A 432,445-nucleotide genomic window follows, 5' to 3' on the forward strand; every position below is an offset into this window, starting at 1 on the left:
AAGGGCGAGCTGGTGCTGGTCACCGGCCCGGGCGGCGCCAAGTGGGAGTACAAGCGCGACCTGCGGGGCCGGCTCGTCCAGACCAAGGACCCGGACAAGGGTACGGTCGACTACACGTTCGACACCGCCGACCGCATGGCCACCGTGTCCGACGCACGCGGCGCCGCGTCCGCGCTGAAGTACTCGTACGACGGGCTGGGCCGCAAGACCGGCATCTTCGACAAGGCCACCAACGCCAAGCGGGCCACCTGGGCGTACGACACGGCTCCCGGCGGCAAGGGCAAGGTCGCGTCGACCAGCCGGTGGGTCGGGTCGGACGAGTACAAGACCGCGATCCGCGGCTACAACCCCCGCGGGCTGTCCACGGGCACCACGACCACGCTGCCGGCATCCGAGGGAGCGCTGGCCGGCGATTACTCGTACATCATCGGCTACAACATCGCGACGGACAGCAGCGTCTCCGGCTACACGTACGGCGGCCGCGCCGACCTGATGCCGGAGACGATCTTCTACAACTACGACCCGGCGAGCGGCCTGCCGTCCAGCGTGGACAGCGACTACCCGGGCGCCAACGCGTACGTGAAATCGACGTCGTACTCCGGGATCGCGCAGCCGACCGGCTTCGTGCTGACCACCGACAAGCGCGGTGCGGTGGAGACCTACCGCGACTACGCGTACGACCTGTCCACCGGCCGGCTCGACCACTCGACGACCAGCACCACCTCCAAGGGCGTGCTGTCCCAGCCGCAGTACAGCTACGACGACGCCGGCAACATCACCCGCATCTCGGATCCGCTGACCGGGCTCGGCGGCAACGCCGACACCCAGTGCTTCTCGCAGGACTATCTCCAGCGCCTGACCGAGGCCTGGACACCGGGCGACGGCAGCTGCGACCCGGCCAAGCGCAGCGTGGCGGGACTCGGCGGCCCGGCCAAGTACTGGCAGTCGTGGACCTACGACGACGCGGGAAACCGCAAGAGCCAGACCGACCACGGGACGCCGTCCGGCGACGCCCTCACCGAGTATCAGATCGCCGACGGCAAGAACGCCCTGGCGAGCACCACCGGCGCCATGGCCGGCACGTACGGCTACGACGAGATCGGCAATCTGAAGCGGCGCCCGACCGGGTCCGGCGACCAGACCCTGACCTGGGACGCCGAGGGGCATCTGGCGTCGGTCACCAGCGGGTCGAGCACCACGACGTTCCTCTACGACGCCGGCGGCACCCGCCTGCTGCGCAAGGACCCGCTGGTCACCACGGTCTACCTGGGCGACGTCGAGATCCGGCTGACCCGGGCGACCGGCGCGATCGCCGAGACGCGCAGCTACAAGTGGGCCGACCAGACCGTCGCGATGCGCACCACCAGCGGCGTCACCTGGCTGGCCAACGACCACCAGGGCACCGCCAACCTCCTCATCGACGCGGCCACCCAGCGCACCACGGTCCGCTACCAGTCGCCGTTCGGCGGCAACCGGGGCAGTGCGCCGCAGTGGCCCAACCAACGCGGCTTCCTCGGCGGTCAGGCCGATCCGACCGGGCTGACCCATCTCGGCGCCCGCGAGTACGACCCGGTCATCGCCCGGTTCGTCTCGGTCGACCCGGTGCTGGACAACGCCGACCCGCAGCAGATGAACGGGTACTCGTACGCCGACAACAACCCGATCTCGTCGTGCGACCCGGACGGCCAGCGGCCGTACCTCGAGCCCGGAGAGGCCGCCTACCCGCCCGCCAAGGGCGGCGGCGGCGGTGGTGGCGGCGGTGACAGCGGCGACTCCGAGGGCAGCGACCGCTGGTGGGAGGTCTTCAAGATCCCGCACGATGCCGCGATCGCCGAGCGGGTGCGGCAGATCAAGATCAAGTGGCCGCACGCCCGGGTCACCGTCACCCAGGCCGACAACTTCATCCGGGAGGGATCGTCCAAGGGCAACAACAAGCCCGGGTACGCCGACCTCATCTGCTGGAACTGTGACAGCGGCCGGATCTACATCTGGGAGATGAAGCACAAGGGCGGCCAGGCGGAGGCCGAGGGACCGGCCCAGCTGACCCGCTACGTGAACAAGCTCCAGGCTCAGATCCAGACCGATCCCAAGTACGCCGCGGAAAGCAAGAAACAGGTGGAGAAGGGCCCGCGCTTCGGCGTGGCGATGAACTCCTCCATTCCCAATCCGGCGAAACCTGGCTCGACGATCCTGGTGGAGGACGGCGCGGCGGACGGCATCCAGGTCTATTCGTTCGAGGACAACGACAAGGAACCCGCGGCGACGCCGACGCCGACCGCCACGTCCACCCCGACGCCGATAGCGACCGACTATCCGCGCCCCGGCGGGCGGACGCCCAGCCCGTCCACGAGCGCCCGGGCGCCGGAACTGCCCGCGAACGACGGAGTCAAGGTGGGCGCGCCCGACGTCGAGACCGTCGTCGCGGTGGTAGCCGTGGTCGCGGTGGTGGCCGTCGTGGTGGTCGCCGCGATCGTGCTCGCCCCGGTCGCCGTCGCCGCGGTCGCCGTCGTGGCCGGCATCGGGTCGCTGTTCGCATGGGGATAATGGCACTCCTGCGAGCGGAAGGAGCCGGAGGCAACCGATGACATGGCAGATGCAACTCCAGCTGACGGTGGAGCGGCCGGCGGACGACGCGGCGGCGGCGCGGATGCTGCGGGCCTGGTTCACCGGCGCCTTCGAGGCGGTGGGTGGCAAGCTGCGCGCCGCGGTGCTCGCCGCCGAGCCGATGTCCGACTACAACCTCAAGGGCCGGCCCGCCGACGAGCCGTACGGCAACCCGGGCGAGGTGTGGAGTGCCATCCACACCTCGGCCCGGGGCGCCCGCGGCGTGGTACGGACGAAGTCGAAGGCGTACTCCACCAAGGCGTGGAAAGCGTTCCTCGAGGGGCTGTCGGCTCCGCCGTTCGGCGCCGAGCTGACCGCGATCACGCTTGACCACGCCGGCTTTCCCAACGCCTTCCCGGCGCTGACCATCGGGCTGCGTACCAACGACGACGATCCCGGCTGGTGGTTCCTCAGTGTGCGCTTCGGGCCCGAGCTGCTCGACGACCCGGAGTTCCAGAAGTCGGCCCTCACGTTCGTCCGTTCCTTCGCCGACGACTGGAACCTCGCGTACGGCGAGATCTCGTACGACCGGGGGAGCGGCCGTACGGCGTTCGAGTCGGTGTTCCGCGGCCAGCCCGACCAGACCTCGCGCACCAGCCGGCAGACACTGCGCGGGTACGCATGGCTGACGATCTGCCCGCAGGAGGTCGGCGACCGCCTCGGCGGGCTCCCGGCGCTGCGCGCGAGCGGCGCGTTCGCCCAGGTGGAGGCGCTGAGCAACGGCGGCTACTGGCTGCTGGCCACCGACGACTGGCGTGACTTCGGACAGCCCGTCGCCGAACGGATGTTCTCGGTGCTCGCCCCCGCCCTGCGCCCGGGCGAGCCGCTGCCCGACGCGCCGGACGACCCGCCCTACTACGTGTCCCGTCGCGACGCGGCCGAGGCGCAGGGCTGAGCGCATGGGTTACACCGGCCGCATCCTGGTTGCCCGCACAGGCCCCTACCCCGGCGCCCTGTTCGAGGAGGAGAGAGCCGGCGGCTGGCGCTGGATCCAGCTCGACGGCGACGTCCCGGGCGCCCTCGGCGAGCTGGTCGCCGCCACCGGCACGCCGGCGGTCTCGGCGTTCGTCCTGGACAGCGACGTCGCCGACGTGGAGGCGCTGACCCCGGGCGGGCAGCGCTGGCGCACGTACCTGAACCCCGACGTCGCCGACCGCTACGGCGCGCCGCCGCTGAGCATGCCCCCCGACGAGGTCCTGCGCGCGGCGGTCTCCTGGGCGGCCGAGGCCGGGCTGAGCGCCGACGCGGACGCTGTCCGTGAGGCGCTCGGGGCGCATCACGTGGAGGCCGAGGAAGCCTTCGAGGACCTGATAACCGCCCTCGGCGTCGTCTGACGCCCGACGCCGCCGCCCGGTACACCTCGCTCGGCACGCGGGACGCCCCGATCTCCCTTCCCGCCCTGATCGAGCGCCTCGCAATGAAATCCGATCAGCGAGTCACTGAAAAAGCGTTATGTGATTCGGGTGGCGGTGCACTCCTATTACGTATCGACATGTGTCATTGCGCTGGGGTAATAGTTAACGCTAACTTCGCCATCACACACCAGGCGCCTGAGGGAGTCGGGATGCGCATGTCACGTGCCGGCCGGACAGGCCGGATCCTGATCGCCTCAATGCTGACCCTCGCCGGGGCCGTCGTGGTTCAGGACCCGGCACGCGCCGATACCACGCAGTTCCACGGGGTCAACTGGGCGGATCAGCGCGACAACTTCGTCGACGGCGTGCTCTACGTCTCGGGCCTCGGCCCGGCCGACACGTACGCCTCCGCGGCCGTCGTCGCCGATCGGGTGGTCGGCCAGCTCTCCTCCATCACCGGCGCCGACACCGTGCGCATGCCGATCAACGAGCCGACCGTCGCGACGTACTGGAACACGTACACCGGCGCCGTCGACCAGGCGCTCACCAAGGGCAAGGTGATCCTGGCGTACTGGGCCCACGCCGGCGGGCGCCCGGCGGACGTCGGCGCCTACGACCGGATGTGGGACACCGTCGTGGCCCGGTACAGGGGCAACAGCAACGCCTATTTCGAGGTCATCAACGAACCGTACGGATATGGCACGTCCGATCTGAACAACGTCTACAGCGCCTGGCTCGCCCGGCACCCGGACGTGCCCCGTGGCCGGGTCATCCTGGACGGTGCCGGGCTCGCCCAGAACGTCGCCGCGGTCGGTCAGGACAGCCGGTTGAACGAGACCCTGCTCGCCGTGCACGACTACTCGTTCTTCGCCGGATTCGAGGACGAGACCTCGTGGGCCAACCACATCGCCGCCTCCATCGGCGGTTACGCCTCCCGGACGGTGGCCACCGAATGGGGCGGTCCGATGGGTCCCGGCGCCAAGAACGGGGTCTCGTACGACACCATCGACTACTCCATCCCGAGCGGGTCCTTCTTCGCCGACTACGTCCGGGGCGTCAGCAGCAAGCTGCGCGAGCTCGGTGTCGGAGGGGTCTACTGGCCCGGCCTGCGCGACGGTGACTGGTACAGCCTCACCAAACGCTCCGGCAGCGGATCCAGCCTCACCCTGACGCTGACCAACCCGACCGGCTTGAACCGCCTGCGCTACTCCTGGGGCATCGGCACCGGTGGCAGCACCACGGTGCGCATCGTGAACGCCGCCACCGGCCTCTACGCCGACGGCTGGGGTCGTACCGCTGCGGGCAGCGACGTCGCGCAGGGCCCGGGCAGCTCCGGTCCGAACCAGCAGTGGGTGATCGAGAACTCCGGCACCTTCGTACGGATCAGGAACGTCGGCACCGGCCTGTACTTCGACGGCATGGGCCGGACCACGAACGGCAGCGCCGCCGGTCAATACATCGCCGGAACCTCGGCCAATCAGCAGTGGAGCGTGCTCACCGACGCGAACAACGTCCGGCTTCGCAACCGGGCCACCGGCCTGTACCTCGACGGCATGGGACGCACGGCGACCGGCGCGAGTGCCGGTCAGTACGGCGACTCCACCAGCGCCAACCAGCGCTGGAAGATCGTCGCCGCGGGTTGAGCACAAACGACCAGAAGGAAGCGACAGATGAACGAACTCCCCGCCCGCCCGCGGCGCCTTCGAGCCCGGCTGCTCATCGCCGGTGCTGTCGCCGCGGTGACCGTCGTGGCGTCGGGTGCCGTGGCCACCCTCGCGCACGCCGATCTCAGCGGCCCGCCCGGTACGACGTTGAAGGCGGCGGCCGAGCGCAGTGGCCGGTATTTCGGCGCCGCCATGGGAGGCGACCGCCTCAACGACTCGGGTTTCCTCACGATCGCGAACCGCGAGTTCGACATGATGACGGCCGTCAACGAGATGAAGCCCGACGCCACCGAGCCCAACAGAGGCCAGTTCACCTTCGCCGCCGGCGACGCCATCTACAACTGGGCCGTCCAGCACGGCATGCGGGTACGCGGCCACACCCTGGCCTGGCACGCCCAGCAGCCGCGATTCTGGGGGAGTCTCAGCGGCAGCGCCCTGCGCGAGGCGATGATCGAGCACATCAACGGCGTGATGGCCCACTACAGGGGCAAGCTGGCCTACTGGGACGTGGTCAACGAGGCGTTCGCGGAGAACGGCAGCCGCCGGCAGTCCAATCTGCAGGCCACCGGCAACGACTGGATCGAGGTCGCGTTCCGCACCGCCCGCGCCGCCGACCCGTCGGTCAAGCTCTGCTACAACGACTACAACATCGAGAACTGGACGTACGCGAAGACGCAGGGCGTCTACAACATGATCCGCGACTTCAAGTCCCGCGGCGTACCGATCGACTGCGTCGGCCTGCAGACCCACTTCACCGGCGGTAGCTCGCTGCCGGGCAACTTCCAGACCACGCTGTCGAGCTTCGCGGCCCTCGGGGTGGACGTGGCGCTGACCGAGGCGGACGTCACCAACGCGGCGACCAACCAGTACCAGGGTCTCACCCAGGCATGCGCGAGCGTCCCCCGCTGCGTCGGCATCACGACGTGGGGCATCCGGGACAGCGACTCCTGGCGTGGCAGCGAGAACCCGCTGCTGTTCGACCGCAACAGCAACCCCAAGCCGGCGTACTCGGCCGTCCTCGGCGCGCTCAACGCCGCCTCCACCACGGTGCCCGGAACCAGCACCCCGCCCAGCACCCCGCCCAGCACCCCGCCCGGCAGCCCGCCCAGCACCCCGCCGAGCAGCCCGCCGAGCAGCCAGCCGGGCGCCTGCACGGCGACCTACCGCACGACCAACAGCTGGAACGGCGGCTTCCAGGGCGAGGTCACGGTGGCCAACAACGGCTCCGCCACACTCAGCGGCTGGACCGTGAACCTGACGCTGGCCGGCGGGCAGAGCCTGGTCAACGTCTGGAACGGCGTCGCCACCGGCACCAGCGGCGCGATCAGCGTGCGCAACGCCGACTACAACGGTTCGCTCGGCGCGAGCGCCTCGACCAGTTTCGGGTTCGTGGCCAACGCGAGCAGCAGCACGGCGCCTGGAAGCATCTCCTGCACCAGTCCCTGACCGGCCGCACCTGCCAGCCTTGGGCATCGACAGCGCAGGGCCCGGAGCTACCCGCTCCGGGCCCTGCGCCGCGTCGACGGCCACCGCCTGAAGGGGCGGCGGCCGTTTGACTTTCTACGACGTAGAGCTACTCTGCACTGTAGAACACAGACCTACGATGAGGAGCCCTCAGGATGGCTACGCTCGGCCGGTGGTGCTTCCGGCACCGATTCATCGTGCTTGCCTTGTGGATCGCGATGGTGGGGGTGCTCGGTGGCGTGGGCAGCGCCGTCGGCACGGCCTACAGTGACTCGTTCTCCCTGCCGGGCACCGACTCGACCCGGGCCCTCAATCTCCTGCAGAAGGCGTTCCCCGGCGAGTCCGGCGACTCGGTCAGCCTGGTGTGGCACACGTCCGGAGGAGCCGTCACGGACCCGGCCGTTCGCGACCGGCTGACGGCGACCATGCAGCAGATCGAGAGTTCGCCGCATGTGGCACAGGTGCTGAGCCCGTATGGCGAATACGGTGCCGCGCAGATCAGCGCGGACAAGGCGACGGCGTTCGCGCTGATCAACTTCGATGACGACGCCAGCAAGATCCCGACCGAGGACATCACGCACCTGCTCGATCTGGCCGCGGCCGCCCGGAACAGCGGTCTGCAGGTCGAGATGGGCGGGATCGCGATCTCCGCCAACGAGGGCGGCGCCGCTTTCGGTAGTGAGATCTACATCGGTCTGATCGCGGCCGCGGTCGTACTCTTCCTGGCCTTCGGCTCCCTGGCATCGATGCTGCTGCCCCTGCTGAGCGCCATCGTCGCGCTCGGCGCGGGCATCTCCGCCGTCGGCCTGCTCACCAACACGATCACCATCGGTACGACCGCGCCGACGCTGGCCGCGCTGATCGGCCTCGGCGTCGGTGTGGACTACGCGCTTTTCCTCGTCACTCGCTACCGCAACGCGTTGAAGCAGGGGCGCCCCGCCGAGGAGGCCATCGGGAACGCGCTCGACACCTCCGGACGTGCGGTGATCTTCGCGGGCGCGACCGTCATCGTGTCGCTGCTGGGTCTGTTCGTCCTCGACATCTCTTTCATCACCGGGATGGCGATCGGCGCGGCCGTGACGGTCCTGATCTCGGTGGCCAGCGCCATCACCTTCCTGCCCGCGTTGCTCGGCGTCATCGGCAAGCGAGTGCTCAGCCGGCGGGAGCGCAAGCATCTGGCCGAGCACGGTCCCGTCGTGTCCACCGCGGGCAGCCGGTGGACACGCTGGTCGAACTGGGTCGAACGGCACCCGGTCCGGCCCGCGCTGCTCGGCCTGGCGATCATGTGCGTCCTCGCGGTGCCCTTCACCAGCATGCGGCTCGGTGCCGCCGACGAGGGCAACCTGCCGCCGGACAAGACCGCCCGCAAGGCCTACGACCTCCTCGCCGAGGGGTTCGGTCCCGGGTTCAACGGCCCGTTGCTCCTCGTGGCCGACCTGCCGGCGGGAACGGGGCCGGACTCGTTGAACCGGCTGGCCGAGCAGGTCAAGCAGACCCCGGGGATCGTGTCGGTCGGCACGCCGATCCCGAACGACGCCGGGACGGCCGCGATCCTGCAAGTTGTGCCGTCCACGGCGCCGCAGGACGAAGCGACCAGCGAGACCCTCACCCGGCTGCGCGAGGAGGTCATTCCCCAGGCCACCGCGGGCACCGGCATCAAGGTGTACGTCGGCGGCCTGACCGCGGTGTTCGACGACTTCTCCGACATCTTCGCGGCGAAGCTGCCGCTGTTCCTGGCCATCGTGATCGGTCTGGGGTGCCTGCTCATCCTGGTCGCCTTCCGGAGCATCGTGCTGGCCCTCACCGCGGCGGTGATGAACCTGCTGGCTGCGGCGGCGGCCTTCGGGGTGGTCACCGCGGTGTTCCAGTGGGGCTGGGACATGAACTTCATCACGATCGGCCGGGCCGGCCCGATCGAGGCGTACCTGCCGGCCATGATGCTGGCCATCCTCTTCGGACTTTCCATGGACTATCAGGTCTTCCTGCTCAGCCGGGTCCATGAGGAGTGGCTGCGCTCCGGGAAGAACGGGAGGGCGGTCGCGGTGGGGCAGGCCGATACCGGGCAGGTGATCACGGCAGCGGCCACGATCATGATTCTCGTGTTCGGCTCCACCGGGCTGGGTGACGAGCGGGTGACCTCGGAGTTCGGCGTCGGCCTGGCGGCGGCGGTCGCGCTGGACGCATTCGTGCTACGGACCCTGCTGGTGCCGGCCGTCATGCATCTGCTGGGTCGTTCCAACTGGTGGATTCCGCGCTGGCTCGACCGGGTGTTGCCGCACGTCTCCATCGATCCCGCGGACAACTTCCCGGCGCCGGAGCCGGTCAGGGACCCGCACCCCGCCGCCCGGTAGCACAGGGCGACAGAACACGCGGTGGCAGGCGTACGCCGGGGGTCGGATTTTAGGCCGGTATGATCCCCGGCGTGCCACTTGTGCTGTCCCCATCGGACATCGATTACTGGTTCAACCTGGGGCAGTCGCTGACGGCCGGTCCCCGGGTGCACCGGCCGTCCCCGTTCTCGGCGCTGCTGGCCGCGGGCATGCGGAGCACGGCCGGCGAGGTCGTTGTCGACGCCGGCTGCGGCGCCGGTCTCGTCACGGTCGCCGCCCTCATGTCCGGCGCCGACCATGTGATCGCCCAGGACTTCGATCCCGATTGCCTGACCGATACCGCGGCCAACGTGGAACGGCTGCTGGGGCGCGGAGCGCGCACTCGCCTGACGCTGTGGGAGGCGGACTGGCGACAGCTCGGGCCCATGCGGGCCGACCTGCTCGCCGTCAACCCCCCGCAGCGGCCGACGGCCCTGCTGCCGGACGTGAGCGCGGACGTCCGGCATCTGCACGAGGGCGGCGGCGACGACGGCTTCGACGCTCTGCGGCTCGTCCTCGCGCATGCTGCGGCTGGGCGGGTGCACACGACCGCGGCGGCGGTGCTCGACCTGCCCGCTGCTCAGGACGGGCTGTGCGGCACGACCTGGCACCGGCCGTCGATAGTCGCCCAGGCCGAACTGCCGCTCGACCGGGCCTGGCAACTGCTGGTGCCCGGCCTTGTCGGCCGGGTCGACGTCTGGCAGTTCGTGCGCCGCTGAGAGTAGGGCTCGACTGACCATCGAAGATCAAGGTCGAGACTCGGCGTCTGATCGCAACACGGCCAGGCCGTGCAGACGCGGAGGGTCTGATGGACATCCCCCATACCGATATCCAGGTGGCCGTCGTGATGGCCGACATCGCGGTGGTACTCGGGATCAGTGCCCTGCTAGTCCCGGTGTTCCGGCGGTTGGGGCAGCCGCCGGTGATCGGGGAGATCGTCGCCGGCATCCTGCTGGGCCCGAGCGTCCTGGGTCTGCTGCCCGGTAACCTGCCCGGGACGTTGTTCCCCGCCTCGGCCCGGCCGTTTCTCTCGATGATCGCCCAGGTCGGGTTGTTGCTCTTCATGTTCCTGGTCGGCTGGGAGTTCAACTTCGGCCTGATGCGCCGCGCCGGGCGTGCGGTCACCTCGATCTCGCTGACCGCGATCGCGTTCTCCTTCGGTCTCGGGCTCGCGCTGGCGACCTGGCTCTATCGACGGCACCACACGGTCGACGGCACGCGGGTGTCGTTCCTGGTCTTCGCCGTCTTCCTTGGTGCGGCCATGTCGATCACCGCGTTCCCCGTGCTGGCGCGGATCCTGTCCGACGGCAATCTGACCAACACCAGGGTCGGCTCGATCGTGCTGGCCTCGGCCGCGATCGACGACGTTGTGGCCTGGACGATGCTGGCTGTCGTGGTCGCCGGCTTCACCGCCGCCGGCGGGGCGACCCTGGCCGTGGTTCTCGGCCTCTTCCTGCTGTACGTCCTGGTCATGGCGTTCGTGGTGCGTCCGCTACTGCACCGCGCGGTGCGCGCCCTCACCCGGAACGGGAAGGCCTCGGTCCATCTGCTGCCGTTGATCGGCGCTGGACTCTTCCTGTCCGCGTTCGCCACCTCGTGGATCGGCGTGCACGTGATCTTCGGTGCGTTCGCGTTCGGCATCATCATGCCGCGGGAGAACGCCGGACTTCTCGGGCGCATCCTTCACGAACCGCTCGAGAACTGCATCCGGCTGCTGCTGCCGATCTTCTTCATCGTCACCGGCCTCTCCGTCGACCTCGGTGCACTGGGCTGGGCCGAGGCCGGGGAACTGGCGCTGATCATCCTGTGTGCCTGCAGCGGCAAGCTGCTCGGTGCCGGGGCCGCCGCCAGGGTGTCCGGACAGAGCTGGCGTGACTCCTACAGCATCGGTCTGCTGATGAACACCCGCGGCCTGACCGAGCTGGTCATCCTCAACATCGGTGTCACGCTGGGGCTGCTCGACGGCCGCATGTTCACCATGATGGTGATCATGGCCCTGGTCACCACCGCGATGGCCGGGCCGCTCCTGCCGCGCTCGCTGCCCCGGGCGGCGCGCATCGGCCTCACCACGTCCGCGCCGGCCGGCGGTGAGCCGGTTCGTGCACAGGTTCTGGCCTCGACCACCTCACGACAGGTCCTTGAGTGATCGCAAGAAGGCTGGTGGGCGGCGCCGGCCGGGCCGGGACGAAGAGCCGGCCCGGCCCGAAGGACAACGAAGGGGATACCGCTGTGCTGATTGATGTGGTTGTAGTCGGTGGCGGCCCTGTCGGCCTGATGCTCGCGGCGGAGCTGCGCCTGGGCGGCGCGACGGTCACCGTGATCGAGAAGCTGCCCGATACGAATCCGCATTCGCGGGCGTTCCGGCTGCAGCCTCGCACGCTCGACATCCTGGACGCCCGCGGACTGCTCGAGGAGTTCCGCCGGGACAATCTGTCGTGGCCGAAGGCCCACTTCGCCGGTCTCAGCCCGCTGCTGGATCTGTCCGCCATCGACAGCGAGCATGCGTACTCGCTGCTCATTCCCCAGGCCCGGACGGAACGCCTGCTCGAGGCGCACGCGAGGGCGGCGGGCGCGGAGATCCGGCGCGGCCAGGAGGTGCTGGACCTGCGGCAGAATGACGACCACGTCGTGTCGCGGGTACGCGACGGCGACACCGAATACGAGCTGCGGTCGCGTTACGTCGTCGGATGCGACGGGGGCGGGAGCACCGTCCGCAAGCTGACCGGCATCGAGTTCCCCGGTACCACGGGAACTGTATCGGCGCTGCTGGGCGATGTGATCCTCGACGAGCCGGAGAAATTGCCGGCCGGCATCCCGGGCACGATGCGTACGCCGAACGGACTGCTGATGGCGGTGGCGCTCGAGGACTCTGTCACCCGCATCCTGACCACGACCTACGACGTGCCGCACGCGGACAGGCACCGTCCGGTGACCCTCGACGAGCTCATGGACAGCGTACGGACGGTGACCGGTCAGGAGGTGCGGATGAACAGTCCCCGCTGGCTGTCCCGTTTCAGCGACACCACCCGGCTCGCGGAGCGATACCGGGACCGGCGAGTGCTGCTCGCGGGCGACGCCGCACACGTCCACTTCCCGATCGGTGCGCAGGGTCTCAACCTCGGCCTGCAGGACGCGATGAATCTGGGGTGGAAACTGGCCGCCGAGGTCACCGGACGGGCGCCGCAGGGCCTTCTCGACTCCTACGACCGGGAGCGGCGCCCCGTGGCCCGTGCCGTCCTGCGCGAGACACAGGCCCAGGTCGCCCTGATGAATCCGGACGAGCGGATCAACCCGCTGCGCGAGCTGATCGGGCAGTTGCTCGCGCTCGACGCGGTCAACCTGTTCCTCTCCCGGCTGGTCGGCGGCACGTCGTTCCGATACACCCTCGACAGCGCCGACGCCGATCAGCACCCGCTGACCGGAGAGTATGCCCCAGCGATGACCGTCAGCACTCCCGAAGGCGACCGCCGTATCGCGGAACTCCTCCGCCCGGGACGGGGCCTTCTGCTGCTGCTCGGCGAACCGCTGGAAGCCGCGACAGTGGCGGAGATCGGCCAGGAGTGCACCGTCGTGACGGGCGATCCCGTCGAGAAGTCGGATCTGCGCGCCCTGCTGCTGCGACCGGACGGCCACGTGGCCTGGGCCGCGTCCGCCGAGACCGACGAGGCGGCCCTGCGGGCGAGCCTGAGCACGGCCTGGGCCGCCTGGTTCGGGCAGCGGGCCCGCAGCGATGCCTGAGCGAACGGCGGACGTGTGCGTGGTCGGCGCCGGTCCGGCCGGCCTCACGCTCGCGCTTCTGCTCGTGCGCTCGGGCGTGCGCGTGGTCGTCGTCGAGCGTTCCCGCGGCTTCGCCCGTGAGTTCCGGGGGGAGATCCTGCAACCCGGAGCTCTGGCCCTTCTCGACCGGCTCGGCGTTCTCGGCGAGGCCCGCGCGCGAGGAGCGTACGAGCATCATCGATTCCGCTTGGAGGACGGGGTACGGGTACTCCTCAACGCCGACTATCGGGCGTTGCCGGAGCCGTACAACTATCTGCTGAGCATTCCGCAGCGGCATGTGCTGGAGACGCTCCTCGCGAAATGCGAGAAGTACGACGGCTTCGAGCTGCTGTCCGGTCATCGCGTCACCGAGCTTCTCCAGGACGGCGACCGGACGACGGGTGTCGTGGCCGGCGACGAGATCGTGAACGCCCGCTGCGTCGTCGGCGCCGACGGACGCTATTCGAAGGTGCGCCGGCTCGCCGGCATCGCGGACGGCCGCGTGGAGCTGTTCCAACGCGACGTGCTGTGGTGCAAGATCCCGCTGGGCGGTGCGAGCCCCCGCGACGTGCGGATCTTCCGGTCGGGCGGGGAGCCGATGCTCAGCTACGTCTCCGTGCCTGACTCTCTCCAGCTCGGCTGGACGTTGCCGCACGGGCAGTACGCCCGCGTCGTGGCGGACGGACTACCGGCGTTGAAGGAGCGGATCTGCGCGGCCGCTCCGCCGTACGCCGGGCTGATCCAAGAGACGATCAAGAGCCTCAAGGACGTCACCCTGCTCGACGTGTTCTCCGGCGACGCGCCGGAGTGGGTCCGGCCCGGCCTGGTGCTGATCGGGGACGCGGCGCATACGCACAGCCCCATCGGCGCCCAGGGCATCATGCTCGCATTGCAGGACGCCGCGCTGCTGCATCCGATCCTGGTCGAGGCGGTACGCCGGGGCGACGTCGGAGCCGCGGCTCTGCGGCCCTATCTGGCTCGCCGCAAGGACATCTCGCGGGTCATGCGGCTTCAGGTGGCGCAGAGCGGGATGATGCTGTCCACCCGGGGCCCGAAGGCCTGGATCAAGCCGAAGATGGCCGCTCTGGTCTCTCGGACGCCGATCTATCGGAAGATCCTGCATCAGATCGCTTACAACAACCCCGCGATCAGGGTGGCGACGGAGGAGTTCACGGACCGCTGAGGCGTACGGCTGACCCGCCGGCAGCGGCGGGCCTCGATGTCGAGGCCCGCCGCTGCGTCATGCCATCGCGGCGAGCTTCTCATTGACGAAGGCGAGCAGTTCTCCCGGCGTGTCGACCTCGGCGGCGATGTCGTCCGAGAGCTTGACCGAGAACTCCTTGGAGATACGGCTGGTGGTTTCCAGCAGAGCCAGGGAGTCGTATCCCAGCTCGTCGAAGCTGCGCTCGAGAATGTCGCCGTCGAGGCTTTGCTCCTCCTCGCCGGCGCACTGGCGCAGGATGCGTCGCAAGTCGTCGATCGTGAACCGCTGCACGTGATTCTCCCGCCTCGGCTGATGAATCCCTTGATCCGCAGATCCTCGGGCGTCGGCATCGAGGCGCGCTCAAGCCTTGCTGGGCGCCCCCTGATGGCCCGAAACGTGCTCGACGAGCGCTCGAGCGCGGTCGCGGACGCTTCGAAGGTCCAGTACTTCCAGGGTCATGGAGGGCTCGTGCGAACCGACTACGACATCGCCATCATCGGTGGCGGACCCGCCGGATCCACCGCGGCGTCATACCTGTCCTTGGCCGGCATGTCGGTGATAGTGCTGGAGGGGGAGGCCTTTCCTCGGGAACACGTCGGTGAATCCCTCGTCCCGGCGACGACGCCCGTGCTGGTCGAGATCGGCGCCATGCCGAAGATCGACGCGGCCGGCTTTCCGAGGAAGTACGGCGCGGCGTGGACGTCGGCGGAGCAACGCCCCGTTCCGCACAACGGATTCACCGGCCTCGACCACGACTTCCGTGCGGCCGAAGTGATGTTCGTCGAGCGCGACCAGCCCGAGGTCGACCGGGACTACACGTTCCACGTCGATCGCGCCCGGTTCGACCAGCTGCTCCTCGACCACTCCGCAAGCCTCGGTGCCACCGTGCGCTACCAGACGCGGGTGCTGAACGTCGACTTCAGCGATCCGGACATGGTCACGCTTGACTGCCGCTCACCCGAGGGCCCCTCGACTGTCACCGCACGCATGGTCGTCGACGCCTCCGGCCGCCAGACCATGCTCGGCCGGCAGCTGCGCATCAAAGTGCCGGACGAGGTCTTCAACCAGTACGCCGTGCACACCTGGTTCGAAGGTCTGGATCGGGGCAGGCTCGCGCCGGACCCGAACAAGACGGACTACATCTTCGTGCACTTCCTGCCGATCAAGGACACCTGGGTCTGGCAGATCCCGATCACCGACACCATCACCAGCATCGGAGTGGTGACTCAGAAGGCCCGCTTCACCGACTCCGGCCAGGACCGGGACAAGTTCTTCTGGGAGTTCGTCGACAGCCGGCCCGAGCTGGCCGAGGCCCTGCGGGCGGCCACGGTGGTCCGTCCGTTCAAGGTCGAGGGCGACTACAGCTACGCGATGACCGAGATCTGCGGCGACCGGTTCGTGCTGATCGGCGACGCGGCCCGCTTCGTCGACCCGATCTTCTCCAGCGGCGTCAGCGTCGCGTTGAACAGCGCGCGGATCGCCTGCAAGGACATCGTGGCGGCGCACCGGGCCGGCGACTTCGGCAAGAAGCGGTTCTCGGTCTACGAGGGCAAGCTGCGCCAGGCGGTCAAGAACTGGTACGAGTTCATCTCCATCTACTACCGGCTGAACGTGCTCTTCACCGCCTTCGTGCAGGACCCGCGCTACCGCATCGACGTGCTCAAGATGTTGCAGGGCGACGTCTACGACGGTCAGGAGCCCAAGGCGCTGGCCGCGATGAAAGAGATCGTTGCCGAGGTCGAGAACGATCCGGACCACCTCTGGTATCCGTACCTCGGCACGCTGCGCGCGCCGACCCTGGACCCTATCGCCTAGGCCCGGCCGTGGTATCTCCGGAAACTCCAGGCCCGGTCCGCATCGGGGTACTGGGCGGCGCTGACATCGCCTGGCGTCGGGTACTTCCGGCCCTCGCGGCCGAGCCGGGCGCGCGCCTGGTCGCGGTGGCGAGCCGGAGCTACGACAAGGCCGTCCGGTTCACCGAGCGTTTCGGGGGCGACCCCGTCGACGGCTATGAGCGGCTCCTGGACCGTCCCGACGTGGACGCGGTCTATGTGCCGCTGCCCGCGGCGCTGCATGCGAGGTGGATCCGCCAGGCGCTGGAGCGGGGCAAGCACGTGCTGGCCGAGAAACCGATGACCCTGGCCCCGGGGGAGACCGCGGAACTGCTGGCTCTGGCACGCCGACGCGGTCTCGTGCTCATCGAGAACTACATGTTCACGCGGCACAGCCAGCATCAGAAGGTACGGCAGCTCCTCGCGGCCGGCGTGATCGGGCGCCCGCGCGCTTTCTTCAGCGCCTTCACCGTTCCGGCGCGACCGGCCGGTGACATCCGGCTCCGCGCGGACTTGGGCGGCGGCGCGCTTGCGGACGTCGGCGGCTATCCGATCAGTGCCGCATGCCTCATCCTCGGCCGGCAGTTCCGGGTCGTCGGGGCCACGTTGCGCCGGGATCCCGAGACGAACGTCGACACCTCGGGCACCGCCCTGCTGATCAATGACGACGGGGTACCGGCGCAGCTGCTGTTCGGCATGGAGCACGCGTACCACGCCGCTTACGAGGTGTGGGGCTCGACCGGCCGCCTCGTGCTGAACCACGCCTTCGCCCCGCAGGCCGGCCACCGGCCGATCGTCCGCATCCACGACGCGCAGGGCGTCACCGAACGAGTGCTCGAGGCGGACGACCAGTACCGCAACACGTGGCGTGCTTTCAGCCACGCCGTCCGCAGGGCCGCGGGACAGGAAGCTCCCGCGCAGCCCGTCGCCGATGACGAGGCTGCGGCGACCCTTCGCCGTGCGGTCCTCATGCACGAGATCGCCGGAGCCGCTGCAATCGAAGTGAGTCAGGAGTGTGACGTCAGTGTTCACCGTTGACATCGTTCAGCAGGGCGCCTGGGACATGCCCCTGGACTCCATGCCGCTGGCCGCGGGCTATCTGAAAGCGGCCATTGATGCCGATGCCGACCTCGGCGGCCAGGTCGACGTGCGGATCCGCAACTTCCGCGGCGGGGTGGGGCTCCCGACCATGGCCCGCGAGCTCTTCGGCGAGCGGATCCCCGACGTGGTGGCCTTCTCGGTCCTCGGCTGGAACTACCGCAACTTCGCCGCGCTCGCCGAGACCTTCAAGCAGCTCAACCCGCGCGGGCTGGTGGTGTTCGGCGGGAACCACGTGGCCAACCAAGGCGAACGCATATTCCGCGAGCATTCGTACGTCGACGTCGTGGCCAACGGCGAGGGCGAGTTCGTCCTGCGAGATCTCGTCGAATACCGGATGACCAACCCGGGCCGGCTGGACCCGAAGGGGATCGAGGGCATCTCCTACCGGCTCGAGGATGGGACCGTCGAGACCACCCCGGAGCGTGCCCGGATCGACGATCTCGACATCATCCCGTCGCCGTTCCTGACCGGGACGCTGCCCATGCTCGACGGCGCGGGGAACTTCCGTTACGACGTGGCATTGATGGAAACCAACCGGGGCTGTCCCTACAAGTGCTCCTTCTGCTACTGGGGTGGCGCGGTCGGCCAGCGGATGCGTGCCTTCTCGCGCGAGCGGATCGCCGCCGAACTCGACTACTTCGCCTACCACGGAGCTCAGACGATCGTGCTGTGCGACTCCAACTTCGGGCTCCTGGAGTCCGACGAGGAGTTCACCGAGGACCTGATCAAGACGCGGGAGAAGTACGGTCATCCACGTGCCCTGGAGACAAGCTGGGCCAAGAACAAGTCGACGCGCTTTCATCGGATCGTCCAGGACCTCAAGGCCCACGGATTCAAGAGCTCGTTCACCCTGGCGTTGCAGACTCTCGCGGATGAGGCGCTGATGGACATGCAGCGCAAGAACATGAAAGTCAACAAGTGGGAGAGTCTCGTCGACTGGCTGAGCGAGGAGAACCTCGACTGCTACGCGGAGCTGATCTGGGGAGCCCCGGGCGAAACTGTCGAATCCTTCATCGAGGGCTACGACCAGCTGGCGACCAAGGTGTCGCGGATCGCCGTCTATCCGATGCTGCTCCTGCCGAATACCTCGTATGTCGAGAACCGAGAGCTGCACGGGTTCGTCACCATCCGGGGTGAGAACGACGACTTCGAATATGTTCTGGCCAACCGCACGTCGACGCTGGCCGAGAACCTGGACATGCAGCAGTTCATGTTCTGGGCGCGGATCATGGGGGAGAATCAGTACCTGCGCCACGTCTGGGAGCCGGTACGGCATCTCGCCGGATTGACCCAGTCCCAGATCATCCGGAGCATGATGAAGGCCGCTGAGGCGTCGACCGATCCCGCGGTCGCCGAGTTCCGCCAGATGGCGCCGGTGATCGCCGAATCGCCGGTGATCGCGGCCGGACTCCGCCGGCTCTCCGCCACGCCCGAGCTGAACGACTTCCTCGTCGAGTGGTGGCGGACCGCCATCCTGCCGGCGTTCCCGCCGCAGTGGCAGGGTTTCGCCACTGAGCTCTACGCCTACGAGAGCTGGTGCCGCCCGATCTATGACCAGCCGGGTGTGCCGTTGCGAGCGGGCTGGCGCGCCTGCACCGAGGACGGCGAACCGGTCTTCGTCAGCGAGCCGGTCGACTTCAGCTACCCGGTCGCAGAAATGCTGGCGTCGTGGGCGGACGTCCGCCTCCGGGAGCCGGTGCCCGACCCGTGCAGCTACGTCTTTCGCGCGATTCCCGGCTACTCCGATCACCTCGACAACCACGAGACCGCCGCCCACTATGTGGCCACCGCCGAGAGGTGCGAGCCCTCGGCGGACCAGTGAGCCAACGCCACAAGGGCCGGCCGCGAAAGCGGCCGGCCCTTGTCATGGTCGATCAGGCGGCTGCCGCGTAGTCCTTGAGAACGGTGAAGGGGGCGGGGTCCGCGGTCGCGAGCTTCATCAGCCTCCCGACCCAGCCCTTGAACTCTTCGCTACCCATCGCCTGGCGGTGCCCCGACGGGTCGTCCCACTCCGAGATCTCGACGTAGATCTGCGGGTCCTTGGCCGAGTGGTAGAGCTTGTGGCTGCGGAACCCGGCATGGCTCGTCATGAACGCGGTCATGCCCTCGAGGGTCTCCTCGAATTCCTTGTTGTCCCCGGTGACCGTGAACCTGTTGATGAGGATGAACATGTTCTTCCCTTCTGACGGATCCTGTGAGGTTTGAGCAATGGGCCTGCTGATGAGGTGGGCGAAGAACTGGCCGCGGAGTTGCCGGCGTTGAACCTTGCCCGTGGGCGACCGGGGGATGGACTCGGCGATCCGCACCGCACGCAGGTGCTGGTAGTAGGGGAGCCGCTCGGCGATGTACGAGGAGAACTGCTCCTCGCCGGTGCCGGGCGTCCGCGGCACGACGACGGCGACGCCGACTGCTCCGCTGTGCTCGTCGGGAACGTCCAGGACGACGCAGTCGCGTACGAGTGGATGGGTCATCAGGACGTTCTCGACCTCGGTCGGGCAGACCAGCCAGTTGTCGTACTTGTAGGTGTCGTTGAGCCGGTCGCTGAGATAGAGATGCCCGTCCGCGTCCACGTGGCCCACGTCCCCGGTCGAGAACCAGCCCTCCGGATCCAGGTGCGCGCCGTCCGGCCGGCCGAGATAGCCGGCCATGACCTGGGGGCCGCGGATCTGGACCTCACCGGTCTCGCCAGGAGGCAGCGGCGCGCGCGTCTCCACGTGGACCACCCGGCAGGCGGTGCCGGGTACCGGTAGCCCGCAGGACCCCGGCCGCGGATCGTCCAGGTCGGCGAAGTGGGTCAACGGCGAGGTCTCCTGCAGTCCGTACCCCTGGGCGACCGTCACCCCGAGCTCGCGGGCGAGAACCGCGGCGGAGTTCGGTGCGAGTGCGGACCCGCCGGACAGCATCGCCGTCAGGGTCGGGACGCGGTGGCCGGCCAGGGCCGGCTCGGAGGCCATGCGCGAGAGCCGCACGGGAAGGCTGTAATAGTGCGTTGCGCCGTAACGCGCGGCCGCGTCCAACGAGCCGAGCAGATCGGGATCGGGCCAGAGCACGAGGGTCGCGCCCGCGGTCACCGGCGTCGTGAGGTGCATCAGGTGGAACGTCGGCAGGTGATCGAAAAGGATCGAGGAATGCGACACCCGATGGGCGAAGGCGATCTGCTCCGCGTTCGTCGTCAGATTGCGATGCGTGAGCCGTACAGCCTTGGCCGGTCCGGTGGTGCCGCTGGTGAACTGCAGGACGGCGAGAGCGTCCGGATCGACGGGCGGGTCGACCGGGTGGCTTCGCGGTGAGGCTTCCTGACGCAGGTCCGCAACGGTGCGAAGCCCGTCGAGTTCCGGCGTGGGCAGGTCCGGCTGATGCGTCAGCACGACGGTGCCGAGGCCGGGCAGCCGATCCCGGACCCCGATCAGGCGCAGCGCCATGTCCGGGGTCGCGACGACCGTCGAGGCGCCGACGAGGCCCAGAACATGGACCAGCGCGTCTTCCCGTAGCAGCGGATTGACCAACGCCGCGACCCGCCCGCTGCGGACGATGCCGAAGAACGCCGGGGCGAACATGGGATGCAACTCCAGCGCGAGCGCCACCACCGAACCAGGCGGCCCGGCGAGAGCGGCGATCGCCGAGGCGAACTCGGTCGCCCAGCTGTCCAGCTCACCGAAGGTCAGGTCACCGTCCGGGGACAACACCGCGGGATGATCGCCCCACTTCGCCGCGGCCGTACGCAGGATGGTGTCCAGGGTGGTGCTCACTGCTCGAGCAGATCGTCGCGGGTGACGCGGCGCTCCCGGACGAGCAACCGGCCGTCCGCCCGGACCAGCACGTCCTCGCAGACGCAGCTCAACTGGACCTGGGCCGTGCCGCCCCGCGGTGTGCTGAGGATCAATGCGTAGGAACGCGCGTTGATCGTGCCGTCCGGCTGCGGCTCCACGTCCAACATGCCCAGCCAATGCCTGCGCTGGATGCCCTGCTCCGTGAGGGCCGCGTGGGCCTGGCGGGCGCCGGCCGTGATGGCTGCACGGCCGACGGCAGGCTCCGGATGCGCGTTAGCGCTGAAGACGCCGTCCTCGGTGAACGACTCGGCCCAGCCGTCGACCACGCCGTCGTCGAGCATCCTCATCTGCCTGCTGTAGAACTGCTGCACCTCCGCGTACAGCCCCGTGTCGAAGGTGCTCCCTACCAGTTGGTACTGAGGAGACATCCGGTTCCTTCCGCCGGCGCGACTTTGACCCGCCGAAGATGTCAACAACGGCTCGAGCGCGGCTGGAGACGGAACCGAAACGGTCCGCCGGCGACCTCGGACCCGTCGGGACGGACTGCCCGGCGGGGCGCTCTAGCGACGTTCCGGTGAAACTCGAAGGCGTCCCGACAGGCTCGCGGCAGATCGACTGGTGACCACGTCGAAAGGGACGCCGATGAGTACAAAGGACGCTGCTCCGGTCGCGCTGGTGACGGGAGGAACCAGCGGTATCGGCCTCGCGGTGGTGCGGCGGCTGGCCGCACGGGGCCTCTCGGTCTTCCTCTGCGCCCGGTCGGCCGAGAACGTCGCCTCGGTCGTCAAGGAGTTGCGCGACGAAGGGCTGGACGTCGACGGCGTGTCCGCGGACCTCCGGTCACCGGCGCTGGCCGACGAGGTCGTCGCCGCGGCGGTACATCGCTACGGTCCGCTCACCGTGCTGGTCAACAACGCCGGTCGCAGCGGGGGCGGCAAGACGGCCGCGATCACCGACGAGCTCTGGGCCGACGTCATCGACACGAATCTCAACAGCGTGTTCTGGATGACCCGGGCGGCGCTGACCACCGGAGGGCTCGCCGGGCCGCGCGGGCGCATCATCAACATCGCGTCCACCGGCGGCAAGCAGGGCGTTCCGCTGGGCGCCCCGTACTCCGCGTCGAAGGCCGGGGTCATCGGCTTCACCAAGGCCGTCGCCAAGGAACTGGCCCGCTCCGGCATCACCGTCAACGCCGTCTGTCCCGGCTATGTCGAGACGCCGATGGCCCAGCGGGTCCGGCAGGGATACGCCGAGGTCTGGCAGATCAGTGAGGACGACGTCCTGGAGCAGTTCCAGGAGAAGATCCCGTTGGGTCGCTATTCGACTGCGGACGAGGTCGCAGGCCTGGTCGAGTACCTCGTCAGTGACAGTTCGGCTTCTATCACCGCTCAGGCGCTCAACGTCTGCGGTGGACTCGGCAACTACTGAGAGGGATTCCATACCGTGGCCAGCGCCCGCTCGCTCCACCTCGAGCATTCGATCACCGTCGGCGCACCGGCCGACACCGTCTACCAGGTCTTGGCCGACGCGACCGACTGGCCGCAGTTGTTCCGGCCGACCGTGCACGTCGAGCAGTTGGAGAGCACCGGATCCAGCGAGCGGTTGCAGATCTGGGCTCTCGCCAACGACACGGTCAAGACCTGGACTTCCCGCCGGACGCTGGATCCGGCCGCCCGGCACATCACCTTCCAGCAGGAGGTGTCGGCCCCACCCGTGGCCTCGATGGGCGGTGAGTGGCGGGCTGTCGCGACCGCGAGCGGGACGACCGAGCTGACCTTGACCCACGACTTCACGGCGGTGGACGACGATGCGGAGAGCCTGGACTGGATCCGGCGCGCCACCGACAGCAACAGCGAGACCGAACTGGCCAACATCAAAGCGGTCGCCGAGAGCTGGCCGCAGCGCGACGAGTTGATCTTCTCGTTCGCCGACTCGATCATGATTGACGGCCCGCTCGCCAAGGCGTACGGCTTCCTCTACGAGGCCGGTGACTGGCCGAAGCGGCTGCCGCACGTCGACCGGCTGGACCTGCGTGAGGACACCGACGGCATCCAGCGGATGTCGATGGACACCCGGGCCGCGAACGGCTCGGTGCACACCACGGAGTCCATCCGGGTGTGCTTCCCGGGGGACGCGCGCATCGTCTACAAGCAGCTCGTGATGCCGCCGCTGCTGACGGCCCACGTCGGTGAGTGGCGGCTGACCGAGGAGGGTGACGGCGTGCGGGTGACCTCGGCGCATACCCTCGGCGTCAACGCGACGGCGGTGCCGCGTGTACTGGGCGCTGACGCCACTGTCGCCTCGGCGCGGGCCTACCTGCAGAAGGCGATCGGTGGCAACAGCGCGAAGACGCTCGCCTTGACCAAGGCGTTCGCGGAGAATCGGGATGTCTGAGACGACGCCTCAGGTCCTGATCGCCGGCGCGGGCCCGGTCGGCCTGACGATCGCGCACGAGCTCAGCCGGCGGGGGGTCGCCGTCCGCATCGTCGACCGGGCCGCCGCGCCGTCCGTGACGAGCCGTGCGACCGCGACGCACGCGCGCACGCTGGAGATCTTCGACCAGATGGGCGTGCTCGGGCGCCTGCTGGATCGCGGCCAGCGGGTGGTGCACTTCTCGCTGCACATGGGTGGCCGCCGGTTGGTTCGCTTCGACACGAACTACTCCCAGCTGCCGACCCGGTTCCCGTTCAGCCTGATGGTCGATCAGGTCAAGACGGAGGCGGCCCTGCGTGACGCGCTGGCCGAGATGGGCGTCAAGGTCGAGCAGGGCGTGAGCCTGGAGGAGCTGGATCCCGGCGACGACGGGGCCGGTGTCCTGCTCCGGCATGCGGGCGGCCGGACGGAGTCATTTCGGGTCCCGTGGCTGGTCGGTGCCGACGGCGCACACAGTACGGTCCGCCGGGCGCTCGGGTTGCGGTTGCTCGGTGAGCAGACGCAGACGTGGCTGAACGCGGACGTGGTCATCGACGCCGATCTGCAGCGCAACAGCAACCATCTGCTGCACACCGGCAAGGGAACAATTCTTCTGGTGCCGTTCCCGGAGCCCGGCAAATGGCGTGCGGTCGACACCGTCGACGTCTCCGGCGCGGAAGACTGGGAGCTGATCCGGTCCCGCCTGGCCGGCAAGCTCTCCCAAGCCCTGCGTCGGCCGGTCGCGGTCGAGTCGCCGACCTGGGTATCGGTCTTCACCGTGCAGCAGCGGATGATCGAGCGGATGCGGGTCGGCCGGTGCTTCGTCGCAGGCGACGCGGCGCATGTGCACAGCCCGGCCTCGGGCCAGGGCATGAACACCGGCATCCAGGACGGGTACAACCTGGCCTGGAAGCTGGCCGACGTGGTCCGCGGCTACGCCGACGCCCGGCTGCTCGACACGTACGGCGCCGAGCGGGTGCCGATCGGGGCCAAGCTGCTGAGATCCACCCGGACCGCGACCGGCCTGGTTGCCCTGCGCAACACGCTCGCGCCGATCGCGCTACCGATCGGCGCGCGCGTTCTGAACACGCTGAAGCCGCTCAAGCGCCGGATCGAAGGAAAGATCATCCGAGGATTCTGCGGTCTGGCCCTGCACTACGCGGACAGCCCGCTGACGGCCGGGCCGGCCTCGCGACCGGGCACCATCCCGCCTGGGCACCGGGTCGCCTGCAACGAGGCCGAGTTCGCCGCACACCCGGGCTGGCGCGAACTGGCGGAGGAGCTTCGTGATCCCCGGTGGACGCTTCTCGGATTCGGCGATGATGCTCTTTCCCTGGCGGTTCTCGACGACGTGAGCGACCGCTTCGGCGGCGCGGTGTCGGTGCGCCGGGTCACGGCCGGAGGTCCCGCGGGCGCCGCGACGCTGGGTGATCCCTCCGGCGTGCTCCGCGATCGGCTCGGGGCGCCCGCGCAGGGCTACGCCCTGATCCGCCCTGACGGATATCTGGCCGGTGTCGGCCATCTCCTCGGCGGCGGCGAGTTCGGCGCCCGCCTCCGGGAGTACGGGTTGGTGGCCGCCGACGGCGTCGCGGCCGGTACGGACGGGGAGGCGCACTGATGACGATCTCGACTGACGACAAGCCATTGGACCTGGCCGGCAAGGTCGCGCTGGTGACTGGTGCGACTCGCGGCCTCGGGCTGGCCATCGCTCGCAAGCTGTGCCTGTGCGGGTGCGAGGTGATCGTGAATTTCTCGGCGGACACGGACGCGGCCGAGGCGGCGGTGCGGCAGCTCAGCGGCCTCGGCGGCAAGGTCGAGGCGATCCAGGCCGACATCAGTGAGCCCGCCGACGTGAGCCGGCTGCTCGAGCAGATCGGCCGGACCTACGGGCGTCTCGACATCCTGGTGCACAACGCCGGGGTCTTCCATCCGATGCGGGCCGATGACCTGCGGACCGAGGAGTGCGGCCAGGACATGGCGGTCGCGCTGGGCCCGTTGCTGCACGGGGTGGGAATCCTGGGAACGATGCTGCCGGAGGGCTCCGGCCGGATCATCGCGATCTCGAGCACGGGAGCCCACGTCGCGGTTCCCGGTTATGCCGGGCTGGCGATGGCCAAGGCCGCCGTCGAGAGCCTCGTCCGCTATCTCGCCGTCGAGTTCGCCTCCCGGTCGATCACCGTCAACGCGGTCACGGTCGGCAAGCTCGACAAGGGTGCCGCCGCCGACCCGGCCGGGGTGGGTGCGCGCATCGTCGCTCGTACCCCCGCGGGCCGTCTCACCCGGGCCTCGGACGTGGCCGACGTCGTCGCCCTGCTGTGCCGGCCGGAAGCGGCCTGGATCCGGGGCCAGTCGATCGTCGTCGACGGTGGGCTCAGCCTGACCGCCTGATCTGTCTGTTCGCACGGCTGGAGGCCTGCCGGATGCATCTGATCGACCTGTCGTCACCCATCGACGCGAAAGCGTGGGAGCCCAATCCGATCACTCACGACATCATGACACCCGCGGAGGGCGCGGTGCACATGGCTCGTGAGATGAAGGAGCATGCGGACATCGACTTCGACCCGTCGGTGCTTCCGGACGGCGAACTGCTCAACCTCGACACGCTGAGCCTCACCTCGCACACCGGGACGCATGTGGACGCGCCCTCGCACTATGGATCGCGGGCCGCGTACGGGGTACCGCTGACGATCGACGAGCTGCCGCTCGACTGGTTCCACCGGCCGGGCGTGGTGCTCGACCTGTCCGACGCCCCGGTCGGCACCATCGGCGCCGAACGGCTCGAGGAAGAGTTCGATCGGATCGGCTACACCCCCCGGCCCTACGACATCGTGCTGCTCAACACGGGCGCCGAGAGGTACGCCGGCACCCCGGAGTTCTTCAGTGACTTCGCGGGCCTGGACGGTCCGGCGACCGAGCTCCTGCTCGACCTGGGCGTCCGGGTCGTCGGAACCGACGCGTTCAGTTTGGACGCGCCGTTCGCGTCCATGATCGAGAGCTTCGCGCGGACGGGTGACCGGAGCGTGCTCTGGCCCGCCCATTTCGCCGGCCGGAAGCGCGCGTACTGCCAGATCGAACGACTGGCGAATCTCTCGGCGTTGCCGCCGACCGGCTTCACGGTGTCCTGCTTCCCGATCAAGATCACGGGGGCCGGAGCGGGCTGGACCCGGGCCGTGGCACTGATCGGCGACGAGCCGGCAGCGCCGATTCCTACAGTGTAAAAAAATCGCCGCCGAGGTTGCCGATCTCCGGTCGCGGAGGGCTAGTCTGCGGAGGAGTGTTCTACGACGTAGAGGAATCTGATGCTGGAGATAACCGGCCTGCGGAAGGCCTACGGGGACAATCAGGTCCTGCGCGGCGTCGACTTGACCGTGCGGCCTGGACAGATAGTCGGCCTGCTCGGCTCCAACGGCGCGGGCAAGACCACTCTGATCTCGATCGTCGCCGGGCTTCGACCGGCCGACGGCGGGACTGTCCGGGTGGCGGGCATCGACGCGCTGACCGACCGGCGGCAGGCTGCCCAGCACATCGGCCTCGCCCCGCAGGAGCTGGGCATCTATCCCACGCTGACGGTCGCGGACAACCTGGCCTTCTTCGCCCGGCTGGCCGGAATGTCCCGATCGGACACGGCGCGCCGGGTGAGCCAGGTCGCCGAGGCCGTCGGGCTCGCCGAGTGGATGCGCAAAAAGGCCGGTGAGCTCTCCGGCGGCCAGAAGCGTCGGCTGCACACAGGCATGGCGCTGTTGCACAAGCCCGCCCTGCTCTTCCTGGACGAGCCGACGGTCGGCGCCGACGTGCAGTCGCGGGCCAGCATCCTGGAGGTGGTGCGTTCGCTCGCCGCCGACGGCGTCGCGGTGGTCTACACCTCCCACTATCTCACCGAACTCGAGCAGCTCAACGCTGACATCGCCGTGCTGCACGAGGGCCGCGTGGTCGTCCGGGGCTCCCTCGACGAGGTTCTCGGCCAGTACGCGGTGGCCAACGTGGTGCTGCACTTCTCCGGAACGGCGCCGGACCTGCCGGGCTGGCGAAGCGACGGAAGCAGCCTGTCGCCGCTGGCGGTTCCGGAAGACCCGGCCAGGACCGCGGCTCAGGCGCTGGTCTCGCTCGGTGTCGAGGCCGAGTCCCTGGCCGGTGTGGAGATCATTCGTCCCAGTCTGGAAACTGCGTACCTGGCCATCACCGGCCGGGCCATCACCCCGGAGGCCGACAGTGCTCTCGTCGCGTAGCTTCGTCATCGCCGGCAGCGGCATCCGGCTTCTCCTGGCGGATCCCGCGCCGTTCATCCTCACGATCCTCATGCCCCTGCTGCTGACGGCGTTCCTGTCGCCGGCATCCAAGGCACAGCTCAGCCTGTCCGGGCACGCCAACGCGAGCGGGGCTCAGCAACTGATTCCCGGTCTCGGTGTGTTGTTCACCCTGCTGGGCACCTCGCTGGTGGGCACGCTGTTCTTCCGGGAACACGCGTGGGGGACGTGGGAGCGGTTGCGGTCGAGTTCGGCCTCGACCCTGGACATCGTGATCGGCAAGGTGGCCCCGCTGTACGTCGTCCAGCTGGGCCAGATGGCGGTGCTCTTCGTCGCCGGTGTTCTGGTCTTCGGCTATCGCCCGAACGGATCGATCCTCGCGCTCGTCGTCGTGCTCGCCGTCTTCGTCGCCATGGTCGCGGCGTTCGGGGTGATGCTCGTGGCGCTTTTCGCGACCATGGACCAGGCGCTGGTCGTGGGGAATCTCGGCGGCATGCTGATGGGCGGGATCGGTGGAGCGCTGGCACCGACCAGCACGCTGCCGGGCTGGCTGCAGGCGGTGGCGCACATCAGTCCCGCTTACTGGGCGATCGCGGCCTTGCAGAAAATCACCCTCGACCACGGCAACCTCGGTGACGTCGCCGGGTCCTTGCTGGTCATGGCACTGTTCGGACTAAGCTTTGCCCTGGTGGCCGGTCTGCGGTTCCGGCCTTCGGACACCAAAGTGGGAACTACGTGATTCGAAATGCAGCGAACGGCCTGAGTGGCCCGAGCGAGCCGCGCGACAGCGCCCGGCGGCCAGTCCGCCCCGCGCTGTCGCGCGATTTCATTATCAAGACCGCCCTTGAGATGGTCGACACGCGCGGTATCGGCCAGCTGTCGATGCGTAAACTCGGTGCCGAGCTGGGCGTGGACCCGATGGCGATCTACTACTACCTGCCCAACAAGCAGGCACTTTTCGATGGCCTCGTCGAGGCGGTCTACGCGGAGATCCAGATCGACGTCGACGGGGAAGCGAGCGATTCCTGGCGCAGCACGCTGGTCGCGTTCGCGCGGCAGCTGCGCACCGTCCTCGGCCGCCACCCCGACATGCTGCCGATGGTTGCGACGCGACCGGTCTTCTCGCCCGCGGTGCTCGGCTTCGGCGAGCGGGCGGTCGTCCAGCTCGGCGCGGTCGGCTTCACCGGGCAGCAAGCGCTGCAACTGGTGAACTGCCTGCGTACTTTCACCGTCGGCCACGCCTTCGCCGAGCTCAGCGAGCCGGTCGGCGCCCCGGCTCCGTCCCAGGACGAGGTCGCCGCCGTGATCGCCGAGCGCTATCCGAAGCTGGCCGATGCGATCGCCGGTGGCTACCAGCCGGATGTGGAGTACGAGGCGGGCCTGCAGGCCATGCTGGACGGATTCGAGCTGCTCCGGCCGCCGGCGGGTGAGGCCGGTCCGGGGTCGTAGCGGTTGAGTGCCTCTCGACCTCTCCTCGAACGTGGCGAACGACGCTGACTGAACCAATGCAGTCATCGCTTCGAACACCGAGAGGACGGCTCAGTCGACAGATGAGCGACACGCTGTTTGACCTTGCCCGGCAGGCTCGAACGATCATGCAAATCAACTCGGCGTACTTCCAGTCGAAGGTGTTGCAGAGCGCGGTCGAACTGGGATTGTTCGACATGCTCGCCGAGCGACCGGCGACGGTGGAGGCGATCGTCTCGGAGCTGAAGATCAGGCCGCGGATGGCCCTCGACTTCCTCGACGCCCTGGTCGGTCTCGGGCTGCTCACCCGCGACGCGGGTGAGTACGGCCTCGCCGCCGGCGTCGGCGAGTTCCTCACCACATCGGGTGGCCACTATGTCGGCGGCAGCATCGTGCAGCACGCCCGCAAGCACTACCGCCTGTGGGCCGACCTGACCGAGACGCTGCAGGATCTCGCGGCCGAGGAGAACGTGCTGTACGGCACGAAGTCCTTCCTCAAGGTCTACGAGAACCACGAGATCGTGCGCAACCTGATGAACCACATGGACACCTACAACGGCTTCGTCGGGCCGCAGCTGGCCACCGCGATCGACTGGAGCGGCTACCAGTCGTTCGTCGACCTCGGCGGTGCCCGGGGCAACGTCGCCGCGCAGCTGGTCACCGCGATTCCGCACCTCCAAGGCGGCGTCTACGACCTGCCGCCGGTAGAGCCGCTCTTCGACGAGCACATGGCCAAGAAGGGCACGACCGGCCGGGTGACCTTCTATGCCGGCGACTTCACCCAGGACGAACTCCCCGCAACCGACGCCATCATCATCGGTCACGTGTTGCACGACTGGACGCCTGAATATCGGGCGAAGGTCATCGCCCGCACATTCGAGGCGATCCGGCCGGGCGGTGCGCTGCTCGTCTACGACGCCATGCTCGACGACGAGCGCGTCGACGCACCGGCCCTGCTCCAGAGCCTCAACTGCCGGGTGCTGAGCCGCGGTGGAGGCTCCGAGTACTCGGTCGCGGAGTGCCGCGAGTGGACTGAGGCTGCCGGATTCACCTTCGACAAGGCCGTCGACCTGGAGACGATCACCAACGACCGCGTGGTCGTCGTCCGCAAGCCCGCCTGATCGGCGCCGTGCTGTGGACACCGACCTGTCGGGCCGGACCGTGCTCGTCACCGGCGGAAGCCGCGGGATCGGCCGCGAGATCACCCGGGCCTTCGCCTCGGAGGGGGCCCGGGTCGCGCTGACCTATCAGCGGGACCGTGACGGGGCCGAGGCATTGTGCGAGCAGCTGCGGGCTCAGGGCGGCGAGGTCCTTGCCGTGCCCTATTCCCTGGCGGAGCCCGGGTCCGTGCGGGAGGTCGTCGCCGCCGTCCGGCGGGTGTGGGGCGACCCCGACGTTCTGGTCGCCAACGCCGCGCTCCGCCCGCCTCGGCGGGCCCCCTCGGCACCGCTGGAGGACATCGAGGACGGGCAGTGGGAGCCGGTCATCGAACACAACGTGCTGGGGACCGTACGTCTCGTCCGTACCGTCCTGCCGGGGATGCGGCGCCGCAAATGGGGCCGCGTCGTCCTGCTGTCGTCGCACAACGCGCTCGGCGGCAATCCCGGTCAGGAGCTGATGGGGTCGGCGAAAGCGGCCCTGCACGGCTTCGCCCGCAGTCTGAGCTGGAACGTGGGACCGGACGGAATCCTGATCAACGTCGTTTGTCCCGGACTGACGACCACCGCCGACGTGCTCGCGAAGCTGCCGCGCGAGGTGATCGACCGAGAGGTCGCGGCCACGCCGACGGGCCGGTTGAGCAGCCCCGAGGACATCGCCGGCATGGTCGTCTTCCTCGGTTCCGGAACCAACACCAACATCACCGGTGAAGCGCTGACCGTCGCCGGCGGCCGCTGAGACGCCGTCGCGGGTCGGCGACCGGCTACCAAGAGGAGGAGAGGTTCGCGTGGCAATCAACTTCGACGTGGCGATCATCGGAGGCGGGCCGGCCGGCTCGACCGCTGCCGCCTACCTTGCCGAGGCGGGAATGTCAGTCGCGGTGTTCGAGAGTGAGCTGTTTCCCCGGCCGCACGTCGGTGAGTCACTAGTGCCCGCGACCACGCCGGTGCTGCTCGAGATCGGGGTGATGCCCGAGATCGAGGCGGCCGGCTTCCCGAAGAAGTTCGGGGCGGCCTGGACGTCGGCCGAACGGCGCGACATCCCGCACAACGGATTCACCAACCTGCAGCACGAGTTTCGCGCTGCCGACGTGCGGTTCGACGAGTGCGATCAACCCGGCGTCGACCGGGACCACACCTTCCACGTCGACCGCTCGAAGTTCGATCTGATCCTGCTCAAGAACGCCGAGCGGCTCGGCGCGAAGGTGTTCACCGGCGTCCGTGTCCAGAAGGTCGACTTCGACGACCCCGAGCACGTCGTGGTCACCACCGCGATGGGGTCGAAGCAGGTCGACTTCACCGTCCGCATGGTGGTCGACGCCTCCGGCCGGCAGACCAAGATCGGCAACCAGCTCAAGCTGAAGGTCTCCGACCCGGTCTTCAAGCAGTACGCCCTGCACACCTGGTTCGAGGGTCTGGACCGGGCGGCGCTCGCGGTCTCCCCGGAGAAGACCGACTACATCTTCGTTCACTTCCTGCCGGTCCGCGACACGTGGGTGTGGCAGATCCCCATCACCGACACGATCACGAGCATCGGTGTGGTCACGCAGAAGCAGCAGTTCACCGATGCGCACACCGATCAGGACCAGTTCTTCTGGGACACCGTCGGCAGCCGGCCGGACCTGTTCGACGCGCTCAAGCAGGCCCGGCAGGTACGTCCGCTCAAACCCGAGGGCGACTACAGCTATTCGATGACGCAGGTGTGCGGCGATCGGTTCGTCCTGATCGGTGACGCGGCTCGGTTCGTCGACCCGATCTTCTCCACGGGGGTCAGCGTCGCCCTCAACAGCGCCCGGATCGCCTGCGCCGACATCATCAAGGCCTTCGAAGCGGGCGACTTCGCCAAGGAGCGGTTCGCGACCTTCGAGGCCAAGCTGCGCCGGGGCGTCAAGAACTGGTACGAGTTCATCTCGATCTACTACCGGCTCAACATCCTGTTCACCGCGTTCGTCCAGGACTCGCGCTACCGCATCGACGTGCTCAAGCTCCTCCAGGGCAGCGTCTATGACGAGGACGAGCCGGCGGCGCTCAAGGCCATGCGCGAGGTTCTCGAGGTGGTCGAGAACGACCCAGAGCACCTCTGGCACCCCTACCTGGGCACGCTGCGGGCGATGTCCGCGGCGCCGAGCTTCTGAGCCGGCCGACGGGAGACTGGGAACATGGCAACGATGAGCTGGGCTCGCCTGACCTGGGCGGCCGCGTACCGCCTCGGACTCTCCCCGTGGGATGCGTTCAGCCGGGACCGGGAACTGATCGATCTCGTCACCGGGCCGGATGCGCCGGTCCCCGGCCGGGCGATCGACATCGGGTGTGGGCGGGGACGCAACGCCATCTATCTCGCGGCGCACGGGTGGCAGGTGGTCGGGGTCGACCTGGTGCGCGGTGCGCTCAAACAGGCTCGTCGCGCGGCGGCCCGGAAGGGAGTCACCGTCGACTTCGTGGCCGGCGACGTGACCCGGCTCGACGAGCTCGGTATCGGAGGCGATTTCAAGCTTCTGATCGACTTCGGCTGCTTCCATGCCCTGAACGACGCGCAACGGCTCGCCTACGTCCGGGCCATCGAGGCTGTGGCGGCTCCGGGCGCTCTGCTGTGGATGTGGTCCTTCAACTCGCGCAACGAGGACGGCGAGACGATCAGCGCCGAGGAGATCGGCCGAAGCTTTCCGGACTGGCGGGTGCATCGGGCGGCCCCCATGAGCGTGGCCGAGGTGGAGACCACCATGGCTGCCCTGCCCCTGCCCCTGCGGCCGCTTCGCCGTGCCTTCAGCAAGGGGGTGTTCCCCCCTCCATTCCGGGCACTGCTCGAGATGAAGCGGCCGCCGGGGGACCGGGGTCAGTCCGCCATGGGGGCTTCGACGAACTCGCGGACGCCGTCCGCGAAGCCGACCTGAGCCTGCCAGCCGAGCTCCTTCGCCATCCGTTCCGGGGCGGCCACGAGGTGCCGCAGGTCGTCGAAGCGACTGCGGCCCGTCACCACCGGAGCGGGGGCACCGGCCACCTCCGCCATGGTCGCCGCCATCTCGGCGACCGTGCGGGGCTGGCCGCTGGCGACGTTGTAGGCGCGGAACCCAGGGTCGCGGCGGCCGAGAGCGGCCTCCGTGGCCCGCGCGACGTCGTCCACGTGCACGAAGTCGCGCAGCATCCGGCCGTCCTCGAACACCTCCGGAGCGTCGCCGCGCTGCACGACGCTGCGGAAGACGCAGGCGACCCCGGAATAAGTGGAGTTCCGCTTCATTCCGGGGCCGTACACCTGGTGGTATCGCAGCGCGGTGGCGGAACCGCCGGTGTGCGCCGCCCAGGCCCGGATCAGGTGTTCCTGGGCCACCTTGCTGGCGCCGTACATGCTCAGCGGCTCGAGCGGTGCGGTCTCCAGCACCTGGACCGGGCTCAACTTCCGTCCGCACAGCGGGCAGTGGTGGTCGAAGACGCCCGCGGCGACGAGCGTCCGATCTCGAGTCCCGGGTGAGCACTCGCCGTGTTCGGCGCATTGATACCGGCCCTCCCCGTAGACGACGACGGAGCTGGCCAGTACGAGCTGGGTCGGACCGACCTCCGTCATGGCCGCGACGAGAACGCCGGTGCCGTAGTCGTTGTGGCTGGTGAAACCGGGTGCGTCGAGGGTATCCCGGCCACGGCCGACCATGGCCGCCAGATGGCAGACCGCGTCCACTCCACGCAGGGCGGTCCGCACGGTGTCCTCGGCACGCACATCTCCGACGACCAGCTCCGCCCCCTCGAGCAGAGGCTGTTCCCGGCCGGCGTGCACGTTCGGCAGGAGCACGTCCAGAACGCGGACGTCATGGCCCGCCGCGAGGCAGGCAGCGACGACTCGACGGCCGATGAAACCGGCTCCACCAGTGATGAGCAAGCGCATGAACGTCCTTCCGGCAGAAGCGAAGAAGAGGTGCCTCGATCCTGCGTCGTCGGCCTAGACGGGGGAACGGGGGAGATTCAAGGCCGGATGGCGACCTCCACGACCACTCGATCCGGCCTCGACGCGTCCGGGCGATGCTGCCTCTGTCAAATGTCTCCCCAGGAGGTGACCGCCTTGCGCGTGCTGTTCACGAGTTACGGAACTCGGCCCCATTTCTTCCCGATGGTGCCGCTCGCCTGGGCATTTCAGGCGGCCGGTCATGACGTCCGGGTCGTGGGAGCACCGGCGATCGCCGAGCCGATGCGTGAGGCCGGCCTGCTGGGTCAGGCGGTCGGCCGCGACGCCGACATCGCCGCCTTCATGGCGAGCGGGGCGTTCCGGCCCAAGCCACCGCAGCCCGGCGAGACCACCGAGGAGAACCTCGCGCGGTTCGTGGATGGGATCGCCCCGATCGCCTTTCTCCGGTGCGAGGGCATGGTTGAGGAGACGGTGGCGTTCGCCCGGGCCTGGCAGCCGGAGTTGGTCGTGTACGACCCGGTGACCTATGCGGGCCCAGTCGCGGCCCAGGTCCTCGGCGTCCCCGCCGTCTGCAACCTCTACGGGATGGTCCGGCACTTCCGGGTCGAGAGCGACTCGATCTGGGGCACCGGTCTGCGCCCGGACTATGTCAAGCAGTTCACCCGCTTCGGTGTCGAACCGCTCGTGAATCCGGCGGCGTGGATCGATCCGTGCCCGCCGAGCCTGCGCTGGCGGCCCGAGGACGGGCCGTCATCGCACTTGGGCGACGCGCCCAAGCACGACATGCAGTTCGTACGGTTCAACGGCTCCGGATCGGTGGAGAACTGGTTGGTGGAGCCGGCCGAAAAGCCTCGTGTGGTCTTCACCTGGGGAACGACTCAGGAGAAGAAGCTCGGCCCTGAAGTGGTGCGCTTCGCCCGCCAGGCCATCGACGCGATCGCCGGTCTGGACGTCGAGGTCATCGTCACCGTCGCGACGACCGCACAGCCGGACGGGGGAGACCTCACCGACCTTCCGGCCAACGTCCGTACCGTGCAGTGGACCCCGTTCCAGCTCCTCGCTGACACCAGCGCCGCGGTGGTGCATCTCGGCGGCACCGGGATGATGCTGACCACGGCCGCCTGTGGCAAGCCGCAGGTCGCGATCACCGCGATCCCGGAAGGCATCTTCAACGGCGAGCGCATCGCCGCCGCCGGCGTCGGGCCGCATCTGCCGCAGGACGAGGCCGACACGGAGGCCATCCGCAAGGCGGTGAAGGCGGTGCTGGAGGATCCGGCGTACGCCTCGGCGGCGCGGGATCTGCGTGCGGAGATCGAGGCACAGCCCCGAACCAGTGAGGTCGTGCGCCGGCTGGAAGAGTTGGTGTAGTTCGTGAGAGTGCACCGGATGGCGGTGCCGGGCGCGCTACGTCTGGTACCGGAACCGGTCCGGGACGACCGGGGAACCAGCCTCGAGCTGTTCCGCAACAGCGCCTTGGCCGACGCGATCGGCCGTCCGTTCGTGGTCGGCCAGTCCTACTGGTCGACCTCGCGGCGCAACACGATCCGGGGAATCCACGGAACCGTGCTGCCGCCTGGTCAGGAGAAGCTGGTGACGTGCGCCCGGGGCTCCGTCCTGGACGTCGTCGTCGACATGCGGGTCGGGTCACCGACCTTCGGGTCGTTCGACGCCGTGGTGCTCAGCGCCGACGCGCCCGCCGCGATCTACATTCCGGACGGCCTCGGTCACGGCTTCCTCGCTCTCACGGACGATGCCTGCATGAACTATCTCTGCTCGACCGAGTTCGTGCCCGGCACCATGATCGAGATCGATGCCCTGGACCCCGAGCTGGCTCTGCCGTGGGGCTTGACGGACGAGCCGATCCGGTCGGCCAAGGACGCGGCCGCGCCCACCCTCAGCGCGGCCGCCGCGGCGGGCCTGCTTCCAGGCTATGCGGAGTGCCTCGCCTTCACCCCGGCGGCTGCCTGAGCCGACCGCCTGCGCCGGCGGCCTCCGGCGGCGGGCTCAGGGGTGGCGGCCTCTGGTGGCGGCTTCAGGGGCGGCGGCCTCTGGTGGCGGGCTCAGGGGGCGGCGGCCTCTGGTGGCGGGCTCAGGGGCGGCCGCCTCCGGCGGCGGCTTCAGGCGGCGGCTTCAGGCGGCCGCCTGCGCGGGAGTTCCTGTGTCTCGCTGGAGGGGAGGTCGCGGGGACCGGCGGTCTCCGCCGTCGCGGGTGGGATGAGCAGGGCGATCGTCGCCTTGTTCACCGCGTCGAGCCGGGACACCGCCCCGAGTTTGGTGTAGATGTTGCTCAGGTGCCGCTTGACCGTTCCCTCGGTAATCCTCAGCTGCTTGCCGATCTGCGCGTTGGTCAGGCCCCGCGAGGCCAGCTGGAGAACGTCGCGTTCCCGCAAGGAGAGGCCCTCCGTCTGTTGTGGTGCTTCGGGCCGCATGGCGGCGGCGATGGTCTTGGACGCCACGAGCAGGACGACCCCGCTGTCGCGACAGGCGGCCGTGCTGATGGCTGCGTTCAGCTCCCGCCGCGAGATGTTCTTCGACAGGAAGCCGTTGATGCCGAGGTCCAAGGTGGTACGGATGACCCAGGGGGCTTCGTGTGAGGTGAGCACCAGAACCTTGGCGTCGTCGCAGGCCTGCCGGATCAGCTCGACGACCTCGATCAGGTGCTCGGCCTGAAACATGTCGATGAGGATGATGTCCGGAGCGAACTGCGGAATCACCCTCATCGCGTCGTGCACGTCATCGACTTCGCGGACGATGTGCAATTCGTCGAATCTCTCTAATTCCTGCCGAAGAAACTCCCGGAACAACGTCTGTTGATCGAGCAAGAGAATTTTTACCGTGTCGCAAGCCTTGTTCAACGTTCCCCCATGGCCGTTGATCATCATGCCTACTGCTGTCGACGGTCGTTCTTGAAATCCTTGCGTATAAAGCGAAGCTACACTGTAGAACATCTTTTCAGGGGGGAGTGGATCACGGGTTGCGCCTTTTGCGGCATTGGGGACCAGTGAACCATGGAGTTGAAGCGGACATAGCGCGTCATTACTCCTCAGATCGCTCGGGGCGTATTTATTACCCCTCGGTAATTTATGGGTGTCGCGGGTGTTGCCGGCTGATGCCTGGTGTGACGGGTTCGAAGTAATTCGACGGTGCGGGTGCGCGCCAATGAGGCATGTCTGTTGCTGTGCCGTGGGTCCCGCGTCCTGGTGGTGGGGTCCGCCCGTGAGCCGGCCGTCGAGCAGGGCTGCCGGGCATGTGCAGCGAGCGCGGATTGTGCTGCCGGCCGCCGGCGGGTTGCCGAACGCGGAGATCGGCCCGCAGGTCGGGAGGACCCGCCAGGCGGTGATCGTGCGGCGGGCTCGCCAGGAGGCGGGCGGGATCCTGGCGTTGGTCGATCGGTCGCGCTCGCGCCGGTCGCCGGTGATCGGCGAGGCGCCGGTCATCACCCATACGCTGAACCCGCCGCCGCTGGACCTCCTCGATGTGGTGCGCTGGTCGACGCGGTTGCCGGCCGATCACGGGACCCGTGCAGGAACGCCGGTCAGTGTCGCGGAGGTGGCCCGGATGTGGCGGGGGTGGGACCTGCGCCCCGCCACCGACCGGGCGTTCGGTGGCATCGACGTTCTCTATCCCGATCCGAGCACAACCCACCGTGCCCGCGCCGGTCGCCGTGCCTGACAACGCACGCCGCGGTCCTGGCCGGCCCTCTGTGGCGCCGCGATCCGCCGCCCTGCCGCAGCGGTATCGCGGCGATCGCGCCGACCCCACGCCGTGATGGCCCCGGACAGCGTATCGATCCCTACAGCTCCCCGGGCTTGCCGGAAACGGGCACATCGCGACCCCCTGGAACGGCCCGGCCGTTCACCAGGTGCGACAGTTCACCCGCGGTTATTTGACCCTTATCAGCGAGATGTTCCAAAGGGGCGACCAGTTGAGCCGCGGTGGGGTTGGATGCCATGTCTGCCTGGATCGCCTTGGCTGCATTCTGCAGTTCAGAATTGTGCAAGAGCTGTGAAACATTGTCGCGTATCTGTCCTGGGGTTGCCAGCAGGCCGGATTTCACCAATGTCGAACCGGCGAGCGAGAAACGGCGACCCATCTCGAAACCGTCGTCCGTCATCGCGAGGATGAGTTGTGGAACGCCGGCGGCGGCACCGCTCATCATCGGATTGCCGCTACCCTGGTGAATGAGTGCGCTACTCGTCGGTAGGAGCATTCGCAGTGGGAACTCGCGCAGTACGCGCACGCTGTCGGGCAGATCGGTCAGCGTCTCCGCCTGGGCCGCCGGCGCGGTCACCACCACCTCCGCTCCCTCGCTGGTCGCCGCCTCGATGGCGTGGCGCAGGGCGGGGATCTGCGAGCCGAAGATGTTCGCGGTGCCACGGCTCCACACCAGGGTGACGCGCGGGCGGTCGGGCTTGTCGAGGACCCAGAGCGGCATGGCTCCCGGGCCGTTGTAGGGCTCGTAGCGGATCGGCAGCCGGAGGGCGTCACCGTGGGCGGGCATGATCATGCTGGGCGTCGGATCGATCACGTACCGTACGAGCGATCGGTCGAGCTTGATCCCGTAGGCGGCGAAGGCGTCCGTGGGGTCGTACAGGCTCGTCTCGGCCGCTCCGAACATGCCGAGCGAGTGATAGACCGAGGGCACGCCGGTCACCGCGGCTGCCAGGACGCCCTCCGGCGTCATGAGATCGTGGATGATCAGGTCCGGCCGCCACGCGCGGGCGAACTCGACGGCCGACCGGTAGTTGCGGCCGATGATGTGCCGCGACTCCTCGCGGAATCGCGGCTCCTCGGCCGCGATGTCGTAATCGGCCACGTCAGCCACCGGCTGCCCGGTGATCGGATGGAGCAGCGGAACGTCGTCGGTGAACGTCTCGGGGGCCTGCGCCGCCGCCGCGTAGCGCGCGAGCCGCTCCAGCTCCACCACACCGACCGGTTCGAAGATCTGAACCGGCGTGATGCCGGCCTGCTCGATGGTGGCGGTCTGGGTCGGCGCGCACGCGAACCTGACGTCGTGCCCGGCCGCCTGCATGGCCCAGCCAAGGGGAATCATGCAGTAGTACAGGCCACGCCAGTTCGTGGTGGTGAACAGGACTCGCATGCCGGTTGCTCCTTGTCGTAGGGCTCAGGCCACGCCCGCGAACTCGCGGACGGTCGCGACCGTGTAATCGATCATTTCGGCGGTCAGACCGGGATAGACGCCGACCCAGAACGTGTTGTTGGTGACCACGTCCGAGTTGATGAGTTCGTGGGCGATGCGGAACTCCCGGTCCTGATACGCGGGATGCCGGGTGAGGTTGCCGCCGAAGAACCGGCGGGTGGCCACCCGCCGCGACTCGAGGAAGTCGGTCAGCCCCCGCCGGGTGAAGGGCGCGTCCGGCTCGACCGTGATGACGAAGCCGAACCAGCTCGGGTCGCTGTCCGGGGTGGGGCGAGGCAACAGCAGACCCGGCACGTCCGCGAGTCCATCGCGCATCCGCTGCCAGTTGCGCCGGCGGGCCGCGCCGAACTCGGCCACCTTGGCCAGCTGGCTCAGGCCGAGGGCGGCCTGCAAGTCCGTCGACTTCAGGTTGTATCCGACGTGGGAGAAGATGTACTTGTGGTCGTAGCCGTGTGGCAGCGTCCCCAGCTGATAGTCGAAGCGTTTGCAGCAGGTGTTGTCATTTCCGGGCTCGCACCAGCAATCCCGTCCCCAGTCGCGGAGCTGCTCCACGATGCGTGCCAGGGCGAGGTTGCGGGTGACCACGCAGCCGCCCTCGCCCATCGTGATGTGGTGAGCCGGATAGAAGCTGACCGTGGCCAGGTCGCCGAAGGTGCCGGTCAGCCGGCCGCGGTAGGTCGAACCGACCGCGTCGCAGTTGTCCTCGATCAGGAACAGGTCGTGCTTGCGTGCCAGCGCGGCAACCTCGGCGACCGCGAAGGGATTGCCCAGCGCGTGCGCGATCATGATGGCCCGGGTACGTGGCGTGATGGCGTCGGCGACGCGCTCCGGAGTGGTGTTGTAGGTGCCCAGTTCGATGTCGACGAAGACCGGCACCATGCCGTTCTGCAGGATCGGGTTCACCGTGGTCGGAAAGCCGGCCGCTACGGTGATCACCTCGTCGCCGGGCCGCAGGCGGCGCTCGCCGAGGGTGGGTGAGGTCAGGGCTGACAGCGCCAGGAGGTTGGCGGACGATCCCGAGTTCGTCAGATGCGCCTTACGGAGTCCGAAGAATCGGGCGAACTCCCGCTCGAAGCGGTTGCTGCTCACCCCGGCGGCGATCCGCATGTCGAGCGCGGCCTCGACCAGGGCCACCCGGTCGTCGTCATCGAGCATGGCGCCCGAGGACTGCACCAGCGTCTCGCCGGGGACGAAGTTGTCGTCCGACCGCAGACGGTGGTACTTGCGGACCAACTCCAGGATCTCGGTCTTGGCTTCGGTCATCAGCTGCCTCTCTTCACGCGGACTGGTGGGTGAGGGCGGCATGCCACATCTCCCGGAGCGAGTTCCGCGGGGGAGTGACGGCACGCCAGCCCAGCAAAGCGCTCGCGACGGTGGCATCCACCTTGATCACCGAAGCGCCCACGCCGAGGCCTGCGGCCTGCTCGGCCTCCACCACGGTCACCGGGACACCGCTGATCGCCACGAGGTCGTGCACGAGCTCGCGGACGCGGTACGCGGTCCCGCTGCCGATCGGGATCACCGCACCGCCGACCGGGCGGACAGCCGCCCGCAGCACCGCGTCGGCCAGGTCCTCCACGGCAATGTGATCGCGTTCGGCATCCAGCGCGGACAGGTTCAACGTCGAAGGTGGCTGCTCGTCGCGCAGGCGGACCAAGTCGGCGATCACCCGTCCGAAGAGGCTGCTCGGCGGTGCACCGGCGCCGAGCAGATTGACGATCCGGAGAACGATCGCGTCGACCGCACCTGCCTGGTGCGCCTCCGTCACGAGCTGGGTGGACAACAGCTTCGTCTGCCCGTACGTCGCCGTCGGGCGGGCCGGTGTGTCCGCGCTCAGCGGCTTGCCGGGGGCACCAACGCCGTACTCGTGAACCGTGCCGAGCTGCACCAGCCGCGCGCGGCGGGGAAGCTCGGCGAGTGCGGCGACGAGGTTCTCCACCAGGACCACGTTGCGCTGCCACATCTGCTGGTCGGTCGCGCCGAAGGCCCCGCCGGCGGCGTTGACGACCACCGCCGGCTGCACGTGCCGCAGCAGCGGGCCGAGATCCTCCGTGGTGGCGTCGACCGTCGCGCTTCTGATGCCGGGCTGGACGCCCGGCCGACGGGACACGGCGAGGACGTCCCAGCCGTCGGCGGCCATGGCTCGGCACACGCGGCGCCCGATGAAGCCCGACCCGCCGAGGACGACCGCCGAACGCCCGTCGCTCATCCGCGCCACAGCGAGTTGAGGCAGGCGAGCAGGCAGCGGGCCTCCACATTGAAGTAGTGGCCATGCTCGATCAGCGCGGAGATCTCGTGGAGGGTGGACCAGGCGAAGCCGTCGGGTACGTCGGTCGCGAAGCCCGCGTCGGCCTCGACGATGAGGCAACGGTTCGTCGCGTGATAGAAACGTCCCCCTTCCTCGGACTGAACCACGTCGAATCGGACGGCGCCGGCCGGCGCGCCGACGACGTCGGCGAGGAAGGGTGGCGTGGAGTCCGGATAGTTGCCCGGCCGGCACTGCACGGTCGGGCCCATCTCCACCACGTCGAACGTTCCTGCCTGCGAGCGGGCCTGCAGGAGGACGTGCAGCACGCCGTCGATCTGCTTGGTGATGAAGGCGATGATGCCCGGGCCGACCGGGGCGATCATCGGTTGTGACCAGCTGGTGGTTTCGCGACCCTCCGTCTCCACCCGGACGCCGAGGACCGAGAAGAAACGTCCGTCGGAATGCCGCAGGTGCCCGGCCACGGATGTCCAGCCTTCGATCCCGCGCAGGCCGGCCCGCTGCCGGGAGATCTCCCGCGTCGCCTTGGCCGAGATGAACCAGCTCGTGAGCGATTGCCGGGTCCGGGGCGCCACGCGCCGGGAGCGGGCGAGCGCGCCGAGGAACGAGTCCTCGTCGAGCAGTTCGGAGCGTTCCGGCACAACGTCGAAGGGCAGGTGGGAGAGCACCGTACGGGTGTCCATGTTGACGAGGTTGGCCACGCCGAGCGCCTCGTGGAGTTGACCGATGGTCATCCAGCAGAAGGAATCGTGCACAGGCACGTCCTCGGTGACCTCCACGATCATGTTCCTGTTCCGTTTGCCGAGGAACCAGGACCCCTGCTCGGACTGCAGCACGTCGGTGATCGTGCGGCCCCGGGCCGGTTCGGTGAAGTACTCGAGGTAGGGCACGGTCCGGCCGCGGTGGACCCCCGTGTAGTTGCTCCGCGTCGCCTGGACCGTCGGCGACAGCTGGAACGTGGTGATGTTCCCCGGTTCCATCTTGATCTGTACAAGGCAATGCAGAACGCCGTGGAACTCCTTGACCAGCAGACCGAGTATGCCGATCTCGGGCTGCACGATGATCGGCTGCGACCACGCAGACGGCCGGCCCGGTGCGCTGAGGACGTCGAGCCCTTCGATCGTGTAGAACCGACCGCTGTCGTGCCGCAGATTTCCCGCCGGGTCGACGTGCCAGCCCGTCACGTCCGGCAGGGCGACGACGTCGATGCGCGGCCGCGCGGTGCGGAGCCGCTCCGCGATGGCTTGCATGATCAAGGGTGTCGGGGTGTGGACGTGCGTACGGGCGCCGGACGACTCCGAGCAGCGAAGGCTCATCGGGCGGCCGGTGACCTGCGTCTCGGGCGGCACTGCCGGCCTCCTCTGCTCGGTGAAACAGCGCAGGGTCATCGTCGTGAGGCCTACTCGAGCCGGGATCGACGCCGCGTCCACGTCGCCCCGTGCAGGCCTCCCACCGCTGCTCGAGCCAAAGTCGAGCGCCGGGCCGCATCGTCGACGACAGTGCCGCGGCCGTACCGTGCCGTAGCGCCGTGAGGAGCGAGAATGTCGATGAATAGACGTGTCGTCATCACCGGCATCGGCGTGGTGGCCCCGGGGGAGCCCGGGACGAAAGCGTTCTGGGAGCGGATCACGGAGGGACGCACCGCGACACGGACGGTGACAAGTTTCGATCCGTCGCCGTTCCGGTCGCGCATCGCGGCCGAGGTCGACTTCGACCCGAGGCGCGAAGGTCTGAGCGCCCAGGAAGCCCGGCGGATGGATCGCTCCGTGCAGTTCGCCGTCGTCTCGGTGCGCGAGGCGCGGGCGGACAGTGGCATCGAACTGCGCGACCTGAGCCCTGACCGGACCGGGGTCAGCATGGGCACCGCGGTCGGAGCCACCATCAACCTCGACGAGGAGTACCGGATTCTCAGCGACGGGGGCCGCCGGTGGGTGGTGGATCCGGCCTATGCGGTGCCCCACCTCTACGACTACCTGGTGCCCAGCGCCATGGCTCGGGAGGTGGCGTGGGACGTCGGTGCCGAGGGCCCGGTCGGTGTCGTGTCGGCCGGCTGCACATCCGGTCTGGACTCGGTGGGGCATGCCGTCGAGCTGATCCGTGAGGGAACCGTGGACGTCATGTTCGCGGGTGCGGCCGATGCCCCGATCTCACCGATCACGGTGGCGTGCTTCGATGCGATCAAGGCGACGTCGAACCGTAACGACGACCCTGAGCATGCCCTGCGACCCTTCGACCGGACCCGGAACGGTTTCGTGCTGGGTGAGGGCGGGGCGGTACTGGTGCTGGAGGAGTTGCAGCACGCGGTGAACCGGCGGGCGCACATCTATGCGGAGATCGTCGGTTTTGCCTCGCGGAGCAACGCCTACCACATGACCGGGCTGCGGCCGGACGGCCGGGAGATGGCCGCGGCGATCACCGCCGCGCTCGATCAGGCTCGCCTCGTGCCGGAAGCCATCGGGTACGTGAACGCGCATGGAACCGCCACCCGGCAGAACGACCGGCACGAGACCGCGGCGTTCAAGGAGGCTCTCGGTGCGCACGCCTACGCCACCCCGGTGAGCTCCATCAAGGCGGTCGTCGGCCATTCGCTCGGCGGCATCGGCTCGATCGAGGTCGCGGCGACCGCGCTGGCTTTGGAGCACGGGGTCGTCCCGCCGACGGCGAACTTGACCGAACCCGACCCCGAGCTCGACCTCGACTACGTGCCGCTGACCGCTCGGACGAAGCGCCTCGACGTGGCGCTGACGGTGGGCAGCGGCTTCGGCGGCTTTCAGAGTGCCATGTTGCTGGCGCGAGTTTAAGGAGCCCAGATGCAGACTGCGGTGACCGGTATCGGCGTGGTTGCGCCCAACGGTGTCGGGATCGGGGAGTTCTGGGCGAACACGCTCGACGCGCGCAGTGGGATCACCGAGATCCAGCGCTTCGATGCTTCGGCCTACCCGCTGCGGACGGCGGGCGAGGTGAACGACTTCGAGCCGTCCCGCCATCTGCCCGGCCGGTTGATTCCGCAGACCGACCGGATGACGCAGATGGCCTTGGCCGCCGCGGACTGGGCGCTCACCGACGCAGCCGTGGACACGTCCCGGGCCGATCCGCTGACGATGGGCGTGGTGACCGCGAACGCGGCCGGCGGGTTCGAGTTCGGTCAGCGCGAGCTGGAGAACCTGTGGGCGCGCGGCCCGGAGCACGTCAGTGCCTATCAGTCGTTCGCCTGGTTCTACGCGGTGAACACGGGCCAGATCTCGATCCGGCACGGCCTTCGGGGACCGACCGGGGTGCTGGTCGCCGAGCAGGCCGGTGGCCTGGATGCGATCGGCCACGCCCGCCGGCACGCCCGGCACGGGGTACAGCTGGTGGTGACCGGCGGTATGGAGTCCACGCTCTGCCCGTGGGGCATCGCCGCGCAGGTCCCGAACGGCCGGCTCAGCGATCATGACGATCCGCGGCGCGCCTACGTCCCGTTCGACGCCGAGGCCCGAGGATACGTCCCGGGTGAGGGTGGGGCGATCCTGATCGTCGAGGACGCGGCCAAGGCGTGGGAGCGGGGCGCGCCGAGGGTCTACGGGCTGATCGCCGGCTATCGGGCGACGTTCGATCCGCGTCCGGGATCGCCGCGGCCCTATCGGGTGGAGGAGGCGATCCGCGGGGCGCTGGCGGACGCCGATCTGGCGCCGGGTGACATCGATCTGGTGTTCGCCGACGCCGCCGGCGTGCCCGAGCTGGATCGGGCCGAGGCCGCGGCGCTGGCGGCCGTCTTCGGGCCGTGCGCCGTGCCGGTCACGGCTCCGAAGACGATGTTCGGCCGGCTCAACGGTGGGGGAGCGGCCCTCGACGCGGCCATGGCGCTGCTGGCCATCAGGGACGGTTTGGCCCCGCCGACAGTCAACGTCGGCGCCCTCGCCGAGGGGTGCGAGATCGACCTGGTGCGCGAGACCCGCCGGATGCCCGTCCGCGCGGCGCTGGTCGTGGCGCGCGGCTACGGCGGTTTCAACTCAGCCATGGTGTTGACGGCCCAGCCGCCCGGATGACGAAGCGGCGCCCAGCATGACCGAGCGCCCCGCAGGAACCCTGCGGGGCGCTCGTCTGTCCGGTGATGCGGACGACTCAGGTGGCCGGCACCACGGCTTCGATCAAGTGGTTCATCGGTCCTGCCGGCGTTATCCCGCGGAACTGCAGTCCCGCCTGCTCGAACAGGGCCATGAATTCGTCCGCCGTTCGCTCCTTCCCGCCCTGGGTGACCAGCATCAGCAGGTCGATGACGGTGGTGATACCCGGTGCCGCGCCCGCGTCCAGGAGCTGTTCGATCACGATGATGCGCGCTCCTGCCGGTGCGCTGCGGCGGATGGCCCGCAACGCCCGTACGGCTGTGGCGTCGTTCCACATGTGCAGAACGCCCTTGATGAGGTAGACGTCGGCCTGGACCGGTACCTCCTGCCGCGCGTCACCGGAGACGATCGAGCACCGTCCGGCCAGCGCCCCGTCGCCGCGCAGGGCCGGGTCGACGTCGGTCAGGGCCCTCGGTGTGTCGAACAGCACGGCCTGCACCTGCGGGTGGCGTTCCAGCAACCCGCGTACCACCTTGCCCTGTCCGCCACCGATGTCGGCGACCGTCGTGGTGCCGGTGACCGGCAGCAGGTCCGCCAGCAACGTGGCCGACGCCGCCGCCGAACTGGTCAACGCGGCGTCGAACAGGGCGCTCGCGTCGGGATCGTCCTCGGCCAGATAGGTGAACAAGTCCTTTCCGAACACGGCCGGGAAGACGCTGTCACCGGAGCGGACCGCTTCGTCCAGACGCGACCACACCTGCCACGCGAACGGTGCCCCGGCCAGAAGCACGAACAGCAACCGGCTGCCCGGCGCGTCGGCCCGCAACGCCCGGGATTCGGCGTTGTGTCCGTAGGATCGCGGGCCGGCCGCGACGAACACTCCGCGGGCGGCCAGCATGCGCATCAGCTGGCCCAGGGCGCCGGGATCGGCGTCGACCCGCTTGGCGAGCTCGTCGACGTCGACGGTGTCGTCATCGTCGATCGCGTCGGCGATGCGCAGGCGGGCCGCCGCAACGAGCGCGGCGGTCACCCCGAGGCTGTGTGCCAGCTCGTGCACCCGCAACGACGCGGCCTGCCGATCATGGATGGATTCCGGTGCCATCAACAGGTCCTTCCGGTCTAGGTCAGGAGCCGAGTACGTACTGGGCGTACACGGCGGCGTTCGTGTCGAACTGCAGCGCGGCGTGGCTGGTGGCCGTGTGGACGTCCCGCCAGGCGCGGGCGATCACGTTTTCCTCGGTCTGAGCGCGAGCGCCGCTCGATCGCAGGACACGCTCGACCGCATCGGTCAGCGAGTCGGCGACCACCGCGAAATCGCGGTGACTGCGAGCCACCACACCGTCGTCGATCGGCTGCCCCGCGTCGGCCAGCGCGCAGATCCGGCTGAGCAGCAGCTCAGCGGTGTCGGCGGCGGCGGTGGACCGGGCGAGCGCCGCCTGCACGGCGGGCTTCTCCCGCGCGTGCACCACGCGGCCCATGGACATCTCCGTCTTGGTGGAGATCCACGACGACCAGTGGCGCAGCGCACCGCGGACGACGCCGAGCACCGGTCCCGTCATCGTCAGCCCATTGATCATCCGGAACGGCACGGGAGCAGCCGGCCCGGCACGGCCCGGCTGGCGGCCGGCGAGCATCGTCTCCTGGGCGAAGGAGCGGTGCCGAGGCACGAACAGCCCGTCCAGGACGGCGGTCCGGCTGCCGGTACCGCGCATTCCTACGGTGAACCAGGTGTCCTCGATCCTGCAGTCCTTCTTCGGAACGAGGAAGAACCGCAGCCGGCGCGGTTCCGTGCCCGGTTCCCAGCCGGAGACCAGGATCCAGTCGGCGAAGTCCACACCGCTGAGGAAGCCCCACGACCCGGACAGCGTCCATCCACCGTCGCTGTCGGACACCTCGCCGCCGGGGATCACCCCGGCCGCGATCCGGACATCGGGTTCCTCGCCCCACAGCTCTTCCTGCCCCTCGACGGGTAGGAAGGTCGCCATCCGGGCGTGCGCCGCGTAGAGCGAGGCGCACCAGCCGGCCGCGGCGCAGCCCTCTGCGAGGGTACTGACGTCGCGCAGGAAGACGGCAAAGGTGCCGTCGCGCCCGCCGTAGCGGCTCGGCACGAAATGCCGGGGGAAGCCGGCCCGCGTGATCGCCCGCACCGCGGGTTCCGAAAGCACGCGATCCCGATCCGCGGCGGCGGCGTGCGCGGCGACGATGTCGCGGGCCTGTGACACGGGCGTACGGGGCAGGGAGACGATCGGGCGCCCGTTGACGGCTGTCATCCGGCCGCCTGTCCGGGCTCCTCCGCAGGCCGCTCGGCCAGGAAGAGGCGGTGCATCGCCTTTTCGCCGCTGTGCGTCTGAAAGTCGGTGAAGCCGGCCGCCTCGAGCATCCGCTGGTAGGTGGCGACCGAGTGCGTCTCACCGTCCGGCGTCTGGACCAGCATGATGAGCGAGAACATGTACGGGAGTGGATTCGTCTCCGGGGTGTCGTGCTCGTCGAAGGTGTGTCCGACGACAGCGATCCGCCCGCCCGGCTTCACCGCCGTGCGGATCCGCTTGAGCAGCTCGGTCGCCCGTTCCTCGGAGAAGTGGTGCAGCACGTTGGTGAGCATCACGATGTCGTAGGGCCCGCCCAGCGGCGTCGTGAACATGTCGCCCGCGATGAACTCGACCCGGTCGCTGAGCCCGAGACGTTCCGCATTGCGGGCGGTCACCTCCAGCACGTTCGGCCAGTCCAGCCCCGTGATCCGCGCGCGCGGCTCGCGGCGGGCGAAGCTGAAACCGTACGAGCCGTGGCTGCATGCCACATCGAGGACCTCGACGGTGTCGCGGTACGCGGCCCAGGGCACGAGCTGCTCCGCCATCAGGTCGGCGGCGCCGTTGTTGAACCACGACGTGTGCTCGGCGAAGTCCTCCCAGAAGTCGAATTGGGGGGTCAGGGCGTGGGTCTCGGTCACCGTGCCGCCGTGGCGGACCGCGTCGATCAGGTTCTTCTGCGCGTCCCACTCCCAATCGCTCGCGCTGAGCTTCATCGCGTTGCCGAAGTAGTGCGCGCCGGTGCTGACGAGCAGGTCCTCACTGCCGGGCAGGAGGGCGTACCCGTCACCACCACCGGAGCTGACCAGGCCGATCCCGGCCAGGCCGTCCAGCAGGATCCGGATGCCCCGGGGATCCGCTCCCACCTTTCCGGCGATGGTCTTGGGATCGTTCACCTGATCAGCCAGGAGGTCGAACAACCGGAGTTCCAGGGCGGTCCGCAGCAGCGCCGTCTTGACGTATCCGCGGGCTACGTCGTGCAACTGGCCGATCGTGATTCGGGCCGGAGCTGTGTCAGTCATGGTCACCTTCTGTCGTCAGCCGGGCCGTCATCGTCGCGGTCGCGCTTCGAGGACCGCTAGAAACACCCTGGTCCGGATGGCGGCGGCTCCGACGTGGCACGAGCACGCCGCGAGTGCCGGCTGGCAGCGTCCCGGCCATGGACAGCGATACGTCGGTTCTGGTCGTCGGCGGCGGTCTGGTCGGCCTGTCGGCCGCCCTCTTCCTCGCCGACCTCGGGGTGCCGGTAATGGTCGTCGAGCAGCACCGGTCGACCTCGACGCTGCCCCGCGGCAGGAGCCTGAACCTCAGAGCGGCCGAGGTGTTCCGGGCGGCCGGTATCGAGCCGGCACTCCGGGCGGCGCCGCCGTCCTTCCTGCGCGATCTGCCGGAGGTGCTGCACGCTGAGAGGCTCACCGGGGCGGAACGATCCCGTACGACGCGCCAAGCGCCCCGGTCCTATGCGGCCGTGAGCCCGTCAAGCCCGATCGTGGTCGACCAGAACGAGGTCGAGCCGGTGCTCCGCCGCGAGGCCGAGCGGCGCGGTGCCGTAGTGCGGTTCCGTACGCAGCTGGTCTCGTTCGACGATGAGGGCCATCGGGTGACCGCTCGGGTGCGCGACGGCGTGACGGGGGAGACCTCGACGGTGAGCGCCGACTATCTGGTGGCGGCCGACGGGCACCGGTCCTCGATCCGGGCCGCGCTGGGCATCGGCATCACGACCGGAATGCAGGCGATCCGGTACGTGAACATTCCCTTCGTGGCGGACCTCAGCGGTCCCCTGGACGGCCGCCGGCTGGCGCTGTGCTACCTGGATCATCCGGTGCCGAATACGATCCTGACGCGGATCGACGATCCCCTGCGCTGGGTGCTGATGGTCCCGTGTGCCGAGGGGGAGGTCATCACTCCGGGCGACTGCCCGGGCCTCATCCGGCAGGCGATCGGGCAAGAGGTGCCGGTCCGGCTGATCGAGTCGCAGCTCGGCGACGACGGCCGGTTGCCGACCTGGGAACTCACCTCCTGGGTGGCGGATCGTTTCCGGTCCGGCAGGGTGCTGCTGGTCGGGGACGCCGCGCACGTCACCCCGCCGGCGGGCGGGCTGGGCGGCAACGCCGGGATCCAGGACGCGCACAACGTGGCATGGAAACTCGCGGCCGTTGTGCGCGGGCAGGCCACGGAGGCCCTGCTCGACACGTATGAACAGGAGCGACGGCCGGTGGCGCGACTGACCGCCGAGTTCTCCACCCGTTTGCAGACGAGCCGCGTCTCGGGGCTAGCCCAGGACGCGGTCCGTCTGGATCCGCTCGCGGTCAGTCTCGGCTATCGCTACGACTCGGCCGCCGTGCTGGGCGCGAGCGCCGGCGCCGAGCCGGCTCGGACCTTCGACGGTTCTCCGGGCAGCAGGGCGCCGCATTACCCGCTGCGGCGTGGCGGTCAGCCCATCTCCAGCTTGGACCTTTATCGAGGCGGGTTCGTCCTCGTGGCGGGTCCGCGGGCGACGCGATGGGTGGCGGCGGCCCGATCGGTCGTCCGGTTACCCGTGGAGGTCGTTCAGGTCGGGCGGGAGGTGGACGATCCCGAGGACTCGTGGGCCGAGACACACGGGGTGACGCAGAGCGGCGCCGTTCTGGTGCGGCCCGACGGCTTTGTCGGCTGGCGAGTCGTGGACGATTCGGCGGACGACCCCTCTTCGGCCCTCGTCGCCGCACTCGACGTCATCCTCGGCGGGTCCGTGCTGGCCAGGAGCGAGACGTGACGATCCGTGGGTGCTAGTTGCTGCGTACGGATGCGCTGAGCCGGCCGAGCGGATGCATGGGTGCGGTGTCGGACGACAGCACCGCCATGTGGGCCTGCTGCAGCTCCGCTGAGGGATCGAGCCCCAGTTCGTCGTTGAGCAGCTTCCTGAGTTCCTGGTAGGCGCGCAGCGCTTCGCCGCGACGGCCGGACCGCTCGAGCGAGGTGATGAGCTGGGCGTGCAGCCACTCGTCGAACGGGTGCATCGCGACCAGGGACTTGAGTTCGGCGATGAGCTCACGATGCTTGCCCAGCTGGAGATCGGCGGCGATGCGGAGCTCCAGGGCGGTGATACGTTGCTCGTCGAGGTGGGTGGCGTGGCTGCGCAGGACCGGTCCGCTGGCAACGTTGGACAGGGCCGGCCCGGTCCACAGGTTCAACGCCTCGTGCAGGGACTTGCTGGCTTCCGAGTAGTTCTCCTGCTCGAACAGCTGCCGACCCCGGGCGACCAGGGTCGTGAACATGGTCGCGTCGATCTGGCTCTCGTCCACCTCGAGCGAGTAGCCGGGGGAGCGCGTCACGAGCAATTGATCCGTCATTCGTTCGCCGACCTCGCGCTCGAACATTTTACGGATCTGATAGATGTAGGTCTGAGTCGTCGTGACGGCGCTTTTCGGTGTCATTCCTTCCCATAGTTCCTCGATGAGCGAATCAATGCTCACCGTCTGGCCGGCCCGAACCGTCAGTACGGCGAGCACTCGACGCACTTTCGGTGCACTGGGCGTGCAGATGCGACCATTGCTCATGAATTCGAATCGCCCAAGGACGTTGAACCTCAAGAGATGCTCCCCGTGTTTGTGATTCAAGGTGATTGGCGAAGATCGATTGGTTCCGCCCCGATGACAGTATGCGAATCCCGGACTCACCTCAAGGGTCTGACATCTATGGCACATCGTGGGGGTAGCGGATGACACGCGGTTGCATCGTTCGATGTAGACCCCCCTACATCCTTCGTTATCGAGGCGTTTGTCGAAACAGCGGAGGCGGCACGCGGCCTCGTCGAGCCCTCGACCCGGTCTCGAGCAGCGGGCCGCAGGATGCTTCCGTTACGCCCCACGATCAGGAGGCTGATGCGTGAGAACGTCCGACATTTTCATCAACGCCGCGGGTGTCTACCTGCCGGAACTGGTTGAGGCGCCCCGCACGGCCCCGGATGGTATGACGGGCGCGGCGGTGGCCGGCGACGTACCCGCGGTCGAGATGGCGCTGCACGCGACCCGCGAGGCCCTGGGCCGGTGGGGTCAGGACACCGACCTGCTCAGCCTGCTTCTTTACGTGGACTCGTACCACACCGGGCCGACCGGCTGGTGCCCGCAGTCCTATTTGCAGCGGCATGCGGTGGGCGGCAACGTGCTCGCGGCCAACTTCCGACAGGGCTGCAACGGCGTTTTCGGCGCACTGGAGATGACCGCCGGTTACCTTCGGTCATTGCCGCCGGAGCGGGCGGCCGTCATTGTCGCGTCCGACAATATCGACTCACCGCTCGTCGATCGGTGGAATGCGCTGGACGGTTTCGCCATGGGCGACGCCGCCACGGCGCTGGTGCTCAGCCGGACCGAAGGTTTCGCGCAGTTGCTGTCGGTCACCTCGACGACCGTTCCCGAACTGGAAGGTCTGCACCGCGGTGACGAGCCGCTGCATCCTGCGAATATCCTTCTCGGGCACCGGCTCGACTTCAATGCCCGCATCCGGGAGTTCGCCGCACATCGCGGCTTTTCCGAGGACATGGCACTCCATCTTTTCAAGACGTTGCAGGAAGTGGTAACACGCGCAGTGGACGAGGCCGACATCACATTGTCGGACATCACCCGCGCCGCGATGGCCAGCGAACCTCGGCCGAAACTGATCGAACGACTCCGGGCACTGGGCCTGCCGACCGACATCTCGACCTGGGATTTCAACCGTACGGTAGGCCATTCGGCCAGCGACCAACTGCTCGCCTTCGACCATTTGCTCCGGCAGGGTGAGCTCACCGCGGGCGACCATCTGCTGATGATCGGGCTGGGTCCCGGTTTGAGCATGGCGGCGGCGATCGTCAAGGTGCACGCCGTTCCGGCCTGGGCGCGCCCATGACCGTGGCCGAGCCGATCGCGATCGTCGGGATGGCCTGCCGGCTGCCCGGCGGGGTGCACACCCCGGAGGAGTTGTGGGAGCTGCTCCGATCCGGGCAGGACACGGTGGGGGAGATGCCGGCGGATCGCTGGGACGCCTATGTGCGCGCCCGGCCGGAGAACGCGGCCGCGCTGCGCAACACCACGCGCCGCGGTGCCTTTCTCACCGAGCCGGGTGCGTTCGACGCCGACTTCTTCGGCATCACGCCGCGCGAAGCGGAGCTCATGGACCCGCAACAGCGGCTGATCCTTACGTGCACCTGGGAGGCCCTCGAGGACGCGGGCATTCCGCCGGACTCGCTGGCGGGCTCCGACACCGGGGTGTTCATGGGCGTCGGCTCCGACGACTACGGCCGCCAGCTGCTGTCGGACTTGCCGCGAATCGAGGCCTGGACCGGTGTCGCGGCGGCCCCCTGCGTCGTCGCCAACCGCGTCTCCTACCAGCTGGACCTGCACGGTCCCAGCTTCTCGGTCGACGCCGCCTGCGCATCCTCGCTGGTCGCCCTGCATGCGAGCTGTGCCAGCCTGCGCAGTGGGGAATGCTCGGTCGCCCTGCTCGGCGCGATCAACGTCATGGTCGGGCCGGCACTGTTCATGGTGCTCGACGCCGCGGGCGCCATCTCCCCGGACGGCCGCAGCAAGCCGTTCGAGGCTGCCGCCGACGGCTACGGCCGGGGCGAAGGCGGTGGGGTGCTCGTCCTCAAGCTGCTGAGCCGGGCCGTCGAGGACGGCGACCGGGTACTCGCGGTCATCCGGGGAAGCGCCGTCAACCAGGACGGGCGCACCAACGGCATCATGGCGCCCAACGGTGCCGCGCAGGAAGCGGTCGTCCGGGCGGCGTTGCGCCAGGCCGGGGTGGACCCGGCGTCGGTGGGCTATGTGGAGGCGCACGGCACCGGCACCCGGGCCGGTGATCCGATCGAGGCGGCCGCGCTGGGTGCCGTTTATGGATCCGGCCGGGAACCAGGGAATCCGTGCCTGATCGGCTCGGTCAAGAGCAACATCGGTCACCTCGAGGCCGGTGCCGGCCTGGCCGGTGTGCTCAAGGTCGTGCTGGCCCTGCGGCACGGGGAGATTCCGCTGCAGGCCGGGTTCGACGCCCTGAACCCGGACATCGAGTGGGACCGGGTCGGCCTCCGCGTGGTCACGCAGCGTCTGGCCTGGCCGGAGAGCGGACAACCGCGCCGGGCCGGCGTCTCCTGCTTCGGCTACGGGGGCACCGTCGGGCACGTGGTCCTCGAGGAGGCACCCGCCGCGGCTGCGAACGGTCAGGCCGCCCGGCGTGTTCGCCCGGCCTATCCACTGTCCGCGGCCTCCCCGGCCGCCCTGCGAGCCGGGGCCGAGCGCCTCGCCGACGCCGTTCCCCGGGACGCGAACGAGACGTTCCTGGCCGGCTTGGCGAGCACGCTGTGGTCGCGGCGTACTCACCTGCCGCATCGCGCCGTCGTCATCGCCGAGGACGCGATGGCTCTTCGCTATGAGCTCCGCAAGCTCGCGGCGAGCCAACCCACCCCTCGCGTCACCATCGGCCATGCCCCGCGCCGGGCTCCGGCCGACGCTGTCTGGGTGTTCTCGGGGCACGGCTCGCAGTGGGCCGGGATGGGCCGTGAGCTGCTGCTCCACGAGCCGGCCTTCGCCGAGGTGGTGGACGCCGTCGACCATGTCTACCGCGCTGAGATGGGATTCTCGCCCCGCGAAGTGATCATGGGGGACCGGCTCGACACCGTGGACCGCATCCAAGCGATGATCTTCGTGATCCAGGTGGGACTGGCCGCCGTGTGGCGCGAGCTCGGGCTCCGGCCCTGTGCGGTGATCGGACACTCGGTGGGCGAGATCGCGGCGGCCGTCGTCGGTGGCATCCTCACGCTCGAGGAAGCCGCCATGCTCAGTTGCCGGCGCTCGAACCTTCTCCGGCGGGTGGCCGGGGGCGGCGCCATGGCGATGGTCCAGCTGTCCTGGCGCGAGGCCACGGAGATGCTCGCCGACGAAACGGACGTGGTGCCGGCGGTGCAGTCGTCGCTGTCGTCCACGGTGGTGGCCGGCAAGCCCGAGGCCGTCGCGGCCTTCCGGCGCCGCTGCGCCGACCTGGATATCGTCAGCCGCGCGGTCGACACCGATGTCGCGTTCCATTCCCCGCAGATGGAGCCGCTGCTCGACGATCTGCGGACGGCGCTGGCGACGCTGCGCCCTACGGCGCCGCGGATCCCGGTCTACAGCACCGCCCTCGACGACGCCCGGTCGACGGCCGCGCGCGACGACTCTTACTGGCCGGTCAACCTGCGTTCACCGGTGCTGTTCGCCGACGCCGTGACCGCGGCCGCCGAGGACGGTCACCGGACGTTCCTGGAGGTGTCGCCACACCCGGTGGTCACTCACTCCATCGCCGAGACGCTGTCGGCGCTGGACATCGAGGAGACCTTCGCCGGCGGGTCGCTGCGCCGCGGGCAACCGGAGTTGCTCACCCTGGCCACCGCCCTGGGGGCGTTGCACTGCCACGGCGTACGCATCGACGGCGACCGGCTCGCCGCCGGGCCGCTGCTCGACCTGCCGCCGGTACCGTGGCAGCACCGGACCTACTGGCGCGAGCCGGCCCGGGTCGCCGGCGACGCCGCGGTGCACGATATCCACTCCGGCAATCTGCTCGGTGCGCGGCTCGAGCTCGCGGACTCCGAGAACGGGCTGACCTGGCGTACCCTGCTCGATCTGGACAGCCGGCCCTACCCCGGCAACCACATCGTCCGCGGGGCGGAGATCGTTCCCGCCGCGGTCCTGCTCAATACGTTCTTCGCCGCGGTGGGCAGGCGAGCGCTCACGGATGTCCGCTTCCTGGTCGCGGTCCGGCTCACCGAACCGCAGTCGGTCCAGGTCACCGTCCGGGACGGGCGGGTGCGGATGTTCGTCAAGCCCGCGGCCGGCGAGGCGGCCGAACAGCGGTGGCTGACCAGCAGCACGGCCGCCGCCGGTCCGGAGGAGAGCACGGCGCAGATCGACCCGCGGCTCGCGTCGGTCGCCGATCGCTGCCCGGAGGAGCAGCCGGTCGACCGGGTCGGCGCCTATCTGAGCGCCGTCGGGATCGAGGGTGCCGGGCTGCCGTGGGACGTGACGAATCTGCACACCGGCGACGGTGAGCTGGTGGCGGACGTCCGGATCGAGATCGAGCCGGGCACCGGCCCCGACCTTGCCTGGGCCAGAATCGTCGATGCCGTGGGCTCGATCGCCCCGCTCGTGTTCGGCGGCGATCCGGTGCTGCGCCTGCTCGTCGGCGTGGACCGGATCGAGCTGCCGGGGGAGCCGGAGTCAGTGTCGCGGGTGTCGATCCGCGCGATCGGGCCGAACGCAGTCGACGTGCTGGTCAGCGGAGCCGGCGGGCAGCCGGCCGGAGCGCTGACCGGCGTTACGTTCGCCGAGCTCGACGGCGACACCGTCGCTGTCCGTCCTGACCGCCTCGTCCACCGCATCGAGTGGCACCCACTCGCCGAGCGGGCCGCGCCCGCCGTGCCGGGTGCCGTGGTGGTGGTGGGGGGTGACCCCGCGATCGTCCGGTTGATCGAGCAGCACTGCCGGGAGGCGCGCAGGCCGTACCGCATGATTGCCGGGCCCGACGCCGACCCGGACGCCTTCGCCGGGCTGACCGATGCCGATGTCGTCGTCGTGCCGGCGGGGCAGCCGGGCCCGGCCGTTGACGAACAGGTGGAGAACGACGCCTGGAGATTGGCCCGGACGGCTCAGCTGATCGCCGGGCAGGGCCAGCTGCGGCCGCCGCGGCTCTGGAGCATCACGGCCGGCGTTCGTACGGGCGCCGCCGCTCCCGCCCAGGCCGCGCTGTGGGGACTGTGCCGGATCATCGCCGGCGAGCACCCGGAGATGTGGGGTGCCGCCGTGGACCTGGAACCGGCCGACCTCTCGGCCGGAGTGCGCCACCTCGTCGGCCTGCTGGGCTCGGCGCCCGAGGCGGACGTCGTCGCGCTCCGGGACGGGACCCTCACCGAGGCGCGCCTGGCCCGGGTCGACGTCCCACCCGTTCGTCCCCCCTTGTGGTGCCGACCGGACGCGTCCTATCTGATCACCGGTGGGCTCGGCACGCTCGGGTTGCACGTGGCCGAGTGGCTGGCGACCCGCGGAGCCCGGCGGATCATCCTGACCAGCCGCACCGCGGTGCCGCCACGAAGCACCTGGGATGACCTCGCCGACGCGTCGATCGGCGAGCGGGTGGCCGCGATCCGGCGACTCGAATCGATGGGTGTGACGGTGCGTACCCTGGCCGTCGACTGCACGAATGCGGCCGCGATGCGGTCCGCGCTCGACGCCGATGCGCTTGGCATGCCGGCGATCCGGGGCGTCTTCCACCTCGCGGGGGTCCTCGACAACAGTCTGGTGCGCACGCTCGATCGGGACGGCCTGCGCCGGGTGCTGCGACCCAAGGTCGCGGGCGCCCAGGTGCTCGACGAGCTGTTTCCGGTCGGCACGCTCGACCACTTCGTGCTCTTCTCGTCCTTCGGGCAGTTCCTCCGGTTGCCCGGACAGGCCGGCTACGCCACCGCGAACGCGTTCCTCGACGGCCTGGCGCATCGGCGTCGTGCTGCCGGCGGGACGGACGTGATGAGCCTTTGCTGGACGTCCTGGAAGGGGCTCGGCATGGCGGTCGACGAGGTCGTCGACGCGGGCCTGCGCGAGCACGGGGTAGGTGCCCTCGATCCCGGCGACGCCCTGCTGGCCTGGGAGTACGCGAGTCGATTCGACGAGGCGCAACTGAGCGTCCTGCCCGTCGTCACGGCCGAGGGCATCGCCCGGCTGCCGATCCTGGCCGGGATCTCGGCCGAGGCCGATCGAGGCGAGGGCATGGCCGCCGCCGATGAGTTCGCCGGGCTGACCGGCGAGGCGCTGCGCGAACGGTTGCGGTCCGAGATCGCCCTCGAGGTCGGTGCGGAGATGGGGCAGGCCGCCGAGGACATCGACGTCCGACAGCCGCTGAACGAGTTGGGCCTCGACTCGGTGCTGACCCTGGCCATCCGGCGCCGGTTGGAGAAGCGCTACCAGGTTTCCCTGCCGGCCGCGCTCATCTGGAACCGGCCGACCGTCGAGGGGATCGGTGAGTACCTGGCCGGGGCACTCGACACCGGTCCCGCCGTGGTCGCCAAGACCTCCGACGACCCGGAGGTGCCGGATGCGGCATGACGATCTCTATGTGGCCGGCGTCGGCGCGTTCCTGCCCGCGCGGGTCTCGGTCGACGACGCGATCGAGTCGGGCCGCTATGACGTCGAGGAGCAGATGGACAGCGGCCAGGACATGGTGGCCGTCGCCGGGCCGGACCACCCCACGCCGGTCATGGCTGCGGCGGCGGGCCGTTCCGCCCTGCAACGGTCCGGGCTCCGACCGGACGAGGTGGAACTGCTGCTTCACGTGGTCACCGCGCACAGTGGACTCACCGGCTGGAACGCCGCCTGCTATCTGCAGCAGGAGGTCCTGAGCGGCGCGGGACTCTCGTTCGAGGTCCGACAGTTGTCCAACGGCGCCGTCGCGTCGATCGAGTTGGCGGCCGCCTATCTGGCCGTGCCCGGCCGGACCGCCGCGATGATCACCTCCGCCGACCAGTTCGCCGAGCCGATGTGGGACCGGTGGCGGACCAACTGGGGTCTGGTGTTCGCGGACGGAGCGAGCGCCGCCGTGCTCTCCCGGTCCGAGGGCTTCGCGCGGGTGGTCTCCAGCGTTACGGTGACCGACTCCTCTCTGGAGGGTCTGCATCGGGGCCGGCTGCCGTTCAGTTCCTCGCCGGTCGAGGAGGAGGTCCCGGTCGACTTCCGGGCTCGCAATCTCGACTTCGCGCTCTCCGCCGACCTGGCCGAGACCAGCCGGCGGATGGCCGACGGGCTGCGGACGGCCGCGTTCACGGCGACCAAGGAGGCCGATGTCGACCTCGGCGACATCGAGCACGTCATCGTCCCGGGCTTCGGGCGCGAGCTCCTGCGCCGGGAGTGCCTGGAGCCGCTCGGGATTCCCGTGTCGCGTACCACGTGGCAGTGGTCGACCCAGACCGGGCACATGGGCGCCGCCGACCAATTCGCCGCTCTGGCCTATCTGAGTGAATCCGGTCAGCTACGGCCTGGCGAGCGGGTCCTGATCATCGGCGTCGGCGGCGGATTCAACTGGAGTTGTGTCGTTCTCGACATCGTGGCTCATCCGAAGTGGGACTGCTGACCCTCAGTCCACCCGCACCCAATGCGAGGAGAAGAAATGCCTGACGCTCGTACAGAACTACTCGGGAAGATCACCGAGTTCTTCAAGAACGGCCTGCTCGAGCCGGAGCAGGCGGCCGAGCTCACGCCGGAGACCTCCCTGCGCCAGTGGGGAGCCCTGAACTCGCTGAAGATGGCGAGGCTGATCGGCTGGATCCGCGAGGATCTGGGCGTGGAGATCCCGATGCGGAAGCTGACCGGGGCCAACTTCCGCACGCTCAACGACATCACCGACCTGGTGCTTGAGGAGCGCATGGGAAGCAGCGTCGCCTGAGGCCGACGAGCATCCCCGAACGCAGCCGGCCGCCCCCCGTCCCGGCTGCGAGCGAGCGGCTCCGCGGATGAGCGGAGCCGCTCGTCGGGGAAGGGGGATGGGGTTCGCTTCGTGCCGAGTCCGTCGGCCGTATCGGGAAGGTGAGAACGGTGACCGCTAGGCGTCAGCCGCTATGAGAATCGTCGTGACCGGGGGAGCCGGTTTCATCGGTTCGAACTTCGTTCGGTCTGCGCTGGGAGGCGAGCTCAGCGGGTTGCGTGACGCGCAATTCACGGTCCTCGACAAGCTGACCTACTGCGGCCGGGTCAAGAACATCGCGTCGATGCTCGGCGACGCGCGGCTGTCGTTCGTGCGAGGCGACATCTGCGACGCCGACCTGATCGATCGTCTGATGGCGGATCATGACGCCGTCGTGCATTTCGCAGCCGAGACTCATGTGGACCGTTCGGTCGCAGACGGAGACGCGTTCGTCCGCACGAATGTCCTGGGCACCCAGACGCTGCTGGCCGCGGCCGTCCGGCACGGCATCCGTCGCTTCGTGCACGTGTCGACGGACGAGGTGTACGGCTCGATCGACCGTGGGTCCTGGCGTGAGGACCAGGTCCTGGACCCGAGCTCGCCCTATTCGGCCGCGAAAGCCGGCTCCGACCTGCTCGCCCTCGCCTATCACCGGACGCACGGACTGCCCGTCGTGGTGACCCGGTGCTCCAACAACTACGGCCCCTACCAGTTTCCGGAGAAGGTCATTCCCCTGTTCGTGCTGCGCCTGCTCGCCAGGCAGACCGTTCCGGTCTACGGCACCGGCCAGAACGTGCGCGACTGGCTGCACGTCAGTGATCACTGCCGGGGGGTTGCGCTGGCGTTGCTGGGCGGGCGTCCGGGCGAGGTCTATCACATCGGCGGCGGACTCGAGCTGACCAATCTGGAGCTCACCGCCCGCATCGTCAAGGCCTGTGACGCCTCGTGGGACCAGGTCGTCTATGTCGAGGACCGGCCGGGGCACGATCGTCGGTACTCGCTCGACCACAGCAAGATCACGGAAGAACTCGGCTATCGCCCCCTGGTGGACTTCGAGCGCGGGCTCGCGGCGACGGTCGAGTGGTACCGGACCCACCAGGGCTGGTGGGAGTCGGACCAGGCCGCCTCGCCGAGCTGAGCTTCCTGTCCACGGCGATTCCACCGACCCGTGCCGCCCGCGACTCGGGGCGCCGCGGGGTGTTCAGCCCAGGTAGGTCCGGGCCAGGGCGGATCGGAGATCCCGCAGGTCACGCGCGAGCGCCCGACGCTGGATCAGGCGCAGGATCGGCCACAGGATGAAGTTGCGCAGTCGCAGGTCGATGACGTGATGGATCCAGGTGCCATCGGGTGCGGCCGCGACCACAAAGGTGAGTTCGGCCGACCTGAACATCGACGATTCGAGAAGGTTGAACGCGAGCTCCCGGCCAGGGTCGAATCGGGTGACTTCGAACCGCTGACGATTGCCGGACGGCGCGACGGTCGTGGCTGTCCAGCCCACGCCCACGGGCCCGTCGGAGTCCGGGATGACCTCCGCCACGCTCCGGTCCCACAGAGGTGAGGTCTGGACCGGCGAGGCGAGAAAGCTCCAGGTCTGGTCGAGGGTTACCGGGGTGAGGATCGAGGACTCGAGTCGCACGGGTGGACCTCCAAGCCGAAATTGTCCTATTCTACGACGTAGAGTACAGCGTCGAGGTATCCATAGAGGAAGAGGGCCCATGTCACCCGATCCGCAGACTGCGCGCGCCGTGCGACCGGCCCGCTGGTTTCATCTGCCGTTTCGTCTGCTGAGCAGCCTGGTGGCCGTGCTCTACGCGCTGCAGGCTGTCTTCGCCGGACAAATCATGGCCGGAACCTTCGGCTCGCTTCTGGTGCACCAGAACACTGCGGCTTTCACCGACATGGTTCTCGTCGTGACCATTCTGGCGGCGGTGCTGCAGCGCTGGCCGGGTCGTGGTCCGCTCTGGCCGGTCGCGGCGGTCCCCGCTCTGCTGGGCCTCTCGGCCCTGCAGAACTATCTCGGATTCTCGCGTCTCATGACCTTTCACGTGCCACTCGGAGTGCTCATCATCGTTCTGTCGTTCCTGCTTGCCCGCCGGGCCTGGCTCCTCCCCGGCGCTGGTCAGGCCACACCGAGCGCCGAGCGCGAGGTGAGCGGAGTTGCCTGAGCTGACACGGCGCAGCCTGCTCGCCTCGCTGGGAATCTCGGCCGTGGGTGCGGCCCTCGGTGTTCCGCTTCTGGCCGGCGCCCGGGGATCGTCGTCCACCGGCGCGTTGCTGCGCAGCCAGCTGCGGCTGCCGGATCCGTTCCAGCGCGCGCTCCCGCGGCCGCCGGAGCTGGACCCGGTGCGATCGGACGGTGCCACCGACTACTTCGAGATCACCCAGAAGGAATCCGTCGCCGAGTTGCTGCCGGGAGTCCGCACCGCGATCTGGGGCTACAACGGGATCTTCCCGGGGCCGACGCTGGTCTCGCGGCGGGGGCGCCGCGCGGTGGTCAACCACCGCAACACCCTGCCGGTCCCGGTCGTGGTGCATCTGCACGGCGGCCGCACCCCGCCGGAGCACGACGGCTATCCGACCGACCTTCTGCTGCCGGTCGGCGGGGCGGCGACCAACGGGCATCACGTCGGCAGCCATAACGTCACCGTGGGCGAGCGGGATTACCACTATCCGATGGAGCAGCGCGCGGCGACGCTCTGGTATCACGACCATCGCATGGACTTCACCGCGCCGGCCGTGTGGCGTGGTCTCGCCGGTTTCCATCTGATCCGTGACGACGAGGAGGATCGGCTCCCGCTGCCGCGGGGCGACCGGGAGATCCCGTTACTGATCGCGGATCGGTCCTTCGCCGCCGACGGCTCCCTGCGCTATCCGAGCATCGACTCGTCGCTGACCGGAGCGCCGGGGGTCAACGATCCGTATCGGGGCGGGGTGCTGGGCGACGTGATGCTGGTGAACGGCGTCGCCTGGCCGCGGGCAGAAGTGGACGGCGCCCGCTACCGCCTCCGGCTGCTCAATGGCTGCAACGCGCGACGGTTGCGGCTCAAGCTGGATCCCGCGCCGAAGGACGGGTCCGGCCTGACGCAGATCGGATCCGACCTCGGACTGCTCGAGCGGCCGATCCGGCACGAGGCGATCGAGCTCGCCTCGGCCGAGCGGTACGACGTGATCGTGGACTTCGGACAGTACGACCCCGGTACGGACGTGACGCTGGTCAACGACTTCGGTGCCGGGCGGACGGTCGACGTCATGCGGTTCCGGGTGGGCGGCTCGGCGCGCGACGACAGCCGGGTGCCGGACACCTTGTCGCAGGTTCCGATCCTGCAGAGGGCGGATGCCACGGTCACCCGGGATCTGGTGTTCCGGTCCGAGGAGATCGAGGGCATGACCGGCTGGACCATCAACGGCGAGCCGTTCTCGCCCGACCACATCCACGCGCGACCCCGGCTCGGCCAGACGGAGCGGTGGCGCCTGGCCTCCGACTTCCACCACCCGATCCATGTGCACCTCGCGCCGTTCCAGGTGCTGTCCCGCGGCACCGGTGGCCCCAGCGCCTGGGATCACGGATGGAAGGACACTGTGGACATCCGGCCGTTCGAGCACGTCGAAATCCTCATCCGGTTCGAGGGATACGCCGGCAAGTACGTCTTCCACTGCCACAACCTCGAACATGAGGACATGATGATGATGGGCAACTTCGAGACCCTGGCCTGAGGCTCGGTGCCGGGTCGCTCGGCAGTCAAGTCGTTGTCGAGGGCGGTTCGAACGCCGCAGGGCAACGTAGTCGCCGAGCCTGCGCCGCAGGCCGGAGACATCGGATGCCGCCAGCGACAAGAACGCCGGTGGTTGACGGACGAGAGGACCACGCATGGCGTTCCGCCTATTCACCTCCGAGTCGGTCACGGAAGGGCACCCGGACAAGATCGCTGACCAGATCAGTGACGGCATTCTCGACGCCCTGCTCGCGCAGGACCCGCGCAGCCGCGTGGCGGTGGAAACGCTGATCACCACCGGGCAGGTGCACGTGGCCGGCGAAGTCACCACGAAGGCGTACGCCGACATTCCCAGCATTGTGCGGGACACGATCCTGCGGATCGGCTACGACTCGTCCAAGAAGGGCTTCGACGGCGCGTCCTGCGGCGTGAGCCTGTCCATCGGTGCTCAGTCGCCCGACATCGCCCAGGGCGTGGACAGCGCGATCGAGCTCCGCGAAGGCGAGTCGGAGCACGTGCTCGACTCGCAGGGCGCCGGCGACCAGGGCATGATGTTCGGCTTCGCCTGCTCGGAGACGCCCGAGCTGATGCCGTTGCCGATCGCCCTGGCGCACCGGCTGGCCCTGCGTCTGTCCGCCGCCCGCCGGGACAAGGTGATTCCCTATCTGCGTCCGGACGGCAAGACCCAGGTCACCATCGAATACGACGGGTTGCGCCCGGTCCGGCTGGACACGGTGGTCGTCTCGTCGCAGCACGCGGCCGACATCTCGCTGGAGTCGCTGCTGACGCCCGACATCCGCGAGCACGTGATTGCGCCGGAGCTCGAGGGCCTGGACATCGACACCGAGGGCTACCGGCTGCTGGTCAACCCGACCGGGCGGTTCGAGGTCGGCGGCCCGATGGGCGACGCGGGCCTGACCGGACGGAAGATCATCGTGGACACGTACGGCGGTTACGCGCGGCACGGCGGTGGGGCGTTCTCCGGCAAAGACCCGTCCAAGGTGGATCGCTCGGCGGCGTACGCGATGCGCTGGGTGGCCAAGAACGTGGTGGCGGCCGGCCTCGCCGAGCGGTGCGAGGCCCAGGTCGCGTACGCGATCGGCAAGGCGTACCCGGTCTCGCTGTTCGTCGAGACCTTCGGCACGGAGAATGTTCCGGTCGAGCGGATCGAGAAGGCCGTCAACGAGGTCTTCGACCTGCGTCCCGCTGCGATCATCCGCGACCTCGACCTGCTCCGGCCGATCTACCAGCAGACCGCCGCCTACGGTCACTTCGGCCGGGAGCTGCCGGAGCTGCTCTGGGAGAACACCGATCGGGCGCAAGATCTCAAGAACGCCGCCGGATGAGCCTGGACCGGGTCGCGGTCACCGGATCGATCGCCACCGACCATCTGATGCGTTTTCCCGGCCGGTTCGCGGAGCAGTTCCTCGCCGGCATGCTGGACAAGGTCTCGTTGTCGTTCCTGGTGGACGACCTCACCATCCGCCAGGGTGGGGTGGCGGCCAATATCGCCTTCGGCTTGGCGTCCCTGGGCCTGCGCCCGATTCTGGTGGGCTCGGTCGGCGCCGACTACGCGGCACGCCGCGCCGAGTTGGAGCGCCTCGGTGTCGACTGCCGGCTGAGGGTGAGCGACGAGCAGCTCACGGCTCGTTTCGTGTGCACCACCGACGCCGACCAATGCCAGATCGCGTCGTTCTCTCCGGGCGCCATGCGGGAGGCGTCACGGATCAACCTGCTCGAGGTGCTCGGTCCCGAGCCGCCCGATCTGGTGCTGATCGGTGCGGACGATCCCGCCGCGATGCAGGCGCACGCGGCGGCGTGCCGCCGCGCGGGCTGGCGCTTCGTGGCTGACCCGTCGCAGCAGATCGCCCTGATGTCGGGCGCGGAGCTGCTCAGCTTCATCCGCGGAGCCGACCTGCTGATGACGAACGAATACGAACTCGAACTGCTGTGCGCGAAGATCGGTCTCGGGGCCGGTGAGCTCCGGACACTCGTCGGTGCCCGGATCACCACCCTGGGAGCGAACGGTGTCCAGATCGAGGGACCGGGCATCGGCCTGGTGACTGTGCCGGCGGCCCGCGTCGATCGGCACGTGGATCCCACCGGGCTGGGCGACGCGTTCCGGGCGGGCATGGTCGCCATGATGGCCCGGGGTCTGCCGATGGACCAGGCGGCGGCGGTCGGTTGCCAGCTCGCGGCGTGCGTCCTGGAGTCGTCCGGGGGCCAGGACTACGACATCGACCCCGCTGCCTTCACAGCCCGGCTGGAACTCTCCTACGGCCAGGATCTCGCCGGCCGGGTGCGCAGCGGCCTGTCCTGGCCTGCGGCGACACTCGATGACCTACGGACGACGTAAGGCGGCGGGTCGTACGGGGGCTCCCTACGACCCGCCACCTGCTCAGTGGTCGATGTCGGCCCGCTGGCCGGTAAGCACCCGAACGTCACCCCGGTGGGCGGGCGTCCACTCGAGCAGGTTGCGCAGATAGATGCCGTATCCGCTCGGGACGAGCGGGTCTGCCAGAGCGGCAAGCTGCTGGTCGTCGATGAGCCCGGCGCGCCAGGCGGCCTCCTCGAGACAGCCGATCTTGAGGCCCTGCCGTTCCTCCATCACCCGGACATATTCCGACGCCTGCACCATGGAGGTGAATGTCCCGGTGTCCAGCCAGGCGGTGCCGCGGTCCAGTACGGTCACGGTGAGCTCGCCGGCGGCCAGATAGGCCGCGTTCACCGCGGTGATCTCCAGTTCGCCGCGGTCGCTCGGTTTGAGGTCACGGACGATGTCGACGACCTTGTGGTCATAGAAGTAGAGTCCCGGCACCGCGTACCGTGACCGGGGGGCGGCCGGCTTCTCCTCGATGGAGATCACCCGGCCCGTGGCGTCGAACTCGACGACGCCGTAGGCCTCCGGATTGCCCACCGGATAGGCGAACAGGTGTGCCCCGTCGCGGCCCCGGTGCCGCGAGAGCTGTCGCCCGAGTCCGACACCGTGGAAGATGTTGTCCCCGAGGATCAGCGCGACCGGCGAGTCGTCGATGAACGTCTCGCCGAGCAGCAACGCCTCGGCGATGCCGGCCGGGGTGGGCTGGCTCGCGTAGTCGAGCCGCAGGCCGAACCGTGAGCCGTCACCGAGCAGCCGTTCGAACTGCTGCCGGTCCCGCGGAGTCGTGATGATCAGTATCTCCCGCACGCCTGCCATGACGAGCGTGGACAGCGGGTAGTAGATCATGGGCTTGTCGAAGATCGGCATCAGTTGCTTGGACACGGCCGTCGTCACCGGCCAGAGCCGGCTTCCCGTGCCACCGGCCAGGACGATGCCCTTTACGCCGTTACGGGTCTGCATGATGGCACGATCGCGCGGCCTGGTCGCAGGCTGATCGAGCCGCTGTCCAGGTGGGAGTCGGGCGACGAGCTTTCCTTTAGCCAAACTCAGCCGCCCCCTGGTCGGATGAGAAACCCAGCGGGCGTGGTGGCTTGAGGAAGAGGGGGCGGCCGGTGTTTCGTCGCATCGTGATCGTGAACCGTGGCGAGGCCGCGATGCGGCTGATCCACGCGGTCCGGGAGTTGGCCGAGGAGAGCGGCACGCGGATCGAGACCGTCGCCCTCCACACGGATGTCGATCGCGCCGCCAGCTTCGTGCACCAGGCTGACATCGCCTACGACCTCGGTCCCGCGTCCGCGCGCCCCTATCTCGATCTCAAGATTCTCGAGCGGGCGCTGGTGGAGACCGAAGCTGACGCTGCGTGGGTCGGATGGGGCTTCGTCGCCGAGGATCCAGCCTTCGCCGACCTTTGCGAGAAGGTCGGGGTCACCTTCGTCGGGCCGAGCGCGGACGCCATGCGGCAGCTGGGCGACAAGATCGGCGCGAAGCTGATCGCCGAGCAGGTCGGCGTGCCCGTCGCGCCGTGGAGCCGGGGGCCGGTCGAGACCGCCGAGGCGGCGTTGGCGGTCGCGGACGAGATCGGCTATCCGCTGATGCTCAAGGCGGCCATGGGTGGCGGCGGGCGGGGAATCCGGACGGTACGCAGCCGCGACGAGCTGGTCGATGCTTTCGAGCGGACCACCCAGGAGGCGGCGCGGGCCTTCGGCAGCGGCGTCCTGTTCCTGGAGCGCCTGGTGACCGGGGCCCGGCATGTCGAGGTGCAGGTGATCGCGGACGGCCAGGGCTCGGCGTGGGCGCTCGGGGTCCGCGACTGCTCCGTCCAGCGGCGCAACCAGAAGATCATCGAGGAATCGGCATCGCCGGTGCTCAGCGCCGGGTTGGCGGTCGAGCTCAAGGCGGCGGCGGTGCGGCTGGCGATCGCCGTCGACTACCGGGGTGCGGCCACCGTCGAGTTCCTCTACCACCCGGGTGAACGCACCGTCGCGTTCCTCGAGGTCAACACCCGTCTCCAGGTCGAACACCCGATCACCGAGCTGACCACGGGATTCGACCTGGTGAAGGCTCAGTTGCGGGTGGCCGCGGGCGGCCGGCTCGAGGGGGAGCCGCCGGTGGAGCGCGGGCATGCCGTCGAGGCCCGGCTGAACGCCGAGGATCCCGACCGGGACTTCGCACCGGCCCCCGGCCGTATCGTGCGGCTGGATCGACCGGCGGGCCCGGGCATCCGGGTCGATACCGGTGTCAGCGAGGGCGACGTCATCCCGTCCGACTTCGACTCCATGATCGCCAAGGTCATCGCGTACGGGCGGGATCGCACCGAGGCGCTGGCCCGGTTGCGCCGGGCGGTGGCGCAGACCGCCGTGATCATCGAGGGCGGTGCAACGAACAAGGGGTTCCTGCTCGACCTGCTGCATCAGCCGGAGGTGATCGAAGCCAGCGCCGACACCGGCTGGATCGATCGGGTGCACGGCGAGGGCGGGCTCCTGTCGCACCGGCACTCGGCCGTCGCGCTGGCCGTCGCGGCCGTCGAGGTGTACGAGGAGCAGGAGCGGGCCGAGCGGCAGCGGCTGCTGTCCACGGCGTTCGGCGGGCGTCCCCAGGTGCAGCACAAGAGCGGCCGGCCGTTCAGCCTCAAGCTCCGCGGAGCCGGCTATCGCGTCCGGGCTGCGCGCGTGGGTGCGGACCGGTTCCGGCTGGGCATCGAGGCCGGCTCCGAGACCCACCTCGCGGACGTGGAGCTGGAGCGCTTCGATCGGCACACCGGCCGGGTCGTCGTCAACGGCTCGTCCTACCGGCTGCTCACCGGCGTCCACGGGCCCGATCATCTGATCGAGGTGGACGGCGTGACGCATCGCGTCACCCGTGACGAGGGCGGTGTCCTCCGCAGTCCGATGCCGGCCCTGGTAGTCGCTGTTCCGGTCGCGGTAGGCGCCGAGGTGGAGGCGGGCGCACCGGTGCTGATCCTCGAGAGCATGAAGATGGAGACCGTACTGCGTGCGCCGTTCCGGGCACGGCTGAAGGAATGCCTCGTGGCGGTCGGCCACCAGGTCCAGACGGGGGCGCCGTTGCTGCGGCTGGAGCCGCTCGCCGAGGCCGGGGCCGAGAGCACCGCCGCCGGCCCGGTGATCGCCTTGGACCTGCCCGCCCGGTCCGCGGAGCCGGTGCGGGAAAGCCTCACACGGGCCTGGGACGACGTGCGCGGCCTGTTCCTGGGCTTCGACGGCGACCCGTACGACGATCGCAGGGTGCTCGAGGAGTATCTCGCCGTGCGGGCGCGTGCCGTCGAGGCCGGCCATCAGCCGCTGGCGGGCGAGCTCGCCTTGCTCGACATCTTCACCGATCTCGTCGAGCTGAGCCGCAACCGGCCGGCCGGTGAGGACACCGGTGGTCACGGCCACGGCAGCGTGCACAGTCACCGGGAGAACTTCCACACGTACCTGCAGAGCCTGGACGTCGAGCGGGCCGGCCTGCCGCCGGCGTTCCAGACCCGTCTCGCCGGTGTGCTCGCCCATTACGGGATCACCGAGCTGGATCGTTCCCCGCAGCTCGAGGCGGCGGTGTTCCGTGTGTTCCTGGCTCAGCAGCGGGCTGCCGGTGATGCCGCACTCATCGTGACCCTGCTACGCCTGTGGTCGCGAGAGCCGCTGCCCGAGGAGATGCCTCGGGAGCAGGTCGGCGCGGCCCTGGAACGGTTGGTGACCGCGACGCAGGTTCGCTTCCCGGTGGTGGCGGACCTCGCCCGGGATCTGGTGTTCGCCTGGTTCGGCCGGCCGCTGCTGCTGCGCCACCGGGCGCGCGTCTATGCACGCATTCGCGGGCACCTGCGTCAGCTGGACGCCGATCCGGGCGCACCCGACCGGGCTCAGCGCATCGCCGAGATGGTGAGCACCACCGAACCGCTGGTCCGGCTGCTCGGGCAGCGGCTCAATCGGGACAGACTTGATAACACGGTCATGCTGGAGGTCCTGACTCGGCGGTACTACGGCAACAAGGGCATCACCGGGGTCCGGACCAGCGAAGTCGCCGGCCACACCGTCGTGATCGCTGAGCGCGCGGATTCGTGCCTGGTCTCCGCCGCCGTGCGGTTCGCCGAACTGGACGCCGCACTACGCGGGCTCGCCGAGCTGGCCGACGCTCACCAGGTGTTCGACGTCGACATCTATCTCGCCTGGGCGAACCAGCCCGACGCCGGCACGATGGCCGCCACGCTGCGCGAGATGATCAAGGGGCATGCGGTGCCGGCTCAGATTCGCCGGATGACCGTCACGGTGGTGGGCGCCCGCGGTACGGCGATGCATCATCACTTCACCTTCCGGCCGTCGGCCACCGGCATGTCCGAGGACCGACTGATCCGTGGCCTGCATCCGTACATCGCCGAGCGGATGCAGCTGGAACGACTCAGCCGGTTCGACCTCACCCGCCTCACCTCGTCGGACGAGGAGGTCTATCTCTTTCAATGCGTCGCGCGCGAGAACCCGCTCGACGATCGGCTCGTCGTGTTCGCCCAGGTCCGCGACCTCACCCCGCTGTGCGATGCGGACGGCCGGCTGATCGCCCTGCCGGCGGCGGAGGAGGTCTTCGCCCTGTGCCTGGACTCCATCCGCCGGGCGCAAGCGCGTCGTCCCCCGGGCCAGCGCCTCAACACCAACCGCATGGTGCTCTACGTGTGGCCGCAGGGCGAGATCTCCCGCGACGAGCTGACGGCGATCGTCGAGCGTCTGCTGCCGGCGACGACGGGCGCCGGCCTGGAGGAGATCCTCATCATCGCGCGGCAGCGCAGTCGGCGAACGGGAGAGTCGAGAAGGATTGCCGTACGCGTCGGGTTCGACGCGGCCGGTCGCGCGCAGCTTCGCATCGGCCGACCCACGACCGAGCCGATCGAACCGGTCGACGCGTATCGGCTGAAGGTCCTGCGGGCGAACAGCCGCAACTCGATGTATCCCTACGAACTCACCGGTCTGCTCGGTGACTTCGTCGAACACGATCTGGACGACAGTGCAGCCCTGGTCCCGGTTCAGCGGCCGAAAGGCCGGAACACGGCGGCGATCGTGGCCGGCGTGGTGACCACGCGAACCCGGTGGCATCCCGAGGGCATCACCCGGGTCCTCCTGCTCGGTGATCCCACGAAGTCGCTCGGTGCGCTGTCGGAGCCGGAGTGCCGCCGCGTGATCGCCGCGCTGGACCTCGCCGAGCGGATGGGTGTGCCGCTGGAGTGGTTCGCGCTCTCCGCCGGCGCCCGGATCTCGATGGACTCGGGGACCGAGAACATGGATTGGGTGGCCGCGGCCCTGCGGCGCATCGTCGAGTTCACCCAGGGCGGTGGTGAGATCAACATTGTGGTCGCGGGCATCAACGTCGGCGCGCAGCCGTACTGGAACGCCGAGGCGACGATGCTCATGCACACCCGGGGCATTCTGGTGATGACGCCGGACTCGGCCATGGTGCTCACCGGTAAGCAGGCGCTCGACTTCTCCGGCGGAGTGTCGGCCGAGGACAACTTCGGCATCGGCGGTTACGACCGGGTCATGGGTCCCAACGGGCAGGCGCAGTATTGGGCGCCGGACCTGCTGGCCGCCCGCGACCTGCTGATGAGTTACTACAGCCACACCTATGTCGTGCCAGGGGAGCGTCAACCGCGACGTATCCGCACGACGGACCCCGTCGACCGGGACATCTCGAGCTTTCCGCACGTCATCGCGGACAGCGACTTCACCAGCGTGGGGGAGATCTTCTCGGCCCGGAGCAATCCGGACCGCAAGAAGCCGTTCGACATCAGGATCGTGATGCGGGCGCTGGCCGATCAGGACCACCCGGTGCTCGAGCGCTGGGCCGGCATGGCCGAGGCGGAGACGGCGGTGGTGCAGGAGGCGCGGCTCGGCGGGATACCGGTGTGCCTCGTCGGTATCGAATCGCGAGGAGTGCCGCGGCGGGGCTTCCCACCCACCGACGGGCCCGAGACCTACACCGCCGGTACCCTGTTCCCCCGCTCCTCGCAGAAGGTGGCCCGGGCGATCAACGCGGCCAGCGGGAACCGGCCGCTGGTCGTCCTGGCCAACCTGTCGGGCTTCGACGGGTCCCCGGAGTCGATGCGCAAGCTCCAGCTGGAGTACGGCGCCGAGATCGGCCGCGCGATCGTGAACTTCCGTGGTCCCATCGTGTTCACCGTGATCTCCCGCTATCACGGCGGCGCGTTCGTGGTCTTCTCCAAGGCGCTGAACCCGGCCATGACCGTGCTCGCGCTGGAGGGCTCCTTCGCGTCGGTGCTGGGCGGTGCCCCCGCCGCCGCCGTGGTGTTCACCAACGAGGTGAACGCGAGAACCGCCGCCGATCATCGGGTTCGCGACCTGGAGGACCGGATCGCCGCCGCGTCGGGCGCCCCGCGCAGCGCCCTGACCGCGGAGTTGGACGAGCTGCGCGCCGCGGTCCGCGCGGAGAAGCTCGGTGAGCTTGCCGTCGAGTTCGACCGGACGCACAGCATCGAGCGCGCCGTCGAGGTCGGATCCGTCGATCGCGTCATCCGGGCCGCCGAGGCCCGCCCGCGCATCATCGAGGCCATCGAGAAGGGCCTCCGGTAGGCCGTCAGCCCGCCCGGCCGAGGGGACGGCGTGGTGGGCATGCACTACCGCGGGATGGAGTACTCCTCCGAGAGGGCTCGGTAGGCAGACTTCTCGTCTCCCGACAGCGCCGCCTTCGCGTCCACGGCGAGCTGGTCGGCCAGGATCTCGGTGTGGCCGGCCTCGAGGCCGTCCAGAGCCCTGGCGACGATGACGCCGGGATCGGTCATCAGCTCGGCCAACGCTCCGGGCCCGGCGATGCTGTCCGCCAGCGCCGTCATCACGGGGGTCGAGGCCATGCCGAAGACCAGGCTGCTGACGAGCGTTCCCTGCCCGGCGAGCTCGCCGCGCAAGCTGTTCGTCATGCTCCACAGGGCGGCCTTGGACGCGGCGTAGACAGCCAGCCCGTCGACGGTCGACCAGGCCGCCGCCGACAGGACGTTGAGGATGGCGCCGCCGCCGTTGGCTGCCAGGGTGGGGGCGAAGGCCCGGACCATGGCGAGCGTGCCGTACACGTTGGTGTCGAACTGGCGCCGGATCAGGTCCGGGTCGCCGTCGGTGAAGGTGAGCCCGGGGACGTTGACGGAGGCGTTGTTGATGAGCAGGTCGACGTCGTGCGCGCGTACCGCGGCTTCGGCGACCGCGCGCTGGTCGGTCATGTCGAGCTGCAGCACCTCGGCGCCGGGGGCGTCGACGTTCTCGGGGCGGCGGGCGGTGGCGTAGACCCTTTTCGCGCCGCGTTCCAGGAGGTGCTGGACGAAATGGTGGCCGAGGTTGCCGGCCCCGACGCCGGTCACCAGCGCGGTACTTCCTTCGATCTTCATGACCTCACTGTATGAATCATCGGGTGCGCCGGTCGATGCTTGTTTGACGCATCCTTCTTATCCGTTTGACTCACCCGGCACGTCCATCGCATAGGGTTGCGGGCGTGGATCCGGTCACCGAGGTGCTGCGTCTGTCCGGCATGAAGGGGTCCGTGGGGGCGCGCGTCGAGGCGGGCAGCCACTGGGTCGCCGAGCTGGCGGACTATCGGGGGATCGCCACCCATGCGGTCCTCGGCGGAAGCGCGTGGCTGGTGATGGGGGACGGGCGGCACGTGGAACTGGTGGCGGGCGACGTCGTGATGCTGCCGCCCGGCGCACCGCACGGGTTGACCGACGCTCCCGATGACGGTGCCTCGATGCGGGAGGCCACGTCGGTCTGCTGGCCGTCGGACGGCCGGACGGTGCGCCTCGGCTCGGGGCCTTCGCGGACGCGGCTGTTCACCATCTACTACGACTGCAACCACTTGACGCGTACGCAGGTTCTCGACGAGATGCCCGACGTTTTTCACTTCCAGGGCGGCGAGTCCGGGGCGGCGTACCTGGATGACATCGTGCGTCTGCTCGGCCGGGAGCTCGCCCGTCCGCAGCTCGCCACCGGGGCCGTGATCGAGAGTCTGGTCGACCTCATCCTGATCCAGCTGGTCCGGGGCTGGCTGTCCCGGCAGACGGCCGAACAGCGCGGCACGTGGCTGGGGTGGGTCGACGATCCCGTCGTCCGCGAGGCGGTGGAACGCATCCACGCCGATCCGGCCACGGACTGGACGACCACGACGCTGGCCGAGGCGTTGCACGTCAGCCGGGCGACCCTGGCGCGCCGCTTCCAGACGGCCATGAACCGGAGCCCGGCGAGCTACGTCACCCAGTGGCGCATGGATCTGGCCGCCGTGAGCCTGCGGGACACCCGTGACCCCGTCGAGTCCGTCGCCGCCCGGGTGGGCTACCGGTCGGTGCCGTCGTTCACCCGCGCTTTCGTCCGCGACCGGGGCATGACCCCCGGCGCCTTCCGCCTGGCGCACCGCGATGCCGGCCGCGCCGGCTCCGGCGGGAACTGACCCCGGCGGCGCGAGGTCAACGTACGGATGTCCGACAGTTGAGTCCGCGGCCGCGGTGCCTGGCATTTGAATGGTGTCAGCGCGAGAGATCGGACACCCGTGAGCACAGACGGAACGGATTCGGCCCAGCGGGATCGCGCGCTCACCTTTCCCGTACGGCTGCGGTGTGCCAGTCCGGCTGAGATCCTCGCCGGCGACGCCTGGGAGGACGCGGGGTGTGCGGCGCTGAGCCGGGCGTTCGCCGCGGCGCGCCGGTCGTTGCCCAGCGCGGAGGTCGTCGGCGGCGGAGTGGTGCTGCACCCGCCCGAGGTGACCGGTGCGGACCTGTTGCCGCATCAGGCGGCCGCGCTGCGTGCCCTGCTCGAACGGGCTGTCCGCCGGGCAGCCCAGCAGCAGCGCCTGCCGATCGCCGCCGTGGCCGAGCCGCCACCCGCCAGGAAACCGGCCCGTGGCGGGGGAGTGCCGGTCGAAGCGGCGAAGCAGGACGACGGCGGCGCGGCGTACCGGGTTCGGCGGAAGGTCACCTTCCGCCTGACCGTCCGCCGGTTCTTCGAGATCCGCAAGCGGTTCGGTCGCGGCGGGGCCACGGACCCGGCGGATCCGATGGAGCTGTACTTCGCGCAGCTGGACGAGACGGTGACGGCCGTCGCCTGGCTGGTCGAGGTGCGGCGCCGGTACGAGTTCCCGTTGCTCAGCAGGGACGTCACGGCGGCGTACGGTGCCACCCGCAAACCGGGGGAGTACGTCTGGTCGATCAGCGGCTGGGGGCAGCTGCGCAAGGCGTTCGCCGAGGCCGACAAGGGCGGGAAGCTCGCCGCGTCGGTACCCGACTTCAGCCGCAGCGGGTTCGCCGAGGAGGGCCCGGGCGGCACCGGGCTGATCATGCTCCCCGGCGGCTGGGCGATCACCGTCGCGATCGTGCTGCCGACGATGACGCTCGGCGACGTGGCCGAGCTGAAACCGGAGCGGACCGTCGAGGTGCCGATAGCTGAGACCGGGCCGCTGATCACCCAGCGGGACTTCGCCGACGCGACCGGCGCCGACTGGGCCGCGACCGTCCGCGCGTTGCCGGACTACAGGATCCCCGTGGTGGTCACGCCGTTCACGGTCAAGCGCCAGGTCCACGAGCGTGCGCTGACCGCTCTGCTCAAGGCGTACCGAAGGAGTCCGCTCGGATTGGTCGTGCCGGTGAGCGACCGGGTCGCCGAGGAGCTCGGGCCCACGCTCGGACCGTTCGTCGCGGCCCTGGCCGACCCCGCCGCCCCGGCCGCGGCCCGCACGGGGCCGGTCAACGGTTCGTGGCCGCCGCGCAGCACGGGCGTGCACCTCGGTCCCGCGCTGCCTGCCGATCTGCGGACGCGGGTGCTGCGGCAGGCGAACGCGGCCTTCATCGACGCGCAGGCCACCGAGGTGCAGCGCATCCTGCGGCTGGAGAACGGGTTCTGGTCGGCCGACCGCAAGGAGGCGTTCCGGGCGTACATCATCGGGTGGGACCGCGGGCGGCGGGATCCGGCGCTGTTCGTGCTGGTCCTCGACGAACTCCGGGACCGCGGCAGCCTGGACGCGTTCTTCGCGGCCGTGGGCGAGATGTGGTCCACCGACACCTATCTGAAACGGCTCGTCGTGCGGCTGCTGGTGGGCTCCTCGTACGCCGGCGATCCGCGGCTGGGTGCGGTGGTGGCGAGCATCGAGGCGCTCGTGCACAGCGGCGAGCGGGGTAAGTACGACGTGGACAAGCAGGAGATCTGGCTGCTCGGCGACTCCGACAAGATCGTCCGGGCCGCCGGGGACAGCGCCGACGACGCGGCGGGCGTCGTCGCCGTGGTCGATCCGTACTACTCGGAGACCTCGCGCGTCCACCAGCCCAAGCCGGAGATCCTGGAGAAGCTCAAGGAACCCACCCGCAAGAAGGTGAGCGAGCTCATCGGGCGGATGGTCTGCAACCCGGGCGAGCGGATGACCCGCGAGCAGTTGCTGCAGAAGGCCATGCAGGAGGCGGCCAAGGAGATGCCGCCGCTGGAGGAGAAGGACCTGGTCAAGGTCACCCTCCGCAGGACGGTCCGGGTGCTGAGGCTGGAACGGCGTACCGAGGGCGGGGTGCCCGAGGTCTACGTCCACTACCAGCCGGTGCAGAAGATCGGGGACAACCCGTGGGTGCCGGCCGGCGACGTGATCATCGGGTCGCCGACCGCGTTCGAGGCGTACCTGACCTACTACCACGTCGAGCATCTGCAGGAGGCGCTGACCGTCTTCCTGCTCGCCGAGACCGTGATCCTCGGCGGCGTGCTGATCATCGAGCTGGGCATCGCGACGGGGCTGCAGCTGTTCTTCTTCGTCAGCATGCAACTCGTCATCTACCGGTTCACGACCGACGCCGAGGACCGCACTCTGCAGGGGTACCTCACCGCAGCGCTCAAGGGGGAGCTGGACGCGGTCGGGTTCAAGGGCCTGTCGCTGGCCGTCAAACAGGTGGTCGGCTTCGGCGCCGGCTTCCTCGTGACCCGGGAACTGGTCTCCGAGGTGGCGACCAAGTGGATCGTCTACGCCTTCCGCGGCGGACTGACCGCGGTCGGCATCGGGGCCATGGAGGTCACCTACCAGTTCGCCGACGACCTGCTGCACTACTCGCACTGCTCCGGCTGGTCCAGCCCGGGCACCTACTGGACGCGGTTCAAGCACGGTTTCGTCGCCGGGCTGGTCATGGAGTTCGCCGTGATCCCGCTGCTGTCCCCGGCGCTGCGGCCCGCCCTGGAGAAGGCGTCCACGGCGCTCGAGGCGGCCAAGGCCTTGCGGGGCTCCGGACTGTCGTACGGCGAAACCCTCGCGGCGCTGCTCAAGGGTTCCCGCGAAGTCGAGGCGGCGATTGCCCGGACCGTCGAGCACGACGCGGGCACCGTCATCGCCAAGGGGTTCCGCGCCAAGCTCACCGAGATGCTCGACGCAGTCGGCCGCGAATACCGGTCCCGCGCGTACCAGTCCCTGCTGGAGCTCTACGGCCCGGAGCTGACCGGCGCGGCCGCGGAAGGCCTGGAACGCCTGCTGCGGACGGCGGGGGAGCGGCAGATCGACGGGCTGCTGCAACGGCTGCTCGCCACCAAGGCAGCGCCGGGCGAGCTCCTGCGCGCGATCGGCGCCGCCGACGACGCCCTCGTGAAGGCGCTGAGCGAGGCAGGCACCCTCACGCAGCTCGGCTCCGCCCCGCGGGTGCTGTTCTTCCTCACCCAGGACCCGGCGGTCGCGGCGCGGATCCTCGGCGGACCGTTCCGGCATGCCCCGGCCGCGATGGAACGCTTCCTCCAGCGGCTCGAGCCGCTGTCGGCCGACGCCGGACGCAGCGTGATCCGGGCGCTCGCGGCCGACAACCCCCTTCCGGCGGAGCTGTTGCTCAATGCGGCCAGGCAAGGCGAGCTCGATGAGGCGGCCCTGTTGCGGCTGCGGCAGGTGCACGAGGCCGAGCTGCAGCGCGCGGCCGCCGCCGCTTCGAAGAAGGCGCCTCCGGTCGAGAAGCCGGTCGAGAAGCCGGCTGACGAGCCGGCCGAGCCGCCTGCCGCACCCATCAACATCGAGACGGCCACGCTGGAGGAGCTTCTGGCCGAACTGGAGAAGAAGGGCTTCACCCGCGCCGACCTGCGCCTGTTCAGGGGCAAGAAGACCAAGCTCTCCGCACCGCTCGTCCGGCGGGTCGCGGAGCTCCTGGAGCGCTTCACGCCCGCCGAGGTCCGCGAGCTCGGCGAGTTTCTCAGCCGGCACCAGGTGCGCCTCAACGCCCGGACCGTCGAGCAGCTCGAGGAGGTGACCAGCGGCGAACTCGGCGACATGATCGGACGCATGGAGCGCGTTCAGGCCGGCAAGGCGCCGAACCGCGACGTGTGGTCCGAGGCCGACCTCGCCGAGCGGGCGGACGTGACCATTCACCCGGGTAATCCGCCGCCGCTGGCTCAATTCGTCGAGACACCGGGCAGCGTCGCCCTGCGCGGCTCGATGCTGAGGGCCGGCCACGAACATCCGCCGCCCGGGTACCACGCGCACCACATCATCCCGGAACGGGAGTTCGGGCCCGGCCTCGACTGGATGCGCGAACGGCTCAGGAGCGCGGGCAGCGGCATCAACGAGGCCGAGAACGGCGTGTTCCTGGCCGGCAGCCGGGCCACGGCGAACCCGGAGCTGACCCGGTTGCACAACTCGTACCTGCACGCCGGGCCTCAGGCGGAGTACGCGTACACGCTCACCCGCCGGCTCGGCGACCTGCACGGCCCGGAGTTCCTCGCCGAGGTACGCAGGATCGCCCAGGAGATGGCCGAGGGCGAGTTCCGGACCCTGGAGATCCCGCGCGGGTGGAAGGGCAAGTGGGAACCCGGGATGAGCGCGCCCGCCGACCCGAAGGTGAACCCGGAGTGGCTCGAGGAGTGAACCGCCCTGATACGTCCCGCGGCTGTCGGACCGAAGACATCACCGGGACGCCCGACCTTCTACCGTGATCGGCATGCGAACGGCTGTCCCCTTGGCGGCCAACGGCACGGATGTGGTGCCGGTGCTCCGGCGCGTCCTGCCGTGCGGGTGGGTCACCCTGGTGGTGCAGGACGACACGACCGGGGTGCGGAGGTCCTGCAGCTGGCCGGGGGCGGACGGCAGGGGACCCGTCGCGGCGGAGGACCCGGCCGGGGTGCGGGTGCTGGACTGGCTGCTCGCGCACCCGAACCAGCTCGACCCGGTCCGGCTCGATGCGGCGCTCCTGCTGCCGCTGGGCGCGGACGCCGGGTGGGTGCTGACCCGGGTACGCGGCGAGTTCTCCGAGGTGGAAGTCGACGCCGCCCGCCTCATCGCGCCGGGGCTGCGGTTGCGCTGGCGGCTGGATGCGTACCGCCCGGAGGGTCTGACCACGCGCGAACTCGACGTGCTGCGCCTGGTGGCGGCGGGGATGACCGCGAGCGCGGTGGCCCGGCACTGCCGGATCAGCGCGCGGACCGTGCACAAGCACCTGGAGAACGCCTACTCGAAGCTGGGCTGCCACGACCGGATCACGGCGGTGCTGATCCTGCGCGACGCCGGACTGCTCGGCGGCGGGGGGGGGGGGGGGGCCCCCCCCGGCCCGGCCCCCCCCCCCCCCCCCCCGGGGGGCCCCCCCCCAACCCCCCCGCCCCCCCGCCCCCCCCCCGGGGGGGGGGGGGGGGGGCCCCCCCCCCCGCGCCCCCCCCCCCCCCCCCCCGCCGGGGGCCCCCCCCCCCCCCCCCACCCCCCCCGCACAGCCGAACAACCCCGGGAGGAGCAGCCCGAGAGCACCACCCCGAGCCGTCCGATAAGTTGTTCGGTATGACGCAGGACCCCTCCCGCCCCTTCGGCCGTCTGATCACGGCCATGGTGACCCCGTTCGCCGCGGACGGTTCCCTCGATGCGGACGGGGCCGGCGCCCTCGCCACGTACCTGGTGGACGAGCAGCGGCATGATGCTCTTGTCATCAGTGGGACCGGTGGGGAGTCGCCCACCACCACCGATGCCGAGAAGGAGACCCTGCTGCGGGTCGTCGCCGAGGCCGTCGGGGACCGGGCGAAGATCATTGCCGGGGTGGGCACGAACAACACCGCGCACACCGTCGAGCTGGCTCGCGCCGCCGAGAAGGCCGGGGCGCACGGGTTGCTGGTCGTGACGCCGTATTACAACAAGCCGCCGCAGGCCGGGCTGGTGAAGCATTTCACCACGGTCGCCGACGCGACCGGGTTGCCGATCCTGCTGTACGACATTCCGCACCGCTCCGGCGTGCCGATCGCGACCGAGACGCTGGTCCGGCTCGCCGAGCACCCGAACATCGTCGGTGTGAAGGACGCGAAGGGTGACGTCCAGGCCACGTCCGACGTGCTGCGGCGGACCGACCTGGCGTACTACTCCGGCGAGGATGCCTCCACGCTTCCGTGGCTGTCCGTCGGGGCGGTCGGGGTCGTCGGCACCTCGACCCACTTCGTCGGGGTGCAGACCAAGGAGATGATCGAGGCCTACGAGCGGGGCGACGTGGCCGCGGCCCTCGGGCTGCACCGTCAGCTTCTGCCGATCTACACCGGGATCTTCCGGACGCAGGGCACGATCCTCGTGAAGGCCGGCCTCAAGGTCCGGGGCCTTCCGGCGGGTCCCGTCCGTCCGCCGCTCGTCGACGCCACCGACGCGGAACTGAACCAGCTGCGCCAGGACGCCCGAGCGGCCGGCGTGGACCTCTGACAACGGAAAGAAACACATGAGTCAAGCGCACGTCGATCTCGATCCGCCCCCGCCGCTGCCGGAGGGCGCCCTTCGGGTGATGCCGCTGGGCGGCCTCGGCGCCATCGGGCGCAACATGACCGTCTACGAGTACGACGGGAAGCTGCTTGTCGTCGACTGCGGCGTGCTGTTCCCCGACGTGGAGCAGCCGGGCGTGGATCTGATCCTGCCGGACTTCGCCCCGATTCTGGATCGGCTGGACGACGTGCAGGCGATCGTGCTCACCCACGGGCACGAGGACCACATCGGCGCGGTCCCGTACCTGCTCGCCCACAAGCCGGACATCCCGCTGGTCGGGTCCGAGTTCACGCTGGCGCTCGTCGAGGCGAAGCTGGCGGAGCGGCGGCTCGACCCGTACACGTTGACCGTGCGGGAGGGTGGCCGGGAGCGGCTCGGGCCGTTCGAGTGCGAGTTCTTCGCGGTGAACCACTCGATCCCGGACGCGCTGGCCGTGGCCGTGCGCACACCGGCGGGCCTGGTGCTGCACACCGGCGACTTCAAGATGGACCAGGTGCCGCTGGACGGCCGGATCACCGACCTCGCGGGCTTCGCCCGGCTGGGCGCCGAGGGCGTGGACCTGCTGCTGTCGGACTCGACGAACGCCGAGATCCCCGGGTTCGTGACGCCGGAGCGGGACATCGGCCCGGTGCTCACCTCGATCTTCGGCAAGGCCAAGGGCCGGGTCATCGTGGCGAGCTTCGCCTCGCACGTGCACCGCGTGCAGCAGGTGATGGACGCCGCGTACGAGTACGACCGCAAGGTCGCGCTGATCGGCCGGTCCATGGTCCGCAACATGGGCATCGCCCGCGATCTGGGGCTGCTGCGCATCCCGGACGGGCTGCTGGTGAGCCTGGACGAGGCGACGAACCTGCCGCCGGACGAGATCGTGTTCATGTCGACGGGCTCGCAGGGTGAGCCGATGAGCGCGCTGGGCCGGATGTCGACCGGCGACCACCGGCACATCACGATCGCGCCCGGCGACACGGTGGTGCTGGCGAGTTCGCTGGTGCCGGGCAACGAGACCTCGGTGTACCGGGTGATCAACCAGCTGGCCCGGGCCGGCGCGACGGTCGTGCACAAGGACACCGCGAAGGTGCACGTGTCGGGGCACGCCCCGGCCGGTGAGCTGCTGTACCTGCTCAACGTCGTACGCCCGAGCAACCTGATGCCCGTGCACGGCGAGTGGCGGCACCTGCGTGCGCACGCGCAGCTCGGCATCGAGTCGGGCGTCGCGCCCGACCGGGTCGTGCTCTGCGAGGACGGCGACGTCGTGGACCTGGTGGAGGGGCACGCCCGCCACGTCGGCCGGGTCAAGAACCGCTACGTGTACGTGGACGGCCTGGCGGTCGGCGACGTGAGCGAGTCGCTGCTGACCGAGCGCCGGATCCTCGGCGACGGCGGGTTCATCTCCGCCACCGTGGTGATCGACTCGGTCACCGGCAAGGTGGTCGGCGAGCCCAGCGTGATGGCGAAGGGCTTCTCGGAGGACCCCGAGGCGTTCAACCCGGTGATCCCGTTGCTCACCGCGGCCCTGCACCGCTCGGCGGAGGAGGGCATCACCGACACGCACCAGTTGCAGCAGGTCGTGCGTCGTACGGTGGGCCGTTGGGTCAATGACGCGTACCGCCGCCGGCCCATGATCGTCCCCACCGTGGTCGAGGTTTGACCATTTTTTGAACTGTTTCCGGCTCGCCCTCGTATCGATGAGCACGGTGCCGCCCCCACGGCACCGCGATGCGAGGGGAGTACCGAATGCAGCGCAGAACGGTTGTCGCGATCGCGGCGACGGTGACGGCGGCGGGCGCGGCGGTGGCGTTCACCCTGCCGTCGATGGCGGGCACGAACCCGACCCGGCGCGCCGTCGCCCAGTCGGACGGCGTGGCCCCGCAGCTGCTCGCCGCGATGAAGCGCGACCTGGGCGTCAGCGCCGACGAGGCCACCGCCCGGGTGCAGCGGGCGAAGTGGGCCAGCGGCGTCGCGGCCCAGCTGCGCAGCACCTCGGGTGACTCGTACGGTGGATCCTGGCTGGCCAAGGACGGCACCACGCTGAACATCGCGATCACCGACCCGGCGCTGGCCGATCAGGTCCGGGCCGCGGGCGCCCAGCCGAAGCTGGTGCAGCGCAGCGTCGCCCAGCTGGACAGCGCCAAGAAGGCGCTGGACTCGACCGCGACGAAGGCCGACCGGGACCTGCCCGGCTGGTATGTGGACGTCGCCGCGAACCAGATCGTGGTGAAGGCGCTGCCGGGCGACGCGGACCACGCGTGGGACCTCGTCGCGGACGCCGGGCTGCCGAAGGCCGCCGTCAAGGTCGTCACCGTCAGGAGCGCCCCGCGGCCGCTGGCCGACGTGGTCGGCGCGCAGCCGTACTTCATCAACCTGGGCAACGCCCAGGCCCGGTGCTCGATCGGTTTCGCGGTGGAGGGCGGGTTCGTCACCGCCGGCCACTGCGGCGAGGAGGGTACGCAGACCACCGACCTGGACGGGCTGGCCCAGGGCGAGGTCGTGGCCTCGGTGTTCCCCGGCAACGCCGACATGGGCGTGGTGCAGACCGGCGCGAACGTGGAGCTGCAGCCGTTCGTCGACGACTTCCGTGGCAACGCGCTGCCCGTCGGCGGCGCCACCGAGTCCCCGGTGGGCGCCGCGGTGTGCCGTTCCGGTTCCACCACCGGTACGCACTGCGGGACGATCCTGTCGAAGAACGAGACGGTCAACTACCCGGAGGGCGCGGTCACCGGCCTGACCCGGACGAACGTCTGCGCCGAGGGCGGCGACTCGGGCGGCCCGTGGTTCTCCGGCGACCAGGCGCAGGGGGTCACCTCGGGCGGCTCCGGCGACTGCACGGTCGGCGGTGAGACGTTCTTCCAGCCGATCACCGAGATCCTCGAGACGAACAACCTGACGCTGCTCACCACCGGCGCGGGCGGTTCCGGCGGGGGAGCGACCCCGCCGCCCGCCGAGGCGACCACCGCCCCGCCGGCCGAGGCGACCACCCCGCCGGCCGGCAGCGGCCAGCAGCAGGGCGGCGGCCACCACCGCCGGCACCGCCACAACAACTGACGTTCCAGCGGTCCCAGTCGTGCCGCCCGCGTAGGTCATCCTCCGTCCTACGCGGGCGGCGCTGCGTCGCTACCGTGGAGGCGTGGGATACACGCTGATGATCGTTTTCGCCGTGGCGGCGCACTACGCGTTCCTGGCGTTCGGGATCTTCGGCGGCTTCCTGGCGTGGCGCTGGCCGCGCCTGCTCCGGCTGCAGGTGGTCGCGGCTCTGTGGCTGCTGGTGATCGTGGTGGCCAAGCTCTACTGCCCGCTGACCTGGCTGCAGGACCGGGGACGGGAGGGGCTCGGCCAACCCCCGCTGCAGGGCGGCTTCCTCGACAACTACGCCGCCGGCGTCTTCTACCCCCACGGGTACGAGTGGGTGGCGCAGATCGTGGTGGCCGTGCTGGTCCTCACCTCATGGACGGGTTTCGTCCTCCTGCAGCGCCGCCACCGCCTCGGCCAGCTCGACGCCCGTGGCGATGCCGCAGATCATCACCTGGTCTAGCTGCTGCGGCGTGACGCCGTGCTCGAAGTCGGCGCCGACCTCACCGACCACGCGTACGACCCCGTCGTCGCCGGTGTGCACGTACGCCTTCGGCCAGAGCCGGTCGTGGTTCCAGGCGTTGCAGAACGCGTACAGCCGGGGCACGTCGTCGGTGCTGAACTCGGGATGCGTCAGCGCCCTGACCTGGAAGATCTCCCGGTTCTTGCCGAGCCGGAAGAAGAAGACGAGGCAGCCCTGCCAGGTGCCGCCGATGTCGCCGTCGTCGTCGACGAAGTGGCTGAAGTCTCGGGCCTGAAGCGCCGCGACGATCATGTCGTGGCTCAGCGGCTGCAGCTGCTCGGGCATTCCTTGATCCTAAACGGGCGAAAAAAGTGAATCCTGGTCACGGTGCGGCGAGCGGGGTCGCGGGCGCCACGCCGTTACGGTATGGGCATGGCGGGCCGTACTCCTCCGGCGAGCCGGGGTCGCACCGCGTCCAAGGGCGGCGCCGCGTCGGCGCGCGCCCGTCAGCCGGTGCGCAAAGCCGCCGCAGCCCCCGCTCGCAAGGCGACTCCGGCCCGGAAAGCCGCGCCGCGCCCTCGCGCCCGCAGCGCCGCCCGTGCCCGGCCCAGCGTCGGCTCGGCGGTGGCCGGGGGTCTGGGCCGCGGCGTCGGGGCCCTGTGGATGGGCGTCGCGCACAGCGTCGGCTGGGTGGCCCGCGGCGTCGGGCGTCAGGCCGCCACCGCCAAGGAGATCGATCCGGAGCACCGCCGCGACGGCGCCGGCCTGCTCATGCTCGGCCTCGCGATCCTCATCGGCGTCGCGGTCTGGGCGGGCTCCGCCGGGCCGGTCGGCACGTGGCTCGCCGACGCCGTACGCCTTTTCCTCGGTGGCCTCGGCGTCCTGCTCCCGCTGCTCCTGCTCTACGGCGCGATCCGGTTCATGCGCAAGCCCGCCGACCCGGAGCACCGGGGCCGGTCGGTGGTGGGCTGGAGCGCGCTGCTGATCGCCACCGCGAGCCTGCTGCACATCGCCGAGCAGCCCCGCGACGACGTGGGCCTGACCAACGCCGGCGGGCTGGTCGGGTACGGCGTCGGCGTGCTGCTCGAGCGCGCGGTGACCGCGTGGGTCGCCGTACCGTTGCTGATCCTGCTCTTCGTCTTCGGCCTGCTCGTCATCACCGCGACGCCGATCAACAAGATCCCCGAGCGGCTGCTGCTCCTGACCGACGTGCTGCTGGGCCGGTCCACGGCCCGCGCGCCGCTGCCCACGCCGGAGCTGCCCGACCTGGGCGACGACGAGCCGGACGAGGAGGAACCGAAGCGCCGCCGGCCCGCCCGCCGCCGCCAGGGCGCGCTCGCCGACATCGGGCTCGCGCCGGAGGAGGAGGGCGACGGCCTCGAGGACGAGATCCTGCACGACACGGTCGCCCTGCCGCGCGCCGCGAAGCTGCCGGCCAGCCGCAAGACGCCGGAGCCGCCGGAGCATTCGCCGCTGCCCACGCGCGCGGAGCAGCTCGAGATCTCCTCGGTGCCCGGCGACTACCGGCTGCCGCCGCCCACGCTGCTCGGCAAGGGCACGCCGCCGAAGTCCCGCAGCCGCGCCAACGACGAGATCATGGCCGCGCTCACCGGCGTCTTCGACCAGTTCAACATCGACGCGCAGGTCGTCGGCTTCACCCGCGGCCCGACCGTGACCCGCTACGAGGTCGAGGTCGGTCCCGGCGTCAAGGTCGAGCGGATCACCCAGCTGTCGCGCAACATCGCGTACGCGGTGAAGTCGCCGGACGTGCGCATCCTCTCGCCGATCCCCGGCAAGAGCGCGGTCGGCGTGGAGATCCCCAACACCGACCCGGAGAACGTGTCCCTCGGCGACGTGCTGCGCTCGCGCGCCGCGGCCGCCGACCACCACCCGATGCTCGTCGCGCTCGGCAAGGACATCGAGGGCGGCTTCGTCGTGGCCAACCTGGCCAAGATGCCGCACATCCTCATCGCGGGCGCCACCGGCGCGGGCAAGTCGTCCTGCCTCAACTCGCTGCTGGTGTCGATCCTCACCAGGGCCACCCCGGACGAGGTCCGGCTGCTGCTCGTCGACCCCAAGCGGGTGGAGATGACCGCGTACGAGGGCATCCCGCACCTGGTCACGCCGATCGTCACGAACCCGAAGAAGGCGGCCGACGCCCTCGAGTGGGTCGTGCGCGAGATGGACATGCGCTACGACGACCTCGCGGCCAATGGCGTACGCCACATCGACGACTTCAACCGCAAGGTGCGCAGTGGCGAGATCACGGCGCCGCCGGGCAGCGAACGGGTCATGAAGCCGTACCCGTATCTGCTGGTCATCGTCGACGAGCTCGCCGACCTGATGATGGTCGCGCCGCGTGACGTCGAGGATTCGGTGGTACGCATCACCCAGCTGGCCCGCGCGGCCGGCATCCACCTCGTGCTCGCCACCCAGCGACCCTCGGTGGACGTGGTCACCGGCCTGATCAAGGCCAACGTCCCGTCCCGCCTCGCGTTCGCCACCAGCTCGCTGGCCGACTCGCGGGTCATCCTCGACCAGCCCGGCGCGGAGAAGCTGCTGGGCCGCGGCGACGGCCTGTTCCTGCCGATGGGCGCCTCCAAGCCCGTCCGCATCCAGGGCGCCTGGGTGGACGAGAAGGAGATCGCCGACGTCGTCAAGTTCTGCCGCGACCAGCGCGAGCCGGAGTTCCGCGAGGACGTCACCACCCCGGTCGCGAACAAGAAGAAGGAGATCGACGAGGAGATCGGCGACGACCTCGACGTGCTGCTCCAGGCGATCGAGCTCGTGGTCACCTCGCAGTTCGGTTCGACGTCGATGCTGCAGCGCAAGCTGCGGGTGGGTTTCGCCAAGGCGGGGCGCCTGATGGACCTCATGGAGACCCGCGGCATCGTCGGTCCCTCCGAGGGCTCCAAGGCCCGCGAGGTGCTGGTCAAGCCGGACGAGCTGGAGGCGACGCTCGCCACGCTGCGGCTGGACTGAGTTCACCCGCGGCGGAAAACCGAAGCAAGATCATTGGGCCGGTTATCCACAGGCAACCATGCGGGCGACGCCGCGCCCGGGAGGGTGCCGGTAACCTTGTCGGGTGTCGTTGACTCCCCCTGTTCGCCGTGTCGCTCTGCTCACCCTCGGCTGCGCCCGTAACGAGGTCGACTCCGAGGAGCTCGCCGCCCGCCTCGACGAGGGCGGCTGGCAGGTCAGCACCGACGCCGAGGGCGCCGACGTGGTGGTCGTGAACACCTGCGGCTTCGTGGAGAAGGCGAAGCAGGACTCGATCGAGACGCTGCTCGCCGCCGCCGACACCGGCGCCAAGGTGGTCGCGGCCGGCTGCATGGCGGAACGGTACGGGCGGGAGCTGGCGGAGAGCCTGCCCGAGGCGCAGGCCGTGCTGGGCTTCGACGACTACACCGACATCGCCGCGCGGCTCGACGGCGTGCTGGCGGGGGAGCGGTTCGACTCGCACACCCCGCGCGACCGCCGGGAGCTGCTGCCGCTCACCCCGGTCAACCGGCAGACCGCCAAGGTCGTCGTCCCGGGGCACGCGACCGTCGACGAGCACACCCCCGCCCACCTGCGCAAGGTGCTGCGCCGGCGGCTCGACACCGGGCCGGTCGCCAGCCTGAAGCTCGCCAGCGGCTGCGACCGCCGGTGCTCGTTCTGCGCGATCCCCGCGTTCCGGGGCGCGTTCGTCTCCCGCGACCCGCAGGAGCTGCTCGCCGAGGCGGAGTGGCTGGCCGGCACGGGCGTGCGGGAGCTGGTGCTGGTCAGCGAGAACAGCACGTCGTACGGCAAGGACCTCGGCGACCCGCGCGCGCTGGAGAAGCTCCTGCCCCAGCTCGCGGCCATCGACGGCATCGTGCGGGTGCGGGCCAGCTACCTGCAGCCCGCGGAGACCCGGCCCGGCCTGGTCGAGGTCATCGCCACGACGCCCGGGGTCGCCGCGTACTACGACCTGTCGTTCCAGCACTCCAGCGAGCCGGTGCTGCGCCGGATGCGCCGGTTCGGCTCCACCGACCGCTTCCTGCAGCTGCTCGCCTCGGCCCGCGCGCTGGCGCCCGAGGCGGGGGCGCGCAGCAACTTCATCGTCGGCTTCCCCGGCGAGACCCGGCAGGACGTCGACGAGCTGGTGCGCTTCCTCACCGAGGCCCGCCTCGACGCCATCGGCGTCTTCGACTACAGCGACGAGGACGGCACCGAGGCCGCGGGCCTGTCCGGCAAGGTGCGCGAGGACACCATCAAGCGCCGGTACGCACGGATCAGCGACCTCGCCGACGAGCTGTGCGCCCAGCGTGCGGAGGACCGCCTCGGCACGTTCGTGGACGTCCTCGTGGACACGGTCGACGCCGGGGAGATCGAGGGCCGCGCGGAGCACCAGGCCCCCGAGGTCGACGGCTCCACGACGCTGGTGGCCGGCGACGCCGGGGTGGACCTCGCGGCGCTGCGCCCGGGCGACCTGGTCCGGGCCCGCGTCACGGGCACCGAGGGTGTCGACCTGGTCGCCGTGCCGGTGGAGATGATCTCGGCGGCGGGCCGGGTGCCCGGGTCGCGCGCCGCCGGTTCCGCGACCGCGTCCTCCGGGGCCGTCGCCGCCTCGGTGGCGGGGGCGGCGCCCGTGCCGACGGCCGCGCCATGACCGACGAGCCGGTGCCGGTGACAACGCCCAGGCCGGTGCCGCTGAACAACCCGGCCAACCTGCTGACCGTCATCCGCATCGGGCTCGTACCCGTCTTCGTGGTGCTCGTCGTGGTCTCGGCGATGACCGAGCCGGGCTGGCGCATGGTGGCCTGCCTGACCTTCTGTGTGGCGTCCGCCACGGATTTCGCCGACGGCTGGATCGCGCGCCGCTACCACCTGGTGACGTCGTTCGGCAAAGTGGCCGACCCCATCGCCGACAAGGCCCTCACCGGGAGCGCGCTCGTGCTGCTCTCGGCGTACGACCGGCTGTCGTGGTGGGTGACCGGGGTGATCCTGCTCCGGGAGTGGGGCGTGACGGCATTGCGCTTCTGGGTGATCCGATACGGCATCATTCCGGCCAGCCGAGGTGGGAAGCTGAAGACGGCGCTGCAGATCGCGGCGATCGCCTGGTTCCTGTGGCCGGTGCCCGAGCCGTTCGACACGGTGGGCACCGTGCTCATGGTGGCGGCGCTGCTGATCACCGTGGTCACGGGCGTGGACTACGTGCTGCAGGCCGTACGCATCCGCAGAGAGGCAGCCGGCAGAGGTTGAGCACCAACGGTTCGGACACCAATCACATCGACGTCGGCATGGACACCGGGGTGATCGCGGCCGCCGCCGTGCACGAGCTGGTCGAGCGGCGGCAGACGGTCGCCGTGGCGGAGTCGCTCACCGGCGGACTGCTCGCGGCCACCTTCGTCGAGATCCCGGGCGTCAGCTCCGTCTTCCGCGGCGGTCTGGTCGTGTACGCCACCGACCTCAAGCATTCGCTCGCGGGCGTACCGGAGACGTTGCTGGCCGACCGTGGCCCGGTGGACCGCGACGTGGCCGAGGCGCTCGCGGAGGGCGCGCGGGCGCGCTGCGGGGCCGACTGGGGCCTGGCCACCACCGGGGTCGCCGGCCCCGAACCCCAGGACGGCAAACCCGTCGGGATGGTTTTCGTCGCGGTGGCGGGCCCTGGCGGCGCCGTCGTCCGCGAGCTCTCGCTCAGCGGCTCGCGCAGCGCCATCCGGCACGACACGATGACGTCGGCGTTTGCGCTTCTCGTCGATGAGCTGCGCAAAGTCGACGCGGGAATGCGGCGCTGACCACCGGGGTTGATCGTCGGCGGTGATGCGTACCAACAGTCCCGGGGGAAGACGTCCGTTCCCGGGAGTCCCGGAAATCGGCGGGGCAGGATGTCGCTGTGGTCCGCAGCGGGTACGGTTGCGGGAAGCCTCCGGCGGCTGCCGGCGGCCCCGCCGCAGGAGGAGGTGCCATGGTCCTGCTACGCCGGGTTATCGGTGACGCACTTCGGGCGCGCAGGCAGGGACAGCACCGCACACTGCGTGAGGTGTCGACCGCCGCCAACGTCAGCCTGGGATATCTCTCCGAGATCGAACGTGGCCAGAAGGAAGCATCCAGCGAGCTGCTCGCCGCGATCTGCGAGGCCCTCGGCGCGCGGCTGTCCGAGGTGCTCGGCGAAGTGAGCGACACCCTCGCCCTCGCCGAGGACATGGACGCCGTGCTGGTCCCGGTCGAGCCCACCCCGGTCGAGTCGGCCGGCTCGGGCGCCGCACCGGTCCCGCAGCCCGCCGCGACCGCCGTCAAGAGCGCGGCCGCCGCGAAGGCTGCCGAGGCCGCCGCGGTCCGCCAGGTCACCACGGACGGAGCCGTCTCGGTCTCCGTACGCCAGGACACCCCGCTCAAGGCCACGCTGCGCACGCGCCGCAAGCGGGAAGTCATCTACGCCGCCTGAGCCAGGTCCGGTCTTTCCTCCGGGGCGGGGGTGGGGCCGGATTCCGTCCCGCCGCCCGCCGGCGGTCCGGGGCGTTGGCTGGGCGCTGCGCGGCCTTGCCTCGGCGTCTTGCGGGCCGCTTCTCGCTCGGTGCGCTGCGCGAGGCCGCTTCGCCGCTTCTTGCCGCCCACCGCCTTGTCCCGCCCTGCCGCCCACCGCTTTGCCGCGTCGTCGCGCCGCCTCGTCCCGCCTCGCGGCCTCGCCGCCTGCCGCGCCGTGCCGCTTCCCGGTGCCGCTTCCCGGTGCCGCTTCGCTTCCCGCTGCCTGCCGCTTCGCTGCGCCGTGCCGGCTCGTCGGGTCGGCCTTTCGGCTGGCAGGTGCGGCGGTGGTGGCGTCGCCGGAACGGCGATCGGCGCGTAGCCTCGACGTGGGGGATCCCCCTGGAACACCCTGAGATCCCCCCGAGGTCACGTGACGGCGGTAGCGAGGAGCTGACACGATGGAGCCTGCGCCATCGTGAGAGACCCCTCGGGCCCCGCGTCGGTGGCGCGTCCGATGCAGCGACATTGAGGGGATACCGCGGATATGGCGAACCCGTTCGTCAAGGGCTGGCGTTACATGATGGCGCTCTTCGGCGCGAAGATCGACGAGTACGCCGACCCCAAGGTGCAGATCCAGCAGGCCATCGAGGATGCCCAGCGGCAGCACCAGGCGCTCGTACAGCAGGCCGCGGCCGTCATCGGCAACCAGCGCCAGCTCGAGATGAAGCTGTCGCGGCAGATGTCCGAGGTCGAGAAGCTGCAGGGCATGGCGCGCCAGGCGCTGGTCCTCGCCGACCGGGCCCGCGCGGCCGGCGACGAGTCCGAGGCCCAGAAGTACGAGTCCACCGCCCAGACGCTCGCCACCCAGCTCGTCTCCGGTGAGCAGTCGATGGAGGACCTGAAGACCCTCCACGACCAGGCGCTCTCCGCCGCCGGGCAGGCCCGCAAGGCGGTCGAGAACAACGCGATGGTGCTCCAGCAGCGCATCGCCGAACGGTCCCGCCTGCTCAGCCAGCTCGAACAGGCCAAGATGCAGGAGACCGTCGCCAAGTCGCTCGAATCCATGTCGTCGCTGGCCGCGCCCGGCAACACCCCGTCGCTCGACGAGGTACGCGACAAGATCGAGCAGCGCTACGCGAACGCGATGGGCCGCGCGGAGCTCGCCTCCAACTCGGTCGAGGGCCGCATGCTCGAGGTGCAGAAGTCCAGCCTCGACATGGCCGGCTCGTCGCGCCTCGAGCAGATCCGCGCCAGCATGGCCGGCGAGAAGCTCGGCAGCGCACCGGCCCAGCCGGCGGTCGAGCAGGCCCCGGCGTCGGACCCGGCGAGCGTCGCCCGCCTGGACGAGATCCGGGCCAGCATGAACAGCAAGCGCGGAGACACGACCGCGGCCGGCTGACCGGCTCAACCCGGCGGTCGACCGGCTTCGGCCCGGTCGGTTGATCGGCTTCGCCTCGCGGTTGACCGGCTGAGCCGGCGGCGGAGCGGTCCGCCCCGAGTGGGCGGGCTGACCTGGCGGCGGGCCGCGGCGCAGTTCGGGCCGTGGCTCGGCCCACGGGCCGGCCGCCCGGGGCGCGTTCGACGACCGGGTCGGCCGCCGGGTCGGGCGATGCGGCGGCAGGTTCGGCGGGACGGGAAGGAGCGGACGGTGGACGAGCGGACCAGGTACTTCCGGCGGCTCAAGCGGCTGCGGGGTTCCGCGCGGCGGTGGAGCGTCATCGGCGGGGGCCTCACCGCGGCCACCGCGGTGCTCACGCCGTACGCGGGGATCGGGATCGCCGACGCCGTCTGGGCCGCCTCCGCCGGGGCCTCCGCCGCACTCGCCTGGTGGCGGTGGCAGGACCACCGCGAGCTCGCGGCGACGCCCGCCCCTCCGCCGGCCCTGCCGGGCCAGCGCCTGATCTCCGCGGTGGAACGCCTCCCGGCCGGCCGCCAGGTCCTCCAGGAGGTACGCCGCCAGCGCAACCGGTACGCGGTCCGCGGCTCCGCGGTGGCACAGACCTGGGACCGCCTCGACCGCGCGTCCACCACCCTCGAGGCGCTGGCCGGCCGCCTGACCGGTCCCGGCGAGGGTGCGGTCCTCGAGGCGGCCGTGGCCGAGCAGTGGCTGCGTGACCTCGGCCAGCGGGTGGCGGGCGTCGAACGGGCGCTGCCCCTCACGCCCCCGGACCGCCGCGCGACCCTCCAGCAGTCCCACGAGAGCCTGGCCCACCAGTTCAGCGACGGCGTGGCCGCGTTCGAGGGTCTCGTAGCCGCCGCGGCCAGCTACGTCGCCGAGGACGGGCATCCGGTCGCGGACACGCACCCGGCGTTGGCGGGCCTGACCGACGCGACCGACCGGCTGCGGGGGATCGCCGAAGGGCTGTCCGAGCTGCGCCGCCCATCGACCCCGGCCGCCTGAGCGCCTGGCCGGCTGAGCGCCTGGCCGGCTGAGCGCCCGGCCGGGTTGCCCGGCCCTCAGGCGCGCGTCGACTCGGGCCGCCTGAGCACGGCTCAGGGCTTCGGTTCGGGCTGGCAGCGCGGGCACCAGTACGTGACCCGGTCGTCCTGCTCCGCCTTCTGGATCGCCGTACCGCAGCGGCGGCACGGTTGTGCTCTGCGGCCGTACACGTAGCTGGTCTGGCCTTTTCGCAGTGAGCCCGTTGTCGTCTGTGTCCAGCGGCCGCGGTTGGACGCGACCAGCTTCTGCGCCATCTTGACCGTGCCGGTCAGGTCCTTCACCTCGGACACCGGCGTCCAGGGCCAGAGGCCGCGCAGGAACAGCGTCTCCGCCTTGTACAGGTTGCCGACGCCGGCCAGGTTCCGCTGGTCCAGCAGGGCTTCCGCGATGCTGGCGTCCGGCTTGGCGGCGATGCGGCGTACGGCCTCGTCCGGGTCCCAGTCCGCACCCAGCAGGTCCGGGCCGAGGTGGCCGACCAGCGACTCCTCGTCGGCGGTGGGGATGAGCGTCACCTCGTGCAGGTGGTAGCCGACCGCCACCGAGCGTTTCGTCGACAGCACGACGCGGATCAGGTACGCGGGCCGGCCCGTCCAGCGTTCGCCGGGTGCGTACGCCCGCCACGCGCCGTCCATGCGCAGGTGCGAGTGCAGCGTCATGGTCTGCTCGTCGCGGGTGAGGCGGAGCAGGAGGTGTTTGCCGCGGCTGGCCGACTCGGCGACGGTCCAGCCGGTGAGGTCGGTCGTCGCGAGGCGGGGCACACGGAAGTCGGATCCGGTGAGGACGTCGCCGGTGAGGGCTCGTTCCAGGACGCGGGCCGTGTTCCAGACGGTGTCACCCTCGGGCATGGTGTCCATCCTGCCCCGGGACGGGCGACGCAATCCTCACCGCTACCGTTCGGCGATCCTCAGCATGTCGCCGGGGCGGACCGACAGGACGACGACCGCCCGGCCGCCGTTGACCGCCACGGCGACGCGACCGGCGGAGTCCTCGTACACGATGAGTTCGCCCGGCCCGGCGTCGCCGAAGGTCTGGGCGCGGCGGGCCTTGACGTTGCCGACCAGCAGTTCGGGGCCGAGCCCGCTCAGCATCGATCCGCCCGCGGCGAGCTGCACGTTGCCGAACCGGTCGACGGTCACCACCTCGGCCTCGAGCCAGCCGTCGCCGACCGCCACGACCGGGTCGGCGAGCCGGACCACCGTGGCCGGGTCGACGGTCGGACCGGCGTCGGTCAGCGGGGCGCCCAGCGCGAGGCGGGCCGCGACGGGCGAGAAGATGTCGCGGCCGTGGAACGTGCGGGAGACGTCGCCGAGGAACCAGTCCTCGTTGGCCAGCTTCACCACCGTCTCGACGCCGCCCAGCGCCTCGGCGGCCCACACCAGCAGGCCGTTGTCGGGGCCGACGAGGATGCCGTCGGGCGTGCCGATGGCGATGCCGCGCCGGTCGGTGCCGACCCCCGGGTCGACCACGGCGACATGGACGGACGGCGGCAGGTGCGGCGCGGTCTGCGCGAGCACCGCGGCCCCGCGCGCCACGTCCGCCGGCGGCACGTGGTGTGTGACGTCGATGACACGTACGTCCGGAGCGAAGCGAGCGATCACGCCGTGACATGCGGCAACGAACCCGTCGAAAGTGCCGTAGTCCGTGGTGAGGCTGATCCATCCATAGGCGCCCATGGGCGTTTACGTTACTGCGTCGGCACGCTGAGTGTGTGCCGGGGCGGCTCCGCCTCCGCGGGGTGTGTCGTCCGGTCTGGCAGATTTGGGGCCATGCGTCTCGTCATCTTCACCGAACCTCAGCAGGGCGCCGGCTATGACGACCTGCTCCGGGTCGCCCAGCTCGCCGAGGAAGCCGGCTACGACGGCTTCTTCCGTTCCGACCACTACCTCGCGATGGGCGGCGGCGACGGCCTGCCCGGCCCGACCGACGCGTGGGTCACCCTCGCCGGCCTGGCCGTGCAAACCTCCCGCATTCGCCTCGGCACCCTGGTCACCTCGGCGACGTTCCGGCTGCCCGGGCCGCTCGCCATCAGCGTCGCCCAGGTCGACGCGATGAGCGGCGGACGGGTCGAGCTGGGGCTGGGCGGTGGCTGGTTCGAGGCCGAGCACACCGGGTACGGCATCCCGTTCCCGCCGCTCGGCGAGCGCTTCGACCGCCTCGAGGAGCAGCTCGAGATCGTGACCGGGCTGTGGACCACCCCGCTGGGCGAGCGCTACAGCTTCGACGGCAAGCACTACCAGCTCGTCGACTCGCCGGCCCTGCCGAAACCGGTCCAGTCGCCGCGCCCGCCGATCATCGTGGGTGGCGCGGGGAAGAAGCGCACCCCGGCGCTCGCCGCCCGCTACGCGGACGAGTTCAACGCCCCGTTCGCCAAGATCGAGGACGTGTCCGGCATGGTTGACCGGGTACGCGAGGCGTCGGCGGCGATCGGCCGTACGAGCCCGCCGTCGTTCTCGGCCGCAGCGGTCCTCTGTGTGGGCCGCGACGACGCCGAGGTGGCCCGCCGGGCCGCGGCGATCGGCCGGGAGGTCGAGGAGATGCGCGGCAACGGCGGCGTCGTGGGCACACCGGACCAGGTCGTGGACACCCTCGGCCGGTACGCGGAAGCCGGCGCGACCCGCATGTACCTGCAGGCGCTGGACCTGAGCGACCTCGACCAGATCGAACTCGTGGCGAGCGCCGTGGCACCGCAGCTGTCCTGACGCGTCTCCTGCTCATTCCGCCCCGTCCGGTTACTCAACCGGGCGGGGTGGAATGTGTCAGGTTGGTGCTGTTGCCGGTCTAGATCGTAAAGTCGCGAACCGTGGAGATTGTCACCGCGCGGCTGGCTTTGCGCCGGCCCGCACCCAGCGACCTCGACGCGATCTTCGAGATCCACAGCAACCCAGAGTGTTGCCGCCACAACCCGTCGGACCTGCTGACTGACCGCGAGGACGCGAAGCGCCTCTTCCTGCGCTGGGACGACCACTGGCGGCGGCACAGCTTCGGCTACTGGGTGGCCGCCGCGCGGGACCCCGGATCGGCGACGGGCGCCGGGCCGGGGGCGATGGGCGCGGAGCCGGGGCCGGGGGGCGCTGGGCCGGGGGCAACCGGCGCCGGGCCGGGGGCAACCGGCGCTGGGCCGGGGGCGGCGGACGCTGGGCTGGGGGCGGCGGACGCTGGGCTGGGGGCGGCGGACGCTGGGCTGGGGGCGGCGGACGCTGGGCTGGGGGCGATGGGTGCCGGGCCGGGGGCGACGGTTGGCTTCTGCGGCCTGAAGTTCGTCCGCTTCCGGGAACGGGAGGTCCTGAACCTCTTCTACCGCCTCGACCCGGCCTACTGGGGCATCGGCCTCGCCACCGAGGCCGCGGACGCCGTGGTGAAGTGGGCCGGTGAACACCTGCCGGAGTGGCCGATCCTCGCCCGCGTACGCCCGGAGAACGTGCCCTCGCAGAAGGTGGCCGTGCGGGCGGGGCTGAGCAGGGCGGACCATCTCGACGGGCCGGGCGAGGACGGGCCGGACTGGATGTACACGATCCGCTGGCCGACCGTCAACGGCTGACCGGGACGCGGCGGGCAAACGCTGGAGCCGAGCGGCCGAGCGGCCGAGCGGGCCGAGCGGGCCGGAGCGGGCTGGAGCGGGCTGGAGCGGGCTGGAGCGGGCTGGGGCGGCCGAGCGGGCTGGGCCGACCGCGCGGGATCGGAAGCGCCGCGGGATGGGGAAGCGCCGCGCGGGATGGGAAGCGCCGCGCGGGATGGGAAGCGCCGCGCGGGATGGGAAGCGCCGCGCGGGATGGGAAGCGCCGCGCGGGCTGGGCCGGCCGCGCGGGATCGGAAGCGCCGCGGCCGAGCCGGCCGCGAATCCGCAGCGCCTCAGCCTTCAGGTTTCAGCTCAGCCGCGCAGCCGCAACCCCCGCGGCGTGGCGCGGAAGCCGGCTGCCTGCAGCGCGTCCCGCAGCGGCGACGAGTGGACCGACTCCCCATCCGCGCGCTCCACCGACATCGGCCCCAGTGCGCCCGATTTCACCGAGCCCGCCAGCGCCTGGCCGGCCGCGATCAGGGCCTCCGGGTCGTCGGTGTACGACAGGAGGGTCCGGCCGCCGCGTTCGACGTACAGGGTGAGGTCGCCGCCGACGAGGAGGACCAGGGCGCCGGCTTTGCGGCCCGCGCGGTGGCCGGTGGCGGGGGTGGGTTCGCCGTTGCCGCTGTCGACGATGCGGTCGGGCCAGGGCAGGGCCGCGCCGTACGGGTTGGCCGGGTCGGTCGCGGCGAGGACGACGGCCGTGGCGCCGGTGCGTTTGGCGAGCTCGGCCGGTTCGGCGAGGGCTCGGAGGCGGTCGACGGCTCCCGGCACGGCGAACTGGGCGGCGCCGAGGCCCTCGACGAAGTAGCCGCGGCGGGCCGCTCCGCGTTCCTCGAGGGCGCCGAGCACGGGGTAGACCGCCGCGAAGCCGCCCGGGACGCCTTCGGCCATGACGGCTCCGCGGGTGACGACGCCGTGGCGTTCGAGCAGGAGGTCGGCCTGGGCCGCGGCGCGGCGGGTGGGGTCGAGGTCGCGGTCGGGGAGGCGGGACCAGCGGCCGGCCATCGCCGGTGGGCCGCCGCGGGACGGCATGACCGGGCGGCCGGGGCGTCCCGGGCGGCCGTACCGGGTGCGGGCGGGGGGCGCCTTGGCGCGGTGGGCGCCGCTGCCGCCGAGCAGGGCCCGGAGCGGGGCGAACGTGTCGTTGGTGAGGTGGCCGGCCCAGACGAGGTCCCACACGGCCGCCGCGAGCCCGGTGTCGTCGGTGGAGTGGACCTTGTCGGAGAGCGTACGGAAGAACAGCGCCTGCCCGTCGCCGAGCGCGTCCAGCACCGCCTGGTGCAGCGGCGTGAGCGCCAGCTCCTCGTCGGGCGGCGCGAGCAGCAGCGGGGCGCTGTCGGCGTACGCGAGGGTGACCCAGCCGTCGCCGCCGGAGATGCTGCCGGAGCCCGCCCAGAGCACTTCGCCGCCCGCGCACAGCTCGTCGAGCTGGGGCGGCGCGTAGTCGGCGACGCGGGCGGGCAGGACGAGCCGTTCCCACGCCGACGCGGGCACCGCCAGGCCCTGGAGCTGCTCGATGGAGGCGGCGAGCGCGTCGACGCCGCGGGCGTTGCCGCCGATCTGGTGCCACCGGGGCAGGAACGCCGCCAGCACGCGCGGCGGCACCGGCTCGATCTCGCGGCGCAGGGCGGCGAGTGACCGGCGGCGCAGCAGGCGCAGCACCTCGGCGTCGCACCATTCCGTGCCGGCGCCGCCCGGGGAGAACTCGCCGGAGACGACGCGGCCGGTGGCGCTGAGCCGTTTGAGGGCCTGCTCGACGACGAAGACGCCGAGGCCGAAGCGCGCCGCGCAGCTGGCCGCGGCGAACGGGCCGTGGGTGCGGGCGTACCGGGCGACGAGGTCGCCGAGCGGGTCGGCCACCGGCTCGAGGTAGGCCTCGGGGACGCCGACGGGCAGGGCCACGCCGAGCGCGTCGCGGTAGCGGCCGGCGTCCTCGACACCGATCCAGCGTTCCTCGCCGGCGATGCGGACGCGGATCGCCCGCCGCGAACCGGCCAGCTGCTCCATCCAGTCCAGGTCCACCGACCGGGCGGTCAGGTCGGCCGGCGACAGGTCACCGAGCAGCCGGAGCAGCTCGGCCGCGTCCTCGGCGTCGCGCGGGGTGCGTTGCGTGGTCAGCCACTGCAGCTGGCTCTCGCTCTCGGTGACCACGGTGGGGTCGAGCAGCTCGCGCAGGTCGACGCGGCCCAGAAGCTCGCCGAGCAGTGTGGAGTCCAGGGCGAGGGCGGCGGCGCGGCGCTCGGCCAGCGGCGCGTCGCCCTCGTACAGGAAGGCGCCCACGTACCCGAAGAGCAGCGAGCGGGCGAACGGCGACGGCCGCGGCGTCTCGGCCTCGACGAGCCGGACCTTGCGCCCGCCGATCTCACGCATGAGGCCGACCAGCCCGGGCACGTCGAAGACGTCCTGAAGGCATTCGCGCGCGGCTTCGAGCGTCACCGGGAAGTCGGCGAACTCGCGGGCCACGTCGAGCAGCTGGGCCGAGCGCTGACGCTGCTGCCACAGCGGCTGCCGGCGGCGCGGATCGCGGCGGGGCAGGAGCAGGGAGCGGGCGGCGCACTCGCGGAAACGGGAGGCGAACAGCGCCGACGTGCCGACGGACTCCTCGACGATCTGGGCGATCTCCTCGGGGTCGAACGCGACCAGGTCGGCGCCGGGCGGTTCCTCGGCGGTGTCCGGCAGGCGCACCACGATGCCGTCGTCGGAGGGCATGACCTGGCCGTCCACGCCGTACCGCTCGCTGAGCCGGCGGGCGATGGCCAGCGCCCAGGGCGCGTTGACGCGGGCGCCCAGGACGCAGTGCACGGTCATCCGCCAGTCGCCCAGCTCGTCGCGGAAGCGCTCGACCACGACCGTACGGTCGTCGGGCAGGTTGCGGGTCGACTCCCGCTGCTCCCGCAGGTAGGCGATGAGGTTGTTGGCGGCCCATTCGTCGAGGCCTGACTCGCGCAGCGAGGCGACGGCCGTCTCGTCGCCGGCCCGGGTCAGCCCGCGCAGCCGGGCGCCGATGGCCCGGCCCAGCTCGATGGGGCGGCCGAGCGCGTCACCCTTCCAGAAGGGCATGCGGGCCGGGGCGCCGGGTGCGGGGGAGACCAGCACCCGGTCCGGGGTGATGTCCTCGATGCGCCACGACGTGGAACCGAGCAGGAAGACGTCGCCGACCCGGGACTCGTACACCATTTCCTCGTCCAGCTCGCCGACGCGCGAGGCGCGCTCGGAGCCGGCGAGGAAGACGCCGAACATGCCGCGGTCGGGGATCGTGCCGCCGCTGGTGACGGCGAGGCGCTGGGCGCCGGGTCGGCCGGTGAGCTGGTCGGTGGTGCGGTCCCAGACCAGGCGGGGACGCAGCTCGGCGAAGGCGGTCGACGGGTAGCGGCCGGAGAGCATGTCCAGCACGGCGTGCAGCGCGGAGTCGGGCAGCTCGGCATACGGCGCGGAGCGGCGCACGAGCGTGGCCAGCTCGTCGAGGTGCCACTCGTCGAGGGCCACCATGGCGACGATCTGCTGGGCGAGCACGTCCAGCGGGTTGCGCAGGTAGCGCAGCTCCTCGATGGCACCCTCGCCCATGCGCTCGGCGACCACGGCGCAGGAGACCAGGTCGCCGCGGTGCTTCGGGAAGACCACGCCACGGGAGATCGCGCCGACCTGGTGCCCGGCGCGGCCGATGCGTTGCAGACCGGCCGAGACCGACGGCGGCGCCTCGATCTGCACGACGAGGTCGACCGCGCCCATGTCGATGCCGAGCTCGAGGCTGGAGGTGGCCACGACGGCGGGCAGCTGGCCGGACTTGAGCGCCTCCTCGATCTGCTTGCGCTCCTCACGGGAGACGCTGCCGTGGTGGGCACGCGCGACCACCGGCGCCGCGCCGCCGGCCTCGCCGGACTGGGCCATGACCTGGGCCGGCGGACGCGTGGCCGGACCGGGGGCGGGCGCCGGCTCGCCCTCGGCACGCTCCAGGGCCAGCTCGTTGATGCGCGCGCAGAGCCGCTCGGCGCCGCGCCGGGAGTTGGTGAACACGATGGTCGAGCGGTGCGCCTGGATGAGGTCGAGCACCCGCTCCTCGACCGCGGGCCAGATGGACGGCGAGTGCCGGCCGGCGCCCGGGTCGTCAGCGTCGACATCGGGCACCTCGTCGAGACGGGTCATGTCCTCGACCGGGACCTCGACGGAGACCTCGATGGTCTTGGCGCTGCCGGGCTGGACGATCTCGACGTCGTGCGCGCCGCCGAGGAACCGGGCGGTGTCCTCGATCGGCCGCACGGTCGCGGACAGCCCGATGCGCTGGGCCGGACGCTCCAGCAGCGCGTCGAGCCGCTCCAGGGACAGCGCCAGGTGGGCGCCGCGCTTGGTGGCGGCGACCGCGTGCACCTCGTCGATGATCACCGTCTCGACGCCGCGCAGCGACTCCCGCGCGGCGGAGGTGAGCAGCAGGAACAGCGACTCCGGCGTGGTGATGAGGATGTCCGGCGGCGTCCGCGCGAACGTACGCCGCTCGTCGGCGGGGGTGTCGCCGGTGCGCATCCCGACCGTGATGTCGGGCGGCGGCACGCCCAGGCGCCCGGAGGCCTGTCGGATTCCCGTCAGGGGGGCGCGCAGGTTGCGCTCGACGTCGACGGCCAGGGCCTTGAGCGGGCTGACGTAGAGCACGCGACAGCGGTGCTTCGGGTCGTCGGGCACCGCCTCGTGCGCCAGCCGGTCCAGCGACCAGAGGAACGCCGCGAGCGTCTTGCCGGAACCGGTCGGCGCCACGACCAGCGCATTGCGCCCGGCACCGATCGCCCGCCACGCCCCGGCCTGGGCGGCGGTGGGCGCGGCGAAGGCGGCCCTGAACCACTCCCGGGTCGGCAGGCCGAACTGCTCCAGCACGTCTCGCACAGTCCCCATGGTGCCCCGGGGGTCCGACAAAAATGCCCGGCCCGGGGACATCCACCGGCGTCACCGGTCCGAATGGTGGACGCCGAACCGATCAGACGACGGGCATCAATCAGACGTTGGACCACAGGACGGACGCTCGGGCAGCGGCCTCGCCCGGCCGGACGGACCATGGTGCGGGTCTGGTGACGTGCGGCACATTGATGAACGCAGAGCGTACTTATCGATCTGTCGATGCACACCGGCCCCATGAGCAGGAGGCTTCGTGAAACGCATCATCGCAGGGGCGCTGGCCGGGCTGGTCGTGCTCGGCATGGCCGCGTCCCCCGCCCGGGCCGCCGGCGCCGGCTACGTCCGGCTCGCGCATCTGTCGCCGGACACCCCGGCGGTCGACGTCTACCTGAAGTCGCAGTCCGGCGCGGTCGACGATCAGAGGTTCGACGGCGTCGCGTACGGCGCCATGTCGAACTACCTGCGGCTGCCCACGGGTTCCTACTCCGTCGCGATGCGCAAGGCGGGCGCCCCGGCCGGCACGCGGCCGGTGCTCACGACGCAGGTCACCGTGGGCGACGGCGGGGCGTACACCGTCGCGGGCGTGGGCCGGTACGCCGACCTGGGCCTGCGCGTGTTCAAGGACGACCTCCGGCTGCCCGGCCGCGACGAGTCGAAGATCCGGATCATCCAGGCTTCCGTACGCGCACCCGTGCTGGACGTGGGCGGCGCCAACGGTGCCACCATCGCCGACCGGGTCGCGTTCGCCACCACCACCGGATACCGCGCGGTGAACCCGGGCAAGTGGACGGTCAAGGTGCAGCCCAGCGGCGGCGGCGCGACCAGCGACCTGCCCTGCACGCTCGGCGCGGGCAACGTGTACTCCCTGCTCGTGCTGGACGGCGAGAGGGGCAGTCTCAAGCCGGAGCTGCACATCGACGCGGCGCGTCAGGGCGGTGTGCCGCAGGGTGGGGTGGCCACCGGTGCGGGCGGCAGCCGGCCGCAGGACCCGCTCCCGGCGGCGCTACTGCTGGCGGCGATCACCGCGATGGTCACCGGAGGCGTGTTCCTCGCGCTGCGGCGGGGGCGGCGAACGGCCTGATGAAGGTACGCGCCCGCGCCGCCCTGCCCGTCGCGGCCTCCCTGCTCACCGGCGTCGTGGTCGGCACGGGGTACCTGCTGCTCCACGAGCCTCCGGGCACCTCCGCGCTCGGCCGGTGGGCCCAGGTCCCGCCGGGCATAGTCGGGTCCGCTGTGCCCGTACCTTCGGATTGGCCGGAACCGGAAGGTGTCGCGGACCCGTTCCGGACCGCCCAGCCGGCACTGACCGGCCCACCGACCCGCCTGCGGGTCGCGGCCGTCGGCATCGACACGCAGCTGGAGATGCTCCATCTGGGAGCCGGTGGCGAACTGGTGCCGCCGAAGGGTGACGCGCGCGCCGGCTGGTACGCCGACGGCACCGCACCCGGCGACATCGGCCCCGCGGTGCTGGCGGGCCACGTCGACTCGAGAAGCGGTCCCGCAGTGTTCTATCGGCTGCGCGAAGTGGACACCGGCGACCGGATCGAGGTGACCCGCGGTGGCCGTACGGTGACCTTCACGGTGACCGCGACGGCCTGGTATCCGAAATCCGACTTCCCGACCGACCGGGTCTACGGCCCGACTCCCGACCGCCAGATTCGGCTCATCACCTGCGGCGGGGTGTTCGATCGGAGCCTGCGGTCGTACCGGGACAACCTGGTGGTCTACGCGGTGGCCGGGTGATCGCGGTAGGCCAGGTCAGGGGCCCGCGACTATCCTCATGACGAAGCGAGGTGGGTGGGGGCCGATGGCGGTCAGGCGGATGCTCATAGCCGGTCGGTATCGTCTCGACGAGCCGGTCGGGGCCGGAGGGATGGGCCGGGTCTGGCTCGCGCGCGACGAGATGCTGGACCGTGACGTCGCCGTCAAGGAGTTCGTCCCGCCGGACTGGATGACCGACGACGAGCGGGCCCGGCTGCGCACCCGGACGCTGCGCGAGGCGCGCAGCGCGGCCCGGCTCAACCACCCGCACGTGGTGAAGATCTACGACGTCGTGCACGCCGAGGACCTGCCGTGGATCGTGATGGAGTACGTGCCGTCGCGCTCGCTGCACCAGGTCGTCGGCGAGGACGGCCCGTCCCCGCCGCTCGAGGCCGCCCGGATCGGCCTCGACGTGCTCGCGGCCATCACCGCCGCGCACCGGGCCGGGGTGCTGCACCGCGACGTGAAGCCGCACAACGTGCTCATCGGCACCGACGGGCGCGTGGTGTTGACCGACTTCGGCCTGGCCACGTTCGTCGACGACGGCTCGGTGACCGGCCCGGGCCTGGTCGTCGGCTCCCCGCAGTACGTGTCGCCCGAACGAGCGCGCGACGGCGCCTCCACCGTGGAGTCCGACCTCTGGTCCTTCGGCGCGACGCTGTACTTCGCCGTCGAGGGCCGCTCGCCGTTCGCCCGCGACAGCGCCATGGCCACGCTGATGGCGCTGGCGACCGACGAGCCGGACCCACCGGTCCGGGCGGGCCCGCTGACGTCCGTCCTGACCGGTCTGCTGCGCCGTGAGCCGGTCGAACGGCTCACGGCGGAGGAGGTGGGCGAGCGGCTGCGCGGGATCCTGGCGGTCCAGCCCGTGACCGTCGCCGTGCCGTCCCCGCGCCGGCCTCCGGACCTCGAGGTTGCCCCGGCGCAGCCGGCCGTGGCGGCGTCCGAGCGGGAGGAGCATCCCAGCGTTCCGCTGATCCCGGCCCAGCGGCAGCCGTCGTCGCCGCCCACCCGTTCACGGTCGCGGCTCGCGATGGCCGCGGTGGTGACGGTGGCGGTGCTCGGCAGCGCCGGCGTGGCCGCCGGGCTGGCACTGCGCCACGACGACACCCCGGCGCCGCCCGTCGCCGCGTCTCCACAGGCGCAGACATCGTCCGGGACCGGTGGCGGCGTCGCCGAGGGCTTCAGCCCCGTCAACTGCCTGAACCCGCCCCCTTCCGGCACGCGCAGGACACCACAGCCGGGCGCGCAGAAGCTGCGCAACGGCTGGGCGCTCTACGACGGCTGGTCGTACTTCACGCTGAACGACTTCCACATCGCGGTGCCGGACGGCTGGACGTACCAGCACGTCGGCACCACGATCTGCTTCCGCGACCCCGGCAACCTGCGGATCCTGAGCATCGACCCGGAGCGCAACCCCAAGGGCGACCCGGTCAAGGCGTGCCGCGCGGAGGTCACCCGGCTCAAGCGGGCGGGCGACCTGCCCGCCTACCGCGAGTACGCGATCCGCCGCGTCCCCGCGCTCACCCGCGCCGCCGACTGGGAGTACGCGTACGACACTCCGTCGGGTGACCGCATGCACGCGATGACCCGGTGGATCGCCTCGGACGGCGACGCCTACGCGTTCGGCCTGACCACCCGGGACCTCGACTGGCCGGCGAACTTCGCGACCTGGGGCATGATCGTCAGCACCTTCTACACCGAGGGCTGAGGTATGGCTCAGTCGGTATGAGTGCATCGACCTCTCTCTCTGCGATGCTCGGCGTGGCCGCCGCCACACCCGAAGGCGACGGCGACCCCCCGGACCCGCGGAGGAAGCCCGTGAGAGCACTGCCCCTGATCGGCGCGACGGCCCTGCTGCTGACCATCGCCGCCGCGGCCCCCACCCCGGCCTCGGCCGCTGCGGTGGCGCCACCCGACATCGCCGTCGCGAACGTGAAGAACCACCTCAGTCAGCTGCAGTCGATCGCCACCGCCAACGGCGGCAACCGCGCGCACGGCAGGCCCGGCTACCTCGCCTCCGTCACCTACGTGAAGGGCCTGCTCGACGCCGCCGGCTTCCAGACCCAACAGCAGTCCTTCACGTACGGCGGTGCCACCGGCTACAACCTCATCGCGGACTGGCCGGGCGGCGACACCAGCGACACGCTGATGATCGGGGCGCACCTGGACAGCGTCACCGCGGGTCCGGGCATCAACGACAACGGCTCCGGCTCGGCGGCCAACCTCGAGGTCGCGCTGGCCGTGGCGCGTACCGGCTTCCAGCCGCAACGGCACCTGCGGTTCGGCTGGTGGGGTGCCGAGGAGCTCGGGCTGCGCGGGTCGACGGCGTACGTGAACTCGCTCAGCTCCGCCCAGAAGGCCGCGATCACCGGTTACCTGAACTTCGACATGGTCGCCTCGCCGAACCCCGGCTACTTCCTCTACGACGGCGACAACTCCGACGGCACCGGCTCGGGCCCCGGTCCCGCGGGTTCCGCGCAGATCGAGAGCACGCTGGCGGCGTACTTCTCGTCGATCGGCGTACCGACCCGGGGCACCGACTTCGACGGCCGCAGCGACTACGGGCCGTTCATCGCCGCCGGCATCCCCGCGGGCGGCATCTTCACCGGCGCCGAGGGGCGCAAGACCGCCGCGCAGGTCCAGCTCTGGGGAGGTACGCAGGCCGCGTTCGACGCCTGCTACCACAGCTCCTGCGACACCATCTCGAACATCAACGACACCGCGCTGGACCGCAACTCCGACGCGATCGCGTACGCGGTCTGGACGCTCGCAGCCGGCACCACGACCCCGCCGACCGGCCAGACGGTGTACTCCGACGGCTTCGAGACGGCCACCGGCTGGACGCCGAACGCGGCCGGCACCGACACCGCCACCCTGGGCGCCTGGGAGCGCGGTGACCCCGCGGCGACCAGCTCCGGTGTGGCCACCCAGCTCGGTACGGCCGCAGGCGGCACCTACGACCTCGTGACCGGCGCGACGGCCGGCGCCAGCGCGGGCGCCAACGACGTCGACGGCGGTACGACCACCGTCCGCTCGCCCGCGATCACGCTGCCCACGGGCACGCTGTCGCTGTCGTTCTCGTGGTATCTCGCGCACCTCAACAACGCCTCGAGCGCCGACTACTTCCGCGTGCAGGTGATCTCCGGGAGCACGGCGACGACCGTGTTCAGCCAGGCCGGGGCGGCGAGCAACCGGGCCGCCGCGTGGCAGACCGCGACGGTGAACCTGTCCCCGTACGCCGGCCAGAGCATCAGGCTGCAGGTGGAGGCGGCGGACGCCGGTACGGCCAGCCTCGTCGAGGCGGCGGTGGACAACGTGGTGATCACCAAGTCGTGACGTGCCGCCGGCCCGGGCGGGTCTCCGCCCGGGCCGTTCGTCCAGCGAACGTCCAGTGCCCGCTGATATTCTTCTTCGGGTGATCGGCAGTAGTCAGCCGGGCTCGGCCCGGCTCCCCGTCCCCCGCCTCCTCGTCTCCTGGTTTCCCCCGTGTTGATCCTGGTGGGCGTGCTGCTCGTGATCGCCGTGACGGCCGTCACCGGCTATTTCGTCGCCCAGGAGTTCGGCTACGTCGCGGTGGACCGCAGCCGCCTGCGGCAGGAGGCCGAGGCCGGCGACAAGGCCGCCCAGCGCGCGCTCGAGGTCACCGAACGCCTCTCCTTCGTGCTCTCGGGCGCCCAGCTCGGCATCACCGTCACCGGACTGATCGTCGGCTACGTCGCCGAGCCGTTCATCGGCGACGGTTTGGCCGAGCTGCTCGGCGTCGCCGGCATACCGACCGCGGTCAGCATGCCGGTCTCGCTCGTGCTGGCGCTGACCATCTCGACCGTGGTCCAGATGGTGCTCGGCGAGCTCGCGCCCAAGAACCTCTCCATCGCCCGCTCCGAGGCGGTCGCCAAGGCGCTCAGCCGCTCCACGCTGATGTACCTCGCCGTCTTCGGCCCGGTGATCAAGCTCTTCGACCTGGCCGCCGCCAAGCTGCTGCGCCGGATCGGCGTCGAGCCCATCGAGGAGCTGCCCGAGGGCGCCACCGCGGAGGACCTCGAGCAGATCATCGCCGAGTCGCGCGCCGAGGGGCACCTCGACCCCGAGCTGTCCGCGCTGCTCGACCGTGGCCTGGACTTCCGCCGGCGTACGGCGTCCGAGGTCATGGTGCCCCGCGTCGACGTGCACACCGTGCAGGCGTCCGACCCGGCGTCGCAGGTCGTGGCCCTGCTCGACACGGGCCGCTCCCGCTTCCCGGTCCGCTCCGGCACGGGCGTGGACGAGATCGTCGGCGTCGTCGGCATCGCGGACATCCTCGCGGTGCCCCCGGCGGAGCGGTCCCGCGTACGGATCTCCGAGATCTCCGTCCCGCCGCTGTTCGTGCCGGCCTCGCTGCGCCTGCCCGTGGTGCTGGACCGGCTGCGCGCGGGCCACCGTCAGCTCGCCTGCGTCGTCGACGAGTACGGCGGCTTCGCCGGCATCATCACGCTCGAGGACATCGCCGAGGAGTTGGTCGGCCCGATCCGCGACGAGGACGACCTGCCCGAGCCGGCCCCGGCCCGTCAGGACGACGGCTCGTGGATCGTCCCGGCCCGCTGGCGCATCGACGAGGTCACCGACGCCACCGGCGTGGACCTGCCCGAGGCCGCCGGCTACGACACGATCTCCGGCCTCGTGATGGCCGAGCTCGGCCGGGTCCCGCAGGTCGGCGACTCGGTGTCGCTCGAGTCGGGTACGGCCCTCGCGGTGCTGTCGGTGGACCGCCACGTACCGGAATCGGTCCGCATCTCGCTGCCCGCGCCGTCGGAGGTGTCGCGATGAGCACCTCCTGGGCCATCATCTGCTCCCTGATCCTGCTCGCCGGCAACGGCTTCTTCGTCGCGGCCGAGTTCGCCCTGGTCGCCAGCAAGCGCTACCGCCTCGAACACGCCGCGGCCGAGGGCAGCCGCGCGGCCCGCGCCGCGCTCGACGGCAGCCGCGACCTGGCCCTGATGCTCGCGGGCGCTCAGCTCGGCATCACCCTCTGCACCCTCGGCCTGGGCGCGCTCGCCGAACCCGCCATCGAACACCTGACCCACCCGCTCCTGCACGCGGTGGGCCTCCCGGACGTCGCCAGCGGCGTCATCGCCTTCCTGCTCGCCCTGGTCGTGGTGACGTTCCTGCACCTCGTGATCGGCGAGATGATGCCCAAATCCTGGGCGATCACCGACCCGGAACGCTCGGCGACGATCCTCGCGCTGCCGTTCCGCACCTTCGTCCGGGCGATCCGCCCGGCGCTGGCCGGGCTCAACGGCCTGGCGAACGCTGCCCTGAAACCGTTCGGGGTGCACGCGCAGGACCAACTCGCCCAGGCGCACGGGCCGGAGGAGATGAACATCCTCCTGGAACGGTCGCGGGCGGAAGGGCTGCTGGAGGCCGAGCAGACGGAGCTGCTGACCAGCATGCTCAAGTTGCAGGAGACCAAGGTCCGGGACCTGCTGATCCCGGACGACCAGCTGGTGACAGTGTCGCCGGGCTCATCGGCGGCGGAGGTGGAGGCGGCGTCGCAGCGCAGCGGCCGGTCGCGGCTCGCCGTGGTCGCGCCGGCCTTCTCCTCCCCAACCCCTTCGTCTCCCACCTCGGCCTCGAGTGTTTCGTCTCCGGCCACGGCTGCGGGCTCGTCGGTCCCGGCTTCGGGCGGGGCAGGCTCCGGGGACGTCGTGGGGGTCGTCCACGTCCGGGAGGCGGTCAGGGCCACCACCGCGGGCGTGCCGGCGACCGCCGCGCAGCTCATGGACCCGCCGTTCGATCTGGAGGCGTCGGTCACCGTCACGGACGCGGTGACTCGCATGCGCGCGGCCCGCGCCCAGCTCGCCATGGTCACCCGGGACGGGGAAAGAGTCGGCTTCGTCGCCCTCGAAGACCTGCTGGAGCAGGTGATCGGCGAGTTCGACGACGAGACTGACCCGGTACCGGTGGGCAGGCGCATGCGCTGACCTGCCGAAGTGGGCGGTCCGTCCCGGGCCTCGGGGCTTCGTGTACCCCGATCTCGAGCTCCGGGTCTGAGAGGGGTGCGGGGATGGTCTTCGAAAAGGTGCTGCGCGGGTTCGGCGTGGGAGGTCCCCGCGTCGACACGGTGCTCGCCGCCTCCGGCGCGTACCCCGGAAGCCCGCTGATGGGCGCGGCCCGCCTCACCGGCGGCGACTACGACGTGGCGGTCGACACGGTCGCGGTGGGCCTCGTGACCAGAGTCGAAGCCGAGGACGGCGACGCCCTCATCGAGTTCCACCGCGCGTGGGTGGCGGCGGGATTCACGCTGGCGGCCGGTGAGCATCAGGACATCCCGTTCACCATCACCCTGCCCTGGGAAACCCCCATCACCCACGCGTACGGCAATCGCCTGAGCGGAATGTCCCTCGGCCTGCGCACCGAGCTGACCACCGAAGAGCTGGCCGACGCCGGGGACGTGGACGTGCTCGCGGTCCACGCCCTGCCGGCCCAGGAGATGGTGCTGTCAGCCCTGGACCACCTCGGCTTCCACCTCCGCCACGCCGACGTGGAAAGAGGAGCAATCTACGGGGTACGCCACGAGCTCCCGTTCTTCCAGGAGCTCGAGCACACCGCACCGCCCGGATGGCCGGTGAACGAGCTGGAGCTGACCTTCGTCGCGGACGCCGAGGGCGTCGAGGTGATCCTCGAGCTGGAGAAACACGGCGGCCTCCTGACCCGGGCCCGGGACGCGTACGGCCGGCTCCGAGTGCCGCACGAGGCAGCGGACGAGGGGGAGTGGGCTGCGGAGCTGGAGAAGGTCCTGCGAGGGGCGCTTGCAGAACTGGCGTGAGCCTGCGTGAGTCGGCGGGAGCTGGCGTGCTTGCGGGAGCCTGCGGGAGCTGGCGGGAGCTGGCGTGCTTGCGGGAGCCTGCGGGAGCTGGCGGGAGCCTGCGTGAGCTGGCGTGCTTGCGTGAGCTGGCGTGCTTGCGGGAGCCTGCGGGAGCTGGCGGGAGCCTGCGTGAGCTGGCGTGCTTGCGTGAGCTGGCGTGAGCTGGCGGTCAGCCGGCCGTGGCCGTGGCCAGCTTGACGCCGAACCCGACGAAGACCGCGCCGATACCCGTGGCCGCCATGGCCGACAGCCGCCGCCGGCGCCGGAACTGACCGGCGAGGAACTGCCCACCGAAGATCAGCCCGCTCAGGTAGAGGAAGCTGAACACCTGCAGGATCGCCCCGAGGATCAGGAACGACACGGCCGGATGGGCGTACCCCGGGTCCACGAACTGGATGAAGAACGACACCACGAAGAGAATCGCCTTCGGGTTGAGCAGGCTGACAACAAGAGCCCGCCGGAACGGCCTCCGCATCCCCACCCCGACCTTGCCCTCGCCGACGCCTCTCTTGCCCGCGCCCGCGCCCGCACCTCTCGCGCTCGCGCCCGCGTCTGTCGCGCCCGCACCTGCGCCTTTCGCGCCCGCGTCTGGCGCGCTGTCGGCGTGCCAGGCTGCTGCGTCGCCGTCGCTCGCGGGCTCGGCGCCACTCTCATCGCTGATCGCCGCACTGCGTTCCCGCCACTTCCGCCAGGCGCCGCGGATGATGCCGAACCCGACCCACGCCAGGTACGCCCCGCCCGCGTACTTCACCACCATGAAGACCGGCGGATACGTCCGCAGCAGCGACGCCACCCCGGCAGCGGCGAGCACCATGAGCACCGCGTCGCCGAGGAAGACGCCGCCGGCCGCTCGATATCCCGCGCGGACCCCGCGCTGGGCGGCGACGGAGAGCACGAAGATCGAGTTGGGGCCGGGCAGCAGCACGATCGCCACGGTCCCCAGCACGTACGTCCAGAAGTCGGTGATGCCCAGCACGGCACCATCCTGAGGCGGTAGCGGTTTCGAGGCGATAGGTCGCCAGGACAGGATCATGTGGCCTTGCCCACGGGCGCGGCATCATGTGGTCTGGCCTACGGGGGTATGGCGCCGCCCAGACCGAGCGGCGATCCGGAGCCAGGGCGCGGCCTCACGATCCTTTGCCGCCCCGTCACCCCGCCGCCAGCCGCTGCCGCAACCGGTCACGGACTCCCGGCCACTCGTCGGCCGTGACCGCGAAGACGACCGTGTCGCGCCACGTGCCGTCCGGACGTAGCCGATGGTGCCGGAGCAACCCGTCACGGCTCGCGCCCAGCCGCGCGATCGCCCGCTGGGAACGCTCGTTGCGGATGTCGGTGTACCAGAACACACGCTCGGCCTCGAGCACGTCGAACGCCCGCTCCAACAGCAGGAGCTTGGCTTCCGTGTTCACGCCCGTACGCCACCACCGCCGCCCGAGCATGGTGTGGCCGATGCCCAGAGCACGGCCGGACGGGTCGATGTCGTGGTAGCTCGTCGTACCCATGACTTCGCCGGTGTCCGGGTCGCACTGGGCCCAGGCGACCCGTTCGCCGAGCCATTGCTGCCGAGCTGCGGTCTGCACGATGTCGGCCATCTGCTCCCGCGTCTCCGGCCGGGGGATGGTCAGAAACTGCCACACCTCATCGTCGCCGAGCGCGGTGAGCAAGCCGTCCACGTGCGAGGGGGCGAGCGGCTCGAGCGACACGTGCTTTCCGCGCAGGGGCACCGCCGTGTGCCACGGTGAGGTCGGGCCGGGAAGGTAGGCCGGGGTCGCCGCAGCCACTCCGGCGTCGGGCTCCGGTGGGCCCGCGATGCGGCGGAGCGGCAGGACGCCGGCCCAGTGCGGCAACGGCAGATCCTCGCTCTCCTCTGCTGCACCGCCTGCTCTGGTGCGTACGGAAACCTCGTGCAACGGCAGGGACAGAACGACGGTGGTCGCCAATTCGCGGGCCGTCGGCGGGCGGCTGTCGGCCGACCGGCCGGCTCCCAGCTTCTCCACCAGGGCTGTCATGGCGTTCTGCTTCTCCGTCTGGTCGGTGACGGGCCGGGCAGTTCCGTGCACGACGACCGATCGGTAATTCGCACTGTGGTGGAACTGTGAGCGCGCGTAGATCAGCCCATCGAGCAACGTCACCGAGACGGACATCGGGACACCGTCGCCGCGCGCGGTCAAGCCGAGCCTTCCGCCGGTCGAAGCATGGAGGTACAGCGTCTCGCCGACGCGGACGTGCAGCGTGGGCAGGATGCGGGGCTCGCCGTCGATCACGAACGCCACCGCGCAGTCGTACCCCTCGTCCAGGATGGCGTGGGCCGCCTCGCGGTCGTAGCGCATGCGGCCCCGGTTTCGGGTGGCCGTGGTCCGGGCGGTGGGCTGGTAGACGGCGGTCACGGGCCCCTCCTCAACATGATCAGACTTGCCATGATCTTTGTTCTAGTACATAATCCGTGATGTGCCAGAACAATATCAGGTCGAGGGCTCATCGGCAGCCTCGATTTCCGCGAGCATCGAGTCGGGCGTCCTCAGCGGTGCCTGGAGCTCGGGCGATGCGCTGCCGCCCATCCGGGCACTCGCCGACCGGCTGGCCGTCAGCCCGGCGACCGTCTCCAAGGCCTATGAGGAGCTGCGGCGGCGCGGCATCGTGGAGACCTCGGGCCGGCGTGGCACCCGGATCCGGCCGCGTCCGCCGGTGGCCGGCCCGCGGGCGTCGTTGCGCCTGCCCGTGCCGCCTGGCGCGCTGGATCTGTCGTCGGGAGATCCTGACGTCCGGTTACTGCCTCCGTTGGGGCCGCATCTCCGCGCGGTCTCCGACGAGATCGGTGCGCCGTCCGGCTATGCGGCGGCCGGCCCGCTGCCGCAGCTGATCGAGGCTGCGCGACTGCGGTTCGAGGCAGACGGCGTACCGATGGGCAGCGCGTCGATCGCCGTCACCAGCGGCGCGCTGGACGCGATCGAGCGGCTCCTCACGACGCACCTTCGCCCCGGCGACCGCGTGGTCGTCGAGGATCCCGGGTGGGCCAACCTCCTCGACCTCATCGCCGCGCTCGGTTTGAAGCCCGTGCCGGTGCGGATGGATGACGAGGGTCCGCTGCCGGAGGACGTTCGCGCCGCGGTGATGACCGGGGCGCGAGCCGTCGTCATCACGGCCCGCGCACAGAATCCGACAGGCGCCGCCACCACTGCGAGCCGAGCCGCAGAGCTGCGCAAGGCGCTGTCTTTCGGGAAAGCCGTGCTGCTCATCGAGGACGACCACGCTGCCGAGCTGGCAGGGGTGCCGCTGTACACGTTGAGCGGCTCCACCCCCTTCTGGGCGTTCATCCGCTCGGCCTCCAAACCGTTCGGTCCCGATCTGCGCACAGCGGTCATGGCGGGGGACGAAGTAACGATCGCGCGCGTGGTGGGTCGCATGCGCACGGGGGCCGGCTGGGTGTCCACCTTGCAGCAGCGACTCCTGGTGCGGCTCTGGCAGGACGAGTCTGTCGCGGCCGCAATAGCCGCGGCCGGGCGCAGCTATGACCGCCGTCGCGACGCTCTGCGGGACGCGCTCACCGCCCGCGGGGTCAAGGCCTACGGCGTGACAGGCATCAATCTTTGGGTACGCACAGACAGCGAGACCCGCCTGGTCACGGCGTTACGCGATGCGGGGTACGCGGTGGCGCCGGGTTCCCTGTTCCGCATCGACGAGCCGGCGGGCGTACGCATCACCATCAGCGCGCTGGACGACGCCGCCGTGGAACCGCTCGCCGAGGCCGTGGCCGCGGCGGCGCACTCGCCCGGCGTGACCATCATCGGGAGGTGACGCACGTGCCTGCTTGATCCCGTTCAGGTGACGCCGCCGGGCGTGGAGCGTGCGCCGAGGGGTAGAAACGGTGCATGCCCAGGACCGAGGCGCCCATCGGCGCGCAGCATTTCGTTCCGCCGGACGCGCACGAGCTCGACCAGCTCAAGGCCGCGGCCGCGCACTGCGAAGGCTGCGAGCTGTATCAGAACGCCACCCAGACCGTTTTCGGCCGCGGCGCCGCCAACGCCCGGGTGGTGTTCGTCGGTGAACAGCCCGGCGATGTCGAGGACCAGCAGGGCCTGCCCTTCGTCGGCCCGGCCGGACGGCTGCTGCGTGAGGCGGTGGACGACGCCGGCCTCGACCCCGGCAACGTCTACATCACCAACGCGGTGAAGCACTTCCGCTTCGAGCTGCGAGGCAAGCGGCGCATCCACCAGAGCCCGGGGCCGGCGCACATCACCGCCTGCCGACCCTGGCTGGTGGCCGAGTTCGCGCTGCTCAAGCCGGAGCTCGTGGTGGTGCTCGGCGCGACGGCGGCCAAAGCGCTGCTCGGGCCGTCGTTCCGGGTCACCCGTTCGCGGGGCCAGCTCATGCCGTGGCCCGCGTCCGCACAGCACCCCGAGGACTTCCCGGTCGCGGAGATCCAGGCGCTCGCCACGATCCACCCGTCCGCCGTGCTGCGGGCCGATGACCGCGACGCCGCGTATCAGAGCCTGGTCGAGGACCTGAAGGTGGGAGCGGCCGCGCTGGCGTGATCCGTGGCACCGCCGGGCCCGCGGGTAGGCTTGCCGGGTGCGGTTGACGGATTTCTGGCAGCGTCTCGAGCAGGCCTTCGGCGTCGCGTACGCGCGCAGCTTCGCCGCCGATCATTCCTTCTCCGGCCTGGGTGGACGGACGATCAACGAGGCCATCGCCCAAGGTGTCGATACGGCTACTGTGTGGCGCGCTGTGGTGGCGGCGTACCCCGATCGGGTGCCTTCGCGCCTGCGCTGACCGTTTTTTCGTACGTTTGTTCTGGCGTGTCGCTCGATCGTCGTACACCTGTTCGGCTATTGTCCTCAGCGGCGTGGTCATCCACAGCTCCGGGCCGGGCGGCGGTTTTTGTCAGACCCACCGTCTAGCGTGACCCGCGTGGTGAACAGAAGCTCGGCGGCGAAGACGCCTGCGAAGTCGAATACAGGGGTGGCGGACATGGTGGCAGGACCTGATCGGGACAAGGCGCTCGATCTCGCGCTGGCGCAGATCGACAAGCAGTTCGGCAAGGGTTCGGTGATGCGGCTGGGTGAGCGGCCGGTCGTGCAGACCGCTGTCATCCCGACCGGCTCCATCGCCCTCGACGTGGCGCTCGGCGTCGGCGGCCTGCCGCGCGGCCGCGTCATCGAGGTGTACGGGCCGGAGTCCAGCGGTAAGACCACGGTGGCCCTGCACGCGGTCGCCAACGCCCAGCGTGCCGGCGGCATCGCGGCCTTCATCGACGCCGAACACGCGCTCGACCCGGAATACGCCCGCGCCCTCGGCGTCGACACGGACGCCCTGCTGGTGTCCCAGCCGGACACCGGCGAGCAGGCGCTCGAGATCGCGGACATGCTGATCCGCTCCGGCGCGCTCGACATCATCGTCATCGACTCGGTCGCCGCGCTCGTGCCGCGCGCCGAGATCGAGGGTGAGATGGGCGACAGTCACGTCGGTCTGCAGGCCCGCCTCATGAGCCAGGCGCTGCGGAAGATCACCGGCATTCTCAGCAACTCCGGCACGACGGCCATCTTCATCAACCAGCTCCGCGAGAAGATCGGCGTCATGTTCGGCTCGCCCGAGACGACGACCGGTGGCCGCGCCCTGAAGTTCTACGCGTCCGTGCGCCTCGACGTGCGCCGCATCGAGAGCCTCAAGGACGGCACCGACGTGGTCGGCAACCGCACCCGCGTCAAGGTCGTGAAGAACAAGGTCGCGGCGCCGTTCAAGCAGGCCGAGTTCGACATCATGTACGGCAAGGGCATCTCCCGCGAGGGCTCGCTGATCGACGTGGGCGTCGAGCAGAACATCATCCGCAAGTCCGGCGCCTGGTACACGTACGACGGCGACCAGCTGGGCCAGGGCAAGGAGAAGGCCCGCGAGTTCCTCAAGGAGAACCCGGACGTCGCCGCCGAGATCGAGAAGAAGATCCTCGAGAAGCTCGGCGTCGGCCAGACCACCGGCGACGCCGCAGGCGGCCCGGAGCTCCCCCCGGTCGACTTCTGACCGGAACGCCCCGTCCCGGGCGCTCGTTTCGCCACGCCGTGCCGGCGACTCACGTCCCCGGCACGGCACCGGCGGTAGGTCCGCGTCCCTGGCTCGGCGAGGTGTCGGCGGTGGGTCTGCGTGCGTCGCTCGCCGGCGGGCGGCGGTGGATCGCGTTTGCCGCTGGCTGCGCGTTGGCGGTGGGTCTGCGTCGCTGCTGGCTAAGGGTGGGTGCTGGGTCTGAGCTCATTGCCGGCCGGCCGGGCGTGGGTGCTGGGGCCGAGCTTATTGCCGGTCGGCGTGGGCATCACCAGGCTTGCGTCCACTTGTCGCCAACGGCTCTTGCTGCGCGAGGGCTTGGGATGACTACGGTCGCGGTTCATCCTCAGGTGTTGCCCTCGGAGGCAACTGCTGTCGCAGGCTGTGCTGCTTGACCGCTGTCGCTGGCTGCGCCGCTTGGCCGCGCGGCCTCGAGACGCGGCCGATCCGCCCCGGCGGCCGTTGCGTGCCTCCGGCTTGCAGGCGCTGACGCGGGATCCGCACTGCCGGTGACGCGATGCCCCTGCCGACGATGCTGCGAGCGTCCCGTCGTCGAGCAGGCCGCCCCGGTAATGCCTGTGCTGCCGACGGCGATGGACTTCTGCGACCGGCTGCCGACAGCGGCGGACTTCTTCAGCTTGCTGCTGACGGCAGTGGACTTTGCGGTCTGCTGCCGATGGCGGTGGATTTTGCAGTCGGCTGCCGACCGCCGGGCCTGGCGCGAGCGACTCCGGCTTCCATCCGTGACAGATTGCTGCAGGAGGCGGTGAGCGATGGTCGGACGACGAGGTGCACGATCCGGGCGCGGATGGGATGCGCTTCCTCCCCGTTCACCGGAGGACGACGACGGCTTGCCGCGGGACAGCCGCCGCCGTGGCGGTGCCCGTGGGGGCTCCTCCCGCCGGCAGGCCGACCCCTCCGGCGCTTCGGCGGGTGGTCGCCGGGACGCTTCCGCGGAACGGCCGGCTGAACCACCCCGGCCGGAGTCCGAAGTGGCGCGCGAAATCTGTCTGCGGCAGCTCGCCGTGCGGCCACGTACCCGGGCGGAGCTCGCCAAGGTGCTGGCTCGCAGGGAGATCTCCGAAGAGGTGATCGCCGAGGTGCTCGACCGGTACGACGAGGTCGGCATCATCGACGACGCCGCCTTCGCCCGGGCCTGGGTCACCAGCCGGCACCAGGGCCGCGGCCTGGCGCGCCGGGCGCTGGCCAACGAGCTCCGCCGGCGTGGCGTCGACGCCGAGGTCGCCACCGAGGCCCTCGAGACGCTGGACGAGGACGAAGAGGCGGCGACCGCACGGACGCTGGTGGACCGCAAGCTGCGTACGGCGACCGGCACACCCGACCAGGTCTTCCGTCGCCTCGTCGGCATGCTCGCGCGCAAGGGCTATCCGGCGGGGGTCGCCATCCGAGCGGTGAAGGACGCCTTGGGGGCCCGGGACGCGGAAGCGGCGGAGTTCGCCGACCAGATCGACGCCGACGCCATGGCGGACCAGGAGAACGACAACCTGTCCTGACGCCACGCCCGCTTCCGCTTCCACCCCGGCAGACCGCGAGCCGCTTTGCGCGCAGTCCGGGGCTGAGCCGACAGCATGCGACTGTTCCGTGGCGACATGCGTCCGTTGCCTTGACGGTATGCGGCAGTACGCCTGCCGGTTCAAGTCTGTCGCCCCGACGGCACGCGTTTGTCGGTTTGACGGCACGAGTCTGTCGCTCCGGCGGGATGAGTTCGTCGGCCTGACGGCACGAGTTTGTCGCCCTGGTGTTCGGCAGCAGGCGTCTGTTGCTCGAGGGCGCGAGTCTGTTGCTCGACCGCACGCGTCCGTTGCCCTGGCTGCGCGCCGAAAGTGCCCTGGGTGTGCGCGCCGAAAGTGCCCTGGGTGCGCGCGCCGAAAGTGCCCTGGGTGCGCGCCGAAAGTGCCCTTGCTGCGCGCGCCGAAAGTGCAGGCGGGCACCCATCGGTAAGCGGTTTGATGCAGCGCGTGTCTGACCGGCACCGGTTGAGGTTCCCAATCGGACAGGGCGGCAAGCTGAAAACGGACAGAGAAGGCGAGCGACTGCTCACGCCGAATAAGTGTGGTTTCCACCTGCGCTTCCACGTGTAGCGGGCGCTTCTGCAGTTGCACGCGCCAGCGGCGTCAGCGTGCGGCCGCAGCTCCCGCACAAGGCGGCGTTGTCGGTGCTCGGTCCAGGCGGTGGAAGCTGTGCACCAGTCCAGCAGTGGAAGCTGTGTACCAGTCCAGGCGGTGGCGGCTATGCGACCGCAGCGGCTGGGCGACTCCAGTCGCACAACGGAGTCAACAAATCAGTAACGGTTCCGTCTCGGGGAGCCTTAAGCCCGTGCCCGCCCGGCCTCCGTACGCATATTGATGCATGGTGATTGTCCGTCTTCCACCATATTGTCAATGGTGGATAGAAAAGTTGGGGGGTGAGCCGGTAATCTGCTCGTCCGGACTGTGTTGATCATTGTCCACTGAAGACGGACGAGTCTGAAGTACGGGGAGGAACATGCGAACCAACCAGCTCGCACGCCATCGCGGTGTGCGCGCCGTAGCGCGGCTGGGCTTCATTGTCGGTGCCGTGGGCGTGGCCGCCCTCGCGGGTGCCTCCGCGGCCACCGCGTCCACGACCCACGTCTCCACCCGCGGTGTCGTCGTCCTCACCGAGCCTGCCGCCTCGGATGAGGGCTCAGCGACGAAGGCCGCAGGCGACGACGAGACCCCTGGTAACGACAACCCCGGCGACCCCGACAACGGCGGTGGCGGCGGCGGTGACACGCCGGGTGGTGGTGACAACCCCGGTGGTGGTGACAACCCCGGTGGTGGTGACAACCCTGGCGGTGGTGACAACCCTGGCGGTGGTGACAACCCTGGCGGTGGTGACAACCCTGGCGGTGGTGACAACCCTGGCGGTGGTGACAACCCTGGCGGTGGTGACAACCCTGGCGGTGGTGACAACCCCGGTGGTGGTGACAACCCTGGCGGTGGTGACAACCCCGGTGGTGGTGACAACCCCGGTGGTGGTGACAACCCCGGTGGTGGTGACAACCCCGGTGGTGGTGACAACCCCGGTGGTGGTGACAACCCCGGTGGTGGTGACAACCCTGGCGGTGGTGACAACCCTGGCGACGGAAACAACCCCGGTGAGGGTGGCGGGACCGGCGGCGACGACGGCGGATCCGACGGCGGTTCCGACGACAATGGCTCCGGCGGCAACGGTTCCGACGACAACGGCTCGGGCGGCAACGGCTCGGACAACGGCGGTTCGAACAACGCGGGTGGCACCGGCGGCAGCTCCGGCTCCGGGGGTCTCCCGGTCACCGGGGCCAACGTCGTGACGGTCGCCGGTGTCGGCGCTGCCATCGCCGCCGGCGGTGTGGGCCTCATCCTCGTGACGCGGCGTCGCCGCCCCGAGGAGACGGACGTCGCCAAGGCCGAGGCCTGACGTCTTCACCTCTGGTGAGACGGCTGTGTGGCGGAAACCCGCAGCAGGTCGTCCGCCCAGTCCGGGCCCTCCGCCAACGCGCCGGATGCCGACGATGCAACGACCAGGACGGCGTGACGCGAGCAGAACAGCGTGATGCCAGCGAGACAGCGTGACGTCCAGCAAGACGGGCGTAACGCAGCACAACCGCAACAGGAACGAAGATCGCGTGACGAAGGACGACGGCGCAACGCAGCAAGATGCGTGACGCCCAGACCACGTGACGCACGAAACGGTGGGTCGCTCCCGAGCCGGAGCGGCCCGCCGTTTCGTTTTCGACCCCCCCGTGGCGACATGGACGCCGGTGGCTCCGATCACACCCTCACGACCTGCGCATTCATTCTCTCCGGTGGATCTACCGGGGCGTCGCCGATGGCGCCGTACTGGTAATCTGCAACGTCGTGACAGACGACTCCCACGGTGCTCAGCGCGGTGGCGTACCCGTCCCTCAGGACACCGGTGCGACCGCCGACGCCGCGCCGCGCGGCGGGGTCGTCGGCCATCCGGAGCGAGTCGTTCCGCCGCAGGCGCAAGGCCACGATCCCGACGCGACCATGCAGTATCCGGTCGCGCCCGGTCAGGCCTGGACGGCGCCGGGAACCCCGGGTGTGCATCCCCAGCCCATGCCGGCGACGACCGGAGCGCGCGACAACGACGAGGTGGGGATGGCTCCGGCGAACGGAACCGGCCAGACGCGCAACCTGCCCGAAGCCCCGCCGGCCACGGCCGCGGGAGGCTCGCCGGGCATGGCCGCGGGAGGCTCGCCGGGCACGGCCGCGGGAGGCTCACCGGCCACGGCTGCGGGGAGCTCGCCGGGCATGGCCGCGGGAGGCTCGCCGGGCACGGCCGCGGGAGGCTCACCGGCGACGGCTGCGGGGAGCTCGCCGGGCACGGCCGTGGGGAGCTCCCCGTCCAGCGAAATCACGGCCGGCGGCGCGCCCTATCCCAACCCCCAGACGGCGCAATACGGCCCGTTCCACACCACCGCGCACCCGACCTCCGGCGGCGCCACGTCGACCGTCACGCCGACCTCCGGCGGCGCTCCTTGGACTGCCGCGCCGACTTCCGGTGGCGCCCCTTGGACCGACGCGCCCACCTCCGGCGGCGCCTGGATTTCCGCGCCGACCTCCGGCGCCGGCCCCACCTCGGCGCCACCCAACTGGTCCGCGGCAACCCCCACCTCGGGCCCTGGAAGCCCGGTCCCGGGCCCCGGAATCCCGGTCTCAGGCCCCGGAATCCCGGTCTCAGGCCCGGGAAACCCGGTCTCGGGCCCCGGGAGCCCGGTCCCGGGCCCGGGCAACCCCATCTCAGGCCCCGGAGCCGACCCCAGCAGCCACTACGGCATCGCACCGACCGGCCCGGCATCGGCCGGCACAGGCTCGACCGGCACGGGCTCGACCGGCACAGCATCGGCCGGCACAGACCAGTACGGTCTGCCCATCGGCGGAAGCTCCCCCTTCGGGCCCGGCAACGACAGCCCTCCCCCCGCCGACTACGGCAGCAACCACTTCGGCGGATCGACCGGCTCGCCCGTCGACCCGTACGCCTCCGACGCCGGACGTTTCGGTTTCGAGGTCGCTCCCAGCTACAGCGGCCCGCGCATCGAGCCCACCCCCAAGCAGCCCAAGAGCCGCTTCATCATTCCGGCCCTCGCCGGGCTGGTCGCCGGGCTGCTGATCTTCGGTACGGCGGGCTGGTTCGCCGGTCGCGCCACGGCCCCTGAGCCGAGCCCCACCGGAACCACGGTTGCGGGCCCGGCGCCGAGCTCGAGTGCTTCCTTGGGCGTGTACGAGCAGAACCAGGTCGCGATCAACCAGCCGAAGTTCACCGGCTCGCTGGGTACGGTCGCGCAAGGCTGGCTGCCGCACCTGTCCGGGTGCATCGGCAACGGCGACAAGGGTGGCCCGAAGCTCGGTAAGAGCGAGAAGGCCCGGGTGCGCTGCGAGATGGACGCGATGAGCGTGATCTTCGTGGAGTACGCGTCGACCGCCGACCGGGACAAGGCCCGGGTGACGACGCTCGGCCAGAACGTCGACGCCCGTACGCTCACCCCGGGCGTGGGCGCCGCCGTCGAGCGGGCCACGCCGTCGGGGCGGACCAACGGCAACTACGTCGAGTACGCGTACAAGGTCTCGGGCCGGACCGTGGCGGGAATCTGGTGGGACGACGCCGCCACGCCCGTCGCGGCGTACCTCCTCGCGTACTGGAAGGAAGGCGCGGGGGAGAAGTGGGACCCGATGCGCGACGTCTGGGCCCGCTACGCCTGAAATGCCCCCAACGTACGTGACCTGGGCGTGTGTCGGTCTGTGCCTAACGTCCCATCCCCTGCCGAATCATGAGTCCTTGACCGAAGCGGCTCTCGCGACCTAGCCTCGCGTTACACGAGGTTTGCTCGACCATCGAAGGCTAATCGCACAACATAGATCGCATTACTTTTCGGCATCACTTCCGGCCTCGGACGGGACGCCCGGCGGACTCCACCGCCGGTCCGGACCGCCGAACCGGGAGGACGGGACGCCCGGCGAGGCCATCGCCGCCAGCGGACCGCCCACCCGGCGGCCGATACGCCCGACGGCTGTTCCCAGCGACCCGCCCGATCGGCGCCGGCCCACCCGGGCCGACGCCGAGCCGGCCCGAGCCGACGCAGGTCGGCACCCGAGCCGGCGCCCGGGCGGCCGACACCACCGCGCCAATCGGCCCGCGTCACGGCGAATCCGGTCACCCGGCGGCCACCCGGCCGGCGAACCCGGCGCCCGGCCAGCCCGACGGTCAGCCAGCCGCCGGTCGGCCAGTCCGGCGCGGCCGACCAGCCCGGCCGGGAAAGCTCGACCGACCAGCCCGGCGGCCGGGTAAGCCCGCCCAGTCAGTCCGGCGGCCGGGAAGCCCGACGGCCGGGAAAGCTGGCGGCTGGGAAGCCCGACGGCCGGGAAAGCTGGCGGCTGGGAAGCCCGACGGCCGGGAAAGCTGGCGGCTGGGAAGCCCGACGGCCGGGAAAGCTGGCGGCTGGGAGCAGACCGGGACCGGGAAGGCTCAGCGGCCGGAGGAGACCCGGCGACTGGGAAGCTGGGCGACCGGGGAAGGCCGGCCGGGTGAGCCAGTCGGGCGAGGCCGTCGGTAAGCCCGACGGCCGGCACGTCCGGACCCGCCAGGTGCCGGACGGGGGAACGGCAAGGCGCGACCCAAGCGTCAGGCCGGACGAAGAGTAGGACGAAGCTCGACGAATCACCCGCTGACCGCGCGGGCGGTACGGACGAACAGCGGTCGGTCGTCGGCGGCGACCCACACGGCAGAAAGAGCCGAGTGGATGCGTCCGACCCGGCGGGCGATGGCACCCGCGGTCAGTTCCGCGCCGGCGCAGAACAGCGTCGGCGCAGATCAGCGAGACAGCCTTTGGTCGGGCATCCCTTACCCGTGCTTCGCGCAGGACACAGACCGGCCCGCTACCTCAGCGGCGCGCGGCGAAGGGAGAAACGGCGAGATGACGGCCCTGGTGTGGGTGCTCGTAGTGGCGATCGTCGTTCTCGCCGCCTTCGTGGTGGCCGGTCTGGTCCTCGGTGCGCGTGCCCTGCGCCGCCTGCAGGAGAGCAGGGTGGCCGATCAGGAGACCCGCGAGCAGACGTTGCACGCCGCGAAGGCCAAGGTCGACGACGCCAACGCCAAGGCTGCATCCGTACGCGCGGAAGTCGCCGCCGCCAAGGCCGAGGCCACCGCCGCCAGGGCCGAGGCCCGGCGGGTTCTGGAGTCCGCGCACGAGGAAGCCGACACGATCCTCGAGCATGCGCACCGCCAGGCCGAGTCGGACGCCGAGCAGGTCCGTGCCGCCGCCCGCCGCAGCGGCGAACGTGAGGTGGCGCTGCTCAACACCACCGTCAAGGAGCAGGCCGCCGAGGTCGAACGGCGCGCCGCGCGGATCGACGAGCGGGAACGCTTGCACGCCGACGAGGTCGAGCGCCTGGTGGAGCGGGAACGCCGGCTGGCCGCCATGGACACCGACCTGACCGCCCGGGAGGCCGCGCTCGGCACCCGCGAGGCGGAGGTCGCCGAGGCGGAGGAGCGGCACCGGCGGGAGCTGGAACGGATCGCCGGCCTCACCGCCGACCAGGCCCGTGCCGAGCTCATCGAGGGGCTGGAAGGTCAGGCGAAGCGCGAGGCCGCGATCCTCATCCGCGACATCGAGGCCGACGCCAAGCACACCGCCGACACCCGGGCCCGGCACATCGTGGTCGACGCGATCCAGCGGGTCGCCAGCGAGCAGACCGCGGAGAGCGTGGTCAGCGTCCTGCACCTGCCCAGCGACGAGATGAAGGGCCGCATCATCGGCCGCGAGGGCCGCAACATCCGGGCGTTCGAGTCGACCACCGGCGTGAACCTGATCATCGACGACACCCCCGAGGCGGTCCTGCTCTCCTGCTTCGACCCGGTCCGCCGCGAGGTGGGCCGGCTCACCCTGGAGAAGCTGGTCCTCGACGGCCGCATCCACCCGCACCGCATCGAGGAAGTGTTCGAGAGCGCGAAGAACGAGGTCGACCGCCTCTGCGAGCGTGCCGCCGAGGAGGCCCTGGTCGATGTCGGAATCACCGACATTCACCCCGAGCTCGCGATGCTGCTGGGACGGCTGCGCTACCGCACCAGCTACGGCCAGAACGTCCTCAAGCACCTGGTCGAGACGGCTCACATCGCCGGCATCATGGCCGCTGAGCTGGGCCTCGACGTACCGACCGTCAAGCGCGGCGCCTTCCTCCACGACATCGGCAAGGCCCTCACCCACGAGGTCGAGGGCAGCCACGCGCTCATCGGCGCCGACCTGGCCCGCAAGTACGGCGAATCCGACGACGTCGTCCACGCGATCGAAGCGCACCACAACGAGGTTCAGCCCCAGACCGTCGAGGCCGTCCTCACGCAAGCCGCGGACGCCTGCTCCGGGGGCCGCCCGGGTGCGCGCCGCGAAAGCCTGGAGGCGTACGTGAAGCGGCTCGAACGCATCGAGGAGATCGCGGGCGGCAAGCCGGGCGTCGACAAGGTCTTCGCCATGCAAGCGGGTCGCGAGATCCGCGTCATGGTCCGCCCGGAGGACGTGGACGACATCGCCGCCGCCGTCCTCGCCCGGGACGTGGCCAAGCAGATCGAGGAAGAGCTCACCTACCCCGGCCAGATCCGCGTCACGGTCGTCCGCGAGTCCCGGGTGACGGAGCTGGCGCGCTAGAACATCAAGAGCAAGGGGCGGATGTCGTAGCTGGGCGGGTGGTGCGGACCGTCGCTCCCGCCGAGGCCGGGTGCGGCGCCCCGATCGCCTACCGGCTCCCGGACCGCCGCACCCTGCAACGTGCGTGAGAGGCTGAGCTCGCCCGCTCCGCGGGCACCCCACCGCGCTCCGCTCGAAGCCCCGCGCTCCGCTCGCAGCGCGGCTCCGCCCGGCCGCCGGGCTATCGCCCGGCTGTCGCCGGGCCACACCTCTCAGCCCTGAGGCTCCACGGCAGCACTCACCCCGACGGTCCCGGCCGCGGCCGGCTGGCCCCGCCCGGCCCGAGGAGCCCGTCCGCTCCGCCTGGTCCGCCGCTCCAGCACCCCCGCGAAGAATGTCAGTGACGCGTTCAGCACCACGTAGATGATCGCCGCCACGATCGCCGCGGCCACGGTGTTGCCGTAGTTGGCCCCGAGCGTGTTGACGCCGTTCTGGAGCAGCTCCGTGTACCCGATGATGTACCCGAGCGCCGTGTCCTTGACCAGGACCACGAGCTGGCTGACGATCACCGGGAGCATGGCCCTGGCCGCCTGCGGGATGAGGATCTCGCGCATGACCTGGTTCTTGCGCATGCCGATCGCGTACGCCGCTTCGCTCTGCCCGCGGGGCACCGCGCGGATGCCGGCGCGGAAGGCTTCGGCGAGCACCGAGCCGTTGTAGAGGGTGAGGCCGATGACGACCGCCCAGAACGGTGGCATGGGTTGTTCGGTGAGGAACGGGACGCCGAAGAAGATGAAGAACATCATCAGCAGCAGCGGTACGGCCCGGAAGAACTCGACCACGACGCCGGCGGGGATGCTCACCCACCAGTGGTCGGAGAGGCGGCCCACGGCGAAGATGATGCCGAACACGAGCGACAGCAGCATGGCGACCGCGGCGGCCTTCACCGTCGACCAGAGGCCCGGCAGGATGTAGTCGGTCCAGGTGGAGCCCTCGAGGAACGGCCGCCACAGCGGTCCGGCCCACTGGCCCTTCTCGTCGAACTTGTCGTAGACCCACCACAGCAACGCGACCAGGGCGATGCCGAAGATGATCGTGAGGATCAGGTTGCGGGTCTTCGCCCGGGGACCGGGGTGGTCGTAGAGGACCGCGTCGGGGTTGCTGCTCACCGCTTCACCGCCAGGCGGTTGGCCAGCCAGCCGAAGAGGTAGCCGGTGGGGATGAGGACGGCGGCGAAGGTGCCCGCGAAGACCAGGAAGATGGGTACGACCGCATCGCCGTTGGCGTTGATCAGGTCTTTCATGGCGGAGGAGGACTCCATGAGGCCGATCGTGCCGACGATCGTGGCGTTCTTCGCCAGCGCGATGAAGATGCTGCCCAGCGGGGCGACGACGGCCCGGCCGGCCTGCGGCAGGATCACGATCCGCAGGGTCTGCAGGAACGACATGCCGATGGCCCGGGCGGCTTCGGACTGCCCGGCGGGCACGGTGTTGATGCCGGACCGGATGGCCTCACACACGAACGCGGCGGTGTAGACGGAGAGGCCGACGACGCCGAGCCAGTAGTTGTTGCGGTCGATGTCGTCGGAGAGCGTCAGGCCGAGCGCCGAGTACAGGCCGAAGTAGCAGAAGAAGACGATCAGCGTCAGTGGCGTGTTCCGGAAGATGTTGACCCAGGCCGTCCCGAAGCCGCGCAGTACCGGGATCGGCGAGACCCGGAACGCGGCCAGCGCGACGCCCAGCACGAGGGCGCCGACGGTCGCGGCCGCGGTGAGTTTCAGGATCCAGAGAAACCCGGTGACGTACGTGTCGATGTTGGCTGAATCGGAGAAGACGTCCATCGCCCTCGCTTCCTCGCGACGCCGGAGAAGAGATCAACAGCCGGGCGGGGCCGGCACAGGACCGGCCCCGCCACGTACCGCCGCAGCTCAGCTGCAGTTGGTCAGCTTGGTGACGTCGAGCTGGGGCGCCGGGGTGCCGCTCTTGCCGAGCGTGCTGTCCCACGCGGCCTTGTACGAGCCGTCCGTCGCCGCCGTCTTCAGGATCTCATTGATCTTGTTGCAGCCCTCGGTGTCGGTCTTCTTGACACCGATGCCGTACGGCTCGTCGCTGAACTTCTTGCCGACGACCTTGAACTTGCCGGCGTACTGCTCCTGGGCCGCGTAGCCCGCGAGGATGATGTCGTCGGTGGTCACCGCGTCCACGGTCTTGTTCGACAGCGCCTGCACGCACTTCGAGTACGAGTCGAACTGCTGCAGGTTGACGCCCTTGTAGTCGTTCTGGATCCGCTTGGCCGGCGTGGAGCCGGACACCGAGCAGACCTTCTTGCCGACCAGCGCCTCCGGCCCGGTGATCGTGGAGTCCGCCGCGACGAGCAGGTCCTGCCCGGCCACGTAGTACGGGCCACCGAAGTTGACGACCTTCTTGCGCTCGTCGTTGATCGTGTACGTCGCCACGACCATGTCGACCTGGCCCTGCTGGATGAACGGCTCACGGTTGGACGACACCGTGGTCTTGTACTCGATGCCGGACTCGGGCACGCCGAGACCCTTGGCGATGATCTTCGCGATCTCGATGTCGAAGCCGGTGTAGGTGCCACCGGTCTGCAGGCCGAGACCCGGCTGGTCGGCCTTCACGCCGACGACGAGCTTCTTCTGGCTGCTCGCCTTGCCGACGATGCCGCTGCCCGCCCCCGAGCCGCTGTCGTCCCCGCCGCACGCTGCGGCGGCCATCGCCAGGGCGAACGCCCCGGCCACTGCCGTCATTCGGGTGATGCGCATCGTCGCACTCCTCCTGGTGAATGTGTACAAAGTGTCCGCAATGGACGGATCAGTGCGTCAGAATCTTGGAGAGGAAGTCCCGGGCGCGCTCGCTCTTCGGGTTGTCGAAGAACTCGGCGGGGGCGGCCTGCTCGACGAGTTGCCCGTCGGCCATGAACACGACCCGGTCCGCGGCGTGCCGCGCGAAGCCCATCTCGTGGGTGACCACGACCATGGTCATGCCCTCCTTGGCGAGCGAGGTCATGACGTCGAGAACCTCGCCCACCATCTCCGGGTCGAGCGCGCTGGTCGGCTCGTCGAAGAGCAGGGCCTTGGGCTGCATGGCGAGGGCCCGGGCGATGGCGACCCGCTGCTGCTGGCCGCCGGAGAGCTGCGCCGGGTACTTGTCCGCCTGGTTGGCGATGCCGACCCGCTCGAGCAGCTTCATCGCGCGTTCCCGTACGGCATCGGGCTTCTCACCGCGGACCTTGACCGGACCCAGCATGACGTTCTGCAGGATGGTCTTGTGCGCGAAGAGGTTGAACGACTGGAACACCATCCCGACCTCGCTGCGCAGCCGCGCGAGGGGCTTGCCCTCGGCGGGCAGCGGCCGGCCGTCGAAGGTGATCGTGCCGGCGTCGATGGGCTCGAGCCGGTTGATCGCCCGGCACAGCGTCGACTTGCCGGAGCCGGACGGTCCGATCACGACGACCACCTCGCCGCGCTCGACGGAGAGGTTGACATCCTGCAGGACGTGCAGCGGGCCGAAGTACTTGTTGACGCCCTCGAGGACGATGAGAGGCTCGCTCGTCGTCACCGTCTGACCACCGTCCCGTCGTTGGGTTTCACTCGGATGGGGTCACTCTATGGGCGCGCTTGTATCGGTTCACGCCGAGAATGGTCACGGAGCAGTAACACCGCAGGTCTGCGGGGAAAGGGATGTCCACGATGAGCGGTATGGCAGACGCCGAACCGGCGGACGGACTCTGGAGCTGGTGCGCCGCGGCGACCGTGGAGCCGGCGACCGCCCGCGCGGCGGTCTCGGGTGCGCTGCAGCGTCCGGTGACGACCCTGGAGGCGGCCACCGCCGGCGCGGTCCTCTGCGACGTCTGGCACATCGGCGGTGACTTCCCGACCCAGATCGACTGCTACCTCACCCCCGGCGAGATCGACGAGGCGACGATCGCCAGCGCCGTCTCGGTCCGGCTGGGCACCGACGTCCTGCTCCCCGACGACACCCTCAACCCGACCAGGTACGTCCTGGCCGAGCCCGACGGCACGCTGCGGGCCGTGCATGTCGACGTGACCGAAACCGATGACGGTACGGAGTGCCGTCACGTACGCCCGTGCACGGGTTCCGACCCGGAGTGCGCGGCCGGCCCCGGCTGCTCGCGCTCGCGGTGGCGGCCCGAACCGGCCCCGGGACGCCCCGCCGCGGCCTGAGCGCTCCGCCGGGATCGGCGCTCGCGGACGCAGGGACTACCCTGGTTGATTGCCATGACTGAGACCCTGCCTCTGACCGAGAGCCTGCCGACTGAGAGCGCGCCGAGCGCCGCGCCCCGCACCTACGACGTGCGCACGTACGGCTGCCAGATGAACGTGCACGACAGCGAGCGCATCTCCGGCCTGATGGAGGACGCGGGCTATGTCCGCGCCGCGGAGGCGGACGCGGCCGACGTCGTGGTCTTCAACACCTGCGCGGTGCGGGAGAACGCCGACAACCGCCTCTACGGCAACCTCGGCCACCTGCGCCCCACCAAGCTCAAGAACCCCGGGATGCAGATCGCGGTCGGCGGCTGCCTGGCCCAGAAGGACCGCGGCGACATCGTCAAGCGCGCGCCCTGGGTCGACGTGGTCTTCGGCACCCACAACATCGGCTCGCTGCCGGCGCTGCTCGAGCGCGCCCGGCACAACCGGGAGGCCGAGGTCGAGATCCTCGAGTCGCTCGAGGTGTTCCCGTCGACGCTGCCCACCAGGCGCGAGTCGACGTACGCGGGCTGGGTGTCGATCTCGGTCGGGTGCAACAACACCTGCACGTTCTGCATCGTGCCGTCGTTGCGTGGCAAGGAGAAGGACCGCCGGCCCGGCGAGGTCCTCGCGGAGGTCGAGGCGCTGGCCCGCGAGGGCGTGCTCGAGGTGACGCTGCTCGGCCAGAACGTCAACTCGTACGGCGTGGAGTTCGGCGACCGGCTGGCGTTCGGCAAGCTGCTGCGCGCCTGCGGCGAGATCGACGGGCTGGAGCGGGTCCGCTTCACCAGCCCTCACCCCAAGGACTTCACCGACGACGTGATCGCCGCGATGGCCGAGACGCCCAATGTGTGCCACTCGCTGCACATGCCGCTGCAGTCCGGCTCCGACCGCGTGCTCAAGGAGATGCGCCGCAGCTACCGCTCGGAGAAGTACCTCGGCATCATCGGCAAGGTCCGGGCCGCGATGCCGGACGCCGCGATCACCACGGACATCATCGTGGGCTTCCCCGGCGAGACCGAGGACGACTTCGAACGCACCCTCGACGTGGTGCGCGAGGCCCGCTTCTCCAGCGCGTTCACGTTCCAGTATTCGAAGCGGCCCGGCACGCCCGCCGCCACGATGGAGGAGCAGCTGCCGAAGCAGGTCGTGCAGGAGCGCTACGAACGGCTCATCGCCACCCTCGAGGACATCACCTGGGCCGAGAACAAGCGGCTCGTGGGGGAGAAGGTCGAGGTCCTGGTCGCGGTCGGGGAGGGGCGCAAGGACGAGCGTACGGGCCGGATGAGCGGCCGGGCGCGCGACGGCCGGCTGGTGCACTTCGCCACCGGCGCGACCGCCCCGCGGCCCGGCGACATCGTCGAGACCGTGGTCACGTACGCGGCCCCGCACCACCTCAACGCCGACGGCGAGCCGCTGAGCCACCGCCGCACCCGGGCCGGCGACGCGTACGAGGCCGGCCGTACGCCCAAGCTCCCGGGCGTCTCGCTGGGCCTGCCGACGGTGGGTGTGCCCGCGCCGCTGCCCGCCACCACCGGCGGCTGCGCGCTCTAGCCGACCTCGACCCCGGTCCGGGCCGCGCGGGCGACTCCCCAGTCGTAGAGCGCCTGCAGGACCGGGGTGAGGCTGCGCCCCTCCTCGGTCAGGTCGTACTCGACGTGCGGCGCCGCGGTGCCGAGGTCGCGCCGCGTGATCAGCCCGTCCGCCTCCAGCTCGCGCAGGCGCTGGCTGAGCATCTTCTCGCTGATGCCCGGGACCAGCCGGCGCAGCTCACCGTAGCGGTGCACGCCCTCCTTGAGCCGGGACAGGATCACCGTGCGCCAGCGGCCGCCGATCACGTCGGTCGTCAGCTCCACCGGACAGCTGTATCGCTTGGGCACGCACCATTATGTGCGTACTTGTGGCCGCGGTGATCCGATGCTGGGGTGGGCGCATGGGGGACACACCGACGCTGTACGAGTGGGCCGGCGGTACGGCCGCGTTCGACCGCCTGACCGACGCCTTCTACGCCCGGGTGGTCGAGGACGACCTGCTCGGGCCGCTGTTCACCCGGATGCCGCCGGAGCACGCGCACCACGTGGCCGTGTGGCTCGCCGAGGTGTTCGGCGGCCCGCCCGCGTACACGGAAGAACACGGCGGCTATCCGCGCATGCTGTCGATGCACCTGGGCATGGCGATCACCGAGCCGCAGCGCCGCCGCTGGGTGAACCTCATCCAGGACGCCGCGGACGAGGCCGGGCTGCCCGACGATCCCGAGTTCCGCGCCGCGTTCCTGGGCTACCTCGAGTGGGGTACGCGCCTGGCCCGCCAGAACTCCCAGCCCGACGCCGACGTCATACGGGACGCGCCGGTGCCGCGCTGGGGCTGGGGTGTCGCCCCTCCGTACCTCGGGTAGCCGGTCAGCCGGCCTGTTCCTTCTCAGACCGGGGGCGCGGCTGCCGATGAGGCGCACATGCTGCTGCGCTTCTATGCCGCGGTCGCCGGACTGCTGACGGTCAGCTACGTCGGGTGGCCGATGGAGCAGCGGTCGATCCCCTTCCTGCTGGTCACCCTCGGCACCGTGCCGGGGGTGCTGGTCGCGTTGCGGCGGACCGCGAAGCAGGGGCGTCGGCCGTGGTGGCTGATGCTCGGCTCGCTCATGTCGTACAACGTGGGCAACCTCACCTGGATCTGGGTCTACGAGGCTTCCGGCCGGACGACCGGCGACGGCAGCGTCGCCGAACTCTTCCTCACCGCCGGCGGGATTCTGTCGCTGTGCGCGGGGATCACCCTGGTGATGCAGGGTGGCCGGCGGGACATGGGTGGTGTCATCGACTCGGTCATCACGGCGGTGGCGCTGGGCGGGGTGCTCTGGGACGCGGTGCTGCTCCCGGAACTGTCCGCCGGCCACGTACCGGCCGGCCGGCAGGTCGCGTTGTTCGTCAACGTCCTGGTGATGGTGGGCACCCTCGGCGCCATGCTGAGGGTCTCACTGGTGTCGGCGCGGTGGCACACCTCGCTCCGGTTCTTCACCGTCGGTATCGCCCTCACGCTGGCCGGGAACGTGGCCGCGGCCCTCACCGTGGACCCGGTCACCGGCCTCCGCCCCGACTGGACCAACGCGCTGTTCCTCGGGGCGTACGTCGCAGCCGGCTGCGCGGCCCTGCACCCGTCCGCGGCGTCCGCCACCCGGCCGGGCCGAGCGCCGGAGGATGACCTGACGGGTGGCCGGCTCACCTTCCTCGGTGTGATGCTGGCGCTGTCACCGTTGATCGGCGGCGGCCGTGCCGCGCTCGGGCTGCCCGTCGACGGGATCCTCATCGCCTTCTCGTCGGCCGCTCTCATCCCACTCGTCATGGTGCGCATCGCGCGGCTGTCGCGGGCCCGGCGTGCCGCCGAGCGGGCCCTGCACCGGCTCGCGACGTCGGACGGGCTGACCGGCCTGCCGAACCGGGCCGCCTGCCTGGACCGGCTCGGCGCCGAACTGGCCACCGAGCCGGGCTCCCTCGCGGTGTTCTTCTGCGACCTGGACGGCTTCAAGCCGGTCAACGACCGCCTGGGTCATGCCGCCGGCGACGAACTGCTGGTCGCGGTCGCGGGCCGGCTGCGGTCCTGCGTGCGGGACGGCGACCTGGTGAGCCGCTTCGGCGGGGACGAGTTCGTGATCGTCTGCCGCGGTGGCGGGGTCCAGGCCGTCTGCGACCGCATCCGCGCGGTGGTGTCCGAGCCGATCGGCGCCGGCGGCGAGCAGGTACGCGTCGGCCTCAGCGTGGGCGTCGCCTTCGCCCGGCCGGGCGACACGACCGACGACGTGATCGGCCGGGCCGACCTGGCGATGTACCGCGCGAAGCAGTCGAAGTCCGTCGGCACCCTCAGCCTGGTGATGGCCTGACGGTCAGCCGGCCTGTTCGGCCAAGGCCAGGAACTGCTTCTTGGAGGCGAGCGCCTGCTCGGCCTCCTTGATGCGGCGGTTGTCGCCGGCGGCCTGGGCCCGGGCGAGACGCTGCTCGGCCTCGGCGACCTGCTCGCGCATCTGCTGCAGCAGCGGGTTGTCCTGCGGGGTGGTCTTGCGCCACGCCGAGTCCATCGCGACCCGGATGCGCTCCTCGGCGGCGCGCCAGCGGCGCTCCAGCGAGGCGGCCGACTCGCGGGGCACCCGGCCGGCGTCGTGCCAGGCCGCCTGCAGATCGCGGAGCTTGTTCTGGGCGCCGCGCGGGTCCGCGTCGACGTCCACGGCCTCGAGCTCGGCGAGCACCGCCTGCTTCTTCTCCAGGTTGCCCTTGTACTCGGCGTCGCGGGCGGAGAAGACCTCGCTGCGGCGGGTGAAGAAGGCGTCCTGCGCGCCCCGGAACCGTTCCCAGAGCCGCTGCTCGGCCTCCTTGGCCGCGCGCGGCGCGGCCTTCCACTCGTTCATCAGCTCCTTGAGCCGGGCCGCCGTCGGACCCCACTCGGTGGAGCCGGCAAGCGTCTCCGCCTCCTTGACCAGTTCCTCCTTGGCGGTCTGCGCCTGCTTGCGCTGGCCGTCGAGGGTGGCGAAGTGGGCGCCACGGCGGCGGGTGAAGCCGTCACGGGCGGCCGCGAAGCGCTTCCAGAGCTCACCGTCGGTCTTCTTGTCGACGCCGCGGATGGTCTTCCACTCGTCGAGGATCTCCTTGAGCCGGTCGCCGGCGCTCTTCCAGCCGGTCGCCTCGGCGGCGATCTGCTCGGCCTCCTCGACCAGCGCGGTCTTGCGGGCGAGCGCCTCCGTCCGCGCCACCTCGCGGGCGGCCTTGGCCTCGCCGGCCTTCTCATCCGCGATCGCGGTGAGCCGGTCCAGGCGGGCGGCCAGCCCGTCGATGTCGCCGACGACGTGCGCCTCGTCGAGCGTCGCGCGCAGCCGCTTGATGCTGCTCAGCGAGTGCGACGCGTCCGCGGCGCCGGACTTGAGCCGGGCCTCCACGAGGTCGACCTCGGTGACCAGGTCGGCGAAGCGCCGGGCGAAGTGGGCCAGGCCCTCCTCGGGCGTGCCCGCCTGCCATGAGCCGACCACCCGGTCGCCCTCGGCCGTCTTCACGTACACGGTGCCGTCGGCATCCACGCGCCCGAAGGTCGTCCAGTCGTTCATGAGCCCATCCTCAGTCTTCCCGGCGTCGCGGGCCTCGCTGCCCTCGACCGCCGCCATGGCGCAGTCGAATGCCATCATTCCATCGGCATTCTTTCTCGCGCATTGTCACAGGTCCAACCCGGTTCCGGGGAAGCGCCCGAGGATGACCGTGACCAGCCCGTTACGGTGACTGCGTGCCGTTGCTCCCACCCCCCGGAGTGGTCGCCGTCGTCGGGCCCACCGCCACCGGCAAGACCGCGCTCAGCCTGGCCCTCGCCCTCGCCCTCGGCGGCGAGGTGGTCAACGCGGACTCCATGCAGCTCTACCGCGGGATGGATGTCGGCACCGCGAAACTGCCCCCCGACGAGCGGGAAGGCGTCCCGCACCACGTCCTGGACCTGTGGGACGTCACGTTCCCGGCGAGCGTGGCGGAATACCAGGAGGCGGCCCGGGCGGCCGTGGAGGACATCGCCGCGCGGGGCCGCGTACCCCTCTTGGTCGGGGGGTCGGGGTTGTATGTCCGGGCCGTGCTGGAGGACTTCGAATTCCCCGGCACGGATCCCGCCATTCGGGAACGCTGGGAGGCGGAGCTCGCCGAGGCGGGCCCGGCGCGGCTGCACGAACGGCTGCGCGCGGCCGACCCGGAGGCCGCCGCCAAGATCCTTCCGTCCAACGGGCGCCGGATCGTGCGGGCGCTGGAGGTCATCGAGATGACCGGCGCGCCGTTCACCGCGGCGCTGCCCGAGCCGCGGCCGTACTACGACGCCGTCCAGATCGGTGTCGACCGGGAGACCGGCGAGCTGGACCAGCGGATCGCCGACCGGGTCGACCTCATGTGGGCGGGCGGGCTGATCGAGGAGGTACGCGTCCTCGACCGCGCCGGCCTGCGCGAGGGCCGTACGGCGAGCCGCGCGCTCGGCTACCAGCAGGCCCTCGCCCAGCTCGACGGGAAGCTGACCGAGGCGGAGGCGCGGGAGGAGACCGTGCGGGCGACCCGCCGCTTCGTCCGCCGGCAACGTTCCTGGTTCCGGCGCGACCCGCGCGTCACCTGGCTCGACGGCGCCTCGCCCACGTGTGTGGAGGACGCGTTGGCGGCCTGTTCGGCGGCTGCGCGATGATGGAGCGCGTGTTGTTCACCAAGGGCCACGGCACCGGCAACGACTTCGTCATCCTTCCCGACCCGGATGGGGCGCTCGACCTGACACCGTCGCTCGTCGCGGCGCTGTGCGACCGCCACCGCGGCATCGGCGCGGACGGCGTCCTGCGGGTCGTGCGCGCCGCCAAGCACCCCGACGGCGCGGGCCACGCGGCCGACGCCGAGTGGTTCATGGACTACTGGAACTCCGACGGGTCCGCGGCCGAGATGTGCGGCAACGGGGTCCGGGTCTTCACCCGCTACCTGCTCAGCGAGGGTCTCGCGACGGCCGGTCCGGAGGGCCTTCCGGTCGCCACCCGCGCCGGCGTCGTGCGCGCGCTGGTCGACGGCCCGCTCATCTCCGTCCACATGAGGACCCCCGAGGTGTACGCGGCCGGCACCGCCACCGTCGGCCCGCTGACCATGCCCGGCATGGCCGTGAACTGCGGAAACCCGCACCTGGTCAGCGCGCTGCACGACGGGGTGGAGCTGGCGGCCCTAGACCTGCACGCGGCGCCGGGCTACGACCCGGCCCTGTTCCCCGAGGGCGTCAACATCGAGTTCACCACCCCGGGCGAGCCGGTCGACGGCACCGACCTGCACGTGCACATGCGGGTCTACGAACGTGGCTCGGCCGAGACGCTGTCCTGCGGCTCCGGCGCCCTCGCGGTCGGGGCGGTGGCCCTGCGCGACGCCGGCCTGGCCACGGGCGTGGTCGCGGTGGACCTTCCGGGCGGGCGGCTCACGGTGACCGCGGACGGCGAGGGCCGCTGGTGGCTGGCCGGGCCGGCGGTGCTGGTCGCCACCGGCGAGGTCGACGTGAGGGCGCTCGGCTGATGGCGGCGCTGCACCGCGTGGCGCACCGCGGATACTCCGCCGTCGCGCCCGAGAACACCCTGCCCGCCTTCGCCGCGGGCGTCCTCGCCGGCGCCACGTTCATCGAGTTCGACGTCCGTACGACCGCCGACGGCGTACCCGTGGTGATCCACGACCGCACGGTCGACCGGACGACGGACGGCTCCGGCAAGGTGTGGGAGCTGACCCTCGACGAGATCGCGCGGCTGGACGCGGGCTCCTGGTTCTCCCCGGCGTACGCGGGAATCGGCGTGCCCCGGTTGAGCGAGGTGCTGGAGCTGCTGCACCCGCACGCGGTCCTCGCCGAGGAGGCGGAGCAGGCGGGCGTCACGCCGTCGGTGGCACCGCGGGTCGAGCTGCTGCTGGAGATCAAGCCGCCCGCCACCCTCGAACAGGTGAAGGTCATCCTCGGCCAGGTCGCCGACGCGGGGCTGCTGGGCCGTACGGTCGTGCAGAGCTTCGACCCGGCGATCGTGCGCCTCGCCGGTGAGGCCGCCCCGGACGTGCGCCGGGGGCTGCTGCGCGACGGCTTCGACACCTCACAGGTCGAGGTGGCCGGCGAGCTGGGCGTCTCGTACTGCAACCCGTCCATGACCGCGGTGCTCGGCTCACCGGAGACGGTCGCCGCGCTGGCGGACGCCGGGGTGGCGGTCATGCCGTGGACGGCCAACGACATCGCGCTCTGGCCGGACCTGGTCGAGGCCGGTGTGGCCGGGCTCATCACCGACCACACCGGGGAGCTCACGGGCTGGTCCGCCGGGCGTCAGAAGGTCTCCGCCGGGGCCTCGTCCAGCTCGGCCTGAGGCACCGCCGCCTGGTTCTGCGGGGGCGGGTTGCCCTTGACGGTCGCCCGGATGGCCGCGGCCACGGCCGGGGTCACTCGCGCGTCGAAGACGCTGGGGATGATCACCGTCGGGTTGATCTTCTCCTCGCCGACCACGTTCGCGATGGCCATCGCCGCGGCGAGCGCCATCTCCTCGGTGAACTCCTCGGCGGCCACGTCGAGCATCCCGCGGAAGACGCCCGGGAACGCCAGCACGTTGTTGATCTGGTTGGGCTGGTCGGAGCGGCCGGTGGCCACCACGGCGGCGTGCTTGCGGGCCTCCCGCGGGTCCACCTCCGGGTCCGGGTTGGCCAGCGCGAAGACGATCGACTTGTCGGCCATCTTGGCGATGTCGTCGCCGGTCAGCAGGTTCGGGGCGCTGACCCCGATGAAGACGTCCGCCCCGACGATCGCGCCCGGCAGGTCACCCGAGTAGTTGTCCCGGTTGGTGTTCTCCACCAGCCATTCCCACGTCGGGTTCAGGTCCTCCATGCCGCGGTGCAGTGCGCCCCGGCGGTCGTACGCGATGATGTCGCCCACGCCCTGACGCAGCAGCAGCTTCATGATCGCCGTACCCGCGGCTCCCGCGCCCGACACGACCACCTTGACGTCGGCGAGGTTCTTGCCGACCACCCGCAGCGCGTTCGTCAGAGCGGCCAGCACGCAGATCGCGGTGCCGTGCTGGTCGTCGTGGAAGACCGGGATGTCGAGCAGTTCGCGCAGCCGCATCTCGATCTCGAAGCACCGCGGCGCGGCGATGTCCTCGAGGTTGATCCCCCCGTACGCCGGCGCGATCGCCTTCACGATGGCGACGATCTCGTCGGTGTCCTGGGTGTCGAGCACCACCGGCCACGCGTCCACGCCGCCGAACCGCTTGAACAGCGCCGCCTTGCCCTCCATCACCGGCATCGCCGCGGCCGGGCCGATGTTGCCCAGCCCGAGCACCGCGGAGCCGTCGCTGACCACCGCGACCGTGTTGCGCTTGATGGTCAGCCGGCGCGCGTCGGCGGGGTTCTCCGCGATGGCCATGCAGACCCGCGCCACGCCCGGCGTGTACGCCCGCGACAACTCGTCACGGTTACGCAGCGCGACCTTGGACGACACCTCGATCTTGCCGCCGAGGTGCAGCAGGAACGTACGGTCGGACACCTTCCGGACGTCCACGCCGTCCTGTTCCTCCAGGTTCTTGACGACCTGGTCGGCGTGCGTGGAGTCGGCGGTGTCGCAGGTGAGGTCGACCAGGACCCGGCCGGGGTCGGAGTCCACCACGTCGAGGGCCGTCACGATGGCGCCCGCCTCACCCACACAGGTGGTGAGCCGGCCGATGGACGAGGCGTCGGCGGTCACGGCGATCCGGATCGTGATCGAGAATCCTGCGCTGGGCAGGCGGGTGGTCACCACTGGGGTCCCTCCGTCGTTGGCGGGTGAGTATCCGCATTCTTGCGCTTCCGGAATATCAGTGGCCATCGCGGTGGTTACTGAAGAGTCAGACACTCCTGCGACAACGCCCAGCCCTGTTATGTGGATGCGCCGCCCGCTGTGGCGTGCCACGATCGGGCTGAGGAGGTCACCTTTTGCGAACAGAGCTTTTCGAACCCGACGTCACCACCGGTGAGCTGGAACTGGAGGAGCGGCACTCGCTGCGGCGCGTCGCCGGCCTCTCCACCGAGCTCACGGACATCACCGAGGTCGAGTACAGGCAGCTGCGGCTCGAGCGAGTAGTCCTGGTCGGCGTCTGGACCGAGGGCAGCGTCTCCGACGCCGAGAACTCGCTGACCGAGCTCGCGGCGCTGGCCGAGACGGCCGGCTCCCAGGTGCTCGAAGGCCTCATCCAGCGGCGCGGCCGGCCCGACCCCGCCACCTTCATCGGGCGCGGCAAGGTCGACGAGCTGCGTGACGTGGTTCTCGCCAGCGGCGCGGACACCGTCATCTGCGACGGCGAGCTCTCGCCCTCGCAGCTGCGCAACCTCGAACAGAAGACCAAGGTCAAGGTCGTCGACCGCACCGCGCTCATCCTCGACATCTTCGCCCAGCACGCGAAGAGCAAGGAAGGTAAGGCGCAGGTCGAGCTGGCCCAGCTGCAGTACCTGCTCCCGCGTCTGCGGGGCTGGGGTGAGTCGCTGTCCCGGCAGGGTGGCGGCGCCGGCGGCGGTTCCGGCGGCGGCGGTGTGGGCACGCGTGGTCCCGGTGAGACGAAGCTGGAGACCGACCGGCGCCGGATCAACCACCGCATCGCGAAGCTGCGGCGCGAGATCAAGGCGATGCGGACCGTACGCCAGACCAAGCGGTCCCGTCGCACCAACAGCGGTGTGCCGGCCGTGGCCATCGCCGGCTACACCAACGCCGGCAAGTCCAGCGTGCTCAACCGGCTGACGTCGGCGGGTGTGCTGGTCGAGGACGCGCTGTTCGCCACCCTCGACCCGACGACCCGGCGTACCGCCGCCGAGGACGGGCGCGTTTTCACGCTCTCGGACACGGTCGGCTTCGTGCGCCATCTGCCCCACCACATCGTCGAGGCGTTCCGCTCGACGCTGGAGGAGGTCGCGTACGCGGACCTCGTCGTGCACGTGGTCGACGGGGCCCACCCGGACCCCGAGGGTCAGGTCGCGGCCGTCCGCGAGGTGCTCGAGGAGGTCGGCGCCGAACGGATCCACGAGCTGCTGGTGGTCAACAAGATCGACGCCGCGGACGAGGAGACGATGCTGCGGCTCAAGCGGACCTGGCCCGACGCCGTCTTCGTCTCCGCCCGGTCGGGGCAGGGCATCGCCGACCTGCACGTGGCCATCGCGCAGCGGCTGCCGCGTCCGGCCGTGGAGCTGCGGGTGGTCCTCCCGTACGACCGGGGCGATCTGGTGGCCCGCATCCACCGGCGCGGTCAGGTTCTGGACACCCGGCACACCGACGAGGGCTCCGAGCTCCGCGTACGGGTGGACGAGCAGCTCGCCGCCGAGCTGGCGCCTTTCCGGGCATAACGCACATCACGGCACGTCGCTCTCCCGTGTGGACGGGGGAGCGGCGTGCCGTTCGCGTACCTCCCGGCGGCTGTGGCGTCGGGGCGCCGGCGGTGGCGCGGCCCGTCCCACCAGGGTTGATCCACGCGTAACACCGGCACGCGACACCGCATGCGACACTGATCGGATGCGGCGTCTCGTGTTCCCGGTCATCCTCGCCTCCGGGCTTGTGATGTTGGGGGCCGTGCCCGCCTCCGCCGAACCGGCCCCCGCGGCCACCCCGGCGAAGGCTGCGGCCGGCAAGAAGGTGTGCAAGGTCACCGATCCGCTCCTCAACGAGCTTTCCGGCATCGTGGCGACCGACGACGGCTACGTCGTCATCAACGACGGCACGGACAGCTCGTCCCGCGAGAAGGTGTTCTTCCTCAACGGGCAGTGCGACATCTCCGATCGGGTCTCCTTCAGCGGCCGGGGGCCGGCGGACACCGAGGACATGATCCTGGCGCCGGGCGGCAAGACGCTGTGGATCGCGGACACCGGCGACAACGGCGTACGCGCGAAGCCGGCTACCCACCGCGACACGATCAGCGTCTGGACCATGCCGGCCGACGGATCCAAGGAACCCAAGATCCACCGGCTCGCGTACCCGGACGGCGACTACCACGACGCCGAGGCGCTGCTCCTCGACGGCAAGGGCCAGCCGCTCGTCATCACCAAGGAGCTCATCGGCCCGGCCCAGATCTACGCGCCGGCGGCGGCCCTCAAGTCGAACAACACCGAGGGCGTACCGCTGAAGAAGGTCGGCCAGGTCGAGCTGCCGCGCACCTCCACCCCGGGCACCGCCTTCGCGCGGCTCGCGCAGGGCGTCGTCACGGGCGGTGCGATGTCGCCGGACGGCAAGAAGGTCGTGCTGCGGACGTACCTGGACGCCTTCGAATGGGACGTCGCCAACGGTGACGTGCTCGCCGCGCTGAAGAACAAGCCGCGCGTGACGGGCCTGCCCAACGAGCCGTTCGGCGAGGCCATCACCTACAGCGCGGACGGCAAGACCTTCGCCACGGTGTCCGACTTCGGCGACATCGACGAAGAGGACGCGACCAACTACATCCTCCGCTACACCCCGGCCACGCAGGTCTTCAAGGCCGACGCGGGCGCCGCCGGGGACGCCGCCAAGGACAAGGGCCCCAGCTGGTTCTCGCAGCTCAGCCTCTCCGACATCACGTACCTGGTGGGGGCAGTCGGCATCCTCGGCGCCCTGCTCGTCGGAGCGGGCATCTTCGGCATCGTCCGCTCCCGCAAGAAGCCCCACCCGGCCCCGGACGACATCGACGACGAACCGACCGGCCCCAAACCCAGCGACGCCGCGACCGAACTCCTCGCCGTCGGCGGCCCGCCGCGCACCGCGGGGGCGGCATCCGGCCCCGTGTACGGAGCAAAGGCCCCGCAGAAGGGCGGCGTGTACGGCGCAGGCGGCGGCCGACCGCCCGCCGCGCCCCCGGGCCGCCCCGGCGCGACGCCCCCGGGTGCCGCGCCGGCGGGCCGCCCCGGCGCAGCGCCGGCCGGGCGTCCGGGTGCCGTTCCGCCGGGCCGCCCGGGTGCTGCTCAGCCTGGTCGTCCGGGCGTCGCGCAGCCGGGTCGTCCGGCGGGTGGTCAGCCTGCCCGTCCTGCTGGTGGTCAGCCTGGTCGGCCCGCTGGCGGGCAGCCTGCTCGTCCCGCCGGTCAGCCGGGCCGTCCCGCGGGTGGTCAGCCCGCGCGTCCCGCCGGCGGTCAACCGGCTCGTCCCGCCGGTCAGCCGGGCCGTCCCGCGGGTGGTCAGCCTGCTCGCCCTGCTGGTGGTCAGCCGGCGCGCCCCGCGGGTGGTCAGCCCGCTCGGCCCGCTGGTGGGCAGCCCGCTCGTCCTGCTGCTCAGCCGGGCCGTCCCGCCGGTGGTCAGCCGGCCCGTCCCGCCGGCGGCGCGCCGGTGCGGCCGGGTCAGGGCGGCCAGCCCCGTCCCGCGGGCGGCGGCGGATCAGGCCGGCCCGGCGGAGGCGTCTACGGCGCCCCGCCCCCACCCCCACCGGGCGGCGGCCGCCAACAGAGCACGGGCTCACCCCGCCCCGCCGGCTTCTTCGGCACGCAGGGCCACGCCCCGTCCCGCCAGAACGGCGCGATGAACACCGGCACCCCGTACGGCCGCGACGGCCGATACCCGCAGGGCCGCTGACCCCGGCACAGCAAGCCCTCAGGCGAGGCCACTTGCTTTGAGCGAGGCCACTTGCTTTGAGCGAGGCCACTTGCTTTGAGCGAGGCCACTTGCTTTGAGCGAGGCCACTTGCTTTGAGCGAGGCCACTTGCTTTGAGCGAGGCCACTTGCTTTGAGCGAGGCCACGCGCTTTGAGCGAGGCCACGCGCTTTGAGTGACGCCACTCGCCCAGCGCAAGGCCGCCCGCCTTGCGCAAGGCCACGGACGACACGACGGCCGGCCCACCGGGTGGTGGGCCGGCCGCCGCCTGTTGATCCGTCGTCGACCGGTGGGCCCGCTGTCGGCCTGTCGTCGCACCCCTTCGCAGGGCGATCGTTCTTCCCGGCGTGCCCGTCAGACGCGGCGCAGCACCGCCACGACCCGGCCCATGATGGTCGCGTCGTCGCCGGGGATCGGGTCGAACGCCGGGTTCGCCGGCATCAGCCACACGTGCCCGTCGCGCTGCCGGTAGCTCTTCACCGTGGCCTCACCGTCGATCATCGCGGCGACGATGTCGCCGACGTTCGCCGTGGGCTGCTGGCGGACCACCACCCAGTCGCCGTTGCAGATCGCCGCGTCGATCATCGAGTCGCCCTTGACCTCGAGCATGAAGACCTCGCCCTCGCCGACGAGCTCGCGCGGCAGCGGGAAGAACTCCTCCACCGCCTGCTCGGCCAGAATCGGCCCGCCCGCGGCGATGCGGCCCACCAGCGGAACGTACGCCGGGGTCGGGCGCGCCGACCGCAGCGTCTCGTCGTCGACGAGGTCGCTGGGCGAGCGCACGTCCACCGCGCGCGGGCGGTTCGGGTCGCGGCGCAGGAAGCCCTTCTTCTCGAGCTCCTTCAACTGGTACGCGACGCTCGACGGGGAGACCAGCCCGACCGCCTCGCCGATCTCGCGGACGCTCGGGGGATAGCCGTACCGCTCCACCCAGTCCTTGATGAATTCGAGGATCCGGCGTTGCCGGGCCGTCAGATCGGCAGTGACCAGATCCGGGAACTGGCTGACCACCGGGGTGACCGACCGCAGCTGCGGCGCGTCCGCGGCGCGGGAGCGGGCCGGGGAACGACGGCGCAGGCCCGCCCTGGTGCTCGCGGCCTCAAGCTTGGAGTCCTTCTGGTCTTGCCGGATCGTCCGGTCGTCGCTCGACACGTCCGCCCTCCTTGTCGGCCACGGCCTCGACGGCACGTGGTCAGCTCGCGGAGCCGGACGGAAGTCGTGGGGATGGACTCGCGCCCGGCTGACCCCTCTTGATGTAGGACCGTATCGGCGCGGTACGACATATTCAAACATCTGTACGACTTTCTCTCGGCGTGTCGCCCGGAAGTGCTCGACTTCCGTACGCCTGTTCTGATACACCGTCGTACGGGCGTTCGATCGAACGCTTGTCCGAGCGACGCATGCGAGGAAAGGAATACGCCGTGGTAACCACAGGTGTCCGTACGGGGCGGCCGGCGCCACTCCGGTTGACGCGGCGAGGCCGGATCGTGGTCCTGGCCTTCTTCGTGCTGATGGCGTCGCTCGCCAGCGCAGTGTTGTGGACCACTGCCTCACGCGCCGACGACCCGGTGCAAGGCCCGGCGCCGACGGTCGTGGTCCAGCCGAACGATTCGCTGTGGTCCATCGCGGAGCGGGTCGCGCCGGACCGCGCGCCGCTCGGTGTGATCGACGACATCCGTCAGCTCAACGACATCGACGACTGGTACGTCTACGCCGGCGAAACCCTCGTCCTCCCACGCGGGCGCTGAAAGGCGGCGGCGGTCTGAGGGTCGCTGTGGATCCGGTTCAATGTCCCTCGGGGCCGGGCTCTGTGCCGCCATGCCCCGCCCTGTCGCACCTCGCCCGCGGCGCCGCGTTGCACTGGCTTGCCGCGTTGCACTGGCTTGCCGCGTTGCAGCGGCTTGCCGCGTTGCGGCGGCCTGCCGCGCTGCACTGGCTTGCTGTGCCGGCGACTCGGGCAGCGAGGCCATGGCGGCCGTGCCTACCCGGGCCGCACGAATCCTGCGCCACACCTTGCTCTCACCTCGTCCCGGGAGACGCCTTGTTCTCGCGTCGGCCGCGCAGCGCTCGACCCACGCGCCGGGCGGCGTTGCGCCGGTTCGATATGCGGCGCGCCTGGCCTGCGTCGCGCCCGGCCTGCGGCGTGCCCGCCCGCGCGGCGCCGCCTGCAGCGCACCGGCCGCGCCACCTGCGCCACGTCCGGCCTGCGCCACGTCCGGCCTGCGCCACGTCCGGCCTGCGCCGCGCCCGGCCTGCGCGGCGCCGCCTGCGGCGTGCCCGGCCCGCGCTGTGCTCGGCCTGCGCCACGCCCGGCCCGCGCTGCGCCGCCTGCGCCGCGCCCTGCCCGCGCCGCGCCCTGCCCCCGCGCCCTGCCCCGCGCCGCGCCCTGCTCTGCCCCCTTGTCTCAGGCTCGCCGACTCTCGATCGAACGTGATCAACAACGCTTCGCCGTGCGGTATCGAGTGAGGGCCGGAGAGTGTTGATCAAGGTTTACGGTGCTGGCCGTGACCGGCGCGGCACCGGTCGTGTTGAGGTAGAAAATACGGCGCGCCGACGCGCCGGTGAACTTGCGTCGGTGTCCGCAGGGGCCTAACGTCGACCCCAACATCTAGTAGTTACAAGGGTGTAAGTCGTCCACAGGTTGGGGTCTGGTCCCCCCGTCGTCCACATGTTCGGCCACAGCTCCGAGGCGGAAATTGATCACCGCGGGGCTGCGTTCGGCGTGCCTGGAGGTGGGAGTGCCGGGGGCAACGGCCGGGGATGACGGCCCGGTGACAGGAGGACTGCGGTGCGGTGCCCGTACTGCCGGCACGCGGATTCCCGCGTGGTCGACTCGCGTGAGGCCGACGACGGTCAGTTGATCCGTCGCCGTCGCTCGTGCCCCGAGTGCGGCAAGCGGTTCACCACCGTCGAGGAGGCGGTGCTCGCAGTGGTCAAGCGCAGCGGCGTCACCGAGCCCTTCAGCCGGACGAAGATCATGAGCGGGGTGCGCAAGGCCTGCCAGGGCCGGCCCGTCGACGAGGACTCGATCGCCCTGCTCGCCCAGCGGGTGGAGGAGACGGTCCGCGCCAAGGGGGCGGCCGAGGTGCCGAGCCACGACGTCGGGCTGGCGATCCTCACCCCGCTGCGCGAGCTTGACCAGGTCGCCTACCTCAGATTCGCGAGCGTCTACAAGTCGTTCGACTCGCTGGACGAGTTCGAGCGCGAGATCTCCGAGCTGCGGGAAGCGGCGAGCGCAAGGGAAGCGGCGAACGCCCGGGAAGCGGCGAGCTCCAGGGAGGCGGCCAGCTCCAGGGAGGCCGCGAACTCCAGGGAGGCCGCGAACTCCAGGGAGATGACGGCCGCGCGCCACGTCGTTCCCACGAGATCGAGCGGGCGGCGGCCGGGAGGCCCGGACACGCCGGACAATCGGCTGCCGAAGATCGGCGACCGGTCGCCCTAGGAAGAGGCGAGCTCAGCTCGGCGAGGGCGGGGTGGGCACGGAGCGCGTCGGCGGGCGCCCTGTGCCGCACGTGGAGGCGGTCGCCTCGCGGCACCCGTACCTGAAAAAGCGCAGCAGGAGCCGCACGAAAAAGCGCAGCAGGAGCCGCACGGAGGCTGCGCGTACCGAAGAAGGCTTGGAAGAAGGCGCGGTCCCACGGACCGCGACCGATGTCGGAAAACGGATCGCGGTGGGGAAGCCGCGATCGTTCGAGGGGGAGCACTCATGGCCGGTGACGGCATCACAGCAGGTCGGCAGCGCAGTCGCGCTGGTAACGGGGGCGCCGCGGTCGGGGGGCTGCGCGTCGAGCGGGTGTGGACGACCGAGGGTGTCCACCCCTACGACGAGGTGGAGTGGGAACGCCGCGACGTCGTCATGACGAACTGGCGGGACGGTTCCGTCAACTTCGAGCAGCGGGGCGTCGAGTTCCCGGAGTTCTGGAGCGTCAACGCCGCGAACATCGTCACCACCAAGTACTTCCGGGGTGCGGTCGGCACGCCGGAGCGGGAGCGGTCGCTCAAGCAGCTCATCGACCGCGTGGTGAAGACCTACCGCAAGGCCGGTGAGGACCACCACTACTTCGCGACCCCGGCCGATGCCGAGCTGTTCGAGCACGAGCTGACCTGGATGCTGCTGCACCAGGTGTTCAGCTTCAACTCGCCGGTCTGGTTCAACGTCGGCACCAAGTCGCCGCAGCAGGTCAGCGCGTGCTTCATCCTGTCCGTGGACGACTCGATGGACTCCATCCTGGACTGGTACAAGGAGGAGGGGCTGATCTTCAAGGGCGGCTCCGGCTCCGGCGTGAACCTGTCCCGGATCCGCTCCTCGAAGGAGCTGCTCTCCTCCGGCGGCACCGCCAGCGGCCCGGTCAGCTTCATGCGGGGCGCGGACGCCAGCGCGGGCACCATCAAGTCCGGCGGCGCCACCCGGCGCGCGGCCAAGATGGTCATCCTCGACGTCGACCACCCGGACATCGAGGAGTTCGTCACCACCAAGGCGCGCGAGGAGGACAAGATCCGCGCGCTGCGGGACGCCGGCTTCGACATGGACCTCGGCGGGTCCGACATCGTCAGCGTGCAGTACCAGAACGCCAACAACTCGGTGCGCGTCAGCGACGAGTTCATGCGGGCGGTCGAGGAGGGCGGCACGTTCGACCTGCGCGGCCGGCTGCACGGCGAGGTCATCGAGACCATCGACGCCAAGAAGCTGTTCCGCGACATCGCCCAGGCCGCGTGGGAGTGCGCCGACCCGGGCATGCAGTACGACGACACCATCAACGACTGGCACACCAACCCCGAGACCGGCCGGATCACCGCGTCGAACCCGTGCTCGGAGTACATGTCGCTGGACGACTCGTCCTGCAACCTGGCCTCGCTGAACCTCATGAAGTTCCTCACCCCCGAGGGTGGCTTCGAGGTCCAGAAGTTCGTCAAGAGCGTCGAGTTCGTCATCACCGCGATGGAGATCTCCATCGCGTTCGCCGACTTCCCGACCCAGCGGATCGGCGAGACCACGCGGGCCTACCGCCAGCTCGGCATCGGGTACGCGAACCTGGGCGCGCTGCTGATGGCGTCCGGCCTGCCGTACGACTCGGAGGGTGGCCGTAGCGTCGCCGCCGGCATCACCTCGCTCATGACGGGTACGGCGTACCGCCGGTCCGCGGAGATGGCCGGGGTCGTCGGCCCGTACGACGGCTACGCCCGCAACGCCGAGGCGCACAAGCGCGTCATGCGTAAGCACGCCGCCGCGAACGACGAGATCCGCCCGACCAGCCCGGTCGCCACCGCGCTGGTCAAGGAAGCCACCAAGCAGTGGCAGGACGGCATCAAGATCGGCGAGAAGAACGGCTGGCGCAACGCCCAGGCTTCCGTGCTCGCGCCGACCGGCACCATCGGCCTGATGATGGACTGCGACACCACCGGTATCGAGCCCGACCTGGCCCTGGTCAAGTTCAAGAAGCTCGTCGGCGGCGGCTCGATGCAGATCGTCAACCAGACGGTGCCGCGCGCGCTGCGCAGCCTCGGCTACCCCGAGGAGCAGGTCGAGGCGATCATCGAGCACATCTCCGACCACGGCAACGTCGTCGACGCCCCCGGCCTCAAGCCGGAGCACTACCCGGTGTTCGACTGCGCCATGGGCGAGCGCACCATCGCCCCGATGGGTCACGTCCGGATGATGGCCGCGGTGCAGCCGTTCATCTCCGGCGCGATCTCCAAGACGGTCAACATGCCGGAGTCGGCGACCGTCGAGGACATCGAGCACATCCACTTCCAGGGCTGGAAGCTGGGCCTCAAGGCGCTCGCGATCTACCGCGACAACTGCAAGGTCGGCCAGCCGCTCTCCGTGGCGAAGCCGAACAAGGCGGCGGCGGAGACCCCGGCCGAGGCCCAGGTCGAGAAGGTCGTCGAGAAGGTCGTCGAGTACCGGCCGGTCCGCAAGCGGCTCCCGAAGAAGCGCCCGTCGGAGACGGTGTCGTTCTCGGTGGGCGGCGCCGAGGGCTACCTGACGGCGTCCTCGTACCCGGACGACGGCCTCGGCGAGGTCTTCCTCAAGATGTCGAAGCAGGGCTCCACCCTGGCCGGCGTCATGGACGCGTTCTCCGTGGCGATCTCGATAGGACTCCAGTACGGCGTCCCGCTCGAGACGTACGTCAGCAAGTTCACCAACATGCGCTTCGAGCCGGCCGGCATGACCGACGACCCGGACGTCCGCATGGCCGCGTCGGTGATGGACTACATCTTCCGTCGCCTCGCGCTGGACTTCCTGCCGTACGACACCCGCGCCGAGCTGGGCATCTTCACCGCCAAGGAGCGCGCCGCCCAGGTCGCTGCCGAGGCGGCGGAGGCGGCCGGCGTGGACCTGGCGGGCATGGCGGCCTCGGCCCCCGTCTCCGCCCCGGTCGGCGCGGCCACGACTCCGGCGGCCCCGGCCCCGGTGTCGGCCGCGGTGGAGGGCATCACGTCGGAGCCCGAGAAGGCCCCGCACTCCTCGACGGAGCTGCTGGAGAAGGTGCTCGGCACGTCGGCGGACGCGCCGCTGTGCTTCACCTGCGGCACGAAGATGCGCCCGGCGGGCAGCTGCTACGTCTGCGAGGGCTGCGGCTCGACGTCAGGCTGCAGCTGACACGCTGACCCGATGAGCGTTGCCTCCCACCCCGGCCGGGGGGGGAGGCACCCCTGTTTTTCAGGCCGTCGGCGGCCCGCCCCGGTCGCGGCCGGACAATCCCAGCGCGCGGTCCAGCAGCGGCGCGGTCTCCGGCACGGGTACTTCCGGGCCGTACGCCTTGACCTGCCGCCCCAGTTCGGCGGTCCGGTCGACCTCCCGGTGGAGGAACGCCAGCACGTCGTCGTCCCACGTGGGGGACTGTCCGGTGGCTCGCGCCAGGTCCCAGCCATGCACGACGAGCTCGCCGAGCGCCATGCCGCCGACGAACGTCGCGGGAAGCGGGTCGCCGCCGCCCATCGTGGTCAGGCCCTCCCACGCCGACGGGTCCGACCACGCGTCGGCCAGCGCGGTGAGCGCGTCAGCGAGGGATGCGGCCGGCGGGGGAGCCGCGGAGCTGCCGGCTGCGGCGGTGAGGATCGGGGCCCACTCGGCCAGGTGCTCGAGGAGCCCTCGTACGGTCAGGTCCGTGCACGGCGTCGGCAGGTCGAGCTGGTCCTGGCCGATGGCCTGCAGCACCGCCAGGGTCGGCCCGAGGGCCGGCTTCAGAAGGTCGTGTTCCCGCATGGCCGCCGACGATACGGTGAGCGGCGGACGGCGGTCTTGAACAAACGCGACGCCGGGGGTGGCCATGCCGAGGGACGCGCGGGAGCTGCGCGGTGCCTGGGCTTCCTTCCAGACCATCCGGTACGCCGACCCGCCGCCCGAGCTGGCCGCGCTCGTGGACCACTACTGGGGCGTGGAGTGGGATCTTCGCGGGCAGCCGCCGTACCGTCAGAAGGTCGTGCCCTATCCGTGCGTGCACGTGACGTTCCGGGACGGCGAGGTGCTGGTCACCGGCCCGGCGCGGCGGCATGTCGTGCGGGTGCTGGAGGGGCGCGGGCGGGTGTTCGGTGTGGCGTTCCGGCCCGGCTGTTTCCGTCCCTTCGCGGATGCTCCCGCCGCGACGCTGGTGGGACGGTCGGTGCCGGCCGCGGAGGTCTTCGGCGCCGTGCCGCGGGAGGACGGGATCGAGGAGTTCCTGTGGGCGCGGCTACGGCCGGATCCGCTCGCCGGTACGGTGGCGGCCATCGTCGAGCACGTACGCCGCGACCCGCGCATCACCCGCGCCGACCAGCTCGCCCGCGACCACGGCATGGGGCTGCGCCGGCTGCAGCGGCTGTTCCGGGAGTACGTGGGCCTCGGCCCGAAGTGGGTCATCCGCCGCTACCGCCTGCACGAGGTGGGCGAGCGTCTCGCCGCGGGAAGCGTCGACTGGGCGGCGGTGGCGGCGGAGCTCGGGTACGCCGACCAGCCGCACCTCGTCCGCGACTTCACCGCTATGGTCGGCGAGTCCCCGACCGCGTACGCCCAGCGCTACGCCCGGTAGAGGTTCAGCGGCCGTGGCTGACGTCGTTCGGCGGGTACTTGTCCACGTAGCGGTCCAGCCGGTCGGCGCGCAGCGCGGCGAACAGCTCCTCGCAGCGCTCGGCGTCGGGCACCATCACCGCACCGACCCCGGCCACGTCGCGGTTCTCGGCGATGGGCAGCGTCATGAACGTCAGATCCTTCGGGCGCAGGCTCCGCAGCGTGTACGCCAGGCGCTGCACGGGCATGCGGCGGTCCACGGTGAGCATGCCGGCCGCGGCCCGTACGAGCCGGTCCAGCGCGCGCGGATCGGTGAGCATGTTCCGGTCGGCGACCTTCTCGGCGAGCGCCCGCAGATACTGCTGATGCCGCTTGGCCCGGTCGAAGTCGTCGTTGGGCAGGCCCCTGCGCTGGCGTACGTAGTACTCCGCGAGCTTGCCGTCGAGGTGCACCTTGCCGGCGGTGAAGAGCACACAGCGGCGGGACCGGCCCTGCGGATCGGTGCACGGCGCCGACGGGTACGGGCTGTCCTCCGGCAGGAACCGGTACCTGTCGACGGCCGTCTTGTCGATGACGACGTCGACGCCGCCGACCAGATCGGTGAGTTTCCGGACTCCGGCGAAGTCCACGATGATCGGCCAGTCGACCGTGCTGCCGGTGAAGTGGTCGAGCGTCTGCACGAGCCGGGGTGCACCGCCCCGGGCGAACGCCGCATTGACCTTGTCCCGTCGTCCCGGCTCGCCGTCGGCCGTGGCGATCGGGAGGTAGGTGTCGCGGGGAACGGAGATCAGATAGGCGTGGCGGGTCCCCGCGGGGATGTGGACGAGGATGACGACGTCGCTGCGACCGTCCCCGGGTTCGCCCTTCGTGCGGCTGTCCGATCCGATGAGCAGCAGATTCAACGGACCGCGCACCTTCGGCGGTTCCGTCCTGCCGCCGGACCGGGTCGGTGCGGGAAGCAGGTCGGCCCGGTTGACCCGGCTTTCGTAACGGCCCGAGAGGGCGTGGAGGCCGGCCACGGCCGCCACCGATCCGGTGGCGAGAACGGCGACGACGACGGCGAGCACCAGGCGCCAGCGGCGGCGGGGACGAGGACCTCCTGCCATGCCGTCACACCCCTACGAACGTGTAGCCGGAATCGAGGAGCACCGGGATGAAGTGCCGCAGTGCCTGCACGGTCTGCGACCGGTCGCCGCCCCCGTCGTGGGTGAGCACGATCGACCGGTTCCCCACCTGGTTCAGGACCTTCGAGCTGATGTGTGCGCTGCCCGGGTTGTCCCAGTCCCGCGGGTCGACATCCCACGCTATGGAGGTCTGGCCCATCGCCGCGCATTCGGTGAACACGGTGCGGGACCAGTTGCCGTAGGGGGCACGGAACAGGGTCGGCGTCCGCCCGGTCGTGGCGGCGACGGTCTCGACGGCACGTCCTATCTCGGTCTTCACCTTGCCGGCGGGGAGTTTTCTCAGGTTCGCGTGCGACCAGGTGTGGGTGCCGACGGCGTGCCCGGCGTCCGCGATGGACCGGATGAGGCCGGGATGGGCCGCCGCGCTCTGGCCGATGACGAAGAACGTCGCGGTCACGTGGTGCTTCCGCAGAATCTTCAGAATCTCAGGGGTGTACCTCGGGTCCGGGCCGTCGTCGAGGGTCAGGGCCACCACCTTCGACCCCTTCCGGGCGGACGAGGCGGGTACGACGTATCGCGGCTCCCGCTGCACCGGAATGCCGGACGGTGTGGGTGGCGGAGACGGCGGCGGGGGTGGCGGCGGAGTCGACGGGAGCAGCGCCTGCGCAGTAGGACCGGGCGCGGGCGGCTGTTCCTTCGCACAGGCGCTGAGCAGGGTGAGACCGCCGAGGGCGAGGAACACCCGCCGGCTGCCGCCTTGTCGTTGCGTCATCCTCGTCACCACCTCCGGCTTCGTGCGGTCACGAAGTGGTGGAAAGTCTGGCGACGGCATATCAGGAACTGATGAGGACCTGCCCCTCAGGCGTCTTTTCCTGCCGTGTCGAGGACGGAGGGGCAGACCCGCGGCCACCCCGTGTCGCTGTTCACAGACCGCTGGATGACGGGCATCGCACCGCTTTAACGGTTAAGTTCGGAAGGTGAGCGCTGACCTTCTCGACCCTCCCCGCCTCGAGCGAGCCAAGGTCGCCGTCGGCGTCACCTTCGCCACGAACGGGCTCGCCTTCGGTGGCTGGCTCGCCCGCGCCCCCGCCGTACGGGATGATCTCGGGCTGTCCCCGGCCGGTTTCGGCCTCCTGCTGCTGTGCCTGTCCGGGGCGGCCGTGGCCGCGATTCCGCTGGCCGGGCCCCTCGTGCAGCGCCTCGGCCCGGCCCGTGCGGTGCTGTTCGGCAGCATGTCCGTGGTCGCGGGCCTGGTCGGTCTCGGCCTGGGCGCGGCCGCCGGGTCGGTGCCGCTCGCCGGCTTCGGCCTGGTCCTGATCGGCATGGGCAACAGCACCTGGGACGTCGCGATGAACGTCGAGGGCGCGGACGTGGAACGGCGGCTCGGCCGCACGCTGATGCCCCGCTTCCACGCCGGGTTCAGCGTGGGCACGGTCGGGGGAGCGGGGATGAGCGCGGGCGCCGCGGCGGCCGGCGTGAGCGTCACCGCGCAGGTCCTGCTCACCGCGGCGCTGGCGGCGGCGGTCATGCTGGTCACGGTCCGCCGCTTCCTGCCGGTGCCGCAGGCGGACGGCGAGCCGGCGCCGCACGGCCGGGTCCGCGACGCCTGGCGCGAGCCGCGCACCCTGCTGATCGGCGTCATCATGCTCGGCTTCGGCTTCACCGAGGGCGCGGCGAACGACTGGCTGGCGATCGGCCTGGTCGACGGTTACGGCGCCTCCGAGGCGGTCGGCGCGATCGGCTTCGGCTTCTTCGTGACGGCGATGACGCTGGGACGGCTCTTCGGCGGTTCCGCGATCGAACGCTGGGGCCGGGTGACGACGCTGCGCCTCACGGCGGTGTCCGCGCTGGCCGGCCTGCTCCTCGTGGTCTCCGGCATCGGCATCCCGGCCGTCCTGGCCGGCGCGCTGCTGTGGGGCGCGGGCGCGTCGCTCGGCTTCCCGATCGGCATGAGCGCGGCGGCCGACGACCCGCTGCGCGCGGCGATCCGGGTGTCGGTCGCGGGCTCCATCGGGTACGGCGCCTTCCTCGCCGGCCCGCCACTGATCGGGCTGCTGGCCGAGCACGTCGGCGTGCTGAGCGCGCTGCTCGTGGTGGTCGTGGCGATCGGGCTCGGCCTCATCGGTTCCGCCGCGTCGCGCCCGCTCCCACAGGAGGAATCAGCGGGTCTGCAGAAAATCGCCGATCAGTGAGGCGAGCAATTCCGGCTGTTCGATGACCATCGCATGCGACGCGTCCTCCAATTGCAGGTATCGCATGCGCGGGTTCAGCTTCGCGCCCGTGGATGCCTGGTCCACCAGATAACGGCGGTGTGCGGCGTACAGGTCGGCGAAGGGCTCCTGCTCCGGAAGATCGCGGGTGGCGAGAACGGCCAGCGTCGGTGCGGGCGTCGAGGCGTAAACCGGGCCCAGGTCGAGCTCGCTCATCAGCGTACGCAAGGAAGCGGAGGTCTCGGCGGACGGCCGCAGCGACGTCTCCCCGTCGCGGTGCGCGAGATTGCGCCGGAAGCCCTCGATCCACACCTTTTCGTTGGCGCCCATGTCGCGGGCCGCCATCCGCTGCCGTTCCACGAGATCGGGCAGCTCGGTGGCCGGAATCACCTGCCCCATCCTTTCCTGCATCCCGTCGAAGACCGTGTGCAACCGCGCCAATTCGGCGGCGGCCTTCTCCGGGTCCAGCCCCGGCAACTGCTCCACACGCGACGGTGGCGGATTGCCGTCCAGGCTCACCACTCCCGGCGATTCCGGATGCCGTTGCCCCCACAGCACCGCGAGCATTCCGCCGAGCGAATGCCCGACAACGGCAGGACGATCCAATTCCAGATGTACGGCCACAGCGGCGATGTCTCCGAGAGCGTCATCCCAGGTCCACGGGCCGTCCCCGGAGCGCCCGTGCCCGCGCAGGTCCATGGTGACGACGCGGTGCCGGGGCCGCAGTGCCCGCGCCAGCGTCGTCATCATCGCCAGATTCCCGCCCGCGCCGTGCAGGAGCAGCAGCGGGGGCTGGTCCCCGCCGAAGTCCCGGACGGCCACGGGAAGCGTCCCGGCGTCGACCAGACGGTCATTGATCACAGGTCATCCCTCTTTCGCTGTTCCGCCGCCCGGAGCCGGTCGCGGACCGCTGCCGACGGTACGCCGCCGTCCGGATGCCGCGGCAGCTTCCCGCGGCGTACGAGGTCGTGCACGCCCTGCCGGCTGATGCCCAGCATCGCGCCGGCCGTCGCCAGCGACACCGACTCGGCCGCCGGATGCCCCACCCGCATCGCCACGACCTGCCCCAGCGGCGTACGCCACCACTCCAGCGGCGGGTCGAACGCCCGGTCACCCGGGTAGAGCGTCGCCACGAGCCGGATCGCGGTGTGCGTGGCGGCCCGGTCGTCGCCGTCGCGCAGGACCCCGGCCCACCGGCGCGCCCGGGACCGGACGACGTCGCGCATGGCGGCCACCGAGTCGTCGCCGTCGAGCAGGATCTCCAGCGGGTCCAGCAGCCGTACGTCGAGCAGCCGGACGATCTGCTCGACGAGGTCCGGTTCGCTGGGCACCCGGCCATCCTCAGCTACTTGACAGTGAGTGTCAAGCGCTGCGGCCGTACGCTCGTACCCGTGAAACGGCGGTCCGGCAGTGAGCCCTTGGCGCCGCGCCCGCTCACGCAGCCGCATCCGTCCCGGCTGGCCCCCGACCACCCTCAGCGGGCGGAGATCCTGGCTTCGCACGCCGCGGCGCTGGAGGCGGGGCAGGCGGGCTACCTCGACCCGGGCACCGGGTTGTTCGTGCTCACCGCCGCGTTCCTCGCGGACCGGGGGACGTGCTGCGGGCGCGGGTGCCGGCACTGCCCCTACGTGAACGGGCCCTGACCCCCGCGCATCCCTGAGCTCAGTGGGCGTCGACGAACACCCGTGAAGCGACCTCGCGCGGCAGCCGGATCTTGTCGCCCGACCGGTCGATCGTCACGCCGTCCCGCTCCTGCGCCACCGTCACCGTCGCGCCCGGGTCGATGCCGGCCGCGTGCAGCTGCCGCAGCACCCCGGCGTTGGTCTGGACGCTCTCGCAGATCCGTCGCACCACGACGCTGCCGCTGAGCCCCGGGAACGCCAGGTTGCGCTCGCCCGAGTTGACCACCGTGGCGCTGCTGTCCAGCGGCTCCTCCGGCGGGATGCCGAGCACCTCGAGGCCGGGGATGGGGTTGCCGTACGGCGAGCGGGTCGGACGGTTGAGCAGCTCGTACACCTTCTTCTCGACCGAGTCGCTCATCACGTGCTCCCAGCGGCAGGCCTCCTCGTGGGCCTCCTCGTAGGGCATGCCGATGACGTTGACGAGCAGCAGCTCGGCGAGGCGGTGCTTGCGCATGACCGCGACCGCCGCGACCCGGCCCTGCTCGGTGAGCAGCAGGTGCCGGTCGTTCTCCACGGTCAGCAAGCCATCGCGCTCCATCCGCGCGACCGTCTGGCTGACCGTCGGACCGCTCTGGTGCAGGCGCTCGGCGATGCGGGCCCGCAGCGGCGGGACGCCTTCTTCCTCGAGCTCGAGGATCGTGCGCAGGTACATCTCGGTGGTGTCGACGAGATCATTCACAGTGCGGCCCTCCCAGCAGCGATGTTACCTCGTAGCCGGGGGTTGACTTCGTGCCGACGAGGTGGTGTGGAGACCTTACCGAACCGCCCCGCACGCCGTCCGTACGGGACAAATCCCCCGGGCCTTCGGCCGCGACTCTGTCGGACCCGCGTGGCAGAGTGACTGCCATGGCGGACGGCACGACGGCGGTGGTGTGGGACGAGGCGCTGCTCGCGTATGACATGGGTGAGCATCCGCTCAATCCCGTGCGCGTCGAGCTGACCATGGCACTCGCCCGGGAGCTGGGCGTTCTCGACCGTCCCGGGGTGCGGATGGTGACGCCCACGCCCGCCGACGACGCGGCGCTGACCCGCATCCACCGCGCCGACTACCTCGAGGCGGTCCGGTTCGCACCGCATGACCCGTTCTTCCGCGGGTGGGGCCTCAACACCCCCGACAATCCCGTGTTCGAGGGCATGCACGAGGCTTCGGCGCGCATCTGCGGCGCCACGATCGCCGCGGTCGAGGCGGTCTGGTCGGGCGAGGCCGCCCGGGCCGTCAACGTCTCCGGTGGCCTGCACCACGCGATGGCCGCCCGGGCGTCCGGCTTCTGCGTCTACAACGACCCTGCCGTGGCCATCGCCCGCCTGCTCGACCTCGGCGCGGAGCGGGTCGCGTATGTCGACATCGACGTGCACCACGGCGACGGCGTGCAGGCCGCCTTCTACGACGACCCCCGCGTCCTCACCGTGAGCCTGCACGAGTCGCCCCTGGCGCTCTTCCCCGGCACGGGCTTCCCCGGGGAAACCGGAGGACCCTCGGCCGACGGTACGGCGGTGAACATCGCGCTGCCGCCCGGCACCTCCGACGGCGGCTGGCTGCGAGCGTTCCACGCGGTGGTGCCCTCGGTGGTGCGCGCGTTCCGGCCGCAGCTCCTGTTCACCCAGTGCGGGGCGGACGCGCACCGCCTCGACCCGCTCGCCGACCTGCGCCTGTCGGTGGACGGCCAGCGCGCGGCCTACGTCGCGTTGCGTGCGCTGGCCGAGGAGGTGTGCGACGGCCGCTGGGTCGCCACCGGCGGCGGCGGATACGCGCTGGTCGAGGTGGTTCCGCGGGCGTGGACCCACCTGCTCGCGGTGGCGACGGGCGAGCCGCTCGACCCGGCGACACCGACCCCGCCGGCCTGGCGGCGCCTCGCCGCGGAGCGCTGCCCCCGGCGCATCGTCCCGGAGACCCTCACGGACGGCGTCCCGCCGCCGGCCGAGAAGTGGGAGCCGGGCACGGCCCACGACCCGGTCGACAAGGCCATCATGGCGACCCGGATGGCGGTGTTCCCGCAGCACGGCCTCGACCCCCACGACCCCCGCGACTGACCCGCAGGGCCCACGCGCCCGGCATACCGCACCAGACCTCCCGGCCGGGACCGGCCGGGAGGACCGAAGACCCGCGACAGCCCTGCCGCGAGCGCCCAGACTGGGGAGGTGACAGCGGTGACCAGAGATGCCGACGTGCTGCTCTCCGACGGCAGCGCCGTGCACCTGCGGCCGATCCGGCCCGAGGACGCACCGGCCATCGTGGAGTTCCACTCGCGGATGAGCGACCGCACCCGGTATCTGCGCTACTTCTCGCCGTACCCGCGGATTCCCGAGCGCGACCTCGAGCGGTTCGTCAACGTCGACCACCGGGAGCGCGAGGCGTTCGTCATCGTCACGGGCACCCGGATCATGGCCGTCGGCCGGTACGAGCGGCTCGGGCCCGACTCGCCCGAGGCCGAGGTGGCGTTCGTGGTCGAGGACGCGTACCAGGGGCGGGGGATCGGGTCGGTGCTGCTGGAGCATCTGGCCGACGCCGCGCGGGAGAACGGCATCCTGCGGTTCGTCGCCGAGGTGCTCCCGCAGAACGCCGGGATGCTGCGCGTCTTCAGCGACTTCGGCTACCAGATCCAGCGCAAGTACGCCGACGGTGTGGTGCACCTGAGCTTCCCGATCGCCCCGACCGAGAAGTCGCGGGAGGTGCAGGAGAGCCGCGAGCAGCGTACGGAGGCCAAGTCCATCGCGCGGCTCCTGCATCCCCGCGCCGTCGCGGTGTACGGAGCGAGCCGCAGCGGGCAGGGCATCGGCGCCGCGATCCTCGGGCACATCCGGGACGGCGGTTACACCGGCACGATCGTGCCCGTGCACCCCCGCGCCGACCGGGTGGCGGGGCTACCGGCCTACCGGTCGGCGACCCAGCCCGGTGTTGCGGTTGATCTGGCGCTGATCGCCGTACCCCCCGACGGGGTGACCTCGGCCGTGGCGGACGCGGCCGCAGCCGGCGTGGGAGGCCTGGTCGTGGTCTCGGCCGGCTTCGCCGAGTCCGGCGCGGACGGCGTGGCCGCCCAGCGGGCGCTGGTCGACGCGGCCTTCGCGGCGGGCATGCGCGTCGTGGGCCCCAACTGCCTGGGGATCGCCAACACCGACCCGTCCGTACGCCTGAACGCGACGCTCGCGCCCGCCCTGCCGGCGGCGGGGCGGGTGGGCTTCTTCAGCCAGTCGGGGGCGCTCGGGGTGGCGCTGCTGGCCGAGGCGGACCGTCGCGGGCTCGGCCTGTCCAGCTTCGTCTCCGCCGGCAACCGTGCCGATGTCTCCGGCAACGACCTGCTGCAGTACTGGCAGGACGACCCCGGCACCGACGTCGTCATGCTGTACCTGGAGACGTTCGGCAACCCGCGCAAGTTCGCCCGGCTCGCCCGGCGGATGAGCAGGGTGAAGCCGGTCGTCGCGGTGGCCTCGGCGACGCGCCCGCCCGGGCTGGCCGGTGACCTGCCCGGCCCCGACACGCGCGCGGTCACCGCGCTGTTCGCCCGCTCCGGCGTCATCCGCGTCGACACCGTGGCCGAGCTGTTCGACGTGGGCGTGCTGCTGGCCAACCAGCCGCTGCCCGCGGGCCGTCGGGTCGCCGTGGTCGGCAACTCGTCGGCGCTGTCCGGCCTGGCCGTGGCGGCCTGCCGCGCCAACGGGCTCACCGTGGCGCAGGGCTATCCGCGCGACATCAGCCCGCAGGCCGGCGCCCACGACTTCGCCGACGCCCTGGCCGACGCGGCCGTCGACGAGCGGGTGGACGCGCTCGTCGTGGTGTTCGCGCCGCCGCTGCCCGGCCAGCTCCCCGACGAGGACGCCGACTTCGCCGCCGCCCTGGGCAGCGTGGCGCTGGCGGGGGAGAAGCCGACCGTGGCGACGTTCCTGCTCGGGCAGCTGCCGGCGAAGGTGCCGTCGTACCCGTCGGTCGAGGAAGCGGTGCGTGCGCTGGGCCGCGTGGCCACGTACGCCGACTGGCTCCGGCGCCCGCCCGGGGTGCTGCCCGCGCTGTCCGGTGTGGACCTCGAGGCGGCCGAGGTCGACGGGCCGCCGTCCGCCCTGCTCGCCGCGTACGGCATCAAGGTCGAACCCTCCTCCTCGGCGTCCTCGGTCGACGAGGCCGTCGCGGCGGCCGGCGCCCTCGGCTACCCGGTGGCGTTGAAGGCGGCCCGCGGATCGTTGCGCCACCGCATCGACCTGGGCGCCGTACGCCTCGGCCTGGCCGACGAGGACGACGTCCGAGCCGCGTACAGGGAGCTGTCCACGGCGTTCGGCCCGGACGTCCTCGTCCAGTCGATGGTGCCGGCGGGCGTCGCCTGCACCATCGACGTGGTGGAGGACCCCGCGTTCGGCCCGGTGGTGGGCTTCGGCCTCGGCGGCGTGGCCAGCGAACTCCTCGGCGACCTCGCCTGGCGCGCGGCCCCGCTCACCGACCGCGCGGCGGCCGCCCTGGTCGACGAGCCCCGCGCGGCGCCGCTGCTGCACGGCTACCGCGGCTCCGAACCGGTCGACCGGGACGCCCTGATCGATCTCCTGCTGCGAGTGGGCCGCCTCGCCGACGAACACCCCCGCGTCCGCGCCCTGTCCCTGAACCCGGTCCTGGCCCGCCCGGACGGGTACGCGGTCCTGCACGCCTCCGTCGAGTACGGCGACCCGGGCACCCGCCCGGACACCGGTCCCCGCCGCCTCCACACCGTCTGACAGCCCGGGCGGGTGCCGGCTCACGCCGGATGGCGGGTTTCCCTGTCCCCTTCGGACTTTCCCTCGGTCGTCGTGCCGAGGAGGTGCAGCGCCAGCCGGTTGCCCGCGGCCAGCACCGCCAGCAGGACGCCCTGCCAGATGCGTCCGGTGGCGAGCAGCGCCACCGTCGCGCCCCCGAAGACCACCCATTCCGGGACGAGCCGCTGCGGATCCGGGATCGGCCGCCGGGCGTGCGGCGCCACCCACTGCGCCCAGATCGCGATGCCCGCCGCCGGGAACGCGACCGCGGCGAGCAGGCGTACCCACAGCGGTCCGGGTACGTGCCATCCGCCGTAGCCGAGCGCCGTCAGCGCCACGAGCTCCAGCCCGAACCGCACCGTCAGGTTCAGGCCCCTCCACAACTGCGCCACCACGGTACGGATCATGTCAGCCGTCGCCCGCCCGCGCGTCCCCCGAAAAACGGAGGCCGGTCGCGCACCGCGACCGGCCTCTCAAGTGCTCGTGTGCAAATCAGCCCGCGTACGCCTCGAGCCGGGACGCGCGCTGCGGGTCGCGCAGCTTCGACATGGTGACCTTCTCGATCTGGCGGATCCGCTCGCGGCTCAGGCCGAACTCGCGGCCGACCTCGTCCAGGGTGCGCTGGCGGCCGTCGTCCAGGCCGAAGCGGAGGCGGATGACCGCCGACTCGCGCTCGGAGAGGGTGGCCAGCACGATCTCGACCTCGTTGCGCAGTTCGCCCTGGGCGACCGTGCTGCCCGGCTCGGCGTTGGGGTCGACCGCGGCGACGAAGTCACCGAGGGCGCTCTCGCCGTCCTCGCCGACGGCCTGGTCGAGGCTGACCGGCTCCCGGTCGTACGAGATGAGCTCGATGATCTGGAACTCCGGTACGCCCATCGCCTTGGCGATCTCGCCGACGCCCGGCTCGCGGCCCAGGGTGGCGGCGAGGTCGCGGCGGGCCCGGACCATGCGGTTGACCTGCTCGACCATGTGCACCGGGATGCGAATGGTGCGGGCCTGGTCGGCCATGGCGCGGGTGATGGCCTGGCGGATCCACCAGGTGGCGTACGTGGAGAACTTGTAGCCCTTGGTGTAGTCGAACTTCTCGACCGCGCGGATCAGGCCCAGGTTGCCTTCCTGGATGAGGTCCAGGAACGCCATGCCGCGGCCGGTGTAGCGCTTCGCGATGCTCACGACGAGGCGCAGGTTGGCCTCGAGCAGGTGGTTCTTGGCGGCACGCCCCTCGGCGATGATGATCTCGAGGAGGGGTGCCAGGTCGTCGCCGGCCTCGGGGAGCTTCTCCTCGGCGAAGAGGCCCGCCTCGATCCGCTTGGAGAGGGTCACCTCCTCGACCGCCGTCAGGAGGCGGGTACGACCGATGCCGTTCAGGTACGCCCGGACGAGGTCCGCGGAGACTCCGCGCTCGTCGGTGGCGTCCAGGTCGGCCAGGGCCTCGACACCGTCAGTCATGATGTTCTCGGCGGTAACCACCGTGGACTCCGTCGCCTTCATCTGCAGGACCACCTTTCAGTCCCCTCCCCGCGTTAACCGATGTCGTGCTGCCCAGCCGCTTCGTGCTGTGTGATCGGAAGTCTTCCTCGCGGGGCGTTAAGCGGAGGTGAGGAGTGCGTACGGGTGGCATGAATCAGGGAGAACCCTGAGTCGAGAAGGCGACAGGACGCCCGCATCACGGGACATTCCGGACCTGTGGACAATTCCGAACACCTTGGCCGAGCCCGGTAATCTGCAGCTGGAGCGTTTCCCCACGAGGAGGTTCGGTGGTTTTCAAGCGGATGTTGCAGGCGATGGGCGTGGGCGGGCCGTCGGTCGAGACGGTGCTCGCCAACCCCAACTGCCGCCCCGGCGGTTACCTCGAGGGCCAGGTGCACGTCATGGGCGGCGAGCACGCCGTCGACATCGAGTACGTCGCCGTCGGCCTGATCACCCGCGTGGAGGTGGAGAGCGGCGACAGCGAGTACAACACCGACCAGGAATTCCACCGGCAGCGCCTCACCGGCTCGTTCAAGCTCGACCCGGGCGCGCGCTACGACGTGCCGTTCCGCTTCGACGTGCCGTGGGAGACGCCGATCACCGAGGTGTACGGCCAGCACCTGCACGGCATGACCATGGGGCTGCGGACGGAGCTCGAGGTGGCCCGCGCCGTCGACAAGGGTGACCTGGACGCGGTGGCCGTGCACCCGCTGCCGGCCCAGGAGCGGATCCTCGACGCGTTCCTGCGGCTGGGCTTCCGCTTCAGCCGGGCCGACGTCGAGCGCGGCCGGGTGTACGGCGTGCAGCAGACGCTCCCGTTCTACCAGGAGATCGAGTTCTACCCGCCGGCCCAGTTCGCGCACGGCATCAACCAGCTCGAGGTCACGTTCATCCCGACGCCGCAGCAGCTTCAGGTTGTCCTCGAGATCGACAAGCGCGGCGGGCTGTTCACCGAGGGGCACGACGCGTTCGGCCGCTTCGACGTCGACTACCGCACGGTCGACCAGGTCGACTGGACCGCGCAGCTCAACAACTGGCTGCAGCAGTCGGCCCAGCGCCGCGGCTTCTTCTAGGCCGCCCCGCCGGGCCGCCGATGCCGGCCCGGTCTCAGAGCTCGAGCCAGACGGTTCTCGGGCCCACGTTCACGCTCTCGACGAGCATGTGGGCCCGGAACCGGCCCGTCTCCACCGTCGCCCCGCGCCCCCGCAGCGCCTCGACGAACGCGGTGACCAGCGGCTCGGCCACCTCGGCGGGCGCGGCGGCGGACCACGTGGGGCGGCGGCCCTTGCGGGCGTCGCCGTACAAGGTGAACTGGCTGACCACCAGCAGCGGGGCTCCGGCGTCGGCGGCGGACTGCTCGTCGTCGAGGATGCGCAGCTCGTACACCTTGCGGGCCATGGTCTCGGCCGTCGCCGCCGTGTCGGTGTGGGTGACGCCGAGCAGCACGAGCAGCCCGTCCTCGATCTTGCCCACGACCTCGTCGCCGACCGTGACGCTCGCTCGGCTGACGGTCTGAATCAGTGCTCTCATCGGCGTACCAGCTCCGCTGCGGTGTCGAGTTCGCCGATCTCGTCGGCAGTGAGGGTGGCGGTCTGACGGCGGCGCAGCGCCACGGCCTCGTCCAGCATCCGGCGCGGATCGCCCGGCGCGACGGTCAGGAACGCGTCGAGGAACGTCCGCGCCAGCGCCCGCGCCGGGTGATCCCAGAGCGACACCTGAGCCATGATCAGCGCGGACAGCGCGGTGTCGAGGTCGGCGTCGCCCGCCCGCACGTTGCACCAGTCGATGACGACCGGCCCGCGTGCGGTCAGCAGAACGTTGTCGGCATGCAGATCCAGGTGCAGGATGCGGGTCCCGTCCGGGGCGTCCGGCCAGGGCGGCAGCTCATGCAGGCGGCGCAGCAGACCGGCGAGCTGCTCGGCCCCGTCGGTCGGCGAGAGGTCACCGGCGAGGGCGGCCTGCAGCATCGTCGGCCCGTCGAGGCGTTCCATGACCATGTCCCGGCCCGCGGCCTCGTGGACGACCGGTACGGGATAGCCGCGGCCGGCCAGGTAACGCATCGCCGCGGCCTCGCCGGTGACGTCGGCGTCGCGGCGGTAGCGGCGCAGGACCCGGGTGCTGTCGAGGGCGTACACGTCGGCCTCGCGTCCGGAGGCAAGCAGCGAGCCCGTCACCCGACGCACCATATCGGCCGCCGGACCGGGAACGCCGCGCCGACCCCGCACCAGCCAGACCGATCCCGCAGTCGCCAGGCCGACCCCGCAGCAGCAAGACCGATCCCGCGGTCGCCAGGCCGATCTCGCAGCAGCAAGACCGATCCCGCAGTCGCCAGGCCGATCTCGCAGCAGCAAGACCGACCCCGCGGTCGCCAGGCTAGTCCTGCAGCAGCCGGGCCGGCTTAGAGCCGGGGGCCGGCCCTCGGAGGGGCCGGCCCGGGAAGAGCTGTCAGTCGACGGCGGTGGTGCTGTTGTCGCTGTGGTAGGTGCGCTCGGGCGTGTCCATCCCGCCCGTCCCGGCGTCCCCGGTCGTCGTCGGTGCGACGCCCTGGCCGTGCCGGGCCTGCGGGCGGAAGCTGTTCGGGCCCGCGGTGCCGCCGGTCGTCGTCATGATGCCGCCGCCGGCCGGGCCGGGGCCGCCGTTGCGGAGCTGCTCGGGGTCGGTGCCGGCGGCGATCGTGCTCGACAGGCCCTCGTCGTCGTCGCCGTTCTCCGGGCGGGAGGTGCTCGGCACGTCCCGGACGCCGTCGATGTCGCCGTACTCGCCGTGGCCGATCTCGTCGTTGTCGCTCATGGTGATGTGGTTGCCCGAAGTGGGGTCCGGCAAACCGGGCGACGCCCCAGCCGCCGGCAAGGGGAGCGGCCGCCAAGGGGAGCGGCCGGCGGCCGGCAAGAGAGCGACCGGCGAGCTGAGCGACCGGCGAGCTGAGCGGCCGGCGAGGGGAGCGGCAGGCGGTCGCCGGGAGCAGGTCGCGAGGGGCAGGGCCGGCGGGAGAAGCGGCGGACCCGCATCGACGGGCGTGGCGGACCCGCATCGACGGGCGTGGCGGGCAGCCGACATCATGGGCGGATGGCTCAGGGTCTGCGCTACGCCGATGCCGTCAAGCTGCTCGGCGGGGCCGGTCCCGTCCTGCGGACGATGGACGACCTGCTGGGCGGCGCGCTCGCGGTCGCGACCGGCGGCGGCTCCGAGGTGGCGCTGAGCCTGTTCGACGCCAAGGCCGAGGTGATCCGGCTCGGCCACGTCGTGGCCGGGAAGATCCAGGATTCGGTACGGGTCCTGGGGCGCTACGACCGCAGCAGCCGGCTGCAGGCTGCCCATGGCGTGCTCGTGGTGTCGAGTTTCTTCGAAGCGCTGGACGTGACCGTGCGGGCGAGCGCGGTGGAGCCGCCCGAGTTGACGCGCGCCGACCAGATCATGCTCGCCTCGGACACCCGCGTCGACGGTAGCTGGCTGCACATGCTGTTCCACGCCGATCTGCCCGTACCGGCCGCCGAGTCCTCGTACGCGGAGCTGCTCGCCGGTCTGGACGGCTGGTATCGGAGCATGGCGCGGCGGGTGCGGGCGTACCTCGAGGGGCTCGCGGTGTGGGAGCGGGCGAGCGACGCCGACCAGCGCCGGGCGGCCGAGCTGATCGAGGGCCGCGTGCCGGAGCTGGCGCTGCGCCGGTACGAGGAGGCACACCGGCAGCTCGCGCTGGACGTACCCGAATTCGGGTTGTGGGTCGAGGCCGCCGACCGGCACCGCATCGGGCAGAGCCTCACCGAGCTGCGGACGCTGCTGGAGCGGGCCACCTCCGGCCGGGACCCCTCGGCGCGGCGGGCCGGGCTGGCGGCGGCGTACCGGGCGGATCTGGAGCGTTCCGTGGCCGGCGACGCCACCGGTGATCTGGTGGCGCCCGCGTTGCGCGACGCGTACCTGGATCCGCGGTTCCGGGTGAAGGCCGCCGGTCCGGGGGACCGGGTGGCGACCGACTCCTGGTGGGACGGCGACATCCGCGACGATTTAGCCGGCTTCCTGGCGCGGTATCTGACGACGCCGCAGGCGGCGGAGGCGCCTTTGCTGCTGCTCGGCCAGCCGGGGGCCGGAAAGTCGGCGCTGACGCGGGTGCTCGCCGCGCGGCTGCCGGCCGCCGATTTCCTCGCGGTCCGCGTGGTGCTGCGCGAGGTGCCGGCGGAGGCCGAGATCCAGGATCAGATCGAGGTCGCGGTCCGCGCGGCGATCGGCGAGAGCGTCGCGTGGGCGGACCTGGCCCGCGACGCCGGCGACGCGATGCCGCTGATCCTGCTGGACGGGTTCGACGAGCTGCTGCAGGCCACCGGCATCCACCAGTCCGACTACCTGCACCGGGTGGCCGAGTTCCAGCGGCGCGAGGCCGTGCAGGGGCGACCGGTGGCGGTGATGGTCACCAGCAGGGTGGCGGTCGGGGACCGGGCCCGGGTGCCGGCCGGCAGCCTCGCCGTACGCCTTGAGGGCTTCGACGAGTCGCAGGTGGCGCGCTGGCTGCTCACCTGGAACGCGGCCAACGCGGCCCGCCCCGGCCACCGTGACCTGCTGCCGGAGCAGGTCGGCCGGTTCCCCGACTTCTGTGAGCAGCCGCTGCTGCTGCTGATGCTCGCGCTCTACGACGCGACGACGTACGGGCTGCAGGGCGACGCCGCCTTCGGCACCACGCAGCTCTACGAGCGGCTGCTCAGCAGCTTCGCCGAGCGGGAGGTGCGGCGGCTGCACCCGGGCGCGCCGGAGCACGCCGTACCGGCGCTGGTGGACGAGGAGCTGGTCCGGCTGTCGGTGGTCGCGTTCTCGATGTTCAACCGGGTGCGGCAGTCGGTGACCGAACGGCAGCTCGACGCGGACCTGCGGGCGCTCGGCGTCGGCCCGGTGCGCCCCGGCGGCGGCGAGGCCTTCCGGCGACCCCTGTCCGGGGCGGAGGAGCTGATCGGGCGTTTCTTCTTCATCCAGCGTGCCCGGGCCCTGCGCGACGGCCAGACCCTGCAGACGTACGAGTTCCTGCATGCGACCTTCGGTGAGTTCCTGGTCGCGCGGCTCGTGGTCCGGCTGGTGCGTGACACGGCCGCCCGGGCCGCGGTGATGACGCTGTCGCTCGACGGGGGCGTACGCGACGACGGCCTGCTGCAGACCCTGCTCGGCTGGACACCGCTCGCGGCGCGCGGCACGGTGCTGCCGTTCGTGACCGAGCTGCTGGGCGAGCAGGATCTGACCGCCGTACGGGCCTGGCTCATGGAGGCGCTGCGGGCGGCGGTGCTGCGGCCGGCGTACCCTCAGCGCGAGTACCGGCCCACCGACCGGCGCCTGGACCACCTCACGGCGACGTACTCGCTGAATCTGGCGCTCCTGACGCTCGCCTGCGGGGAGCCGCTGCGGGCCTCGGAAGTCTTCGTGCACGCCGCCGACCCGGCCTACTGGCTGCGGGTGGCCGCGCTGCAATGGGAGGCGGCGGTGCCGTCCGGCATCTGGAGCGACCTGGCGGACACGATGACGGTGATCCGCAGCTGGGACGGCGAGCGGCGCGACGTCGTGCTCGATGCGACGTCGCAGCGCCGCTTCCCGGCGGTCGATCTACGGTGGACCGCCGCCGGCGCGCGGACCTGGACGTCGGTCCCGTACGAGCAGGTGGCGAACCGGCTGCAGCTCACCGGGGAGCCGGGAGTTGACCTGCTGCGGCTGGCCGTGGAGCCGCTGGGGCAGTGGGCGCCGGACGCGGTCACGACCGTGGTCCCGCTCGGCGAGGACGACGCGGACACGGTCGCGCACTGCCTCACCCGCGTCTGGGTCGCCTCCTCGCGAGACGCGGACGACCTGGCCGCCGAATATCGCCGCGCCGTCGAGATTCTCTTCGGCGGCGGCCCCGAGCAGGCGGGCCGGCAGCTGCACTTCGGCCGGGCCGCCCGGATGCTGCTCGGCATGCTGGCCCGTGACGCCGGCCGGCTGCCCGTCGAGGACGTGCTCTCCTGGCTGCGGCTGGTGTCGGCGAGCGGCTACTTCCGTCGCTCCGTACCCGAGGTCCTGGAATGCCTCGCCGCCCTGCACGCCCCGGCGGGCAGCGGGGTGGCCAAGCTGATCGACGGCATGGACCTGCTGCGGCTGCGCCTGGACATCCTCGACCAGCTCCGGGTGGTCACCGCCCTTCACGAGCTGCGCGAGCACCTGCCGGAGGGCACGCTCCGGCTCCTGCAGGCCAACCTGGCACCCGACGCGGGCTCGCGAAGTCGCACCCGAAGCTTGCTCGCCGAGGACCGGACGCTGGCGGCCCGCGTACGCCGGGCGCTGGATCAGTAGCCGCCGTCCCCGGTCACCGCGGCGGCCGGCGTCCGGTCGCCGCGCTGCCGGGCGGCCCAGTCGTCGAGGATCGACTCGGTCGCCGTCGCGCCGAAGCGGGTCGCTCCCGCCTCGTGCAGGGTCAGCAGCGTGTCCAGCGTACGGACGCCGCCCGCGGCCTTGACCTGCACGGAGGGTGACACGGTCGCCCGCATCAACCGGATGTCCTCCAGGGTCGCGCCGCCCGGCGCGAAGCCCGTGCTCGTCTTCACGAAGGCCGCCCCGGCCTGCTCGGCCAGCCGGCACCCGGTGACCTTCTGCTCGTCGTCCAGGTACGCGTTCTCGAGGATCACCTTGACGACCCGGCCCTGCGCGGCGGCCACCACGGCGGCGATGTCGTCGTGGACGTAGCCGGTCTCGCCCGCGCGCAGGCGGCCGATGTGCAGCACCATGTCGATCTCGTCGGCACCCGCCTCGACGAGCTCCCGCGTCTCGGCGACCTTGGCCGCGGTGGTCGTGCTGCCGTGCGGGAAGCCGGCGACCGTGCCGACCAGCACGCCGGTGCCCGCGAGCTCCGCGACGGCCGGCGCGACGTCCGAGGGGCGTACGCACACCGACGCGGTCTCGCGCCGGGCGGCGATCTCGCAGCCGAGCCGCACGTCGGCGGTGGTCAGCTCGGGGCGCAGCAGCGAGTGGTCGATCATCTTGGCGACGTTCATCGGGTTTCTCCTGTCCGGGGTGGCTGGACGTCGAAGCTGACGTGCAGGGCGTAGCGGGAGCCGACGTAGCGGCTGACGGTGTGTTCGAGCGGGGCGGAATGCTGGTCGACGATCAGCCGGCTCTCCACGAGCAGCGCCTCCGCGGGCGGCACCTGCAGATGGGCGCCGTCGGCCCCGGCCGCCGCCGCGGTCAGCGTGGACGAGCCGAGGGTGGGGCGCAGGCCCAGGTCGTGCAGGGCCCGGTGCAGGGAACCGGTCTCCAGGTCGACGTCCAGCAGGGCCGTCAGGTGCGGCGGGAAGCATGCGTACTCCACGGCCAGCGGGACGTCGTCGGCGAGGCGTACGCGGACGATCGAGACCACCCGCGGCGCCGCGGCGGTCAACTGCAGCGCGGCCGCCTCCTCGCCGGTCGCGTGCCGGACCTCGGCCGCCACCAGCCGCGACGACGGCCGACGCCCCCAGCTGCGCACCTGATCGTGGAAGCTCATCAGCGTCGCGGCGGCACGCGGCGCGGGCCGCTGCCGCACGAACGTGCCGCGCCCCTGGATCCGCTCGACGAGCCCGTCGGCCTCGAGCGCGTCGAGCGCGGCCCGCACGGTCATCCGCGCTACGCCGAACTCGGCGGCCAGCGCGGACTCGGCGGGAACGAGGTCGCCGGGACGGGCCTGCTCGAGGCGGGCCCGGAGAGCCCGCTCGATCCGCACGTAGAGCGGCGTCTTGGCCACTGGTCCTCCAGGTCGTCTAGACAACCTAGAGAATGCCGCCGGGCACGCCGGAAGTCCATAGGATGTGCGCCATGACGCTCTCGCTGCCCATCGACGCCGAGGCCAACAAGCTGCTCTCCAGCGACCCGCTGGCGCTGCTCATCGGCATGGTGCTCGATCAGCAGATCCCGCTGGAGAAGGTGTTCAGCTCCCCGTACGTCCTGACGCAGCGCCTCGGCCACGCGCCCACCGCGCAGGAGCTGGCCGGCTTCGACCCCGACGCGCTCGTCGCGGTCTTCGCCGAGCCGCCCGCGCTGCACCGGTTCCCGAAGGCGATGGCCGCTCGGGTGCAGGAGGTGTGCCGGGTGCTGGTTGCCGACTACGACGGGGATGCCGCGAACCTGTGGCGGGATGTGGCGGACGGCAAGGAGCTGGTCAGGCGGATCGCCGCGCTGCCCGGGTTCGGGAAGCAGAAGTCGCAGATCTTCGCCGCTCTGCTCGGCAAGCAGTACGGCGTGCAGCCGCCCGGGTGGCGGGAGGCCGCCGGTGCGTACGGCGAGGAGGGCGCGCACCGGTCCGTGGCGGACATCGTCGACGACGAGTCGCTGGCGCGCGTACGGGCGTTCAAGAAGGAGATGAAGGCCGCGGCGAAGCACGCAGCAGGCTGACCAGGTCGGTGGCCGGCAGCGGGGCGGCGAAGAGGTAGCCCTGGCCCACCCCGCAGCCGAGGAGCTGCAGCTCGGCCGCCTGCTCGGTGGTCTCGATGCCCTCGGCGACAGTGGTCAGGTGCAGCGCGTGGCTCAGCCGCAGGATCGCCTCGGTGATGCCCGCGCCCTCCGGGGTGCCGTTCAGTTCCGCCACGAAGCTGCGGTCGATCTTCAGGATGTCGACCGGCAGGCGGGTCAGGTAGTGCAGCGACGAGTAGCCCGTACCGAAGTCGTCGATCGCCACGCGGATGCCGTGCGAGCGAAACGCGGCCAGCATCGAGATGCTCGCGGCGTCGTCCACCAGCGCCGACTCGGTGATCTCCAGCACCAGGCGGGCCGGGTCGAGGCCGGTACGCGCCAGCACCGACAGCACGTCCTGCACCAGCGTCGGCACCTGCAGCTGGCGCGGGGACAGGTTGACGCTGACGTACATGTCGCCGGGCCACGAGGTGACCTGGCGGCAGGCCTGCTCGAGCACGTACATGCCCAGCGCGTTGATCAGGCCGCTGCGCTCGGCGATCGGGATGAACCGGCCCGGTGAGACCACGCCCAGCGTGGGGTGCTGCCAGCGGACCAGCGCCTCCACGCCGATCGGGCGGCTGTCGGCGAGGTCGACCAGCGGCTGGTAGAGCACGGTCAGCTCGCCTCGGTCGAGGGCGCCGGACAGGTCCTCGCCGAGCTGGGCGTCCGCGGCGCGGCGGTCGGACATCGACGGGTCGTGCAGTTGGACGCCGTGCGTACCGAGGTTCTTGGCCTGGTACATGGCGACGTCGGCGCGGCGCAGCAGGTCCTTGGGGGTGTCGCCGGCCCGGCTGGTGGCGACGCCGATGCTGGCCCGTACGGGCAGCGTGTCCTCGCCGAGCACCACCGGCGTGTCGGCCGCCGCGGCGAGCACCCGGTGCGCCGCGGACAGCGCGCTCTCGGCGTCGATCACGTCGGTGAGCAGCACCACGAACTCGTCGCCGCCGATGCGGGCGGCCACGTCCTCGGACCGTACGCAGCCACGCAGCACGTCGGCGAACCGGGTCAGCATCGTGTCGCCGGCGGCGTGCCCGTACGCGTCGTTGACGAGCTTGAAGTCGTCCAGGTCGATGAGCAGCAGCGCGACGTCCAGCCGGTGCCCGACCGTCGCGGCGAGCCGGGCGTCCAGCCCGGTCCGGTTGGCCAGCCCGGTCAGCGGGTCGTGCAGGGCCATGAGCTGCAGCTCGTTCTCCCGCTGCCGCAGCCGGGTCTCGACCTCCTGCCGCCGCTGGATGTCGAGGCGCAGCGCGGCGGTGGCCGCGTCGACCTTGCTCATGGCCCGGTTGCGCGCGCCGGCGAGCAGGCCGACCAGCGCGGCGAGCAGCAGCGTGATCGTCATGGCCACCGTGAACGTGCTGGTGACGATGCCCCGGTCGGTCTCGTCGAGCAGCCGCTTGGTGGGGTGCACGTCGAGTTTCCAGGTGCGCAGCCCGGCGGCCATGAACGACACCCGGTCCAGCGTCGCCGACGGGCGAGCGTCGCCACCGGCGGCCCGCGCCACGGTCCGGCCGCTGCCGTCCAGGGGGTCGTCCAGCTCGGCGGTCACGGCGCCGTGCGACTGCGTACGCAGGGTCTCGTTCAGCAGGTCACCGCCGTGCACGCCCATTGTCAGCCAGCCGCGGAAGGCCCCGCCGAGGAACGACACCGGTACGGCGAACGTGAACGCCAGTTGCTGCTGTGCCACGGGGAGGGCCCGGTCGGCCGGCAGCACGTACGCGCGGCTCACCGCCAGCCCACCGGTCAGCCGGGCGTCGGCGAGGGTCTCCTCGGCCTCCGGCGAGGCGCTCATGTCCTCGCCGGCCTCGATAGCCGTGCCGTCGAAGGAGCGGGTGAACACCATGAACGCGTGCTCCTGCCCGTTCCCGACCGGCTGCAGCCGCAGGCCTGTGGCGCCCTTGCCCCGCCAGTAATCCTCCAGCGCGGTGACGCCGGCGTCCGGGGTCGACACCACGAACGCCAGCGAGGCCGCGCCGGGCAGCCGCCGGTTGCTCACCTTCGCCGTGATCCACGCGAAGTCGTCGGCGGTCAGGTCGGTCTGCGAGCCCAGCGCGATGGCCACGTCGGTGAGCGTGTCGGCGTACCGCTGGACCTCGGTCGTGATCGCCCTGCTCAGGTCGCTGGTGTAGCGGTCCATGAGCTGTGCGGCGTAGCGCTGCTCCGAGGCGCGGGCACTGCGGGCGGCGCCCCAGGACGCCGCCGTGCCGAGCAGCGTGACCACGACGACGAGAGCGACGCCTGCCCAGCGCCGCTTCGAGACATGGGAGCCCGAGCGCACGGACTACCTGATCGGTCGCGGCGCGCCGGAATGAAGGCTTGCCGAGCGGGCTGCGTCGATACTGGGCACCTTCCGTGCGGCAGTGCAAGGATGGGCCGGTGAAGAAGCAGCCGGAGCGGCCGGTGCTGATCACCGACGCCGCCCGCAGCCAGAGCGACCAGCTCCGCAGCCGCGAGATCCGCTACGTGACGATGATGGGCCTGAGGGCCGCCTGCCTGATCCTGGGCGCGGTCCTGATCAGCGTGCGCCCGCCGCTGCTCCCGCTCTGGCTCTCTCTCTGCGCGGCCGGCATGGTCTTCCTGCCCTGGGCCGCCGTCCTGATCGCCAACGACCGCCCGCCCAAGCACAAGGTCGCCCCGCCGCCGCGCGTCGAGAAGCTCCAGCCGGCGATCGAGCCGCGCACGGCCGAGGAGACCGCCCACCGCACCATCGACGTCGAGCCCTAGGGTCGCGCTCCCACGGTCGTCACCGCCGCGGCCCCGAGCGCCGCGCCGGCCGCCAGCGCGGCCTGCGGCTCCGCGCCCGAACACCATGCCTTGAGCAGGCCCGCCGCGAAGGCGTCACCGGCCCCGGTCGGATCGATCGACCGTACGGGCACACCCGCCACCGACCGCAACACCCCGTCCCCGGATCGCCAGACGGCACCGTGCGCGCCGCGTTTCACGACCACGTTCCGGGCGTACGCGCTCAGCACGGCCGCCTGCTCCTCCGCGCTGCCGGGGCCGGCCAGCACGGCTGCCTCGTCGGCGTTGCACAGCAGCAGGTCGATACCGCGTACGAGCTCCAGAAAGTCACCCGACGCGCGCAGGGGTGCCGCCGAGGCCGCGTCGACGCTGGTCGTGAGCCCTCGCTCGCGGGCCGCCGCGAGCGCCGCCACCCCGCCCGGCCGGGACCCCGCGTGCAGCAGCGGGTATCCCGACAGGTGCAGGTGGGACGCGTCCGGTACGCCCTTGACCGCCGCCGTGACATCACCCGGGTCGAGCAGCAGCGCGGCGCCCCGGTCGGTGATCATCGTGCGTTCGCCGGCCGAGCTGAGCACGACGACGCTGCCGGTGGCCGTACCGGTGTGGTGCCGTACCTCGCACCGCACGCCGGCCGCGACCAGCTCGGCGACCCGTTCCCGCCCGGCGTGGTCGTCGCCGACCGCCGCGACCAGCGTCACCGCGCAGCCGGCGTGGGCGAGCCAGGCGGCCGTGTTGGCCGCCTGACCGCCGCCGCCGACGCGGATCTGCGCCTGCGTGTCCGACCCGACCGCCGGTGGCCCGGCGTGCCGCACCAGGACATCGGTGACGAGATCGCCGACGACCAGCAGGTGAGCGGCGGTCGCGGCCGGGCCCGGTGTCATGCCGGCAGGGAGAAACCGAGCGCGGTGTGCGCCGGGGTCGCCGCCGCCGCGATCTGCGCCGCGAGGGCGGCGTTGCGCAGGATGATCCGCACGTTGACCTCGAGACTCCTGCCCTCGGTGCTGCTGTGGAAGTGGCTCAGCAGGAACGGGGTCACGGCCTTGCCGGTGATTCCGTCGCGGGCGAGGAGGCCCAGGCCCTCGGCGAGCGTACGGTCGTGCAGCTCCCGGTCCAGCTGCTCGTCGGCGGGCAGCGGGTTGCCGAGCACCAGCGCGCCCGCGCCCACCCCGTGGTCCTCCCGCGCCTGCATGACGGCCGCCACCTGGGCGGGGGAGTCGAGCTGCCAGTCCACGTCGTGGCCGCCGTCGGTGACGAAGAAGCCGGGGAAGCGGCGGGTGCCGTACCCGGCGACGGCCACGCCCAGCGTCTCGAGGCGCTCGAGGGTCGCCCCCACGTCGAGGATCGACTTGACCCCGGCGCAGACCACCACGATCGGCGTACGCGCCAGCGTGGTCAGGTCGGCCGACTCGTCGAACGTCGTGCTGGCTTCCCGGTGCACGCCGCCGAGCCCGCCGGTGGCGAATACGCCGATGCCGGCCGCGGCCGCGACGGCGCTGGTGGCGGCGACGGTCGTGGCGCCGTCCGCCCCGGTCGCCGCGCCGAGGGCCAGGTCGCGGACGGAGAGCTTGGCCACGCCGTCCGCGCCGGCCAGGTGCTCGATCTGGGCGTCGTCCAGCCCGACCACGAGCTCGCCGCCGATCATGCCGATCGTGGCGGGCACGGCGCCGTTGTCGCGGACGGTCTGCTCGATCTCCCGGGCCACCCGCAGGTTGTCGGGGCGGGGCAGGCCGTGGGAGACGATCGTGCTCTCCAGGGCCACCACCGGACGGCCGTCGAGGCGGGCCCGGGTCACGTGGTCGCCGTAACGGATGGAGAAGCGGCCCACCGGCCGCGTGGAATCGGTCACGATGGCAACGGTACGGGCCCGGAAACGGGCTTGGTCGTTGGACCGACCAGGCGTGAGCTGTCAGACTTGCGGGTTGGAGAGCTTCTGCCGCGGAGACCGGGGGGCACGCGGTGGCCGAGACCACATATTCGAGAGGCAGATGCCGTGAGCACGCAGATCCTCGAGCGCCCGGAGACCAAGGACGCCGATACCGGGCCGGAGATGTTCCACTACGTGCGCAAGGAGAAGATCGCGGAGAGCGCCGTCATGGGCACCTTCGTGATCGCGCTCTGCGGGGAGAAGTTCCCCGTGACCAAGTCGCCGAAGCCGGGCTCGCCGGTGTGCCCGCAGTGCAAGGAGATCTACGAGGCGATGCAGGTCTGAACCACTTTCACCACGGGGGAGTCACGTGACGGCGAGTCACACCCTGCTCGTCGCGGACCTCATCGGTGTGGCGGTCTTCGCGGCCTCCGGCGCCAGCGCCGCGGTCGCGAAGCGCCTCGACCTGTTCGGTGTGGCCTTCGTCGGCTTCGTGGCGGCTCTCGGCGGCGGAATCCTGCGCGACCTGGTGCTGGACGCGGTGCCGCCGCTCGCCTTCGCCGACTGGCGGTACGCGATCACAGCCGTCGGCGCCTCGATGGCCGTCTTCTGGCTGCACCCGCACTTCAACCGGCTGCGGCGTACGGTGCTGCTGCTCGACGCCGCCGGCCTGGGCCTGTTCACGGTCACCGGCACGCTCAAGGCCATCGACGCCGGGATGCCGGCGGTGGGCGCCTGCCTGATCGGCATGCTCACCGGCATCGGCGGCGGCCTCGCGCGTGACCTGCTCACCGGCGAGATCCCGGTGGTCCTGCAGCGGGACATCTACGCGGTGGTCGCGCTCGGCGGCGCCGTCGCGGTCACCGTCATGAGCCGCCTCGGGGTGGCCGATCCGGTCACCCTGGCCCTCGCGGCGGCCGCGATGATGTCGGTACGGATGCTCGCCCTGTACCGCCGCTGGTCCGCCCCGGTGGCCGTGCCGTAGCCCGCCGCCCGTGACGGTGGCCGCCGCCGCGGGGTGGCGCGGTGGCCGTGCGGTGGTCGCCGCCGCCGCTATGCTGGGTTTCGCCTCCGCGGCATTCCGCGGGGGCGTTTTGCTGATGGGGAAGGGATCGTCGCAGCTTGAGTCCGCCGTTGCCGAACCTGGAGACCTTCCCGCCGCTGCGTGACTGGCAGCGCAAGGCGCTGGTGAGATACCTGCGCAACCGCTCCGCCGACTTCATGGCGGTCGCGACCCCGGGAGCCGGCAAGACCACGTTCGCGCTGCGCATCGCGGCCGAGCTGCTCTCCGACGGCACGGTCGAGGCGGTCACCGTGGTGTGCCCCACCGAGCACCTGAAGACCCAGTGGTCCCAGGCGGCGGCCCGGGTCGGCATCCAGCTCGACTCGGCGTTCCGCAACTCCGACGTGCACAGCTCCCGTGACTTCCACGGGGCGGTGATCACGTACGCCCAGGTCGGCATGGCGCCGGCCGTGCACCGCCGGCGCACCATGACCCGCCGCACGATGGTGATCCTCGACGAGATCCACCACGCGGGCGACTCCCGCACCTGGGGCGACGGCGTCAAGCAGGCCTTCGACCAGGCCGAGCGGCGGCTGATGCTCACGGGTACGCCGTTCCGCTCCGACGACAACCCCATCCCGTTCGTCGAGTACGAGCGCGGCCAGGACGGCCTCCAGCGCTCCCGCTCCGACTCGGTGTACGGCTACAGCGACGCGCTGCGCGACGGCGTCGTCCGGCCGGTGATCTTCCTCGCGTACTCGGGGGAGACCCGCTGGCGCACCAGCGCGGGCGACGAGCTGGCGGCGCGTCTCGGCGAGCCGATGACCAAGGACCTCATCGCCCAGGCGTGGCGTACGGCCCTCGACCACCGCGGCGACTGGATGCCCCAGGTGATGCGGGCGGCGGACGCGCGCCTGTCCCGGCTGCGCTCGCACGGCATGACCGACGCCGGCGGCCTGGTCATCGCCAGCGACCAGCAGTCCGCCCGCGCGTACGCGAAGCTGCTGGACGAGATCACCGGCGAGAAGGCGGCGGTGGTCCTCTCCGACGACCAGGGCGCTTCCGCGCGCATCGCCGAGTTCGCGCGCTCCGAGCAGCGCTGGCTCGTCGCGGTCCGGATGGTCTCCGAGGGCGTCGACATCCCCCGCCTCGCCGTCGGCGTGTACGCGACCAGCGCCTCCACGCCCCTCTACTTCGCGCAGGCCATCGGCCGTTTCGTCCGCGCCCGCCGTACGGGCGAGACCGCGACGGTGTTCCTGCCCAGCGTCCCGCACCTGCTCGGCCTCGCCAGCGAGATGGAAGCCCAGCGCGACCACATCCTCGGCGCGCCGAAGGACCCGGACGGCCTCGACGACGCCCTCCTCGAACGCGCCCAGCGGGCCGAGGACGCGGAGGGCGAGCTCGAGAAACGCTTCGAGGCGCTGTCGGCCACGGCGGAGCTCGATCAGGTCATCTACGACGGCACCTCGTTCGGCACGGGGGCCCGTACGGGCACGCCCGAGGAGGAGGAGTACCTGGGGCTGCCGGGCCTGCTCACCCCGGACCAGGTCTCGGTCCTGCTGAACAAGCGCCAGTCGGAGCAGATGGCGGCCCAGAAACGCGCGGCCGCAACGGCGCCCAAGGAGTCCGTACCGGCCCAACGCGAGCCGGTCGCGACGATGAGCGCGGCGGAGCGCCGCGTGGCGCTGAGGCGGCAGCTGAACACGCTCGTGGCCGCCCACCACCACCGCACGAACCTGCCGCACGGCAAGATCCACGCGGAGCTGCGGCGGCTGTGCGGGGGGCCGCCGAGCGCGCAGGCGACGATCGAGCAGCTCGAGGAGCGGATCGCCACCATCCAGACCCTCTGAGCATCCAGGCCCGGCCGCGGCGTGGTGGCCGTTGGGTGGCCCGCTCAGGGCCGGCTGCGCGGTCGCCGGACTGGATGCTGGGGGCGCGGCCGCCGGCCTGCATGGGTGCGGCCGCAGCCAGGGCGGGCCGGCCTGCATGGTGTGCGGCCGCAATCAGGGCGGGCCGGCCTGCATGGTGTGCGGCCGCAATCAGGGCGCGCCGGCCCCTCACGCGGCCGCTGGGGCGGGCTTGGAGCACGTTTTGGCCGCGCTGCCGGCGGATCGGCGTCTTCGGTACCCACGGAAAAAGGGCGCCCCCACACCGGGACGCCCTTTCCTTGCTTGTTGTGGGGATCTAGTTGGAGTTAGACATCATGTCCGCGCCGCGCCACGTGAACTCGGGGTCGGCCGCGTACTGCACCGCGATCTTCACCAGGTCCTCGGCGTACCTGTTGGCGTGGTGTCCGCAGAACACCAGCTCGCCGCCACCAGCCAGGGTCAAACGGAGCTTCCCGGCTGCATTGCAGCGGTCGCACCGTTCATCGGCTGCTGTTCCGGCCACGCTTCCCGCCGGCGGCGTGAGAGTCGGGGTCATCGCCTTCCTCCTCTGGTCGTCACCGATGAACATGTTCCTCGGCTACTGCTCACCCATCGTGCAACACCCTTGGCCGTTGCAGCCTTCCCACTGTGCCCTGGGGGGACCCAAGTCACACGTGGTCCGGCTAGTGTGCCGTGCCCCAAGGGTGCCACGTCAACGATCACTTCTGCACAACGGTCTGATGACCACCCGATGATGTACGGGTAGTGACCAAAAGGGCACCGGATGTTGACGGAAGGGCCCATCGTCCAGTACTGATCAAGCTGTCCGTGCCTGTACCCAAAATGCTGATCTTGAGAGTCGCCGCCCCGGAACGACGCGATCCGCGGACGAGCGGACCCCGTCGGGAACGTCCGCCGAGCGTCAGCCGCCTCGTGGCGTAGACCGATCGAGCGCCACCCCGCAGCGACCGCCTTCCGGCGTGAAGCAGCCCCGCCGGCGCCATGACGGCAGCCGGCGGGGGAGAGCTTCGCAGTCCCGGTGACGCTCAGTCCAGGTAGTCGCGCAGGACCTGGGACCGCGACGGGTGCCGCAGCTTCGACATCGTCTTCGACTCGATCTGGCGGATGCGCTCGCGCGTCACGCCGTAGACCTGGCCGATCTCGTCGAGCGTGCGGGGCTGGCCGTCGGTGAGGCCGAAGCGCAGCCGTACCACGCCCGCCTCGCGCTCGGAGAGCGTCTGCAGCACCTGCTGGAGCTGGTCCTGCAGCAGCGAGAACGAGACCGCGTCGACCGCGACGACCGCCTCGGAGTCCTCGATGAAATCGCCGAGCTGGCTGTCGCCCTCGTCGCCGATCGTCTGGTCGAGCGAGATGGGCTCCCGGGCGTACTGCTGGATCTCCAGCACCTTCTCCGGGGTGATGTCCATCTCCTTGGCCAGCTCCTCCGGGGTGGGCTCGCGGCCCAGGTCCTGGAGCAGCTCGCGCTGGATGCGGCCGAGCTTGTTGATGACCTCGACCATGTGCACCGGGATGCGGATGGTGCGGGCCTGGTCGGCCATGGCGCGGGTGATGGCCTGGCGGATCCACCAGGTGGCGTACGTGGAGAACTTGTAGCCCTTGGTGTAGTCGAACTTCTCGACCGCGCGGATCAGGCCCAGGTTGCCTTCCTGGATGAGGTCCAGGAACGCCATGCCGCGGCCGGTGTAGCGCTTGGCCAGCGAGACCACGAGGCGCAGGTTGGCCTCGAGGAGGTGGTTCTTGGCGCGCTCGCCGTCGCGGCCGATCCAGCGCAGGTCGCGCTCGAAGTTGCGGTCGAGCTTCTCCTCGCCCTCCTCGCAGGCGCGCAGGCGCTCGGCCGCGTACAGCCCGGCCTCGATGCGCTTGGCGAGCTCGACCTCCTGCTCCGCGTTCAGCAGGGGGACCTTGCCGATCTGCTTGAGGTATGCCCGGACGGAGTCGGCGGAGGCGGTGAGCTCGGCGTCGCGCCGGGCCTGCTTGAGCGCCTCGGACTCCTCGTCGTCCCACTCGAAGTCGCCGTCGGTGGCCGAGCTGGCGGCATCGGTGGCCGCGGCCTGCACCAGGGCGGGCGGCTCCTCCACGACGACATCCTCGATCTCGGCGGCGAGCTCCTCGGGGTCGATGTCCTCGGCGGCCTCGGGCCCGCCCTCGCCGGGAGCGCCTGCCTTCGTCGCCTTGGTGGCCTTCGCCGGTCCGGCGGCGGCCTTCTTCGCCGGTGCGGTCTTCTTGGCGGCCGCCTTCTTGGCGGCGCCCTCCGCGGCGGCCGGGGCCTCACCGTCGGTGGGTTGCTTCGGCGCCGGGGTGGCGGCCTTCTTGGCCGCGGGCGCGCGGGTCGCCTTGGCGGTGGTCGCCTTGGAGGCGGGCGTCGCGGAGCGGGCGGCGGCGACCCGGCGGCGGGTGCTGGCCGAGCCGTCGACGACGACCGTGACTCCGGCGTCCACGAGGGCGCGGAGGATCTTCTTGGCCTGGGCCGGTGTCACCTCGGCGGACTCGACCGTCTGCACGACCTCGGCCGACGTGATCTGCCCACCCGCACCCTGCGCGTGGGCGATCAGGGCCTCGGTGAGAGAGCGAACGTCGGCACCGGTCTGGTGGGCTTCTGTCACGAATGACCTTCCGGAGGGCGATGGAGCACGGCCATGGGCCCAGCGCAGCACGCGGCGAAACGAGGCTGGCCGGTGGGTGTGGGAGCCCTCGGGTCGCGGACGGGCCTGGCGAGCGGGTGTCCGTGAAGCGTGGGCAGGGGTGAATTGTAGCGCCGTCCAGCGAGATCCTCCCGCCGCAGCACGCCGCGGGGGGTCGCCGACCTCGCTGCAGGCGCCGGGCGGGAGAATGGTAGCCGCTGAAAGGGCGGTGTGGAGTGGCTGAGAACCCCAGATCATCGACGCCGGAGGACCTGCTCGCGGTGGCCGTGCGGATTGCCCGGGAGGCCGCCGGCACGGCGCGGCGCATGCGCGCCGAGGCCATCACCGACGTGCAGACCAAGAGCACCGACACGGATGTCGTGACGGCGGCGGACCGGGCCGTCGAGCGCCAGGTCGTGGAGGCACTGCGGCGCGAGCGGCCGGGCGACGGCGTACTGGGCGAGGAGTACGGCGACAGCACCGCGTCCACCGGCGCGGTCCGCTGGATCCTCGACCCGATCGACGGCACGGTGAACTACCTGTACGGGCTCCCGCAGTACGCCGTGTCCCTCGCCGCCGAGGTCGAGGGCACAGTGGTCGCCGGAGTGGTGCACAACGCCGCCACAGGGGACGAGTGGACGGCCACGCTGGGCGGCGGTGCCTGGCGCGTGGATCGCCGATTGCGCGGCTCGGGGCGTACGACGCTCGACCAGGCGCTGGTGGGAACGGGCTTCGGGTACGACTCGGCGCGCCGGGCGCATCAGGGCGCTGTGGTGGCCCAGTTGATCACCCGGGTGCGTGACATCCGGCGGTTCGGCGCGGCGTCGCTGGATCTGTGCATGGCGGCGGAGGGCAGCCTCGACGCCTACTTCGAGAAGGGGCTCAACCCGTGGGACCACGCCGCGGGCGGGCTGGTCGCGACCGAGGCGGGTTTGCGGGTGTCCGGACTCGACGGTCATCCGGCCGGCAAGGACATGCTCGTGGCCGCCCCGCCGGCGCTCTTCCCGGCGCTGCATGATGCGCTTGTCGAGCTGGACGCCGCAGGAGGCCCGTGACGTCCCGCAGTGGCCGGGGTGCCCTTGACCCCCCGATGACCGCGCTGAGGCCCTCAGGCTGCGCCTGAGGGCCTGCGTGGACGGGTCAGGAGTCCTTCTTGACCGGAGCCGCGCACGCGCCCGGCGGGAGCTGCGGCTCGCTGAGCTCGACGAGCGACTGGTTGACCTCGGTCGTGGTGGCGAGCTGCTGGAACCGGCCGCCGATGACGATGTCCACGACGGCGCCCTTGCGCTTGGCGCTGTACTGCGGGTCGGCCTGGTTGAGGAAGTACGCCCGCAGCAGCCACGCCGAGCCGACCGCGTCCGGGCCGTACCGCAGGATCGCGACGCCGTCGAACTTCTTGTTGTTCTCGGCCGGCTTCTGGGTCTGGAAGCGCCGGTTCTTGAAGTCGTTGGTGACCCGGTCGGCGAGGCCCGCCTGGTCGGTGCCGTTGAAGATCCTGACCGTGACCTCCTGCGGGTCGTCCGGCAGCTTCACGTTCGCCATCACCGAGCCCTCGGGGCATCCACCGCCGGCCACGGCGCCGCCCTGGGTGTCGCGGACCAGCGCCACGACGACGAAGACCACCGCCGCGACGGCGAGGACGCCGACCACGACGAGCGCTCGGACGCGCGCAAAACTCATGGGTGCAGTACTCCCGCCTCGGGTGTGCGTCGTCCTCGGTGACGCCACGGTCTGCGGTGAGGTTAGCGTCTGCCCGCCATGCCCGCGGCGTGTGCCCACCACGCGCACGGAAAGATCTGCCCGCCACGCGCACGGAAAGAGGGAACGTCTCCCGGCGCGGCGACGATGATCCACGCCGCTGGGCCCCTACCTTGATGTCGCCTCAGTCACATCGGGAACAATTGGCCGCCCGCGGACGTACAAGCGTCCCACGAGGGCGGTAAGGTGCCGCGTTTGCCGGGGCAGTTTCACGAGGGGGTGGGGGCGCCTCGGCGGATGGTCGTTCCCCTGCGGTTCGGGTCAGGGAGAAAAGTCCGTCAGAACGGGAACCGATACGTCGTCGCCGGCGTTACTTACGCCAAGTGACACATCGATACAGGAGAGTGAACACCGATGGCCACCGACTACGACGCCCCGCGTCGCGACGAGGTCGACCTCGGCGAGGACAGCCTCGAGGAACTCAAGGCCCGCCGCGCCGACTCGCAGTCGGGCGCAGTGGACGTCGACGAGGTCGAGGTCGCGGAGAGCTTCGAGCTCCCCGGCGCTGACCTGGCCGACGAGGAACTGACCGTCAAAGTGCTGCCGATGCAGACCGACGAGTTCCGCTGCGCCCGTTGTTTCCTCGTGCATCACCGCAGCCAGCTGGCGGTCGAACGCAACGGGGAACTGATCTGCCGCGAGTGCGCCTGACCCGCGTACCCGTCGCAGGAGAGACACCTACCCGGCCGTCGCCGACGGCCGGGCGCCGAACGGACGCCGGTGTGGCGTACGCGCGGCGTGTGACCCGTGTGCCCGCCCCTCCGGCGGGGTAAAGGGTCGCTGACGGCAGACGAACGGGGAGGTCGACCACCATGAGCCGCCCAGATGAGAACTCGGCACCGACCGCAGAGCCGGGGCATGAGCTCATGAAGGTCGACCCGGCAGAGCCGCAGGGGGCGGTCGATGCCGAGATCGGCGCGACCGTGGCCGCGCTGACCGCCGACGACCTGGAGCCGGAGAAGCGCCGGCGCCTGCTCGGCCGGCTGGTCGGCGACGTCCGCCGCCGCGGGCTGGGGCAGATGTTCCGGCCGAAGGCGGCGATCCGGTGGATGGCCGACGTGGTCGCCGACGTGGCGCCGCACGTGCCGATCCGTGACCTCGAGACGCTGCGCCGGCACTTCGACGGCCTCGACGGCGACGACCTCGCCGAGCGCCTCGTCCGCAACGCCGCCCGGGCGACGGCCGGGGTGGGCGCGGCCGGCGGCGGCGTGGCCTCGCTGGAGTGGGCCGTGGCGCCCACGCTGCTCTCGGCGCCCGTCCTGCTCGCCGCGGAGACGATCGCCGTGGTCGCCATCGAGCTGAAGCTGATCGGCGAGCTGCACGAGGTGTACGGCCGGCCGGTCGCCGGTTCCGGCGGGCAGAAGGCGGCCGCCCTGATCCAGTCCTGGTCCGGCGGGCGCGGCGTGAACCCGCTCGTGCCGGGCGTCGGGGTCGCGACGGTGCTCGGCACGGCGGCCCGCAAGGAGCTCCAGTCGTCCCTGCTGCGCCGCTTCGGGCGCAACCTGACCACGATGGGACCGCTGCTCACGGGAGCGGCCGTGGCGGGCTACCTGAACCGCCGCGCCACGCACAACCTCGGCGAGAAGCTCACCAAGGACCTCCGCAAGAACCGCCCGGCGCTGCCCTAGGGTCGGCTGCGGGCCGCCAGCAGCGCGGTTGCCAGCTCGACCGGGTGACGCGTGCTGACCACCCAGAACGGGGTGGGGTCGGCGGGGTCGTCGAGCACCACCTGTACGGCGCCCTTGATCCAGGGGCGCTGCACCACGAAGGCGAGCGGGTGGGATCCCACGCCCAGCACCTCGCGCTTGCCGTCCGCGTCCAGCGCGACGACGTCGGCGATCACCGCCAGCGGGAGTCGCGCGTCGTCCACCTGGAATTCCGTCGCCGTGACCGCCACCGGGATGCGCCCCAGCCACCACGGCAGCAAGGCGGAGAGCGGGAGCAGGACGGCGAACGGCAGCCAGGCGCGTACGCCCCCGCCGCCCATCCAGATCTCGGCCGCCAGCAGGAATCCGACCCCGAGCGCGACCGGCCACATCCACCACGGTGCGCGCAGCCGTTCGGCGTACGCCGCGGCCGCGACCGTGCGCGCGGAGGGCTCGGGTGTCACGCTGGTGAGGGTACGGCGCGCCTCCGTCCGCGCTGACGGCAGGATGGCAGGGTGAGTGCCGCCCCGATCCGCTCGACGTGAAGGACTTCCGCGTGGACATCCAGGTCCGACTCCTCGACCCCGGCCTGCCGCTGCCGGCGTACGCCCACCCCGGTGACGCCGGTGCCGACCTGTACGCGGCCGAGAGCGTGGAGCTGGCCCCCGGGGAGTGGAAGCTCGTGCCGACCGGTGTGGCGATCGCGCTCCCGGAGGGCCACGTCGGGCTCGTGCACCCGCGCTCGGGGCTGGCCGCCCGCCTGGGCGTGACGGTCCTCAACGCGCCCGGTACGGTCGACGCCGGTTACCGCGGCGAGATCCTGGTGAATCTCATCAATCACGACCGGGAGAACACCGTCAAGATCTCCCGGGGTGACCGCATCGCCCAGCTGGTCGTCCAGCGGGTCGAGCGGGCCGTGTTCCGCGTCGTCGACGAGCTCGCCGGCAGCGCGCGCGGCGCGGGCGGCCACGGCTCCACCGGCGGCCACGGTGCGCTGCCGGAGCAGGGTAAGGGATCCGCGGACGCGCCGGCCGCGCCCGGAGCCCACTGACGGATCCCGCAGGCCGGGCCCGGCGACGGCCCGGCGCAGCAGAAGCTTGACGATCGGGAAGGTGGCAAGCAGATGTTCTCCCGCAAGCGCGGAGGCCCGCGGCACGTACGCCCGGACGACGCGCCCCAGTCGGCGGCCCTCGCCCAGAGCATGGGTGACCTGCCGCCGGCGCCCGAGTTCGGCCCCTGGGACGGCGCGCAGGCGCCCGAGGGGGTCCAGCGTCTCGACCTCGGCAGCCTGCTGATCCCCGCGGTCGAGGGGGTCGAGGTGCGGGTGCAGGCCAACCCGGACGGCGGGGTCGAGCAGGTCGTGCTCGTGCACGGCAACAGCGCCCTGCAGCTGGGCGCGTTCGCGGCGCCGCGTACCGAGGGGATCTGGGACGAGGTCCGCGAGGAGATCGCGACGGCGATGAAGGCCGACGGTGCGTCGCCGGTCGAGTTCGAGGGGCCGTACGGCGTCGAGCTGGCGGCACGGGTCAACACGCCCGAGGGCCCGGCCGACGTCCGTTTCGTCGGCGTGGACGGTCCGCGCTGGATGGTCCGGGCGCTGTTCCAGGGGCTCGCGGCCGCCGATCCCGGCCAGGAGGGCGTGCTCGGCGAATGCCTGCGCGGGCTGGTCGTGGTCCGGGACAACGAGGCGCGCCCGGTGCGTGAGGCCCTGCCGCTGCGGCTGCCGCGGGAGATGGCCGAGGCCGCCGAGGAGCACGTCCACGAACACGAGGACCCGACGCCGCCGGACGTGGCGCGCAACCAGCAGATGCCGGGTACGAACGGACGCCACGCGCGCTGACCGGTGCCCGCTGGTCGAGGTGATCCCCGGTGACCTAGGTCACCGGGGTGCTTCCGGCGTACCGTGGAGTTGCGGTCCCTGCCCACACTGGGGCCGTCCGCCGGTGCCCCGCCGTCGGTTCCCCGTGGCGTGCCTACCAGAGGTGGCAGAGGGTCATGACGACCGATCAACGCACCGGCCTGCGCCGGTTCTTCGAACGGCTGACCGCCTCCGAGGAGGAGCTGGACGCCGAGGAGCTGCAACGCGACAGCGCCAAGTGCGGAGCGATGCCGGCCGGACAGTGCCGCCGCGGCCAGGTCGTCTCCGTGTCGGGGCGGCTGCGCACGGTGGCGTACACTCCCCGGACCAACCTGCCGACGCTCGAGGCGGACCTCTGGGACGGCAGTGACGTGGTCACGCTCGTCTTCCTGGGCCGGCGCTCGATCGTGGGCATCGAACCGGGACGTCAGCTCACCGCGCGCGGCCGGATCGCGATCCGGGACGACCGCAAGGTCATCTACAACCCGTACTACGAGCTGGAGGCGCCCCGGTGACACCCGGCAGCGAGCCCCGTCACGCCGCGCACGAAACGGTCGAGGAGCGGGTCGCCGAGGAGGTTGTCGAGGAACTCGATCTGCATCCGGTGCCGGAGCCGGAGGAGGCGGACGAGCCCCTGCCCTCGATGAGCGAGCAGATCTCCGAGCAGCTCGGCGGGGTACGCGGGCTCATCGAGTCGAGCGTGCCGGTGCTGGCGTTCGTGCTGCTCAACGTGCTGCTCGGGGACGCCGGGCTGGATCTGCCGAAGAAGACCGCGCTGTATTGGGCGATCGGCGGCAGCGTGGGCTCCGCGCTGGCCATCGGGGCGTACAGGCTGAGCCGCAAGCAACCGATCCGGCACGCGGTCAACGGCCTGTTCGGCATCGCGATCGGTGCGTACCTCGCGTGGCGCACCGGCGACGCGAAGAACTTCTACCTGCCGGGCATCCTGCTCACGCTGGGACAGGTGGTGGTGCTGATCGCCTCGGTCGCGGTCCGCCGCCCGATCATCGGGTACGTGTGGGGCGTGCTGGCCAACGGCGGGAAGCACGACTGGTTCGACAACCCGCGGCTGTTCCGTACGTTCCAATGGCTGACCCTGGTCTGGGCCGCGTCGCTGTTCATCCGCGCCGGCGTGCAGGGCTGGCTCTACCTCGCCGACCAGGCCAACGCGATCGGCATCGTGCGTGTGCTGATCAGCTGGCCCATCTACGCGGCGACGTTCGCCTTCACCGCCTGGGCCGTGCACCGGGTGACGTCGGCCCAGACGGACGAGAAGCAGCCGACCGAGGCGGTCTAGCCGAGGTCGCCGGTCTTGCCGAGGACGACCGCGCGGACGGCGTCCTCGACCTCGGTCGTGCACACGAAGATCAGCTCGTCGCCCGCCTCCAGCGGGTCGTCCGGGGTGGGCACCAGCACACGCTTGCCGCGCAGCACCGCCACCAGCGCCGAGTCGCGGGGCATCGGCACCGAGCGGACCGGCTGGCCCACGTACGGCGCGTTCGCCGGCAGGGTGATCTCCACGAGGTTGGCCTCGCCCTGGCGGAACGTCATGATGCGCACCAGATCGCCGACCGTCACCGCCTCCTCGACGAGGGCCGCCATCAGCCGCGGCTTGCTCACCGAGACGTCCACGCCCCACTGCTCGGTGAAGAGCCACTCGTTCTCGGCGCGGTTCACCCGGGCCACGACCCGGTTGACGGCGAACTCGGTCTTGGCGAGCAGCGACACGACGAGGTTGGCCTTGTCGTCGCCGGTGGCGGCGATGACCACGTCGCAGCCGGCCACGTCCGCCTCCTCGAGGCTGCTGACCTCGCACGCGTCCGCCAGCACCCACTCGGCCTCCGGCACCCGTTCGGGGCGCAGCTGGCGGGGCTGGCGCTCGATCAGCATGACCTGGTGGCCGTTGCCGATCAGCTCGCTCGCGATCGAGCGGCCGACGTTGCCGGCGCCCGCGATGGCGATCCGCATGTCAATGACCCCCCACGCCGGTGCTCGCGGCGGCCGCGAGCACGTCGTCGACGATGTCGTCGGTGACCAGCACGAAGACCTGGTCGCCGTCCTGGATGACGGTGGAGGGTGTGGCCAGCGAGCCGATGCCGAACCGCATGAGGTACGCCACCCGGGCCCCGGTGCCCTCCTCCAGCGTCTTGATCGTGCGGCCCACCCAGTCGCGGTGCAGCGGCGCCTCGACGATGGAGACGGCGCTGGTCGGGTCGCGGAACACCTCGACGGTGCCCTCGGGCACGAGGTGGCGCACCATCCGGTCGGCGGCCCAGCGGATCGTCGCCACGGTGGGGATGCCGAGCCGCTCGTAGACCAGTGCCCGGCGTGCGTCGTAGATGCGGGCGACCACGCGGGAGACGCCGTACGTCTCGCGGGCCAGCCGGGCCGAGATGATGTTGGAGTTGTCGCCGCTGGAGACCGCCGCGAAGGCGTCCGCGCGCTCGATGCCGGCCTGGCGCAGCACGTCGCGGTCGAAGCCGATCCCGGTCACCGTGATCCCGCCGAATTCCGCACCGAGCCGTCGGAAGGCGTCGGAATTCTGGTCGATGATCGCGACCGAGTGGCCGCGGGCGTCGAGTTTGTGGGCCAGCGTCGAGCCGAGCCGGCCGCAGCCCATGATCACCACGTGCAAGGTTTCACGCCTTCCCACTGAATGCGTACGTGCAGAGCGTGCCATGCCCGCGCGACGCATGCTGGCCGGGGCGGCCGACGGCGTGGCGGATACCGCCGTACGCTTGGCGCTTGTGGCAAGTTCGACGTCCCTAGCCAAGCGCCTGCTGCTCGGCCGGCCTTTCCGGTCCGACAGGCTGCAGCACACGCTGCTGCCCAAGCGCATCGCGCTTCCCGTGTTCGCGTCGGACGCGCTCTCGAGTGTCGCGTACGCGCCCGACGAGATCCTCCTGACGCTGTCGATCGCCGGTGCGACCGCGTTCGCCATCTCTCCCTGGATCACGCTGGCCGTGGCGGTGGTGATGATCACGGTCGTGGCGAGCTACCGGCAGAACGTGCACGCGTACCCGTCCGGGGGTGGCGACTACGAGGTGGCGACGGTCAACCTCGGGCCCAAGTTCGGCGTGGCGGTGGCCAGCGCGCTGCTGGTCGACTACATCCTCACGGTGGCGGTGTCGGTCAGCGCCGGCGTGCAGAACCTGGGCTCGGTGGTGCCGTTCGTCGCCGAGCACAAGATCGGCATCGCGATCGCCGCGGTGGCCCTGCTCGCGTCGCTCAACCTGCGCGGGCTGCGGGAGTCCGGCACGGCGTTCGCGGTACCGACGTACGCGTTCATCATCATCGTGCTCGGCATGATCATCACTGGGATGGTCCGGGTCTTCGTGCTCGGCCAGGACCTCCGCGCCCCCAGCGCGGATCTGGTCATCGACGCCGAGGCACACCATCTGACCAGCTTCGCCTTCGTGTTCCTGCTGCTGCGGACGTTCTCCTCCGGCTGCGCGGCGCTGACCGGCGTCGAGGCCATCTCCAACGGCGTGCCCGCGTTCAAGCCGCCGAAGAGCAAGAACGCGGCCACCACGCTGCTGCTGCTCGGCGGCATCGCGATCCTGATGCTCATCGGGATCATCATGCTGGCCCGCGCGACGCATCTGCAGTTCGTCGAGGACGCGTCGCAGATCGTCGGCGGCCCGCCGGACTACGTCCAGAAGACGGTCACCACCCAGCTCGGCGAGACCGTCTTCGGCGAGGGCTCGATCCTGCTCTACCTCGTCGGCGCGGTCACCGCCCTGATCCTGTTCCTGGCCGCCAACACCGCTTTCAACGGCTTCCCGGTGCTCGGCTCCATCCTGGCCCAGGACCGCTACCTTCCGCGCCAGCTGCACACCCGCGGCGACCGGCTCGCCTTCAGCAACGGCATCATCTTCCTGGCCGTGGCCGCCGTCGTGCTCATCATGGCGTTCGACGCCGAGGTCACCCGGCTGATCCAGCTCTACATCGTCGGCGTCTTCGTGTCGTTCACGCTGTCGCAAGCCGGCATGATCAGGCACTGGAACAGGCTGCTGCGTACCCAGCGGGACCCGTTGAAGCGGCGCCAGATGTTCCGCTCGCGGGCGATCAACACCTTCGGCATGGCGATGACCGGCGCGGTCCTGATCGTCGTGCTGATCACGAAGTTCCTGCTCGGCGCGTGGATCGCCATCGCCGGCATGGTGCTGATCTACGTGCTCATGCTCGCCATCCGCAAGCACTACGTCCGGGTCGCCGAGGAGCTGCAACCCACCGAGGAACGCCCGGTGCTGCCGTCACGGAACCACGCGGTCGTACTGGTCAGCAAGGTGCACATGCCGACCCTGCGGGCGGTCGCGTACGCGCAGGCCACCCGCCCCGACACGCTGACCGCCGTCACGGTCAACGTGGACGACAAGGACACCCGCAAGATCCAGGCGGAGTGGGAGCGGCGGCAGATCCCGGTGTCGCTGACCGTCGTGGACTCGCCGTACCGCGAGATCACCCGGCCGATCATCGACTTCGTCAAGAGCGTGCGCCGCGGCTCGCCGCGGGACGTGGTCACGGTCTTCGTGCCCGAGTACGTCGTGGGCCGCTGGTGGGAGAACCTGCTGCACAACCAGAGCGCGCTGCGGATCAAGGGCCGGCTGCTGTTCGAGCCGGGCGTGATGGTGACCAGCGTGCCCTGGCAGCTGCGCTCCAGCCAGGACCGCGACCTCGAGCGGCTGGACCGGGACCTGAGCCGGGCACCCGCCCGCGGGCCGCGGACGCGCCGTACCGACCTGAACTCGAAAGGTGGCACGTCGGCTGCTCCGGCGTCCACGGAGCCCGCCGCGACCGGGGCGGACGAGGCCCGATGAGTTCCCCGTACGGCATCGAGGACCTGGTCGAGGGGGACCGCGTCGAGCTCGTCGTCGGGGCGCCGGCGCACGGCGGGCACTGTGTCGCCCGGATCGGTGACGAGCACGGCCGGGTGGTGTTCGTCCGGCACGCGTTGCCGGGCGAGCGGGTCACGGCCGAGATCACCGAGCTGCACCGCGGGTACCTGCGCGCCGAGGCGGTGGCCGTCCAGCAGGCGTCGCCGGACCGGGTGACGCCGCCGTGCCCGTACGCCCGGCCCTTCGGTTGCGGCGGTTGCGACCTGCAGCACGTCGCGCCGGCCGCGCAGCTGGAGTGGAAGGCCGCGGTCGTGCGGGAGCTGCTCGGCCGCATGGGCGGCCTGAGCGCGACCCAGCTCGACGCCCTCGGGGTACGGGTGGAGCCGCTGCCCGGCGGCCCGCTGGGCTGGCGGTCGCGGATCCGGTACGCGGTCGACGCCGCCGACCGCCCCGGCCTGCTCAAGCACCGCTCCCACGAGGTCGTGCCGATCGACCGGTGCCGCATCGCGCACCCCCGCCTGCAGGAGCTCGACGTGACCGCGCGGCGCTGGCCGGACGCGGCCGCGGTGGAGGCGGTGGCGTCCACCGGCGGCGACGTGAGCGTGCTCGCCCGGCGGGCCGGGTCAACCGTGGCCACGCGGTCCACGGGGGAGGCTGCCCCGGCGACGGGCGACTGGCTGCTGGACGAGGTGCACGGGGGCGACCGCGCGCTGCTCGACGGTTCGGCCGAAGTGCGGGAGGTGGCCGCCGGCCGGGAATGGCACGTGCCGGCCGAAGGCTTCTGGCAGATCCACCCGGCCGCCGCGGACACCCTGGTCACCGCCGTCCTGGAGATGCTGCGGCCGGAGCCCGGCGAGGTCTCCTGGGACCTCTACGGCGGCGCGGGGCTGTTCGCCGCGGCCCTCGCCGAGCGCACCGAGGCCCGTACGACGGTGGTGGAGTCGTCCCCGGTCGGCGTGGCGGCGGCCCGTCGCAACCTCGCCACGCTGCGGCACGTCGAGGTCGTCGCGGCCAAGGTGGACGTCGCCCTGGCCCGTCGCCGGGTCGCCGGTCCCGTCGACGTGGTGGTGCTCGACCCGCCCCGCAGCGGTGCGGGGGCGAAGGTGGTGCGGGCGGTCGTGGCGGCGGGGCCCCGGGCCGTGGCGTACGTGGCCTGCGATCCGGCCGCTCTGGCCCGGGACGTGAAGACGTTCGCGGAGCTGGGGTTCCGGGTGACGGCGCTGCGGGCGTACGACTGCTTCCCGATGACGCAGCACGTGGAGTGCGTGGCGCTGCTGGAGCGCTGAGGTCAGCTGCCGGCTGTCCTGGCGGCCGGCTCGCGTTCCGTGCTGTCCCCGGCGTGGGCGTCGTCGGCCTCGTGGGCGTCGTGCGGGTCGTCGTCGTAGCTGGTCTCGTCGAACGGGGCCGCGCCGGAGAGCACCGCGTCGACCTGCTCCCGGTCGATCTCGTTCGTCCACGTGCCGACGAGGACCGTGGCGACGGCGTTGCCGGCGAAGTTGGTGAGTGCGCGGGCCTCGGACATCAGCCGGTCGATGCCGACGATCAGGCCGACGCCGGGCACCAGGTCGGGCCGGTGGCTCTGCAGGCCGCCGGCGAGCGTGGCGAGGCCCGCGCCGGTGACGCCGGCCGCGCCCTTCGAGGCGACGATCATGAACAGCAGCAGGCCGATCTGCTGACCCACGGAGAGCGGCTTGTCCAGCGCGTCGGCGATGAACAGCGAGGCCATCGTCAGGTAGATCGCGGTGCCGTCGAGGTTGAACGAATAGCCGGTGGGCACCACGATGCCGACCACCGGGCGGCTGACGCCGAGGTGGCCCATCTTGGCGATCAGCCGGGGCAGCGCGGACTCCGACGAGGAGGTCGAGAGGATCAGCAGGAACTCGCGGGCGAGGTAGCGCAGCAGCTTGAAGATCGAGACGCGGGCGATCAGCCGCAGCAGCAGCCCGAGCACCACGAAGATGAACAGCGCGCAGGTCACGTAGAAGCCGACCATGATGGCGGCGAGGCTCTTGAGGGCGTCGAAGCCGGTCGCGCCGACCACGGCGGCCATCGCGCCGAACGCGCCGATCGGGGCCAGCCACATGATCATCGCGAGGATCTTGAAGACCAGGCGCTGGATCACGCCGATCGCCCGGATCACCGGCTCGCCGGAGCGGCCGATGGCCTGCACCGCGAAGCCGACGAGCAGGGCCACCAGCAGCGTCTGCAGCACCTCGCTGGTGGTCAGCGCGCCCAGCAGCGAGTCCGGGATGATGCCGAGCAGGAAGTCGACGGTCGACTCGGCCTCGCCGCTGACCTGGGCCTGACCGGTCTTGGCCAGCTCGGCGCTCAGGTGCAGCCCGGAGCCGGGGTGCAGGATGTTGCCGACGACCAGCCCGATCGCGAGCGCGACCGTACTCATGATCAGGAAGTAGCCGAGCGCCAGCCCGCCCACCCGGCCGACCTGCGCGGCGCGACGGATCGAGCCGACGCCCAGCACGATCGTGCAGAAGATCACCGGGGCGATCATCATCCGGATCAGCGCGACGAAGCCGGTGCCCAGCGGGCGCAGGTCCTTGCCGAACTCCGGGAACAGGAAGCCGACGGCGATGCCCAGGGCCATCGCCACCAGCACGGCGATGTAGAGCAGATGACTGCGGTCGCGGCGGGCGGCGGGCGGGGCATCGACGGTCATGGCTCCTTCCTACCGCAAGCTGTGACCTGAGTCACGATCTAGCGAATGTGCAGGTTTTGTGGAGGAGGTCGCACTAGCCGTTCGCGCCGGATGCGTACGGGCCGTACGCCGATAGACTGACTCCTCATGAGCGAGCGCAGTGATCAGACGACGACCGGCATCCTCGGCACGATCGCCACGCCGGGCGACCTCAAGCGCTTGAGCCCTGAGCAGCTCACCCTGCTCGCCGCCGAGATCCGGGACTTCCTGGTGGCCAAGGTCTCGCGCACCGGCGGCCACCTCGGGCCCAACCTGGGCGTGGTGGAGACGACGCTGGCGCTGCACCGGGTCTTCGACTCCCCGCGCGACCGGATCCTGTTCGACACCGGCCACCAGGCGTACGTGCACAAGATCGTGACCGGCCGCCAGGACGGCTTCGACCTGCTGCGCCAGCGTGGCGGCCTCTCCGGCTACCCGAGCCGGGCCGAGAGCGAGCACGACCTCATCGAGAATTCCCACGCCTCCACCGCGCTGTCGTATGCGGACGGCATCTCCAAGGCGTTCGCGCTCCGCGGCGAGGACCGGCACGTGGTGGCCGTGGTCGGCGACGGCGCGCTCACCGGCGGCATGTGCTGGGAAGCGCTCAACAACATCGCCGGGGCGAAGAACAAGCTGGTCATCGTCGTCAACGACAACGGCCGGTCGTACGCGCCGACGATCGGCGGCCTCGCCGACCACCTCTCCACGCTGCGCCTCAACCCCGGCTACGAGCGCGTGCTGGACCTGGTGAAGAACGCGCTCGGTTCGACGCCGGTGGTGGGCAAGCCGGCGTACGAGGTGCTGCACGCGGTCAAGAAGGGCATCAAGGACGCGGTCAGCCCGCAGCCGATGTTCGAGGACCTCGGCATCAAGTACATCGGCCCGGTCGACGGCCACGACCACCAGGCCATGGAGTCCGCGCTGCGCCGCGCCAAGGGCTTCAACGCGCCGGTCATCGTGCACGCGGTGACCCGCAAGGGCTACGGCTACCGGCCCGCCGAGGACGACGAGGCCGACTGCCTGCACGGCCCGGGCAGCGCGTTCAGCATCGAGACCGGCAAGCTGCTGGCCGCCCCCACGGTGAAATGGACGCACGTGTTCGCCGAGGAGCTGGTCGCCATCGCCGACGAGCGCCCGGACGTCGTCGGCATCACCGCCGCGATGGCCGAGCCCACCGGCATCGCCGCGCTCGCGAAGAAGTACCCCGAGCGGGCGTACGACGTGGGCATCGCCGAGCAGCACGCGGCCACCTCCGCGGCCGGCCTCGCGATGGGCGGCCTGCACCCGGTCGTCGCCGTGTACGCCACCTTCCTGAACCGGGCCTTCGACCAGGTCCTGCTGGACGTGGCGATGCACGAGCTGCCGGTCACGTTCGTGCTCGACCGGGCGGGGATCACCGGCCCGGACGGCCCGAGCCACTACGGCATCTGGGACATGAGCGTCTTCGGCGTCGTCCCCGGCCTGCGCATCGCCGCCCCGCGCGACGCCGCCACGCTGCGCGAGGAGCTGCGCGAGGCGGTGGCCGTCGACGACGGGCCGACGATCGTCCGGTTCCCGACCGGCTCGGTCGCCGCGGACCTGCCGGCCGTGCGCCGCGCCGGCCCGGTGGACGTGCTCCACGAGGCCGAGCGCAAGGACGTGCTGCTGGTCGCGGTCGGCGCGTTCGCCAAGCTGGGCATGGAGGTCGCCGAACGGCTCGCCGAGCAGGGGTACGGCGTCACGGTCGTCGACCCGCGCTGGGTGCGCCCGGTCCCGATCGAGCTCGTCGGGCTGGCCGGCCGGCACCGCCTCGTGGTCACGCTGGAGGACGGCGTACGGGCCGGCGGCGTGGGCGAGGCCGTGGCCGCCACCCTGCGCGACGCGGGCGCCGACCTGCCGGTGCGCGGCTTCGGCGTGCCGACCGGCTTCCACCCGCACGGCAGCCGCGCCGAGATCCTGGCCTCGCTGGGGCTCACGGCGCAGGATGTCGCGCGGGACGTCACCGAGTGGGTCTCGAAGCTCGAGGCGGCCCCGGGCGAGCCGCAGCCGGCGTCGTAGCCGTCGCTCGGCGCGCACTTTCGTTATAGAGCCGTTACCTTTGAGGGTATGGCGGCGGAGACGTTCGAGGGTCCGACGGTAATCATCGACCTGGGGCTCGCGCGCGGGGAGCCCGACGAGTACGCCGCCCCCACCCGGTCCACGGTTCCGGACTGGTTCGCGCCCGTGCTGGTCGCCGTCCTCGTGCTGTTCGGCTCGACGGCCTCGGCAGCCCCGCCGCCGCCCGCGCTCACCCCGCTGCTGTCGCTGCGGGTGGGGCCGGCGGACCCGTACACGCTCACGGAGAACGGCGACCTGCTCGCACAGAGCCTCGGCGTGCTGACGTCGTACGACCTGCGCGACGGCCATCTGCGCTGGCAGGCGGGCTCGGCGATGCCGACCTTCCGGTTGCGTACGGGTGACGGGCTGATCCTGCTGCGGCCCTTCTCCGGCAACGCCCGCGTCGACCCGGGCACCACGGCGGTAGCGCTGGACAACGGCTCCGTGCGGTGGCGGCGCTCCGGCAGCGTCGTCACGGTGGCCGGCTCGTCCACCCTGCTCGCCGTCTCCAACGTGCGCAGCTTCTCCGGGCCGGGCCGGCGCGTGCAGGGCTCGGTCGAGGCGGTCGACCCGGCGACCGGCCGGACGACGTGGTCGGTGCCCGTGCCGTCCACGGCGGTGCTGCTCAGCGTGCCGGGTCCCACCGAGTCCCCGTGGCGGATGCTGCTGGTCCACGACGACCGCACCGCCGCCGTGCACGACCTCACCACGGGCGCGGAACTCGCCCGGGCCCAGCTGCCGCCCGCCGACTACGGCCCGGACAACCCCGTGCTCTCCGGCGGGCTCCTGCTGCTGCGGCACCCCACGCTGGGCGGCCGCATGGTCTCGGCGTTCGACCCGGTGACGCTGCAGCCCCGCTGGGTCCGCCCGGCCGGGTCCGCGTTCGGCATCACCACCTGCGGCGCGCTGGCCTGCCTCGCCGGTCCCGACGGTGTCCGGGCGATCGACCCCGCCGACGGCGCCCTGCGCTGGTATCGCCCGGCGTGGCGCAGCGTCGAGCAGCGCGGTGGCCTGGTGCTGGCGTCCGGCACCCCGGGCGGCGAGAACGATCCCGTGGGCGTGATCGACCCCGGCACCGGCGAGGTCGTCACCGGCCTGGACGGGTGGCGTCCGGTTCCCGGTGCGGGCGGCGGCGACCATCTTCTCGTGACGCGGACGGCGAGCGCGGGTGCCCGTACCATGGTCGCGGTCGCCGCCCCCGACGGCGCGCAACCGGAGCTCCTGGCCGACCTTCCCCCGGGCACCGGCGACTGCCAGGCCGTGCCGGCCCGGCTGGTCTGCCGGTCGACCTCCGGCGATCTCACGGTCTGGGCGTACCAGCGAAAGGGATAGGCGTGGCGCTGATCGAGCTGAGCCCCGAGACGCCGGCTGCGCCCGACCCGCCCGCCGCACCGCCCGCATACGTCTACCGCCGCCTCGGCCTCGCCCTGGCCGCCCTGCTGACCCTCGCGCTCGGCGGCGCGGCCCCCGTCTCCTCGCTGCTCTGGCAGCGCGCCGGCCGGGTGCCGGCCCCGGCCGGGACCGAGGTCCAGCTGCTCGGCGGCCGGCTCTACGCGCTGGACTTCCAGCAACGGCCACCGCTGGTCACGGCATGGTCGGCGGACCCGGTACGGCGGCTCTGGACAGCGCCCGGACCGCAGGGGAGCGAGGAGGAGCCGTACTACCTCACCGACGCCACGCCGGACCTGCTCATGGTGAACGTGCGCCGCTCGACCACCGTGCTGGACGCGCGGACCGGGGCGGTGCGGTGGCGCTCGGCGACACCCCTGCAACGGCTCGACGACCGGACCGGGCTGGTGCTGCGGGAGACCTTCCGCCCCGGCACCGAGTACGACGTCGACACCGGAGCGCCCGGCAGGCTGTACGGCAGCACCACCGAGCAGCTGCACACCGAGCCCGCCCGCAGCACCGCGATCGACGGGGTGGAGCTGGGCACCGGCCGGCGCCTCTGGTCCGCCTCGGTGCCCGGCTCGATCTCCACCGCCTGGACCGGCCGGGCCATCGTCGTGCTCTCCGCCGACCGGCTGACCGTGCGGTCACCCCGGGACGGCGCCGTGCTGCGCGAGCGGGCGGTGGCCCGGGTCGCCGGCGGGCTCCCGGTGTGGGGCGAGGCCGTCGGTGACGTGCTGCTCGTGCACTACGGCGGCTTCGGGGAGGGCGGCCCGGTCGTCGCGTACGCCGTCGACACGCTCGCACCGCTCTGGCAGCAGTACCAGCCCGATCCGCAGGGCAGCGCCGCGGCCTGCGCCGGGTTGCCCTGCGTCCGCAGCCTCACCGAGGTGCAGGTGGTGGACCCGCGGACGGGCCGGCTGCTGTGGCGGGCGGAGCCGGACACCGACCTGCTCGCCTTCGGCCCCGGCTCAGTCCTGGAGGTCCGGGGCCAGACCAGCCCGCTGCGCTCCGTCGAGCAGGCCACCGGGCGGGTGCTGGCCGACCTGAGCGGATGGCGCGGGTTCGTCGCGGTCCGCGGCGAGCGCGATGAGGCGTACGTGCTGACCCGGCCGGAACCGGACCTCAGCACGAGCGTCGGCGTCCTGCGGGCCGGCCGGACGGCGGTGCAGCCGCTCGGCCGCATCCCGCTGGCGGCCACGCAGTGCCAGGCGGACACCGCGACGGTCGCCTGCAGGGTCGGCGGCGGGATGGACGTGTTCCGCTACCGCGCCTGATGGTCGCCGCGTGACGTGACGTGGCGCACAATGACGGCGTGGGCGACGTCGTCATCGACCTCGGCGAGCTGCACGACGAGCAGCCGCTGCCGCCCGCTCCCGCGCACCGCCCGGCCCCCTTCCGCGCCGCGCTGGCCGGCGCCGCGGTCGCGCTGCTCCTGCTCGTCTCCGGCTCGGTACCGCGGCTGCCACCGGTCACCCCGACCGTCGTGGCCGCCCGCCTCGGCGACGCCATGTTCGTCGAGAAGGACCGGCTGTACCTGGTCAGCGCCCCGGAGGTCGGCTGGGTCACCGCGACGCAGAACCGGGTGGTCAGCACGTACGCGCTGCCCGCCGGCACCCTGCTGTCCCGGACGACGGCGGCGGTGACCGGCGGCGTCCTCGGCGTCACGTCGGCCGGGGACGCGATTCTGGTGTCGTACCAGGTCGACACGCTCGGCGCGGAGGCCACGGTCGCGGTCGAGGCCGGCACCGACCATGCCCGGTGGCGGGCACCGGCCCGGCTGCTCAGCGTGTCCCGCGCCGACAACGTGGCACTGCTGCGGGAGAACAGCCCCCAGTTCGGCCACCTCGACTGGTACGGCGTCGACCTCACCACCGGCCGCAACCGCTGGGTGCTGCGCCAGCCCGTCCTCGGGTACACCACGGAGGCCGGGTACGACGACGGCTTCCCGGGGCGCCTCGTCACCGCCACCGTCGCCGGCCACCTCGAGGTCCGCGACACGGTCACCGGCCGGGTCACCGCCACGCTGGACGTGCCGGCGCCGCCCACCTGGTCCCGCCGCGGCATCACGGTCTGGCCCGCCGGCGATCTCGTGCTCGTCGGCGGGCTCGGCGACGTCACCGCGTACGACCTCCGGGACCTGCGCGAACGCTGGCGCAACGACCTCGACCTCTCCGGCCGCTGGGTGCAGCCGGACTGCGCGGGCGGCATCTGCCTGTTCGGCTACCGCGGCGGTGTCCAGGTCGTCGACACGCTGACCGGCGCTTTCCGATGGTCCAGCGAGAGGTGGACGTGGGCCGAGCCCACCGGCCGGTACCTGCTCGTCACGGGCAACGAGGGGCTGGAGGCGCGATACCCGCTCGCCGTCGTCGACCCGGTGACCGGCGAACTGCACGGCGACTTCGGCACGTGGCGCTCCGTCGGCGAGGTACGCCCGGACGGCACGGTCATCGGGCTGCGGCAGCGGATCGGCGACGACGTCGTCTGGTACGCCCTTCTCGACCCGCGGACCCTGGCCGTCCGCGTGCTCGGCAAGGCCACCGGCGTCTCCGGAGACTGCCAGGGCACCGGTGACGTGCTCGTCTGCCGCGGCCTCGACGCCTCGGTCGCGATCTGGCCCCTGACCGATCCGGTGACCGACCGGTAGCCTGCACTTACAGCCTCTTAACGCGGCAGCGACGAAGCTGGTCGCCGGCTGACCCGATTTTTCGACAGGAGCCGCGGGTGCGCGTGCTGGTGGTGGAAGACGAACGGAACCTCTGCGACGCGATCGCGCGAGGTCTGCGCCGCAAAGGGATGGCGGTCGACGTCGCGTACGACGGCTTGGCCGGTCACGAGATGGCGTACGTGACCCGCTACGACGTGGTCGTGCTGGACCGGGACCTCCCGGGCATGCACGGCGACGAGATATGCGCGGCGCTGGTCGAGTCGGGCGCGCTCACCCGGGTGCTGATGCTGACCGCCAGCGGCACGGTCGCCGACCGGGTCGAGGGCCTGCAGCTGGGCGCCGACGACTACCTGCCCAAACCGTTCGCCTTCGACGAGCTCGTCGCCCGCGTGCAGGCGCTCGGCCGGCGCGCCACCCCGGCGGCCCCGCCCGTGCTCACCGTCGGCGACCTCGTGCTCGACCAGACCCGCCGGGTGGTCACCCGCGGCGGCGCCCCGGTGGACCTGACGAACAAGGAGTTCGGCGTCCTCGAGGAGCTGCTCAAGGCCCGCGGTGGCGTGGTGTCCAGCGAGGAGCTGCTCGAACGCGTCTGGGACGCCAACACGGACCCGTTCACGACGACCGTACGGGTCACCGTCATGACGCTGCGCAAGAAGGTCGGCGACCCGCCGCTGATCGAAACCGTGGTCGGCGCCGGATACCGGGTGCCCGAGCCGGTGATCGTCACGCCCGCCGGCGGCCTCGCGTGACCGTGTACGCCGGCCGGCAGGAACGGCTCGGGCTGCGGCCGACGCTCCGGCTGCGGCTCACCCTGCTCAACGGCATCCTCCTCGTCGGCGCCGGCGCCATCCTCGTCCTGCTCGCCTGGCTGCTCGTCGGCGACGCCCTGCACCCGGCGGACGAGCTGCAGCCCGGCACCCAGGTCGTGCTCTCCAACGGCGACCGCCTCGACGCGCTCACCTGGCAGACCCAGCTCGTCGAGCGCGCCTCCCGGGAACTGCTGGTCAAGGGCCTTGTCGCGCTCTTCGCCATCGGCATCATCGGCATCGCGGGCGCGTACGCGGTGGCCGGCCGGGCGCTGCGGCCGCTGCACAACGTGACCGCCACGGCCCGGCGCCTCGGCGAGGAGACCCTCGACGAGCGCATCCGCTACTCCGGCGCGGACGACGAGGTCGCCGAGCTGGCCCGCACCTTCGACGCGATGCTCGACCGCCTCGCCGGCGCGTTCGAATCCCAGAAACGCTTCGTCGCCAACGCGTCGCACGAGCTGAGAACGCCGCTGGCGGTGATGCGTACGGAGATCGACGTGACACTCAGCGATGACGAGGCGGACGTGGCCGAGTACCGGCGGATGGCCAAGGTCGTCCGCAACGCCTCGGAACGCGCCAACGGCCTCGTCGACGCGCTGCTGGTCCTGGCCCGCAGCGAGGCCCAGTCCGGCCGCCGCCTGGTCCGCAAGGTGCCCGCCGACCTGGCCACCAGCGTCTACAACGGGCTCTCCGCGGTCCGTGCCGAGGCGGAGCGGCTGAAACTGGACGTGACGACCGACCTGCAGGCCGCCAACGTGGTCGGCGACCCGAGCCTGCTCGACCGGCTCGCCGGCAACCTCATCGAGAACGCGATCCGCTACAACCACCTCATGGGCAAGCTGTGGCTGCGTACCGAGAACGTGGGCGGCCAGGCCCGGCTGGTGGTCGGCAACACGGGCTACGAGGTGGACCCGGGCGACGTGCCGGGCCTGTTCGAGCCGTTCCGGCGCGGCGGGTGGGAACGGACCGGGTCGCGCGGGTCGGGGCTGGGGCTGTCGATCGTCCGGGCGGTCTGCGACGCCCACGGCGGGACGGTGTCCGCGGTGGCGCAGCCCGGCGGCGGGCTCGAGGTCACGGTGAGCCTGCCGGCCGCCGACACGACCCCGGTGGTCGCGGCGACGGCCACCGTGCCGAAGGCCAAGGGGCTCGGGATCGCCCCGGGCTGATCCCGGGTTCCGGCCGGCCGGTCGGCCGGTCGGTCGGTCGGTCTCAGGCCGCCAGGCGCAGGTCGTCGTCGGCGCCGGTCTCGCGGCGGATCGTGCGCCAGCGGGAGACGCTGATGCCCAGCTCGGCGGCCAGCTGCGCGTCGGTCAGGTCCGGGCGGGAGGCCTTGATCTTCGCGGCCGCGGCGACCGTCTCGGCGGGGGAGCGGCGGGTCTTCGGCTTGGCCGGGCTCGCCGGTCCGGTGCGCGTAGTCGCCTGCGCGCGGGTCAGGACGGGCTTGAAAGAGGACGTTTCGGACGCCCGCGCTTTCGGCAGGCCGGCCTTGGGCGGGGTGGCCTTGGGCAGGGTGGCCGCGACCTCCGCCAGCGCCGCTGCTGTCGTCCGCCGCAACGCCGTCGGGGCTGGGGCCGCCGCCGGGGTCGGCATCGGCGCCGGGTTCGAGGACGTCGGTGCCGACGCCGGGGCCGGGACCGGGATCAGGCCGGGGACCGCCGGCTGTGCGGCCGGCGCCGTCTCGCGGCTCTCGCGTTCGATCGCGGAGATGCGGCCGCCCAGCTCGACCAGGCAGATGCTCGCCACCACGATCAGCCCGTCCACCGACAGCGGCAGCAGGTACGGCGACGCGCCGGTCTCGCCGTACCGGGCCGCGACGCCGGCCATGTGCCAGTACGACACCCAGGCCGCGATGCCCGCGATGGTGGCCGTGGCGACGAGGCGCGCGGCGGCCAGGGAGCGGCGGTGCACCGGGACGCGGGAGATCAGCTCGACGGTCAGCAGGAGCGCGAGCGGTGGCCAGGCGGCGATGGCCTGGCTGATCGGGTTGTCGAGGGCGTGCAGGATGTTGGCGACCACGGAGGCGGCGACGCCCAGCACCAGGGTCGCGCGTACCGCCCAGCGGACGCGGCGAAGTTGCGGGAGGATCACCGTGCGCTCCTCTGCCAGTCGATTCGGGTGATCACGGGCCCGGGCGGGCCCGGCGAATCATCCTGGCTGCTCGATGTTGCGGTACGGCATCGAGTGACGGAACGCACGGGACCGCGTCGCGTTCGTGTCGAAGGCGAGACGAACGTGTGACGCGGCCCCTCGGCGTGTCAGTTTGACTTCTTCTCGACCTGTGCCCGCAGCGCCGGGAACTCGGCCTTGGCGCTGCTCATCGACTTGTAGTACCAGATGACCCAGCCGACGCTGCCCTCGTCCGCCCAGCCGCACATGATCAGCGGGGCGCCGCCCGCCTCGCCGCGGCCGCACTTCGCCGCGCCGCCGAGCGCGCCCGGGTACGTCCGGGAGATGCCGGTCAGCTTGAGGCCGCCGACGCCCGCGCCGAGGAACGTGCCGTCGAGCTCGCGGGTGGGGTTGGTCACCTCCGCGGCCGCGGCGGCGACGATGACGATGTTCTGCTTGCTGGGGGTGCCGTACAGCGCGCCGACCGTGGCCGTGGCGTTGGGTACCTTCTTCAGGCCCTCCTCGAGCTGCCTGGCGGCCCCGGCGAACTGGGGATCCGTGAGCTTCGGCCGGCCGCCCAGCTTCGCGGGTTCCACGACGGTGATCGTCGGTGGAGGCGCCAGCGTGGGCTTCTCGGTCGGGAAGGTCGGCAGCGTCGGGTCCGGCGTCGCGGTGTCCCACGGCGTCGGGGCGGTCGTGACGACCACGTCCACGAGGTTGTCGGCGGTGTTGCGGCCGGCGAGGTAGACCGCCGTGCCGCCGCCCACGCAGAGCACCAGGAACACGGCGATGGACACCAGCGTGATCGGCAGCGCCCGCGACTTCGGGGCCGGCGGCGGAACCATCGCCGGCGGGTAGCCCATGGCCATGGGCGGGCCGGACTGCGGGTAGCCGGCCATCGGCGGACCGGACTGCGGGTAGCCGGGCTGCGCGTCGACCCGGGTGGGGTCGGGCTGCGGGTACGGCGGCTGCTGCCCGTACGAAGGCTGCGGCGGGTAACCGGGTGGGACCGACGCGGGCACGTCCGGGTTCGGCGGCGGGTAGCCGGGAGGGCCACCGTACGGCTGCTGCGGCGGCTGCCCACTTCCGGGCTGCTCGGGGTACGGCGGGCCCGGGTAGGGCGGCTGCGACATCAACGCTCCAACGATCGGCAGACTGCTCGCAGGAGCTTAGCCGCCGCCGTCCAAGTCAAGCCCTGTCCGACCGCCCCGCCGCCGCCCACAAACGGACTGAAGGCTGTCCCCTGTTCCGTGGGCCCCGACGCGCCGAAAGGATCAATCGTCGGGGCCCACGGAGGAGATCAGGACTTCTTCTCGATCTCGCCGCGCATCGCGACGAACTCCTTCTCGAGGTCCGCCTTGCCCTTGAACATCATGGCGATCATGCCGACGCTGCCGTTGTCGGACCAGACGCAGACGGCCATCGGTACGCCCGAGCTGTTGCTGTCGCCGCACTTGGCGATGCCGCCCAGCGGGCCCGGGTCGGTGTCGGAGAGGTCCTGGAGCTTGATGCCGCCCTGGCCGAGGCCCTCGGTGAACTCGTCGTAGCGGCTCTGCGGGGAGCCGTTGATCGACGAGGCGGCGGCCACCATGACGATGTCCTGCTTCTGGATGTCGCCGTAGATCGCGCCGACCGAGCCGGTCGAACCGGGGATCTTGGCCATCTCGCTGTCGAGGCCCTCGACGCTGCTCTGCAGGGCCGGGTCGCTTGCCTTGTCCCGGCCGCCGAGGGTCTGCGGCTCCACCACGGTGATCTTCGTGGCGTCGACGACCTGCTCGACCTTGTCCTTGGCCGCGAACACCGCGACGCCGATGCCGGCGACGCAGAGCACCGCGATCACCGCGGCGACGATGAGCACGATCTTCAGCGCCGACTTCTTCTTCGGCGGGGGCGCCGAACCGTACGGCGGCACGGCGCCACCGGGCTGCTGGTAGGAGCCGTCACCGGGCGGGTACGAGCCCTGGCCGGACGGCGGCGGGTAGGAACCCTGGTCGGACGGCGGCGGGTACGAGCCCTGGCCCGGCGGCGGGTAGGAGCCGGCGCCGGAGGAGGGCGGCGGGTAGCCACCGGCCCCCGAGGACGGCGGCGGGTATGAGCCGGGTGCCGCCGGCGGCTGGTAGCCGCCGCCCGACTCGGGGCCGGGCTGGCCGGGGTAGGGCTGGTACGGCGGCTGAGACATGAGCACTCCAGAACTAAGAACGTCAGCCGCAGGAGCGTACCGACCTGCGGCGACGTCGTGCGTCCCGTATCCGTCAGTTGAACAACACAGTGCTGTCACGAAGACGCCCCCGCACCTGGGAAAGGCGCGGGGGCGTCGATGCGTCGGCGGGTCAGGCGGGCAGGCTCGCCACGCCCCGCGGCAGGAAGCGCTTGCCGGTGACGCGCTCCGAGGTGCCGCTGCGGTCCAGGTACGGCGTCACGCCGCCCAGGTGGAACGGCCAGCCGGCGCCCAGGATCATGCACAGGTCGATGTCCTGCGCCTCGGCGACGACACCCTCGTCCAGCATCAGCCGGATCTCCTCGGCGAGCGCGTCGAGCGCCTTCTGGCGTACCTCGTCGCCGGTCAGCGGGGCGGAACCGCCCTCGATCAGCGCGACCACCTCGGGGTTGATCTCGTCGTCAGCCATCAGCGGCAGGCCGGCGTCGACGATCTTCTTGAGGTTGGGGCTGTCGCCGAAGCGGTCCGGGAACGCCTCGTGCAGCGTCTCGCCCACGTGGTACGCGACCGCCGGGCCGACCAGCTGGAGCAGCGCGATGGGACGCATCGGCAGGCCCAGCGGGTCGAGCGCGCTGTCGACCGTGGCCAGCGGCGTGCCGGCGTCGACAGCCTTGAACACCTCGCTGGTGAAGCGGGTGAGCAGGCGGTTCACCACGAACGCCGGGGCGTCCTTGACGAGCACGCAGCTCTTCTTGATCTCCTTGCCGACCGCGAACGCCGTGGCCAGCGTGGCGTCGTCCGTACGCTCGCCCTTGATGATCTCCAGCAGCGGCAGCACGGCGACCGGGTTGAAGAAGTGGAAGCCGACGACCCGCTCGGGGTGCTCGAGGTCGGCCGCCATCTCGGTCACCGACAGCGACGAGGTGTTGGTGGCGAGCACGGTCTCCGGCCCGACGATCTTCTCGAGCTCGGCCCAGATCTGCTTCTTGAGGTCCAGGTTCTCGAAGACCGCCTCGATCACGAAGTCGGCGTCGGCGAACACAGACTTGTCGACCGAGCCGCTGACCAGGCCGCGCAGCTTGGCCGCCGTACCCTCGTCCATCCGGCCCTTGCCGACCATCTTGTCGATCTGGCCGCGGACGTAGCCGACGCCCTTGTCCACCCGGGTCTGGTCGAGGTCGGTGAGCACGACCGGCACCTGCAGCCGCCGGGCGAAGAGCAGCGCCAGCTGGGAGGCCATGAGACCGGCGCCGACGATGCCGACCTTGGTGACCTTGCGGGCCAGCTCCTTGTCCGGTACGCCCACCGGGCGCTTCGCGCGGCGCTGGACCAGGTCGAACGCGTACAGGCTGGCCCGCGACTCGTCGCCCATGATGAGGTCGGCGAGGGCCTGCGTCTCGGCCGCCGTACCGTCGGTGAACGAGGCGTCCTTCGCGAGCGCGAGCAGCTCCAGGGCCTTGTTGGCCGAGGGGACCGCGCCGTGCAGCTTCTCGTCGAGCTGCTGCTTGGCGAAGAAGAGCACGCCCTCCCACATGTCCTTGTCGACCTCGGGGCGCTGCACCTCGATCTCGCCCTTGACCACGCCGGCCGCCCACTCGAGCGAGCGCTCCAGGAAGTCGGCCGGCTCGAACAGCGCGTCGGCGACCCCGAGCTCGGCGGCCTGCTTCGGCCGGAGCACCTTCTGGGTGAGCGGGTTCTGCAGGATGACCTGCGCCGCCCCCGGTACGCCGATGAGGTTCGGCAGCAGCTGGCTGCCGCCCCAGCCGGGCACCAGGCCGATCGCGACCTCGGGCAGGCCGAGCGCCGCCGCGCCGCCGGACACCGTGCGGTAGTGGCAGTGCAGCGACACCTCGAGGCCGCCGCCCAGCGCCGCGCCGTTGATGAACGCGAACGTGGGGATGCTGGAGTTCTTCAGCCGGGCGAAGACCCGGTGGCCCAGCTCGCCGAGGGCCACGGCCTGGTCCCGCTCGGTGATGAACGGCATGCCGGTGATGTCGGCGCCGACGCAGAAGATGTACGGCTTGCCGGTCAGCGCGATGAACGCCGGCTCGGCCTCGGTGGCCCTGGTGATCGCCTCGTCCAGCGACCGCAGGCCGGCGGGGCCGAAGCTGTTGGGCTTCTTGTAGTCGAAGCCGTTGTCGAGGGTGATCAGTGCGGCGGGCTTCTCCAGCCCCGGCACGCGGACCAGGCGTACGAGCGCCTTGGTCACGACCTCGTTGGGGTACTCAGGCAGAGCCGTCACTTGTCGTTCCCTTCCCAGTTCGGGTTCTCCCAGATGACCGTGCCGCCCATGCCGATGCCGATGCACATCGCGGTGAGGCCGTAGCGGACCTCGGGGTGCTCGGCGAAGTGGCGGGCCAGCTGCGTCATCAGCCGTACGCCGGAGGAGGCCAGCGGGTGGCCGATGGCGATCGCGCCGCCCCACGGGTTCACCCGCGGGTCGTCGTCGGCGATGCCGAAGTGGTCGAGGAACGCGAGGACCTGCACCGCGAACGCCTCGTTCAGCTCGAACAGGCCGATGTCGTCGATGGTGAGGCCGGCCAGCCGCAGCGCCTTCTCCGTCGAGGGGATCGGGCCGTAGCCCATGACCTCCGGCTCGACGCCGACGAAGCCGTACGACACCAGCCGCATCGCGACCGGCAGGCCCAGCTCACGGGCGGTGTCCTCGCTGGCCAGCAGCGCCGCGGTGGCGCCGTCGTTGAGGCCGGCCGCGTTGCCGGCGGTGACCCGGCCGTGCGGGCGGAACGGCGTCTTGAGCGTGGCGAGCTTCTCCATCGAGGTCTCGCGGGGCGCCTCGTCGGCCGTGGCCAGGCCCCAGCCCTCCTCGGCGCTGCGGATCGCCACGGGCACCATGTCGGGCTGCAGCTTGCCGTTCGCGTACGCCTTCGCGGTCTTCTCCTGCGAGGCCAGGCCGAACGCGTCCGCCCGTTCCTTGGAGATCCCCGGGAGGCGGTCGTGCAGGTTCTCCGCCGTCGCGCCCATGACCAGCGCGGACGGGTCGACCAGCTTCTCCGCGAGGATGCGCGGGTTCGGGTCGACGCCCTCGCCCATCGGGTGCCGGCCCATGTGCTCCACGCCACCGGCGATGGCCACGTCGTACGCCCCCATGGCGATGCCGCCGGCGACGTTTGTCACCGCGGTCATGGCGCCGGCGCACATCCGGTCGATCGCGTACCCGGGTACGGTCTTCGGCAGCCCGGCCAGCAGCGCGGCCACCCGCCCGATCGTCAGGCCCTGGTCGCCGATCTGGGTGGTGGCCGCGATCGCGACCTCGTCCACCCGCTCGGGCGGAAGCTGCGGGTTGCGGCGCATCAACTCACGGATGCACCGGATCACCAGGTCGTCGGCGCGGGTCTCGGCGTACATGCCGCCGGCCTTGCCGAACGGGGTGCGGACGCCGTCGACGAAGACGACCTCGCGGCTTACTCGGGGCACAACAAGCCTCCTTGCAGGCGTGAACCCAGGGCTGTGACACGGCAGATGTTACTCGCCGGTAAGTAACCGGACCAGTCGATGTGACAAGTCCGGAGGGAACACGGTGCCGCAGGAGGAACGGCGCTGTCAGCCCGTCGCGGCGGCAGGGTCGGGCAGCACCTTGGCGAGCTCGTCCGCGAGCAGGCCGACCTGCCAGTTCCGGGCGCCGAAGCCGCGGAGGACGTCGCCGACCGTCGCCGGCGTGACCTCGTCCGGCGGGGACCAGGCCAGGCGGCGGACGAAGTCCGGGCTGACCAGGTTCTCCGGCGGGAGGGTGTGCGCCTCCGCCGTCGCGATGACCACCTGGCGGCAGCGTTGCAGGCGGGCCGCCGCGACCGGGTCGCGTTCCGCCCAGCGGTGCGGCGGGGGCGGCCCCTCGACCGGCTGGTTGACCGGCAGCTCGTCGTCGGGCAGGGCGCGGGCGGCGTCCAGCGCGTCCAGCCACACCCGGGCCAGCCGGCGCACCGAGCGGCCGCCGAAGCCGGGCAGGCCCAGCAGCGTCCGTTCGTCCTTGGGGTCCAGCTCCGCCGCCGCGATGATCGCCGAGTCCGGGAGCACCCGGCCCGGTGCCGAGTCGCGGCGGGCCGCCACGCCGTCGCGGGCGTACCAGAGGGCGCGGACGCGGGACTGGGCGCGGGCGCCGCGGACCCGGTGGATGCCCGACGTGCGGCGCCAGGGGTCGGGGCGTACCCGCGGCGGCCGGTCGGCGCTGGCCACCAGGGCGGCGAACTCCTCCGCCGCCCACTCGGCCTTGCCCTGGCTCTCCAGCTCGGCGGCGAGCAGGTCGCGCAGGTCGGTGAGCAGTTCCACGTCGAGGGCCGCGTACGTCAGCCAGGACTCCGGCAGCGGGCGGGTCGACCAGTCCGCGGCCGAATGGTGCTTCTCCAGCGAGTAGCCGAGCAGCTGCTCGGTCAGCGCGGCGAGGCCCACCCGCTCGAACCCGGCCAGCCGGGCGGCCAGCTCGGTGTCGAACAGCTTGCGGGGCTTCATGCCGATCTCGGCCAGGCACGCCAGGTCCTGGCTGGCGGCGTGCAGCACCCACTCGGTCTCGGCCAGCGCGGCGTCGAGCGTGCTCAGGTCGTCCAGCGGCATCGGGTCGATGAGCACCGTGCCGGCGCCCTCCCGGCGCAGCTGCACCAGGTACGCGCGCTGCGTGTAGCGGTAGCCGGAGGCCCGCTCGGCGTCCACCGCGACCGGTCCGGAGCCGGCGGCGAGCCGTTCGACGACCTCGGCGAGCTCGTCGGCGGTCTCCAAGGGGCGTGGTGTGCCGTCGCGGGGCGCGGTCAGCGGTACGGCGGCGCGGGCAGGCTCGTCGGGACCGCCAGACGTCGGGTCGGGCGGCACGTCGTGCGGTCCGTCGGTTGCGTGGTCCGGCGCGTCCCGACGGCGCAGAAATGCTTCGTCGGTCACACCGTAACCGTACGGGGGTACCTCCCCGGGCGTGTGCAGCCGGGTACCGGCGCGTCGAATGCGATGCAGTCCGCATCCTTGGGCAAGCGTCGGAAAAGGCGCCGCCGGACCCGTCCGCGGAGGCGGTTCCGTCCGTACTACCGGCCGTGACCACCGCGTTCGACCCCTTCGGGGCGCCCGGCCCGCGCCGGCTGCCGCAGGATCCCCTGCTCAGCCTGCCCGACCATCCGTCCGGCGAATGGGCCACCGCCCGGACCGCCACGCCGCCGCCGCGGATAGGGCATCCCCGTCCGGCGCGCCGGGAGGCCGGTCCCTATCTGGCCTCGCCGGCCGGGGGAGCGCCGTACCCGGTGGTCGCCGAGCCGGACGAGATGCGCCGGCGCCGCAGCCGGCTGGTCCCGGCGTTGCTCGCGTTCGCCCTGCTCGTGGGTGGCGGGTTCATGGTCTGGCGGCTGGACCGCGCCGACAGCCGGCTGACCGCGCAGCTCGCCGCGTCACAGCAGAAGCAGGGCGAGCTGGCCGACCGGGCCGCGCGTCTGGAGAAGCAGCTGGCCGGGGTCTTCGACCCCGAGGCCATCTCGTCGTCGGTGCTGCCGAGCGTCTTCCGGGTCCGGGCCGGCAACTTCACGGGTACGGCGTTCGCGGTCGGCGAGGGCGGCGACAAGCAGGCCAGCCTGCTCACGAACTACCACGTGGTCGAGTCCGTGTGGGAGAACGGCGGCCGCAAGGTCTTCCTGGAGCGCGGCGGGGACGAGGTCTCCGCGACGATCGTGAAGGTCAGCAAGGGCAAGGACCTGGCGCTGCTGCGGGCGTCCCGCAAGATCGCGGGGCTGGAGACCGCGCCCGGTACGGTCAAGCCGGGCCAGCAGGTCGTCGTGGTGGGCGCGCCACTCGGTCTCGAGGACACCGTCACGACCGGCGTGGTGAGCGCGTACCGGCCCGATGACGCCGACGGCCCCTCGATCCAGTTCGACGCGCCGATCAACCCGGGGAACTCGGGCGGTCCCGTGGTGAACAGCGACGACCAGGTCATCGGGCTCGCCACGGCCAAGGCCCGGGACGCCGAGGGCATCGGTCTCGCCGTACCGATCAAGACCGCTTGTGATGCCTTTGATGTCTGCTAATTGGCGGACGCGCGCTGGTGGTTGAGGGCGGTGACGCCCGGCGGGGGCAGGCCCGCGGTGGAGGCGAGCATCGTGCACCAGCCCTGCAGGTGATCGCCGAGGTCGTCGGAGGTCGGCGTCCAGGACGCGCGGATCTCCAGGTCGGCCGTCGGGGCCGGGCCGGCCAGCTCGCCGAAGCGGGTCGACGTGGTCTGGGTGATCGTGCCGCCGATCGCCGTGTACGCCGCCCCGTGCTGCTCCAGCCCGTCGGTCAGCCAGGTCCAGGCCACCGCGGGCAGCAGCGGGTCGCCGGCCAGGTCGGACTCCAGCTCGGCGGTGATCAGCGTGACCAGGCGCAGGTTGCCGCGCCACGCGTCGTGCCCGTCCGGGTCGTGGAGCAGGATCAGCCGGCCGCTGGCGACCTCCTCGCCGTCGCGCAGCACCGTGGCGCTCAGCGCGAACCCCCACGGGGCGAGCCGCTGGGGCGCGGCGATCTCCTCCAGCAGGATCTCCTCGCGCGGCGCGGAGGCGCGCAGCCCGGCCACGGCGCGGGTGAACGCCTCGGGTGCAGCGGACGTGGGCGCCATGGGAGGAAGCCTATGCCGATCACTGCCTTCCGTCCGTGCGCGGCGCGCCGCAGGCGCCGGTTCACTCACGTGGCACGATGTCGCGGGTGACCAACTCTCTCGCGGATTCCGCCCTCGTGCGTGCCTGCCGCGGCCTGGACGTGCCGCACACCCCCGTCTGGTTCATGCGCCAGGCCGGCCGGTCCCTGCCGGAGTACCGCAAGATCCGCGAGGGCGTCGGCATGCTCGAGTCGTGCCGCCGGCCGGACCTGGTCACCGAGATCACCCTCCAGCCGGTGCGCCGCCACGGCGTCGACGCGGCGATCCTGTTCAGCGACATCGTGGTGCCGCTGGCGGCCGCCGGGATCGACCTGGACATCGTGGCCGGCACCGGGCCCGTGGTGGCCGAGCCGATCCGCACGGCCGCCGCCGTGGAGCGCCTGCGCCCGCTGGAGCCCGGCGCGGTGGACTACGTGGCCGAGGCCGTACGCCTGCTCGTGCCCGAGCTCGGCAGCATCCCGCTGATCGGCTTCGCCGGTGCGCCGTTCACGCTGGCCAGCTACCTGATCGAGGGCGGGCCGTCGCGCACGTACGTGAAGACCAAGGCCATGATGTACGGCGACCCGGACCTGTGGCACTCGCTCTGCTCCCGCCTCGCCGACATCACGCTCACCTTCCTGCGCGTCCAGGTGGAGGCGGGGGTGAGCGCGGTCCAGCTCTTCGACTCGTGGGCGGGCGCGCTGTCCGAGGCGGACTACCGCGAGTACGTCATGCCGCATTCGGCGAAGGTGCTTACCGGCCTGGCCGACGCGGGCGTGCCGCGGATCCACTTCGGCGTCGGCACGTCCGTGCTGCTCCCGGCGATGGGGGAGGCGGGCGCGGACGTCGTGGGGGTGGACTGGCGTACGCCGCTCGACCGGGCGGCCGGGCTGGTCGGCCCGGACCGGTCCGTGCAGGGCAACCTCGACCCGGCGGTGCTGTTCGCGCCGTGGCCGGTCGTGGAGCGCGAGGCGCGCCGGGTGCTCCGGGAGGGCCGGGCGGCCCGCGGCCACGTCTTCAACCTCGGCCACGGGGTCATGCCGGACACCGACCCGGACGTGCTGACCCGGCTCGTCGAGCTGATCCACACCGTCGGCGCCTGAGCCCGCTCGGGACCTTCGGCCCTGGGCGATGATCCACATCGCCGGGCAGGGTGGGTGCCGTGCCGCTCACATCGGATGACCCCGCTGGCGGGGGAGCGACGGGACCTGACAGTGTGGAAGGCGTGCGGAAGCGGGTGGCGATCGTCGGCGGCGGCATAGCCGGGCTGGCCGCCGCTGTGCGGATCCGGGACCGGGCGCCCGCCGACACCGAGATCATCGTGTACGAGCAGGCCGGCCGGCTCGGCGGCAAGCTGCGCACCGGTGAGCTCGCGGGCGCCATGGTCGAGCGCGGCGCCGAGTCGTTCCTCATGGGCGCCCCCGACGGCGCCGAGTCTGCGGCGGTGCTGTTCGCGCGGCGGGTGGGGCTGGGCGGATCGCTCGTGCACCCCGCGCCGATACCGGCGGCCTTGGCCGTCGGCGGCCGGCTGGAGAAGGTGCCCGGCGGCACGCTCCTCGGCGTACCCGGCGATCTGAGCCTGCTCGGCACGGTGGCGACGCCGGCCGCGGACGCCGACCGCGACGAGGGCCGTCCGCTGCTCGAGCCCGGCGCCGACGTCGCCGTGGGCGCGCTTGTGCGGTCCCGCTACGGCGACGAGGTCGCCGACCGGCTGGTCGATCCGATGCTGGGCGGGGTGTACGCCGCCCGCGCCGATGAACTGTCCCTCGCCACGACGATGCCCGCGCTCGCCCGCACAGCCCGCACCGAGCACACCCTCGCGGGCGCCGTCCGGGCCGCCCAGGCCGCGTCCGTACGGGTGCCCGGCCGTCCGATCTTCGCCGCCGTGGACGGGGGCATGAGCAGCCTCGTCGCGGCCGCCGCCACCGCGAGCGGCGCCCGGATCAGCCTCGGCCTGCCGGTGCGCGAGCTGACCCGCACCGCGCACGGGTGGCGCCTGCTGCTCGGCCCGGTGCCCGCCCCGCAGACCGACGACGTCGACGCGGTGGTGCTCGCGGTGCCGGCCCGTGCGGCCGCGCGGATGCTGGCCGGCGTGGATCTCTCCGCCGCCGCCGCGGTCGAGGTGCTCGACTATGCGAGCGTCGCGCTGGCCGCGTTCGCCCTGCCGCCCGGCACGCCGCTGCCCGAGCTGTCCGGCTTCCTCGTGCCGCCGACCGAGGGCACGCTGGTGAAGGCGGCGACGTTCTTCACCAGAAAGTGGCCGCACCTGAGCCGCCCGGACGGGCCGGTGATCGTGCGGGCCTCGCTGGGCCGGGCCGGTGAGGAGGAGCGGCTGCAGCACGACGACGCCGTCCTGCTCGAGACCGCCCACGCCGAGCTCGGCCGGCTGCTGGGGACGTCGCTGCCGGCCCCGATCGGCTCCTGGATCCAGCGCTGGGGTGGCGGGCTGCCCCAGTACACCCCCGGCCACCTCGACCGGGTGGCCCTGGCCCGGGCCGCGTTGAGCGACCGTCCCGGGCTCGCGCTGGCCGGCGCCGCGTACGACGGTGTCGGCATCCCGGCCTGCGTGGCCAGCGGCGAGAAGGCCGCCGACGATGTTGTGAAATACCTGGAGGGGCAATGAGCGAGGCGCAGACGAATGCCGCGCGGATCAACGAGCTGAACGCGACGATCCGCTACACGATGTGGTCGGTCTTCCGGGCCGCCACGCCGCTGCCGGCGCTGCGCGACGAGCTGTCCGGCGAGGTGGACGCGCTGTTCGAGCAGCTCGGCGGCAAGGACGTCACGATCCGCGGCACGTACGACGTCTCCGGGCTGCGCGCCGACGCCGACGTGATGATCTGGTGGCACTCCTCGTCCCCGGACGCGCTGCAGGAGGCGTACGGGCTGTTCCGGCGTACCGCCCTGGGCCGGCACCTGACGCCCGTGTGGTCGCAGATGGCGCTGCACCGCCCCGCGGAGTTCAACAAGAGCCACCTGCCCGCGTTCCTGGCCGGTGAGGAGGCGCGGCCGTACATCTGCGTGTACCCGTTCGTGCGCTCGTACGAGTGGTACCTGCTGCCCGACGAGGAGCGCCGCGCGATGCTCGCCGAGCACGGCCGGCTGGCCCGTGGCTACCCGGACGTCCGGGCCAACACGGTGGCGTCGTTCGCGCTGGGCGACTACGAGTGGATGCTCGCCTTCGAGGCCGACGAGCTGCACCGCATCGTCGACCTGATGCGGGATCTGCGGGCTTCCGGTGCCCGCCGGCACGTGCGCGAAGAGGTGCCGTTCTACACCGGGCGCCGCCGCTCGGTCGCGGAGATCGTGGCCGCGCTGCCCTGACCGTCGCTGTCGGCGGAGGACCGGTCGGGTCCTCCGCCGACGTCACGTCAGTGGCACTCTCTCCAGGCGAAGTGGTACGTCGTGGAGATGCTGCCGTCGGTGGAGTCCATCGTCACGAAGCTGGTGTCCGTCGAGGTGCCCTTGCTGACCCGCAGCTCGGTGTTGATGTTGAGGTTGCGCATCTCGCCGCACGGGTGCCACACCATGGCGGCAACCGGTACGTCGTCGCTGACCATCCAGTTGTCGTCGAGCGGCGAGGCGAGCGGGTGGCTGGTGTAGGTGCCCTGGCTCATGCCCTGGAAGTAGTAGTTCGCCCGCTGGGTCGCAGAGGCGCCCTGCTTCACGAGGCCGTACCCGCGGTAGTCCACCTTGGCGATCGCGAAGGTGAAACCCTGCGGTACGTGGACGAGCACGTTGAGCTGGCAGTTCTTGCGGCCTTCGGTGCTGGAGATGCCCGGCCCGACCTGGGCCAGGTATTCGCTGTAGATGGCCGTGAAGGCCGTGTTGTCCGGGGAGACCGCGACGTCGGCCGTTCCGGGCTTGCACCCCGAGCCGGCCATGGCCACCAGGTCGATGACGATGTGGTCGGCCGGCGGATCGTCGAGGATGCTACCGGCGGAGGCGGGTGAACTCACCCACGCCGGCGAGGCGAGCAGTGCCAGGACGATGCCTGCACGAGCCAGCAATTTACGCATGGGACTCCTTCCGAATGTGGTGCGACGACGCGCGCGGCTCGATGCTAAGAATGCAAATCGATGGAAGTCAATGAAACGAATAGCCGATATGGCGACTCGGTTACTCGGCCGCCCCTGAAGAAAGCACACACGCACCTTCCGGCCAAACCGGGACAGGCGGGCGCGGGCGGCGCCCGAATCATCCCCGTTGAGTCGCCTATGGATACTCAGTCGAGCGGCGTCCACCAGGGAGTAAGCGGTCGCTGGGGATCGTGAGTCCGATTGACTACAGTCAATGCTTGTGTCCGGGCTCCGTGCTGCCTTACATTCCTTCGCGGGGTGTACCGAGGTCACCTCCCGTGGGCGACGAAGCTCGCGATAATGCGGCGACGCTGCACGCACTGATTCAGTCGACATTGAGCTCTTGAACCGAGGGGAATGCTATGAAAGAAAGTCTCGTCGGTGCGAGACACGCGATTGTCGCCGTACTCGGTACGGTTCTCGCGTTGTCCGCCTCCGCCCCCGCACACGCTGCCGCCGCCGCTGCCCCGGAGGGAGCGGTCACGGTCGAGGTCATCGCGGCCAACGGCTCCGGCTGCGCGCCCGGCACGGCCACGGTCGTCGCCGCCCCCGACAAGAGCGGCTTCCGGATCAAGTACCACGACTTCGTCGCGCAGGCCGGCGCCGGCGCCGACCCGACGGACCGCCGCAAGAACTGCCAGGTCGGTGTCGTCGTCTCCGTGCCGGCCGGCTGGACGTTCGCGATCGCCGAGGCCGACTACCGCGGCCGTGCCCGGCTCGCCGGCGGGGCGACCGGCCTGCAGCGCACCAACTACTACTGGCAGGGGTCGTCGGACAACAGCCGGACCGAGGAGACGTTCTCCGGCCCGTACAGCGGCTACTGGTCGACGGAGGACGTCGCCCCGGTGCTGGTGTACCTGCCCTGCTCGGAGCAGAAGGTGCTGAACATCAACACCGAGCTGCGGGTGGACGCCGCGGCGACCGCGCCCCGCAGCAGCATGTCGATGACGACGAGCGAGGGAGACGTCGACACCCTGTTCAACTTCAGCTGGGTGCGCTGCTGACAGCTCCGGAACGCTTCATCGGTACGTGGGGGATGCCGTCCTCCACGTACCGTTCTCCTGTGATCTCGAAGCCGAAGCGCGCGTAGAAGCCGGCCAGGTGTGCCTGTGCGCCGAGCACGGCCGGCCGGTTGCCGACGACGGTGAGCGCGTGCTCCATGAGCCGGCTCGCGTGGCCGCCCTGGCGTGCGGCCGGCGCGGTCACCACCCGGCCGATCCGCTCGGTGCCGCCGCCGTCGTCGAGGATGCGCAGGTACGCCAGGACGTCGTCGCCGCGCTGCAGCCACACGTGCCGGGTGCCGGGCTCGGCGTCGCGGCCGTCCAGCTCCGGGTACGGGCACGTCTGCTCGACGACGAACACGTCGACGCGCAGCTTGAGGATCGCGTACAGGGTGGTGTTGTCGAGGTCGCGGAACGACGCCACCCGGATCTCGTCGCAGGGCTGCGGATGCATCCGCCGATCTTATGCGTCACCCCTGCACACCTCCGGCGTTGATCAACGAGGAGGCCCGTATTCCAGGAGTTGACATGATCAAGCGCAGCAAGCTGTTCGGCAACAAGACCCGGGTGACGTTCTGCCTGCCCAAGGACGCCCCGCAGGGGCCGGTCAGCGTGGTCGGCACGTTCAACGACTGGGAGCCCGGCCTGCACGAGCTCAAGCCGCGGCGCGACGGGATGCGTACCGTCACCCTGCGCCTGGACCCCGGCCACTACCGCTTCCGCTACCTCGCGTCCGACGGGGTGTGGCTCGACGACGAGCACGCCGACGAGGTGGGCCCGCACGGCAGCGAGTTGCGCCTCTGACGTTTCGCAGCGGAGGCCCGGGGAACGTCCCTATCTTTAGTTGACAATGCAAGCAACTACGGAAGGGGTCCTTGTGGCCACCGCAAAACTGGCAGTCATCTACTACTCGTCCACCGGCACGGTCCATGCCATGGCCGAGCGGCTGCAGCAGGCCGGCGAGAAGGCCGGCGCCGAGGTCCGCCTGCGCCAGGTGCCCGAGCTCGCGCCGCCGGAGGCCATCGCCTCGAACGCGGCCTGGAGTCAGCACTTCGACCGGACCAAGGACGAGCCCAAGGCCACCGCCGACGACGTCGTCTGGGCCGACGCGGTGCTGTTCGGCAGCCCGACCCGGTACGGCAACATCACCAGCCAGCTCAAGCAGTTCATCGACACGCTCGGCCCGCAGTGGCAGCAGGGTCTGCTCGCCGACAAGGCGTACGCGGGCTTCACCTCGACGATGACCGCGCACGGCGGCCAGGAGTCGACGCTGCTCGCGCTCTACAACACGATCTACCACTTCGGCGGCGTCGTGGTCGCGCCCGGTTACACCGACCCGCTGAAGTTCGCCGACGGCAACCCGTACGGCGTCTCGCACGTCACCGGCGGCACGAACGACGCCCCGCTGACCGACGTCCAGTTCGCCGCGCTCGACCACATGGCCCAGCGGATCATCCGGATCGCCGAGAAGCTGCGGTCCTGACGTCCGATCCGGTACGGGCGACCTGCACGAATGCATCGCCGCCGGGGTGGCACACTGTCCGCCGTGGTCAAGAAGTTCGAGGCGGATCTGAGCGGCGCGCAGTGGCGCCGCAGTGCAACGTCGGGAGAGGCGGCCGTGGAGGTTGCCCTGCTGGACGACGGGGTGGCCGTACGCGACTCGCGGCGCCCGGAAGGCGATGTCCTCTTCTTCACGCCGGCCGAGTGGGACGCCTTCGTGGGCGGCGCGAAAGATGGGGAATTTGATCTGTAGGCAGGTTCTTGAGAATCAACCCGAAGAGTGTTCATTTCTGGTTACTGTGCGGATATGACCAACTACGAGGGTTCTGACCTGCTGAAGAAGGTGGAGCGGTACGAGGCTGCCGTGACGGAGCTCAAGGCCGCCCACGACGACGTCAAGGACGTCCTGATCGAGGCCATCCTGTTCGACCGCTGGCAGCAGCTCGGCACCCAGCTCGGCTTCAAGGCCGAGCAGCCGGCCGCGAAGACCGAGGAGCCGAACCGGGACCTCGCCCAGCTCAACCAGCAGATCTCCGCGATGAGCGAGTCCTGGTCCCGTTGACGCCGATGTGATCCGCGACGCCCGGGGCGCACCCCGCCCCGGGCCCGCGGAGGCGCTACCGTGTCGGCCATGGCCGACACCCAGTACGAAGAGCTGCTGCGCCGCGTCCTCGAAACCGGCGTCCCGAAGGCCGACCGCACCGGCACGGGCACGGTCAGTCTCTTCGGCGAGCGCCTGCGCTACGACCTGTCGCAGGGCTTCCCGCTGATCACCACGAAGCGGGTGCACTTCAAGTCCGTGGCGGTCGAGCTGCTCTGGTTCCTGCGCGGCGACAGCAACGTGCAGTGGCTGCGCGACCACGGCGTCACCATCTGGGACGAGTGGGCGGACGAGAACGGCGAGCTCGGCCCGGTGTACGGCAAGCAGTGGCGCTCGTGGCCCACCCCGGACGGCGGCCACGCCGACCAGATCGCCGACCTGCTGGCCACGCTGCGCCGCGACCCCGACTCCCGGCGGATGATCGTGTCGGCCTGGAACGTGGGCCAGCTTCCCGAGATGGCGCTCGCGCCGTGCCACGCGATGTTCCAGTTCTACGTGGCCGACGGTCGCCTGTCCTGCCAGCTGTACCAGCGCAGCGCCGACATGTTCCTCGGCGTGCCGTTCAACATCGCCAGCTACGCGCTGCTCACCCATATGATCGCGGCGCAGGCCGGGCTCACCCCGGGCGACTTCATCTGGGTCGGCGGAGACTGCCACGTCTACTCCAACCACGTCGACCAGGTGCGCGAGCAGCTGTCCCGGGAGGCGTACGACTTCCCCCGGCTGGAGCTCGCGCCGGCGGCGTCGCTCTTCGACTACCGCTACGAGGACTTCACCGTGGTGGACTACAAGCACCACCCGGCCCTCAAGGCGCCGGTGGCGGTCTGAGCGCGATGATCCACATGATCTGGGCGCAGGCCCGGAACGGCGTCATCGGTGCCGGCGGCGAGATCCCGTGGCGGATCCCCGGCGAGCAGAAGATGTTCAAGGAACGGACCCTGGGCTCGACCGTGGTCATGGGCCGGGCCACCTGGGACTCGCTGCCCGCTCGGGTCCGGCCCCTGCCCGGCCGGCGCAACGTGGTGCTGACCCGGCAGGCCGGCTGGTCCGCCGAGGGCGCCGAGGCCGCCGGATCGGTCGAGGAGCTCCTGGCGAAGCACGACGACTTCTGGGTGATCGGTGGCGAGGCGGTGTATCGGGCGCTGCTGCCGTATGCCGGGCACGTCGTGCGGACAGTGGTGGATCTCGAGGTGGAAGGCGACACGTACGCGCCGGAGCTGGGCCCGCAATGGCGGGTCACCGCCGGCGCCGACTGGCAGCAGTCGGACGCCGGCGTGCGCTACCGGGTGGAGGAGGTCACTTCGGGTCCAGCCTGATCGACAGGCTGTTCACGCAGTGGCGGGTGTTCTTGGCGGTCATCATCTCGCCGCGGAACACGTGGCCGAGGTGGCTGTCGCAGCGGGCGCAGCGGATCTCCGTGCGGACCATGCCGTGGCCGCGGTCCTCGATCTCCTTGACCGCGCCGGGGATGGCGTCATCGAAGGACGGCCAGCCGCAGTGCGAGTCGAACTTGGTGTCGCTGGGGTAGAGCTCCGCGCCGCAGGCCCGGCACTGGTACATGCCCTCGGTCTTCGTGTTCACGTACTCGCCGGACCAGGGCGCCTCGGTGCCCGCCTGGCGCAGCACGCGGAACTCGTCGGGGCTGAGGCGGACCCGCCACTCGTCCTCGGTGGTGGGCAGGGTGGTCTTGTCAGGTGCCATGCCTCAACGGTACGTCGGAGCGCACCGGGAGTGCGGCGTCGCGGAGTACCGGCGGCGTTGAGCGTGCCATGGGAGCTGCGCGTTTTCGGCCCACGTGGCGGCAGGCGCTCGGCCGGGGCCTGTGCCTCGGCGTCCTTCTCGCCGGCGGGGGCCTCAGCCTCCTCGCCGGACTGGTCGCGGCGGGCGTGCTGCCGGCACCGCTCTGGCTGTGGCTGCTCGTGGCGGCCGGGCCGCCGATCGCAGGGCTGCCCGCGGCCGTGCTGCTGCGCCGGCGGCTGGGCATCGAGGCGGGGTCGGACGGGATCCGGACGGTCACCCCGTTCGGTGCCGGGGTGCAGCCGTGGAGCCGGGTCGTCGACCTGCGGGCCGAGCGGCGGGGCGCCCGTACGGTGGTCGCGGTCTATCTGGACTCGGGCGCGAGCATGCAGCTGCTGGCGCCGTACGACGGCGGGATGCTGGCCGCCGATCCCCGCTTCGAGATGAAGGTCTCCGTCCTGGCCCATCTCTGGCGCAGCCACAGAATCGGTGGAGTTCCCTCATAAGGGATAGCTTGCGTGCAAATCGGGCAGAAAACGCTAAACTCCCAGCGGACTGCAACGGACCTATCGCAACAGAACGGATTCCCTTCATGAAGTTGACGCGCCGACTGGCCGCCGCACTGCCCGCGGCCGGCGTCACCGCCGTCGCCGCCCTCGCCCTCACCGGGGCGCCCGCCGTGGCGACGGCCGACCAGGCCGCGGCCCGCGCCCAGCACCCCGCCGTGATGACGACGCCCTGCTCCGAGGGTGAGCGCGACGAGGACTGCGGGTACGGCGACGACGACGCGACCGGTGGCGGCACCCGCGGCAACGACGGCTACGGCGGCGAGAAGCCCACCACCTCGCCCACCCCCTCGCGGACCACCGCCACGCCCGGCACCACCACGCCGACGCCGGGCGTGAGCACCACGCCGACCGGCGTCGTCAACACCGTCCCGCCGGGTGGCGAGCTGCCGGCCACGTCGCCCGCGGCGACCCCGAGTCCGAGCCGCAGCACCGGCGGTGGCGTCAGCGCCGGCGGAACCCTGCCGGTCACCGGCGCGCCGATGGGCCTGACCGTCGGCGTGGGTGCCCTGCTCGTCGCGGGTGGTGCGGCGGCGGTCCTCTACAGCCGCCGGCGTCGCAGCGCCTGAGCACTTTCCGCTGGACGCGGCCGTCTCCTCGACCCGAGGAGGCGGCCGCTGTCGTACCCGGGGCCTAAGGTCAGGGGCATGGCAGCTTCCAGGTCACCCGCCGAAGAGGTCGAGGTCACCGGCCGTCCCGTACGGCTGACCAGCCCCGACAAGGTGTGTTTCCCGAGCAGGGGCTACACCAAGCGCGACGTGTTCGAGTATTACCTCGCCGTCGGCGACGGGATCATGCGCGCCCTGCGGGACCGGCCGACGACCCTGCAACGCTTCCCCGACGGCATCGACGGCGAGATGTTCTACCAGAAGCGGATGGCCACGCGCGGTGTCCCGCCGTGGGTGGAGTCGGCGACGATCACCTTCCCCAGCGGGCGTACGGCCGACGAACTCTGCCCGGCCGACCTGGCCCACGTGGCGTGGGCGGCGCAGATGGGCACGGTCGTCTTCCACCCGTGGCCGGTGCGCCGGTCCGCCCCGGACAACCCCGACGAGCTGCGCATCGACCTCGACCCGCAGCCCGGGCTCGACTTCGGCGACGTGGTGGCCGCGGCCGGGGTGGTCCACGAGGTGCTCGGCGACCTCGGCTGGACCGGCTACCCCAAGACCTCCGGCGGGCGCGGCGTGCACGTGTACGTCCGCATCGAGCCGAAGTGGTCGTTCGTGCAGGTCCGCCGCGCCGGGATCGCCCTGGCACGCGAGGTCGAGCGGCGTAGTCCGCAGCGCATCACCACCTCCTGGTGGAAGGAGGAGCGCGGCGACCGGGTCTTCATCGACTACAACCAGATGGCCCGCGACCGCACGATCGCCTGCGCCTATTCGCTGCGCGCCAACGCCCGCGCGACCGTGTCCACCCCGGTGACCTGGGCCGAGCTGGGCGACGTCGAGCCCGACGACTTCGACCTGCGGACGGTGCCGAAGCGGATCGCGCAGCTCGGCGACCCGCACGCGGCGATCGACGAGGTCGCGTACGACATCACGCCGCTGCTGGAGTGGTCGGAGCGGGACGAGAAGGCGGGCGCCGGGGACCTGCCCTATCCACCGGACCACCCGAAGATGCCGGGGGAGCCCAAGCGGGTGCAGCCGTCGAAGGACCGCGACCTGAAGGAGAAGCGCTAGAGGGGCAGCTTGAAGCCCTCGTGGCTGGCCTCGAAGCCGAGCGCGGCGTAGAAGCGGTGTGCGTCGGTGCGGCGCTTGTCGGTGGTGAGCTGGGCCAGGCGGCAGCCGCGCTCGCGGGCGCGGTCCAGCGCCCAGAGCATCATCTGCCGGCCGAGGCCCCGGCCGCGCTGGTCGCCGCGGACGCGGACGGCCTCGATGGTCATCCGCTCGGCGCCGCGGCGGCTCAGCGACGGGGTGAACGTCAGCTGGCAGGTCCCGACGATCTCGCCGCCGGCGTCCGCGACGATCAGCTCGTTGCGCGGGTCCGCGTCGATCGCCTCGAAGGCCGACCAGTAGGCCGCGTCCACCGGCTCCGGCGTGGGTGCCGACTCCCGGGAGCGGGAGATCTCGTCGTCGGCGAGCAGCTGGAGGATCGCTGGAACATCCGCGCGGCGGGCGGTACGGAAGATCGTCTGGGCCACCCGGCCATCCTGACACGCCCGTCGGGCTGAGCCGTCCGGTGGCCCGGCCGGGGCACGATGACGCCATGCGGTTGCTGCTCCTGCCGTTCCGGCAGATCTACCGGGGACTGGTCTGGCTGGCGAACTCGCCACGCACGCTGATCCTGTCGTACCTGCTGCTCATCCTCGTCTGCGCCGCGCTGTACCGGCACTTCGAGCACAACGTGAGCATCGGCGACGCGCTGTGGTGGGGCGTGGTCACCGCGTCCACCGTCGGCTACGGCGACATCTCGCCGAAGACGACCGAGGCCCGCTTGATGGCGGCGCTGCTGATCTCCATCATGGTGCTGATCGTCGTACCGCTGATCACGGCGCACTTCGCCAGCAAGCTGATCGTGGACACCGACGCGTTCCGGCACGAGGAGCAGGAGGAGCTGAAGAACAACCTGCGGGTGGTCCGCCGGCTCCTGGAGGAGCTCGCCGAGCGCGAGGGGATCAGCGCGCCGGACAGCGCTGTCCCTCCTGCGGCACCGTCAGATCGATGAGGTAGCGGTCCACGGCGGTCACGATGCACTGCGTGCTCGGGTACGCCGTGTGTCCCTCGCCCTCCCAGGTCAGGACGTGCCCGGTGCCGAGCATGCCGGCCAGCTGCGCGGTGTTCTCGTACGGCGTGGCCGGGTCCCCGGTCGTGCCCACCACCACGATCGGCGGGGCGCCGTTCGCCGCGCCTGCCGGGTACGGGTCGCGCTTGCCCGGCCAGAACGTGCACGGCATCATGCCCAGCGCCAGCGAGGCGCCGAACAGCGGGTACTTGGCGCGCCACTCGCCCTGGAGCTGGCGGATGCGCTCGACCGTCGGCGCCTCGTCGGTGTCCGCGCAGTTCACCGCCAGGTTGGCGTCGAAGAGGTTGGAGTAGGTGCCGTCGGGTTTGCGGTCGGCGTACTGGTCGGCGAGGTCGAAGATGCCGCCCGCGTCGCCGGCCTGCAGGTCGTCGACGGCCTTGGCGAGCTGCTGCCAGCCCGACTCGGTGTAGAGCGAGGAGATCACCGCGACGAAGATCCAGCCGGGGGTGGCCTCGCGCCCGTCGTCGCCCGGTACCGGGGACACCTTCGCCTTGGCCAGCGCATCGGTCACCGCCTTGCGGGCGTCCGGCGCGATCGGGCACTTGTCCGGAGTGGCCCTGCACCACGAGGCGAAGTTCGTGAAGGCACGCTCGAAGCCCTTCGCCTGCGACTCCGACCCGGCGACGAAGTCCTGCTTCGGGTTGATCGCGCCGTCGAGCACGAGCGCGCGCACCTTGGTGGGGAACAGCTGGGCGTACGTGGCGCCGAGCAGCGTGCCGTACGAGAACCCGAGGTAGGTGGTCTTCGCGTCGCCGACGGCGGACCGGATGGCGTCCATGTCGCGGGCCGCCTGCTCGGTGCTGAAATTGCCGAGCTGGTCGCCGTACTTCTGGCCGCAGCCCTCGGCGACCCGCTTGTTGAGCGCGACGACCTGCTGGAACTCCTCGTCCGACCGCGGGTCGGGCGGCGCGGCGAACGTCGCGTCCTGGTCCTTGTCGCTGATGCACTTGACCGGGCTGGACCGGCCGACGCCGCGCGGGTCGAAGCCGATGATGTCGAACCGGTTCGTCACCTCGGTGGGCAGGCCGCCGAGCGCCTGGCCGAACGACAGGTAGACCGCGGTGTCGATGCCGGAGCCGCCCGGGCCGCCCGGGTTGATCAGCAGCGAGCCGATCCGGTCGCCCTGGTCGTTGGAGCGGATGCGGATCATCGCCACGTCGTAGGTGCCGCCGCTCTGCGGGGCGTTCCAGTCGCGGGGCACGGCGACCGACGCGCAGTCGTACGCCATGTTCTGCGCGCCCCGGCCGACGAGCTCCTGCGGCACCTCGGGACACGGCGTCCACTGCGCCTGGGTGCCGGGTACGGCGGGCGGCGCCTTGCTGCCCGTGGGCGGCTTGGGCGCGGCGCCGTCGGAGTCCTCGGGGGCGAAGACCGGCAGGGTGCAGCCGGCGGTCACCACGACCGCGGCCACCAGGGCGGCGAGGACCGGACGGGAGGTACGCGGCACGATGCGCGGCCTTTCGTCGTGCGATTGTTCCGCGCACGAGGCTACGCGCTGCGGCCGGGCCCGTGGTTCAGCGGCTCGTCAGCACGTCGGCGAGGTTGAACCGGACGGGCCGTTCCAGCTGCTCGTACGTGCACGAGCGGGGTTCCCGGTCGGGCCGCCACCGTTCGAACTGCGCGGTGTGCCGGAACCGCAGCCCTTCCATGTAGTCGTAGCGGACCTCGACCACGCGTTCCGGGCGCAGCGGCACGAACGACAGGTCCTTGCCGGCGTTCCAGCGGCTGACCTCGTTCTTGCGGGGTGTCCGCTCGCCGGACTCGTGCGCCGCCCAGTTCCACGGGTGCCCCTCGAACGTCGTGACGAGGTGCTGCAGCTCGGTGAACAGCTCCTCGCGGACGCTCATCGGGAACGAGCCGATCACCCCGACCGACACGAGCACGTCCCGCTCGTCGTAGAGGCCGAGCAGGAGCGAGCCGATGCGGTTGTCGCCGGACTTGTGCAGCCGGTAGCCGGCCACCACGCAGTCGGCCGTACGCTTGTGCTTGATCTTGAACATGACCCGCTTGTCGGGCTCGTACCCCAGATCCTTGCCCTTGGCGATGAGCCCGTCGAGCCCGGCGCCCTCGAACTCGGCGAACCAGCGGCGCGCGGTCTCCAGGTCGTCCGTGGCCGGCGTGACGTAGACCGGTGGCTTGGCATCCGCCAGGCACTCCTCCAGCCGCGCGCGGCGCTCGGCGAACGGCCGCGTGGTGAGGTCCTCGTCGCCCAGGGCCAGCAGGTCGAACGCGACGAACCCGGCCGGCGTCTGCTCGGACAGCAGCTTGACCCGGCTGGCCGCGGGGTGGATGCGCTGCTGCAGCGCCTCGAAGTCCAGCGTGTTGCGCCCGGTGTCGGCGACGATGATCTCGCCGTCGATCACGGAGCGTTCCGGGAAGGTCGCCAGGATCGCCTCGACCACCTCGGGGAAGTAGCGGGTCATCGGCTTCTCGTTGCGGCTGCCGATCTCCACCTCGGCGCCGTCGCGGAAGATGATCGAGCGGAAGCCGTCCCACTTGGGCTCGTACAGGTGCCCCGGCGGGATGTCGGCGACCGGCTTGGCGAGCATCGGCTTGACGGGCGGGTTGATCGGCAGGTCCATGCCGTCAGTGTCCCTGCTCACGGCCGAAAAGAAAGCCCGCCCGGCCCGTTCGGCGGTCGCGGCGCCGGGTATCAGACCGCCATGAATTCTCGGGTCGTGGTGCTGACGGGCGCGTCGAGCGGGATCGGGCGGGCCGCCGCGCTCGCCTTCGCGGCGCGCGGGGACAAGGTCGTGCTCGCCGCCCGGGGCCTCGCCGACCTGGAGAAGGTGGCGGCCGAGTGCGGCGGCGACGCCCTGGTCGTGCCGGCCGATGTGACCGTACGCGAGGAAGTCGACGCGGTCGCCCAGGCGGCGCTGGACCGCTTCGGCCGCATCGACGTGTGGGCCGACACCGCGGCGGTGATGGTGTACGGCCGCTTCGAGGACATCCCGCCGCACGTCTTCGACCGGGTCGTCACCGCCGACCTGCTCGGGCCCGCGAACGTGGCCCGGGCCGCGCTGCGCGTGTTCCGGGCGCAGGGGCACGGCACGCTGATCACGGCGAGTTCGCTGGTCGGGCACATCACCGCGCCGAACATGAGCGCGTACGCGACGGCGAAGTGGGGGTTGCGAGCCCTGTCGCGGACCCTGCGTCAGGAGACCCGCGACGCGCCGGACATCCACGTGTGCCAGCTCGTTCCCGGCAGCGTGGACACCCCGATCTACACCAGCGCCGGCAACTACGCCGGTTTCGTGGGCCGCCCGCCGCCGCCGGTGGACAGCGCCGAGCGGATGGGCGCTGCGGTCGTACGGCTCGCCGACCGCCCGAAGCGCGAGCTGTCGGTGGGCGCGACGAACCGGCTCATCGAGTTCGGCTTCGTCTCGCTGCCGCCGGTCTACGACCTGCTGGTCGGTCCGCTCATGGGCCGGCTGGGGCTGTCGCAGCGCCGGACGCCGCCGAGCAGCGGCAACGTGTTCGCCAGCCGGCCGCGCGTCGACGGCGGCCCGGCACGGTTCGGCCGGGCCGCGGTGGGCGTCGCGGCGGCCGGTGCGGTCGCGCTCAGCGGGGTGGCCGCGCTGGCCCTGCGCCGGGGCCCTAGGCCATGGAGACGTGCGGGCGGCGGCGCAGGCGTACGGCGGAAGTGACGGCGACCAGCACGAGGAACAGCGCGAGCGTGATCAGCGCGTGCACCAGGCCGCGGACGACGTGGCCGCTGCCGGCGTCGTGCTCGATCGCGTACACGCCGATCTCGCGGGAGAACCAGAACGGCAGCGCGTGGGCCACGGCCTTGTCCGGGTCGAGCATCATCTGCATCGCGACGACCGTGAGCAGCACCAACATGCCCTCCAGTTCGCGGGGGAGCAGGGCGCTCAGCGCCAGCCCGAACGGCGCGGCCACCGCCACGGTCAGCAGCAGGATGAGCGCCACCGGGCCGTGCCGTACCTGGTCCAGGTCGATGAGGATCAGCAGGAAGTACGGCACGATCAGCGCCAGGCCGACCGCCCACAGCGCCGCGAGCCGGCCCAGGTAGAGCTGGTGCGTGGCGTAGCCGGACAGCCGCAGCCGGGGCTCCACCGCCCGGGCCGCGCTGCCCGCGAACAGCGCCGCCGTGCTCAGCGTCCACCCGATGCCCAGCGACACGAACCGCACCGACTGCCAGTACGCCTCCCCGCGCCGGCTGTAGTAGAACGCCAGGGGCAGCAGCGCCAGCAGGATCAGCACCCCGCGGCGGCGGGAGATCTCGCGCAGGGCCATCTCGGCGACGGTCAGCGTCCGGCTCATCGCGCGCTCCTCGAGGTCAGGTCGAGCACGGCATCGGCGCGGTCGAGTTCGCCGAGCCGGTGGGTCACCACGACCACGGCCTTACCGGTGTCGCGCCAGCGCCACACCTGCTGCCAGAAGTCGAGGTAACTGCCGTTGTCGAAGCCCTGGTACGGCTCGTCCAGCAGCAGCACGCCGGGGTCGCCGAGGCCGGCGAGCACCAGGTTGAGCTTCTGCCGGGTGCCGCCGGAGAGGTGCCGGGCCGTCACCGTCTCGGACGAGCGCGGCCAGTCGAGGGTCGCCGCGGCCGCACGGCCCTCCGCGCGGGCTGCACCCCGGGACTCCCCTCGCCCCGCCCCGATGAGCACGTAATGCTCGTCCGGGGTGAGGTAGTCGGCGGTGCCGCCGTCCTGCGGGCAGTAGCCGAGCGTGCCGCGGATCCGGACGTGACCTTCGTCGGGCGCGAGCAGGCCGGCGCAGATACGCAGCAGGGTGCTCTTGCCCGAGCCGTTGGCGCCGATGACCGCCACGACCTCGCCGGCGTGGACGGTCAGGTCGACGCCGTCCAGGATCGTGCTGCGGCCGTACCGTTTGACGATCTTGACGGCCGCCAGCCGCGGCTCGCCGGACGGTGGCCGGCGCAGCTCGGTGGTCGCGCCGCGCAGGCTGTCCACGAGGCTGACGGCGTACGCGGTGGGCGGCCCGAAGACCTGCAGCGGCGGCCGCCCGCTGTCGCGCAGGTGCCCGGCGGCCTCGGCCACGAGCGCGGCCGGCTCGACCCGGCGGCGGCGCAACTCGGCCGCGAACGCGGCCAGCCAGTCATCGACGGTCACGGGACCTCCATCATTGCGGTGACGTTGTCCACGAACACGGCCCAGTCGGCGGAGGCGGAGCGGAGCGCCGCCGCGCCGTCGGGGCTGAGCCGGTAGTACTTGCGCGCGGGGCCGCCGTCGCCGGCCCGCCAGTCGGCGACGACCAGGCCGAGCCGTTCCAGGCGCAGCAGGGCGGGATAGAGCGTGCCACCGGCGATCGACCCGAGGCCTCCCGCTTCCAGCCGCTGGGCGATCTCGTACCCGTAGGACTCGCCGCGGCCGAGGGCGCCGAGCACGCAGAGGTCGAGTACCCCGCGCAGCCACTGCGTCCGCCGGTCCATGGCGGACAAGGTAGCACCACTACCTAGTCACGCGCGGCCCGCCGATCCCGGGCGGTTCGGGTGACTAGCGGACGAGGAGCTCGACGAGGCGGTCCAGCTCGGCGGACGGGTCCTCGGTCAGGCCCATGTGGACCGGGCCGGCCTGCAGGATCGTGCTGCGCGGCGCGACCATCCAGCGGAAGCGCTCGCCCTGCTTCAGCTCGCGGGCCGCGCCGCCGTCGGCGCCGCCCGCGCAGACGATCTCCCAGGACTGCAGGGCCGCCCGGATGCCGTCCAGGTCGGCGTTCGGGTCCAGCGCGAGCAGCCGCTGCTCGTGCAGATGCGTACGGGCGCAGAGAAAGTCGAGCCGCTGGCAGTAGAGCACCACGCCGACGTTGATCAGCTCGCCGCGCTCGACCCGGGGGACGGCTCGGATGATCGCGTACTCGTACGGGGCGCTCATGAGGGGATCCAAGCCGCCGGGTCGGCCGCGCGCGCGAGCAGGTGGTCGCGGTACGCCGCGCGCGCCTCCTCGGCGGTGTCGAAGTCGAACTCGGCGAGCCACTCGTCCGGGACCAGCGCCAGCACGTCGTCGAGCAGGTCGCCGGTGAGCTGGGGCAGCATCGCCTCGGCCGCCGCCGGCACCGCTGTCGCGTACGGCTTGAGCACGTGGTCGTCCCACTTGTACGGCCGGTGCACCACCGTCGCGGCGCGCGGCCAGTTGTGGTGGAAGTACAGCGTCGCTCCGTGGTCGATGAGCCACAGGTCGCCGTGCCACATCAGCAGGTTGGGGTTGCGCCAGCTGCGGTCGACGTTCTCCACGAAGGCGTCGAAGACCAGCACGCGGGAGGCCAGCTCCGCGTCGATCGGGTACGCGACCGGGTCGTACCCGAGCGCGCCGGGCAGGTAGTCCATGCCGAGGTTGGCGCCGGCGCTGGCCTTGATCAGCTCTTGCACCTCCTCGTCGGGCTCGGCCCGGGCCACGACCGGGTCGAGCCCGACGACCACCAGCTCGGGGACGGGCAGGCCGAGCCGCCGGGCCAGCTCGCCGGAGACCACCTCGGCGACCAGCGCCTTGGGGCCCTGGCCCGCGCCGCGGAACTTCACCACGTACGTGCCGAGGTTGCCGGCCTCGACGATGCCGGGCAGCGAGCCCCCCTCGCGCAGCGGGGTGACGTATCGGATGGCGGTGACCTCGGGCAGCACGCGCCTAACCCTAGAGGGTGGTGGGACCCTGCCGGCGCAGGTCCGCCACCCGGGTCATCGCCTCGCGCAGCTCGGTCAGCCATTCATCGGTGTGCTCGCCGACCAGGCGTACGCACCATGCCAGCGCCTCCGAGCGGCTGCGGGCCACCCCGGCGTCCACGAGCGTGTCGAGGACCTGCCGTTCCGGCTGGCGCAGCCGGGTCATCACCGGCGCGGAGAGGTGGGTGAACAGCTCCTGGGTGTCCCCGCAGCGCAGCCCCCAGCTGACCTTGCGCTGGTAGCGGTGCTCGACCTGGCGGGCGACCTTGATCCGGTCGTCGCGGGTGTCCTCGCGGAACTGGTGGATCCGCCCGGCCTGCGCGGCGGCGCGGTCGGCGTCGCTCGCGTCGGCGGACAGCTCGGGTGCGGGGACCCGGCCCCAGATGACGATCTCGTCGCGGTCGACGACGACCTCCGGCGGCTCGGTGAACCAGCCGTCGGGGCTGGCGCCGGTGATCCAGGCGGCCGCGTCGTCGGCGGGCGGGGGCTCGGTACGGGTGCCGGCGGGTGGACGGAAGCGCATGACTACCTCCCAGTGCAACGTTGATTACATGCTTACACCGTTGCACCAGTTACGCCATGGCGGGCGTTCAGCTCTCAGAGGACAAAGGCATCGGTCCACAGCTGCCGCGACCGCCCCGAGAGGGCGTCCATGAACGCCACCGCCTGGCTGTCCGTCAGCGCGGCCACGAAGTCGATCACCGCCCGGCCGCGGGCCCGCGCCAGCCGCTCCGGCGTGCTGTCCGGCAACTCGAGCTCGGCCAGCTCCACCAGGTCGCGCAGCCGGCGGGGCAGACGTTCCGCCTCGTCGCGATCCGACAGCCAGGCGACCAGCGCGTCGACCAGCGACTCCAGCAGCCGCGCCTGGCCACGCTGGTGCAGCGCCAGGTCCGGGCGGGCCAGCACGAACCTGTTCTGCACGAACTTGAGGACCTGCACCTCGTGCCACTGCGCCGGGGCGAGCAGCACGTGCCCCGACCGTACGGCCGGCGACTCGGTCACCTCGATCGCGTCCACCAGCCGCTTCGTCCACGCCGCCGAGAACGCGGCCACCTGCGCCTCGGCCTCCAGCGAGCCGTCGAACGGGACGCTGAGCAGGCCGTCCACGAGCTCCGCGCGGACCCGTTCCACCGCCGCCGCGAACGCCTCGTCGTCGGCCACCCAGCCGTCCTTGCGGTGCAGCTGCCGGCGCAGCGCCTCGATCGACGTACCCGGCCGGCGCGGCAGCAGCTCCTCGTCCGGCACGTCGGCGAACGACATCCGCTGCCACGCCATCAGCTCCGCGGCCACCGAACCCTGCTGCAGCACGCCGACGCGGTGCACGTCCTCCAGGTCGTGGATCGCGTACGCGATGTCGTCGGCCGTGTCCATCACCGAGGCCTCCGGGGTCTGCTGCCACGGCGCGACCCGGCCGTCGAACGGCAGCCGCGCCTGCGCCATGTCCCCGACCTCGGTGGAGTACGCGCCGAACTTCAGCGAACCCCCGTCCGGGTCGTCCGGCGGCGCGGCGGCACCCCGCGGCGGCGGATCCATGTGCCGCGGGTGCGGGGCGGGATGGGTACGCCGGGTCCACGGGTACTTGAGGATCGCGGCGCGGGTGGCGGCCGTCAGGTTGAGCCCGATCGTCGCCTGACCGCGGATCTCCGTGCTGGTCACGATCCGGTACGACTGGGCGTTGCCCTCGAAGCCGTCGCGCAGCCCCAGCCGTTGCCGCGCCACGTGGTCGAGCACCCGCTCGCCGAGGTGCCCGAACGGCGGGTGCCCCAGGTCGTGGGCGAGCGCGGCCGCCTCCACCACGTCCGGGTCGCAGCCGCCGAGCTTCTCGAGGGTGTCGGCGTACCGGGACAGCAGGCGCTCGGCGATCGCGCGGCCCACCGAGGCGACCTTGAGGCTGTGGGTGAGCCGGTTGTGCACCAGCAGGCCGGCCCCGCCCGGGCTGATCACCTGGGTGACCCCGCCCAGCCGCGCGAAGAACGGCGAGCTGACGATCCGGTCCCGGTCCACGCGGAACGGGCTGGCGGCGAGATCGCCGGGGGCGACGAGGCCGTCGCCGAACAGGCGCCGGGCGCGGGGATCATCCATGCGCCCGACGCTATTACATCGGTGTCCGTACCCGGCTCAGCGCGCCTGCAGTGCGTCGAGAGCCACGGCCATCGCCGCGATCAGCCGGCGGTCCAGCTGCGGGTCGTGGATCGTCACGACGTACTTGTCGCGCAGGCCCCACTTCTTGACCACGGAGAACGCCGGGCGCCCGCCGAGGAGGAACTCGAAGTGGTACGGCAGCCAGGACAGCGAGTCCACGAACCGGCGCAGGATCGCGACGGTCATGTTCGACTCGCGGCCGATCATCTCGCCGTACCCGGGCTGCTCCAGGTGCCACGTCGAGCGCAGCAGGGATTCCTTGAAGTTCTTGCGGAACAGGCCGATCGGGGTGCCGGCGGCGTCCGTGACGTCGTACGTCGCGCCCAGGTCGATGACCTGGCGGGCCTTGAAGCCCAGGACCGGGGTCGTCTTGGTGTCGTCGGTGTAGAGCGTCACCTGCTCCTTGAAGGCCATCCGCTTCTGCTGCGCGAACGCGAGCACGCCGGCCTCCGAGCCGTCCGGTGCGACGGCGTGGATCTCGTACTGGTTCACCATCAAACGCACGCGCTGACGCACGATGAGTTGCTGCTGATTCTGAAGGGTTTGCACAGTCACGGCGGCAGTGTGACACACGTCGCCATGCTGAGGAGATCCACAGCACCTCGGTGGCGGGGTGGTGGCACCGGCGGTCAGACTTGGCAATCAGACGGAACTGACACGGAGGAATCGCGCATGGCGAAGCAGGCAGAAGGCCGCCGAGGGCTCGGAAAGGGATGGATCGCCCTCGCGCTGGGCGCGGCGGCGGTGTGGGCCGCCCGGGACATCCCGCTCCAGATCGGCTCCCGCAGGATCGGCGACCGGGCCGAGGGTGAACGCGGCGCGCGCTACCAGCGGTCCCCGCAGTTCAAGGACGGCAAGTTCCGCAACACCGTACCGGCCACCGAGCTCGCCCTGGCCTCGATGCCCCGGATCCTCGCCGCGTCGATGACCGACCGCGAGCGCCGCCACCCCGCCTCGCCGATCCCGGTGGTCACGCCCGAGACGGGCGGCGACGGCCTCTACGTCACCTGGTACGGCCACTCCTCGGCGATGATCGAGATCGAGGGCCGCCGGGTGCTGCTCGACCCGGTGTGGAGCGACCGGTGCTCGCCGTCGCGCCTGCAGGGCCCGAAGCGGCTGCACGAGCCGCCGGTGCCGCTGCGCTCGCTGCCGCCCGTCGACGCGGTGGTCATCTCGCACGACCACTACGACCACCTCGACATGGAGTCGATCCGCAACCTGGTGGACCTGCAGGCCGCGCCGTTCCTCGTACCGCTGGGCATCGGCGCGCACCTGGAACGCTGGGGAGTGCCGGCCACCCGCATCATCGAGCTCGACTGGAACGAGCGCGCCACGGTGGCAGGCATCGAGTTCGTCGCCACGGCCGCCCGGCACTTCTCCGGCCGCGGCTTCTCCCGCGACGAGACGCTGTGGGCCTCCTGGGTGATCGCCGGGCCGACCCGCAAGGCGTTCTACTCCGGCGACACCGGCTACTTCCCCGGCTTCGCGGAGATCGGCGAGGAGCACGGGCCGTTCGACGTGACGCTGGTGCAGATCGGGGCGTACGGCGACCAGTGGCCGGACATCCACATGGTGCCGGAGGACGGCGTCGCCACCCACGTGGACGTACGCGGCGGGCTGATGATCCCGGTGCACTGGGCCACGTTCAACCTGGCGCTCCACGATTGGGCCGAGCCGGCCGACCGCGCCTGGCGTGAGGCCAAGGCGCGCGACGTGAAGCTGGCCGTCCCCCGGCCGGGCGAGCGGGTCGACGTCGACAACCCGCCCCCGGTCGACGGCTGGTGGCAGCAGCTGTAGTGCCCGACGACTCCCTGTACACCGGCAGTGCGGCGCACTACCCCGTCGGACGCATGCCGTATCCGTCCGCGATCGCCGACGTGTTGCGCGCCGGGCTCGGCCTCGACGGCACCGGCCGCCTCCTCGACGTCGGTTGCGGCCCGGGTTCGCTGACGACGCTGCTCGCCCCGCTCTTCGCGGAGGCGGTCGGCGTCGACGCCGACCCGGGCATGATCGAGGAGGCGCGCCGCAGGGCTCCGGAGTTGTCGTGGCACCGCCTGCGCGCCGAGGAGCTGCCGGCCGGGCTGGGTGAGTTCCGGGTGGTGACCTTCGCCCAGTCCTTCCACTGGATGGACCAGCCGGCCGTGGCCCGCGCGGTCCGCCCGATGATCGCGCCGGGCGGGGCCTGGGTGCATGTCGGCGCCACGACCCATCGCGGCGTGGACGGCACCGACCCGCTCGCCCGGCCGCGGCCACCGTGGGTGCGGATCGACGCGCTGGTGGCCGCGTACCTCGGGCCGGTGCGGCGCGCCGGACGGTCCACGCTGCCGAACGGCACCCCCGGCGGCGAGGAGGACGTGATGCGCTCGGCCGGCTACCGCGGGCCGGACCGCGTCGTCGTGGGCGGCGGCGAGGAGGTGGCACGGTCGGCGGACGAGATCGTGTCGGCGGTGTTCTCGCTGTCGTACGCGACGCCGCACCTGTTCGGCGAGCGGGTGGGGGAGTTCGAGGCGGACCTGCGGTCGCTGCTGGCCGAGGTGTCGCCGCCGGGGGTCTTCGCCGAGCGCCGCCGGGAAACCGAAATAGTGATCTGGCGCCCCTGAAGAACGAGTGAACCGGCGGATCGGTTACGGTTCCGCCGCCTCTTCACCGGGTGCATTTTCTGTCCATTGCCGCTTGCCTTCTGCTGTCACACTTTGCCTGCGAATCCGGTCTTTCTTGGAGAGCAATGTGAATGACAGTGCAGATGATGGCGGAAAGAGTGCTTCCCAGGCCGCACCATGGTGGCGCCGATTACTCAGGCGGCGGCATCTCGCCAAGGCCGCCGGTGGCCTCGGCGCTCTGGTGCTGGCGTTGATCCCCGTGGTGGGACCGGATCTGTGGCAGACGCTGCATCCGGCGCCGCGGCAGCCGGGCGTCGGTCAGGGTCCGACGCCGACACCTTCCCCGCCGCCGTTGTTCGTGCAGCCCACCCCGTCCGGCGGCGGCTCCGGTCAGCCTTCGGTGTCGAGCGGTCCTGTCCGCTCCACCAGCGGTGACGACCATCGCGGGGGGCCGACGGTGGGAGACGGCGGTGGGGGCGAGGCGACGCCGACCACCCCGACCACCACGTCGCCGACCTCACCGCCGGTGACGCCGGGGGAATCGTTCCTGGTCGAGGACGGAACCATCGTGGACTTCGACGCCTCGCCCGTGGCGACGGCCGCGGCCTCGCAGGGGGATCCGGCAAAGGTCTTCGACGTGCTGTTCGGGCCGGATAATTCCTACACCGAGAACGGCCGGATATGGGTGGCCGGGGATCTTTCCGATTGCCTTACCGAGGCCAGAGGGTCGGGCAAGGGACATCAAGCAGAGATCGTGTTCACGAGCCCCGAGCTGCGTGATCGGAAAAGTGTGCCCGTGTGCATGGTGACCACCGGAGATCAGGTCCTGGGCCTGGTCGTCGAGTCTCAGCGAAGTGGTGGCGCGGCGCCTTACGGGGTGGCATACCGGCGACTCGGAAATCTGTGATCCCGGACGCGGCGGTTCAGGAAGCGGCGGGGGGGCCCCCCCCCCCCCCGGCCCCCCCCCCCCCCCCCCCCCCCCCCCCCGCGCCGGCGGTTCAGGAAGCGGCGTTGTAGGCGGCGGCGATCAGGGTGGCCATCAGGATGAGGACACCCATGAGCAGGGGCCGGGTGTGGCCCCAGGCGATCCTGCGCCTGGCCGGGACGTCGCGCTTCGCTGCGCGGAGGTCCCGCCAGGCCGCGTGGGCACGGCCGGCGCGGTAGCCGATCGTGAGCACGGTGACGGCGGTGATCATGGTGGCGACGCTCGCTGTCATGCGACCCCCTGGAGGTGCGTGGCTGTGCGGTGCGGTCGCGACCCAGTGTGGGACGGCATTCCGACCGATTCCAGGGGATTAAGAACGATAAAACCGTATAAAGCTGATTCGCAGGTACGGACGTCCGTGTCAGCTTTCCGATCCTTGCCGCGGCACGCAGACCTTGACAGCGGCCGGCGCGATCTCGACGCGGATCTTCTTGACCTTGTCGCGGGAGCCGCCGTCGAGCTCGTACGTCAGCGGTTCCTTCAGCTTCACGTCGATGCGCCGGGCGCGGGTCATGTGGACGAACGGGGACTCCTCGGAGCGGCCGACCGCCATGCGGCCCATGGTCCGGGCCCACTGAGCGGCGCCGCGCGCGGTGGCCACGCCGACGTCGAGCCAGCCGTCGTCCGGCTTCGCGTCGTCGAACGCGGTGATGCCGCCGGTGATCATGCTGACGTTGCCGACCAGGACGCAGGACGCCTCGTCGGCGAACCAGTCGGTGCCGTCCACCTTGATCTTCGCCTTCGGCGCGGCGTCGTCGAGGTGGCGCAGGCCTGTCCAGACGTACGACAGCTTGCCCATCCGGTCCTTCAGCTTGCCGTCGGCGTCGTGGATCATCGCGCCGTCGAAGCCGATGCCGGCCATGACCGCGAAGTGCTCGCCGTTGAGCACGCCGAGGTCCAGCCGGCGCCGCCCGCCGTGGAACGCGGTCCGGACGGCGCCGGGCAGATCGTCCGGGACGCCGAGGTTGGTCGCCAGCAGGTTCGCGGTGCCGGCCGGGATGATCCCCACCGGGATCTTCGCCCCGCCCTTGGCGCCGGCCAGCGCGTCCAGGGTGCGCTGGACCATGCCGTCGCCGCCCCAGACGATCAGCAGGTCCGGCTGCTCCTTGACGGCCCTGCGCACCTGCTTCGGGGCCTTCTTGCTCTTCGGCACCTCGTACCAGAGCAGGTCCTCGACGCCTTCGTCGGTGATGAGCCGCCGCAGCTCGTCCAGCCCGCCGCCGAGCGTCTTGCGCTGGTGGGCGACCACGGCGACCTTCCGGTGAGTACGCATGCGACCGCCGTTACCCGTACCCCCGGATTTTCAAGCCTGACGGCTAGCTGACCGTCTCGCGCATGCGTTGCTCTGCCGCGGCGCTGCGGATCACCATGAGGCGCAGTTCCAGCTCGTCCGAGACCATCGAGGCGAGGTGTTCGAGCGCCTTGAGCTGCCGGGGCGTCGCCTCGCGCGGGCGGTTGTCGATGACGTTGACCGTGCCGAGGCGGTAGCCGTCGTGGGTGCGGATGGGCGCCGCCGCGTAGAAGCGCAGCCCCAGCTCGCCGCGGACCAGCGGGTGTTCGAGCGTGCGGGGGTCCACGGCCGCGTTGTTGATCACGTAGACGTCGTCCTGGGCGATGACCGAGGCGCACAGGCCGGGCTCCTTGCCGACCTCGCGGACACCGGTCAGGCCCTGGCAGGCGGCGAGCCAGACGCGATCCTGCTCGACCAGCGACACCGTGGCGATGGGGGTGTCGAAGATGGCGCCGGCCACGAACGCGATGCGGTCGTACGCGTCCTCGACCGGCTGGTCCACGAGCCGGTAGCGGCGTACGGCCTCCAGCCGCTGCTGCTCCTCGTGGCCGACGTTGTCCAGGTATTCATATGCTCCGCCCGAGATCGGGCTGCTGTTCGTCACGATGAGGCCCCTCACACAGTGATCGCCGGTGGTGACTGTGAGCGTAGTGAAAGTTCCGGGGGGCACCGCAATGCCCACGTCCAGGTAATTGCCAGGTGACCTCGCCCGCACGGGGGAATGTCGCACAAACTGTCGGGGTAGTAATGCAGCGTGAAACCACCGGTAGCGGCCGTAGTCGGGCAACTCGCCCGTGACGTCGTCCTGTCCGTGGACGCCGTCCCCGATGCGGGGAGCGCCGCCGACGCGCTCGACCGCCGGGAACAGCTGGGCGGGAAGGGTGCAAACCAGGCCGTCGCGCTCGCGCAGCTGGGCGTACGCCCCCGGCTCGTGGCCGTGGCCGGCGAGGACGTCATCGGCGACGTGCTGCTCGACCAGGCGCGGCGCGACGGCATCGACGTCACCGCGGTCGTCCGCCGGCGCGGCGCGCTGACCGGGCTGATCGTCGAGGTGCTCGACGCCGAGGGGCACTGGCGGTACGTGCAGCATCTCCCCGCGTCCGTGCTGCTGACCGAGGCTGACGTGGCTGCCGCCCGTACGGTCATCGCCGGTGCTGACACCGTACTCGTGCAGTTGCAGCAGCCACCCGAGGCCGCGCTGGCCGCCGCCCGGATCGGGCACGACGCGGGCCGGCTGGTCGTGCTGGACGGCGCTCCGCAGGAGCGGGCGGACGACCTGCTCGCCGCGGCCGACGTGGTCCGCGCCGACGAGCAGGAGACCGAGCTGCTGCTCGGCGGGAAGGCGACCGTCGAGCGGGCCCGCGCGCTGCTGGAGAAAGGCCCACGCCTGCTGGCGCTCGGCGTCGAGGACGGCAACCTGTTCGTGTGGCGCGACGGGGACGTGCGCCTTCCGCTGACCGGCGAGAAGGTCGTGGACACGACGGGCGGGGGAGACGCGTTCACGGCGGCGCTGACCGCGGCGCTGCTGCGCGGTGACGACCCGGCGACGGCCGCCCGGTGGGCGGTGGCGGCCTCGGGCGCGACCGTCGGGCACCCGAGCGGACGGCCGCACCTGACCGTCGAGGATCTGGAGAAGCGCGTGAAAGAGCTCGCCGGTGGGTGAGATCGGGCCCGCCGAGCCGTGGGCCGTCCGGGAGACCGGCCTGACCGACGAGACGCTCACCACCGCGCAGCTGCGCCAGTCCGAATCCGTCTTCGCCCTCGCCAACGGGCACATCGGCCTGCGCGGCAACCTCGACGAGGGGCTGCCCGACGGCATGCCGGGCACGTACCTCAACTCGCTGTACGAGGAGCGGGACCTGGTCCACCCCGAGGCCGGGTACGGCTTCCCGGAGACCACCCAGACCATCGTGGACGCGCCCAACGGCAAGCTCATCGCGCTCACCGTCGACGACGAGCCGTTCGACGTGCGTACCGGCACGCTGCGCCGCCACGAGCGCTGCCTGGATCTGCGGGCGGGCACCCTGCAACGGGACGTCGAGTGGGTGTCGGGGTCCGGCGCGGCCGTACGCATCCGCAGCACCCGGGTCGTGTCGTTCGCGTACTCGTCGGTCGCGGCGATCCGCTACGAGGTGGAGGCGCTGGACGGTCCGGTGCGGATCCGGATCGACTCCGACCTGCTCGCCAACGAGGAACAGCCCGACCAGCGGGACGACCCGCGCGCGTCGGCCACCTTCGAGGCGCCGCTGCGGCCGGTCTCGCACTCGCCGGACGTGCTGCTGCACCGCACCGGGCGCAGCGGCATCGAGGTGGCGTCCGCGGTCGCCCACACCGGCGCGCCCGTCACCACGTCCAGCGAACCGGACCGCATCCGGGCCGTCGTCAGCACCACGCTGCGGCCCGGCGAGCCGTTGCGGTTGGACAAGTTCCTCGCGTACGCGTGGCACGAGAGCGACCCGGCCACCAAGGCGCTCGCCGACCGGGACGAGGCCGTCGAGCTGGGCTTCGACACGCTGCTCGAGCGGCAGCGGGAGTACCTCGACGACTTCTGGGACAGCGCGGACGTCGAGCTCGACGGCGATCCCGAGGTGCAGCAGGGCGTCCGGTTCTGCCTCTTCCACGTGCTGCAGGCCGGCGCCGAGGCGGGCCCGCACCCCATCGCCGCCAAGGGGCTGACCGGCAACGGGTACGACGGCCACGTGCTCTGGGACACCGAGACGTTCGTGCTGCCCGTGCTGACGTACACGCACCCGGCCTGCGTGGGCTTGGCCCTGCGCTGGCGGCACCGAACGCTCGGCGCGGCCCGCGACCGCGCCCGGGAGCTGCGGCTGGCCGGGGCGGCGTACCCGTGGCGCACGATCGGCGGCACCGAATGCTCCGGCTACTGGCCGGCGGGGACGGCGGCGCTGCACGTCAACGCGGACATCGCGGCGGCGGTGTTGCGGTACGTCGCGGCCACCGGCGACGAGGAGTTCCTGCGCGACGCCGGGCTGGAGATCCTCGGCGAGACCGCCCGGCTGTGGTGCCGCATCAGCCACGCCGACGACGACGGCGTGTTCCACATCTCCGGGGTGACCGGGCCGGACGAGTACACGGCCCTGGTCGACGACAACGTCTTCACCAACCTCATGGCCCGGCAGAACCTGCTCGGCGCGGCCTCCCATTCCGCCGGTTCCCCCGATGAACTGAGCGCGTGGCGGGAGGCGGCCGACGGTCTGTTCATCCCGTACGCGGAGAAACGCGAGGTCCACGAGCAGCACGCGGGGTTCACGCGCCTCGAGGAGTGGGACTTCGACGAGACCAAGGACGACGACTACCCGCTGATGCTCCACTTCCCGTACCTCGACCTGTACCGCCGGCAGGTGGTGAAGCAGGCCGACCTGGTGCTGGCGATGATGCTGCACCCCGCGGAGTTCACGCCGGAGCAGAAGCGGCGCACCTTCGAGTACTACGAGGCCCGTACGGTCCGCGACTCCTCGCTGTCCGCGCCGGTCCAGGCCGTCCTGGCGGCGGAGACCGGCCACCTCGACCTGGCACACGACTACCTCGCCGAGGCGGCCCTGCTGGACCTGCGCGCCGGCGGCGAGTCCAGCGGCGACGGGTTGCACATCGCCGCGTGCGCGGGCGCCTGGATCGCTCTGGTCCAGGGCTTCGGCGGCTTCCGGGACCACGGCGGGCGGCCGTCGTTCGCGCCGCGGCTGCCCGGGCACCTGCCCCGGCTGCGGTTCTGCCTGCGCTGGCGGGAGAGCCGGATACGGGTGACCGTCACGCCGGAGCGGGTCACGTACGAGGCCACGGGCGCCGAGGTGACGTTCCACCACTACGGCACCCCGGTGACGCTCGCCGACGGCGAGACGACCACGATCCTGCTAGACCCGGTGGAGAACCGCCCCGCGCCGCCGTCGCCGCGTCCCCCGCAACGCCGCAGGGACGCGCTCGAACCGTCCTAATCGTCCTCGTCGCCGGACCTCGGCAGCGCTCGCAGCCGTACCCGGGTGATCGCGCGTCCCGTCACCTCGACCACCTCCGCGGTGAACTGGGGAAGCGTGACGACCTCGCCCGGTGCGGTCGGGATGTGGCCCAGCGACGCCAGAACCATGCCGGCGATCGTCGTGTAGTCGCCCTCGTCCGGCGCGCCGCCGTCGAAGCCGAGATCCGGCAGGTCGTGGATCGGGAAAGACCCGGCCATCAGCAGCGCGCCGTCGGCCTCGGTCACCACGGCCTGCACGTCCCGGTCGGTCTCGTCGTAGATCTCCCCGACGATCTCCTCGACGAGGTCCTCCATCGTGACGATCCCGTCGATCGCGCCGCGCTCGTCCACGACCATCGCCAGCTGCTGCCGCTCGAGCCGCATCTGCCGCAGCGCGTCGGACACCCGCAGCGTCTCCGGCAGGAAGAGCCCCTGCCGGGCCACCGCGTCGACCGGGCCGTCCGCGCCCACCAGCTCCCGCAGGTGCACGACGCCGATGACGTCGTCCAGCCCCGCCGGGCCCACCACCGGCGCCCGGGAGTGGCCGCCCTTGATGAGCTGGGCCAGGGCCTCGCGCGCCGGCAGCCCGGTGGGCACCGACAGCACGTCCCGGCGCGGCACGAGGATCTCCCGCAGGTTCCGGTCGGCGATCTCGAAGGCACCCGAGATGATCGTCCGCTGCTCGGCGGAGAAGTCCTGCTGCGCGGCGACCATGTCGCGGATCTCCTCGGTGCTGACCTCCTCCCGCTGCGCCCGCGGATCCCCGCCGGCCATCCGGACGACCAGGTCGGTGGCGGCGCTGAGCAGCCACACCGCCGGCCGCGAGATCGTCGACAGCAGGTCCAGCGGCCGGGCCACCAGCAGCGCCCAGCCCTCCGTACGCTGCATCGCGATCCGCTTGGGCGCCAGCTCGCCGATCACCAGCGTCACGAACGTCAGCACGATCGTGACCAGGACGATCGCGGTCGGCCGGGCGGCCGCACCGAGAAAACCCAGCGGTTCGACCAGCGGCTCCGACAGCGACACGGCGGCCGCCGCGGACGCCAGGAAGCCGGCCAGCGTGATCCCGATCTGGATGGTGGCGAGGAACCGGTTCGGGTCGCGGGTCAGCCGGCCCAGGACCCGCCCGGACCGGGAGGCGCGCTCGAGCTTGTGCAACTGGCTGTCCCGCAGCGAGACCAGCGCCATCTCACTGCCGGAGAAGGCCGCGTTGATCAGTACGAGCACCAGCACGAGCACGATCTGCCCGCCTATGCCATCCACGACAGCCCCAGCCCCTCGGCTAACGGATCACGAGCCCCACACGCTAGCGACCCGGGATGGTGGCCGCCCGGGCGCCGGGCAAAACCCGCTCATCAGGGTACGGTCCCGGCGCGGTCAGCCGGCCTCGTCGGCCCAGACCCGCCAGTCGTCGAGCACGCCGTAGAGCGCCGGTGTCAGCCAGCCCGGCGCCGAGCGGCGGAAGACGCCCGGCTCCATCTGGCCCGCGCCGTCCGGCACCGCGCCCACCAGGTGCGGGACCAGCTCGGTCAGGTTGGCCCAGTGGACCAGCTCGGGCTCGGCCGGCCACGCGCCGAGCACCACCTTGGCCGGTACGCCGCGGCGGTCCAGGGCCTCCAGGGTCAGCGCCGTGTGGTTGAGCGTGCCCAGGCCGGCGCGGGACACGACGATCGTCTGGGCGCCCAGCGCGGTCGCCAGGTCGGCCACCGTCCACGCCTCGCCGGAGGGGCGTACGCCCATCGGCACGAGCAGGCCGCCCGCGCCCTCCACCAGGACCAGGTCGTGCTTCTCGGCCTCCGCGCGGATGGCGTCGACGGCCTCGTACAGCTCCAGCGGCGGCATCCCGGCGACCCGGGCAGCGGCGAGCGGTGCGAGCGGCTCCGGGTACGAGGCCAGCGTGCGGCTGGTGTGCGGGGAGGCGAGGCGGGTCACGACGTCGATGTCGGTCGGGCCGCCCTCGGCCGTGCCCGTCTGGCCGGGCTTGACGACGGCCACCCGCAGCCCGGCGGCCTGTGCGGCGGCGGCGACGGCCGCGGTGGCCACGGTCTTGCCCACGCCGGTGTCCGTGCCGGTGACCACAACGATGCCGCGCCACTCGCCGTGCTGTGCGGGCCGCGGCTCGGGGCGGGCCTCCGGTGGCCGCGCGGCCGCGGCCGGCTCGGGGACCGGCACGGTGAGCGGGGGAAGGTCGGCGTCGGCGGGGTCCGCGGGACCCACGCCGGGTGACACGGGCGCCTCCGGCAGATCCGGCGCCGGCGAGAAGGGCGCCGGCGAGAAGGGCGCCGGCGACAAGGGCGCCGGGGAGAGGGGCGCCGGGGAGACAGGGACCGGGGAGATCGGCGTGACGGGTGCCGGGGAGACAGGGACCGGGGAGATCGGCGAGACCGGGATCGGGTTCTCCTCCGGGGTCTGCGGCGGGGCGGTCTGTTGCTCGCTCGTCACGGGGCGCACTCCACGATCACGGTCAGGGCGCGGTCGAAGTCGGCCTGGCCGACCCCCGCGTTCAGGGTCAGGCGAAGGCGGGAGGAACCGTCCGGGGTGGACGGTGGGCGGAAACAGCCCACGGCGACGTCGCGGTCGCGGCAGTCCGCCGCCCAGGCCAGGGCCGCCTCCGGGCCGGGCGCCGGCACCGACAGCACGCCCGCCGCCGGGGTGGAGACGGCGAAACCGGCCGCGCTCAGCGTGCGTACTGTCGTGGCGGCTCGCTCCGCCAGAAGCCGGCGGCGGTCGTCGGCCGACCGGGCGACCCGCACCGCGGCACGGACCCCGGCCACGACGGCGGGTGGCGGGGCGGTGTCGTAGATGAACGTGCGGCCGGTGTCGACCAGGTGCCGGACCAGCGCCTCCGGACCGGCGACCACGCCGCCCGCGCCGCCCAGCGACTTCGACAGCGTCGCCGTCACCACCACGTCGGGCGCCCCGGCGAGCCCGGCCGCCGCGACGCCGCCCGCGCCCTCGGGACCCAGGATCCCCAGCGCGTGCGCGTCGTCGACCAGCATCAGCGCGCCGTGCGCGGACGTCACCGCGTGCAGGTCGGCGAGCGGGGCGAGGTCGCCGTCGACCGAGAAGACCGACTCGGTGACGAAGACCGCCGGCCGGTCTCGACGGGCCGCGAGGATCTCCGCGAGGGCCGCCGGGTCGGCGTGCGGGGCGACGACGACCTCGGCGCCGGAGGCCTTGCAGCCGTCGATGATCGAGGCGTGGTTGTACCGGTCCGAGACCAGCAGCGTGCCGGGACCCGCCAGGGCCCGGATCGCGCCGAGATTGGCGAGGAACCCGGAGGAATACACCAGCGCGCGGGGGAAACCGAGCCACTCCGCGAGGTCGGACTCGAGCTCCTCATGGGCCCGGGTCGAACCGCGGACGAGCCGTGATCCGGTGGCGCCCAGCCCGTACGCCCGCAGTGCCTCGGCCGCGGCACCCACCACCTCGGGATGGACCGCCAGGCCGAGGTAGTCGTTGCCGGCCAGGTCGACGACGGCGTCACCGGCGGCGCGGGCCCGCAGCGTGCGTGTGAGCCCGGCTTTCGCCCGCGTGCGGGCCTGGCGCTCCAGCTCCTGCTGCCAGCCCGTCACCGCATCCTCGCTCTTCGCCGGTCCCCGTCGTCGCCCGGGAAACTACCACTGACCACGGGCAACCCGCGGGCCGGAATCCCTTGTAGGGTACGGGCATGCCAGAGATCCTCGACCGGGCGCGGGCCCAGGTGTTAGCTGACGGCGTCGGTCTCGACGAGGCGGGCATCCTCGAGGTGCTGCGGCTGCCCGACGAGGATCTGCCTCAGCTGCTCCAGCTCGCCCACGAGGTCCGGATGGCGTGGTGCGGCCCCGAGGTGGAGGTCGAGGGCATCGTCTCGCTCAAGACCGGCGGCTGCCCGGAGGACTGCCACTTCTGCTCGCAGTCGGGGCTGTTCACCTCGCCGGTGCGCGCGGTCTGGCTGGACATCCCCGCCCTGGTGGAGGCCGCCAAGCAGACCGCGGCGACCGGGGCGACCGAGTTCTGCATCGTCGCGGCGGTGCGCGGGCCCGACGAGCGGCTGATGGCGCAGATGCGCGAGGGCGTCGCGGCGATCAAGGCCGAGGTCGACATCCAGGTCGCGGCGAGCCTCGGCATGCTCACCCAGGAGCAGGTCGACGAGCTCGTCGCGATGGGCGTGCACCGCTACAACCACAACCTGGAGACCTGCCGGTCGTACTTCGCCAACGTGGTGACCACCCATTCGTGGGAGGAACGCTGGGGCACGCTGAAGATGGTCCGAGACTCGGGCATGGAGGTCTGCTGCGGTGGCATCCTCGGGCTCGGCGAGACGGTCGAGCAGCGCGCCGAGTTCGCGGCGCAGCTCGCCGAGCTGGACCCGCACGAGGTCCCGTTGAACTTCCTCAACCCGCGCCCCGGCACCCCGCTCGGCGACCGCCCGGTGGTGGAGGGCAAGGACGCGCTGCGGGCCATCGCCGCCTTCCGGCTGGCGATGCCGCGGACCATCCTCCGGTACGCGGGCGGCCGCGAGATCACCCTGGGTGACCTGGGTACCCGCGAGGGCCTGCTCGGCGGCATCAACGCGGTGATCGTCGGCAACTACCTGACGACGCTGGGCCGCCCGGCCACCGCGGACCTCGAGCTGCTCCAGGAGCTCAAGATGCCGGTCAAGGCGCTGTCGGCGACGCTGTGACGGTCCTCGTGTACTGCGACCGCTGCGGAACACCCGCCGCCGAGGGCGACCACACGGCGTGCACGGCGGCCCGGCAACTGGAGCCGCCCCGCTACTGCCCGGACTGCCGGCGCCGGATGAAGGTGCAGGTCGTGCCGACCGGCTGGACGGCGACCTGCGTCGAGCACGGTGTCCGCCGCTCCTGAGCCGGCCGGCCCGCCGGCCGTTTCTTCTCCGGCCGGGCCGCAGCGGGCCATGTCCTCCTCGGCCGGGCCGGTGCTGGCGGGGGCGGTCATCGTGTTGCGCCCGGCCACCGAGGCGGACGTGCCCGCGCTGGCCGCCATCCGGGCGACCCCGCAGGTGCGGGCGCGGTGGCGCGGCGACGACGACGCCTCCGCCGAGACGCGCGAGACCATCGCCGAGCTGGGCGACCGCCACCTGGCGATCCTGGTGGACGGCCGGGTCGCCGGGATCATCCAGTGGGATTCCGAGGACGAGCCGGACTACCGCCACGCGAGCATCGACATCTATCTCGACCCGGCGCTGCACGGCCGCGGCGTGGGCACCGACGCGGTCCGTACGCTGGCCACCCACCTGATCGACGTCGAAGGCTTCCACCGGCTGGTCATCGACCCCGCGGCCGACAACGAGGCCGCGATCCGCTGCTACGCCAAGGTGGGTTTCCGCCCCGTCGGGATCATGCGGCAGTACGAGCGCGGCGCCGACGGCACGTGGCACGACGGGCTGCTGATGGACCTGCTGGCCGCCGAGCTGATCCGCTGGTGATACCCATCGGCGACGGTGGACCCTCTCAAGGGCCCACCGTCGCCGCTCTCACCCGTCACCCGGAGGTGGCAGGAGTCTCATCCGTGGCGGGCCGGCGGGCGCCCACCGGCAGCGTCACCGTGACCATGGCGCCGTCGCGGTCCGCCGGGCCGGTCGCCCCGAGCCGGCGCAGCGTGCGCAGCATCGCCACGTTCTCCGCGGCGACGTGCGCCACGACAGCCTCGAGGTCGGCGCGGGCCGCCCAGCCGGTCAGGCGGCGCAGCAGGGCCGTCCCGATGCCGCGGCGCTGCCACGCGTCCTCGACCAGCACCGCCACCTCGCCCAGGTCGCCCTCGGCGCGCAGGGCCGCCGTCGCCACCACGTGTTCCTCGCCGGTGGCGGGGTCGTCGCACGCCGCGAGCAGCGTGAGCCCGTTCGACGGCTCGAGCAGCCGGCGCAGGCGTGCGTCACTCCAGCCGTGCAGGTGGCGTACGCCGTCGAGATCCTCCGCGGTGGCCTCGCGCACCAGCAGCTCGGCGCCGTCGGGCAGCAGCAGCGTGGTCTGCTCGGCGGAGCGGCGCAGCAGGGAGCCGCTCACCTCCACCAGCGCCTGCGCCCGGGCGTACTCGGCCGGTGTGAACGCCGGGGCCGGCCGGAGCACCTCATACGTCCCGCCGGCCGGGTCGATCAGCGTCATGCGCTGCTCGTCGTAGCCGTGCAGGACCACCGAGCCCGCCGGGCGCCAGCGCACCTCGGCGGCGTCGAGCAGGGCGACCAGCGCCTCGCCCAGCGCCTCCGGGTCGTGCACGATGCGCCCGGCCAGGGCCAGCGCGCGGGTCGGCTGGTCGGCGAGCCCCTGCGCCTCGGCCCGGGTGACGAACGCGTCGCGCCCGCGGCCGCGGGTGATCGCCGCGTGCAGTTCCTGCTCCGACATGGTGTCCGGCGCATCGACGAGGAAGTCGTCGACCGCGCCTTCCTCGGTCGTGTGGACCTGGACGGCGAGGATGTTGACCGACCGCAGCGCCAGGCTGGCGGTCAGCACGGAGAGATAGCCCGGCCGATCGTCGACCGTCGCCCTGATCCGCCACAGCGCCACAGGAGGCCGTCCCTTCGCTCTAGACCGACCCTAAGCCTCTCTCCGCGGTGTTACCTGCGCATTGCCTGAGCTGGGAAAACTATGAGGGGTCAGTCACAGCCGATGCGACCGGGGGCACACCCGCGCGGTCGAGCCGGTCGCCGAGGATCACCGCGGCGGCCCGGACGAGCTGCGCGATCCGGTCGACCTCGGTGATGTGGAAGGCGGCCGCCGGCAGGTCGTCGTCGTCCGTACGGGCGATCACCAGCACCAGCCCCGCCCGGCCGAACGGGGCCACGGCGTACCGGGTGCCGTCCGTGCCGGTCAGCGGGCGGGCGCGCAGTGGCGTGACCTCGGGCAGGCGCAGCGGGGACGGGGCGCGCCAGCTCGCGTACGCCACCGTCGGCTCGCTCCCGTTCGGCAGGCGCAGCGACGGCTCATCGGCCGGGGTCGCACGCGGCGCGGCCGTACGGGCGGCCCAGTCGGCCGGCACCACCGCGGCGGCGGCCCAGTCCGCGGCGAGCAGCCCGGGCACCGCGTCGACCAGCGTGGCGAGCCCGTCGCCCGGGTTGGCGGCCACCTGGGCCAGCAGCTCGGCGTCGTGGCCGCCGGACACCGGGGCGCCGATGGCCTTCCACACGCCGTCGACCTGGACACCCGGGATGGCGGCGAGCCCGGCGAGGAGCCGCTCGACCCGCGACGCGCCCGGCCAGACGACGGTGAAGTCGTCCACGGCCCGGCCGCCGAGCCGCTCCAGCACCACCACCTGGACGATGTCGGCACCGGCGACGCCGAGCGTGCGCGCCACCTGGCCGAGGGCACCCGGGCGGTCCGGCAGAGTGACCCGTACGCGCAGCAACATGCAACTCCTCCCGTCTGACGGACGGCACGGCGGTGCCGTCCGAGCTGCCTCCAGCGTGCCCGGGCGGCGTTTCGCAGCGGTTGCGACGCCGTGTCCCGGCCGTCAAGGGGCGCTGGTATGCCCCGGATCACACCGAGGGTATGACGGGTCAGGCGGAGGCGCGACGGACCAGGTGGGTGTCGAGCAGAACGTGGGAATTGCCGGCCGGCTCCCCGCCGATGCGGCTCACCAGCAGCTCGGCCATGCGCCGGCCCATCTCCTCGACCGGCTGGTGGACCGTGGTCAGCGGCGGTTCACACTGCCGGGCGATCGGGGCGTCCTCGAAGCCCACCAGCGTCACGTCCTGCGGCACGCGCAGCCCCGCCTCGCGCAGGGCCCGCAGCGCGCCGCTGGCCATGAGGTCGGAGGCGGCGAAGACGGCGTCCAGGCGCGGTTCGCGGGTGAGCAGGGAACGCATCGCCGCGGCCCCGCCCTCCTCGCTGAAGTCGCCGTACCCGATGAGCTCGGGGCCGCGCACCGCCTCGCGGTAACCGGCCAGCCGGGCCCGGCCCACCTCCATGTCCTGCGGCCCGGCGACCGTCGCGACGCGGCGGCCGCCGCCGGCGATCAGATACTCGACCGCCTTGCGGGCACCCGAGGCGTTGTCCACGTCGACGAAGAAGTCGTCGGGGTGCGGGTTGGCGGGGCGGCCGCCGAGCACGAACGGCATGCCGCGCTCGCGCAGCATGCGGGGGAGCGGATCCTCGTCGTGCAGGGACAGCAGCAGGACGCCGTCGACGTGCGCCGTGGTCAGGTGGGTCTCGACGCGCTCGCGCTGCTCCGTCGACGCGGCCATGGCCAGCCACAGCTGCAGCGGCGTCTCCAGCAGCGCCGAGTTGATGCCGCGCAGCACGCCGGCGAAGAACGGCTCGCCGAAGACGCGCTCCTGCGACTCGGACACGACCAGGGCCACCGAGTCGGTGCGCTGGGTCACGAGCGAGCGGGCGGCCCGGTTGGGCACGTAGCCCAGCTCCGAGATCGCCGCCTCGACGGCGGCCTTGGCCTGCGGGCTGACCTGCGAGGACCCGTTCAGGACGCGGGAAGCCGTGCCGCGGCCGACACCGGCGCGCGCCGCGACGGCGTCGAGCGTGGGTCGTCCCGGCGAACGGACGGGTTGCCTGGTCATGGGCGCATTATTCTCCTGCCGTACGGTCCCTGTCCTGCCCCGTCGCGCTTAGGCTTGCGACATGATCTGCCGCGCGTGCCGCGATCGACGGCATGAGGACTGCCGGGGCGGGTCCTGGTGTGACTGCCAGCACCGGCCCGTCGAGCCGACGCCGCCCGTCACCGGCCCGGCCTCGCCATGATCCTTGAAGACCTGCTCCCGCGCTACCCACGTGGCGGGGAACCGACTCTGCGCGTCAACTTCGTCGCCAGCGTGGACGGGGCGGTGACCGTGGACGGCCGGTCGGGCGGGCTGGGCGGTCCCGGCGACAAACAGATCTTCGACATGCTGCGGATGACCTGTGACGCGCTGATCGCCGCGGCCGGCACCGTACGCACCGAGAAGTACGACGCGCTGCGCCTGGACGAGGCCGGGCGGGCCTGGCGGCGTGCGCACGGGCTGCCCGAGTTCCCGCTGATGGTGGTCGTCTCCGGCTCGCTCGGCCTCGACCCCGGCCAGCTGATCTTCTCGGACGCGCCAGTCCCGCCGCTGGTCGTCACCACGGCCCGCGCGGTGCCGCCCCCGGGCCTGGCCGACGTGGCGGAGATCCTTGCGCTCGGTGCCGAGAAGGTCGACCTGGCTGCCATGGTCGACGAGCTGCACCGGCGCGGCGCCACCCAGCTGCTCTGCGAGGGCGGCCCGAGGTTGTTCGGCTCGCTCATCGAGGCGGACCTGGTCGACGAGGTCTGCCTGACCGTCTCGCCGCTGCTGGCCGGCGGCACCGCCGGCCGCATCGCCGCCGGACCCGACGGCCCGGCGCGGCGCCTGGCCCTGCGCAGCGTGCTCTCCGAGGGCGATGAGCTTTTCCTGAGGTACGCCCGCAGCGCCTAGGTCTTGTGGACAAGCCTGTGGATGACCCCTAGAAGTTGTGGACACGGCGTGCCAACCCACAGGGCGTCCGCCAAGTGTCGTACCTCTGGTGCAACATGATCGGCGTGTCTGACGAAGCAACCGAAGTGAGCGAGCCGGTCGGGCGGGTGCTCGGCACCGCCGACGCCACCCCGTTGCAGTTCTGGACGGCCGTGACGCCGGGCAGCTACCTGCAGCTCGACGACGTGGTCGTGACCACGCGCGACCTGCCCGACCGGGAGCCGGTGACGATCGCCGGCGTGGTCACCCAGGTGCGCGCGCGGCACGAGGGCGCCCAGTTCGACTCGGACGTCTTCGCCATCGCCGAGGGCACGCTGCCGGCGCTCGTCCAGGAGGCCGCCGAGATCACCACCACCCGCGTCGACCCGGAGCTGTATGTGCCGCCCGCCCCCGGCGCGGTCGTGCGCCGGGCCTCCGGCTCGGCCCGGGACGCGGCGCTGCACTTCGACCGGATGGAGCGGCGGGTGCCGATGGGCACCGGCCGCGACGGCGTCCCGGTGTTCCTCAACGCCGACTTCCTCGACGGCACCCGCGGCGCGCACGTGTCCATCTCCGGCATCTCCGGCGTGGCCACCAAGACCAGCTTCGCGACGTTCCTGCTCTACTCGGTCTTCCGGTCGGGTGCGCTGGGCGCCGACGGCACCAACGCCCGGGCGCTGATCTTCAACGTCAAGGGCGAGGACCTGCTCTTCCTCGACCACGGCAACACCAAGCTGGACGCTGCGACGACGGCGGCGTACAAGCTGCTCGACCTGCCCGCGACCGCGTTCCCCGACGTGCGGGTGTACGCACCGCCCCGCGCCGGCGACTCCTCGGGCGCGCCGGACGTGAACAGCCGGCTGACCGGCGTCGACAGCTTCTACTGGACGCTCGAGGAGTTCTGCGCCAACCGGCTCCTGCCGTACGTGTTCGCCGACGCCGACGACGAGCGCCAGCAGTACACGATGGTCGTCCACTCGGTCACCGCGCACCTCGCCCGGCACGCGGTCCCCGCGGAGGGCGGCATCAGCATCGACGGGCGCCGCCTCGGGTCGTACGGCGACCTCGTCGATCACGTGGTCGACCAGCTCACCGACGACGAGACCCGCTCGACCTGGGCCGGCAGCGCGGTCAACATGGGCACGGTCAACGCGTTCGCCCGCCGGCTCATCGGCAGCAAGCGCGACCTGTCCCGGCTGATCCGCGGCGACCTCGCCGCTCGCCGCCCGCACCAGATCAAGACCGCCGAGAGCGCCCAGGTCACCGTCGTGGACCTGCACAACCTGCCCGACCGCGCGCAGCGCTTCGTGGTCGGCGTGACGCTGAAGACCGAGTTCGACGACAAGGAGAAATCGGGCACCGGCCGGCCGCTGCTCTTCGTCGTCCTCGACGAGCTCAACAAGTACGCCCCGCGCGAGGGCTCCTCGCCGATCAAGGAGGTGCTGCTCGACATCGCCGAGCGCGGCCGCTCGCTGGGCGTGATCCTCATCGGGGCCCAGCAGACCGCCAGCGAGGTGGAACGCCGCATCGTCACCAACTCGGCGATCCGGGTCGTCGGCCGCCTCGACCCCGCCGAGGCCTCCCGCCCGGAGTACGGCTTCCTGCCCCCGGCCATGCGCCAGCGCGCGCTGCTGGCCCGGCCCGGCACGATGTTCGTCAACCAGCCCGACATCCCGGTGCCGCTCTGCGTGGAATTCCCGTTCCCGGCCTGGGCCACCCGCAAGTCCGAGTCAGGGCCGCCGCCCGCGGGCAGCATGCGCTCGATCGTCCAGGGCGTCGACCCGTTCGCGGTCGTCGGTGGCCGCGGCGGTTCGCCGGACGACGACATCCCGTTCTAACCTGCCAAGGCGCCTTCGGCGCAGATCAAGACCAAAAGGGCGAAGGTGAAGGCGATGCGCATCCTGCACACGTCCGACTGGCATGTCGGGAAGGTCCTCAAAGGGCGGAACCGTCACGAGGAGCACATCAAGGTGCTCGCCCAGCTCGTCGAGGTCGCCCGCGCGGAGCGGCCCGACCTGGTCATCGTGGCCGGTGACCTCTACGACACGGCCGCGCCGTCGCCGGACTCGGTGCGGGTGGTCACCCGGGCCCTCTCCGCGCTGCGGCAGGCCGGCGCCCGGGTCGTCGCCATCGGCGGCAACCACGACAACGGGCAGGCGCTCGACGCGCTGCGGCCGTGGGCCGACGCGGCCGGCATCGAGCTGCGCGGCTCGGTGCGGGACAGGCCCGAGGATCTGATCATCCGTGGCGAGACCGCCTCCGGCGAGCGCTGGCAGGTGGCGGCCCTGCCGTTCCTCTCCCAGCGCTACGCGATCCGCGCGGTGGAGATGTACGACCTGACCGCCGCCGAGGCCAACCAGACGTACGCGGACCACATCGCCCGGCTCATCGCCCGCCTGGCCGAGGGCTTCGACGAGCCCGGGGTGGTGAACCTGCTCACCGCCCACCTGACGATCGTCGGCGCCAGCTCGGGCGGTGGCGAGCGGGAGGCGCACACGGTGATGGGATACGCGGTGCCGGCCACCGTCTTCCCGGCGAACGCGCACTATGTCGCGCTGGGCCACCTGCACCGCTCACAGCGCGTCATCGGCCCGTGCCCGGTGCGTTACAGCGGCAGCCCGCTCGCCGTCGACTTCGGTGAGGAGGAGAACGTCTGCTCCGTCGCGATCGTCGACGTCTCCGTGGATAAGGCGGCCCAGGTGCGCGACGTGCCGCTGACCTCGGCGCGGACGCTGCGTACGGTGCGCGGCAGCCTCGACCAGCTCGCCACGGTGAACCTTCCGGATGCGTGGCTGCGTGTCTACGTCCGTGAGAAGCCGCGCGTGGGCCTGCGCGAGGACGTGCAGGAGCTGCTGCCCAACGCACTCGAGGTGCGCATCGACCCGGACATGGTCCCCGAGCCCGGCAAGCAGACGGCCCAGCGCGCCGGCCGCTCGCCCCGGCAACTGTTCGGCGACTACCTGGACAACCGCGGCAACGCCGAGGAAGGCGTCCGCGAACTCTTCGACGAGCTGTATGACGAGGTGAGCACCCAGCAATGAGGCCTTTGCGGCTCGACATGGCCGGGTTCACGGTCTTCCGCGACGAGACCACCGTGGACTTCACCGACGCCGACTACTTCGCGCTGGTCGGCCCGACCGGCTCGGGCAAGTCCACGGTGCTCGACGGCATCTGCTTCGCCCTCTACGGCACCGTGCCGCGGTGGGGCGGCAGCCGGGGCATCGTCAACGCGCTCGCGCCGTCGGCCACCGAGGCCCGGGTCCGGCTCGTCTTCGAGTCGGCCGGATCGCGGTACGTGGCCACCCGGGTGGTGCGCCGCGACGGCCGGGGCAGCGTCAAGACGGCCGGCGCCGGCCTGCAGCTGATGCCACCTGGCTTCGACGTGACCCGCCTCGACACCGGGATGAGCCTCGACGACCTCGGCGACGTGCTCGCGGGCACCCCGGCGGAGATGGACCGTGCGGTCGTGGAGGCCGTGGGGCTGCCGTACGAGCAGTTCACCAGCTGTGTCGTGCTGCCCCAGGGCCAGTTCGCCGACTTCCTGCACGCCAAGCCCGCGACCCGCCAGCAGATCCTCGTCAACCTCCTCGGCCTGCACGTCTACGAGGAGGTGCAGACCCGCGCCTCCAACCGCGCCACCAAGGCGGAGGCCCAGCTCGCCGTCGTGGACCAGGCCCTGGCCGGGCTCGCCGACGCCGACGACGCGGCGGTCGAGGCGGCGGAGGCGCGGGTCACGGCCATGCGGGAGCTCACCGCGGCGGTCGAGGCGGCGGTGCCGCGGCTGCGCACCGCCCGCGAGCGCGAGACCGAGCTGGCCGCCGCGCGCGATGCGATCGCCGAGGAGCTCGCGGTGCTGAGCCGGGTCACCATGCCCGCCGGCAGCGCCAAGATCGCCGAGGCCGCGGCCGCCGCGCGGGACCGGGCCGCGGAGGCGGCCACGGCCGTGCGGGCCGCCGAGGAGCACGAGGAGAAGGTACGAGGTGAGCTCGCGGCGGCCGGCGACGCGGGCTCGCTCGGGCTGCTCCTGGACCGCCACGTCGAGTTCGACCGGCTGACCGGCCAAGCCGAGTGGTTCGCCGGCGAGGTCTCGGTCGCCGAGGTCGAGCACCGGGACGCGATCGCCGCCGCCGAGCTGGCCCACGCCGCCCACCTCGGGGCCGAGCAGCTGCTCGAGCAGGCCCGGCTGGACTACGCCGAGGCGCAGACCGTGGACCGCGCCGCAGCCCTGCGCGCGCACCTGAAGGCCGGCGACGACTGTCCGGTGTGCACCCAGCCGGTCGCGACCGTGCCGCCGATGCCGGAGGGCTCCGCGGTGAAGGTCGCCGAGCAGCAGGGCAAGGCGGCCCGGGCGGCCGCGGACGTCGCCTCGACCGCGTGGAAGCAGCGCGACGCCGTCGCCCGCGAGCTGGAACGCGGCCTCGACCGCAAACGGGCCCAGTTCGAGCAGCACAAGGCCCGGCTCGCCGAGGTGCAGGCCGGGCTGGCCGGCTCGCCCGGCGCCGACGCGCTGCGGGCCCGGCTCGCCGAACTGACCAAACTGCAGCGCAAGCTCGACGACGCGGGCACCGACGTCCGCGCGGCCCGGGAGGCCCAGCGCCGCGCCCAGGCCGCGGTGGCCGGCGCGGAGGAGCAGCAGCGGACGGCTTGGCGCTCCTTCGACACGGTCCGCGACGCCGTGGCCCGCTTCTCCCCGCCGCCGGCCGACCGCGACGACCTCGCCGGGGCCTGGACGGCGCTGGTCGACTGGGCCCGCGACTCGGCCGCGCACCGGGAGACGGCCCGCGCGGAGGCGGTCGCCGCCGTCGAAGCGGCACACGCCGACACCCAGCGGGAACGGGCGGCGGTCGTCGCGCTCTTCGCCGACAGCGCGGTCCCCGCCCCGCAGAGCGGCTCCGACGCCGACCTCATCCGCGCCGCCGCGGTCGCCGCGGAACGCGCCCAGGCGGCCTGGCAGCGGCTGGTGGACCGCCGCGAGGAAGCCCAGCGGTACGCCGAACAGCGCGCCTCGCTCGTCCGCGACGGCCGGGTCGCCAAGTCCCTCGCCGGTCACCTGCGCGCCAACAATTTCGAGCGGTGGCTGCTCGAGGAGGCGCTCGACCTGCTCGTCGACGGCGCCTCCCGGATCCTGCGCGAGCTCACCGGCGGCCAGTACGACCTCATGCACGACAAGGGCGAGTTCTACGTGATCGACCACCACGACGCGGGGCTGCGCCGGGGCGTACGCACGCTCTCCGGCGGGGAGACGTTCCAGGCGTCGCTGGCCCTCGCCCTGGCCCTGTCCGAGCAGCTCGCCGGCATGTCCACCACGGCCGCCAGCCTCGAATCGATCGTGCTGGACGAGGGCTTCGGCACGCTCGACGCCGCGACCCTCGACGTGGTGGCGGCGACGCTGGAGAACCTCGCCGCCCGCGGGGACCGCATGGTCGGGGTGGTCACCCACGTGCACGCCCTGGCGGAACGGGTGCCGGTGCGGTTCGAGGTGCACAAGGACGCGCGTACGGCGCACGTGGAACGGGTGGGCCTGTGACCAGGATGTTCGTCGACGCGTGGGACCCGGCGTACGGGGCGTCGTTCGAGGGCGGCGACGGCTCCGACGGGCCGGCCTCGCCCAGCAGTGCCCAGGTCGACGCCGACGTGGAGGTGCCCGCGGCCGAGTGGGCGCCCATCGACGTGTCGCCTCGGGTGCGCTGCCCCGACGTGGTGTTCCTGGTCGACGGCGTACGCCGCAACGACGCCGGCCTGTGGACCGCCGAGGAGGACGGCCAGTCGTACGCGGGCCTCGCCGCCTCGTACGCGGCCGGCGTCGTCCGCTGCGACCTGCGCAACGGCGTCGCCGAGCTGGCCGGCGCCCGGGTGGGTCGCGGCCTGTTCACCGCCAGCCCGTCGGCCGGCGACGTCCAGGCGGGCTCCGTGCGCTACGAGATCCACCGGGTCAGCGGCACCGGCGAGGCCAGCAAGCTCCCCGCGGCCGTCCAGGCCCCACTCACCGCCCTCGAGATCGAGATCTCCGGCGAGGCCCGCCACCACGGCTCCGACGGCGCGGACCTGCTCGTGGTCGACGGCCCGCTGCGCAACCGCCGCCAGTTGCCCCGCACCATCGGGTACGTCAAGACCCAGCAGAAGCAGTACCTGTCGGCCCAGCTCACCCAGGTCGTCACGGCGCTCCGGCCGGCGCAGCGCACCCCGGTGTTCGCGCTCGGCACGGTCTGGGGCGGCTGGTCCTGGTACCTGCGCCTCCCCGGAGCCTCCGGGGCGCCGTGGTCCGGCATCGTGCGCGTGGAATGCTCGCCGGACCTGACACCCGAGGAAGCCATCGAGCTGGCCGACCTCTCGCTGGCGACGCTGCCGCGTTTCGCGTCGTCGGCGTACAAGGACCCCCGGGCCCCGCAGAACCTGGTGCCGATCGCGGGCCTGGAGCGGCGGCTGCGCGGGATGCTGGGGGACGCGCGGGTGCTGCACCGGGCACTGACGCTGGCAACGGCCCGAAGCCGCTGACAACCGGCCACAGCGCGCCACACGGTCGCACGCCGGCGGGCGGTGGCGCGCGCCGGGCGGTGGCGCGCGCTGGCCCCCGGTGACGCGCGCTAACCCGCGCTAACCCACGGTGGCGCGTCGGCCCGCGGTGACGCGCGCTGGCCTGCACCCGCGCTGGCCTGCACGCGCCGGCCTGCACGCGCGCTGGCCCGCGTTGGCGCGCGCTGGCCCGCGGTGCCGCGCCGGGCCGTCATGCGCGGCGTGCCCGAGCGTCCGCCGTGGGCGGCGTGCGGGCCGGCGGTTCCGCATTGTGGGCCCGTCGGCGGTTCCGCCCGCCCGGACCGGCTGCGATCGGCCGTTCGGGTCGCCACCCGGCCGTTCGGGTCGCCACTCGGCCGTTCGAATCGGCCACCCGGCCCGTCGGCGGTCCGCGACCCGGTCGGTGTCGGCACGCCGGCCCTCACTCCAGATCGGCGATATACAGCTTTCGTCCCTTTCGGCGGTAAGCGGCGGACCTGCTCACCGTTGCCGCCGGGCTACCCAACGCTAGGCTTCCGAGCCTGATCCACAACGGTCGGTAAGGGTCGCATGACGCGGCGCCGACAACGGATCCGCCGAGCGTGTGGAGTACGCACCGCGCGTCTGTCGACTCCCGCTCGGCGCTGAGTATTATTCGCGTGCCCCTAGGCCCATATCGGGACCTATGGATGGATGTTGCGCCCCCCATGCGCGCCCTGGGCTGCCCGCTCCGGCGGGCGATCAGGTGTGCCCGACGTCCCTGGAACCGGAGGACCCTCTTGCGACTGCGTGTCGATGCCGCCCCGCCTCCCAGGATCCCGGAATTTTTCCCGTCCGCTTTGATCCCGGCGGGTGCCCCCGGCCGTATGACAGGCGACGGGGAAAGCACCGGCAGGAGGAATCGATGCATGCGATGGTCATGGAGCGGCTCGCGCCGGCTGGGGAGCGCGTCATGACGCAGCAGCGTTCCGGGGGCCGGTGGCAGGCGCTCGACGGAGGCCGTGGTGCGGACAATGATGACGCCGTGATGCCGCGACAGGCCCGCCATGAGGCCGGGTCGGCGACCGCGAGTCACGAGGACACGCTCGTCCGGATGCTCTACGAGGAGCATGCGGGACCGCTGCTGATGTTCGTGCTCCGCCTCACCGGCGGGGACCGGCAGCGGGCCGAGGACATCGTGCAGGAGACGCTGCTGCGGGCGTGGCGCAACGCGCACCGCCTCGGCGCCCAGGGGCAGCAGTCGCTGCGGCCCTGGCTGGTCACGGTGGCCCGGCGGATCGCGATCGACGACCACCGCAGCGTCAGCGCCCGCCCGCCGGAGACGTACGACCGGGAGCTCGAGAGCTTCCCGAGTACGGCCGACGACACGGACCGGGTCCTGCAGCTGATGACGGTCACGGATGCCCTGCGTACGCTGAGCCAGTCGCACCGGGAGATCCTCGTCGAGACCTACTTCCGCGGCCGGACCGTTCCGGAGGCGGCGGAGGTGCTCGGCCTGCCGCTGGGTACGGCCAAGTCGCGTGTGTACTACGCCCTGCGGGCCCTGCGTACGGCTCTGCAGCAGCGGGGGGTGACGGAGTAATGACACAGGAACAGCACTTCGACGTCGCCGCGTACGCCCTGGGCGTGCTCGACGAACGCGACGCCGCCCGCTTCGAGGACCATCTGATCGACTGCCCGGCGTGCGCGATCGAGCTCGAGTCCCTGCTGCCCGTGGTGGACATCCTGTCGGACGTCGACGCGGACGCCCTGGTGGCCACCGAGCAGTCGCGCCGCGACGGCGTGGTGCTCAAGAAGATGATCGGCGAGGTGGCGCAGGAGCGGCGCCGCGCCAACAGCCGGCGGTTGTATTCGCTCGCCGCGGCGGTCGTCGTCTTCGCCATGCTCTCGATCGGCGCGCTCTTCGCCGGGGGCCAGTTGTTCGGCTCCGACCCGCAGAGCCCGCAGGCGCCGCCGCGGTCCAGCAAGCAGCTCGACCCGCTGCCGCTGGCCAAGGGCGGCCTCGGTGGCACGCCGCTGGCCGGCGAGGTGCTCACCAACACGGACTCGCGGACCAACGTGACCGCCTCGGTGGGCTTCGAGCCGAAGGACTGGGGCACCCAGGTGTCGTTCGCGGTCTCCAACGTCAAGGGCCCGCTGACCTGCCGGCTCGTCGCCGTCCGTACGGATGGCAACTCGGAGGTGCTGTCGACCTGGACCGTGGGGGACAAGGGCTGGGGCACCGCCGCCCAGCCGGAACCCCTGCTGCTGCAGGCCGCCACCGCGCTCCCGCGCGCCGACATCGCGCACATCCAGGTGCAGTCGATCGACTCGAAGGGCGCCACGGAGACGCTCGTCCGGGTTCCCTGACCCCACCCTCGTCGAAAGGCCCGGCCGCCGATGCGGCCGGGCCTTTCCGTGTCCGTACGCATTGTCGGTGACGCCATTACGCGGCGCGACGGATGATCGCGAGGGCCTGTCATTCACGGACGCGGGTCGCGAAGGGTTCAAAGAATTTTCCGGGAAATTGATTCCGCCGATTCTTCAACCGCTGCGCCGGGCGGCGCGTACTACTGCGCGGAACACGGAGATGAAGAGATCAGTTGGAGGGCTCTCGTGGTACCGGAGAAGCGAAAGTTGATCGTCGTCAGCGCCGCGATCGCGGCGGCGTTCGCGCTGCCCGGTTGCGCTCCCGCCGGTTACAACAGCGGCGGCAGTGACTACGGCGCCCAGCCGGCCGCCAACGCGGTCGACGCCACCCCGGAGGCGACGGCCGAGCCGACCGCCGGTGCCACGCCCGGCGTGGACACCGAGGACGGCTCCGACGAGGCCTCGGACACCCCGGAGCTCAGCGAGGACGAGGTCACCACGGAGCTGAAGGCCGAGAAGGTCAAGCGGATGGGCGAGACCGTCCAGAACGAGGACGGCTTCGTGCTCTACCGCTTCGACAAGGACAAGGTGAAGCCCGAGGTCGTCTCCAACTGCAACGGCGACTGCGAGAAGATCTGGCCGCCCGCAGTGATCAACAAGGGCGAGGAGCCGAAGCTCGAGGGCGTCGACGCGGACCTCGTCGGCACGGTCGAGCGCAAGGACGGCACGCTGCAGCTGACCCTCGACAAGTGGCCGCTGTACACGTACATCGGCGACAAGAAGCCCGGGCAGTGGAAGGGCCAGAACGTGGCCGGCTCGTGGTTCGTCGTCACGCCGGAAGGCAAGAAGAACCTCACCTGCCTCCCGCCGCCGTCGAAGGCCGTGGCGCCGCCCGCCGACGACGAGAACAGCGACTCGCAGGACAGCGGCGGCGACGCCGGTTCCGACAACTCCGGGTCCGACTACAGCTACTGAGTGTGTACCCGTATGCGAATCACCGCCCATAAGTTCTCTTTAAGTCGGGCGTAAGAAGTTCATTTTCCATTGCGACACCGCAAGACCTGCTCCTAGCGTTTCCGGCGTTCGACCACGGTTCGCCGGAATCGTTTCCCCACCCGTCGTCGGAGGTGTGATTCATGATTGCCGCTCGCTCTTCTCGCCGGCTTCAGCGCTGGCTGGTGGGCGTCTCGGCAATGTCCCTGGCGTTCCTGCTGGCCCCGGCCGGCGTTGCCCGGGCGGCCGATTCGACGCCCGTGCCGGTCCCGCCCAACACCGGGCTGACCGACAAGGGCACCGGCACGGTCACTGCGGCGGACCGGGACTTCGTCATCAAGGTCCGGCTCGCCGGGCTCTGGGAGATCCCGGCGGGCAACATGGCCGTCGAGAAGTCGGACGACCCGCGGATCCAGGAGATCGGCCGCAACATCTCGGCCCAGCACGTCGTGCTCGACAAGCTCGACATCGCGGTGGCGAAGAAGCTGGGTGTGGCACTGCCGAATCAGCCGAACGGCGATCAGCAGGGCTGGCTCAACGAGATGCGTACGGCGCCGACGAGCCGGCAGTTCGACCAGCTCTACATCGACCGGCTCCGCTCCGCGCACGGCAAGATCTTCCCGGCGATCGCGACGATCCGGGCCAGCACGCGCAACGACTCGGTGCGCAAGCTGGCGCAGCAGGCCAACCAGTTCGTCATGACGCACATGACCCTGCTGGAGAGCAGCGGCATCGTCGACTACTCCCAGCTGCCGACCCTTCCGCCGCCGGCCGCCGCCGGCAAGGGGCCGGTACCGGTCGACAACGCGATGCTCGCCGCCGCCAGCAGCCCGGGTGGCGTCCCCGGGGTGAGCACCTCGGTCATCCTGCTCGTCCTCGCCGGTGCCCTCGTGGCCGGCGTGGTCACCACGATGCGCATCTTCCGGGCGCGCTAGCCCACGAACGGTTCCCCGACCTGGCCAGCCGACCAGGCCGTACGGCAGTACCTCCAGGCGGCTCCACCGCCCGCCACGTGTGGACAGAGAAAGGTGTCAGCAATGCGAAGGTCGCAGTACCGGCGCGAATCCAAGTACTCCAAGTGGTTCACCGGTCGGCGCCGGATCATCGCCGCGGTAGCCACTTTGGTTGCCTTCGGTGGCATCGTCACCGTCACGCAGGTGTCGGACGCGAGCACCAAGCGTTCCACGCAGCGTGCTCTGGCCGCTTGCAACAACATCCAGGCGCCGAAGAAGTCAAAGCTGTCGACCGAGACCCGGCGTGGCACCTACACCACGAACAAGGGCCGGGTGACCCAGCACGCCGACGACGGCTCGGGTGACATCCCGACCACCGAGCAGATGCGGGCCCGCTGCCGCCAGTGGGTGATGCAGAACGCCGGCAACAACCAGGGCGGTGGCGGTAACAACGGCGGTGGCGGCGCAAGCCCGGCCCCGTCGAACAGCACCGCGGCCGGCGGTCAGAACGGCGGTCAGAACGGCGGCGGCCAGAACGGCGGTCAGAACGGCGGCGGCCAGAACGGCGGCAACAACGGTGGTGGCGCCGCCACCCCGCCTCCGGGCGCGGGCCTGGGCATCCTGACCAACAGCTGCTCCACCAGCCAGCTCACGCCGCACGACGGCTTCCAGAACGGCAACCGCTGCGTCTCCACCGAGTTCGGTGAGGTCGGCGCGCAGGAGAACAACCCGTCGCTGCTCATCACCGAGGCGCCGACCGAGGTGCAGCCGAACACCCCGTTCACCCTCAAGGTGAGCACCCGCAACCTGATCCGTGACCGGTTCCTCGCGGCCGGCCAGGGCGGCTACTACGTCGAGTCCTCGGTGCTGCAGGACGGCATCGTCCGCGGTCACTTCCACACCGCCTGCCGCATGCTGGCCAGCACCAACGAGGCGCCGGACCCCGCTCCCGTCCCCGCGTTCTTCGTCGCGACGGAGGACAAGCAGGGCGGCCGGGCTCCCGACACCGTGACGATCCAGGTCCCGGGCCTGCCGCAGGAGGGCACCGCCCAGTGCGCCTCGTGGGCCGGTGACGGCTCGCACCGCATCCCGATGATGCAGCGCGCCAACCAGACCCCGGCCTTCGACGCGGTCCGCATCGAGGTCGGCGGCGGCGGCAACGGCGACCAGGGCGGCCAGAACCAGGGCGGCCAGCAGGACCAGGGTCAGCAGCAGGGCGGCCAGCAGCAGGGCGGCCAGCAGGACCAGGGTCAGCAGCAGGACCAGAACCAGCAGCAGGACCAGAACCAGCAGCAGGACCAGAACGGTGGCCAGAACGGCGGCCGCAACGGCAACAACAACTAGGTACGGAGCCCTGCCGCACCCGGGAACCGAACCCCGCGGGGCCGCGCCACCTCTGACAGGGCGCCGCCCCGCCGGGGACCCCCCGTCGGAACCCGGACCGCCGTCCATCCCCCTGAGGACGGCACCCGCGGCAGGCGGTTCGAGCAGGTAATCGGCTGACGAAAGGAGGCGCGGGAACCGCTCGGGCCGAGCTGCCAGCTCCGCCGCCGGGTGACGCGGACCGACTCGGGTGTCCGCGCCCACCCTCCCCGATGGCCCTGACCGGGAGCGCGGTCAGGGCCATCGGCATGCCCGGGGCCGGGCCGCAGCGAAACGGCAGGCGACCCGGACGCGGGAAACGGACCGGCCGGGAAGCCGGGAAAGGTCCGTATAGTGGCGCGGGTGGCGACGACCGTGACGCGCCGGCTGAGTCCGCCGGACGGATACCTCTTCACGAGGACGCTGCGGTCGTTGCTCGTCGTCCGGTACGACCCCTGCGGCAAGCTCGTCGACGGCGAGTTCTGGCTCGCGGCGCGTACCCCCGACGGTCCTGCGACCCTGTGCCTCGCGCGCGACGGCGCGGAGCTGAGCGCGACCGGGCACGGGCCCGGCGCGGGGTGGATCGTCGAGCGGGCCGACGCGATCGCCGGGCTGCGCGACGAGCTGGGTGACTTCCCGGCCATGGCGGCCGGGCATCCGCTGGTCGCGCGGCTGGCCAGGACCTTCTCGGGGGTACGGTTCCCCGCGACCGGCCTGGTGTTCCACCGCCTGATCCGCGCGGTGCTGGAGCAGAAGGTGACCGGCATCGAGGCGCACCGGGCGTACCGGGCCTTGGTCAAGCACTTCGGGGAGCCCGCGCCGGGGCCGGTGGAGCTGCTGCTGCCGCCCGATCCCGAGATGGTGGCCGCGACGCCGTACTGGGTGTTCCATCCGTTCGGGGTCGAGCAGAAACGCACCCAGGCCTTGCTGCGCTGCGCGGTCGAGGCGGCCCGGCTGGAACTGTGCGGGGACAGCGCCGAGGCGACGCGCAGGCTGACCTCGATCCCCGGGATCGGGCCGTGGACGGCAGCCGAGGTGGTGCGGACGGCGTACGGCGACCCTGACGCGGTCAGCGTGGGCGACTACCACATCCCGAACACCGTGGCGTGGGCGCTGGCCGGGGAGGCGCGCGGCACGGACGCGCGGATGCTGGAGCTGCTGGCGCCGTACGAGGGGCATCGGGGCCGGGTCTGCGAGCTGCTGGCGGCGGGCGGCATCATGGCCCCCCGCTTCGGCCCCCGGATGCCGGTCCGGTCCTTCGCCCGCTTCTGAGCGGCGCCCGAGCTGGCAGACTGCACCTGTGGCTTTCACGTTGACGATCGACTGCGGTGGCGGTGGCATCAAGGGGTCGGTGCTCGACGAGGCCGGCACGATGCGCGCGCACCCGTTGCGCGTGCCCACGCCGTACCCGTTACCTCCGGATCTGTTCGTGAAGACGCTGGTCGGGCTCGGCGAGCGGTTGCCGACCGCCGACCGGGTGACCGTCGGCATGCCGGGCATGCTGCGCCACGGCGTGGTCGTGGCGACGCCGCACTACGTCACCCGCAGCGGGCCGCGGACGAAGGTGGATCCCGAGCTGGTCGAGGCGTGGCAGGGGTACGACGCACGCACCGCGCTGGCCGAGGCGTTCGGGCTGCCGACGCTGGTGCTCAACGACGCCGAGGTGCACGGGGCCGGCGTCGTGGCGGGGACCGGGTGCGAGCTCATCCTGACGTTGGGTACGGGCCTGGGCTGCGCGCTCTTCGACGGCGGCGCGCTCGCCCCGCACCTGGAGATGTCGCAGGCGCCGGTGCGCTGGGGCATGAGCTACGACACGTACATCGGCGAGCACGAGCGCCGGCGGCTGGGGGACGCGCTCTGGTCGCGGCGGGTCCGCAACGTCGTCGAAGGGCTGCGGCCGGTGTTCCTGTGGGACCGGCTCTACCTGGGCGGCGGCAACTCCCGGCTGATCACCGCGACCCAGCTGGCGCGGATGGGTGACGACGTGGTGGTGGTGCCGAACACCGCAGGCATCGTCGGGGGCGTGCGCGCCTGGACGCTCAACACCCGCTGAGATGCTGCCTTCCCCGGTCGCGTTGCTGCTCGACTTCGGTGGGGTGCTCGCCGAGGCCCCCCGGCCCGATCCCGCCCCGCCGGGCCTGGTGCTGCGGCTGTACAACCTCACGAACGGCGTGCTGTCGCCCGGGGAGATCAACCGTGCGCTGGTCGACGGCGCCGAGGCGTACGCGGCATGGCGTGACCGCGACGAGCCGGACGAGCTGCCCCAGGCGGAGGTGTGGCGGCGCTTCGTCACCTCCGGCTGGCCGCAGCGCGCGCAGGAGGCCGTACGGGTCAACGCGGCGAAGCTCAGCTACGACTGGGCCTGGCGCCCGACGTGGGCGTTGCGCCCGGGCGTGCCGGAGGCGTTGCGGGCGGCCCGGGCGGCCGAGCTGCCGATGGCGGTCGTCAGCAACACGCTGTGCGGGGCGGCGCATCGCGACTTCCTCGCGAAGGCGGGCGTCGGCGGGCTCTTCGCCGCGCAGGTGTACAGCGACGAGGTGGGCGTGCGCAAACCGAACCCGGAGATGATCTGGCACGCCACGCGGCGGCTGGGCGTACCCACCGGGGAGTGCTGGTTCGTCGGGGACAGCTACCGCCGCGACGTCGTCTGTGCCCGCCGCGCCGAGGCCGGAGCGGCGATCCTCATGCGATCGCTGCGGACGTCCACGGAGGACGCCACCCGCTGGCCCGAGCCGGACATGGTGGTGGAGGACGGCTTCGGGCTGAGGGACCTGCTGCCGTTCTAGGGTCAGGCCGCGATCGGCTGCGGGTTGCGCAGCCAGGTCAACGCCTCGGTGGGGTCCAGCGGCGAGGAGTAGTAGTAGCCCTGGCCGAGCGGGCAGCCGAGCTGGGCGAGCATCCGGCGGTGCGTCGCGTCCTCGATGCCCTCGGCCACCACGGTGAGGTTGAGCGTCTGCGCCAGGCTGACGATGCCGCGGACCAGCGCGAACTGCTGCTCGTCGCCGACCATGTCGTCGATGAACATCTTGTCGATCTTCAGCACGTCGATCGGGCGCTGGCGCAGGTAGCCCAGCGACGAGTAGCCCGTGCCGAAGTCGTCGATGGCGATGCGTACGCCCATCTCCCGCAGCACCGCGAGGTCGGACCAGATCCGCTCGTCGTCGCCCATCAGCAGGGTCTCGGTGATCTCCAGCATCAGCGCCTGCGGCGGTACGCCCGCATATTCGAGCGACGCGCGCACCTGCTCGACGAAGCCGGACTGCCGGAACTGCCGGACGGACACGTTCACGCTGACGTACGGCTGGCGGGTGCGCGGCAGGATCCGCCGCCACTGGGCGACGGTGTGCAGGGCCTGGTCGAGCACCCAGCGTCCCATCGGCACGATGAGCCCGCTCTCCTCGGCGACCTCGATGAACTGGTCCGGCGCGATGAGCCCGCGGGCCGGGTGGTGCCAGCGGACCAGCGCCTCGAAGCCCACTGCCTCGTCCGTGGTCAGGTCCACGATGGGCTGGTACTGCAGCACGAAGTGGCCCTCGTTGACCGCGTGGTCCAGCGCGGAGCGCAGCTCGAGGCGCTCGACCATCGCGCTGTGCAGGTGGCTCTGGTAGCGCCGCCAGCGGTTCTTGCCGGCGCCCTTGGCCACGTACAGCGCGAGGTCGGCCTGGCGCAGCAGCTCGTCGGCGTTGTCGGCCTCCGGGGTGGTGGTGATGCCGATGCTCGCGACCGCCTGCAGCACCTCCCCGTCGACGACGATGGGCGCGTTCAGCGCGGCGAGGATGCGGGTGGCCGTCTCCTCGACAGCGCCGGGGTCCTGCACGTTCTCCACCAGCGCGGCGAACTCGTCGCCGCCGATGCGCGCGGCGGTGTCGTCGGCGCGCAGCGCACCGGAGATCCGTTCCGCGACCGCGATGAGCAGCTGGTCGCCGACGGCGTGGCCGAGCGTGTCGTTGACGATCTTGAAGTCGTCGAGGTCGATGAAGAGCACGCCGACCACCGAGCCGTCGCGGGCGCCGCGGGCCAGGGCGTGCTGCAGCCGGTCGGCGAACAGCACCCGGTTCGCCAGCCCGGTGAGGGAGTCGTGGAAGGCCTGGTGGGTGAGCTCGCGTTCGAGCCGCCGCCGCTCGGTGACGTCGCGCAGCGTCACGACCAGCCCGGCGACGGTCTGGTCGGCGCGCAGGTCCCGCAGGTGCATCTCGAGCAGCACCTCGGTACGCCGCCGCCCGACCGCCCGGAAGTCGAGGCCCTCCAGCGTGGAGTCGCCGGCCCGGACCGCGCTCAGCACGCCGGCGAGGCGTACGCGGTCACCGGGGTGGATGATCTCGGGCAGCTTGACGCTCACCGGGTCGGCGCCGAGCACCTGGACCGCGGAGGGGCTCGCGTACCGGACCCGGTCCTCCTCGTCGACGATGAGGATGACGTCGGAGGTGTTGAGCACGAGCGTCCGGAAGTAGGCCTCGCTGTTGCGCCGGATCACCTCCTGGCTGAGCGCGATCCGTTCCAGCGCGAGCGCCACCTGGGTGGCCAGCACCTCGAGGGCGCGCTGCAGCCCCAGCAGCGCCGTCGTCGGGCCGCCGACGTGCAGCACGCCCACCAGCGGGTCACCGGTGGGGCGGTCGGCGAGCACGAGCGGGCAGCGCAGCACCGTGTTGAAGTGGGTCAGCCGTACGGCGACCGCCCAGTCGACGTCGCGGGTGGCGACCAGGCGCGCGGCGGTGCCGGTGGCCCGGTCGACCTCGGACTGGGCCGCGGCCTCGGCCGAGATCGGCTGTTCGGGTTCGGTGATCGCCATGGCCAGCACCACGCGGTGCGGCACGTCGGAGGGGAGCAGTTCGGCGACGGCCCTGCGGACGGCGTCGGCGACCTCGTCCGCGTCGGCCGCCGAGACCAGCGCCGCGGACGCCTCGCGCAGGCCGCGCTCGCGGGCCAGGGCCAGCCGGTGACTGGCCATCAGCCCGGCCATCCGGGCCAGGACGAGCAGGAACGTGCACGTGCTCAGCGCCGCGATCACCGACAGGTTCCGGGCGCCCCCGTCGAGGCCGGCCCGCAGCACCAGGACCGCCGGTGCGACGAGCGAGGCCCCGCCCAGCAGCGCCAGCCGGGTACGCCCCAGCTCGGTGGTCGGCCGGGGTGCGGCGTGGGTCAGCTCGGTCATCGAGGGGTGCAGCGCGGCCAGGCCGAGGGCGGCGTACCAGGGGAGCGGCCCGAGGGCGGCCAGGTGGTCGAACCCGTCGCGGTAGCGGGCCACGTCGGTGACCACCAGCGCCAGGAGCCCGGCGGTCAGCCACTCCCCGGCGCCCAGGCGGCGGTGGGAGGCGGTGAGCAGACGGGCGAGCAGCGCAAAACAGAGGAGCCCGCCGACCGGGTACGCCAGCTCCACCCAGTGGCCGGCGGCGCCTTCGCGGAGCTGCGGATCGAAGACGAACGTCCACGCCAGCAGCGCCAGGCCGCAGGTCAGCGTGAGGGCGTCGAGCAGGCCGCCACGGTCGCGCCGCCCTCCGGCGCGGTGCCGGACGAACAGCGCCAGGGCCAGGGCCAGCACCGGGTAGACGGCCAGGAGCAGGCCGGTGCCCACGGCGGGGAGCACGGGTACGGCGGTGTCGAGGCGGGCGGCGTCGCCGAGCGCCGACAGGGCGACCGCGGCCGCGAGGAGCTGCCAGGGGCCGCGCGCGACGGGCCGGTACCGGCGGACGCCGAAGGTGACGGCGAGCGCCGCGGCGAGGGCGGCGGCGAGGCGTACGGGGGTGTGCCAGGCCGGCTCGGCGGCATGAACCACTGCCAGGGCGAGCATCAGGCTGCCGAGGAGGGCAGCGGCGAGCCGTGTCGGCATGCTGCTCCCTCCGGCGTACTGGACGACGACGCTGCCCCCTGATCGGTCCCGTGCCGCGTCAGCTGAGCAGAATCGCAGGGTGTCCACCACTGCTGAGTTCGTCCGCGCGCATACGCGGCTCGCGCCCGTACCCTTCGTCCCCGAGCTGGTGCTGCACCAGGCCGACGAGCCGATCGAGCTCTGGGAGCTGACCGAGGCTGCCGGCGCCGAGCAGCCGCCGCCGTTCTGGGCGTTCGCCTGGGCGGGCGGTCAGGCGCTGGCCCGGCACGTGCTGGACGACCCGGCGCTCGTGGCCGGCCGCGACGTGCTGGATCTGGCGACCGGGTCGGGCCTGGTCGCGGTGGCGGCGGCGAAGGCGGGTGCCCGCTCGGTGACCGCGAACGACATCGATCCGCTGTCGCTGGCCGCGGCCGAGGCGAACGCTTGTGCAAATGGCGTGAAGGTGGCGCTGGCCGAGGGAGATCTTCTCGAATCCGGGTACGCCGATGCCGGTGTCATTCTCGCCGGCGACGTGTTCTACAGCCGCGAGATGGCCGCCCGGGTGCTGCCGTTCCTGCGCGCGGCGGCCGGGCGGGGCGCGTTGGTGCTGGTGGGGGACCCGGGGCGGGCGTACCTGCCGACGCAGGGCATGGTGCGCCGGTCGACGTACGACGTGCCGGTGAACGAGGCGCTGGAGAGCGTGCCGATGCGCCGGACGAGCGTCTGGCAGGGACATTTCACGTACCGGTAACACGAGATTGTTCAACAACTCTTGTGCGATCGTTGAACAATCCCTAGCGTCAGCGGTGCCTCCGCTCGAACCATCCCGATCGAGGAGCGCCGATGACCACGGAACTGACCACCCCCGCCAGGACCCGCCGGACCGCCCTGATCGGGGCGATCTTCCTGATGGCCACCAGCGCCATCGGGCCCGGCTTCATCACCCAGACCACCACCTTCACGGCGAAGCTGGGCGCCGCGTTCGCCTTCGGCATCCTCATGTCGATCCTGGTGGACTTCGTCGTCCAGATGAACATCTGGCGCATCGTCTCGATCAGCGGCCGGCGCGCCCACGAGATCGCCAACGCGGTCGTCCCGGGCGCCGGCCACCTGCTCGCCGCGCTGGTCATCCTCGGCGGGCTGGTGTTCAACATCGGCAACGTGGCCGGCTCCGGGCTCGGGCTCAACGCTGCCCTGGGCCTCGACCCCAAGCTCGGCGGCGCGATCAGCGCGCTCATCGGCATCGTCATCTTCGCCGTGAAGCGCGCCGGCATGGCCATGGACCGGCTGCTCATCGTGCTCGGCCTGGTCATGATCGGGCTGACCCTGTACGTCGCGATCGTGTCCGGGCCGCCCGTCGGCACCGCGCTGCAGCAGACCGTGCTGCCCGACGACATCGACTTCGCGGCGATCACCACGATCGTCGGCGGCACGGTCGGCGGCTACATCACGTACTCCGGGGCGCACCGGCTGCTGGACAGCGGCACCGCCGGCCCCGAGCACGTCCGCGAGGTCACCCGCGGAGCGCTCACCGGCATCGCCGTCACCGGCCTCATGCGGTTCCTGCTGTTCCTGGCGATCCTCGGCGTGGTGGCCGGCGGCGTCGCCCTCGACACCTCCGGCAACGCCACCGCGCAGGCCTTCCGCTCGGCGGCCGGCGAGTTCGGCGAGCGGGCCTTCGGCATCGTCCTCTGGGCCGCCGCCATCACCTCCGTGGTCGGCGCGGCGTTCACCTCGGTGTCGTTCTTCAACGCCTTCTCGCCCAAGCTCACCGCGGGCCGCCCCCGGGCCTGGGCGACGGTCGCCTTCATCGCCGTCAGCGCCGGCATCTACCTGCTGATCGGTACGGCGCCCTCGGCCCTGCTCGTCTTCGCCGGTGGCTTCAACGGCCTCATTCTGCCCATCGGCTTCACGATCCTGCTGTACGCGGCGTGGCGCCGGCGGGAGCTGCTCAAGGGGTACGCGTACCCGGCGTGGCTGCTCGTACTGGGCGCCGCCGTGGCCGCCCTCACCTGGTACATGGGCATCACATCGGCGCGCACGATCTTCGACTACCTGGCCGGCTGACGCCGCCCGCGCGAAGGAGGAGACATGGACCTCAACAGCGACCTCGGCGAGGGCTTCGGCACCTGGCGCCTCGGCGACGACGCCGCGATGCTGGGCATCGTCAGCAGCGCCAACGTGGCCTGCGGCTTCCACGCCGGCGACCCGCGGACGCTGCTCGCCACCTGCGAGCGGGCGGTGTCGAGCGGCGTGGTCATCGGCGCCCAGGTCGGCTACCGGGACCTGCCCGGCTTCGGCCGGCGCTTCATCGACTACGAGACCGACGACCTGGTCGCCGACCTGATCTACCAGATCGGCGCCCTGGACGGCCTCGCCCGCGCCGCCGGCGACCGGGTGCTCTACGTCAAGCCGCACGGCGCGCTCTACAACACGATCGTGCACCACGAGCAGCAGGCCGCCGCGGTGGTCGACGCGGTCCGCCGGTACGACCCCGATCTGCCGGTGCTGGGCCTGCCCGGGTCCGCGTTCCTGCTGCTCGCCGAGGACGCCGGGCTGCGGACCGTCCGCGAGGCCTTCGCCGACCGGGGCTACAACCCCGACGGGACGCTCGTCTCCCGCCGGCTGCCCGGGGCGCTGCTGCACGACCCCGCCGAGGTCGCCGAGCGCATGGTCCGGCTGGTCACCGACCGCACCCTGGTGGCCGTGGACGGGTCGGTGATCAAGGTGGAGGCCGATTCGATCTGCGTGCACGGCGACTCGCCGGGCGCCGTGCAGATGGCCCGGGCCGTGCACGACGGGCTCACGGCTGCGGGCGTACGCATCACCGCCTTCGCCGGAGCCGGCGCATGACCGCCGCGGCCGACCTGCGCGCGCGGTTCCGGGCCGGCCTGGTCCGGCCCACGGCCGGCCTCGCGCCGGGCGTGGCGCAGGCCAACCTCATCGCCGTGCCCCGCGACTGGGCGTGGGACATGCTGCTGTACGCGCAGCGCAACCCCAAGCCCTGCCCGGTGCTCGACGTGACGGACCCCGGCTCGCCGGCCACCGTCCTCGCCCCCGGCGCCGACGTGCGCACCGACCTGCCGCTCTACCGGATCTGGCGCGACGGCGAGCTCGTCGAGGAGGTCCCGGACGCGACCGCGGCGTGGCGCGACGACCTGGTGGCGTTCCTCATCGGCTGCAGCTTCAGCTTCGAGGCCTCCCTGATCGAGGCCGGCATCGAGGTCCGCCACATCGCCGCGGGCAGCAACGTGCCGATGTACCGCACCGCGCGTGACTGCCGGCCGGCCGGGCGGATGCGCGGCGAACTGGTCGTCTCCATGCGGCCGATCCCGGCGGACCGGGTGGCGGACGCGGTGACGATCAGCGGCCGGTTCCCCGCGGTGCACGGCGCGCCGGTGCACATCGGGGACCCGGCCGGGCTGGGCATCGGCGACCTCGCCAAGCCCGACTTCGGCGACCCGGTCGAGCTCCGGCCGGGCGAGATCCCGGTGTTCTGGGCCTGCGGCGTCACGCCTCAGGCGGCCGTGATGGCCTCGCAGGTGCCGTACGCGATCACCCACGCACCCGGGCACATGTTCGTGACCGACGTGCCCGACACGGAATACGAGGCATGACGAGATTCCTGCGCTGCGGGCGGGAGGCCGTGCTCGCCGAGGTGGACGACCTCGACGCGGCCCTCGCCCTGTATGCGGCCCTGCGCGCGGCCGCCCTGCCCGGCGTCACGGACCTGGTGCCGGCGGCCCGTACGGTGCTGATCCGGTTCGACCCGGCGGTCACGTCCCCGGCGATGGTCCGGGAGGCGGCCGCCGCCCTCGAGCCGGACGGGCACGGGCAGGCGTACGCCGGCTCCGTCGAGATCCCGGTGGTCTACGACGGTCCCGACCTGGCCGAGGTCGCCGAGCACCTGCGGGTCACGCCGGACGAGGTCGTCGCGCGGCACACCGGCACGCCGTGGACCGTGGCGTTCGCCGGCTTCGCGCCCGGCTTCGGCTATCTGACCGGCGGGCACCCCAGCTTCGACGTGCCCCGGCGGACCACGCCGCGGACCCGCATCCCGGCCGGCTCGGTGGGGCTGGCGGGCCGGTTCTCCGGCGTCTATCCCAGCGACAGCCCGGGCGGCTGGCAGCTGATCGGCAGCACCACGGAACGCATGTGGGACCTCGACCGGCCCGAACCGGCGCTGCTGCTGCCCGGCGTACGAGTGACCTTCAAGGCGGTACGGCGATGACGATGACAGTGCTGCGGACCGGTCCGCTGGCCGTGTTCAAGGACGCCGGCCGCCCGGGCCACGCGCACCAGGGCGTCGCACCGTCGGGCGCGGTGGACCGGGCCGCGTACGCCCGCGCCAACGTGCTGGCCGGTAACCCGCCGGGTGCGGCCGTCCTGGAGTGCACCCTGGGCGGCCTGCGGGTGCGTTTCGACGAGGCCGCGGTGGCCGTGCTGACCGGTACGGACGCCGTGCTCACGGTGGACGGCGAGCGCACCGGCGTGGAGGAGGTCGTCGAGGTCCCCGCCGGTGCCACCGTCTCCGTCACCATGCCGCGGCGCGGGCTGCGCAGCTACCTGGCCGTGCGCGGTGGCTTCGCCGTCCCGCCGGTGCTGGGCTCTCGCTCGACCGACCAGCTCGGGATGGGCCCGGCCCGGCCGGCTCCCGGCGACGTCCTGCGCATCGGCCCGGTCTCCGGCAAGCCCGGGGACGCCCCGGCGCTCGCCCCGGCGGTGGACGGGCCGCTCGAGGTCGACCTCGGCCCGCGCGACGACTGGTTCACCGCCGAGGCGATCGAGACGTTCCTCCGCGCCGAGTACACGGTCACCCCGGCGAGCAACTCGGTGGGCCTTCGGCTCGACGGCCCTCCGCTGACCCGCGCCCGCACGACCGAGCTGCCCAGCGAAGGAGTCGTCCGCGGGTCGGTGCAGGTACCGCCGGACGGCCTGCCGATCGTGTTCCAGGCCGACCACCCAGTGACCGGCGGATATCCCGTCATCGCGGTGCTCACCCCGGAATCGGCCGATCGCGCGGCGCAGCTGCGGCCCGGTGCCACCGTCCGCTTCACGCTTGCGCCCCACTGAGGGGCGCACATCGCGGGCTGGTTGACTGGAGCCGTGACGACCGTGGAGAGGCCGGGCTCCGCCGCGGGGGCTGATTCGGCCGCGCGGACTGGTTCCGCTGCGCGGGCCGGCTCCGCCGCGCGGGCGGCTGAGCAGCTGCGCAACTCGATGATCAACGGCGAGCTGGCGCCGGGGACCCGGCTCGCCGAGACCTCGCTCACCGGGCCGCTCGGCGTCTCCCGCAACACCCTGCGCGAGGCGTTCTCCACGCTCATCGAGGAAGGCCTGCTGGTCCGCGAGCCCAACCGCGGCGTGTTCGTCGCCACGCTCAGCCCGGCGCAGATCGCCGACATCTACCGCGTACGCGTCATGCTGGAATGCACCGCGCTCGCGCAGGCACCGACCGGCCCGCCGCGCGCCCAGGGCATGCGGGCGGCCGTGACCGACGCCCGCGCCGCGGAGGCGGCGGGGGACTGGCGGGGCGTGGGTACGGCCAACATGCACTTCCACGAGCAGATCGTGGCGCTGGCCGGCAGCCCCCGCCTCGACGGCTGGATGCGCCAGCTCACCGCGGAGCTGCGCCTGGCGTTCGTGGCGGCGCCCGACCCGGAGGCCCTGCACCGGCCGTTCGTGGCGATGAACGACGACATCACCACGCTGTACGAGGCCGGCGACCGCGACCGGGCCGCCGAGCTGCTCCGCGACTACCTGCTCACCTCCGAACGCGTGGTCCTCGGCACCCTCCCCTGAGCGCGCGTGCGGCAGGATGGCCGCGTGGCAGACATCATCGATCCCGCTATCAACCACTACGTCCTGACGCACAGCTCGCCCGCCGACCCGGTCCTGCGCGACCTCGCGGCCGAGACCGCCCGGTCCTTCCCCGGCGCGGCCGGCATGCAGATCAGCCACGACGAGGGCGAGCTGCTGACCATGCTGGTCCGGCTCACCGGCGCCCGGTTCGCCGTGGAGGTGGGCGTGTTCACCGGCTACTCGGCCATCTGCATCGCTCGCGGCCTGCCGGCGGACGGCCGGCTGCTCGCCTGCGACGTGTCGCCCGAGTGGACCGCGGTGGCGCGCGGCTACTGGGAGCGGGCCGGCGTGGCGGACCGGATCGACCTGCGGCTCGCCCCGGCCGTCGAGACGCTGCGGGCCCTGCCCGGCGAGGCCGTCATCGACTTCGCCTTCATCGACGCCGACAAGACCGGCTACCCGGACTACTACGCCGAGCTGGTGCCGCGGCTGCGGCCGGGCGGGCTGATCGTGCTCGACAACGTCCTGCGCGACGGCCGCGTCCTCGACCCGGCCGCGCAGGACCCGGCGGACCAGGCCATCCGCCGCATCAACGACCTGGTGGTGGCCGACGAGCGCGTCGACTGCGTGATGCTGCCGGTGCGCGACGGCGTCACCCTGATCCGCAAGCGCTGAAATCTGGCGCTGCCGGGCAACCCCTTTCCGGCGCGGCCGGCGGGCGGCCTGATCGGCCGGAGCGGAAACCTGGCGTTCCCGTGCAACCCTTTCCGGCGCGGCCGACGACGGTGAGGTGAGGGCGCCGGAAAGGGAGCGGGATGCGGGCCGACGAGGAACGTGAGTACACCGAGTACGTGGCGGGACGGCTGTCGCGGCTGCACCGGACCGCGTACATGCTCTGCGGCGACGCGCACCGGGCGGACGACATCGTCCAGGCCACGCTGACGGCCCTGTACGTGCAGTGGCGCAAGGTCTCGGCGGCGCACAACGTCGACGCGTACGTGCAGAGCATCCTCGTGCGGCGCTACCTCGACGAGCGGCGGCTGCGGTGGTCGCGCGTACGGCTGGGCGGCGTCCCGGCGCACGCGGCGCCGATCGACGCCGCCGAGCACGGCATCGTCGAGCGGGACGCGCTGCTCACGGCGCTGCGGGCGCTGCCCAAGGGGCAACGGGCCGTGGTGGTGCTGCGGTACTTCGACGATCTGACCGTCGAAGCCACCGCCGAGGCGCTCAAGTGCTCGGTGGGCAACGTCAAGAGCCAGTGCTCCCGGGGGCTGGCCGCCCTGCGCGCCGCTCTCACCCCGGCCGAGGCCGGTACCGCGCGAGGATCGAGGGACGGATCATGATGGGTGAGCAGGACGTACGGGAGCGGTTGAAGGCGGTGGAGGTGCCCGCCACCCAACTGCGCGTGGGAGCGGTGGTCGAGGGCGGTCGCCGCCGGGCCAGGCGCCGGCGGGCCGCGCAGGCGGGGCTGGGTGCGGCCCTCGCGACGGGTCTGCTGGCGGCGGTTCCCTCGCTTATGGCGTACACGAACGGTCAGCGCGCCGACCAGCCGGCAGGCCTCCCGTCGACGGCCGTCTGCCCCGCCACCTGGCTCCCCGTTCCCGACGGGATGACCGCGGTCCGGGCCGCAGGTGTGGACCCGGGCGGCCGCTACGTCATCGCCAACGACTTCCGGTCCAGCAAGCGCAGCACCCCGCAGGGGAAGCTGGCCGGCGTCGGGCACTCGCAGCCGGTGCTGTGGACGGACGGGATGTCGCAGACGCTGCCGAAGGTCGGCGACTGGGTGCAGGCGGACGCCGTCAGCGCCGGCGGGGTGGTCGCCGCGGTCGCGGGCCCGAAGGACAAGTGGGCCGACTCGGTCCTGCGCTACATCGGCGGCGTACCGGAGAAGATGATCCCGCCGGCGGGTAAGTGGACCTTCCGCGATGCCTCGGTCAACCGGCAGGGCGACATCATCGTCAACGCCACTCGGCAGGGCTCCGGCGACCGCACCGACGCCGTGCTGCTCTGGAAGGCCAACGCCGCGACGGCCACGAAACTGCCGCTTCCCGCGTACGCCGAGGGCACGAGCATCCTGGACGACGGCTCGATCCTAGGCAGCGTCGTCTCCGCGAAGGGCGATTTGACCTCGTTCCGCTGGGACGAGCGCGGGCTGGGACGGGCGCTGACCGGGCCGGCCAACCAGCAGGGCGCGGTCAACGACGCGCACGGCGACTGGGCCACCGGCAACCTGTGGCCCTCCGGCGAGGTGGCCCGGTGGGACCTGCGCACCGGCGAGGTGACCGTCCTGCCCGTCAACGCGCCCGCGAACGCCGTCAACGCCGCGGGCTGGATCGTCTCGAACGGCACTGTCCTGCGTGACGACGCCACCGTGGAACTGAGCTCCGAGAACGGCGGGAAGGGCGAGCCCTTCGCGATCGCGGACACCGGTCTCGTGGTCGGCTGGCCGTTCGACGACCGCTCCGGCGTGATCACGTGGCAGTGCGACCGCTGAGCCCCTAGTACGGGTTGCCGGAGCCGGGCAGCCGGCCGCGCAGCACGCCGCCGAGGCGCCCCGGCAGGTCCGGGGCGCCGGACAGCGGCGGGCTGTCGGTGTGCGCGCGGTCGGCCATCCCCGCGACCAGTTCCTTGAGCGCGTGCACGGCGCCGGTGAGCGGGCGCCAGCCCAGTTCCGCGGCGATGCGGTCGCAGGACATCAGGGGCGCCTTCAGGCCCAGGCGTACCCAGCCGACGTCGACGGGCTGCAGGCGCAGGCGCCAGCTCAGGTCGGCGGCGCCACGCAGCAGGAACCCGGGTACGGGAACCTCCCGGCCGTGGAACGCCTCGGCGGCCACGGCCGGGTCCAGCACCGGCCCGGCGGCCACGTTGAACGCGCCGTGCACGTCCGAGGCGAGCGCGCGGGCGTACGCGTCGGCCACGTCGTCGGCGTGCACCGCCTGGACCCGCAGCCCCGGGTGCGACGGGATGACCGGGATCCGGCCGAACCGCAGCAGCCGCGCGGGCAGCAGCGGGCCGGCGAAGTAGCGGCCGATCTCCGTACCGACGTCGCGCTGGAAGATGAGGCCGGGGCGCAACCGGACCACCCGCAGCGTGGGATGGTCCGACTCGGCGCGGTCCAGCAGCGCCTCGACGAGCGCCTTGTGCCGGCTGTAGGAGGAACCCTTCACCCCGGTCTTCGGGTACGCCTCCGTGACGTAAGCGTCCTTGGGGCCGGGCGCGTACGTGCCGACCGACGACGCGTACACCAGCGACGGGACGCCCGCCCGCAGCGCCGCCTCGACGACCGCGCGGCTGCCGAGCACATTCGTCCGGAACAACCGCCGCTGGTCATGACTGGGCTGGATCTGCCACGCCAGGTGCACCACCGCGTCGGCGCCCCGGAAGATCTCGGCCAGCCGCCGCGGCGCTTCGGGCGTACCGATGTCGCAGGAATGCCATTCGACCGCGTCGTACGGAACGGTGTCCGTGCCGGGCAGCCGTCGCACCACCCCGGCCAGGTCCATCCCGGGTTCGTTACGCAGCCGGCGCAGCAGCGCCGTGCCCGCGTTACCGCTCGCTCCGACGATCACGACTCGCATGCCTGAAGCCCTACCCGGGCAGCCGGGGTTGAACCCTGGGCGGTCTCCCGCTCGGCCTTGGCCGCCGGTCCTTGGCCGCCGGTCCTCGGCCGCCCGCCTTCGCCGTTGGTCGCCCGGCCTTCGCCGGTCCTTCGGCCTTGGCCGCCGGTCCTTGGCCGCCCGGCCTTCGCCGTTGGTCGCCCGGCCTTCGGACCGGGCGGGTCAGCGGGAGCGGGCCGCCTTGCCGGCGTACATGCGGTCGGTGATGCCGGGCAGCGCCGCGGCGGCCAGCATCGAGATCCGGTACCGCCACGGGACGACGATGCGGCGCCGTGCCCGGCGCAGGGCCCGCTCGATCGCGTCCACGACCACCTCGGGGCCGGGCAGCCGGTGGGCGTCGCGGGCGTTCATCTCGGTGCCGACGCGGCCGGGTTCGATCAGCGTCACGCCGATGCCCGTGCCGGCGACCTCGCGGCGGACCGAGTCGGTGATGCCGCGCAGCCCGAACTTCGTGGCCGAGTAGACGCCGCCGATGCCGACCTCGCCCGCGACCGAGCCGATGTTCACGATGGAGCCCGCGCCGGCGTCGAGCATCGCGGGCAGCACCGAGCGCATGAGCCGGATCGGCGCGAGCAGGTTCACGTCAACCATCTCGGTGAGCTGGGCGTCGTCGAGGCGGACCGTGGCCGGGCCGCCGAGGCCGGCGTTGTTGACGAGGACGTCGATCCGGCCGGTGACGCCGAGCGCCGCCGCGGTCAGCGCCTCGATGGCGGCCGGTTCCCGCAGGTCGCCCGGCACGGGTACGGCCTCGCCGCCGGCCGTCCGGATCTCCGCCGCGACAGCGGCCAGCTCGTCGGCGCGGCGGCCGGCGAGGACGACGGTGGTGCCCGGACGGCCGAGGCGCAGCGCGGTGGCCCGGCCGATGCCCGCGGACGCCCCGGTCACGATCACGACTCGCATGTCGTTTCTGGTCCGTTCGTCGGTGGTCTCTTCGCGCGAGAAACGGCGTCGCCGCATCGGCGACGCCGTTTTCCGAGCCGGCGGACGACTTATCGCTTGTTGTGGTACGCCTCGACGACGGAGCTCGGGATCCGGCCGCGCTCGGAAACCTCGTAACCGTTCTTGCCGGCCCACTCGCGAATGGCCTGATTCTGGTCGCGGGTGGCGCGGCCGGTGCTCGCCGGGGCGCCGCCGCGACGCGCGGATCGGGGCTCGCCGCCGCCGCGGCCCACGCGGGTGGCGACCGACAGGTACGGGTCCAGGGCCTTGCGCAGCTTGCCGGCGTTCTTCTCCGACAGGTCGATCGTGTAGTTCACCCCGTCCAGTCCGAATTCGACCGTGCGGTCGGCCTCGCCGCCGTCGATGTCGTCGGTCAGAAGGGTGATTACCTGCTTGGCCATGATGTGCTCGCTCCCACAGCGGTCATTGTTCGAGTTGCGTGTGTCATCGAAATTGTCGCGCGTTTCATTCTGTCGCCGCGGCCGGTCCGAGGCAAATTGCACTCGCGCATGTCGCGTTCCGATCCGGCGGGCCGGAATGATTCGCCGGTGACGAGGGTGGCGAGCGACCCGCGCGGGTCGGCTCCCGGAAACTTCGTGGCAACACTTCTCAGGTTCGTCGATGTGTTGTACGTTGCCTGGGAGCGCTCCCACGAACCCCCGTCCCCCGGGAATCCCCTCACCTAGGAGCTGTCATGAGACGCGCCATCCGCGCCGTCGCCGCGGCTGTCATGCTCGCCGGCGCCGGTGTCACGGCCTTCGCCGTGGCCGGCCCCGCACAGGCCGACACGCAGATCTGCGATCAGTACGGATCCACCACGATCGGCGGCCGATACGTGGTGATGAACAACCGGTGGGGCACCAGCGCCCAGCAGTGCATCAATGTCACGAGCACCGGATTCGCCATCACCAGTCAGCAGGGCACCGGCAGCACGAGTGGTGCACCGGTGTCGTATCCCGCCGTGTTCTACGGCTGCCATTACACGAACTGTTCGCCGGGCACCAACCTGCCGATGCAGCTCAGCTCCATCAGCAGCGCCCCGAGCAGCATCTCGTACAACTACGTGAGCGGTGCGACGTACGACGCGGCGTACGACATCTGGCTCGACCCGACGCCCAAGCGTGACGGCGTCAACGCCATGGAAATCATGATCTGGTTCAACCGGCAGGGCTCCATCCAGCCGATCGGCTCGGTGGTCGGCAACGCCACGATCGGCGGCCGCACCTGGCAGGTGTGGCAGGGCAGCAACGGCTCCAACAACGTCGTTTCGTACGTGGCGCCGTCCCCGATCTCCAGCTGGAGCTTCAACGTGCTGGACTTCGTCAACGACACGAAGACCCGTACGTCGGTGACCAACTCCTGGTACCTGACCAGCATCCAGGCGGGCTTCGAGCCGTGGATCGGCGGCGCCGGCCTCGCGGTCACCAACTTCTCCGCCCAGGTCAACAGCGGCACCCCGCCCACCGGCCCGTCCTCGCCGCCGCCGAGCAACCCGCCGTCCGGCAGCACGGCCTGCCGGGTCACGTACGGCACCAACGCCTGGGGCAGCGGCTTCACGGCCGACGTGACCGTGGCCAACACCGGCGGCAGCGCGATCAACGGCTGGGCGCTCGCCTTCACCCTGCCGAACGGCCAGGCCATCACGAACTCCTGGAACGCGACGCTGAGCGGATCGAGCGGCTCGGTGACGGCCCGCAACGTCTCGCACAACGGGTCGATCCCGGCCGGCGGCACGGCGTCCTTCGGCTTCCAGGGCACCTACAGCGGCACCTTCAGCGCACCGTCCAGCTTCAGCCTCAACGGCACGGCCTGCAGCCGGGCCTGAGCCCGCACGACCCCGGCCCCGCGCCGGGCACGAACTGCCCCGCCCCGTCACCGATCAGCCCGGTGGCGGGGCGGCCGGCGTCCCGGGGTCAGGCCGCCCTGCCGCGGCCGCCGTTTCCCGGCCCGGCTGTCGGGCCCGCTATCCGGCAACGGCGGGTTCGGCCGCCGGACCCGAGCCGGCCCTGGGACCGCTTCCAGCCGGGGGAGCGCTCGGCGAGGCCGCCGAGTCGCTTGCCGGAGCCGGGCGGCGGGTCCAGCGCAGCACCGCCGGCGCATGTGCCGGGACGGCAGGCGAGCGCGGCGGCACCGGCTCGACCCGTTCATACGTCGCCCCCAGCGCCGGCCGCGGATCCGCCTCGCCGTTGTTGGGCCAGAACGACATGGCCCGCTCGGCCAGCGCGGTGATGGTCAGCGACGGGTTCACCCCGAGGTTGGCCGGGATCACCGAGCCGTCCACCACGTGCAGGCCCGGGTACCCGTACACCCGCTGGTAGGCGTCCACCACGCCGGTCGCCGGGGAGTCGCCGATGGTCGCGCCGCCGAGGATGTGCGCGGTCATCGGGATGTCGAAGACGTCGCCGACCGAGCCGCCCGGGTGGCCGCCGATCGCCGTGGCCATCCGGCGTACCGCCTCGTGGCCCACCGGGATCCAGGTCGGGTTGGCCGGCCCGTGCCCCGGGCCGGTGGTGAGCCGCCCGCGCCGGGTCCGGCGTACCGTCAAAGAATTGTCCAGGGTCTGCATGACCAGCGCGATGATCGTGCGGTCGCTCCACCGCCGGTTCGACAACGAGCGCAGCAGCAGCGCCGGATGCCGCAACGCCTGCCCGAGGAACCGCACCGGCCGCGGCACCCGCCCGCCGCCGTCCACCAGCAGCGTGGTCAGCAGGCCCATGGCGTTGCTGCCGGGACCGTACCGGACGGGTTCGATGTGGGTGTCCTCGTCGGGATGGAACGACGACGTGATCGCAACCCCCCGGGAAAACGGTTCCGGGGGTACGCGTTCCGCCTGCGCACCGAGCAACGCCTCGGAATTCGTACGCGTCAAGGAGCCCAGCCGGTCGGAGAGCGCGGGCAGCACGCCGGTGTCCTTCATCGCGTGCAGCAGCCGTTGCGTGCCGAGCGCGCCCGCCGAGAGCACCACCTGCCGCGCGGTGAAGACCCGCTTCTTCGTCTCCACCCGCCAGCCGCCGTGCACCGGCCGCAGCGCGGTCACCTCGGTGTCGGGGTGCACGGTCGCACCCGCCCGTTCGGCGAGGTGGAGGTAATTCAGGTCGAGGCGGTTCTTCGCGCCGACCCGGCAGCCGATCATGCAGTCGCCGCACTCGGTGCAGCCCGTACGGTCCGGCCCGGCGCCGCCGAAGTACGGGTCCGGCACGGACTTCCCGGGCTCTCCGAAGAACACCCCCACCGGCGTACGGCGGAACGTCCCGCCCACGCCCATCTCCTTCGCGACGGCCTCGACCACCCGGTCGGACGGCGTCATCGACGGCTGCAGCGTGACCCCGAGCATCCGCGACGCCTGGTCGTAGTGCGGTTCCAGCTCGCCCGCCCAGTCGGTGATCCCGGCCCAGCGCTCGTCGGCGAAGAACCGCGCCGGCGGCTGGTACAGGGTGTTCGCGTAGACCAGCGAACCCCCGCCGACGCCCGCAGCCGACAGCACGATGATGTCCTTGAGCAGCGTGATCCGCTGGATGCCACGCAGCCCCAGCGCCGGCGCCCAGAGGAAGGCACGCAGGTCCCAGGACGTCCTGGGCAGCGTCTGCGGGGTGTAGCGCCGACCAGCCTCGAGCACGCCGACGCGGTACCCCTTCTCGGCAAGCCGCAGCGCCGTGACGCTGCCGCCGAACCCGCTACCCACGACGACGATGTCGTAGTCCGTCATGGCCCCACTCCACCACGCGAGATTAGTTCGCACCAGGTCTGCATTCAGCCGGCGTCAGTCCGCCGAGAGGGCCCTCGCGCGAGTCACCGCCATGACCGACCACCCGAAGACCACCGAGCTCGAACCCACCGGTCTGATGCCGGCCCACCGCGCCATGCGGCCTCGGGCCGTGCCTGCGGCCTCGGGCCGTGCCTGCGGTCTCGGGCCGTGCCTGCGGTCTCGGGCCGTGCCTGCGGTCTCGGGCCGTGCCTGCGGTCTCGGGCCGTGCCTGCGGTCTCGGGCCGTGCCTGCGGTCTCGGGCCGTGCCTGCGGCCTCAGCCTCGTCGCCGGCGCTCACCTCCTTGACCGCCCCGTCCGCATGATGTCTTCGGCTCGATCGCACGTGCCGACTTCTTCCTTGACTATGCCTGCTCGTCGGGCGCCTTCCTTCGAAATCAATGCCACGGTACGGAGTCGAAGATTGACTCGCACTGCGGCGTGCGCCCGAATTCTATCGAGGACCACCGGGTGATTTCCTGTGACCGTGATCGCTCTTTCGCGATGATCGAATAATGTGTTGCTGCGGCCGGGTGCGGGACAATAATGGCATGCGGCAGCTCCAGTTGTTCTCGACGGCGGAATTGGCGGTGATGCGCGATCGGACCGCGTCGCGTCGCTATTCTGCCGAGCGGGAGGAGTTCCGCCGCGAGCACGCTCGACGCCGGGCTTGGGGCTTGGCGCAGCGACACGCCACGAAGCTGCACCGGCTGCGTGGGAGCGGCTGCGAGGAGCGGCCGGCAAGCGTCCGGAGCCCGGCAAGGCCGATGGCAACCCGAAGCGCAGCAGCGTCGGCGCCTCGACCCGAGAAGGTTTGTCGTCCGGCCGCCCCGGCAGCGGATCCCGTCCCAGCCACGAACGCCGCCCCGGCAACGGGTTGCGCTTCGGGCGCGGCTCCCGCTCCGGCTGGGGTTCCCAACCCGGCTGCGGTTGCCGCGCCGGCTGCGGTTGCCGGTCCGGCTGCCGCTCATCGGACCGGCATGCCGGCAAAGAATGCCTGCTTCACGACCGGCGCCCCCGGCGGTTCCCGGTCGCCCGGCGTGCGCGGTGCGGTGTTGCCCGGCGTGCGCGGTGCGGTGCTGCCCGGCGTGCGCGGTGCGGTGCTGCCCGGCGTGCGCGGTGCGGTGTCGCCCGGCGTGCGCGGTGCGGTGCTGCCCGGCGTGCGCGGTGCGGTGCCGCCCGGCTCACACAACTCAACGGGTGCAATCCGTCGAGCTCGCCGATGCTCACAATTCATCAACCAATGCCAAAATGCGATTCACCAGCGCCGGAAAACCGACGCCACAAGGTTCCTTCCGCCGATGTCGCGTCTCGCCTCGCACACCTTTCACTGTCGCCTTGTGGTTTGGCGGCGGGTCAGGCGTTGCGGATTCGGGAGGCGTCGTGCAGGTCCAGTATCTCTACCGCCCGTTCGCGCATTTCGACTTTGCGGACCTTGCCCGTCACGGTCATCGGGAAGCCTTCCACCACGTGGACGTAGCGGGGGACCTTGAAGTGGGCCAGTCGTCCGGTGCAGAATTCGCGGATCGCCTCCGCCGTCAGGGGTTCGGTGTCCGGGCGCATCACCAGCCAGGCCATCAGTTCCTCTCCGTACTTCTCGTCCGGGACGCCGATGACCTGGACGTCTGCGATGTCCGGGTGGGTGTAGAGGAATTCTTCGACCTCGCGGGGGTAGACGTTTTCGCCGCCTCGGATGACCAGGTCTTTGATGCGGCCCACGATGTTGAGGTAGCCGTCGGGGTCCATCGTGGCCAGGTCGCCGGTGTGCATCCAGCGGGCCGTGTCGATGGCCGCGGCGGTCGCTTCGGGTTGGTCCCAGTAGCCGAGCATCACCGAGGAGCCGCGGGTGCAGAGTTCGCCCGGTTCGCCGCGGGGGACTACGAGGCCGGATGCCGGGTCGATGATTTTCGACTCCAGGTGGGGCATCACCCGGCCGACCGTGCCGGTGCGCCGTTCGAGGCTGTCGTCGGCTCGGGTCATCGTGGACACCGGCGACGTCTCGGTCATGCCGTAGGCGATCGCGACCTCGGCCATGTTCATCTCGGCGACCACGCGTTTCATCACCTCGACCGGGCAGGGGGAGCCCGCCATGATGCCCGTACGCAAGCTGGACAGGTCGTACGCCGGGAAGTCGGCCAGCCCCAGCTCGGCGATGAACATGGTCGGCACGCCGTACAGGGATGTGCATTTCTCCTGGGTGACCGCCCGCAATGCCGCCGCCGGGTCGAAGCCCTGCGCCGGCAGCACCATCGCCGCGCCGTGCGAGGTCGCGGCGAGGTTGCCCATCACCATGCCGAAGCAGTGGTACAGCGGTACGGGGATGCAGATGCGGTCCCGTTCGGTGTAGCCGACGAGCTCGCCGACGAAGTACCCGTTGTTGAGGATGTTGTGGTGCGACAGCGTCGCGCCCTTCGGGAAACCTGTCGTCCCCGACGTGTACTGGATGTTGATCGGGTCGTCGAACGCGAGCGTGGCGGCCCGGGCGGCGAGGTCGTGGCTCGCGCCGGCGGTGACCAGCGCGTCCCAGTCGCCGGTGCCGATGAAGACGGTCTCCGTGAAGCCGATCTCCTCGATCATCGCCCGGTAGTCGCTGGTCTTGAAGCCGACCGCGCTGACCAGCAGCCGCATGCCGGACTGCCGGACCACGTAGTCCAGCTCGTGGGTCCGGTACGCCGGGTTGACGTTGACCAGGATCGCGCCGATCTTCGCGGTGGCGTACTGGACGAGCACCCACTCCGCGCAGTTCGGCGCCCAGATGCCGACCCGGTCGCCCTTCGCGATGTCGCGGGCGAGCAGGCCGCGGGCGACGTCGTTCACCGCGGCGTCGAATTCCGCGTACGTCCAGCGCCGGCCGGTCGGCACGTCGACGAGCGCCTCGCGGTCGCCGAAGGCCGCGACGGTGCGTTCGAGGTTGGCGCCGATGGTCTCGCCGAGCAGCGGCACGTCGGAGGTCCCGGAGGCGTAGGAGAGCATTTCTGCAGCATGAGCCCGTCCGCCGCGGGCTGCCACCCCCGATCGGGGGTGGACCCGGACATGCCCGGGGCGACATGCTGGTCACGTGCTCGAGACAGCCGACCTGACCGCGGCCCTCGGCCGGCTCCGCCGGGTGACCGGCCTGCCGGTCGCGTTCGGCGGCGCGGCCTCCGCGGACGGGCGGGCGATGCGGCTCACCGACTTCGCGGGTACGACCACGCTCGCGCTGCACGGCCTGGTGGTCGGTGCCGGCAACGGGCTGGGCGGCCGGGTGCTGACCACCGCGCGGGCCGCCAAGGTGGACGATTACGCGGCCGACCCGCGGATCTCGCACGAGTACGACAAACCGGTCACCGCCGAGGGGTTGCGGGCGATCGCCGCGGTGCCGGTCGCGATGGGGTCCTCGGTGCTCGCCGTGCTCTACGCCGGCACCCGTGAACCCCTGTCGGTGGGCGCGCGGGCGCTCGACGCGATGGTCCAGGTGGCGCTCCGGCTGGGCACCGAGGCCACCGTACGCCGGGAGGTCGAGCGCCGCCTCGCCGAGCTGGAGGCGGCCGCCGCCCTGACCCGGGAGGTACCCGCGGCCCGGGAGTGGGAGGACGTCCGCCAGGCCCACGCCGACCTGCTCACCATCGCCCAGGAGGTCGGGGACCCGGTGCTGCGCTCGCGCCTGCGGCAGGTGTGTTCGCTGCTGTCGCGTTCCGGCGGTAACCCGGACAAGCCGGCCGACCCGCTGTCGCCGCGCGAACGCGACGTGCTCGCGATGGTGGCCGTCGGATGCAGCAACGCCGAGGCCGCCCGGCGACTCGGCGTACTGCCCGAGACCGTGAAGAGCTATCTGCGCAACGCCATGCGCAAGCTGGGCACGCACGGCCGCATGGAGACGGTCGTGACCGCGCGGCGACTGGGCCTCCTGCCCTAGGCTCGGCCCGGTGAAGAGACCGACGATCGCCGATATCGCGCGCGAGGCCGGGGTGTCCAAGGGCGCGGTCTCGTACGCGCTCAACAATCGCCCCGGCGTGTCCGACGAGACCCGCGCCCGGATCCTGGCGATCGCCGACCGGCTGGGGTTCCGGGCCAGCGCCGCCGCCCGCGCGCTCGCCGGCGCCCCCGCCTCCGTGGTGGGGCTGGCCCTGCGCCGCCCGGCCAGCACGCTCGGGGTCGAGCCGTTCTTCATGGAGCTGATCAGCGGCGTCGAGGCGGAGCTGTCCACGCGTTCGTACGCGCTGCTGCTGCAGATGGTCGACGACGAGGCGGACGCGGGCGCGGAGATCGAGGTCTACCGGCAGTGGTGGATCGAGGGCCGCGTCGACGGGGTGCTCCTGTGCGACCTGCGCCCGGACGACCCTCGGGTGCCGGCCGTGGAACGCATCGGGATACCCGCGGTCGCGGTCGGGCCCCCGTCCGCGGGCGGCCGGCTCGCGACCCTGTGGTCCGACGACGCGGTCTCCGTCGCCGAGGCGGTCGACCACCTGGCCGGCCTCGGGCACCGGCGCATCGCCCGGGTCGCCGGCCTGCCCGGCCTCGCGCACACGGCCACGCGCACGAGCGCCTTCGCCGATCGTGGCATCACCGAGGCGATGACGGTGTTCACCGACTACACCGGGGAGGCGGGGGCGCGCGCGACCCGCGAGCTGCTCCGGGCGCCGCAACGGCCGACGGCGATCGTGTACGACAACGACGTCATGGCGATCGCGGGTCTCGCCGCGGCGCGGGAGCTGAGGCTGGCCGTACCCGCCGATCTGTCCATCGTGGCCTGGGACGATTCGCCGATCTGCGGGCTGGTCCACCCGCCGCTGACCGCGCTGACCCGGGACATCGTCGCGTACGGCGCGCACGCCGCCCGGCTGCTGCTGGCGGTGATCGCGGGGGAGCAGCCGGGTCCGCACCTGGACGAGCCCGCGAGGCTGGTGGCACGCGGAAGCACCGCCCCGCCGCCCGCCTGACGTGGTTACTTGCGGCCGTCCAGGGCGATGAAGCGGTATCCGCGCGCCTTCAGCGCGGGCACCACGGTCTTGAGCGCCGCGTACGTCTGGGAGCGGTCCCCGCCGCCGTCGTGGCACAGCAGGATCTGTCCGGGCCGGCGGCCAGCAGGCGCCGGCGGATGGCCTCCGTGCCGGGGCGGGACCAGTCGCGGGGGTCGTCGCTCCAGTCCAGCGGCACCATCCCGGCCGTGGCGGCCGCGCCGAGCACCGTGGACGACCAGTCGCCGCCGGGGGAGCGGAACAGGGCGGGGGCGTGCCCGGTCGTGCTGTAGATCTTGTCCTGGGCCCGTTCGATCTCCTTGCTGACCTTGGTGCCGGGCTTGCGGGCGAGGTGGGTGGGATGGCTCCACGTGTGGTTGGCGACCTGGTGGCCGTCGCGGACGACGTCGCGGGCGATCGCCTCGTGCCCGAGCACCTGATTGCCGATCATGCAGAACGTGGCCGGTACGTGGTGCCGGGCCAGCAGCCGCAGGATCTTCGGCGTCCACAGCGGATGCGGGCCGTCGTCGATGGTCAGCGCGACCGCGTCGCCGGGGAACGCGGGCCCCGGCACCGCCCTGCGGTATTCGCGCAGCGTGAACACGGGACGGCTGAGCCGGGGCCGGTGCTGCTGGTCGGGCGCGCCGTGCCGCCGGTGGGACGGTTTCGGGCTCGGCGTGGGCGGTATCCGCGGCGTCGCGACGGCGCGTGGCTGGTGCTCCTCGGCCGCCGGCGCCCGCGACCCGCTGAGCAGCATCGCGCCCACACCGGCCGGGATCATCCGCAGCATCTGACGGCGTGAGGTGGGGCCCTCACGCAGGGTTTTCGTCACCGCCTGAAAAAGATCGACTTCCCGCACGCCGCCCGACGTTAACTCACGGTCGCCACTGTCGCCCAGTGCCGTTCGACCCGGGAACCGGGGCCGGGCCGGTGCTGCGGCGGATCGCCAGATCGCCGCCGCGCGCCTGGGCCGGCGGCTCGGCGTGGCCGTCCAGCGCCGCGAAGAGCTGGGCCGTCGCGAGGGCCCCGTACGCGGCGATGTCCCGGCGTACCACGGTCAGCGGCGGACCGACGACCTGGCACAGCGGCGAATCCTCACAGGCCACGATGGACAGATCGGCCGGTACGGCCAGCCCGAGCTCGCCCGCGACGCCCAGCCCGGCGATGGCCATGACGTCGTTGTCGTACACGATCGCGGTGGGCCGTTCCGGGCCGGCGAGCAGCTCCCGGGTCAGGCGGGCGCCGGACTCGCCGGTGTAGTCCCCGCGGACGATCGTGGTGCGTACGCCCCGCGCCCCGGCGGCCGACCGCAGCGCCTCGTCGCGGACGCTGGTGTGCAGCATCCCGTCCGGCCCGCTCACCCGGGCGATGTGCCGGTGCCCCAGGTCGGCGAGGTGGTCGGCGAGCCGGTGCGACCACGGCACGTCGTCGCACCAGGCGCCGGGCAGCCGCTCGTCCGGCGAGACCCCGATCAGCGCCGCCGGCAGGCCCAGCTCGTGCACCGCCGGGATGCGCGGGTCGTCGGGGCGCGGATCGCAGATGAGCACGCCGTCGACCCGGCGTTCGGCGCTCCACCGGCGGTAGACCCGGATCTCCTCCTCGAGGTCCGTCACCATCTGCAGCGCGAGCGCGAAGCCGTGCCCGGACAGCTCGGCCTGGATGCCGGCCATGAGCTGCCGCCGGAAGACCTCCACGGTCAGTGCGGCCGACGAGCGCAGCAGCACCAGCCCGACCGCCCGCGCGGCGGCGCCGTGCAGGGCCAGCGCCGGGCCGTTCGCCCGGTACCCGAGCTCGCGCGCGATGCCGAGGATGCGCTCGCGCAGGTCGGCGGAGACACCGGGACGGCCGTTCAGTGCGTACGACACCGCGATGCGGGACACACCCGCGCGCCGGGCGATGTCGGCCATCGTCGCTGCACGCACCCCCCTACCGTAGTGCGTCGCCCAGCCGGTTCGCCGCGGGCCGACTATCCTCCGGGAATGAACCTTTCTCAACCTGGCATCGAGCCTGACGGTTCGAGCCGTCCGTCGCCGGCGGGCACTGCCGGCCTCGCCACGTTGAAAAAAGTTCAATGATGCGCAAGGTCGTCGTCACCCCGGACGGCGTGCAGGTCGTCCCCGCCCCCGAGCCGACGCCCGGACCGGGGGAGGTCCTGGTGCGGACCGCCGTCTCCGGCGTGTGCGGCTCGGACACGCACGCGCTGCACGGCCGGCACCCCAACGTGACACCGCCGTACGCGCCCGGTCACGAGGTCGTCGGCCTCGTCACGGCCGTGGCGCCCGACGTGACGATCGTGCAGCCGGGCAAGCGCGTCACGGTCGAGCCCGACCTGCCGTGCTGGGCGTGCAAGCAGTGCCGCGCGGGCCGCGAGAACCTTTGCGAGAACCTCGGTTTCTTCGGGTGCGGCTCGGAGCAGGGCGGGATGGCCGACCTGTTCACCATCGACGCCCGCCGCGTCCACCCGATCTCCGAGGACCTGGACGACGCGACCGCCGCCCTCATCGAACCCTTGGCGACGCCGGTGCACGCAGCGCGCCTGGCCGGGCCGCTCGACGGCAGGGCGGTCGCGATCCTGGGCGCCGGAACGATCGGCCTGCTCACCCTCCGCGTCGCCCGGGCTCAGGGCGCCCGGCGGATCGTGATGACGGCCCGCTCGGCGCAGCGCCGCGAACGCGCGACGGTCTTCGGCGCGGACGCGGTCGTGGACGCATCCCTTCCGGACGCGGCGGATCGCGTACGCGACCAGCTCGGCGAGAGCGCGGACGTGGTGTTCGACTGCGTGGCCGAGGAGTCGACCCTGCACCAGGCCCTGGCCGTGGCGAACAAGGGCGGAACGGTGGTCGTGGTGGGCGTGCCGCCGGGCGACGTACGGCTCCCGCTCGCGCTGGTGCAGGACAGCCAGCTGCGCATCCAGGGCAGCGCCACGTACCTGCCGGAGGACTTCGCGGACGCGATCGACCTGCTGCGCAAGGGGGTCGTCACGTCCTCGGACTTCGTGACGGCGATCCGGCCGCTGGAGGAGGCGGCCGCGGCGTTCGCGGACGCGGACAGCGGCAACCACATCAAGGTCCTGATCGCCCCCGACCTCACCGCGGTCCGCTGACCGGGCCCTCCTGAGCGAGCATCCGGCGGTGCAGGTCGGCGGCCGAGCCGGCGTCCAGGTCGAGGGTGCGGCGCAGGGCCAGCCAGGCCGCCGCGGCCGCCGGGTCGCGGGCCGTCGCCACGCCCGGCAGTGCAGCCAGGACCTCGGCCCGGATGCGGGTGTCGCCGGTCAGCAGGCCGCCGGCCAGCACCACCGGGCCGCCCGGCGGGCCGAGGTCGTGCAGGGTGGCGATGAGGCGGGCGGCCGCTTCCGTGGTGAGGCGTACGGCGAGAGGGTCGTCGTGGGCGCAGACCAGGGGGGCGAGCGCCGCGAAGGCGGACGGTGGCCGGCGTACCGCCCAGGTGATCAGGTCGTCGCAGGTGGCCGCGCCCGCGTGGGCGGCGATCGCGGCGGCGAGGCCGGGTGGCGGGGCGGCTGCCGTGGCGGCCCAGGCGCGGGCGGTGGCGCGGACCGCCTGCAGGCCGAGCCAGTGGCCGGAGCCCTCGTCGCCGAGCAGCCAGCCGAGCCCGTCCGCGGTACGCCGGATGTGCCAGTTCTCGATGCGGGCGGCGACCGCGCCGGTGCCCGCGATCAGCACCGCGCCGCCGGGTGACGGCACCCCCGCGGCGAACGCGGTGACCGCGTCGCCGGTGACGGTGAACGGGCAGGTCAGGCCCAGGGCTGTCCATTCGTCGTCGAACGCGGCGGCGATCGCGGGGTCGGACAGCACGGCGACGCCCGCGACCCCGGCCGTGCCGGCGAGCACGCGGGCCGGGTCATGGGGACCCAGTGCCGTGCGGACCGCCGTACCTATCGCCTTGGCCGCGGCGGGACCACCCGCGGAGGTGGGGTTGCCCGGCCCGGCCGACCCGCGGCCGACGACCGTGCCGTCGGTCGTCGCGACGACGGCCCGCGAGGCCGTCCCGCCGGCGTCCACGCCCACCACCAGCATCATGGGGCCGATCGAAACATAGAAACTCGTTATTGACCAGACGGCGAAGTGGTCGTAATTTTCATCGGCATAGCTATCCGATGAAAACGAGGACCACCGATGACGGGTGAGAGCGGCGGGCTGCTGGTGCGGCTGCGCATCGAGGGACCGACCATGCCGGAGGCGCTGGCGCGGATCGCCGAGACGATCCTCGCCGACCCGGAGACGGCCGCCCACGCCAGCATCGTGGACCTGGCCGAGCGGTCCGGGACCTCCACGGCGACGGTCACCCGCTTCTCGCGGGCCCTCGGGTTCAAGGGGTACGCGAACCTGCGCGTCGCCGTGGCCACCGAGACCGGCCGCGCGGAGCAGGCCCGCTGGGAGACCGACATCAGCGGCGACATCAACCCGGGCGACCAGACCGAGAAGGTCCTGGACATCATCACCGCGGCCGACACCCGGGCCATCCAGGCCACCGCCGCGGGGCTCGACACCGACGCGATCGAGCGGGTCGCCGCCGCGATCGCGGGCGCCGGCCGGGTGGAGATCTTCGGCCTGGGCAGCAGCGGTACGGCGGGCAGCGAGATGGCCTTCCGCCTCGAGCGCATCCGGATCCCGGTGCGGTACCGCGCCGACACCCACACGGCGCTGACCAACGCGGCGCTGCTCGGCCCGGGCGACGTGGCGATCGCCCTGTCCCACTCGGGGCGCACCCGCGAGGCGATCGAGATGCTCGCCGAGGCGGCCGACCACGGCGCGCTGACCGTGGCGGTGACGTCGTTCGGCCGGTCCCCGCTCGCCGAGGTCGCCGACGTCGTGTTCACCACCAGCGTGCACGAGACCACGTTCCGGCTGGCCGCGCTCTCCGCGCTGCACTCCCAGCTGCTCATCCTCGACCTGATCTACGTGGCTGTCGCCCAGCGCACGTACGAGCGCACCGCCGAGGCGCTCGAGCTCACCGTGCGCGCCGTGGACGCCCACCGCGTGCCGGACACCCCCGCCAACCGCAAGCGAGCACGGAGGGACAAGCCGCTGTGACCATCACGAGCGCCGCGTACGTCGAGACGATCCGGGCCGCGATCGACCGGGCCGGCACCGGCCAGGGCGACCTGGTGGCCCGCGCCGCCGACCTGTTCACCGCGACCCTGAAGGCCGGCGGGGTGATCCAGGCGTTCGGCTGCGGCCACTCCGAGGCGCTCGCCATGGAGATCGCCGGCCGCGCCGGTGGCCTGGTGCCCACCAACAAGATCGCCCTGCGGGACATCGTCCTGTACGGCGGCGAGCCGGCGAGCGTGCTGGCCGACCCGCAGCTGGAACGCACACCGCGGGTGGCGCACCGGCTCTACGAGCTCGCCCCGATCAAGCCCGACGACGCGTTCGTCATCGCCAGCAACTCCGGCGTGAACGGCGCGGTCGTGGAGATGGCCCAGCTGGTCAAGCAGCGCGGCCACGCCCTCGTGGCGATCACCTCGCTGGAGCACTCGGCGCGGGTGGACTCGCGGCACGAGAGCGGGCTCAAGCTCACCGACCTCGCCGACGTCGTGCTCGACAACGGTGCGCCGTACGGCGACGCGGCCCTGTCCTACGGCGACGGTGCCGTCGGGGCGGTCTCCTCGATCACCGCGGCGCTGCTGGCCCAGCAGATCGTCGTCGAGGTGGTGGCCCGCCTGCTGGCGCTGGGCGAGACGCCGCCGATCTACCTGTCCGACAACGTGCCGGGCGGGCGTGAACACAACAAACAGCTCGAGGAGCGGTACGCCGGGCGCATCCGGCGTACCGCATAGAAAGGGCGTGGCCCGATGTCCCCGACGAGACGAACCCTGATCCGCACCGCGCTGACCGCCGGTGCCGCCGTACCCCTGCTGAGCGCGTGCGTGACCGGCGGGAGCGACGACGACGACCCCGCGGCCGGCAACACCGGCGCCAAGAGCGCCGACAACCCGCTGGGCGTCAAGGCCGACGCCCCGCTCGAGGTCGTCATCTTCAAAGGCGGGTACGGCGACGAGTACGCCAAGCACGCCGAGACCCTCTACACGCAGAAGTACGCCGGCGCGAAGATCGACCACAAGGGACTGCAGAAGGTCGGGGTGGCGCTGCAGCCGCGCTTCGTCGCGAACACGCCCCCGGACGTCGTGGACAACACCGGCGCCGACCGGCTCGACATCGCTGTGCTCGTGGGCGCCAAGCAGGTCTCGGACCTCACCACGCTGCTGGACGCGCCGGCGTTCGACGACCCGTCCAAGAAGCTGCGGGACACGCTGCTGCCCGGCGTGGTGGACGACGGCACGTTCGACAAGGTGCCGCGGACGCTCAACTTCACGTACACGGTGTGGGGGCTCTGGTACTCGAAGAAGCTGTTCGCCGCGAAGGGGTGGGCGTACCCGAAGACCTGGGACGACATGCTGGCGCTGTGCGCGACCATCAAGGCCGCCGGCATCGCGCCCTGGACGTATCAGGGCAAGTACCCCGAGTACATCAACGACCCGCTGCTGTCGATGGCCGCGAAGACCGGCGGCCTCGAGCTGGTGAAGGCCGTCGACAACCTGGAGCCGAACGCGTGGAAGGCGCCCGGGCTGGTCAGTGCGGCGGAGGCGTTCGCGGAGCTGGCCGCGAAGGGCTACATCATGGGCGGCTCGGAGGCGCTGTCGCACACCGAGGCGCAGGCCGCCTGGTGCCAGGGCAAGGCCGCGTTCATCCCGTGCGGCTCGTGGCTGGAGAGCGAGCAGAAGGGCGTCACCCCGGACGGCTTCGACATGGTCATGGGCCCGGTGCCGTCGCGGACCGCGTCGGACCGGCTCAAGCAGACCGCCGTCCAGGCCGCCAGCAGCGAGTCGTTCCTGGTGCCGGCCAAGGCGAAGAACCCGGCCGGCGGCATGGAGTACCTGCGGATCCTGTTCTCGAAGCAGTCGGCGAAGGCCTTCGCCGAGTCCGCCGGCACGCTGCCCGCGGTGGCCGGCGCGACCGACGGGCTGACGCTGAGCAGCGGACTCTCCTCGGTCCGCGACGCCGTGCAGGCCGCCGGGCCGGAGACGTTCACCTACCGGTTCCGCACGTGGTACGCCCCACTCGCCAAGGCGGTGGACGACGCCACGGGTGAGCTGGTGAACAAGCGCATCACCGCGGCGCAGTGGTCGGAGCGCATCCAGAAGGCGGCCGACGGCATCGCCAAGGACTCGTCCGTGCAGAAGTACACGCGCTGATGAGGCACGGCCGGTGGCGGTTCCTCGCCGGGGCGCTGATCCCCGCGCTGGTCCTGCACGTCGTCTTCGTGCTGTCGCCGTACGCGCAGGCCTTCTACCTGTCGCTCACGGACTGGACCGGCGTGGCCGGCGAGGCGCACTTCGTCGGGGCGGACAACTACCGCCGCCTCGCCGGGGATTCGCTCTTCGTGGACGCGGTGCGCAACAACGCGCTGCTGCTCGTCGTGGTCCCGCTCGTCACGATCGCCATCGGCCTGTTCCTCGCCAGCATGCTCCACCTCGGCGGCCGGGGTGGCCGGCGGGCGGTGGCCGGCTCGGGCGCGTACCAGATCATCTATTTCTTTCCGCAGTTGCTCTCGCTCGTCGTGGTGGCGGTGCTGTGGAGCTTCGTCTACAACCCCAACACCGGCCTGCTCAACGGGGCCCTGCGGGCGTTGGGGCTGGGCGGGATGGCCGCCTCGTGGCTGGCCTCACCGTCGCTTGCCCTGCCGGCCGTGATGGCGGTGCTCGTCTGGTCGTCCGTCGGGTTCTACGTGGTGCTGTTCAGCGCTGCCATCGACGGCATCCCGGTCGAGCTGTTCGAGGCGGCGGTCCTGGACGGCGCCGGCGGCTGGGCCACGTTCCGCAACGTGACGCTGCCGCTGGTCCGCGACACCGTGCAGGTCGCTTTCGTCTACCTGGGCATCGCGGCGCTGGACGCGTTCGCCGTGGTCCAGGTGATGACGGTGGGACCGGGAGGGCCCGACGGCGCCACGGAGGTCATCGGGCTCTCCCTCTACCGCAACGCCTTCCAGTACGGGAAGTTCGGCTACGCGTCGGCCATGGGGGTCGCGTTGTTCTTCGCCACGCTGACCCTCGCGGTGTTCGCGCTGCGCGGCGGCCGGCGTTCCACAGTGGAGGCCTCATGACCCTCTCCGTCTCCCCGCCCCGGTCCAGTCCCTCGCCGCCCGCCCCGGCTGATGACCGGCCGGCCCGGGCGCCGAGGTCGGTGCGGACCCTGCCCGTGCACGTGGCGATGCTGGCGTGGAGCGTCGTCACCGCGCTGCCGCTGCTGTGGGCGGTGGTCAGCTCGTTCAAGACCGACGACGAGATCCTCAACCACCCGTGGTCGCTGCCGTCGACCCCGCAGCCGGGCAACTGGGCCCGGGCGTGGACCGAGGCGAGCATCGGCCGCTACTTCTTCAACAGCCTCGTCGTCGTCGGCGGGGCGCTGGCCCTGACGATGCTGCTCGGCTCGCTGGTCGCGTACGCCCTGGCCCGTTACGAGTTCCGTGGCAACCGGATCATCTACTACACGTTCGTCGCCGCCATGTTCTTCCCGGTGTTCCTGGCCCTGGTGCCGCTGTTCTTCGTCGTGCAGCAACTGGGGCTGCTGGGCACGTACCAGGGGCTGATCCTGGTGTACGCGGCGTACGCCGTGCCGTTCACGGTGTTCTTCCTGCACGCGTTCTTCCGTAGCCTGCCGGCCGAGGTGGCCGAGGCGGCCTTCCTCGACGGCTGTTCGCACGGCGCGGTGTTCTTCCGCGTCATGCTGCCGATGGCCCGCCCCGGCCTGGTGGCGGTCGGCATCTTCAATTTCCTCGGGCTCTGGAACCAGTACCTGCTCCCGCTGGTTCTCAACCCCGACCCGGACCGGTACGTCCTGGCGCAGGGTCTGGCCGCCCTGTCGGTCAGCCAGGGCTACCGCAGCGACTGGAGCGGTCTGTTCGCCGGCCTGACGATCGCGATGCTGCCGGTACTGATCGCCTACGTCGCCTTCCAGCGCCACATCCGAGCCGGAATGACCGCCGGCGCGGTCAAGTGAACTTTTTTCAACGTGGCGGGGCCGGCACCACCCGCCGCTGATCGACGGCCCGACGCCGTCGGGCTCGATGCCAGGTTGAAAAAGGTTCAGTAGTCCATCCCCTTTCCCCCGTACTGGAGGACCCCGCTCATGTCCATCGACAGACGTAAATCAATGTCCGCGCTGGCCGCGGTCGCCGTGGTGGGCGCGTTCGGCGCCGCCGCGGTCCTCGCGACCGCCACCAGCGCCTCCGCCGCCGACTGCGGCTACCTGTTCGACGACTTCGCGTACTCGTCGTCGAGCGACGCCAACCTGTCGGCGCACGGCTGGACCCCGCGCAGCTACGCCGGCGGTCCGGGCGTCCCCGGCGCCACCTGGTCGCCGAACAGCATCACGTTCCCCACCGCGGACGGCCAGAAGGTCATGCAGCTCACCGCGTCGACCGACGGCACCGGCGCCGGCACCAACCAGGCCGAGCTGTACAGCTCCCAGAAGCGCTTCTTCGAGGGCACGTACGCCAGCCGCGTCCGCTTCACCGACACCCCGGTCAGCGGCAACGACGGCGACCACATCAACGAGACGTTCTTCACGATCAGCCCGCTCAACGGCGACCTCGACCCGACGTACAGCGAGCTGGACGTCTCCGAGTACCTGCCGAACGGCGGCTGGGGCGAGACCGGGCCGATCAACTACCAGACCACCTGGTACACGTACCGCGCCGACCCCTGGTACGCCGACAACGTCCACTCCGAGCAGCGCAGCTCGCTCAACGGCTGGCACGACCTCGTCGTCACGGTCGCCAACGGTCACGTCATCTACTACATCGACGGCGTGCAGGTCGGGGACCACTCGGGCAAGTTCTACCCGCGCCAGACGATGACCATCAACTGGAACCTGTGGTTCATCGACACGGCGGCGCACACGGGCGGGCTGTCCACGTACATCCAGCAGGTCGACTGGGTGCTGTTCGCCAAGAACCAGGCGCTGACCCCGGCGCAGGTCAGCTCGCGGGCGGCCGGTTACCGGTCGTCGGGCACGGCGTTCACGGACACCGTGGACTCGTCCGGCGGCGGATGCTCCACCACGCCGCCCACGAACCCGCCGTCCACGCCGACCACCCCGCCGTCGTCGCCCAGCACGCCGCCCCCGGCGGGAAACTGCTCGACCGCGCCCGAGTGGGCCTTCGGGACCGTCTACACCGCGGGCCAGACCGTCAAGCACGAGAGGAGCAAGTACGGCGACCCGAACGGCCCGGCCTCCGGTGAGGGCAAGCACCTGTGGCGCGCCCGGTACTGGACGCAGGGCTCGGAGCCCGGCTGGACGCAGCAGTGGGAGGACCTCGGCCGCTGCTGATCGATCAGGTCCCGCGGCGGGTCACCCCGGTGATCCGCCGCGGGCCGCGGTGTCGCGGAACTCGGTGGCCGGAGCGGCGTCCGGGGTGGCGTACTTGCGCTGCTCGGCCTCGCGCAGCTGGACCCGCCGGATCTTGCCGGAGATCGTCTTGGGCAGCTCGGTGAACTCGAGCCGGCGGATCCGCAGGTACGGCGACAGGTGCGTCCGGCAGTGCTCGAAGATCGACTGTGCCGTGGCCTCGTCGGCGGCCCACCCCTCGGCCAGCACCACGTACGCCTTGGGCACGTGCAGCCGCAGGGCGTCCGGTGAGGGCACGACGGCCGCCTCCACGACGGCCTCGTGCTCGATCAGCACGCTCTCCAGCTCGAACGGCGAGATCCGGTAGTCGGAGGCCTTGAAGACGTCGTCGGTACGCCCCACGTACGTGATGTAGCCGTCGGCGTCGCGCGAGCCGATGTCGCCGGTGTGGTAGTAGCCGCCGGCCATGGCGCTGCCGGTGAGCTCCTCGTCGCCGTGGTAGCCGACCATCAGGCCGAGCGGCCGTGGATCCAGCTCGAGGCAGATCTCGCCCTCGTCGGCGGGCTCCCCGGTCAGCGGGTCGATCAGCGCCACCCGGTAGCCGGGCACCGGGCGTCCCATGGATCCCGGCCGGACCGGCTGGCCGGGGGTGTTGGCGATCTGCACCGTGGTCTCGGTCTGGCCGAACCCGTCGCGGATGGTCACGCCCCAGGCCTTCTGCACCTGCTCGATGACCTCGGGGTTGAGCGGCTCGCCGGCGCCGACCACCACGCGCGGCGGGGTGTCGAGCGCGCCGAGGTCGGACTGGATCAGCATGCGCCACACGGTCGGCGGCGCGCAGAAGCTCGTGACGCCGCACCGCCGCATCTGCTGCAGCAGCTTCGGCCCGTCGAAGCGCGAGTAGTTGTAGATGAAGACGCACGCCTGCGCGTTCCACGGCGCGAACACGTTGCTCCACGCGTGCTTGGCCCAGCCCGGCGACGAGATGTTCAGGTGCACGTCGCCGGGGCGCAGGCCGATCCAGTACATCGTCGAGATGTGTCCCACCGGGTACGAGGCGTGGGTGTGCTCCACCAGCTTGGGGCGGGCCGTCGTACCGGAGGTGAAGTAGAGCAGCAACGTGTCGTCGGCCCTCGTCACGCCGTCGGGCCGGAAGTCGGCGGCCGCGTCGTACGCGTCGTGGAACGAGTGCCAGCCCTCGACGGGCGGGCCCACCGCGATGCGGGTGACCGTGTCGACGCCGGTGAACCGGTCGGCCGCGGACGACAGCGCGATGACGTGCTGGGCCTCGCCCCGGCGCACCCGGTCGCGGGCGTCCGCGGCACCGAGCAGCGGCGTCGCCGGGATGATGACCGCGCCGAGCTTCATCATGGCCAGGATGGCGTCCCACAGCTCGACCTGGTTGCCGAGCATGAGCACGACCCGGTCGCCGCGGCGCACCCCGCGGTCGCGGAGCCAGGTGGCCACGCGGTTGGACCGTTGCGCCATCTCGGCGAACGAGAAGCGCTGCTCGGAGCCGTCCTCCTCGACGATCCACAGCGCCGGGTCGTCGTTGCCCTCGGCGATGACGTCGAACCAGTCGAGCGCCCAGTTGAACTCGGTCAGCCGTGGCCACTCGAAGCCCGCGTAGGCGCCGGCGTAATCCTCGCGGTGCTCCAGCAGGAAGTCCCGGGCCACGCGGAACGCCGCCGTGCTCTCTGTCGCCGCCATGTGCTCCAGGCTGCTCCCGTGGCCCGCGGCCGCGCCACCCCCGGATGGGGGTGGGCCACCGGGACCAACGGCACTTGCCCGCGGTCAGCGCTCGGTGGCCGCGCCGACCTTCCGGTCCGCCTCCCGGGCCTGCGGCGGGGCGGCGGCGCTCATCGCGGCCGCCGCGTGCTCCTTGGCCAGGGCGACCGGGAACGCCCGGGTCGCCTGCCAGAGCCGGAAGATCAGCCACAGCTCGAAGCCGAGCAGGAGCGCGCCGGCCACGATCGACGTCGCGATCACCCAGCCGGTCAGCGGGCCGACGATGAACACGGCCATCTCGAACTCGATGCCGCTGACCAGGTGCGTACGGATCCGGTGCGACAGCAGCAGCTGGCGCAGGCGGGCCCGGGTGCCCTGCGGGATCACCCGGGCGGCGGGGTCGCCGGGGCCGGCGGGCGGGACCGGGCCGCGGGCCTCGACGAGCTGGTCGCGCATGCTCTGGCGGACCTTCGCCATCTGCTGCGAGTTCAGGTAGCGGAACAGGTCCAGGAAGACCACGACCGCCAGCGTCCACAGGTACGCCGCCGAGCCGGTCCTCGCGTACTGGCCGCCGAAGAGCGCCAGCGCGCAGGCGAAGACGCGGAGGCGGTCGAACACGAAGTCGAACCAGGTGCCGAAGAGGGAGCCCGTACCGTTCAGCCGGGCGATCTTGCCGTCCATGCAGTCGACGACGAAGCTCACGTGGAACAGCAGGGCGCCCGCGACGAGCCACCACCGGTCCTGCATCGCGAAGCAGGCGGCCGCGGCCAGGCCCAGCAGCGTGGCCACCCCGGTGAGCAGGTTCGGCGTGACCCGGCGGTACGGCGAGACGAGCCGGACCAGCCGCACCGCCACGGGATCGACGAGCAGCACCGTCCACCACGCGTCGCGGTCCTTGTAGGTCTGCTCGCGGATCTCCTGCAGCGATGAGCGTCGCACCATAACCCCAATCAACGCGACGATCGAGTCTCGGAAACTACTTTTGCCCTATTTGTGACATGCGCCGGGCCCCGTCATCCACCGTCGCGGAAATGTCACGTTACAAGAACCGCCCTGCATAGTAACGTCCGTTCATGGTCAACCGTCGATATCCGGTGGACCGTGCGGCGGCCTCCGACGCGCCCGCCGGCCCGGGGTCCACGGCGACGGCGGCGACCCCGCCCGGCGTCGCGGAGGACCCGCCCGCCATCCACTACGACGACGAGGAACGCCCCGCCCGCAGCCTCACCGGCAAGGTCGGCGCCGGGGTCGCCGCGGTCGCTTTCACCGTGGCGCTCCTGGTGCTGTGGCAGGTGTTCCGGCCCCTCGCCCAGGGCAGCCAGTACTACCTGATCGTCTTCCTGGCCGGCACGCTGCCGCTGGTCTTCCTCGGCTACCGCAGCGGCCTGCCCGGCGCGGCCCGGCGCCACCCGAACCGGCCCACCGTCGCCGACTGGGCGCTGACCGTCGTCACCCTGCTCGTCTGCCTGTACCCGCTCAACCCGCTGACCGGTGGCTACAACGGCTTCCTCGACCGGCAGGGCCTGCTCGACACCACCGACGTCGTCGCCGGCGCCGTGCTGCTGGTGCTCGTCGTCGAGGCGTGCCGGCGGACCACCGGGCTCGCCCTGCCGATCGTCTGCCTCGGCTTCCTGGCGTACGGCTACTACGGCGGTCTCCTGCCGCAGAACTGGACCATCGCGCACGCGGGGCTGGACTTCGCGCAGATCGTCGACGCGCTCTACAACTCGGCGAGCGGGTTCTACGGCACGCCGCTGGACGTGGCGGCCACGTACATCGTGCTGTTCACGATCTACGGGGCCGTCCTCGACCTCTCCGGCGCGAGCCGCTTCTTCGTCGATCTGTCCGTGGCCGCGTTCCGCAGGTCGCGCGGTGCTGCCGGGCGTACGGCTGTCGCCGCGGGCTTCCTGCTCGGGACCGTGTCCGGATCGGGCACCGCGACCGCCGTCAGCGTCGGCGCGGTGACCTGGCCGATGCTGCGCCGGGCCGGCTATCCGCCCGAGCAGGCCGGCGGCATGCTCGCCGCGGCGGGGGTCGGCGCGATCCTGTCGCCGCCGACGCTCGGGGCCGCGGCGTTCATCGTCGCGGAGTACCTCGACGTCTCCTACCTGACCGTCCTGGGCTGGGCGATGATCCCCACGGCCCTCTACTACCTGGGCATCCTGCTCGCCGTCGAGATCGACGTCCGGCGCTTCGGCGTACGGGCGGTCGAAGCGCCCCAGGTCAGCGCGCTGCGCCTGCTGGGCCGGTTCGGCTACCACTTCTCGTCGCTCGTGCTGATCGTCGTCCTGCTCGCCCTCGGGCAGAGCGCCACCCGCGCGGTGGTGTACGCGACCGTGCTCGCGGCGGCGCTGTCCTTCCTCGACCGGCAGGCGTGGCTGACCCCGCAACGGCTGTTCGCGGCGCTGTCCGCGGGCGTACGCGGGGTCCTCCCGGTCGTGGCCGTCTGCACCGCGGCGGGCATCATCACCGCGACCACGACGAAGACCGGCCTCGGCGCCCAGCTCGCCTCGCTGCTGGTCAGTGGCGCCCAGGCGATCACCGACAACCCGGTGGCGGTGCTGGCGCTCACGGTCGTCCTGGCCGCGGTCGCGCTCGCCGTGCTCGGTCTCGCCGTGCCGGTGACCGCCAGCTTCATCATCGGCTGGGTGATCATCGGGCCGGCCCTGCTCGGCCTCGGGGTGTCCGCGCCGGCCGCCGCGATGTTCGTCTTCTACTACTCGGTGCTCTCCGAGGTCACGCCCCCGACGGCCCTGGCGGCGGTCGGCGCGAGCGCGATCACCGGCGGCCGGGCGGTCCCCACGATGTGGCAGGCCCTCAAGTACGCCCTCCCGGCGTTCCTGGCGCCGATCGCCTTCGTGCTCACCGGCCGGGGCGAGTATCTGCTGGCCCGCGGCCCGGTCACCGGCATCCTGTGGGCCACCGCCGTCGCGGCCCTCGCGGTGGCCGGGCTCGCCATCGCGACCGGCGCCTGGGTGCCCGGCATCGGACCGGCGGGTACGCCCAGCCGCGTCCTCGGCGGCCTCGCCGGGCTGCTCCTGCTCTACCTCGCGCCGTGGACCATCGCGGCCGGCGCCGTGGCGCTCGCCCTGGCCGCGGGCATCGCGTACGTCCGGCGGCCGCAACCGGGCCGTCCGGAACCGGAAGGTCGTCCGGCACCGACGGGGAGGAACCGATCATGAAGAAGGCATGGGCCTGGGCGGCGGTGGCGACGCTGGCGCTCACCGGCTGCGGCGGCAAGCAGGACGCGGCCGACACCGACACGGGCGGGGCGGTCACCTGCGACGTCGCCAAGGAGACCCGCGTCGGCATCGCCACCGGCAACTCGACCGGGGTGTACTTCGCGCTGGGCAACGCGTACGCGGAACAGATCGGCGCCTCCGGCGGCAAGCTGAAGGCGACCGCGTCGGAGACCGGCGCCTCCGTGCAGAACATCCAGCAGCTCGTCGCGGGCGAGTTCGACGTGGCCTTCTCCCTCGCCGACAGCGCGGCCGACGCGGTCAACGGCACCAACAGCTTCACCGCGAAGCGGCCCGTCCAGGCGCTGGCCCGCATCCACACCAACTACACCCAGGTCATCGTCCGCAAGGCGGCCGGCATCAAGGACGTGGCGGGCATGCGCGGCAAACGCGTCTCGACCGGCTCGCCGAAGTCCGGCACGGAGGTCATCGCCAACCGGGTGCTGACCGCGGCGGGCCTCGACCCGGCCAAGGACGTCCAGGCGCAGCGCCTCGACCTCGCCAAGACCGTTGACGGCATGAAGGACGGCTCGATCGACGCGCTGTTCTGGTCCGGCGGCCTGCCCACCCCCGGCATCACGGACCTCCTGACGACCGCCGGCGGCCAGGTCCAGTTCCTCGACATCACGCCGGTCCTCGGGGACCTCAAGAAGATCAATCCGGTGTACGAGCAGGGCACCATCCCCGCGGCCACGTACAAGTCGGCGGCGGACGTGGCCACCATCGTGGTCCCGAACCTCCTGCTGGTCCGCGAGAACCTGGACGCGAACGTCGCCTGCGCGCTCACCCGGACGCTGTTCGAGAAGCAACCCCAGCTCGCCCAGGCCAACGCGGCCGGCAAGGAGATCAGCCTCGACAAGGCCCGCAAGACCGAACCGGTCACCCTGCACCGCGGCGCCGTCAAGGCCCTCGACGACCTGGGCGCGCCGAAGTAAATGCGTTGAGGGCGCCCGCCCGGGCGTCCTAACGTAAGCCCCGTTCCGCACGGCGGCACGGACCGGAGGGAGTAGGCATGCACGGCAGCACCGCGAACCGATCGCGCACCCCGCGCACGCAACACCCGGGTCCGGCCCGGCGACGCGCCTGATCACCGCCTCGCCGAAGCCGCCGCCCGGTTCGGGCCGGCGGCTTTTTCATGGCCGCGGCCCAGAGGAAGGGCCACGGCTCTCTCGACCGGGGCCCGGGAGGGTCGGTGACCGGCGCGGGCCGGCCACGGCGGGTACGACGACCGCCGGGCTCGCCGGCAGGGAACACTTGCGCTACCCCGCCAACGCGCCGGCCCACCACCCCCTACGAGACCCGCCCCCATGGCGCAGCTGGACAGCGCGCGACGCTACGAACGTCGAGGCCGCAGGTTCGAATCCTGCTGGGGGCGCCGCGTGGTTCACGAGGCGTATTCGTTCGAGATCTCGGTGGCGTAGTTCTTCCACAGCGGCTTCATGGTCTCCGCGTTGACCGGCTGCCCGGAATCGATCATGGCTTTGAAGTCGCGGAAGTACTGCACGTACAGGTCCGGCGTGAACGTGTTCAGCATGACCGCGTTCTCGTCGCCGATGTTGGCGAACGTGTGCGGCGCTCCGGTCGGCACGATGACCCAGGTGCCCGGCCCGGCGTCGTACTGGTCCTCGCCGACGGTGAACCGGAACGTTCCCGCCAGCACGTAGAAGCCCTCGTCGTGCTGGGCGTGGCGGTGCTGCAACGGGCTCGGGGTGCCCGGCGGAATGGTGACCTCGGCGAACCCCAGCCGGTGGTCGGTGTGCTCGCCGTTCTCCAGGATGCGGATCTGCTGCGCCCCGCTGCCGAGGATCTCGCCCTCACCGGGGCGGACGATGTTCACCTTCGCCACGACTTCTCCCATTGTCATTGCCTGTCCTGGTCACCACCATCCTGTTCCGGTTCGGCCGTGCGCGTCTTGGTCGTCTGCGCACGGTTGCTGGTCACCAGTGCGCGGGCGTTGTAGCCGTACGTCGACTTGAAGAGCTTGCTGAAATGGGTGGGATCGGTGAATCCCCACCGGGCGGCCACCGCGGTGACCGTACGTCCGCTGCCGGTCAGCTCGGCCCGGCAGCGCTCCAGGCGGCGGCGCCGGATCAGGGCCGCGACGGTGAGCGGCTGGTCCTCGAACAGTTTGTGCAGCCGGCGTACGGAGATGTGGTGGGCGGCGGCGATGCCGGGCGGGGACAGATCGGGATCGGCCAGCCGGGCCTCGATGTAGCCGGTGATCCGGTTCCGCAGCCACTCGTCGGGGGCCGGCTGCTCGTCACCCAGCCGGGCCTCCAGCGCGACCGCGATCAGCTCGATGATGGCGGCCGCCGACCGCAGCGCCTCCGTCTTGCGGAACCCGGTCGCCGAGCGCGCGGACTCCCGGGCCAGCACGGAGACGAGAGCACCCGGACCGTGGCTGCCGTCGATGCGTTCGCCGATGAGCCGGTCGAGCTGCGCGGGCCGGATCCGGAGCTCCCGGCGGGGAACCAGGACGGTGACGTGCGTCGCGGCGGTGCTCTCGAACCGGAGCGTGCGCGTGGGATCGAGCAGCACGAGGTCGGCCGGCCCGAGGTCGGCGTGGCCGCGCCCCTGCTCGACCCGCGTCCGGCCCCGGGCCATCACCTTGATCGCCAGGTGTTCGCCGTCGGAGGCGTCGCGCTCCCGACCGATACAGGCGCTCGCGGGCGTGTCGAGGGAGACCAGCCGCAGCGGCCCGAGGTCACGGGTTTCGATCCGGCCCCGGAAGCCGGGCCCGGCCAGCTTGTTGACCAGCGGCGGAAACCCGCTGGCGGCCAGCTCGTCCTGGAACGTCTCGAGGTCGCCGATCACCGGTCAACGATACGGCGACTCTTCCGTCCGGGCCCGGTGTCCGGCCGGGCTCAGAGCGGGCGCAGCGCCCGGCCACCCGGCCGGGCGCTGCGTCTTGCTGGTCAGCGGACGTACAGGTCGTAGACCGTGCGGTTGTTGCTGTGCACGCAGCGGTAGAACTCCCAGCGGTGCTCGTTCGAGAGCTGGCGGCCGGTGTTGTCGCACTCGTTGCGGTTGGTGACGCCGGTCTTGTGGAGGTACAGCAGCTCGGTGTCGGAGCGGTTGTAGTACATGGTGTTGTCGACGACGTACTCGCCGAGCTCGTTGCCCGGGTTGAGCACGTTGTCCGCGTCGAAGTGCCAGTGCACGCCGAGCCAGAGGCGGCTGTGCGCGTTCTCGTCGGCCGCGGCGGAGAAGCTGGTGAAGGTACGCGGCCCGGACGCGTTCGGGTCGTCGGTCGTGCCGGTGTAGGTGATGTTGTCGCGGCCGAACCAGTGCTCCATGACGTGCGCCCAGGTGTAGGCGAAGGTCGCGTGGCCGGACACGTACGCGGGGAACGGCGGCGAGAAGCGGCGGCCCTGCCGGTCGATCGAGAGCGGCTGCCAGTCCCCGTCCGGCTCGGTGTCCGCGTTGCCGTCCTCGCCGGCGCGGTGGATGCCCATGTCGGGCCGCCACAGGTCGACGGAGCCGAGGAACTTACGGTCCCAGGCGAGGATCGAGGCGTCCGCGAGGCCCGTCGCCACCTGGGCGAACAGCTTCACCTTCACCGTGGCCGGCACCTGCTGACCGTCGGCGATGATCTGGGTGTGCTGCAGGAGCTGGCCCGGCGGCTTGTAGGTGCCGTTGACGTCGTTCGCCCAGAAGAACGCGGCCTTCGTCTGGTCGGGCGTACGGACCGTCGAGTTCCACGCGCCGTAGGCCTTCACCTCGTTGAACTGCGCGGTGTACTCGTCGCTGGCCAGGACCTCGGCGTACGTGTCGGCGTCGGCCGGCGCGGCGGGGCGGAACTGGGATCCGCTGGACATCACGAACGGCGTGACGTTGCCCCAGTTCGGCGTGACGACCGGGCCGGTGGGCGTGGCCGGCTGCCAGGCGCCGACCTCGCTGTCTGGGGTGTACGTCATCAGATCGCCGGCGTGGTCGTTGGCGCGCCGCTGCAGCGTGGCCACCGCGGTCTGCTGTCCGATCGACTGGCCGGCGGCCTGCTGGGCGGAGGCCGGGATGTCGGTCTGTGCGGTGGCCAGCTCGTCGTCGAAATTGAAGCCGAGCGGGCCGAAGACGCCGGTGAGCGCGTCGTGGGCGGCGTAGTCGAGGGCGGTGTTGAAGTCGCCGCCGCTGCCGACCTTCAGCGTGTACGGCTGACCGAGGCAGTCCACCGCCCGCTGCGCGCAGAGCACGGAGTTGGCGGCGTCGTACATGGACACGTACATGATGGCCGCCGAGCGCGCGAGCGGGCCCGGGCCGATGTCGTTGGTCTCCCGGAACGTCTGGAGCAGCACGCCGTTCCAGTAGTTCACGTGGTCGGCGGGTCCGGCGGCGGACGCCGGCGCAGGCGTGACGGCTTGCAGGGTTGCGGCGGACAGCGCCCCGGCCGCCATGAGCGCGCCGAGGCGGCGCAGGCGTGCCGCGACGGGTTTTCGGGCAGACAGCATCGTTTCCAAACCTCCCCGTGATTTATGCATCACTCCTGGTGACGCATGAGGCGACTCTACGAAGGGAGGCTGGAGGGGCGTCGGCCGCCGATGGGCCGGAGAACCGTGACCGAACGGCCGTTGACGGTGGTCCTATGTGGTCGTGCGGAGCCAGCCGCCGTCGATGTAGTACGTCGACCCGGCCATGTAGCTCGCGCGCGGCGAGCACAGGAACACGAACAGGTTGGCGATCTCCTCGGGATCGGCGAACCGGCCGATCGGCGCGTTGTCGTCGGCGACCTTCTGCAGGTACGCCTCCCACGTCGTGTCCGTGCCCGCGGTGAGCAGCTTGGCCGTCTTCTGCCAGTCCGGCGTCATCACCAGGCCGGGGTTGACCGCGTTGACCCGGATGCCGTCGCCGATCAGCTCGTCGGCGAGGCACTTGGAGAACATCACGAGCGCGGCCTTGGTGACGTTGTAGATCGGTTCGTAGCCCAGCGGCTGGGTCGCGCAGATCGACGCGTTGTGCAGGATCACCCCGCCGCCGCGGGCCTTCATGCCGGGAGCGAAGGCGCGGGCGAGGCGGACCGCCGCCATCACGTGCAGATCCCAGTACGCCTGCCAGCGCTCGTCGGATGCCTCGAGGATGGTCTCCTCGCTCCCGGTGCCCGCGTTGTTGATCAGGATGTCGGCGCCGCCGAACTCCTCGCCGACCGCCGAGGCGAGGGCCGCCACGCCGTCGGGCCGGGCGATGTCGGCGGGGACGGCGAGCGCCCGTACGCCGAAGTCCGCGGTGATCGTCTCCACCACGGACCGCAGGCGTTGCTCGTCGCGGGCGCACAGCGCGAGGTGGACGCCCTCGGCCGCGAGGCCGCGGGCGACCGCCAGGCCGATGCCCACGCTGCCGCCGGTGATCACGGCGACCTTGCCGCCGAGCTGAAGATCCATGCCGCCTCCCGGTTCCCGTGCAAGCACCGTCGCACGAAACCCGGATCACCGCAGCGGCTCGCCCACCTCGTGCAGGTGCCGCAGCGCGATGCCGTACGACTCCAGCAGCCCGGTCTCCTCGTAGGGCACGCCGATCTCCGCGCAGTACGCCCGCACGATCGGCTGGGCCCGGCGCAGGTTCGGCGTCGGCATGGCCGGGAACAGGTGGTGCTCGATCTGGTAGTTGAGCCCGCCCAGCGCGATGTCCGTCAGCCGGCCGCCCCGGACGTTGCGGGAGGTCAGCACCTGCTTGCGGAGGAAGTCCTCGCGGCCCGTGGGGTGCGGCATGCCCTTGTGGTTCGGCGCGAACGTCATCCCGAGGTAGACGCCGAACAGAGCCTGGTGCACGGCGGCGAAGGCGAGCGCCTGCAGCGGGCTCAGCACGACCAGCAGTGCGGTCACGTACGCGACCAGGTGGAGAGCGAGCAGCGCCGCCTCGAGTCCGCGGCGCTTGATGCCGCCCGCGCGCAGGGCCCTGATGCTGTCCTTCTTGAGGCTCAGGCCGAGCAGGGTCAGCAGCGGGAAGAACAGCCACGCCTGGTGGCGCGTCAGCCAGCGGTTGAACCGGCCGCGCCGGTTCCGCGCCGCCTCGGTGGACCACACCAGCACCGCGGGCGTGACGTCCGGGTCGAGGTCGTCGTGGTTCGGGTTCGCATGGTGCTTGGTGTGCTTGTCCATCCAGTAGCCGTAGCTCATGCCGATCGCCAGGTTGCCGGCGATCCGGCCGGCGCGGGCGCTGGGCTCGTTGGTGCGGAAGACCTGCCGGTGCGCGAGGTCGTGGGCCACCAGCGCCACCTGCGCGAAGGTCACCGCGAGGAACGCCGCGACAGCCAGCGTCCACCAGGAGGAGCCCACGAGCAGGAAGGCGGTCCACCCGCCGGCGAGCATCAGCGCCACGACGCTCAGCCGTACGGCGTAATAGCCGGGCTTGCGGGCCAGCAGGCCCGCCTCGGTGATCCGGCGGGCCAGCTCGGCGAAGTCGCTGCCGGTCGCGGCCCTGGGCCGCTCGATCGTCGTCATGCGTCAAGGCTCCCGGCGGCGGGCGGGACAGTCAGGAGTGCAGACCCCCATGGAAGAGGGGTGCCAGCACTACCGCTTTCGGTGGCGCCGGCCGCCGAGAATGGCGGCATGGAGACGCGGGCGTGGGTACGCGACGGGCTGCGCGCCGTGGCCGACGGTGTGATCGCCGTGGGACTGGCGCTGACGAACTTCCCCCTGCTGGTGCTCTGGATCGTGGCGCTCGTGCTCACCCCTGTCGCCGGCATCGGCCTGGTGGCGCTGCCGTTCGTCACCTGGCTGGTGCGCGGACGGGCCGATCTGGCGCGCCGGCTGGCCGCCCGCGCCGGCGTGGCGATCGCGCGGCCGTACGCGCCGCGGCCGGAGAACGCGCGGCTCGGCGGCTGGCGCCGGTACCGGTGGATCCTCACCGACCCGGCCACCTGGCGGGATCTGGCGTGGCTGCTTCCCGGTGGCCTCGCCGGCCTGGTCCTCGGCGTCCTCTCGCTGGCCCTGCCGCTGTACGGCATCGAGGGCATCACGCTGCTGCCGCTGTGGCTCTCGCTCGGCCTGGACTCGTACGGCTACGGGATCTACTGGCCGATCCAGACCCTCGGCGAGGGGATGATGTCGCTGCCGCAGGGCGTGCTGATCCTGGCGGCCGGCGTCGCCGTGGCGCCCGCGCTGCGGTGGGTCGACGCCCAGTTCACCAGGCTGTTCCTCGCCCCGACCAGGGCGGCGGACTTGCGGCTGCGCGTGGCGCACCTGACGGAGACGCGGGCCGACACCGTGGACGCGCAGGCCGCCGAGCTGCGCCGGATCGAACGCGACCTGCACGACGGCGCGCAGGCCCGGCTGGTCTCGCTCGGCATGACCATCGGGCTCGCCGAGGAACTGCTGGAACGCGACCCGGCCGCCGTACGCAAGCTGCTCGCCGAGGCCCGCGAGGCCAGCGGTTCCGCGCTGGTCGAGCTGCGCCACCTCGTGCGCGGCATCCACCCGCCGGTCCTCGCGGAGCGCGGCCTGGACGGCGCGGTGCGGGCGTTGGCGCTCAACCTGCCGCTGCCGGTCGGGGTCGAGGTGGACCTGCCGGGACGGCCGGAGACCCCGGTGGAGTCGGCCGCCTACTTCGCCGTCGCGGAGGCCCTGACCAACGTGGTCCGGCACAGCGGCGCGCAGACGGCCGCGGTCTCCATCCGGTACGCCGACGGCGCGCTGGCGATGGTGGTGCTCGACGACGGCCGGGGCGGCGCCGACCCGGGCGCGGGCACGGGCCTGCGGGGCATGGGGCGCCGGCTGGCCGCCTTCGATGGCACGATGACGCTGTCCTCGCCGCCCGGCGGCCCGACCGTCGTGACCATGGAGCTCCCGTGCGCGTTGTCATCGCCGAAGACCTCGCACTCCTCCGTGAGGGCCTGACGCGGATCCTCACGGCGTTCGACATCGAGGTGGCCGAGGCGGTCGACAACGGGCCGGCGCTGCTGCCCGCGCTGCTACGGCACCGGCCGGACGTCGCGGTGGTGGACGTACGGCTCCCGCCCACGTTCACCGACGAGGGCCTGCAGGCCGCGATCGCCGCCCGGGCGGAGGTTCCCGGCCTGCCCGTCCTCGTGCTGTCGCAACACGTCGAGCCGCTGTACGCCCGCGAGCTGCTGACCGACCGCCGCGGGGGAGTGGGCTACCTCCTCAAGGACCGGGTCTCCGACGTGGCGCAGTTCGTCGACGCCGTACGCAGGGTCGCGGCGGGCGGCACCGCGATGGACCCGGAGGTCGTGTCGCAGCTGCTCGCCCGCCGCGGACCGCTCGCCGCGCTGACCCCGCGCGAACGCGAGGTGCTCGGTCAGATGGCCGAGGGCCGCTCCAACGCGGCGATCGCGGCGAAGCTCTTCGTCACCGAGAAGGCCATCAGCAAGCACATCAACAACATCTTCACCAAGCTCGCGATGCCGCCGTCGGACGACGACAACCGCCGGGTGCTCGCCGTGCTCGCCTACCTCAACGCGTGAGCCGTCAGCCGGCCGCCCGGTACGCCCTCCTGCCTAGAACGTGACCAGGCCGAGGTTCACGCCATTGGCGCCACCTCGTACCTCCACCGGGAAAAGGTGCTGCTCACGGGTCTCTCCGAAACATACCGACCATGAATCCCGGGCAACCGCGGAGCGCGAGCAGACCCACCGCGCCACAAAGCCGGTATCGGGCGTCGTGAGGTCCGCGGCCGCTTCCACGGCGTAGCTGCTGGACCGGTTGTTACGCACGATCACCGCTGTCTGAATGGCGATCCCACTGGGCGCCTTGATCCCGCAGACCTGAGCCCCCACGTCCGAGGCGATCGACTTAGTGCCGGCGCAGTACCACCGGGAAGAGCTGGAGTCGATGGGATTGGTGTTCCCGTAGGCTCGCCAGACGCCTGCCCTGTCGGCCGCCGCGGCAGGGCCGGCGGTCGCCACACTGACGCCTGCGACAGCGCTGATGCCGGCCAGCACCGAGGCGGTCAACCTTGTGAGTTTAAATCCATGCTCCTCAATACGGATGAAGCGAGAAACTCCACAGTAGACCAATTTGTTGGCCTTCGCGGGCCGGTGAGCCGTCAGCCGGCCGCCCGGTACGCCTTGCCGGCCTCGGTCGGGCTGGTCGCGTTCCGGTAGAGCCCGTACGGCAGCGAGTCGCCGACCGCCGGCAGCGAGAACCAGGCGTACCGCTCGACGTAGGAGGCGGCGTTCAGCTGCTTCGTGCTGTTGGTGATGAACGCGGTGATCTGCGCGGTGTCCGGGAACTTCGGCGTGCCGGTGAAGTTCATCAGGCCGTACTCGGTGACCCAGATCGGCAGGTTGTAGCGGTTGTGCACGGCCTGCACGTACCCCATGAACTGCCCGACGGCCGCGTCGCTGAAGTCCGAGCCGTACCAGTGCAGCGTGATGAAGTCGACCTTGAGGCCGCGCTGGCGGGCGCCGGTCATGAACCGGTCGAGCCAGCCGCCCGGGGTGTCCCCGCCGTACGCGACGGCCGGGCTGCCCAGCCGCATCCCCGTGCTCTGCAGCTGCGGCCACAGGCCCAGCGCCTGTTCCACGGTCATCTCGGCCTGGCCGGCCAGGTCCGGCTCGTTGAAGCCGAGCAGCGTCGAACCTTCGGACTTCACCTTGGCCAGATTCGCGGCCGTGACGACGTTCTCGTCCCAGATCATCGGCACGAATTCGGCGTCCGCGGGCATCGCGTCATTGTTCGTGCCCCAGTTGTAGTACCACTTCGCCCCGACGTCCTTGACGGCACCGGAAAGGCCGTCGAACTGCCAGGTGCTCACGCCTTTCTTCCCCGAGGCGGGGGCGGTGGTGCCTCCTGCCGGAAGCGCCCATTTCTGGTTCGCCGCGCCGGTGCAGGACCAGATCTGCAGGCGCGTCCCGGCGGCGTCCAGGCACTTGCCCGAGCCGGTGTTGACCAGCTGCCCGCTGCGCGCCGACCACTTCTGCGCACCCGTGCCGTTGCACTCGTACAGCTGCACCCGGGCGCCGTCGGCGCGCGAGGCCGCGGCGACGTCGAGGCACTTCCCGAGCGCCTGCACGGCCTCGCCGTCGACGGTCCAGCGCTGCGCGGCGGTGCCGTTGCAGTCCCAGAGCTGTACGGCGGTGCCGTTGGCGGAGTTGGCGCCGGCCACGTCGACGCATTGGCCGGTGCTCCCGGTGATCAGGCCGGCCGTGGCGGCCATGGCCTGGGTGACCCCGAGGACGCCGAGACCGGCGACGACGACACTGGAGACGACAATCGCTAGGGAGCGCCGCCGGCGCGGCTGTGACGCTGACATGCCCGGCAACCTAACCGAGGCAATGGTTGCCGGGCACATCGCCGACGCGGATTTAACCGACCCCTAAGCGGAGGGCTTTTTCTTTTCCTTAGAAGTGTTATCGGCGCCAGGCGAGCGTGGCTACGCGACCTTGTTCTCCCGATGCCCAGCACGCTCCCCGGACGCATTGCACCGCGTCGTAACTGCCGCCGTCGAACTCGGTCCACGTCTGTCCGCCGTCGCGGCTGAGGTCGCTGCCGGTGGGCCCGACCGCCAGCGCCGTACGGGCGCCCAGCCACGCCGCGCCCGAGCGGTATTCGCCCGGCTCCTGACGGGCGGGGACCCAGCTCCGGCCGCCGTCACGGGTGGTCGCGGCGGCGCCGGGCGCGGTCTCCGGCACGGCGTAGTCGCCGCCCACCGCGATCCCGTGCCGCGGGTCACGGAAGGCCAGGCTGTAGACGCCCGCGCTGGGACCGCTCGGGATGCCGCTGTCGCTGACCTGCCAGGTGCGGCCGCCGTCCGTGGTGGCGAACACGCGGGCCCTTTCGCCGCCGCCCGTCGCGAACCAGGCTCGGCCGGCGCCGCCGTGGTCCGCCGTCACCAGGCACGTGCCGCTCGCGGCGAACGCGAACTCGCCGGGCAGCGCGTCGGGCATGCCGGTGGTGGACCGCACCGACCAGGACCGGCCGCCGTCGGACGTGGCGAGGATCCGGAACCGGCCACCGACCGGGTCGGACAGGGCCAGGCCGTGGCGGCGGTCGAGGAACGTCACGCAGTCGTAGAACGCCGCCGGGTCGTCGTTGCGGAACGTCTCCGCCCAGGTGCGCCCGCCGTCGCCGGTCACGTACAGGCGGGACTGGTCGCCCTCGCCGATGGTCAGCGCGACGGCGTGGTCCGCGTCGAACGCCTCGATGTCACGGAACTGCAGGTCCGCTGTGCCCGGGGGATCCACGCGCTGCCACGAGCGGGCGCCGTCGACCGTACGCAGGACCGTGCCGGCGGAACCGGCCACCCAGGCGACCTTGTCGCTGACCGGCGCTAGGCCGCGGAAGCGGGCCGTGACGCCGGTGTCGGAGAGCCGCCACACCGGTGCCGGGGCGCCCGTGGTGAAGCCGCCCGCGGCGGCGAGGGTGACCAGGCCGAGCGCGGCCATCGAAAGCTTTCGAATCATGCCCGGAACCTACTCCCACCGGCGGAGGACGCGCTCTTCGTCACAGCCGGAAGATGCCATGTCCGTAACACCGGCAGCCGACCATGGGGGTATGCAGACCGCGCCCCACCGGCTCCCCGTGACCGTGGCTATCACCCGCCGCGCCGATCCCTCCCGCAACGCGGAGATGCTGGCCTGGGTGCGCGCCGGCGCGGCGCTGGCCGAGGACTTCCCGGGCTTCCTCGGCGTCGGCTGGATCCGGCCCGGCCCGGGCTCGACCGACTGGCACATGCTGTACCGCTTCGCCGACGCCGAGGCGCTGCGGGCCTGGGAGGAGTCGTCGCAGCGGCAGTGGTGGCTGTCCTCGGCGCAGGGGATGGTGGAACACACCCGGGTCGAGAGGCGTACGGGCATCGAGGGCTGGTTCGACCCGCCGCGCGAGCACTCCGTGACCGAACCGGCCCCCGCCGCCCCGCCCCGGTGGAAGCAGGCGGTGACGATCTGGGTGGGGTTCTTCCCGCTCAGCCTGCTTTCCGCGGTGACGCTCGGTCACCTGCTCGCCGGGCAACACGTCGTGGTGCGCACGCTGGCCAGCACGTTCGCGCTGACGCCGCTGATGACGTACCTCGTCCTGCCGCAGGTCACCCGCTCCCTGCAGTGGTGGCTGCAGGGCCGCCCGGCGCCCTGGCGGCGGTGAGCGGGGACTCCTCAGGTCGGCCGCGCGGCGCCCGATGGTCACCGCGAGGAGGCATATCCATGCGGCTGCGCAACTGGATCGCCGTGGTCGTCAGCGTGCTGCTGCTGGTGGCTGTCGGCATCGTCGGCGTGCTCGTGAACCGGTCGGCGCTGCGGGCGGCCGACACGGTGCACCGGGCCGACTCGCGCGCGCTCGCAGTCAACAACGCCACCCTCGCCGGGCAGATGCAGCTGCTCTCCGCCAAGGAGCTCAGCGAGTTCGCCGGCAGCCACAGCTTCGGGCTCGGCGCCGGGCAGGCCGCCGACCGGCAGGCCCTCGAGACGTACGTGCGCAAGTCGGCGGTGTTCCCCTACGGGGCCGCGCTGACCGCGCCGGACGGCACGGTCCTCAACGCGACCCGCCTGCACCCGCTGCCCGACCCCAGTGACCCCGGGTACGGCGTGATGCGAGCCCACCTGCTGGCCGGCAAGCCCGGCTTCTCGTCGCTGATGAGCGTGTACGACGGCACCGGCCGGAAGGTCGCCGTCGAGGCGGTCGCCGTTCCGATCCGGGTCGGCGGGACCGTGGCCGCGTTCCTCGTCGGCTACTACACGCTGGCCGACACGCCGCTGCAGGCGTACACCGCGAAACTGCGGTCGGACCTGCACCGGACCCTGGTCGTCGACACCACCGGCGCCGCCCTGTTCTCCAGCGAGACCACCATGATCGGGTTGAAGGCGGACCCGGCCGTCATCGCGGCGGTCAAGGCGCACCCCTCCGGCTCGACGTTCGTGGAGTACCGCGCCGGCAAGGTCGACATGATCGCGATCGTGGTCACCGGGGACGTGCTGCCGGGCGGCTGGGCGTACGTCCGGATCCAGACCATGGCGTCGTTCGACGGTGCCGTGCACAGCCGCAGCCAGACCATCAACGTGACGCTGCTCGCCATGCTGCTGATCGGCGCGGTCGGCATCTCGATCCTCGGGTACCGCACCCAGGTCCAGCGGCGGCGGGCGGACGAGAAGTTCCAGGCGCTGTTCCAGCACGCCCCGGACATGGTCGCGGTGCTCGACGCCGACGGCCGGGTGGCGTTCTCCAGCCCGAGCGCGGCCTCGGTGCTGCACTTCCCGGCCGGTTCGCTGCAGGGCAGCAGCGTCTTCGAGCTGGTGCACCCCGACGACCGGCAGCGGATGGTGGACGCGTTCGCCCGGCTGCTGGGCGAGCGCAACGGGGTGCTGCGGCTGCAGACCCGGATCCTCAACTCCGCCGGCTCGGCGACCTGGTTCGAGTTCACCGCCTCCAACCAGATGCACAACCCCTCCCTCACCGGCATCGTGATCAACGCCCGCGACGTCTCGGAGAACCGCGCGTTCCAGGAGCGGCTCGCGCACGAGGCCCAGCACGACGCGCTGACCGGGCTGCCGAACCGCCGCCGCATGCAGGACGCGCTGAGCTCCTCGCTGCGGCAGGAGTCGGTCGCGGTGCTCTTCGTCGACCTGGACGGGTTCAAGCCGGTCAACGACGCGTACGGCCACGAGGCCGGCGACGAGCTGCTGCGCCAGGTGGCCGAGCGGCTCAGCGCCTGCGTCCGCAGCAACGACGTGCTGTCCCGCGTCGGCGGCGACGAGTTCGTCGTGCTCATGCCCGGCATCACGGACCGATCGGACGCCGACGCGATGAGCGAGCGGGTCCGGCTGTGCGTCGAGCGCCCGTTCTTCGTGCTCGGCAACGAGGTCGCGATCGGCGCGAGCGTCGGCGTGCACCTGGCCGGCGCGGCGGACGACCCCGACCAGGCGCTGCGCGCCGCCGACCACGCCATGTACGCGGTCAAGCACCGTGGTGGCGGCCGGACCGCGACGGTCCCCGAGCAGCGCGCACCGATCCACGTGGGACGGCACCGCGCGGACGTCTGACCGGCTACGTTGAAGCCCATGGCCACGAAGCCGCCCGCGATCGAGGTGGAGGCGGGGGAGCACACCGTACGGGTCTCGAACCCGGACCGGGTGTACTTCCCCGAGCTCGGCCTGACCAAGCTCGACCTCGTCCACTACTACCTGAGCGTCGGCGACGGCATCGTCCGCGCGCTGCGGGAACGGCCGTGCATGCTGCACCGCTTCCCCGACGGCCTGGCCGGCGAGAAGGTCCACCAGAAGCGGGTGCCGCACGGCGCCCCGCCGTGGCTGGAAACCGTCCGGGTCACGTTCCCCCGCTACAACCGGCACGCCGACGAGCTGTGCGTGACGAAGCTCGCCGACGTCGTCTGGGCCGTGCAGATGTCGACCGTGGAGTTCCACCCGTGGAATTCCCGGCGGGCCGACACCGAGCGGCCCGACGAGTGGCGCATCGACCTCGACCCGATGCCCGAGTGCGGCTTCGCCACCGTACGCCGCGTCGCGCACGTGGCCCACGAGGTCCTCGGCGAGCTGGGCATCACCGGGTTCCCGAAGACGTCCGGCGGCCGGGGCCTGCACGTGTACGTCCGCGTCAAGCCCGAGCACGGCTTCGCGGACGTCCGCCGGGCCGCCCTCGCCTTCGCGCGCGAGGTGGAGCGGCGCGCCCCCGAGGACGTCACGACGACGTGGTGGCGCAAGGACCGCGACCCGCGCAAGCTCTTCGTCGACTTCAACCAGAACGCCCGCGACCACACGATCGCCAGCGCGTACTCGGTGCGGGGCAACCAGCGGGGCACGGTGTCCACGCCGATCCGGTGGGCGGAGGTCGACGACGTGGAGCCGGACGACTTCACGCTGCGGACCGTGCCCGCGCGCTTCGCCGAGCTCGGTGATCTGCACGCGACGATCGACGACACCGCGTACGACTTGCGGCCGTTGCTCGAATGGGCAGATCGCGACGAGAAAGCCGGGCTGGAGGCGCCCGCGGAGGCCGACTGAATATTCTCGGGCGTCAATGGGGTGGTTCGACCCCGCTGACCCCGGAGGCGCACATGCACAGGTCGATCCGGTGGACGATCGCGGCCACCGTCGCCGCGACCCTGACGATCTTCGGCGTACCGGCAGCCGCCATCGCGGCCCCTGCCGAGGCCGCCGTCCTCTCCGCAGCCGGCGCCGAGGTGGTGCCGGACAGCTACGTCGTCGTCCTCAAGCAGGACACGTCGGCGGTCGCCGGGCAGGCGCGGACGCTCGCCACGCGGCACGGTGCCACCGTGCGGCGGACGTACTCGCACGCGCTGCGCGGGTTCGCCGCCACCATGAGCGCGCAGCAGGCCCGCCGGATGGCCGCCGACCCGGCCGTCGCGTACGTGCAGCCCGACGTCGTGCACCGCGCCAGCGACACCCAGGCCAACCCGCCGTCGTGGGGGCTCGACCGGATCGACCAGCGCAACCGGCCGCTGAACTCGGCGTACACGTACTCGACGACCGCCTCGAACGTGCACGCCTACATCGTGGACACCGGCATCCGCACCACCCACCAGGACTTCGGCGGGCGGGCCACCAGCGGCTTCGACGCCGTCGACGGGGGCGCCGCGGACGACTGCAACGGCCACGGCACGCACGTCGCCGGCACGGTCGGCGGGAGCTCGTACGGGGTCGCCAAGGGCGTGCAGCTCGTCGCCGTCCGCGTGCTCAACTGCGAGGGCTCCGGCACCACCGCGCAGGTCGTCGCCGGCATCGACTGGGTGACCGCCAACGCGGTGAAGCCCGCGGTGGCCAACATGAGCCTCGGCGGCGGCGCCGACACCGCCCTCGACAACGCGGTGAGCCGGTCCATCGCCTCCGGCGTCAGCTACTCGATCGCGGCGGGCAACGGGCTGTTCGGCATCATCGCCCTCGACGCGTGCACCCAGTCGCCCGCCCGGGTGCCGACCGCGATCACCGTGTCGGCCGTGGACAACGCCGACCGCAAACCCAGCTGGCCCAACCGCGGCACCTGCGTGGACGTGTTCGCGCCGGGCATCAACATCACCTCCGCCTGGGGTACGGGCGACACCGCCACCAACACCATCAGCGGTACGTCCATGGCGACCCCGCACGTGGCCGGCGCGGCCGCGCTTTACCTGGCCACGCACCCGTCGGCGAGCGCCGCGGACGTGCACGCGGCGATCGTGTCGAACGCGACTACCGGCGTCGTGACGAACCCGGGCTCCGGCTCGCCCAACCGGCTCCTCTACACCGGCGCCTTCTAACAGCACCGTCAAGGTGGCGAGCCACGAATCCCCCGAAAGGGTTGTCCGCGGCTCGCCGCCATGGCCGTGACATCGCAGGTCAGGCCCGGTTTTCCGGCCCTCGAGGGGCGCCGCGCGGGGTGGTCGCCGTAGGGGTGCGGTGACAGCATGTGTCAATGCGTTCCGGCCACCATCATCTGCCCGGCGAACGACCGTCGTGGTTCGACCCGGACTCCCGCGTCCCCGGGCCCCGGCGGCCCCAGCTGCCGGACCGGCCCCAGCAGCGCCGGGTGTCGGACTGGGCGGCCGCCACCTGCGCGGAGATCGCCGGCGACGTCGTCCGCGGCGGGCTCTGGCGCTTCACCGAGGTCGTCGCCGACGTGCTGTACCCGGGCATCGGGGTCGCCGTCGCCGCCGCCCAGCGCGCCACCAAATGGGGTCCGCAGCTGCACGGCCTCAACGACGAGCGCGGCGCCGACGTCAAGATCGGCCTGGCCGGCTCGGAGAACCTCGGCCTGTGGGTGGTGTTCCGGACCCGGCTGGGCCAGTTCGACCCCGGCCCGCGCCCGGACTGGTGCACGGACCTGCCGGTCGGCCCGCTCGGCGGGGACGGCGTACGCCGCGACGCCGCGGTCGTCTCCGGCGTGGAGGACGTGAAGCCCGCGGACGTGGCGCCGCTGCTGCTCGTACCGCCCGCGGCCGGCGCGGACACCCGGCTGCTCGCCCGCGTCGACGTGGCCCGGCGCAGCGGCGTGGTGGCCGTCGACCCGGGGGACGGGCAGTGGCAACGCCGCCTGCACTTCACCGTGGTGCACGCATCCCGGCGCCGCGCCGGCCACCACGAGCTCTACCGGGTCGTCTGCCCGGTGTGCGCGGGCCGGCGCCTCGCCCAGTTCCGCGGCTTCGACGTGTGCTCCGGCTGCGGCTGGATCACCACGCAGTCATGACCGCGACGCTCAGACGCCCAACCCGGAGGCGACCGCCTCGGCGTAGGTGAACTGCAATGGGCGGGCGTCGATGCCGAGCAGCTGCAGCATCTCGGCGTGCTGCTCCTCGGTGAACAGGTACTCGCCGGTCAGCACGGTGGTCAGGGCCCGCTCGTCCACCTCGCCGACCGCCAGCGGCGTGAACGCGGCCGGGTCGGCGCCGTACGGGCCCGCGGGCAGGGTGGCGTCCTCGGGATACTCGCGGCCGAGGAAGTCGACCTGGATCTCGTTCTCGTCGTCGTCCCAGGCCTCGGTGACGTACTCCTGGTCGGACAGGTAGTCGTGGTAGTTGCGGCCGTCGCGGTACAGCCCGATCGCCATGACGTCGGAGTCGAACACGTTGAACGACGCCGCGAGCGCGCCCGGCGGCCGGCTCAGCAGCCGTGCCAGCTCGCCGGTCTCCGCGTACCCGTCCTGCTGGAACGGGACCACGGCCCACCGCGCCGGGCCGGCCGGGATGACCACCGCCTGCTGGCCCGAGGCGGCCACCGCCGCGTGCACGTCCGTCAGCTCGCCCGTGGCGAGAACCGTCTGATAGCTGCTACCCACGGCACGGCATGGTACGGGCCCGGTCCGACAGGAACCGAGCCCGTACCACTGCTCACGCCGCGGGACGGTAGCCGGCGGGCCGCGTCGAGAACGTGCCCCGCCCGCGGGTGCGGCTGCGTAGCTGGGTCGCGTACCCGAACAGTTCCGCCAGCGGCACCACCGCGGTGACCGCCCGTACCGTCGAGGCCGTGACCTGTCCGCGCCGCGCCGCGAGGTCGCCGAGCACCCCGCCGAGCGCGTCCGCGGGCGCCGTGACCGTGACCTCCGCGACCGGCTCGAGCAGCGCCATCCCGCAGGCGCGCAGCGCCGCACGCAGCCCGAAGCGGCCGGCGGCGCGGAACGCCGGCTCCGACGAGTCCTTCGGGTGCGTGAGCCCGTCGGTGAGCGTGACCCGCAGGCCCACCACCCGGTGCCCGCCCAGCGGACCTTCCGCGAGCGCTTCCCGGCAACCGGCCTCGACCGCGCGCACGTACTCGCGCGGCACCCGCCCGCCGGTCACCGCCGACGTGAACTCGAAACCGGTGCCCGGCAGCGGCTCCACATCCAGCACGACGTGGGCGAACTGCCCGGCCCCGCCGTCCTGCTTGACGTGCCGGTACAGCATCCCGGTCACGCCGCGCACGACGGTCTCGCGGTACGCGATCTGCGGGCGCCCCACGGTCACGGCGAGCCCCGAGGCCTGCCGCATCTTCTCCACCGCCACCTCGAGGTGCAGTTCGCCCAGCCCGGACAGCAGGGTCTGGCCGGTCTCCCGATCCGTGCGTACGGCCAGCGACGGGTCCTCGTCGACCAGCGCCGCGAGCACGGCCGGCAGCTTGGGCGCGTCGGCGGACCGGCGTGCCTCGACCGCCACAGACACCAGCGGCTCGGCCGTGGCCGGCGCCTCCAGCAGGACCGGTGCGGACCGGCTCGACAGCGTGGCCCCCGCCCGTGACCCCTTGATCCCGGCGAGAGCGACGATGTCGCCGGCTTCCGCCCGGTCGACCTCGGTGTGCCGGTCGGCCTGCACCCGCAGGACCCGCGCGACCCGCTCGGTACGCCCGGCGCCCGCGTCCCACACGACGTCGCCCTTGCGCAGCGTGCCCTCGTACACCCGCACATAGGTGAGCCGCCCGGTGCGCGCGGCGTGCACCTTGAACACCAGGGCCGCCGGGTCGGCGGCCGGATCGCCCGCGGGACCCGGCAGGTAGTCGACCACCGCGTCGAGCAGCGGTTCCACCCCCCGGTTCCGGTACGCCGACCCACACAGCACCACGACTCCGTCCCCGCTCAGCGTCAGGTCCCGCAGCGCCGCGCGCAGCGTCGTGCCGGACATGTCCTCCAGGGCGTCCAGGGCACCGGCGTGCCGCTCGGCCACCGTCTCCTCCAGCCGCCGACGCGCTGCAACGGCCTCCGGGCTTGTCGCGGGAGCCTCGTGCAGCTCGCCGTCCTCCCAGGACAGCTCCCGCATGCCGACCAGGTCGACGACGCCGCGGAAGCCGTCCTCGCGCCCGATCGGGAGCTGCACCACGAGCGGCTCGACGCCGAGCCGGTCACGGATGGAGGCGACCGCCGCGCCGAGGTCCGCCCCGGCCCGGTCGAGCTTGTTGACGAAGGCGATGCGGGGGACGCCGTACCGGTCGGCCTGGCGCCACACGGACTCGCTCTGCGGCTCGACCCCGGCGACGCCGTCGAACACGGCGACCGCGCCGTCGAGCACCCGCAGCGAACGCTCGACCTCGGCGGAGAAGTCGACGTGCCCGGGGGTGTCGATGAGGTTCAGCCGGTGCCCGGCCCAGTCGCAGCTGACCGCGGCCGCGAAGATCGTGATGCCACGGTCGCGCTCCTGCGGGTCGAAGTCGGTGACGGTCGTCCCGTCGTGCACCTCGCCGCGCTTGTACGTGGCGCCGGTGGCGTACAGGATCCGTTCGGTCAGGGTGGTCTTGCCGGCATCGACGTGCGCGAGGATGCCGAGGTTGCGGATGCGCATGGTCGTTCGTCTTCCGAGATGATCCGACGGTGGACAGCGCCCACCCGGCCGCCGCGACAGACGCGGAGCGGTCAGGAACGTCCAGCCCCGGTGGCGCGGCCGGGACCGGGCACGCCAGACACGAGGATCAGCTCGAAGAGCGACGCGGGGATGACGACGTCGATGCGGTAACGCATGGCTGTCTCCCCTCCGGTCGCGGTGATACGGCAGAAGGGTACGGAGATCGCCGGAACGTGGCGAAGGATTTACCGGGGCTTGCGCACGGTAGCGAGAATGTGACGATGAACGCACCCTTCGCCGGTGTCCTCCTGCTGCCGGACACCTCCGTCTTCGGCACGACCTCGGTCGTGACCACGGGCGACGGGCTGCCCGTCGCCACCATCCGCCGCCGCAAGCTCTCCGCGCGCAGCCGCTTCGAGATCCTGGACGCGACGGGCACGACGCTGCTCGCCACCGGGGCCCAGGCCGGTTTCTGGGGCAACAAGTACGAGGTGATGGGCCCCGAGTCGCAGTTCCTGCTGTCGCTGAAGTTCAGCGGCTGGACCGGGCCGACCGGGCGCGGCGTGGTGTCGCTTCCCGACGGGCGCACGCTGGCCACCAAGGGGAACTGGAGCGCCCGTGAGTTCACGCTGGCCGACGGGGCCGGCACCCCGGTCGCGCAGCTGCACACCACGAGCCGGCTGTTCTCGCTGCGCCCGGGCGGCCTGGCGTTCGAGCTGAAGGCGCCGGTGCTGTCCGTCGTCCAGGCGGTCGGGCTGGCGCAATGCATCCGCGCGGCGGTCGAGTCCGCCAGCGCCGCGGCGGCCGCCTGACCGATCCGCCGCCGCGGCGGCCGGATGGCCGACCGGCCCACCGTGCCTGGGGTGGGCCGCCGGCCGGATGCCCGACCGTCCGCCTCGGACGTTCGGCCGAACCCCATGATCAACGACCCTGATTAACCCCCGAGCTGTCGGTTTATCGCTTCTTGCTCGGACCGGACGGGTCTACTCTCCGGCACTGTCGAACGTGATCGGGGGATACGTCTCGGGGGGATGGGTCATGGCATGGCTGGTGTGTGGCCGGTGGACGAAATGGATCGTCCTCGGGCTGTGGGTGGTGGTGCTCGCGGTCGCGGGACCGCTGGCCGGGAAGCTGTCCGGGGTCGAGAAGAACGACAACTCGGCCTGGCTGCCCGGCAGCGCGGAGGCGACCAAGGTCGCCGACCTGCAGAGCCGGTTCGGTCCCGACAACATCGCGCCCGCCGTCATCGTGTACGAGCGCGGCGGCGGCATCACGGCGGCGGACCGGGCCAAGGCCACGGCCGACGTCGCGCGTCTGCAGCAGGTCGCGGGCGTCACCGGCCAGGTCGCCGGTCCCGTGCCGGCCAAGGACGGGCAGGCGCTGCAGACCCTCGTGCCCATCAAGATCGATGAGGACGGCTGGGAGAAGATCGTCGACGTCGTGGACGACGTCAAGGCGGTGACCGGGACGCCGTCGGACGGGCTCGCGATCCACCTCGCCGGGCCGGCGGCGACCGCGGCGGACTCCGCCGGGGCGTTCGAGGGCATCGACGGCACCCTGCTCTACACGACGCTCGCCGTCGTGACGATCATCCTGCTGATCACGTACCGGAGCCCGGTGCTGTGGCTGTTGCCCATCATCTCCGCGGGCGTCGCGCTGACCACCGCACAGGCGGTCATCTACCTGCTCGCCAAGCACGCCGGGCTGGTGGTCAACGCGCAGAGCGCTGGCATCCTCACCGTGCTGGTCTTCGGCGCCGGCACCGACTACGCCCTGCTGCTGGTCGCCCGTTACCGCGAGGAGCTGCGCCGGCATGAGGACCGGCACGAGGCGATGGCGCTCGCGCTGCACCGGGCCGGCCCGGCGATCATCGCCAGCGCGGCCACCGTCGCCGTCGGCATGTCCTGCCTGACCCTGGCGGAGCTCAACTCGACCAGCGGCCTCGGCCCGGTCGCCGCCCTGGGCATCGTGGTCGGCCTGCTCGCGATGGTCAGCCTCCTGCCGGCGCTGCTCGTCATCTGCGGGCGCTGGCTGTTCTGGCCCGTACGCCCCAAGCCCGGCACGGCCGAGCCCACGGCGACCGGCGTCTGGGCGCGGCTCGGCGGCCGCATCTCCGGCCGCCCCCGCATCGTGTGGGTGGTGACCGCGGTGGTGCTCGGCGCGATGTCGCTGGGCCTGCTGCAGCTCGAGGCGAACGGCCTGACCCAGGCCGACCAGTTCACCAGCGAGCCGGCCTCGGTCGCCGGGGAGCAGGCGCTGGCCCGGCACTTCCCGGCCGGTCAGGGCCAGCCGGTGGTGGTCATCGGCCAGAATTCAGCGTCCGCGCAGATCCGGTCCGCGGTGGCCGCGACGCCGGGCATCAGCTCGGTCGCCGACCCGGTCGTCAACGGCGACCTGGTGATGTACGAGGCCGTGCTCGACTCGGCGCCGGACAGCGACGCCGCCATGGCCACCATCGAGCGGGTGCGTGACGCGGTCCATCCGTACGGAGGCGCCCAGGTCGGCGGCATGACGGCCATGACGCTCGACATCAACGAGGCCAACGACCACGACAACCGGCTGATCATCCCGCTGGTGCTGCTCGTGGTCCTCGTGATCCTCGGCCTGCTGCTGCGGGCGGTGGTGGCGCCGCTGGTGCTGATCGCCACGGTGGTGCTGTCGTTCGCCGCCGCGCTCGGCGTCAGTGCCCTGGTGTTCCGGCACGTGTTCGGCTTCGGCGGCGAGGACACGTCGTTCCCGCTCTACGTGTTCGTGTTCCTGGTGGCGCTGGGCATCGACTACAACATCTTCCTGATGACCCGGGTCCGCGAGGAGACCCAGCAGCACGGCACCCGGCGCGGCGCCCTCGTCGGCCTCGCGGCCACCGGCGGCGTCATCACCTCGGCGGGCCTCGTGCTGGCGGGCACGTTCGCCGCCCTGGCCAGCCTGCCGCTGACCGCGTTCGCCGAGATCGGTTTCGCGGTGGCGTTCGGCGTGCTGCTGGACACGCTCGTCGTGCGCTCGGTGCTGGTGACCGCGCTGACCCTGGACCTGGGCCGGTGGATGTGGTGGCCCAGCCGGCTCACCCGGATCCCCGACGCCCCGCAGGCCGAGCCGGTCACCCCCGGCGCGCCCGGCCGGGACCTCGATCCGGTGTCCTGAACTGGCTATTCTCCGCTGCATGAGGTTCACGGGCGAGTTGCAGGCCACCGGCGGCACGACCACCGGCTTCCCGGTGGACGACGAGGTCGTCGCGGCGCTCGGCGGTGGCGGCCGGCCGAAGGTCGTGGTGACCGTCAACGGCTGCCGGTGGCAGGGCTCCATCGCCCGGATGGGTGGCACGTACTGGCTGGGCGTCAGCGCGGAGCGCCGGGCCGCCGCCGGGATCGCCGCCGGCGAGGTGCACGACGTGGACGTGGAGCTGGACACCGCCGTCCGCGAGGTCGACGTCCCCGCCGACCTCGCGGCGGCGCTGGCCGAGGCGCCCGAGGCGAAGCGCTTCTTCGAGGGGCTGTCCTACAGCAACAAGAGCTGGCACGTACTGCAGGTGACCGGCGCGAAGACCGACGAGACGCGGGCCCGGCGCATCGCCAGGTCGGTCGCGATGCTCAGCGAGGGCAAGGCCCGGTAACCGCCGTCAGCCGATGCGGTTCAGCGTCGTGCCGACGAGCTTCTTCCAGTCGGAGGAGAACTGCGGGTTGGCGCTCGCGTCGGACTTGCCGAGGCGGTAGATCGCGTACTGGTCGACGAGCACGACGTTGCCGCGGGACAGTGCCACCACCGCCACGTCGGCCGTCGCCGGGTGCGCCTTGTCGTACTGCTTGTTGCGGACGGTGACGAAGCCGGTCCAGCCGCCCTCCTCCAGCGGGGCGGTCGTGACGGTCTCCGTGTACGCCGGCTCCTCCCGGTCGCCCGTCTTGGCCGGCCGCTGCACGCTGGGCGGGCAGGCGTCGGCCACCGTACGCAGCGTGGCCAGCGCGGTGGCGGAGGAGACGGCGTCCTCGTAGACGAGGCCGATCTGGGTCAGGCTCTGCACGCCCTCGGTGCCCTCGTCGGAGAGCGGAGCCGCGACGACGGACGGCTTGCCGGGCACGGCCGCGGGCGTGGTGTCCGCGCCGCAGACGCTGACCAGCTGCCCCGGAGCCGCGGACTCGGTGGGCGCCTTCCACGTCGGGCCGACGTCGGCCGGCTTGAGCAGCGCGTTGCGCACCGTGTCGACGCCGATCGTGGTCGGGTCCGGCTTCGGCGGGTCGTCCGAGGAGCACCCGGCGAAACCGGCGACGGCGGCGACCGCGACGACGCCTCGGAGCAGGCGACCAACGACAAGCATCCGGCCATGATGGCAGACGCGCCGCGGTGACCGACCGTGACCACCAGCCCGTCACCGCCCCGGTACGCACGGTGGCCGCCAGGGTCTTCAACCCGACATCGGGGAGCACCGGTGTATCACCGGGACACCGGGGCCGATCTTTCCACCGGATGCGGCCGAGGGGGACGTGTCCGGCCGCCCGCCGGCGTATCGCCGGCGGGCGGCGTCTGACAGGGGAAGGGCGCGCCGCCCCGCTGGGTGACACCGCGCCGGTGGACTGAGGGCGGGGCCTGGGGGGAACCGGCTCCCGGCCCTGCCGTTATCCGGCCGCCACCCGGTTGCGGCCGGCGCGCTTCGCCTCGTAGAGCCGCTGGTCCGCGCGGGCCATCGCGTCGTCCAGGTCGCCGCCCGGCGCGACCGCGGCCACGCCGAAGCTGATGGTCACGGTCAGGCCGGGCTCCAGCTTGTCCCACGGGTACGCGGCCACCTGCGCCCGCAGCAGCTCGCAGCGGGCCCGCGCGTCGGCGAGGTCGGCGCCGTCGAGGCCGAGCAGGAACTCCTCGCCGCCGAGCCGCGCGACCAGGTCCAGTTCGCGGACGTTGTCCCGCAGCACCGCGGCCAGCCGGCGCAGCACCTCGTCGCCGACGAAGTGGCCGAAGCGGTCGTTGACGCCCTTGAAGAGGTCGACGTCGGCGATCGCCACGCACAGCGGCCCGCCGGTCATCTCCGGCAGCCGCAGCTCCGCGCCGCGCCGGTTGGGCAGCCCGGTGAGCGAGTCCTCGGTGGCCTGCCGCTGCCAGGACACGCTCGCCTCCTCCAGCTCGGCGCTGCGCACCCGCGCCAGCTCGGCCTCGAGCCGCGCGTTGTCCAGCTCGAACTGGTGCACCGCGACCCGGGCCCGGGCGGCGGCCACGTCGTTGTGCGCGGCCCGCTCCAGCCCGTGGTACGCCCGGTAGTGCCGCAGCGCCGCCGCGAAGTCGCCGACCAGCTCGTACGCCTCGGACAGCTCCCGGTGGATCTCCATGGCCATCGGCCTCTCGCCGGCCTCCATCGCCCGGTCCAGGGCGGCGAGCAGGCCCTCGATCGCCGCCGCGCACTCGCCGCGCATGAGGCGTACGCGCGCCTGATGCTGCAGGGCGCCCGACTCCAGCGACCGGTACCCGTGGATCGCGGCGATCGCCCGGGAATTGTCGATCATGCGTTCGGCGGCCTCGAAGTCGCCGTCGAGCGCGCGCAGCATCCCGAAGTTGTCGAGGCAGATCGCCTCCCGGAAGGGGTTGCCCGCGGCGCGCGCCAGCCGCAGCGCCTCGTCCACGTACCCGAGGGCGTCGTGCAGCATGGCCTGCGCCCGCGCGTCGACGCCCGCAGCCCGCAGCTTCCCCACCTGATGGACCGCGTTGTCGCCGACGTTGTTGAGGATGCAGAAGCGAGCCTCGGCGTCCATGCCCTCGACCATGGTCAGGGCCCGCATCAGGTACTCCGTGCTGAGCTCGTGGTTGCCCATGCTGCCGTGCACCACGCCGGTGCGGTTGTGCACCCAGTACAGCAGGTTCCGGTCGCCGAGCCGCTGGGCGATCTGGCGGCCGCGGGCCAGCTCCTCGAGGGCCTCCTCGTGCATGCCCAGCTCGTTCAGCGGCATCGCGAGGGAGGTGAGCACCTCGCAGATCGCCGCCTCGTCGCCGCGGCGCTCCAGTACGGCCACGGCCTCCCGGCAGGCGGCGACCGCGGCCTCCTGCTCGCCGAGGCGCAGCAGCTGGTTGGCCATCGACCGGAGCGCGCGGGCCTGCCCGTCGCCGTCGCCGGCCGAACCGGCCAGCTCGGCGGCCTGCCGGGCCAGCTCCGAGCCGGCCCGGTAGTCGCCCGCCAGGCGGCGTGCCTCGGCCTGGTCCAGCAGCGCGGCCACCTGGACGGCGGCCGCGCTGCGCGGAGCCTCGACGAGGGCGCTGCCGGTCATGTGTCGAAAATCGCCGGAAACGGGCCCCGGTTGAGTGAAACCGTCCGACCAGTTCCGCAGACGGCACGTTTCCGGGATTACCGAGCATCACCGGGCTCCTACTGTCAGTGCCACGCCCGGTGCGGGCGTTGGAGCAGCCCAGGAGGCCGGCATGACCGCCCGTCCCATCGTCCCGACCGTTCTCGTTCTCGCCGCCGCGATGACCGCTCTGACCGGGTGCGGCGGCTCGGCCGACCCGGAGGCCGCGCCCAGCGCATCCGGTGCCCCCGGTGCCGTCGCCGGGCTCGGTGGCACCGAGGCGGACAAGGCGGACCAGGCAGACGAGGCGGCCGACGCCGGGGTCACCACCGAGGACGTCGTCAAGCCGAAGACCCCGAAGGCGCCCGCGACGGCCGAGCCCCGGCCGGAGGGTCCGCGCATCGTCTCGTTCACGGTCGTGCAGAAGCCCCGGTGCCCGCAGGGCACGACGGCGTACGAGACGAAGGCCGTCCCGCTGGTCATCAGCTGGAAGATCAGCGGCGCGGACTCGGGTGCCCTGTCCGTCGACGACCCGACCGGCACCCCGGGCACGTACGGGCCGGTGAGCAAGCACGGCAGCCAGGAGTTCACGTTCTCCTGCGGCGGCGCAGTCGGCACCACCGAGACCCACACGTACGCGCTCTACACCGTCGGCGGCGGCGCGCAGAAGCACAAGACCCTCACCGTGTCGGCCAAGGTGCTCGAGCGTGGCGTGCCCGTCAGCGGCGCGCCGGACTGAGTCAGCGGTTCGCGTACGGCTCCACGGCCGCGGTCAGCGCCGACCGCAGCATCCGCTTGGGCCGCGCCCCGACGATCGTGTTCACCACGATCCCGGCGCGGAACACCATCAGCGTCGGCATCGACAGCACCCGGTACGCCCGCGTGGTCTCCGGGTTCTCGTCGGCGTTGAGCTTCGCGATCCGTACCCGGCCGGCGAACTCCCCGGCCAGCTCCGCGAGCGAGACGGCGACCGGGCGGCACGGCGGGCACCACTCGGCCCAGAAGTCGACGAGCACGGGCAGGCGGGCACCCAGCACCACGTCGGCGAAGGTCGCGTCGGTGACGGTGATCAGCGGATCTTGCGGATCTTCAGGCATCGGGTCTCCCGTTCCTCGATCGCCTGGGCCAGTTGCACCCGCAACCGGTCCCGGACGGCGGACAGCTGATCGAGGCAGCCTTCGACCTCGGCGAGCTTGCGGCGCAGCACCGCGACCGAGTCGGGACACACGTGCCCGGCGGCGTTGCCGGCGCGCAGGCACGCCACGAACGGCCGGATGTCGTCGAGCCCGAAACCGGCGGCCAGCAGCGCCCGGATCTCGTGCACGACGCGCAGCTCGCCCTCGTCGTACCGCCGGTAGCCGTTGGCGTCGCGGCTCGGCTCGACCAGGCCGTGCTCCTCGTAGTAGCGCAGCGTGCGGGCGCTGGTGCCGGCCCGCTCGGCCAACTCCCCGATCAGCATGCGACCCAAGCTAGGCCTTGCCACCGGCGTCAAGGCAAGCGATGTGACGCCGGTTATCCGCCGGCGGCGGGCTTCTTCGAACAGGGCAGCAGGCCCGCGCGGTCCTTCGCCGCCAGGACGTGCCTGGCGGCGTCGGTCAGCCGGGCGTCGAACGTCGGCGACCGGCGCGCCTCGGCGACGAGCGCCTCGGCCATCGGGCCGGCGTCCTGCGGCCGGATCGTCAGCACCAAATCGCCGCCCGCTGCGACGAACCTGATCGCCCGCTCGCCGACCGGCACGACCGCCGCCGCGTCCGCCGCGCCGACGTCGTCCGACATGACCAGGCCGTCGTAGCCGAGCCGCTCCCGCAGCAGGCCGGTGATGATCGGCTTCGAGTACGTGGCGATGCCGCCCCGGTCCAGCCGCGGATACCGGGCCGAGGAGATCATGACGCCGGCCGATCCCGCGCGGATGCCCGCCGCGAACGGCTGCAGGTAGGGGTCGGTCGCGGTGGTCGTCGCGTCCACGGCGTCGCGGGAGACGTCGGTGTTCGCCCGTACGCGCCCGAGCCCCGGGAAGTGCTTGAGGACGGTCAGCACCCCCTCGCCCTGCGACGCGGTCACCGCCGTCCCCACGTCCGCGGCGACCTTGCCCGGGTCGGAGCCGTACTGCCGGTGGAACGCCCCGATCGGCGGGTTGCCCACGCCCACGCTCGCCGGCACGGTGTCGGCGACCGGGGCGAGGTTCACGGTGACGCCGATGCCGTGCAGCCGCTGCGCGCCGTCGCGTACGGTCTCCCGCAGCTTGTCCGGCGAACCGCGCCCCAGCCGCTCGGCCGTGGGCATCAGGGGGAAGTCGGCGCCCTTGAGGGTCTGCACGTTGCCACCCTCCTGGTCGACGGCGACCAGCGGAGGCACCGGCGCTGCCCCGCGCAGCGCGGTGATGTCGGCGCGCAACGCGTCCGCCGACCGGGTGCTGCGCCCGGCCAGGAACACCCCGCCGAGGCGGTAGCGGCGCACGGCCGCCTCGAGGTCCCGCGGCGACCCGACCGGCGTGCCGATCATGAGCGCCTGACCGGCCCGTTCCTCCGGCGACAACCCCGCCAGCGTGCCCGCGGCGCAGTCCACCGGCGCCGATGCCGAAGCCGGCGGGGACGCCGACGGCGCAGCGGAGGACGGCAGGGGCCCGGCGGTGGGGGCGGCGGCGGTTGCGGGCGGGGCGGCCGGCGGCCTCTCCGAGCAGCTCGCACCTCCGGCGACGAGGCAGAGAGCGGCGACTGCGTGAACCGGGCGTCTCCACATCGGGCCCACGTTATCGCGCGGCCCCGGCACGGTCCCTCTAGCGTGGGGGAGTGCGCCACTACTCCGTCGACCTGGCCGCGCCGTCCGGCGGCCGCCGCGGCACCCTCGCCGTGTACGGGCACTACGGCCGGCCGGTGCTGGTGTTCCCCACCGAGGGCGGCGACGCCGGGGAGTTCGCCCGCAACGGCATGGTCGGTGCCGTGGAAGGGCTCGTCGAGGCGGGACGGGTGAAGCTGTACTGCGCCGACTCGTTCGACGCCGAGACGTGGTCCGCGCACCACCTGCCGCTCGAGGAACGGGCCTGGCGGCACGCCGCGTACGAGTCCTGGGTCCTCGACGCGGTCGTGCCGCACATCCGCGACGACACCGGCGCGGACGCGGAGATCGTCACGCTGGGGTGCTCGCTGGGGGCGTACCACGCGCTGAACTTCGCCTTCAGACGCGCCGATCTCTTCCCGGCCGCGCTGTGCTTCTCCGGCAACTACGACCCCGGCACGTGGAACGGCTGGGGCGACCGCGGCGACGCCGTCTACTTCAACAACCCGATGGACTACGTCGCCAACCTGCACGGCGACCACCTCGCGTGGCTGCGCGACCGGCTGACCGTGCTGCTGGTGTGCGGGCAGGGCCGTTGGGAGGACACGACCGGCGCGCTCCCGGCCACCCGGCGGATGGACCGGCTGCTGGGCGACAAACAGATCCGGCACGAGCTGGACCTGTGGGGCCCCGAGATCCCCCACGACTGGCCGTCGTGGCGGGATCAGCTCGCCAAGCACCTGCCCCGCTTCTGCTGACTAGTTCAGGTGGAAGCGCCGGTCCACGGCGAGCTTCGCGAGGTCGGTGGCGCTCAGCGGAAGCTTCTTCAGCGGCGCGAGGCCCGGCTCGGCGTTCGTGGCCGTGCGGGACTGCGCCACGTAAACCACGACGCCGTCCGGGTGGCGGTATGCCGCCCACTGGTTGATGCGTTCGTCCGCGTCGGAGGCCGATGCGACCCCGACCCGGGCCGCGCCGACGCGGACCACGTGGCAGTCCCCGCCCAGGCCCCAGAACTCGGCCGCCAGCTTGCACGGGTCGGTCGGCAGGCCGTTGCCGAGGGTGTGCACCTCGGCCAGCAGCCGCCCGGTGCCCGTGCCGTCGGCGACCGCGGCGGAGGCCAGGTAGCCCCACGAGTCGTGGTCCTCGACAGCGGCCTGGTGGTCGCGCAGCGGGATCCCGTCCCGCGCGGTGCCCTCCGGCTTCGTGTAGCCCTTCGGCACGACCGCGAGCAGCTCGTCCAGGAGCTGCCTGCCCCTTTCGTAGCGCTCGCCGGACCGCGCGGTCGCATCTTCCTGGGGCTGGCCGTCGCCGTCGAGCGGCCATGACGGCTTGGTCTCGGCGCCCGCGCCGGGCGGGGTGCCGGTGACGGTCGCGGGCGCGGACGGCATGGGCTGGGGCGGCCCGCCCGCCTGCACGGGTCCGCCGCTCCGGGTGTCGCCGTGGCCGCCGGCGATCAGCGGGCCGGCCACCAGCACGGCGGCGACCACCGCGGCGGTCGCTCCCGCGCCGGTCCAGGCCCGGCGGTGCACGGCACGGCGCCCGGCTGCCACCGCGGCCGCCGACGCCATGGGCGGGGGCGTACGGGTGGCGGTCATCGTGGCGCGCAGGGCCTCCCGCAGGTCGTTCTCGTTCACGCTGCCTCTTCTCAGTCGGCTGTCACGGGGTGGGAGATCAGCGAGCGCAACGCGTCCAGCCCGCGCGCCGCCTGGCTCTTCACCGTCCCGGGGGAGCAGTGCAGCGCGGCCGCGACATCCTCGACGGACATGTCCTCCCAGTACCGCAGCACCAGGACGGCCCGCTGCCGGGGCGGCACCGCGGCCAGCGCCCGCACCAGATCGACGCGGTCGTCGGCGGACTCCTCCGGCAACGGCCCCTCGACCGGCGTCTCCTGCGGACGTTCCCGCCGCCACCAGCCGCGCCGCCCGTCGTCGATGAAGGTCCGGATCACGATCCTGCGGACGTACGGGTCCAGCGCGTCGTGCCGTCCCACCCGGTGCCAGTTCACGTAGAGCTTGGTGAAGGCGGCCTGCACGAGGTCCTCGGCCCGGTGCCAGTCCCCGCAGAGCAGGTACGCCGTCGCCCGCATGGCCCCGGACCGGGCCGCGAAGTACTCGGCGAACGCCCCGTCCCGATCGCTCATCCCCACCCCTATCCGTTCGGTCCCGTTAAGCACGAGACCGGGACCGCGCCGGGTTGCACGCCGGGCCGAATTTACGTCCCGGAGTGCTCGCCGGGGGCGCCCGCCAGCCGCCCGGCGTAGTGCGGGCGGGCCGACGGCGGCTGCGACCCGTCGACGTCGGTGAAGCCGTACTCGCGGGCGAGCTCGGCGACCACCAGGCAGCGCCCGGCATGGCGGGCCACCTCCGGGTCGGCGGCCAGGGCGACGACCGCGCGGCCGGTGAACTCCGGCGACTCCGAGTCGGACAGGTCGAAGAACTCGGCCGCCCGCATGACTCCCTCGGTGCGGACCAGCCCCGGATACAGCGCGACGGCGGTGACGTCACGCGCCCTCAGCTGGGCCGCCGTCACCGCCACCATCCGGTCGTCCGCGGCCTTGGCGACGCTGTAGGCCACCTGGTCGTCGCCGCTCGGGTAGGAACCGGGGAAGAACGAGACGGTGGCCACGAGCGCGCCCGGCCGCAGCAGTGGCACCGCCAGGACCGTCGCGGTGTAGTGGGCGCGCACGCCCGCGGTGAACATGTCGTCCCACACCGAGAGCGGTTGCTCCCAGAACGGTCCCTCCATGTCGGTGTGCCGGTCCTCGTGGTACGCCGCGTAGCCGCCCCAGACGTTGTTGACCAGCACGTCGATGCCGCCGCTCACGTCGCGCACGCGGTCGAACAGCGCGCGGACCTGCGCGTCGTCCGTGTGGTCGCAGACGACGGGGACGCCGTGCCCGCCGGCCGCGGTCACCTCGCGGGCGGTCAGGTCGACGCTGCCGCCCACCACCGGGTAGGTGACGCCGGCATCCGTCGAGCGGCCGGTGACGAAGACGGTGTATCCGGCGGTGCCGAGGGCCCGGGCCACACCCCTGCCGAGACCGCGGCTGGCTCCGGTGACCACGGCCGTACGTTGCTCAGTCATGGTCCGCATCGTGCTGTGGGGGTACGACAGTTCCGGCGAGGTTCTTGCGCATGCGGACCAGGGGGACCGGTACGCCGCCCGCCGCGTCGGTCAGGTGCTCGACGACCCGGTAGCCCGCGGCCTCGTACAGGGGGCGGCCGGACAGGGTGCCCATCAGCTCCAGGACCGTGAAGCCCTCGGCCGTGGCGGCCTGTTCGCAGCGGGACAGGATGAGCCGGCCGACGCCGCGGCGGGCGTACGCCGGATGGGTGTACATGGCGCGGATCTTGGCGGGGTCGCGGGCCGGATCGAGCGGGGCGGGGTCCCGGCCGCCCGAGTGGTCGCCGCCGTAGAGGGTGGCGCGCCGGCTCCAGCCGCCGCAGCCGGCGAGGTGCCCGTCGAGCTCGGCCACGAAGTACGTGCCGTCGTCGACGAGCTGGGTGTCCAGGCCCATGATCGCGTGGCTCGCGGCGATCTGGGCCGCGTCGAGGAACCCGCGCTGCAGCTCGGCGATCGCCGCGTCGATCAGCGGCCGGAGGGCGGGCAGGTCGGCCCGGGTGGCGAGCCGGCTGGTGAGCGTCATGCGCCAAGGATGCCGGGCGCGCCGGGGCGGGCCGAGGGTGCCCGCCCCCGGCCCGCCGTTACCGGCCCGGTTCTCAGGAGACGAACAGGGCCTTCCCCGTGCCACCCGGGACTGTGTGGGACCGCGCCGAGAGCGCTGCGGGGGCGACGAAGGCGAACGTCACCGGCGCGCTCACCCCGCCCGGCGTGGTCACCACGATGTTCGTCGAGCCGGCCGCGCGGGCCGGCACCGTGAGCCGGAGGGTGGTGTCCGAGACCCGGACGAACGGCACGGTCAGCGTGCCCACCGTGACCTTGGAGGCAGCGGTCAGGTTGATGCCGGTGACCGTCACCGTGGTCGTCGTGCGGGTGGAGCCGGTCGCCGTGCTCAGCGCGGTGACCGCCGGTGGCGGCGGGGCGATCCAGGTGAACCGGGCGCCGGGAACCTCCGCGGTCGTGCCGCCCCGGGTGGTCAGCCGCAGCTGGAAGGCGCCGGCCGCGTGCACCGGCAGGGTCACCTTGAGCTGGGTGTCCGAGACCTTCGTGTACGGCACGGCCACGCCGCCCACGGTCAGCCTGGTGGAATCGGTGAAGTTCGCCCCCGTCACCACGACCGGGGTGCGGGCGTACGTGAACCCGCTGCTCGGCACGACCGACGTGATCTCGGGGACCGGCGGGGCGACGTACGTGAAGGATCCGGTCGTGTTCTCCCCGCCCGGCGTGGTGATCCGCAAGGCCGCCTCCCCCGCCGCGTGCGCCGGCAGGGTGACCTTGAGCTGGGTGTCGGAGACCTTGGCGAACGGGACCGTCCGGCCGTCCAGCGTGACCTTCGTGACGCCGGTCAGGAAGGTGCCGGTGACCACGACCGGCGTCGTGCGGTAGGTCAGCCCGCTGCCCGGCGTCAGCGCGGCGACCACGGGCGGCGGCGGGTTCTCGTACGTGATCGAGCCGGCTGTCCTGCTGGTCCCGCCCTTGTTGGTGACCGTGACCGGGTAGATGCCGGCGGTCTTCGCCGGCGCGAGGAAGCTGAGCGACGTCGCGGTGACGGCCTTCGCGGTCGCGGCGGACGTGCCGATCTTCACGGCCGTGACGCCGGTCAGGTCCGTGCCGGTGAGCGTGACGGTCTGCCCGCCGAAGACGAGCACGGTCGCCGGGCTGAGGCCGGTGATGCCGGGCGGCGGCGGGACGTACGTGAACTTGCTCGCCGTACCGGTGGCGCTGGTGCCGGCGGCGTTCGACACGGTGACGTCGACCGTCTCGATGGCGTGCGCCGGCGCGACCGCCACCAGCTTCGTGACGCCGCCCGAGCTGACCGGCTGGAACTGCGCCGTGGTGGCGCCGAACCGGACCGAGGTCGCCCCGGCCAGGCCGGCCCCGGTGATGGTCACCGAGGTGCCGGCGGTGCCCTTGGCGACCGACAGCGCGGCGACAGTGGGAGCCATCGCGACCGGCGCGGCGGGCGTGGTGATCCCGCTGACCGTGTACGCGCCCGACGCCTGCCGGGTCACGAAGTCCCAGGAGAGCTTCGCGTCGCCGCCGTTGCCCCAGCCCGTACCCCACGAGTTGCGGATCAGCACGCCCTGCGCGTCGTACCCGTACGCGGCGATCATGTGACCGCCGAGGTTGGTGCCGGTGAGCGTGGAGTAGACGGTGTGGCTGCGCAGGTACATGAAGTCCTTGAAGACCGGGATGCCCAGGGCGACCGGGCTGCCCGAGGCCAGCGACTGCATGATCGACGTCTTGGCCGTGGCGCCCTGGCCGGCCCCGTTGAACAGCCGGGTCCAGCCGCTGACCCGGTAGTTGCGGGCGTTGGCGATCTGACCGGCGGTCGGCGGGCTCTGCCAGTTCGTGGTGCCCTGCCAGTAGTCGGACTGGGTGTCGACGCCCGCGGTCTGAGCGTTCGCGAGCACGGCGTCCGGGTAGAGCCCAGCAGTCGGTGCGCCGCCGGGCGCCACGTTGCGCATGTACAGGAAGAGCGGCGCGTACGGGGCTCCGGCGCCGGCCGTACGGTTCGCGTAGTAGCCCATGATGCTGTAGCCGATGGACCACGCGACGCAGGAGCCGATCTGCCCCTGGTCGCCGGGGGCCGGCGCGTACGACCGCAGATCGACGGACGTGGGCAGGACCTCGAGGGCGGCAGCGCCGCCACGGACCCGCGCCGGGGTACGGCCCGCGCTCGGCAGCAGCCCCCCGACGGCGTGCGGCAGGGCGGACGGGCGGCCGGTGGCGGCCTCGGCGGCGGTGGCGGAGACGGCCACCGGTGCCGCGGTGATGACCGCGGCGGCGAGCATCAGCCAGCCGCGGGTGAGGGAACGGGAAGTCCAGCGCATCCGGGGGTCCTTTCCAGTGACGCGTGGGCAGCCCTATCGGCCCGGTGCGCGAAACCTTGAGCACTTCTTGATCCGCATCCGGCGCGACGCTGAGTCGAATCAACGACCGATCGGGTGCCCGGCGCTCCCGCCGCGACGAAGGTACGGAGGTGTGAAGAAGCTTCTGGTCACCCTCGTTCTCGCCCTCGCCGCCACCGGCCCGGGTGCCGCCGCGGCCGCGGTCCCGGCGGCCGTGGACATCGACGGCGTGCGGGCCTGGAACACCCTGGCGCTCGACGCGGTACGCGCGAACCGGGCCACGGACGCCGACGCCGCCCGGCTCTACGCGATGGTCGACGTCGCGATGTACGACGCGGTCAACGGTCTCCCCGCCGGGCCGTCGCACCCCGCACGCGCGTACGCCCTCGTGCCCGGTGCCGGGCCGCACGGCGGTGACCCGCAGGCGGCCGCCGTCGCCGCCGCGCACGCGGTGCTGATCCGCCTCGACCCGGCGCGGACCACCACGTACGACGAGCACCTGCGCGCCGACCTGGACCGGCTGCGCGCCGGGACCGGCGGTCACGGAGTGGACGGCGGCGCGGCCTGGGGCACGCACGTCGGCGAAGCGGTCGTCGCGGCCCGCGCGGACGACGGCTCGACGCCCGTGGAGACCCAGCCCGCGGGCGCCGGCCCCGGCGTCTTCCGCGCGCAGTGGTCGGGCGTGCAGTACAGCCACGTGCGGCCGTTCGCCGTCGCGGACCCCGGCCGGTACGTGCCGGGCCCGCCGCCGGCGCTGGGCAGCCTGCCGTACGCCGCGGCCTTCGCCGAGGTGGCGCTGCTCGGCAACGCCGCGCTGCCGGACCCCGAGCTGCAGGCCACGTTCCAGTTCTGGTCGCTGCCGGCCGGATCGAGCCAGCCGCCCGGGGAGTGGCTGTCGATCGCGCTGACCGTCTCCCACGACCGGCGGCTGCCCCTGGCCGAGCAGGCCCGGCTGACCGCGCTGCTCACGATGGCGCTCGCGGACACCACGGTCGCCACCGTCGGCACCAAGGCGACGTACCGGCACTGGCGTCCCACCACCGCCATCCGGGAGGCCGACACCGACGGCAACCCGCTCACCGCGCCCGATCCGACGTGGACGGCGCGGGCGGGGAGCGTGGGCGGCACCCCGGAATACGTGTCCGGGCACAGCTCGTACAGCGCGGCGGCGGCTGCCGTGCTGGCCGGCTTCCTCTGCACCGACGCCGTCCCGTTCACCCACGCCACCGACTCCGCGCCGGGCGGGGCGGCGCGTGCGTACCCGGGTTTCGCGGCGGCCGCCGCCGAGGCCGGCCGCTCGCGCGTGTACGGCGGCCAGCACTTCGAGTTCAGCAACCAGGCAGGCCTCGGGATCGGCCGCGGGGTGGCCGGTGAGGTCCTCGCGACCCGGCTGCTGCGCCTGCACGGGCCGACGCACGTGGGAGCCTGCCCCCGCTGATCCGGACGCGGGCCACCGGACCGGCGGCCGTGGTGCTCGGCCGCCGGTTCCCGGTCAGCCGGTCACAGCCAGTCCGACTCGGTGGCCGTCCGGATCGCCTCCACCCGGCTGCGCGAGCCCGTCTTGTGGATGATCGTCGACAGGTAGGTGCGGACGGTCCCCGCTGTCAGGAACAGGGTGCTGGAGATCTCCCGTACGGACATGCCCTGAGCGGCCAGCCGCAGCACGTCGCGTTCCCGGGCGGTGAGCGGGCTGGCGTGCTGCCGCGCCACCGCGGCGGCGAGGCACGGCTCGATGAACCGTTCCCCGGCGGCGACCCGGCGGACGGCGTCCACCAGGTCCTGGAGACGGCAGTCCTTGCTGAGGAACGCCTGCACCTTGCGGCCCAGGGCGTGCCGCAGCGCGCCCGAGGCGGCCCCGGTGGTCAGCGCCAGGACGCCGCCGCCCGGCTCGTGGTCGGTGATGGTGTCGAGGGCGCCGGTGACCGACGGGCTGAGCGTGTCGAGGTCGACGACGGCGAGTTCCGGGTCCCAGGTGCCGAGCAGGTCCGGGGTCACCTCGGCGCTCGTCGCCTCGGCGACCACGTCGAGGTCGTGGTGGTGGGACAGGGCTGCGCTCAGAGCGGTTCTGAGCAGGACGGCGTCGGCGACCAGCAGAATGCGGATCACGGCGGATTCCTTCCCGAGAATGTGCCTGCCGGTTCCGTCCGGGCACCTCACGGCGCGGACCGGCGACGGACAGGGATTCGGGTACGCCCGTACGCCACCTCGACGGCGGCGCGGCGGGCGCGGGAAGGATTCAGCCGGGGGGAAGGGCGAGGGTCAGGCGGCGGCCGTGGCCACCCTGGAAGGTGTGGACGAGCAGGCCCGCCGGGCGCAGAGCCGGCCGCCAGGCGGAGACGGTGGTGGCCCAGCCGCCCGCACCGGCCTGCGAGCCGCCGCTGGCGGAGACCGGGCTCATGCCGGGGGTGGGCACCCCGGGAACGTTCGGGGGTGCCGGGACGGAACCCGGTTCGCCGGTACGGTCGCCGCGCGGCTCGGACCGGTCCTCCCGTGTCGTGGTGGTGCTGCTGCCATCGCAGTTCAGCGGCTGTTCGCCGGAGGCCGGAACGGGCGGCAGCTCCGCCTGCCGGGGTGCCGTGAGGACGGGCGGCAGGGCGGGTGCCCGCGCGTGGCGGATGCCCGGCTGGGGAGCGGTGGGCACGCGGACGGGGGAGACGGCGATGCCGGGGGACGGCCGGGGCGTCCCGGTCCGGGCGGCGGGGAGCGGCACGGGCGGGACGGCGGTCTCGGCGATGGGTGGGACGACGGTACGGGTCACCGGCCGCAGAACGACCTCGACGGCGGTCTCGGCTGCCGGCCGCACGACGAGCTCGACGGCGGTCCGGGCTGCCGGCCGCACGACGAGTTCGACGACCGTCTCGGCGGCCGGCCGCACGACCACGTTGACGACGGGGCGGACCACGGTCTCGGCTGCCGGTCGCACGACCGCGTCGACGGTTGTCTCCAGCACGCCCCGCACGGCAGGCCGGACCACCGGCTTGGCGGTCCTGAGCACCGGCTTCGTCACGGGGGAGGTCCGGGCGGTCACCCGCTCGGTGGTGTGGTCCACCGTGGACCGCACTCTCGCGATCGGCCCGTCGGCGTGGCGGCGCGCCGCCGACCGGATGGTCCGCTCCCGCACGGCGGGTGCCGGCTGCCGGACCGTGTCGCGGACCGCCTTCCGGACCGCCTTCCGGACCGGTCGATGAGCGTTGCCGGTGGAGCGAGCCGTCGTGCCGGAAGCGCGAACAGCCTTGCCGGTGGAGCGGATCGTCTTGCCTGTGGAGCGGATCGCCTTGCTGGTGGAGCGGATCGTCTTGCCGGTGGAGCGGATCGCTGTGCTGGTGGGGCGGACCGTCTTACCCGCGGAGCGGATCGTCTTACCCGTGGCGTGGGTGGTCTTGGCCGGGTGCGCCGGCTCGGCGGGCCCGGTGCCCGTGGCGGCGCGTCCCGGCGTGGCCTTCCGGACCGTCTCGGCGACGCTGCGGACGACGCCTGGGCCGCTGTCCCCGGAACCGGTCACGGCGGCGAGCGGAGAGCCGGAGGAGCGCCCGTCGGCATGCGCCATCTCGGCGCTGAACAGCAGGTAGGCGACGACCGCCAGCCCGCTCACAATCATCAGACGAATAGCGGTCCGGATAATGTGCCGAGGTAGGTGTCCGGTCGCTGATGACGTCGACACCGCAGCTCATTCCTCTCGCACGAATTCGGCCGTCCACTCGCGACCGTAACACCGGCCCGCGGTGATCGCACAACGGCGGCGCGCCTCTTTTCCCGAGGTTCCTTCGCTCAAACCCTGCGTTTGTCAGAAATCCTCGGTGAGTGTGTGCCGGTCACCTTCTGACATCGGCGACTGGGGCCGGTGGGGCCCGGCACGGCAGCATCGGTGGGGACAGGAAAGGAGCCGGCATGGACCGCCGATACGACGCCTACTGCGCCGCTGACCCGCTGTTCTACGACTCCCTCGCGACCGCCGAGCGCTCGGCCGGGGACTTCCCGGCGGCGCGCCGGCCGCTTCCCGAGGGGTGGCGGATCCAGGCGCACGACGACTGGCTGATCGCCGGTCCGGTCGGCGCGGTCCTGCCCCGGCAGGGCTGGAAGATCCATTCTTCGGGATGTCCGGAGAACGCGGAGAAGATCGTCGACAGGGTCTGGGAGTACTGCGTAGCGCGGTCAATACCGTTCAAGTTCCTGCGTTCTCGCCAGGTGCTGTTCATGCGCAACTCGAAATATTCTCCGCGGGCCTCCAGCGGCAAGCTGGTGACCATTTATCCGGCCGATGAACAGGCGTTGCACACGATCCTCGCCGAGCTCGGTGAGCAGCTGGCCGGCGAGCCGGGCCCGTACGTCCTCAGCGACCTGCGCTGGGCTGACGGCCCCCTGCACGTCCGTTTCGGCGCCTTCGCGCACCTGTACTGCGTCGGCGACAACGGTGACCTCGTCCCCGCCCTCGAGGGCCCGGACGGCGTCCTCGAGCCCGACCGGCGGCAGGCGACGTTCAGCACCCCGTCCTGGGTGGAGCTTCCGTCGTTCCTGCAGCCGCACCTCGACGCCCGCAACGCGGTGACCACGCACGGGCTGCCGTACCGGATCACCGAGGTGCTGCACTACAGCAACGCCGGCGGGTTGTACGCCGCGCAGGACACGCGTACCGGCGAGCGAGTCGTGCTCAAGGAGGCCCGCCCGTACGCCGGCCTCGACGGTCGCGGCGACGACGCCATCACGCGGCTGCGCCGGGAGCGGGAGATGCTGGACCGCGTCGCGGACGCCGGCTTCACGCCCCGGGTGCACGACACGTTCCCGCTGGGCGAGCACGAGTTCCTGGCGCTCGAGTACGTCGAGGGCGACCCGCTGAACCGGCTCATCGTGCAGAAGTACCCGCTGACCGACCCGGACGCCGACGAGACGGCGCTGAGCGCGTACACGGATTGGGCGCTGGGGGTCTATGACCAGGTGGCCCGGGCCGTGCGTGCGCTGCACGAGCGCGGGGTGGTCTACGGCGACCTGCACATGTTCAACATCATGGTGCGGCCGGACGGGCGCATCGCGCTGCTCGACTTCGAGGTGGCCGCCCCGGTCACCGAGCTCCGCCGCCCGGGGCTGCGCAACCAGGGTTTCGCGGCGCCCCGCGACCGGGTCGGTCCGGCCGTCGACGAGTACGCCCTCGCCTGCCTGGCGCTCGCCCTGTTCCTGCCGCTGACCCCGCTGCTACGCCTGGACCTGGCGAAGTCCCGGCATCTCGCGGACGTCATCGCCGAGCACTTCCCGGTGCCGCGCGCGCTGCTCGACGAGGCCGTCGCGCGGATCGAGGGCCCGCACCCGGACCGGGTACGCAGAGCCGGCGTCCGGGACTGGTCGGTCTTCGACGCGGGGCCCGGGAACTGGCCGCGGGCCCGCGACACGCTGGTCCGGGCGATTCTGGCCAGCGCCACGCCCGGACGCGACGACCGGCTGTACCCCGGCGACATCGAGCAGTTCCGCATCGGGGGTCTCGGGATCGCGTACGGCGCCGCCGGCGTGCTCTACGCGCTGGCGGAGGCGGGCGCGGAGATCCCGCCCGAGCACCGCGACTGGCTGCTCAAGCGGGCCGCGGATCCCGGGTTCGACCCGCGGCACGGGTTCCTCGACGGGCTGCACGGGGTCGCGTACGTCCTGGACCACCTCGGGGAACGCCGCGCCGCGCTGGACGTGGTCGAGCGCTGCCTGACCGACCGGTGGGAGGGCCTCGGGCCCGACCTGGGCACCGGCATCGCCGGCATCGGGCTGAACCTGCTGCATCTGGCGCGGCGGACGGGCGAGACCGGCCTGCGCGCGGCGGCGTTCCGGGCGGCGCAGATCAGCCGGGACCGGCTCGGCGGGCCGGACTCCGTACCCGAGGTCAGCGGCGGGCGGCACCCGTACGCCGGCCTGACCCGCGGTTCGAGCGGCGTGGCGCTGCTGTTCCTGCGGATGTACGAGGAGACGGCCGACGCCGAGTTCCTGGACCTCGCGGCCACCGCGCTGCGGCAGGACCTGCGGCGCTGCGTGACCCGCCCGGACGGCGCGCTCGAGGTGAACGAGGAGTGGCGCACGATGCCGTACCTCGGTGAGGGCAGCGTCGGTATCGGGCTGGTGCTCGACCGCTACCTGCGGCACCGCCCCGGCGACGAGGACCTCGCCCGCGCCGCCGACGGGATCGCCCGCGCCGCCCGCTCGCCGCTGTACGTGCAGCCCGGCCTCTTCGCCGGACGTGCCGGCATCCTGGCGTACCTCGCGTTGCGGCCCGAGCCCGATCGGGAGCTGGTGGCCGCGCAGGTCAGCCGGTTGGCGTGGCACGCGTTGCCGTACGGCGGCGGCCTGGCCTTCCCGGGCGAGCAGCTGCTGCGGCTGTCGATGGACCTCGCCACCGGTACGGCCGGCGTGCTGCTCTCGCTGGCTCTCGCCCAGCCGGGCCGGCGCGCCTCGCTGCCGCTGCTGGGACGGGCCGATGACTTCCACGCGGAGCGCGTGGAGACCGACGACGTGGACGGGAGGAGGTGAACGGACATGGCGCTTATGGATCTGCAGGGCATGGAGCTCTCCGCCGAGCGCAACGGTGGCGGAGGAAGCCGGGCCTCGCTGCTGCTGTGCGGCGACAGCTCGCTCAGCGTGACCACCTGTAACTGATGACGGGCCGGCTCATGGCCGGCACCTGCACCCCCACCACAGCACGAGCGACTCATCACGCGAAGGAGAACGATCATGGCACTTCTCGACCTGCAGGGCATGGAACTGACCACCGAGCAGCGCAACGGCGGCGGCGGCGGAAGCCGGGCCTCCCTGCTGCTCTGCGGCGACAGCTCGCTGAGCGTCACCACCTGCAACTAGCCGATCGATCGATCGCGACGCACGCGCCCCGGGTGCCGGCCACCAGCCCGCCCGGGGCCGCGTGGTGCCACCACCGTGCTCACCGAAGGAGGCCCGATGGTTCCCGCGGGACCGCGCCGGTCCACCCTGGTGCTGCTCGCCGTGACCGCGGGCCTCTGCGCCGTCGCGGAGCTGGCCCTGCCGCTGGCGATCGGCCGGACGGTCGACGAGGTCTCCCGGCGCGGTGCCGGGCCGTGGCTCGCCGCTTCGGTGCTGCTGATCGCCGTGCTGGTGGTGGCCGACCCGATCCGTGACCTCGCGGCGGGGCTCGCGCCGGCGTACCGGACGGCCGAGCTGCGCCGCCGGCTGGTCCGGCACTCGCTGAACCTCGGCGGCCGCGCCGGCTCACCGGGGGACGTGGTGAGCCGCGTGATGACCGGGGCCGCCGACGCCGGGCACGGGGGCGTCGCCCTCGTGCTCGCCGTGATCGGCATGGTGCCGGTCCTGGGGGCGGTTGCCGCGCTGGCGTACCTGGACGGCCGGCTCGTCGTCGGTTACCTCGCCGGCGCGGTCGTCATCACCGCGCTGCTGCGCCGCCACGTCCGCGACACCTCCGGCACGGTGCTGCGGTACCAGCGGGCCCAGGCCGACATCGCCGAGCGGCTGTCCGAGGCGATCGCGGGCAGCCGTACGATCGCCGCCGCCGCGACCGTGCCCACCGAGATCCGCCGCTGCCTGCGCCCGCTGCCGGCGCTGTCCGCCGAGGGCGTACGGACGTGGCACGTGCTCGCCCGGTCGGCCGGTCAGGGTGCTCTCACCGGGCCGCTGCTGCAGCTCTCGGTGGTGGCCATCGGCGGCTGGCTGCTCTCGGCCGGCCGGCTCACCCCGGGCGAACTGCTCGCGGCCATCCAGTACGGCGCCATGGGCGCGGGCATCGGTGGCCTGGTCGCCGGGTTCGGCCGGGTCGCCCGTGCCCGCGCCGGAGCCCGCCGGGTCGCCGAGATCCTGGACCGCCCCGCACCCCGCCACGGCCCGCGTACGCTGCCGCCCGGCCCCGGCACCCTGACCTTCGAGAGCGTCACCGCCCGGGTGGCCGGGGAGCCGGTGCTGCGGGACGTGTCCCTGACCGTCCCCGGTGGCCGGCCCGTCGCCGTCGTGGGCCGCTCGGGCTCCGGGAAGTCGGTGCTCGCCTCGCTCGCCGCCCGGCTCACCGATCCGGACGAGGGCCGGGTGTGCCTGGACGGCGTACCGCTGACGGAGGTGTCCGCCGAGTCGCTGCGCCGCGAGATCGGCGTGGCGTTCGAGCGGCCCGTGCTGGTCGGTGCCACGGTCGGCGCCGCCGTGGCGCTCGGGCAGGAACGCCCGCAGCCGTACACGGTCGACGCGGCGCTGCGGGCGGCCCGCGCCGACACGTTCGTGTCCCGGCTGCCTCAGGGCATGGGTACGCCGCTCGCCGAGACACCCCTGTCGGGCGGCGAGGCGCAACGGCTCGGACTGGCCCGCGCGTGGCACGCCCGGCGGTTGCTGGTGCTCGACGACGCGACGTCCAGCCTGGACACCGCCACCGAGGCGGAGATTCTGCATCTGCTGACCGGGGAGTCGCAGCGGACGCACCTGATCGTGGCGCACCGCGCGGGTACGGCGGCACGGTGCGCGAGCGTGGTGTGGCTGGAAGCCGGCCGGGTCCGCGCGATCGCGCCACACCGGCAGTTGTGGCACGACCCGGACTACCGTGCCGTCTTCGGCGGTGATGCGGCGTGAGCCCGGACAGCGGCTCCACGGCGCGGGTCGCCGGGCGCGAGACCGCGGCGGTGCTGCGCCGGCACCGGCGTGCCGTGGGCAGCCTGCTCGCCTGGTCGGTGCCGGAGGCGGCCCCGGCCATGCTCACCGGGTTCGTCGTGGCGCGCGCGGTCGACGACGGCTTCCTCGCCGACCGGCCGTGGACGGGCACCGCCTGGCTCGCGCTGCTGGTCGCGGCCGCGGTCCTCGGCGCGTGGGGCGCCCGGAACACCCATCGGGCGGTGGCCGGCGTGGTCGAGCCGTTCCGCGACGACCTGACCCGCCGCGTGGTCGCCGCCGGCGTGACCACGGCGGCCCGGCATGCCGGGACACCCGCGACGGACGGCGCCGTGGCCCGCCTGACCAACCAGGTCGAGGGCGTACGGGACTCCTTCGCCGGCCTGATCCTCGTCTCGCGCGGCTTCGTGGTGACCGTGCTCGCCGCCCTGCTCGGCACCGCGTCTCTCGCCCCGTCCCTGCTGCTCCTGGTGGCCCCGCCGCTGCTGGGCAGCATCGTGATGTTCTCGGTGGCGCTGCGCCGGGGGGTCCGCCGGCAGCGTGACTTCCTGTACGCCGGCGAGCAACTCGCCGACCGTACGGCCGCCGTGACCGCAGCCGCCCGGGACGTGGCCGCTTGCCGTGCCACGGAACGCGCCGCCCGGTACGCCGACGAGGCGATCACCGCCCAGGCGCGGGCGGAACGGGCGCTGGCCCGCCTCGCCGCGGTCCGCTCGCTCACCGTGGCCGTGGGCGGATGGCTGCCGCTGCTGGCCGTGCTCGCCGGAGCGAACTGGGTCACCGGCCGCGGGCTGAGCACCGGCGCGCTGATCGGCGTGCTCACGTACCTGGCGCAGGTGGTGGTGCCGACGCTGGACATGTTCGTGCAGACGGTCGGCAGCGCCGGGCTCCGCTTCGTGATCACCCTGGACCGGCTCGTCCGTCGCATCGGGCAGCGCGCCACGGTCGCCGCCGATCCGGGTCCGTCCGCCCGGCGGCCCGCCGGCTCCCGCCTCGAGCTGCGCGGCGTGACGTTCCGCTACGGCGCCGCGGCCCGGCCCGTGCTGCACGACTTCGACCTGACCGTGTACGGGTACGACCACCTCGCCGTCGTCGGCCCCAGCGGCGTCGGCAAGTCCACCCTGGCCGGTCTGCTGTGCGGGACGATCAGGCCGGACGACGGCGAGGTGCTGCTCGGCGGCGTACCGATCGAGGAACTGGAACCCGCCGCGCGCGCCCGGCACCGGGTGCTGATCCCGCAGGAGGCGTACATCTTCCCCGGCAGCGTGGCCGACAACCTGCGCTATCTGAACCCCGGGGCCGGCGAGCAGGACCTGCTCGCTGCGGTCGACGTGCTCGGCGCGGGTGCGTTGCTGGAGCGGCTCGGCGGGCTGGGCGGCGAGGTCCGCCCGCGCGAACTGTCGGCCGGGGAGCGGCAGCTGCTCACGCTGGTGCGGGCGTACGTGGCCCCGGCGCCGGTGGCCGTCCTCGACGAGGCGACCTGCCACCTCGACCCGGCGGCCGAGGAACGCGTCGAGCGGGCGTTCGCCGCCCGTGGCGCCCTGGTGGTGATCGCCCACCGGATCAGCTCGGCGATGCGGTCGCGGCGGGTGCTGCTGCTCGACGGCGACCGGGCGATGCTCGGCGATCACCGGAGCCTGCAGGCGGCCAGCGCCCGCTACCGCGAGATGACCGGCTACTGGACCGCGGCGTCAGAGCCAGCCGGCGCGCCGGGCCCGGTTGATGGCGTCGATCCGGCCGTCCGCGCCGATCTTCGCCGCGATGCCGGTCAGCCGGTTGCGCACCGTACCGGGTGACAGGAACAGCTTGCGCGCGATCTCGTCCGGCGGCATCCCCTCCGCGGCCAGCGCCAGGATCTCCCGGTCGCGCTTCGTCAACGGGTTCGGCGGCCGGTTCAGCAGCGACGCGACGAGCTCCGGGTCGATCACCGCGCTGCCGTTCGCGAGGCTGCGCAGCGCCGACAGCAGGTGGTCGAGGGAGGCCCGCTTCGTCACGAAGCCCACCCCGTCGAGGCGGTCGGGGTCGATCCGCGCGAGCACGTCGTGCCGGTCAGCCGCGAGCAGCACCAGGACCTTCGACTCCGGTACGGCCCGGCGTACCGCCCGCGCGGTCACCAGCGGATCGTCGTCGGCGCCGTCGAGGTCCAGCACCGTCACGTCGGGGCGTACGGGCAGCGACACCGCCTGGGCCCAGGCCGGCAGCTCGGCGACCACGTCCAGGTCGTCCTCACCACGGAAGGCGGCAGCCAGGGCGCCGCGGTACAGCGGCGCATCCTGAACGACGGCGATGCGAATGCAATGGGAGCGCCCCGGCACCGCGCCATCGTCACACGCGGGAGATCCGCGACGCTGTCGCCGATCCGGCTCGGGAAAACCGGATGATCGGATCGAGGTGCGTCCATGAAGACGGTTGCGTACCGCCTCAGCGGCGCAGGCCGTGCCGGCGCTGTACGGCCTTCTCGACGAGCGTGGCCGGCAGCATCCGGCGCAGAGCGAACGCGACCGGCGCATTGCTGCCGACGGCGTACAGGGGTTTCGGCCGCGGCGCCTCGATGGCCCGGACGATGACCGCGGCCACCCGGTCGGCACTGACGCCGGCGTGATGGTTGCGGTCCAAGGCGGCCAGCATCGTCTCGAAGTCCTGTCGGTGCGGGGAGTCCGGCGTCGTGTAGCGGGTGCGGCGCTCGCTGATGCCGGTGTTGATGGAACCGGGCTCCACAGTGGTCAGCCAGACGCCGAACGGCGTGAGCTCCTGCCGGGCGCCGTCGCTGAACCCCTTGAGGGCGGCCTTTGTCGCGACGTACGAGGAACGGTAGGCGAGCGGGAACGACGCCAGCATCGAGCCCACCATGACGACCCGGCCGTGGCCGCGTGCCCGCATGCCGGGCAGGGCCAGCTGGGCGAGGCGTACGGGACCGAGGACGTTGACCTGGAACAGGCGGCGCAGCGCGTCGCCGGGCAGCTCCTCGAACGGGCCGGACTGGCTCTCCCCGGCGTTGTTCACGAGCACGTCGACGTCCGCGAGCCGGTCCGCGAGGGCTTCCACGGACTCGTCCGAGCCGAGGTCGAGCCGCAGGTATTCGACGTCCGCCGCGCGGTGTGCGGGAGTGAGGGCTGCCGGGTCGCGGCTCGTGCCGAGCACGTGGTAGCCCCGGGCTGCCAGCAACGCCGCGGTGGCCAGGCCGATGCCGGACGATGCTCCGGTCACCAGAGCGGTGCGCTTCATCGACGCACCATACGCCGACGGCTATCGATCGCGGTCCAGCCACTCGGCGAGCAGCGCGCGCTCGGTGCCGGTCAGGTTCGGCAGTTCCGGTACGTATGCCCGGAAGGCGACGGCGGCCCCGGCGGCGCCGGCGGCGGGAAGGGCCGGGACGTCGGTGAGGATGAAGCTGGTCACGGCGTCGTACATGGCGTCGGCGAGGCCGGGATCGCGCTGCTCGGGGGCGGTGGCGAGCAGGGTGAGCACCGCGCCCGTGCCGGCGGCGTGGATGAGCTCGACGGCGCGGCGTTCCGGCACCCGCAGCCGGCCGATCGCAGCGACCCGGTGCACCCGGGCGCGCAGCACCTCGAGGCCCGCGGCGGCGGCCGGGGAGGGCCCGCCGCGGGTGGGATCGGTGAGGAGGCCGAACAGGGCGGCGTTGGCGAGGCCGAACTCGATGTGCCGGTCCCATCCGGCCCGCAGGTCGGCGATCGGGTCGCCGTCCGCGCCGACGGACTTCGCAGCGACGTACGTGGCGAAGACGTGCTCCGCCACGGCGTCGAGCAGCGCGTCCTTGTCCGCGAAGAAGCGGTAGATCGTCGGCGCCTGCATCCCGGCCGCGTGCGCGACCGCGCGGGTGGTGAGCGCGCCGGCGCCCTGCTCCCGCAGCAGCCGCGCCGCCGCCTCGACGATGTGCGTCCGCGTCTTCGGTCTGACCTCCGCCATGCTGCCAATGTTAACCGCATCGTGCTAACGGTGTTGCTAACGTTGGTAGCATGTTGCGCGATACGGCGTTAGCAAGGGAGACATCATGATCATCGTTACCGGTGCGACCGGCCTGCTCGGCTCGCAGATCGTCGAGCGGCTGCTGGAGCGGGTGCCGGCGCGGGGCATCGGCGTCAGCGTGCGGAAGCCCGATCGCGCGGCGGGCCTGGCAGGCCGGGGAGTCCGCGTCCGGCGCGGCGACTTCACGGACCCCGCATCCCTGGCCGAGGCGTTCGAGGGCGCGACGCAGGTCCTCATCGTCTCCGCGGACACCACGGGGGAGGCGGCGGTCGCCCAGCACACCGCGGCGATCGACGCGGCGGTCGCGGCCGGAGCCCGCCGCATCCTCTACACGAGCCACCAGGGCGCGGGGGAGCACTCGCTGTTCGAGCCGATGCCCGATCACGCCGCGACCGAGCGCTACCTGGCGAAGGCGGGCGTCGCCTTCACCGCTCTGCGCAACGGGTTCTACGCCGGCACGGTCCCGCGCCTGCTCGGCCGGGCGCTGGAGACCGGCGAGCTGGCCGCGCCGGCCGACGGCCCGGTCTCCTGGACGGCGCACGCCGACCTCGCCGAGGCGGCGGCGATCACGCTCGCGGAGGAGGGGCGCTACGACGGTCCGACGCCGCCGCTGACCGCGCCGGAGGCCCTGGATCTGGCGGACGCCGCGGCGATCCTCAGCGAGCTCACCGGCCGTCCGGTGCGCCGCGTCGTCGTGGACGACGATGAATGGGTGGCGGGCCTGGTCGCGCACGGGGTGCCGCAGGACCAGGCCACCATGCTGCTCGGCATGTTCCACGCCTCCCGGCGTGGCGAGTTCGCGGTCACGAGCCCGGAGCTCGAGACGCTGCTCGGGCGTCCGGCCACGTCGCTGCGAGCCGTGCTGGCGGCGCCCCGGGCGTGAGGTCCGGGGCGCCCGGTGCACGTCAGCGACCCCAGTGGGCCGCGGCGAGGGTGTTGCGCAGGGCGTAGTAGGCGGGCTTGCGCCCGAAGTCGTCCCACATCACCGTCGCGGCGCCCTCGCTGGGGAAGAACACCGGCACCCACGAGTACTTGTCGGTGAAGCCCCAGATGGTGAACGAGTTGCAGCCGGCCACGGCGAGGCACGCGTCCAGCACCGTCTTGTAGTACGTGGCCTGCGTCTGCAGCTGCTCGGCGGTCGGTACGCCGCTCTCCGGCAGGTCCATGCGGACGTCGAGCTCGGTGATCGCCGTGTGGAGCCCGAGCGCGTCGAAGCGCTGCAGGACGGCGGCCAGCTGGTCCGGGGCGCCGTACCGCGTGCTCAGGTGGGCCTGCGACGCGAAACCGCGCAGCGGGACCCGGTCGGCGAGGAGCTGCTTGGCGAGGGCCTCGTACGCGTCCACCTTGGCTCCCGGCCATTCCACGCCGTAGTCGTTGAGGAACAGCTGGGCCTTGGGGTCGGCCTGGTGCGCCCACCGGAAGGCGTCCGCGACGATGCCCGGGCCGAGCTCGCGGATGAAGATGTTCTCCTGCCGGTACTCGCCGTTCTCGTTGAGGATCTCGTTGGCGACGTCCCACTGCTGGATCTTGCCGCGGTAGTGGCCCACCACGGTGACGATGTGCTCCTTGAGAATGGCGCGCAGCTCGTCCTTGGTGAACTGGCCGTCCTGCAGCCAGGCCGGGTTCTGGCTGTGCCACAGCAGCGTGTGCCCGCGGACCACCTGGCCGTGCCGGCGCGCGAACTTCACGATCGCGTCGGCCGGCCCGAAGTTGTACGTGTGCCGCTCCGGGTGGATGAACTCCCACTTCATCTGGTTCTCGGGGGAGACGGAGTTGAACTCGTGCGCCAGCACCCGCCGGTACGGCTGGTCGTACGTGAAGGGGTCGGGGTACGGCTGGTCGACGTGGTGGCCGCCGCCCGCAGCGGCGGTGCCGATGCGCAGGTCGCGCGGGGCGGCCCGGCGCAGGGTGAGGACGTGGTACCCGGAGCGGTCGGTGGCGGCCGGCCCGGTGGTGGCCTGACGGGAGGCACCGGCCTGGGCCGGCTGCGCCCCGGGGACGAGAAGCGCCGAGGCGGCGAGGACGGCCACAGCGACGCGATGAGCCTTGGACAAGGTCACTCCTTGGGGAGGCGGGAGGCAACCGAAAGTTTCAGTCAAACTCCGGAAGACTTTCGTACGCTAAGCAGAGGCAATAGCTTTCGTCAATGTCTAAGCAGGCGCTACGAGGCATATTCGTTGCCGAGAAAATTCTGAAAGTTCCAGCGCCTATGCGAAAACCATTCTGTTGACAAGCCGGAAACATAGAAGTAAAGCTATGTTACCGTTCACATCGAGCGGTTCTCCGGCAGCGAAAGGCAGACCATGGGTTCTCGCTCGTCATGGCGGACAGTCCTCGCCGCGGTCGCCACCGCGGCGGCCGTCGTGCTCTCCCCGGCATCAGCCAAGGCAGCCGGCACGCTGCCCTGCGACATCTATGCGAGCGGCGGCACGCCCTGCGTCGCCGCGCACAGCACCACCCGGGCCCTGTTCGGCTCCTACTCCGGACCGCTGTACCAGGTACGCCGCTGGTCGGACAATGCGACCGCTAACATCGGTGTGCTGGCCGCCGGTGGGTACGCGAACGCGGCCGCACAGGATTCGTTCTGTTCCGGCACGTACTGCACGATCGTGCGCATCTACGACCAGACGTCCCGGCACAACGACCTGACCATCGCGCCGGGCGGTGGCGCCAACCCGACCGCCGACCAGGGCGCCAACGCGGCGGCGCTGCCCGTCACGGCCGGCGGCCACAAGGTGTACGGCATCTACATCTCGGCGGGCAACGGCTACCGCAACAACGCCACGAACGGTGTCGCCACCGGCAGCCAGCCCGAGGGCATGTACATGGTCACCGAGGGCACCCACGTCAACGACCGATGCTGCTTCGACTACGGCAACGCCGAGACGAACAACCTGGACACCGGCAACGGTGACATGGACGCGATCTACTTCGGCAACCTCTGCTGGTTCTCGCCCTGCTCGGGCGGCCCGCGCGTCGCGGCGGACCTCGAGAACGGGCTGTTCGCCGGCGGCAACGGCTCCTGGACCGCCAACACCGGTCGCAACAGCGCGTTCGTGACGGCGGTGCTGAAGAACAACGGCACCTCCACGTACGCCATCAAGGACGGCAACGCCCAGTCCGGCGGCCTCGCGACCCGCTACGACGGCGCGTTGCCGAGCCAGTCGGGCTACCGGCCGATGACCAAGCAGGGCGCGATCATCCTGGGCATCGGCGGCGACAACAGCAACGGCTCGGTCGGCTCGTTCTTCGAGGGGGTGATGACCAGCGGCTACCCCAGCGACGCCACCGAGAACGCCGTGCAGGCCAACATCGTCTCCGTCGGGTACGGCAAGAACGTGTCGTTCCCGGTGAACGGGGCGACGTACCGGCTCACGAACCTGGTGAGCGGAAAGGTCCTGGACGCCGTCAACTGCGGCACCGCCAACGGTACGCAGATCGACGTCTGGCAGTCCCTGGGCAACACCTGCCAGCAGTGGCGCTTCACCAACGTCGGCCCGAACAAGTGGACGATCACCAACGTCAACGCGGGCAAGGTGCTCGACGCGGTCAACTGCGGCCAGGCCCTGGGCACGGCGGTCAACCTGTGGCAGCCGCTCGGCAACACCTGCCAGCAGTGGGCCGTCATCCCCGCCGGCAACGGCCGCTACGAGCTCGTCGTGGAGAACAGCGGCATGGTCCTCGACGACCAGAACTGCGGCACCGCGAACGGCACCAGGGCGCAGCTCTGGATGTGGCTCAACAACACCTGCCAGCTCTGGTCCATCGCACCCTAGGCGCGGGCGACGCAGGCCGGGTCGTGTGGGCCCGGCCTGCGGCATCCTGCTGTCAGGTCACCGGTAGACGTGCACGTGTTCCCCGATGAACAGCTGGGACCACGCCCGGTTCATCGCCGGGACGGTGAGCCGGACGCAGCCGTGACTCGCGGCGTACGTCGGCACCGAGGTGGACCCGTGCAGCGCGTACCCCTTGGAGAAGTAGTTCGGCCGCCACAGCAGTCCGAGCGAGCTCTCCCGCCAGCCGTTGATCCGGCGGTAGATCGAGAAGTTGCCCGTCGGCGTGGGCGTGGCCGCCTTGCCGGGCGAGCTGTCGAGGATCCGGGTGACCGCGCCGTTGCGGGTCAGGTAGACGACCCGGCGGGTCAGGTTCACCTCGACGGCGGCCGCGCTGTGCCGGTACTTCGCGGTAGGCCGGTACGGGCTGGCGAGCTTGGCCCAGGTCACGGGTCCCACCACGCCGTCGATGGAGATCTTCTGGACTTTCTGGAAGGCGTACACGCCATGCAGCGTGTTCGAGCCGAAGTCACCGTCGACGGTGCCGACGTCGTAGTGCAGCGCGGTCAGCCGTTGCTGCAGGTACGTGACGGTGGCGCCCTTGTCGCCGTAGCGGACCGTAGGACGCGCGGCGAGGCTCACCTGAGCTGCCTCCCGGGCCGACGCCGCGGGGGCCGCTGCCGCGGGTGTCGCCAGAGCCCCGGCCGTCGTCAGGGCCATCAGCGCGGCGACCATGAACGTGATGGACAGTCCCTTTCGTGAGGCCATCTCTTGCCTCCTCATGCCTCCCCGCAGCCTTCTCCTGGGTGGGGGAGACCGGCAAGAGCCGGTGGACCCGGGGCCTCCGCCGATCGACCGGAGTTCCGACGTCCCTGTCGGCTCAGCAGTACGCGCCGAGGCCGAGCAACCAGCCCGAGTTGTCCGGCGCCAGCTCGGACAGGTCGGCATCGTCGACGAGGGTCTTCTGCACCTTGGCGGCGTAGTCGTTGAAGGCGGTCCGCACCTCGGCGTTCTTGCTCTGCGCGGCCAGGTCGTTCAGCTTGGCGGCAAACGTCTTCGCCTCCGTGTGCACGGCCTCGACGTAGTCGGCGGGCAGCGGTTCGCCGATCTGCACGGTCGGCGCGTTGGTCACGACCGTGTCGAAGAATGGCTTGGATGCGGCTTCGGCCTCCTTGCACACCTGTTTCTTGCTCTTCGTGCCCTTGCCGGCGGTCCCGGTGCCGCCGGACGGCTCGCCCGCGGCCGGCGCCGCACCGGAGGACGCGGTGACCGGATCCGACCACAGGGGCTTCGCCGCGCCGTCCGAGGCGCCGCCGCAGCCGGCCACGGCGCCCAGGACGAGCAGGGACGCCAGCGGAATGTGTACCCAGTGGTTGCGCATGGCCGCCGAATGTACCGAAGCGGGCAACTCGGAACGGTACCGGGCGTCGATGAATGTCCCTCAGCCGTCCGGCTTTGCCCGCGGCGGATAGCGTACGGGGATGGTCCGGCCCCGCATGCTCATCGTCGCGCACCGGGCCGGCAACACCGTCGACGGTCTGCGGACCGCGCTCGCCTCCGGGGCCGACCTCGTCGAAGCCGACGTGCACCTCTACCGTGGCGCCCTCGAGATGCGGCACAGCCGCACGCTCGGCCCTCGGCTCTACTGGGACAGGTCGAGCGGTCTCACCCGGCGGCGCGACGTCGTGGTGCCGGAGCTCGAGGAGATCCTCGCGGTCGCGGGCGACGACCCGCGGCTGCTGCTGGACCTGAAGGGCCGGTCCCGGACCGTGGCCGCCCGCGTCGCCGAGACGTTGCGCACCCGCAGGCCCGGCGTCCCGGTGGCGGTGTGCACGAAGGAATGGCCGATGCTGGACGCGTTCGCCGGGGACGCGAACGTCCGCCGCATCCTGTCCGTCGCCAACGCGGTGCAGCTCGCCCGGCTGCGCGCCCGGCTGCGCGGCGAGCGGGTGGACGGCGTCTCGATCCGGCTGCGGCTGCTGACCGCCTCCGTGGTGGCCGAGCTGCGCCGGGCCACCGGCCTCGTCCTGGCCTGGCCCGTGGACACGGACGCGGCCCTCGCACGCGCCGAACGCCTCGGCGTCACCGGTGTGGTCACCAAGAACGTGCGATCCGGCTGATGGCTGCCACCGACAGGTCCACGTCCGCCTCAGTCGTGGCGTGTCCGGACACCGAGATCCGCATCAGCCGGCGTCCGCGCCACGTGGTGCCGCCCAGCCAGCAGGTGCCGTCACGCTGCACGGCCTCGATGATCCGGTCGGTACGCGCATCGTCGCCGAAGCCGGCCAGCACCTGGTTGAGCACCACCTCGTTGACGACCTCCAAGCCGGCCGCGGTCAGCCCGTCGGCGAACCGGCGTGCCAGCCGGCAGCACCGCTCGACCAGCTCGCTGACCCCGTCGGCGCCCAGCTCCCGCAACGCGGCCCAGACGGCGAAGCCCCGGGCGCGGCGCGACGATTCCGCGGTGTAGTCCGCGCCGCCCGACCCCGCGCCGGAGCCGACCAGGTACGCGGCCGCATACGACATCGCCGCCACCTGCACCTCGGGTCGGGAGCAGAACGCGAACGCGCTGTCGTACGGCACGTTGAGCCACTTGTGCCCGTCGCAGCCCCACGAGTCGGCCAGCTCCACGCCGTCGACGAGGTGCCGGGTGCGCGGGTTCGCGGCGGCCCACAGCCCGAAGGCGCCGTCGACGTGCGCCCACCCGCCGGACCGATGGATCAGGTCGCAGGCCGTACGCAGGTCGTCGCAGGCGCCGGTGTTCACGTTGCCCGCCTGCAGGCACACGATCGCCGGCACGCCCGGCTCGAGGGCCAGCACCCGGGCGAGGTCGTCCATGTCGAGGGCGCCGCCGGCGTCGGCCGCGACCGGCTCGATGACGTCCGACCCGAGCCCGAGCAGCCGCAGCGACCGGTCCACAGTGGCGTGCCGCTCGACGCCGGCGATCACCCGCAGCCGCGGCGCCCCCGGCAGGCCGCGGCGCTCGACGTCCCAGCCCGCCCCGGCCAGCAGGTGGTGGCGGGCCGCGGCCAGGCCGACCGTGTTCGCCGCCTGCGCCCCGGTGACGAACCCGGCCGACGCGGTGGCCGGCAGGCCGAGCAGCTCCTTGAGCCAGCCGCCGGCCGCCTCCTCGGCCGCGATGGCCGCCGGCGACAGCACGGCGTTGAACGCGCACTGGTCCCAGCCGGCCGCGAGGATGTCCGCCGCGGTGGCGGCCGGCAGCGCGCCGCCGATGACGAAACCGAAGAAGCGCGGCCCGGCGGTGGCCACGAGACCCCCGTCGGCCGCCGCGAGCAGGTCGGTGAGGACCTGGTCGGCCGATGATCCGTACGCCGGCAGCGGGCCACCGAACGCAGCCCGGACGTCGGCGGCGTCCCGGGCCGCGCGTACGGGCCGATCCGCCAGCGAAGCCCGGTACCCGGCGGCCTCGTCGGCGGCCCGGCGCAGCAGTCTGCCCAGTTCGTCCATGGCACGACCGTACGCGTAGTCATAAGCTTCGATGAAGCTCCCGTGCCTGCGCTGAGGAGGGTTCATGAAACGGTTCCTGAGGTTCCTGATCGCGGTGGTCGTGGGGCTCGGCCTCGCCGGCCCGGCGAGAGCGGCCGAGGCGGCGACCGGGCATCCCCGGTTCAGCGCGCTCGTCTTCTCCAAGACGGCGGCGTTCCGCCACGACTCGATCCCGGCCGCCGTGACCGCGATCCAGGAGCTCGGCGCCGAGCACCGCTTCCGGGTCGACGCGACCGAGGACGCAGCCGCGTTCACCGACGCCAACCTCGCCCGCTATGACGTCGTGATCTGGCTGAGCACCACCGGGGACGTGCTCAACGATGAGCAGCAGGGCGCCTTCGAACGCTACATCCGCGCCGGCGGCGGCTACGCGGGCATCCACGCCGCCTCCGACACCGAGTACGACTGGGCCTGGTACGGCGGGCTCGTCGGGGCGTACTTCCGTGACCACCCGGGCGCGGTCAACGACCAGTTCCAGGTCGCCACGGTGAAGGTCCTCACCCGCGGAACCGCCGCGACGTGGCCGCTGCCGCGCCGCTGGCAGCGCGAGGAGGAGTGGTACAACTTCCGGACCAACCCGCGCGGCACCGTCCGGGTCCTCGCCGAGGTGGACGAGAGCACCTACGACCCGCGCGGCTACAGCCAGCCGGGCGGCTCACCCGGCATGGGCCCGCATCACCCGATCTCCTGGTGCCAGCCGTACGACGGCGGCCGCGCCTTCTACACCGCGATGGGGCACAAGGCCGAGTACTACAACGAGCCGCTGCTGCGCGCCCACATCCTCGGCGGCATCGAGATGGCGGCCGGCGTGGCCCGCTTCCCCTGCGGCCGCGAGGACTGAACGAACCGGCTCCCCGTCGTACGATCACCCGGTCGTGATCACAACGGCGGTGGAGGCCGGATGGCACAACGAGGTCTGACCACCTCGATCTTCCGGCGCGTCCGGGTGACGGCCCGGCCTGCCTGCGCCCCGACGCCGTGGAGCCGCCGTTACGGTGCCGCCATGGACCTGCCCGGACGTGCCGTTCGCGCCTGCCTGACTCTCGTCCTCGCCGGCGCCCTGACGGCCTGCGGCACCGAGGAGCCGGCCGTCGTCCACGCGCGGGCCGCCACCGTCTACGGCTCGATCGTCACCCGGATCTACGGCACGCCCGCCCAGCGGCAAGCCGCCGACGAGCGGGCCTGGAACCTCGCGCAGGTCGCGGCGCGGGAGTGCCGCGACCGCGCCGGCATCGACTACCCGGCCAGGGCATTCACGCCCGTCAGCGAGCGTACGTACGTCGCACCGGGCGACCTCCTCGGGTTCGCCCCGGCCCGCCCGGACTTCGACATCGCCGAGCAGCTGGACCTGCTGGTGCTCAGGGCCATGAACGTCGAGTATTTCGCCAGATGGATGGCCAGGACCAAACGCGGATCCGGGCCCGCCTGGGTAACGGCCCAGCGCTGCGAAGCCACGGCGACGGCGACGACCGTCCGGCTCGCCCCGGACGGCCAGGAACACCTGGCTGCCGCCCTGGTCGCGGAGCTCAGCCGGGTCCAGGCCACGGTCGCTCCGACGCTGCCGGCCGACTACCGCGGCTGCCTGCGCGCCCACGGCTTCGACGCGGCCGACCTGCCGGCCCTGCAGGCCCGGGTGGAGCAGGCGTTCCCCGCGGTGCCGATCGGAGCCAGAACCGTCCCGGCCCGCCTGCCCGGCTGGCCGGACGCCGTCGCCGTCGAACGCCGGGCGGCCACCGTGGACGCCCGCTGCCGGGCGCACGCGGCCGACGTCGTGATGCGGGCCGCGCTGCCGCGCCTGACGACCTTCGCGGCCACGCACACCGAGGCGCTCGACGAGATGAGCGCCGGGTGGTCCCGCATGGAGACCGAGGCCCGGGAGCTGCGGTTCCCGGACTGAGGCGGGCTCAGCGCAGCTTGTGCAGCCGTACGGTCGTGCCGGACGGGCTGGAATGGATCCGCACCAGGTCGCACAGCTCGTTCGTGAGAATCAGGCCGTAGCCGCGGTGGCTGATGTGCGGCGGCACGATGCGACCGGCGAGCGGATCGGTCAGGTGGCCGGTGTCCTGCAGCTGGCACACGACGACGCCCGGCTCGGTCCACACGGTCACCCGGCCGGGTCCCGAGGTGTGGTCGACCGTGTTGGCGGCCACCTCGCTCGCGGCCAGCACCAGGTCCTCCACGGCATCCTCGGGCAGGTGCGCGGCGGCGTGCCGCCGGACGAAGCAGCGGACGGCGGCGATCGTCTCCTCGTACACCAGCGTCTCCGCGTCCGGCGCGGGCGGCGGGAGGGGCCGGTTGAAGGCGGCCGCCGTCACCGCCGGATCGTCGTAGCGGTCGCTGTCCCGCAGGACGCCGTCCTGGATCATCGTCGGGTGGGTGGACCAGGCGTCCTTCACCACCGCCGGATCGAGCCCTTCGACGTCGTACGGGCACAGGATCGCCGCGTCCCGCTCGGCGAACACCGCGTTGATCAGCGCCTCGTGGGCGACGCAGGCGGGGTACTCCAGCTCCGTACGCTCCGGCCAGATCGGCTCGCCGACGACCGACACCCGGCGGCCCGGATGGTCGGCGGCGAACCGCAGCAGCACCCGCGGGATGATCCGGCCGGGGTTACGGCCGGCCACCGTCATGTCCGCCACTGTGATGCTGTCCCGAAGGTCGGTCAGGGCGTCGCGCACCAGGTCCAGGTTGGGCCCGGGGACGGCGACCAGGACGGGATCGCCGTCGCGCACGGCGGAGCGGACGAACGCGCTGACGCCCGCGACGTACTCCGCGCTCCCGCGGTACAGCAGAGCCGGGTGATGGAAGGTGCGGGCCTCGCTCATCGGACGCCTACGATCCGGCCCGCGCCGTGCACCTCGAGGATCCTGTCGAACGCCGGCGAGCGGCCGACGAGCCGCAACCGGCCCTCGGCGCGTTCCCAGGCGCCCAGCAGGACCCGGGCGGCCGCAGTGTCGACGAAACTCAGGCCTTCCACGTCGACGGTCACCGTCGCCTCCCGGTCCGGCCGGATGCCGAGCAGATGGTCGATGACCGCGCTGAGCGCCGGTGCGTTGGACAGATCCACCTCGCCCTCCAGCCGCAGCCCGAAGGGACGCTCGGTGCGCCGCATCCGCAGGACGAGGGCGGGGTCGAACGGCACATCGTCGCCGACGATGCCGGGGTGGGCGCGGGCGATGTCGCGCAGCCGCGGGGCGTCGAAGACCCGGTAGTCGTACGCGCAGACACCCAGCACGAAGCCCTCGGCGAAGATCGTGTTGGCCTCCGCCTCGAAGCTCGGCAGGCGATCGGCGCCGGGCGTCGGACGACGCGCCCACGACATGTCGGTGATGAGGCGCAGGCCCTCGCAGCCGGCCCGGCGGGCGTCCTCGACCTCGCGGCGGAGGAAGGACAGGGCGCTCACCGGATCGAAGACGCCGCGGGTCAGATAGGACGACTCGACCGGCAGGATCCGCAGATCCCCGGAGCCTCCGCGGCGTTCCACGGCGGCGACGACCGCACCGCTGTCGTCGCCGCAGTAGAGGACCCGGTGCCCCTCGCTGAAGCCCGCCCCGACCAGCCCTGCCAGCGAGTCGAGGCGTACGGCGTCGTCGCCGACGGTCCAGCAGATGTGATCACCCAGAGCGAGTCGATCGAGTAGCGCCAACCCGGCACCCCCTCTCCACGTCCGGCCCCGGCGACGACTGCCGAACATACGCGCGAATCCGCCGCTGCCCGATAACCCGACGGAGTGACATCGCGGGGGACGCCCGGGTGTCGGCATGATGAGCGGCATGTCGGCGATGCTGGTCGGCCGGGAGGACGAGCTGCGGTTCCTCGGCGGGCTTCTCGAACGGGTGGGTGAGGGCGGCGGCGCCGCCGTCGTCCGGGGTGAGGCGGGCATCGGCAAGTCGACGGTGCTGTCCGCGGTGTCCCGGCAGGCCGCGGACCGGCAGATGCGCATCCTCATGACCACCGGGGTGCAGAGCGAGGCGCAGATCGCGTTCGCCGGCCTCGAACGGCTGCTGCGGCCCGTCATCGAGCAGGCCGACCGGTTGCCGCCGGCGCAGCGCGGTGCCCTGCTCGCCGCCCTCGGCCGCAGCGGCGAGGCGGTGCCCGAGCTGTTCCTGGTCGCGCTCGCAACGCTCAGCCTGCTCGCGGAGGCCGCTGCGCAGTCGCCCGTGCTGCTGGTCGTCGAGGACGCCCAGTGGCTCGACCTGGCCAGCGCCGAGGTGCTGATGTTCGTCGCGCGCCGGCTCGAGTTCGAACCGGTCGTGCTGGTGGCGGCGTTGCGGGACGGCTTCGACGGGCCGTTCGCGGACGGCGGCCTGGACGAGCTGACGCTGCCGCGGCTGACCGGCGCCGAGGCCGAGCTCGTGGTCGACGACCGGCTCCCGCCCGAGGTACGCGCATGGGTGCTGCGCGAGGCGGCCGGAAACCCGCTAGCCCTGGTGGAACTGCCCAGCGTGGCGGGGACGGGCGGCGCCGGTCCGGTACTGCCGTTGACCGCGCGGCTGGAGGACGCGTTCACGGCCCGGATGGCCGGCCTGCCGCAGGCGACGAGGACGTTGCTGCTGCTCGCCGCGCTCAACGACGGCGACGCCCTGTCGGAGCTGCTCGAGGCGGCCGCGATCCTCGACGGCGAGCCGCTCGACGCGGACGACCTGCTGCCCGCGATCGCCGCGCGGCTCGTCGAGGTCCACGCCGGGTCCGTCCGGTTCCTGCACCCGTTGATGCGGTCCGCGATTTACCAGCGGTCGAGCGCCGGCCGGCGGCACCGTACCCATGCCGCTCTGGCCCGGGTCGTCGCCGACGACGACCGCAAGGTGTGGCACCGGGCCGCGTCGACCGCCGGGCCCGACGACTCCGTCGCCGCGGCCCTGGAGGAAGCGGCGGCCCGCGCCCAGCGCCGGGGCGGCATCGCGGCCGGGCGGGCCGCGATGGAACGCTCGGCCGAGCTGACCCGCGACCCGGTCCGGCGTGGCGAGCGGCTGCTCCACGCGGCGGAGCTGGCGTTCGAGCTCGGCCGGCGCGACGACGTCCTGCGGCTGCTCGCCGACGCGGACCGGGTGGGGCTCTCGGAGCGGCAGCGCTGGCGCACCGCCTGGATCCGGGACAGCTTCGACGACGGGGTGCTCGGCCGGGCCCAGGCGGCGTGGTCGCTGGCGCAGGTCGCCGGGCGGGCCGCGGCCGAGGACCCTGACCTCGCGTTGAACCTGTTGTACGGCGCGGCGTTGCGTTGCTGGTGGACCGAACCGGGCGCGGAGGCCCGGCGCAGTGTCGTCGCCACGGCGTCACGGGTGGCGGTGGACGAGAACGACCCCCGGCTGCTCGTGATCCTGGCGTACGCCTCGCCCGTCGACTGTGGCGGCTTGGTGCTGGAACGGTTGCGGCGGCACGAGCATGCGGGCGACGGACGGGCCGCCCGCATGCTCGGTAACGCCGCCCACGCCATCGGCGCCTTCGACCTGGCCGCCGGCTTCTTCGCCGACTCGCTGCACGAGCTGCGGGCGCAGGGACAGCTGGCGCTGCTGGCCCGGGCGCGGACCCTGCAGGCCTGGTGCAGCGGCCAGCTCGCCGACCTCGGCGTCGCGATCCCGGCCGCCGACGAGGCGTACCGCCTGTCCCGCGACACCTCACAGCCGGTGATCGCCGCGACCGCGCGGGCCACGCAGGCGCTGCTCGTCGGGATGCGCGGCGAGCAGGACGACGCGTACCGCTACGCCGCCGAGGCCGAGCGCACCGCGCTGCCGGTCGACGCCAACGCCGTGCTGTCCGCCGTCCAGTTCGCCCGGGGCGCGGCCGCGCTGGCCGACGGCCGCCACGAGGACGCGTACGCCGAGCTGCGCCGCATGTACGAGCGGGCGGACCCCGCGTACCACCCGGCGACCCGCTGCTATGCCGTCGGGGACCTGGTCGAGGCGGCCGTACGGAGCGGGCGCGCCGGCGAGGTCCGGGGCCTGATGGCCGAGATGACGGCGGTCGGGCGGCGTACCCCGTCGCCGGCGCTGCACACCGGACTGCGGTACGCGCGTGCCCTGCTGGCCGGCACCGGCGAGGCGCAACCGCTGTTCGAGGCGGCGCTGCGGTCCCGGCCGATCCACCGGGCCCGCGCCCAGCTCAGCTTCGGGGAGTGGCTGCGCCGGCAACGCCGGGTGGCCGAGTCCCGGGCCCACCTGCGGGCCGCCCGCGACACGTTCGACGCGCTGGGCCTGAACCCGTGGGCGGAGCGGGCGCGCGGCGAACTCCGCGCATCGGGGGAGACCAGCCGCCGCCGTACGCCCGACGCGCGCGACCGGCTCACCCCGCAGGAGCTGCAGATCGCGCAGATGGCCGCCGACGGGCTGACCAACCGGGAGATCGGCCAGCGGCTCTACCTCTCCCACCGGACGATCGGCTCGCACCTGCACCGCATCTTCCCCAAGCTGGGCGTCACCTCGCGGGCGGAGCTGCGGACCACGCTGCCCGGCGATACCGTCACATGACCCAAGCGAAGCGCCGTCGCCGCGACCTACGGTGCGGCCATGAGCGATGCTGACCCCCGTACCCCCGTGATCTTCATCCATGGTCTCTGGCTGCACGCCACGTCCTGGTCGGCCTGGTCGGAGCTGTTCGAGGGCGCCGGATACCGGACCTCGGCGCCCGGCTGGCCGGGTGAGCCGGACACCGTCGAGGCGGCCCGCGCCGACCCCGGCAGCGTCGCCGACCACGGCATCGACGACGTCGTCGCCCACTACGCGAAGATCATCAAGAGCCTGCCCGCCAAGCCGATCCTGATCGGACACTCGTTCGGCGGGATGATCGCCCAGAAACTCCTCGGCCAGGACCTCGCCGCGGCGGCCGTCGCGATCGACGCCGCGCAGATCAAGGGGGTGCTGCCGTTGCCGCTGTCGTCGCTGCGCGTGACCTTCCCGGTCTTCAAGAACGTCGCGAACCGGCACCGGGCCGTCTCCCTGACCGCCGAACAGTTCCGGTACGGCTTCGGCAACGCGATCCCCGAGCAGGAATCCGACGACCTGTACGAGCGCTGGGCCGTACCGTCGCCCGGGAAGCCCCTCTTCGAGGCCGCGGCCGCCAACTTCGACCCGCACTCGCCGGCGAAGGTCGACACCGCCAACGAGCTGCGCGGGCCGCTGCTGCTCATCATGGGCGGCCGCGACCACACGGTGCCGGAGGCCGTCACCCGGGCCACCCTCAAGCAGTACCGGCACTCGGCGGCCGTCACCGACATCCTCGAGTTCGCCGACCGGGCGCACTCGCTCACGATCGACCACGGCTGGCGTGAGGTCGCCGACGCCACCCTGTCCTGGCTCAAGCAGCAGGCGCTCTGACGCCATGGACCTCCACCTCACCGGCAAGACCGCGATCGTCACCGGCGCCAGCAAGGGCATCGGGCTGGCCATCACCCAGGCCCTGGCCCGCGAGGGCGCCACGGTCGTCGCCGGAGCGCGGACGACCACCACCGACCTGTCCGACCTCGCCGCCCGCACCACCGTCCACCCGGTCGCGGTGGACCTCACCTCCCCGGACGGCCCGGCCCGCCTCGTCGACACCGCCGTCGCGGCCCACGGCGGTCTCGACATCCTGGTCAACAATGTCGGCGCGGTCCGGCCTCGCACCGGCGGCTTCCTCACGGTCACCGACGACGACTGGACGACAACCCTGACGATCAACTTCCTTTCCGCCGTACGGACGACCCGCGCCGCCCTGCCGCACCTGCTGGCCCGCGGCGCCGGCGCGATCGTCACGGTCAACTCCGTCAATGCGCGGCTGCCCGACCCCCTCGTCATCGACTACAGCGCCGCGAAAGCAGCCCTGGGCAGCTTCAGCAAGTCACTGTCCAAAGAGGTCGCGGCGCACGGCGTACGCGTCACCACGGTCAGCCCCGGCCCGGTCGCCACCGGGCTGTGGCTGGGCACCGGAGGCGTCGCGGCCACGGTCGCCGAGGCGGCGGGCGCCAACCCGGAGGATGTCGCCCGCACGGCCGCCGGGCAGTCGGCGACCGGCCGTTTCACCCGGCCGGAGGAGGTCGCCGACCTCGTGGTGTTCCTGGCGGGCGACCGGGCGGCCAACCTCACGGGCGCCGACGTCACGATCGACGGAGGCCTCATCACGACGCTCTGATCCACCTCGAACCGTGGAAAGCTCAGGCCATGACCCACGAACCGGCCGCAGAACCGAACGATCTGGCGCGCTCCTTCGTCGAGCGGGCCAACGCCGGCGACCTCGACGGCATCGTGGCGCTGTTCGAGCCCGACGCCATCGTGTCCGGCCCGGGCGGCGACGGCGTCGTCACCGGCCACGAAGCCATCCGCGCCAAGTACGCCGCCGTCCTCGCCCGTCGCCCGCAGTTCAGCCTGGGCAACCAGCAACCAGCCATGATCAACGGTGATCTCGCCCTGACCAGCACCTGGTTCGACGACGCGGACGGCGGCGCGGCGGCCGAGGTCGCCCGGCGTCAACCGGACGGAACCTGGCTCTGGACGATCGACAAAGGCCAGATCCGCGGCCCTATCCAGCGATGAGCGCGAGCACGTCGCCGGTCGTTCGCACGTCACCGAAGCTGCGGTAGACAGTGTGCAGCGCGGCGTTGTGCACCTCGTCGCGCGGCGCGGAATTGGCGTCCGCGACCATGACGACCCGATACCCGAGCGTGCTGGCGTCGCGCGCCGACGACTCGCAGCACACGTTCGTCACGGTCCCGGTGATCAGGACCGTGTCGATGCCGCGCTCCCGCAGCAGTGCCGGCAGCGGGGAATGGCCGGGGAAGAAGGCGCTCGCAGCCGTCTTCTCGACCAGCAGATCCGCGTCGTGCACCACGAACTCGTGCCACAGCCGGGACCGCAGCGGCCCCTCGCCGCCGCTGCGGGAGAACATCTCGGCGACCTCGGAACCGAAGAACTCCCGGGCGACCGGCGACGGCTCGACGGTGCCGGGCAGCACCCAGACCACGACACCGCCGGCCGCGCGCAGAGCATCCGCGAGCTTCGCGATGTTCGGCACGGTGCCGTACGTGTACTCGTTCTCCTCCACGAAGAACGGCACCATGTCGACGACCACCAGCGCCGTCCGTGCCGGTACGAGCGACGTGAAGGCGTGCCGGCGCCCGCGGCGGGATTCCTGGCGGTCGTACTCCCGCTGCTCGATCTTCCACGCGTGCACCCGGCGCTTCATCGTGGCCCCGGCTGGTCCCAGCCCTCCTGCGGCGTGGCGCAGGTGCCGCGGAAGACGTACTGCGAGGGCAGTTTGCGCTGCTCACTCGTCCAGTCGATCGGAGGCCGCCGCTGCTCCTGGGGCAGGTAGCCCAGCCGGTAGACGGCCATCAGCTCGAGCTCGTCCGGCACCTCGAGCAGGCGGACGATCTCGTCCCAGCGCCCGGGGACCTCCATCGGGAAGGAGATGAACTGGATGCCCATGCCGAGCTCCACGGTGGTGAGCCAGACGTTCTCCATCGCCGCGCCCATGCTGAACACGGAATAGAACGAGGACAGCTCCCCGGGCCGGTACTCGGACCGGTCGAGCATCACGCCGAGCAGCAGCGGGGAGCCGGCAACGAGTTTCCGGTTCTCCTCGCCCAGGCTCTGCGGCACGCGCAGGGCGTTCATCAGCTTCTGTCCCCGGGAGGTGAACACCTGGCTGGTGAACGGGCGCAGTGGTGCGGGCAGCCGGTCGAACAGCATCCCGTCGCGACGCCGTTCCATTTCCTCCCTGCTGAACCGGAAGTACGGCTTGTACCGCTCGAAGAACGTCCCGTTCGACATCGCCGCGGTCATGCTCTCGCCGCTGATCCGCGCGATGGCCTCGATCGTCGCGCGCTCCTCCACGACGACGAACCGCCAGGGCTGGCTGTTCAGCTGCGACGGGGCGCGTCCCGCGACCTCCATCAGGAGCCGCTGGTGCTCCTCGGAGACCGGGCCGGGCAGGAAAGGCCCGTTGGTCGTCTTCCGGCGACGCACCACATCGAGAAACTCCATCAGCGTTTCCTCCAGGTCAGAACGAGGGCGGCGGCGAAGGCGGGCGCCGCCGACCCGGCGAGGGCGGCATGCCGGCGAAGCCGCCCCCCGGCGTACGGCAGCACGGCGAGCGGGCCGGCCGCGGGCAGCAGCGCGAGTCCGGCGGCTCGGCGCTCGACAGCGCAGGCGGCGAGGGCGACGGCGGTCAGCGAGGAGGTCGCCACGTACAGGGCGTGGTGCACCCACCGGATACGCCGGTTGTCGATCGCCCCGACGGCCACGGCAGTGCCGAAGGCGACGTTGCTCGCGTAGCTCACGGCGGCGGCGGTGATCAGGGCGGTCGCGCGTCCGCTCATGTCTGCGCTTTCTCGTGGGTCAGCAGGAGGCGCTGCGGAAACATCGACCGCACGCGCCATTCCGGCGGAACGATCGTCTGCAGTTCCGGCCGCCGGTAACTACGGCGAATGGAGAGCAGCCCGTCCTGATGAATGAAGGACCGACGGGCGAACGGCAGCGTGGCGACGGCGTAGAGGCCATATCCGGTACGCCCCCGCGACAGGTCACTGTGGATGACCAGATGACGCGACAGCGCCGTACTGTCCGCCAGCAAAGACTCGAGCTCCGCCTTGTCGAGGTGGTGCAGCAGATGGTTGGAAATCACCAGGTCGAACCGTTCACCACGGGCCACCAGATCCGCACTCGCCGCCTGCTCGAAACGAACCCCGCAATCCGGCAGCGCGCGCACATGACGGAGCGCGCGCTCATCCGGGTCGATAGCCGTGGTCCGCAGCGTCAGCCCGTCCCGGGCCGCCCACCCGGCAATGGCACGAGCAACGTCCCCGCCGCCGAAACCGATGTCCAGCAGCGTCGTGGGCCGCTGGGCGTCGAGGCGCGGCCGGATCCATCGCCGGTAGATGCGCGGCCAGCCGGACACGAGCCGGTTGATGGTGCGGAACTGCTGATAGGTACGTTCCAGCCGGTCGGGGTCGCAATCGGGGAAGTCCATGAACTCCCGTGCCCCGGTGTCCCGCCGGGCGAACCCTGCACGCGTCATGCCACCCTCAACCCGCGCTCTCCCCTCACCGCCTCCATCCTGCGCTGTCGCCGGGAGGTTCGCATCCCGGCGACAGCGGCGCCTACGAGAGCAGGGAGCCCTCCGGGCCGTGGCTGCCGGCCGGGTACTCCAGCAACGGCACCGCTCCCTTGCGCCAGGCGGACAGCACCGGCTCCACGATCCGCCAGCACTGCTCGGCGGTGTCGCCGCGGACCGACAGGGTCGGGTCGTCGTCGAGGACCCCGCGCAGCACCTCCCCGTACGCGGCCAGCTCACCGGGGCCGAACTCGGCGTCCAGGGTCACCGGGTCGATCTCGAACGGGTCACCGGGGCCGTTGATGTTGAGGTCCAGGGCGAGCCGGTCGGGACCGAAACCGATGCGGAGCCGGTCCGGCCGCTCGAAGCCGGTCAATCCGTCCGGTACGCGGGAGGGCTGCTTGAACGTGATGACGGCTTCCTTGCGGGTCGCGCTCATCGCCTTGCCGGAGCGCAGCCGGAACGGCACTCCCGCCCAGCGCCAGGTGTCGACCGCCAGCACCACCTCGGCGAGCGTCTCCGTACCCCTGCTCTCCTCGACGCCCGCCTCGTCCGCGTACGCGGGCAGCCGGCGACCGTCGATCTCGCCCGCGGTGTACCGCGCCCGCCGGGTGCACGCCTGCGCGTCGTCGCTCCACAGCCGGGTGGCGCGAAGCACCTGGGCTTTGCGGTCGCGCAGCTCGCGCGCGTCGAAGGACGGGGGAGCGTCCATGGTCAGCAGGCCGAGCACCTGCAGCAGGTGGCTCTGCACCATGTCGACGAGCGCGCCGGCGGTGTCGTAGTAGCCGGCCCGGCCTTCCAGGGCCAGGCTCTCGTCGAAGATGATGTCGACGCTCGCCACATGCTCGGCGTTCAGCACCGGTTCGAACAGGCGGTTCGCGAATCGCAGACCCAGGATGTTGAGGACGGTCGACTTGCCCAGGAAGTGGTCGACCCGGTGGACCCGGTCCTCCGGTACGAGCGTGGCCAGCAGATTGTTCAGCGCCTCGGCGCTCGCGGTGTCGACGCCGAACGGCTTCTCGAGCACCAGCCGGGTGCCCTCGGGCAGTTCGACCCCGGTCAGCGCCTGGCAGGCCTTCGCGGTGACAGCCGGCGGCAGGGCGAAGAAGATGATCACCGGCCCCCGGCACGCGGCGAGGAGCCGCTCCAGGTCCTCCCGCCGGGTGACGTCGGCCTGGAGATAACGGGTGCTCTGCACCGTGGCCGTCACCTGCGGGCCGGTCGCGGACGAGAAGGCCTCGGTCACCCGCTCACGCCAGTGCTCGTCGGTCCAGTCGTCCTTGCCGCTGCCCACGAGGAACAGCTTCTCGCCGGGACTGTCGGCCAGCAGGCTGCCCAGGCCCGGCAGCAGCAGGCGGCCGGTGAGATCGCCGCTGGCGCCCAGCACCAGCAAGGTCTGTTCGTGGTCGGCCGATGCCACGGATCGCGTCGTCATGACCCGGACCATCCCCCGCCCACCGCGTCGCTAACCGTCCCGGCGCCGCCGGCGTGCCGCGCGCGTGTCACCGAGGAGATGGCTCGACACGCAGATCGCGCACATTGTGGTTTACCGAAAACTGTTATGAGCGAGAGCGGTATTCGATTTCGGAACGGACTCTTGAACGGCGGGAAACAAACTGACAACATTGGCATTCCTCGATGGGAGCGCTCCCATAGGTCCGTCCATGGTGCGCTCCGCCCCCTCGACAGCAAGGACCAGACATGACCGAGAACCATGACGAGTCGGTGGCCGCCCCGTCCCGGCAGGTGAGTCGGAGAGCCGTTCTGACGACGCTGGGAGCTCTGCCGGTCGTCACGGTCGCGGCGTCGATAATGGGGGCCACGGAAGCCGCGGCCGCGGCCGCGAACGTCAATCCGTCCGCACCGCGGCAGACGATCCGGGGCTTCGGCGCCATGTGTCACGCCGCCTGGATCGGCGACCTGACCCCGGCCAGCGGGAAACCGCGTTCGGCACCGGCGACGGCCGCCTGGGATTTTCGGTGCTGCGGATCCCGGTGAACGAGAACCAGTCGGATTGGAGCCGTGACCTGGCGACCGCCCAGCGCGCCGTCGCGCTCGGTGTGACCGTCTTCGCCTCGCCGTGGAACCCGCCCGCGAGCATGACCGAGACCTTCACCCGAGGGACCCAGACCAACGCCAAGCGCCTCAAATACAGCTCGTACGCCGCCTACGCCCAGCACCTGAACGACTTCACCGCCTACATGCGCAACAACGGGGTCAACCTGTACGCCATCTCGGTGCAGAACGAGCCGGACTATGCGTCGACCTGGACGTGGTGGACTGCCGCGGAAATCGTTCAGTTCCTGCGGGCCAACGCCGGCTCGATCAGCACGAGGGTGATCGCACCCGAGTCCTTCCAGTACGTCAAGTCGATGTCGGATCCGATCCTCAACGACTCCACGGCACTCGCCAACGTGGACATCATCGGCGCGCACCTCTATGGCACGCCGTACTCCAATTTCCCTTACCCGCTGTTCCAGCAGAAGGGGGCCGGTAAGGAACTCTGGATGACCGAGGTCTATTACCCCAACAGCAGCGACTCGGCCGATTCCTGGCCCGGCGCGCTCGACGTGGGTGAGCACATGCACCACGCCATGGTGGACGCCGGATTCCAGACGTACGTGTGGTGGTACCTGCGGCGCAGCTACGGCCCCATGCGGGAGGACGGGCAGATCAGCAAGCGCGGCGCCGTCATGGCGCATTTCTCCCGTTTCGTACGCCCCGGATACGTACGGATCGACGCGACCGCGAACCCGGCGTCGAACGTCTTCGTCTCGGCGTACCGGAACGGCGACACCGTCGTCATCGTCGCGGTCAACAAGAACGCCTCGTCGGTGAGCCAGCAGTTCACGCTGGCCGGCACCGCCTCGTCCGGCAGCGTCGCCACCTGGCTGACCGACGCGAGCAGGAACGTGGCGCAACAGAGCGCGCTCAGCATGGCGAACGGTTCGGTCACCGTCACGCTGCCCGCCCGCAGCGTGATGACCCTCGTGACCAGCATGACCGGCACGACCACGCCCAGCCCGTCGGCCAGCGCGTCGGTCAGCGCGCCCCCGCCCGCCGGTACGGGTCCGCGGGTCGCCTACACGATGAGCAGCTGGAGCTCCGGCTTCACCGCGACCGTCAGCATCACCAACACCGGCACGTCGGCCATCAACGGCTGGACGCTGACCTTCACCCTGCCCTCCGGTCAGTCCATCACCTCCGGCTGGAACGCGACCTATTCGCCGTCCAGCGGCCAGGTGAACGCCCGCAACGTCGACTACAACGGCACGCTCGCCCCCGGCGCCACCGTCGAGATCGGTTTCCAGGCCACCCATACGGGCAACACCGCCGAACCGGCGAGCTTCACCCTCAACGGCATTACCTGCACGGTGATCTGAACGCTCGCTTCAGGGTCGGCGGCCGGTGCGGTAGCCCTCCCGCCACAGCTGCACCCGGTAGCCCAGATCGACCAGCAAGCGGGTGAGCCGGGGCGCCGCACCGAGCGGCCTGGCAACCTGCCTGGCGGCTATGCCGATCAGGTCCGGTACCGTGCCGTGCCCGGCCCCTGCCTGCGGTCGCCAGATGGACGAGCGGGCCAGCGCCTCGTTCTCGGCCAGCTGGGCGAACTCGACGTCGACGATGAGGGCCGCGTGCGGTGCCGTGCGGGTGAGGGTCATCTGCGACAGCAGCGCCGGGTCGTCGGTGACCGCGGCCGTGCCACGCAGATGCAGCACGAGCGTGCGGCCCGGCACGAGCGCGGTGAGCGCCACACGGTCGTCGACGAGCAGGTTGCGAAAGGTGTCGGCGCGCCGGTTGCCCCTGCGGTCAGGGATGGCCAGCGTCCGGCCGTCCAGGATGCGGGCAAACCCGGGAGGGTCGCCGCGCGGGCTGGTGTCGCTCGAACCGCGGCCGTCCGATGTGGAGAGCAGGAGGAACGGTGAGGCCGCCAGGAAGCCGGCGACCTCGGGCCGGCGGAGCGGCCCGGCGGGATCGGCCGGGCCGGCGGGATCCGGATCCGGCCCGGCATCGGGTGACTCGGTGTGCCGCCACAGCCCGGAGCGGAGGATGCAGCGTGCGCAGTGCACGTAGACCTCCTCGACCCTGACGCCGAGCCTGGACCCCGACTGTTCCACGAACCCGTTGAGGCGCAGGGTCTCGCCGATCCCGGGCAGGAGGAACAGGAACGACACGCCGCCGCCGGGAGCGGGCCGGTGCGGCCCTTCGGGCCGGGCGAGCGAAATGTTCCGGGGCGAGTCCACGCGGACGAAGCCGGGCCCGCCGCCGACGAGGGTGTTCACCGGAGCTCCGGTGAGGGCGGCGCTGAACCCGAGGCCGGCGACCGGCGAGCCGGTCACCACGGCACGGTACTCCTCGCCGACATGGTCGAGCTGTTTGGTCGTCACAGCGGAGGAGGGCCGCCCGACGATCGCCTCCAGCCGGCTGACGGTCGTGATGCGGTTCATGCATGTCATCGTCGGTCGCATCGGATCGAGCTGTCCAAGACATTGTTGGACGCAATTCGAGACCCATGGAGCATCATGAGGCGATGGAGCTCCGCCACCTTCGGTACTTTGTCGCGCTGGCCGAGGAAGAGAACTTCCACCGCGCCGCCGAGCGGCTGCACGTGTCCCAGTCGCCGCTGAGCCGGCAGATGCGCGACCTGCAGGCCGAGATCGGCATCGCGCTGCTCGAACCCCACGGCCGGGGCGTGCGGCTGACCCCGGCCGGGCGGTTCTTCGCCGAGAAGGCGGCCCGCATCCTCCTCAGCGTCGACACGGCCGTCGAGGAGGCGTCGCTGGTCGCGCAGGGAAAAATCGGCGCCATCACGATCGGCTTCGAGACCGGCAGCGCGTACTTCGGCACCCTCGGGAAGATCGTGGCGGCCTTCCGCCGGCGCGAACCCCGGATCGCGCTGTCGCTCACGCCGATGAGCAGCGCCGAGCAGTGGGCCGCGCTGCGCGGCGGCGAGATCTCATTCGGCTACGGCAACCATCCGCCCACCGACCGGTCGCTGCACCACGTGGAAGTCGCGCAGGACCGGCTCGGCGTTGCACTGGCGGCCGACCACCGCCATGCCCGGCGTACGCACCTGACAACAGCCGATCTCCGTGGCGAACCGGTGCTCCTGCAGCCCCGCCTGCTCTACCCGCGGCTGTACGACGACATCATCGCCGCCATGCGCCGCCACGACATCGTCCTCGACGTCGCGGGCGAGGTGGCGGACCTGGAAGCTTTGCTCACCCTGGTCGCCAGCGGCGATGCGATCACCTTCCTGCCGGAGGCGGTGACCCCTGTCCTGCAGCTGGGCAGCGCCGTCTGGCGACCGGTCACCGATCTCGGCGTGCAATGGTCGGAAGTCGCGATGTGGCGCCCGGAGGACACCGACGCGCCCCTGCTGCGCCCCCTCATCGACATCGTCATGGACCTCCGCGCCCCCGACGTCCGGTAGTGGAGCGCCACACGGGTCGAGCGCATGCCGGTTGTCTACTGCGAAGTGCCCGATGGTGGGCAGCAGCATGCCAGGTAGCCCTGGAGTTCGTTGAGGCGTTCGCCGATCGACGTGGGGTCGGCGCGGTAGCGCACGAGCTTGCCGTCGCGCGTGGCAGTGACCAGGCCGCCGCGGCGCAGGATGGCCAGTTGTTCGCTGGCGGTGGACTGGCCGAGCCCGCAGCAGTCGGCCACTTCCCCCACGGTGAGCTGCTTCCCGCCGGCGAACAGAGTCATGATCTGTTGCCGCGTCTCGCTCGCCAGCGCCTTGAGGAAGTCCTGAGCGGGCCCGTCGAGGGCCGGTGGTGTGGTCATCAATCCGCAGTCTGCCTCATCACAACGTTTCGTCGTTTCCCGATTTGACGATACATTGCCGTGATGAGTTGTGGAGACGTTGTCGTCATCGGCGGTGGCCAGGCCGGTCTGGCCACCGCACACACCGCCGCCGCTCGGGGATTACGGCCGCTCGTGCTGGATGCCGCGGCCGGGCCGGGGGGCTCGTGGCCGTCGTACTACGACAGCCTGACGTTGTTCTCGCCGGCCAGGTTCTCTTCGCTGCCCGGCTTCCCGTTCCCTGGGGACCCGGAGCGCTACCCGCTACGCGACGAGGTCGTCGACTACCTCGCCGCCTACACCGCACGAGTCGAGGCGGAGGTCCGCTTCGCCGGCCGGGTCGACGACGTACGGGCTGAGGACGGCGGGTTCAGCGTCACCACGGCGGACGGCACGGTGGTCCGAAGCCGGGCGGTGGTGGCGGCGACCGGTGGATTCGGTGCCCCGTACCGGCCGTCACTGCCGGGCTTGGACGACTTCACCGGTACGGTGCTGCACTCGGCGCAGTACCGCAATGCCGCGCCTTTCGCCGGCTCCCGGATCGTGGTGGTCGGCGGTGGCAACTCGGCGGTGCAGATCGCGGTGGAACTGGCCGCGGTGGCGAAAGTCAGCCTTACGACCCGCGGGCCGTTGCGCTTCCAGCCGCAGCACTTCCTCGGCCGCGACTTCCACTGGTGGCTCAACCGCACCGGCCTGGACACCTCCCGGCTCGGCCCACGATTGATCAAGGGCTCGGTGTCGGTGATCGACGACGGCAAGTACCGGGCGGCGATCCGCGCCGGTCGACCCGACCATCGGCCGCTGTTCACCCGGCTCGACGGCAACCGGGTGGTGTGGGCAGACGGTACGTCCGAGCCGGTCGACGTCGTCGTGCTGGCCACCGGCTACCGGCCGCATCTACCCTTCCTGGCGGGTACCGGGGCGCTTGGTCCGGACGGTGCGCCGCTGCACGACGGAGGCGTGTCGACTGCCGTACCCGGCTTGGGATTCGTGGGTCTGGAGCGGCAGCGCAGTTTCGCCTCAGCCACCTTGCGCGGCGTCGGTCGAGACGCGGCCTACGTACTGAACTCAGTGCTGCGTCACCCGGCACGGCACGCGACGGCGCGCTGAGGCCGGGGCAGCCGCCCGGCTGCGGCAATCATGGCGGCGGCGAGCGCGCAGCAGACCGCGACGGCGGCGAACACGGGTGCGTACCCGCCGCTGACGGTGTGCAGGTACGCCGCGGCGAGCGGTGCGGTGGCCTTGGCGAGGGTCATCGGGACGACGAGGGCGCCGGCGAGGGTGGCGTAGCGGCGGGTGTCGTAGCGCTCCGCGAGCAGCACCGGCTTGGCGATCGTGGCAACACCGAATCCGAGTCCGAAGCCGATGACCGCGCCGATGACTCCGCCCGTACGGGCGCCGACGAGAGGGAGCAGGAGAGCCGCGGCTGCCTGGACGGCGAACACGGCGGCGGTGACGCTGGTGGTGCGGCTGCGGCGTTGCAGCCCGGTGGTGAGGAGCCGCCCGGCGACCGACAGTACGCCGAGCAGCCCGGCGACGGTGGCCGCGAAGGCCGGCCGGTGTCCCCAGGAGATGAGCGCGGCGACCAGGTGGACCGTGAATGCGCTGACCGCTGCGGTATGCGCGGTGAAACCGATGGCGAGCAGCCAGAACCCGCGATCGGCGAGGGCCGCCCGCACCCCACGCGATGGCGCCCGGCGGGCACGGCGTGGCGGCTCGGATCCGCGCAAGGCGAAGGCGTGCAGTGGCACGGTGACCACTTGGAGAACGGCGAGAATCACGAGCGCGGTGCGCCAGCCGTGGACGTCGGTGAGCCATCCGGTCAGCGGGAGGAACACGGAGCTCGCGAACCCGGCCACGACAGTGATGGCCAGCAAGGCACTGGAGCGGTGCTCGGCTGCGGTGATGGCGATGACGACGGCGAAGGCTGCCTCGTAGAGGCTGGCAGCGGCGGCGGCGCCGATGCCGATCTGCACCAGGTACAGCTGCCAGAGATGGTCCACCTGGGAAAGAGCGACAAGCAGAAGGGCCCCGGCGGCTGATCCGCCGGTCATGAGGCCGCGGCCGCCGTGCCGATCCAGCCGACGACCGATGGGTACGGCCAGAGCAGCGCCGGTCAAGACGCTCGCCGTGAAGGCACCGGTCACCGCGGTCGTGGAGGCATGCAGGTCTGCAGCGAGCGGAGTCAGCAGGACAGCGAAGGCGTAGTACAGGGTGCCGTACCCGATGGTCTGGGTGATCGCCAAGGCGGCGACGATGCCGGTCCTTCGCGCGGGAGTGACGGGCTCGTGCCCGCCGGTGTCGCCGGCGGGCACGAAGCGGGTTGCGGGTGACGTCACGAGCAGCAGCTGCCGCCGGCCGCGGGAGTGAGGCTGAGCAGGCCGGCGACGCCGGGCAGGGCGACGAGGTCGGAGCTGCACACGCCTGTTTCGGGCAGGTCGAGCTGAACGTCGTCGGCGGCGGCGAAGTCACCGGCGAGAGCGGCGGCGATGGAGCGCACCTGCTCGTAGCCCGTGGCCATGAGGAACGTGGGGGCCCGCCCGTAGGACTTCATGCCGACGGCGTAGTAGTTCGGCTCGGGCTGACCCAGCTCGCGGTAGCCGTGCGGAGCCACGGTGCCGCAGGAGTGCTCGTTCGGGTCGATCAGGTCGGCCAGCGTACGGGTGCACCCCAGGATGGGGTCGAGGTCCAACCGCAGCTCGGTGGCGATGGAGTGGTCGGGACGGAAGCCGGTGGCGGACACGACCCGGTCCGCGGTCAGCGTGCGCCCATCGGCTGCGACGAGTTCGATGCCGCCATCGGTCCGGCGTACGGTGTGGACGCCGAAGCCCTGCACGAGGGTGACCGCGCCGGTGTCGACCAAAGCGCGCAGGCCGCTGCCGAGTGCGCCGCGGGCGGGCAACTCGTCGGCGTCCTCGCCCCCGAACGCGCGTTGCGCGGAGCCGCCGCGCACGGCCCAGGTGATGCGGGTGCCGGGTGCGGTCTCGGCCAGGCGGGCGAGGTCGAGCAGGGTGTTCGCCGCGGAGTGACCGGAACCGACGACGATGGTGTGCCGGCCGGCGTGCGCGTCGCGGTCGGCGCCGAGCACGTCGGGCAGGGCATGGTCGATGAGGTCGGCGGCCTTGTCCTCCCCGTGGGCGGGCAGGCCGTTGACGCCGAGCGGGTGCGGGGTGCGCCAGGTGCCGGAGGCGTCGATGACCGCGCCGGCGAGGATGTCGGTGCCGTCGGCGAGGCGTACGACGAAGGGCAGGTCGGCGCGCCCGGCGGTGCGGACCCGGTCGGTGCCGACGCGGCTCATCGCGACCACCCGAGCGCCCAGGCGCAGGTTCGCGGCGATCGCGGGCAGCTTTGCCAGGGGCTGCAGGTACTCCTCGACGAGCGCCGCGCCGGTCGGCAGACCGTCGTCGTCGGGCGCGGCCCATCCGGCGGCGTCGAGCAGCCGCCGGGCGGCGGCGTCGACGTTGTAGCGCCACGGGCTGAAGACGCCGACGTGTCCCCACTGGCGCACGGACGCGGCGACCTCGTCGCCGGCCTCGAGGACGATGAACGGCAGATCACGCTCGTGCAGGTGGGCTGCGGCGGCCAGTCCGACTGGTCCCGCCCCGATCACCACGACCGGTAACTCGGAGCCGGCAGATTCTCGAGCGGGGGCGGCCCGGACAGTCACATCAGTACTTAGTGATGTGTTGTTCGCCGGGTCGCAGCAGCCGTTGCCGGCCACCGGCACCTCGGCCGTCTCGGCCGGGGCGGTGCCGCAGCAGTCGGCGCCCGAGGCCACTGCCTCGGTCTTGGCGGCGGGGTCACAGCAGGCGTCGGCCGCGGCTGCCGCCTGAACGGTGCCGCAACAGGGACCGGTGGTCGGGTTCTGGCTCATCGAAGCCCCTTACGGGTGGTGCCGTACCGTGACGGCGCGGGAAGCGGTCGAGTCCGACGGGATGGCCGATGATCGCATCACCAGCGACTGATCTGAATAGATCAACGTCGAACTTCCTCTACCTTGCATCTTAGTTAGAGCGATGTCAAGCTATCGGCATGTCGGTTCTTCCCGTTCTGGAAACCACCGCGGCGCAGGCCTGCTGCCCGCCGCTGTCGGCGCAGGCCCTGGAGCCGCAGGTCGCGGGAGAGCTGGCCCCGTTGTTTAAGGCGCTGAGCGACCCCATCCGGCTGCGCCTGCTGTCGCTGATCGCCGCCTCCGACGAGGTCTGCGTCTGCGATCTGACCGATGCGTTCGACGTCACGGGCGCCACCATCTCGCATCACCTGCGAGTGCTGCGCGAGGCCGGCATGGTGGAGGCCCGCAGGGTAGGAACCTGGGCCTACTACCGCCTGCGCGCGGACGCGCTGGACCTGCTGGGCGGCCTGCTGAGCACCGACGCGGCGGCAATGCCGCGCCTGCCGGCACCTGCCGCCACGGCTCTGCCGTCCATCGATCATGACCGGCGCGACACGCTGATATCAGCAGAACCTGATGTGGTGCGATTGCTGGGCGATCCGCTGCGGGCGCAGATCGTGCAGATCCTCGCTGCGGGACCAGCCACCACGTCGCACCTCGTCGCCGACACCGGCGCCAAGCAGCCGAACATCTCCGGGCATCTCAAGCTGCTGCGCGAGGCCGGCGTCGTTACCCCGGAGTCCCGCGGCCGGTACACGTACTACCGCGTGGTTCCGGACGCGTTGCAGGGCGCCGCTCTGCACCTGGCCGACCTCGCCGAGCAGGCAGAGGCCACCGCCGACGACTTCCGGGCCCTCTGACAACCGAGTCCGTCACACCGCCATTGCGCTGCGCGCCGGCCAGAACCACCCGGATCCGTAGTCAAGTACGAGGTGTGACGGTTCCGGCGGTGCCGTCGACAGTGACTATCTGCCCAGGGCGCAGGCGTACGGTGGCGTCACCCGTACCTACGACGGCGGGAATGGCGTACTCGCGGGCGACCAGGGACGCGTGGGCGGCGAGGGTGCCGCCGTCGGTGACGACGGCGGCGGCTCGCGCGAACAGCGGCGTCCAGGCCGGCGCGGTGGCCTTCGCGACCAGGACGTCGCCGTTGCGGAACTCGGGGAAGTCCTGCGGGCTGTGCACCATGTGAACCGGGCCGGTAGCGCGTCCGGCCGACGCCGGATGGCCGACGATCACGCCGACGCCGACCACGCGCGACCCGCGCGCTTGCTGTACGGCACGCTCGATGACGTCGCCGACGAGGCGGGTAGGCTGCCCGAGCGTCAACGGCGCGGCCAGCGTCCGCTGACGGTGCCACAGCTCGCGACGCTCAGCCACGAAGCCGGCCAGAGGCGCGGGCCGGCCTGTCAGGCTTTGGGCTACTTCCTCGCGGGTGCAGAAGAAGACGTCGTCAACGTGATCGATGACCCCGGCCGCCGCCAGGCGCTCGCCGAGACCACGGACGCATCTGCGCAGCACCGGCCACGCCAGGGTGAAGTCGCGAGCCTGTTCCTCGCGAGTGACCGCGTAGCGCTGGTTGACCCGCAGCAGTCGCTCGAATCGCGTGCGCACCCCGGGGTGACCGGCGAGTGCGGCTCGGCAGGCCTGCTCGGCGGTGGCGCGCTGGTCGGCCAGCCGCGCCAGCCGTCGGCCCTGGTCGGTCAAAGGGGCCGTCGTGGCGGGCAGCTCCGCGGCGACGGGGTGATACCAGTCGGCGCTTTGCACCGCGTGCGGTGCGTGAACCGGCTGGGCGCCCGGTAAGCCGCGTAGCAGGACTTGCGCACCGCCCTGGTCATCCGGCAGAACCTCGGCGAGGTACCGGCGGCAGAATCGGGTGAGGCGGGCTTCCATCTTCCATGCCGATCCACCCACGATCGCCAGGTACCACAGGTGGATGCCGGCTTCCCTCCCGAGCTCGTCGACCAGCTGCAGCAAGCGATCCGGGGCTGCTGTTCCTGCCTCGGTCCGGGCGCCGGAGACAAGGTTCCGGTACGCGGGCAGGCGGACCTCGCGCCACTGCCGGTCCACGTCCGCCAACACGGCGCGGTCCGCGGCCGCCGGGTCCCGGCCGACCCGGATCAGCGCGTTGTACAGCACCCTCACCGCCCGGCGGCGTCCCTGCAGAAGGACCTGCAACAGCAGTCTTGGCGACGGTGCCGGGGTGACGTTGTAGTACCAGCCGTTGATCAGCGCGTACCGGAACGGTATGCGGACACCGACGCTGTCGTACATCCCGTCGAGGTACCCGGCTTCCAGTACCGGCAGCAGCCAGGTGGCGAACAGCGGGGTGACCGCCTCGGGCAGCCACTCGCCGAGCCGGAAGTTGCGCATCCACAACCCGGGTCCGGGCGCCGCCCACGAGGCCGGCCGGGGCAGGGCCGTCATGGGGCGGCCCTGCAGCAACCACAGCCGGCCATCCTGGTCGATCGCCCATTCGACGTCCTGAGGACAGCCGAGGTGTGCCGCGGCGCGGTTCGCGAGCGACGCCACTGCCGCAGCCTGCGGGGCCGTCATGACCACGGTGTCGCCGGGTGCCGGGCGGGTCATCCGGACGTCGTCGGCGGTGATCGTCCACTCCTCGCCGACTGCTTCGCCTGCCACGAGCGGGTCACCCAAGCCCTGCACGGCGCTGATAACCGTCTGAGCCCGGTCGCCGGTCACCGGATGCGCGGTGAATGCCACGCCCGCCGCCACCGGATCCACCATCGCCTGAACCAGGACCGCCATCGCCGTGGGGCCGGATCCCTGACGACGGTGGTACGCCGTCACCCGCTCGGCGTCCGCCGCGGCGAAGCACTGCCGCACAGCGTCGGGCAGCCGGTCGACGGTGATGTTGAGGTACGTCTCGTACAGACCGGCGTACGAGGCGTCCGGAAGGTCCTCGGCGGCACCGGACGAGCGCACCGCGAACCTTTCACCCGGCAGCACGCCTGCCGACGCTGCCAGGCCGGTCTCCCATCCGTCGATGTTGAGCACCGTCTCCGTGACGATCAGGCCGGGAGGGACGGGAAAGCCGGCCGAAAGGAGATCACCGAGGACGCCGGCTTTGCCGCCCACCGTTGCCCGGTTCGCGGTGCCGGCGTCGGCCAAGCTGATGAGCTGGAGGCTGCTGTCCATCACTCACCTCATAGGTAGCATCACAAAGTATTGTGACGCTACGCCTCAAGTGGTGTGCTGCGCCAGAAGGAAGGTGAGAGTGCCCGTGCTTCCGATGCGACCGGACCTGCTCAAGGGACACCTTGACACCCTGCTGCTGGCAGTCCTCGAAGGCGGCGCCCAGCATGGGTACGCCGTCATCGAGGCGTTGCGGACCGGCAGCGCCGGCGCTCTCGACCTGCCGACCGGCACGGTGTATCCGGCGCTGCACCGGCTGGAACGCGCGGGCCTCATCACCAGTGAATGGGAGACCGTGCGGGGACGCCGCCGTCGCGCGTACCGCCTCACGGCTGCGGGCCAGGCGGCGCTCGGTGAGCAGCGCGCCGTGTGGGACCAGTTCTCCACCGCCGTCACCGCCGTACTGACGAGGCAGCCATGGCCGGCCGCGACGTAACAGCGGACGCCGGCACCCGCGACGCCCAGCTCGATGCCTACCTCGCCGAGCTCGCCGTCCGAATGCGAGGGCCGCGCCGATGCCGCCAGGCGATCCTCACCGAACTGGCCGACGGCCTCGCCGAGGCAACGCGAGACCACCGCGCGGCGGGCCTGACGCCTCAACACGCTGCCGCGGCCGCGATTGCCCGCTTCGGCACGCCGCGGGCGGTCGCCGACGGGTTCGCCGGTGAACTGGCCACCGCTTACACGCGGCGCACCATGGCCTGGTTCCTTGCCACCGGACCTCTGGTCGGCGTGTGGTGGCTCCTTCTTGGGCACCCCGATCCCGGACGGGACGGAGTCATGGCGCTCCTGGCGGCCGTTCCGGTCATCCCACTGATCGCCGTCGCGATCGTCACGCTCGGGGGAACTCTCGCCACCACGGGACGCCTGATGCGTTGGCTGCCCGAAACCCGCCCACGCCAGGCCCTTGCCGCCACGGTGGCCATCGCCGTGCTCTGCATCGCCGGGGACGTCACGATGATCACCATGCTGGTGGCGTCCGGCGTACCCATCCGACTGCTCGCCGCGATCGCAGTCGCCGGCAGCCTCACCCGGGTTGGCTGCAGTGCCGTCGTGTTGCGGCACGCGGCCCGAATGCGGGGCGACTGACCGGCATCGAGGAGACCGGTAGGTGGCCGCCAGGTGAACAAGTCGGCGTTCGCTTGCCCCGACGACTTTGGCTCAGTGATGATTGAGTCAATGAACGTTGAAGCTTCCTCGGTGGTGGAGCGGGCGCGGATCCATGCCGCGCTCGGCGACCCCGCGCGGCTCGCGATCGTCGACGCCCTGTGCCTCGGTGACGCCTCACCCGGCGAGATCGCCCGTGACCTGGAGCTGCCGAGCAACCTGGTCGCCCACCACGTCAAGGTGCTCGCCGACGCGGGGCTGCTGGAGCGCACCCGCTCGGAAGCCGACCGGCGCCGCACGTACCTGCGGCTGCGCCCCGACACGTTGGCTCTGCTGGGCTCACCACGACTGCCGGATGCGCGGCGGGTGGTGTTCGTGTGCACCCACAACTCGGCCCGCTCGCAGTTGGCCGCCGCGCTGTGGTCGGACCGCACCCACCGGCCCGCCGCCTCCGCCGGCACCCATCCGGCTTCCCGCGTACACCCCCAGGCGGTCGCCGTGGCGCGCCGGCACGGGCTGCACCTCGACCCGAGTGGTACCGCGTGCGTGGCCGACGTCGTCGACGACGGCGATCTGATCATCGCGGTCTGCGACAACGCCCACGAGGACCTCACCACCGGCGCACCCCGCCCCCAACTGCACTGGTCAGTGCCGGACCCGGTCCGCGCCGGCACCGACGCTGCCTTCGAAGCCGCGTACACCGATCTGGCCGGGCGCATCGACCGCCTGGCACCCACGCTTGCAGGAGATCCGTCATGACCGAACCCGAGCTCATGAACTCCGTTGCGACCTGGCGGCGCCTGCTCGCCGAGTTCGTCGGCACCGCACTGCTCGTGGCGGCTGTCGTCGGCTCCGGCATCATGGCCACCACGCTGTCACCCGGCGACGTCGGGCTGCAGCTGTTGCAGAACTCGGTCGCGACCGCATTCGCCCTCGGCGCGCTCATCCTCACCTTCGGACCAATCTCCGGCGCCCACTTCAACCCCGTCGTCTCGGCCGCCGACTGGTGGCTCGGGCGCCGGCATGGCACCGGCCTCACCGCCTCCGACCTCGCCGGGTACGCCGCCGCGCAAACCCTCGGCGCGATCTCGGGAAGCGTGCTGGCGAACTCCATGTTCGACCTCGCCCCGGTCACGATCTCCACCACCACCCGCTCCGGGGCGCACCTGTGGCTCGGTGAAGTCGTCGCCACCACCGGCCTGCTGCTGCTCATCTTCGCGCTCGTACGCTCCGGCCGGGCCGCCGTCGCACCCGCCGCCGTCGGTGCGTACATCGGTGCGGCCTACTGGTTCACCTCCTCGACGAGCTTCGCCAACCCGGCCGTCACCATCGGCCGCGCGTTCACCGACACGTTCGCCGGCATCGCCCCGGCCTCCGTGCCCGCCTACATCGGCGCCCAGCTCGTCGGCCTGCTCGCCGGGATGGGCCTGCTCGCCGCGCTCTACCCCCACGCCGGCGTCAACGCCGACCAGGTCGTCGTCCCCCACGACGAGACCGCACCCGTGCGCAGCCGAGTCTGAACTACCTCATCACCACCGAACCAGAGGGAAAGATCATGAGCGAGAAGCCGTCCGTCCTCTTCGTCTGCGTGCACAACGCCGGCCGTTCCCAGATGGCCGCCGGCTGGCTGCGCCACCTCGCCGGCGACAAAGTGGAGGTCCGCTCCGCCGGCTCGGCGCCGGCCGAGACGATCAACCCGTCCGCGGTCGAGGCGATGCGCGAGGTCGGCATCGACATCACCGACCAGAAGCCCAAGATCCTGGAGTACGACACCGTCGAGTCCTCCGACGTCATCGTCACCATGGGCTGCGGCGACGCCTGCCCGTACTTCCCGGGCAAGCGCTACGAGGACTGGAAGCTCGAGGACCCGGCCGGCAAGGGCGTCGAGTCGGTGCGCCCGATCCGCGACGAGATCAAGGGTCGTATCGAGGCGCTGCTGGCCGACCTCATCCCGGCCGGCAAGCAGTGAACGTGCCGGGTCTGCACCGCTTGCCTGGCTATGAGGCAAGCGGGGCCAGGAGATCGTGCAACTGTCCCGTGGTGGGCACGCGGCCGGCGAGCACGACCTGCTCGTCGACGACCAGCGCCGGGGTGGACATCACCCCGTAGCCCGCGATGCTCGCGAAGTCGGTCACCTTCTCGATGTCGGCGGCCACGCCCAGGGCCTCGACGGCCTGGCGGGTGGCGCGTTCGAGGGCGACACAGTTGGCGCAGCCGGGGCCGAGCACTTTGATCAGCATCGGAGTCTCCTGTTCGTTGATGTCCGTACCGTCAGGTTCGTTGATGTCCGTACCCTCAGGCGAGGACGAGGTTGAAGAGGTAGCCGACGGCGACGATGCCGGTGGCGGTGACCGCCACGAAGGCCGCCAGCAGCGGGGGTTTGAGGACGCGGCGCAGCAGGATCAGCTCGGGCAGGCTCAACGCGACCACGCTCATCATGAACGCCAGCAGGGTGCCCATCGGCAGACCCTTGTCGTGCAGCGCTTGCACCAGCGGCATCACAGCGGCGGCGTTGGAGTACAGCGGCGTCCCGACCACGACGGCGACCAGAACGCCGAGCGGGTTGTCCGCGCCGGCGTAGCGGGCGAAGAAGTCCTGCGGCGCCCACCCGTGGATGACCGCGCCCAGCCCGATGCCGACCAGCAGGTACGGCCAGATCCGGCCGAGGATCGACCGGACCTCTTCCCGGCCCATCTGGAAACGCTGGCGCAACGTCAGCCCGGCGGTGGAGTCGATGACCTTCCCGCCCAGGCGGGTCTGGAACACGAACGGCTCCACCCACCGCTGCACACCCAGGCGGCCCAGCACCCAGCCGGCCACCACGGCGACCGTCAGGCCGGCGGCCACGTACAGTGCGGCGATGCCTGGGCCGAACATACCCAGCAGCAGCGCGATCGCGACCTCGTTGACCAACGGGCTGGCGATCAAGAATGACAACGTCACCCCGATAGGGACCCCGGCGGCGACGAACCCGATGAACGCCGGCACCGCAGAACACGAGCAGAACGGGGTCACCACCCCCAACCCAGCGGCCATCACGTTGCCCACACCTTCACGCCGGCCGCCCAGCAAGGCCCGGGTGCGTTCCACACTCATGTACGAGCGCAGCACCGGACCACGAAGATGATCCCCGCCAGCAGCAGCACGATCTTCACCGTGTCGTAGAGGAAGAAGTGCAGCCCCGAACCCCACCGTGACCGGGGATCCAGGCTCCACCACCGGTACACCACCAGGTCCCACCACGGCTCGTTGACACGGTACGCGGCCAGCCACATCGCGAAGACGCCGGCGACGGCCGCCACACCCGTGACCAGGCGCTGCCGGCGCCGGACAGGGTCCTCGGCGGGGACGATGTGCTCGCTCACCGGGCCGCCTCCTCGCCCAAGGCGGCATGCTCGGTTACGGGGAGGGCCCGGTGAAGTCGCTCCGGCAGGTCCGAGGCGACCGTGTAGTCGACCCAGGTGCCACGCCGGACGGCCCGTACCAGTCCTGCCTCCCGCAGCACTCTCAGGTGGTACGACAGCAGACCGGTGGTCACGCCCGCGATGGGCTGCAGCTCGCACACACACCGGGTGACCCCGTCGGCCAGGAACACCAGCAGCCGCCACCGCACCGGGTTGGCGACCGCGCCCAACAGGTACGCCGCTGCGACGGAGTCTGCTTCAAGAAAAGTTTGACCAGCCACGGCCCGATCGTGCGCGCGGGACCGCCCTGCCCGTCAGGGGCGAAGGTCGGCACTGCATGGGACGTCAGTCCGGGGCGGGCCTGGGCGCCTCGTCGGACACCTTCTGCGATGAGTCCGCGGTGGTCTGCCCGGGCGAGGCTGTCGGTCAGCTCGGGCCCGTTGGCGCCTGCCAGGAAGCAGGTCTGACCGGCGTCATGAAGCGGTTGGCCGGAGAGGTGGATCGTCGCGCCGGGTGCGGCGTGCCGGCGTCGCCCGTCCCCGTCCTGCATCGGCTGCTGAGGAAGGGGACGGCGTGATCGTCACCGAACTCCCAAGATCGATCTTCTCTCGAGCGGCCCGGAAACGAGAATCGGGCTCCGTCCCGATGGGACGAAACCCGTTCTGACCTGCTGTTTTGTGTGGTGGGCGATACTGGGATCGAACCAGTGACCTCTTCCGTGTCAAGGAAGCGCGCTCCCGCTGCGCCAATCGCCCTCGATCTTGATGCCGAGGTGGAGACGGGATTTGAACCCGTGTACACGGCTTTGCAGGCCGTTGCCTCGCCTCTCGGCCACTCCACCGAGCTGACCCCGCACGTAACCTGTGGCGGCCTCTCCGAGCGGACGACGGGATTCGAACCCGCGACCCTCACCTTGGCAAGGTGATGCGCTACCAGCTGCGCTACGTCCGCTTGTCCCTCCGGGTTCCCCCGGCGACGGATGAAACATTAGCGGGTCCGCCCATGCCTTGCCAAACCGGGGTCCCTCGGCGCGTCGCGATCGGCTCGCTGCCCGGGCCGGCGGCGATGCCCGCAGGCGCGTCGGTGCAGGTCAGCGGCGTGGGCGTGGGGGAAGGCCGCAAAAAGGGCGGATGGGAGAAGGGCCAGCTCACGCCCGTACCACTGGGAGTTATCCACAGGCCGGCGAAACAACCGAGCGGGCACCCGGCCCTTCCGGGTTGGATGGGCCCATGGAGATCCGACAGGTCACCGCCGACGAGCGCACCGGCACGATGTTCCCGCTGCAGGCGTATGGGTTCATGCCCTCACCCTGGACCGACGCCGAGCGCGAGACGTATGCCCGCCGGATGAGGTATTACCGCACTGCGACCAGCCTCATCGCCGAGGAGGACGGGCAGACGCTGGCCGGAGCCGCCGCGTTCCCGATGCGGCAGAACGTGCGGGGAGTCGTCCACGACATGGCCGGCGTCGCCTCGGTCACGAGCCATCCGTCCGCTCGGCGGCGCGGGTTGGTCCGGGAGCTCTTGACGCGGCTCATGGGGCAGATGCGGGAGCAGGGCTGTGCCGTCAGCGCGCTCTATCCGTTCCGGCCCTCGTTCTACGGCCGCCTCGGCTACGTGGGTGTTCCGCGCGTGCGCACCGTGAGCTTCGCTCCGGAAGGGCTGTCGGGCCTGCTCAGAACCGATCTGCCGGGCGAGGTGGAGCGGGTGCACCTCACGGAGGGGTTCGACGACTTCACCGCGCTGACGCTGCGGCTGCTGGAAGAACGGCACGGCTTTTCCGTGTACGACGAGACGCGCACCGCGGAGTTCCGGGAGAGCCCGTCGCGTTGGGTGGCCATCGCCCGCGTCGCGGGTGAGGTGGTGGGTGCCGTGATCTACCGGATCGACGAGTACGGCGGTGATCTGGTGGGCGACGACCTGCTCACGACGGGGCCGATGGGCCGCGCGCTGTTGCTGCAGTTCTTCGCGCGGCACGTCGATCAGGTGGCCCGGGTCCGGCTCAAGATCGGTACGGACGAGGTGCCCGAGCTGTGGGGCACGGACCTCGCCGTCGTCACCGAGGGCCGGGTGGAGTTCCCGCGTATGGGCGGCCCGATGGTGCGGCTGCTGTCGATCGACGCGCTGAACGGCCTGCGGGCCGGGGCGGAGGCGGGCGTCACCGTCGAGGTGGTGGACGACGAACTGCTGGCCGGGCGATACCGCCTCACCGGCGAGGCCGGCTCCCTGACCGTGGAGGAGACCAAGGACGAGCCGCAGGCCACGCTGACGTGCCAGGGGATCTCGGCTCTGGCGTACGGCGTGCTGGATCCGGTCGAAGTGGTGATACGCGGGTTCGGCCAGGTGGACGGGCCCGCGGTGGAGGCGCTGGGTGCGCTGTTCCCGAAGAAGATGCCGTACCTGTTCGCGGACTTCTGATGGGTGCCGGGAGCGCCCGGCGGTCAGACCGCTGCGGGCAGGCCGGCGGTGCTGAAGGCGCGGCCGTCCTCGGTCACCGCGGCGGATTCGTAGCCGTCCGGCACCAGCTTGGCGAGCCAACCGATGCCCGGTTCGCCCATGGCGAGGGCGGCTGTCGCGTACGCGTCGGCGATGGCGAGGTCCGGACCCACGACCGTGACCGAGCGCAGCCCTCGCGCCGGTTTGCCCGAGCGGGGGTTCACCACGTGGTCGCCGCGCTCGTACGTGCCCGAGGTTGCCACCGCGCAGTCCGTGACCGACAGCACCCAGCTCAGCTTGTCGGCCTCCCACGGGTGCCGGATGCCCACCCGCCAGGGCTTGCCGGAGGCGGCCAGCCCCCGCACGCGGATGTCACCGCCGGCGTTCACGCAGTGGCGCACCGAGCCCGCCTCCGCCAGGCGGGCGGACGCGATCTCCACGGACCAGCCCTTGACGTAGCCGGAGGGGTCGAGCGGGCCGGCCGCGTACGCGTCGAAGTAGCCGTCCGTCTCGCGCCACAGGTCGGCGCACGCCTCCAGGACATGCCGCATGTCCGGCGAGCATTCCTCGAGCGTCAGCTCCCGGCGGCGGAAGCGGCTGACCTCGCTGTCGTCGCGGTACGTGCTGAAGCGGCGGTCCACCTCGTGCAGCCACTGGCACGTGTCGCCGATCATCGTCTCCAGCACCGCGGGGGGCAGCTCGTCGGCGAGGTCGATGCTGACGACCGTACCCATCACATGCTCGACGTGGCGCATGGGCGCAATCTACGCGTTGGCGTCGTCGATCGCGGCCTGCAGCGACTTGACGTACGACTCGCTGGTGAACGTGGCGCCCGAGACCGCGTTGACCTCGGCGCTCTGCGCCTTCAGCGTCTCCTGCTTGAGGGCCGTGACCGCCGGCGGGTTGATCGTGGCGCTCTCTCCGGCCGTCGGGTACGTGGCGTCCGCCGCCGTGATCTTCCCGCCCTGGACCTTGATCGAGACCTGGATCGTGCCGTACGGGTTCCTGACCGCCGCGCCCTTGTAGACGCCGTCCTTGAGCCCGCTCCCGCCGGCCTCGCCGGACGATCCTTCGTTGTCGGACGAGGCGCCGGCGTCGTCCGCGTCATCGTCGGCGTCGTTCTTCGCCGGCTTCTTCGAGGACGGCTTCTTGGTCGGGTCGGGCTTGGCATCCTGACCGGATCCGGCCAGGTCGACGGCGGGCGGCGCGGCCGTGGGCACGGCCGGCGCGGAGACGCTGAGGCGTACGCCCACGATCAGAGCGGCGCCGGTCAACGTCCCAACGGCTGCTGCGGTGCTGCGTCGCATGAAAACTCCCGGGCTACGGATTCGGCTTCAGAACTCGAACGGATCGAGGTGGATCTGGCTGTCCGGAACTTCCAGCTCCCGCAGCGTCTGCACCGCCGCGCCCACCAGACCGGGCGGCCCGCACAGGTAGACATCCCGGCGGTTCACGTCGGGAACCAGGCCGAGCAGCCCGTTCGAGGTGAACAGGCGGCGCGGGCCCGGGTCGGTGCGGGAGCCGACGATGTAGCGGACCCAGGCGTCGCGGCGTTCCGCCAGGTCCTCCAGCTCCTCGCGGAACACCAGCTCGTCGGGGCGGCTGGCGCGGTAGATCACGATGGTGTCCGGCGGCATGTCCTCCAGCAGCGCGCGGATGGGCGCGATGCCGCTGCCGCCCGCGATCAGCAGCGCTCGGCGGCGGGTACGGCGCTGCGCGGTGAAGGTGCCGAACGGGCCCTCCGCCCACACCGGCGTGCCGGGCTCCATCTCGGCCAGCTTCGCCGTGTGGCCGCCGACCGCGGTGACGGTGAGCCGCAGCCACTGCGAGTTCGGCGCCGCCGACAGCGAGAACGGGTGGGACTGCCACCAGCCGTTGCGGGTGAGGAAGCGCCAGCGCATGAACTGGCCGGCCTGCGCGGGCAGCTTCTCGAGGCGGCGGCCGTCGATGTAGATCGAGAACGTGTTCGTGCCCTCGGCGACGACCTCGGCGACCTCGAAGCGGTGCCGGACGTTCAGCCACACCGGCTCGATCAGCCGGCCCCACACCACGGCCGCGATGACCAGCGCGCTGAGCGCGGGCCAGAAGATGTCGGCGAACTTGCCCGACAGGTTGGCGCCCATCGCGATCTGGTGGCCGTAACCGAGGACCAGCACGAGGTAGCCGGCCAGGTGGATCAGGTGCCACAGCTCGTACGGGAGCTTGCTGCGCAGGCCGCGGATCGAGATGAGGCTGATGAACACCAGCAGCCCGGTGGCGACCGTGGCGCCGATCATGTCCGGGAACGTGGTGATCATCGTCCAGCCCTGGTCCACGACGCCCGTCTCGGCGGTCAGCGCGTACCCGTACACGATGAAGACGACGTGCGCGCCGACCAGCACGACCAGGGACGTACCCAGCCAGCGGTGCCAGCGCAGCAGGTCGCGGGCGCCCACCCACTCCTCGAGGAAGGACACCCGGCTCATCATCAGCAGCTGGATGAACAGGACGTAACCGCCCGCGAGGCCGGTGATCCGGCCGATCGCCATCATCAGCGTCGGGGTGTCGTTGACCGTGCCGGCCTCGGTCTCGAACAGCCACAGCGCGAGGCTCGTGGCCAGACCGGCGAAGAACAGCAGGACTGTGAGCAGCCGGTTGCCCGAGGTGGCCTCGGCGGGCGGCCGGTCGTCGGTGGCGATCGCCGGCCCGGAACCGTGCCAGCCCGACGGGTCGTCCGGCGCCTCGACCACGATGTCGCCGCGGGGCACGCCCTCGTTGAGATCGGGCTGCTCCCAGAAGTCCCGCGCGGGCCGCTGGTCGGCGAAGTCCGGCTCCGGACGCTGATCCGCGAACGTCTCAAACATCATCGGCCCTGGTCGCGCCATCGATCTCACCCGCCCGGCAGTCGTCTTCCGCGTCGGCCGCCACCCCCCAGCGGCGAACGTGACGACCCGATCTCGGGAGGCCGTCGACGGGTACTACGCGGTGCGGCGCGGGAAGGCTCAACGCCGGGCCGAAAAAGTGATCCCCCGAATGGGTGCCGACCAGCCTGCGGGCTGCCGGGCATGAGGCCGGCGGCCTGCGAACTGGCCAGCCGGCGGGCTGCCGCGATCACGGCCGTCGCGTCGGCGGCCGTGACGGAGTTATCCCCGGGCGGTCCGGTCGGGACGCCGGGATGCGCCGGCGGCTACGGTCACGGCGTGACTGAGAACCCCGCCGGCCTCACCGTGGTCGGCATCGGCGCGGACGGCTGGGCCGGCCTCGTGGGTACGGCCGTCGCCGCACTGACCGCCGCCGACGTGATCTTCGGCAGCGACCGCCAGCTCGCCCTCCTCCCGCCTGCGCCGCTCGGCCCGGCGGGTGCGGTCGGCCCTTCGGGTGCGGTCGGCTCGGCGGAAGCGCCCGGTTCCGCGGGAGCGCTCGGCCAGTCGGGAGCGCCTGGCTCGGCGGGATCGGCCGGCTCGGCAGGAGCGGATGGCCTGGCGGGAACGGATGGCCTGGCGGGAGCAGCAGCGGGGGTGGCGGGCCAGCGGATCGCCTGGCCCTCGCCGCTTCTGCCCGCTCTTCCCGCCCTCCTGGAACAGCACCGCGGCCGCCGGATCGCCGTGCTAGCCAGCGGCGACCCCATGTTCCACGGCATCGGTGCCACCCTGGTCCGGCTCGTCGGCCGGGAGTCCGTCCGCGTGATCCCGCACCCGTCATCCGTGTCGTTGGCGGCGGCGCGGCTCGGGTGGGCGCTGGCCGATGTCGACGTGCTCAGCCTGGTGAACGCTCCGGTGGAGAAGTTGCATCCGCTCGTCCATCCGGGCCGGCGGATCCTGGTGCTCAGCCGCGACGCCGAGTCGCCCGGTCTGGTTGCCGCGCTGCTGCGGGATCGCGGGTACGCCGACAGCACGGTCACGGTGCTCGCCCAGCTCGGCGGCGAGGGGGAGACGGTGGTCAGCGGTACGGCGGAGAGTCTGGACACGGCCGGGCTCGATCCGTTGAACGTGCTGGCCGTCGAGTGTGGGCGTGGGGGTGCGGCGCGGCCCGTGGTTCCTGGGCTGCCGGATGACGCGTACGAGAGTGACGGGCAGCTGACGAAGCGTGAGGTGCGCGCCGTGACCGTGGCGATTCTCGGGCCTCAGCCCGGCGAGTTGCTGTGGGACGTCGGGGCGGGCTCCGGGAGCATCGCGATCGAGTGGATGCGTAGTCACCGAGCGTGCCGGGCTGTCGCCGTGGAGTCGTCGCCCGAGCGGGCGGGGCGTATCCGGGCCAATGCGGCCGCTCTGGGCGTACCCGATCTGCGGGTTGTGGAGGGGCGCGCGCCCGGCGCTCTTGCCGGGTTGCCGGCGCCCGACGTGGTTTTCGTCGGGGGCGGCGTGACGCGCGACGGCGTGCTGGACGCCGCCTGGGACGCGTTGGCCGCGGGCGGGCGGTTGGTGGCGAACGCGGTCACGCTCGAGTCCGAGGCCGTCATCGCCGCCTGGTACGCGAAGCTGGGCGGGGAGCTGACCCGGGTGGCCGTCAACCGGGCGTCGCCGGTCGGCGGCTTCACCGGATGGCGCGCGATGATGCCGGTGACGATCTGGTCGGTGGTCAAACGATGACGCCGGTGACGATTCGGTCGATGGTCGGGCGATGATGCCGGTGACGATGTCGACGGTGGTCAAGCGATGACTCACAGCGATGGAGTGGGGGCGACGGTGGCGGGGATCTTGAGGGCGGCGGGTTTGCGGTGACGGTTCACTTCATCGGCGCCGGGCCGGGGGCTGCGGATCTCATCACCGTACGGGGGCAGCGGCTGCTCGCCGCTTCGCCGGTCTGCCTGTACGCCGGCAGCCTCGTGCCGCGGGAGCTGCTCGATTCGTGCCCGGCCGGGGCCCGCCTCGTCGACACCGCGAACCTGGACCTGGACGCGATCGTCGGCGAGATGTTGCAGGCCACAGCGGCCGGTCAGGATGTCGCGCGGCTGCACTCCGGTGACCCCTCGGTGTTCAGCGCTGTCGCCGAGCAGATGCGCCGGCTCGACCAGGCCGGGGTGCCGTACGACGTGACGCCGGGCGTACCCGCCTTCGCCGCCGCGGCCGCCTCGCTGCGCCGGGAACTGACCGTGCCCGAGGTCGCGCAGACGGTGATCCTCACCCGGACCGCGGAACGCGCGACCGCGATGCCTCCCGGGGAGGACCTGGCGACGCTGGGGGCCAGCCGCTCCACGATGGTGCTGCACCTCGCCGTCCAGCGCATCGACGCGGTCGTCGCCGAGCTCGTGCCCAGCTACGGCGGGGACTGCCCGGTCGCGGTGGTCGCGCGCGCGAGCCGGGAGGACGAGCTCATCCTCCGCGGCACGCTCGCGGACATCGCGGAGAAGGTTCGGGAGGCTGGCGTACGGCGTACCGCGGTGATCGTGGTCGGCGCGGCGCTCAGCGCGTCGCAGTTCCCGGACAGCCACCTGTACTCGACCGAGCGATGCCGCAGCTGAGAGTGCTCGTCCTCGGCGGAACCACCGAGGGGCGTGCCCTGGCGGGGCGGGTGCCGGTGATCAGCTCGCTCGCCGGTCGTACGTCGCGTCCGCTGCTACCGCCGGGCGAGGTGCGGACCGGCGGGTTCGGTGGGGTGGACGGGCTGGAGTCGTACCTGCGAGCGGAACGCATCGACGCGGTCGTCGACGCCACCCATCCGTTCGCCGCGACCATGACCGGGCACGCCGCCGCCGCCACATCCCGGGCCGGGATCCCGTTGCTGGTCCTGCGCCGGCCGGGCTGGACCGAGCAGCCGGGCGACCGCTGGCACCGCGTCGCCGACCTGGCCGCGGCCGCCGCCCTGCTACCGACGCTGCGCCCGAGCGACCCGGGCGCGGGTGCCGGCCTGCTGCCGACGCTGCGCCCGGGCGACCCGGGCGGGGGTGTGCCGACGTTGCGCCGGAGCGACCCGGGCGTGGGTGCCGGCCTGCTGCCGACGCTGCGCCCGGGCGATCCGGGCGGGGGCGGACCTGGCACGGCTGGCGGCGGGATGCGGGTCTTCCTCACCACGGGGCGGCAGAGCATCGCCGCGTTCGCCGGGCTGGACGAAATCCGGTTCGTGTCCCGGTCGGTGGAGGCGCCGGTCCCGCCGATGCCGCGGCACCTGGAGGTGGTGCTGGACCGGGGGCCGTTCGGCCTCGATGCCGAGCGGGAGCTGATGCTGCGGCACCGCATCGACGTGCTGGTCACCAAGGACAGCGGCGGGGCGGCGCCCAAGCTGGACGCCGCCCGCGAACTGGGGATTCCTGTCCTGATGGTCGACCGGCCGCCGCTGCCGGCCGGCGTTCCGACGGTCGCGACGGTCGATGCGGCCGTGGATTGGCTGAGCATGCTCGAAAGAGCCGACGGATGCTGACGCCCGCAGGCTGAGGCCGGCTGCTGGAGCCCGGCGTGGGCGCGTGGCGGGGAGTCGAAGAAAGGGCGGTCCGGTTCAGGCGGGGTAGTGGCGTGGTGTGAAGACCTGGGTTGAGCCGTCTCCCCGGTTGACCGCCCGCGTCTGGCTCGACCCGATGATCAGCAGGCATCGCATGTCGATCGTTGCCGGGTCGAGGTCGCCCAGCGTGGTGATCCGTACCGACTCCTCCGGGCCACCGACGTCGCGGCCCACCACGACCGGCGTCTGCGGGTCGCGGTGTTCCAGGAGCAGATCGCGGGCTCGGACCAGCTGTTCCTTGCGGCTCTGCGACGCCGGGTTGTAGAGCGCGATCACCATGTCCGCGCCCGCCGCCGCGGTGAGGCGGGTGGCGATCACGTCCCACGGCTTGAGCCGGTCGGAGAGCGACATGATGCAGAAGTCGTGGCCCAGCGGCGCGCCCGCGCGGCTTGCCACGGCCTGGGCCGCGGTCAGGCCCGGGACGATGCGGACCGGGACGTCCTTCCACTGGGGGTCCTCGCTGACCTCCAGCACCGCCGCGGCCATCGCGAAGACGCCCGGGTCGCCGGAGGATACGACCGCCACCCGGCGGCCGCGTTTGGCCAGGTCGAGGGCGAATGCCGCGCGTTCCGCCTCGACGCGGTTGTCCGAGGCGTGCCGGTGCTGGCGGGGGTTGGCCGGGACCCGGTTCACGTACGGGCCGTAGCCGACGACGTCGTCCGCCTCGGCGAGCGCCGCCTGTGCCTCCGGGGTGAGCCATTCGCGTCCCGCCGGGCCGAGGCCGATGACGGTCACCGCGCCGGGGCCGGGGGCGCGGGTGCCGGCCTGCGGGGTGGCGAACGCCGTGGCGGCGGGGCTGGGCAGCAGCGCCAGGGAGAAGTACGGGACCGTCGCGGGGTCGACGTCCGCCAGCCGGGCGTGGCGTTCGCGGTCGGTGGTGGCGCGTTCGACGTACCAGGCGTCGTCGAGGCGGCCCGCGGTCTCCAGGGCCTGCCGGACCCCCTCGAACGTGCGGCCCAACTTCATGATCGCGGCGGAGTCCGTGCCGGCCAGGCGGGCCGCCAGCTCGTCCGGCGGCAGGGTGCCGGGGAGCACGGTCAGCACCTCGTCGCGTTCCATGAGGGGGCGGCCGAGGACCGCCGACGCGGCGCTGACCGAGGTGACGCCGGGGACGACCGTGGCCTCGTACCGGTGCGCGAGCCTTTTGTGCATGTGCATGTACGAGCCGTAGAAGAGCGGGTCGCCCTCGGCCAGCACCACGACGTCGCGGCCGGCGTCGAGGTGGGCGGCGAGCCGTTCGGCCGAGTCGGCGTAGAATTCGTCGATCGCGCCCTGGTACCCGCCCGGATGGTCGGTGCTCTCGGTGGTGACCGGGTAGATCAGCGGCTCCTCGATCTGCCCCTCGCGCAGGTACGCCGCCGCGATGGCCCGCGCGTTGGAGCGGCCGTGGCGTGCCGCGTGGTACGCCACCACGTCCGCCTCGGCGATGAGCCGGGCCGCTTTGACGGTGACGAGGTCCGGGTCGCCGGGGCCGAGCCCGACGCCGTACAGCCGACCAGCCACCACTACTCCTCCTCCGAGGCGAGCGCGTTGACCGCGGCCGCCGTGATCGCGCTGCCGCCGCGGCGCCCGCGGACGATCAGATACTCCAGGTCGGACGCGGCAAGGGCGTCCTTGCTCTCGGCGGCGCCGATGAAGCCGACCGGTACGCCCAGCACCGCGGCGGGCCGGGGCGCCCCCGCCTCGATCATCTCCAGCAGGCGGAACAGGGCGGTGGGCGCGTTGCCGATGGCCACCACCGCGCCGCCCAGCCGGTCGCCCCACAGGTCGAGGGCGGCGGCGCTGCGGGTGTTGCCGATCCGGGCGGCCAGCTCCGGTACGGCCGGGTCGCGCAGCGTGCAGATGACCTCGTTGCCGGCGGGCAGCCGCTTGCGCGTCACGCCCGACGCGACCATCTCGGCGTCGCAGAGGATCGGCGCCCCGCCGAGCAGGGCCTTGCGGGCGGCGGTCACCACGCCCGGGCTCCAGCCGATGTCGTCGACGAGGTCCACCATGCCGCAGGCGTGGATCATGCGTACGGCGACCCGCGCCACGTCGGCCGGCAGCCCGGACAGGTCCGCCTCGGCCCGGATCGTGGCGAACGACCGCCGGTAGATCTCCGCACCGTCGCGTACGTACTCCATGTCAGCCCTTCCTCGCGGCCGCGACCAGCGCCGCCACCTCGTCCCCCGCGGCCGCCGCGCCGCCGTGCGGACCGGCCACCAGGTAACCCTGTCCGGTCGCCTCCACCCGCACGTGCGGGCCGGCCGGGCTGCCGCAGCCTCGCGCGCAGCCCACCCAGTGCACGGGCAGGCCACCGGCCATCGCGGGCGCGGCCGCGGAGGCGTCCGACCGCACGTCGGCCAGGGCCTTGGCGCAGCCCGGCCGTCCCGCGCAGGTGGTGACCCCGGTCCACGGCGACCCGGCTGCGACCTCCAGGCCGGCGGCGGCCAGCCGGTCGGCCCAGGACGCCGTCTCACCGGGTGCCAGATCCGCTACGACGATGCCACGCCACGGGGTGACGACGAGAACCGCGGCCGTCGACAGGGCGCTGAGCTGGGCGGGAGTGAGCCGACCGAGGGGTACGAGGGCAGCCACGGCCGTCGCGTCGACGACTCCTATCGGCTCGTGCGTCGCGGGACGGGTCAGCGAAGGCTCGATGAGCGGCAGGCCCAGGGCAGCCGCGACCCGGGCCGGGCCGTCGGTGAGTTCCCGTAGACGCCAGGGCCGGCGCTCACCCGCCTCGCCTGCCAGCCGCAGGAACGCGTGCGCGGCCGCCAGCAGCGTCGGCACTGTCGCGTCGGGGGAGACGCGCAACCCCACGTCGCGGCCGGCGAGCAGCACGGCGATCCGGTCGCCCACCGGCAGGGCCGCGACATCCGCGGAGAAGGCGACGTCACCGGCTCCGCCGTCGATCGCGAACAGGAAGCGTCCCGGCAGGGCCGCCAGCGCCGGGTCCGCGCACAGGGCCCGGTCGAGCGCCGCGATGGGGGTGGGGTCGCCGATCAATGGGGACGCGGCGATGTTGCGTACGAGCTCATGGGTCTGCGAAGGCAGCAGCCCGGCGGCCGCGAGACGGGCGGCGAGCTGCACCGCCGGGGCGCCGTTCAGCGCGCGGAGCTGGAGGTTGGCGCGGCTGGTCAGCTCGACGTGCCCGTCGCCCCACTCCGCGGCGATCTCGCGCAGCGCCCCGAGCTGGGCGCCCGTGATCCGGCCGCCGGGGATGCGCACGCGCGCCAGCGGGCCGTCGGCGGCGTCGTGCAGCCGAAGAGCGCCGGGACAGGCGTCGACCGCGGTCGAACGATGGGGGGAGGACACGGCCCGGATACTACGGATCGGCCCTGACAGTTTCCCGGCCCGGTCGAGGAGCGCCGACCTCGTCACGTTGACGCGGCCTCTCCGGGTCGGCAGAGTGGGAGGCCACGTGCGGCGACGCCGCGGAGGAAGCCGGTGCGAGTCCGGCGCGGTCCCGCCACTGTCACCGGATGCCCCACCAGGGGGTCCGGGAGCCAGGAACTCCGGTCGCCGTGATTGCACCTAGCCGGGGCGCGGACCCCGAGGGGGAGAGCCGTGTTTCTGCTGCTGTCGACGTCCGACACCGACCTGCTCAGCGCCCGGGCCAGTGGCCGCGAGTGGCGTCTGGGCAACCCGGCCCGCACCGCCGTCGAAGACCTGCCGGCCCTCACCGCGGGCGCCGAGCTGATCGTCGTGCGCATCCTCGGTGGCCGCCGGGCCTGGGAAGAAGGGCTCGACGCGTTGCTCGCGGGTCCGGTTCCGGTGGTGGTGCTCGGCGGGGAGCAGGCGCCCGACGCCGACCTCATGAAGCTGTCGACCGTGCCGGCCGGGGTCGCCGCGGAGGCGCACGGCTACCTCGCGTACGGGGGTCCGGACAACCTCGCCGCGCTGCACGACTTCCTGTCGGACACGATTCTGCTGACCGGTAACGGGTTCGCGGCGCCGGTCGCCGCGCCCGACTGGGGTGTGCTCGAGCGCGACGCGCAGCCGGTCGACGGGCCGACGGTCGCGGTTCTCTACTACCGCGCGCACCACATGGCCGGGAACACCGCCTTCGTGGACGCGCTGTGCCGGGCGGTCGAGGCGGAGGGCGGCCGGCCGCTGCCGATCTTCACCGCTTCCCTGCGTACGGCCTCGGCGGAGCTCCTGGCCGAGTTGCGCAAGGCGGACGCCCTGGTCGTGACGGTGCTCGCCGCGGGCGGCACCAAGCCCGCGACGGTCAGCGCCGGCGGTGACGACGAGGCGTGGGACGTCGGGGTGCTCGCCGACCTGGACGTGCCGATCCTGCAGGGGTTGTGCCTGACCAGCAGCCGCGAGGCGTGGGAGGCCAGCGACGACGGGCTGTCCCCGCTGGACGCCGCGACCCAGGTGGCGATCCCCGAGTTCGACGGCCGGATCATCACCGTGCCGTTCAGCTTCAAGGAGCTCGACAAGGACGGGCTGTCGGTGTACGTGCCCGATCCCGAGCGCGCCGCCCGGGTCGCCGGCATCGCCGTGGCGCACGCGCGGCTGCGGCACATCCCGCCGGCCGAGCGCCGGATCGTGGTCATGCTCTCGGCGTATCCGACCAAGCATTCGCGCATCGGCAACGCCGTCGGGCTCGACACGCCCGCCTCGACCGTGCGGCTGCTGGCCGCGCTCGGGGAGCGAGGGTACCGGACGGGGTCGTTCCCGGGGGTCGCCGAGCAGGACGGCGACGCGCTGATCCACGCGCTCATCGCGGCCGGTGGGCAGGACCCGGACTGGCTCACCGAGGAGCAGCTGGAGAGCAACACCGTCCGGATCAGCGGCGAGCGGTACGCGGCCTGGTTCGCCACGCTCCCCGGGGACCTGCGCGAGGCGATGGAACGGCACTGGGGACCGCCGCCCGGCGAGCTGTACGTCGACAACGGCGACATCGTGCTGGCCGCGTTGCGCGACGAGAACACCGTGGTCATGGTGCAGCCGCCGCGCGGTTTCGGCGCGAACCCGGTGGCCATCTACCACGACCCCGACCTGCCGCCGAGCCACCACTATCTGGCCGCGTACAGGTGGCTGGCCGACGAGTTCGGCGCGCACGCGGTGGTGCACGTCGGCAAGCACGGCAACCTCGAGTGGCTGCCGGGCAAGAACGTCGGCATGTCCGCCTCGGACGGCACCGACGCGGCGCTGGGCAACCTGCCGCTGATCTACCCGTTCCTGGTCAACGACCCGGGCGAGGGTACGCAGGCCAAGCGCCGGGCGCACGCCACGCTGGTCGATCACCTGATCCCGCCGATGGCCCGCGCCGAGTCGTACGGCGACATCGCCCGCCTGGAGCAGCTGCTCGACGAGCACGCGAACATCGCCGCGCTGGACCCGGCGAAGCTGCCGGCCATCCGCTCGCAGATCTGGACGCTGATCCAGGCCGCCAAGATGGACCACGACCTCGGCCTGGCCAACCGGCCCGGCGACGAGGAGTTCGACGAGTTCATCCTGCACGTCGACGGCTGGCTGTGCGAGGTCAAGGACGTGCAGATCCGCGACGGCCTGCACGTGCTGGGCGCCGCGCCGACCGGCGAGGCCCGGGTCAACCTGGTGCTGGCCATGCTCCGCGCGAAGCAGATGTGGGCCGGGAAGGTCGCCGCGCTGCCGGGCCTGCGGGAGGCGCTGGGCCTGCGCGAGGACGCCTCGACCGCCGAGACGGACGCGGTGGAGGCGAAGGCCCGGGCGCTGGTCGCGGCGATGGAGGAGGCGGGCTGGCCCGAGGACGTCCCGGACCTCACGGACGACCCTCAGGTGCGGGAGATCCTCGCGTTCGCGGCCCGCGAGGTCGTGCCCCGGCTGGCGCGCACGACCGACGAGCTGACGAACGTGCTGCACGCTCTGGACGGCGGCTACGTGCCGGCCGGGCCGAGCGGCTCCCCGCTGCGCGGCCTGATCAACGTGCTGCCGACGGGCCGCAACTTCTACTCCGTCGACCCGAAGGCCATCCCGAGCGCGCTCGCCTGGGAGACCGGGCAGGCGATGGCCGAGTCGCTGCTCAAGCGCTACCGCGACGACCACGGCGACTGGCCGAAGTCGGTCGGGCTCTCCGCCTGGGGCACGAGCGCGATGCGGACGGCCGGCGACGACATCGCCGAGATCCTCGCGCTGATCGGCGTACGCCCGGTGTGGGATCCCGCCTCGCGACGGGTCACCGGGATCGAGCCGATCACGCTGGACGAGCTGGGCCGGCCCCGCATCGACGTGACCGTCCGCATCTCGGGCTTCTTCCGCGACGCGTTCCCGCACGTGGTGGCGCTGCTCGACGATGCGTTCGGGCTGGTCGCGGGTCTGGAGGAGGAGCCGGAGCACAACTTCGTCCGGGCCCACGCGACGGTCGACGCCGGTGCGGGCAAGACGTGGCGGCAGGCCACCACGCGCATCTTCGGTTCGCGGCCGGGGGCGTACGGCGCCGGCATCCTCCCGCTGATCGACAGCCGCAACTGGCGCGGCGACGCCGACCTGGCCGAGGTGTACGCGGTCTGGGGCGGCTTCGCGTACGGCCGCGGGCTCGACGGCGTCCCGGCGCGCGGGGACATGGAGAACGCGTACCGGCGCATCGAGGTGGCCGCGAAGAACATCGACACGCGCGAGCACGACATCGCCGACTCCGACGACTACTTCCAGTACCACGGCGGCATGATCGCCACGGTACGGGCGCTGACCGGGCGGGCGCCGGCCGCGTACATCGGTGATTCGACGAACCCGGACGCCACCCGGACCCGCAGCCTCACCGAGGAGACCGCCCGGGTCTTCCGGGCCCGTGTGGTCAACCCCCGCTGGATCGCCGCGATGCGCCGGCACGGCTACAAGGGCGCGTTCGAGCTGGCCGCGACGGTCGACTACCTCTTCGGCTACGACGCCACCGCCGGCGTGGTGGCCGACTGGATGTACGAGCAGCTCGCCGCGGCTTACGTGCTGGACCCGGAGAACCAGAAGTTCATGACGCAGTCCAACCCGTGGGCCCTGCACGGCATCACGGAACGCCTGCTCGAGGCGGCCGAGCGCAAGCTGTGGGAGGCCCCGGACCCGGACACTCTCGCGGCGCTGCAGCAGGTCTTCCTCGAGACGGAGGGTGACCTGGAGGGCTAGGCCCTGCCCTGCCGGTCATGGCGACGCCGAGACGGAGTCCAGGTTTCGTCTCGCAAGTGGGCCGGACGGTCGGATACCGGGGTTGTATCCGGCCGTTCGGACCGCGCCGCGAGGCGGAAGCTGGGCCCGTCGCAGGCCGTCATGACCGGCAGGGCAGGGCCTGGGGGTAGGGCCTGCACTACCAAGGGTCGGCAGCCTGCGGCATTCAGGTCGGGCGCTGCTCTTCATAGCGTTTCAGGCATGTGGAGAGCAGCGAAAACGCCAGCCCAGAACGGCACGCCGGCCCCGGGTGCCGTGGCCGTGCGCACCGAGCAACTGACCCGGGTCTACCGCACCGGCGGGCAGGGCGTCACCGCCCTCGCCGGCGTGGACGCCACCTTCGCCCGGGGGACCTTCACCGCGGTGATGGGCCCGTCGGGCTCCGGGAAGAGCACGCTGCTGCAGACCGCGGCGGGGCTGGACCGGCCCACGTCCGGGCGGGTCTGGATCGGCGCCACCGAGCTGTCGCGGCTGTCCGAGACCGCGCTGACCAAGCTGCGGCGTACCCAGATCGGGTTCGTCTTCCAGGCTTTCAACCTGATCGGCGCGCTCACCGTCGAGGAGAACATCGAGCTGCCGCTGCGGCTGGCCGACGCGCGGCCGGACCGGCGGTGGCTCGCCGAGGTGGTGGAGCGGGTCGGGCTCGGTGACCGGCTGCGGCACCGGCCCAGCGCGCTCTCCGGCGGCCAGCAGCAGCGCGTGGCGATCGCCCGGGCGCTGGCCACCCGGCCGGACGTCATCTTCTGCGACGAGCCCACCGGCGCCCTGGACACCCAGACCGCCGCCGAGGTGCTGTCGCTGCTGCGGACGGTCGTGGACGAGCAGGGTCAGACGGTCGTCATGGTGACCCACGACCCGGTGGCCGCCTCGTACGCGGACCGGGTCATGGTGCTGGCCGACGGCCGGATCGTGCGGGACATGCCGCAGCCGGGCGCGAACCGCATCGCCGAGGAGCTCGCGTCGCTGGGCCGTACCGTGCAGGGGGTGCGGTGACCCATGGTCAAGCTCGCCGCTCAGATGCTGCGCCGCCGGATCGGCAGCGCCCTCGCCACGCTGGTCGCCCTCACCTTGGGGGTCGTGATCCTCACCGCGCTGGGCGCCATGGTCGAGTCCGGCCTGCGTCACCGGCCGACCGCCCAGCAGTACGCCGCGGCCGACGTCGTCGTCGCCCACCGTGACCTGTCCTTCACGACCAAGGAATTCGGCGACGTCAACCACGTGACCGTCGGCCTGCCGGAGGGCGGCACGGTGCCGGCCGCCCTGGCCGACGAGCTCCGCAGGGTGCCCGGGGTGGCCACGGTGGCCGCCGATGTCCGGGTTCCCGTGCTGGGGGAGAGCGCCGCCACCGGCCACGGGTGGAGTTCCGCCGTGCTGACCCCGTACAAAATCATCAAGGGTGACGCGCCCGCCGCGGCCGGGGACGTGGTGCTGGACGCCCGCCTCGCGGGCGACGCCAAGCCCGGCGATCGCACCACCCTGATGGTCGGCGGTACGGCCCGGGAGTTGCGGGTCAGCGGTATCGCTTCCGGGTCCGGGCCGGAAAGCGTCTTCTTCACCGACGCGCAGGCCGCGAAGCTCGCCGGGAAGCCGGGCAAGGCCGACGCGATCGGCATCGTGGCGCAGCCGGGTGCCGACAGGAAGGCGATCGTCGCGGCGGCCGGCAAGGTGGCCGGCACCGCGGGCGCCAAGGCGTACGCCGGAAGCGGTCTGGGCGCGGCCGAGAGCGACTCGGAATCGCCGCAGACCCTGCTCATCACCGTCGGCGCGTCGCTCGGCGGGTATGTGGCGATGCTGGTCGGTTTCGTGGTGGCCGGGACGATCGGGCTCTCCGTCCGGCACCGCCGCCGCGACCTGGCCCTGCTGCGCGCCGTCGCAGCCACCCCCGGCCAGGTGCGCCGGATGGTCGTGGCCGAGGCCATGCTGCTCGGCCTGGCCGGCGCCGCGATCGGCGTCCCGGGCGGGTACCTGGCGACCGAGTGGGCCCACGACCAGTTCGTCGACCGGGGCTTCCTGCCCGCGGGCTTCCCGATGGGCATGGGTCCGCTCGCCGCCGTGACCGCGGTGGTCATGACGCTGCTGGTGGCGGTGCTGTCCGCGCTGGCCGCCGCGCGCCGGGTCACGAAGATCCGCCCGACCGAGGCGCTCGGCGAGGTGGCGGTGGAGCCGGCGCAGAGCGGCAAGGTCCGGCTGGTGGCCGGCGTGCTGACGCTGACGGGCGCCGGTACGGCCAGCTCCCTCACGGTCGGCGCCAGCGGTCCGACGGCCCTGGCCGGCGCGATCGGGATGCTGTACCTCTTCGTCCTCGCGGTGGCGCTGCTGGCGCCCTGGATCAACCGGACCAGCGCCCAGCTGCTCACGCCGCTGCTGCGCGGCGTCTGGGGCACCAGCGGCTACCTGGCCACCAAGAACCTGAAGGCGAACGCGCAGGGCATGACCACCGTGCTGACCGCGCTGGTGCTGTCGGTCGGCTTCGGCGGCTCGGTGTGGTTCCTGCAGGACAACCTGGAGCGTCAGACGGTCGAGCAGGCCCGCGAGGGCACGCTCGCTCAGCACGCGCTCGTCTCGCCGGCCGGATTCCCCACCGAGGCGGCCGCCGACGCCCGCGCCATGCCCGGCGTGCAGAACGCGACCGGCGTGCGGCACACGTCGGTGATCCTGAAGGCGCTGGGCGACGCCGAGCCGGTGCCGGCCCAGGCCGTCGACGCCGGCGGTGCCGGCACGCTCGACCTGCACGTCACCTCGGGCAGCATGGCCGACCTGGGCGCCGACGGCGTCGCGGTCTCCGAGCTGCGGGCCGGGGGCGCCGGCTGGAAGGTGGGGGACCGGGCCGAATTCTGGCTGGGCGACGGCACTCCGGTACAGCTCCGCGTTGCGGCGATCTACCAGCGCGGGCTGGGCTTCGGCGACGTGACGCTGCCCCGGGAGGTGGTCGCCGGGCACACCGCGAGGAACCTCGACGACCAGGTCCTGATCCGTACGGCGCCCGGCGCGGACGTCGACGAGGCGCTGGCGTCCCTGGCGGCCCGGTACCCCGGCAGCGCGGTCGTCGCCTCGGGCGACCAGAACAAGCAGCTCGCCCAGGACATGGCGATCAGCGCGTGGCTGAACAAGCTCCTCATCGGCGTGATGGTCGGCTACGCGGCGCTCGCCGCGGCCAACACGATGGTGATGGCCGCGCTGGCCCGGCGCCGCGAGCTGTCCCTGCTGCGCCTGGCCGGGGTGACGAAGCGGCAGGTCAAGCGCATGGTGCACGCCGAGCAGGCGGGGCTGCTGGGGGTCGCGCTGGTGATCGGCGGCGGCATCGCGGCCACCACGCTGATCGCGGCGGTGAACGCCTTGACCGGGGATCCGGTGCCGTACGTGCCCGCGCTCGGCTGGGTGGCCGTGCTCGGCGGGACGGCGCTGCTGGCGCTGGTCACCACGGTGCTGCCGGTCGGCCGCCTGCTGCGGGTGCCGCCGGTGGAGAGCATCGGCACCAAGGAATAGGCAGACCGTCACGCGGCAGTGCCCGCTAAGCCGGGCGCTGCCGCGACCGATCTTGGCAGAGAAGCTGTCGTCCTGCGGATTGGCCTGATTCATGACTCGTCTGTTGCGTGGCGCACGACTGAGCGTCCGGCTGTTCGTCGCGTTCGGGCTCGTGTGCGCCCTGCTCGTGGCGGTGACCGCGATCGGTGTGGCCGGCCAGCGACGGCAGCAGCAGGCCGCCGCCGACGCCGCCGCGATCCAAGTGCTGAGCCGCCAGTCGATGCAGCTCAAGTTCCTGAACGCCGACATGAACAGCTGGGTCATCGCGTACTTCTCGAACCTGTCGAGCCCCGGCGTGTCACCGGCCGACGTGGTGGGCCCGGGCACCAACCGGGACGACGCCGTGAAGGCCAAGACGGCCGCGCTGGCCGTGCTGGGCGAGGTGAGGACCGGCTACCTCACCGCCTCCGAACGCGGCACCTTCGACCAGCTCAAGCAGCAGTTCACCGCGGTGGCGGCCGCCGAGGAGCAGATGGCCGGCCTCCTGAAGCAGAACACCAAGGCCGGCGTCGACGAGGCGATCAAGATCCTGAACGGCGTCTACATCACCGGCGTGCAGAAGATCACCGAGCTGACCACCTCGCTGACCGACTCCACCACCAGCCGCAGCGCGGTCGCCGTGACCAAGGCCAAGGATTCCGCGACGCGCGGTCAGCAGCTGATGGTCGGCGGGTGCGCGCTGGCCCTCCTGCTGGCCATCGTGCTGGCGGTGCTGCTCACCCGCAGCGTGACCGGTCCGGCCCAGCGGGTCGTGGGGGCGCTGCGCCGGATGGCCGACCGTGACCTCACCGCCACCCTCGACGTGAACGGGCGCGACGAGCTGACCGAGATGTCCCGGGCCTTCAACTCCGCGGTCGGCGGCGTACGCGAGGCGCTGTCGCGGGTGTCGGCGCGTACCGAGGGGCTGACCGCGGCGGCACGGGAGCTGGCCGAGGTGTCCGTACGGATGGGCGGCAACGCCGAGGGCACCAGCCGGCAGGCCCTGCTCGTGTCGTCGGCGGCGGAGGACGTGTCGGCGAACGTGGCCGGCATCGCGGCCGCCGCCGAGCAGGTGGACGCGTCCATCGGCGAGATCGCCCGCAGCAGCGAGTCGGCCGTGGGCATCGCGGACCGCGGGGTGACCACCGCGAACAGCACGTCGGAGGCGGTCGGCCGGCTGGCCGCTGCCAGCGAGGAGATCGGCGAGATCGTCAGCACGATCACCTCCATCGCCAAGCAGACCAACCTCCTGGCGCTCAACGCGACCATCGAGGCGGCCCGGGCGGGCGAGTCCGGCCGCGGGTTCGCGGTCGTGGCCGGCGAGGTCAAGAACCTGGCCGCGGAGACCGCGCAGGCGACCGAGGACATCACCGCGAAGATCTCGGCGATCCAGCTGACGACCCAGGACGCCAACGCCGCGATCAGCGAGATCGCCGACGTCGTGGGGCGGATCTCGGCGATCCAGTCGTCGATCGCCTCGTCGGTGCAGGAGCAGGCCGCGACGACCGCCGAGATCGGGCGCACGGTCACCGAGGTGGCCGGCGGCTCACGTCAGATCGCGGAGAACATCTCCGGCGTCGCGTCGACCGCCCACTCGACGAACGAGGGCGCGGGCGAGACCCGGCAGGCCGCGGGCGGCCTCGCCGCGATGGCCGACGAGCTGGGCGAGCTGGTCGCGGCCTTCAAGCTCTGACCGTACGGCCTCAGGTGCGGCGGCGCAGCAGGTACGTGTCCATGATCCAGCCGTGCCGCTCGCGGGCCTCGGCGCGGACCCGGCGGATCTCGTCGGCGACCTCGGCCAGCGGCCCGGAGATCAGCAGCTCGTCGGGGGTCCCGAGGTACGCGCCCCAGTAGATGTCGACGTCGCCCTCGACCGTCCCGAAGCTCTGGTGCGCGTCCAGCATCACGATCACGTCGTCCACGCCCGCCGGCCACTGCTCGGCGAGCCGGCGGCCCGTCGTGACCTGGAACGGCTGCCCCACCCGGTTCACGCCGACCCGATGTTTCGCGGCCAGCGCGGAGACGCTGCTGATGCCCGGCACGACCTCGTACTCGAAGCGGGTCGCGCCGCGCGCGAGGATCTCCTCGAGGATCGCGATGGTCGAGTCGTACAGCGACGGGTCGCCCCAGACCAGGAACGCGCCGACCTCGTCGTCGAGCAGGTGCTCGCTGATCAGCGCCTCGGTCACCTCGGACCGGCGCCGCCGCCAGTCGGCGATCGTGCCCTCGTAGTCGGCGGGGGTCCGGTCCCGGTCCGGGTCGCGGCCCTCGGCGATGCGGCGGCCGGGCTTGCCGTACGCCTTCAACATCCGGCGCCGGAGCTCGATCATGCTCTCCTTGGCCTCGCCCTTGTCGAGCAGGAAGAACACGTCGGTCCGGCCGATCGCCTTGGCTGCCTGCAGGGTGAGGTGGTCGGGGTCGCCGGCCCCGATCCCGATGACGTAGATCTTCCGCACGCCGTGCAGTCTGCCCGATCCGCGCCCGGCTCAGTCCGGGAGGAGGGGCACTGAGGGGTTCAGCTCACGGCCCAGCGACGCCGCCCGGGTCACCGACGAGGACCCGAACCGGTCGCGTACGGCGTCCAGCGCGCTGTCCAGCCCTTCGTCGTGCGGGTCGTCGAAGGGCAGCTCCAGCTGCACCGATCCGTCGCTGTCGAGGTTGCCGACCGCCACGCCGACCAGCGTGATGCCGCGTTCCTCGATCAGCGGGCGGGCGGCGGTCAGCAGGCCGAGCGCGGTCTCCAGGATCGGCCGGGTGTGCACGGTGGCCTTGAGCAGGCTCCGGGAGCGGGTGGCCCGGCTGAAGTCGCCGAAGCGCAGCCGCAGCGTCACCGTGCGCCCGGCGCGGTTCGCCGCCCGCATCCGGCGGGTGACCCGGTCGACGAGCGCGGCCAGCGTCGCCTCGAGCTCCGCGAACGGGCGCGGCCGCCGGCCCAGCGCGCACTGCGAGCCGATCGAGCCGCGCCGGTGCCCGACCCGGACCCGCCGGGGGTCGCGGTTGTGGGCCAGCGCGTGCAGGTGCCGGCCGGCGTGCGCGCCGAGCATCGTGACCAGGGCGGCCTCGCCGATGCGGGCCACGTGGCCGACCGTGCGGATCTGCCGGTCGCGCAGCTTGGCGGCGGTCACCGGCCCGACGCCCCACAGCCGCTCGACCGGCAGCGGGTGCAGGAACGCCAGCTCCTCGCCGGGCTGGACGACCAGCAGGCCGTCGGGCTTGCCCACCCCGCTCGCCACCTTCGCCAGGAACTTCGTGCGGGCCACGCCGACCGTGATCGGCAGACCGGCCCGTTCGCGCACCTCCGCGCGCAGCCGTGCGGCGATCTCGGTGGGCGTACCCCGGATCTTGAGCAGCCCGCCCACCTCGAGGAACGCCTCGTCGATGGAGATGCCCTCGACGATCGGGGTGGTGTCCCGGAAGACCTCGAAGACCGCCTTGCTCGCCGCCGAATACGCCTTCATCCGCGGCGGGACGAGCACCGCCCCCGGGCAGAGCGCGCGGGCCTGCGCGATGCCCATCGGCGTGCGGACGCCGTACGCCTTCGCCTCGTAGCTGGCGGCCAGCACGACCCCGCCGCCGACCAGCACCGGGCGCCCCCGCAGCCCGGGGTCGTCGCGCTGCTCGACCGACGCGTAGAACGAGTCGAGGTCGGCGTGCAGGATGGTCGCCTGGTCAGCCACGGCGTCATCTTAGAACGCCTGTACGAAAGAAGCGATCAGAAGATGTTCAGCAGCACAGCCTGCTTTTCCGCGGCCGCGGTGAGGTAGAACGCCCGGAGCTTGTCGAAGTTCGGGCCCAGGTACGTCTCGAAGACGTCTTCCTCGTCCCAGATGCCCGGGTAGATCTCCGCATCCTCGAGCGCCGCCGCGTCGTAGCGGGCACGCAGCGCGGCCGCGTCCAGATCCCGCAGGCCGGCGGCGACCGCGGCCACGCTTTCCGCCGGGAGCAGGCGCGCAGGGCCGTACCCGGTGTCCTCGCCGACCGGCTCGCCGCCCAGGATCGCCTCTCCGGCACCCGGGGTCGTCTCCCAGGCGTTCCCGGTCAGCAGGAAGTGGATGCCGTGCCACGCCTTGTCGAGGTCGACGTCGGCTTCGCCGGTCACCACCGGGTCGGCGGTGTCGCGTACCTGGCCGGGGGTCAGCCGGCGGCCGGTGAAGATCATGCCCATGGCGGGCATCCTGCCAGACACCGAGAATGGGGCCATGACGACGCGACCGCCGCTGGCCGAGGCCCTGGACCTGCAACCCCACCCGGAGGGCGGGTGGTTCCGCGAGACGTTCCGGTCGCGGGTCGTTTTCGAGCCCGAGGGGTACGCGGGCCCGCGCGCCGCCGCCACCGGCATCTACTTCCTGCTGCAGCCCGGCGAGTCGTCGGCGTGGCACGTGGTGACGTCCGACGAGCTGTGGTTCCTGCACTCCGGCACGCTCGAGCTGCGCCTCGGCGGGAGCGGCGAGAAGCCGGCCGAGCCGGGCGACGTGGTGCTGGTGGATGCCCGCAACCCGCAGGCGCTCGTGCCGGCCGGGGTGTGGCAGGCCGCGTACCCGGTGGGCGGCGAGCCGGTGCTGGTCAGCTGCGTGGTCTCGCCCGGCTTCGACTTCGCCGACTTCCGCATGGCGTAGTGCTGCGGATCACGACGGCCGCGGGAAAGGTGCGGCCACGCCGCCGGTTGTGAGAGTTGAGCGTCCCACGCTCAAGTCTGACCCGGAGGACATCATGGTGCTGCGTAGCGACTTCGACCGTCTCACCGCCCGCGTGTTCGACACCGCCGCCCGGACCGGCGGCGCCCGTCTGGACGCGTACCGCGACGGGGATACGTTCTTCATCGACATCGACCTGCCGGGCGTCGACCCGGCGAGCATCGACATCACTGTCGACCACAAGGTTCTGACCGTCCGGGCCGAGCGCGTCCGGCCCGAGCGTGAGGGTGTGCGGTACCTCGTCGCGGAGCGTCCGATGGGTACGGTGACCCGTCAGGTCTTCCTCGCCGAGACGCTGGACACCGACCGTCTCGAGGCCCGGCACGAGAACGGCGTGCTGACGCTGCGGATCCCGGTCACCGAGCGGGCCAGGCCCCGCCGGATCGAGGTCTCCGCGGCCTGAGCCGAGCGAACGAAAGCGGCGCACCCCGGCGGGTGCGCCGCTTTTGTCGTCCTCAGTGGCCGAAGGCGAAGTAGTTCAGGTTCAGGAACTCGGTGCCGCTGTCGCTCGCGAACGTGAGGAACAGCGTGTGCATGCCGGTCGTCGGCGTGATCATGGTGGTCTGCGTCTGCCAGTTCTGCCAGCCGCCCAGGTTGCCCACGGTCAGCCCGCCGATCGGCGCCGCGGCCGGGCTGTCGAGGTGCAGGTCGACCCGGCCGGTCACGCCGTCGCCCACGTCGGAGGCCACCCGGGCGGCGAACCGGGTGGCCGGCGTCGTGCCGAAGTTGACCTGGTCGTAGCGCAGCCAGTCGCCGTTGTTGACCCAGCCGACGTTCTGCCCGCCGCCCTCGTCCTCGGTGTTCTCGTATTCCGTGCCCTGCTGGTTGGTGGCGCTCTCCGCCTGGATCGTGGTGTACGCGTCGATCCCGCCGACCGGCGCCTCCTCCGGTGTCTCCTCGGACGGCGACGGGCTGAGCGCGGCGCTCGGGGAGGCCGGGGCGGCGGCGGCCGGGGCCGGGGCCGGGGGGTCGTCCTGCAATCGGCCGAGGAGATAGCCGAGCAGGAGCAGCGCGAGGCCGGCCGCGCCGAGCGCGACGCGGCGCCGGGTGACCCTCGAGCGCGAGTGGTACACCCCGGGCGGAGCCGGTGCGGGGATGCTCACGGGTCGAGAGGATAGCCGACCACTGTGATGAGTGACGAAATAACACACAGTAGCGAGGCGTCGGGCGGCGAGGAATGCCTTTCATCATCGCCTTTGCGGAAGATTTCCTGGCGTGCTACGGGATCCGGTCATCGGTTGACATCTCTGAACGCTCGTACCATGGTGGTGAGAGCGCTCTCACCGTCGAGACGGCGATGCGGAGCGTGACGGCCAGGACGCATCCCCCTTCCGTGTCCGCCCCCGAAGCGAGCCTGGCCGGCGTGGGATCCCTCCCGGCCGGTGCTGGGCCCGCGCCACCCGGGGGCCGGACACTGGAGCGCCTGTGCGACTCAATCGCAAAACCCTGCTCGGACTCGCCGTCGCGGCCGTGGCGGTTCCGGCGGCCATCGCGGTGATCCCCACCGCGCAAGCGGCCACCCTGCCCGACGTGCTGCCGCTGACGGTCACGAACAACTCCGGCCGCGGCGAGGCCGTCCACCTGTACGTGCTCGGCGAGTCGGGCGGCAAGCTCGGCTATGTCAGCGAGTCCGGCGCCTTCACGCCCTGGACCGGCGGCGCGAACCCGCCCGCACCCGCACCCGACGTGTCGATCGACGGCCCGGCGAACGGGGCCAGCAAGACCATCGGCGTGCCGCGCGGCCTCTCCGGCCGGATGTACATGGCCTTCGGCGACAAGCTCGACTTCAAGCTCGCGCAGGACGGCGGCCTCGTGCAGCCCGCGCCCTGGGCGGCCGGGGACGCCAACAGCGACATCCTGTTCGACTGGAGCGAGTTCACGTACAACGACGCCGGGGTGTTCATCAACAGCTCGCAGGTGGACATGTTCGCCGTGCCGCACGAGGTGAGCGTGACCGGCTCGGACGGCCGTACGCAGGCCACCGGCGCGCTCAAGCCGGGCGGGCGGACCGCGGTCGTCGACGCCATGAAGGCGGACCCGGAGTTCGCCAAGCTCGTGCAGACCCGCGACGACGGCACCGTGCTGCGCGTGCTCTCCCCGGGCAAGGGCGCCGACGGCGGCTCCTTCGACCCGGACTACCTCGCGTCCTACATCGACGAGGCGTGGGCCGCGTACGCGAACACCGACCTGACCGTGAAGCCGTTCGCCGACCAGCCCGGCAAGGTCTTCAAGGGCCGTACGGCCGGCGACGTCATGACCTTCACCGACGCCACCGGGGCGCAGGCCGCCACGTTCACCAAGCCCAGCACGGCCGACGTCTGGGGCTGCGACGGCAAGCTCGGCGCCCCGAACGACCTGGTCGTCGGCCCGATCGCGCGCAGCCTGTGCGCGGCGCTGCAGCGCACCACGCTGGGCTCGCAGCCGGTCGAGCCGAGCACCGACCCGGCCACCTTCTACCGCCACGACCCGACGAACGAGTACGCCAAGGTCATCCACGAGCAGATGGCCGACGGCAAGGCGTACGCGTTCGCGTTCGACGACGTCGCCAACCAGGAGTCGCTGGTGCACGACGGCAACCCGGCCTCGATCGGCATCACGCTGACGCCGTTCGAGTAGCAGCCCTCAGCCGTTCGGGGCGAGCGCGCTGAGGATCTCCTCGGCGCGTTCGCCCGCGGCGCGTGGGTCCGCGTCCGGTGAGCCGATGAACGGGTCCCAGTTGAGGTCGTAGAACAGCTCGGTGACGCCGGCCTCCGCGTACCGCTGGGCGCCGGCGCGGATCTGGTCCCAGGTGCCCGACAGCGGTACGGCCTCGTCACGCAGCCCGGCCCGGACCACGCCCCGCACCACGATGCTGACGGCGTCCGGGTCCCGGCCCGCCTCCTCGGCGGCCCGCCGCACGATCTGCGCACCGCGGGCGATGTCCTCCAGGCTCGCGCGGCTGCTGCTCACCCACCCGGCGGCGATCCGCCCGGCCCGGCGCAGCGCGATGTCGGCCGTCCCGCCGAGCAGGATCGGCGGGCCACCTGCCTGCACCGGCGGCGGCGCCATGCGGCTCGGCGGGACCCGGTAGAACTCGCCCTCGACGGCGGCCACCTCGCCGGCGAAGAGCGTCCGCAGCACCCGCAGGTACTCCTCGGTGCGCCGCCCGCGCGGGTTCGGGTCCGAGCCGGTCGCCGCGAACTCCACGTCGGACCAGCCCGTGCCCAGCCCCAGCACGAAGCGGCCGCCGGAGAGCACGTCCAGGGTCGTGGCCTGCTTGGCGAGGTACGTGGGGGACAGGTACGGCAGGTTGATCACCGCGACGCCGAGCCGGATGTCGGTGGTGCGGGCGGCGGCGTACGTCAGCGCCAGCATCGGGTCGAGCACGCTGCGGTAGACCGGCGCCAGGTCCTGGCCCTCGCCGGCGAGCAGCCGCTGGAACGCCCACAGCCCGTGATAGCCGAGCTCCTCGGCGCGCATCGCGAACCCGGTCACCGACAGGGGATCGGCCCAGACGCCGGACACGGGGCAGCCACAGCTGATCAACATGCGAGTCACCGTACTGCCCGCGACGGCGGTGGGCCACCAGGGCAGCTTCGGGGCGTCACCCGGGCATAACGGTCAGGCAGATCGAACCGTCGAATCTCAGAAGGCGGTATTCAGCGGTGAACCGGAATCGCGATCGCCCGGCCGGGGTACTCAGGCGGCCCGAAATCGCGTCACCATCGGACCGATTGGTCCGATACGAGGAGATGAGGAGGGCCCCATGAGCGACCCACCCGGCCTGCAGCGGCAGAACCCTCTCAACGCCGAGGATCGCGCCGCGGGCGAGCAGTACGCCGACGACCACGATCCCGGTCGACCCGAGGACTACGCGGGCGATCCCGTCCCCGACCCCTGGGAGGAGGAGCCGGATGGCCAGCTGGATTCTGGTGCCGTGCCTGGTAGCTCTTCGTAACGAGTTCAACCAGCTGGCGCCGAACCGGGACAAGGCCTCGGACGGCTCCATCGGCGACACGTCCCACGCGGCGAGCTCCTCGGACCACAACCCCGACGAGACCGGCAACACGCCGTACGAGGACAGCGACCGCATCAACGAGGTCCACGCCATCGACGTGGACGACGACCTGCGCGAATCCGGCTGGACCATGACCCGGTGCGTGGAGATCATCGTCACCCGCCATCGGGAGGGCCGCGACGACCGGCTGCAGAACATCATCTACAACCGCCGGATCTGGTCCCGGTCATGGGGCTGGACAGCGCGTTCGTACACCGGGGCGAGTTCCCACACCGAGCACGCGCACTTCTCCGCGCGTTACACCACCGCCCAGGAGCGTGACACCAGCCCCTGGGGACTGCTGGAGGCAGACGACGTGACCAAGAGCGAGTTCACCGCCTGGATGACCGAGTGGGCGCGCAGCGCCGCCGGACGTGAGGCCCTGGCCCGGGCCGTGCTGGCGTACGACCCGGGCAGGTCGGGGGCCAACGGCACCATCCCGCCGGGCGGCATCGTGAACCCGGGCGCCGACGCCGCCAACAACCCGACCGTCGGCGCGAACTGGGCGCTCAACCGCGCGATCGTCGCGTCGGTGCTGGGCTATCAGATCCGCGACCGGGTGGACCACGTGCAGGCGAGCATCGACGCGCTGGCCAAGTCGGCCGGCGCCCCGGTGGCAGAGCAGGTCAGCGCGCAGACCGCGCTGGACGCGATCGGCTCCGGCCGGATGTCGCCCGAGGAGGCTGCGGAGGCGTTGCGGGCCGCGCTGGGCGAGGAGGGCGCGGCGAGCGTCGGCCGGCTGCTCACGAGCTGACGAGCTTCGCGTACGGGGCGGGCGCCGCGGTGCCCGCCCCGAGCCGTGCCGGCCGGGCGGCCCGGAAATCCGGTGGACCGTCGCGGCCGGGCGGGTGATCGTGGGCGGATGCGCCAGGACGAGATCTGGGACGCGGACACCGCGAGCCACTACGACACCCCGGGCACCGGCATGTTCGCGCCGGAGGTGCTCGGCCCGGCCGTGGAGCGGCTCGCCGCCCTCGCCGGCGGCGGCCGCGCCCTCGAGTTCGCGATCGGGACCGGCCGGGTGGCGGTGCCGCTCGCCGACCGCGGCGTACCCGTGACCGGCGTCGAGCTGTCCGCGGCGATGATCGCCCGGCTCCGGGAGAAGGCCGGCGAGGCGCGGATCCCGGTGATCGCCGGCGACATGGCTGCCGCCACCGCGCCGGGCGAGTTCACGCTGGTCTATCTCGTGTACAACACGATCTCGAACCTGCTCACCCAGGCCGAGCAGGTGGCGTGCTTCCGCAACGCGGCCCGGCACCTGACGCCGGGCGGCCGGTTCGTCGTCGAGCTGTGGGTGCCCGAACTGCGCAAACTACCGCCCGGGCAGGCCGCGACGGTATTCGCTTGCGAGCCGGGCTACATCGGCCTGGACACGTACGACACCCTCCGCCAGCACGTCGTGTCGCACCACTTCCGCTTCGGCGAGGGGCGGGAGGCGCGACTGGGCCGGTCGCCGCACCGCTACATCTGGCCGGCCGAGCTGGACCTGATGGCCCAGCTCGCCGGCATGGACCTGGAGAGCCGGCACGCGGACTGGTCCGGGGCGGAGTTCACCGCCGACTCCCGCTCGCACGTCTCGGTCTACCGGAAGCTCTAGTTCTCGTCGCCCGTGGCGGTGTGCGGCGAGCCGACCGGCTTGGACTGGGACGAGCCGCGCTGGCGCAGGTAGATCGCGAGGATGGCCATCGACGCCACCGCCAGCAGTTCGGACTGCCAGTTCTGCAGCGTACGGTTCCAGAAGTCCGGCGCCATCAGGTACTGCACCGGGCTCATCGGGTCCTCGAGGTTGCCCAGCTGCTCCTCGTTGAACGCGGCCCGCCCCGCGATGAACTGCGCGACCCACGAGACGACGAAGATCGCTCCCATCACGAGCCCCAGCGAGTTGGAGAACAGGAACAGCTTGAAGCCGCTCGCGTGCGCCCACTTCGGCGAGTCCTCCTGGGCGTACGGGCCGACCTTCTGATCCTTGTCGGACTCCCGGCCGACCTTGTCGAGCTGCTTGGACTCCGGCGACCCCTTCTGCACCAGCCACACGGTCAGGAAGATGAAGAGGAAGAACTGCAGGTACTCCGACTGCCAGTTCTCCGCCACGTCCGCGCCGAAGCTCGCCGAGGTCACGTAGCGGGCGAAGCCGATCGGCTGGAGGCCCTCGGCGAGCTGCTGCTGGTTGTAGTCGGCGAGCCCGGCGAACGCCTGCCCCACCAGCACGACGAGGAACAGCAGCCCGAAGGTCAGCCCCAGGGCGTTCTCCTTGACGAACCGCTTCACCGGTGCAGCACCCCCAGCGTGATGAAGTAGGCCAGGCCCGCGCCCACCACGACCAGCAGCAGGACGAACAGCGTACGCATCGCTCACCCTCCCTGGATCGCGCAGTTGTACGGCTTCTCCCCGCGGGGCGCGCAGCCGGCCGCCACGACCCGCCAGCCGCCCGGGAAGACGGCGAGGAAGAGGGTGTCGTCGGTGAGGCGGACCTGGGCCCACTGGCCGTACACGTCGGTGCCGGTCACCTGGCCCGGCGCCGGCAGGTCCTCGTCGAGGATGGCCTGGTCGCACGGCTGACCGGCGGAGGACTCGATCTCCTCGAGGGTCTCCGGGGCCAGCGTGGCGCACGCGGCGGCGCCGTCCTTGCTGTCGACCGCGGTCAGCAGCTGGAGCGCCACGCCGGCGGCGGCATCACCGCGCTCGCCGACCGATCCGCACCCGGCCAGCCCCAGCAGGAGCAGCGCCGGAATCACTCGCTTCAGCACGAGGCGCGCTTTCCCCCGCGTGGCCGTTTTCAATCATCGAAGATCGTGACGGGGTCAGTTGCTGTACACCCGGGCCGGCGTGATCAGCACGGCGGTGCGGCGCTGCTCGGCCATCACGCGGTCGTATTCGGCCCAGTCGTCGTGGGTGCCGCCGGCAGCGGTGAAGATGTCGCGCAGCAGGCCGGGCAGGGCCTGCGGTGCCAGCCACGGCTGCGCGTCGTCCGGGCCGGCCAGCTCCGCCCGGCCCTCGACGGCCGCCCACTGCCAGCCGTTGCGGAACGTCACGGTCAGCTGGGGGCGGGCGCGCAGGTTGGCCAGCTTCACCCGCCCGTACGTGACGAAGGCCAGCACCCGGCCGCCGGTCGCCGGATGGGCCACCAGCCCGGCGTTGACCAGCGAGGACTGGATCGTCGCGTCCGCGCGCAGGGTGGCGACCACGGCCAGCCCGCTGTCCTCGCGAGCCAGGACAGGCCCTAGGCCCCAGGCCTCCTCGAGGCTGGTCACGCCGCGACCTCCGCCTCGTGCAGGAACCGTTCGATCCAGGCGATGCGCTGCGCGCTCAGCCCGGCGTCGCGGGCCTGCCGCAGCGCCTCGCGGACATGGGCCAGGCCCTGATCGCGCAGGCCGTCGGCGATCTCGGCCAGACCGAGCGCCATCGTGCCGCCCGGGATCCAGCGCGGATCGCCGAGCTCGGCGCGCAGGTCGTGGGAGATCCGCAGGTGGTGCAGGGCCAGGTCCGACCCCAGGTCGCCGAGGGTGTGGAAGAAGCCGATGTGCCGGTGCAGCTCGCTGCGCAGCAGCAGGTCGTCGTGCCGCTCGGCCAGCTCCAGCGCCTCGCGGAAGCACGGCATCGCCGTGTCCCAGTCGCCGCGCAGCACCTGGTGGACCAGCCCGAGGCCGAAGAGCGACTCCGCCACGCCGGCCTCGTCGCCGAGCTCGCGCCGGATCGCCAGGGCCTGCTCGAAGAGCCGTTGCTCGGCGTCGCCGTCGGCCTGCGCGAGGTCGCCCTCGATCGCCCGGAAGTGGGCGAGCATCCCGAGCCGGTCGAGCGCCGCGGCCTCCAGCGCCCGGTCGCCCTCCGCCCGGGCGCGCTCCAGCAGGCCGGTGAAGGTGGCCTCCGCCTCGGCATAGTCGCCGGTACGGAATGCCGCCTCGTACATGGCCTCCGTGCCGGCCGTCAGTGTGTCCCCCGTCGTCCCCATATGCGCCACGCTACTGCCGTTCGGGGCGGCGCGGGCTCCTAAAGGGCGTCGACCGCCTCGGGAACAGGGGTGTCGCCGCCGAAGAGCTCGAACGTGAGCCCGGCCGTCCGCGGCGAGGTCAGCACGTACGCCAGCACCGCCGCCACGTCGTCACGTGGCACCGGCCCGCGGCCGCCGAGCTCCCGGCTCACCCGGACCAGGCCCGTGCCCGGCTCGTCGGTCAGCGACCCCGGCCGGACGATCGTCGCGTCCAGCCCCGAGGCCCGCACGTAGTCGTCCGCCTCCGCCTTCGCCAGCAGGTACGCCCGCATCGGCTCGCCCGCGGACTCCGGCCGGTCCGCCCCGATCGACGAGACCATCACGTAGCGGCGTACCCCGGTGGAGAGGGCCGCGTCGGCCAGCTTGACCGCACCGCCCAGGTCGACCGTCCGCTTGCGCTCGGGCCCGCTGCCCGGGCCCGCGCCGGCGGCGAAGACCACGGCGTCGGCGCCGCGCACGTACGCGTCCAGCGTCTCGTCGTTCTCGAGATCGCCGAGCACCGGCACGGCCCCGGCCGCCTCGAGGTCGGCCGCGTGCTGCGGTGACCGGATGAGCCCACGGGCGGTGTGTCCCTGCCCGGCGAGGAGCCGCAGGAGGCGGAGCGCGACCTTGCCGTGCCCGCCGGCGACGAGAATGTCCATGGGCTCAGTCTTCTCCGTTTCCGGCCGGTGTGAACGCGACGTCGCTCACGTCGGCGGCCAGCTCGGTGAAGTCGGTGCCGTAGGCCTCCGGTTCGCGGATGCGCAGCACGAGGCAGAACGGCCGGTCGGCGCCGTACTGCCGGAAGAGGTCCCGGTGGTGGTCCGCCAGGTGGCGCGCCGCCGCCAGGTTGCCGTCGGAGCTGAGCCCGCCGAGGAAGTACACCGGCCGGCTCGCCGTCGGCGCCCGGAAGCGGGCCAGGACCGCGTACCGGACGTCGCGGCTGTTGGCGTAGCGGGTGGTACCGATCACGAAGATGTTCTTCTCGTCGGGGCGGTACTCCACTCCCGGCAGGGCCGTCCGCAGGTGAACGGCCGCACGGGGGTTCGCCGAGGGGCCGCCGACGCAGAACTCCGTCACCCGGCCCAGCTCCTGGCGCAGTTCCGCGCCGCCCACGACGTCCGCGCGGGCGCCGCACTCGCGGACCAGCGTGGCGAGCTCCACCAGGGCGGCCACGTCGCGGCGGTGCACGCTGTCGTCGCTGGGTGACGAGAAGTGCCGCGACGCCACCAGCAGGGCGCCGGCGCCGGGGGCGAGGCCGAAGAAAGCGCGTTCCCGGTCGAGCCGGCGGCGCCGGACCGCGAACTGGGCCAGCCACACCGCGCTACCGGCGATGACGCTGGCGAGAAGGTTGATCAGCAGGTCGCCCACGCAGTTATGGTGACCGATGCCGCCGAGCGGGGATCAGGCGGACTCGCGGATCACCAGCGTGGGCTGGAACGTCACCGAGCGGGGGAGCCGGCCCGGCGAGGCGATGTGCGCCATCAGGACCTCGGCCATCTCGGCCGCCATCTCCTCGACCGGCTGCCGGATCGTGGTCAGCAGGGGACGGCAGTCCAGCGCCGCGCTGCTGTCGTCGAAGCCGACCACGGCGACGTCGTCGGGCACCCGGCGGCCGAGGTCCTGCACCGCGCGCAGGGCGCCCTCGGCCATGAGGTCGCTGGCGACGAAGAGCCCGTCGATGTCCGGGTGGCCGGCGAGCAGCCGCCGGGCGCACTCCTCGCCGCCGTGCCGGGTGAAGTCGCCCTCGAGCGACGGGACGTCGGCGAAGCCGCGGTCGGCCAGGTACGACCGGAAGCCCTCGAGCCGGTCCAGCCCGGCCGGCATGTCGAGCGGCCCGCTGATCGTGGCGAGCCGCCGGCAGCCGCGGGCCAGCAGATGCTCCGCGGCGAGCCGGGCGCCGAGACGCTGGTCGACGTCGACGAAGCTGGCGGCCAGCGGGGAGGCCGGGCGGGCCGAGACCACCGCGGGGATGCCGAGCTCGTGCACCTGCCTCGGCAGCGGGTCCTGCTCGTGGCTGCTGATCAGCAGCACCCCGTCGACGTGGCCCTGGCGCAGGTACCGCAGCACGTGGTGGTGGTCGGTCGAGTCGGTCGGGATGATCACCAGGTGGATGTCGTGGGGGCGCAGCGCGCTGGTCGCCCCGGCGGTGACCCGGCCGAAGTACGGGTCGGTGAAGACCCGGTTGAGGAACGACGAGTCGTACGGCCGCTCCGGCTCGGAGATCACCAGTGCGACCGAGTTCGACTTGCGGGTGACCAGGCTGCGGGCCGCGACGTTGGGCACGTACCCGGTCTCGGCGATGGCCCGCTGGACCATCTCCCGGATCTTCGCGTCGACGCTGGGAGCCCCGTTGATCACCCGGGACACGGTCGCCCGCGACACCCCGGCCGCCTCCGCGACCTGGTCCATCGTCGGGTTCTGGCCGCCGCGACCGGCCCGGGAATTCATGGGCTCTGTTATAGCACCGGCCCTGATCTCTCTGAGAGCGCTCTCCGGCCCCCAGCCTCGCGCGACCTCGGCGCCGGCCGCGAGGCCGGGTCCCCGGCCGCCGGTGCCGGGCGCGGTGCGGGGTGCCCGGCCGCCGGTGCCGGGCGCGGTGCGGGGTGCCCGGCCGCCGGTGCCGGGTGCGGCGCCGGCGGCCGGGGCGGACATCAGGGACGCCCGTTCGTGCCGCACTTCACGATGACGCGGATGCAGTCGTTGACCCGGCGGGCCATCTCGTCCACCGGCCACGCGTTGAAGAAGTCGCCGTGCATCGTGTACCCGCGTCCCGACGCCAGCCGGAAACCGGCCGGGTTGCCGCTCACCGGGTACCGCATGACCTGGCGCAGCTTCGGCACGACCACCGGGTGGGTGGCCGGGCAGGCGTTGTTCACCGGGTACGCCATGTGGCTCTTGTGGTCGGCCGAGTCCAGGTTCACCCCGTCCCAGCAGTGCGGGAAGTCCAGGTACGACTCCAGCATCGAGCCGGCCGGGCAGGTCACGAAGTCGTGCGACGGGTTCACCTCGCCGGCGCCCAGGCAGGACCACCGGGAGATCGTGTTGTCCTGCGGGCCGGTGGCCTTCGCGTTGCCGGCGACGATGCGCAGGCCCAGCGGGAACGGCTGGGTCTGGGCGATCAGCGCGTCGCTGACCCCCTCGCCCAGGTAGTAGAAGACGCCGGTGGTCGGCTCGACCGGGACGTCGTTGTTGTAGAAGGTCGGGATCCAGTACGCCGACTTGTCCACCGACGGGTTGCAGTTGCTGTTGGCGTTGAGCAGGTCGGTGACCGTCGTGCTCGCCTTGGTCGTCTCGCTGCCGAAGAAGCTGTGCATGTGCGAGGCGCCGGGCATGTTCGGGAAGATGATCGGGTCGTCGGGGAGGCGGTGGCTGGCCGGGCAGTCGGCGAGGAATTCGGCGACGCGTACGGCGCCCGGCGGGATGGTCGGCGGCGGAGCCGTGCCGCCGCCGGTGCCGTACACCTCGAACTCGGTGAGCGAGACGCCCCACTGGGTGGCGCGGGCCAGCGATTCGAGGCGGACGTAGCGGCCGGAGCCGGAGACCGCGACGCTCTGCCGGCCGCCGGTGCCGGCGACGTTGGTTCTGAGATCGGTCCAGGTGCTGCCGTTGGCGGAGATCTTCAGGTTGAAGGTCTTCGCGTACGCGGCCTCCCAGTTCAGCACGACCGAGGAGACGGTGGCCGTGCCGCCGAGGTCGACCTGGAGCCATTGCGGGTCGCTGAACGCGCTGGACCAGCGGGTGCCGGGGTTGCCGTCGACGGCGTTGGAGGCGGGGAAGGCCGCGGATTCCGTCGACGATGCGGTGGCCGTACGCCCCTGGGAGAGCAGGCCGTCCGCGGCGCTGGCGCCGGTCTGGGTGAGCGCGAGGTAGGTGGTCATGAGGGCGGCCACCGAGGCGGCCAGGACTGCGGTTTTCCGCATGGGGATCCTTCCGGGGAAGAAAGGTGCCGGGGCGGAGATGGGGGCTCCGCCCCGGCGAGGTGGATGTCGCCGTCAGGTCACTGGTAGACCCGGACGTAGTCGACGAGCATCCGGGAGGGGAACGGGGTGGAAGCGTCGATCGGGCCGGGGAAGTCGCCGCCGACCGCGAGGTTGAGGATGATGTAGAACGGGTGGTCGAAGATCCACGGGCCGCGGGTCGCCTCGACGGTGGCCTTGCTGGCGTAGAAGACCTGGTTGCCGTCGAGCAGGAACTTGATGCCCTTGCTGTCCCACTCGGCCGCCCAGACGTGGAAGTCCTGCGACAGGTCCACGGTGGCGTACTTCTGGCCGTAGCCGCCGGCACCGTTGTACTGCGGGGCGTGCAGCGTGGAGTAGGCCTCGCTGGTGTTGCGGCCGAGGACCTCCATGATGTCGACCTCGCCGTTGTACGGCCACGGGCGCCCGGTGAGGAAGTCGGCGCCCATCATCCAGAACGCCGGCCACAGCCCGTTGCCCTTCGGTACCTTGATCCGGGCCTCGACGCGGCCGTACTGGAAGCTGAACTTGTTGCCGGTGTTCATCCGGGCCGAGGTGTAGTCACGGCCGTTGACGGTCTCCTTGCGGGCCTCGATCACCAGCTGGCCCTGGCCGTTCATCTGCGCGTTGTTGCTGTTCTCGGTGTAGTACTGGACCTCGCCGTTCTGCGGGACGCCCGGGTCGTACGTCCACTTCGCGGTGCTCGGCTTCGTGCCGGCCGGGTCGTTGAACTCGTCCTGGAACACCAGGCGGGTGGCCGGGAACGTGGGGTCGGCGGGCCTGGCGGGCGGAGTGGTCGGTGCGCCGCCGGTGCCGTACACGTTGAAGTCGTACAGCGAGTAGCCGTACGGGCCGACGCGGGTGGTGCCGTACATGCGCACGTAGCGGCCGGAGCCCGAGACGTTCAGGACCTCCTTGAAGCCCTTGCCGGTCGTCGTCGAGTAGATGTCGGTCCAGGTGCTCGCGTTCGGCGACACCTGGATCTTGTACGCGGTCGCGTACGCCGGGTCCCATTGCAGCTCCACCCGGCTGATCTGCGCGGTGGCGCCGAGGTCGACGTAGATCCAGCCCGGGTCCACCCAGCCGGTGGTCGAGCTGGTCGCCCAGCGGGTCGCCGGATCCAGGTCGACCGCCTTGTTCGCGGTGCACGGGTTGCAGTTGACGTCGTTCTGCTCGCTCGAGGCCACGGCCGGCTTGTTGTACGACAGCAGCACCGCGCTGCCCGGCGGCGGGGTGGTCGGCGGCGTCGTGGGCGGCGTCGTCGTGCCGTCGGCGTACACCTGGAACTCCCACAGCGAGTAGCCGTAGATGGACAGGGCCCGCTCGGTGAGGTTGAGCCGGACGTAGCGCGCGCTGCCGGTGACGGGGATGTTCTGCGCGCCGACGTTGCCCCGCAACGTGTTCGTGGCGTTGGTGAACGTGGTGCCGTTCGTGGAGAACTGGACGGTGAAGGCGGTCGCGTACGCGTTCTCCCAGTTCAGGTTGACCCGGGTGACGGCCATCGTGGAGCCGAGGTCGACCTGGATCCATTGGCCGGCGGAGAACGCGCTCGACCAGCGGGTGCCGGTGTTGCCGTCGGTGGCGGCGGAGGCGGGCGTGCCCTCCCACTCGACCGACGAGGCGGTGGTCGGCTTGCCCTGCGAAACGACGGCCTCGGCCGCGGCGGCATTGCCGGTCGTGGCGACGAAGTAGGCGCCGAACATGCCGAGCAGCGAGGCACCGAGGGCGGCCAGGCGTACCCGGCCGCGTCTGCGGCCACCGCCTCGGAACACAGCGGAACTCATGCGGGGGTTCCTCCTTGCGGGGAATCAAGAAGAGGGGATGGGGATGGGGATGGATGTGTCGTACTGGTTACCGAGCGACTACAAGTGGGGGAAAGCGCTCTTTGGTACGACACTCTGAACCGTCCACTTCACGGGTGTCAATGCCTGGTCAGAGCTCGGGAAGCGCTTTCTCGTACGCGTTCTCGCGTCTTCGCAGGTAGACGCCGTGCGGCCGGAAAATGACGGTCAGGTTCCGGAACTGAGCGGGCGCGTCATCATGAGCGCCAGGTCGTCGTCCACCCGTACGGGCGTCCCCGGCGGCACCGGCGTCGCCCCGTACGCGACACCGCGGCCGTCGGGCAGATAGCCCCGCCGGAGGTACATCAGGTGCGCGGCGGCGTAGTCCGCATACAGCCCCACCCCGATCCCGGCCGTGGGCGAGCGCTCAGCGATCAGCGCCTCCGCCCGGTCCATCAGGGCCCGGGCGATCCCGCGCCGACGCAGATGCGGCAGCACGTTGAGGTCGGTGATCTCGGGAGTGCCGGCCGCCCGGAACGGCTCGTAGCCGCTCCGCCAGTGCACCGTCAGATACCCCGCGAACCGGCCGTCCACCGCGGCGACGAGCACCGTGCGTGATCCCTCCCGCTGATCGGAGAGGTACGAGCGGTACAGGGCGGCGTCCTTGCCGGGCCATCCGATCGCGGCGAACGCGGCCGGGATCTCCTCGAGGTCGTGCTCCTCCAGGAGCCGGATCTCCGGGACGACCGCGAGGTGGTAACGGTCGTACGAGTCGAACTCGGCCACCCGCGAGAAGCCCAGCCGGCGAAGAACCGCGACGCTCCGGTCGTTGCCGTGCGTCACCCCGGCGAAGACGTCCGTGGCGCCCAGCGACCGGGCGTGCTCCAGCACGGCGAGCACCGCCGCCGTCGCGTAACCGTGGCCGGTGGCGTCCTCGCTCAGCCAGTAGCCGATCCCGTAGCGGGGCGGGTCCACCGGCACCAGGTCGACCCGGCCGATGAGGCGGTCGTGCAGGACGATGCCGTACCGCAGGGGTGACGGTTCCGACAGCCGCACCGTCACATCGTCCACACTGGCCGCCGCCTCGTCCCGGTAGTCCCCGAGCCGCGTCAGGTGGGCGGTGTTCCGCCGTACGAGAGCGTGGTATTCCCCGGCGTCGCGGGCATCGAGGTGCCGCAGGCGAAGGCCGTCGATCGTGGTCCGCATCCCCGCAGCCTCCGGCGCGGGCCCCGGGCGATCAAACGGTTATCGGGCCAGGCGCCGGTACAGGCCCGGCACGTTGGTCAGGATCCACAGCGCCAGCGCGGCCGTGCCCAGGATGAGGACCGCGCCGCTCACCACCTTGTCGATCGCCTGCGCGGTGACCAGGGCCGGGAGGAGCCGTACGGCGATCGAGCCGCCCAGTGCTCGGGTGGACGCGCTGTAGGCGAGCGCCGTCGTCACCGCCTCCGGCGGGGCCTGATCGGCGACCACGGCGTCCATGTCGCCCTCGAAGGCGGTCTGGCTGACGCCGGCCAGGAACTGGGCCAGGATGACCCCGCCCGCGTGCAGCGCGGCGCCGAGCCAGCCGACCAGCATGCCCAGCCCCCACAGCGTCCAGCGCAGCGAGGCCGGCAGCCGCAGCCGGCCGGCCGTCTCCACCGCCGCCGTGGCGAGCAGGCAGCCCAGGCTGAACGCCACCGCCGCCGCGGCCACCCAGTGCCGGCCGTGCAGCTCGGTGGTCAGCGGGATGGCGAGCAGGGTCGGTCCGGAGGCGAGCAGCATGACGCCGCCGCCGGCGACGAGCAGGTGCGGCGCGACGATGCGGCGGCGGCCGACGCGGTGGGGCGTGTGCCGGGCGTGCCGCGTCGCGCGGATCATCCCGTACGCGAGGGAGCGGGCGGTGACGATGCGACGGGCCGCGCCGCGCGGGGTCATCCGGGCCCGGCGGGCGCTCAGCACCGTCGGGAGCAGGGAGCCGGCGTACAGCACGAAGACGACGACGAGGGCCGGGCCGGTCGGGTAGCCGTCGGGGCCGGCGGGCAGGAGCGCGCCGAGGCCCGTACCGGCCGCCTCGACCGCGGAGATCGCCAGCGCGTACCGGGTCATCGATCTCGGCCGGGCGTCCACGGCCGCGACCTCCGCGCGCATCGCGGCGAAGCCGGTCCACGCCGCGATGTGCATCGCGACCACCGCGACGGCGATCAGCCAGGACGGCAGGCCGGCGATGAGACCGGCGAGCGCGCCGACGCGCAGCAGCATCTCGGTGCCCGCCGCGCCGCGCAGCAGGCCGCGGCCGGGGACGCGCCGGGCCAGCCAGCCGGTGACCGGCGCCGACAGCACGACGCCGATGAGCATGGCGGCGTTGTAGAGGGCCGCCTCGGCGAGGCCACCGCGGGAGACCGCCAGCAGGACGAACACGGTCCAGCCGAGGGCCATGCCGAACGAGTCGGCCACCCCGGCCGCGACCAGCTCCCGCAGCCGCCCGGCGCGGCGCAGCCCGACCGGCCCGACGCGCCGATGCCCGCCACCCCTGGGTTGCCCGGGGCTCCCGGGCTCAGCGGCCACCGGAACCGGCGGCGGCCAGGCCGGCCGCGCGGCCGGCCCCCACGAAGACCGGGGTGGGCGGCGGGAAGCCGTTGAAGTCCGAGGCGTAGCTCAGCGTGTACGCCCCGGCCGAGCCGATGTAGACCACGTCGCCCACGTCGATGGCCGCCGGTAGCCGGAGCCCGGTGAACATAGTGTCCGAGCTGTCGCAGCTGGGGCCGGTCACCGTGAACGCGACCTCGTCGTGCCCGGGCACCGAGGTCCGGACCGGGTAGTCCCAGCCCGTCGGCAGCTGGATCGTCTCCATCATGCCGTGGTACGCCCCGACGTCGAGGAACAGCCAGTTCTGCCCGGCGCGCACCTCACGCCCGATGACCGTGGCGGCCAGCACCCCGGCCTCGGCGACCAGGTGCCGGCCCGGTTCGGCGGCGAGCAGGCCCGGACGGTACGGCAGCAGCTCCGCCACCGCGGGCAGCACGGCGGCGCCGATCTCCTCGATGGACGGCACCTCGTCGACGTACCGGGCGGGGAAGCCGCCGCCGAGGTCGAGCATCTCCAGCCGGATGCCGTCGTGGAGCAGGCCGGTCATGATGCGCCCGCACACGCCGATCGCCTGGCGCCAGGCGGCCGTGGTGGCGCATTGGGAGCCGACGTGGAAGGTCAGCCCGTACGGCCGCAGCCCCAGCTGCCACGCCAGCGTGAGCAGCTCCCGGGCCTCGTGCGGCTCGGCGCCGAACTTGCGCGACAGCGGGAACGAGCTGGCGGTGTCGTCCACGTGCAGCCGCAGGTACACGGCGCTGCCCGGGGCGTGCTGGGCGATCTTGCGCAGCTCGTTGGGGGAGTCGAAGCTGAACCGCCACAGCCCGGCGGCGTACGCGGCCGCGATGTGCGCGGGCGGCTTGACCGGGTTGCTGTAGAGCACGCCGGCCGGGTCGACGCCGAGGCGCTGCAGGCTGCGCAGCTCGCCGAGCGAGGCGATCTCGAAGCTCGCCCCGCCGTCGGCCAGCGTGCGCAGGATCTCCGGCGACGGGTTGCACTTCATCGCGTAGAACGGCAGCACGCCGGGCAGCGCCGCGGTGAACGCGGCCAGCCGCCGCGCGACCGTGTCCAGGTCGGTGACCAGGTACGGCGTCGGCATGTCGACGACCTCGAGGAAGTCCGGTGCGAGCGCGGCCGGCCAGGAACCCGGCGCCGTCACGCGGTCTCCCGGGCGAGCGGAGCGCCGGCGCCCTCCATCAGCAGACGGCCGGCCTCACCGGCGGGCACCGGGCGGGAGAAGTAGAAGCCCTGCGCGAACGTGCAGCCCATGGCCCGCAGCGCGGCGAGCTGGCCGTACTCCTCGATGCCCTCGGCCACCGTGGACATGCCGAGGCTCTGGCCGAGCTGGACGATCGTGCTGGCCAGTGCCGCGTCGTCGGTCTGCCCGCCGAGCCGCTCCACGAACGAGCGGTCGATCTTGAGGGTGTCGACCGGGAACCGGCGCAGGTACGCCAGCGACGAGTAGCCGGTGCCGAAGTCGTCGATCGCCAGCGTCAGGCCGAGCGCCTTGAGCCGGACGAGCTGCGCGAGGTTCTCCTCGGTGTCGGTCATCAGCACGCTCTCGGTCATCTCCAGGCACAGCTTGTCGGCCGGCATGCCGGTCTCGGTCAGCACCTCGCGGACCATCGCGGCCAGGTCGCCGCGGTCGAACTGGCGTACCGACACGTTCACCGACATCTTCATCGGCGGCTGCCCGCTCTCCCGCGACCACTCCACGGCCTGGCGGCACGCCTCGGTGAGCACCCAGCGGCCCAGCGGCACGATCAGCCCGGTGGCCTCGGCCATGGGGATGAAGTCCAGCGGCGAGATCATCCCGCGGACCGGGTGCTGCCAGCGGACCAGCGCCTCGAACCCGATGACGCTGCTGTCGGCCATGTCGATGGTGGGCTGGTAGTGCAGCCTGAGCTCGCCGCGGTCCAGGGCCGTCCGCAGGTCCGCCTCGAGCTGCAGGCGCTCGACGAGCCCCGCCAGCATCTGCGGGTCGTAGCCGGCGAAGCCGCTGCCGCCGGTCGACTTGGCCCGGTACATGGCCAGGTCGGCGTTGCGCATCAGCTGCTCGGCGTCGCCGGCCTGCGAGTCGCCGGTGCCCAGGGCCGCGTACGCCGCCAGCCCCACGCTGCCGCGCACGTGCAGGTCGCGCTCGCCGATGCCGAACGGCTCGTGCAGGGCGTCGACGATGCGCTGGGCCACGGTCTCGCCGTCCGCGGAGCCCAGCTCGGAGCGGATGAGCACCGCGAACTCGTCGCCGCCGAAGCGGGCCACCACGTCGTCCTCGCGGACCGCCCCGCGCAGCCGGTCGGCCACCCGGACCAGGAGCTGGTCGCCGGCGAGGTGCCCGAGGCTGTCGTTGACCTCCTTGAAGCCGTCCAGGTCGAGGAAGAGCACGGTCACGTCGTCGGTCTCGCCGCGGGCGTCCAGCGCCTCGGCGACGCGCTCGCGGAACAGCGCGCGGTTGGCGAGCTGGGTGAGGGCGTCGTGGTACGCCTCGTGCACCAGCTGTTCCTGCAGCTCCTTGCGCTCGCTGATGTCGCGGGTGTTGAGCACGAGGCCGCCGACGTTCGGGTCGGCGAGCAGGTTGGTGATGGTGATCTCGGCCTGCCGGGTGCGCCGGTCCCGGTGCCGCACGGTCAGCTCGATGACCGTGGTCGCGTACGGGCGGCCGCTCACCGAGCGCAGGGCGTCGGCGAGGCGGCTCGCGGACTCGGCCTCGATGACGCTGGTCAGCCGCCGGCCGGTGAGCACCCGCGCCGGGTAGCCGAAGACCCGGCGGACGGACTCGCTCTGGTACAGCACCTCGCTGTCCGGGCCGACGACGGTCACCACGTCGGAGCTGTGCTGCACCAGGGCGCGGAAGCGCTGCTCGCTGGCGTACAGCTCGGCGGTGCGCTCCTCGACGCGGGCCTCGAGGTTGCGGGTCAGCCCGCGGTTCTCCAGCAGCGTGAGCACCTGCCGGCCGACGATGAGCAGGATCAGCGCCGAGCGGCTGTACGCGACGAACGCGCTGCTCTGCCCGGTGCGCGCGAACCACACGACGCTGGTGACCAGGGCGGCCAGCACGGCCACGTACGGCAGCAGCACACCGAAAGGCTCCGTGCCGGCACCGGACTCCGCGGCGGCGTCCGGGCGGGACCCGAGCGGGCGGGTGGCGGCGAGCAGGATCAGCGAGAAGCCCGCGAACCAGCCGATGTCCGTCACGCCGCCGGAGGCGTACGCGCCGACCAGGTTCAGGTAGGCGTACCCGATGTCGGAGATCGCGAAGGCGACGATGCCGGCGCCGACCAGCGCGAAGTGCGCGGCCGTGCGCCCGCGGCGGCGCTGCATGGCGAGCAGGTAGACGACGATCGTGACGATGACGACGTCGCCGAGGGGGTACGCGAGGCTCACGGAGAGCGCCAGCGCGCTGTCGCCGCCGGCCTCGATCAGCGCCTCGACGACGAAGATCCAGGCCATCAGCATGAGCGACGCGGCGACCATCAGCCCGTCCAGCACGCTGCGGGCCCGGTTCGCCAGGGTCTGCGTGGCGGCCGGGAGGATCAGCAGGCCGGCCGGGGTGAGCACGACCATGCCGAGGTAGCCGATGTCGGCGGGCGAGGGCAGCGGGACCGTTCCGGTGAACGTGTCGAGCCAGACGGCGTACGCCTGCCCCAGGCCCCAGGAGAGCACGCCGAGCCCCACCAGCGCCCAGCCGGCGCGGGTCCGTCCGCGGAAGGTGGCGCTGCGGACCAGGCAGGCGACCGCCGCGGAGATCGCGGCGGCGCAGAGTCCCAGGTTGGAGATCGCCTTGGCGGCCCCGGCGCCGCCCACGCCGGTGCCGAGCACGACGGCGAAGCCGGTCACGACCACGGCGACCGCGACGCACAGCCGCGCCCAGCCGCGCAGGCCGGGCGGTGCCGGCGGTTCGCTCGTGGGTGCCATCAGACTCTTCTCCGGTCCGTGGATCCGTCCCGGCTGAGACGGCTGCATGTGCGAGATCGGATCGGTGGCACCGAAACTTGAGGGCTTCCGGTCCACGAGAGCGACGTCACGGGCAACGAAGTGTGCGCCCGCCGCCGCTCCGCACTCATTGACATCGATAAAGCGCTCGTGACAACGTTGTCACCGGACGATGACGTCGTTGACCGGAGGTTTGCATGACCCGTCGGTTCCTAGCCGCCTCGACCGCCTTGGTGTCCGCCGCGGTGCTGCACGCCGCGCCCGCGCAGGCCGCCGAGCCGGCGCCGGTCGACCTGGTCCACCCCTTCGTGGGCACGCAGAACTTCGGCAACACCTTCCCGGGCGCGAGCGCGCCGTTCGGCATGGTGCAGGTCAGCCCCGACACCGGGGGCCAGGGCGGATACGACTACCAGCAGAACAGCATCTACGGCTTCAGCCAGACCCACCTGTCCGGCGTCGGCTGCGGCGTGGCGGGCGAGCTGCCCATGCTGCCCACGACCGGCGCGGTCAGCACCGTCGACCCCAACGCGTACCGGTCGCCGTACTCGCACGCCGACGAGGAGGCGTCGCCCGGCTACTACCGCGTCGGCCTGTCGAAGTACCAGACCAAGGCCGAGCTGACCGCGACCCAGCGTACGGGCTGGCAGCGGTACACGTTCCCGTCGACCGACGCCGCGAACGTGCTGTTCAACACCGGCAGGGCCAACCAGTCGGTGTTCGACTCCGAGATCCACGTGGTCGGGGACCGTACGGTCGAGGGCCGCGTGCACGCCGGCAACTTCTGTGCGGGCAAGGACGACCACACCGTCTACTTCACCGCCACGTTCGACCGGCCGTTCGCCGCGTACGGCACCTGGCGCGGCTCGACCATCAGCAAGGACTCCCGCGACGCGGCCGGCACGGGCGGCAACGGCGCGTTCGTCACGTTCGACGCCACCGCCGACAAGGACGTGGTGGTCAAGGTCGCGCTGTCGTACACCGGCCTCGACGGCGCCCGCAGGAACCTGGCCGCGGAGACCGGCGACTCGTACGACTTCGACGCCACCCGCGCGGCGCTGCGCCAGACGTGGGTGGACGAGCTGAACCGCATCGAGATCGGTGGCGGCGCGGCGGACCGGCGCAGCGCGTTCTACACCGCGCTCTACCACTCGCTGCTGCACCCCAACGTGGCCGGTGACGTGGACGGCAAGTACGTCGGCTTCGACCGGCAGGTGCACACCGCGCAGGGCTACACGCCGTACCAGAACTTCTCGCTGTGGGACACGTACCGTCCGCAGAACCAGCTGCTCGAGATGCTGGCGCCGGACGTGGCGCGCGACGTCGCGCTGTCGGTCGTGGCCATCGGCCGCGACGGCGGCTGGCTGCCGCGCTGGGCCCTCGCGAACAGCGAGACCAACATCATGACCGGTGACCCGGTCACCCCGTTCCTGGTCGAGGCCTGGTCGAAGGGCCTGCTCGCCGGGCACGAGGAGGAGGCGTACGCGCTGCTGCGCAAGAACGCCACCGCCCAGCCGCCGGCGGAGTCGCCGTACAACGGGCGCACCGGGCAGGACTACTACGCCGACCGCGGCTACATCCCGTCCGGGCTGCAGCTCGGCAAGGACTGCGTGCACAAGGGCGGCGACAACGACTGCGTGCACCCCGCCTCGGCGACCCTCGAGTACGCGGCTGCCGACGCGGCCCTGGCGCTGATGGCGCAGGGGCTGGGCAAGGCCGACGACGCGACGATGTTCGCCGGGCGCGGGCAGTGGTATCGCAACCTGTGGGACTCCTCGATCAAGCAGTTCCGGCCCCGGACCGTCGACGGCACGTGGCTGACGCCGTACGACCCGGTCGCCGCGGACGAACAGTTCCACGAGGGAGGGTCGTACCAGTACCAGTGGCTCGTCCCGCAGGACCCGGCCGGGCTCGTGCAGCTGATGGGCGGCCGGGCGGCCACCGAGAAGCGGCTCGACGACTTCTTCGTGTACGACAAGCTGCTCACCGACCCGGCCGGCACGGCGCGCACCGACTGGATCGCCAGCCCGTACGACTACTACGCGAAGGCCACGTACAACCCGAACAACGAGCCCGACCTGCTCGCGCCGTACATGTACCACTGGGCGGGCGACCCGGCGAAGACCGCGACCGTGGTCCGGGCGGCGATGACGCTGTTCACCACCGGGCCGGACGGGATGACCGGCAACGACGACCTCGGCACGATGAGCTCCTGGTACGTCTTCTCCTCGCTGGGCCTGTACCCGACGATGAGCGGCGCCAACTTCCTCGCCGTGTCCAGCCCGCAGTTCCCGTCCGCGAAGGTCAAGGTCGGCGGCAACACCTTCACGATCACCGCCCCGGGCGTCACCGACGCGAACCGCTACATCCAGCGGGTCCGGCTGAACGGGCGCAACCTGGCCAAGAGCTGGGTGGACTGGTCCGACATCGCCCGCGGCGGCACCCTCGCCCACACGGTCGGCACCAGCCCGTCGGCGTGGGGCACCTCGGCCGCCGCCCAGCCGCCCTCGGTGAACAAGGCGCCGGCTGACGACCGTACCCACGTGGACGCGACGATCCGCCCGGCGAGCGCGGCGCTGCCCGCCGGCGCGACCACCGCGCAGCGTGCGACCTTCGAGGTGGACGTGGTCGGCCAGGCGCCGGTCGCGATCGCCCCGCGGATCACCGCGACCGCACCGGCCGGCTGGAAGGTGACCGTGTCGCCGCGGCTGCCCAAGGTGCTCGTCACCCGGCACCTGCCGATCGGCACCACCGCCACGGTCACCGTCGAGGCCCCGGCCGGGATCGCGGCCGGGGCGTACCCGATCGAGGTCCTGGCCGGCGCCCCCGGCGCGAACACGGTGAAGCGCACGGCGACCGTCACCGCCTCGCAACCCACCACCTGCGTCGCCGGCGGCGAGGCGTGCCGCATCGACCTCACCGCCGAGCGCAACCACGACGGCACGGCGACGGTCGCCGCCACGACGGAGGGCAACTTCGACGGCGGTGGCTGGAGCTACGACGCCGACCTGCTGCCCCCGGCCGGACCGGTCACCTGGGACGGCGTGACCTACCAGGCGCCGGACCCGACCGGCACGGCGAAGAACTTCGTCAAGGCCCAGGGCCAGTCGCTGCTGCTGCCCACCGGCGACCACGCCGCGGTCAAGCTCGTCGCCACCACCCACAACGGCCCGGTGACGGCGGCCCTGACCATCGGTTACGCCGACGGGACCTCGGCACCGGCGACGGTGACGATCGCCGACTGGTGCGGCTCGGCGGCGCCGGGCACGACCGCGGTGCTGGCGATGCCCCACCGGATCAAGGCCGGTCAGGGCGTCGACGGCCCGCCGGTCAGCCTGTTCGCGGCGTCGCTGCCGATCGCCGAGGGCAAGCAGATCCGGTCGATCACGCTGCCGGACGACCCGCGGTTCCACGTGTACGCGCTGACGCTCGCCTGAGCGGGCGCCGGCGTACCGGCCGGGGGGCGGGGCCCCCCCCCCCCCCCCCCCCCCCCCGCCGCCCCCCCCCCCCCCCCCCCGCGACAGCGGGTGGGAGATG

Annotated in this window: 381 protein-coding genes, 4 tRNA genes, 4 pseudogenes and 1 riboswitch (1 of these 390 only partly in view); of the genes and pseudogenes, 222 read left to right on the plus strand and 167 right to left on the minus strand. The window is 71.9% G+C overall.

From position 1 onward, the window contains the following. From IT780_RS08360 to IT780_RS08405, 10 genes are all read left to right on the plus strand, one after another. Positions 1 to 2,544 carry the final stretch of an RHS repeat domain-containing protein gene (locus IT780_RS08360; RefSeq protein WP_199510879.1) on the plus strand. It extends 3,750 nt beyond the left edge of the window, so 2,544 of the gene's 6,294 nt are visible here — the last part of the coding sequence; the start codon falls outside the window, past its left edge; it ends in the stop codon at positions 2,542 to 2,544. Positions 2,545 to 2,581: 37 nt separating this feature from the next. Then, a complete protein-coding gene (locus tag IT780_RS08365; RefSeq protein WP_199510880.1) occupies positions 2,582 to 3,499 on the plus strand; it encodes a hypothetical protein in 918 nt (305 codons plus the stop codon). A 4-nt stretch (positions 3,500 to 3,503) separates the two neighbouring features. Next, entirely contained in the window at positions 3,504 to 3,938 is a 435-nt protein-coding gene (locus IT780_RS08370) for a hypothetical protein (protein WP_199510881.1), read from the plus strand. 230 nt (positions 3,939 to 4,168) lie between these two features. Continuing rightward, entirely contained in the window at positions 4,169 to 5,602 is a 1,434-nt protein-coding gene (locus IT780_RS08375; protein WP_199510882.1) for an RICIN domain-containing protein, read from the plus strand. Positions 5,603 to 5,629: 27 nt separating this feature from the next. Further along, complete coding sequence (locus IT780_RS08380; RefSeq protein WP_199510883.1) at positions 5,630 to 7,069, plus strand: endo-1,4-beta-xylanase; 1,440 nt, start codon at positions 5,630 to 5,632, stop codon at positions 7,067 to 7,069. A gap of 173 nt (positions 7,070 to 7,242) precedes the next feature. Then, positions 7,243 to 9,438, plus strand: a complete 2,196-nt coding sequence (locus tag IT780_RS08385) for an MMPL family transporter (protein WP_199510884.1) — start codon at positions 7,243 to 7,245, stop codon at positions 9,436 to 9,438. Between the two features lie 71 nt (positions 9,439 to 9,509). After that, complete coding sequence (locus IT780_RS08390; RefSeq protein ID WP_199510885.1) at positions 9,510 to 10,175, plus strand: 50S ribosomal protein L11 methyltransferase; 666 nt, start codon at positions 9,510 to 9,512, stop codon at positions 10,173 to 10,175. 89 nt (positions 10,176 to 10,264) lie between these two features. Continuing rightward, positions 10,265 to 11,602, plus strand: coding sequence for a cation:proton antiporter domain-containing protein (locus IT780_RS08395; protein ID WP_199510886.1), 1,338 nt, complete (start codon positions 10,265 to 10,267; stop codon positions 11,600 to 11,602). Between the two features lie 83 nt (positions 11,603 to 11,685). Then, the gene (locus IT780_RS08400) at positions 11,686 to 13,194 is read left to right on the plus strand and encodes an FAD-dependent monooxygenase (RefSeq protein WP_199510887.1); all 1,509 of its coding nucleotides are present in this window, start codon (positions 11,686 to 11,688) and stop codon (positions 13,192 to 13,194) included. Then, entirely contained in the window at positions 13,187 to 14,395 is a 1,209-nt protein-coding gene (locus IT780_RS08405; protein WP_199510888.1) for an FAD-dependent monooxygenase, read from the plus strand. The genes IT780_RS08400 and IT780_RS08405 overlap by 8 nt, the downstream gene beginning before the upstream one ends. Positions 14,396 to 14,452: 57 nt before the next feature. Here the strand turns inward: IT780_RS08405 and IT780_RS08410 are convergent, their stop codons facing one another. After that, a complete protein-coding gene (locus IT780_RS08410; protein WP_199510889.1) occupies positions 14,453 to 14,707 on the minus strand; it encodes an acyl carrier protein in 255 nt (84 codons plus the stop codon). Between the two features lie 93 nt (positions 14,708 to 14,800). Here IT780_RS08410 and IT780_RS08415 point away from each other — a divergent pair, with 93 nt between their 5' ends. From IT780_RS08415 to IT780_RS08425, 3 genes are read left to right on the plus strand one after another with little or no spacing between them, the layout of a single operon-like run. Beyond that, positions 14,801 to 16,231: an NAD(P)/FAD-dependent oxidoreductase gene (locus IT780_RS08415; protein WP_233412498.1), complete on the plus strand. Its 1,431-nt coding sequence runs from the start codon at positions 14,801 to 14,803 to the stop codon at positions 16,229 to 16,231. Positions 16,232 to 16,239: 8 nt separating this feature from the next. Continuing rightward, positions 16,240 to 17,286 carry a Gfo/Idh/MocA family protein gene (locus tag IT780_RS08420; RefSeq protein WP_199510891.1) on the plus strand — a complete coding sequence of 349 codons (1,047 nt, stop codon included), beginning with the start codon at positions 16,240 to 16,242 and terminating at the stop codon, positions 17,284 to 17,286. After that, positions 17,273 to 19,171 (plus strand): KedN5 family methylcobalamin-dependent radical SAM C-methyltransferase, encoded by a 1,899-nt coding sequence (locus IT780_RS08425; protein WP_199510892.1) that lies wholly within the window; start codon positions 17,273 to 17,275, stop codon positions 19,169 to 19,171. Before IT780_RS08420 ends, IT780_RS08425 begins: the two co-directional genes overlap by 14 nt. 52 nt (positions 19,172 to 19,223) lie before the next feature. Here IT780_RS08425 and IT780_RS08430 read toward each other — a convergent pair whose 3' ends face one another. Further along, positions 19,224 to 21,098, minus strand: coding sequence for an AMP-binding protein (locus IT780_RS08430; protein ID WP_199510893.1), 1,875 nt, complete (start codon positions 21,096 to 21,098; stop codon positions 19,224 to 19,226). Then, the gene (locus IT780_RS08435) at positions 21,095 to 21,547 is read right to left on the minus strand and encodes a nuclear transport factor 2 family protein (RefSeq protein WP_199510894.1); all 453 of its coding nucleotides are present in this window, start codon (positions 21,545 to 21,547) and stop codon (positions 21,095 to 21,097) included. The genes IT780_RS08430 and IT780_RS08435 overlap by 4 nt, the downstream gene beginning before the upstream one ends. Positions 21,548 to 21,761: 214 nt before the next feature. On the opposite strand from IT780_RS08435, the gene IT780_RS08440 reads away from it, so the two are divergent. The 12 genes from IT780_RS08440 (at position 21,762) to IT780_RS08495 (ending at position 33,290) form a co-directional block, all read left to right on the plus strand. Further along, positions 21,762 to 22,547 (plus strand): SDR family NAD(P)-dependent oxidoreductase, encoded by a 786-nt coding sequence (locus IT780_RS08440; protein WP_199510895.1) that lies wholly within the window; start codon positions 21,762 to 21,764, stop codon positions 22,545 to 22,547. Positions 22,548 to 22,562: 15 nt separating this feature from the next. Beyond that, positions 22,563 to 23,513, plus strand: a complete 951-nt coding sequence (locus IT780_RS08445) for an aromatase/cyclase (RefSeq protein WP_199510896.1) — start codon at positions 22,563 to 22,565, stop codon at positions 23,511 to 23,513. Then, entirely contained in the window at positions 23,506 to 25,149 is a 1,644-nt protein-coding gene (locus tag IT780_RS08450) for an FAD-dependent monooxygenase (protein WP_199510897.1), read from the plus strand. Before IT780_RS08445 ends, IT780_RS08450 begins: the two co-directional genes overlap by 8 nt. Next, entirely contained in the window at positions 25,149 to 25,919 is a 771-nt protein-coding gene (locus IT780_RS08455; RefSeq protein ID WP_199510898.1) for an SDR family NAD(P)-dependent oxidoreductase, read from the plus strand. Before IT780_RS08450 ends, IT780_RS08455 begins: the two co-directional genes overlap by 1 nt. A 32-nt stretch (positions 25,920 to 25,951) precedes the next feature. Next, complete coding sequence (locus IT780_RS08460) at positions 25,952 to 26,749, plus strand: cyclase family protein (protein WP_199510899.1); 798 nt, start codon at positions 25,952 to 25,954, stop codon at positions 26,747 to 26,749. A gap of 81 nt (positions 26,750 to 26,830) precedes the next feature. Next, positions 26,831 to 27,757 carry an ABC transporter ATP-binding protein gene (locus IT780_RS08465; protein ID WP_199510900.1) on the plus strand — a complete coding sequence of 309 codons (927 nt, stop codon included), beginning with the start codon at positions 26,831 to 26,833 and terminating at the stop codon, positions 27,755 to 27,757. Continuing rightward, positions 27,741 to 28,514: an ABC transporter permease gene (locus IT780_RS08470; protein WP_307831089.1), complete on the plus strand. Its 774-nt coding sequence runs from the start codon at positions 27,741 to 27,743 to the stop codon at positions 28,512 to 28,514. The genes IT780_RS08465 and IT780_RS08470 overlap by 17 nt, the downstream gene beginning before the upstream one ends. Beyond that, a complete protein-coding gene (locus tag IT780_RS08475; RefSeq protein ID WP_199510902.1) occupies positions 28,511 to 29,224 on the plus strand; it encodes a TetR/AcrR family transcriptional regulator in 714 nt (237 codons plus the stop codon). Before IT780_RS08470 ends, IT780_RS08475 begins: the two co-directional genes overlap by 4 nt. A gap of 146 nt (positions 29,225 to 29,370) precedes the next feature. After that, positions 29,371 to 30,363, plus strand: coding sequence for a methyltransferase (locus tag IT780_RS08480; RefSeq protein WP_199510903.1), 993 nt, complete (start codon positions 29,371 to 29,373; stop codon positions 30,361 to 30,363). Positions 30,364 to 30,376: 13 nt separating this feature from the next. Further along, the gene (locus IT780_RS08485) at positions 30,377 to 31,138 is read left to right on the plus strand and encodes an SDR family NAD(P)-dependent oxidoreductase (protein ID WP_199510904.1); all 762 of its coding nucleotides are present in this window, start codon (positions 30,377 to 30,379) and stop codon (positions 31,136 to 31,138) included. Between the two features lie 49 nt (positions 31,139 to 31,187). Further along, positions 31,188 to 32,534 carry an NAD(P)/FAD-dependent oxidoreductase gene (locus tag IT780_RS08490; RefSeq protein ID WP_199510905.1) on the plus strand — a complete coding sequence of 449 codons (1,347 nt, stop codon included), beginning with the start codon at positions 31,188 to 31,190 and terminating at the stop codon, positions 32,532 to 32,534. Positions 32,535 to 32,558: 24 nt separating this feature from the next. After that, entirely contained in the window at positions 32,559 to 33,290 is a 732-nt protein-coding gene (locus tag IT780_RS08495) for a class I SAM-dependent methyltransferase (protein ID WP_199510906.1), read from the plus strand. Here IT780_RS08495 and IT780_RS08500 read toward each other — a convergent pair. Beyond that, positions 33,233 to 34,273, minus strand: coding sequence for an NAD-dependent epimerase/dehydratase family protein (locus tag IT780_RS08500; protein ID WP_199510907.1), 1,041 nt, complete (start codon positions 34,271 to 34,273; stop codon positions 33,233 to 33,235). The genes IT780_RS08495 and IT780_RS08500 overlap by 58 nt on opposite strands. Between IT780_RS08500 and IT780_RS08505 the strand changes: the two genes are divergently transcribed. Together IT780_RS08505 and IT780_RS08510 are read left to right on the plus strand one after the other, a co-directional pair. Continuing rightward, positions 34,199 to 35,659 carry a nucleotide disphospho-sugar-binding domain-containing protein gene (locus IT780_RS08505; protein ID WP_199510908.1) on the plus strand — a complete coding sequence of 487 codons (1,461 nt, stop codon included), beginning with the start codon at positions 34,199 to 34,201 and terminating at the stop codon, positions 35,657 to 35,659. The two genes, IT780_RS08500 and IT780_RS08505, sit on opposite strands and share 75 nt — an antisense overlap. Positions 35,660 to 35,662: 3 nt before the next feature. Further along, the gene (locus IT780_RS08510; RefSeq protein WP_307831090.1) at positions 35,663 to 36,259 is read left to right on the plus strand and encodes a dTDP-4-dehydrorhamnose 3,5-epimerase family protein; all 597 of its coding nucleotides are present in this window, start codon (positions 35,663 to 35,665) and stop codon (positions 36,257 to 36,259) included. Positions 36,260 to 36,408: 149 nt separating this feature from the next. Here IT780_RS08510 and IT780_RS08515 read toward each other — a convergent pair whose 3' ends face one another. Further along, entirely contained in the window at positions 36,409 to 37,173 is a 765-nt protein-coding gene (locus IT780_RS08515; protein WP_199510909.1) for a LuxR C-terminal-related transcriptional regulator, read from the minus strand. A gap of 334 nt (positions 37,174 to 37,507) precedes the next feature. On the opposite strand from IT780_RS08515, the gene IT780_RS08520 reads away from it, so the two are divergent. Continuing rightward, the gene (locus tag IT780_RS08520; RefSeq protein ID WP_199510910.1) at positions 37,508 to 37,963 is read left to right on the plus strand and encodes a helix-turn-helix domain-containing protein; all 456 of its coding nucleotides are present in this window, start codon (positions 37,508 to 37,510) and stop codon (positions 37,961 to 37,963) included. Between the two features lie 121 nt (positions 37,964 to 38,084). Here the strand turns inward: IT780_RS08520 and IT780_RS08525 are convergent, their stop codons facing one another. The 4 genes from IT780_RS08525 to IT780_RS08540 are packed head-to-tail and all read right to left on the minus strand — an operon-like array spanning position 38,085 to position 43,067. Continuing rightward, positions 38,085 to 39,392 (minus strand): nucleotide disphospho-sugar-binding domain-containing protein, encoded by a 1,308-nt coding sequence (locus tag IT780_RS08525; RefSeq protein WP_199510911.1) that lies wholly within the window; start codon positions 39,390 to 39,392, stop codon positions 38,085 to 38,087. Between the two features lie 24 nt (positions 39,393 to 39,416). Beyond that, the gene (gene rfbH, locus IT780_RS08530) at positions 39,417 to 40,718 is read right to left on the minus strand and encodes a lipopolysaccharide biosynthesis protein RfbH (protein ID WP_199511444.1); all 1,302 of its coding nucleotides are present in this window, start codon (positions 40,716 to 40,718) and stop codon (positions 39,417 to 39,419) included. A gap of 10 nt (positions 40,719 to 40,728) precedes the next feature. Further along, positions 40,729 to 41,661 (minus strand): NAD-dependent epimerase/dehydratase family protein, encoded by a 933-nt coding sequence (locus IT780_RS08535; protein WP_199510912.1) that lies wholly within the window; start codon positions 41,659 to 41,661, stop codon positions 40,729 to 40,731. Continuing rightward, positions 41,658 to 43,067, minus strand: a complete 1,410-nt coding sequence (locus IT780_RS08540; RefSeq protein WP_307831091.1) for an NDP-hexose 2,3-dehydratase family protein — start codon at positions 43,065 to 43,067, stop codon at positions 41,658 to 41,660. Before IT780_RS08540 ends, IT780_RS08535 begins: the two co-directional genes overlap by 4 nt. Before the next feature lie 198 nt (positions 43,068 to 43,265). On the opposite strand from IT780_RS08540, the gene IT780_RS08545 reads away from it, so the two are divergent. Both IT780_RS08545 and IT780_RS08550 read left to right on the plus strand, forming a co-directional pair. Continuing rightward, positions 43,266 to 44,519, plus strand: coding sequence for a beta-ketoacyl-[acyl-carrier-protein] synthase family protein (locus tag IT780_RS08545; protein WP_307831092.1), 1,254 nt, complete (start codon positions 43,266 to 43,268; stop codon positions 44,517 to 44,519). A gap of 9 nt (positions 44,520 to 44,528) precedes the next feature. Next, the gene (locus IT780_RS08550; RefSeq protein WP_199510915.1) at positions 44,529 to 45,746 is read left to right on the plus strand and encodes a ketosynthase chain-length factor; all 1,218 of its coding nucleotides are present in this window, start codon (positions 44,529 to 44,531) and stop codon (positions 45,744 to 45,746) included. 76 nt (positions 45,747 to 45,822) lie between these two features. Here the strand turns inward: IT780_RS08550 and IT780_RS08555 are convergent, their stop codons facing one another. From IT780_RS08555 to IT780_RS08565, 3 genes are read right to left on the minus strand one after another with little or no spacing between them, the layout of a single operon-like run. After that, a complete protein-coding gene (locus IT780_RS08555) occupies positions 45,823 to 46,866 on the minus strand; it encodes a methyltransferase (protein WP_199510916.1) in 1,044 nt (347 codons plus the stop codon). Between the two features lie 22 nt (positions 46,867 to 46,888). Then, complete coding sequence (locus IT780_RS08560; protein ID WP_199510917.1) at positions 46,889 to 48,034, minus strand: acyl-CoA dehydrogenase family protein; 1,146 nt, start codon at positions 48,032 to 48,034, stop codon at positions 46,889 to 46,891. Then, positions 48,031 to 49,092, minus strand: a complete 1,062-nt coding sequence (locus tag IT780_RS08565; RefSeq protein ID WP_199510918.1) for a class I SAM-dependent methyltransferase — start codon at positions 49,090 to 49,092, stop codon at positions 48,031 to 48,033. Before IT780_RS08565 ends, IT780_RS08560 begins: the two co-directional genes overlap by 4 nt. 137 nt (positions 49,093 to 49,229) lie before the next feature. Between IT780_RS08565 and IT780_RS08570 the strand changes: the two genes are divergently transcribed. Further along, the gene (locus IT780_RS08570; RefSeq protein ID WP_199510919.1) at positions 49,230 to 50,825 is read left to right on the plus strand and encodes an FAD-dependent monooxygenase; all 1,596 of its coding nucleotides are present in this window, start codon (positions 49,230 to 49,232) and stop codon (positions 50,823 to 50,825) included. Between the two features lie 13 nt (positions 50,826 to 50,838). Here the strand turns inward: IT780_RS08570 and IT780_RS08575 are convergent, their stop codons facing one another. Beyond that, entirely contained in the window at positions 50,839 to 51,756 is a 918-nt protein-coding gene (locus IT780_RS08575; protein ID WP_307831145.1) for an AfsR/SARP family transcriptional regulator, read from the minus strand. Between the two features lie 181 nt (positions 51,757 to 51,937). Here IT780_RS08575 and IT780_RS08580 point away from each other — a divergent pair, with 181 nt between their 5' ends. From IT780_RS08580 to rfbB, 5 genes are all read left to right on the plus strand, one after another. Continuing rightward, positions 51,938 to 52,936 carry a ketoacyl-ACP synthase III family protein gene (locus IT780_RS08580; protein ID WP_199510921.1) on the plus strand — a complete coding sequence of 333 codons (999 nt, stop codon included), beginning with the start codon at positions 51,938 to 51,940 and terminating at the stop codon, positions 52,934 to 52,936. Further along, entirely contained in the window at positions 52,933 to 58,149 is a 5,217-nt protein-coding gene (locus tag IT780_RS08585; RefSeq protein WP_199510922.1) for a type I polyketide synthase, read from the plus strand. The genes IT780_RS08580 and IT780_RS08585 overlap by 4 nt, the downstream gene beginning before the upstream one ends. Continuing rightward, positions 58,139 to 59,170 (plus strand): ketoacyl-ACP synthase III family protein, encoded by a 1,032-nt coding sequence (locus IT780_RS08590; protein ID WP_199510923.1) that lies wholly within the window; start codon positions 58,139 to 58,141, stop codon positions 59,168 to 59,170. Before IT780_RS08585 ends, IT780_RS08590 begins: the two co-directional genes overlap by 11 nt. Positions 59,171 to 59,206: 36 nt before the next feature. Then, complete coding sequence (locus IT780_RS08595) at positions 59,207 to 59,482, plus strand: acyl carrier protein (RefSeq protein WP_199510924.1); 276 nt, start codon at positions 59,207 to 59,209, stop codon at positions 59,480 to 59,482. A gap of 172 nt (positions 59,483 to 59,654) precedes the next feature. After that, on the plus strand, positions 59,655 to 60,638 hold the full coding sequence (rfbB, locus tag IT780_RS08600; protein WP_199510925.1) for a dTDP-glucose 4,6-dehydratase: 984 nt from the start codon (positions 59,655 to 59,657) through the stop codon (positions 60,636 to 60,638). 63 nt (positions 60,639 to 60,701) lie between these two features. Here rfbB and IT780_RS08605 read toward each other — a convergent pair whose 3' ends face one another. Beyond that, the gene (locus IT780_RS08605; protein ID WP_233412499.1) at positions 60,702 to 61,217 is read right to left on the minus strand and encodes an SRPBCC family protein; all 516 of its coding nucleotides are present in this window, start codon (positions 61,215 to 61,217) and stop codon (positions 60,702 to 60,704) included. Between IT780_RS08605 and IT780_RS08610 the strand changes: the two genes are divergently transcribed. From IT780_RS08610 to IT780_RS08625, 4 genes are all read left to right on the plus strand, one after another. After that, complete coding sequence (locus IT780_RS08610; RefSeq protein WP_199510927.1) at positions 61,216 to 61,665, plus strand: hypothetical protein; 450 nt, start codon at positions 61,216 to 61,218, stop codon at positions 61,663 to 61,665. The genes IT780_RS08605 and IT780_RS08610 overlap by 2 nt on opposite strands. Then, on the plus strand, positions 61,658 to 63,214 hold the full coding sequence (locus tag IT780_RS08615; RefSeq protein ID WP_199510928.1) for a multicopper oxidase family protein: 1,557 nt from the start codon (positions 61,658 to 61,660) through the stop codon (positions 63,212 to 63,214). The genes IT780_RS08610 and IT780_RS08615 overlap by 8 nt, the downstream gene beginning before the upstream one ends. Positions 63,215 to 63,368: 154 nt before the next feature. Next, positions 63,369 to 64,559 (plus strand): methionine adenosyltransferase, encoded by a 1,191-nt coding sequence (gene metK / locus IT780_RS08620; RefSeq protein ID WP_199510929.1) that lies wholly within the window; start codon positions 63,369 to 63,371, stop codon positions 64,557 to 64,559. Next, positions 64,556 to 65,569 (plus strand): carbohydrate kinase family protein, encoded by a 1,014-nt coding sequence (locus tag IT780_RS08625; RefSeq protein WP_199510930.1) that lies wholly within the window; start codon positions 64,556 to 64,558, stop codon positions 65,567 to 65,569. Before metK ends, IT780_RS08625 begins: the two co-directional genes overlap by 4 nt. A 42-nt stretch (positions 65,570 to 65,611) precedes the next feature. On the opposite strand, the gene rfbA is transcribed toward IT780_RS08625, so the two are convergent. Then, entirely contained in the window at positions 65,612 to 66,553 is a 942-nt protein-coding gene (rfbA, locus tag IT780_RS08630; RefSeq protein ID WP_199510931.1) for a glucose-1-phosphate thymidylyltransferase RfbA, read from the minus strand. 152 nt (positions 66,554 to 66,705) lie between these two features. Here rfbA and IT780_RS08635 point away from each other — a divergent pair, with 152 nt between their 5' ends. Continuing rightward, positions 66,706 to 72,165: an ATP-binding protein gene (locus tag IT780_RS08635; protein ID WP_199510932.1), complete on the plus strand. Its 5,460-nt coding sequence runs from the start codon at positions 66,706 to 66,708 to the stop codon at positions 72,163 to 72,165. Positions 72,166 to 72,209: 44 nt separating this feature from the next. Here IT780_RS08635 and IT780_RS08640 read toward each other — a convergent pair whose 3' ends face one another. Continuing rightward, positions 72,210 to 72,968, minus strand: coding sequence for an SDR family NAD(P)-dependent oxidoreductase (locus IT780_RS08640; protein ID WP_199510933.1), 759 nt, complete (start codon positions 72,966 to 72,968; stop codon positions 72,210 to 72,212). 104 nt (positions 72,969 to 73,072) lie between these two features. Here IT780_RS08640 and IT780_RS08645 point away from each other — a divergent pair, with 104 nt between their 5' ends. The 7 genes from IT780_RS08645 to IT780_RS08675 all read left to right on the plus strand — a co-directional run bounded on the left by IT780_RS08645 (position 73,073) and on the right by IT780_RS08675 (position 83,813). Continuing rightward, positions 73,073 to 74,020 carry an AraC family transcriptional regulator gene (locus tag IT780_RS08645; protein WP_199510934.1) on the plus strand — a complete coding sequence of 316 codons (948 nt, stop codon included), beginning with the start codon at positions 73,073 to 73,075 and terminating at the stop codon, positions 74,018 to 74,020. Between the two features lie 99 nt (positions 74,021 to 74,119). Further along, positions 74,120 to 78,430, plus strand: a complete 4,311-nt coding sequence (locus IT780_RS43015; protein WP_199510935.1) for an AHH domain-containing protein — start codon at positions 74,120 to 74,122, stop codon at positions 78,428 to 78,430. Positions 78,431 to 78,503: 73 nt separating this feature from the next. Beyond that, positions 78,504 to 79,334, plus strand: a complete 831-nt coding sequence (locus IT780_RS43430) for a helix-turn-helix transcriptional regulator (RefSeq protein ID WP_199510936.1) — start codon at positions 78,504 to 78,506, stop codon at positions 79,332 to 79,334. After that, on the plus strand, positions 79,331 to 80,227 hold the full coding sequence (gene dapA / locus IT780_RS08660; RefSeq protein WP_199510937.1) for a 4-hydroxy-tetrahydrodipicolinate synthase: 897 nt from the start codon (positions 79,331 to 79,333) through the stop codon (positions 80,225 to 80,227). Before IT780_RS43430 ends, dapA begins: the two co-directional genes overlap by 4 nt. Positions 80,228 to 80,243: 16 nt before the next feature. After that, complete coding sequence (locus tag IT780_RS08665) at positions 80,244 to 81,932, plus strand: ribonuclease J (RefSeq protein WP_199510938.1); 1,689 nt, start codon at positions 80,244 to 80,246, stop codon at positions 81,930 to 81,932. Positions 81,933 to 82,018: 86 nt separating this feature from the next. Beyond that, positions 82,019 to 83,326, plus strand: coding sequence for a S1 family peptidase (locus tag IT780_RS08670; protein ID WP_199510939.1), 1,308 nt, complete (start codon positions 82,019 to 82,021; stop codon positions 83,324 to 83,326). 82 nt (positions 83,327 to 83,408) lie between these two features. After that, a complete protein-coding gene (locus IT780_RS08675) occupies positions 83,409 to 83,813 on the plus strand; it encodes a DUF2784 domain-containing protein (protein ID WP_199510940.1) in 405 nt (134 codons plus the stop codon). Here IT780_RS08675 and IT780_RS08680 read toward each other — a convergent pair. Beyond that, entirely contained in the window at positions 83,724 to 84,158 is a 435-nt protein-coding gene (locus IT780_RS08680) for a type III secretion system chaperone family protein (protein WP_199510941.1), read from the minus strand. The two genes, IT780_RS08675 and IT780_RS08680, sit on opposite strands and share 90 nt — an antisense overlap. Before the next feature lie 87 nt (positions 84,159 to 84,245). On the opposite strand from IT780_RS08680, the gene IT780_RS08685 reads away from it, so the two are divergent. From IT780_RS08685 to pspM, 7 genes and pseudogenes are all read left to right on the plus strand, one after another. Beyond that, on the plus strand, positions 84,246 to 86,795 hold the full coding sequence (locus IT780_RS08685; protein ID WP_199510942.1) for a DNA translocase FtsK: 2,550 nt from the start codon (positions 84,246 to 84,248) through the stop codon (positions 86,793 to 86,795). A gap of 103 nt (positions 86,796 to 86,898) precedes the next feature. Further along, positions 86,899 to 88,341 (plus strand): annotated as a pseudogene (gene rimO, locus IT780_RS08690) (30S ribosomal protein S12 methylthiotransferase RimO); the annotation flags it as partial. 101 nt (positions 88,342 to 88,442) lie between these two features. Beyond that, positions 88,443 to 89,039 carry a CDP-diacylglycerol--glycerol-3-phosphate 3-phosphatidyltransferase gene (gene pgsA / locus IT780_RS08695; protein WP_199510943.1) on the plus strand — a complete coding sequence of 199 codons (597 nt, stop codon included), beginning with the start codon at positions 88,443 to 88,445 and terminating at the stop codon, positions 89,037 to 89,039. Positions 89,040 to 89,077: 38 nt separating this feature from the next. After that, positions 89,078 to 89,575, plus strand: coding sequence for a CinA family protein (locus tag IT780_RS08700; protein WP_199511445.1), 498 nt, complete (start codon positions 89,078 to 89,080; stop codon positions 89,573 to 89,575). Positions 89,576 to 89,745: 170 nt separating this feature from the next. Continuing rightward, on the plus strand, positions 89,746 to 90,225 hold the full coding sequence (locus IT780_RS08705) for a helix-turn-helix domain-containing protein (protein ID WP_199510944.1): 480 nt from the start codon (positions 89,746 to 89,748) through the stop codon (positions 90,223 to 90,225). A 564-nt stretch (positions 90,226 to 90,789) separates the two neighbouring features. After that, entirely contained in the window at positions 90,790 to 91,644 is an 855-nt protein-coding gene (locus IT780_RS08710) for a PspA/IM30 family protein (protein ID WP_199510945.1), read from the plus strand. A gap of 210 nt (positions 91,645 to 91,854) precedes the next feature. Next, the gene (gene pspM / locus IT780_RS08715; protein ID WP_199510946.1) at positions 91,855 to 92,646 is read left to right on the plus strand and encodes a phage shock envelope stress response protein PspM; all 792 of its coding nucleotides are present in this window, start codon (positions 91,855 to 91,857) and stop codon (positions 92,644 to 92,646) included. A gap of 92 nt (positions 92,647 to 92,738) precedes the next feature. On the opposite strand, the gene IT780_RS08720 is transcribed toward pspM, so the two are convergent. Then, a complete protein-coding gene (locus IT780_RS08720) occupies positions 92,739 to 93,530 on the minus strand; it encodes a zinc finger domain-containing protein (protein WP_199510947.1) in 792 nt (263 codons plus the stop codon). A gap of 42 nt (positions 93,531 to 93,572) precedes the next feature. Beyond that, the gene (locus tag IT780_RS08725) at positions 93,573 to 94,358 is read right to left on the minus strand and encodes an SAM hydrolase/SAM-dependent halogenase family protein (protein WP_199510948.1); all 786 of its coding nucleotides are present in this window, start codon (positions 94,356 to 94,358) and stop codon (positions 93,573 to 93,575) included. A gap of 93 nt (positions 94,359 to 94,451) precedes the next feature. On the opposite strand from IT780_RS08725, the gene IT780_RS08730 reads away from it, so the two are divergent. After that, on the plus strand, positions 94,452 to 95,384 hold the full coding sequence (locus IT780_RS08730) for an LLM class F420-dependent oxidoreductase (protein WP_199510949.1): 933 nt from the start codon (positions 94,452 to 94,454) through the stop codon (positions 95,382 to 95,384). A 101-nt stretch (positions 95,385 to 95,485) separates the two neighbouring features. Next, the gene (locus tag IT780_RS08740) at positions 95,486 to 96,223 is read left to right on the plus strand and encodes a GNAT family N-acetyltransferase (protein ID WP_307831093.1); all 738 of its coding nucleotides are present in this window, start codon (positions 95,486 to 95,488) and stop codon (positions 96,221 to 96,223) included. A gap of 330 nt (positions 96,224 to 96,553) precedes the next feature. Here the strand turns inward: IT780_RS08740 and IT780_RS08745 are convergent, their stop codons facing one another. Continuing rightward, positions 96,554 to 101,125 carry an ATP-dependent helicase gene (locus tag IT780_RS08745; protein ID WP_199510950.1) on the minus strand — a complete coding sequence of 1,524 codons (4,572 nt, stop codon included), beginning with the start codon at positions 101,123 to 101,125 and terminating at the stop codon, positions 96,554 to 96,556. Between the two features lie 253 nt (positions 101,126 to 101,378). Here IT780_RS08745 and IT780_RS08750 point away from each other — a divergent pair, with 253 nt between their 5' ends. The 7 genes from IT780_RS08750 (at position 101,379) to IT780_RS08780 (ending at position 109,691) form a co-directional block, all read left to right on the plus strand. Then, positions 101,379 to 102,206 carry a DUF4397 domain-containing protein gene (locus tag IT780_RS08750; RefSeq protein WP_307831094.1) on the plus strand — a complete coding sequence of 276 codons (828 nt, stop codon included), beginning with the start codon at positions 101,379 to 101,381 and terminating at the stop codon, positions 102,204 to 102,206. Further along, positions 102,206 to 102,868, plus strand: a complete 663-nt coding sequence (locus IT780_RS08755) for a class F sortase (RefSeq protein WP_199510951.1) — start codon at positions 102,206 to 102,208, stop codon at positions 102,866 to 102,868. Before IT780_RS08750 ends, IT780_RS08755 begins: the two co-directional genes overlap by 1 nt. Before the next feature lie 64 nt (positions 102,869 to 102,932). Beyond that, positions 102,933 to 104,597: a serine/threonine-protein kinase gene (locus tag IT780_RS08760; RefSeq protein WP_199510952.1), complete on the plus strand. Its 1,665-nt coding sequence runs from the start codon at positions 102,933 to 102,935 to the stop codon at positions 104,595 to 104,597. Positions 104,598 to 104,641: 44 nt separating this feature from the next. Further along, the gene (locus IT780_RS08765; RefSeq protein WP_199511448.1) at positions 104,642 to 106,225 is read left to right on the plus strand and encodes a M28 family peptidase; all 1,584 of its coding nucleotides are present in this window, start codon (positions 104,642 to 104,644) and stop codon (positions 106,223 to 106,225) included. A gap of 150 nt (positions 106,226 to 106,375) precedes the next feature. Then, positions 106,376 to 107,692, plus strand: a complete 1,317-nt coding sequence (locus tag IT780_RS08770; protein WP_199510953.1) for a hemolysin family protein — start codon at positions 106,376 to 106,378, stop codon at positions 107,690 to 107,692. Then, complete coding sequence (locus IT780_RS08775) at positions 107,689 to 108,846, plus strand: hemolysin family protein (protein ID WP_199510954.1); 1,158 nt, start codon at positions 107,689 to 107,691, stop codon at positions 108,844 to 108,846. The genes IT780_RS08770 and IT780_RS08775 overlap by 4 nt, the downstream gene beginning before the upstream one ends. Before the next feature lie 83 nt (positions 108,847 to 108,929). After that, the gene (locus tag IT780_RS08780) at positions 108,930 to 109,691 is read left to right on the plus strand and encodes a sporulation protein (protein WP_199510955.1); all 762 of its coding nucleotides are present in this window, start codon (positions 108,930 to 108,932) and stop codon (positions 109,689 to 109,691) included. 208 nt (positions 109,692 to 109,899) lie between these two features. Here IT780_RS08780 and IT780_RS08785 read toward each other — a convergent pair whose 3' ends face one another. Together IT780_RS08785 and IT780_RS08790 are read right to left on the minus strand one after the other, a co-directional pair. Beyond that, positions 109,900 to 110,763, minus strand: a complete 864-nt coding sequence (locus IT780_RS08785; RefSeq protein ID WP_233412501.1) for a leucine efflux protein — start codon at positions 110,761 to 110,763, stop codon at positions 109,900 to 109,902. A gap of 115 nt (positions 110,764 to 110,878) precedes the next feature. Then, the gene (locus IT780_RS08790; protein ID WP_307831096.1) at positions 110,879 to 112,117 is read right to left on the minus strand and encodes a bifunctional pyridoxamine 5'-phosphate oxidase family protein/GNAT family N-acetyltransferase; all 1,239 of its coding nucleotides are present in this window, start codon (positions 112,115 to 112,117) and stop codon (positions 110,879 to 110,881) included. 61 nt (positions 112,118 to 112,178) lie between these two features. Between IT780_RS08790 and IT780_RS08795 the strand changes: the two genes are divergently transcribed. The 5 genes from IT780_RS08795 to IT780_RS08815 all read left to right on the plus strand — a co-directional run bounded on the left by IT780_RS08795 (position 112,179) and on the right by IT780_RS08815 (position 117,277). Further along, the gene (locus IT780_RS08795) at positions 112,179 to 113,525 is read left to right on the plus strand and encodes an aminotransferase class I/II-fold pyridoxal phosphate-dependent enzyme (RefSeq protein ID WP_199510957.1); all 1,347 of its coding nucleotides are present in this window, start codon (positions 112,179 to 112,181) and stop codon (positions 113,523 to 113,525) included. Positions 113,526 to 113,599: 74 nt separating this feature from the next. Continuing rightward, positions 113,600 to 114,262, plus strand: coding sequence for a UdgX family uracil-DNA binding protein (locus IT780_RS08800; RefSeq protein WP_199510958.1), 663 nt, complete (start codon positions 113,600 to 113,602; stop codon positions 114,260 to 114,262). Between the two features lie 37 nt (positions 114,263 to 114,299). After that, the gene (locus IT780_RS08805) at positions 114,300 to 114,500 is read left to right on the plus strand and encodes a DUF3046 domain-containing protein (protein WP_199510959.1); all 201 of its coding nucleotides are present in this window, start codon (positions 114,300 to 114,302) and stop codon (positions 114,498 to 114,500) included. Between the two features lie 198 nt (positions 114,501 to 114,698). After that, a complete protein-coding gene (recA, locus tag IT780_RS08810; RefSeq protein WP_199510960.1) occupies positions 114,699 to 115,745 on the plus strand; it encodes a recombinase RecA in 1,047 nt (348 codons plus the stop codon). A gap of 791 nt (positions 115,746 to 116,536) precedes the next feature. Continuing rightward, positions 116,537 to 117,277 (plus strand): regulatory protein RecX, encoded by a 741-nt coding sequence (locus IT780_RS08815; protein WP_199510961.1) that lies wholly within the window; start codon positions 116,537 to 116,539, stop codon positions 117,275 to 117,277. 1,171 nt (positions 117,278 to 118,448) lie between these two features. Here IT780_RS08815 and IT780_RS08820 read toward each other — a convergent pair. Further along, positions 118,449 to 119,213 carry a hypothetical protein gene (locus IT780_RS08820; protein WP_199510962.1) on the minus strand — a complete coding sequence of 255 codons (765 nt, stop codon included), beginning with the start codon at positions 119,211 to 119,213 and terminating at the stop codon, positions 118,449 to 118,451. A gap of 431 nt (positions 119,214 to 119,644) precedes the next feature. On the opposite strand from IT780_RS08820, the gene IT780_RS08825 reads away from it, so the two are divergent. Both IT780_RS08825 and rny read left to right on the plus strand, forming a co-directional pair. Next, on the plus strand, positions 119,645 to 121,510 hold the full coding sequence (locus IT780_RS08825; protein WP_199510963.1) for a hypothetical protein: 1,866 nt from the start codon (positions 119,645 to 119,647) through the stop codon (positions 121,508 to 121,510). 1,211 nt (positions 121,511 to 122,721) lie between these two features. Beyond that, a complete protein-coding gene (rny, locus tag IT780_RS08830) occupies positions 122,722 to 124,446 on the plus strand; it encodes a ribonuclease Y (RefSeq protein WP_199510964.1) in 1,725 nt (574 codons plus the stop codon). A gap of 251 nt (positions 124,447 to 124,697) precedes the next feature. On the opposite strand, the gene IT780_RS08835 is transcribed toward rny, so the two are convergent. From IT780_RS08835 to IT780_RS08850, 4 genes are all read right to left on the minus strand, one after another. After that, positions 124,698 to 125,594 carry an amino acid ABC transporter permease gene (locus IT780_RS08835; protein ID WP_199510965.1) on the minus strand — a complete coding sequence of 299 codons (897 nt, stop codon included), beginning with the start codon at positions 125,592 to 125,594 and terminating at the stop codon, positions 124,698 to 124,700. Further along, positions 125,591 to 126,265, minus strand: a complete 675-nt coding sequence (locus tag IT780_RS08840; RefSeq protein ID WP_199510966.1) for an amino acid ABC transporter permease — start codon at positions 126,263 to 126,265, stop codon at positions 125,591 to 125,593. The genes IT780_RS08835 and IT780_RS08840 overlap by 4 nt, the downstream gene beginning before the upstream one ends. 87 nt (positions 126,266 to 126,352) lie before the next feature. Continuing rightward, positions 126,353 to 127,204 carry a glutamate ABC transporter substrate-binding protein gene (locus tag IT780_RS08845; protein WP_199510967.1) on the minus strand — a complete coding sequence of 284 codons (852 nt, stop codon included), beginning with the start codon at positions 127,202 to 127,204 and terminating at the stop codon, positions 126,353 to 126,355. A gap of 49 nt (positions 127,205 to 127,253) precedes the next feature. After that, entirely contained in the window at positions 127,254 to 128,000 is a 747-nt protein-coding gene (locus tag IT780_RS08850) for an amino acid ABC transporter ATP-binding protein (RefSeq protein ID WP_199510968.1), read from the minus strand. Between the two features lie 131 nt (positions 128,001 to 128,131). Between IT780_RS08850 and IT780_RS08855 the strand changes: the two genes are divergently transcribed. Both IT780_RS08855 and miaB read left to right on the plus strand, forming a co-directional pair. Continuing rightward, a complete protein-coding gene (locus tag IT780_RS08855) occupies positions 128,132 to 128,626 on the plus strand; it encodes a hypothetical protein (RefSeq protein ID WP_199510969.1) in 495 nt (164 codons plus the stop codon). Between the two features lie 54 nt (positions 128,627 to 128,680). Beyond that, positions 128,681 to 130,204, plus strand: a complete 1,524-nt coding sequence (miaB, locus tag IT780_RS08860) for a tRNA (N6-isopentenyl adenosine(37)-C2)-methylthiotransferase MiaB (RefSeq protein ID WP_372443642.1) — start codon at positions 128,681 to 128,683, stop codon at positions 130,202 to 130,204. Here miaB and IT780_RS08865 read toward each other — a convergent pair. Continuing rightward, positions 130,201 to 130,506: a winged helix-turn-helix transcriptional regulator gene (locus tag IT780_RS08865; RefSeq protein WP_307831097.1), complete on the minus strand. Its 306-nt coding sequence runs from the start codon at positions 130,504 to 130,506 to the stop codon at positions 130,201 to 130,203. The two genes, miaB and IT780_RS08865, sit on opposite strands and share 4 nt — an antisense overlap. Positions 130,507 to 130,583: 77 nt before the next feature. Here IT780_RS08865 and IT780_RS08870 point away from each other — a divergent pair, with 77 nt between their 5' ends. Together IT780_RS08870 and IT780_RS08875 are read left to right on the plus strand one after the other, a co-directional pair. Beyond that, positions 130,584 to 131,045, plus strand: a complete 462-nt coding sequence (locus tag IT780_RS08870; RefSeq protein ID WP_199510971.1) for a group II truncated hemoglobin — start codon at positions 130,584 to 130,586, stop codon at positions 131,043 to 131,045. Between the two features lie 57 nt (positions 131,046 to 131,102). Next, positions 131,103 to 132,521, plus strand: coding sequence for a GGDEF domain-containing protein (locus IT780_RS08875; protein ID WP_199510972.1), 1,419 nt, complete (start codon positions 131,103 to 131,105; stop codon positions 132,519 to 132,521). 3 nt (positions 132,522 to 132,524) lie between these two features. Here IT780_RS08875 and IT780_RS08880 read toward each other — a convergent pair whose 3' ends face one another. Continuing rightward, entirely contained in the window at positions 132,525 to 133,733 is a 1,209-nt protein-coding gene (locus tag IT780_RS08880; protein WP_199511451.1) for a DUF349 domain-containing protein, read from the minus strand. A gap of 173 nt (positions 133,734 to 133,906) precedes the next feature. Here IT780_RS08880 and miaA point away from each other — a divergent pair, with 173 nt between their 5' ends. From miaA to IT780_RS08895, 3 genes are read left to right on the plus strand one after another with little or no spacing between them, the layout of a single operon-like run. Beyond that, positions 133,907 to 134,830, plus strand: a complete 924-nt coding sequence (gene miaA / locus IT780_RS08885; RefSeq protein ID WP_307831098.1) for a tRNA (adenosine(37)-N6)-dimethylallyltransferase MiaA — start codon at positions 133,907 to 133,909, stop codon at positions 134,828 to 134,830. An 8-nt stretch (positions 134,831 to 134,838) separates the two neighbouring features. Then, positions 134,839 to 135,684, plus strand: coding sequence for a diaminopimelate epimerase (gene dapF / locus IT780_RS08890; protein ID WP_199510973.1), 846 nt, complete (start codon positions 134,839 to 134,841; stop codon positions 135,682 to 135,684). After that, positions 135,684 to 136,505, plus strand: coding sequence for a glycerophosphodiester phosphodiesterase (locus IT780_RS08895; protein WP_199510974.1), 822 nt, complete (start codon positions 135,684 to 135,686; stop codon positions 136,503 to 136,505). Before dapF ends, IT780_RS08895 begins: the two co-directional genes overlap by 1 nt. On the opposite strand, the gene IT780_RS08900 is transcribed toward IT780_RS08895, so the two are convergent. Continuing rightward, on the minus strand, positions 136,466 to 137,992 hold the full coding sequence (locus tag IT780_RS08900) for an NAD-dependent malic enzyme (protein WP_372443643.1): 1,527 nt from the start codon (positions 137,990 to 137,992) through the stop codon (positions 136,466 to 136,468). The two genes, IT780_RS08895 and IT780_RS08900, sit on opposite strands and share 40 nt — an antisense overlap. Before the next feature lie 107 nt (positions 137,993 to 138,099). Here IT780_RS08900 and hflX point away from each other — a divergent pair, with 107 nt between their 5' ends. Continuing rightward, positions 138,100 to 139,497, plus strand: a complete 1,398-nt coding sequence (gene hflX, locus IT780_RS08905) for a GTPase HflX (RefSeq protein ID WP_199510976.1) — start codon at positions 138,100 to 138,102, stop codon at positions 139,495 to 139,497. Positions 139,498 to 139,663: 166 nt separating this feature from the next. Next, positions 139,664 to 141,679 (plus strand): hypothetical protein, encoded by a 2,016-nt coding sequence (locus IT780_RS08910; RefSeq protein WP_199510977.1) that lies wholly within the window; start codon positions 139,664 to 139,666, stop codon positions 141,677 to 141,679. A gap of 372 nt (positions 141,680 to 142,051) precedes the next feature. Here the strand turns inward: IT780_RS08910 and lexA are convergent, their stop codons facing one another. After that, positions 142,052 to 142,828: a transcriptional repressor LexA gene (gene lexA, locus IT780_RS08915; protein ID WP_372443672.1), complete on the minus strand. Its 777-nt coding sequence runs from the start codon at positions 142,826 to 142,828 to the stop codon at positions 142,052 to 142,054. 356 nt (positions 142,829 to 143,184) lie between these two features. Here lexA and IT780_RS08920 point away from each other — a divergent pair, with 356 nt between their 5' ends. The 3 genes and pseudogenes from IT780_RS08920 (at position 143,185) to IT780_RS08930 (ending at position 148,301) form a co-directional block, all read left to right on the plus strand. Then, positions 143,185 to 143,445: a LysM peptidoglycan-binding domain-containing protein gene (locus tag IT780_RS08920; protein WP_307831099.1), complete on the plus strand. Its 261-nt coding sequence runs from the start codon at positions 143,185 to 143,187 to the stop codon at positions 143,443 to 143,445. 1,040 nt (positions 143,446 to 144,485) lie between these two features. After that, positions 144,486 to 144,941, plus strand: a pseudogene (gene nrdR / locus IT780_RS08925) (transcriptional regulator NrdR); the annotation flags it as partial. Positions 144,942 to 145,403: 462 nt separating this feature from the next. Continuing rightward, complete coding sequence (locus IT780_RS08930; RefSeq protein ID WP_199510978.1) at positions 145,404 to 148,301, plus strand: vitamin B12-dependent ribonucleotide reductase; 2,898 nt, start codon at positions 145,404 to 145,406, stop codon at positions 148,299 to 148,301. A 60-nt stretch (positions 148,302 to 148,361) separates the two neighbouring features. Here the strand turns inward: IT780_RS08930 and IT780_RS08935 are convergent, their stop codons facing one another. Then, positions 148,362 to 148,907 carry a TIGR03086 family metal-binding protein gene (locus IT780_RS08935; RefSeq protein ID WP_199510979.1) on the minus strand — a complete coding sequence of 182 codons (546 nt, stop codon included), beginning with the start codon at positions 148,905 to 148,907 and terminating at the stop codon, positions 148,362 to 148,364. Between the two features lie 64 nt (positions 148,908 to 148,971). Here IT780_RS08935 and IT780_RS08940 point away from each other — a divergent pair, with 64 nt between their 5' ends. Beyond that, positions 148,972 to 149,709, plus strand: coding sequence for a helix-turn-helix domain-containing protein (locus tag IT780_RS08940; RefSeq protein ID WP_199510980.1), 738 nt, complete (start codon positions 148,972 to 148,974; stop codon positions 149,707 to 149,709). 4 nt (positions 149,710 to 149,713) lie between these two features. On the opposite strand, the gene IT780_RS08945 is transcribed toward IT780_RS08940, so the two are convergent. After that, positions 149,714 to 150,793 carry an LCP family protein gene (locus tag IT780_RS08945; RefSeq protein WP_199510981.1) on the minus strand — a complete coding sequence of 360 codons (1,080 nt, stop codon included), beginning with the start codon at positions 150,791 to 150,793 and terminating at the stop codon, positions 149,714 to 149,716. A 4-nt stretch (positions 150,794 to 150,797) separates the two neighbouring features. Beyond that, positions 150,798 to 151,583, minus strand: coding sequence for a polysaccharide deacetylase family protein (locus tag IT780_RS08950; RefSeq protein WP_199510982.1), 786 nt, complete (start codon positions 151,581 to 151,583; stop codon positions 150,798 to 150,800). A 205-nt stretch (positions 151,584 to 151,788) separates the two neighbouring features. Here IT780_RS08950 and IT780_RS08955 point away from each other — a divergent pair, with 205 nt between their 5' ends. Continuing rightward, positions 151,789 to 153,003, plus strand: a complete 1,215-nt coding sequence (locus IT780_RS08955; protein WP_199510983.1) for an MFS transporter — start codon at positions 151,789 to 151,791, stop codon at positions 153,001 to 153,003. Here IT780_RS08955 and IT780_RS08960 read toward each other — a convergent pair. Together IT780_RS08960 and IT780_RS41705 are read right to left on the minus strand one after the other, a co-directional pair. Further along, positions 152,971 to 153,843, minus strand: coding sequence for an alpha/beta fold hydrolase (locus tag IT780_RS08960; RefSeq protein WP_307831100.1), 873 nt, complete (start codon positions 153,841 to 153,843; stop codon positions 152,971 to 152,973). The two genes, IT780_RS08955 and IT780_RS08960, sit on opposite strands and share 33 nt — an antisense overlap. A gap of 35 nt (positions 153,844 to 153,878) precedes the next feature. Next, positions 153,879 to 154,352, minus strand: a complete 474-nt coding sequence (locus IT780_RS41705; protein WP_307831101.1) for a hypothetical protein — start codon at positions 154,350 to 154,352, stop codon at positions 153,879 to 153,881. A 60-nt stretch (positions 154,353 to 154,412) separates the two neighbouring features. Between IT780_RS41705 and IT780_RS08970 the strand changes: the two genes are divergently transcribed. After that, positions 154,413 to 154,664: a C1orf53 family protein gene (locus tag IT780_RS08970; RefSeq protein WP_307831102.1), complete on the plus strand. Its 252-nt coding sequence runs from the start codon at positions 154,413 to 154,415 to the stop codon at positions 154,662 to 154,664. Positions 154,665 to 154,683: 19 nt separating this feature from the next. On the opposite strand, the gene IT780_RS08975 is transcribed toward IT780_RS08970, so the two are convergent. Then, positions 154,684 to 155,382 carry an iron-dependent transcriptional repressor DtxR gene (locus IT780_RS08975; protein WP_199510985.1) on the minus strand — a complete coding sequence of 233 codons (699 nt, stop codon included), beginning with the start codon at positions 155,380 to 155,382 and terminating at the stop codon, positions 154,684 to 154,686. 167 nt (positions 155,383 to 155,549) lie between these two features. Between IT780_RS08975 and IT780_RS08980 the strand changes: the two genes are divergently transcribed. Further along, complete coding sequence (locus IT780_RS08980) at positions 155,550 to 156,734, plus strand: acetoin utilization protein AcuC (protein ID WP_199510986.1); 1,185 nt, start codon at positions 155,550 to 155,552, stop codon at positions 156,732 to 156,734. A gap of 117 nt (positions 156,735 to 156,851) precedes the next feature. Further along, on the plus strand, positions 156,852 to 159,398 hold the full coding sequence (locus IT780_RS08985) for a bifunctional acetate--CoA ligase family protein/GNAT family N-acetyltransferase (RefSeq protein ID WP_372443644.1): 2,547 nt from the start codon (positions 156,852 to 156,854) through the stop codon (positions 159,396 to 159,398). Positions 159,399 to 159,418: 20 nt separating this feature from the next. Here the strand turns inward: IT780_RS08985 and IT780_RS08990 are convergent, their stop codons facing one another. Both IT780_RS08990 and sigB read right to left on the minus strand, forming a co-directional pair. After that, positions 159,419 to 159,823, minus strand: coding sequence for a YrdB family protein (locus tag IT780_RS08990; RefSeq protein WP_199510988.1), 405 nt, complete (start codon positions 159,821 to 159,823; stop codon positions 159,419 to 159,421). An 85-nt stretch (positions 159,824 to 159,908) separates the two neighbouring features. Continuing rightward, positions 159,909 to 160,865 carry an RNA polymerase sigma factor SigB gene (gene sigB / locus IT780_RS08995; RefSeq protein ID WP_199510989.1) on the minus strand — a complete coding sequence of 319 codons (957 nt, stop codon included), beginning with the start codon at positions 160,863 to 160,865 and terminating at the stop codon, positions 159,909 to 159,911. Between the two features lie 308 nt (positions 160,866 to 161,173). Between sigB and IT780_RS09000 the strand changes: the two genes are divergently transcribed. After that, on the plus strand, positions 161,174 to 161,959 hold the full coding sequence (locus tag IT780_RS09000) for a sporulation protein (RefSeq protein WP_199510990.1): 786 nt from the start codon (positions 161,174 to 161,176) through the stop codon (positions 161,957 to 161,959). A 34-nt stretch (positions 161,960 to 161,993) separates the two neighbouring features. On the opposite strand, the gene dtd is transcribed toward IT780_RS09000, so the two are convergent. From dtd to IT780_RS09015, 3 genes are all read right to left on the minus strand, one after another. Beyond that, positions 161,994 to 162,416, minus strand: a complete 423-nt coding sequence (gene dtd, locus IT780_RS09005; RefSeq protein ID WP_199510991.1) for a D-aminoacyl-tRNA deacylase — start codon at positions 162,414 to 162,416, stop codon at positions 161,994 to 161,996. Then, entirely contained in the window at positions 162,413 to 163,060 is a 648-nt protein-coding gene (locus tag IT780_RS09010; RefSeq protein ID WP_307831103.1) for a phosphotransferase, read from the minus strand. The genes dtd and IT780_RS09010 overlap by 4 nt, the downstream gene beginning before the upstream one ends. A gap of 271 nt (positions 163,061 to 163,331) precedes the next feature. Beyond that, a complete protein-coding gene (locus tag IT780_RS09015) occupies positions 163,332 to 163,676 on the minus strand; it encodes a hypothetical protein (protein ID WP_199510993.1) in 345 nt (114 codons plus the stop codon). Between the two features lie 276 nt (positions 163,677 to 163,952). Here IT780_RS09015 and IT780_RS09020 point away from each other — a divergent pair, with 276 nt between their 5' ends. Then, on the plus strand, positions 163,953 to 167,183 hold the full coding sequence (locus tag IT780_RS09020) for an NACHT domain-containing protein (RefSeq protein WP_199510994.1): 3,231 nt from the start codon (positions 163,953 to 163,955) through the stop codon (positions 167,181 to 167,183). Here the strand turns inward: IT780_RS09020 and deoC are convergent. After that, positions 167,177 to 167,881, minus strand: a complete 705-nt coding sequence (deoC, locus tag IT780_RS09025; RefSeq protein WP_199510995.1) for a deoxyribose-phosphate aldolase — start codon at positions 167,879 to 167,881, stop codon at positions 167,177 to 167,179. The two genes, IT780_RS09020 and deoC, sit on opposite strands and share 7 nt — an antisense overlap. Beyond that, positions 167,878 to 168,606, minus strand: coding sequence for a GntR family transcriptional regulator (locus IT780_RS09030; protein WP_199510996.1), 729 nt, complete (start codon positions 168,604 to 168,606; stop codon positions 167,878 to 167,880). The genes deoC and IT780_RS09030 overlap by 4 nt, the downstream gene beginning before the upstream one ends. A 71-nt stretch (positions 168,607 to 168,677) precedes the next feature. Between IT780_RS09030 and IT780_RS09035 the strand changes: the two genes are divergently transcribed. Continuing rightward, complete coding sequence (locus tag IT780_RS09035; protein WP_199510997.1) at positions 168,678 to 169,253, plus strand: HhH-GPD-type base excision DNA repair protein; 576 nt, start codon at positions 168,678 to 168,680, stop codon at positions 169,251 to 169,253. Here IT780_RS09035 and IT780_RS09040 read toward each other — a convergent pair. After that, positions 169,210 to 171,588 carry a putative bifunctional diguanylate cyclase/phosphodiesterase gene (locus IT780_RS09040; protein WP_199510998.1) on the minus strand — a complete coding sequence of 793 codons (2,379 nt, stop codon included), beginning with the start codon at positions 171,586 to 171,588 and terminating at the stop codon, positions 169,210 to 169,212. The two genes, IT780_RS09035 and IT780_RS09040, sit on opposite strands and share 44 nt — an antisense overlap. A gap of 98 nt (positions 171,589 to 171,686) precedes the next feature. Between IT780_RS09040 and IT780_RS09045 the strand changes: the two genes are divergently transcribed. Beyond that, positions 171,687 to 172,034, plus strand: coding sequence for a DUF3099 domain-containing protein (locus IT780_RS09045; RefSeq protein WP_199510999.1), 348 nt, complete (start codon positions 171,687 to 171,689; stop codon positions 172,032 to 172,034). Here IT780_RS09045 and IT780_RS09050 read toward each other — a convergent pair. Together IT780_RS09050 and IT780_RS09055 are read right to left on the minus strand one after the other, a co-directional pair. Continuing rightward, entirely contained in the window at positions 172,031 to 172,933 is a 903-nt protein-coding gene (locus tag IT780_RS09050) for a carbohydrate kinase family protein (protein ID WP_199511000.1), read from the minus strand. The genes IT780_RS09045 and IT780_RS09050 overlap by 4 nt on opposite strands. Continuing rightward, the gene (locus IT780_RS09055; protein WP_199511457.1) at positions 172,930 to 173,877 is read right to left on the minus strand and encodes a pseudouridine-5'-phosphate glycosidase; all 948 of its coding nucleotides are present in this window, start codon (positions 173,875 to 173,877) and stop codon (positions 172,930 to 172,932) included. The genes IT780_RS09050 and IT780_RS09055 overlap by 4 nt, the downstream gene beginning before the upstream one ends. Before the next feature lie 165 nt (positions 173,878 to 174,042). Between IT780_RS09055 and IT780_RS09060 the strand changes: the two genes are divergently transcribed. The 3 genes from IT780_RS09060 (at position 174,043) to IT780_RS09070 (ending at position 176,769) form a co-directional block, all read left to right on the plus strand. After that, positions 174,043 to 174,261, plus strand: a complete 219-nt coding sequence (locus IT780_RS09060) for a DUF3039 domain-containing protein (RefSeq protein ID WP_199511001.1) — start codon at positions 174,043 to 174,045, stop codon at positions 174,259 to 174,261. A 25-nt stretch (positions 174,262 to 174,286) separates the two neighbouring features. Next, positions 174,287 to 174,901 (plus strand): trimeric intracellular cation channel family protein, encoded by a 615-nt coding sequence (locus IT780_RS09065; RefSeq protein WP_199511002.1) that lies wholly within the window; start codon positions 174,287 to 174,289, stop codon positions 174,899 to 174,901. Between the two features lie 137 nt (positions 174,902 to 175,038). Then, on the plus strand, positions 175,039 to 176,769 hold the full coding sequence (locus IT780_RS09070; RefSeq protein ID WP_199511003.1) for a DEAD/DEAH box helicase: 1,731 nt from the start codon (positions 175,039 to 175,041) through the stop codon (positions 176,767 to 176,769). Between the two features lie 334 nt (positions 176,770 to 177,103). Here the strand turns inward: IT780_RS09070 and IT780_RS09075 are convergent, their stop codons facing one another. Beyond that, complete coding sequence (locus IT780_RS09075) at positions 177,104 to 177,343, minus strand: DUF7455 domain-containing protein (RefSeq protein WP_026205883.1); 240 nt, start codon at positions 177,341 to 177,343, stop codon at positions 177,104 to 177,106. Positions 177,344 to 177,833: 490 nt separating this feature from the next. Then, complete coding sequence (locus IT780_RS09080; RefSeq protein WP_199511004.1) at positions 177,834 to 179,411, minus strand: RNA polymerase sigma factor; 1,578 nt, start codon at positions 179,409 to 179,411, stop codon at positions 177,834 to 177,836. Between the two features lie 254 nt (positions 179,412 to 179,665). Between IT780_RS09080 and IT780_RS09085 the strand changes: the two genes are divergently transcribed. After that, complete coding sequence (locus IT780_RS09085) at positions 179,666 to 180,484, plus strand: inositol monophosphatase family protein (RefSeq protein WP_199511005.1); 819 nt, start codon at positions 179,666 to 179,668, stop codon at positions 180,482 to 180,484. A gap of 85 nt (positions 180,485 to 180,569) precedes the next feature. On the opposite strand, the gene IT780_RS09090 is transcribed toward IT780_RS09085, so the two are convergent. After that, positions 180,570 to 181,109: a LytR C-terminal domain-containing protein gene (locus tag IT780_RS09090; RefSeq protein ID WP_199511006.1), complete on the minus strand. Its 540-nt coding sequence runs from the start codon at positions 181,107 to 181,109 to the stop codon at positions 180,570 to 180,572. A 432-nt stretch (positions 181,110 to 181,541) separates the two neighbouring features. On the opposite strand from IT780_RS09090, the gene IT780_RS09095 reads away from it, so the two are divergent. Next, positions 181,542 to 181,838: a DUF4193 domain-containing protein gene (locus tag IT780_RS09095; protein WP_023561654.1), complete on the plus strand. Its 297-nt coding sequence runs from the start codon at positions 181,542 to 181,544 to the stop codon at positions 181,836 to 181,838. A 215-nt stretch (positions 181,839 to 182,053) separates the two neighbouring features. Beyond that, positions 182,054 to 182,815 (plus strand): hypothetical protein, encoded by a 762-nt coding sequence (locus tag IT780_RS09100; protein WP_199511458.1) that lies wholly within the window; start codon positions 182,054 to 182,056, stop codon positions 182,813 to 182,815. Here IT780_RS09100 and IT780_RS09105 read toward each other — a convergent pair. Further along, positions 182,812 to 183,297 carry a DUF3093 domain-containing protein gene (locus IT780_RS09105; protein WP_199511007.1) on the minus strand — a complete coding sequence of 162 codons (486 nt, stop codon included), beginning with the start codon at positions 183,295 to 183,297 and terminating at the stop codon, positions 182,812 to 182,814. The genes IT780_RS09100 and IT780_RS09105 overlap by 4 nt on opposite strands. A gap of 92 nt (positions 183,298 to 183,389) precedes the next feature. On the opposite strand from IT780_RS09105, the gene dut reads away from it, so the two are divergent. From dut to IT780_RS09125, 4 genes are all read left to right on the plus strand, one after another. Continuing rightward, positions 183,390 to 183,884, plus strand: coding sequence for a dUTP diphosphatase (gene dut / locus IT780_RS09110; protein WP_199511008.1), 495 nt, complete (start codon positions 183,390 to 183,392; stop codon positions 183,882 to 183,884). A 72-nt stretch (positions 183,885 to 183,956) separates the two neighbouring features. Beyond that, a complete protein-coding gene (locus tag IT780_RS09115; RefSeq protein WP_199511009.1) occupies positions 183,957 to 184,673 on the plus strand; it encodes a DUF3710 domain-containing protein in 717 nt (238 codons plus the stop codon). Positions 184,674 to 184,828: 155 nt separating this feature from the next. After that, positions 184,829 to 185,206 (plus strand): OB-fold nucleic acid binding domain-containing protein, encoded by a 378-nt coding sequence (locus IT780_RS09120; protein ID WP_199511010.1) that lies wholly within the window; start codon positions 184,829 to 184,831, stop codon positions 185,204 to 185,206. Beyond that, positions 185,203 to 185,988: a DUF3159 domain-containing protein gene (locus tag IT780_RS09125; RefSeq protein ID WP_199511011.1), complete on the plus strand. Its 786-nt coding sequence runs from the start codon at positions 185,203 to 185,205 to the stop codon at positions 185,986 to 185,988. The genes IT780_RS09120 and IT780_RS09125 overlap by 4 nt, the downstream gene beginning before the upstream one ends. Here IT780_RS09125 and IT780_RS09130 read toward each other — a convergent pair. Both IT780_RS09130 and IT780_RS09135 read right to left on the minus strand, forming a co-directional pair. After that, a complete protein-coding gene (locus IT780_RS09130) occupies positions 185,985 to 186,659 on the minus strand; it encodes a potassium channel family protein (protein ID WP_199511012.1) in 675 nt (224 codons plus the stop codon). The two genes, IT780_RS09125 and IT780_RS09130, sit on opposite strands and share 4 nt — an antisense overlap. A 1-nt stretch (position 186,660) precedes the next feature. Further along, positions 186,661 to 187,326 (minus strand): potassium channel family protein, encoded by a 666-nt coding sequence (locus tag IT780_RS09135; protein ID WP_199511013.1) that lies wholly within the window; start codon positions 187,324 to 187,326, stop codon positions 186,661 to 186,663. 112 nt (positions 187,327 to 187,438) lie between these two features. Between IT780_RS09135 and IT780_RS09140 the strand changes: the two genes are divergently transcribed. Both IT780_RS09140 and IT780_RS09145 read left to right on the plus strand, forming a co-directional pair. Beyond that, positions 187,439 to 189,511 (plus strand): APC family permease, encoded by a 2,073-nt coding sequence (locus IT780_RS09140; RefSeq protein WP_199511014.1) that lies wholly within the window; start codon positions 187,439 to 187,441, stop codon positions 189,509 to 189,511. Then, entirely contained in the window at positions 189,508 to 190,815 is a 1,308-nt protein-coding gene (locus IT780_RS09145) for a class I SAM-dependent RNA methyltransferase (protein ID WP_199511015.1), read from the plus strand. Before IT780_RS09140 ends, IT780_RS09145 begins: the two co-directional genes overlap by 4 nt. 2 nt (positions 190,816 to 190,817) lie before the next feature. On the opposite strand, the gene IT780_RS09150 is transcribed toward IT780_RS09145, so the two are convergent. Further along, entirely contained in the window at positions 190,818 to 192,203 is a 1,386-nt protein-coding gene (locus IT780_RS09150) for a cation:dicarboxylate symporter family transporter (RefSeq protein ID WP_199511016.1), read from the minus strand. A gap of 126 nt (positions 192,204 to 192,329) precedes the next feature. Between IT780_RS09150 and dxs the strand changes: the two genes are divergently transcribed. The 6 genes from dxs to IT780_RS09180 all read left to right on the plus strand — a co-directional run bounded on the left by dxs (position 192,330) and on the right by IT780_RS09180 (position 200,329). Further along, positions 192,330 to 194,258 carry a 1-deoxy-D-xylulose-5-phosphate synthase gene (gene dxs, locus IT780_RS09155; RefSeq protein WP_199511017.1) on the plus strand — a complete coding sequence of 643 codons (1,929 nt, stop codon included), beginning with the start codon at positions 192,330 to 192,332 and terminating at the stop codon, positions 194,256 to 194,258. Positions 194,259 to 194,306: 48 nt separating this feature from the next. Beyond that, positions 194,307 to 195,629, plus strand: a complete 1,323-nt coding sequence (locus IT780_RS09160; RefSeq protein WP_199511018.1) for an outer membrane protein assembly factor BamB family protein — start codon at positions 194,307 to 194,309, stop codon at positions 195,627 to 195,629. Between the two features lie 2 nt (positions 195,630 to 195,631). Then, positions 195,632 to 196,963, plus strand: a complete 1,332-nt coding sequence (locus IT780_RS09165) for a hypothetical protein (RefSeq protein ID WP_199511019.1) — start codon at positions 195,632 to 195,634, stop codon at positions 196,961 to 196,963. Positions 196,964 to 197,001: 38 nt separating this feature from the next. Continuing rightward, positions 197,002 to 198,333: a PQQ-binding-like beta-propeller repeat protein gene (locus IT780_RS09170; protein WP_199511020.1), complete on the plus strand. Its 1,332-nt coding sequence runs from the start codon at positions 197,002 to 197,004 to the stop codon at positions 198,331 to 198,333. 77 nt (positions 198,334 to 198,410) lie between these two features. After that, positions 198,411 to 199,103, plus strand: coding sequence for a response regulator transcription factor (locus IT780_RS09175; RefSeq protein WP_199511021.1), 693 nt, complete (start codon positions 198,411 to 198,413; stop codon positions 199,101 to 199,103). A gap of 2 nt (positions 199,104 to 199,105) precedes the next feature. After that, positions 199,106 to 200,329, plus strand: a complete 1,224-nt coding sequence (locus tag IT780_RS09180; protein ID WP_372443673.1) for a sensor histidine kinase — start codon at positions 199,106 to 199,108, stop codon at positions 200,327 to 200,329. Between the two features lie 43 nt (positions 200,330 to 200,372). Here the strand turns inward: IT780_RS09180 and IT780_RS09185 are convergent, their stop codons facing one another. The 6 genes from IT780_RS09185 to IT780_RS09210 all read right to left on the minus strand — a co-directional run bounded on the left by IT780_RS09185 (position 200,373) and on the right by IT780_RS09210 (position 208,311). Beyond that, complete coding sequence (locus IT780_RS09185) at positions 200,373 to 201,251, minus strand: DUF2637 domain-containing protein (protein WP_307831104.1); 879 nt, start codon at positions 201,249 to 201,251, stop codon at positions 200,373 to 200,375. 167 nt (positions 201,252 to 201,418) lie between these two features. Further along, positions 201,419 to 202,402, minus strand: a complete 984-nt coding sequence (locus IT780_RS09190) for a hypothetical protein (RefSeq protein ID WP_199511023.1) — start codon at positions 202,400 to 202,402, stop codon at positions 201,419 to 201,421. Between the two features lie 167 nt (positions 202,403 to 202,569). Beyond that, complete coding sequence (locus IT780_RS09195) at positions 202,570 to 203,448, minus strand: hypothetical protein (protein WP_199511024.1); 879 nt, start codon at positions 203,446 to 203,448, stop codon at positions 202,570 to 202,572. 151 nt (positions 203,449 to 203,599) lie between these two features. Then, positions 203,600 to 205,660: a 3-hydroxyacyl-CoA dehydrogenase NAD-binding domain-containing protein gene (locus IT780_RS09200; RefSeq protein WP_199511460.1), complete on the minus strand. Its 2,061-nt coding sequence runs from the start codon at positions 205,658 to 205,660 to the stop codon at positions 203,600 to 203,602. 5 nt (positions 205,661 to 205,665) lie between these two features. Then, the gene (locus tag IT780_RS09205; RefSeq protein WP_199511025.1) at positions 205,666 to 206,862 is read right to left on the minus strand and encodes a thiolase family protein; all 1,197 of its coding nucleotides are present in this window, start codon (positions 206,860 to 206,862) and stop codon (positions 205,666 to 205,668) included. A 126-nt stretch (positions 206,863 to 206,988) separates the two neighbouring features. Next, positions 206,989 to 208,311, minus strand: a complete 1,323-nt coding sequence (locus tag IT780_RS09210; RefSeq protein WP_199511026.1) for an HRDC domain-containing protein — start codon at positions 208,309 to 208,311, stop codon at positions 206,989 to 206,991. Between the two features lie 146 nt (positions 208,312 to 208,457). Here IT780_RS09210 and IT780_RS09215 point away from each other — a divergent pair, with 146 nt between their 5' ends. Continuing rightward, positions 208,458 to 209,435 (plus strand): S1C family serine protease, encoded by a 978-nt coding sequence (locus tag IT780_RS09215; RefSeq protein ID WP_307831105.1) that lies wholly within the window; start codon positions 208,458 to 208,460, stop codon positions 209,433 to 209,435. On the opposite strand, the gene IT780_RS09220 is transcribed toward IT780_RS09215, so the two are convergent. After that, positions 209,432 to 210,001 carry a DUF3000 domain-containing protein gene (locus IT780_RS09220; RefSeq protein WP_199511028.1) on the minus strand — a complete coding sequence of 190 codons (570 nt, stop codon included), beginning with the start codon at positions 209,999 to 210,001 and terminating at the stop codon, positions 209,432 to 209,434. The genes IT780_RS09215 and IT780_RS09220 overlap by 4 nt on opposite strands. Before the next feature lie 86 nt (positions 210,002 to 210,087). Here IT780_RS09220 and hemE point away from each other — a divergent pair, with 86 nt between their 5' ends. From hemE to hemQ, 3 genes are all read left to right on the plus strand, one after another. Continuing rightward, positions 210,088 to 211,122: a uroporphyrinogen decarboxylase gene (gene hemE / locus IT780_RS09225; protein ID WP_307831106.1), complete on the plus strand. Its 1,035-nt coding sequence runs from the start codon at positions 210,088 to 210,090 to the stop codon at positions 211,120 to 211,122. A 122-nt stretch (positions 211,123 to 211,244) separates the two neighbouring features. Further along, positions 211,245 to 212,642: a protoporphyrinogen oxidase gene (hemG, locus tag IT780_RS09230; protein ID WP_372443646.1), complete on the plus strand. Its 1,398-nt coding sequence runs from the start codon at positions 211,245 to 211,247 to the stop codon at positions 212,640 to 212,642. Further along, the gene (gene hemQ / locus IT780_RS09235) at positions 212,639 to 213,343 is read left to right on the plus strand and encodes a hydrogen peroxide-dependent heme synthase (protein ID WP_199511031.1); all 705 of its coding nucleotides are present in this window, start codon (positions 212,639 to 212,641) and stop codon (positions 213,341 to 213,343) included. The genes hemG and hemQ overlap by 4 nt, the downstream gene beginning before the upstream one ends. A gap of 47 nt (positions 213,344 to 213,390) precedes the next feature. Here hemQ and IT780_RS09240 read toward each other — a convergent pair whose 3' ends face one another. Continuing rightward, a complete protein-coding gene (locus IT780_RS09240) occupies positions 213,391 to 214,038 on the minus strand; it encodes a DUF4360 domain-containing protein (RefSeq protein WP_199511032.1) in 648 nt (215 codons plus the stop codon). Positions 214,039 to 214,523: 485 nt separating this feature from the next. Here IT780_RS09240 and IT780_RS09245 point away from each other — a divergent pair, with 485 nt between their 5' ends. Then, a complete protein-coding gene (locus tag IT780_RS09245; protein WP_233412504.1) occupies positions 214,524 to 215,102 on the plus strand; it encodes a DUF4360 domain-containing protein in 579 nt (192 codons plus the stop codon). Here IT780_RS09245 and IT780_RS09250 read toward each other — a convergent pair. Next, a complete protein-coding gene (locus IT780_RS09250) occupies positions 215,083 to 215,553 on the minus strand; it encodes a GNAT family N-acetyltransferase (RefSeq protein ID WP_199511034.1) in 471 nt (156 codons plus the stop codon). The two genes, IT780_RS09245 and IT780_RS09250, sit on opposite strands and share 20 nt — an antisense overlap. A 74-nt stretch (positions 215,554 to 215,627) precedes the next feature. Here IT780_RS09250 and IT780_RS09255 point away from each other — a divergent pair, with 74 nt between their 5' ends. The 6 genes from IT780_RS09255 (at position 215,628) to IT780_RS09280 (ending at position 218,516) form a co-directional block, all read left to right on the plus strand. Then, the gene (locus IT780_RS09255; RefSeq protein ID WP_199511035.1) at positions 215,628 to 215,903 is read left to right on the plus strand and encodes an isoamylase early set domain-containing protein; all 276 of its coding nucleotides are present in this window, start codon (positions 215,628 to 215,630) and stop codon (positions 215,901 to 215,903) included. A 46-nt stretch (positions 215,904 to 215,949) separates the two neighbouring features. Beyond that, the gene (wrbA, locus tag IT780_RS09260; protein WP_233412505.1) at positions 215,950 to 216,582 is read left to right on the plus strand and encodes an NAD(P)H:quinone oxidoreductase; all 633 of its coding nucleotides are present in this window, start codon (positions 215,950 to 215,952) and stop codon (positions 216,580 to 216,582) included. Between the two features lie 63 nt (positions 216,583 to 216,645). Continuing rightward, on the plus strand, positions 216,646 to 216,852 hold the full coding sequence (locus tag IT780_RS09265; protein WP_372443647.1) for a DUF397 domain-containing protein: 207 nt from the start codon (positions 216,646 to 216,648) through the stop codon (positions 216,850 to 216,852). 54 nt (positions 216,853 to 216,906) lie between these two features. Next, positions 216,907 to 217,161, plus strand: coding sequence for a hypothetical protein (locus IT780_RS09270; protein ID WP_199511038.1), 255 nt, complete (start codon positions 216,907 to 216,909; stop codon positions 217,159 to 217,161). A 69-nt stretch (positions 217,162 to 217,230) separates the two neighbouring features. Then, positions 217,231 to 218,028: a thymidylate synthase gene (locus IT780_RS09275; protein ID WP_199511039.1), complete on the plus strand. Its 798-nt coding sequence runs from the start codon at positions 217,231 to 217,233 to the stop codon at positions 218,026 to 218,028. 5 nt (positions 218,029 to 218,033) lie between these two features. Beyond that, positions 218,034 to 218,516 carry a dihydrofolate reductase gene (locus IT780_RS09280; protein WP_199511040.1) on the plus strand — a complete coding sequence of 161 codons (483 nt, stop codon included), beginning with the start codon at positions 218,034 to 218,036 and terminating at the stop codon, positions 218,514 to 218,516. Here the strand turns inward: IT780_RS09280 and msrB are convergent. Continuing rightward, complete coding sequence (msrB, locus tag IT780_RS09285) at positions 218,497 to 218,901, minus strand: peptide-methionine (R)-S-oxide reductase MsrB (protein ID WP_199511041.1); 405 nt, start codon at positions 218,899 to 218,901, stop codon at positions 218,497 to 218,499. The genes IT780_RS09280 and msrB overlap by 20 nt on opposite strands. A 68-nt stretch (positions 218,902 to 218,969) precedes the next feature. Here msrB and IT780_RS09290 point away from each other — a divergent pair, with 68 nt between their 5' ends. From IT780_RS09290 to ligD (IT780_RS09300), 3 genes are all read left to right on the plus strand, one after another. Continuing rightward, positions 218,970 to 219,443, plus strand: a complete 474-nt coding sequence (locus IT780_RS09290) for a hypothetical protein (RefSeq protein WP_199511042.1) — start codon at positions 218,970 to 218,972, stop codon at positions 219,441 to 219,443. An 86-nt stretch (positions 219,444 to 219,529) separates the two neighbouring features. Next, on the plus strand, positions 219,530 to 220,072 hold the full coding sequence (locus IT780_RS09295; protein WP_199511043.1) for an LPXTG cell wall anchor domain-containing protein: 543 nt from the start codon (positions 219,530 to 219,532) through the stop codon (positions 220,070 to 220,072). Between the two features lie 78 nt (positions 220,073 to 220,150). Continuing rightward, positions 220,151 to 221,182 carry a non-homologous end-joining DNA ligase gene (ligD, locus tag IT780_RS09300; protein WP_199511044.1) on the plus strand — a complete coding sequence of 344 codons (1,032 nt, stop codon included), beginning with the start codon at positions 220,151 to 220,153 and terminating at the stop codon, positions 221,180 to 221,182. On the opposite strand, the gene IT780_RS09305 is transcribed toward ligD (IT780_RS09300), so the two are convergent. After that, positions 221,179 to 221,643 (minus strand): GNAT family N-acetyltransferase, encoded by a 465-nt coding sequence (locus IT780_RS09305; protein WP_199511045.1) that lies wholly within the window; start codon positions 221,641 to 221,643, stop codon positions 221,179 to 221,181. The genes ligD (IT780_RS09300) and IT780_RS09305 overlap by 4 nt on opposite strands. Before the next feature lie 65 nt (positions 221,644 to 221,708). Between IT780_RS09305 and IT780_RS09310 the strand changes: the two genes are divergently transcribed. Next, complete coding sequence (locus IT780_RS09310; protein WP_199511046.1) at positions 221,709 to 222,167, plus strand: potassium channel family protein; 459 nt, start codon at positions 221,709 to 221,711, stop codon at positions 222,165 to 222,167. Here IT780_RS09310 and IT780_RS09315 read toward each other — a convergent pair. Then, positions 222,118 to 223,692, minus strand: a complete 1,575-nt coding sequence (locus IT780_RS09315; protein ID WP_307831107.1) for an alpha/beta hydrolase — start codon at positions 223,690 to 223,692, stop codon at positions 222,118 to 222,120. The genes IT780_RS09310 and IT780_RS09315 overlap by 50 nt on opposite strands. A gap of 67 nt (positions 223,693 to 223,759) precedes the next feature. After that, entirely contained in the window at positions 223,760 to 224,827 is a 1,068-nt protein-coding gene (locus IT780_RS09320; protein ID WP_199511462.1) for an ATP-dependent DNA ligase, read from the minus strand. An 81-nt stretch (positions 224,828 to 224,908) separates the two neighbouring features. Here IT780_RS09320 and IT780_RS09325 point away from each other — a divergent pair, with 81 nt between their 5' ends. Next, complete coding sequence (locus tag IT780_RS09325) at positions 224,909 to 225,892, plus strand: SDR family NAD(P)-dependent oxidoreductase (RefSeq protein ID WP_199511047.1); 984 nt, start codon at positions 224,909 to 224,911, stop codon at positions 225,890 to 225,892. On the opposite strand, the gene IT780_RS09330 is transcribed toward IT780_RS09325, so the two are convergent. The 8 genes from IT780_RS09330 to IT780_RS09365 all read right to left on the minus strand — a co-directional run bounded on the left by IT780_RS09330 (position 225,843) and on the right by IT780_RS09365 (position 231,522). Further along, on the minus strand, positions 225,843 to 226,529 hold the full coding sequence (locus IT780_RS09330; RefSeq protein WP_199511048.1) for an ABC transporter permease: 687 nt from the start codon (positions 226,527 to 226,529) through the stop codon (positions 225,843 to 225,845). The two genes, IT780_RS09325 and IT780_RS09330, sit on opposite strands and share 50 nt — an antisense overlap. Next, positions 226,526 to 227,341: an ATP-binding cassette domain-containing protein gene (locus IT780_RS09335; RefSeq protein ID WP_199511049.1), complete on the minus strand. Its 816-nt coding sequence runs from the start codon at positions 227,339 to 227,341 to the stop codon at positions 226,526 to 226,528. Before IT780_RS09335 ends, IT780_RS09330 begins: the two co-directional genes overlap by 4 nt. Beyond that, positions 227,338 to 227,661, minus strand: a complete 324-nt coding sequence (locus IT780_RS09340; protein WP_199511050.1) for a PadR family transcriptional regulator — start codon at positions 227,659 to 227,661, stop codon at positions 227,338 to 227,340. The genes IT780_RS09335 and IT780_RS09340 overlap by 4 nt, the downstream gene beginning before the upstream one ends. 64 nt (positions 227,662 to 227,725) lie before the next feature. After that, positions 227,726 to 228,103, minus strand: a complete 378-nt coding sequence (locus tag IT780_RS09345) for a DUF3037 domain-containing protein (protein WP_199511051.1) — start codon at positions 228,101 to 228,103, stop codon at positions 227,726 to 227,728. Further along, positions 228,100 to 228,846 (minus strand): HipA family kinase, encoded by a 747-nt coding sequence (locus IT780_RS09350; RefSeq protein ID WP_199511052.1) that lies wholly within the window; start codon positions 228,844 to 228,846, stop codon positions 228,100 to 228,102. Before IT780_RS09350 ends, IT780_RS09345 begins: the two co-directional genes overlap by 4 nt. 10 nt (positions 228,847 to 228,856) lie before the next feature. Then, on the minus strand, positions 228,857 to 229,408 hold the full coding sequence (gene abmR / locus IT780_RS09355) for an ATP-binding transcription factor AbmR (protein WP_199511053.1): 552 nt from the start codon (positions 229,406 to 229,408) through the stop codon (positions 228,857 to 228,859). A 74-nt stretch (positions 229,409 to 229,482) separates the two neighbouring features. Then, positions 229,483 to 230,967, minus strand: a complete 1,485-nt coding sequence (locus tag IT780_RS09360; protein WP_199511054.1) for a deoxyguanosinetriphosphate triphosphohydrolase family protein — start codon at positions 230,965 to 230,967, stop codon at positions 229,483 to 229,485. A gap of 36 nt (positions 230,968 to 231,003) precedes the next feature. Beyond that, positions 231,004 to 231,522 carry an LURP-one-related family protein gene (locus tag IT780_RS09365; RefSeq protein ID WP_199511463.1) on the minus strand — a complete coding sequence of 173 codons (519 nt, stop codon included), beginning with the start codon at positions 231,520 to 231,522 and terminating at the stop codon, positions 231,004 to 231,006. A gap of 177 nt (positions 231,523 to 231,699) precedes the next feature. Between IT780_RS09365 and IT780_RS09370 the strand changes: the two genes are divergently transcribed. From IT780_RS09370 to IT780_RS09380, 3 genes are all read left to right on the plus strand, one after another. After that, the gene (locus IT780_RS09370; RefSeq protein ID WP_199511055.1) at positions 231,700 to 232,824 is read left to right on the plus strand and encodes an MBL fold metallo-hydrolase; all 1,125 of its coding nucleotides are present in this window, start codon (positions 231,700 to 231,702) and stop codon (positions 232,822 to 232,824) included. Beyond that, entirely contained in the window at positions 232,824 to 233,627 is an 804-nt protein-coding gene (locus IT780_RS09375; protein WP_307831108.1) for a class I SAM-dependent methyltransferase, read from the plus strand. Before IT780_RS09370 ends, IT780_RS09375 begins: the two co-directional genes overlap by 1 nt. A 127-nt stretch (positions 233,628 to 233,754) precedes the next feature. Continuing rightward, entirely contained in the window at positions 233,755 to 234,534 is a 780-nt protein-coding gene (locus IT780_RS09380) for a hypothetical protein (RefSeq protein ID WP_199511056.1), read from the plus strand. A gap of 91 nt (positions 234,535 to 234,625) precedes the next feature. Here the strand turns inward: IT780_RS09380 and IT780_RS09385 are convergent, their stop codons facing one another. The 3 genes from IT780_RS09385 to IT780_RS09395 form a co-directional block, all read right to left on the minus strand. Further along, on the minus strand, positions 234,626 to 234,844 hold the full coding sequence (locus tag IT780_RS09385; protein WP_199511057.1) for a hypothetical protein: 219 nt from the start codon (positions 234,842 to 234,844) through the stop codon (positions 234,626 to 234,628). A gap of 129 nt (positions 234,845 to 234,973) precedes the next feature. Beyond that, positions 234,974 to 235,885, minus strand: a complete 912-nt coding sequence (locus IT780_RS09390; protein WP_199511058.1) for a diacylglycerol/lipid kinase family protein — start codon at positions 235,883 to 235,885, stop codon at positions 234,974 to 234,976. A gap of 43 nt (positions 235,886 to 235,928) precedes the next feature. Continuing rightward, positions 235,929 to 236,507, minus strand: coding sequence for a GAF domain-containing protein (locus tag IT780_RS09395; RefSeq protein WP_199511059.1), 579 nt, complete (start codon positions 236,505 to 236,507; stop codon positions 235,929 to 235,931). A 150-nt stretch (positions 236,508 to 236,657) separates the two neighbouring features. On the opposite strand from IT780_RS09395, the gene IT780_RS09400 reads away from it, so the two are divergent. Both IT780_RS09400 and IT780_RS09405 read left to right on the plus strand, forming a co-directional pair. Continuing rightward, the gene (locus tag IT780_RS09400; RefSeq protein WP_199511060.1) at positions 236,658 to 237,566 is read left to right on the plus strand and encodes a PfkB family carbohydrate kinase; all 909 of its coding nucleotides are present in this window, start codon (positions 236,658 to 236,660) and stop codon (positions 237,564 to 237,566) included. Then, positions 237,559 to 239,853, plus strand: coding sequence for a glycoside hydrolase family 65 protein (locus IT780_RS09405; RefSeq protein WP_199511061.1), 2,295 nt, complete (start codon positions 237,559 to 237,561; stop codon positions 239,851 to 239,853). Before IT780_RS09400 ends, IT780_RS09405 begins: the two co-directional genes overlap by 8 nt. Here IT780_RS09405 and IT780_RS09410 read toward each other — a convergent pair. From IT780_RS09410 to IT780_RS09420, 3 genes are all read right to left on the minus strand, one after another. Further along, the gene (locus tag IT780_RS09410; RefSeq protein ID WP_199511062.1) at positions 239,850 to 241,136 is read right to left on the minus strand and encodes a hemolysin family protein; all 1,287 of its coding nucleotides are present in this window, start codon (positions 241,134 to 241,136) and stop codon (positions 239,850 to 239,852) included. The two genes, IT780_RS09405 and IT780_RS09410, sit on opposite strands and share 4 nt — an antisense overlap. Positions 241,137 to 241,250: 114 nt before the next feature. Beyond that, positions 241,251 to 241,958, minus strand: a complete 708-nt coding sequence (bioD, locus tag IT780_RS09415) for a dethiobiotin synthase (RefSeq protein ID WP_307831146.1) — start codon at positions 241,956 to 241,958, stop codon at positions 241,251 to 241,253. A gap of 353 nt (positions 241,959 to 242,311) precedes the next feature. Continuing rightward, positions 242,312 to 243,448, minus strand: a complete 1,137-nt coding sequence (locus IT780_RS09420) for an 8-amino-7-oxononanoate synthase (protein WP_199511063.1) — start codon at positions 243,446 to 243,448, stop codon at positions 242,312 to 242,314. Between the two features lie 95 nt (positions 243,449 to 243,543). Between IT780_RS09420 and bioB the strand changes: the two genes are divergently transcribed. The 3 genes and pseudogenes from bioB (at position 243,544) to IT780_RS09435 (ending at position 245,304) form a co-directional block, all read left to right on the plus strand. Further along, the gene (gene bioB / locus IT780_RS09425) at positions 243,544 to 244,539 is read left to right on the plus strand and encodes a biotin synthase BioB (RefSeq protein ID WP_199511064.1); all 996 of its coding nucleotides are present in this window, start codon (positions 243,544 to 243,546) and stop codon (positions 244,537 to 244,539) included. An 11-nt stretch (positions 244,540 to 244,550) separates the two neighbouring features. Further along, positions 244,551 to 244,724 (plus strand): annotated as a pseudogene (bsaP, locus tag IT780_RS09430) (biotin synthase auxiliary protein BsaP); the annotation flags it as partial. Between the two features lie 49 nt (positions 244,725 to 244,773). Then, positions 244,774 to 245,304 carry a GNAT family N-acetyltransferase gene (locus IT780_RS09435; protein WP_233412506.1) on the plus strand — a complete coding sequence of 177 codons (531 nt, stop codon included), beginning with the start codon at positions 244,774 to 244,776 and terminating at the stop codon, positions 245,302 to 245,304. Positions 245,305 to 245,359: 55 nt separating this feature from the next. Here IT780_RS09435 and IT780_RS09440 read toward each other — a convergent pair whose 3' ends face one another. From IT780_RS09440 to IT780_RS09450, 3 genes are all read right to left on the minus strand, one after another. Then, complete coding sequence (locus tag IT780_RS09440) at positions 245,360 to 246,379, minus strand: GNAT family N-acetyltransferase (protein ID WP_199511065.1); 1,020 nt, start codon at positions 246,377 to 246,379, stop codon at positions 245,360 to 245,362. A gap of 79 nt (positions 246,380 to 246,458) precedes the next feature. Next, positions 246,459 to 247,220 (minus strand): ACT domain-containing protein, encoded by a 762-nt coding sequence (locus IT780_RS09445; protein ID WP_199511066.1) that lies wholly within the window; start codon positions 247,218 to 247,220, stop codon positions 246,459 to 246,461. A 148-nt stretch (positions 247,221 to 247,368) separates the two neighbouring features. Further along, positions 247,369 to 248,385, minus strand: a complete 1,017-nt coding sequence (locus IT780_RS09450; RefSeq protein WP_199511067.1) for a LacI family DNA-binding transcriptional regulator — start codon at positions 248,383 to 248,385, stop codon at positions 247,369 to 247,371. Positions 248,386 to 248,562: 177 nt separating this feature from the next. Here IT780_RS09450 and IT780_RS09455 point away from each other — a divergent pair, with 177 nt between their 5' ends. The 13 genes from IT780_RS09455 to IT780_RS09515 all read left to right on the plus strand — a co-directional run bounded on the left by IT780_RS09455 (position 248,563) and on the right by IT780_RS09515 (position 264,208). Next, positions 248,563 to 249,255, plus strand: a complete 693-nt coding sequence (locus tag IT780_RS09455; protein WP_199511068.1) for a pyrimidine reductase family protein — start codon at positions 248,563 to 248,565, stop codon at positions 249,253 to 249,255. A gap of 95 nt (positions 249,256 to 249,350) precedes the next feature. Then, entirely contained in the window at positions 249,351 to 251,111 is a 1,761-nt protein-coding gene (locus IT780_RS09460; protein ID WP_233412507.1) for an ATP-binding protein, read from the plus strand. 54 nt (positions 251,112 to 251,165) lie between these two features. Next, positions 251,166 to 252,314, plus strand: a complete 1,149-nt coding sequence (locus tag IT780_RS09465) for an exonuclease SbcCD subunit D (RefSeq protein WP_199511070.1) — start codon at positions 251,166 to 251,168, stop codon at positions 252,312 to 252,314. Then, a complete protein-coding gene (locus tag IT780_RS09470; protein WP_199511071.1) occupies positions 252,311 to 254,800 on the plus strand; it encodes an AAA family ATPase in 2,490 nt (829 codons plus the stop codon). The genes IT780_RS09465 and IT780_RS09470 overlap by 4 nt, the downstream gene beginning before the upstream one ends. Then, positions 254,797 to 255,768 (plus strand): hypothetical protein, encoded by a 972-nt coding sequence (locus IT780_RS09475; RefSeq protein WP_199511072.1) that lies wholly within the window; start codon positions 254,797 to 254,799, stop codon positions 255,766 to 255,768. The genes IT780_RS09470 and IT780_RS09475 overlap by 4 nt, the downstream gene beginning before the upstream one ends. Positions 255,769 to 256,669: 901 nt before the next feature. After that, on the plus strand, positions 256,670 to 257,347 hold the full coding sequence (locus IT780_RS09480; RefSeq protein ID WP_199511073.1) for a sigma-70 family RNA polymerase sigma factor: 678 nt from the start codon (positions 256,670 to 256,672) through the stop codon (positions 257,345 to 257,347). Continuing rightward, positions 257,347 to 258,114: an anti-sigma factor family protein gene (locus IT780_RS09485; RefSeq protein WP_199511074.1), complete on the plus strand. Its 768-nt coding sequence runs from the start codon at positions 257,347 to 257,349 to the stop codon at positions 258,112 to 258,114. Before IT780_RS09480 ends, IT780_RS09485 begins: the two co-directional genes overlap by 1 nt. Before the next feature lie 267 nt (positions 258,115 to 258,381). Further along, positions 258,382 to 259,089, plus strand: a complete 708-nt coding sequence (locus IT780_RS09490) for a COG4315 family predicted lipoprotein (RefSeq protein WP_233412508.1) — start codon at positions 258,382 to 258,384, stop codon at positions 259,087 to 259,089. Positions 259,090 to 259,250: 161 nt separating this feature from the next. Then, entirely contained in the window at positions 259,251 to 260,042 is a 792-nt protein-coding gene (locus IT780_RS09495; protein ID WP_199511076.1) for a DUF4142 domain-containing protein, read from the plus strand. Between the two features lie 102 nt (positions 260,043 to 260,144). Continuing rightward, positions 260,145 to 261,404, plus strand: coding sequence for a Pecanex-like protein 1 (locus tag IT780_RS09500; protein ID WP_233412509.1), 1,260 nt, complete (start codon positions 260,145 to 260,147; stop codon positions 261,402 to 261,404). A 372-nt stretch (positions 261,405 to 261,776) separates the two neighbouring features. Further along, the gene (locus tag IT780_RS09505) at positions 261,777 to 262,694 is read left to right on the plus strand and encodes a DNA-3-methyladenine glycosylase family protein (protein WP_372443651.1); all 918 of its coding nucleotides are present in this window, start codon (positions 261,777 to 261,779) and stop codon (positions 262,692 to 262,694) included. Positions 262,695 to 262,722: 28 nt separating this feature from the next. Then, complete coding sequence (locus IT780_RS09510; RefSeq protein ID WP_199511077.1) at positions 262,723 to 263,475, plus strand: ROK family protein; 753 nt, start codon at positions 262,723 to 262,725, stop codon at positions 263,473 to 263,475. Between the two features lies 1 nt (position 263,476). Then, positions 263,477 to 264,208, plus strand: coding sequence for an HAD family hydrolase (locus IT780_RS09515; RefSeq protein ID WP_199511078.1), 732 nt, complete (start codon positions 263,477 to 263,479; stop codon positions 264,206 to 264,208). A gap of 2 nt (positions 264,209 to 264,210) precedes the next feature. Here the strand turns inward: IT780_RS09515 and IT780_RS09520 are convergent, their stop codons facing one another. Further along, on the minus strand, positions 264,211 to 267,249 hold the full coding sequence (locus tag IT780_RS09520; protein ID WP_199511079.1) for a putative bifunctional diguanylate cyclase/phosphodiesterase: 3,039 nt from the start codon (positions 267,247 to 267,249) through the stop codon (positions 264,211 to 264,213). Between the two features lie 79 nt (positions 267,250 to 267,328). On the opposite strand from IT780_RS09520, the gene IT780_RS09525 reads away from it, so the two are divergent. The 10 genes from IT780_RS09525 (at position 267,329) to IT780_RS09570 (ending at position 275,524) form a co-directional block, all read left to right on the plus strand. Beyond that, the gene (locus IT780_RS09525) at positions 267,329 to 267,979 is read left to right on the plus strand and encodes a class I SAM-dependent methyltransferase (protein WP_307831109.1); all 651 of its coding nucleotides are present in this window, start codon (positions 267,329 to 267,331) and stop codon (positions 267,977 to 267,979) included. Between the two features lie 92 nt (positions 267,980 to 268,071). Continuing rightward, complete coding sequence (locus tag IT780_RS09530; RefSeq protein WP_199511081.1) at positions 268,072 to 269,295, plus strand: NRAMP family divalent metal transporter; 1,224 nt, start codon at positions 268,072 to 268,074, stop codon at positions 269,293 to 269,295. Between the two features lie 24 nt (positions 269,296 to 269,319). After that, positions 269,320 to 270,081 carry a LamB/YcsF family protein gene (locus IT780_RS09535; RefSeq protein WP_199511082.1) on the plus strand — a complete coding sequence of 254 codons (762 nt, stop codon included), beginning with the start codon at positions 269,320 to 269,322 and terminating at the stop codon, positions 270,079 to 270,081. Continuing rightward, positions 270,078 to 270,845, plus strand: a complete 768-nt coding sequence (locus IT780_RS09540; RefSeq protein WP_199511083.1) for a putative hydro-lyase — start codon at positions 270,078 to 270,080, stop codon at positions 270,843 to 270,845. The genes IT780_RS09535 and IT780_RS09540 overlap by 4 nt, the downstream gene beginning before the upstream one ends. Further along, the gene (locus IT780_RS09545) at positions 270,842 to 271,459 is read left to right on the plus strand and encodes a 5-oxoprolinase subunit B family protein (protein ID WP_199511084.1); all 618 of its coding nucleotides are present in this window, start codon (positions 270,842 to 270,844) and stop codon (positions 271,457 to 271,459) included. Before IT780_RS09540 ends, IT780_RS09545 begins: the two co-directional genes overlap by 4 nt. Then, complete coding sequence (locus IT780_RS09550; RefSeq protein WP_199511085.1) at positions 271,456 to 272,301, plus strand: 5-oxoprolinase subunit C family protein; 846 nt, start codon at positions 271,456 to 271,458, stop codon at positions 272,299 to 272,301. Before IT780_RS09545 ends, IT780_RS09550 begins: the two co-directional genes overlap by 4 nt. Before the next feature lie 33 nt (positions 272,302 to 272,334). Next, positions 272,335 to 273,030 (plus strand): GntR family transcriptional regulator, encoded by a 696-nt coding sequence (locus IT780_RS09555; RefSeq protein WP_307831110.1) that lies wholly within the window; start codon positions 272,335 to 272,337, stop codon positions 273,028 to 273,030. A 24-nt stretch (positions 273,031 to 273,054) separates the two neighbouring features. Next, positions 273,055 to 273,705 (plus strand): O-methyltransferase, encoded by a 651-nt coding sequence (locus IT780_RS09560; RefSeq protein ID WP_199511086.1) that lies wholly within the window; start codon positions 273,055 to 273,057, stop codon positions 273,703 to 273,705. A gap of 140 nt (positions 273,706 to 273,845) precedes the next feature. Further along, positions 273,846 to 274,373: a SigE family RNA polymerase sigma factor gene (locus IT780_RS09565; protein ID WP_199511087.1), complete on the plus strand. Its 528-nt coding sequence runs from the start codon at positions 273,846 to 273,848 to the stop codon at positions 274,371 to 274,373. Next, a complete protein-coding gene (locus tag IT780_RS09570; RefSeq protein ID WP_199511088.1) occupies positions 274,370 to 275,524 on the plus strand; it encodes a hypothetical protein in 1,155 nt (384 codons plus the stop codon). Before IT780_RS09565 ends, IT780_RS09570 begins: the two co-directional genes overlap by 4 nt. 4 nt (positions 275,525 to 275,528) lie before the next feature. Here the strand turns inward: IT780_RS09570 and IT780_RS09575 are convergent, their stop codons facing one another. The 3 genes from IT780_RS09575 to IT780_RS09585 form a co-directional block, all read right to left on the minus strand. Beyond that, positions 275,529 to 276,608 (minus strand): NAD-dependent epimerase/dehydratase family protein, encoded by a 1,080-nt coding sequence (locus IT780_RS09575; RefSeq protein ID WP_199511089.1) that lies wholly within the window; start codon positions 276,606 to 276,608, stop codon positions 275,529 to 275,531. A gap of 201 nt (positions 276,609 to 276,809) precedes the next feature. Then, complete coding sequence (locus tag IT780_RS09580) at positions 276,810 to 277,547, minus strand: SDR family NAD(P)-dependent oxidoreductase (RefSeq protein WP_199511090.1); 738 nt, start codon at positions 277,545 to 277,547, stop codon at positions 276,810 to 276,812. A gap of 89 nt (positions 277,548 to 277,636) precedes the next feature. Continuing rightward, on the minus strand, positions 277,637 to 277,987 hold the full coding sequence (locus IT780_RS09585) for a histone-like nucleoid-structuring protein Lsr2 (RefSeq protein ID WP_199511091.1): 351 nt from the start codon (positions 277,985 to 277,987) through the stop codon (positions 277,637 to 277,639). A 293-nt stretch (positions 277,988 to 278,280) separates the two neighbouring features. Here IT780_RS09585 and IT780_RS09590 point away from each other — a divergent pair, with 293 nt between their 5' ends. Then, positions 278,281 to 279,411 carry a glycoside hydrolase family 12 protein gene (locus IT780_RS09590; protein ID WP_199511092.1) on the plus strand — a complete coding sequence of 377 codons (1,131 nt, stop codon included), beginning with the start codon at positions 278,281 to 278,283 and terminating at the stop codon, positions 279,409 to 279,411. Positions 279,412 to 279,666: 255 nt separating this feature from the next. On the opposite strand, the pseudogene IT780_RS09595 reads toward IT780_RS09590, so the two are convergent. Together IT780_RS09595 and IT780_RS09600 are read right to left on the minus strand one after the other, a co-directional pair. After that, a pseudogene (locus IT780_RS09595) lies at positions 279,667 to 281,292 on the minus strand (GMC oxidoreductase); the annotation flags it as partial. Positions 281,293 to 282,684: 1,392 nt separating this feature from the next. After that, positions 282,685 to 284,301, minus strand: a complete 1,617-nt coding sequence (locus IT780_RS09600; protein WP_199511094.1) for an AMP-binding protein — start codon at positions 284,299 to 284,301, stop codon at positions 282,685 to 282,687. A gap of 85 nt (positions 284,302 to 284,386) precedes the next feature. Between IT780_RS09600 and IT780_RS09605 the strand changes: the two genes are divergently transcribed. After that, positions 284,387 to 285,223 carry a LuxR C-terminal-related transcriptional regulator gene (locus IT780_RS09605; protein WP_199511095.1) on the plus strand — a complete coding sequence of 279 codons (837 nt, stop codon included), beginning with the start codon at positions 284,387 to 284,389 and terminating at the stop codon, positions 285,221 to 285,223. A 10-nt stretch (positions 285,224 to 285,233) separates the two neighbouring features. Further along, positions 285,234 to 286,247 carry a LacI family DNA-binding transcriptional regulator gene (locus IT780_RS09610; RefSeq protein WP_199511096.1) on the plus strand — a complete coding sequence of 338 codons (1,014 nt, stop codon included), beginning with the start codon at positions 285,234 to 285,236 and terminating at the stop codon, positions 286,245 to 286,247. 49 nt (positions 286,248 to 286,296) lie between these two features. On the opposite strand, the gene IT780_RS09615 is transcribed toward IT780_RS09610, so the two are convergent. Together IT780_RS09615 and IT780_RS09620 are read right to left on the minus strand one after the other, a co-directional pair. Beyond that, positions 286,297 to 287,097, minus strand: coding sequence for a polysaccharide deacetylase family protein (locus IT780_RS09615; RefSeq protein ID WP_199511097.1), 801 nt, complete (start codon positions 287,095 to 287,097; stop codon positions 286,297 to 286,299). 43 nt (positions 287,098 to 287,140) lie between these two features. Further along, a complete protein-coding gene (locus IT780_RS09620) occupies positions 287,141 to 288,172 on the minus strand; it encodes a LacI family DNA-binding transcriptional regulator (RefSeq protein ID WP_199511469.1) in 1,032 nt (343 codons plus the stop codon). Between the two features lie 167 nt (positions 288,173 to 288,339). Here IT780_RS09620 and IT780_RS09625 point away from each other — a divergent pair, with 167 nt between their 5' ends. Beyond that, positions 288,340 to 289,368 (plus strand): zinc-dependent alcohol dehydrogenase, encoded by a 1,029-nt coding sequence (locus tag IT780_RS09625; RefSeq protein WP_233412510.1) that lies wholly within the window; start codon positions 288,340 to 288,342, stop codon positions 289,366 to 289,368. Here the strand turns inward: IT780_RS09625 and IT780_RS09630 are convergent. Continuing rightward, positions 289,352 to 290,302 carry an N-acetylglucosamine kinase gene (locus IT780_RS09630; protein ID WP_199511099.1) on the minus strand — a complete coding sequence of 317 codons (951 nt, stop codon included), beginning with the start codon at positions 290,300 to 290,302 and terminating at the stop codon, positions 289,352 to 289,354. The genes IT780_RS09625 and IT780_RS09630 overlap by 17 nt on opposite strands. A 96-nt stretch (positions 290,303 to 290,398) precedes the next feature. On the opposite strand from IT780_RS09630, the gene IT780_RS09635 reads away from it, so the two are divergent. The 6 genes from IT780_RS09635 (at position 290,399) to IT780_RS09660 (ending at position 296,614) form a co-directional block, all read left to right on the plus strand. Continuing rightward, positions 290,399 to 291,316 carry a MurR/RpiR family transcriptional regulator gene (locus IT780_RS09635; protein WP_199511100.1) on the plus strand — a complete coding sequence of 306 codons (918 nt, stop codon included), beginning with the start codon at positions 290,399 to 290,401 and terminating at the stop codon, positions 291,314 to 291,316. Next, positions 291,313 to 292,062 (plus strand): sugar isomerase domain-containing protein, encoded by a 750-nt coding sequence (locus tag IT780_RS09640; protein WP_199511101.1) that lies wholly within the window; start codon positions 291,313 to 291,315, stop codon positions 292,060 to 292,062. Before IT780_RS09635 ends, IT780_RS09640 begins: the two co-directional genes overlap by 4 nt. Positions 292,063 to 292,077: 15 nt before the next feature. Further along, on the plus strand, positions 292,078 to 293,478 hold the full coding sequence (ngcE, locus tag IT780_RS09645) for an N-acetylglucosamine/diacetylchitobiose ABC transporter substrate-binding protein (RefSeq protein WP_199511102.1): 1,401 nt from the start codon (positions 292,078 to 292,080) through the stop codon (positions 293,476 to 293,478). Beyond that, a complete protein-coding gene (locus IT780_RS09650; RefSeq protein WP_199511103.1) occupies positions 293,478 to 294,386 on the plus strand; it encodes a carbohydrate ABC transporter permease in 909 nt (302 codons plus the stop codon). Before ngcE ends, IT780_RS09650 begins: the two co-directional genes overlap by 1 nt. Then, positions 294,383 to 295,282: a carbohydrate ABC transporter permease gene (locus tag IT780_RS09655; RefSeq protein ID WP_372443653.1), complete on the plus strand. Its 900-nt coding sequence runs from the start codon at positions 294,383 to 294,385 to the stop codon at positions 295,280 to 295,282. Before IT780_RS09650 ends, IT780_RS09655 begins: the two co-directional genes overlap by 4 nt. Positions 295,283 to 295,411: 129 nt before the next feature. Continuing rightward, positions 295,412 to 296,614, plus strand: a complete 1,203-nt coding sequence (locus tag IT780_RS09660; RefSeq protein WP_199511104.1) for a glycosyl hydrolase — start codon at positions 295,412 to 295,414, stop codon at positions 296,612 to 296,614. A 21-nt stretch (positions 296,615 to 296,635) separates the two neighbouring features. On the opposite strand, the gene IT780_RS09665 is transcribed toward IT780_RS09660, so the two are convergent. Both IT780_RS09665 and IT780_RS09670 read right to left on the minus strand, forming a co-directional pair. Then, positions 296,636 to 298,342, minus strand: coding sequence for an AMP-binding protein (locus IT780_RS09665; RefSeq protein WP_199511105.1), 1,707 nt, complete (start codon positions 298,340 to 298,342; stop codon positions 296,636 to 296,638). 84 nt (positions 298,343 to 298,426) lie between these two features. After that, positions 298,427 to 299,302: a CDP-alcohol phosphatidyltransferase family protein gene (locus IT780_RS09670; protein ID WP_199511106.1), complete on the minus strand. Its 876-nt coding sequence runs from the start codon at positions 299,300 to 299,302 to the stop codon at positions 298,427 to 298,429. Positions 299,303 to 299,433: 131 nt separating this feature from the next. Here IT780_RS09670 and IT780_RS09675 point away from each other — a divergent pair, with 131 nt between their 5' ends. From IT780_RS09675 to IT780_RS09685, 3 genes are all read left to right on the plus strand, one after another. Next, positions 299,434 to 301,542, plus strand: a complete 2,109-nt coding sequence (locus IT780_RS09675) for a TRAP transporter permease (protein ID WP_199511107.1) — start codon at positions 299,434 to 299,436, stop codon at positions 301,540 to 301,542. Beyond that, positions 301,539 to 302,534 carry a TAXI family TRAP transporter solute-binding subunit gene (locus IT780_RS09680; RefSeq protein ID WP_199511108.1) on the plus strand — a complete coding sequence of 332 codons (996 nt, stop codon included), beginning with the start codon at positions 301,539 to 301,541 and terminating at the stop codon, positions 302,532 to 302,534. The genes IT780_RS09675 and IT780_RS09680 overlap by 4 nt, the downstream gene beginning before the upstream one ends. Before the next feature lie 366 nt (positions 302,535 to 302,900). Further along, positions 302,901 to 302,974 (plus strand) — tRNA-Arg (locus tag IT780_RS09685). Between the two features lie 9 nt (positions 302,975 to 302,983). Here IT780_RS09685 and IT780_RS09690 read toward each other — a convergent pair. From IT780_RS09690 to IT780_RS09710, 5 genes are all read right to left on the minus strand, one after another. Then, positions 302,984 to 303,463, minus strand: a complete 480-nt coding sequence (locus IT780_RS09690) for a cupin domain-containing protein (protein ID WP_233412511.1) — start codon at positions 303,461 to 303,463, stop codon at positions 302,984 to 302,986. After that, complete coding sequence (locus IT780_RS09695) at positions 303,460 to 304,413, minus strand: AraC-like ligand-binding domain-containing protein (protein ID WP_199511109.1); 954 nt, start codon at positions 304,411 to 304,413, stop codon at positions 303,460 to 303,462. The genes IT780_RS09690 and IT780_RS09695 overlap by 4 nt, the downstream gene beginning before the upstream one ends. Before the next feature lie 101 nt (positions 304,414 to 304,514). Further along, positions 304,515 to 306,044 (minus strand): vanadium-dependent haloperoxidase, encoded by a 1,530-nt coding sequence (locus tag IT780_RS09700; RefSeq protein WP_199511110.1) that lies wholly within the window; start codon positions 306,042 to 306,044, stop codon positions 304,515 to 304,517. Positions 306,045 to 306,176: 132 nt separating this feature from the next. Continuing rightward, entirely contained in the window at positions 306,177 to 306,971 is a 795-nt protein-coding gene (locus tag IT780_RS09705; RefSeq protein ID WP_199511111.1) for an SDR family NAD(P)-dependent oxidoreductase, read from the minus strand. A gap of 45 nt (positions 306,972 to 307,016) precedes the next feature. After that, positions 307,017 to 308,030: a fatty acid desaturase family protein gene (locus tag IT780_RS09710; RefSeq protein WP_199511112.1), complete on the minus strand. Its 1,014-nt coding sequence runs from the start codon at positions 308,028 to 308,030 to the stop codon at positions 307,017 to 307,019. 108 nt (positions 308,031 to 308,138) lie between these two features. Between IT780_RS09710 and IT780_RS09715 the strand changes: the two genes are divergently transcribed. Both IT780_RS09715 and IT780_RS09720 read left to right on the plus strand, forming a co-directional pair. Next, on the plus strand, positions 308,139 to 309,425 hold the full coding sequence (locus IT780_RS09715) for a sensor histidine kinase (protein ID WP_199511113.1): 1,287 nt from the start codon (positions 308,139 to 308,141) through the stop codon (positions 309,423 to 309,425). Beyond that, positions 309,377 to 310,012, plus strand: coding sequence for a response regulator transcription factor (locus tag IT780_RS09720; RefSeq protein WP_199511114.1), 636 nt, complete (start codon positions 309,377 to 309,379; stop codon positions 310,010 to 310,012). The genes IT780_RS09715 and IT780_RS09720 overlap by 49 nt, the downstream gene beginning before the upstream one ends. Before the next feature lie 33 nt (positions 310,013 to 310,045). Here the strand turns inward: IT780_RS09720 and IT780_RS09725 are convergent, their stop codons facing one another. The 3 genes from IT780_RS09725 to IT780_RS09735 form a co-directional block, all read right to left on the minus strand. Beyond that, positions 310,046 to 310,501 (minus strand): hypothetical protein, encoded by a 456-nt coding sequence (locus tag IT780_RS09725; protein ID WP_199511115.1) that lies wholly within the window; start codon positions 310,499 to 310,501, stop codon positions 310,046 to 310,048. Positions 310,502 to 310,593: 92 nt separating this feature from the next. Then, on the minus strand, positions 310,594 to 311,802 hold the full coding sequence (locus tag IT780_RS09730; protein WP_199511116.1) for a glycoside hydrolase family protein: 1,209 nt from the start codon (positions 311,800 to 311,802) through the stop codon (positions 310,594 to 310,596). A 97-nt stretch (positions 311,803 to 311,899) separates the two neighbouring features. Next, the gene (locus tag IT780_RS09735) at positions 311,900 to 312,952 is read right to left on the minus strand and encodes a WD40/YVTN/BNR-like repeat-containing protein (RefSeq protein ID WP_233412512.1); all 1,053 of its coding nucleotides are present in this window, start codon (positions 312,950 to 312,952) and stop codon (positions 311,900 to 311,902) included. A 91-nt stretch (positions 312,953 to 313,043) separates the two neighbouring features. Between IT780_RS09735 and IT780_RS09740 the strand changes: the two genes are divergently transcribed. From IT780_RS09740 to IT780_RS09760, 5 genes are all read left to right on the plus strand, one after another. Then, entirely contained in the window at positions 313,044 to 313,628 is a 585-nt protein-coding gene (locus IT780_RS09740; protein WP_199511117.1) for an antibiotic biosynthesis monooxygenase, read from the plus strand. A gap of 59 nt (positions 313,629 to 313,687) precedes the next feature. Then, positions 313,688 to 315,520 carry a sensor domain-containing diguanylate cyclase gene (locus IT780_RS09745; RefSeq protein ID WP_199511118.1) on the plus strand — a complete coding sequence of 611 codons (1,833 nt, stop codon included), beginning with the start codon at positions 313,688 to 313,690 and terminating at the stop codon, positions 315,518 to 315,520. Positions 315,521 to 315,538: 18 nt separating this feature from the next. Beyond that, on the plus strand, positions 315,539 to 316,498 hold the full coding sequence (ligD, locus tag IT780_RS09750; RefSeq protein ID WP_199511119.1) for a non-homologous end-joining DNA ligase: 960 nt from the start codon (positions 315,539 to 315,541) through the stop codon (positions 316,496 to 316,498). A gap of 53 nt (positions 316,499 to 316,551) precedes the next feature. After that, positions 316,552 to 317,751, plus strand: a complete 1,200-nt coding sequence (locus tag IT780_RS09755) for a S8 family peptidase (protein WP_199511120.1) — start codon at positions 316,552 to 316,554, stop codon at positions 317,749 to 317,751. A gap of 155 nt (positions 317,752 to 317,906) precedes the next feature. Beyond that, positions 317,907 to 318,677, plus strand: a complete 771-nt coding sequence (locus IT780_RS09760) for a hypothetical protein (RefSeq protein WP_199511121.1) — start codon at positions 317,907 to 317,909, stop codon at positions 318,675 to 318,677. Positions 318,678 to 318,686: 9 nt separating this feature from the next. Here the strand turns inward: IT780_RS09760 and IT780_RS09765 are convergent, their stop codons facing one another. Together IT780_RS09765 and fusA are read right to left on the minus strand one after the other, a co-directional pair. Beyond that, positions 318,687 to 319,265 carry a hypothetical protein gene (locus IT780_RS09765; protein ID WP_199511122.1) on the minus strand — a complete coding sequence of 193 codons (579 nt, stop codon included), beginning with the start codon at positions 319,263 to 319,265 and terminating at the stop codon, positions 318,687 to 318,689. A 52-nt stretch (positions 319,266 to 319,317) separates the two neighbouring features. Further along, positions 319,318 to 321,234, minus strand: a complete 1,917-nt coding sequence (gene fusA, locus IT780_RS09770) for an elongation factor G (protein ID WP_199511123.1) — start codon at positions 321,232 to 321,234, stop codon at positions 319,318 to 319,320. Positions 321,235 to 321,515: 281 nt separating this feature from the next. On the opposite strand from fusA, the gene IT780_RS09775 reads away from it, so the two are divergent. The 3 genes from IT780_RS09775 to IT780_RS09785 all read left to right on the plus strand — a co-directional run bounded on the left by IT780_RS09775 (position 321,516) and on the right by IT780_RS09785 (position 324,844). Further along, positions 321,516 to 322,046 carry an LURP-one-related family protein gene (locus tag IT780_RS09775; protein WP_199511124.1) on the plus strand — a complete coding sequence of 177 codons (531 nt, stop codon included), beginning with the start codon at positions 321,516 to 321,518 and terminating at the stop codon, positions 322,044 to 322,046. 226 nt (positions 322,047 to 322,272) lie between these two features. Beyond that, entirely contained in the window at positions 322,273 to 324,375 is a 2,103-nt protein-coding gene (locus tag IT780_RS09780) for an MMPL family transporter (protein ID WP_199511125.1), read from the plus strand. 19 nt (positions 324,376 to 324,394) lie between these two features. Then, complete coding sequence (locus IT780_RS09785) at positions 324,395 to 324,844, plus strand: YdeI/OmpD-associated family protein (RefSeq protein WP_199511126.1); 450 nt, start codon at positions 324,395 to 324,397, stop codon at positions 324,842 to 324,844. A 6-nt stretch (positions 324,845 to 324,850) separates the two neighbouring features. On the opposite strand, the gene IT780_RS09790 is transcribed toward IT780_RS09785, so the two are convergent. Both IT780_RS09790 and IT780_RS09795 read right to left on the minus strand, forming a co-directional pair. Next, entirely contained in the window at positions 324,851 to 325,543 is a 693-nt protein-coding gene (locus IT780_RS09790; protein WP_199511127.1) for a hypothetical protein, read from the minus strand. A gap of 298 nt (positions 325,544 to 325,841) precedes the next feature. After that, positions 325,842 to 327,476 carry a GGDEF domain-containing protein gene (locus tag IT780_RS09795; RefSeq protein WP_199511128.1) on the minus strand — a complete coding sequence of 545 codons (1,635 nt, stop codon included), beginning with the start codon at positions 327,474 to 327,476 and terminating at the stop codon, positions 325,842 to 325,844. Between the two features lie 151 nt (positions 327,477 to 327,627). Between IT780_RS09795 and IT780_RS09800 the strand changes: the two genes are divergently transcribed. Beyond that, complete coding sequence (locus IT780_RS09800; RefSeq protein WP_199511129.1) at positions 327,628 to 328,233, plus strand: hypothetical protein; 606 nt, start codon at positions 327,628 to 327,630, stop codon at positions 328,231 to 328,233. A 1-nt stretch (position 328,234) separates the two neighbouring features. Here the strand turns inward: IT780_RS09800 and trxA are convergent, their stop codons facing one another. From trxA to IT780_RS09815, 3 genes are read right to left on the minus strand one after another with little or no spacing between them, the layout of a single operon-like run. After that, positions 328,235 to 328,591, minus strand: a complete 357-nt coding sequence (gene trxA, locus IT780_RS09805; RefSeq protein WP_199511130.1) for a thioredoxin — start codon at positions 328,589 to 328,591, stop codon at positions 328,235 to 328,237. Further along, positions 328,564 to 328,953: a MerR family transcriptional regulator gene (locus IT780_RS09810; RefSeq protein ID WP_199511131.1), complete on the minus strand. Its 390-nt coding sequence runs from the start codon at positions 328,951 to 328,953 to the stop codon at positions 328,564 to 328,566. The genes trxA and IT780_RS09810 overlap by 28 nt, the downstream gene beginning before the upstream one ends. Before the next feature lie 53 nt (positions 328,954 to 329,006). Further along, positions 329,007 to 330,059, minus strand: a complete 1,053-nt coding sequence (locus IT780_RS09815) for a glycoside hydrolase family 3 N-terminal domain-containing protein (RefSeq protein ID WP_307831112.1) — start codon at positions 330,057 to 330,059, stop codon at positions 329,007 to 329,009. Positions 330,060 to 330,283: 224 nt separating this feature from the next. Here IT780_RS09815 and IT780_RS09820 point away from each other — a divergent pair, with 224 nt between their 5' ends. Next, a complete protein-coding gene (locus IT780_RS09820) occupies positions 330,284 to 331,027 on the plus strand; it encodes an esterase family protein (protein WP_199511133.1) in 744 nt (247 codons plus the stop codon). Here the strand turns inward: IT780_RS09820 and IT780_RS09825 are convergent, their stop codons facing one another. From IT780_RS09825 to IT780_RS09845, 5 genes are all read right to left on the minus strand, one after another. Then, positions 331,028 to 331,903, minus strand: a complete 876-nt coding sequence (locus tag IT780_RS09825; protein WP_199511134.1) for a hypothetical protein — start codon at positions 331,901 to 331,903, stop codon at positions 331,028 to 331,030. Positions 331,904 to 331,914: 11 nt separating this feature from the next. Next, on the minus strand, positions 331,915 to 332,409 hold the full coding sequence (locus IT780_RS09830; protein ID WP_199511135.1) for a SigE family RNA polymerase sigma factor: 495 nt from the start codon (positions 332,407 to 332,409) through the stop codon (positions 331,915 to 331,917). 71 nt (positions 332,410 to 332,480) lie between these two features. Beyond that, a complete protein-coding gene (locus tag IT780_RS09835; RefSeq protein ID WP_199511136.1) occupies positions 332,481 to 333,353 on the minus strand; it encodes an SDR family NAD(P)-dependent oxidoreductase in 873 nt (290 codons plus the stop codon). Further along, positions 333,346 to 333,915, minus strand: a complete 570-nt coding sequence (locus IT780_RS09840; RefSeq protein ID WP_199511137.1) for a GNAT family N-acetyltransferase — start codon at positions 333,913 to 333,915, stop codon at positions 333,346 to 333,348. Before IT780_RS09840 ends, IT780_RS09835 begins: the two co-directional genes overlap by 8 nt. Positions 333,916 to 333,988: 73 nt before the next feature. After that, positions 333,989 to 336,223 carry an IPT/TIG domain-containing protein gene (locus IT780_RS09845; RefSeq protein ID WP_199511138.1) on the minus strand — a complete coding sequence of 745 codons (2,235 nt, stop codon included), beginning with the start codon at positions 336,221 to 336,223 and terminating at the stop codon, positions 333,989 to 333,991. A gap of 151 nt (positions 336,224 to 336,374) precedes the next feature. On the opposite strand from IT780_RS09845, the gene IT780_RS09850 reads away from it, so the two are divergent. Continuing rightward, positions 336,375 to 337,679 (plus strand): vanadium-dependent haloperoxidase, encoded by a 1,305-nt coding sequence (locus IT780_RS09850; RefSeq protein ID WP_307831113.1) that lies wholly within the window; start codon positions 336,375 to 336,377, stop codon positions 337,677 to 337,679. Positions 337,680 to 337,741: 62 nt separating this feature from the next. Here the strand turns inward: IT780_RS09850 and IT780_RS43020 are convergent, their stop codons facing one another. Beyond that, positions 337,742 to 338,347: a LuxR C-terminal-related transcriptional regulator gene (locus IT780_RS43020; RefSeq protein ID WP_199511140.1), complete on the minus strand. Its 606-nt coding sequence runs from the start codon at positions 338,345 to 338,347 to the stop codon at positions 337,742 to 337,744. 130 nt (positions 338,348 to 338,477) lie between these two features. Further along, positions 338,478 to 339,839: a hypothetical protein gene (locus tag IT780_RS09860; protein WP_199511141.1), complete on the minus strand. Its 1,362-nt coding sequence runs from the start codon at positions 339,837 to 339,839 to the stop codon at positions 338,478 to 338,480. A 290-nt stretch (positions 339,840 to 340,129) separates the two neighbouring features. Between IT780_RS09860 and lanKC the strand changes: the two genes are divergently transcribed. The 5 genes from lanKC (at position 340,130) to IT780_RS09885 (ending at position 346,638) form a co-directional block, all read left to right on the plus strand. Next, a complete protein-coding gene (gene lanKC / locus IT780_RS09865; RefSeq protein WP_199511142.1) occupies positions 340,130 to 342,739 on the plus strand; it encodes a class III lanthionine synthetase LanKC in 2,610 nt (869 codons plus the stop codon). 6 nt (positions 342,740 to 342,745) lie between these two features. Continuing rightward, positions 342,746 to 342,865, plus strand: coding sequence for a SapB/AmfS family lanthipeptide (locus IT780_RS09870; protein ID WP_199511143.1), 120 nt, complete (start codon positions 342,746 to 342,748; stop codon positions 342,863 to 342,865). Between the two features lie 75 nt (positions 342,866 to 342,940). Beyond that, the gene (locus tag IT780_RS09875) at positions 342,941 to 343,066 is read left to right on the plus strand and encodes a SapB/AmfS family lanthipeptide (RefSeq protein WP_199511144.1); all 126 of its coding nucleotides are present in this window, start codon (positions 342,941 to 342,943) and stop codon (positions 343,064 to 343,066) included. Between the two features lie 96 nt (positions 343,067 to 343,162). After that, positions 343,163 to 344,806: an ABC transporter ATP-binding protein gene (locus IT780_RS09880; protein WP_199511145.1), complete on the plus strand. Its 1,644-nt coding sequence runs from the start codon at positions 343,163 to 343,165 to the stop codon at positions 344,804 to 344,806. Continuing rightward, on the plus strand, positions 344,803 to 346,638 hold the full coding sequence (locus tag IT780_RS09885; RefSeq protein ID WP_307831114.1) for an ATP-binding cassette domain-containing protein: 1,836 nt from the start codon (positions 344,803 to 344,805) through the stop codon (positions 346,636 to 346,638). The genes IT780_RS09880 and IT780_RS09885 overlap by 4 nt, the downstream gene beginning before the upstream one ends. On the opposite strand, the gene IT780_RS43025 is transcribed toward IT780_RS09885, so the two are convergent. From IT780_RS43025 to IT780_RS09900, 3 genes are all read right to left on the minus strand, one after another. Next, entirely contained in the window at positions 346,534 to 347,157 is a 624-nt protein-coding gene (locus tag IT780_RS43025) for a response regulator transcription factor (protein ID WP_199511146.1), read from the minus strand. The genes IT780_RS09885 and IT780_RS43025 overlap by 105 nt on opposite strands. Before the next feature lie 106 nt (positions 347,158 to 347,263). Then, a complete protein-coding gene (locus tag IT780_RS09895) occupies positions 347,264 to 348,067 on the minus strand; it encodes an SDR family oxidoreductase (protein ID WP_199511147.1) in 804 nt (267 codons plus the stop codon). Positions 348,068 to 348,088: 21 nt separating this feature from the next. Further along, complete coding sequence (locus IT780_RS09900; protein WP_199511148.1) at positions 348,089 to 348,769, minus strand: TetR/AcrR family transcriptional regulator; 681 nt, start codon at positions 348,767 to 348,769, stop codon at positions 348,089 to 348,091. Positions 348,770 to 348,854: 85 nt separating this feature from the next. On the opposite strand from IT780_RS09900, the gene IT780_RS09905 reads away from it, so the two are divergent. Further along, positions 348,855 to 349,712: an NmrA family NAD(P)-binding protein gene (locus IT780_RS09905; protein ID WP_199511149.1), complete on the plus strand. Its 858-nt coding sequence runs from the start codon at positions 348,855 to 348,857 to the stop codon at positions 349,710 to 349,712. Between the two features lie 22 nt (positions 349,713 to 349,734). Here IT780_RS09905 and IT780_RS09910 read toward each other — a convergent pair whose 3' ends face one another. Beyond that, positions 349,735 to 350,883 carry an endo-1,4-beta-xylanase gene (locus tag IT780_RS09910; RefSeq protein ID WP_233412513.1) on the minus strand — a complete coding sequence of 383 codons (1,149 nt, stop codon included), beginning with the start codon at positions 350,881 to 350,883 and terminating at the stop codon, positions 349,735 to 349,737. A gap of 249 nt (positions 350,884 to 351,132) precedes the next feature. Between IT780_RS09910 and IT780_RS09915 the strand changes: the two genes are divergently transcribed. After that, positions 351,133 to 352,605: an arabinofuranosidase catalytic domain-containing protein gene (locus IT780_RS09915; RefSeq protein ID WP_199511151.1), complete on the plus strand. Its 1,473-nt coding sequence runs from the start codon at positions 351,133 to 351,135 to the stop codon at positions 352,603 to 352,605. A 57-nt stretch (positions 352,606 to 352,662) separates the two neighbouring features. On the opposite strand, the gene IT780_RS09920 is transcribed toward IT780_RS09915, so the two are convergent. Continuing rightward, a complete protein-coding gene (locus IT780_RS09920) occupies positions 352,663 to 353,370 on the minus strand; it encodes a L,D-transpeptidase family protein (protein WP_199511152.1) in 708 nt (235 codons plus the stop codon). A gap of 112 nt (positions 353,371 to 353,482) precedes the next feature. Next, positions 353,483 to 353,983 (minus strand): hypothetical protein, encoded by a 501-nt coding sequence (locus IT780_RS09925; RefSeq protein WP_199511153.1) that lies wholly within the window; start codon positions 353,981 to 353,983, stop codon positions 353,483 to 353,485. Positions 353,984 to 354,083: 100 nt separating this feature from the next. Here IT780_RS09925 and IT780_RS09930 point away from each other — a divergent pair, with 100 nt between their 5' ends. Next, positions 354,084 to 354,722, plus strand: a complete 639-nt coding sequence (locus tag IT780_RS09930) for a glycerophosphodiester phosphodiesterase (RefSeq protein WP_233412514.1) — start codon at positions 354,084 to 354,086, stop codon at positions 354,720 to 354,722. On the opposite strand, the gene IT780_RS09935 is transcribed toward IT780_RS09930, so the two are convergent. Then, entirely contained in the window at positions 354,697 to 356,070 is a 1,374-nt protein-coding gene (locus IT780_RS09935; RefSeq protein WP_199511154.1) for a pyridoxal phosphate-dependent decarboxylase family protein, read from the minus strand. The two genes, IT780_RS09930 and IT780_RS09935, sit on opposite strands and share 26 nt — an antisense overlap. 64 nt (positions 356,071 to 356,134) lie before the next feature. Between IT780_RS09935 and IT780_RS09940 the strand changes: the two genes are divergently transcribed. Next, entirely contained in the window at positions 356,135 to 356,950 is an 816-nt protein-coding gene (locus IT780_RS09940; RefSeq protein WP_199511155.1) for a ThuA domain-containing protein, read from the plus strand. A gap of 60 nt (positions 356,951 to 357,010) precedes the next feature. Then, a complete protein-coding gene (locus tag IT780_RS09945; protein WP_199511156.1) occupies positions 357,011 to 358,006 on the plus strand; it encodes a hypothetical protein in 996 nt (331 codons plus the stop codon). A gap of 7 nt (positions 358,007 to 358,013) precedes the next feature. On the opposite strand, the gene IT780_RS09950 is transcribed toward IT780_RS09945, so the two are convergent. Continuing rightward, a complete protein-coding gene (locus IT780_RS09950; RefSeq protein WP_199511157.1) occupies positions 358,014 to 358,934 on the minus strand; it encodes an anti-sigma factor RsbA family regulatory protein in 921 nt (306 codons plus the stop codon). Continuing rightward, a complete protein-coding gene (locus IT780_RS09955) occupies positions 358,931 to 359,755 on the minus strand; it encodes an MEDS and STAS domain-containing protein (protein ID WP_199511158.1) in 825 nt (274 codons plus the stop codon). The genes IT780_RS09950 and IT780_RS09955 overlap by 4 nt, the downstream gene beginning before the upstream one ends. Before the next feature lie 127 nt (positions 359,756 to 359,882). Here IT780_RS09955 and IT780_RS09960 point away from each other — a divergent pair, with 127 nt between their 5' ends. From IT780_RS09960 to IT780_RS09975, 4 genes are read left to right on the plus strand one after another with little or no spacing between them, the layout of a single operon-like run. Further along, a complete protein-coding gene (locus IT780_RS09960) occupies positions 359,883 to 362,573 on the plus strand; it encodes a helix-turn-helix transcriptional regulator (RefSeq protein WP_199511159.1) in 2,691 nt (896 codons plus the stop codon). Between the two features lie 39 nt (positions 362,574 to 362,612). Then, the gene (locus IT780_RS09965) at positions 362,613 to 363,419 is read left to right on the plus strand and encodes an alpha/beta hydrolase (protein ID WP_199511160.1); all 807 of its coding nucleotides are present in this window, start codon (positions 362,613 to 362,615) and stop codon (positions 363,417 to 363,419) included. Between the two features lie 4 nt (positions 363,420 to 363,423). Continuing rightward, positions 363,424 to 364,212 (plus strand): SDR family NAD(P)-dependent oxidoreductase, encoded by a 789-nt coding sequence (locus IT780_RS09970; RefSeq protein ID WP_199511161.1) that lies wholly within the window; start codon positions 363,424 to 363,426, stop codon positions 364,210 to 364,212. A gap of 29 nt (positions 364,213 to 364,241) precedes the next feature. After that, on the plus strand, positions 364,242 to 364,613 hold the full coding sequence (locus IT780_RS09975; protein WP_199511162.1) for a YybH family protein: 372 nt from the start codon (positions 364,242 to 364,244) through the stop codon (positions 364,611 to 364,613). Here the strand turns inward: IT780_RS09975 and IT780_RS09980 are convergent. From IT780_RS09980 to IT780_RS10000, 5 genes are all read right to left on the minus strand, one after another. After that, entirely contained in the window at positions 364,600 to 365,250 is a 651-nt protein-coding gene (locus tag IT780_RS09980; RefSeq protein ID WP_199511163.1) for a cysteine hydrolase family protein, read from the minus strand. The genes IT780_RS09975 and IT780_RS09980 overlap by 14 nt on opposite strands. A gap of 8 nt (positions 365,251 to 365,258) precedes the next feature. After that, entirely contained in the window at positions 365,259 to 366,062 is an 804-nt protein-coding gene (locus IT780_RS09985; protein WP_199511164.1) for a nitroreductase family protein, read from the minus strand. Then, positions 366,062 to 366,397, minus strand: a complete 336-nt coding sequence (locus tag IT780_RS09990; protein ID WP_199511165.1) for a hypothetical protein — start codon at positions 366,395 to 366,397, stop codon at positions 366,062 to 366,064. Before IT780_RS09990 ends, IT780_RS09985 begins: the two co-directional genes overlap by 1 nt. Beyond that, positions 366,394 to 367,095, minus strand: a complete 702-nt coding sequence (locus tag IT780_RS09995; RefSeq protein WP_199511166.1) for a class I SAM-dependent methyltransferase — start codon at positions 367,093 to 367,095, stop codon at positions 366,394 to 366,396. Before IT780_RS09995 ends, IT780_RS09990 begins: the two co-directional genes overlap by 4 nt. Before the next feature lie 82 nt (positions 367,096 to 367,177). Further along, complete coding sequence (locus IT780_RS10000) at positions 367,178 to 368,566, minus strand: glucose-6-phosphate dehydrogenase (RefSeq protein ID WP_233412515.1); 1,389 nt, start codon at positions 368,564 to 368,566, stop codon at positions 367,178 to 367,180. 266 nt (positions 368,567 to 368,832) lie between these two features. Between IT780_RS10000 and IT780_RS41720 the strand changes: the two genes are divergently transcribed. Both IT780_RS41720 and IT780_RS10005 read left to right on the plus strand, forming a co-directional pair. Continuing rightward, positions 368,833 to 369,129 carry a hypothetical protein gene (locus tag IT780_RS41720; protein ID WP_233412516.1) on the plus strand — a complete coding sequence of 99 codons (297 nt, stop codon included), beginning with the start codon at positions 368,833 to 368,835 and terminating at the stop codon, positions 369,127 to 369,129. Continuing rightward, on the plus strand, positions 369,111 to 370,514 hold the full coding sequence (locus tag IT780_RS10005; RefSeq protein WP_307831115.1) for a cellulose binding domain-containing protein: 1,404 nt from the start codon (positions 369,111 to 369,113) through the stop codon (positions 370,512 to 370,514). Before IT780_RS41720 ends, IT780_RS10005 begins: the two co-directional genes overlap by 19 nt. 9 nt (positions 370,515 to 370,523) lie before the next feature. On the opposite strand, the gene IT780_RS10010 is transcribed toward IT780_RS10005, so the two are convergent. Further along, complete coding sequence (locus tag IT780_RS10010; protein ID WP_199511168.1) at positions 370,524 to 371,579, minus strand: pyridoxamine 5'-phosphate oxidase family protein; 1,056 nt, start codon at positions 371,577 to 371,579, stop codon at positions 370,524 to 370,526. An 83-nt stretch (positions 371,580 to 371,662) separates the two neighbouring features. Between IT780_RS10010 and IT780_RS10015 the strand changes: the two genes are divergently transcribed. Beyond that, a complete protein-coding gene (locus tag IT780_RS10015; RefSeq protein WP_199511169.1) occupies positions 371,663 to 372,565 on the plus strand; it encodes a LysR family transcriptional regulator in 903 nt (300 codons plus the stop codon). A gap of 35 nt (positions 372,566 to 372,600) precedes the next feature. On the opposite strand, the gene IT780_RS10020 is transcribed toward IT780_RS10015, so the two are convergent. Continuing rightward, a complete protein-coding gene (locus IT780_RS10020; protein ID WP_199511170.1) occupies positions 372,601 to 372,918 on the minus strand; it encodes an ArsR/SmtB family transcription factor in 318 nt (105 codons plus the stop codon). 63 nt (positions 372,919 to 372,981) lie between these two features. On the opposite strand from IT780_RS10020, the gene IT780_RS10025 reads away from it, so the two are divergent. Next, on the plus strand, positions 372,982 to 374,046 hold the full coding sequence (locus IT780_RS10025) for a flavin-containing monooxygenase (RefSeq protein ID WP_199511171.1): 1,065 nt from the start codon (positions 372,982 to 372,984) through the stop codon (positions 374,044 to 374,046). On the opposite strand, the gene IT780_RS10030 is transcribed toward IT780_RS10025, so the two are convergent. Both IT780_RS10030 and IT780_RS10035 read right to left on the minus strand, forming a co-directional pair. Next, positions 374,016 to 375,275, minus strand: coding sequence for an MFS transporter (locus tag IT780_RS10030; RefSeq protein WP_307831116.1), 1,260 nt, complete (start codon positions 375,273 to 375,275; stop codon positions 374,016 to 374,018). The two genes, IT780_RS10025 and IT780_RS10030, sit on opposite strands and share 31 nt — an antisense overlap. Beyond that, the gene (locus tag IT780_RS10035; protein ID WP_233412517.1) at positions 375,272 to 376,810 is read right to left on the minus strand and encodes an FAD-dependent oxidoreductase; all 1,539 of its coding nucleotides are present in this window, start codon (positions 376,808 to 376,810) and stop codon (positions 375,272 to 375,274) included. The genes IT780_RS10030 and IT780_RS10035 overlap by 4 nt, the downstream gene beginning before the upstream one ends. A gap of 158 nt (positions 376,811 to 376,968) precedes the next feature. Between IT780_RS10035 and IT780_RS43030 the strand changes: the two genes are divergently transcribed. Further along, the gene (locus tag IT780_RS43030) at positions 376,969 to 377,688 is read left to right on the plus strand and encodes an ArsR/SmtB family transcription factor (RefSeq protein ID WP_199511172.1); all 720 of its coding nucleotides are present in this window, start codon (positions 376,969 to 376,971) and stop codon (positions 377,686 to 377,688) included. Positions 377,689 to 377,749: 61 nt separating this feature from the next. Here the strand turns inward: IT780_RS43030 and IT780_RS10045 are convergent, their stop codons facing one another. Next, positions 377,750 to 379,987, minus strand: a complete 2,238-nt coding sequence (locus IT780_RS10045; RefSeq protein WP_199511173.1) for a PEP/pyruvate-binding domain-containing protein — start codon at positions 379,985 to 379,987, stop codon at positions 377,750 to 377,752. A 94-nt stretch (positions 379,988 to 380,081) separates the two neighbouring features. On the opposite strand from IT780_RS10045, the gene IT780_RS10050 reads away from it, so the two are divergent. The 5 genes from IT780_RS10050 (at position 380,082) to IT780_RS10070 (ending at position 383,060) form a co-directional block, all read left to right on the plus strand. Next, a complete protein-coding gene (locus tag IT780_RS10050) occupies positions 380,082 to 380,420 on the plus strand; it encodes a PadR family transcriptional regulator (protein ID WP_199511477.1) in 339 nt (112 codons plus the stop codon). Beyond that, positions 380,402 to 381,073 carry a permease prefix domain 1-containing protein gene (locus IT780_RS10055; RefSeq protein ID WP_199511174.1) on the plus strand — a complete coding sequence of 224 codons (672 nt, stop codon included), beginning with the start codon at positions 380,402 to 380,404 and terminating at the stop codon, positions 381,071 to 381,073. Before IT780_RS10050 ends, IT780_RS10055 begins: the two co-directional genes overlap by 19 nt. A gap of 90 nt (positions 381,074 to 381,163) precedes the next feature. After that, positions 381,164 to 381,850, plus strand: a complete 687-nt coding sequence (locus IT780_RS10060; RefSeq protein ID WP_199511175.1) for an arsenate reductase/protein-tyrosine-phosphatase family protein — start codon at positions 381,164 to 381,166, stop codon at positions 381,848 to 381,850. Further along, positions 381,847 to 382,611 (plus strand): aquaporin, encoded by a 765-nt coding sequence (locus IT780_RS10065; RefSeq protein ID WP_233412518.1) that lies wholly within the window; start codon positions 381,847 to 381,849, stop codon positions 382,609 to 382,611. Before IT780_RS10060 ends, IT780_RS10065 begins: the two co-directional genes overlap by 4 nt. A 35-nt stretch (positions 382,612 to 382,646) precedes the next feature. Further along, a complete protein-coding gene (locus IT780_RS10070; RefSeq protein ID WP_199511176.1) occupies positions 382,647 to 383,060 on the plus strand; it encodes an arsenate reductase ArsC in 414 nt (137 codons plus the stop codon). A gap of 28 nt (positions 383,061 to 383,088) precedes the next feature. On the opposite strand, the gene IT780_RS10075 is transcribed toward IT780_RS10070, so the two are convergent. From IT780_RS10075 to IT780_RS10105, 7 genes are all read right to left on the minus strand, one after another. Then, positions 383,089 to 383,331, minus strand: a complete 243-nt coding sequence (locus tag IT780_RS10075; RefSeq protein WP_199511177.1) for a thioredoxin family protein — start codon at positions 383,329 to 383,331, stop codon at positions 383,089 to 383,091. 55 nt (positions 383,332 to 383,386) lie between these two features. Next, the gene (locus IT780_RS10080) at positions 383,387 to 384,187 is read right to left on the minus strand and encodes a permease (protein ID WP_199511178.1); all 801 of its coding nucleotides are present in this window, start codon (positions 384,185 to 384,187) and stop codon (positions 383,387 to 383,389) included. Next, entirely contained in the window at positions 384,184 to 384,456 is a 273-nt protein-coding gene (locus tag IT780_RS10085; protein WP_199511179.1) for a hypothetical protein, read from the minus strand. Before IT780_RS10085 ends, IT780_RS10080 begins: the two co-directional genes overlap by 4 nt. Beyond that, complete coding sequence (locus IT780_RS10090; protein WP_199511180.1) at positions 384,453 to 384,776, minus strand: ArsR/SmtB family transcription factor; 324 nt, start codon at positions 384,774 to 384,776, stop codon at positions 384,453 to 384,455. The genes IT780_RS10085 and IT780_RS10090 overlap by 4 nt, the downstream gene beginning before the upstream one ends. Positions 384,777 to 385,175: 399 nt before the next feature. After that, positions 385,176 to 385,250, minus strand: a tRNA-Val gene (locus IT780_RS10095). 15 nt (positions 385,251 to 385,265) lie between these two features. Beyond that, a tRNA-Cys gene (locus IT780_RS10100) sits at positions 385,266 to 385,336 on the minus strand. A gap of 37 nt (positions 385,337 to 385,373) precedes the next feature. Next, a tRNA-Gly gene (locus IT780_RS10105) sits at positions 385,374 to 385,446 on the minus strand. 278 nt (positions 385,447 to 385,724) lie between these two features. Between IT780_RS10105 and IT780_RS10110 the strand changes: the two genes are divergently transcribed. Further along, positions 385,725 to 386,912 carry a GNAT family N-acetyltransferase gene (locus tag IT780_RS10110; RefSeq protein ID WP_199511181.1) on the plus strand — a complete coding sequence of 396 codons (1,188 nt, stop codon included), beginning with the start codon at positions 385,725 to 385,727 and terminating at the stop codon, positions 386,910 to 386,912. Positions 386,913 to 386,935: 23 nt separating this feature from the next. On the opposite strand, the gene IT780_RS10115 is transcribed toward IT780_RS10110, so the two are convergent. From IT780_RS10115 to IT780_RS10125, 3 genes are read right to left on the minus strand one after another with little or no spacing between them, the layout of a single operon-like run. Further along, positions 386,936 to 387,685, minus strand: a complete 750-nt coding sequence (locus tag IT780_RS10115; protein WP_233412519.1) for an FAD:protein FMN transferase — start codon at positions 387,683 to 387,685, stop codon at positions 386,936 to 386,938. Between the two features lie 9 nt (positions 387,686 to 387,694). Beyond that, positions 387,695 to 388,237, minus strand: coding sequence for an FMN-binding protein (locus IT780_RS10120; protein WP_199511182.1), 543 nt, complete (start codon positions 388,235 to 388,237; stop codon positions 387,695 to 387,697). 27 nt (positions 388,238 to 388,264) lie between these two features. Beyond that, positions 388,265 to 389,776 (minus strand): ferredoxin reductase family protein, encoded by a 1,512-nt coding sequence (locus tag IT780_RS10125; RefSeq protein ID WP_199511183.1) that lies wholly within the window; start codon positions 389,774 to 389,776, stop codon positions 388,265 to 388,267. 333 nt (positions 389,777 to 390,109) lie between these two features. Here IT780_RS10125 and cbiE point away from each other — a divergent pair, with 333 nt between their 5' ends. The 3 genes from cbiE (at position 390,110) to IT780_RS10140 (ending at position 393,266) form a co-directional block, all read left to right on the plus strand. After that, entirely contained in the window at positions 390,110 to 391,498 is a 1,389-nt protein-coding gene (cbiE, locus tag IT780_RS10130; protein ID WP_307831117.1) for a precorrin-6y C5,15-methyltransferase (decarboxylating) subunit CbiE, read from the plus strand. 128 nt (positions 391,499 to 391,626) lie between these two features. After that, positions 391,627 to 392,370: a precorrin-4 C(11)-methyltransferase gene (cobM, locus tag IT780_RS10135; RefSeq protein ID WP_199511184.1), complete on the plus strand. Its 744-nt coding sequence runs from the start codon at positions 391,627 to 391,629 to the stop codon at positions 392,368 to 392,370. Further along, positions 392,358 to 393,266 (plus strand): cobalt-precorrin-6A reductase, encoded by a 909-nt coding sequence (locus IT780_RS10140; protein WP_199511185.1) that lies wholly within the window; start codon positions 392,358 to 392,360, stop codon positions 393,264 to 393,266. The genes cobM and IT780_RS10140 overlap by 13 nt, the downstream gene beginning before the upstream one ends. A gap of 75 nt (positions 393,267 to 393,341) precedes the next feature. Here IT780_RS10140 and IT780_RS10145 read toward each other — a convergent pair whose 3' ends face one another. The 3 genes from IT780_RS10145 to IT780_RS10155 are packed head-to-tail and all read right to left on the minus strand — an operon-like array spanning position 393,342 to position 396,641. Next, positions 393,342 to 394,847, minus strand: a complete 1,506-nt coding sequence (locus IT780_RS10145) for a precorrin-2 C(20)-methyltransferase (protein ID WP_199511186.1) — start codon at positions 394,845 to 394,847, stop codon at positions 393,342 to 393,344. A 2-nt stretch (positions 394,848 to 394,849) separates the two neighbouring features. Next, complete coding sequence (locus tag IT780_RS10150; RefSeq protein ID WP_199511187.1) at positions 394,850 to 395,467, minus strand: precorrin-8X methylmutase; 618 nt, start codon at positions 395,465 to 395,467, stop codon at positions 394,850 to 394,852. A 1-nt stretch (position 395,468) separates the two neighbouring features. Further along, positions 395,469 to 396,641, minus strand: coding sequence for a ferredoxin-like domain-containing protein (locus IT780_RS10155; RefSeq protein ID WP_307831118.1), 1,173 nt, complete (start codon positions 396,639 to 396,641; stop codon positions 395,469 to 395,471). 122 nt (positions 396,642 to 396,763) lie between these two features. After that, a riboswitch (cobalamin riboswitch) is annotated at positions 396,764 to 396,842 on the plus strand. A gap of 51 nt (positions 396,843 to 396,893) precedes the next feature. Here IT780_RS10155 and cobN point away from each other — a divergent pair. From cobN to IT780_RS10175, 4 genes are all read left to right on the plus strand, one after another. Further along, the gene (gene cobN / locus IT780_RS10160; RefSeq protein WP_199511188.1) at positions 396,894 to 400,433 is read left to right on the plus strand and encodes a cobaltochelatase subunit CobN; all 3,540 of its coding nucleotides are present in this window, start codon (positions 396,894 to 396,896) and stop codon (positions 400,431 to 400,433) included. A gap of 240 nt (positions 400,434 to 400,673) precedes the next feature. Next, positions 400,674 to 401,465 (plus strand): ABC transporter ATP-binding protein, encoded by a 792-nt coding sequence (locus tag IT780_RS10165; protein ID WP_199511189.1) that lies wholly within the window; start codon positions 400,674 to 400,676, stop codon positions 401,463 to 401,465. Positions 401,466 to 401,468: 3 nt separating this feature from the next. Then, positions 401,469 to 403,958, plus strand: a complete 2,490-nt coding sequence (locus IT780_RS10170; protein ID WP_199511190.1) for an FtsX-like permease family protein — start codon at positions 401,469 to 401,471, stop codon at positions 403,956 to 403,958. A 91-nt stretch (positions 403,959 to 404,049) separates the two neighbouring features. After that, complete coding sequence (locus IT780_RS10175; protein ID WP_199511191.1) at positions 404,050 to 405,669, plus strand: methyl-accepting chemotaxis protein; 1,620 nt, start codon at positions 404,050 to 404,052, stop codon at positions 405,667 to 405,669. A gap of 10 nt (positions 405,670 to 405,679) precedes the next feature. Here IT780_RS10175 and cobF read toward each other — a convergent pair whose 3' ends face one another. From cobF to IT780_RS10190, 3 genes are read right to left on the minus strand one after another with little or no spacing between them, the layout of a single operon-like run. After that, positions 405,680 to 406,432: a precorrin-6A synthase (deacetylating) gene (cobF, locus tag IT780_RS10180; protein ID WP_199511192.1), complete on the minus strand. Its 753-nt coding sequence runs from the start codon at positions 406,430 to 406,432 to the stop codon at positions 405,680 to 405,682. 30 nt (positions 406,433 to 406,462) lie between these two features. Beyond that, the gene (gene dinB, locus IT780_RS10185; RefSeq protein WP_199511193.1) at positions 406,463 to 407,653 is read right to left on the minus strand and encodes a DNA polymerase IV; all 1,191 of its coding nucleotides are present in this window, start codon (positions 407,651 to 407,653) and stop codon (positions 406,463 to 406,465) included. A 35-nt stretch (positions 407,654 to 407,688) separates the two neighbouring features. After that, positions 407,689 to 408,141, minus strand: coding sequence for a YfbM family protein (locus tag IT780_RS10190; protein ID WP_199511194.1), 453 nt, complete (start codon positions 408,139 to 408,141; stop codon positions 407,689 to 407,691). A 34-nt stretch (positions 408,142 to 408,175) separates the two neighbouring features. Here IT780_RS10190 and IT780_RS10195 point away from each other — a divergent pair, with 34 nt between their 5' ends. Both IT780_RS10195 and IT780_RS10200 read left to right on the plus strand, forming a co-directional pair. Further along, positions 408,176 to 408,592 (plus strand): cupin domain-containing protein, encoded by a 417-nt coding sequence (locus IT780_RS10195; RefSeq protein WP_199511195.1) that lies wholly within the window; start codon positions 408,176 to 408,178, stop codon positions 408,590 to 408,592. Between the two features lie 94 nt (positions 408,593 to 408,686). Then, a complete protein-coding gene (locus IT780_RS10200) occupies positions 408,687 to 409,073 on the plus strand; it encodes an Hsp20/alpha crystallin family protein (RefSeq protein WP_199511196.1) in 387 nt (128 codons plus the stop codon). Positions 409,074 to 409,125: 52 nt separating this feature from the next. Here IT780_RS10200 and IT780_RS10205 read toward each other — a convergent pair whose 3' ends face one another. Beyond that, positions 409,126 to 409,773, minus strand: coding sequence for a carbohydrate-binding protein (locus IT780_RS10205; RefSeq protein ID WP_199511197.1), 648 nt, complete (start codon positions 409,771 to 409,773; stop codon positions 409,126 to 409,128). A gap of 322 nt (positions 409,774 to 410,095) precedes the next feature. Here IT780_RS10205 and IT780_RS10210 point away from each other — a divergent pair, with 322 nt between their 5' ends. Then, the gene (locus tag IT780_RS10210; RefSeq protein WP_199511198.1) at positions 410,096 to 411,286 is read left to right on the plus strand and encodes a glycoside hydrolase family 64 protein; all 1,191 of its coding nucleotides are present in this window, start codon (positions 410,096 to 410,098) and stop codon (positions 411,284 to 411,286) included. A 6-nt stretch (positions 411,287 to 411,292) separates the two neighbouring features. On the opposite strand, the gene IT780_RS10215 is transcribed toward IT780_RS10210, so the two are convergent. Continuing rightward, positions 411,293 to 412,198: a TIGR03619 family F420-dependent LLM class oxidoreductase gene (locus IT780_RS10215; protein ID WP_199511199.1), complete on the minus strand. Its 906-nt coding sequence runs from the start codon at positions 412,196 to 412,198 to the stop codon at positions 411,293 to 411,295. A 217-nt stretch (positions 412,199 to 412,415) separates the two neighbouring features. Here IT780_RS10215 and IT780_RS10220 point away from each other — a divergent pair, with 217 nt between their 5' ends. The 3 genes from IT780_RS10220 (at position 412,416) to IT780_RS10230 (ending at position 414,303) form a co-directional block, all read left to right on the plus strand. Beyond that, complete coding sequence (locus IT780_RS10220; protein WP_199511200.1) at positions 412,416 to 412,607, plus strand: hypothetical protein; 192 nt, start codon at positions 412,416 to 412,418, stop codon at positions 412,605 to 412,607. Further along, complete coding sequence (locus IT780_RS10225) at positions 412,564 to 413,460, plus strand: hypothetical protein (protein ID WP_199511201.1); 897 nt, start codon at positions 412,564 to 412,566, stop codon at positions 413,458 to 413,460. Before IT780_RS10220 ends, IT780_RS10225 begins: the two co-directional genes overlap by 44 nt. A 108-nt stretch (positions 413,461 to 413,568) precedes the next feature. Next, a complete protein-coding gene (locus IT780_RS10230; protein ID WP_199511202.1) occupies positions 413,569 to 414,303 on the plus strand; it encodes a class I SAM-dependent methyltransferase in 735 nt (244 codons plus the stop codon). Here IT780_RS10230 and IT780_RS10235 read toward each other — a convergent pair. From IT780_RS10235 to IT780_RS10295, 13 genes are all read right to left on the minus strand, one after another. Continuing rightward, positions 414,300 to 414,974 (minus strand): DUF6766 family protein, encoded by a 675-nt coding sequence (locus IT780_RS10235; RefSeq protein ID WP_199511203.1) that lies wholly within the window; start codon positions 414,972 to 414,974, stop codon positions 414,300 to 414,302. The two genes, IT780_RS10230 and IT780_RS10235, sit on opposite strands and share 4 nt — an antisense overlap. A gap of 83 nt (positions 414,975 to 415,057) precedes the next feature. Then, a complete protein-coding gene (locus tag IT780_RS10240) occupies positions 415,058 to 415,453 on the minus strand; it encodes a hypothetical protein (protein ID WP_307831119.1) in 396 nt (131 codons plus the stop codon). Positions 415,454 to 415,507: 54 nt separating this feature from the next. Next, entirely contained in the window at positions 415,508 to 415,957 is a 450-nt protein-coding gene (locus tag IT780_RS10245; protein ID WP_199511204.1) for a TIGR03618 family F420-dependent PPOX class oxidoreductase, read from the minus strand. After that, a complete protein-coding gene (locus IT780_RS10250; protein WP_199511205.1) occupies positions 415,954 to 416,655 on the minus strand; it encodes a tetratricopeptide repeat protein in 702 nt (233 codons plus the stop codon). The genes IT780_RS10245 and IT780_RS10250 overlap by 4 nt, the downstream gene beginning before the upstream one ends. A gap of 38 nt (positions 416,656 to 416,693) precedes the next feature. Further along, the gene (locus tag IT780_RS10255) at positions 416,694 to 417,335 is read right to left on the minus strand and encodes an SDR family oxidoreductase (RefSeq protein ID WP_199511206.1); all 642 of its coding nucleotides are present in this window, start codon (positions 417,333 to 417,335) and stop codon (positions 416,694 to 416,696) included. Between the two features lie 4 nt (positions 417,336 to 417,339). Then, positions 417,340 to 418,044 carry a hypothetical protein gene (locus IT780_RS10260; RefSeq protein WP_199511207.1) on the minus strand — a complete coding sequence of 235 codons (705 nt, stop codon included), beginning with the start codon at positions 418,042 to 418,044 and terminating at the stop codon, positions 417,340 to 417,342. A 33-nt stretch (positions 418,045 to 418,077) separates the two neighbouring features. Then, the gene (locus tag IT780_RS10265; RefSeq protein WP_233412520.1) at positions 418,078 to 419,124 is read right to left on the minus strand and encodes a LacI family DNA-binding transcriptional regulator; all 1,047 of its coding nucleotides are present in this window, start codon (positions 419,122 to 419,124) and stop codon (positions 418,078 to 418,080) included. A 203-nt stretch (positions 419,125 to 419,327) separates the two neighbouring features. Beyond that, the gene (locus IT780_RS10270; protein ID WP_199511208.1) at positions 419,328 to 420,596 is read right to left on the minus strand and encodes a DUF1996 domain-containing protein; all 1,269 of its coding nucleotides are present in this window, start codon (positions 420,594 to 420,596) and stop codon (positions 419,328 to 419,330) included. 77 nt (positions 420,597 to 420,673) lie between these two features. Then, entirely contained in the window at positions 420,674 to 422,416 is a 1,743-nt protein-coding gene (locus tag IT780_RS10275) for a discoidin domain-containing protein (RefSeq protein ID WP_199511209.1), read from the minus strand. Positions 422,417 to 422,641: 225 nt separating this feature from the next. Then, a complete protein-coding gene (locus IT780_RS10280; protein WP_199511210.1) occupies positions 422,642 to 423,619 on the minus strand; it encodes a GNAT family N-acetyltransferase in 978 nt (325 codons plus the stop codon). A gap of 39 nt (positions 423,620 to 423,658) precedes the next feature. After that, a complete protein-coding gene (locus IT780_RS10285) occupies positions 423,659 to 424,960 on the minus strand; it encodes an MFS transporter (protein WP_307831120.1) in 1,302 nt (433 codons plus the stop codon). Beyond that, positions 424,950 to 426,137 carry a type III PLP-dependent enzyme gene (locus IT780_RS10290; protein ID WP_199511211.1) on the minus strand — a complete coding sequence of 396 codons (1,188 nt, stop codon included), beginning with the start codon at positions 426,135 to 426,137 and terminating at the stop codon, positions 424,950 to 424,952. The genes IT780_RS10285 and IT780_RS10290 overlap by 11 nt, the downstream gene beginning before the upstream one ends. Further along, complete coding sequence (locus tag IT780_RS10295) at positions 426,134 to 428,893, minus strand: putative bifunctional diguanylate cyclase/phosphodiesterase (RefSeq protein WP_199511212.1); 2,760 nt, start codon at positions 428,891 to 428,893, stop codon at positions 426,134 to 426,136. The genes IT780_RS10290 and IT780_RS10295 overlap by 4 nt, the downstream gene beginning before the upstream one ends. A 215-nt stretch (positions 428,894 to 429,108) precedes the next feature. Here IT780_RS10295 and IT780_RS10300 point away from each other — a divergent pair, with 215 nt between their 5' ends. Continuing rightward, positions 429,109 to 432,345 carry a GH92 family glycosyl hydrolase gene (locus IT780_RS10300; RefSeq protein ID WP_199511213.1) on the plus strand — a complete coding sequence of 1,079 codons (3,237 nt, stop codon included), beginning with the start codon at positions 429,109 to 429,111 and terminating at the stop codon, positions 432,343 to 432,345. Positions 432,346 to 432,445 lie beyond the last annotated feature (100 nt).

The sequence above is a fragment of the Nucisporomicrobium flavum genome (assembly GCF_016464385.1).
Lineage (GTDB): Bacteria > Actinomycetota > Actinomycetes > Mycobacteriales > Micromonosporaceae > Actinoplanes > Actinoplanes flavus_A.

What these genes read in the sequence shown, in the direction of transcription:
- IT780_RS08365 (WP_199510880.1), top strand. Translation starts at nt 2,582, where the DNA reads ATGACATGGCAGATGCAACTCCAGCTGACGGTGGAGCGGCCGGCGGAC.
- IT780_RS08370 (WP_199510881.1), top strand. Translation starts at nt 3,504, where the DNA reads ATGGGTTACACCGGCCGCATCCTGGTTGCCCGCACAGGCCCCTACCCC.
- IT780_RS08375 (WP_199510882.1), top strand. Translation starts at nt 4,169, where the DNA reads ATGCGCATGTCACGTGCCGGCCGGACAGGCCGGATCCTGATCGCCTCA.
- IT780_RS08380 (WP_199510883.1), top strand. Translation starts at nt 5,630, where the DNA reads ATGAACGAACTCCCCGCCCGCCCGCGGCGCCTTCGAGCCCGGCTGCTC.
- IT780_RS08385 (WP_199510884.1), top strand. Translation starts at nt 7,243, where the DNA reads ATGGCTACGCTCGGCCGGTGGTGCTTCCGGCACCGATTCATCGTGCTT.
- IT780_RS08395 (WP_199510886.1), top strand. Translation starts at nt 10,265, where the DNA reads ATGGACATCCCCCATACCGATATCCAGGTGGCCGTCGTGATGGCCGAC.
- IT780_RS08405 (WP_199510888.1), top strand. Translation starts at nt 13,187, where the DNA reads ATGCCTGAGCGAACGGCGGACGTGTGCGTGGTCGGCGCCGGTCCGGCC.
- IT780_RS08415 (WP_233412498.1), top strand. Translation starts at nt 14,801, where the DNA reads ATGGCCCGAAACGTGCTCGACGAGCGCTCGAGCGCGGTCGCGGACGCT.
- IT780_RS08435 (WP_199510894.1), bottom strand. Translation starts at nt 21,547, where the DNA reads ATGTCTCCTCAGTACCAACTGGTAGGGAGCACCTTCGACACGGGGCTG.
- IT780_RS08440 (WP_199510895.1), top strand. Translation starts at nt 21,762, where the DNA reads ATGAGTACAAAGGACGCTGCTCCGGTCGCGCTGGTGACGGGAGGAACC.
- IT780_RS08450 (WP_199510897.1), top strand. Translation starts at nt 23,506, where the DNA reads ATGTCTGAGACGACGCCTCAGGTCCTGATCGCCGGCGCGGGCCCGGTC.
- IT780_RS08455 (WP_199510898.1), top strand. Translation starts at nt 25,149, where the DNA reads ATGACGATCTCGACTGACGACAAGCCATTGGACCTGGCCGGCAAGGTC.
- IT780_RS08460 (WP_199510899.1), top strand. Translation starts at nt 25,952, where the DNA reads ATGCATCTGATCGACCTGTCGTCACCCATCGACGCGAAAGCGTGGGAG.
- IT780_RS08465 (WP_199510900.1), top strand. Translation starts at nt 26,831, where the DNA reads ATGCTGGAGATAACCGGCCTGCGGAAGGCCTACGGGGACAATCAGGTC.
- IT780_RS08480 (WP_199510903.1), top strand. Translation starts at nt 29,371, where the DNA reads ATGCAAATCAACTCGGCGTACTTCCAGTCGAAGGTGTTGCAGAGCGCG.
- IT780_RS08495 (WP_199510906.1), top strand. Translation starts at nt 32,559, where the DNA reads ATGGCAACGATGAGCTGGGCTCGCCTGACCTGGGCGGCCGCGTACCGC.
- IT780_RS08505 (WP_199510908.1), top strand. Translation starts at nt 34,199, where the DNA reads ATGGCCCGCCGCGAGGCAGGCAGCGACGACTCGACGGCCGATGAAACC.
- IT780_RS08500 (WP_199510907.1), bottom strand. Translation starts at nt 34,273, where the DNA reads ATGCGCTTGCTCATCACTGGTGGAGCCGGTTTCATCGGCCGTCGAGTC.
- IT780_RS08515 (WP_199510909.1), bottom strand. Translation starts at nt 37,173, where the DNA reads ATGATGATCAACGGCCATGGGGGAACGTTGAACAAGGCTTGCGACACG.
- IT780_RS08525 (WP_199510911.1), bottom strand. Translation starts at nt 39,392, where the DNA reads ATGCGAGTCCTGTTCACCACCACGAACTGGCGTGGCCTGTACTACTGC.
- IT780_RS08535 (WP_199510912.1), bottom strand. Translation starts at nt 41,661, where the DNA reads ATGAGCGACGGGCGTTCGGCGGTCGTCCTCGGCGGGTCGGGCTTCATC.
- IT780_RS08545 (WP_307831092.1), top strand. Translation starts at nt 43,266, where the DNA reads ATGAATAGACGTGTCGTCATCACCGGCATCGGCGTGGTGGCCCCGGGG.
- IT780_RS08550 (WP_199510915.1), top strand. Translation starts at nt 44,529, where the DNA reads ATGCAGACTGCGGTGACCGGTATCGGCGTGGTTGCGCCCAACGGTGTC.
- IT780_RS08555 (WP_199510916.1), bottom strand. Translation starts at nt 46,866, where the DNA reads ATGGCACCGGAATCCATCCATGATCGGCAGGCCGCGTCGTTGCGGGTG.
- IT780_RS08560 (WP_199510917.1), bottom strand. Translation starts at nt 48,034, where the DNA reads ATGACAGCCGTCAACGGGCGCCCGATCGTCTCCCTGCCCCGTACGCCC.
- IT780_RS08565 (WP_199510918.1), bottom strand. Translation starts at nt 49,092, where the DNA reads ATGACTGACACAGCTCCGGCCCGAATCACGATCGGCCAGTTGCACGAC.
- IT780_RS08570 (WP_199510919.1), top strand. Translation starts at nt 49,230, where the DNA reads ATGGACAGCGATACGTCGGTTCTGGTCGTCGGCGGCGGTCTGGTCGGC.
- IT780_RS08575 (WP_307831145.1), bottom strand. Translation starts at nt 51,756, where the DNA reads ATGTGCCATAGATGTCAGACCCTTGAGGTGAGTCCGGGATTCGCATAC.
- IT780_RS08585 (WP_199510922.1), top strand. Translation starts at nt 52,933, where the DNA reads ATGACCGTGGCCGAGCCGATCGCGATCGTCGGGATGGCCTGCCGGCTG.
- IT780_RS08590 (WP_199510923.1), top strand. Translation starts at nt 58,139, where the DNA reads ATGCGGCATGACGATCTCTATGTGGCCGGCGTCGGCGCGTTCCTGCCC.
- IT780_RS08595 (WP_199510924.1), top strand. Translation starts at nt 59,207, where the DNA reads ATGCCTGACGCTCGTACAGAACTACTCGGGAAGATCACCGAGTTCTTC.
- rfbB (WP_199510925.1), top strand. Translation starts at nt 59,655, where the DNA reads ATGAGAATCGTCGTGACCGGGGGAGCCGGTTTCATCGGTTCGAACTTC.
- IT780_RS08610 (WP_199510927.1), top strand. Translation starts at nt 61,216, where the DNA reads ATGTCACCCGATCCGCAGACTGCGCGCGCCGTGCGACCGGCCCGCTGG.
- IT780_RS08605 (WP_233412499.1), bottom strand. Translation starts at nt 61,217, where the DNA reads ATGGGCCCTCTTCCTCTATGGATACCTCGACGCTGTACTCTACGTCGT.
- metK (WP_199510929.1), top strand. Translation starts at nt 63,369, where the DNA reads ATGGCGTTCCGCCTATTCACCTCCGAGTCGGTCACGGAAGGGCACCCG.
- IT780_RS08625 (WP_199510930.1), top strand. Translation starts at nt 64,556, where the DNA reads ATGAGCCTGGACCGGGTCGCGGTCACCGGATCGATCGCCACCGACCAT.
- rfbA (WP_199510931.1), bottom strand. Translation starts at nt 66,553, where the DNA reads ATGCAGACCCGTAACGGCGTAAAGGGCATCGTCCTGGCCGGTGGCACG.
- IT780_RS08640 (WP_199510933.1), bottom strand. Translation starts at nt 72,968, where the DNA reads ATGAAGATCGAAGGAAGTACCGCGCTGGTGACCGGCGTCGGGGCCGGC.
- IT780_RS43430 (WP_199510936.1), top strand. Translation starts at nt 78,504, where the DNA reads ATGCGAACGGCTGTCCCCTTGGCGGCCAACGGCACGGATGTGGTGCCG.
- dapA (WP_199510937.1), top strand. Translation starts at nt 79,331, where the DNA reads ATGACGCAGGACCCCTCCCGCCCCTTCGGCCGTCTGATCACGGCCATG.
- IT780_RS08665 (WP_199510938.1), top strand. Translation starts at nt 80,244, where the DNA reads ATGAGTCAAGCGCACGTCGATCTCGATCCGCCCCCGCCGCTGCCGGAG.
- IT780_RS08670 (WP_199510939.1), top strand. Translation starts at nt 82,019, where the DNA reads ATGCAGCGCAGAACGGTTGTCGCGATCGCGGCGACGGTGACGGCGGCG.
- IT780_RS08680 (WP_199510941.1), bottom strand. Translation starts at nt 84,158, where the DNA reads ATGCCCGAGCAGCTGCAGCCGCTGAGCCACGACATGATCGTCGCGGCG.
- IT780_RS08685 (WP_199510942.1), top strand. Translation starts at nt 84,246, where the DNA reads ATGGCGGGCCGTACTCCTCCGGCGAGCCGGGGTCGCACCGCGTCCAAG.
- pgsA (WP_199510943.1), top strand. Translation starts at nt 88,443, where the DNA reads ATGACCGACGAGCCGGTGCCGGTGACAACGCCCAGGCCGGTGCCGCTG.
- IT780_RS08700 (WP_199511445.1), top strand. Translation starts at nt 89,078, where the DNA reads ATGGACACCGGGGTGATCGCGGCCGCCGCCGTGCACGAGCTGGTCGAG.
- IT780_RS08705 (WP_199510944.1), top strand. Translation starts at nt 89,746, where the DNA reads ATGGTCCTGCTACGCCGGGTTATCGGTGACGCACTTCGGGCGCGCAGG.
- IT780_RS08710 (WP_199510945.1), top strand. Translation starts at nt 90,790, where the DNA reads ATGGCGAACCCGTTCGTCAAGGGCTGGCGTTACATGATGGCGCTCTTC.
- pspM (WP_199510946.1), top strand. Translation starts at nt 91,855, where the DNA reads ATGCGGCGGCAGGTTCGGCGGGACGGGAAGGAGCGGACGGTGGACGAG.
- IT780_RS08720 (WP_199510947.1), bottom strand. Translation starts at nt 93,530, where the DNA reads ATGCCCGAGGGTGACACCGTCTGGAACACGGCCCGCGTCCTGGAACGA.
- IT780_RS08725 (WP_199510948.1), bottom strand. Translation starts at nt 94,358, where the DNA reads ATGGGCGCCTATGGATGGATCAGCCTCACCACGGACTACGGCACTTTC.
- IT780_RS08730 (WP_199510949.1), top strand. Translation starts at nt 94,452, where the DNA reads ATGCGTCTCGTCATCTTCACCGAACCTCAGCAGGGCGCCGGCTATGAC.
- IT780_RS08745 (WP_199510950.1), bottom strand. Translation starts at nt 101,125, where the DNA reads ATGGGGACTGTGCGAGACGTGCTGGAGCAGTTCGGCCTGCCGACCCGG.
- IT780_RS08755 (WP_199510951.1), top strand. Translation starts at nt 102,206, where the DNA reads ATGAAGGTACGCGCCCGCGCCGCCCTGCCCGTCGCGGCCTCCCTGCTC.
- IT780_RS08760 (WP_199510952.1), top strand. Translation starts at nt 102,933, where the DNA reads ATGGCGGTCAGGCGGATGCTCATAGCCGGTCGGTATCGTCTCGACGAG.
- IT780_RS08765 (WP_199511448.1), top strand. Translation starts at nt 104,642, where the DNA reads ATGCTCGGCGTGGCCGCCGCCACACCCGAAGGCGACGGCGACCCCCCG.
- IT780_RS08775 (WP_199510954.1), top strand. Translation starts at nt 107,689, where the DNA reads ATGAGCACCTCCTGGGCCATCATCTGCTCCCTGATCCTGCTCGCCGGC.
- IT780_RS08780 (WP_199510955.1), top strand. Translation starts at nt 108,930, where the DNA reads ATGGTCTTCGAAAAGGTGCTGCGCGGGTTCGGCGTGGGAGGTCCCCGC.
- IT780_RS08785 (WP_233412501.1), bottom strand. Translation starts at nt 110,763, where the DNA reads ATGATCCTGTCCTGGCGACCTATCGCCTCGAAACCGCTACCGCCTCAG.
- IT780_RS08800 (WP_199510958.1), top strand. Translation starts at nt 113,600, where the DNA reads ATGCCCAGGACCGAGGCGCCCATCGGCGCGCAGCATTTCGTTCCGCCG.
- recA (WP_199510960.1), top strand. Translation starts at nt 114,699, where the DNA reads ATGGTGGCAGGACCTGATCGGGACAAGGCGCTCGATCTCGCGCTGGCG.
- IT780_RS08815 (WP_199510961.1), top strand. Translation starts at nt 116,537, where the DNA reads ATGGTCGGACGACGAGGTGCACGATCCGGGCGCGGATGGGATGCGCTT.
- rny (WP_199510964.1), top strand. Translation starts at nt 122,722, where the DNA reads ATGACGGCCCTGGTGTGGGTGCTCGTAGTGGCGATCGTCGTTCTCGCC.
- IT780_RS08840 (WP_199510966.1), bottom strand. Translation starts at nt 126,265, where the DNA reads ATGGACGTCTTCTCCGATTCAGCCAACATCGACACGTACGTCACCGGG.
- IT780_RS08845 (WP_199510967.1), bottom strand. Translation starts at nt 127,204, where the DNA reads ATGCGCATCACCCGAATGACGGCAGTGGCCGGGGCGTTCGCCCTGGCG.
- IT780_RS08855 (WP_199510969.1), top strand. Translation starts at nt 128,132, where the DNA reads ATGAGCGGTATGGCAGACGCCGAACCGGCGGACGGACTCTGGAGCTGG.
- miaB (WP_372443642.1), top strand. Translation starts at nt 128,681, where the DNA reads ATGACTGAGACCCTGCCTCTGACCGAGAGCCTGCCGACTGAGAGCGCG.
- IT780_RS08870 (WP_199510971.1), top strand. Translation starts at nt 130,584, where the DNA reads ATGGGGGACACACCGACGCTGTACGAGTGGGCCGGCGGTACGGCCGCG.
- IT780_RS08875 (WP_199510972.1), top strand. Translation starts at nt 131,103, where the DNA reads ATGCTGCTGCGCTTCTATGCCGCGGTCGCCGGACTGCTGACGGTCAGC.
- IT780_RS08880 (WP_199511451.1), bottom strand. Translation starts at nt 133,733, where the DNA reads ATGAACGACTGGACGACCTTCGGGCGCGTGGATGCCGACGGCACCGTG.
- IT780_RS08895 (WP_199510974.1), top strand. Translation starts at nt 135,684, where the DNA reads ATGGCGGCGCTGCACCGCGTGGCGCACCGCGGATACTCCGCCGTCGCG.
- IT780_RS08900 (WP_372443643.1), bottom strand. Translation starts at nt 137,992, where the DNA reads ATGGCCACTGATATTCCGGAAGCGCAAGAATGCGGATACTCACCCGCC.
- IT780_RS08910 (WP_199510977.1), top strand. Translation starts at nt 139,664, where the DNA reads ATGCGGCGTCTCGTGTTCCCGGTCATCCTCGCCTCCGGGCTTGTGATG.
- IT780_RS08930 (WP_199510978.1), top strand. Translation starts at nt 145,404, where the DNA reads ATGGCCGGTGACGGCATCACAGCAGGTCGGCAGCGCAGTCGCGCTGGT.
- IT780_RS08935 (WP_199510979.1), bottom strand. Translation starts at nt 148,907, where the DNA reads ATGCGGGAACACGACCTTCTGAAGCCGGCCCTCGGGCCGACCCTGGCG.
- IT780_RS08940 (WP_199510980.1), top strand. Translation starts at nt 148,972, where the DNA reads ATGCCGAGGGACGCGCGGGAGCTGCGCGGTGCCTGGGCTTCCTTCCAG.
- IT780_RS08945 (WP_199510981.1), bottom strand. Translation starts at nt 150,793, where the DNA reads ATGGCAGGAGGTCCTCGTCCCCGCCGCCGCTGGCGCCTGGTGCTCGCC.
- IT780_RS08950 (WP_199510982.1), bottom strand. Translation starts at nt 151,583, where the DNA reads ATGACGCAACGACAAGGCGGCAGCCGGCGGGTGTTCCTCGCCCTCGGC.
- IT780_RS08980 (WP_199510986.1), top strand. Translation starts at nt 155,550, where the DNA reads ATGGCGGACGGCACGACGGCGGTGGTGTGGGACGAGGCGCTGCTCGCG.
- IT780_RS08990 (WP_199510988.1), bottom strand. Translation starts at nt 159,823, where the DNA reads ATGATCCGTACCGTGGTGGCGCAGTTGTGGAGGGGCCTGAACCTGACG.
- sigB (WP_199510989.1), bottom strand. Translation starts at nt 160,865, where the DNA reads ATGACTGACGGTGTCGAGGCCCTGGCCGACCTGGACGCCACCGACGAG.
- dtd (WP_199510991.1), bottom strand. Translation starts at nt 162,416, where the DNA reads ATGAGAGCACTGATTCAGACCGTCAGCCGAGCGAGCGTCACGGTCGGC.
- IT780_RS09015 (WP_199510993.1), bottom strand. Translation starts at nt 163,676, where the DNA reads ATGAGCGACAACGACGAGATCGGCCACGGCGAGTACGGCGACATCGAC.
- IT780_RS09020 (WP_199510994.1), top strand. Translation starts at nt 163,953, where the DNA reads ATGGCTCAGGGTCTGCGCTACGCCGATGCCGTCAAGCTGCTCGGCGGG.
- deoC (WP_199510995.1), bottom strand. Translation starts at nt 167,881, where the DNA reads ATGAACGTCGCCAAGATGATCGACCACTCGCTGCTGCGCCCCGAGCTG.
- IT780_RS09035 (WP_199510997.1), top strand. Translation starts at nt 168,678, where the DNA reads ATGACGCTCTCGCTGCCCATCGACGCCGAGGCCAACAAGCTGCTCTCC.
- IT780_RS09050 (WP_199511000.1), bottom strand. Translation starts at nt 172,933, where the DNA reads ATGACACCGGGCCCGGCCGCGACCGCCGCTCACCTGCTGGTCGTCGGC.
- IT780_RS09075 (WP_026205883.1), bottom strand. Translation starts at nt 177,343, where the DNA reads ATGACCCCGACTCTCACGCCGCCGGCGGGAAGCGTGGCCGGAACAGCA.
- IT780_RS09090 (WP_199511006.1), bottom strand. Translation starts at nt 181,109, where the DNA reads ATGAGTTTTGCGCGCGTCCGAGCGCTCGTCGTGGTCGGCGTCCTCGCC.
- IT780_RS09095 (WP_023561654.1), top strand. Translation starts at nt 181,542, where the DNA reads ATGGCCACCGACTACGACGCCCCGCGTCGCGACGAGGTCGACCTCGGC.
- IT780_RS09100 (WP_199511458.1), top strand. Translation starts at nt 182,054, where the DNA reads ATGAAGGTCGACCCGGCAGAGCCGCAGGGGGCGGTCGATGCCGAGATC.
- IT780_RS09115 (WP_199511009.1), top strand. Translation starts at nt 183,957, where the DNA reads ATGTTCTCCCGCAAGCGCGGAGGCCCGCGGCACGTACGCCCGGACGAC.
- IT780_RS09120 (WP_199511010.1), top strand. Translation starts at nt 184,829, where the DNA reads ATGACGACCGATCAACGCACCGGCCTGCGCCGGTTCTTCGAACGGCTG.
- IT780_RS09130 (WP_199511012.1), bottom strand. Translation starts at nt 186,659, where the DNA reads ATGCGGATCGCCATCGCGGGCGCCGGCAACGTCGGCCGCTCGATCGCG.
- IT780_RS09145 (WP_199511015.1), top strand. Translation starts at nt 189,508, where the DNA reads ATGAGTTCCCCGTACGGCATCGAGGACCTGGTCGAGGGGGACCGCGTC.
- IT780_RS09150 (WP_199511016.1), bottom strand. Translation starts at nt 192,203, where the DNA reads ATGACCGTCGATGCCCCGCCCGCCGCCCGCCGCGACCGCAGTCATCTG.
- dxs (WP_199511017.1), top strand. Translation starts at nt 192,330, where the DNA reads ATGAGCGAGCGCAGTGATCAGACGACGACCGGCATCCTCGGCACGATC.
- IT780_RS09160 (WP_199511018.1), top strand. Translation starts at nt 194,307, where the DNA reads ATGGCGGCGGAGACGTTCGAGGGTCCGACGGTAATCATCGACCTGGGG.
- IT780_RS09190 (WP_199511023.1), bottom strand. Translation starts at nt 202,402, where the DNA reads ATGTCGCAGCCGCCCTACCCGGGCCCGCCGTACCCCGAGCAGCCCGGA.
- IT780_RS09195 (WP_199511024.1), bottom strand. Translation starts at nt 203,448, where the DNA reads ATGTCTCAGCCGCCGTACCAGCCCTACCCCGGCCAGCCCGGCCCCGAG.
- IT780_RS09220 (WP_199511028.1), bottom strand. Translation starts at nt 210,001, where the DNA reads ATGGCGCCCACGTCCGCTGCACCCGAGGCGTTCACCCGCGCCGTGGCC.
- hemQ (WP_199511031.1), top strand. Translation starts at nt 212,639, where the DNA reads ATGAGCGAGGCGCAGACGAATGCCGCGCGGATCAACGAGCTGAACGCG.
- IT780_RS09240 (WP_199511032.1), bottom strand. Translation starts at nt 214,038, where the DNA reads ATGCGTAAATTGCTGGCTCGTGCAGGCATCGTCCTGGCACTGCTCGCC.
- IT780_RS09250 (WP_199511034.1), bottom strand. Translation starts at nt 215,553, where the DNA reads ATGCATCCGCAGCCCTGCGACGAGATCCGGGTGGCGTCGTTCCGCGAC.
- IT780_RS09255 (WP_199511035.1), top strand. Translation starts at nt 215,628, where the DNA reads ATGATCAAGCGCAGCAAGCTGTTCGGCAACAAGACCCGGGTGACGTTC.
- wrbA (WP_233412505.1), top strand. Translation starts at nt 215,950, where the DNA reads ATGCAAGCAACTACGGAAGGGGTCCTTGTGGCCACCGCAAAACTGGCA.
- IT780_RS09270 (WP_199511038.1), top strand. Translation starts at nt 216,907, where the DNA reads ATGACCAACTACGAGGGTTCTGACCTGCTGAAGAAGGTGGAGCGGTAC.
- IT780_RS09275 (WP_199511039.1), top strand. Translation starts at nt 217,231, where the DNA reads ATGGCCGACACCCAGTACGAAGAGCTGCTGCGCCGCGTCCTCGAAACC.
- IT780_RS09280 (WP_199511040.1), top strand. Translation starts at nt 218,034, where the DNA reads ATGATCCACATGATCTGGGCGCAGGCCCGGAACGGCGTCATCGGTGCC.
- msrB (WP_199511041.1), bottom strand. Translation starts at nt 218,901, where the DNA reads ATGGCACCTGACAAGACCACCCTGCCCACCACCGAGGACGAGTGGCGG.
- IT780_RS09290 (WP_199511042.1), top strand. Translation starts at nt 218,970, where the DNA reads ATGGGAGCTGCGCGTTTTCGGCCCACGTGGCGGCAGGCGCTCGGCCGG.
- IT780_RS09295 (WP_199511043.1), top strand. Translation starts at nt 219,530, where the DNA reads ATGAAGTTGACGCGCCGACTGGCCGCCGCACTGCCCGCGGCCGGCGTC.
- ligD (WP_199511044.1), top strand. Translation starts at nt 220,151, where the DNA reads ATGGCAGCTTCCAGGTCACCCGCCGAAGAGGTCGAGGTCACCGGCCGT.
- IT780_RS09310 (WP_199511046.1), top strand. Translation starts at nt 221,709, where the DNA reads ATGCGGTTGCTGCTCCTGCCGTTCCGGCAGATCTACCGGGGACTGGTC.
- IT780_RS09320 (WP_199511462.1), bottom strand. Translation starts at nt 224,827, where the DNA reads ATGGACCTGCCGATCAACCCGCCCGTCAAGCCGATGCTCGCCAAGCCG.
- IT780_RS09325 (WP_199511047.1), top strand. Translation starts at nt 224,909, where the DNA reads ATGAATTCTCGGGTCGTGGTGCTGACGGGCGCGTCGAGCGGGATCGGG.
- IT780_RS09330 (WP_199511048.1), bottom strand. Translation starts at nt 226,529, where the DNA reads ATGAGCCGGACGCTGACCGTCGCCGAGATGGCCCTGCGCGAGATCTCC.
- IT780_RS09340 (WP_199511050.1), bottom strand. Translation starts at nt 227,661, where the DNA reads ATGGACCGGCGGACGCAGTGGCTGCGCGGGGTACTCGACCTCTGCGTG.
- IT780_RS09345 (WP_199511051.1), bottom strand. Translation starts at nt 228,103, where the DNA reads ATGAGCGCCCCGTACGAGTACGCGATCATCCGAGCCGTCCCCCGGGTC.
- abmR (WP_199511053.1), bottom strand. Translation starts at nt 229,408, where the DNA reads ATGCGCTTCCGTCCACCCGCCGGCACCCGTACCGAGCCCCCGCCCGCC.
- IT780_RS09360 (WP_199511054.1), bottom strand. Translation starts at nt 230,967, where the DNA reads ATGGATGATCCCCGCGCCCGGCGCCTGTTCGGCGACGGCCTCGTCGCC.
- IT780_RS09365 (WP_199511463.1), bottom strand. Translation starts at nt 231,522, where the DNA reads ATGGTGAACCAGTACGAGATCCACGCCGTCGCACCGGACGGCTCGGAG.
- IT780_RS09370 (WP_199511055.1), top strand. Translation starts at nt 231,700, where the DNA reads ATGGCGAAGCAGGCAGAAGGCCGCCGAGGGCTCGGAAAGGGATGGATC.
- IT780_RS09385 (WP_199511057.1), bottom strand. Translation starts at nt 234,844, where the DNA reads ATGACAGCGAGCGTCGCCACCATGATCACCGCCGTCACCGTGCTCACG.
- IT780_RS09390 (WP_199511058.1), bottom strand. Translation starts at nt 235,885, where the DNA reads ATGCGTACTCACCGGAAGGTCGCCGTGGTCGCCCACCAGCGCAAGACG.
- bioB (WP_199511064.1), top strand. Translation starts at nt 243,544, where the DNA reads ATGCCAGAGATCCTCGACCGGGCGCGGGCCCAGGTGTTAGCTGACGGC.
- IT780_RS09435 (WP_233412506.1), top strand. Translation starts at nt 244,774, where the DNA reads ATGTCCTCCTCGGCCGGGCCGGTGCTGGCGGGGGCGGTCATCGTGTTG.
- IT780_RS09445 (WP_199511066.1), bottom strand. Translation starts at nt 247,220, where the DNA reads ATGTTGCTGCGCGTACGGGTCACTCTGCCGGACCGCCCGGGTGCCCTC.
- IT780_RS09450 (WP_199511067.1), bottom strand. Translation starts at nt 248,385, where the DNA reads ATGACCAGGCAACCCGTCCGTTCGCCGGGACGACCCACGCTCGACGCC.
- IT780_RS09455 (WP_199511068.1), top strand. Translation starts at nt 248,563, where the DNA reads ATGATCCTTGAAGACCTGCTCCCGCGCTACCCACGTGGCGGGGAACCG.
- IT780_RS09460 (WP_233412507.1), top strand. Translation starts at nt 249,351, where the DNA reads ATGATCGGCGTGTCTGACGAAGCAACCGAAGTGAGCGAGCCGGTCGGG.
- IT780_RS09465 (WP_199511070.1), top strand. Translation starts at nt 251,166, where the DNA reads ATGCGCATCCTGCACACGTCCGACTGGCATGTCGGGAAGGTCCTCAAA.
- IT780_RS09470 (WP_199511071.1), top strand. Translation starts at nt 252,311, where the DNA reads ATGAGGCCTTTGCGGCTCGACATGGCCGGGTTCACGGTCTTCCGCGAC.
- IT780_RS09480 (WP_199511073.1), top strand. Translation starts at nt 256,670, where the DNA reads ATGCATGCGATGGTCATGGAGCGGCTCGCGCCGGCTGGGGAGCGCGTC.
- IT780_RS09485 (WP_199511074.1), top strand. Translation starts at nt 257,347, where the DNA reads ATGACACAGGAACAGCACTTCGACGTCGCCGCGTACGCCCTGGGCGTG.
- IT780_RS09495 (WP_199511076.1), top strand. Translation starts at nt 259,251, where the DNA reads ATGATTGCCGCTCGCTCTTCTCGCCGGCTTCAGCGCTGGCTGGTGGGC.
- IT780_RS09500 (WP_233412509.1), top strand. Translation starts at nt 260,145, where the DNA reads ATGCGAAGGTCGCAGTACCGGCGCGAATCCAAGTACTCCAAGTGGTTC.
- IT780_RS09515 (WP_199511078.1), top strand. Translation starts at nt 263,477, where the DNA reads ATGCTGCCTTCCCCGGTCGCGTTGCTGCTCGACTTCGGTGGGGTGCTC.
- IT780_RS09520 (WP_199511079.1), bottom strand. Translation starts at nt 267,249, where the DNA reads ATGCCGACACGGCTCGCCGCTGCCCTCCTCGGCAGCCTGATGCTCGCC.
- IT780_RS09530 (WP_199511081.1), top strand. Translation starts at nt 268,072, where the DNA reads ATGACCACGGAACTGACCACCCCCGCCAGGACCCGCCGGACCGCCCTG.
- IT780_RS09535 (WP_199511082.1), top strand. Translation starts at nt 269,320, where the DNA reads ATGGACCTCAACAGCGACCTCGGCGAGGGCTTCGGCACCTGGCGCCTC.
- IT780_RS09540 (WP_199511083.1), top strand. Translation starts at nt 270,078, where the DNA reads ATGACCGCCGCGGCCGACCTGCGCGCGCGGTTCCGGGCCGGCCTGGTC.
- IT780_RS09545 (WP_199511084.1), top strand. Translation starts at nt 270,842, where the DNA reads ATGACGAGATTCCTGCGCTGCGGGCGGGAGGCCGTGCTCGCCGAGGTG.
- IT780_RS09550 (WP_199511085.1), top strand. Translation starts at nt 271,456, where the DNA reads ATGACGATGACAGTGCTGCGGACCGGTCCGCTGGCCGTGTTCAAGGAC.
- IT780_RS09565 (WP_199511087.1), top strand. Translation starts at nt 273,846, where the DNA reads ATGCGGGCCGACGAGGAACGTGAGTACACCGAGTACGTGGCGGGACGG.
- IT780_RS09570 (WP_199511088.1), top strand. Translation starts at nt 274,370, where the DNA reads ATGATGGGTGAGCAGGACGTACGGGAGCGGTTGAAGGCGGTGGAGGTG.
- IT780_RS09575 (WP_199511089.1), bottom strand. Translation starts at nt 276,608, where the DNA reads ATGCGAGTCGTGATCGTCGGAGCGAGCGGTAACGCGGGCACGGCGCTG.
- IT780_RS09580 (WP_199511090.1), bottom strand. Translation starts at nt 277,547, where the DNA reads ATGCGAGTCGTGATCGTGACCGGGGCGTCCGCGGGCATCGGCCGGGCC.
- IT780_RS09585 (WP_199511091.1), bottom strand. Translation starts at nt 277,987, where the DNA reads ATGGCCAAGCAGGTAATCACCCTTCTGACCGACGACATCGACGGCGGC.
- IT780_RS09590 (WP_199511092.1), top strand. Translation starts at nt 278,281, where the DNA reads ATGAGACGCGCCATCCGCGCCGTCGCCGCGGCTGTCATGCTCGCCGGC.
- IT780_RS09600 (WP_199511094.1), bottom strand. Translation starts at nt 284,301, where the DNA reads ATGCTCTCCTACGCCTCCGGGACCTCCGACGTGCCGCTGCTCGGCGAG.
- IT780_RS09620 (WP_199511469.1), bottom strand. Translation starts at nt 288,172, where the DNA reads ATGGCCGACATCGCCCGGCGCGCGGGTGTGTCCCGCATCGCGGTGTCG.
- IT780_RS09625 (WP_233412510.1), top strand. Translation starts at nt 288,340, where the DNA reads ATGCGCAAGGTCGTCGTCACCCCGGACGGCGTGCAGGTCGTCCCCGCC.
- IT780_RS09630 (WP_199511099.1), bottom strand. Translation starts at nt 290,302, where the DNA reads ATGATGCTGGTGGTGGGCGTGGACGCCGGCGGGACGGCCTCGCGGGCC.
- IT780_RS09635 (WP_199511100.1), top strand. Translation starts at nt 290,399, where the DNA reads ATGACGGGTGAGAGCGGCGGGCTGCTGGTGCGGCTGCGCATCGAGGGA.
- ngcE (WP_199511102.1), top strand. Translation starts at nt 292,078, where the DNA reads ATGTCCCCGACGAGACGAACCCTGATCCGCACCGCGCTGACCGCCGGT.
- IT780_RS09650 (WP_199511103.1), top strand. Translation starts at nt 293,478, where the DNA reads ATGAGGCACGGCCGGTGGCGGTTCCTCGCCGGGGCGCTGATCCCCGCG.
- IT780_RS09655 (WP_372443653.1), top strand. Translation starts at nt 294,383, where the DNA reads ATGACCCTCTCCGTCTCCCCGCCCCGGTCCAGTCCCTCGCCGCCCGCC.
- IT780_RS09660 (WP_199511104.1), top strand. Translation starts at nt 295,412, where the DNA reads ATGTCCATCGACAGACGTAAATCAATGTCCGCGCTGGCCGCGGTCGCC.
- IT780_RS09665 (WP_199511105.1), bottom strand. Translation starts at nt 298,342, where the DNA reads ATGGCGGCGACAGAGAGCACGGCGGCGTTCCGCGTGGCCCGGGACTTC.
- IT780_RS09670 (WP_199511106.1), bottom strand. Translation starts at nt 299,302, where the DNA reads ATGGTGCGACGCTCATCGCTGCAGGAGATCCGCGAGCAGACCTACAAG.
- IT780_RS09675 (WP_199511107.1), top strand. Translation starts at nt 299,434, where the DNA reads ATGGTCAACCGTCGATATCCGGTGGACCGTGCGGCGGCCTCCGACGCG.
- IT780_RS09680 (WP_199511108.1), top strand. Translation starts at nt 301,539, where the DNA reads ATGAAGAAGGCATGGGCCTGGGCGGCGGTGGCGACGCTGGCGCTCACC.
- IT780_RS09690 (WP_233412511.1), bottom strand. Translation starts at nt 303,463, where the DNA reads ATGACAATGGGAGAAGTCGTGGCGAAGGTGAACATCGTCCGCCCCGGT.
- IT780_RS09700 (WP_199511110.1), bottom strand. Translation starts at nt 306,044, where the DNA reads ATGCTGTCTGCCCGAAAACCCGTCGCGGCACGCCTGCGCCGCCTCGGC.
- IT780_RS09705 (WP_199511111.1), bottom strand. Translation starts at nt 306,971, where the DNA reads ATGGATCTTCAGCTCGGCGGCAAGGTCGCCGTGATCACCGGCGGCAGC.
- IT780_RS09710 (WP_199511112.1), bottom strand. Translation starts at nt 308,030, where the DNA reads ATGACGACGATCGAGCGGCCCAGGGCCGCGACCGGCAGCGACTTCGCC.
- IT780_RS09715 (WP_199511113.1), top strand. Translation starts at nt 308,139, where the DNA reads ATGGAGACGCGGGCGTGGGTACGCGACGGGCTGCGCGCCGTGGCCGAC.
- IT780_RS09730 (WP_199511116.1), bottom strand. Translation starts at nt 311,802, where the DNA reads ATGTCAGCGTCACAGCCGCGCCGGCGGCGCTCCCTAGCGATTGTCGTC.
- IT780_RS09735 (WP_233412512.1), bottom strand. Translation starts at nt 312,952, where the DNA reads ATGATTCGAAAGCTTTCGATGGCCGCGCTCGGCCTGGTCACCCTCGCC.
- IT780_RS09740 (WP_199511117.1), top strand. Translation starts at nt 313,044, where the DNA reads ATGCAGACCGCGCCCCACCGGCTCCCCGTGACCGTGGCTATCACCCGC.
- IT780_RS09745 (WP_199511118.1), top strand. Translation starts at nt 313,688, where the DNA reads ATGCGGCTGCGCAACTGGATCGCCGTGGTCGTCAGCGTGCTGCTGCTG.
- ligD (WP_199511119.1), top strand. Translation starts at nt 315,539, where the DNA reads ATGGCCACGAAGCCGCCCGCGATCGAGGTGGAGGCGGGGGAGCACACC.
- IT780_RS09755 (WP_199511120.1), top strand. Translation starts at nt 316,552, where the DNA reads ATGCACAGGTCGATCCGGTGGACGATCGCGGCCACCGTCGCCGCGACC.
- IT780_RS09760 (WP_199511121.1), top strand. Translation starts at nt 317,907, where the DNA reads ATGCGTTCCGGCCACCATCATCTGCCCGGCGAACGACCGTCGTGGTTC.
- fusA (WP_199511123.1), bottom strand. Translation starts at nt 321,234, where the DNA reads ATGCGCATCCGCAACCTCGGCATCCTCGCGCACGTCGATGCCGGCAAG.
- IT780_RS09775 (WP_199511124.1), top strand. Translation starts at nt 321,516, where the DNA reads ATGAACGCACCCTTCGCCGGTGTCCTCCTGCTGCCGGACACCTCCGTC.
- IT780_RS09780 (WP_199511125.1), top strand. Translation starts at nt 322,273, where the DNA reads ATGGCATGGCTGGTGTGTGGCCGGTGGACGAAATGGATCGTCCTCGGG.
- IT780_RS09785 (WP_199511126.1), top strand. Translation starts at nt 324,395, where the DNA reads ATGAGGTTCACGGGCGAGTTGCAGGCCACCGGCGGCACGACCACCGGC.
- IT780_RS09790 (WP_199511127.1), bottom strand. Translation starts at nt 325,543, where the DNA reads ATGCTTGTCGTTGGTCGCCTGCTCCGAGGCGTCGTCGCGGTCGCCGCC.
- IT780_RS09795 (WP_199511128.1), bottom strand. Translation starts at nt 327,476, where the DNA reads ATGACCGGCAGCGCCCTCGTCGAGGCTCCGCGCAGCGCGGCCGCCGTC.
- IT780_RS09800 (WP_199511129.1), top strand. Translation starts at nt 327,628, where the DNA reads ATGACCGCCCGTCCCATCGTCCCGACCGTTCTCGTTCTCGCCGCCGCG.
- trxA (WP_199511130.1), bottom strand. Translation starts at nt 328,591, where the DNA reads ATGCCTGAAGATCCGCAAGATCCGCTGATCACCGTCACCGACGCGACC.
- IT780_RS09810 (WP_199511131.1), bottom strand. Translation starts at nt 328,953, where the DNA reads ATGCTGATCGGGGAGTTGGCCGAGCGGGCCGGCACCAGCGCCCGCACG.
- IT780_RS09830 (WP_199511135.1), bottom strand. Translation starts at nt 332,409, where the DNA reads ATGAGCGATCGGGACGGGGCGTTCGCCGAGTACTTCGCGGCCCGGTCC.
- IT780_RS09835 (WP_199511136.1), bottom strand. Translation starts at nt 333,353, where the DNA reads ATGACTGAGCAACGTACGGCCGTGGTCACCGGAGCCAGCCGCGGTCTC.
- IT780_RS09840 (WP_199511137.1), bottom strand. Translation starts at nt 333,915, where the DNA reads ATGACGCTCACCAGCCGGCTCGCCACCCGGGCCGACCTGCCCGCCCTC.
- IT780_RS09845 (WP_199511138.1), bottom strand. Translation starts at nt 336,223, where the DNA reads ATGCGCTGGACTTCCCGTTCCCTCACCCGCGGCTGGCTGATGCTCGCC.
- IT780_RS09860 (WP_199511141.1), bottom strand. Translation starts at nt 339,839, where the DNA reads ATGATTGTGAGCGGGCTGGCGGTCGTCGCCTACCTGCTGTTCAGCGCC.
- lanKC (WP_199511142.1), top strand. Translation starts at nt 340,130, where the DNA reads ATGGACCGCCGATACGACGCCTACTGCGCCGCTGACCCGCTGTTCTAC.
- IT780_RS09870 (WP_199511143.1), top strand. Translation starts at nt 342,746, where the DNA reads ATGGCGCTTATGGATCTGCAGGGCATGGAGCTCTCCGCCGAGCGCAAC.
- IT780_RS09875 (WP_199511144.1), top strand. Translation starts at nt 342,941, where the DNA reads ATGGCACTTCTCGACCTGCAGGGCATGGAACTGACCACCGAGCAGCGC.
- IT780_RS09880 (WP_199511145.1), top strand. Translation starts at nt 343,163, where the DNA reads ATGGTTCCCGCGGGACCGCGCCGGTCCACCCTGGTGCTGCTCGCCGTG.
- IT780_RS09895 (WP_199511147.1), bottom strand. Translation starts at nt 348,067, where the DNA reads ATGAAGCGCACCGCTCTGGTGACCGGAGCATCGTCCGGCATCGGCCTG.
- IT780_RS09900 (WP_199511148.1), bottom strand. Translation starts at nt 348,769, where the DNA reads ATGGCGGAGGTCAGACCGAAGACGCGGACGCACATCGTCGAGGCGGCG.
- IT780_RS09905 (WP_199511149.1), top strand. Translation starts at nt 348,855, where the DNA reads ATGATCATCGTTACCGGTGCGACCGGCCTGCTCGGCTCGCAGATCGTC.
- IT780_RS09915 (WP_199511151.1), top strand. Translation starts at nt 351,133, where the DNA reads ATGGGTTCTCGCTCGTCATGGCGGACAGTCCTCGCCGCGGTCGCCACC.
- IT780_RS09920 (WP_199511152.1), bottom strand. Translation starts at nt 353,370, where the DNA reads ATGGCCTCACGAAAGGGACTGTCCATCACGTTCATGGTCGCCGCGCTG.
- IT780_RS09925 (WP_199511153.1), bottom strand. Translation starts at nt 353,983, where the DNA reads ATGCGCAACCACTGGGTACACATTCCGCTGGCGTCCCTGCTCGTCCTG.
- IT780_RS09930 (WP_233412514.1), top strand. Translation starts at nt 354,084, where the DNA reads ATGGTCCGGCCCCGCATGCTCATCGTCGCGCACCGGGCCGGCAACACC.
- IT780_RS09935 (WP_199511154.1), bottom strand. Translation starts at nt 356,070, where the DNA reads ATGGACGAACTGGGCAGACTGCTGCGCCGGGCCGCCGACGAGGCCGCC.
- IT780_RS09940 (WP_199511155.1), top strand. Translation starts at nt 356,135, where the DNA reads ATGAAACGGTTCCTGAGGTTCCTGATCGCGGTGGTCGTGGGGCTCGGC.
- IT780_RS09945 (WP_199511156.1), top strand. Translation starts at nt 357,011, where the DNA reads ATGGCACAACGAGGTCTGACCACCTCGATCTTCCGGCGCGTCCGGGTG.
- IT780_RS09950 (WP_199511157.1), bottom strand. Translation starts at nt 358,934, where the DNA reads ATGAGCGAGGCCCGCACCTTCCATCACCCGGCTCTGCTGTACCGCGGG.
- IT780_RS09960 (WP_199511159.1), top strand. Translation starts at nt 359,883, where the DNA reads ATGTCGGCGATGCTGGTCGGCCGGGAGGACGAGCTGCGGTTCCTCGGC.
- IT780_RS09965 (WP_199511160.1), top strand. Translation starts at nt 362,613, where the DNA reads ATGAGCGATGCTGACCCCCGTACCCCCGTGATCTTCATCCATGGTCTC.
- IT780_RS09970 (WP_199511161.1), top strand. Translation starts at nt 363,424, where the DNA reads ATGGACCTCCACCTCACCGGCAAGACCGCGATCGTCACCGGCGCCAGC.
- IT780_RS09975 (WP_199511162.1), top strand. Translation starts at nt 364,242, where the DNA reads ATGACCCACGAACCGGCCGCAGAACCGAACGATCTGGCGCGCTCCTTC.
- IT780_RS09985 (WP_199511164.1), bottom strand. Translation starts at nt 366,062, where the DNA reads ATGGAGTTTCTCGATGTGGTGCGTCGCCGGAAGACGACCAACGGGCCT.
- IT780_RS09990 (WP_199511165.1), bottom strand. Translation starts at nt 366,397, where the DNA reads ATGAGCGGACGCGCGACCGCCCTGATCACCGCCGCCGCCGTGAGCTAC.
- IT780_RS09995 (WP_199511166.1), bottom strand. Translation starts at nt 367,095, where the DNA reads ATGACGCGTGCAGGGTTCGCCCGGCGGGACACCGGGGCACGGGAGTTC.
- IT780_RS10000 (WP_233412515.1), bottom strand. Translation starts at nt 368,566, where the DNA reads ATGACGACGCGATCCGTGGCATCGGCCGACCACGAACAGACCTTGCTG.
- IT780_RS41720 (WP_233412516.1), top strand. Translation starts at nt 368,833, where the DNA reads ATGACCGAGAACCATGACGAGTCGGTGGCCGCCCCGTCCCGGCAGGTG.
- IT780_RS10010 (WP_199511168.1), bottom strand. Translation starts at nt 371,579, where the DNA reads ATGAACCGCATCACGACCGTCAGCCGGCTGGAGGCGATCGTCGGGCGG.
- IT780_RS10015 (WP_199511169.1), top strand. Translation starts at nt 371,663, where the DNA reads ATGGAGCTCCGCCACCTTCGGTACTTTGTCGCGCTGGCCGAGGAAGAG.
- IT780_RS10020 (WP_199511170.1), bottom strand. Translation starts at nt 372,918, where the DNA reads ATGACCACACCACCGGCCCTCGACGGGCCCGCTCAGGACTTCCTCAAG.
- IT780_RS10025 (WP_199511171.1), top strand. Translation starts at nt 372,982, where the DNA reads ATGAGTTGTGGAGACGTTGTCGTCATCGGCGGTGGCCAGGCCGGTCTG.
- IT780_RS10035 (WP_233412517.1), bottom strand. Translation starts at nt 376,810, where the DNA reads ATGAGCCAGAACCCGACCACCGGTCCCTGTTGCGGCACCGTTCAGGCG.
- IT780_RS43030 (WP_199511172.1), top strand. Translation starts at nt 376,969, where the DNA reads ATGTCGGTTCTTCCCGTTCTGGAAACCACCGCGGCGCAGGCCTGCTGC.
- IT780_RS10045 (WP_199511173.1), bottom strand. Translation starts at nt 379,987, where the DNA reads ATGGACAGCAGCCTCCAGCTCATCAGCTTGGCCGACGCCGGCACCGCG.
- IT780_RS10050 (WP_199511477.1), top strand. Translation starts at nt 380,082, where the DNA reads ATGCGACCGGACCTGCTCAAGGGACACCTTGACACCCTGCTGCTGGCA.
- IT780_RS10055 (WP_199511174.1), top strand. Translation starts at nt 380,402, where the DNA reads ATGGCCGGCCGCGACGTAACAGCGGACGCCGGCACCCGCGACGCCCAG.
- IT780_RS10060 (WP_199511175.1), top strand. Translation starts at nt 381,164, where the DNA reads ATGAACGTTGAAGCTTCCTCGGTGGTGGAGCGGGCGCGGATCCATGCC.
- IT780_RS10065 (WP_233412518.1), top strand. Translation starts at nt 381,847, where the DNA reads ATGACCGAACCCGAGCTCATGAACTCCGTTGCGACCTGGCGGCGCCTG.
- IT780_RS10070 (WP_199511176.1), top strand. Translation starts at nt 382,647, where the DNA reads ATGAGCGAGAAGCCGTCCGTCCTCTTCGTCTGCGTGCACAACGCCGGC.
- IT780_RS10075 (WP_199511177.1), bottom strand. Translation starts at nt 383,331, where the DNA reads ATGCTGATCAAAGTGCTCGGCCCCGGCTGCGCCAACTGTGTCGCCCTC.
- IT780_RS10080 (WP_199511178.1), bottom strand. Translation starts at nt 384,187, where the DNA reads ATGAGTGTGGAACGCACCCGGGCCTTGCTGGGCGGCCGGCGTGAAGGT.
- IT780_RS10110 (WP_199511181.1), top strand. Translation starts at nt 385,725, where the DNA reads ATGGAGATCCGACAGGTCACCGCCGACGAGCGCACCGGCACGATGTTC.
- IT780_RS10115 (WP_233412519.1), bottom strand. Translation starts at nt 387,685, where the DNA reads ATGCGCCACGTCGAGCATGTGATGGGTACGGTCGTCAGCATCGACCTC.
- IT780_RS10120 (WP_199511182.1), bottom strand. Translation starts at nt 388,237, where the DNA reads ATGCGACGCAGCACCGCAGCAGCCGTTGGGACGTTGACCGGCGCCGCT.
- IT780_RS10125 (WP_199511183.1), bottom strand. Translation starts at nt 389,776, where the DNA reads ATGATGTTTGAGACGTTCGCGGATCAGCGTCCGGAGCCGGACTTCGCC.
- IT780_RS10140 (WP_199511185.1), top strand. Translation starts at nt 392,358, where the DNA reads ATGCCGCAGCTGAGAGTGCTCGTCCTCGGCGGAACCACCGAGGGGCGT.
- IT780_RS10150 (WP_199511187.1), bottom strand. Translation starts at nt 395,467, where the DNA reads ATGGAGTACGTACGCGACGGTGCGGAGATCTACCGGCGGTCGTTCGCC.
- IT780_RS10165 (WP_199511189.1), top strand. Translation starts at nt 400,674, where the DNA reads ATGTGGAGAGCAGCGAAAACGCCAGCCCAGAACGGCACGCCGGCCCCG.
- IT780_RS10170 (WP_199511190.1), top strand. Translation starts at nt 401,469, where the DNA reads ATGGTCAAGCTCGCCGCTCAGATGCTGCGCCGCCGGATCGGCAGCGCC.
- IT780_RS10175 (WP_199511191.1), top strand. Translation starts at nt 404,050, where the DNA reads ATGACTCGTCTGTTGCGTGGCGCACGACTGAGCGTCCGGCTGTTCGTC.
- IT780_RS10190 (WP_199511194.1), bottom strand. Translation starts at nt 408,141, where the DNA reads ATGGGCATGATCTTCACCGGCCGCCGGCTGACCCCCGGCCAGGTACGC.
- IT780_RS10195 (WP_199511195.1), top strand. Translation starts at nt 408,176, where the DNA reads ATGACGACGCGACCGCCGCTGGCCGAGGCCCTGGACCTGCAACCCCAC.
- IT780_RS10200 (WP_199511196.1), top strand. Translation starts at nt 408,687, where the DNA reads ATGGTGCTGCGTAGCGACTTCGACCGTCTCACCGCCCGCGTGTTCGAC.
- IT780_RS10215 (WP_199511199.1), bottom strand. Translation starts at nt 412,198, where the DNA reads ATGTTGATCAGCTGTGGCTGCCCCGTGTCCGGCGTCTGGGCCGATCCC.
- IT780_RS10220 (WP_199511200.1), top strand. Translation starts at nt 412,416, where the DNA reads ATGAGCGACCCACCCGGCCTGCAGCGGCAGAACCCTCTCAACGCCGAG.
- IT780_RS10225 (WP_199511201.1), top strand. Translation starts at nt 412,564, where the DNA reads ATGGCCAGCTGGATTCTGGTGCCGTGCCTGGTAGCTCTTCGTAACGAG.
- IT780_RS10230 (WP_199511202.1), top strand. Translation starts at nt 413,569, where the DNA reads ATGCGCCAGGACGAGATCTGGGACGCGGACACCGCGAGCCACTACGAC.
- IT780_RS10250 (WP_199511205.1), bottom strand. Translation starts at nt 416,655, where the DNA reads ATGGGGACGACGGGGGACACACTGACGGCCGGCACGGAGGCCATGTAC.
- IT780_RS10255 (WP_199511206.1), bottom strand. Translation starts at nt 417,335, where the DNA reads ATGGACATTCTCGTCGCCGGCGGGCACGGCAAGGTCGCGCTCCGCCTC.
- IT780_RS10265 (WP_233412520.1), bottom strand. Translation starts at nt 419,124, where the DNA reads ATGAATTCCCGGGCCGGTCGCGGCGGCCAGAACCCGACGATGGACCAG.
- IT780_RS10270 (WP_199511208.1), bottom strand. Translation starts at nt 420,596, where the DNA reads ATGCGGAAAACCGCAGTCCTGGCCGCCTCGGTGGCCGCCCTCATGACC.
- IT780_RS10275 (WP_199511209.1), bottom strand. Translation starts at nt 422,416, where the DNA reads ATGAGTTCCGCTGTGTTCCGAGGCGGTGGCCGCAGACGCGGCCGGGTA.
- IT780_RS10280 (WP_199511210.1), bottom strand. Translation starts at nt 423,619, where the DNA reads ATGCGGACCACGATCGACGGCCTTCGCCTGCGGCACCTCGATGCCCGC.
- IT780_RS10295 (WP_199511212.1), bottom strand. Translation starts at nt 428,893, where the DNA reads ATGGCACCCACGAGCGAACCGCCGGCACCGCCCGGCCTGCGCGGCTGG.
- IT780_RS10300 (WP_199511213.1), top strand. Translation starts at nt 429,109, where the DNA reads ATGACCCGTCGGTTCCTAGCCGCCTCGACCGCCTTGGTGTCCGCCGCG.